Source organism: Paraburkholderia phytofirmans PsJN, from assembly GCF_000020125.1.
Lineage (GTDB): Bacteria > Pseudomonadota > Gammaproteobacteria > Burkholderiales > Burkholderiaceae > Paraburkholderia > Paraburkholderia phytofirmans.
The window spans coordinates 2,802,945-3,264,317 of record NC_010676.1 but is presented as its reverse complement, the minus strand read 5'-3'; the positions used below and the strand labels follow the sequence as shown (position 1 = coordinate 3,264,317).

General features: G+C 60.7%; 369 protein-coding genes, 5 tRNA genes, 3 rRNA genes, 8 pseudogenes and 2 riboswitches (2 of these 387 running past the window's edge). Of the genes and pseudogenes, 235 read left to right on the top strand and 150 right to left on the bottom strand.

Annotation, left to right across the window (positions count from 1 at the left end):
- Positions 1-936: the 5' portion of a polyhydroxyalkanoate depolymerase gene (locus tag BPHYT_RS34140; protein ID WP_041759389.1), read on the bottom strand. The gene continues 528 nt to the left of window position 1, outside the view; the window shows 936 of its 1,464 coding nt (coding positions 1-936); it begins with the start codon at positions 934-936; its stop codon lies off the left edge, out of view.
- A gap of 219 nt (positions 937-1,155) precedes the next feature.
- Here BPHYT_RS34140 and BPHYT_RS34135 point away from each other — a divergent pair, with 219 nt between their 5' ends.
- A complete protein-coding gene (locus tag BPHYT_RS34135) occupies positions 1,156-1,809 on the top strand; it encodes a glutathione S-transferase family protein (RefSeq protein ID WP_012428686.1) in 654 nt (217 codons plus the stop codon).
- Positions 1,810-1,893: 84 nt separating this feature from the next.
- Here BPHYT_RS34135 and BPHYT_RS34130 read toward each other — a convergent pair whose 3' ends face one another.
- The 3 genes from BPHYT_RS34130 to BPHYT_RS34120 form a co-directional block, all read right to left on the bottom strand.
- Entirely contained in the window at positions 1,894-3,867 is a 1,974-nt protein-coding gene (locus tag BPHYT_RS34130; protein ID WP_012428685.1) for a methyl-accepting chemotaxis protein, read from the bottom strand.
- A gap of 213 nt (positions 3,868-4,080) precedes the next feature.
- Entirely contained in the window at positions 4,081-6,699 is a 2,619-nt protein-coding gene (locus BPHYT_RS34125) for a heavy metal translocating P-type ATPase (protein WP_012428684.1), read from the bottom strand.
- Positions 6,700-6,827: 128 nt separating this feature from the next.
- Positions 6,828-7,478 (bottom strand): FMN-binding negative transcriptional regulator, encoded by a 651-nt coding sequence (locus BPHYT_RS34120; RefSeq protein WP_012428683.1) that lies wholly within the window; start codon positions 7,476-7,478, stop codon positions 6,828-6,830.
- Between the two features lie 295 nt (positions 7,479-7,773).
- Here BPHYT_RS34120 and BPHYT_RS34115 point away from each other — a divergent pair, with 295 nt between their 5' ends.
- Positions 7,774-9,192, top strand: a complete 1,419-nt coding sequence (locus BPHYT_RS34115; RefSeq protein WP_012428682.1) for a DUF1254 domain-containing protein — start codon at positions 7,774-7,776, stop codon at positions 9,190-9,192.
- Positions 9,193-9,418: 226 nt separating this feature from the next.
- Positions 9,419-13,162 carry a DUF748 domain-containing protein gene (locus BPHYT_RS34110; RefSeq protein WP_012428681.1) on the top strand — a complete coding sequence of 1,248 codons (3,744 nt, stop codon included), beginning with the start codon at positions 9,419-9,421 and terminating at the stop codon, positions 13,160-13,162.
- Between the two features lie 6 nt (positions 13,163-13,168).
- On the opposite strand, the gene pdxR is transcribed toward BPHYT_RS34110, so the two are convergent.
- Complete coding sequence (gene pdxR, locus BPHYT_RS34105) at positions 13,169-14,716, bottom strand: MocR-like pyridoxine biosynthesis transcription factor PdxR (protein WP_012428680.1); 1,548 nt, start codon at positions 14,714-14,716, stop codon at positions 13,169-13,171.
- 129 nt (positions 14,717-14,845) lie between these two features.
- Between pdxR and BPHYT_RS34100 the strand changes: the two genes are divergently transcribed.
- The 7 genes from BPHYT_RS34100 to BPHYT_RS34070 all read left to right on the top strand — a co-directional run bounded on the left by BPHYT_RS34100 (position 14,846) and on the right by BPHYT_RS34070 (position 21,736).
- Positions 14,846-15,943 (top strand): ABC transporter ATP-binding protein, encoded by a 1,098-nt coding sequence (locus BPHYT_RS34100; protein WP_012428679.1) that lies wholly within the window; start codon positions 14,846-14,848, stop codon positions 15,941-15,943.
- Positions 15,944-16,051: 108 nt separating this feature from the next.
- Positions 16,052-17,101 carry an ABC transporter substrate-binding protein gene (locus BPHYT_RS34095; RefSeq protein WP_012428678.1) on the top strand — a complete coding sequence of 350 codons (1,050 nt, stop codon included), beginning with the start codon at positions 16,052-16,054 and terminating at the stop codon, positions 17,099-17,101.
- 119 nt (positions 17,102-17,220) lie between these two features.
- A complete protein-coding gene (locus BPHYT_RS34090; protein ID WP_012428677.1) occupies positions 17,221-18,498 on the top strand; it encodes an ABC transporter permease in 1,278 nt (425 codons plus the stop codon).
- Between the two features lie 15 nt (positions 18,499-18,513).
- Positions 18,514-19,353 carry an ABC transporter permease gene (locus BPHYT_RS34085; RefSeq protein ID WP_012428676.1) on the top strand — a complete coding sequence of 280 codons (840 nt, stop codon included), beginning with the start codon at positions 18,514-18,516 and terminating at the stop codon, positions 19,351-19,353.
- A 156-nt stretch (positions 19,354-19,509) separates the two neighbouring features.
- On the top strand, positions 19,510-20,598 hold the full coding sequence (locus BPHYT_RS34080) for an OmpA family protein (protein WP_012428675.1): 1,089 nt from the start codon (positions 19,510-19,512) through the stop codon (positions 20,596-20,598).
- A gap of 113 nt (positions 20,599-20,711) precedes the next feature.
- Positions 20,712-21,353 carry a response regulator transcription factor gene (locus BPHYT_RS34075; RefSeq protein ID WP_012428674.1) on the top strand — a complete coding sequence of 214 codons (642 nt, stop codon included), beginning with the start codon at positions 20,712-20,714 and terminating at the stop codon, positions 21,351-21,353.
- 14 nt (positions 21,354-21,367) lie between these two features.
- Entirely contained in the window at positions 21,368-21,736 is a 369-nt protein-coding gene (locus BPHYT_RS34070; RefSeq protein ID WP_238535717.1) for an Hpt domain-containing protein, read from the top strand.
- A gap of 36 nt (positions 21,737-21,772) precedes the next feature.
- Here the strand turns inward: BPHYT_RS34070 and BPHYT_RS34065 are convergent, their stop codons facing one another.
- The 13 genes from BPHYT_RS34065 to BPHYT_RS34010 all read right to left on the bottom strand — a co-directional run bounded on the left by BPHYT_RS34065 (position 21,773) and on the right by BPHYT_RS34010 (position 33,916).
- Positions 21,773-22,543, bottom strand: a complete 771-nt coding sequence (locus BPHYT_RS34065; protein ID WP_238535716.1) for a lytic transglycosylase domain-containing protein — start codon at positions 22,541-22,543, stop codon at positions 21,773-21,775.
- A 44-nt stretch (positions 22,544-22,587) separates the two neighbouring features.
- Positions 22,588-23,331, bottom strand: a complete 744-nt coding sequence (locus BPHYT_RS34060) for a TadE family protein (RefSeq protein ID WP_148225181.1) — start codon at positions 23,329-23,331, stop codon at positions 22,588-22,590.
- A gap of 89 nt (positions 23,332-23,420) precedes the next feature.
- Positions 23,421-23,771 carry a DUF192 domain-containing protein gene (locus BPHYT_RS34055; protein WP_012428670.1) on the bottom strand — a complete coding sequence of 117 codons (351 nt, stop codon included), beginning with the start codon at positions 23,769-23,771 and terminating at the stop codon, positions 23,421-23,423.
- Positions 23,768-24,649, bottom strand: a complete 882-nt coding sequence (locus BPHYT_RS34050; RefSeq protein ID WP_012428669.1) for a type II secretion system F family protein — start codon at positions 24,647-24,649, stop codon at positions 23,768-23,770. The genes BPHYT_RS34055 and BPHYT_RS34050 overlap by 4 nt, the downstream gene beginning before the upstream one ends.
- Before the next feature lie 3 nt (positions 24,650-24,652).
- Complete coding sequence (locus BPHYT_RS34045) at positions 24,653-25,501, bottom strand: type II secretion system F family protein (RefSeq protein ID WP_012428668.1); 849 nt, start codon at positions 25,499-25,501, stop codon at positions 24,653-24,655.
- 10 nt (positions 25,502-25,511) lie between these two features.
- Positions 25,512-27,416 (bottom strand): ATPase, T2SS/T4P/T4SS family, encoded by a 1,905-nt coding sequence (locus tag BPHYT_RS34040; protein ID WP_012428667.1) that lies wholly within the window; start codon positions 27,414-27,416, stop codon positions 25,512-25,514.
- A 21-nt stretch (positions 27,417-27,437) separates the two neighbouring features.
- Positions 27,438-29,123: a type II and III secretion system protein family protein gene (locus BPHYT_RS34035; RefSeq protein ID WP_012428666.1), complete on the bottom strand. Its 1,686-nt coding sequence runs from the start codon at positions 29,121-29,123 to the stop codon at positions 27,438-27,440.
- A 24-nt stretch (positions 29,124-29,147) separates the two neighbouring features.
- Positions 29,148-30,248 (bottom strand): Flp pilus assembly protein CpaB, encoded by a 1,101-nt coding sequence (cpaB, locus tag BPHYT_RS34030; protein ID WP_012428665.1) that lies wholly within the window; start codon positions 30,246-30,248, stop codon positions 29,148-29,150.
- Positions 30,249-30,268: 20 nt separating this feature from the next.
- The gene (locus BPHYT_RS37725) at positions 30,269-30,502 is read right to left on the bottom strand and encodes a hypothetical protein (RefSeq protein ID WP_238535715.1); all 234 of its coding nucleotides are present in this window, start codon (positions 30,500-30,502) and stop codon (positions 30,269-30,271) included.
- Complete coding sequence (locus tag BPHYT_RS34025; RefSeq protein WP_012428663.1) at positions 30,483-31,202, bottom strand: hypothetical protein; 720 nt, start codon at positions 31,200-31,202, stop codon at positions 30,483-30,485. The genes BPHYT_RS37725 and BPHYT_RS34025 overlap by 20 nt, the downstream gene beginning before the upstream one ends.
- The gene (locus BPHYT_RS34020) at positions 31,199-32,005 is read right to left on the bottom strand and encodes a hypothetical protein (RefSeq protein WP_238535714.1); all 807 of its coding nucleotides are present in this window, start codon (positions 32,003-32,005) and stop codon (positions 31,199-31,201) included. Before BPHYT_RS34020 ends, BPHYT_RS34025 begins: the two co-directional genes overlap by 4 nt.
- A gap of 77 nt (positions 32,006-32,082) precedes the next feature.
- Complete coding sequence (locus BPHYT_RS34015) at positions 32,083-33,609, bottom strand: pilus assembly protein TadG-related protein (protein WP_012428661.1); 1,527 nt, start codon at positions 33,607-33,609, stop codon at positions 32,083-32,085.
- A gap of 25 nt (positions 33,610-33,634) precedes the next feature.
- The gene (locus tag BPHYT_RS34010; RefSeq protein ID WP_012428660.1) at positions 33,635-33,916 is read right to left on the bottom strand and encodes a Flp family type IVb pilin; all 282 of its coding nucleotides are present in this window, start codon (positions 33,914-33,916) and stop codon (positions 33,635-33,637) included.
- A gap of 612 nt (positions 33,917-34,528) precedes the next feature.
- On the opposite strand from BPHYT_RS34010, the gene BPHYT_RS34005 reads away from it, so the two are divergent.
- The 5 genes from BPHYT_RS34005 (at position 34,529) to BPHYT_RS33985 (ending at position 46,963) form a co-directional block, all read left to right on the top strand.
- On the top strand, positions 34,529-43,027 hold the full coding sequence (locus BPHYT_RS34005; RefSeq protein ID WP_012428659.1) for a YadA-like family protein: 8,499 nt from the start codon (positions 34,529-34,531) through the stop codon (positions 43,025-43,027).
- A gap of 96 nt (positions 43,028-43,123) precedes the next feature.
- Positions 43,124-44,239, top strand: a complete 1,116-nt coding sequence (locus tag BPHYT_RS34000; RefSeq protein WP_012428658.1) for an OmpA family protein — start codon at positions 43,124-43,126, stop codon at positions 44,237-44,239.
- Between the two features lie 435 nt (positions 44,240-44,674).
- Complete coding sequence (locus BPHYT_RS33995) at positions 44,675-45,283, top strand: response regulator transcription factor (protein WP_012428657.1); 609 nt, start codon at positions 44,675-44,677, stop codon at positions 45,281-45,283.
- A gap of 187 nt (positions 45,284-45,470) precedes the next feature.
- Complete coding sequence (locus tag BPHYT_RS33990; RefSeq protein ID WP_012428656.1) at positions 45,471-45,887, top strand: Hpt domain-containing protein; 417 nt, start codon at positions 45,471-45,473, stop codon at positions 45,885-45,887.
- Positions 45,884-46,963 carry a hypothetical protein gene (locus tag BPHYT_RS33985; protein WP_012428655.1) on the top strand — a complete coding sequence of 360 codons (1,080 nt, stop codon included), beginning with the start codon at positions 45,884-45,886 and terminating at the stop codon, positions 46,961-46,963. The genes BPHYT_RS33990 and BPHYT_RS33985 overlap by 4 nt, the downstream gene beginning before the upstream one ends.
- Positions 46,964-47,073: 110 nt before the next feature.
- Here the strand turns inward: BPHYT_RS33985 and acnA are convergent, their stop codons facing one another.
- The 6 genes from acnA to BPHYT_RS33955 form a co-directional block, all read right to left on the bottom strand.
- Positions 47,074-49,791 (bottom strand): aconitate hydratase AcnA, encoded by a 2,718-nt coding sequence (gene acnA / locus BPHYT_RS33980; RefSeq protein WP_012428654.1) that lies wholly within the window; start codon positions 49,789-49,791, stop codon positions 47,074-47,076.
- A gap of 39 nt (positions 49,792-49,830) precedes the next feature.
- On the bottom strand, positions 49,831-51,282 hold the full coding sequence (locus tag BPHYT_RS33975) for a bifunctional 2-methylcitrate dehydratase/aconitate hydratase (protein WP_012428653.1): 1,452 nt from the start codon (positions 51,280-51,282) through the stop codon (positions 49,831-49,833).
- A 24-nt stretch (positions 51,283-51,306) separates the two neighbouring features.
- Entirely contained in the window at positions 51,307-51,813 is a 507-nt protein-coding gene (locus BPHYT_RS33970; protein WP_012428652.1) for a hypothetical protein, read from the bottom strand.
- A 101-nt stretch (positions 51,814-51,914) separates the two neighbouring features.
- Positions 51,915-53,102 (bottom strand): bifunctional 2-methylcitrate synthase/citrate synthase, encoded by a 1,188-nt coding sequence (prpC, locus tag BPHYT_RS33965; RefSeq protein WP_012428651.1) that lies wholly within the window; start codon positions 53,100-53,102, stop codon positions 51,915-51,917.
- Positions 53,103-53,262: 160 nt separating this feature from the next.
- Positions 53,263-54,279 (bottom strand): HpcH/HpaI aldolase/citrate lyase family protein, encoded by a 1,017-nt coding sequence (locus tag BPHYT_RS33960; RefSeq protein WP_012428650.1) that lies wholly within the window; start codon positions 54,277-54,279, stop codon positions 53,263-53,265.
- Between the two features lie 247 nt (positions 54,280-54,526).
- Positions 54,527-55,510, bottom strand: a complete 984-nt coding sequence (locus tag BPHYT_RS33955) for a malate dehydrogenase (protein ID WP_012428649.1) — start codon at positions 55,508-55,510, stop codon at positions 54,527-54,529.
- A gap of 492 nt (positions 55,511-56,002) precedes the next feature.
- Between BPHYT_RS33955 and BPHYT_RS33950 the strand changes: the two genes are divergently transcribed.
- The 24 genes from BPHYT_RS33950 (at position 56,003) to BPHYT_RS33835 (ending at position 81,951) form a co-directional block, all read left to right on the top strand.
- A complete protein-coding gene (locus BPHYT_RS33950; RefSeq protein WP_012428648.1) occupies positions 56,003-56,803 on the top strand; it encodes a GntR family transcriptional regulator in 801 nt (266 codons plus the stop codon).
- A gap of 157 nt (positions 56,804-56,960) precedes the next feature.
- Complete coding sequence (gene sdhC, locus BPHYT_RS33945) at positions 56,961-57,377, top strand: succinate dehydrogenase, cytochrome b556 subunit (RefSeq protein ID WP_012428647.1); 417 nt, start codon at positions 56,961-56,963, stop codon at positions 57,375-57,377.
- Between the two features lie 3 nt (positions 57,378-57,380).
- On the top strand, positions 57,381-57,749 hold the full coding sequence (gene sdhD, locus BPHYT_RS33940; RefSeq protein WP_012428646.1) for a succinate dehydrogenase, hydrophobic membrane anchor protein: 369 nt from the start codon (positions 57,381-57,383) through the stop codon (positions 57,747-57,749).
- Between the two features lie 4 nt (positions 57,750-57,753).
- Positions 57,754-59,529 (top strand): succinate dehydrogenase flavoprotein subunit, encoded by a 1,776-nt coding sequence (gene sdhA / locus BPHYT_RS33935; RefSeq protein ID WP_012428645.1) that lies wholly within the window; start codon positions 57,754-57,756, stop codon positions 59,527-59,529.
- Positions 59,530-59,553: 24 nt separating this feature from the next.
- A complete protein-coding gene (locus BPHYT_RS33930; protein ID WP_012428644.1) occupies positions 59,554-60,258 on the top strand; it encodes a succinate dehydrogenase iron-sulfur subunit in 705 nt (234 codons plus the stop codon).
- Between the two features lies 1 nt (position 60,259).
- On the top strand, positions 60,260-60,532 hold the full coding sequence (locus BPHYT_RS33925) for an FAD assembly factor SdhE (RefSeq protein ID WP_012428643.1): 273 nt from the start codon (positions 60,260-60,262) through the stop codon (positions 60,530-60,532).
- A gap of 91 nt (positions 60,533-60,623) precedes the next feature.
- Positions 60,624-61,925, top strand: coding sequence for a citrate synthase (gene gltA, locus BPHYT_RS33920; RefSeq protein ID WP_012428642.1), 1,302 nt, complete (start codon positions 60,624-60,626; stop codon positions 61,923-61,925).
- 333 nt (positions 61,926-62,258) lie between these two features.
- Positions 62,259-63,668 carry a 3-isopropylmalate dehydratase large subunit gene (gene leuC, locus BPHYT_RS33915; RefSeq protein ID WP_012428641.1) on the top strand — a complete coding sequence of 470 codons (1,410 nt, stop codon included), beginning with the start codon at positions 62,259-62,261 and terminating at the stop codon, positions 63,666-63,668.
- Positions 63,669-63,674: 6 nt separating this feature from the next.
- Positions 63,675-63,833 (top strand): entericidin A/B family lipoprotein, encoded by a 159-nt coding sequence (locus tag BPHYT_RS33910; protein ID WP_012428640.1) that lies wholly within the window; start codon positions 63,675-63,677, stop codon positions 63,831-63,833.
- A gap of 87 nt (positions 63,834-63,920) precedes the next feature.
- A complete protein-coding gene (gene leuD, locus BPHYT_RS33905) occupies positions 63,921-64,574 on the top strand; it encodes a 3-isopropylmalate dehydratase small subunit (protein WP_012428639.1) in 654 nt (217 codons plus the stop codon).
- A gap of 153 nt (positions 64,575-64,727) precedes the next feature.
- Complete coding sequence (gene leuB, locus BPHYT_RS33900; RefSeq protein WP_012428638.1) at positions 64,728-65,795, top strand: 3-isopropylmalate dehydrogenase; 1,068 nt, start codon at positions 64,728-64,730, stop codon at positions 65,793-65,795.
- Positions 65,796-66,133: 338 nt separating this feature from the next.
- Positions 66,134-67,255, top strand: coding sequence for an aspartate-semialdehyde dehydrogenase (asd, locus tag BPHYT_RS33895; RefSeq protein ID WP_012428637.1), 1,122 nt, complete (start codon positions 66,134-66,136; stop codon positions 67,253-67,255).
- Between the two features lie 139 nt (positions 67,256-67,394).
- Positions 67,395-70,067, top strand: coding sequence for a FimV/HubP family polar landmark protein (locus BPHYT_RS33890; RefSeq protein ID WP_012428636.1), 2,673 nt, complete (start codon positions 67,395-67,397; stop codon positions 70,065-70,067).
- Positions 70,064-70,876 (top strand): tRNA pseudouridine(38-40) synthase TruA, encoded by an 813-nt coding sequence (truA, locus tag BPHYT_RS33885; protein WP_012428635.1) that lies wholly within the window; start codon positions 70,064-70,066, stop codon positions 70,874-70,876. Before BPHYT_RS33890 ends, truA begins: the two co-directional genes overlap by 4 nt.
- Positions 70,873-71,586: a phosphoribosylanthranilate isomerase gene (locus BPHYT_RS33880; protein WP_012428634.1), complete on the top strand. Its 714-nt coding sequence runs from the start codon at positions 70,873-70,875 to the stop codon at positions 71,584-71,586. Before truA ends, BPHYT_RS33880 begins: the two co-directional genes overlap by 4 nt.
- 60 nt (positions 71,587-71,646) lie before the next feature.
- Positions 71,647-72,840 (top strand): tryptophan synthase subunit beta, encoded by a 1,194-nt coding sequence (gene trpB / locus BPHYT_RS33875; RefSeq protein ID WP_012428633.1) that lies wholly within the window; start codon positions 71,647-71,649, stop codon positions 72,838-72,840.
- 11 nt (positions 72,841-72,851) lie between these two features.
- Complete coding sequence (locus tag BPHYT_RS33870; RefSeq protein WP_012428632.1) at positions 72,852-73,757, top strand: DNA-methyltransferase; 906 nt, start codon at positions 72,852-72,854, stop codon at positions 73,755-73,757.
- Positions 73,758-73,807: 50 nt separating this feature from the next.
- Entirely contained in the window at positions 73,808-74,620 is an 813-nt protein-coding gene (gene trpA / locus BPHYT_RS33865; RefSeq protein WP_012428631.1) for a tryptophan synthase subunit alpha, read from the top strand.
- A gap of 80 nt (positions 74,621-74,700) precedes the next feature.
- Positions 74,701-75,573 (top strand): acetyl-CoA carboxylase, carboxyltransferase subunit beta, encoded by an 873-nt coding sequence (accD, locus tag BPHYT_RS33860; protein ID WP_012428630.1) that lies wholly within the window; start codon positions 74,701-74,703, stop codon positions 75,571-75,573.
- Positions 75,574-75,969: 396 nt separating this feature from the next.
- Positions 75,970-77,280, top strand: coding sequence for a bifunctional tetrahydrofolate synthase/dihydrofolate synthase (folC, locus tag BPHYT_RS33855; RefSeq protein ID WP_012428629.1), 1,311 nt, complete (start codon positions 75,970-75,972; stop codon positions 77,278-77,280).
- Positions 77,281-77,309: 29 nt separating this feature from the next.
- Positions 77,310-78,233, top strand: coding sequence for an SPOR domain-containing protein (locus BPHYT_RS33850; protein WP_012428628.1), 924 nt, complete (start codon positions 77,310-77,312; stop codon positions 78,231-78,233).
- 7 nt (positions 78,234-78,240) lie between these two features.
- The gene (locus BPHYT_RS33845) at positions 78,241-78,735 is read left to right on the top strand and encodes a CvpA family protein (RefSeq protein WP_012428627.1); all 495 of its coding nucleotides are present in this window, start codon (positions 78,241-78,243) and stop codon (positions 78,733-78,735) included.
- Between the two features lie 163 nt (positions 78,736-78,898).
- Entirely contained in the window at positions 78,899-80,449 is a 1,551-nt protein-coding gene (gene purF, locus BPHYT_RS33840; protein WP_012428626.1) for an amidophosphoribosyltransferase, read from the top strand.
- 311 nt (positions 80,450-80,760) lie between these two features.
- Positions 80,761-81,951, top strand: a complete 1,191-nt coding sequence (locus BPHYT_RS33835) for an O-succinylhomoserine sulfhydrylase (RefSeq protein ID WP_012428625.1) — start codon at positions 80,761-80,763, stop codon at positions 81,949-81,951.
- Between the two features lie 138 nt (positions 81,952-82,089).
- Here the strand turns inward: BPHYT_RS33835 and BPHYT_RS33830 are convergent, their stop codons facing one another.
- Positions 82,090-82,869, bottom strand: a complete 780-nt coding sequence (locus BPHYT_RS33830) for an AraC family transcriptional regulator (protein WP_012428624.1) — start codon at positions 82,867-82,869, stop codon at positions 82,090-82,092.
- 32 nt (positions 82,870-82,901) lie between these two features.
- Positions 82,902-83,243 (bottom strand): FKBP-type peptidyl-prolyl cis-trans isomerase, encoded by a 342-nt coding sequence (locus tag BPHYT_RS33825; protein ID WP_012428623.1) that lies wholly within the window; start codon positions 83,241-83,243, stop codon positions 82,902-82,904.
- Positions 83,244-83,429: 186 nt separating this feature from the next.
- On the opposite strand from BPHYT_RS33825, the gene BPHYT_RS33820 reads away from it, so the two are divergent.
- The 3 genes from BPHYT_RS33820 to BPHYT_RS33810 all read left to right on the top strand — a co-directional run bounded on the left by BPHYT_RS33820 (position 83,430) and on the right by BPHYT_RS33810 (position 86,470).
- The gene (locus tag BPHYT_RS33820) at positions 83,430-84,251 is read left to right on the top strand and encodes a sensor histidine kinase (protein ID WP_012428622.1); all 822 of its coding nucleotides are present in this window, start codon (positions 83,430-83,432) and stop codon (positions 84,249-84,251) included.
- A gap of 93 nt (positions 84,252-84,344) precedes the next feature.
- Positions 84,345-85,688: a hemolysin family protein gene (locus tag BPHYT_RS33815; RefSeq protein ID WP_012428621.1), complete on the top strand. Its 1,344-nt coding sequence runs from the start codon at positions 84,345-84,347 to the stop codon at positions 85,686-85,688.
- A gap of 59 nt (positions 85,689-85,747) precedes the next feature.
- On the top strand, positions 85,748-86,470 hold the full coding sequence (locus BPHYT_RS33810; RefSeq protein ID WP_012428620.1) for a sulfite exporter TauE/SafE family protein: 723 nt from the start codon (positions 85,748-85,750) through the stop codon (positions 86,468-86,470).
- On the opposite strand, the gene BPHYT_RS39355 is transcribed toward BPHYT_RS33810, so the two are convergent.
- The 9 genes from BPHYT_RS39355 to BPHYT_RS33765 all read right to left on the bottom strand — a co-directional run bounded on the left by BPHYT_RS39355 (position 86,403) and on the right by BPHYT_RS33765 (position 106,542).
- On the bottom strand, positions 86,403-86,684 hold the full coding sequence (locus BPHYT_RS39355) for a membrane dipeptidase (protein ID WP_274378471.1): 282 nt from the start codon (positions 86,682-86,684) through the stop codon (positions 86,403-86,405). The genes BPHYT_RS33810 and BPHYT_RS39355 overlap by 68 nt on opposite strands.
- A 158-nt stretch (positions 86,685-86,842) precedes the next feature.
- Positions 86,843-89,698, bottom strand: coding sequence for a malto-oligosyltrehalose synthase (gene treY / locus BPHYT_RS33800; RefSeq protein ID WP_012428619.1), 2,856 nt, complete (start codon positions 89,696-89,698; stop codon positions 86,843-86,845).
- On the bottom strand, positions 89,695-91,905 hold the full coding sequence (malQ, locus tag BPHYT_RS33795; protein WP_012428618.1) for a 4-alpha-glucanotransferase: 2,211 nt from the start codon (positions 91,903-91,905) through the stop codon (positions 89,695-89,697). Before malQ ends, treY begins: the two co-directional genes overlap by 4 nt.
- A complete protein-coding gene (gene treZ / locus BPHYT_RS33790) occupies positions 91,902-93,824 on the bottom strand; it encodes a malto-oligosyltrehalose trehalohydrolase (protein WP_012428617.1) in 1,923 nt (640 codons plus the stop codon). Before treZ ends, malQ begins: the two co-directional genes overlap by 4 nt.
- A gap of 140 nt (positions 93,825-93,964) precedes the next feature.
- Positions 93,965-96,184 (bottom strand): glycogen debranching protein GlgX, encoded by a 2,220-nt coding sequence (gene glgX / locus BPHYT_RS33785; RefSeq protein ID WP_012428616.1) that lies wholly within the window; start codon positions 96,182-96,184, stop codon positions 93,965-93,967.
- Between the two features lie 110 nt (positions 96,185-96,294).
- Entirely contained in the window at positions 96,295-98,505 is a 2,211-nt protein-coding gene (glgB, locus tag BPHYT_RS33780; RefSeq protein WP_012428615.1) for a 1,4-alpha-glucan branching protein GlgB, read from the bottom strand.
- Positions 98,498-101,962: a maltose alpha-D-glucosyltransferase gene (gene treS / locus BPHYT_RS33775; RefSeq protein WP_012428614.1), complete on the bottom strand. Its 3,465-nt coding sequence runs from the start codon at positions 101,960-101,962 to the stop codon at positions 98,498-98,500. Before treS ends, glgB begins: the two co-directional genes overlap by 8 nt.
- Entirely contained in the window at positions 101,959-105,414 is a 3,456-nt protein-coding gene (locus BPHYT_RS33770) for an alpha-1,4-glucan--maltose-1-phosphate maltosyltransferase (RefSeq protein ID WP_012428613.1), read from the bottom strand. Before BPHYT_RS33770 ends, treS begins: the two co-directional genes overlap by 4 nt.
- Positions 105,415-105,879: 465 nt before the next feature.
- A complete protein-coding gene (locus tag BPHYT_RS33765; protein ID WP_012428612.1) occupies positions 105,880-106,542 on the bottom strand; it encodes a DUF1345 domain-containing protein in 663 nt (220 codons plus the stop codon).
- 360 nt (positions 106,543-106,902) lie between these two features.
- Between BPHYT_RS33765 and BPHYT_RS33760 the strand changes: the two genes are divergently transcribed.
- From BPHYT_RS33760 to BPHYT_RS33745, 4 genes are all read left to right on the top strand, one after another.
- Positions 106,903-107,496 carry a sugar dehydrogenase complex small subunit gene (locus BPHYT_RS33760; RefSeq protein ID WP_012428611.1) on the top strand — a complete coding sequence of 198 codons (594 nt, stop codon included), beginning with the start codon at positions 106,903-106,905 and terminating at the stop codon, positions 107,494-107,496.
- Between the two features lie 109 nt (positions 107,497-107,605).
- Complete coding sequence (locus BPHYT_RS33755) at positions 107,606-109,207, top strand: GMC family oxidoreductase (RefSeq protein WP_012428610.1); 1,602 nt, start codon at positions 107,606-107,608, stop codon at positions 109,205-109,207.
- Between the two features lie 19 nt (positions 109,208-109,226).
- Positions 109,227-110,651: a cytochrome c gene (locus tag BPHYT_RS33750; RefSeq protein WP_012428609.1), complete on the top strand. Its 1,425-nt coding sequence runs from the start codon at positions 109,227-109,229 to the stop codon at positions 110,649-110,651.
- A 144-nt stretch (positions 110,652-110,795) separates the two neighbouring features.
- Entirely contained in the window at positions 110,796-111,533 is a 738-nt protein-coding gene (locus BPHYT_RS33745) for a metallophosphoesterase (protein ID WP_041759383.1), read from the top strand.
- Between the two features lie 103 nt (positions 111,534-111,636).
- Here BPHYT_RS33745 and BPHYT_RS33740 read toward each other — a convergent pair whose 3' ends face one another.
- The gene (locus BPHYT_RS33740; RefSeq protein ID WP_012428607.1) at positions 111,637-112,338 is read right to left on the bottom strand and encodes an RES family NAD+ phosphorylase; all 702 of its coding nucleotides are present in this window, start codon (positions 112,336-112,338) and stop codon (positions 111,637-111,639) included.
- Positions 112,335-112,772, bottom strand: coding sequence for an MbcA/ParS/Xre antitoxin family protein (locus BPHYT_RS33735; protein WP_012428606.1), 438 nt, complete (start codon positions 112,770-112,772; stop codon positions 112,335-112,337). Before BPHYT_RS33735 ends, BPHYT_RS33740 begins: the two co-directional genes overlap by 4 nt.
- Positions 112,773-112,884: 112 nt before the next feature.
- On the opposite strand from BPHYT_RS33735, the gene BPHYT_RS33730 reads away from it, so the two are divergent.
- Complete coding sequence (locus BPHYT_RS33730; RefSeq protein WP_012428605.1) at positions 112,885-113,457, top strand: hypothetical protein; 573 nt, start codon at positions 112,885-112,887, stop codon at positions 113,455-113,457.
- A 325-nt stretch (positions 113,458-113,782) separates the two neighbouring features.
- Positions 113,783-114,748 carry a LysR substrate-binding domain-containing protein gene (locus BPHYT_RS33725; protein WP_012428604.1) on the top strand — a complete coding sequence of 322 codons (966 nt, stop codon included), beginning with the start codon at positions 113,783-113,785 and terminating at the stop codon, positions 114,746-114,748.
- Between the two features lie 181 nt (positions 114,749-114,929).
- Here the strand turns inward: BPHYT_RS33725 and BPHYT_RS39350 are convergent, their stop codons facing one another.
- Entirely contained in the window at positions 114,930-115,304 is a 375-nt protein-coding gene (locus BPHYT_RS39350) for a hypothetical protein (RefSeq protein WP_238535805.1), read from the bottom strand.
- On the opposite strand from BPHYT_RS39350, the gene BPHYT_RS33720 reads away from it, so the two are divergent.
- The 3 genes from BPHYT_RS33720 to BPHYT_RS33710 all read left to right on the top strand — a co-directional run bounded on the left by BPHYT_RS33720 (position 115,194) and on the right by BPHYT_RS33710 (position 119,027).
- Positions 115,194-115,883, top strand: coding sequence for an alpha/beta fold hydrolase (locus tag BPHYT_RS33720; protein ID WP_238535788.1), 690 nt, complete (start codon positions 115,194-115,196; stop codon positions 115,881-115,883). The two genes, BPHYT_RS39350 and BPHYT_RS33720, sit on opposite strands and share 111 nt — an antisense overlap.
- 509 nt (positions 115,884-116,392) lie before the next feature.
- Positions 116,393-117,808 carry a sulfatase-like hydrolase/transferase gene (locus tag BPHYT_RS33715; protein ID WP_274378470.1) on the top strand — a complete coding sequence of 472 codons (1,416 nt, stop codon included), beginning with the start codon at positions 116,393-116,395 and terminating at the stop codon, positions 117,806-117,808.
- A 139-nt stretch (positions 117,809-117,947) separates the two neighbouring features.
- Complete coding sequence (locus tag BPHYT_RS33710) at positions 117,948-119,027, top strand: porin (protein WP_012428602.1); 1,080 nt, start codon at positions 117,948-117,950, stop codon at positions 119,025-119,027.
- A 56-nt stretch (positions 119,028-119,083) separates the two neighbouring features.
- Here the strand turns inward: BPHYT_RS33710 and BPHYT_RS33705 are convergent, their stop codons facing one another.
- The gene (locus BPHYT_RS33705) at positions 119,084-119,878 is read right to left on the bottom strand and encodes an SDR family NAD(P)-dependent oxidoreductase (RefSeq protein WP_012428601.1); all 795 of its coding nucleotides are present in this window, start codon (positions 119,876-119,878) and stop codon (positions 119,084-119,086) included.
- 202 nt (positions 119,879-120,080) lie between these two features.
- On the opposite strand from BPHYT_RS33705, the gene BPHYT_RS33700 reads away from it, so the two are divergent.
- Positions 120,081-120,917, top strand: a complete 837-nt coding sequence (locus BPHYT_RS33700; RefSeq protein ID WP_012428600.1) for a TOBE domain-containing protein — start codon at positions 120,081-120,083, stop codon at positions 120,915-120,917.
- Positions 120,918-120,943: 26 nt separating this feature from the next.
- Here the strand turns inward: BPHYT_RS33700 and BPHYT_RS33695 are convergent, their stop codons facing one another.
- The 4 genes from BPHYT_RS33695 to BPHYT_RS33680 all read right to left on the bottom strand — a co-directional run bounded on the left by BPHYT_RS33695 (position 120,944) and on the right by BPHYT_RS33680 (position 123,955).
- Positions 120,944-121,645 (bottom strand): ATP-binding cassette domain-containing protein, encoded by a 702-nt coding sequence (locus tag BPHYT_RS33695; RefSeq protein WP_012428599.1) that lies wholly within the window; start codon positions 121,643-121,645, stop codon positions 120,944-120,946.
- Between the two features lies 1 nt (position 121,646).
- On the bottom strand, positions 121,647-122,321 hold the full coding sequence (modB, locus tag BPHYT_RS33690) for a molybdate ABC transporter permease subunit (protein WP_012428598.1): 675 nt from the start codon (positions 122,319-122,321) through the stop codon (positions 121,647-121,649).
- A gap of 23 nt (positions 122,322-122,344) precedes the next feature.
- Entirely contained in the window at positions 122,345-123,118 is a 774-nt protein-coding gene (modA, locus tag BPHYT_RS33685; RefSeq protein WP_012428597.1) for a molybdate ABC transporter substrate-binding protein, read from the bottom strand.
- A 135-nt stretch (positions 123,119-123,253) separates the two neighbouring features.
- On the bottom strand, positions 123,254-123,955 hold the full coding sequence (locus BPHYT_RS33680; RefSeq protein ID WP_012428596.1) for a phosphatase PAP2 family protein: 702 nt from the start codon (positions 123,953-123,955) through the stop codon (positions 123,254-123,256).
- 438 nt (positions 123,956-124,393) lie between these two features.
- Here BPHYT_RS33680 and BPHYT_RS33675 point away from each other — a divergent pair, with 438 nt between their 5' ends.
- Complete coding sequence (locus BPHYT_RS33675; protein WP_012428595.1) at positions 124,394-125,590, top strand: extracellular catalytic domain type 1 short-chain-length polyhydroxyalkanoate depolymerase; 1,197 nt, start codon at positions 124,394-124,396, stop codon at positions 125,588-125,590.
- Positions 125,591-125,698: 108 nt separating this feature from the next.
- Positions 125,699-125,875 carry a DUF3563 family protein gene (locus BPHYT_RS37710; RefSeq protein ID WP_012428594.1) on the top strand — a complete coding sequence of 59 codons (177 nt, stop codon included), beginning with the start codon at positions 125,699-125,701 and terminating at the stop codon, positions 125,873-125,875.
- A gap of 85 nt (positions 125,876-125,960) precedes the next feature.
- Here BPHYT_RS37710 and BPHYT_RS33670 read toward each other — a convergent pair whose 3' ends face one another.
- From BPHYT_RS33670 to BPHYT_RS33640, 7 genes are all read right to left on the bottom strand, one after another.
- The gene (locus BPHYT_RS33670; RefSeq protein ID WP_012428593.1) at positions 125,961-126,419 is read right to left on the bottom strand and encodes a TspO/MBR family protein; all 459 of its coding nucleotides are present in this window, start codon (positions 126,417-126,419) and stop codon (positions 125,961-125,963) included.
- Between the two features lie 53 nt (positions 126,420-126,472).
- Positions 126,473-127,972 carry a cryptochrome/photolyase family protein gene (locus tag BPHYT_RS33665; RefSeq protein WP_012428592.1) on the bottom strand — a complete coding sequence of 500 codons (1,500 nt, stop codon included), beginning with the start codon at positions 127,970-127,972 and terminating at the stop codon, positions 126,473-126,475.
- 187 nt (positions 127,973-128,159) lie between these two features.
- Positions 128,160-128,579 carry an organic hydroperoxide resistance protein gene (locus BPHYT_RS33660; RefSeq protein ID WP_012428591.1) on the bottom strand — a complete coding sequence of 140 codons (420 nt, stop codon included), beginning with the start codon at positions 128,577-128,579 and terminating at the stop codon, positions 128,160-128,162.
- Positions 128,580-128,753: 174 nt separating this feature from the next.
- On the bottom strand, positions 128,754-129,206 hold the full coding sequence (locus tag BPHYT_RS33655; protein WP_012428590.1) for a MarR family winged helix-turn-helix transcriptional regulator: 453 nt from the start codon (positions 129,204-129,206) through the stop codon (positions 128,754-128,756).
- Between the two features lie 172 nt (positions 129,207-129,378).
- Positions 129,379-130,185 (bottom strand): BPSS1780 family membrane protein, encoded by an 807-nt coding sequence (locus BPHYT_RS33650; protein WP_012428589.1) that lies wholly within the window; start codon positions 130,183-130,185, stop codon positions 129,379-129,381.
- Positions 130,176-131,171 (bottom strand): homoserine kinase, encoded by a 996-nt coding sequence (locus BPHYT_RS33645; protein ID WP_012428588.1) that lies wholly within the window; start codon positions 131,169-131,171, stop codon positions 130,176-130,178. The genes BPHYT_RS33650 and BPHYT_RS33645 overlap by 10 nt, the downstream gene beginning before the upstream one ends.
- Positions 131,172-131,394: 223 nt before the next feature.
- Complete coding sequence (locus tag BPHYT_RS33640; RefSeq protein WP_012428587.1) at positions 131,395-131,790, bottom strand: hypothetical protein; 396 nt, start codon at positions 131,788-131,790, stop codon at positions 131,395-131,397.
- Positions 131,791-131,989: 199 nt separating this feature from the next.
- Here BPHYT_RS33640 and BPHYT_RS33635 point away from each other — a divergent pair, with 199 nt between their 5' ends.
- Entirely contained in the window at positions 131,990-133,516 is a 1,527-nt protein-coding gene (locus tag BPHYT_RS33635; RefSeq protein WP_012428586.1) for an AMP nucleosidase, read from the top strand.
- 58 nt (positions 133,517-133,574) lie between these two features.
- Here BPHYT_RS33635 and BPHYT_RS33630 read toward each other — a convergent pair whose 3' ends face one another.
- Positions 133,575-134,105 carry a chromate transporter gene (locus tag BPHYT_RS33630; RefSeq protein WP_012428585.1) on the bottom strand — a complete coding sequence of 177 codons (531 nt, stop codon included), beginning with the start codon at positions 134,103-134,105 and terminating at the stop codon, positions 133,575-133,577.
- A complete protein-coding gene (locus BPHYT_RS33625) occupies positions 134,102-134,671 on the bottom strand; it encodes a chromate transporter (RefSeq protein WP_012428584.1) in 570 nt (189 codons plus the stop codon). Before BPHYT_RS33625 ends, BPHYT_RS33630 begins: the two co-directional genes overlap by 4 nt.
- 97 nt (positions 134,672-134,768) lie before the next feature.
- Here BPHYT_RS33625 and BPHYT_RS33620 point away from each other — a divergent pair, with 97 nt between their 5' ends.
- Entirely contained in the window at positions 134,769-135,686 is a 918-nt protein-coding gene (locus BPHYT_RS33620) for a transcriptional regulator GcvA (protein ID WP_012428583.1), read from the top strand.
- Positions 135,687-135,746: 60 nt separating this feature from the next.
- Here the strand turns inward: BPHYT_RS33620 and BPHYT_RS33615 are convergent, their stop codons facing one another.
- Positions 135,747-136,490 (bottom strand): LOG family protein, encoded by a 744-nt coding sequence (locus tag BPHYT_RS33615; RefSeq protein ID WP_041759380.1) that lies wholly within the window; start codon positions 136,488-136,490, stop codon positions 135,747-135,749.
- 1 nt (position 136,491) lies between these two features.
- On the opposite strand from BPHYT_RS33615, the gene polA reads away from it, so the two are divergent.
- The 3 genes from polA to BPHYT_RS33600 all read left to right on the top strand — a co-directional run bounded on the left by polA (position 136,492) and on the right by BPHYT_RS33600 (position 141,726).
- A complete protein-coding gene (gene polA / locus BPHYT_RS33610; RefSeq protein WP_012428581.1) occupies positions 136,492-139,233 on the top strand; it encodes a DNA polymerase I in 2,742 nt (913 codons plus the stop codon).
- Positions 139,234-139,398: 165 nt separating this feature from the next.
- Positions 139,399-140,748: an NAD(P)/FAD-dependent oxidoreductase gene (locus tag BPHYT_RS33605; protein WP_012428580.1), complete on the top strand. Its 1,350-nt coding sequence runs from the start codon at positions 139,399-139,401 to the stop codon at positions 140,746-140,748.
- A gap of 93 nt (positions 140,749-140,841) precedes the next feature.
- The gene (locus BPHYT_RS33600; RefSeq protein ID WP_012428579.1) at positions 140,842-141,726 is read left to right on the top strand and encodes a dienelactone hydrolase family protein; all 885 of its coding nucleotides are present in this window, start codon (positions 140,842-140,844) and stop codon (positions 141,724-141,726) included.
- A gap of 109 nt (positions 141,727-141,835) precedes the next feature.
- Here BPHYT_RS33600 and BPHYT_RS33595 read toward each other — a convergent pair whose 3' ends face one another.
- Together BPHYT_RS33595 and BPHYT_RS33590 are read right to left on the bottom strand one after the other, a co-directional pair.
- Positions 141,836-142,705 (bottom strand): sulfurtransferase, encoded by an 870-nt coding sequence (locus BPHYT_RS33595; RefSeq protein WP_012428578.1) that lies wholly within the window; start codon positions 142,703-142,705, stop codon positions 141,836-141,838.
- Between the two features lie 219 nt (positions 142,706-142,924).
- The gene (locus BPHYT_RS33590; RefSeq protein ID WP_012428577.1) at positions 142,925-144,031 is read right to left on the bottom strand and encodes an aromatic ring-hydroxylating oxygenase subunit alpha; all 1,107 of its coding nucleotides are present in this window, start codon (positions 144,029-144,031) and stop codon (positions 142,925-142,927) included.
- Positions 144,032-144,317: 286 nt separating this feature from the next.
- Here BPHYT_RS33590 and BPHYT_RS33585 point away from each other — a divergent pair, with 286 nt between their 5' ends.
- The 4 genes from BPHYT_RS33585 (at position 144,318) to folE2 (ending at position 148,558) form a co-directional block, all read left to right on the top strand.
- Positions 144,318-144,626 carry an exodeoxyribonuclease VII small subunit gene (locus tag BPHYT_RS33585; RefSeq protein ID WP_012428576.1) on the top strand — a complete coding sequence of 103 codons (309 nt, stop codon included), beginning with the start codon at positions 144,318-144,320 and terminating at the stop codon, positions 144,624-144,626.
- Positions 144,623-145,504, top strand: a complete 882-nt coding sequence (locus BPHYT_RS33580) for a polyprenyl synthetase family protein (RefSeq protein WP_012428575.1) — start codon at positions 144,623-144,625, stop codon at positions 145,502-145,504. Before BPHYT_RS33585 ends, BPHYT_RS33580 begins: the two co-directional genes overlap by 4 nt.
- 85 nt (positions 145,505-145,589) lie before the next feature.
- Entirely contained in the window at positions 145,590-147,497 is a 1,908-nt protein-coding gene (gene dxs, locus BPHYT_RS33575) for a 1-deoxy-D-xylulose-5-phosphate synthase (protein WP_041759379.1), read from the top strand.
- A 254-nt stretch (positions 147,498-147,751) separates the two neighbouring features.
- Entirely contained in the window at positions 147,752-148,558 is an 807-nt protein-coding gene (folE2, locus tag BPHYT_RS33570; RefSeq protein WP_012428573.1) for a GTP cyclohydrolase FolE2, read from the top strand.
- A 78-nt stretch (positions 148,559-148,636) separates the two neighbouring features.
- Here folE2 and tsaD read toward each other — a convergent pair whose 3' ends face one another.
- Positions 148,637-149,665, bottom strand: coding sequence for a tRNA (adenosine(37)-N6)-threonylcarbamoyltransferase complex transferase subunit TsaD (gene tsaD / locus BPHYT_RS33565; protein ID WP_041759377.1), 1,029 nt, complete (start codon positions 149,663-149,665; stop codon positions 148,637-148,639).
- Between the two features lie 121 nt (positions 149,666-149,786).
- Here tsaD and BPHYT_RS33560 point away from each other — a divergent pair, with 121 nt between their 5' ends.
- From BPHYT_RS33560 to BPHYT_RS33515, 8 genes are all read left to right on the top strand, one after another.
- Positions 149,787-151,004, top strand: coding sequence for a BaiN/RdsA family NAD(P)/FAD-dependent oxidoreductase (locus BPHYT_RS33560; RefSeq protein ID WP_041759375.1), 1,218 nt, complete (start codon positions 149,787-149,789; stop codon positions 151,002-151,004).
- Between the two features lie 68 nt (positions 151,005-151,072).
- Positions 151,073-151,285: a 30S ribosomal protein S21 gene (gene rpsU / locus BPHYT_RS33555; RefSeq protein ID WP_012428570.1), complete on the top strand. Its 213-nt coding sequence runs from the start codon at positions 151,073-151,075 to the stop codon at positions 151,283-151,285.
- A gap of 234 nt (positions 151,286-151,519) precedes the next feature.
- The gene (locus BPHYT_RS33550; RefSeq protein ID WP_011490548.1) at positions 151,520-151,966 is read left to right on the top strand and encodes a GatB/YqeY domain-containing protein; all 447 of its coding nucleotides are present in this window, start codon (positions 151,520-151,522) and stop codon (positions 151,964-151,966) included.
- Positions 151,967-152,045: 79 nt separating this feature from the next.
- On the top strand, positions 152,046-153,917 hold the full coding sequence (gene dnaG / locus BPHYT_RS33545; RefSeq protein ID WP_012428569.1) for a DNA primase: 1,872 nt from the start codon (positions 152,046-152,048) through the stop codon (positions 153,915-153,917).
- Positions 153,918-154,008: 91 nt separating this feature from the next.
- Positions 154,009-156,414 carry an RNA polymerase sigma factor RpoD gene (gene rpoD / locus BPHYT_RS33535; RefSeq protein WP_083772122.1) on the top strand — a complete coding sequence of 802 codons (2,406 nt, stop codon included), beginning with the start codon at positions 154,009-154,011 and terminating at the stop codon, positions 156,412-156,414.
- 153 nt (positions 156,415-156,567) lie between these two features.
- Positions 156,568-156,655 (top strand) — tRNA-Ile (locus BPHYT_RS33530).
- An 828-nt stretch (positions 156,656-157,483) separates the two neighbouring features.
- Complete coding sequence (locus tag BPHYT_RS38875) at positions 157,484-157,657, top strand: hypothetical protein (protein ID WP_167315789.1); 174 nt, start codon at positions 157,484-157,486, stop codon at positions 157,655-157,657.
- Between the two features lie 948 nt (positions 157,658-158,605).
- Positions 158,606-159,739 carry a porin gene (locus BPHYT_RS33515; RefSeq protein WP_012428566.1) on the top strand — a complete coding sequence of 378 codons (1,134 nt, stop codon included), beginning with the start codon at positions 158,606-158,608 and terminating at the stop codon, positions 159,737-159,739.
- A gap of 138 nt (positions 159,740-159,877) precedes the next feature.
- On the opposite strand, the gene BPHYT_RS33510 is transcribed toward BPHYT_RS33515, so the two are convergent.
- The gene (locus BPHYT_RS33510; protein ID WP_012428565.1) at positions 159,878-161,017 is read right to left on the bottom strand and encodes a porin; all 1,140 of its coding nucleotides are present in this window, start codon (positions 161,015-161,017) and stop codon (positions 159,878-159,880) included.
- A 273-nt stretch (positions 161,018-161,290) separates the two neighbouring features.
- Here BPHYT_RS33510 and BPHYT_RS33505 point away from each other — a divergent pair, with 273 nt between their 5' ends.
- Positions 161,291-161,644, top strand: coding sequence for a transposase (locus tag BPHYT_RS33505; protein ID WP_012428564.1), 354 nt, complete (start codon positions 161,291-161,293; stop codon positions 161,642-161,644).
- A gap of 120 nt (positions 161,645-161,764) precedes the next feature.
- On the opposite strand, the gene BPHYT_RS33500 is transcribed toward BPHYT_RS33505, so the two are convergent.
- The gene (locus tag BPHYT_RS33500; RefSeq protein ID WP_012428563.1) at positions 161,765-163,324 is read right to left on the bottom strand and encodes a methyl-accepting chemotaxis protein; all 1,560 of its coding nucleotides are present in this window, start codon (positions 163,322-163,324) and stop codon (positions 161,765-161,767) included.
- Positions 163,325-163,505: 181 nt separating this feature from the next.
- The gene (locus tag BPHYT_RS33495; protein WP_407669216.1) at positions 163,506-164,315 is read right to left on the bottom strand and encodes a Crp/Fnr family transcriptional regulator; all 810 of its coding nucleotides are present in this window, start codon (positions 164,313-164,315) and stop codon (positions 163,506-163,508) included.
- Between the two features lie 91 nt (positions 164,316-164,406).
- On the opposite strand from BPHYT_RS33495, the gene BPHYT_RS33490 reads away from it, so the two are divergent.
- Positions 164,407-166,038, top strand: a complete 1,632-nt coding sequence (locus tag BPHYT_RS33490; RefSeq protein WP_012428561.1) for an acyl-CoA synthetase — start codon at positions 164,407-164,409, stop codon at positions 166,036-166,038.
- A gap of 122 nt (positions 166,039-166,160) precedes the next feature.
- Here the strand turns inward: BPHYT_RS33490 and BPHYT_RS33485 are convergent, their stop codons facing one another.
- The 3 genes from BPHYT_RS33485 to BPHYT_RS33475 all read right to left on the bottom strand — a co-directional run bounded on the left by BPHYT_RS33485 (position 166,161) and on the right by BPHYT_RS33475 (position 167,821).
- Positions 166,161-166,385 carry a hypothetical protein gene (locus BPHYT_RS33485; protein ID WP_012428560.1) on the bottom strand — a complete coding sequence of 75 codons (225 nt, stop codon included), beginning with the start codon at positions 166,383-166,385 and terminating at the stop codon, positions 166,161-166,163.
- Between the two features lie 289 nt (positions 166,386-166,674).
- Positions 166,675-166,878 carry a cold-shock protein gene (locus BPHYT_RS33480; protein ID WP_012428559.1) on the bottom strand — a complete coding sequence of 68 codons (204 nt, stop codon included), beginning with the start codon at positions 166,876-166,878 and terminating at the stop codon, positions 166,675-166,677.
- 307 nt (positions 166,879-167,185) lie between these two features.
- Positions 167,186-167,821: a LysE family translocator gene (locus BPHYT_RS33475; protein WP_012428558.1), complete on the bottom strand. Its 636-nt coding sequence runs from the start codon at positions 167,819-167,821 to the stop codon at positions 167,186-167,188.
- Positions 167,822-168,286: 465 nt separating this feature from the next.
- Here BPHYT_RS33475 and BPHYT_RS33470 point away from each other — a divergent pair, with 465 nt between their 5' ends.
- Together BPHYT_RS33470 and BPHYT_RS33465 are read left to right on the top strand one after the other, a co-directional pair.
- Complete coding sequence (locus BPHYT_RS33470) at positions 168,287-168,550, top strand: H-NS family nucleoid-associated regulatory protein (protein ID WP_012428557.1); 264 nt, start codon at positions 168,287-168,289, stop codon at positions 168,548-168,550.
- A 154-nt stretch (positions 168,551-168,704) separates the two neighbouring features.
- Complete coding sequence (locus BPHYT_RS33465; RefSeq protein WP_012428556.1) at positions 168,705-169,937, top strand: serine hydrolase; 1,233 nt, start codon at positions 168,705-168,707, stop codon at positions 169,935-169,937.
- Positions 169,938-170,084: 147 nt separating this feature from the next.
- Here the strand turns inward: BPHYT_RS33465 and pcaG are convergent, their stop codons facing one another.
- Entirely contained in the window at positions 170,085-170,672 is a 588-nt protein-coding gene (pcaG, locus tag BPHYT_RS33460) for a protocatechuate 3,4-dioxygenase subunit alpha (RefSeq protein ID WP_012428555.1), read from the bottom strand.
- A gap of 3 nt (positions 170,673-170,675) precedes the next feature.
- Positions 170,676-171,380 (bottom strand): protocatechuate 3,4-dioxygenase subunit beta, encoded by a 705-nt coding sequence (gene pcaH, locus BPHYT_RS33455; RefSeq protein WP_012428554.1) that lies wholly within the window; start codon positions 171,378-171,380, stop codon positions 170,676-170,678.
- 108 nt (positions 171,381-171,488) lie between these two features.
- On the opposite strand from pcaH, the gene pcaQ reads away from it, so the two are divergent.
- Together pcaQ and BPHYT_RS33445 are read left to right on the top strand one after the other, a co-directional pair.
- Positions 171,489-172,472, top strand: coding sequence for a pca operon transcription factor PcaQ (gene pcaQ / locus BPHYT_RS33450; protein ID WP_012428553.1), 984 nt, complete (start codon positions 171,489-171,491; stop codon positions 172,470-172,472).
- A 252-nt stretch (positions 172,473-172,724) separates the two neighbouring features.
- A complete protein-coding gene (locus tag BPHYT_RS33445) occupies positions 172,725-173,858 on the top strand; it encodes a 4-hydroxyphenylpyruvate dioxygenase family protein (protein WP_012428552.1) in 1,134 nt (377 codons plus the stop codon).
- Between the two features lie 26 nt (positions 173,859-173,884).
- Here the strand turns inward: BPHYT_RS33445 and BPHYT_RS33440 are convergent, their stop codons facing one another.
- Complete coding sequence (locus BPHYT_RS33440) at positions 173,885-174,817, bottom strand: LysR substrate-binding domain-containing protein (RefSeq protein WP_012428551.1); 933 nt, start codon at positions 174,815-174,817, stop codon at positions 173,885-173,887.
- A 168-nt stretch (positions 174,818-174,985) separates the two neighbouring features.
- On the opposite strand from BPHYT_RS33440, the gene BPHYT_RS33435 reads away from it, so the two are divergent.
- Both BPHYT_RS33435 and BPHYT_RS33430 read left to right on the top strand, forming a co-directional pair.
- Positions 174,986-176,023, top strand: a complete 1,038-nt coding sequence (locus BPHYT_RS33435; RefSeq protein ID WP_012428550.1) for a DUF1338 domain-containing protein — start codon at positions 174,986-174,988, stop codon at positions 176,021-176,023.
- 39 nt (positions 176,024-176,062) lie between these two features.
- Positions 176,063-179,062, top strand: a complete 3,000-nt coding sequence (locus tag BPHYT_RS33430) for an FAD-binding and (Fe-S)-binding domain-containing protein (protein WP_012428549.1) — start codon at positions 176,063-176,065, stop codon at positions 179,060-179,062.
- A gap of 31 nt (positions 179,063-179,093) precedes the next feature.
- Here the strand turns inward: BPHYT_RS33430 and BPHYT_RS33425 are convergent, their stop codons facing one another.
- The gene (locus tag BPHYT_RS33425; protein ID WP_012428548.1) at positions 179,094-179,726 is read right to left on the bottom strand and encodes a helix-turn-helix domain-containing protein; all 633 of its coding nucleotides are present in this window, start codon (positions 179,724-179,726) and stop codon (positions 179,094-179,096) included.
- Positions 179,727-180,273: 547 nt separating this feature from the next.
- Between BPHYT_RS33425 and BPHYT_RS33420 the strand changes: the two genes are divergently transcribed.
- Positions 180,274-180,723 (top strand): hypothetical protein, encoded by a 450-nt coding sequence (locus BPHYT_RS33420; protein WP_012428547.1) that lies wholly within the window; start codon positions 180,274-180,276, stop codon positions 180,721-180,723.
- Between the two features lie 129 nt (positions 180,724-180,852).
- Here BPHYT_RS33420 and BPHYT_RS33415 read toward each other — a convergent pair whose 3' ends face one another.
- Positions 180,853-181,509, bottom strand: a complete 657-nt coding sequence (locus BPHYT_RS33415) for a hypothetical protein (RefSeq protein WP_012428546.1) — start codon at positions 181,507-181,509, stop codon at positions 180,853-180,855.
- Between the two features lie 351 nt (positions 181,510-181,860).
- On the opposite strand from BPHYT_RS33415, the gene BPHYT_RS33410 reads away from it, so the two are divergent.
- On the top strand, positions 181,861-184,710 hold the full coding sequence (locus BPHYT_RS33410; protein WP_012428545.1) for a DNA-binding protein: 2,850 nt from the start codon (positions 181,861-181,863) through the stop codon (positions 184,708-184,710).
- A 70-nt stretch (positions 184,711-184,780) separates the two neighbouring features.
- Here BPHYT_RS33410 and pstS (BPHYT_RS33405) read toward each other — a convergent pair whose 3' ends face one another.
- A complete protein-coding gene (gene pstS, locus BPHYT_RS33405) occupies positions 184,781-185,821 on the bottom strand; it encodes a phosphate ABC transporter substrate-binding protein PstS (protein ID WP_274378469.1) in 1,041 nt (346 codons plus the stop codon).
- A gap of 292 nt (positions 185,822-186,113) precedes the next feature.
- On the opposite strand from pstS (BPHYT_RS33405), the gene BPHYT_RS33400 reads away from it, so the two are divergent.
- Positions 186,114-187,151, top strand: a complete 1,038-nt coding sequence (locus BPHYT_RS33400; protein WP_012428543.1) for a transporter — start codon at positions 186,114-186,116, stop codon at positions 187,149-187,151.
- A 67-nt stretch (positions 187,152-187,218) separates the two neighbouring features.
- On the opposite strand, the gene BPHYT_RS33395 is transcribed toward BPHYT_RS33400, so the two are convergent.
- Complete coding sequence (locus BPHYT_RS33395) at positions 187,219-188,181, bottom strand: CHAD domain-containing protein (protein ID WP_238535713.1); 963 nt, start codon at positions 188,179-188,181, stop codon at positions 187,219-187,221.
- Between the two features lie 466 nt (positions 188,182-188,647).
- Here BPHYT_RS33395 and pstS (BPHYT_RS33390) point away from each other — a divergent pair, with 466 nt between their 5' ends.
- Positions 188,648-189,682, top strand: a complete 1,035-nt coding sequence (gene pstS, locus BPHYT_RS33390; protein WP_012428541.1) for a phosphate ABC transporter substrate-binding protein PstS — start codon at positions 188,648-188,650, stop codon at positions 189,680-189,682.
- Between the two features lie 18 nt (positions 189,683-189,700).
- Here the strand turns inward: pstS (BPHYT_RS33390) and BPHYT_RS33385 are convergent, their stop codons facing one another.
- From BPHYT_RS33385 to oxlT, 8 genes are all read right to left on the bottom strand, one after another.
- Complete coding sequence (locus tag BPHYT_RS33385) at positions 189,701-190,972, bottom strand: MFS transporter (protein WP_012428540.1); 1,272 nt, start codon at positions 190,970-190,972, stop codon at positions 189,701-189,703.
- Positions 190,969-192,072 (bottom strand): NAD(P)H-dependent flavin oxidoreductase, encoded by a 1,104-nt coding sequence (locus tag BPHYT_RS33380; RefSeq protein WP_012428539.1) that lies wholly within the window; start codon positions 192,070-192,072, stop codon positions 190,969-190,971. The genes BPHYT_RS33385 and BPHYT_RS33380 overlap by 4 nt, the downstream gene beginning before the upstream one ends.
- A gap of 49 nt (positions 192,073-192,121) precedes the next feature.
- Positions 192,122-193,339: a YbfB/YjiJ family MFS transporter gene (locus tag BPHYT_RS33375; RefSeq protein ID WP_012428538.1), complete on the bottom strand. Its 1,218-nt coding sequence runs from the start codon at positions 193,337-193,339 to the stop codon at positions 192,122-192,124.
- Between the two features lie 353 nt (positions 193,340-193,692).
- Positions 193,693-194,619 (bottom strand): LysR family transcriptional regulator, encoded by a 927-nt coding sequence (locus BPHYT_RS33370; RefSeq protein WP_012428537.1) that lies wholly within the window; start codon positions 194,617-194,619, stop codon positions 193,693-193,695.
- A gap of 80 nt (positions 194,620-194,699) precedes the next feature.
- Complete coding sequence (locus BPHYT_RS33365; protein ID WP_012428536.1) at positions 194,700-195,131, bottom strand: PAS domain-containing protein; 432 nt, start codon at positions 195,129-195,131, stop codon at positions 194,700-194,702.
- Positions 195,132-195,236: 105 nt separating this feature from the next.
- Complete coding sequence (gene frc / locus BPHYT_RS33360; RefSeq protein WP_012428535.1) at positions 195,237-196,487, bottom strand: formyl-CoA transferase; 1,251 nt, start codon at positions 196,485-196,487, stop codon at positions 195,237-195,239.
- 24 nt (positions 196,488-196,511) lie between these two features.
- Positions 196,512-198,254, bottom strand: a complete 1,743-nt coding sequence (gene oxc, locus BPHYT_RS33355; RefSeq protein WP_012428534.1) for an oxalyl-CoA decarboxylase — start codon at positions 198,252-198,254, stop codon at positions 196,512-196,514.
- A 63-nt stretch (positions 198,255-198,317) separates the two neighbouring features.
- On the bottom strand, positions 198,318-199,649 hold the full coding sequence (oxlT, locus tag BPHYT_RS33350; protein WP_012428533.1) for an oxalate/formate MFS antiporter: 1,332 nt from the start codon (positions 199,647-199,649) through the stop codon (positions 198,318-198,320).
- Between the two features lie 462 nt (positions 199,650-200,111).
- Here oxlT and BPHYT_RS33345 point away from each other — a divergent pair, with 462 nt between their 5' ends.
- Together BPHYT_RS33345 and BPHYT_RS33340 are read left to right on the top strand one after the other, a co-directional pair.
- On the top strand, positions 200,112-200,501 hold the full coding sequence (locus tag BPHYT_RS33345; protein ID WP_012428532.1) for a hypothetical protein: 390 nt from the start codon (positions 200,112-200,114) through the stop codon (positions 200,499-200,501).
- A 410-nt stretch (positions 200,502-200,911) separates the two neighbouring features.
- Positions 200,912-201,496 carry a hypothetical protein gene (locus tag BPHYT_RS33340; protein ID WP_012428531.1) on the top strand — a complete coding sequence of 195 codons (585 nt, stop codon included), beginning with the start codon at positions 200,912-200,914 and terminating at the stop codon, positions 201,494-201,496.
- Here the strand turns inward: BPHYT_RS33340 and cuyB are convergent.
- The 3 genes and pseudogenes from cuyB to BPHYT_RS33325 all read right to left on the bottom strand — a co-directional run bounded on the left by cuyB (position 201,471) and on the right by BPHYT_RS33325 (position 205,292).
- On the bottom strand, positions 201,471-202,964 hold the full coding sequence (cuyB, locus tag BPHYT_RS33335) for a cysteate racemase (protein ID WP_012428530.1): 1,494 nt from the start codon (positions 202,962-202,964) through the stop codon (positions 201,471-201,473). The two genes, BPHYT_RS33340 and cuyB, sit on opposite strands and share 26 nt — an antisense overlap.
- Positions 202,961-204,268 carry a dicarboxylate/amino acid:cation symporter gene (locus BPHYT_RS33330; RefSeq protein WP_012428529.1) on the bottom strand — a complete coding sequence of 436 codons (1,308 nt, stop codon included), beginning with the start codon at positions 204,266-204,268 and terminating at the stop codon, positions 202,961-202,963. The genes cuyB and BPHYT_RS33330 overlap by 4 nt, the downstream gene beginning before the upstream one ends.
- A 109-nt stretch (positions 204,269-204,377) precedes the next feature.
- Positions 204,378-205,292: pseudogene (locus tag BPHYT_RS33325) on the bottom strand (LysR substrate-binding domain-containing protein).
- A gap of 323 nt (positions 205,293-205,615) precedes the next feature.
- Here BPHYT_RS33325 and BPHYT_RS33320 point away from each other — a divergent pair.
- The 3 genes from BPHYT_RS33320 to BPHYT_RS33310 all read left to right on the top strand — a co-directional run bounded on the left by BPHYT_RS33320 (position 205,616) and on the right by BPHYT_RS33310 (position 208,644).
- Entirely contained in the window at positions 205,616-206,638 is a 1,023-nt protein-coding gene (locus BPHYT_RS33320) for an SGNH/GDSL hydrolase family protein (RefSeq protein WP_012428528.1), read from the top strand.
- 211 nt (positions 206,639-206,849) lie between these two features.
- Positions 206,850-207,560: a glutathione S-transferase C-terminal domain-containing protein gene (locus BPHYT_RS33315; protein WP_012428527.1), complete on the top strand. Its 711-nt coding sequence runs from the start codon at positions 206,850-206,852 to the stop codon at positions 207,558-207,560.
- A 124-nt stretch (positions 207,561-207,684) separates the two neighbouring features.
- Positions 207,685-208,644, top strand: a complete 960-nt coding sequence (locus BPHYT_RS33310; protein WP_202945186.1) for an alpha/beta fold hydrolase — start codon at positions 207,685-207,687, stop codon at positions 208,642-208,644.
- Between the two features lie 81 nt (positions 208,645-208,725).
- Here the strand turns inward: BPHYT_RS33310 and BPHYT_RS33305 are convergent, their stop codons facing one another.
- The gene (locus BPHYT_RS33305) at positions 208,726-210,624 is read right to left on the bottom strand and encodes a S9 family peptidase (RefSeq protein WP_012428525.1); all 1,899 of its coding nucleotides are present in this window, start codon (positions 210,622-210,624) and stop codon (positions 208,726-208,728) included.
- A gap of 360 nt (positions 210,625-210,984) precedes the next feature.
- Here BPHYT_RS33305 and BPHYT_RS33300 point away from each other — a divergent pair, with 360 nt between their 5' ends.
- From BPHYT_RS33300 to BPHYT_RS33275, 6 genes are all read left to right on the top strand, one after another.
- Positions 210,985-212,091 (top strand): ABC transporter ATP-binding protein, encoded by a 1,107-nt coding sequence (locus BPHYT_RS33300; RefSeq protein WP_012428524.1) that lies wholly within the window; start codon positions 210,985-210,987, stop codon positions 212,089-212,091.
- Positions 212,078-213,166 carry an ABC transporter ATP-binding protein gene (locus BPHYT_RS33295; RefSeq protein WP_012428523.1) on the top strand — a complete coding sequence of 363 codons (1,089 nt, stop codon included), beginning with the start codon at positions 212,078-212,080 and terminating at the stop codon, positions 213,164-213,166. The genes BPHYT_RS33300 and BPHYT_RS33295 overlap by 14 nt, the downstream gene beginning before the upstream one ends.
- Positions 213,163-214,059: a carbohydrate ABC transporter permease gene (locus BPHYT_RS33290; protein ID WP_012428522.1), complete on the top strand. Its 897-nt coding sequence runs from the start codon at positions 213,163-213,165 to the stop codon at positions 214,057-214,059. Before BPHYT_RS33295 ends, BPHYT_RS33290 begins: the two co-directional genes overlap by 4 nt.
- Entirely contained in the window at positions 214,049-214,858 is an 810-nt protein-coding gene (locus BPHYT_RS33285) for a carbohydrate ABC transporter permease (protein WP_012428521.1), read from the top strand. Before BPHYT_RS33290 ends, BPHYT_RS33285 begins: the two co-directional genes overlap by 11 nt.
- Positions 214,858-215,139 carry a DUF2160 domain-containing protein gene (locus BPHYT_RS33280; protein ID WP_012428520.1) on the top strand — a complete coding sequence of 94 codons (282 nt, stop codon included), beginning with the start codon at positions 214,858-214,860 and terminating at the stop codon, positions 215,137-215,139. Before BPHYT_RS33285 ends, BPHYT_RS33280 begins: the two co-directional genes overlap by 1 nt.
- Before the next feature lie 108 nt (positions 215,140-215,247).
- A complete protein-coding gene (locus BPHYT_RS33275; RefSeq protein WP_012428519.1) occupies positions 215,248-216,990 on the top strand; it encodes an ABC transporter substrate-binding protein in 1,743 nt (580 codons plus the stop codon).
- A gap of 88 nt (positions 216,991-217,078) precedes the next feature.
- Here BPHYT_RS33275 and BPHYT_RS33270 read toward each other — a convergent pair whose 3' ends face one another.
- The 3 genes from BPHYT_RS33270 to BPHYT_RS33260 are packed head-to-tail and all read right to left on the bottom strand — an operon-like array spanning position 217,079 to position 219,241.
- Positions 217,079-217,621, bottom strand: coding sequence for a cytochrome b (locus tag BPHYT_RS33270; RefSeq protein ID WP_012428518.1), 543 nt, complete (start codon positions 217,619-217,621; stop codon positions 217,079-217,081).
- Entirely contained in the window at positions 217,618-218,679 is a 1,062-nt protein-coding gene (locus BPHYT_RS33265; protein WP_012428517.1) for a catalase family peroxidase, read from the bottom strand. Before BPHYT_RS33265 ends, BPHYT_RS33270 begins: the two co-directional genes overlap by 4 nt.
- A 37-nt stretch (positions 218,680-218,716) precedes the next feature.
- Positions 218,717-219,241 carry a YybH family protein gene (locus BPHYT_RS33260; protein WP_012428516.1) on the bottom strand — a complete coding sequence of 175 codons (525 nt, stop codon included), beginning with the start codon at positions 219,239-219,241 and terminating at the stop codon, positions 218,717-218,719.
- Between the two features lie 269 nt (positions 219,242-219,510).
- Here BPHYT_RS33260 and BPHYT_RS33255 point away from each other — a divergent pair, with 269 nt between their 5' ends.
- Together BPHYT_RS33255 and BPHYT_RS33250 are read left to right on the top strand one after the other, a co-directional pair.
- Positions 219,511-220,305, top strand: a complete 795-nt coding sequence (locus tag BPHYT_RS33255; RefSeq protein ID WP_012428515.1) for a substrate-binding periplasmic protein — start codon at positions 219,511-219,513, stop codon at positions 220,303-220,305.
- Positions 220,302-223,415: a bifunctional diguanylate cyclase/phosphodiesterase gene (locus BPHYT_RS33250; RefSeq protein WP_012428514.1), complete on the top strand. Its 3,114-nt coding sequence runs from the start codon at positions 220,302-220,304 to the stop codon at positions 223,413-223,415. Before BPHYT_RS33255 ends, BPHYT_RS33250 begins: the two co-directional genes overlap by 4 nt.
- A 124-nt stretch (positions 223,416-223,539) precedes the next feature.
- Here BPHYT_RS33250 and ppnP read toward each other — a convergent pair whose 3' ends face one another.
- Together ppnP and mntP are read right to left on the bottom strand one after the other, a co-directional pair.
- Positions 223,540-223,860 carry a pyrimidine/purine nucleoside phosphorylase gene (gene ppnP, locus BPHYT_RS33245; protein WP_012428513.1) on the bottom strand — a complete coding sequence of 107 codons (321 nt, stop codon included), beginning with the start codon at positions 223,858-223,860 and terminating at the stop codon, positions 223,540-223,542.
- 161 nt (positions 223,861-224,021) lie between these two features.
- Positions 224,022-224,591 (bottom strand): manganese efflux pump MntP, encoded by a 570-nt coding sequence (gene mntP / locus BPHYT_RS33240; protein ID WP_012428512.1) that lies wholly within the window; start codon positions 224,589-224,591, stop codon positions 224,022-224,024.
- A 9-nt stretch (positions 224,592-224,600) separates the two neighbouring features.
- Positions 224,601-224,767, bottom strand: a riboswitch (yybP-ykoY riboswitch).
- A gap of 387 nt (positions 224,768-225,154) precedes the next feature.
- On the opposite strand from mntP, the gene BPHYT_RS33235 reads away from it, so the two are divergent.
- From BPHYT_RS33235 to BPHYT_RS33215, 6 genes are all read left to right on the top strand, one after another.
- Positions 225,155-227,080, top strand: coding sequence for a potassium transporter Kup (locus tag BPHYT_RS33235; protein ID WP_012428511.1), 1,926 nt, complete (start codon positions 225,155-225,157; stop codon positions 227,078-227,080).
- A 210-nt stretch (positions 227,081-227,290) separates the two neighbouring features.
- The gene (locus BPHYT_RS33230) at positions 227,291-228,751 is read left to right on the top strand and encodes an amino acid permease (RefSeq protein ID WP_012428510.1); all 1,461 of its coding nucleotides are present in this window, start codon (positions 227,291-227,293) and stop codon (positions 228,749-228,751) included.
- 166 nt (positions 228,752-228,917) lie between these two features.
- Positions 228,918-229,067, top strand: coding sequence for a hypothetical protein (locus tag BPHYT_RS38870; protein WP_167315788.1), 150 nt, complete (start codon positions 228,918-228,920; stop codon positions 229,065-229,067).
- 1,190 nt (positions 229,068-230,257) lie between these two features.
- Positions 230,258-231,202, top strand: coding sequence for an NAD-dependent epimerase/dehydratase family protein (locus BPHYT_RS33225; protein ID WP_012428508.1), 945 nt, complete (start codon positions 230,258-230,260; stop codon positions 231,200-231,202).
- Positions 231,203-231,674: 472 nt separating this feature from the next.
- Positions 231,675-233,672, top strand: a complete 1,998-nt coding sequence (locus tag BPHYT_RS33220; RefSeq protein WP_012428507.1) for a glycosyltransferase family 4 protein — start codon at positions 231,675-231,677, stop codon at positions 233,670-233,672.
- 6 nt (positions 233,673-233,678) lie between these two features.
- Positions 233,679-234,473: a glycosyltransferase gene (locus BPHYT_RS33215; RefSeq protein ID WP_148225179.1), complete on the top strand. Its 795-nt coding sequence runs from the start codon at positions 233,679-233,681 to the stop codon at positions 234,471-234,473.
- 35 nt (positions 234,474-234,508) lie between these two features.
- Here BPHYT_RS33215 and BPHYT_RS33210 read toward each other — a convergent pair whose 3' ends face one another.
- The 3 genes from BPHYT_RS33210 to BPHYT_RS33200 all read right to left on the bottom strand — a co-directional run bounded on the left by BPHYT_RS33210 (position 234,509) and on the right by BPHYT_RS33200 (position 237,675).
- Positions 234,509-235,270, bottom strand: coding sequence for an ABC transporter ATP-binding protein (locus tag BPHYT_RS33210; protein WP_041759362.1), 762 nt, complete (start codon positions 235,268-235,270; stop codon positions 234,509-234,511).
- Positions 235,271-235,272: 2 nt separating this feature from the next.
- Positions 235,273-236,052 carry an ABC transporter permease gene (locus tag BPHYT_RS33205; protein ID WP_012428504.1) on the bottom strand — a complete coding sequence of 260 codons (780 nt, stop codon included), beginning with the start codon at positions 236,050-236,052 and terminating at the stop codon, positions 235,273-235,275.
- Positions 236,053-236,502: 450 nt separating this feature from the next.
- Complete coding sequence (locus BPHYT_RS33200; protein ID WP_012428503.1) at positions 236,503-237,675, bottom strand: acyltransferase family protein; 1,173 nt, start codon at positions 237,673-237,675, stop codon at positions 236,503-236,505.
- 657 nt (positions 237,676-238,332) lie between these two features.
- Here BPHYT_RS33200 and BPHYT_RS33190 point away from each other — a divergent pair.
- The 4 genes from BPHYT_RS33190 to BPHYT_RS33175 all read left to right on the top strand — a co-directional run bounded on the left by BPHYT_RS33190 (position 238,333) and on the right by BPHYT_RS33175 (position 245,584).
- Positions 238,333-239,721 carry a class I SAM-dependent methyltransferase gene (locus BPHYT_RS33190; RefSeq protein ID WP_167315787.1) on the top strand — a complete coding sequence of 463 codons (1,389 nt, stop codon included), beginning with the start codon at positions 238,333-238,335 and terminating at the stop codon, positions 239,719-239,721.
- Between the two features lie 369 nt (positions 239,722-240,090).
- Positions 240,091-242,511 carry a methyltransferase domain-containing protein gene (locus BPHYT_RS36815; RefSeq protein WP_167315786.1) on the top strand — a complete coding sequence of 807 codons (2,421 nt, stop codon included), beginning with the start codon at positions 240,091-240,093 and terminating at the stop codon, positions 242,509-242,511.
- Between the two features lie 291 nt (positions 242,512-242,802).
- Positions 242,803-244,317 carry a glucosyltransferase domain-containing protein gene (locus BPHYT_RS33180; protein ID WP_012428499.1) on the top strand — a complete coding sequence of 505 codons (1,515 nt, stop codon included), beginning with the start codon at positions 242,803-242,805 and terminating at the stop codon, positions 244,315-244,317.
- Between the two features lie 805 nt (positions 244,318-245,122).
- Entirely contained in the window at positions 245,123-245,584 is a 462-nt protein-coding gene (locus tag BPHYT_RS33175; protein WP_012428498.1) for a hypothetical protein, read from the top strand.
- A 328-nt stretch (positions 245,585-245,912) separates the two neighbouring features.
- Here the strand turns inward: BPHYT_RS33175 and BPHYT_RS33170 are convergent, their stop codons facing one another.
- Positions 245,913-246,446 carry a GNAT family N-acetyltransferase gene (locus tag BPHYT_RS33170; RefSeq protein WP_012428497.1) on the bottom strand — a complete coding sequence of 178 codons (534 nt, stop codon included), beginning with the start codon at positions 246,444-246,446 and terminating at the stop codon, positions 245,913-245,915.
- A 351-nt stretch (positions 246,447-246,797) separates the two neighbouring features.
- Positions 246,798-247,637, bottom strand: a complete 840-nt coding sequence (locus BPHYT_RS33165) for an AraC family transcriptional regulator (protein ID WP_012428496.1) — start codon at positions 247,635-247,637, stop codon at positions 246,798-246,800.
- A 110-nt stretch (positions 247,638-247,747) separates the two neighbouring features.
- On the opposite strand from BPHYT_RS33165, the gene BPHYT_RS33160 reads away from it, so the two are divergent.
- The 4 genes and pseudogenes from BPHYT_RS33160 (at position 247,748) to BPHYT_RS33145 (ending at position 250,916) form a co-directional block, all read left to right on the top strand.
- Positions 247,748-248,266 (top strand): carboxymuconolactone decarboxylase family protein, encoded by a 519-nt coding sequence (locus tag BPHYT_RS33160; RefSeq protein ID WP_012428495.1) that lies wholly within the window; start codon positions 247,748-247,750, stop codon positions 248,264-248,266.
- 360 nt (positions 248,267-248,626) lie between these two features.
- Positions 248,627-248,964: pseudogene (locus BPHYT_RS39345) on the top strand (IS5/IS1182 family transposase); the annotation flags it as partial.
- 336 nt (positions 248,965-249,300) lie between these two features.
- Positions 249,301-250,233 carry an MBL fold metallo-hydrolase gene (locus tag BPHYT_RS33150; RefSeq protein ID WP_012428494.1) on the top strand — a complete coding sequence of 311 codons (933 nt, stop codon included), beginning with the start codon at positions 249,301-249,303 and terminating at the stop codon, positions 250,231-250,233.
- Positions 250,234-250,336: 103 nt separating this feature from the next.
- A pseudogene (locus BPHYT_RS33145) lies at positions 250,337-250,916 on the top strand (YbhB/YbcL family Raf kinase inhibitor-like protein).
- 95 nt (positions 250,917-251,011) lie between these two features.
- Here the strand turns inward: BPHYT_RS33145 and BPHYT_RS33140 are convergent.
- Positions 251,012-251,761, bottom strand: coding sequence for an SDR family NAD(P)-dependent oxidoreductase (locus tag BPHYT_RS33140; RefSeq protein ID WP_012428492.1), 750 nt, complete (start codon positions 251,759-251,761; stop codon positions 251,012-251,014).
- Between the two features lie 110 nt (positions 251,762-251,871).
- Here BPHYT_RS33140 and BPHYT_RS33135 point away from each other — a divergent pair, with 110 nt between their 5' ends.
- Complete coding sequence (locus BPHYT_RS33135; protein WP_012428491.1) at positions 251,872-252,759, top strand: LysR family transcriptional regulator; 888 nt, start codon at positions 251,872-251,874, stop codon at positions 252,757-252,759.
- Positions 252,760-252,823: 64 nt separating this feature from the next.
- On the opposite strand, the gene BPHYT_RS33130 is transcribed toward BPHYT_RS33135, so the two are convergent.
- Entirely contained in the window at positions 252,824-254,338 is a 1,515-nt protein-coding gene (locus tag BPHYT_RS33130) for an ATP-binding protein (protein WP_012428490.1), read from the bottom strand.
- A 511-nt stretch (positions 254,339-254,849) separates the two neighbouring features.
- Between BPHYT_RS33130 and BPHYT_RS33125 the strand changes: the two genes are divergently transcribed.
- From BPHYT_RS33125 to BPHYT_RS39515, 9 genes and pseudogenes are all read left to right on the top strand, one after another.
- The gene (locus tag BPHYT_RS33125; protein ID WP_238535710.1) at positions 254,850-255,413 is read left to right on the top strand and encodes a hypothetical protein; all 564 of its coding nucleotides are present in this window, start codon (positions 254,850-254,852) and stop codon (positions 255,411-255,413) included.
- 223 nt (positions 255,414-255,636) lie between these two features.
- Positions 255,637-256,845: an NAD(P)/FAD-dependent oxidoreductase gene (locus BPHYT_RS33120; RefSeq protein WP_012428488.1), complete on the top strand. Its 1,209-nt coding sequence runs from the start codon at positions 255,637-255,639 to the stop codon at positions 256,843-256,845.
- A 97-nt stretch (positions 256,846-256,942) separates the two neighbouring features.
- Positions 256,943-258,400 carry a mechanosensitive ion channel domain-containing protein gene (locus BPHYT_RS33115; protein ID WP_012428487.1) on the top strand — a complete coding sequence of 486 codons (1,458 nt, stop codon included), beginning with the start codon at positions 256,943-256,945 and terminating at the stop codon, positions 258,398-258,400.
- Between the two features lie 254 nt (positions 258,401-258,654).
- Entirely contained in the window at positions 258,655-259,641 is a 987-nt protein-coding gene (locus BPHYT_RS33110) for an alpha/beta fold hydrolase (protein WP_012428486.1), read from the top strand.
- A gap of 44 nt (positions 259,642-259,685) precedes the next feature.
- On the top strand, positions 259,686-260,570 hold the full coding sequence (locus BPHYT_RS33105; RefSeq protein ID WP_012428485.1) for a VTT domain-containing protein: 885 nt from the start codon (positions 259,686-259,688) through the stop codon (positions 260,568-260,570).
- 210 nt (positions 260,571-260,780) lie between these two features.
- A pseudogene (locus tag BPHYT_RS33100) lies at positions 260,781-261,378 on the top strand (sigma-70 family RNA polymerase sigma factor); the annotation flags it as partial.
- A 131-nt stretch (positions 261,379-261,509) separates the two neighbouring features.
- A pseudogene (locus BPHYT_RS33090) lies at positions 261,510-262,551 on the top strand (LysR substrate-binding domain-containing protein).
- Between the two features lie 327 nt (positions 262,552-262,878).
- A pseudogene (locus BPHYT_RS33085) lies at positions 262,879-263,395 on the top strand (Ohr family peroxiredoxin).
- A gap of 153 nt (positions 263,396-263,548) precedes the next feature.
- Entirely contained in the window at positions 263,549-263,959 is a 411-nt protein-coding gene (locus BPHYT_RS39515; protein ID WP_012428483.1) for a DUF3331 domain-containing protein, read from the top strand.
- Positions 263,960-264,775: 816 nt separating this feature from the next.
- Here the strand turns inward: BPHYT_RS39515 and BPHYT_RS33075 are convergent.
- The 3 genes from BPHYT_RS33075 to BPHYT_RS33065 form a co-directional block, all read right to left on the bottom strand.
- Entirely contained in the window at positions 264,776-266,062 is a 1,287-nt protein-coding gene (locus BPHYT_RS33075; RefSeq protein ID WP_012428481.1) for an anaerobic sulfatase maturase, read from the bottom strand.
- A gap of 89 nt (positions 266,063-266,151) precedes the next feature.
- A complete protein-coding gene (locus tag BPHYT_RS33070; protein ID WP_012428480.1) occupies positions 266,152-267,249 on the bottom strand; it encodes an HAD family hydrolase in 1,098 nt (365 codons plus the stop codon).
- 87 nt (positions 267,250-267,336) lie between these two features.
- Positions 267,337-269,022 (bottom strand): arylsulfatase, encoded by a 1,686-nt coding sequence (locus tag BPHYT_RS33065; protein WP_012428479.1) that lies wholly within the window; start codon positions 269,020-269,022, stop codon positions 267,337-267,339.
- A gap of 407 nt (positions 269,023-269,429) precedes the next feature.
- Here BPHYT_RS33065 and BPHYT_RS33060 point away from each other — a divergent pair, with 407 nt between their 5' ends.
- The 4 genes from BPHYT_RS33060 (at position 269,430) to BPHYT_RS33045 (ending at position 273,482) form a co-directional block, all read left to right on the top strand.
- On the top strand, positions 269,430-270,197 hold the full coding sequence (locus BPHYT_RS33060) for a bestrophin-like domain (protein ID WP_012428478.1): 768 nt from the start codon (positions 269,430-269,432) through the stop codon (positions 270,195-270,197).
- Between the two features lie 214 nt (positions 270,198-270,411).
- On the top strand, positions 270,412-272,388 hold the full coding sequence (locus BPHYT_RS33055) for a sensor histidine kinase (RefSeq protein ID WP_012428477.1): 1,977 nt from the start codon (positions 270,412-270,414) through the stop codon (positions 272,386-272,388).
- Positions 272,385-273,008 carry a response regulator transcription factor gene (locus BPHYT_RS33050; RefSeq protein WP_012428476.1) on the top strand — a complete coding sequence of 208 codons (624 nt, stop codon included), beginning with the start codon at positions 272,385-272,387 and terminating at the stop codon, positions 273,006-273,008. The genes BPHYT_RS33055 and BPHYT_RS33050 overlap by 4 nt, the downstream gene beginning before the upstream one ends.
- Before the next feature lie 96 nt (positions 273,009-273,104).
- Positions 273,105-273,482, top strand: coding sequence for a response regulator transcription factor (locus BPHYT_RS33045; RefSeq protein WP_012428475.1), 378 nt, complete (start codon positions 273,105-273,107; stop codon positions 273,480-273,482).
- 770 nt (positions 273,483-274,252) lie between these two features.
- Here the strand turns inward: BPHYT_RS33045 and BPHYT_RS33035 are convergent.
- The 3 genes from BPHYT_RS33035 to BPHYT_RS33025 all read right to left on the bottom strand — a co-directional run bounded on the left by BPHYT_RS33035 (position 274,253) and on the right by BPHYT_RS33025 (position 277,055).
- Positions 274,253-275,164, bottom strand: a complete 912-nt coding sequence (locus BPHYT_RS33035; protein ID WP_238535707.1) for a DUF1254 domain-containing protein — start codon at positions 275,162-275,164, stop codon at positions 274,253-274,255.
- A gap of 178 nt (positions 275,165-275,342) precedes the next feature.
- Positions 275,343-276,107, bottom strand: a complete 765-nt coding sequence (locus tag BPHYT_RS33030) for a bestrophin-like domain (RefSeq protein ID WP_012428471.1) — start codon at positions 276,105-276,107, stop codon at positions 275,343-275,345.
- 135 nt (positions 276,108-276,242) lie between these two features.
- Positions 276,243-277,055, bottom strand: coding sequence for a hypothetical protein (locus BPHYT_RS33025; protein ID WP_012428470.1), 813 nt, complete (start codon positions 277,053-277,055; stop codon positions 276,243-276,245).
- A 522-nt stretch (positions 277,056-277,577) separates the two neighbouring features.
- Between BPHYT_RS33025 and BPHYT_RS33020 the strand changes: the two genes are divergently transcribed.
- The 3 genes from BPHYT_RS33020 (at position 277,578) to BPHYT_RS33010 (ending at position 279,473) form a co-directional block, all read left to right on the top strand.
- On the top strand, positions 277,578-278,354 hold the full coding sequence (locus BPHYT_RS33020; RefSeq protein ID WP_012428469.1) for a DUF2092 domain-containing protein: 777 nt from the start codon (positions 277,578-277,580) through the stop codon (positions 278,352-278,354).
- Between the two features lie 3 nt (positions 278,355-278,357).
- Positions 278,358-278,855, top strand: a complete 498-nt coding sequence (locus tag BPHYT_RS33015; protein WP_012428468.1) for a hypothetical protein — start codon at positions 278,358-278,360, stop codon at positions 278,853-278,855.
- 117 nt (positions 278,856-278,972) lie between these two features.
- Positions 278,973-279,473, top strand: a complete 501-nt coding sequence (locus tag BPHYT_RS33010; protein WP_012428467.1) for a hypothetical protein — start codon at positions 278,973-278,975, stop codon at positions 279,471-279,473.
- Positions 279,474-279,545: 72 nt separating this feature from the next.
- Here the strand turns inward: BPHYT_RS33010 and BPHYT_RS33005 are convergent, their stop codons facing one another.
- A complete protein-coding gene (locus BPHYT_RS33005; RefSeq protein WP_012428466.1) occupies positions 279,546-280,520 on the bottom strand; it encodes a helix-turn-helix domain-containing protein in 975 nt (324 codons plus the stop codon).
- A 95-nt stretch (positions 280,521-280,615) separates the two neighbouring features.
- On the opposite strand from BPHYT_RS33005, the gene BPHYT_RS33000 reads away from it, so the two are divergent.
- The 4 genes from BPHYT_RS33000 to BPHYT_RS32985 all read left to right on the top strand — a co-directional run bounded on the left by BPHYT_RS33000 (position 280,616) and on the right by BPHYT_RS32985 (position 285,200).
- A complete protein-coding gene (locus tag BPHYT_RS33000) occupies positions 280,616-280,885 on the top strand; it encodes an H-NS histone family protein (RefSeq protein WP_012428465.1) in 270 nt (89 codons plus the stop codon).
- 57 nt (positions 280,886-280,942) lie between these two features.
- A complete protein-coding gene (locus tag BPHYT_RS32995) occupies positions 280,943-282,421 on the top strand; it encodes a DUF1254 domain-containing protein (RefSeq protein WP_012428464.1) in 1,479 nt (492 codons plus the stop codon).
- Positions 282,422-282,439: 18 nt separating this feature from the next.
- Entirely contained in the window at positions 282,440-283,978 is a 1,539-nt protein-coding gene (locus BPHYT_RS32990; RefSeq protein ID WP_012428463.1) for a DUF1254 domain-containing protein, read from the top strand.
- Positions 283,979-284,135: 157 nt separating this feature from the next.
- Entirely contained in the window at positions 284,136-285,200 is a 1,065-nt protein-coding gene (locus BPHYT_RS32985; protein WP_012428462.1) for a hypothetical protein, read from the top strand.
- A gap of 418 nt (positions 285,201-285,618) precedes the next feature.
- Here the strand turns inward: BPHYT_RS32985 and BPHYT_RS32980 are convergent, their stop codons facing one another.
- The 3 genes from BPHYT_RS32980 to BPHYT_RS32965 form a co-directional block, all read right to left on the bottom strand.
- Entirely contained in the window at positions 285,619-287,253 is a 1,635-nt protein-coding gene (locus BPHYT_RS32980) for a carboxylesterase/lipase family protein (protein ID WP_238535706.1), read from the bottom strand.
- 860 nt (positions 287,254-288,113) lie between these two features.
- On the bottom strand, positions 288,114-288,746 hold the full coding sequence (gene yfcF, locus BPHYT_RS32970) for a glutathione transferase (protein WP_012428460.1): 633 nt from the start codon (positions 288,744-288,746) through the stop codon (positions 288,114-288,116).
- A gap of 271 nt (positions 288,747-289,017) precedes the next feature.
- The gene (locus BPHYT_RS32965; RefSeq protein ID WP_238535705.1) at positions 289,018-289,335 is read right to left on the bottom strand and encodes a winged helix-turn-helix transcriptional regulator; all 318 of its coding nucleotides are present in this window, start codon (positions 289,333-289,335) and stop codon (positions 289,018-289,020) included.
- A 170-nt stretch (positions 289,336-289,505) separates the two neighbouring features.
- On the opposite strand from BPHYT_RS32965, the gene BPHYT_RS32960 reads away from it, so the two are divergent.
- Positions 289,506-290,231 (top strand): SDR family NAD(P)-dependent oxidoreductase, encoded by a 726-nt coding sequence (locus tag BPHYT_RS32960; RefSeq protein WP_012428458.1) that lies wholly within the window; start codon positions 289,506-289,508, stop codon positions 290,229-290,231.
- Positions 290,232-290,244: 13 nt separating this feature from the next.
- Entirely contained in the window at positions 290,245-290,901 is a 657-nt protein-coding gene (locus BPHYT_RS32955) for a DsbA family oxidoreductase (protein WP_012428457.1), read from the top strand.
- Between the two features lie 468 nt (positions 290,902-291,369).
- Here the strand turns inward: BPHYT_RS32955 and BPHYT_RS32950 are convergent, their stop codons facing one another.
- From BPHYT_RS32950 to BPHYT_RS32920, 7 genes are all read right to left on the bottom strand, one after another.
- A complete protein-coding gene (locus BPHYT_RS32950; RefSeq protein ID WP_012428456.1) occupies positions 291,370-292,539 on the bottom strand; it encodes an IS91 family transposase in 1,170 nt (389 codons plus the stop codon).
- 21 nt (positions 292,540-292,560) lie between these two features.
- Positions 292,561-293,436: a site-specific integrase gene (locus tag BPHYT_RS32945; RefSeq protein WP_012428455.1), complete on the bottom strand. Its 876-nt coding sequence runs from the start codon at positions 293,434-293,436 to the stop codon at positions 292,561-292,563.
- 341 nt (positions 293,437-293,777) lie between these two features.
- Positions 293,778-294,527 (bottom strand): SDR family NAD(P)-dependent oxidoreductase, encoded by a 750-nt coding sequence (locus BPHYT_RS32940; protein WP_012428454.1) that lies wholly within the window; start codon positions 294,525-294,527, stop codon positions 293,778-293,780.
- Positions 294,528-294,613: 86 nt separating this feature from the next.
- Positions 294,614-295,360, bottom strand: a complete 747-nt coding sequence (locus tag BPHYT_RS32935) for an SDR family NAD(P)-dependent oxidoreductase (protein ID WP_012428453.1) — start codon at positions 295,358-295,360, stop codon at positions 294,614-294,616.
- Positions 295,361-295,417: 57 nt separating this feature from the next.
- On the bottom strand, positions 295,418-295,864 hold the full coding sequence (locus tag BPHYT_RS32930) for an MDR/zinc-dependent alcohol dehydrogenase-like family protein (RefSeq protein ID WP_012428452.1): 447 nt from the start codon (positions 295,862-295,864) through the stop codon (positions 295,418-295,420).
- Between the two features lie 27 nt (positions 295,865-295,891).
- Positions 295,892-297,238: an LLM class flavin-dependent oxidoreductase gene (locus BPHYT_RS32925; protein ID WP_012428451.1), complete on the bottom strand. Its 1,347-nt coding sequence runs from the start codon at positions 297,236-297,238 to the stop codon at positions 295,892-295,894.
- A gap of 56 nt (positions 297,239-297,294) precedes the next feature.
- The gene (locus tag BPHYT_RS32920; RefSeq protein WP_012428450.1) at positions 297,295-298,131 is read right to left on the bottom strand and encodes an alpha/beta fold hydrolase; all 837 of its coding nucleotides are present in this window, start codon (positions 298,129-298,131) and stop codon (positions 297,295-297,297) included.
- A gap of 177 nt (positions 298,132-298,308) precedes the next feature.
- Between BPHYT_RS32920 and BPHYT_RS32915 the strand changes: the two genes are divergently transcribed.
- Complete coding sequence (locus tag BPHYT_RS32915) at positions 298,309-299,211, top strand: LysR family transcriptional regulator (RefSeq protein ID WP_041759352.1); 903 nt, start codon at positions 298,309-298,311, stop codon at positions 299,209-299,211.
- A gap of 272 nt (positions 299,212-299,483) precedes the next feature.
- Positions 299,484-299,855 carry a YciI family protein gene (locus tag BPHYT_RS32910; protein ID WP_012428448.1) on the top strand — a complete coding sequence of 124 codons (372 nt, stop codon included), beginning with the start codon at positions 299,484-299,486 and terminating at the stop codon, positions 299,853-299,855.
- A gap of 215 nt (positions 299,856-300,070) precedes the next feature.
- Here BPHYT_RS32910 and BPHYT_RS32905 read toward each other — a convergent pair whose 3' ends face one another.
- Genes BPHYT_RS32905 through BPHYT_RS32895 form a run of 3 tightly spaced genes read right to left on the bottom strand, consistent with a single transcriptional unit; the run spans position 300,071 to position 304,267 of the window.
- Entirely contained in the window at positions 300,071-301,486 is a 1,416-nt protein-coding gene (locus BPHYT_RS32905; protein ID WP_012428447.1) for an FAD-binding oxidoreductase, read from the bottom strand.
- Complete coding sequence (locus BPHYT_RS32900) at positions 301,483-302,784, bottom strand: MFS transporter (protein WP_012428446.1); 1,302 nt, start codon at positions 302,782-302,784, stop codon at positions 301,483-301,485. Before BPHYT_RS32900 ends, BPHYT_RS32905 begins: the two co-directional genes overlap by 4 nt.
- Before the next feature lie 52 nt (positions 302,785-302,836).
- On the bottom strand, positions 302,837-304,267 hold the full coding sequence (locus BPHYT_RS32895) for a sulfatase-like hydrolase/transferase (protein ID WP_012428445.1): 1,431 nt from the start codon (positions 304,265-304,267) through the stop codon (positions 302,837-302,839).
- A gap of 141 nt (positions 304,268-304,408) precedes the next feature.
- On the opposite strand from BPHYT_RS32895, the gene BPHYT_RS32890 reads away from it, so the two are divergent.
- A complete protein-coding gene (locus BPHYT_RS32890; RefSeq protein ID WP_012428444.1) occupies positions 304,409-305,359 on the top strand; it encodes a LysR family transcriptional regulator in 951 nt (316 codons plus the stop codon).
- A 195-nt stretch (positions 305,360-305,554) separates the two neighbouring features.
- On the opposite strand, the gene BPHYT_RS32885 is transcribed toward BPHYT_RS32890, so the two are convergent.
- Positions 305,555-307,306, bottom strand: a complete 1,752-nt coding sequence (locus tag BPHYT_RS32885) for a methyl-accepting chemotaxis protein (protein ID WP_012428443.1) — start codon at positions 307,304-307,306, stop codon at positions 305,555-305,557.
- Here BPHYT_RS32885 and BPHYT_RS38480 point away from each other — a divergent pair.
- Positions 307,305-307,760, top strand: coding sequence for a hypothetical protein (locus tag BPHYT_RS38480; protein ID WP_148225177.1), 456 nt, complete (start codon positions 307,305-307,307; stop codon positions 307,758-307,760). The two genes, BPHYT_RS32885 and BPHYT_RS38480, sit on opposite strands and share 2 nt — an antisense overlap.
- A gap of 197 nt (positions 307,761-307,957) precedes the next feature.
- Complete coding sequence (rimJ, locus tag BPHYT_RS32880; protein ID WP_012428442.1) at positions 307,958-308,533, top strand: ribosomal protein S5-alanine N-acetyltransferase; 576 nt, start codon at positions 307,958-307,960, stop codon at positions 308,531-308,533.
- Between the two features lie 22 nt (positions 308,534-308,555).
- On the opposite strand, the gene BPHYT_RS32875 is transcribed toward rimJ, so the two are convergent.
- From BPHYT_RS32875 to BPHYT_RS32860, 4 genes are all read right to left on the bottom strand, one after another.
- Positions 308,556-309,368 carry a GNAT family N-acetyltransferase gene (locus tag BPHYT_RS32875; RefSeq protein ID WP_012428441.1) on the bottom strand — a complete coding sequence of 271 codons (813 nt, stop codon included), beginning with the start codon at positions 309,366-309,368 and terminating at the stop codon, positions 308,556-308,558.
- Between the two features lie 206 nt (positions 309,369-309,574).
- Positions 309,575-310,021 carry an NlpC/P60 family protein gene (locus BPHYT_RS32870; protein ID WP_012428440.1) on the bottom strand — a complete coding sequence of 149 codons (447 nt, stop codon included), beginning with the start codon at positions 310,019-310,021 and terminating at the stop codon, positions 309,575-309,577.
- Positions 310,022-310,228: 207 nt separating this feature from the next.
- Positions 310,229-311,308 carry a linear amide C-N hydrolase gene (locus BPHYT_RS32865; protein WP_012428439.1) on the bottom strand — a complete coding sequence of 360 codons (1,080 nt, stop codon included), beginning with the start codon at positions 311,306-311,308 and terminating at the stop codon, positions 310,229-310,231.
- A gap of 307 nt (positions 311,309-311,615) precedes the next feature.
- The gene (locus tag BPHYT_RS32860) at positions 311,616-311,819 is read right to left on the bottom strand and encodes a hypothetical protein (RefSeq protein ID WP_238535704.1); all 204 of its coding nucleotides are present in this window, start codon (positions 311,817-311,819) and stop codon (positions 311,616-311,618) included.
- Between the two features lie 21 nt (positions 311,820-311,840).
- Between BPHYT_RS32860 and BPHYT_RS32855 the strand changes: the two genes are divergently transcribed.
- Positions 311,841-312,338, top strand: a complete 498-nt coding sequence (locus tag BPHYT_RS32855) for a TetR/AcrR family transcriptional regulator (RefSeq protein WP_049869403.1) — start codon at positions 311,841-311,843, stop codon at positions 312,336-312,338.
- Positions 312,339-312,447: 109 nt separating this feature from the next.
- On the opposite strand, the gene BPHYT_RS32850 is transcribed toward BPHYT_RS32855, so the two are convergent.
- From BPHYT_RS32850 to BPHYT_RS32830, 5 genes are all read right to left on the bottom strand, one after another.
- Positions 312,448-312,891 (bottom strand): cupin domain-containing protein, encoded by a 444-nt coding sequence (locus BPHYT_RS32850; RefSeq protein WP_238535703.1) that lies wholly within the window; start codon positions 312,889-312,891, stop codon positions 312,448-312,450.
- Between the two features lie 37 nt (positions 312,892-312,928).
- A complete protein-coding gene (locus tag BPHYT_RS32845) occupies positions 312,929-314,005 on the bottom strand; it encodes a polyamine ABC transporter substrate-binding protein (protein ID WP_238535787.1) in 1,077 nt (358 codons plus the stop codon).
- Positions 314,006-314,776: 771 nt separating this feature from the next.
- Complete coding sequence (locus tag BPHYT_RS32840) at positions 314,777-315,079, bottom strand: DUF4148 domain-containing protein (protein ID WP_012428434.1); 303 nt, start codon at positions 315,077-315,079, stop codon at positions 314,777-314,779.
- Positions 315,080-315,249: 170 nt separating this feature from the next.
- Positions 315,250-316,335, bottom strand: coding sequence for an aldose epimerase family protein (locus BPHYT_RS32835; RefSeq protein ID WP_012428433.1), 1,086 nt, complete (start codon positions 316,333-316,335; stop codon positions 315,250-315,252).
- A gap of 33 nt (positions 316,336-316,368) precedes the next feature.
- Positions 316,369-317,586 (bottom strand): XylR family transcriptional regulator, encoded by a 1,218-nt coding sequence (locus BPHYT_RS32830; protein WP_012428432.1) that lies wholly within the window; start codon positions 317,584-317,586, stop codon positions 316,369-316,371.
- Between the two features lie 271 nt (positions 317,587-317,857).
- Here BPHYT_RS32830 and xylA point away from each other — a divergent pair, with 271 nt between their 5' ends.
- The 6 genes from xylA (at position 317,858) to BPHYT_RS32800 (ending at position 326,228) form a co-directional block, all read left to right on the top strand.
- Positions 317,858-319,180: a xylose isomerase gene (gene xylA, locus BPHYT_RS32825; RefSeq protein WP_012428431.1), complete on the top strand. Its 1,323-nt coding sequence runs from the start codon at positions 317,858-317,860 to the stop codon at positions 319,178-319,180.
- 169 nt (positions 319,181-319,349) lie between these two features.
- Positions 319,350-320,378 (top strand): D-xylose ABC transporter substrate-binding protein, encoded by a 1,029-nt coding sequence (gene xylF / locus BPHYT_RS32820; protein ID WP_012428430.1) that lies wholly within the window; start codon positions 319,350-319,352, stop codon positions 320,376-320,378.
- Between the two features lie 79 nt (positions 320,379-320,457).
- The gene (gene xylG, locus BPHYT_RS32815) at positions 320,458-322,017 is read left to right on the top strand and encodes a D-xylose ABC transporter ATP-binding protein (RefSeq protein WP_012428429.1); all 1,560 of its coding nucleotides are present in this window, start codon (positions 320,458-320,460) and stop codon (positions 322,015-322,017) included.
- Positions 322,014-323,213, top strand: a complete 1,200-nt coding sequence (locus BPHYT_RS32810; RefSeq protein ID WP_012428428.1) for a sugar ABC transporter permease — start codon at positions 322,014-322,016, stop codon at positions 323,211-323,213. The genes xylG and BPHYT_RS32810 overlap by 4 nt, the downstream gene beginning before the upstream one ends.
- Before the next feature lie 251 nt (positions 323,214-323,464).
- Positions 323,465-325,735: a xanthine dehydrogenase family protein molybdopterin-binding subunit gene (locus BPHYT_RS32805; RefSeq protein ID WP_012428427.1), complete on the top strand. Its 2,271-nt coding sequence runs from the start codon at positions 323,465-323,467 to the stop codon at positions 325,733-325,735.
- Between the two features lie 31 nt (positions 325,736-325,766).
- Positions 325,767-326,228, top strand: coding sequence for a (2Fe-2S)-binding protein (locus BPHYT_RS32800; protein WP_012428426.1), 462 nt, complete (start codon positions 325,767-325,769; stop codon positions 326,226-326,228).
- A gap of 263 nt (positions 326,229-326,491) precedes the next feature.
- Here BPHYT_RS32800 and BPHYT_RS32795 read toward each other — a convergent pair whose 3' ends face one another.
- The 8 genes from BPHYT_RS32795 to BPHYT_RS32760 form a co-directional block, all read right to left on the bottom strand.
- Positions 326,492-328,018 (bottom strand): efflux transporter outer membrane subunit, encoded by a 1,527-nt coding sequence (locus BPHYT_RS32795; protein ID WP_012428424.1) that lies wholly within the window; start codon positions 328,016-328,018, stop codon positions 326,492-326,494.
- Positions 328,015-329,025, bottom strand: a complete 1,011-nt coding sequence (locus BPHYT_RS32790) for an efflux RND transporter periplasmic adaptor subunit (RefSeq protein ID WP_012428423.1) — start codon at positions 329,023-329,025, stop codon at positions 328,015-328,017. The genes BPHYT_RS32795 and BPHYT_RS32790 overlap by 4 nt, the downstream gene beginning before the upstream one ends.
- Positions 329,022-329,231 (bottom strand): DUF1656 domain-containing protein, encoded by a 210-nt coding sequence (locus BPHYT_RS32785; protein ID WP_012428422.1) that lies wholly within the window; start codon positions 329,229-329,231, stop codon positions 329,022-329,024. The genes BPHYT_RS32790 and BPHYT_RS32785 overlap by 4 nt, the downstream gene beginning before the upstream one ends.
- Before the next feature lie 48 nt (positions 329,232-329,279).
- The gene (locus BPHYT_RS32780) at positions 329,280-331,382 is read right to left on the bottom strand and encodes an FUSC family protein (protein WP_012428421.1); all 2,103 of its coding nucleotides are present in this window, start codon (positions 331,380-331,382) and stop codon (positions 329,280-329,282) included.
- 6 nt (positions 331,383-331,388) lie between these two features.
- A complete protein-coding gene (locus tag BPHYT_RS32775) occupies positions 331,389-331,865 on the bottom strand; it encodes a MarR family winged helix-turn-helix transcriptional regulator (protein WP_012428420.1) in 477 nt (158 codons plus the stop codon).
- A gap of 119 nt (positions 331,866-331,984) precedes the next feature.
- Positions 331,985-333,643, bottom strand: a complete 1,659-nt coding sequence (locus tag BPHYT_RS32770; protein WP_012428419.1) for an ATP-binding protein — start codon at positions 333,641-333,643, stop codon at positions 331,985-331,987.
- A 3-nt stretch (positions 333,644-333,646) separates the two neighbouring features.
- Positions 333,647-335,164: an ATPase domain-containing protein gene (locus tag BPHYT_RS32765; protein WP_041759349.1), complete on the bottom strand. Its 1,518-nt coding sequence runs from the start codon at positions 335,162-335,164 to the stop codon at positions 333,647-333,649.
- A gap of 84 nt (positions 335,165-335,248) precedes the next feature.
- On the bottom strand, positions 335,249-336,151 hold the full coding sequence (locus tag BPHYT_RS32760; protein WP_012428417.1) for a LysR family transcriptional regulator: 903 nt from the start codon (positions 336,149-336,151) through the stop codon (positions 335,249-335,251).
- 210 nt (positions 336,152-336,361) lie between these two features.
- Here BPHYT_RS32760 and BPHYT_RS32755 point away from each other — a divergent pair, with 210 nt between their 5' ends.
- From BPHYT_RS32755 to BPHYT_RS32735, 5 genes are all read left to right on the top strand, one after another.
- Complete coding sequence (locus BPHYT_RS32755; RefSeq protein ID WP_012428416.1) at positions 336,362-337,414, top strand: porin; 1,053 nt, start codon at positions 336,362-336,364, stop codon at positions 337,412-337,414.
- A gap of 75 nt (positions 337,415-337,489) precedes the next feature.
- The gene (locus BPHYT_RS32750; protein ID WP_012428415.1) at positions 337,490-338,566 is read left to right on the top strand and encodes an alpha/beta hydrolase; all 1,077 of its coding nucleotides are present in this window, start codon (positions 337,490-337,492) and stop codon (positions 338,564-338,566) included.
- Positions 338,563-339,921, top strand: a complete 1,359-nt coding sequence (locus BPHYT_RS32745) for an MFS transporter (RefSeq protein ID WP_012428414.1) — start codon at positions 338,563-338,565, stop codon at positions 339,919-339,921. The genes BPHYT_RS32750 and BPHYT_RS32745 overlap by 4 nt, the downstream gene beginning before the upstream one ends.
- Before the next feature lie 19 nt (positions 339,922-339,940).
- Positions 339,941-340,957 (top strand): hypothetical protein, encoded by a 1,017-nt coding sequence (locus tag BPHYT_RS32740; protein WP_012428413.1) that lies wholly within the window; start codon positions 339,941-339,943, stop codon positions 340,955-340,957.
- A 109-nt stretch (positions 340,958-341,066) separates the two neighbouring features.
- The gene (locus BPHYT_RS32735; RefSeq protein ID WP_041759866.1) at positions 341,067-341,507 is read left to right on the top strand and encodes a hypothetical protein; all 441 of its coding nucleotides are present in this window, start codon (positions 341,067-341,069) and stop codon (positions 341,505-341,507) included.
- 18 nt (positions 341,508-341,525) lie between these two features.
- Here BPHYT_RS32735 and BPHYT_RS32730 read toward each other — a convergent pair whose 3' ends face one another.
- Complete coding sequence (locus BPHYT_RS32730; RefSeq protein ID WP_012428411.1) at positions 341,526-342,122, bottom strand: histidine phosphatase family protein; 597 nt, start codon at positions 342,120-342,122, stop codon at positions 341,526-341,528.
- A gap of 87 nt (positions 342,123-342,209) precedes the next feature.
- A riboswitch (adenosylcobalamin (AdoCbl) riboswitch) is annotated at positions 342,210-342,362 on the top strand.
- Positions 342,363-342,364: 2 nt separating this feature from the next.
- Between BPHYT_RS32730 and BPHYT_RS32725 the strand changes: the two genes are divergently transcribed.
- The 5 genes from BPHYT_RS32725 (at position 342,365) to BPHYT_RS32710 (ending at position 349,358) form a co-directional block, all read left to right on the top strand.
- Positions 342,365-342,586: a CbtB domain-containing protein gene (locus BPHYT_RS32725; protein WP_012428410.1), complete on the top strand. Its 222-nt coding sequence runs from the start codon at positions 342,365-342,367 to the stop codon at positions 342,584-342,586.
- An 11-nt stretch (positions 342,587-342,597) separates the two neighbouring features.
- Positions 342,598-343,338: a CbtA family protein gene (locus BPHYT_RS32720; protein WP_012428409.1), complete on the top strand. Its 741-nt coding sequence runs from the start codon at positions 342,598-342,600 to the stop codon at positions 343,336-343,338.
- 866 nt (positions 343,339-344,204) lie between these two features.
- Complete coding sequence (locus BPHYT_RS32715) at positions 344,205-346,979, top strand: type VI secretion system Vgr family protein (RefSeq protein ID WP_012428408.1); 2,775 nt, start codon at positions 344,205-344,207, stop codon at positions 346,977-346,979.
- Positions 346,980-346,982: 3 nt separating this feature from the next.
- Entirely contained in the window at positions 346,983-348,389 is a 1,407-nt protein-coding gene (locus BPHYT_RS38475; RefSeq protein WP_012428407.1) for a hypothetical protein, read from the top strand.
- Between the two features lie 3 nt (positions 348,390-348,392).
- Positions 348,393-349,358 (top strand): hypothetical protein, encoded by a 966-nt coding sequence (locus tag BPHYT_RS32710; protein ID WP_148225176.1) that lies wholly within the window; start codon positions 348,393-348,395, stop codon positions 349,356-349,358.
- A 267-nt stretch (positions 349,359-349,625) separates the two neighbouring features.
- Here the strand turns inward: BPHYT_RS32710 and BPHYT_RS32700 are convergent, their stop codons facing one another.
- Positions 349,626-351,542, bottom strand: a complete 1,917-nt coding sequence (locus BPHYT_RS32700; protein WP_012428405.1) for an FUSC family protein — start codon at positions 351,540-351,542, stop codon at positions 349,626-349,628.
- A gap of 329 nt (positions 351,543-351,871) precedes the next feature.
- Positions 351,872-352,675 carry a 2OG-Fe(II) oxygenase gene (locus tag BPHYT_RS32695; protein ID WP_012428404.1) on the bottom strand — a complete coding sequence of 268 codons (804 nt, stop codon included), beginning with the start codon at positions 352,673-352,675 and terminating at the stop codon, positions 351,872-351,874.
- 291 nt (positions 352,676-352,966) lie between these two features.
- On the opposite strand from BPHYT_RS32695, the gene BPHYT_RS32690 reads away from it, so the two are divergent.
- The 6 genes from BPHYT_RS32690 to BPHYT_RS32665 all read left to right on the top strand — a co-directional run bounded on the left by BPHYT_RS32690 (position 352,967) and on the right by BPHYT_RS32665 (position 360,102).
- A complete protein-coding gene (locus BPHYT_RS32690) occupies positions 352,967-353,809 on the top strand; it encodes an FAS1-like dehydratase domain-containing protein (RefSeq protein WP_012428403.1) in 843 nt (280 codons plus the stop codon).
- A gap of 40 nt (positions 353,810-353,849) precedes the next feature.
- Complete coding sequence (locus BPHYT_RS32685; protein ID WP_012428402.1) at positions 353,850-355,013, top strand: acyl-CoA dehydrogenase family protein; 1,164 nt, start codon at positions 353,850-353,852, stop codon at positions 355,011-355,013.
- A gap of 17 nt (positions 355,014-355,030) precedes the next feature.
- Entirely contained in the window at positions 355,031-356,209 is a 1,179-nt protein-coding gene (locus BPHYT_RS32680; RefSeq protein ID WP_012428401.1) for a CaiB/BaiF CoA transferase family protein, read from the top strand.
- Between the two features lie 71 nt (positions 356,210-356,280).
- Positions 356,281-357,669, top strand: a complete 1,389-nt coding sequence (locus BPHYT_RS32675) for an MmgE/PrpD family protein (protein WP_012428400.1) — start codon at positions 356,281-356,283, stop codon at positions 357,667-357,669.
- Complete coding sequence (locus tag BPHYT_RS32670; protein ID WP_012428399.1) at positions 357,666-358,478, top strand: HpcH/HpaI aldolase/citrate lyase family protein; 813 nt, start codon at positions 357,666-357,668, stop codon at positions 358,476-358,478. Before BPHYT_RS32675 ends, BPHYT_RS32670 begins: the two co-directional genes overlap by 4 nt.
- Positions 358,479-358,722: 244 nt before the next feature.
- On the top strand, positions 358,723-360,102 hold the full coding sequence (locus BPHYT_RS32665) for an MFS transporter (protein ID WP_012428398.1): 1,380 nt from the start codon (positions 358,723-358,725) through the stop codon (positions 360,100-360,102).
- Between the two features lie 176 nt (positions 360,103-360,278).
- Here BPHYT_RS32665 and BPHYT_RS32660 read toward each other — a convergent pair whose 3' ends face one another.
- Positions 360,279-360,647, bottom strand: a complete 369-nt coding sequence (locus BPHYT_RS32660) for a response regulator (protein ID WP_012428397.1) — start codon at positions 360,645-360,647, stop codon at positions 360,279-360,281.
- A gap of 448 nt (positions 360,648-361,095) precedes the next feature.
- On the opposite strand from BPHYT_RS32660, the gene BPHYT_RS32655 reads away from it, so the two are divergent.
- The 12 genes and pseudogenes from BPHYT_RS32655 (at position 361,096) to BPHYT_RS39780 (ending at position 378,739) form a co-directional block, all read left to right on the top strand.
- On the top strand, positions 361,096-361,983 hold the full coding sequence (locus tag BPHYT_RS32655; protein ID WP_012428396.1) for a LysR family transcriptional regulator: 888 nt from the start codon (positions 361,096-361,098) through the stop codon (positions 361,981-361,983).
- Between the two features lie 317 nt (positions 361,984-362,300).
- The gene (gene amaB, locus BPHYT_RS32650; RefSeq protein ID WP_012428395.1) at positions 362,301-363,800 is read left to right on the top strand and encodes an L-piperidine-6-carboxylate dehydrogenase; all 1,500 of its coding nucleotides are present in this window, start codon (positions 362,301-362,303) and stop codon (positions 363,798-363,800) included.
- A gap of 130 nt (positions 363,801-363,930) precedes the next feature.
- Entirely contained in the window at positions 363,931-365,103 is a 1,173-nt protein-coding gene (locus BPHYT_RS32645; RefSeq protein ID WP_012428394.1) for an NAD(P)/FAD-dependent oxidoreductase, read from the top strand.
- A 120-nt stretch (positions 365,104-365,223) separates the two neighbouring features.
- Positions 365,224-366,420 carry an aminotransferase-like domain-containing protein gene (locus BPHYT_RS32640; RefSeq protein WP_012428393.1) on the top strand — a complete coding sequence of 399 codons (1,197 nt, stop codon included), beginning with the start codon at positions 365,224-365,226 and terminating at the stop codon, positions 366,418-366,420.
- A 460-nt stretch (positions 366,421-366,880) separates the two neighbouring features.
- Positions 366,881-368,671, top strand: coding sequence for a DUF2138 domain-containing protein (locus BPHYT_RS32635; protein ID WP_012428392.1), 1,791 nt, complete (start codon positions 366,881-366,883; stop codon positions 368,669-368,671).
- A gap of 111 nt (positions 368,672-368,782) precedes the next feature.
- Complete coding sequence (locus BPHYT_RS32630; protein WP_041759861.1) at positions 368,783-369,655, top strand: DUF1175 domain-containing protein; 873 nt, start codon at positions 368,783-368,785, stop codon at positions 369,653-369,655.
- The gene (locus BPHYT_RS32625; protein WP_012428390.1) at positions 369,652-374,442 is read left to right on the top strand and encodes an alpha-2-macroglobulin family protein; all 4,791 of its coding nucleotides are present in this window, start codon (positions 369,652-369,654) and stop codon (positions 374,440-374,442) included. The genes BPHYT_RS32630 and BPHYT_RS32625 overlap by 4 nt, the downstream gene beginning before the upstream one ends.
- A gap of 16 nt (positions 374,443-374,458) precedes the next feature.
- A complete protein-coding gene (locus BPHYT_RS32620) occupies positions 374,459-376,297 on the top strand; it encodes a DUF2300 domain-containing protein (RefSeq protein ID WP_012428389.1) in 1,839 nt (612 codons plus the stop codon).
- 44 nt (positions 376,298-376,341) lie between these two features.
- On the top strand, positions 376,342-377,184 hold the full coding sequence (locus BPHYT_RS32615; protein WP_049869504.1) for a YfaP family protein: 843 nt from the start codon (positions 376,342-376,344) through the stop codon (positions 377,182-377,184).
- A 22-nt stretch (positions 377,185-377,206) separates the two neighbouring features.
- Positions 377,207-378,022: a YfaP family protein gene (locus BPHYT_RS32610; RefSeq protein ID WP_012428387.1), complete on the top strand. Its 816-nt coding sequence runs from the start codon at positions 377,207-377,209 to the stop codon at positions 378,020-378,022.
- Positions 378,023-378,101: 79 nt separating this feature from the next.
- Positions 378,102-378,518, top strand: a pseudogene (locus BPHYT_RS39330) (M48 family metalloprotease); the annotation flags it as partial.
- The gene (locus tag BPHYT_RS39780; protein WP_407669304.1) at positions 378,431-378,739 is read left to right on the top strand and encodes a M48 family metalloprotease; all 309 of its coding nucleotides are present in this window, start codon (positions 378,431-378,433) and stop codon (positions 378,737-378,739) included. The pseudogene BPHYT_RS39330 and the gene BPHYT_RS39780, both read left to right, overlap by 88 nt.
- Before the next feature lie 124 nt (positions 378,740-378,863).
- On the opposite strand, the gene BPHYT_RS32600 is transcribed toward BPHYT_RS39780, so the two are convergent.
- Positions 378,864-379,340, bottom strand: a complete 477-nt coding sequence (locus BPHYT_RS32600; protein ID WP_012428385.1) for a PRC-barrel domain-containing protein — start codon at positions 379,338-379,340, stop codon at positions 378,864-378,866.
- A 451-nt stretch (positions 379,341-379,791) separates the two neighbouring features.
- Here BPHYT_RS32600 and BPHYT_RS32595 point away from each other — a divergent pair, with 451 nt between their 5' ends.
- Entirely contained in the window at positions 379,792-380,172 is a 381-nt protein-coding gene (locus BPHYT_RS32595; RefSeq protein ID WP_012428384.1) for a hypothetical protein, read from the top strand.
- An 88-nt stretch (positions 380,173-380,260) separates the two neighbouring features.
- On the opposite strand, the gene rpoD (BPHYT_RS32590) is transcribed toward BPHYT_RS32595, so the two are convergent.
- Positions 380,261-382,258, bottom strand: coding sequence for an RNA polymerase sigma factor RpoD (gene rpoD, locus BPHYT_RS32590; protein ID WP_012428383.1), 1,998 nt, complete (start codon positions 382,256-382,258; stop codon positions 380,261-380,263).
- 802 nt (positions 382,259-383,060) lie between these two features.
- Between rpoD (BPHYT_RS32590) and BPHYT_RS32585 the strand changes: the two genes are divergently transcribed.
- The 12 genes from BPHYT_RS32585 to tnpC (BPHYT_RS32530) all read left to right on the top strand — a co-directional run bounded on the left by BPHYT_RS32585 (position 383,061) and on the right by tnpC (BPHYT_RS32530) (position 394,382).
- Positions 383,061-384,591, top strand: a 16S ribosomal RNA gene (locus tag BPHYT_RS32585).
- A gap of 79 nt (positions 384,592-384,670) precedes the next feature.
- Positions 384,671-384,747: transfer RNA gene (locus BPHYT_RS32580), tRNA-Ile, on the top strand.
- A gap of 68 nt (positions 384,748-384,815) precedes the next feature.
- Positions 384,816-384,891: transfer RNA gene (locus BPHYT_RS32575), tRNA-Ala, on the top strand.
- Between the two features lie 321 nt (positions 384,892-385,212).
- Positions 385,213-388,092 (top strand): 23S ribosomal RNA (locus tag BPHYT_RS32570).
- A 203-nt stretch (positions 388,093-388,295) separates the two neighbouring features.
- Positions 388,296-388,409: ribosomal RNA gene (gene rrf, locus BPHYT_RS32565) — 5S ribosomal RNA — on the top strand.
- Together the 16S, 23S and 5S rRNA genes with 2 tRNA genes alongside form the textbook arrangement of a ribosomal RNA operon.
- Before the next feature lie 259 nt (positions 388,410-388,668).
- A complete protein-coding gene (locus BPHYT_RS32560; protein WP_007176046.1) occupies positions 388,669-389,238 on the top strand; it encodes a hypothetical protein in 570 nt (189 codons plus the stop codon).
- 98 nt (positions 389,239-389,336) lie between these two features.
- The gene (locus BPHYT_RS32555; protein ID WP_012250652.1) at positions 389,337-390,773 is read left to right on the top strand and encodes a helix-turn-helix domain-containing protein; all 1,437 of its coding nucleotides are present in this window, start codon (positions 389,337-389,339) and stop codon (positions 390,771-390,773) included.
- Positions 390,770-391,627 carry an ExeA family protein gene (locus BPHYT_RS32550; protein ID WP_012427050.1) on the top strand — a complete coding sequence of 286 codons (858 nt, stop codon included), beginning with the start codon at positions 390,770-390,772 and terminating at the stop codon, positions 391,625-391,627. Before BPHYT_RS32555 ends, BPHYT_RS32550 begins: the two co-directional genes overlap by 4 nt.
- 1 nt (position 391,628) lies before the next feature.
- Complete coding sequence (locus BPHYT_RS32545) at positions 391,629-391,844, top strand: hypothetical protein (protein ID WP_012250658.1); 216 nt, start codon at positions 391,629-391,631, stop codon at positions 391,842-391,844.
- 137 nt (positions 391,845-391,981) lie between these two features.
- Positions 391,982-392,461, top strand: coding sequence for an IS66-like element accessory protein TnpA (tnpA, locus tag BPHYT_RS37695; protein WP_012428382.1), 480 nt, complete (start codon positions 391,982-391,984; stop codon positions 392,459-392,461).
- Positions 392,442-392,792 (top strand): IS66 family insertion sequence element accessory protein TnpB, encoded by a 351-nt coding sequence (gene tnpB, locus BPHYT_RS32535; protein ID WP_012428381.1) that lies wholly within the window; start codon positions 392,442-392,444, stop codon positions 392,790-392,792. Before tnpA (BPHYT_RS37695) ends, tnpB (BPHYT_RS32535) begins: the two co-directional genes overlap by 20 nt.
- A gap of 33 nt (positions 392,793-392,825) precedes the next feature.
- Positions 392,826-394,382 carry an IS66 family transposase gene (tnpC, locus tag BPHYT_RS32530; protein WP_012428380.1) on the top strand — a complete coding sequence of 519 codons (1,557 nt, stop codon included), beginning with the start codon at positions 392,826-392,828 and terminating at the stop codon, positions 394,380-394,382.
- A 250-nt stretch (positions 394,383-394,632) separates the two neighbouring features.
- Here tnpC (BPHYT_RS32530) and BPHYT_RS32525 read toward each other — a convergent pair whose 3' ends face one another.
- Positions 394,633-395,097 carry a hypothetical protein gene (locus BPHYT_RS32525; protein WP_012428379.1) on the bottom strand — a complete coding sequence of 155 codons (465 nt, stop codon included), beginning with the start codon at positions 395,095-395,097 and terminating at the stop codon, positions 394,633-394,635.
- Positions 395,098-395,764: 667 nt separating this feature from the next.
- A complete protein-coding gene (locus tag BPHYT_RS32520; protein WP_012428378.1) occupies positions 395,765-396,613 on the bottom strand; it encodes a FadR/GntR family transcriptional regulator in 849 nt (282 codons plus the stop codon).
- A gap of 275 nt (positions 396,614-396,888) precedes the next feature.
- Here BPHYT_RS32520 and BPHYT_RS32515 point away from each other — a divergent pair, with 275 nt between their 5' ends.
- The 9 genes from BPHYT_RS32515 to dhaK all read left to right on the top strand — a co-directional run bounded on the left by BPHYT_RS32515 (position 396,889) and on the right by dhaK (position 406,494).
- Complete coding sequence (locus BPHYT_RS32515) at positions 396,889-398,097, top strand: ABC transporter substrate-binding protein (protein ID WP_012428377.1); 1,209 nt, start codon at positions 396,889-396,891, stop codon at positions 398,095-398,097.
- 83 nt (positions 398,098-398,180) lie between these two features.
- Positions 398,181-399,041 (top strand): branched-chain amino acid ABC transporter permease, encoded by an 861-nt coding sequence (locus BPHYT_RS32510; protein WP_012428376.1) that lies wholly within the window; start codon positions 398,181-398,183, stop codon positions 399,039-399,041.
- Positions 399,038-400,093 carry a branched-chain amino acid ABC transporter permease gene (locus tag BPHYT_RS32505; RefSeq protein WP_012428375.1) on the top strand — a complete coding sequence of 352 codons (1,056 nt, stop codon included), beginning with the start codon at positions 399,038-399,040 and terminating at the stop codon, positions 400,091-400,093. The genes BPHYT_RS32510 and BPHYT_RS32505 overlap by 4 nt, the downstream gene beginning before the upstream one ends.
- A complete protein-coding gene (locus BPHYT_RS32500; RefSeq protein ID WP_012428374.1) occupies positions 400,090-400,857 on the top strand; it encodes an ABC transporter ATP-binding protein in 768 nt (255 codons plus the stop codon). Before BPHYT_RS32505 ends, BPHYT_RS32500 begins: the two co-directional genes overlap by 4 nt.
- Complete coding sequence (locus tag BPHYT_RS32495) at positions 400,854-401,555, top strand: ABC transporter ATP-binding protein (protein WP_012428373.1); 702 nt, start codon at positions 400,854-400,856, stop codon at positions 401,553-401,555. Before BPHYT_RS32500 ends, BPHYT_RS32495 begins: the two co-directional genes overlap by 4 nt.
- A 33-nt stretch (positions 401,556-401,588) precedes the next feature.
- A complete protein-coding gene (locus tag BPHYT_RS32490; RefSeq protein WP_012428372.1) occupies positions 401,589-402,869 on the top strand; it encodes a Zn-dependent hydrolase in 1,281 nt (426 codons plus the stop codon).
- Positions 402,866-404,356, top strand: a complete 1,491-nt coding sequence (locus BPHYT_RS32485; RefSeq protein WP_012428371.1) for a M81 family metallopeptidase — start codon at positions 402,866-402,868, stop codon at positions 404,354-404,356. The genes BPHYT_RS32490 and BPHYT_RS32485 overlap by 4 nt, the downstream gene beginning before the upstream one ends.
- Before the next feature lie 65 nt (positions 404,357-404,421).
- Positions 404,422-404,498 (top strand) — tRNA-Val (locus BPHYT_RS32480).
- Between the two features lie 292 nt (positions 404,499-404,790).
- Positions 404,791-406,494, top strand: a complete 1,704-nt coding sequence (gene dhaK / locus BPHYT_RS32475; RefSeq protein WP_012428370.1) for a dihydroxyacetone kinase subunit DhaK — start codon at positions 404,791-404,793, stop codon at positions 406,492-406,494.
- 18 nt (positions 406,495-406,512) lie between these two features.
- Here the strand turns inward: dhaK and BPHYT_RS39510 are convergent, their stop codons facing one another.
- From BPHYT_RS39510 to BPHYT_RS32450, 5 genes are all read right to left on the bottom strand, one after another.
- Positions 406,513-406,647, bottom strand: a complete 135-nt coding sequence (locus tag BPHYT_RS39510; protein WP_012428369.1) for a hypothetical protein — start codon at positions 406,645-406,647, stop codon at positions 406,513-406,515.
- A gap of 3 nt (positions 406,648-406,650) precedes the next feature.
- The gene (locus BPHYT_RS32465) at positions 406,651-407,706 is read right to left on the bottom strand and encodes a permease (RefSeq protein WP_012428368.1); all 1,056 of its coding nucleotides are present in this window, start codon (positions 407,704-407,706) and stop codon (positions 406,651-406,653) included.
- Positions 407,707-407,731: 25 nt separating this feature from the next.
- Positions 407,732-408,799 (bottom strand): tRNA 2-selenouridine(34) synthase MnmH, encoded by a 1,068-nt coding sequence (mnmH, locus tag BPHYT_RS32460; protein WP_012428367.1) that lies wholly within the window; start codon positions 408,797-408,799, stop codon positions 407,732-407,734.
- A gap of 91 nt (positions 408,800-408,890) precedes the next feature.
- Positions 408,891-409,955 carry a selenide, water dikinase SelD gene (selD, locus tag BPHYT_RS32455; protein ID WP_041759341.1) on the bottom strand — a complete coding sequence of 355 codons (1,065 nt, stop codon included), beginning with the start codon at positions 409,953-409,955 and terminating at the stop codon, positions 408,891-408,893.
- A gap of 194 nt (positions 409,956-410,149) precedes the next feature.
- Positions 410,150-410,431, bottom strand: coding sequence for a beta-xylosidase (locus BPHYT_RS32450; protein WP_238535702.1), 282 nt, complete (start codon positions 410,429-410,431; stop codon positions 410,150-410,152).
- A 270-nt stretch (positions 410,432-410,701) separates the two neighbouring features.
- On the opposite strand from BPHYT_RS32450, the gene fdnG reads away from it, so the two are divergent.
- The 18 genes and pseudogenes from fdnG to BPHYT_RS32375 all read left to right on the top strand — a co-directional run bounded on the left by fdnG (position 410,702) and on the right by BPHYT_RS32375 (position 429,685).
- A complete protein-coding gene (fdnG, locus tag BPHYT_RS32440) occupies positions 410,702-413,770 on the top strand; it encodes a formate dehydrogenase-N subunit alpha (protein ID WP_083772117.1) in 3,069 nt (1,022 codons plus the stop codon).
- A 9-nt stretch (positions 413,771-413,779) separates the two neighbouring features.
- Positions 413,780-414,712, top strand: a complete 933-nt coding sequence (gene fdxH / locus BPHYT_RS32435; RefSeq protein WP_012428362.1) for a formate dehydrogenase subunit beta — start codon at positions 413,780-413,782, stop codon at positions 414,710-414,712.
- Entirely contained in the window at positions 414,699-415,355 is a 657-nt protein-coding gene (locus BPHYT_RS32430; protein ID WP_012428361.1) for a formate dehydrogenase subunit gamma, read from the top strand. The genes fdxH and BPHYT_RS32430 overlap by 14 nt, the downstream gene beginning before the upstream one ends.
- A 111-nt stretch (positions 415,356-415,466) precedes the next feature.
- Positions 415,467-416,462, top strand: coding sequence for a formate dehydrogenase accessory protein FdhE (gene fdhE / locus BPHYT_RS32425; RefSeq protein ID WP_012428360.1), 996 nt, complete (start codon positions 415,467-415,469; stop codon positions 416,460-416,462).
- A gap of 35 nt (positions 416,463-416,497) precedes the next feature.
- Positions 416,498-417,928: an L-seryl-tRNA(Sec) selenium transferase gene (gene selA, locus BPHYT_RS32420; protein WP_012428359.1), complete on the top strand. Its 1,431-nt coding sequence runs from the start codon at positions 416,498-416,500 to the stop codon at positions 417,926-417,928.
- Positions 417,925-419,838, top strand: a complete 1,914-nt coding sequence (selB, locus tag BPHYT_RS32415) for a selenocysteine-specific translation elongation factor (protein ID WP_012428358.1) — start codon at positions 417,925-417,927, stop codon at positions 419,836-419,838. Before selA ends, selB begins: the two co-directional genes overlap by 4 nt.
- Before the next feature lie 36 nt (positions 419,839-419,874).
- Positions 419,875-419,970, top strand: a tRNA-Sec gene (locus BPHYT_RS38450).
- A 165-nt stretch (positions 419,971-420,135) separates the two neighbouring features.
- Entirely contained in the window at positions 420,136-421,371 is a 1,236-nt protein-coding gene (locus tag BPHYT_RS32410; protein ID WP_012428357.1) for a tyrosine-type recombinase/integrase, read from the top strand.
- A gap of 548 nt (positions 421,372-421,919) precedes the next feature.
- Positions 421,920-422,120 carry a hypothetical protein gene (locus BPHYT_RS39775; RefSeq protein WP_407669214.1) on the top strand — a complete coding sequence of 67 codons (201 nt, stop codon included), beginning with the start codon at positions 421,920-421,922 and terminating at the stop codon, positions 422,118-422,120.
- 116 nt (positions 422,121-422,236) lie between these two features.
- A complete protein-coding gene (locus BPHYT_RS39770) occupies positions 422,237-422,374 on the top strand; it encodes an aldehyde dehydrogenase (RefSeq protein ID WP_148225211.1) in 138 nt (45 codons plus the stop codon).
- Positions 422,316-422,552 (top strand): annotated as a pseudogene (locus BPHYT_RS39325) (succinylglutamate desuccinylase); the annotation flags it as partial. The gene BPHYT_RS39770 and the pseudogene BPHYT_RS39325, both read left to right, overlap by 59 nt.
- Before the next feature lie 96 nt (positions 422,553-422,648).
- On the top strand, positions 422,649-423,251 hold the full coding sequence (locus tag BPHYT_RS32400) for a TetR/AcrR family transcriptional regulator (RefSeq protein ID WP_012428356.1): 603 nt from the start codon (positions 422,649-422,651) through the stop codon (positions 423,249-423,251).
- Between the two features lie 272 nt (positions 423,252-423,523).
- Positions 423,524-423,880, top strand: coding sequence for a hypothetical protein (locus BPHYT_RS32395; RefSeq protein WP_012428355.1), 357 nt, complete (start codon positions 423,524-423,526; stop codon positions 423,878-423,880).
- 194 nt (positions 423,881-424,074) lie between these two features.
- Positions 424,075-424,662: a hypothetical protein gene (locus BPHYT_RS32390; protein ID WP_012428354.1), complete on the top strand. Its 588-nt coding sequence runs from the start codon at positions 424,075-424,077 to the stop codon at positions 424,660-424,662.
- Between the two features lie 1,003 nt (positions 424,663-425,665).
- Entirely contained in the window at positions 425,666-427,033 is a 1,368-nt protein-coding gene (locus BPHYT_RS32385; protein ID WP_012428353.1) for a tyrosine-type recombinase/integrase, read from the top strand.
- A 137-nt stretch (positions 427,034-427,170) separates the two neighbouring features.
- The gene (locus BPHYT_RS39765) at positions 427,171-427,374 is read left to right on the top strand and encodes a DUF6538 domain-containing protein (protein ID WP_407669213.1); all 204 of its coding nucleotides are present in this window, start codon (positions 427,171-427,173) and stop codon (positions 427,372-427,374) included.
- On the top strand, positions 427,319-428,644 hold the full coding sequence (locus BPHYT_RS32380) for a site-specific integrase (RefSeq protein WP_012428352.1): 1,326 nt from the start codon (positions 427,319-427,321) through the stop codon (positions 428,642-428,644). Before BPHYT_RS39765 ends, BPHYT_RS32380 begins: the two co-directional genes overlap by 56 nt.
- A 495-nt stretch (positions 428,645-429,139) precedes the next feature.
- On the top strand, positions 429,140-429,685 hold the full coding sequence (locus tag BPHYT_RS32375) for a site-specific integrase (RefSeq protein ID WP_167315785.1): 546 nt from the start codon (positions 429,140-429,142) through the stop codon (positions 429,683-429,685).
- A 131-nt stretch (positions 429,686-429,816) separates the two neighbouring features.
- Here the strand turns inward: BPHYT_RS32375 and BPHYT_RS32370 are convergent, their stop codons facing one another.
- Positions 429,817-430,734, bottom strand: a complete 918-nt coding sequence (locus BPHYT_RS32370; protein ID WP_012428351.1) for a LysR substrate-binding domain-containing protein — start codon at positions 430,732-430,734, stop codon at positions 429,817-429,819.
- A 362-nt stretch (positions 430,735-431,096) separates the two neighbouring features.
- Between BPHYT_RS32370 and BPHYT_RS32365 the strand changes: the two genes are divergently transcribed.
- The 4 genes from BPHYT_RS32365 (at position 431,097) to BPHYT_RS32350 (ending at position 434,972) form a co-directional block, all read left to right on the top strand.
- Positions 431,097-432,125 carry an ABC transporter substrate-binding protein gene (locus tag BPHYT_RS32365; protein ID WP_238535785.1) on the top strand — a complete coding sequence of 343 codons (1,029 nt, stop codon included), beginning with the start codon at positions 431,097-431,099 and terminating at the stop codon, positions 432,123-432,125.
- A gap of 72 nt (positions 432,126-432,197) precedes the next feature.
- A complete protein-coding gene (locus BPHYT_RS32360; protein WP_012428349.1) occupies positions 432,198-433,286 on the top strand; it encodes an ABC transporter ATP-binding protein in 1,089 nt (362 codons plus the stop codon).
- The gene (locus tag BPHYT_RS32355; RefSeq protein WP_012428348.1) at positions 433,273-434,145 is read left to right on the top strand and encodes an ABC transporter permease; all 873 of its coding nucleotides are present in this window, start codon (positions 433,273-433,275) and stop codon (positions 434,143-434,145) included. The genes BPHYT_RS32360 and BPHYT_RS32355 overlap by 14 nt, the downstream gene beginning before the upstream one ends.
- Before the next feature lie 14 nt (positions 434,146-434,159).
- The gene (locus BPHYT_RS32350; RefSeq protein ID WP_012428347.1) at positions 434,160-434,972 is read left to right on the top strand and encodes an ABC transporter permease; all 813 of its coding nucleotides are present in this window, start codon (positions 434,160-434,162) and stop codon (positions 434,970-434,972) included.
- Between the two features lie 249 nt (positions 434,973-435,221).
- On the opposite strand, the gene BPHYT_RS32345 is transcribed toward BPHYT_RS32350, so the two are convergent.
- Both BPHYT_RS32345 and BPHYT_RS32340 read right to left on the bottom strand, forming a co-directional pair.
- Positions 435,222-435,902 carry an LrgB family protein gene (locus tag BPHYT_RS32345; protein WP_012428346.1) on the bottom strand — a complete coding sequence of 227 codons (681 nt, stop codon included), beginning with the start codon at positions 435,900-435,902 and terminating at the stop codon, positions 435,222-435,224.
- On the bottom strand, positions 435,899-436,303 hold the full coding sequence (locus tag BPHYT_RS32340) for a CidA/LrgA family protein (RefSeq protein WP_012428345.1): 405 nt from the start codon (positions 436,301-436,303) through the stop codon (positions 435,899-435,901). The genes BPHYT_RS32345 and BPHYT_RS32340 overlap by 4 nt, the downstream gene beginning before the upstream one ends.
- A gap of 133 nt (positions 436,304-436,436) precedes the next feature.
- Between BPHYT_RS32340 and BPHYT_RS32335 the strand changes: the two genes are divergently transcribed.
- The 17 genes from BPHYT_RS32335 (at position 436,437) to tnpC (BPHYT_RS32265) (ending at position 456,542) form a co-directional block, all read left to right on the top strand.
- A complete protein-coding gene (locus BPHYT_RS32335; RefSeq protein WP_012428344.1) occupies positions 436,437-436,907 on the top strand; it encodes an Lrp/AsnC family transcriptional regulator in 471 nt (156 codons plus the stop codon).
- A 288-nt stretch (positions 436,908-437,195) separates the two neighbouring features.
- Entirely contained in the window at positions 437,196-439,232 is a 2,037-nt protein-coding gene (locus BPHYT_RS32330) for a hydantoinase/oxoprolinase family protein (RefSeq protein WP_012428343.1), read from the top strand.
- Between the two features lie 49 nt (positions 439,233-439,281).
- On the top strand, positions 439,282-441,030 hold the full coding sequence (locus BPHYT_RS32325; RefSeq protein ID WP_012428342.1) for a hydantoinase B/oxoprolinase family protein: 1,749 nt from the start codon (positions 439,282-439,284) through the stop codon (positions 441,028-441,030).
- A 617-nt stretch (positions 441,031-441,647) separates the two neighbouring features.
- Positions 441,648-442,040 carry a (2Fe-2S)-binding protein gene (locus BPHYT_RS37675; RefSeq protein WP_012428341.1) on the top strand — a complete coding sequence of 131 codons (393 nt, stop codon included), beginning with the start codon at positions 441,648-441,650 and terminating at the stop codon, positions 442,038-442,040.
- Positions 442,024-443,439, top strand: coding sequence for an FAD/NAD(P)-dependent oxidoreductase (locus tag BPHYT_RS32320; RefSeq protein WP_012428340.1), 1,416 nt, complete (start codon positions 442,024-442,026; stop codon positions 443,437-443,439). Before BPHYT_RS37675 ends, BPHYT_RS32320 begins: the two co-directional genes overlap by 17 nt.
- Entirely contained in the window at positions 443,436-444,560 is a 1,125-nt protein-coding gene (locus BPHYT_RS32315) for an NAD(P)/FAD-dependent oxidoreductase (protein WP_012428339.1), read from the top strand. The genes BPHYT_RS32320 and BPHYT_RS32315 overlap by 4 nt, the downstream gene beginning before the upstream one ends.
- Before the next feature lie 181 nt (positions 444,561-444,741).
- Positions 444,742-445,929, top strand: a complete 1,188-nt coding sequence (locus BPHYT_RS32310) for a porin (RefSeq protein ID WP_012428338.1) — start codon at positions 444,742-444,744, stop codon at positions 445,927-445,929.
- Positions 445,930-446,083: 154 nt separating this feature from the next.
- Positions 446,084-446,506, top strand: coding sequence for a ketopantoate reductase family protein (locus tag BPHYT_RS39760; RefSeq protein ID WP_041759336.1), 423 nt, complete (start codon positions 446,084-446,086; stop codon positions 446,504-446,506).
- 202 nt (positions 446,507-446,708) lie between these two features.
- On the top strand, positions 446,709-448,226 hold the full coding sequence (istA, locus tag BPHYT_RS32300; RefSeq protein ID WP_041758672.1) for an IS21 family transposase: 1,518 nt from the start codon (positions 446,709-446,711) through the stop codon (positions 448,224-448,226).
- Between the two features lie 6 nt (positions 448,227-448,232).
- Positions 448,233-449,021: an IS21-like element helper ATPase IstB gene (gene istB, locus BPHYT_RS32295; RefSeq protein ID WP_012428335.1), complete on the top strand. Its 789-nt coding sequence runs from the start codon at positions 448,233-448,235 to the stop codon at positions 449,019-449,021.
- Between the two features lie 149 nt (positions 449,022-449,170).
- Positions 449,171-449,797, top strand: a complete 627-nt coding sequence (locus tag BPHYT_RS32290) for an NAD/NADP octopine/nopaline dehydrogenase family protein (RefSeq protein WP_167315784.1) — start codon at positions 449,171-449,173, stop codon at positions 449,795-449,797.
- A gap of 106 nt (positions 449,798-449,903) precedes the next feature.
- Positions 449,904-451,094 (top strand): amino acid aminotransferase, encoded by a 1,191-nt coding sequence (locus BPHYT_RS32285; protein ID WP_012428334.1) that lies wholly within the window; start codon positions 449,904-449,906, stop codon positions 451,092-451,094.
- Between the two features lie 441 nt (positions 451,095-451,535).
- Entirely contained in the window at positions 451,536-452,273 is a 738-nt protein-coding gene (locus BPHYT_RS32280) for a DUF969 domain-containing protein (RefSeq protein WP_012428333.1), read from the top strand.
- Entirely contained in the window at positions 452,270-453,220 is a 951-nt protein-coding gene (locus BPHYT_RS32275; RefSeq protein ID WP_012428332.1) for a DUF979 domain-containing protein, read from the top strand. The genes BPHYT_RS32280 and BPHYT_RS32275 overlap by 4 nt, the downstream gene beginning before the upstream one ends.
- A gap of 895 nt (positions 453,221-454,115) precedes the next feature.
- A complete protein-coding gene (tnpA, locus tag BPHYT_RS32270; protein WP_012428331.1) occupies positions 454,116-454,553 on the top strand; it encodes an IS66-like element accessory protein TnpA in 438 nt (145 codons plus the stop codon).
- Positions 454,538-455,014, top strand: coding sequence for an IS66 family insertion sequence element accessory protein TnpB (tnpB, locus tag BPHYT_RS39755; RefSeq protein WP_407669212.1), 477 nt, complete (start codon positions 454,538-454,540; stop codon positions 455,012-455,014). The genes tnpA (BPHYT_RS32270) and tnpB (BPHYT_RS39755) overlap by 16 nt, the downstream gene beginning before the upstream one ends.
- Positions 454,947-456,542 (top strand): IS66 family transposase, encoded by a 1,596-nt coding sequence (gene tnpC / locus BPHYT_RS32265; RefSeq protein ID WP_012428330.1) that lies wholly within the window; start codon positions 454,947-454,949, stop codon positions 456,540-456,542. The genes tnpB (BPHYT_RS39755) and tnpC (BPHYT_RS32265) overlap by 68 nt, the downstream gene beginning before the upstream one ends.
- On the opposite strand, the gene BPHYT_RS32260 is transcribed toward tnpC (BPHYT_RS32265), so the two are convergent.
- The 3 genes from BPHYT_RS32260 to BPHYT_RS32250 form a co-directional block, all read right to left on the bottom strand.
- A complete protein-coding gene (locus BPHYT_RS32260; RefSeq protein ID WP_012428329.1) occupies positions 456,531-456,839 on the bottom strand; it encodes a hypothetical protein in 309 nt (102 codons plus the stop codon). The genes tnpC (BPHYT_RS32265) and BPHYT_RS32260 overlap by 12 nt on opposite strands.
- A 79-nt stretch (positions 456,840-456,918) precedes the next feature.
- Entirely contained in the window at positions 456,919-457,149 is a 231-nt protein-coding gene (locus BPHYT_RS32255; RefSeq protein WP_012428328.1) for a hypothetical protein, read from the bottom strand.
- A gap of 459 nt (positions 457,150-457,608) precedes the next feature.
- On the bottom strand, positions 457,609-459,153 hold the full coding sequence (locus BPHYT_RS32250; RefSeq protein ID WP_012428327.1) for a methyl-accepting chemotaxis protein: 1,545 nt from the start codon (positions 459,151-459,153) through the stop codon (positions 457,609-457,611).
- A 1,424-nt stretch (positions 459,154-460,577) separates the two neighbouring features.
- Between BPHYT_RS32250 and BPHYT_RS32240 the strand changes: the two genes are divergently transcribed.
- Positions 460,578-461,373: the 5' portion of an HTH-type transcriptional regulator ArgP gene (locus tag BPHYT_RS32240; protein ID WP_012428326.1), read on the top strand. 137 nt of this gene lie beyond the right edge of the window; 796 of the gene's 933 nt are visible here — the first part of the coding sequence; the start codon lies at positions 460,578-460,580; its stop codon lies beyond the right edge, outside the window.

Genomic DNA, 461,373 nt, shown 5'->3' with positions numbered 1-461,373 from the left:
GACGGTTTCCAGATAAAAGTCGGCCGTGAGATCCATCGTCGCGAAGTATTCTTCATAGAACGTGCGGATCGTGTCGGCTTTCGCTGGATCGCCTTTGGCGCGCTCGTAATACATCGTCTCGAACGAGTCGAGATGGCGGTTGAGATTCATCGCCATAAACGCGGTCAGCTGCATGAAGCCCGGATACACGCGCCGGTGCGCGCCCGCAAAACCGAACGGCACCGCGCTGATCAGCTTCTGCTCGAACCACTCCAGCGGTTTGCTTTTGGCGAGTTCGTTGACGCGCGTCGGGTTGATACGCGTGTCGAGCGGACCGGCCATCAGCGTCATGCTCGCCGGTTGCGCGGGATGATCGTCGGCGGCCATGAGCGCGACTGCGGCCAGCGCGGCGACGGTCGGCTGGCACACGGCGAGCAGATGCGCACCGGGCCCGATCGTTTCGGTGAAGTCGATCACGTGCTGCACGAATTCGTCGAAGCCGAAGCGGCCCTGGCTTAGCGGCACGTCGCGCGGGTTGTGCCAGTCGGTGATGTAGACGTCGTGTTCGGCCAGCATCGTGCGCACGGTGCCGCGCAGCAGCGTCGCGAAGTGGCCGGACATCGGCGCGATCACCAGCACGCGCGGTTGCGGCACCGACGGCGGCGTCTCCTTACGGAAATGCAGCAGCGAACAGAACGGCGTGTGCGCCGCGACTTCCTCGACGACCGCCACGGATTTGCCTTCCGATATCACGCTGTCGATCTCGAACGGCGGTCGCACGGGCGTGAGTCCGGCCAGCGTCAACAACTCGCAGGCCGCGCGGATGGAGCGTCCATGCGACGTTTCGCCGAACGCAGGCCACGCGTCGAGCGAATGATTCACCAGCGCCGCGCCGTGCCGCATCGGCAGCATCATGTCGGCGAAAGCCTGGTATGTGGGATATGCGAACAGGTTCATAACCTTCGCACGAATGCTGAAGAGGAAGGAGCGCAAATAAAGGCAAGTCATGTGCCATGCACGCATACGCACTGGCGTAGCCGTGCCCTCACGTTGGCATAGCATTTGCGCGAGTCGGGGGAGCGGGCCGTATTTGCCGCGCTTTGGTGCGCGCGCGCACGGCAACGTGCATGCATGGCGTCAGGCGCCGGTCGAGCGCCTCATCTGGAGGAGGATCGTATGGCGAATACCACGCTCACCATCAGCAGCAAGAACTATTCGTCGTGGTCGTTGCGCGGCTGGCTGCTGACCAAGTTCAGCGGTTTGCCTTTTGAAGAGATCGTGATGCCGATCGACGATCCCGCGGCACGCGCCGAACTCCTGCTGCTGTCGCCGTCGATCCTGGTGCCGTGCCTCGTGCACGACGGCATCAAGGTCTGGGACACGCTGGCGATCGCGGAATATCTGAATGAATTGAAACCGGACGCGAAGCTGCTGCCCGAAGATATTCGCGCTCGCGCGCATTGCCGCTCGATCTGCGGCGAGATGCATTCAGGGTTCGGCTCGCTGCGCTCGGCTCTGCCGATGAACCTCAAAGCGCACTTTCCGGGCTTCAAGGTGTGGGCGCGTGCGCAGTCGGATATCGATCGGATCGTGACGATCTGGGGCGATTGTCTGAAGCAGTACGGCGGGCCGTTTCTGTTCGGCGAGCGCACTGCGGCGGACGCGATGTACGCGCCTGTAGTGACGCGTTTCGTGACCTACGACGTCAAACTCGATCCGGAGATCGTCGAATACGGACAGCGGATCATGGCGCTGCCCGAGATGCAGGAGTGGATCGCCGACGCGCAACAGGAGGTGGAGGAGATCGACGAGCTGGACGTCGAGTTCTGAAGAAGCAGAGCGGCGACACTGCCGTAACAGCGGGCGGCGTTCAGCGTGACGAACCACACCACACCGCGCCGCCACCACAGCGCCTCAATCGCGCCCGCTTCCCAGTTTGAACACGCTGACCACTTGCGCGAGACGCGCGGCCTGATCGCGCAACTCGGCCGCCGCGAGTTCGGCCTCGCCGACAATCGTCGCGTTCTGCTGGGTGGCTTCGCCGATCTGCGTGACGGCGAGATTCACCTGCTCGATGCCGCCCGATTGCTCGCGCGAGGCGACGCTAATCTCGCCCATGATCGCCCGCACCTGGCCGACCTGTTGAACGATGCCCTGCATCGTCGAGCTGGCTTCTTCGGCGATCTGGAAACCGTTTTGCACAGTCGCCGTGGATGTCGCGATCAGGCTCTCGATCTCCTTCACCGAAGCCGCGCTGCGTTGCGCCAGCGCGCGCACTTCCGAGGCCACGACCGCGAAGCCCTTGCCGTGCTCGCCGGCGCGCGCCGCTTCCACCGCTGCGTTCAGCGCGAGGATATTGGTCTGGAATGCGATGCCTTCGATCACGCTCGTGATCTCGGCGATCTTTTGTGACGAGCGGCTGATCTCGCCCATTGTCGACACCACGCGTTCGACAGCGCGGCCGCCTTCGAGCGCGGCATCGGCGGCGCGCGTGACGAGCGTGTTGGCTTGCGCGGCGTGGTCGGCGTTCTGCTGCACGGTCGAGGTGATCTCTTCCATGCTGGCCGCCGTTTCCTCCAGGCTGCTCGCCTGGGTGGCGATCCGCGCGGCGATATTGCCGCTGCCGGTGGCGATCTTTTCGGTGCCGTGCGACATATCCGTCGACGCATTGCGCACTTGCGAAACGATGCGCGCGAGACCTTCGCCGATGCCGTCGATCGACTGCATCAGGCGCCCGATTTCATCGGCGCGCGCGTTCGCGCCTTGCGCGACGCGCACGCTCAGATCGCCCGAGGCGAATCGTTCGGATGCCTTGGCGGCTTCGTCCAGCGGGCGGCTCACGAGGCGTCGCACCGCAAACAGGAACACGGCCGCGAATACGCCGACGAGCACCAGGCCGAGCAGCAGGAATTCGTTGCGCGTGGTGATGACGTCGGCCATCACTTCGTCGCGCGGCGCGACGCCGCCCACCAGCCATTGCCATTCCGGCACGGTGACGAACGACACGAACTTGTCGCGCGAGCCGCGTTCGCCGAGTGTCGCATCGGCCGAAGTGTATTCGAGCTGGCCTTCCTTCATGTCGAGCATTTGCTGATACGGCGCGTTTGCGTTGTCGGCGTTCTGGCCGGCGGCGGCCGGATGCACGATCAGCTTGCCGCGCTCCGCGCCGTTCGACGCATTCACGACGAAGTAATACCCACTGTCGCCGATCTTCAGGTTGCGAATGCCGTCCTGCACCGACTGGATTTCCTTGTCCACATTCACGCCGACGAACAGCGCGCCGATCACGCGGCCGCTCGCGTCCGTGATCGGCCGGTATTGCGTGATCAAACGTTTGCCAAAAAGCGCGGCGAGTCCCGTATAAGGCTTGTTGGCGAGCAGCAGCGCGTAGGCCGGCGCCTTGCGGTCGAGCAGCGTGCCGATCGCGCGCGAGCCGTCCTGTTTCTTCAGCGACGTGGTGACGCGCACGAAGTCATCGCCGCTGCGCGCAAAGATCGTGGCCACCGCGCCGCTGCGTTCGAGAAACAGATCGGGGATGGAAAAGTCCATGTTCAGGACTTTGTCGCCTGCCTTGATGGTCGGCGTGGCGACGCCGCCAATGTCGACCTTCTGGGTTTCGTCGAGCGTGTAGCCAGCGGGCAGAAAGCTCGCGAACAGCGACATGGAGCGATCGACCTCGTTCGACAAGGCTTTGTCGAACAGCTTGATCATCGCGGCGATCGAGCGGTCCCTATCGGCGATGCGTTGGAGCACCTGATCGCTGATCTGCTGGCCGGCGGTGCGGGTGAGCGCCCACGTGAACGCGGCGAAAATCAACGCCACCAGTACGCACGAAAGAATGGCGAGCCGCGCGCCGACGCTGGCGCGGCGCAAAGAGAGAAATTCCATGGACGTTTTTGTGGAGTAAAGGAGGACAAGTGCTGCATGAGCCGGGCGTAGGCATGCCCGGCATCGATGACTTGTTTACGGCCACGGCGTCCGCTTTCTTTAGGGATTCGAAAGCATTTCGTAATTGGTTCTGCTGGCAGCGGGGCGTTCTGGTGCTCGGCGCGCTCAGTGTGTCGAACTGCGCTGCGCGCCGCATGGGGCGCGCGCCAATGGCTAGCGAGCCGAACGACCCTGCTCGCCGCGCCAGGTGCGCAGCAACAGCGCGTTGGTCACCACACTCACGCTCGAAAACGCCATTGCGGCGCCAGCGAGCATCGGGTTCAGCAAGCCCAAGGCGGCCAGCGGAATCCCAATCAGGTTATAAACGAACGCCCAGAACAGGTTCTGCTGGATCTTGCGCCACGTCCTGCGCGAGATGTCGATGGCGTCGGCCACGAGCGCCGGATCGCCGCGCATCAGCGTAATGCCGGCCGCGTGCATGGCGACGTCGGTGCCGGTCGCCATCGCGATGCCGATGTCGGCGGCGGCGAGAGCTGGCGCGTCGTTGATGCCGTCGCCCGCCATGGCCACGATGCCGGCGCTGCGGATTTTCAGGTCGCGGATCACGCGGGCCTTGTCGTCGGGCAAAACTTCCGCGTGGAATTCGCCGATGCCGAGCGCTTTCGCCACGCTCGCCGCGCTGCCGCGATTGTCGCCGGTGACCAACACGCTTTTGATGCCCATTTGCGCGAGCCGTTCGACGGCGACGCGTGCGGTCGGCTTGACGGTGTCGCCGAAAGCGATCAAGGCGAGTGCCGCGGGCGCTTGCGGCTTGCGCTGCATGAGCCAGGAGACGGTGTTGCCCGCGGCCTCAAGCTCGTGAGCACGAGCGGCCAGCTCCGGCGGCAGGTCGATGCCGAGTTCTTTGAGCCAACGTGTGCTGCCGAGCGCCAGTGTGCGTCCGTCGACGTCCGCTTCGACGCCGCGCCCTGCGATCGCGCGCGCGGCGCTCGCATGCTGCGGCGTGATTTGTCCTGACGCCAGCGCGATGCCAGTGTCTGTCGCCACCGCACCGCCAGTGTCCGCCACCGTCCCATCGCCGCTATTCCTCACCGCGACTTCATGCGCCTTCAACACCGCCCGCGCCAACGGGTGATCGCTATTGCGTTGCACCGCTGCGGCAAGCGCCAGCGCTTCATCGCGGCCAATGCCGCCAATCGGCTCGAAAGCCGTCACCGACGGCTGGCCAAGCGTCAATGTGCCAGTCTTATCGAACGCGACGATCGTCACGCGATGCGCGGTTTCCAGCGCTTCGGCGTCCTTGATCAGCACGCCATGCCGCGCCGCGACGCCGGTGCCGGCCATGATCGCCGCTGGCGTGGCCAAACCGAGCGCGCACGGGCACGCGATCACCAGCACGGCGACCGCGTTCAGAATCGCGGTTTCGCCGCCAGCACCCGCCATCAACCAGCCAACGAGCGTGAGCGCGGCAATCGCCAGAATCGCCGGCACGAAGATCTCGCTGACCCGGTCGACGAGGCGCTGGATCGGCGCCTTCTCGGCCTGCGCGCTTTCCACGAGGCGAATGATCCGCGCGAGCGTCGTTTCCGCGCCGATCGCGGTGGTCGTCACGGCAATCGCGCCTTCGCCGTTGATCGAGCCGGCGGTGACCGCGTCGGCCACCTGCTTCGGCACCGGCAGGCTTTCGCCCGTGATGAGCGATTCGTCGATATGCGTGCGGCCTTCGAGCACCGCGCCGTCGACCGGCACGCGTTCGCCGGGACGCACGATCACCACCGTGCCGACCCGCACCTGCGCGAGCGGCACGTCGCGTTCGTCGGCGCCGACGCGAATGCGCGCGCGGTCGGGGCGCAGCGCGTTGAGCGCGCGGATAGCGTCCGTGGTCTGGCGCTTGGCGCGCGCTTCGAGCCACTTGCCGAAACGCACCAGCGTGATCACGACCGCCGACGCCTCGAAATACAGATGCATCATGTCGCCGGGATGGGTCGCCAGTTCGTACACGCTGATGCCATACGCCGCCGACGTGCCGAGCGCCACCAGCAAATCCATGTTGCCCGCGCCGGCCCGCACGGCGCGATAGGCCGCGCGATAGAAGCGCGCGCCGAACACGAACTGCACGATCGAGGCGAGCGCGAGCTGCAGCCACGGTGAGAGCATCGCGTGCAGGCCGAACCATTCGCCGACCATCGGCGCGACGAGCGGCAGCGTCAGCACGGCGGAGGCAAGCACGGCGGCCAGTTCGCGGCGGGTCTGATCGCGCTTGCGGTCGGCGGGCGCGGTTTGGTCGGCGTGATCCACAGCCGCCGATGCATCCGGCGGCACGATCAACGTCGCTTCGTAGCCCGCTTTCCTGACGGCGGCGATCAGCGCGTCCGGCGCGGCGGCCGCGCCGTCCAGACTGACGGTTGCGGTTTCGGTCGCCAGATTCACCGACGCGCCGACCACGCCCGGCACTTTCGCCAGCGCTTTTTCGACGCGCATTGCGCACGAGGCGCAGGTCATCCCGCCGATCGCCAGTTCCGTGGAGTGCTCCGCCTCGGCAACGGGCGCAGGCGTCTCCGTGGAGGTCGAGGCGGACAGCATGGCGTCGTAGCCCGCCTTGCGCACGGCGTTGGCGAGCGTCTCGGGATCGACGCCGGCGTCGCTTTCAATGCGCGCTCGCTCCGTGGCGAGATTCACGGAGGCCCGCGTGACGCCCGGCACTTTGGCGAGCGCTTTTTCGACGCGCAGCGCGCACGAGGCGCAGGTCATTCCGCCGATGTCGAGTTCGGCGGTCCGGGCGGAAGGGGAGGCAGCGTCCGCGGGGCGCTGCGGGTTGGCAAGTTCGGTCATGGTAGGCAAGGCTCGTGGCGGCATCGGGCCGCATCATGAACCCAGTATCGACCTTCCCATGATGGGAAGGTCAAGGACGAATTGCAGGGCGCGTTTCGAAGCCGCCCGCACATCGCCGAAACGCCCGCTCAGAAGGCCGGCGGTGCATTCAGCATGGCTTGACCGACGGCCTGCTGGTCGTCGCTCGAGCGCGCCAGCAGGGTTTCGGCGGCGCCGCGGCGGTCGTCCGCCGCCTTGTTCTGCCCGAGCTTCCACTTGCCGACCAGCCGGGTCACCTCGATCTCGATGCCGACGATCGCACCGAGCATCTGCGAAATGAAGTCTGCGGGCGCGTCGCCCATTTTCCACGGCACCGGTTCGCCGGCTTCCATCTTGCGCGTCAGACGCGCCACCAGGCCGCGCACGAACGACTCGTCGTCGCGCACGACGATGCGGCCGTGAGCATGCACCACCATATAGTTGTAGGTCGGCACCTGCCGATGCGCTTCGTGCTTGCTCGGATACCAGTTCGGCGAAATATAAGCGGCCGGACCCTGGAAGATCACGAGCGCTTCCGGATTCGCGGCGGCTTCTTGCCACACAGGGTTCGCGCGTGCAACGTGAGCACGCAGGATGCCGTGCGTTTCACCGGCCGCGGAGGGGACTTCGAACTCGAACGGCACGTGGTTCGCATCGAGTCCGTTCGGCCCGTTGGTGATTAGCGCGCCGAAAGGCTGCTCGGCGATCAGGCGATGGAGAACCTCTGGGCGGTTCTCTTCGAAATGGGCGGGCATGTACATGAAGCGCTCCGGATACGAGAGGCGAAAGTGCAGCGATGAAAAGTCGTCCGAGGCGTGGGGTGCCGGCGCGACGTAACAAAAAACGTCAACCGTACCGCAAAAAAGCGGCTTGCGCGCGGGAACTGGCGCGAATCCTGCCTTTGCGCTTGCCTGGTGAGCAAGGATACGATACAACCCGATGTTGTCGGCATCGCGAATCGCGGACTGGCTGCGTTGGGCTTCGGGAGGCCGCGCAAACAGGGTTCGTTGCACGCCGGCGTCTCCCTTAGGACCACACGTTCCGCCACCTGAACGAATGATAAAAAATCGCCGAGCATTGTTTTCGATTCACTGGACCTGCGCGTCGTTCGCGGGCCTCGCATTTCTGGCCGGTTGCGCGTCGACCCCCACCGCGACACAAAAATCCACGGGGTGGATCAAGGACGAGGTGGCCGACTCGTACGTATTCGGCTACCCGCTCGTGCTGATGGGCGTCGCGCGCGATGCGGCGGTCGGCACCAATCCAGGCCAGGCGCCCCTCAATACGCTGCGCCACGCCCAGGCATTGCCGCCGATCGGCGCGTCCAATCCGATGCAGCCGAGTCTCGATACGTTCGATTCGACCGGCTGGCTGGACGTCGGCAGCGAACCGGTGATCGTTTCGCTGCCCGATTCGCACGGCCGCTATGTCGACGCCCGCGTGCTCGACATGTGGACCAACGTGGTGTGGTCGACCAGTTCGCAGTTCGACACGCGCGCGGCCGGCATCAAGGCGCAGGCGATCGCCTTTGTCGGTCCGGGTTGGCAGGGCGATTTGCCCAAGGGTGTGAAGCGCGTCGACGTGCCGACACGCAACGCGTGGGTGAGCGTGCGTATCCAGTTGAACGGCACGCGCGATCTGACGGCAGTCCGTAAGCTGCAGCGCGCCATTCGCGTCGCGCCGCTCAGTGTCTATGCGGGCGACGGCCGCTCCGCCTCGATCACGCCGCCGCGCAGCAATGCCGCCGACGCCGCGGCGGGCGCTGCCGGCACGCCGGCCGCGCAGGTCGCGGCGCTCGACGCGAACGGCTTCTTCACGCGACTCGCGCAGGCCTTGCCCGACAATCCGCCGACGCCGGCCGATCCGCATGCGCTCAAATTCCTATCGGACCTCGGTGTGACGCCCGGCGAGCCGGTCAAGCTGCCGAAAGCGCCGGACGCCATCGCGGCCGGTCTCGCCGACGGTCACGAACGCGTCGTCACGCCGCCGTCGAATTTGCTGAGCGGCAACGGCTGGAACTGGTTCGGCGACGGCGTGGGCAACTACGGCCCCGACTACGCGATGCGCGCCTACGCCGCTTATGCGCAACCGGGCATCGGCACGAAAGACGACGAAGTTCGCGCGGTCGTTACTCAGGACAGCGACGGTCGCGCGCTCAATGGCGCGAACCGCTACGTGATCCACTTCGCGCCGAATCAGTTGCCGCCGGTGCGCGGCTTCTGGTCGATCACCGCTTACACGAAGGACGGCGCACTCGGCGAAAGCGCGCCGGCGCGTCTCGCGGTCGGCGATCGCAATGGCGCGCGCCGCAATCGCGACGGCACGCTCGACGTGACGGTGTCGTCCACCCGGAGCAGGAGCGGCAACTGGCTGCCGGCGCCGCGTGCCGATCTGCAACTCGTGCTGCGTCTGTACGCGCCCAAGCCGCAAGCGACCGACGGCAGTTGGCAACCGCCGGCCGTCGTGCGTCAGTGATACTTGTGTCCATGACGTGACAGCCGCGCTTCAGTAGCGAGCGCTTGAAGCATCGAGCGTCGCAGGTCCGCCGCATCGGCTCGGCGGACCTGCGACGCCATCGCTCTGAGTAATGTGTAAGCCACGCCTTACATTTATATCCCACGAAAGATTCACGTCTTATACTGCCGCTTGCGGGATTTTCGTTTTCGCGGCGGGCTTGCCGCCGCACTACCCAACACCGAGCATGGCAAGCCTCAATAAAGCATCATTAGCCTCGTCCATGCAGACCGTGCGCAATGTCGCGCAGTCACGCCGCACCCGGCGTGTCATCACCGGTCTGCTGATCTTCGTTGTACTGTTTGGTCTGTTGGGCTTCTTCGCGGCACCGCCTCTGATTCGCCACATTGCCGAGCAACAGCTCAGCAAACAACTCGACCGTCCCGCTACCATCGGCCGCATTGCGCTCAATCCGTACACGCTCAAGCTCGAAGCCGACCGTGTACATATCGGCGAGCGCGGCGGCGCTGGCGACTTCGTGGATATCTCGCGGCTCATCGTGCAGCCGTCGTGGAGTTCTCTGTTTCGCGCGGCGCCGATCATCGACGAAGTGCAGCTCGATTCGCCGCGCTTTCATATTGTTCGCTACGATGCGCAGCGCTTCAATTTCACCGACCTGATCGAGAAATTCTCGAAGCAGCCGGCCAAACCCGATAGCAAACCCACGCTGTTCTCCGTGTCGAACATCAGGCTCGAAAACGGCCAGATCACGTTCGACGACAAACTCCTCGGCGCAACGCATGTAATCGATCAGTGGAAGCTCGGCATTCCGTTCATCGCCACGCTGCCGTCGAAAACCGATATCTTCGTCGAGCCGTTATTGCGTGCGCGGATCGACGGCAGTCCGCTTGCCATCGACGGCAAGACCAAGCCGTTCGCCGCGTCGCGCGAGTCGGAAGTGTCGTTGCGTTTCGACGGGCTCGATGTGCCGCGTCTCATGTCGTACGTGCCGACCAAGCTGCCGGTGATCGTGCAGTCCGGCAAACTGTCCACCGATCTCAAGCTCAACTTCGTGGTCTCCAACGACGCGCCTTCGCTGCGCGTGGCGGGCACCGTCGATATGAACGACGTGGACGTGCAGGATCAGAGCAAGGCGCCGTTCTTCGCGGCGCGCGCGCTGCATGTGGCCGCCGCGACGCTCGAGCCGTTGAAGAACCTCTATCACTTCGACGAGATCCGCATCGACGCGCCGACCGCCAATCTTGCGCGCGATAAGGACGGTGTGGTGAGCGTCGAGAAGATGTTCGCGCCCGCGCCCGCATCTGAAGCCGCTGCGGCGCAACGGCCGGCGAGCGCGCCACTTGCCGCATCCGGTTCTGGGGCCGCGGAAAAGACGGCGCCGCCGCTGGATCTGTCGATCAAACGCCTGGTGCTTAATGACGGCACCGTGAACGTCCACGACAACGCCGCCTCGCGGCCCGTCGACGTAGGTCTGCAAAAGCTGTTCGTGACGCTGACCGATTTTTCGACGCTCGCCACCGCGCCTGCGCATTACACGCTGAACACGGATTTCAAGGACGCCGGCGGCTCGCTCGGCGTGGCGGGCGCGTTCGGCCTCGTCGCGAAGACCGCGAGCGCGAAGGTCGACATAAAGTCGTTGAAACTGCCGCTGTTGCAGCCGTATATCGACACGGCGACCGTCGCGCAGATCACGGACGGCGCGTTATCCGCCACCGCCAATGTCGGCGCGAACTGGTCGAAGTCGCCGGCGGCGGTGATGGTCACCGACTCGCAACTGGACCTGCAATCGCTGAAAGTCGCGGCGCGCGACAGCAAGAATCCGCTGATCTCGCTCGCCCAAGGCAGCGTGAAGATCAAGCAGGTGGATGTGGCGGCGCGCAACGCCGAGATCGCCAGCGTCGACACGACCGGCCTCGCGGTCGATGCGCAGCGTCTGAAAGACGGCGGCATCAACCTCGCCGCGCTTGCCGGCCAGCGCGAAGCCGCGCCGCAGCGCACCGCGATTCACGCGGTCAAGAAGGCGCAGGCGGAAGGCCCCGCGTGGCACTACAAGATCGGCGAACTGAACCTGAAGGACGCCACCGCCAATTTCACCGACAACACCACGCCGCAGCCGGTGAAACTGAACATCACGTCGCTGCAGCTGAAGGTGCAGAACGTCAGCGACGACCTCAGCCGTCCGTTGCCGATCGATTTGCAGGCAACGCTGAACAGGAAGGGCACGCTCGGCGTAAAGGGCGACGTCACGGCGACGCCGCTCAAGGTGGCCGTCAAGGTGAACGCCAACCGGCTCGACGCGGCGGCCCTCGAACCGTACTTCGGCAGCAAGCTGAATGCGGTGGTCGCGAGCGCGCTGCTCAATGCGAACGGCGACCTGACGCTGAATCAGGCTAAGTCGCTGAAAGCCAATTATCACGGTGACCTGGCGCTCGTCGAAGTCCGCATGCTCGACAAGGCGACTTCCGACCCGTTCGCGGGATGGGGTTCGCTTGCATTGTCGAACCTGAAGGCCGATTACGACGAGCACGGCACGGTGGTCGACGCGGGCCGCGTCACGTTCACCAAGTTCTATGGACGCGTGCTGCTCGACGCGCAGGGCAAGCTCAACCTGAAGGACGTGGTCGCGCACGAAACCGGTGCCGCGCAATCGCTCACGCGCGACAAGAGCGGTGCCGAACCCGTGCCGTTGACGCCGCAACCGGCGTCGGCGGTCGCGGCCGCGCCGGCTCCATCATCGGCTGCGCCTGCCACGGTGACGGCGGCCACGCCGCCGTCGAGCCCGGTCAAGCTCCACTTCGGCCAACTGGTGCTGCAGCAGGGCCGTGTGACGTACACCGACAACTTCATCAAGCCGAATTTCACGGCAAACCTGGTCAACATTCAGGGCACAGTCGGCGCATTCGGCACGCAGTCCACTACGGACGCGCCGGTCGACATCGCCGCTAAACTGGCGGCCAATGGCCCGCTCTCGATTCGCGGCACGGTCAATCCGCTGATCGCGAAACCGGCGCTCGATCTGACGGCGGTCGCGCATGATATCGAGTTGACCAATCTCACGCCGTATTCGGCGAAATATGCCGGTTATCCGATCACCAAGGGCAAGCTGAACGTCGATCTGCACTACAAGCTGGCGAACGATCAGTTGGACGCGAACAACCACATCTTCATCGACCAGCTCACGTTCGGCGATCACGTCGATAACGATACGGCGACCAAGCTGCCTGTGCGGCTCGCAATCTCGCTGCTGAAGAACTCGCGCGGCGAAATCGACGTGAACCTGCCGGTGTCGGGCTCGCTGTCGAATCCCGAGTTCAGTATTGGCGGCCTGATCTGGCATGCCGTGCTCAACCTGCTGCAGAAGGCGGTGACCGCGCCGTTCTCGCTGATCGCCAACGCGTTCGGCGGCAAGGGCGAGGAGTTGGGCTACGTCGAGTTCGAACCCGGCTCGGCAAAACTCACGGACGCCGACAACCAGAAACTCGACACGATCGTGAAGGCACTGTCCGACAAGCCATCGATCCGTATGGATTTGATCGGCCGCGTCGATCCGGCGGTCGACGAACCCGCGTTGCGCACCGGCTATGTCGATCGCCTCGTCAAGCAGCAGAAGATCAAGGACGTGGTGGGCAACGGCGAGAGCGTCGATCTCTCGACCGTCACCGTCGACCCGAAGGACTACGACAAGTATCTGAGCAAGGCCTACAAGTCGGCGGACTTCAAGAAGCCGCGCAATTTTGTCGGCCTGACCAAGAGCTTGCCGGACGACGAGATGAAGAGCGCGCTCGCCGCCAACGCCCCGATCGACGACGCCAGCCTGCGGCAACTCGCGCAGCAAAGGGCGCAGAGCGTGCAGCAGTATCTGGACGGCAAGATCGACAGCAGCCGCGTGTTTATCGTCGCGCCGAAGCTGAACGCCGACGGCATCAAGGACAAGGGCGCAACGACGCGGGTCGACTTCGGTTTGAAGTGAGCGCGCTCAAGCGGCGCGCGTCGGCGCCTTCAACGCGGTTTGCTCGATCACGCGCGCGAGCGTGTCGAAGGCGGGACCGATCTTGTCGTTCGGCACGCACGCATAGCCGAGCAGCAGCCCGCGACGCGCGGGCGTATCGCTGCTGTAATAGCTCGCGAGCGGACGCACGATCACGCCGGCGTCATAAGCGGCGGCAGTCACCGCGCGATCGTTCGCGTGATCCGGCAGGCCGAGCACCAGATGCAGGCCGGCCTCGTCACCCATCACCGGCAGTTCGCTGCCGAAGCGCGCGGTGATCGCATCGATCAGAATCTGCCGCCGCTCACCGTAGAGCGCACGCATGCGCCGAACGTGCGAGGTGAGATGGCCGTCCATGATGAACTCGGTCATCACCGCCTGCTGCATCAACTGACCTTCGCGATACAACTCGGCCACGCCCGTGCGGAACGTGTCCACCAGATGCTCCGGCGCGATCATGTAGCCGATCCGCAAACCCGGAAACAGCATCTTCCCCAGACTGCCCACGTAGATCACCTGGCCGGCTTCGTCGAGTCCTTGCAGCGACGCGAGCGGACGGCTGCCGTAGCGGAACTCGCTGTCGTAGTCGTCCTCGATGATCCACACATTGTGCTGACGCGCATATTCGAGCAGCGTGCGGCGGCGCGCGAGGCTCATCACCATGCCGAGCGGATACTGATGCGACGGCGTGACGAGCGCGAGGCGCGGCGGCTGTTGCAGGTCCTGCTCGCTCGGATTCAGACCTTCGTCATCCACCGGCACGGGCACGAGGGTAATCCCCGATGACTGCAGCACGCTGCGTGCGCCCCAATAACACGGTTCTTCCACCCACGCGCGGTCGCCGACATCGGTCAACAGGCGCACCGCCAGATCGATCGATTGATGAATGCCCGTGGTGATGATGATCTGATCCGGCGTGCAATTCACCGAACGCGCCACGCGCAGGTAATCCGACAACGCCCGCCGCAATGGCCGATAGCCGCCGCCAGGCGCGTAAGTGAGCAGGTCGGGATTGGCTTCCTTCCACAAACGAGCCTGCAGGCGGCTCCATGTGCGCGCCGGAAATTCCGCGACGTCGGGCACGCCTGGCATGAACGCGCCCCACTGTTTGGCGGACACGCCGGCTTTGTCGATCAGACGCCGTCCGCGAGCCGACAGATCGTTGAGATCGCGTTTCGGCGGCTTGGTGGTTTCCCTGGCTGTGCTGTCTTCTTTGTCGACGCTCGCCACTGCCGGCTTCCGGCGCATGTTCACGGCGGCGGTGTCCGGGCGCGTGTCGGCGACGTAGGTGCCGCTGCCGGTGGTCGAGATCACGTAGCCTTCGGCGGTCAACTGGTCGTAGACGTGCAGCACCGTGTTGCGCGCGATGCCGAGGTCTTCGGCGAGCGTACGCGAGCTGGGCAGCTTGGTGCCCGGCGGCAACTGGCCGGTCAGGATCGCCTGCTGCATGAGCCGCAAGGTCTGCCGGTAGACCGGTTCGGCCGCCGTGCGGTCGAGCCGCGCGGCGAGCCAATCCGACAAGATCACGGTGTCCAAGTGGTTCTATCCGGAATAATGAAATGGTTCCATATTGTAGAACCGTAACGGTCTATAGTGAGCCACGCAATTGATGCAATCCCGCTGCCTTGCACGGGAGCCAGCCGGACCGCAGAGGAGACTTGGACGATGAAAACCGAAGACGTGATCGTCAGCTTTCGAGGTGTTCGCAAGACCTACGACGGCGAAACGCTAGTCGTCAAACAGCTCGATCTGGATATCTATCAGGGCGAATTCCTGACGCTGCTCGGGCCGTCCGGTTCGGGCAAGACCACCTGTCTGATGATGCTGGCGGGTTTTGAATTTCCCACCGGCGGCGAAATCTGGCTGGACGGCACGCTGCTCAATACCGTGCCGCCGCACAAGCGCAACATCGGCATGGTGTTTCAGAACTACGCGCTGTTCCCGCATCTGACGGTGGAGCAGAACGTCGCGTATCCGCTGACCGTGCGCAAGATTTCGGCGGAAGAGCGCGCGCATCGCACGAATAACGCGCTCAAGATGGTGCGCATGGAGAGCTTCGCGAAGCGCTATCCGGCGCAGCTTTCGGGCGGTCAGCAACAGCGTATCGCGCTTGCCCGCGCGCTGGTGTTCGAACCGAAGCTCGTGCTGATGGACGAGCCGCTCGGCGCGCTGGATAAGCAGTTGCGCGAACACATGCAGTACGAACTCAAATCGTTGCACGAGAAACTCGGCGTCACGTTCGTGTATGTCACGCACGATCAGGGCGAAGCGTTGACCATGTCCGATCGCGTCGCCGTATTCGATAAAGGCATCGTGCAGCAACTCGATACCGTGGATCGGCTGTACGAATCGCCGTGCAATGAGTTCGTGGCGAACTTCATCGGCGACAGCAACAAGCTGCGCGGCACGATCGCGAACGTCGACGGTGAGTATTGCGAATTTCATCTGATCGACGGCACGCGCCTTACCGGCCGCAATATCGGCGGCGCGCGAGCGGGTACGCCGGCGGTCGCGTGCATCCGGCCCGAGCGCATGAAGCTCGGCAACGGCTCGTCACGTCCGGGCGCCAATGCGCTCGCCGGTGAAGCCCGCGGGCTGATCTATTTCGGCGACCACGTGCGCATGCGTTGTGGTCTCCCGCAACAGGACGAGTGCTTCGTGAAGGTGCCGCTCGGCACCGGCGTGCTCGACACCTTTGCGCCCGGCACACCGGTCGCACTCGAATTCGCACCCGAGCATCTGCGGGTTTTCGCAGGGGCGTGAACGCGTCGAATACGCAATGTGTTCAACGCAGGCAGAGCAGGTCAAGCAGCACATAACAAAGTCGCACTGAAGGTACTGAAGCACACCACCAAAGGAGAGCAACACACCATGAGCAAGATCGGGAAATCGCGCTGCGCCATCGCTGTCGGTGCTGTGGCGCTCGCGCTGGGCGCCGCGCAAGTCAATGCAGCGGAATTGTCGGTCGTCAATTTCGGCGGCGCAAATGGCGACGCGCAAAAGGTTGCATTCAACCAGCCGTTCGAAAAAGAGACCGGCAATAAAGTCACCGCCGTCGAATACAACGGCGAGCAGGCCAAAGTAAAAGCGATGGTCGAAGCGAAGCATGTGAATTGGGATGTGGTGGAAGTCGAATCGGGCGATATCGGCCGTGGTTGTGATGAAGGGCTGTACGAGAAACTCGACTGGTCGAAGATCGGCAAGAAGTCGGATCTGATTCCCGAAGCACCGCAAACCTGCGGCGTGGGCTTCTTCGTGTGGTCGACCGCGCTCGCGTACAACGCCGACAAGCTGAAAACGGCGCCGGCCGGCTGGGCCGATTTCTGGGACGTCAAGAAATTCCCCGGCAAGCGGGCGATGCGCAAGGGCGCGCGCTACAACCTCGAATTCGCATTGATGGCCGACGGTGTGCCGCCGAAGGACGTCTACAAGGTGCTCGCCACCAAGGAAGGCCAGGACCGCGCATTCAAGAAACTCGACGAACTGAAGCCGAACATTCAGTGGTGGGAAGCGGGCGCGCAGCCGCCGCAATTCCTCGTAGCGGGCGACGTGGTGATGTCCACGGCGTATAACGGCCGCATCGATGCCGCGCAAAAGGAAGGCAAGAACCTGAAGGTGGTATGGAACGGCAGCATCTACGACCTCGACTATTGGGCAATTCCGAAGGGCACGCCGAACAAGGCGCTGGCCGAGAAGTACATTGCCTATTCGATTTCGTCGAAGCCGCAGCAGGACTACGCGCACAACATCGCGTACGGTCCGGTGAATGTGGCGGCGATCAAGGCGCTCGATCCGAAGACGCTTGCGAATCTGCCGAACTCGCCGGCCAATGGGAAGAACGCGGTGCTGCAGAACCTGGCGTTCTGGACCGATCACGGCGATGAACTGGAGCAGCGTTTTTCGTCGTGGGCTTCGAAGTAATGAGTGGTGTGTGAGAGGGCGTGGTGGGTTGAGAGAGGCCGCGCCTTCTACACGTGAAATGACGCGTGCGCATTTTGTACGGATGTGCGCGCGGTTCCAACGTAGAGCTGGAGACAGGTGTGACTACGATAACGATCGCTGCCGATTCGACGCCTGAATCAAGTGGCCGACTCAAGCGCGAGTTGAAGGCCGCGGAAGCCAGAAAGCGTGCGATGGCGCTGCTGCTGATCGCGCCGCTCGCGATTTTTCTACTGCTGATTTTCGTCGTGCCCATCGGTGCGCTGCTCACGCGCGCCGCGCAAAATCCCGAGGTCGTCAACGCGCTGCCGCATACGGTCGCCTCGTTGAGCGCGTGGGATCGCAAGACGCCGCCGCCGGACACCGCGTATACCGCGCTGGCGGTCGACCTCGCCGCGATCGCCGACAGCGACGGCATGGGCGCGCTCGCGCGACGCCTGAACGTGGAGATTCCCGGCTACCGTTCGCTGGTTGCCAAGTCCGCGCGCGCCATGCCGTTCGTCGACGACAACAGCAAGCCGCTGCAACTGACGCCCGCCCAGATGCACGCAAAATTCGCCGAACTGGACGAGCGCTGGAACGACATTGCGTACTGGCAAGCCATTGCGAAAAACGCCGGCGCCTATTCGCCGTTTTATCTGCTGGCTTCGCTGGACCACAAACAGGACGCGTTCGGCCACATCATTCCGACCGATCCGGATCAACAGATCTACCTCGCTGTATTCAGCCGCACCTTTGTGATCGGCGCGGCGGTGACGTTCTTCGCGTTGTTGCTCGGCTATCCGCTCGCTTACTGGATTTCGACGCTGTCCGAGCGTCGCGCGAATCTGGTGATGATTCTCGTGCTGATTCCGTTCTGGACCTCGATCCTGGTGCGCGTTGCGGCCTGGATCGTGATTCTGCAAAGTGAAGGGCTGGTGAACAAGGCGTTGATCGGCAGCGGGCTGTTGCACGATCCGCTGGCGCTGTTGTTCAACCGCACCGGCGTCTACATTTCGATGACGCACATTCTGCTGCCGTTCATGATCCTGCCGCTCTATAGCGTGATGAAGTCGATTCCGCCGACCTATCAGCGCGCCGCGATCTCTCTCGGCAGCCATCCGTTCGCCGCGTTCTGGCGCGTGTATGTGCCCCAGACCTATCCGGGCATCGGCGCGGGCGCATTGCTGGTGTTCATTCTGGCGATCGGCTACTACATCACGCCGGCCTTGCTCGGCGGACCGAACGATCAGATGGTCAGCTACTACGTCGCGTACTTCACGAACGTGACGATCAACTGGGGCATGGCGTGCGCGCTCGGCGGCCTGCTGCTCGCCGCGACGCTCGTGCTGTACGTCATTTACGGACGCTTCACGCGCTCGTCATTGAGCCTCGGCTGAACGGAGTCTATTGCGATGAAACTTGCCAAGCCTTTGTTCGCGCCGCATACGTCTTTCGTTGAGCGCGTGTGGTATTTCGCGTTGCGCGCGCTGGCCGTGTTCACGCTGCTGTATCTCATCTTGCCGGTGCTGGCGATCGTGCCGCTGTCGTTTTCGTCGAGCACGTTTCTGGTGTATCCGATTCCGGGCTGGTCGTTGCGCTGGTATCAGAATCTGATCGCATCTGATGAATGGCGCATGGCTGCTAAGAACAGCTTTATTGTCGCGCCGTCGGCGACGGTGGTCGCAACCGTGCTCGGCACCTTGGCGGCAATCGGACTGACCAAGGCGAACTTTCGCGGCAAAGGCTTGCTCATGGCGATCCTGATTTCGCCGATGATCGTGCCGGTGGTGGTGGTCGGCGTCGGCATGTATCTGTTCTTCGCGCCGCTCGGCTTGGCCAATACCTACATCGGGCTGATTCTCGCGCATGCATCGCTCGGCGTGCCCTTTGTCGTGACGACGGTGGCCGCGACGTTGCAGGGTTTCAACTACAACCTCGTGCGGGCGAGTCTGTCGCTGGGCGCGAATCCGGTGAGGACGTTCTTCCGCATCACGTTGCCGGTGATCGCGCCGGGCGTGATTTCGGGCGCGCTGTTCGCCTTCGCGACGTCGTTCGATGAAGTCGTCGTCACCTTGTTCCTGGCGGGCGCGGATCAGACTACGTTGCCCCGACAGATGTTTACCGGCATCCGCGAAAATATCAGCCCGACCATCGCCGCGCTGGCGACAATTCTGATTGTTTTTTCCACTAGTCTTTTATTAGCGCTTGAATGGCTGCGTGGGAGAAATGCAGCGCGAGCAGTTAAGGCCTGAGTATCTTCGTAAGCGGACGACAGTTTTTTTCATTGGCAACGAATGGTAATCAATCCATCTTTAACGTCAATCTAAGACTGCTCCCATTCCCTATGCATCGGCGGCTCTTCATACTCGGAGCCCTCAAAAAGAAGATGCGCTCGACGCAGGGGATTAATGAAACACCAGCTCACGGTGCTAATGTGGGCGTTGGCCTTGACGGCTTGCGCAAACCACGCCGCACGAGACCGGCTCGGCATTGAAGACGCCACCTTGCTGCAAAGCGGCTTCGGCGTCACGCAAGACGAAGCCGCGGGCGCAGCCAACTCACAATGGATCAGTACCTACTCGCCGGTTGTAAGCAGCACGGCGCTGGCTCTTTTGCAGACGCGGCTCGACCGTCTGCCGGGCGATAAGAACGGCTATTTTCGCGCCAAGGCGCAATGCTGGATCAATGCCGCTCAACAGGCGCGGCAAGCCGGCGATCACTGGGGCTTCGTCGAAGAAGCTGTCGGTCAGGCGGCCATGATCACGATCAGCCTGGAAAACGGTACATCGTTGTCGGCTGTCAATTCCGCGCTGCGTACCGTGTCGACGGTGCGCCCCGATCTGTGGAAGATCGCCAATACCATCAAGTCAGATCCCGCGATTGCGCAATGTCCGCAAGCGCAGCCGCCGCTCGCGTGTGCCGAGGTCGAACTGATGCAGGCCGGCCACGAGGCGTGGCGACGCAGTTTTTCCGACGCCGAGGAACGCTTGCCTGATGCGCAGGACAAGTTGCGTCAGTCGGCGGAAACCGCGTTGCAATGCAAGCAGAAGGTGCAAATACCGGTATCCGCGCCGGTGCCAGTCAGTGCGCCTGTGACCGTCGCTGCTGCGAATTCGCCGCGAAAGATCACCCTAAAGGCCGATTCCCTTTTCAGCTTCAACGGCGGTGACGATGCGGCGATATTGCCCGCCGGAAAACGACAGATGAACGAAGTGGCAGTTCGTTTGAAGAAGCTGCCCTCGGTGCATGAACTGAAGATCACCGGCTACGCTGACCGCCTCGGCGACAAGTCGTACAACCAGGGTTTGTCGATGCAGCGAGCGCGCACTGTCGAGCGGTATCTGCAGTCGCTGGGGGTGAGCTTGCCGATGACCGCGCAGGGCAGAGGCAGTGCGAATCCGCTGGTGGACTGCCGACAATCAAAGGGAGATGTGTTGACGCGATGCCTCGCGCCGAATCGACGCGTCGAGATCGAACTTGTTGCGGCAGGCTCGTAGTGTTTTTGGATCGAGAGCTCGCAAACCATGCCGCGCACATCGATGCGTCTTCGAATTTGAGACACGCAGCGGCGAACGGCGCAATGCCTGTGTATTCAGAAGGATAAAGAAAAATGTCAACTATTCTGGTTATCGACGACCATCCGGCGTTCCGTATGGTCATCAAAATGCAGCTCGTGCAATTGCTTGGCGTAGAAGAAGTGATCGAGGCCGATAACGGCCAGACTGCTGTCGAGTTGGCCCGGATACACGCTCCAGAGCTGGCCATACTTGACCTCGATATTCCGCGCATCAGCGGACTGGATGTGATTCCCCGGCTCAAGCTCGCTCATCCGCAGATCCGCGTGATGGTGTTGTCGGGTCACGACCCGGCTACATTCGCGCCGCGCGCGATGCGCTCGGGCGTCCACGGTTTTGTCGGCAAGTCGCAGGAAATGAAGGAGATCATGCGCGGCGTGGAGGCGGTGATGGCCGGCTACACAGTGTTCCCGATGGCGGTCGGCGGCGCAGGCATGACGTTCGCCGACGGAGTGGGAGGGGAGGAGGCCAGGATCGGCCTGCTGTCGGATAAAGAACTCGTGATTTTGCAGATGCTGTCGAAGGGCATGTCGAATAAGGCAATTGGCGATGCCTTGTTTATCAGTAACAAAACGGTCAGCAGCCATAAGACACGCATCATGCACAAGCTTGGCGTCAAATCGCTGGTTGAGCTGATCGATCTGGCGCGACGCTGCCGGATTGCGTCCACGCAATGAAGGCGGTCGACGTAATGGATCGCACGGTGCTTCCTGTCAACGCTGATTCGCTTTGGAACACAGCACTGGATCTGGCGTGCGGCGACAAGGCCGCCGCTGCACGTTTGCTCGAAATGATCGCGCACACCAATCGTACGACGCTGGACACGATGCGTAAGAGTTTCGAGGCGGCCTGCTGGGACAGTGTGGGCAGTGCCGCGCATCGGATTGCGGGATCAGCGCGCATGCTCGAATGCGACGACCTGATTGCGTTGCTGATACAACTGGAAACGGCTGCGCGCGCGCGCGATATTGCAGGAGCGACCGCTGCTCTGCCGTGTGTGATCGACACGATCGAGCGGCTTGACGTGTCGATTGTGAAAGCGCTGGGCAACAGGGACTAGCTCCGGATCTTGCGAGCCAACCATTGATACAGTTGCTCAATCCGTGCCGCCGGAGCCGACCAGAATAAAGCCTCCACGGGCTCCGTTCGGCACCGCTTGCACGGATGCCGTACCCGCGGAAGACGAGGCATTCTGATACCACTTGTATCGAGCGATGACCTTCGGCACATAGTTCATCGTTTCCGCATAAGGCGGTATCTGCCCGCCGTACTTTTGCACGGCGCCTTCACCGGCGTTATAGGCCGCCAGCGCGAGCGGAAGGGTGCCGAACTGGCGCATGAGTGCTTTCAGATAGCGCGCGCCCGCCGCGATGTTCTGGCGTGAGTCGAACAGATCGGACGCGCCATGCCGCGCACCGGTGCCGGGCATTAACTGCATGAGGCCTGTTGCGCCTTTGGGCGACACCGCTTGCGGATTGCCGCCGGATTCCACATCGATCACCGCCATCAGCAGTGCGCTGTCCACGTCGGCGACGTGGGCCGCTTCGTTGATGATGGGGGACAGCGCCATCACGCGCGATGCGACCTCCGACGACGTTTGCCGCACTGCATCGTCCGATTGCGGCCGGCCTGACTCGATTACCACAGACTCCCGGCCGGCATCGCCGGATACAGCCGGCGCGAACGTCGACGCAACCTGTGGCGTGCTGTCCGTCGTGACGTTGCCACCGTTCGTCATTCCGCCAATCATCATGACTACGCCAGCGGACCGACGATGGTGCGCGGCGCCGGTATCTGCAGCCCGAGCGACCAGCGGCGCGCATGCGCTCGCGACGATCAGGCCGCCGAGCAACGCATGCTTCGCCATGGCGCCTCGCAGTGCGGACGGGCGATCATTTACGCGCAGCGCCATCAGTTTCCTGTTGGATTCGGCGAGTCGTTCAATGCCGACGCCCTGAGCGGCGACTGCATACGGACCATGGCCTCGGAATCGAGAGAGATCGGCCAACGGCCTGTCGCGATACCATCCACGAGTTTGACCTTGCAGAGGTAGTCGCCGTTTTTTGGATAACCGTACGGATCCGGATTTGTACCGACCGGCTCGCGAGTCAGAAGGCCGCCTGTGCCGATCACGCCGATCACGTTGGCAGCGTAATAAATGACCTTATTCACTAGCGGCACGTACATGTCATAGCAATAGTGGACATGAATTTTCAACAGGTTGGCGTCCTGAACGTTCATGTGCGACGTCGCGTTGGGCGGGACGGAGGAATCGCGATACATGAGCGAATCGTTGGGAATCTCCGTGTAAGTCGCTGCCAGATCCGCGTAATAGCGGGGTCGCGCATAGTCAAGGATGGCGGCCGGAGTCGGATTGAGAACCGTAATGCTGCTGAAATTGGCGGCATCGGCGTTCGCGCTCGCGAGCGCCGCCGCGACGCCCCCGGCGTCGGCCTGACGCGCATACAGCGGCGCCAATCCACGCGCGAGACCGCTGCGCATCGACTGCATGGAGCCGTTATTGACCGCGCCTTCACGCGCGGCTTCAAGAACGGCCACGTCTAGCGTCGATTTGGCTTGATAGAGCAGCACGAACTGCACAATGCCGAAACAGACAAACAGCAGCGCCGGCGCGACGATGATGAACTCCGCCATCGACTGGCCCGACTGCCGCGTCTTCCGCGCGTGGCCGAATTGTCGCGCGCGGTGTTTCCGGATGCGCCGCAAAGTGCAAAATGAACGGTTCACGAGGCCGCCTCGAAAACAAGTGAATCACCAACAGCCAGTCCGTGCAAACGCGCTGCACAGGCCGCCATCTCCAGGGTATGAGCCGCGCGCAGACTGAACCGCATTCGCCGTCTTGGCACGTCGTGATTGATCGCAACGACACGTAGTTGCCGATCGAGAAACAGCACGTCGATGGCAAAGCGCATGCCGAACGTGTGGATCGAACCGCATCGCCGCAATAGCAGCGCTTGATCTGGGGCGAGCGCATCGTGGCCCAGCAAACCACGCATGCGTTCCTGCGCGGTCTCGGTGATCGACACGTCGACGCCGATGTCGCGTCCGCGAATGTAAAGGCGTGCCAACTTCACAGCAGACCTTCCTGCACGAATTTCATCGCGATCGGAAATCCCAACACGATGAAGGTGATCGGGAAGATGAACACCAGCAGCGGGAACACCAGTTTCACCGGCGCTTCCATGGCTTGTTTTTCCGCGCGCTGAAAGCGTTCGGAACGACGCTGTTCCGACTGGAAGCGCAGTGATTTCGACAGCCCCGAGCCCATGCGCTCGGCTTGCACCACAGTGCCCACCAGATTCGTCACTTCCTTGATACGCAACCGGTCGTCCATGCGATACAGCGCTTCCATGCGGTTGAGCCCGGACTTGAGGTCGCGCAGCACGTGTTCGAATTCCCATCGCAGCGGCCCTTCCGGTCCTTTTTCGACGGCCTTCTGAATCGCCCCGTTGATGTTCAGACCGGCTTCGACAGCAAGCGTCAGAAAGTCGAGGTAGATAGGCAGATGCTTGAGAATGCGCGCGACTCGCCTGCGTCGCACGTCACGCGTCCAGATGCGCGGATAGAAGTAGCCGAGCACGGCCACGCCAAGCAGCACGAGCGCCGAAAACATGCCAAGCGCCAGCATCAGCAGCAGCGCGACGAGCGTAGCCAGAACCGAAGCGATGATCGACAACGCGATGAACTGGTGTGCGTTCATCAAAAACGTAAGCGACGTGAGCCGCAATTGCAGATCCGTTTTCTCGACCAGCTTGCGGCTGAACTTGCCGCCGAAGTGGTGCACCACGAAATTGACGAGTGGCCACAGCACGCGCAGCGACTTGGGCAACGGGTCGAGAAAGGTGCGGTTTTCGTCCGGCACCGACCCGGCCAGACCATTGACGGACTTGTAGCCGATCGCAATGACGGCAATCAGGCCGAAACTGACGACAAAAGCAATGAGTAGCAGCATGAGTCACACGTCGATGTTGGTGATCTTGGAAATCGAGACGTAGCCGAGAAACTCCATGACGCCGATAACCGCCAGCGTGGCCCAGCCGACCGGCTCGGTGAAGAGCGGCGCCATCGCCTTGGGCTCCATGAACCGCAACACCAGCATCAGAAAGAGTGGCAGACAGGTCATCACGATGCCCTGCATGCGGCCCTGCGAAGTGAGCGCCTTGATCTTGCCTTCCATCTGCAGCTTTTCGCGCAAGGTGCGCGCGACGGATTCCAGTGCTTCCGCAAGATTGCCGCCCACCTCGCGCGCGATGGTGACCGCGGCGGTCATCATCAAAAAGTCGGGGATCGGAATGCGTTTCTCGACGTTGCGCATGGCAATGTCCATGTCGATGCCGAGGCGGATTTCACGCATCAACAAGTCGAATTCCTGCGAAATTGGCGGCGTCGTTTCATGCACTACGGCTTCAAGCGCGCTGGGAAAGCTCGCGCCCGCGCGCAATGCGCCCGACATCATCAGCAGCGCGTCGGGCAGTTGCTTCTCCAGCGTTCCAATGCGTTTCTTGCGCATTCGCGCGAGATACTTTTTTGGCAGCGTCATCGCGATAGGGACCGCGAGAAGCGCGATCAAGATGCTGCCAGTCAACAGGAAGGCAATGATCGGCAGGCCGATCATGAAGACCATGCTCCAGGCCGCGGCCCTTTGCCGGTTGACGAACACGAAGGCGTCGGCGAGCGACGATTCGATTTCGCCGGCCATTTGCCGCGAGCCGGCTCTGAGCGTGGCGGTCCCCATGCGTGATACCAGAAATATCAGCGCGAGGCTGCCGACAAACGCCAGTCCAAGAATGATAGGAAGACTCATGATCGGCTCCTCACCCGGCTGCACGCGTGAAGATGTCGGTATTCACGGGAATGCGGCGGCGAATCAGTTCCTGATAGAAATCGGGAATATAGGCAGTCGGCACGAATTTGCCGACAATCTTGCCGTTTTCGCCGAAACCTTCTTCCTTGAAAACAAAAACGTCTTGCAGCGTGATGACGCCCGACTCCATTCCGCTCACCTCGGTCACGTGCGTGACGCGGCGCGAGCCGCAGGAAAAGCGCGACTGCTGCACGATGATGTCGACCGCCGAACAGATCTGCTCGCGAATCGCCTGGACCGGCAGATCGAGACCGGCCATCAACGTCATCACTTCCAGACGCGCGATGCAGTCGCGCGGCGTGTTGGCGTGAGCGGTGGTGAGCGAACCGTCGTGCCCCGTGTTCATGGCCTGCAACATGTCCAGCGCTTCGCCGCCCCGGCACTCGCCGATCACGATGCGGTCCGGCCGCATCCGCAAACAGTTCTTCACCAGATCGCGAATGTGGATCGCGCCCTTGCCTTCCATGTTCGCGGGGCGCGCTTCGAGCGAGACGAGGTTCGGCTGCGACAGTTGCAGTTCGGCCGCGTCTTCCACGGTCACGATGCGCTCGCTGTCGGGAATGTAGCTCGACAGCACGTTGAGCAAGGTGGTCTTGCCCGAGCCCGTGCCACCGGAGATGATGATGTTGGCGCCTTGCTCGACCGCGGTGTGCAGGAATTCGAGCATCTCCGGCGACATGGTGCCGAAGTTGAGCAAATCCTGGCCGACCAGCTTGCGTTTGGAGAACTTCCGGATCGTAATGCTGGGCCCTTTCAACGCAAGCGGCGGAATCACGGCGTTCACCCGCGAGCCGTCGGCGAGGCGCGCGTCGACCATTGGCGAACTTTCGTCGATGCGGCGGCCGATCGGTGCGACGATTCGTTCGATGGCGCCGATCACCGCGCGGTCGTCGGTGAAGATCACGGGCGTGCGCTTCAGTTGCCCGGCTTGCTCAACGAAAATTTCGTCGTGGCAATTGACCATGATTTCCGACACGGTCGGGTCCGCCAGCAGTTCTTCGAGCGGCCCGAGCCCGATGATTTCGTCGAACACGCTCTTCTTCAACGTTTCCAGTGCGATATCCGGCGACCGGAAGCTGGCATCGTGATTGAGGATGTCGTCGAGCGCGGCGCTCACGGTCTTGCGCAAATCGTCCTCTTCCATGCGCGCGACGTTCAGGCGGCGCAGGTCGAGTGCCGCGATCACTTTCATGTGCGCCTGCTTGCGCAGCTCGATGCCGACCGGGCTATTGATCGGCGCCACGGGCAAGGATTCAGCGGCTGTTTTTTTCACCTGCGCGGAATGCATGCGCAGCGGCGCTTCGGCCGCCGGCTTGCTGGGCGCGACCGCGCTCTCACGCACCATAGCAACGGACCGGTCGATTGACTCGGCAATGGGTGCCATGGCTTGCGCGTAGGGCGCCGCGGTCGGCGACGGCGCCTGAGCCTCGGATACGAACGACGAGCCGAATTGCGCCGGCCCGCTGGCCTGTGCCGAGGGCGCGGCTGACAACGAAATGGGCGCCTGCGCCGCCACTTGTGAAGGCTGCGCGGCGTGGTGCGCCGATTGCGCCGATTGCGTCGTGGCCGCCGCTCGCACGATTTTGATCGTGGTCACGCCGATCTCGATCTGGTCGGCTTCCGTCAACGGACCGTAACGCGTGATCGGTGAGCCGTTGACGAGCGTGGCTGCAATGCCGCCCTGGTCTTCGATGTAATAGGCGTTGTTCTCTCTGACGATGCGCGCCTGCAGCTTGCCGATCAGCATGCCTTTAACTATGACGTCGCAGCTCGCGTCCTTACCGATCGTGCAACCCTGCTCGACCTGAAGCGAGGTGACGGGTGCATTGCGCGGGTGTATCTGAAGATTGAGCATGGGCTTTTCCGCGAGGTTCGTTCAATCGTTCGACGTGCCGAGCGCGCCGATTTGCCCCGGCGGCACCTTGCCGTCCGAATTGGGCCGCACGGCGTCGTGCGTCGGCGCGGGATGCTGCTGTGTGTCGTTCAACATGCGCAGCGCTTCGGCAACACCCGCCGGCGGCGTGCTGGCAGCCGGGCGTTGTGGCGCCGCCTCGGTTGGCATTCGCGGCGAAGCGGGAAGCGGCGCGGGCGTCGCGACTTGCGCGGGAGCCTCGACGGGCACTGCGGCCTGTGGCGCTTCAACGGCTTGCGGCGGCGTGCTGCGAATAGGCTCGGGAAGCAGTGCGGGCGTAGCCCTGATCGGCGGGCGCACCGCGGTGGTGTGCGTCTCCTTGTCCGCGTCTGCGACGAGCGGATTGGGGTTGCCGTACTCTTCGCGGAAGCTCTTGTCGAGTCTATCGGCGCGCGCCAGCAAATCGGCGTTCGGCGAGAGTTCAGGATCCGAGATGACGGGCGTCACGAAAATGACGAGGTCGCTCTTCTTCGCGCGAAAGGCATCCGACCGGAACAACTGGCCGATGATGGGAACCTTGCTGAGAAACGGCATGCCGGTCGTGTCATTGGCGGCGTCCGCGCTGACCAGCCCGGAAATGGCGAGTGTCTCGCCGGCGCGCATGGAAATATCCGAGGTCGTATTGCGAGTCAGGAAACCCGGCATCCCGCCATAGGTCACCGACGGATCGATCTGACTGATCTCCGTAGTGAGGTGCGCCGAAATGATGTTGTTCGCGTCGACAACAGGAACGATGCTCAACTTGATCCCGTAGTCCCTGTATTCGACGCTGGTCGTGCCGAGCGCGCCCGATTGCGGAATCGGCACCGTGCCGCCCGCCAGGAAGCTCGCCGTGCCGCCACTCTTCGTATTCAGTTCGGGCGCGGCGAGAACGTAGGCGTCGCCGTTCTCGACGGCAAAATTTATCTGCGAGGTGATGTTCGACGCAATGCCCGCGAGGAAGTAGCTCGTACCCGCCGTGACGGCCTTCGCCGCACCTGTCGCGACACTCGCTGCGCCGCCGATCTGCGGGCCCTTGAACGCGCTGTCCCACGCAATGCCGAGATTGCGCTGACCGGTACGCGTGACTTCCATGATCTGCACCTTGAAGTGGACGGTCTTGCGCAAGGCGTCGCCCTCGTCGACCTTGGTGGTGTCGATCACGTTCTGCATGTCTTGCGTGGCAGCCTTGACGATGCCCGTCATATCGCGGTGAATGACACCGGACAACACGATATTCGAGCCGATGGCGTCGATATGCAAACCCGACACTGACTGAAGCACGGCGCGCAACTGCTCGACCGAGGCACTCACTTCAGCCTTGGCAATGCGCACCGTGGTTTGTAATGCGATGCCCTTTTCGTTCCACACGACCAGCGAGGTGATGCCGTCGCGCTCGCCGAGCAACATCAGACTGCCGTCGACCACGTTAGCGGTGACCAGCTTCCCATTGCCGATGGCGATACGCTTGATCGTGCCCGGAACGTGCAGGATCCGCACTTCGCCGCGGAACATTTCGAGCACGCGCGTGCTTGCTGACGGGCTCGCCATTGCGGCGGAGTAGCCGACCTGCGCGAGCGCGGCCGGCGCGGCTTCGCACAACAACATGCCGATAAGGACAGACGGCATAACCCGGCGGCGCAACGGCGCCGCATTGCTTTTGACTTTCATGGTGTGAAACCTGTACTCGATACTTTAGTTCTGCTTCGACGTGCTGCGTGCGGTCGCCTTCTGCAATTGCTGGGCAATGGCGTTGGCCTGCTCGTAGAGACTCGGTTGACGTTGCGGCGAAGCGGGCATCGGTTGATCGACACTGGCTGGTATCGCCGCCGGTGCAGTTTTCTGCGGTTCCTCGGCGGATGCCGTAGACGGGCCTTGGCTGACGAGCACAGTGCTGCTATTCGAGCTACCGCCAGCAATGATCTCGACGGTTTTCGGCGCCGGACCGGAGCCGCTCAGCCTTCCGCGGCCCGGGTCGACGAACACATCGTTTTCCTGAACGAGGCTAGGACCGTTCGTGCCCTTGTCATCCGAGTTACGGAGAATGAGGCGCAGACCGCCGATTTTTTGTGCAAGCGCAATGCGCCCGGCGTCCGCAACCGGAACTTCCAGAGTGACCGTCGTGTAGCCGACGCCTGGCTGGCGGCTCATGGCGCTGCTGTTGGCATTCGCCGGGTCTTCCTGCATGGCTTCGCCGGCGTCGCGTGGGCGCATGTCCTGGCCAGTGGCAAGGATTAGCGTATTCGCCAGCATGAGCTGTGCGACTTTCTTGTCGTCGTTGGAGTTGTCCTGGTGATATACCTTGCCGATCCAGTACACGTCGACGCGATTGCCGGGACGTAGCATCAAGGCAGTCGAATTGACCGTGTCGATGTCGACCGTGACAGCCCGCGTTCCCGAACGCAGAACGTCGGAGAAGTCACGGCCGTGCAGCGCGTCGATATCGGCGGCACGTAGTGGCAGACCACGACGCACCGGTTTCACCAGATGCGACATGCGATATTTGTCGAAGTTGTCCGCACGGATCATGTCGTCGTAGACCAGATCACCGTCGATCTCACGCGCAACGAAATCACTGCTGGACAAAGGCGTGTCGACCGGCACGTCCCTCGCCGGAACGACGACGACGACCCCGGCGCGGACGCGGTGCGCGCTCATATCGTCTTTGAGCTTTTTTTCGCGGTCGCTCAAGTATTTGTAGAGGAGGAACGTCAGACCAGCCGCGACTAGCACGGCGAGGAACAGAAGTATCCAGGAGTTCGCGAGAAGCGAGCGGAATTTAATTTTCTTAAGCATGACAAATTGACCGTTGCGGGTCAGGGAAGCGATAGGGTGAAGCTGTAGGCGCTAAAGAACGACTTCAACGATGAGGCGAGCGAGATATATGTTGGATCGTTAAACGCACCCCAGACGATCCCTAGCAGTGGGACGCCAAACACCGCGGTAACCATCAGGTACTCCGCATAAGCCTGCCCACGCTGCGGGCCAAGCCGTGTTTTAAAAGAAGAAAGACGCCTTGCTTTTGACATTTCAACGATTCCTGATTGCATTGACGACTGCGGCCGTCCTGCCACTGTTGTCTGAAAAACTCACATCGAGACTGTCTTTGCCGTGTTGCATGGCGAATGCCGTTCCTTGCGCGGCACGATTGCCAGTGGCCTGATAGTCCGGTTGGCGTCCGACGTCCACCCATCCCCGAGTGGCGAGAATGTTGCGGTAACGCTGCGCGTTCCATTGGGCGTCCCCAGGCATGTCGAGCACCCATGTGCGCCCGGTCTGGCCAGAGTCGTTGCTCTCTACGTCGGACAGGATCGTGCTGTCCTGGGGCAGTGGAACGGCCGAGTCCGTAATTTTGTGATCGGCCTTATCGCCACCGAGGCGCACGATACTCATGAGTCCGCGCGTGTGGTCGCTTTCCGGTTGCGGCGGAATACTGAGTATGTAAAGACATTGATCGTCCAGCGCGCTCAATAGCATTCCAGAGGAATCGGAACGGCCTTTTGCCGGCACGTCTTCGCGAGTCCAGAAATCACGGAAAGCGTTGGACACGCTTTTCGCCGATCCCGGGAATTGCATGCCGACTACCGACGTGGGTACGCCGTTCACGATCATGTCCTGCCCAACAACCATTACGCTTTCGGGCTGCACCGGCGTTTTGTTGCACGCGTTCCCCGCCACCGCATTAATGGTGGTGGCGAGCAGAGCGCCGGCGAGGCAAGCGCCGGTAAAGAGAAAATCGAGGGGCTTCATTGGCTCAAACGGTTCGGCGGCACTACGTCCTGTTCAACACGACCGAACTGGAGCGTCGAAATCTCAGGCGCGTACTTTCGCAAGCTCATATAGCCGCTCGACGGTACGAGCGTGACGTTGGCGGCCGGCACTGCCTGGGTGAACAAGGCCCGGTTGCTGGCGGACCCGTCCGGCACCCAGCTATTGGTCATCAGTACATTGGTGTCGGAAAACGTGAGGCCGCCGAACTCCGGCAGCGGATCGTTTTTTGGCCAGAGTCGCTTGAGCACGTCGCTGTCCCCGCCCACGAACATGCTGAGTGTTGCAGATCGCATGGTGCTGGTAGGCAGGTTCAGGTGAGCGGAAAACGGGATTCCCGACGCGGTGGGCACGGACCACCGCGCAAGGGCGATGCTATTCTGCATGCTCGCGGGATCGGCGGCCGTGCCGGTGCTGGCCGAAATGTCGGACGACGAGACGAGCAAAGGATTGCCACCATAGTCTTGCCACATGGCCGGCCGGGAATCGGGCAATTGAGTTTGCGCGCGGTCCGTGCTCAAAATCGGCGAGTTGTCTTGCGCCATCAGGCGTTGCATCACCTCGCCCTTGAGTTCGGTGTCCCGCTTGCTTACACCGATAGCCGAAGCGCCGTATGAGGTCGACCAACCTTCTGTGGTGGTCGAGTCGGAAGCCAGATCTTTTCTGGCATCGCCGTCCGTCCACACTGTGCGTTCCCACGCGAGGTAGCGTGAGCCCATCAGCGTTCGGTTGCGGATGTCGTTGAACTTGCCCAGCATGACGATGGCAAGCAGAAGCACGCTCATGACCATGGTCATGGAAATGAGGAATTCCACCATGGCCTGACCGGACTGTGCGGTGCTTCTCATATGAGTTCGCTTCATTATTTCTGGACCTGAGTTGGCGCTGAAATCTGACTCGCCTGTGCTGCAGCTCGCTCGCTGTCGCTCACCGGTGCAAGACGCGCTTGCCAGTACGGGCTGAAGAGGCTCGGATATTCAGTCTTGTGATCGGCGCGTGCCCACTGATCTGCATTCAGCAGGCCGCCCAGCAACGCTGAGCCTGAGGACGTTTCGTCCGGGCGGACGAAGTAGGCGCTGGCGCTCGATAGCGCACGCATTGCGTTGGCGGCAGTGCCGTCGTCGAGCTGCATGCGTCCGCCGCCTTGCAGGTTCACGGTCTTGACCAATGTGTTGCTATTGCGAGTTACCTCGATGGTGATACGCGGTGCTTGGGTGAGGGGTTGCGTGTAATTCACTTCCTGATAAGGCAGCAGCCCGCCGTTAACCGGGTCAAGAGAGGGACCGGGCCCGACGCTGAACTGTTGCGCCATGGCTTCCGGAACTTGCCAGCCTGGCGTTGGACTGTCGGTGTAACCGAAGTTGAAATAGCCACCATAGCCTTGCCAGTCCTGCCACGCTGCAAACGGAGGATGGGTCATATAGTTCGTGATATTTCCGTTGGCGCCGCCGCCCATGCCGGCGGTGCCGCCGAAAGAGCCAAGGCAGCTCACCCATAGCGCCGCCGTGCTGGCGTCAATGGCTTGCCAGCCGGACTTGTCGTTACGCAACTGAGTCCCGCCGTCATGCATGACGCTGACGGTGAAAGAGCTACTCGTGCGACAGACCCTGTTAGCCGTGTCGCTCAGTTGCTGAAAATTTGGAGCGACGCTGCGGCTGGAGTGACGCCTCACGACGAATCCGTCGAGCGTATTCCGGTCAGTCGCTACGTCGGCAAAGTCATCCTGTTCCAATGTGCCGGCCGGCTTGACGATGGCCGTATAGGATTTCCACGCAGCCAACTGTGCCGCATTCCGTGTACTCGTGAAATAGCCGTCGGTGACACGCGTGTCGGACTGATTGAGTTGCGCGATAGCATTCGCGGTGTCGGGCACGGCGGTAAACATTGCCAGGTGGAAATTCGTCTGCGCGTCGCTCAACGCACGATTCAGCACGCCGATATTTTTGGCCACAACAGGCAGCAGGGCATCCAGCGTTGCGCGCACCGGTGCGGTGTCGGCTTTGCCGATCTGCTTCGGTGTGGACCATAGAGCTGGATGGTCCGCGATGCTGTTGATCGTGTCGTCGAGCTCTGATAGCGAATAGGTGTTGTCGAGTTCGTCGATCCACGATTTCAGTGACACGACTTGCGCGGCGGTGACCTGGTTGGCAACCATGGCCCGGTTCGTGTAGGCGGAAAAATTGTAGTCGCGCGCCTGCATCAAAGCTGCGCTATATGCAGCGGCATCGGCGGTGTTCTGAAGCTTGATTTTGGCGCTCGTCATCTGAAACGAGTTGAACGCCACATAGAGGCCGATGCAGCCGACCAGCAGAAAAATTAATGCAGGGACCAGCGCCTGCCCGCTAGCGCCGGCGACCCTGGCCCTGCCCTTGCGGGCAGAGCTTTTCATGATGGATATCGCTAATCCCAGGAGATTAGTTGCCGACGTTGTTAGCGGCGTTATACGTGCCCATGTTTTTCGTCTTGTTGGCGTTGTCCGTCGCCGTGTTCGCGTTAGTCTGCGCAGTCGAGATGTTGCCTTTGGCGTCTTGACCGGACATTTCAATGGCGAGACCGGCGGTCTGATTACGCAGCGTCTGGCCAAACAGCGAATACACACCGATCGCGGACACGGCGATCAGCGCGACGATGATGATGTATTCCGTCATGCCTTGACCGAGTTGCTTATTCTTGCGACGAATTTGTGAAAATTTCATGGTTTGATAATCCAGAAGGTTTGTTGCATTAAATGAATGGTGCCGAGACACAATTTGGCATGTCTCTTCTCATTGCGAGAATCGGAGTCGGAAACTTTGTGATCGAACCACGTCGAGTATGCCGGGCCACAGTATATGTAAGACGGCGCGATGCAATTAGGCGAATTTTCCTAATGCTCTGCCGGTAATTCCGGTTTCGGTGACGCCATCAAAGGTAAATTAATTCAGCTGTGACGTCGGCTGTGGGTTTATCAAGATGGGCGCTGTAGGGTTCGCGCATCTCGATTTCGACGCGGAGTATGAGACGCAAGAATGTTTGCCGACGGGCGTTTCACGGCCGTCCGCTATCGGTGCCGCATTTGATTTGCGCTAGTAACTCAATTTGAGTGGTTCCGAGTATTCCCCGGTCTACCCGGAAAATTCCTACGTAAATTTCGTGTTTCCTGATTTTACAAGATAAGGCTGCCGGTTAAATTCGCAAAGCATGAAAAAGCTGGACGGATTGTGATTTACATACCAGTTTTTCCAGTATTGCATTGTGGGTTTCAAAGCCCATTGCGGATTTCAAAACCAATCGGCTAGCGGGGCCGCGTCCTTTTATTTAGGGAAATTATGAATAAGTCGTATATCAGCGTCTGGAATGACGCAACTGAAACCTGGGTGGCTGCGCCTGAAACGGCCACTGCGCACTCCGGCGGGGGCGCGAAGTCGTCCAAGCCGATCGTGGCCAGCAGCGAAGCGGCAAAGCGGCCGTCATCCGCAATGAAGTTCGCGCTCATGCCGATCACCATGGCTGTTGGTGCTATCGGTATGGCTGCACTGCCGGGTACGGCGATGGCGGGGCTTTACGTATGCTCAAATGACGGACTTGGTGAAGGGACTTACTACGGGACGGATGGTCTCTCCACTGGCGGCGGGTGCCTCGCTTCGGGGGGTACGACATTCGCTCTCCTTGCTGGCCCGATCGCAGGCAGTGGTAATGGTGGGGTCGGTATTTGGGCAAACGTTGATCAGACATTGTCTGTTTACGCTCCGTCCGGTATCTACCTCAACAACGACGTCAACATGGTGGGTAATAAGATTACCCATATGCATGCCGGTACTGCCGATGGCGACGCGGTCAACGTCTCGCAGCTAACTGGCGTAACGCAGGGCATGGGCGGCGGTGCAGGCATTTCCGGCGGCGGCTCGTTTATTGCGCCGACGTACACATTCGACGACGGCACCCTGTCATACAACAACTCGGGCGATGCGTTCAATCTCGTTTCGAGCCGCCTCAAGTACTTCCACGTCAACTCCACGGCGCCGATGTCGACCGCTGGGGGTAAGCAGGCAATCAGCATCGGGCCAGTGGCCTCGGCATCGGGCGACAACTCGGTGGCCTTGGGTAATACCGCAGTTGCGACGGGTTCCGGCAGTATTGCTGTCGGTAGCAACGCAACGGCGCTTGTCAGCAACTCGGTTGCGCTGGGCGCGAACTCCGTGGCGAGTCGTAACAACAGCGTCTCGGTCGGCTATCTGTCGGCAGACGGCACGTCGCAGTACACAAGAGTCGTCACCAACCTGACGGCCGGCTCGGCCGGCACCGATGCGGTCAACGTCAATCAGTTGAATGCGGCGATCGCTAGCGTCAACGGTGGAGGCGGCGGCGGCAATGTTACCAATGCGGTAACTTACAACGACTCCGGAATGTCGTTGATCACGCTGAAGGGTTCAGCGGGAACGAAGATCAACAATCTGACGGCGGGCGATATCACGTCGGCCTACAGCATGGACGCGGTGAACGGTTCGCAACTCTATGCCACGAACCAGAACGTCGCGAACGTGGCGGGTAATGTCGTCAACATTGCCGGCAATCTGGCCAACGTTACTAACACGGTCAACAACATCACCAACGGTGGCGGCGTCAAGTACTTCCACACCAATTCGTCGCTGGCCGATTCGTCGGCAACGGGTGCGGATTCTGTGGCGATTGGCGGACTGGCTAGCGCGTCCGCAAACAACTCCGTTGCGCTGGGTTCGAAGTCGGTCGCAGATCGTGCGAACGCGGTGTCAGTAGGTGCATCCGGTGCGGAGCGTCAGATCACCAACGTGGCAGCAGGTACCGCGAATACCGACGCGGTGAATCTGGGGCAGATGAACACGGCCATCGCCTCGATTAGCGGCGGTGGCTCGCTTGACGCGGTGATCTACGACTCGTCGGCACATAACAAACTGACGCTGGGTGGGTCAACGTCGACGGTGCCGGTTGGTCTGACGAATCTGGCCGCAGGTCAAGTCACGTCGAGCAGCAAAGACGCGGTTAACGGCTCGCAGTTGTTCAACACGGCAAGCGGCGTATCGAGCGCGTTGGGCGGCGGTTCGAGCGTGAGCGCGAGTGGCGCTGTTACGAACCCGACCTACACACTGCAAGGCGGCACATACAACGACGTTGGCTCGGCCCTCAGCGGTCTGGATACGGAAATCTCCGGCCTCACAACCGATGTCGCTAACGCGTCGAAATACTTCAAGGTCGTTTCAGCTTCTTCCGCTGCAATCGCAACAGGCGCCGAGACAATTGCGCTCGGCGGCGGCGCGTACGCAAGTGGGTCCAATTCGGTGGCAATTGGTTCGGGCTCCCGCTCGATGTTCGCCAACTCGGTGGCGCTCGGAGCGAACTCGCGCGTGAACGCCGCGAATACCGTTTCCATCGGCGACATCGGTACGGAACGCCGCATCACGAACGTGGCTAACGGCGTGTCGGGCACCGACGCCGCGACGATTGCTCAGTTGTCTGCACTGCAGACTTCGGTCAACCAGCAGATCGCAGCGTTGCCGAGTGGTTCGAAATCGATGCTCATGGGCGCTTCGATGCTGGGCGCGACGCCGGTTACCGCCTATATCTCGGTGAGTTCGAACGTTACGCCGGGTACTAACACGAGTACCGACAATTCGCTGGATGCAATGGCGATTGGTCCGACGGCCATGGCATTGGGCCAAGGTTCGCTGGCCGTCGGTGCCGGCGCGGGTACGGCTCTGGCAGGTTCGACAGCAGTGGGTAACGGCGCAGCGGCTTTGGCGCTGAATACGACTGTGATCGGTGCCGGCGCGAATACCAGTAACAATGCTACAAACGCTGTGGCAATCGGCTACAACGCGGCTGCACAAGGCGCGAACGCGTTGTCGCTCGGATCGTCCGCCGTGTCGAACGGTTCGGGCTCGATTGCGATGGGTGCCAATGCATTCGTGACCACGACAGCCTCGAACGCGCTGGCTTTAGGTGCCGGCGCAACTGTTAGCCAAGCCAATACCGTGGCATTGGGTGCCAATTCGGTGGGGGACCGCGCAAACGCCATTTCGGTTGGCAGCAGCACGGCGCAGCGCCAGATCACCTACGTGGCCAACGGTACGAACAGCACCGACGCGGTGAACGTTTCCCAATTGACTGGCGTGACGAACCTGATCGGCGGTGGCGCGGGCGTGAACGCCGACGGCACGATCAAGAAGCCGGGCTTTACGATCGGTGGTCAGACATATTCGGACGTCGGTTCGGCCATCGCGGCTGCGGTATCCGGCGGTTCGGCCAATGCGGTGCAATACGACACGTCGTCGCACACCAAGGTGACGTTGGGCGGTACCGGTACGACCGTGCCGGTGACGCTGACGAACGTGGCAAACGGCGTGGCGAGCAGCGACGCAGTGAGCGTTGCACAGCTGAAAGCCATGGGCGGCACGATCGACAGCAGCGGTGTGATGACGAACGCATTCGTCGCGTACGACGACACGACCAAGAACACGATCACCTTGAAGGGCGCGAGCGGTTCGACGAAGATTACCGGTCTGACGGCAGGCGCGCTGTCGGCAACGAGCCTGGACGCGGTCAACGGTACGCAGCTGTACCAGACGAACGCGAACGTGGCCAATGTTGCAGGCACGGTGGCGAACGTGACCAACACGGTCAACAACATCACCAATGGTGGCGGCATCAAGTATTTCCACGCGAATTCGACGCTGGCGGACTCGTCGGCAGGCGGCACGAACTCGGTGGCGATCGGCGGTGCGGCAAACGCCTCGGCGAACAACTCGGTGGCGCTGGGTTCGAACTCGGTGGCTAACCGTGCGAACGCAGTGTCGGTGGGTGCGGTCGGTTCGGAGCGCCAGATCATCAACGTGGCGAACGGTACGAACGGCACCGATGCAGTGAACGTATCGCAGTTGCAGGCCATGGGTGCGAACATCACCAGCGGTGTGGTGACGAACGCGTTTGTTGCCTACGACGACACGACCAAGGGTAAGGTCACCTTTGGCGGCACGGGTGCTACGAAGGCCGTGACGCTGACGAACGTGGCAAACGGCGTGGCAAGTAGCGACGCAGTGAACGTTGCGCAGCTGCAGGCCATGGGCGGCACGTTCAACAGCAGCGGTGTGGTGACGAACGCGTTTGTCGCGTATGACGACACGACCAAGAACACGATCACGTTGCAGGGCGCGAGCGGTTCTACGAAGATCACGGGTCTGACGGCCGGCGCGCTGTCGGCGACAAGCCTGGACGCGGTCAACGGTACGCAGCTGTATCAGACGAACGCGAACGTGGCCAACGTTGCAGGCACGGTGACGAACGTGACCAACACGGTCAACAACATCACCAATGGCGGCGGCATCAAGTATTTCCACGCGAATTCGACGCTGGCCGATTCGTCGGCAGGTGGCACGAACTCGGTGGCAATCGGCGGAGCGGCGAACGCCTCGGCGAACAACTCGGTGGCGCTGGGTTCGAACTCGGTGGCTAACCGTGCGAACGCAGTGTCGGTGGGTGCGGTGGGTTCGGAGCGCCAGATCATCAACGTGGCGAACGGTACGAACAGCACCGATGCGGTGAACATTGCGCAGTTGCAAGCCATGGGGGCCGGGTTCAACAGCAGCGGTGTGGTGACGAACGCGTTTGTTGCGTACGACGACACGACGAAGGGTAAGGTGACGTTGGGCGGCACGGGTGCGACGAAGGCCGTGACGCTGACGAACGTGGCAAACGGCGTGGCAAGTAGCGACGCAGTGAACGTTGCGCAGCTGCAGGCCATGGGCGGCACGTTCAACAGCAGCGGTGTGGTGACGAACGCGTTTGTCGCGTATGACGACACGACCAAGAACACGATCACGTTGCAGGGCGCGAGCGGTTCTACGAAGATCACGGGTCTGACGGCCGGCGCGCTATCGGCGACAAGCCTGGACGCGGTCAACGGTACGCAGCTGTATCAGACGAACGCGAACGTGGCCAACGTTGCAGGCACGGTGACGAACGTGACCAACACGGTCAACAACATCACCAATGGCGGCGGCATCAAGTATTTCCACGCGAATTCGACGCTGGCCGATTCGTCGGCAGGCGGCACGAACTCGGTGGCAATCGGCGGAGCGGCGAACGCCTCGGCGAACAACTCGGTGGCGCTGGGTTCGAACTCGGTGGCTAACCGTGCGAACGCAGTGTCGGTGGGTGCGGTCGGTTCGGAGCGCCAGATCATCAACGTGGCGAACGGTACGAACAGCACCGATGCGGTGAACATTGCGCAGTTGCAAGCCATGGGGGCCGGGTTCAACAGCAGCGGTGTGGTGACGAACGCGTTTGTCGCGTACGACGATACGACGAAGGGTAAGGTGACGTTCGGCGGCACGGGTGCGACGAAGGCAGTGACGCTGACGAACGTGGCAAACGGCGTGGCGAGCAGCGACGCAGTGAATATCGCACAGCTGCAGGCCATGGGCGGCGGGTTCAACAGCAGCGGTGTGGTGACGAACGCGTTTGTCGCGTATGACGACACGACGAAAAACACGATCACGTTGAAGGGCGCAAGCGGCACGACGAAAATCACGGCTCTCACGGCGGGCGCGCTGTCGGCTTCGAGTTCTGACGCGATCAACGGTTCGCAGCTGTACCGCACTGCAACCAGCGTGGCGAACGCGCTGGGTGGTGGTTCCAGCATGGGCTTGAATGGAACGGTTTCCGCACCCAGCTACCAGCTCAGCGGCGGAACGTACGCAGACGTCGGTTCGGCTCTTTCTGGACTGGACGGTGAGATCGGTTCGATCAACAACAACATTGCTGACACCACAAAATACATCAAGGTGGTGTCGAACTCCAGCGCGGCGATTGCGACTGGCGGTGAAGCAGTGGCGATCGGCGGCGGGGCATATGCAAGCGGGTTGAACTCCTTGTCCCTCGGTGCAGGCGCGCGTTCACAGTTTGCGAATTCGGTGGCGCTCGGCGCGAACTCACGGGTGACGGTTGCGAATACCATTTCCGTTGGCGATGTGGGTACAGAGCGTCGCATCATGAACGTGGCTAACGGCGTCTTGTCTAGTGATGCCGCAACGCTCGGTCAGTTGAACGCATTGCAGAACTCGCTAACGCAAAAAGTCTCCGCTGAGTCGAGCGGCGTGAAGTCCATGCTGCTGGGCGCGGTTCCGGTCACCAACTATATCGCCGTCAGCACGACGATTACGCCGGGACTGCCTGCGACGACGACGGACAACACAGAGAACGCCATGGCCATTGGCCCGGGTGCAATGGCGCAGGGCGCTGGCTCGGTGGTCGTTGGCGCGGGTTCGGGCTCGTTCCACGCCGGTTCTACGGTGATCGGTTCGAGCGCAGTGGCTGGGGCGGTCAATGCGACGGTAATTGGCGGAGGAGCAACGACCAACAATTCCGCCGATAACTCAGTGGTAATCGGCTACATGGCTGCGGCGCAAGGCACGAATGCATTGGCGCTCGGTTCTAATAGCGTGACGAACGCGACGAACTCGGTCGGACTGGGTGCAAACGCCGTGGTCACCACTACTGGCACGAACTCCATGGCGCTCGGCTCGGCTTCCACGGTTAGCGGGGTGAATGCCGTAGCGATTGGTTATAACTCGACGGCTGACCGTGCCAACACGGTTTCCGTCGGCGCGTCAGGTTCGACGCGTCAGATCGTCAACGTTGCCGCCGGTTCGCAAGACACCGATGCGGTGAACCTGGGGCAGATGAATACTGCGATTAACGCGATTGCAGGTGGCGGAGCCCCGAATGCTGTGGTCTATGACACGTCGGCGCACACCACGCTTACGCTGAATAAGGGTGCAGGTGCGGTTACGGTGTCGAACGTGGCGGACGGTGTGGCCAACAACGACGCAGTGAACGTGGAGCAGTTGAAGGCGATGGGCGCAAACTTCACCAGCGGTGTGGTGACGAACAGCTTCGTTGCGTATGACGACACGTCGAAGAGCAAGATCACGCTCGGCGGCGCGGGTTCCACCGTGCCGGTCGCGTTGACCAATGTTGCTGTGGGGCAGGTTTCGTCGACCAGCAAGGACGCAATCAACGGTTCGCAACTGTACGGCGCGATGAGCAGCACGGCAGCCGCATTGGGTGGTGGCTCGTCGGTGACGGCAAGCGGCTCGATCACCAAGCCGAGTTACACGTTGAACGGCCAGACTTACACTGACGTGGGCACGGCATTGGCTGCGGCTGCATCGGGCGGTGGCGGAGTTGATGCCGTGAAGTACGACACGTCGGCGCACACCTCTGTAACACTGGGCAATGCAGGCACGCCGGTGAAGCTGTCGAACGTGGCCGACGGTGTGGCCAACAACGACGCCGTGAACGTCGAGCAGTTGAAGGCAATGGGCGCAAACTTCACGAGCGGTGTGGTGACGAACAGCTTCGTTGCGTACGACGACACGTCCAAGAGCAAGGTCACGCTCGGCGGCGCAGGTTCCACCGTGCCGGTCGCGTTGACCAATGTTGCTGTGGGGCAGGTTTCGTCGACCAGCAAGGACGCAATCAACGGTTCGCAACTGTACGGCGCGATGAGCAGCACTGCCGCTGCGTTGGGTGGTGGCTCGACCGTCAGCACTAGCGGTCAGATCTCGAAGCCCACGTACACTGTCGGTGGCAACTCGTACACTGGTGTCGACTCGGCAATTGGCGCCCTCAACGCGGCAATCGCTACCGGCGGCAACCCGGACGGCGTGATTTACGACACGCCGGCGCATGACAAGCTGACGTTGGGCGGCGCGAACGCCACCACCCCGGTAACGATCGCAAACGTCGCCGCCGCGACGAGCGACGATCAGGCGGTCAACCTCAAGCAATTGAAGGAAGCCGGCTTGAACGTCGATACGTCAGGCAACGTGACCAGCTCGTTCATCGCTTATGACAACGCGTCCAAGAACACGGTGACGTTTGGCGGCGTTGGCTCGACGACTCCGGTTCTGTTGAAGAACGTGGCAGCCGGCATTGCTGACTCCGACGCGGTCAACGTTGGTCAAATGCATTCGTATGTCGACCAGCAGATTGGCGGCGGCACGGCGAACGGCGTGGCGTACGACGACTCGACAAAGAGCAAGGTGACCTTGGGCGGCGTGGGTTCCACGACGCCGGTGACATTGACGAACGTTGCGGCAGGTAAAACCGCAACGGACGCGGTCAACTACGGTCAGTTCTCGGCCCTCGAAAACGTCGTGGCCAACATTCAACCGGGCACGGGCAACTCGACCTACATCAACATCAACCCGACTTCGGGCGGCACTGCTGCAGTGGCGACTGGTTCGGACTCGATCGCAATCGGCAACGGCGCCTCGGCTTCCGGCGAGTCCGCGATTGCAATCGGCAAGAACACGGTGACGTCGGGTGACAACTCGGTCGCGATGGGTGCAGGCGCTTCGGCTCCGAACACCAACGCTGTTGCACTGGGTGCGAACTCGACGACGGATCGCGACAACTCGGTGTCGGTGGGTTCCGCCGGCGCAGAGCGTCAGATCACCAACGTCGCAGCCGGTACGCAGGGCACCGATGCGGTCAACCTGAATCAGTTGAACAGTGCCATGGGTAACATGAGCAACTCGATCAACAACGTTGACCGTAGCGCGGCCAAGGGTATCGCGTCGGCCTCGGCGCTGAACATCGTCACGCCGTATCTGCCGGGTCGTACCACGCTGAATGCAGGTGTCGCCAACTACCGTGGCTACCAGGCAATTGGTTTGGGTGTGTCCCGCTGGAACGAGAAGGGCACGATCAACTACAACCTCGGCGTGTCCACCTCGGGCGGCAATAGCACCATCGTTCGCGCTGGTATCGGTATCGTCCTCGGCAACTAAACAACGGCCGCAAGGCTTTGATTAGACGCTTGAAACGTTAGCCGTCTGGGTCGCACGGGAAGTTTCCGTGCGACCCTCTTTCCATGAGACTCAGACATGAAGTATTCGTTAATTGCCATCGCGCTTGCCGCGTTGCTTGCGGGATGTTCGTCGTCCGCGACGCGCGACCGGCTGCAAATTCAGGACCCGACGGTTCTCCAGACCGGCTTTAGCGCGACCCAAAGCCAGGCCGCCGGCGCAGTAACGCCGCAGTGGATCGCGACGTATAGCGGCGTCAAGAACGGTGAGATGCTGAGCACCGTGCAGACCCGTCTGAACGCATTGGGCGAGCGCAAAAATAACTATTTCGGTGACAAGGCGCAGTGTTGGCTAAACGCCGCTCGCGACGAACGGTCTAGCCACGACGGTTGGGGCTTCATCGAGGAGGCGCTGGTCCAGGCCAACATTTTGACGACGGCGCTGGAAACCGGCCAAGGCCTTTCTGCCGACAATCCAGAACTGCGGACTTCTTCTGTGCTGCGACCGGACCTGTGGCAGAAAATCCTCGCAGCGAAAGGCTCGCCACTATTCCCGCAGTGTCAGGAGGCGCAGCGCCTGACAGCGTGCTCTGAAGTCGAATTGATCCACGCCGGTCATGAGGCGTGGACGCGTGACTTCGACGAGAGCAAGCGTTTGGTCGACGGAGTTGAAAAAGGCACACCCAGCATCACGGCCGCGCTCGAGGCCTGCACGCCGCCCCCAACCGCAGCGAAGGTTGAACCGCTTCCGCAGAAAGTCACGCTGCAAGCTGACGCCACGTTCAAGTTCGATCGAGGCGACTTGGCCGGCATGCTGCCAGCCGGTAAAGCCAAGCTGGACGAACTGATCCGCAGCCTGAAACAGGCCGATGACGTGACAGGCATCAGCATTGATGGTTATACGGACCGCCTCGGTAGCGACAGCTACAACCGTCAACTGTCGGCCAAGCGTGCCGAAACCGTAAAGCGCTACCTGCAGAGCGGTGGCGTAAGCCCGGTAATCTCGACACGCGGTCACGGCAAGGAAGATCCAGTTGTGCAGTGTAACGACCACAACCGCGCGGCCTTGATCGCTTGTCTCGCACCGAACCGTCGCGTTGAACTGGACTTCGTGCGTGGCGGGCGGGCATCGGATGTGCCGCAAAACCCGCGGACGCAGAGCCGACTCATGCCGCAAGAGCAGCAGTCGCATTGAGATGAGGGAATGACCAGGCTGTCGCGGTCTGGTCACTCCTTTTATAGGCAATGTTCTCAACCGCTATCTCGAGCGCGAACGATGTTTCGCGCTCGTTTCTCATGCGGTCCACGCATGTTCGCTGTGAGGCAATGACGACACCCGCAGCGCTTCACTCACAGAGTACAGCTTTGGCCAAAGTGAGCGTCAACGATACGCGGTCTTCCTAAATTCGATTCGAGCTTCTGCGAGTTAGCGGACTCAATTCCTAGAGTCGGCTCGTGCGTAAGAAAATTCAATCTTTCTTGCAAGAAAATTCCCCCTGATATTGGGAATTTATCCCTGCATCGTCTCGAAGAAATGTCTCGCCAATGTTGCTATTATTTAGTTGAGTTTTTTGAACAATATCGATTCGTTTTTGCACGCGTTAATTACTATCAGAAAATGGAGCGGCCGATGAAGAGAGTTGTGATTATTGATGATCATCCAATCATTCGAGGGACAATAGCCAGCGTGTTGCGCGCTGATCCCGAACTGGAGCTGGTTGGAGAATCGGGCGACGGCGAAGACGGTCTGGCAATGGTGCTGACAAAACACCCGGACTTGGTCATTATTGATCTCGATTTGCCACGGCTCGACGGCCTCACAATGATCCGCCGCATTCGAGCAAATAGTATAAAAATATCTATTCTTGTGCTCTCTGCCAAGCCTGAGCACATTATGGCCGGTTATGCGCGTAACGCGGGCGCAAATGGTTATGTCAGCAAGGGCCGGGAAATCAGCGAATTGGTCACAGCATTAAAAACGGTTTTATTCGGCTACGACTGCTTCCCGGCCGATAATGGTGACGTTGCGCCCGCGAGTGGCCTGAGCACTTTGTCGGCGCGTGAGGTGGAGGTTTTGCAACATCTCGCACGCGGCGTGAGCAATCGCGACATTGCCGGTCGATTGTCCCTCAGCGACAAAACTGTCAGTACATACAAGAGCCGTATCCAGGAGAAACTCGGCCTCACATCGTTGGCAGGACTCATCGAGTTCGCGACTTTGCACCGGCTGGTCGAATAAGTTTGCGGGTTATGAATACGGTGAGCCTATCTTGTTCTGCTGGGTGCATAAGGAGCCAAACGCTAAACGATCTGCTGGATATGGCGTCCGCAGCATTCCTGCGTATTTGTGTTCAAAGAGAGCGCGGCGCACGTGCGCGATCTTCAATGCGCCGTTCACCGGCAAGCAACGGGAGTCATCCGTGGAAATGGTTAACGGCAATGCACAGCCGCCTCTTTTCGGCAGCGCCGCGGAGTCATCGGACAGCTTATCCAGCGGTCCTTTTGAGCCCTTTGAAATTCGTTACCTGGACGCGTTATCCGAAGAGGGCGTCAACCTTGACTTGTTTCTCAACAACTGGCGTCAAGCAATGAATGACGACCTTGCGCGCCTCGACGCGTTGCCTCGTGAAGGCGACTTCGACCATTTTCATCGTGTGCTGCATCGCTTGAGTGGAGCAGTGGCGCTCGTCGGCGCGCACAGTTTGATGGAGGCGTTGCGGCGCGCGAGCCTGTCGCCGCCGGACCAGGGCGCTGCGACAATCGACGCGCTAACGGCGCGCGCCAGAAACCTCGTCACGCAACTTGAGGCCGCGCCCCGCGCCTTCCGGAGCAGATCACAATGAACCGACCGCTTGCCTTGATCGAAGGTGATCTGGCGCTTCCGATTCCGCTACCGTTCGATGCTTTGCCGCCGCCATTCGGTTCGTGGCGTCGTCAGGGGCGGACGGCGGCGCAACGTGAACCACACCCCGCTGCAGCCGCCGTCGCGCAGCAGGCGATCCAGAACGCGATGCGGCGTCCGCCGTCAACAGCGAGTCGTGGGCCGGTTCCACCGGGCGCCAGGTTTCTCTTTTTCTACAAGTTGCCGCAGCAACCCGACCATTCGCGTCGTTTTGACGAGCAGTTGGCTGAAGCCCGCTATTACCTCGAGATGGGCAGAGCGCGTCCGAGTTCGACCCGTTCCGATCATCTCCTCGGCGCGGCGATTTTCGCGAGCTGTAGCATCGCGCTGGCCTGGTTGCTGGCCACCTGCACGACGCATGATGCTGACAGATCGACGGTAGCGGCCAGCTTAAGAACGCAATCGGTCGCGTCGACGGACGGCAGTGCGATGGCGATTCATCCACAAGCGCGAGCTAAACCGGCGCAGCCTTCCGTCAAATTCGCCAAGACGACTCCGCGGAGTGCGCCATTGGCCGCTATCTCGAGGCCGAATTCGACGGCTCCCGGCGCTCCTACGTCACCCGACATGACACTGGGGACGACTCTTCGCCGTGCGTCGGAACCGCAACACGCCGAACACCTCGTGCCGCGGCCAACCGGCCGCGTGTCCACACGGCAGACGGCGCCGATCGAACTCGCGAAGGCCCATTACCAGACGCCAGTTGCACGCCTTAGCAAACCGCAAGTCGACAAACGCCTGGCACTCAGCCGCACGACCAACCCGGCCACGCAGCCTTCCGCGTCGAAACAGTCCGAACGGAGCGAATGGCCTGAACAGCGCGAACGCCCAACGTCCGCCACCGACACAACCGAGCGCGCAGCACTACGCGACTGGGCGGCGCAACAGCGTCGCTCAAACATCACGACGCGCGCCAGCACACCCACGCCGGGCGACACTGACTGGAACGCCCGCATGACTCAGCGCCGCATCACCGACAGCCCTGACGCCTTCCAGACAGGCCGCGCCCAAAAGTAGACAGCAAAAAAAAGCCCGACCATCGGTCGGGCTTCAAAGTCAGCTGCGTCCTCCACAGGGCGCAGCTCCTGCAAAACAGCTTGTAGCGACTACTCAGGTAAGCAAATACCTCAAGCGGCCAGCAGCGAACGCAGCACGAACGGCAGAATCCCGCCGTGCTTGTAGTAGTCGACTTCGATCGGCGTGTCGATACGCAGCAGCACCTGCACGCGCTTTTCCTTGCCTTCCTTGTCGCGGATCACCAGCGTCACTTCCTGTTGCGGTTTGAAGTCAGCGCCCAGGCCTTCGATATCGTACGTTTCTTCACCGGTGATGCCGAGCGATTGCACGCTATCCGAGCCCTTGAACTGCAGCGGCAGAACGCCCATGCCGACCAGGTTCGAACGGTGGATCCGCTCGAAGCTGCGTGCGACCACGACCTTAACGCCCAGCAGTTGCGTGCCCTTCGCAGCCCAGTCACGCGACGAGCCCGTGCCGTACTCTTCGCCCGCGAACACGACGGTCGGCGTGCCGGCGTCGATGTACTTCATCGCTGCGTCGTAGATCGACAGTTGTTCGCCGCTCGGCTGGTGAATCGTCAGGCCGCCTTCCACGCGGGTGCCGTCTGCCTTCGCCGGGATCATCAGGTTCTTGATCCGGACGTTGGCGAACGTGCCGCGCATCATCACGTCATGGTTGCCGCGGCGCGAGCCGTAGCTGTTGAAGTCGGCCTTCTGCACGCCGTTTTCCTTCAGCCACTTGCCTGCCGGCGAGTCTTCCTTGATCGAGCCGGCCGGGCTGATGTGGTCGGTCGTGACCGAGTCACCGAAGATACCCAGCGCGCGCGCGTCCTTCACAGCAGCAATGCTGTCGGCCGGCTGCATCGAGAAGTCCTTGCCGAAGAACGGCGGCTCAGCGATGTAGGTCGACTTCGGCCAGTCGTAGACTTGACCTTCTTCGCCCTCGATCTTGCTCCACAGATCACCCTTCTTGGTCAACGCCGAGTAGTTCTTGCGGAACGCGTCGGCGTCGAGCGCGAACTTGAGCAGTTCGTTGACTTCTTCGCTGGTCGGCCAGATGTCGCCCAGGTAGATATCCTTGCCGCCCTTGCCCTTGCCGACCGGTTCGGTCATCAGGTCGCGCGTGATGTTGCCGGCGATCGCGTAAGCGACGACTAGCGGCGGCGAGGCCAGGAAGTTGGCGCGGATGTTCGGGTGAATACGCGCTTCGAAGTTACGGTTGCCCGACAGAACCGCTGCCGCGACGATGTCGTTCTTCGTGATCGCTTCGTTCAGTTCCGGCGTCAGATCGCCCGCGTTGCCGATACAGGTCGTGCAACCGTAAGCGGCCAGCGTGAAGCCGAGCTTGTCGAGGTACTTCATCAAATCGGTCTTCGTCAGGTATTCCGTGACGATGCGCGATCCCGGAGCCAGCGACGTCTTGATGTGCGGCGCGACCGTCAGGCCGGCTTCGACCGCCTTCTTCGCCAGCAGGCCGGCGGCCAGCAGCACGCTCGGGTTCGAGGTGTTCGTGCACGACGTGATCGCGGCAATCAGGATGTCGCCGTTCTTCACGTCGACGCCGTTGCTCGTCGTGTATTGCGCTTCGAGATCGGCCGCCTTCTTCGCGAAGCCATTCTCCGCAACCGGCTTCGAGAACAGGTCGCTGAAGGTCGACTTCACGTGACCGATTTCGATACGGTCTTGCGGGCGCTTCGGACCTGCCAGCGACGGCGTCACCGTGCCGAGATCCAGCGTGACGACCTTGGTGTAGTCGATCTGGCCAGCCTTCGGAATACCGAACAGACCTTGCGCCTTGAAGTAGTTTTCGAAGGCGGAGATTTCCGCGTCGGTGCGGCCCGTGCCCTTGAAATACTCGATGGTCTTTTCGTCGACCGGGAAGAAGCCCATGGTCGCGCCGTATTCCGGCGCCATGTTGCCGATCGTCGCGCGATCCGGCAGCGACAGCGACTTCGTGCCTTCGCCGAAGAATTCGACGAACTTGCCGACCACTTTTTCCTTACGCAACAGTTCGGTGACGGTCAGGACCAGGTCGGTCGCCGTCAGGCCTTCGCGCAGCTTGCCCTTCAGTTCGACGCCCACCACGTCCGGCGTCAGGAAGTACACCGGTTGGCCGAGCATGCCGGCTTCCGCCTCGATACCGCCCACGCCCCAGCCCACCACGCCGATACCGTTGATCATGGTGGTGTGGCTGTCGGTGCCGACCAGCGAATCCGGGTAGTACACCGTGTCCGCGCCTTCAGCCTTCTTGTGCACGCCGCGTGCGAGGTATTCCAGGTTCACCTGGTGAACGATACCGACGCCCGGCGGCACGACCTTGAACGTGTCGAATGCCTGCATGCCCCACTTCATGAACTGGTAGCGCTCGTTGTTGCGCTGGAATTCCAGTTTCATGTTCAGATCGAGCGCGTTCTTTTCGCGGAAATGGTCGATCTGCACCGAGTGATCGACGACCAGATCGACCGGGACCAGCGGTTCGATCGACTTCGGATCCTTGCCCATGTGTTTCGCGACACCGCGCATTGCCGCGATGTCGGCGAGCAGCGGCACGCCGGTAAAGTCTTGCAGCACGACGCGCGACACCACGAACGGGATTTCGTCGACGCGCGCGGCGGTCGGCTTCCAGTTGGCGAGTTGCTCGATGTGTTCTTCGGCGATTTTCTTGCCGTCGTAGTTACGCAGCACCGATTCCAGCACGATTCGGATCGAAACCGGCAGGCGGTCGATCTTGATGTTCAGCGCCTTGCCGAGTTGCGGCAGGGAGTAGAACTTGCCTTTGCCGGAACCGCTGTCGAATTCCTTGAGCGTTTTGTGGAGGTTGTGGGCCATGGTGTTTTCCTTGGTTTGATCGCGGAACTACAGTACTAACTAGATGACGTACAGATCGACGTATTCATTGACCGGCATGGCTTCGAGCCTTGCCTGATCCAGCGACACGTCGAGAATCGCCAGTTGTTGCTTGACCGGAAAGCGGCGCGCGAGATTGGTCTTGAATTTCTCGACCAGCAACGGAATCCCATCTTCGCGACGACGCTTGTGACCGATCGGGTATTCGACTATGACCTCGTCGAATGACGAGCCGTCGTTGAATTCGATTGTCAGTGCGTTGGCGATCGAACGCTTCTCCGGATCGTGGTAATCCTGCGTGAACTGCGGGTCTTCTACACATTCCATCTTCGCGCGCAGCACATCGATGCGCGGGTCCTGCGCGATCGAATCTTCATAGTCCGCGGCCGTCAGGCGACCATGGATCAGCGGCACGGCGACCATGTACTGAATGCAATGATCGCGGTCGGCCGGATTGTTCAGCGGACCTTTTTTATCGATGATGCGAATCGCGGCCTCGTGCGTGCGGATCGTGATCTTGCTGATGTCGTCCACGCTCCTTCCCGCAGCGTTGAGTTGCGCGTGCAACTTCATCGTGGCTTCCACCGCCGTTTGCGCATGGAATTCTGCCGGAAAAGAAATCTTGAAGAGCACATTTTCCATCACGTACGAGCCGTACGGACGCTGGAATTGAAACGCGTTGCCCTTGAAGAGCACGTCGTAAAAGCCCCACGTCTTCGCCGTCAGTACCGACGGATAGCCCATCTCGCCGGTCTTCGAGATCAGCGCGAGACGCACGGCGCGTGAGGTCGCATCGCCCGCTGCCCATGACTTGCGTGAGCCGGTATTCGGCGCGTGGCGGTACGTGCGCAGCGCATGCCCATCGACAAACGCCTGCGACACCGCGTTGATCAGCTCGTCGCGCGTGAGGTCGAGCAATTGACCGACCACTGCGGTCGATGCCAGTTTCACCAGCAATACATGATCGAGCCCGACCTTGTTGAAGGAGTTTTCGAGCGCGATACAGCCTTGAATTTCGTGCGCCTTGATCATGGCGATCAAGACGTCTTTCATCGCCAGCGGCGCTTTGCCCGCTGCGATGGCGCTGCGCGAGAGCCAGTCGGCCGTAGCCAGAATCCCGCCGAGATTGTCCGACGGATGCCCCCATTCGGCGGCAAGCCAAGTGTCGTTGAAGTCGAGCCAGCGGATCATGGCGCCGATATTGAAGGCGGCCTGAACCGGGTCCAACTGGAACGACGTGCCAGGCACCTTCGCGCCGTTGGGGACGATCGTGCCCGGCACGATCGGTCCCATCAGCTTGGTGCAGGCCGGGTAGGTAAGCGCCTCGAGTCCGCAGCCGAGCGTATCGATCAGGCAGTGACGCGCGGTTTCCAGCGCGAGCGCGCTGTCGATCCGATAATCCCGAACGTAGTCGACGATATCGGCCAGGACTGAGTCCGGGTCGGGTCGCACGTTGGAAATCGGAGCGGACATCGGGAGCTTTCCTGATGACGATATTTAGTTGCTGGTCTTGTCGAGCGCGTTCGATTGCGTCGGAGCCGGCGCGCCTTGCTGCATGGACGCCGTCTTGCACTCGTCGGCCAGACGCGAGCTGTCCTTGTCCGAGAACAACATTGCCTTCGTCGGGATCACGACCAGGTCCATGCCGGTTGCGGCGTCGTGGAAGCGGTCTGCGCCCGTGGTGGTCGCTTCGCGCGGCAGATTGTAATTTTTGTTGGCCCAGTGAACCGTGACGATCTGGTCACGCTTCATGTCGCCCTTCAGTTCGAAAGCCAGACCTTCGTTGCACGACCACTTTTCCGAGCCGTCCGGCACCGGATCGACCTTGGCTTCCTTGGCCGGATTGGCTTTGCGCTTGATCAGGCGCTTCGGCTGCGGGCGCTTTGCCGTGGCCTTTGCCGCCGGCTTCGTGGTGGTCGCCGTTTGCGCGGCGGCGTCAGTCGCGACGGTCAGCATCGTCGTGGACAGGGCGCCAATCACGGCGGCGATCATCAGCTTTTTCATGGAGAAAACCTTTCTATCTAATTTCAGTTAAACGCGCGGGCTACCGGTCCTGGCGACCGCGCGGGTTGAACTGCACGCGCTTTGAAAGCGCACAGCGACCGCTATTTTCTCCTATTTAGCGGCAGGTACTTCAAATTCTCGGGTCCGGTGTAATTCGCGCTCGGACGGATGATCTTGTTGTCGATGCGCTGCTCGATGATGTGCGCGCTCCAACCCGCCGTACGAGCGATCACGAAGAGCGGCGTGAACATCGCCGTGGGCACGCCCATCATGTGATACGAGACCGCGCTGAACCAGTCGAGATTCGGGAACATCTTCTTCGCGTCCCACATCACCGACTCCAGCCGCTCGGCGATATTGAACAGCTTGCTGTTGCCCGCTTCCTTCGAGAGCTTCTTCGCGATTTCCTTGATGACCTTGTTGCGCGGGTCGGAGATCGTGTACACCGGATGGCCGAAACCGATCACCACTTCCTTGTTCTCGACGCGCTTTCTGATGTCAGCTTCGGCTTCGTCCGGCGTCTGGTAGCGCGACTGGATCTCGAACGCGACCTCATTGGCGCCGCCGTGCTTCGGCCCGCGCAGCGCGCCGATCGCGCCGGTAATCGCCGAATAGATATCCGAGCCCGTGCCCGCGATCACGCGGCCGGTGAAGGTCGACGCATTGAATTCGTGTTCGGCGTACAGGTTCAACGACACGTGCATCGCGTCGACCCATTCCTTCGACGGCTCCACGCCGTGCAGCAGATGCAGGAAGTGTCCGCCGATCGAATCGTCGTCGGTTTCCACTTCGATGCGCTTGCCGTTGTGCGAGTAGTGATACCAGTAGAGCAGCATCGAGCCGAGCGAGGCCATCAGCTTGTCGGCGATGTCGCGCGCGCCCGGCAGGTTGTGATCGTCTTTCTCCGGCAGCACGGTGCCGAGCACCGACACGCCGGTGCGCATCACGTCCATCGGATGTGCGGCGGCCGGAATCCATTCGAGCGCGGCTTTCACGTTGGCGGGCAGGCCACGCAGCGCCTTGAGCTTGATTTTGTACGCGGTCAGTTCAGCCTGGGTCGGCAGCTTTTCGTGCACGAGCAGATACGCGATTTCTTCGAATTCGCAGGCGCTCGCGATATCGAGAATGTCGTAGCCACGGTAGTGCAGGTCGTTGCCGGTCTTGCCGACCGTGCAGAGGGCCGTGTTCCCCGCCGTCACGCCCGACAGGGCGACGGATTTCTTCGGTTTGAAGCCGCTTTGGGGTTCGTTGCCGCCTTGTGCACCGGCGGTTTGCGTCGTCTCGCTCATCTCCCGCAATCTCCTTTGTGCCTGCTCGATGCTTCTGATTGATCCGTGCGTTCGACGCCCGTCTCGCGCAGCGCCACACGGTGCACTGTTCCGCTTGCCTCACGGCGTGCGCATAGACCGCTCATGGCCGCCGCGCCGATTGCCGCAGCGACATTTACACTCATGATCCTGCCGGCACGTCAGTGCCCACTTTCGCGAAAAGCGGCGCAGCGTCTCGCGGGACGGCGCGCCCCGTAGCTTGCGCTCGACGTAGCACCGACCAGTAGTACCGATAGCTCGCACGGTCATGCAGCGTGTCGTGATGGCGCGTCGGGCCCCATTGCGCGGACTGCGCGGCAAGCAGGATTTCGGTGGCGGTCGCGATCTCTTCGTCGCGCGGCGCGAATGCGGCGACGATTGCTTCGATCTGCGCCGGATGGATGCTCCACATGCGCGTGTAGCCGAACTCGTTGCGGGCGCGCGCGGCGTCGTTGGCGACCACGCTCATGTCGCGCACCTCCGTGCTGACGTTATGCGAAGGCACTTTGCCGTATGCATGGCAGGCGGCCGAGATTTCCAGCTTCGCGCGCCGCACCAGCGGATGATCGAACTGGCCGGGCGAGCGCATGGCGGTATCGGGAATCGCCCCGTCGTGCGCGGAGACGAAGTCCATCAGGCCGAAGCTCAGCGCTTCCACACCGGGCAGCGCGGCCAGGTCGAACACACGTGTCAGTGCGCCGTGCGTTTCGACCAGCAATTGCACCGGCACTGGTTGCGCGATGCCCAGTTCGCGCCGCGTCGCCTCGATGAACGCGACCATTTCGGCGGCATCGGGGATGTTGCGGATTTTCGGCAGGGTGATGTAAGCAGGCGCTCGCTTCGCGGCACGCAGAATGAGGCGGACGTCGTCGCGCCAGTGCGCGTGATCGAAGTCGTGAATCCGCACGCCGACGCGGCCGAAGCGGTCATGCTCGCCGCCCAGCAACGAGGCGACCAGTTCCGCGTGCTCGGCTTCGCGGCCGACCTGCGCGCCGTCTTCGCAATCGAGCGTGATGTCGAACACGGGACCCAGTTGCTGCTGCAAGGCCAACGATTTCAGCATCAGCTTTTCGCTGCCGGCGTAGTGATCGCAGGCAGGCAGCACAGCGGGCGGCACTTCGCCGTCAAACAGCACTTCGGCGGGTGTGAGGGCGCGCATTCTCGGCGTCAGGAGCGTGGGTAATGTTTGGAGAAATCCGATTCGGGCGCGCTCTGCCGGACCATCGTGGTACCTGCGCAAAACGCGCTCGGATCAGATGCGAATAGCCGCATTCGCATGTAAAAAACCGGAACCCGCCATGGCGGCGCCTGTGAGCGCCGCGCCAGACTTCTCGCTTCGCGCCAGGCCCCCGAGGGCAGCCTGGCGTTCTCTCACCAGTTCCGGTTCGTCTGTATCAGCCAGCCGCTTAGCCGAGCAGGTGTTGAACGCCTTCGCGTTCTTCCAGCAGTTCGTTTAGCGTGCCGTCCATCTTTTCGCGCGAGAACGCGTCGATTTCCAGACCTTCGACGCGCTTGTACTCGCCGTTTTCGCACGTGACCGGCACGCCGTAGATGATGTCTTCCGGAATGCCGTACGAGCCGTCCGACGGAATGCCCATGGTGACCCACTTGCCGTTCGTGCCGAGCACCCAGTCACGCACGTGGTCGATTGCAGCGTTAGCCGCCGACGCTGCCGACGACAGGCCGCGCGCTTCGATGATCGCCGCGCCGCGCTTGCCGACGGTCGGGATGAACGTGTTGCGGTTCCATTCGTCGTCGTTGATCAGCTTGGTCAGGTCTTGACCTTCTGCCGTTGCAAAGCGGAAATCCGGGTACATGGTCGGCGAGTGGTTGCCCCACACAGCCAGCTTTTCGATCGACGCGACCGGCTTGCCCGACTTGGCGGCCAGTTGCGACAGCGCACGGTTGTGGTCCAGACGCAGCATGGCGGTGAAGTTCTTCTTCGGCAGATCCGGCGCCGACTTCATGGCAATGTAGGCGTTCGTGTTGGCCGGGTTGCCGACCACCAGCACCTTCACGTCGCGGCTCGCGACCTTGTTCAGCGCCTTGCCCTGAACCGTGAAGATTTCAGCGTTGGCCGACAGCAGGTCCTTACGCTCCATGCCTTTCGAACGCGGACGCGCGCCGACCAGCAGGGCCACGTCTGCGTCCTTGAATGCAACTTCGGGATCGTCGGTGATTACGACGCCCGACAGCAGCGGGAATGCGCAATCATCCAGTTCCATCACGACGCCTTTGACGGCGCCTTGCGCTTGCGGCAGGTCGAGCAGTTGCAGGATCACCGGTTGGTCCTTGCCGAGCAGGTCGCCATTGGCGATGCGGAACAGCAGGGAGTAAGCGATTTGACCTGCGGCGCCGGTGACGGCAACGCGCTTTGCGGGCTTAGCCATTGAGAAATCTCCAGGACGATGCGTTAGACGCTAGGGAAAACGCCATTCTATATGCGCGTTCAGCGAAGCGTAGTGAAACACGGCGGAATTCACTCACGCGGCCTGCCTCGAGATCTGCGGAGGCCGAGCGGCGCGTTGCGGCGAGACCGCCATGCTGGAATCTGTACTGCCGCACGGGAGCGGAATACGAGGCGCCGGGTAGCCGCTGCACGGTGCGGGCTCCTGCAAACAGCGCGTTTCGGCAAGCGTCTGACCAGCGAATGGCGGCGAAATCGAAACCTGAACTGCGTGGGAACAGCATGGTGCAGAGTGGCTGCCGGTGCGTCGCGGCGCTGCTTCAAATAGCCGCCGAAAACCCCGCAAACCCTTGCTCGACAAGGAGTGTAGGAGTCGTCAGACACAAAGTCAACATTATCTTATGTCTTATATAAGACATATCTGTCGCGGGGAAAACCCTAGACGCGGCCTAGCCCTTTATGATGAAATGCGCGCATGAATTCGAACCCGGCGAACACCACGAATCCGAGCGGCCAAGGGGTCGCGGGAGAGGGTGTACCCGCTGCGCCCACGGCCACGTCGCCCACTTTCAGCCCGTTATATCAGCAGATCAAGGGGTTGATCACGCAGAGCCTTGAAAGCGGCGAGTGGAAGCCGGGCGAGATCATTCCCAGTGAAGTCGAATTGGCGGCCAGATACAAGGTCAGTCAGGGAACGGTGCGCAAGGCGATCGACGAACTTGCCGCCGACAACCTGCTCGTGCGCCGCCAGGGCAAAGGCACGTTTGTTGCGACGCACAACGAAGACCGCGCCCAGTTTCGCTTCCTCAGATTACTGGCCGATGACGGCGCGGAGCACCCGCACGTCAGCCGACTGCTTGAATGCCGGCGTTTGCGTGCTTCGGCGGACATCGCCCGGCAACTCGATCTGAAACCGGCCGATCCGGTCGTATTGATCAAGCGCTTGCTGCAGTTCGACGGCGAAGTCACCGTGCTCGACGAAATCTGGCTGCCGGGCGCGGTGTTCCGCGGCCTCACGCTCGAGCGGCTGTCGGAGTATAAAGGTCCCCTCTACGCGATGTTCGAGACGGAATTCGGCACCCGCATGATCCGCGCAACCGAGAAGATCCGCGCGGTGGCGGCCGAGCCTTCCGTGGCCGATCTGCTGCATGTGCCAGCGGGTTTTCCGCTGCTATCAGTCGAGCGCGTGTCCTATACATATGGGGACCGGCCGGTTGAGGTACGCCGCGGTTGGTATGTCACAACCGGGTATTACTATCAAAACGATCTAAGCTGAATTGGGTTGAATGAGGGCGCTGCGTCCCACGCGCGCGCCTGTTTCAAGGCGCCTTTATCGCGCGCGCTGTAACGGACCTGTCGTGGTTTTCGCTGCAGCGCGATATAAAAAGGCGCTAAAATTGCGGATTAGTGTGACTACATAGTAGGGGTCTAGCATGGCTGAAGCCGTAAAAAAACCGAGGCCGGAATTCCGGAACATCGGTATCGGGCAGATATTGACGGCGTATCGTCTCCCTCTAGCGGGGCGAGTATCGATCTTGCACCGCGTGAGCGGTGGTCTGCTTTTTGTTTTTCTTCCGTTCCTGCTGTACCTCTTCGGTCAGAGCCTGACTTCTGAACTCAGCTTCGAAGTCTTCAAGGGTTTCCTCTCCAACATCATCGTCAAGCTCATCACGCTCGTTCTCGCGTGGGCTTTCCTGTTTCACTTCTGCGCCGGTGTCCGTCACTTGCTGATGGACACGAACCACAACGCAGTGACGAAGGAAAAGGGCAAGTCGACCTCCATCGTCGTTCTCGTCGTGTCGTCGCTGCTCACCATTGCATTCGCGGCAAAACTGTTCGGAGCATTCTAAACAATGTCATCAAATAACCGAATCGGTTCGAAGCGTCTCGTCGTCGGCGCGCATTACGGTCTGCGCGACTGGCTGGCCCAGCGTATTACCGCCGCCGTGATGGCGATCTACACGGTCATCCTGCTCGCCTGGTTCTTCGGCGCGCGCGATTTCTCGTATGACGGCTGGGCGTCGATCTTCGCCACGCAATGGATGAAGCTCGCCACGTTCGTCACGCTGCTTTCGCTGTTCTACCACGCGTGGGTGGGTATCCGCGACATCTGGATGGACTATGTGAAGCCCGTTGGCATCCGCCTGTTGCTTCAAGCGCTGACGATCGTCTGGCTGCTCGCGTGTGCGGGCTACGCTGCGCAGATTCTCTGGAGAGTGTAAAAGAATGGCTGCAATCAAGAATTCTCTGCCGCGTCGCAAGTTTGACGTGGTTATCGTCGGCGCAGGCGGCTCGGGGATGCGCGCTTCGCTGCAACTCGCGCGCGCCGGTCTGTCGGTCTGCGTGCTGTCCAAAGTGTTCCCGACGCGATCGCACACGGTTGCTGCTCAAGGCGGCATCGGCGCATCGCTTGGCAACATGAGCGAAGACAATTGGCACTACCACTTCTACGACACGATCAAGGGTTCCGACTGGCTCGGCGACCAGGACGCGATCGAGTTCATGTGCCGCGAAGCACCGAACGCCGTGTACGAACTCGAACACATGGGCATGCCGTTCGACCGTAACGCGGACGGCACGATTTACCAGCGCCCGTTCGGCGGCCACACCGCGAACTACGGCGAAAAGCCGGTGCAACGCGCTTGCGCGGCGGCTGACCGCACCGGTCACGCGCTGCTGCACACGCTGTATCAGCAAAACGTCGAGGCCAAGACGCAGTTCTTCGTCGAATGGATGGCGCTGGATCTGATCCGCGACTCCGAAGGCGACGTGCTCGGCGTGACCGCGCTGGAAATGGAAACCGGCGACGTCTACATTCTCGAAGGCAAGACCACGCTGTTCGCCACGGGCGGCGCGGGCCGGATCTTCGCGGCATCCACCAACGCGTTCATCAACACCGGCGACGGTCTGGGCATGGCGGCGCGTTCGGGCATCGCGCTGCAAGACATGGAATTCTGGCAATTCCACCCGACCGGCGTGGCCGGTGCGGGCGTGCTGATTACCGAAGGCGTGCGCGGCGAAGGCGGCATTCTGCGCAACTCGAACGGCGAGCGTTTCATGGAACGCTACGCGCCGACGCTGAAGGATCTGGCGCCGCGTGACTTCGTGTCGCGTTCGATGGACCAGGAAATCAAGGAAGGCCGCGGCGTGGGTCCGAACAAGGATCATGTGCTGCTCGACCTGTCGCACATTGGCGCCGAGACGATCATGAAGCGTCTGCCGTCGATCCGCGAAATCGCGCTGAAGTTCGCGAACGTCGATTGCATTAAAGAACCGATCCCGGTCGTGCCGACCATCCACTATCAGATGGGCGGTATTCCGACGAACATCAACGGCCAGGTCGTGGGTACGTCGAGGGGCGCTGAAGATCCGGTCAACGGCTTCTACGCAGTGGGCGAATGCTCGTGCGTGTCGGTGCACGGTGCAAACCGTCTCGGCACGAACTCGCTGCTCGACCTGGTGGTGTTCGGCCGCGCGGCCGGCAACCACATCGTCAAGCACGTGAAGGAAATCAAGGAGCACAAGCCGCTGCCGGCCGACGCCGCTGATTTCGCGCTGTCGCGTCTGGCGAAGCTCGACAGCTCGTCTTCGGGCGAGTACGCGCAATCGGTCGCGAACGACATTCGCGGCACGATGCAGAAGCACGCCGGCGTGTTCCGCACCTCAGCGCTGCTGGCCGAGGGCGTGGAGCGCATTCGCGAAGTGGCTGACCGTGTCGACAACATCCATTTGAAGGACAAGTCGAAGGTGTTCAACACCGCGCGCGTCGAAGCGCTGGAAGTGGCGAACCTGATCGAAGTGGCACGCGCCACGATGGTTTCCGCCGAAGCGCGTAAAGAAAGCCGTGGCGCGCACGCGCAAAACGACTTCGAACATCGCGACGACGAAAACTGGATGCGCCATACGCTGTGGTTCAGCGAAGGCGATCGCCTTGACTACAAGCCGGTTCACATGCAACCGCTGACGGTCGAATCGGTTCCGCCGAAAGCGCGGACCTTCTAAGGCACAAGGTAAAGGAATTCAGAAATGGCAAAGCGTACATTTGAAATTTACCGCTACGACCCGGACAAGGACGCAGCGCCGCGCATGCAAACGTACGAGATCGAGATCGACTCGCACGAACGCATGCTGCTCGACGCGCTGCTGAAGTTGAAGGCAGTTGACGAAACGCTGTCGTTCCGCCGTTCGTGCCGCGAAGGCGTGTGCGGTTCGGACGCCATGAACATCAACGGCAAGAACGGTCTGGCCTGCCTGCAGAACATGAACGATCTGCCGCAAAAGATCGTGCTGCGTCCGCTGCCGGGACTGCCGGTCATTCGCGACCTGATCGTCGACATGACGCAGTTCTTCAACCAGTATCATTCGATCAAGCCGTACCTGATCAACGACACGCCGCCGCCGGAAAAGGAACGTCTGCAGTCGCCGGAAGAGCGCGACGAGCTCGACGGCCTGTACGAATGTATTCTGTGCGCGAGCTGCTCGACTTCGTGCCCGAGCTTCTGGTGGAATCCGGACAAGTTCGTCGGCCCGGCCGGCCTGTTGCAAGCCTACCGTTTCATCGCGGACAGCCGCGACGAAGCGACGGGCGAACGACTCGACAACCTGGAAGATCCGTACCGTCTGTTCCGTTGCCATACCATCATGAACTGTGTCGACGTTTGCCCGAAGGGCCTGAACCCGACCAAGGCGATTGGCAAGATCAAGGAATTGATGGTTCGCCGCGCTGTCTGAGATGGATTCAACATCGCATCAGTCCGACCCTCTCCGCCGCGCGCGTCTTCGCTGGCGCGCGCGGCGGGGCCTGCTGGAAAACGATCTGATCTTTGAGCGTTTTTTCAGCCGATATGAGCATGACCTCAGCGATGCAGATGTGGGCGCCCTCACGCGCCTGCTCGAGCTGAGCGATAACGACCTGATGGACTTGCTGCTTGTACGCAAGGAACCGGAAGGCGACCTTGCCGACCCGGATCTGATCCGGGTGCTGGAGCTGCTGCGGAATGCCTGACCGGCATAACCGGCTTTGAGCGCAGCTTGTCCGTTGTTCCAGGCGTGCAATTATCGAAACCCTGTTTTCATACTTCGATTGAGGATGTGCTATGACCCCGTCAGATGTTAAAGCCACGCTATCGTTCAGCGACAATTCGCCGAGCGTTGAAATGCCGATTTACAAGGGCACTCTCGGCCCGGACGTGATCGACATCCGCAAACTGTACGGCCAGACCGGCAAGTTCACGTACGACCCGGGCTTCATGTCGACGGCGGCTTGCAATTCGGCGATCACCTACATTGACGGCGACAAGGGCGAGCTGCTGTATCGCGGCTACCCGATCGACAACCTCGCGCAAAACGCCGACTTCCTCGAAACCTGCTATCTGCTGCTGAAGGGCGAACTGCCGAACGCAGAGCAGAACGCCGAATTCGTCAAGACGGTGACGAACCACACGATGGTGCATGAGCAAATGCACTTCTTCTTCCGTGGTTTCCGTCGCGACGCGCATCCGATGGCGATTCTGGTCGCAGCAGTCGGCGCGCTGTCGGCGTTCTATCACGACTCGCTCGACATCAACAATCCGCGTCACCGTGAAGTGTCGGCCATTCGCATGATCGCGAAGCTGCCGACGCTGGTCGCCATGGCTTACAAGTACAGCATCGGCCAGCCGTTTGCGTACCCGAAGAACGACCTGTCGTACAGCGCGAACTTCATGCACATGATGTTCTCGAACCCGTGCGAAGAGTACAAGGTCAACGACGTGCTGGTGCGCGCACTGGACCGTATCCTGATCCTCCATGCGGACCACGAACAGAATGCGTCGACCTCGACCGTGCGTCTCGCCGGTTCGTCGGGCGCGAACCCGTTCGCGTGTATCGCAGCTGGTATCGCATGTCTGTGGGGCCCGGCGCACGGTGGTGCGAACGAAGCCGCACTGAACATGCTGGAAGAAATCGGCTCGGTCGACAACATTCCTGAGTTCATCAAGCAGGTGAAGGACAAGAACTCGGGCGTGAAGCTGATGGGCTTTGGTCACCGCGTCTACAAGAACTACGACCCGCGTGCGAAGCTGATGCGTGAAACCTGCCACGAAGTGCTGGAAGAACTGGGCCTGCACGACGACCCGCTGTTCAAGCTGGCCATGGCACTGGAAAAGATCGCGCTGGAAGACGAATACTTCGTGTCGCGCAAGCTGTACCCGAACGTCGATTTCTACTCGGGTATCGTGCAGCGCGCGCTGGGCATCCCGACCTCGATGTTCACGTGTATCTTCGCGATGGCACGTACGGTCGGCTGGATTGCACAGTGGAACGAAATGATCGCCGATCCGGAACAGAAGATTGGCCGTCCGCGTCAACTGTTTATCGGCGACACGCAACGTGAAGCCAAGCCGATCGCGCAACGTTGATCGGGTTTGAGTCCGCATAGTTCGTCGTGGCTGCGTGTGCTGCGAATTAGGACGTACGGAGTCTGCCGCTGATAAAAACGCCCCGACGGGTTTTCCGTCGGGGCGTTTTGTTTCCAGCTTCTGATTCCGCGCTGTGAGCGCTCAATCGCGTGGCGGCGCAACATGCGGGGCACGTGTGCGCGCGTGCCGGGTAACGCCCATACAGGTATCGACACTACCACCCAACTCCCTGTTTTTTATCGGTTTTCTCCCTGATTGAGCGGCCCAGGCGGGACTCTGCGTGGCATAATCGACCGACACGGTCAGCCCGAAGTCATTACTACCCCGCATACCATGGCACAGACTCTCTACGACAAATTGTGGAACACACACGTGATCCACACGGAAGAAGACGGCACGACGATTCTCTATATCGACCGTCACCTGCTGCACGAAGTCACCAGCCCTCAGGCGTTCGAAGGCCTGAAGCTGGCTGAGCGTCCGGTGTGGCGCATCAGCGCGAATCTGGCGGTCTCGGACCATAACGTGCCGACCACGGACCGCAGCCACGGCATTGCCGATCCGGTTTCCAAGCTGCAAGTCGACACGCTCGATTCGAACTGCGATGCCTACGGCATCACGCAGTTCAAGATGAACGATCTGCGTCAGGGCATCGTGCACATCATCGGGCCGGAGCAGGGCGCCACGCTGCCGGGCATGACGATCGTTTGCGGCGATTCGCACACGTCCACGCACGGCGCGTTCGGCGCGTTGGCGCATGGCATCGGCACGTCGGAAGTCGAACACGTGCTGGCCACGCAAACGCTCTTGCAGAAGAAAAGCAAGAACATGCTGGTGAAGGTGGAAGGCGCGCTGCCGCGCGGCTGCACCGCGAAAGACATCGTGCTGGCCATCATCGGCAAGATCGGCACGGCGGGCGGCACCGGCTACGCAATCGAGTTCGGTGGCTCGACCATTCGCGCGCTCTCCATGGAAGGCCGCATGACGGTCTGCAACATGGCGATCGAAGCCGGCGCGCGCGCCGGCATGGTCGCGGTCGACGACACCACCATCGAGTATCTGAAAGGCCGCCCGTTCTCGCCGGAAGGCGTGGAGTGGGATCACGCGGTCGAGTACTGGAAGCAGTTCAAGACCGACGAAGGTGCGCACTTCGACCGCGTGGTCGAACTGAACGCCGCCGAGATCGTGCCGCAAGTCACGTGGGGCACGTCGCCGGAAATGGTCACGGCCGTGGACGGCCGCGTGCCGGATCCGGATCGCGAGAAAGACCCGGTCAAGCGCGACGCCATGGAGCGCGCGCTGAAATACATGGCGCTCGAACCGAATGCGCCGATCGAGTCGATCAAGCCGGATAAAATCTTCATTGGGTCGTGCACCAACGCGCGCATTGAAGACATTCGCGCCGCGGCTTACGTCGTGAAGAAGCTGGGCCGCCGCGTGGCGCCGAATATCCGTCTGGCCATGGTCGTGCCGGGTTCGGGGCTCGTGAAGGCGCAGGCGGAACGTGAGGGCCTCGACAAGGTCTTCACCGACGCCGGTTTCGAATGGCGTGAACCGGGTTGCTCGATGTGTCTCGCCATGAACGCCGACCGGCTCGATCCGGGCGAGCGTTGCGCGTCCACGTCGAATCGGAATTTCGAAGGTCGTCAGGGCGCCGGTGGCCGTACCCACCTCGTGAGCCCGGCGATGGCTGCGGCTGCGGCCATCGAAGGGCATTTCGTCGATATTCGCAAGCTTGGATAAACACGCATGATGAAGAACATCAATCGCACCACTCTATTGCGCCGCTTCGCTCTCGGTACGCTGGCTGGGCTGTTGCTCGGTCTGGCCGGTTGCAACACGGTGCACGGATTCGGCGAGGACATGTCGCACCTCGGCAATTCGATCAGCAATCACGCTGATAAATAAGCGGTTTTTGATTTTTGCCGGCCATGCGCCGAGCGGCTTTCCGGCCGCCGCGCGCATCGCCCGGTCTCGAAACAGGTGCCAAGCGTCATGGAAAAATTCATCGTACACACCGGCGTCGTGGCGCCGCTCGATCGTGAAAACGTCGACACGGACGCGATCATTCCGAAGCAATTCCTGAAGTCGATCAAGCGCACGGGTTTCGGTCCGAACGCGTTCGACGAATGGCGTTATCTCGACCACGGCGAGCCGGGTCAGGACAATTCGAAGCGTCCGCTGAATCCGGATTTCGTGTTGAACCAGCCGCGTTATCAGGGCGCTTCGGTGCTGCTGGCGCGCAAGAACTTCGGCTGCGGCAGCTCGCGCGAGCACGCGCCGTGGGCGCTGGAGCAATACGGCTTTCGTGCGCTGATCGCGCCGAGCTTCGCCGACATTTTCTATAACAACTGCTTCAAGAACGGCGTGCTGCCGATCGTGCTGACTGAACAGCAAGTCGATCACCTGTTCGACGAAACGTATGCGTTCAACGGTTTCAAACTGACGGTCGACCTCGAGGCGCAAGTCGTGCGCACGTCGGACGGCGGCACCGAATATCCGTTCGAAGTCGCGGCGTTCCGCAAGTACTGCCTGCTGAACGGTTTCGACGACATCGGCCTCACGCTGCGGCACGCGGACAAGATTCGCCAGTTCGAAGCAGAGCGTATTGCGAAGCAGCCTTGGCTGGCGCACCGCATCGTCGGCTAAATGCATGAGGGCCGATCAAGGCCCGCCCGCAGATTCACGCTCGCAAGAAAACGCCGGGTCGCCTCAAGTTTTCTCGTCCCCCGCGGGGGGCCTGACGCGCAGCGACAGGTCTGAGGGCACTCTCATTCTCGAATCAAACCTCAAGGAATTCGCATGAAGATCGCAGTCTTGCCGGGCGACGGCATCGGTCCCGAAATCGTCAAGGAAGCCGTCAAGGTTTTGAACGTGCTCGGCGAAAAGTTCGAACTTGAAGAAGCGCCGGTTGGTGGCGCGGGCTACGAAGCGAAGGGCCACCCGCTGCCCGATTCGACGCTGGCGCTGGCGAAAGAAGCTGACGCGATCCTGTTCGGCGCCGTTGGCGACTGGAAGTACGATTCGCTCGAACGCGCGCTGCGTCCGGAGCAGGCCATTCTGGGTCTGCGCAAACACCTGCAACTGTTCGCGAACTTCCGTCCGGCGATCTGCTATCCGCAACTCACGGGCGCTTCGTCGTTGAAGGAAGAGATCGTTTCGGGCCTCGATATTCTGATCGTGCGCGAACTGAACGGCGACATCTATTTCGGCGCGCCGCGCGGCGTGCGTTCGTCGCCGGACGGGCTGTTCGAAGGCGCGAAGGAAGGTTTCGACACAATGCGTTATTCGGAGCCCGAAGTGCGCCGCATTGCGCACGTCGCGTTTCAGGCGGCGCAAAAGCGCCAGAAGAAGCTGACGAGCGTGGACAAGGCCAATGTGCTCGAAACCTCGCAATTCTGGCGCGACGTGATGATCGACGTGTCGAAGGAATATGCGGACGTTGAACTGTCGCACATGTATGTCGACAACGCGGCGATGCAACTGGTGAAGGCGCCGAAGGCGTTCGACGTGGTTGTCACCGGCAACATGTTCGGCGACATTCTCTCCGACGAAGCGGCCATGCTGACGGGCTCGATCGGCATGCTGCCGTCGGCCTCGCTCGACAAGAACAACAAGGGCTTGTACGAGCCGTCGCACGGCTCGGCACCGGACATCGCCGGTAAGGGCGTCGCGAATCCGCTCGCCACCATTCTGTCCGCTGCCATGATGCTGCGCTATTCGCTGAACAAGGCGGAGCAGGCGGATCGCATCGAAAGCGCCGTTAAAAAGGTGCTCGAGCAAGGCTATCGTACCGGCGACATTCTCACGCCGGGTTGCAAGCAGGTCGGCACGGTGGCGATGGGCGACGCGGTGGTCGCCGCGCTGTAAAGCGGTATAAAGCGCGAATCGGCCTCGAAAACGAGCTGATTCGCGTGTAATTCAGACAACGGCGATGGACGAAGCGACAGCAACGGCGTCGCCGGATTCAGGTTTTCGTGTATATTGTGGTGATGGCACAACTGGCTCAAATCTCCTCGATTTCGAAACTGCACGGCAAAACGGCCCGTGCGGTTGAGCTCGCCATTACCACTATCAAAACGCGCATTATCACGATTACCCCGAAAACGATCACGAAACGCTGATCGTCCGTCGTGCCCGCTCATCTTCCCCGCGCGGTCACTGCGGGCAAAGATGCGGGGAAGTTTCCATTCGAAGGGTATGAAGTCATGAACGTAGGTCTCGTAGGTTGGCGCGGCATGGTCGGCAGCGTCCTGATGCAACGCATGCAGCAGGAAGGCGATTTCGATCTTATCGAACCGGTGTTTTTCAGCACCAGCAACGCGGGCGGCAACGCGCCGTCGTTCGCCAAAAACGAGACCAAGCTCAAAGATGCAACAAGCATCGACGACCTGAAGAAGTGCGAAGCGATCATCTCGTGCCAGGGCGGCGACTACACGAACGAAGTGTTCCCGAAGCTGCGAGCAGCGGGCTGGAACGGCTACTGGATCGACGCGGCTTCGTCGCTGCGCATGAAGGACGACGCCGTCATCATTCTCGATCCGGTCAACCTCGACGTGATCAAGAACGCGCTGGTCAAGGGTCAGAAGAATTTCATCGGCGGCAATTGCACGGTTAGCCTGATGTTGATGGCGCTCGGCGGCTTGTTCCGCGAGAATCTCGTCGACTGGATGACGGCCATGACGTATCAGGCCGCTTCGGGCGCGGGCGCGCAAAACATGCGCGAACTGCTGCAGCAAATGGGCACGCTGTACGGCGCGGCCAAGGAAGATTTGGCGGATCCGTCGTCGGCGATTCTCGACATCGACCGTCGCGTGCTTTCCGCGATGAACAGCGACCGCATGCCGACCGACAACTTCGGCGTGCCGCTCGCCGGCTCGCTGATTCCGTGGATCGACAAGGATCTCGGCAACGGCATGTCGAAGGAAGAGTGGAAGGGCGGCGCGGAAACCAACAAGATTCTTGGCAAGCCGGCCATGGGCACGCCGGGTTCGATTCCTGTCGATGGCCTGTGCGTGCGCATCGGCGCAATGCGCTGCCACTCGCAGGCATTGACCATCAAGCTGAACAAGGACGTGCCGCTGGACGAAGTGAACAGCATCCTCGCGTCGGGCAACGACTGGGTGAAGGTCGTGCCGAACGAGCGCGAAGCGTCCATGCGCGACCTGTCCCCGGCGGTGGTGACGGGTACGCTGACGGTGCCGGTCGGCCGCGTGCGCAAACTGGCCATGGGCGGCGAATATCTGTCGGCTTTCACGGTCGGCGATCAGCTGCTGTGGGGCGCCGCGGAACCGCTGCGTCGCATGCTTCGCATTGTGCTCGACAAGTAAAGTAAACTACGCGCTCACGACGCGTAGAAAACTCAAGAAGCGTCGCGCTTGCGCGGCGCTTTTTTCATTGTGTGCTCCGATTATCTTGTCTCTCTCCAACCGCAAAAAAGGGCTGCGCGCTGACGCGCCAGGAGTCCCGATGAACCTTCGACTCTCATCCCTTCGGGCTATGTTCAATCTTCCGGGTGCGAGCCGATTGACGGCCGCCGCCGCTGTGTCCGCCGCGCTTGTGTGCGCTGGCATGGGCAGCGCGGCCGCCGCACCGGGCGATGCCGCGAGCGCACCGGACGCCGCCTCCGTTTCGTACGCGAACGGTGGTCAAGTGACGGTGCGGCCTGGGCAGTCGCTGAACGACGTGGCGATTGCCGTCACGCAGTCGCACGACAAGGCGACGCTCGCACGTGCCTCGCGCGCGTTGTTCGATGCGAACCCGAATGCCTTCATGAGCCACGACCCGAGCCGGTTGCGGCTGGGTGCGGTGTTGACGGTGCCGGTGCTGGATGCGTCGGGTGCGCTGGCGGCGTCGGCGGCGGGTGTCGCGGCTGCGCCTGCCTCGGCGCCTAATGCGGCATCTGCGACTAGCGCGGCGAGTGCCGTGGCGCAGGCCAACGCGGCGGCGGCAAGCGCAGCAAGCGCTGCGGCGCCAGCCGCCCCCGCTGTTTCTGCGATGGCCAGTGCGGCCACTGAAGCGAGTTCGGCGACGCCGGGTAGCACGGCTTCGTCGGCGCCGATCGCGGGATCTCAGGCGGCGGCATTGCCGGCCAGCGGTACTCATGCGTGGTCCGGTTCGATTCAGCCGTCAGCTAGCGAGGCTGAAGGCGCATCAGCGGCTGGTGCCGGAACGACTCCGGCGACGACCGCCGCGCAGCCGGCATCGCAACCGCGTGCGCAAGTGTCGAGCCTGCAGCAATTGCTCGCGCTGAAAAATCGCGTGCTGATGGAGTTGCAGAAACACGGTATCGGCGGGACGCCTCCCGCTACGAACACGGCGTCGACCGGCGTCGCGCAACCGGCGGTTGGCGTGTCATCAGCGGCGGCTGTGCCGAGTCACGGCTCTACGCCCGTGGCATCGACGTCGAGTGGTGCTGGCATGTCGCAGACGGAGTTGAGCGTGGCGGCGGCGATTGGCGCGGCGCTGGTCGCGTTGCTGGCGGCGCTGCGCATGGGCCGGCGTAAGCGCGAACGTCTGGCGGCGGAAGCTGCGTCGGCGGATGGCGGTGGGGCGGCGTCCGCGCGGGCAACGGGCCCGCAGGACGTCGTGTCGACGCGCGAGCAGATTCCGGCGCGCGGAGCGTCGGATGTCGGCGATGATTTGCCCGTTGGAAACGCGGCGGCATTGGCGGCTGCGGAGCGTGAAGCTGCGGAAGGCGACGCGGCGGCGCGTGAAATGGAAGAACGGGTCGCGGCGGAGCGCGACGCGGAGATTCGTCAGGCCGCTGCGCGGGAGGCGGCGGAAAAAGCAGAAGAGCAGGCTGCGGCTGAACGTGCGGCAGCAGAGCAGGCAGCGGCCGAGCACGCGGCAGCGGAACGTACGGCAGCAGAGCAGGCAGCGGCAGAGCACGCGGCGGCGGAACGCACTGCAGCGGAGCAAGTAGAGGCTGAACACGCAGCAGCAGAACGCACGGCAGCAGAGCAGGCCGAAGCCGAGCGCGCAGCAGTAGAACGCGCAATCGGGGAACGTGCAGCAGAAAATCAACCCGCTGCAGCCCACACGACCTTCCCGTCACCCGGCCTCAACGCGCCCGACCACATCTCGCAAGAGCGCGACGCCGCGCCCGCATCCGTCGAACCTGCGCAATTGAGTCCGAACGTCGCTCCGTCCGCTCAGGGCGGTTCGATTCCGGAACCTCTCCCCGGGCCCCACCACGACGACTTCGACAGCGCGACCACGGCCGCAAGTCTTGCCGCCGCTGCGGAACTCGGCGCCGACGCCTTGCCGCTGACGCCGCTTGAGCCCGTCGACGACGCCTTCCTGCACGAGGAACCCGCTCATCGTCTGCAATGGGACGATACGCCGGCCGCGCGGCTCGAGCCGTCGATCGAATCGCAGCGCCATCTGAACGTGCCGCCAGTCGATCTCCAGCAGCCGCACGTCGAGCCGCAGTCAACTCCGGCGTTCAGTCAGTCTCACAGCGATGCGGCTTCGCCAGCTGAGCCGTTGCAGGACGAGGCGCAGCGAGCGCATAGTGAACTGGCGCAGGAGCCGCATCAACCGGTTCAAACGTTACCGTCCGATGCCTCGCCGACCCGCGAGCCAGAACCGCGAGCGCAGCCCGCACCCGCAGCCGTGCCGACCGAATTCCCGCGCGACGCCGTCGATGCGTTCGGCAGCCTCGACATGCCGTTGCCGCCGCGCGTCGAGTCGTCCGCCGATGCCTTGCAAGCGCCCGCCTCACTGTCGAGCCAGCCGGTGGCGTCGCCGGAAACCACTGCACAACAGGCTGTGCCGTTGCCCGACCCGGACGAGACGCCGCACGTTGCCGACGAAATCACCGCGGGCACCGCAGGCCACGCGTCCGTCGCAGGCTTGGGCGCGGGGTTTGGCACGGGCCTGGGTGCGGCCGGCTTCGGCGCGTTGAAGCTCGATTTCGATCTCGAGTTGCCGCCGAGCCCGGCCCAGCCGTTGCCGGCGTTCACGCAGAACGATCTCAGCCGCATCGCCCGCAATAAGCTCGAACTGGCGGCCGAATACATCGAGCTGGGCGATCTGTCCGGCGCGCGCGCGCTCATCAACGAAGTGATCGAGACGAACGATCCGGGTACGCGCACCGAGGCCCGCGCGTTGCTCTCGACGCTCGCCCCGTTGTCGTGAAGCGTATTGCTCTAGGCGTCCAGTACGACGGTTCGGCATTCTGCGGCTGGCAGTCGCAACCGCACCGCAACACCGTGCAGGACGAACTCGAACGGGCGCTCCGCGAGTTTGCGCGGACGCCGGTGCAAACCGTCGTCGCGGGGCGTACGGATACGGGTGTGCATGGCCTTGGGCAGGTTGTGCACTTCGACACTGAGCTGGATCGTGCAGACGTTTCGTGGGTTCGCGGCACCAATTCGTTCCTGCCGAAGACGATCTCGGTGCAGTGGGCCAAGCCGATGCCCGACGAGTTCCACGCGCGTTTCTCGGCGTTCGAGCGGACCTATTACTACGTGCTGTACGTCCATCCAGTGCGCTCGCCGATGCTGGCGACTCGGGCCGGCTGGGTGCATACATCGCTCGACGTCGACGCGATGCAGAAGGCCGCCGCGCATCTGCTCGGCGAACACGACTTTTCGGCGTTCCGTTCGTCGCAATGCCAGGCGAAAACGCCGGTCAAGCACCTGTATCAGATCGACGTGAAGCAACAGGGCGACTTCGTCCATTTCCGTTTTCGGGCGAACGCGTTCCTGCACCACATGGTGCGCAACCTGATGGGCTGCCTGGTGTACATCGGCGGCGGCCGCCGCCCGGTCGAATGGATGGCCGAGGTGCTCGCGAGCCGCGATCGCGATTTCGCCGCGCCGACCTTCATGCCGGACGGTTTGTATCTGGCGCAGGTGGGCTATCCTGAGCAATTCGCCGTGCCCGCGCCGCAAACGGGCAGCGTGCCGTGGAATACCGTATGGACCGAGCAAGCGCAAACATGAACTCAACCGAAAACCTCGCGAACGAATCCCACGAAGGCGCCCAGCAGCAGGCCGCGCCGCATCGCACGCGCATCAAGCTGTGCGGCCTGTCGAAGCCCGCAGACGTGTCCCGGGCGATCGATCTCGGTGCCGACGCAATCGGCCTCGTGTTCTACCCGCCGAGCCCGCGTTCGGTCAGCGTCGCGCAGGCAGTCGAGCTGGTGCACGATGTGCCGCCGTTCGTCTCGGTGGTCGGCTTGTTCGTCAACGCCACGGCGGACTGGATTCGCGAGGTTGCGAGCAACGTCGGACTCACGTTGCTGCAGTTTCACGGCGATGAGACGCCCGAGCAGTGCGAATCGCTCGCCAGCGTTGCGGGTTTGCCTTGGTTGCGCGCGTTGCGCGTTGCGGCGGATACTCAGCCGGCCGATTTGGTAAAATCGGCACTTAGCTATTCATCAGCCAGCGGCCTTCTGTTTGACACCCATGTCGAAGGGTACGGCGGCGGCGGGAAGGTCTTCGATTGGTCACTTATTCCAGCAGAGCTCGCGCGTCGGGCCGTTTTGAGTGGTGGGTTGAACGCGCAAAACGTCAGTGAAGCGATCCATCGCGTGCGCCCGTACGCGGTCGATGTCTCGAGCGGCATCGAAACGCCGGGCGCCAAGGGCGTGAAAGATCACGCCCGGATGGCGGCGTTCGTACGCGCGGTGCGCGCAGCGGACGCCGAATGATTCCGGCGCTGCGGTTGTCTCGCACGAGAGCCGCGCGCCACACTGAGAAGAGTGATCACCATGTATAACTTGCCTGACGAAAGGGGCCATTTCGGCCAATTTGGCGGCGTGTTCGTCGCTGAAACGCTGGTCCACGCGCTCGACGAGTTGCGTGCGGCATACGACAAATATAAGCAAGACCCGGCATTCGTCGCCGAATACGAGCGCGAATTGAAGTATTTCGTCGGCCGTCCGTCGCCGATTTATCACGCTCAGCGCTGGAGCGAAATGCTCGGCGGCGCGCAGATTTTCCTCAAACGCGAAGACCTGAATCACACGGGCGCGCACAAGGTCAACAACGTGATCGGCCAGGCGTTGCTTGCTAAACGCATGGGCAAACCGCGCGTGATCGCGGAAACTGGCGCCGGTCAGCACGGCGTGGCGACGGCGACCATCGCCGCGCGTTTCGGCATGGAATGCGTGGTCTATATGGGCTCCGAGGACGTGCGCCGCCAGGCCGCCAACGTATACCGCATGAAGCTGCTCGGCGCGACAGTCGTGCCGGTCGAGTCGGGCTCGCGAACCTTGAAGGACGCGTTGAACGAAGCCATGCGCGACTGGGTCACCAACGTCGAGAACACGTTCTACATCATCGGCACGGTGGCGGGACCGCATCCTTACCCGATGATGGTGCGCGACTTCCAGCGCGTGATCGGCGACGAGTGCAAGGTGCAAATGCCCGAACTCGTCGGCCGTCAGCCGGACGCGGTGATTGCGTGTGTTGGCGGTGGTTCGAACGCAATGGGCATCTTTTATCCGTACATTGACGACACTTCGGTGAAACTGATCGGCGTCGAAGCAGCCGGCGACGGAATCGAATCCGGTCGCCACGCTGCGTCGCTGATCGGCGGAAGCCCCGGTGTACTGCACGGCAACCGCACGTACCTGCTTCAGGACGAAAACGGCCAGATCATCGAGACGCATTCGGTGTCGGCGGGCCTGGATTATCCCGGTGTCGGCCCCGAGCACGCCTGGCTAAAAGACAGCAAACGCGCGGAATATGTCGGCATCACCGACGAAGAAGCGCTTAAAGCCTTCCACGATTGCTGCCGAATCGAAGGCATCATTCCGGCGTTGGAGTCCAGCCACGCGCTGGCCTATGCCGCGAAACTCGCGCCGACGCTGCCGAAGGACAAGTACCTTCTGGTCAATCTGTCGGGCCGCGGCGACAAGGACATGCATACGGTCGCTGAGCGATCGGGCATTCAGTTCTGAGCGCCGCGACGATGCGTGACGAGTTCGACGAGCCGCAGCCGGCAATTGAAACCACGCCGGTCGCCGATATCCCGGCGGCCGAGGCGCCTGCATCGCTGTTACCGCAGGTGCCTGCCGGCATCCAGCTGTTGAACCGCGATTTTCTGACCGATGTAGCGAACATCCCTGATGGATCGATCGATCTGATCGTATGCGATCCGCCTTACGGGCTTGGCAAGGATTATGGCAACGACTCCGACATGCGCACCGGCGAAGATTTTCTCGCCTGGACGCGTGGCTGGCTCGAACTGGCTATTCCGAAGCTCAAGCCGTCGGGTTCGCTCTACATTTTCTGCACCTGGCAGTACGCGCCGGAAATCTTCAGCTTCCTGAAGACAAAACTCACGATGATCAACGAAATCATCTGGGACCGACGTGTGCCAAGCATGGGCGGAACGGTGCGCCGGTTCACTTCCGTGCACGACAATATCGGCTTTTTCGCGGTGTCGAAGGATTATTTCTTCGATCTCGATCCCGTCCGCATCCCGTACGATGCCGCCACGAAGAAGGCGCGTTCGCGTAAATTGTTCGAAGGCAGTAAGTGGCTCGAGGTTGGCTATAATCCAAAGGATGTCTGGTCGGTATCGCGGCTGCATCGGCAACATGCCGAGCGCGTCGCGCACCCTACCCAGAAGCCTCTGGAAATCGTCGAGCGGATGGTGCTGGCAAGTTGTCCGAAGGGCGGCCGCGTGCTCGACCCTTTCATGGGCAGCGGCACCACCGCGGTCGCTTGCGCCCGTCAGCAGCGCGAATTCGTCGGCTATGAAATCAATGAAAGTTACTGCGCGATTGCGCGCGAACGCGTGAGCGCCGCAGCCAATCCGCCGGTTGCGCGTCGGGTCAAAGCCAAAACTCAACGGCAGACCGAAGTGCAGTGAGCGGCGTGCGATGAGCACGCTGCGCAGTGACCCAAATCCGAGAATATTCCATGTCCCGTATCAAGAACACGTTTGCTGCGCTGTCCGCCCAAGGTAAGAAAGGACTCATTCCGTTCATGACGGCCGGCGACCCGGACCCCGCGCGTACGGTTGAATTCATGCATGCGCTCGCCGCCGGCGGCGCCGATGTGATCGAACTCGGCGTGCCGTTTTCCGATCCGATGGCCGATGGTCCGGTGATCCAGCAGTCGTCGGAACGCGCGTTGGCTCATGGCGTGTCGCTGCGCCACGTGATCGCCGACGTGAAGCGCTTCCGCGAGACCAATGACACCACGCCCGTCGTGCTGATGGGCTACGCTAATCCAATCGAGCGCATGGGTACCGAAGCCTTCGCGAAGGCGGCGAAGGAAGCTGGCGTGGATGGTGTGCTGGTTGTCGACTACCCGCCGGAAGAATGTGCTAACTTCGCTGAACAGATGCAATCTGCTGGCATCGATCCGATTTTCCTGCTGGCGCCCACGTCTACCGACGAGCGTATTGCCGAGGTGGGCAAGATTGCCAGCGGCTACGTCTATTATGTGTCGTTGAAAGGCGTGACCGGAGCGGCAAATCTGGACGTTTCCAGCATCGCGAGTAAAATCCCGGCCATCAAGTCGCGCGTCCCCCTGCCGGTGGGCGTCGGTTTCGGTATCCGCGACGCGCAAACCGCGCGTTCGGTGGCCGAAGTGTCCGATGCCGTCGTGATCGGCAGCCGTATCGTGCAATTGCTCGAACAGGCGGCGCCTGAAGCCGCTGCCGAGACGCTGACGCGCTTTGTCGCCGAAGTGCGCGAGGCGCTGGATAGCGTCGCGACTGCCCGATAACAGTTATTTTTGTCTTCTGTAGTGTGAGCGGCGGGCTTGTCCCGCCGTTTGCGCGATCGTAGACCCGAGAAGGATTCACTATGAGCTGGCTCGACAAACTGCTGCCGCCGAAAATCAAACAAACCGACCCGAAGAACCGCAAGGGGATTCCGGAAGGGCTGTGGATCAAGTGCCCGTCGTGTGAAGCGGTGCTATACCGTAACGACGTCGAGGCCAATCTGCATGTTTGCCCGAAGTGCGACCATCACATGCGCATTGGCGCGCGTGAGCGGCTCGACGGTCTGCTCGATCCGGAAGGCCGCTATGAGATCGGCCAGGAAATCGTTCCGGTCGACGCGCTCAAGTTTAAAGACAGCCGCAAGTATCCGGACCGCCTGAAAGAGGCGATGGACGACACTGACGAAACCGACGCGATGGTCGTCATGGGCGGTGCAATCCACACGCTGCCAGTAGTGGTGGCCTGCTTCGAGTTCTCGTTCATGGGCGGCTCGATGGGTTCGGTGGTCGGCGAGCGCTTTGCGCGCGGCGCGCAGAATGCGCTCGAACAGAAAGTGCCGTTCATCTGCTTCACGGCTTCGGGCGGCGCGCGCATGCAGGAAAGCCTGTTGTCGCTGATGCAGATGGCGAAGACCACGGCCATGCTGACCAAGCTCGCCGAAGCCAAGCTGCCGTTCATCTCCGTGCTGACCGACCCGACCATGGGCGGCGTGTCGGCCAGTTTCGCGTTCCTCGGCGACGTGGTGATCGCGGAGCCTAAGGCGTTGATCGGTTTTGCCGGTCCGCGCGTGATCGAACAAACCGTTCGTGAAAAGCTGCCGGAAGGCTTCCAGCGCGCCGAGTTCCTGTTGACGAAGGGCGCGATCGACATGATCGTCGACCGTCGCAAGCTGCGTGAAGAGCTGGCTCAATTGATGGCGCTTTTGAGCCATCAGCCGGCTGATGCAGTCGCGTAAGCGGGCACCAGCGTAAATTGTCGCCACGCTTTTCAGGCGCGGCGGCCGTCAGAAGCAGCAAAAAATAGCGCGCCGCGTGAGTGATCAAGCGGCGCGCTGTCATTTCCGGGATAATCACGGTCTCGCAACGCGGCGAGGGTTGCTGACGGCGGCCAGCGCAGGCACGTGTGGTTTGCGCGCATAAAGCGGCGCCCGCCGGACTAGACTCCTGCCGCAGCCGCAGCCGCAGCCGCAGCCGCAGCCGCAGCCGCAGCCGCAGCCGCAGCCGCAGCCGCAGCCGCAGCCGCAGCCGCAGCCGCAGCCGCAGCCGCAGCCGCAGCCGCAGCCGCAGCGCCCGTCGCTTCGCCCCGCGCCCATTCGCAACACTGCCCAATCGATTTACTCGCGATTCGCCCGATGACCACATTCCCCACCCTCGACGCGTGGCTCACGCACCTAGAATCCGCGCATCCGGTCGGCATCGACATGGGGCTGGCCCGCATCAGCCAGGTGCGCGACGCGATGCAGTTGTCGTTTGCGTGTCCGGTCATCACGGTCGGCGGCACGAACGGCAAGGGTTCCACTTGCGCGATTCTCGAATCCATTCTGCTGCGCGCCGGGTTCACGGTCGGCTGCCATACGTCGCCGCATTTGCTGTCGTTCAACGAGCGCGCGCGGGTGAACGGCGCAATGGCCAGCGACGCGGAGTTGCTGCCGCACTTCGAAGCCGTCGAAGCGGCGCGCCTGAGCCTCGCCGAACCGGTCACGCTGACCTACTTCGAATTCACGACGTTGGCGATCATGAGCCTGTTCGCTGCGCGCGGACTAGACGCGGTGATTTTCGAGGTCGGTCTGGGCGGCCGTCTGGACGCGGTCAATATCCTCGATACAGATTGCGCGATCATCACCAGCATTGATATCGATCACACGGAATATCTCGGCGACACGCGCGAGAAAATCGGCTTCGAAAAAGCCGGCATTTTCCGTCCCGGCAAGCCGGCGATCTGCGCGGACCCGGTTCCGCCGCAATCGCTGATCGATCACGCGGAAAAAATTGGTGCCGAATTGTGGCTGTTCGGCCGCGATTTCCGCTATGAAGGCCAGGCTGGCAGCGAGCGTCAGCAATGGAGCTACGTCGGCCCGACCATGCGGCGCTCGGCGCTGGCCTATCCGGCGCTGCGCGGCGCGAACCAGTTGATCAACACGTCGGCGGCGCTGGCGGGACTCGAAGCGCTGCGTGACCGTCTGCCGGTGTCGGCGCAGGACATCCGCCTCGGCCTTGCCAATGTGGAACTGCCCGGACGTTTCCAGGTGCTGCCGGGCAAGCCGGCGATCGTGCTGGATGTCGGCCACAATCCGCACGCGGCCGCCGTGCTGGCGCAAAACCTCGGCAACATGGGTTTCTTCCCCTATACCTACGCGGTGTTCGGCGCGATGCGCGACAAGGACATCGCCAGCGTATTGGCGAACCTGAAAGGCGAAATCGATCACTGGTGCGTGACCGATTTGCCGACGCCGCGGGCGGCGTCGGCGGAAGAACTTGAAGCGGCCTTGCGCGAGCAGGGCGTGGAAGAGGGAGCCGACAGCGGTGTGACGCGCTACGCCACACCGGCAGAGGCTTTCCAAGACGCGCTAAAACGAGCGTCAGAGAATGATAGAATCGTGGTTTTCGGCAGTTTCTATACGGTAGCCGGCGTGATGGCCTACCGTAAATCGCAGCAACACTGAACGGGCGCCAGGCTCGAACCAAGCGATTCATGGGAATTTTCTCGTTCGGCAAGAAAGACGACGCGCCCACCCGGCGCGGCGCAAACACCAGTTCCACCCGGGCCGCCCGTGGCGAGCGCGTGGAGCGGCGAACCCGCCGCACGGAGCGCACCGTCGACGCCGATGCGATGCTGCTCGACCCTACGTTGCCGGAAAAGCAGCGTGCGCGTCGCCGCCTCGTCGGCGCGATCGCGATGGTCGTGGCGGCGGTCGTGATTCTGCCGATGGTGCTCGACTCGCACCCCAAGCCCGTCACAGACGACATCTCCATAGACATTCCCAGCCGTCCCGCGCCGAAGCTCGCCAAAGCGCAGGAAGACACGCAGGCCGGCGTAGCACCCGATAACCCCGCAACGCCAGACGCGGCACTCGCCGCATCCGGCCTTGCGCCGGCAACGGCAGCCAGACAAGGCCAGTCCGTCTCTACGAAGCAATCGAGTACGGAGACGACCGCAGCGGCGTCCGCGGCCAAGCCGGCAGCGAAACCGCAAGCACCGTCCGTGGCGGCGAACACTACGCCATCGGTGCCCGCAGCGCCCGCCAAACCGGCGACGAAACCGTCGGTCACCCATAACGCCGCGACCGCACCGGCTGCGCAGGCCCCGAATTCCGATGACACGACCACAGCCGCCAGCGCAGACGCGAACTCCGGCACGCCGGCCTCGCCGCCAGGCAGCCGTTTCGCTGTGCAGCTCGGCGCCTTCGCGAACGACGCCAACGCGCGCAATTGGGCGGCCAAGTTGAAAGCGGCGGGTGTGCCCGCATATACCGAACATCGAAAGCAGGCTGACGGCTCCACGCTCACGTTGCTGCGTGCCGGCCCGTTCGCGGATCGCGCAGCGGCAAGTGCCGCCATCGCAAAGGTTCGCGAGGTCGGCTTGACGTCGGGCGCGAACAGCGGCGCCGCACAGTAAGCGAGCGATGTTCACTGCCTTCGACTACGCTGTAATGGCGGTGATCGGTTTGTCGGCGCTGCGCGGCACATGGCGCGGGTTTTTGTCGGAGATATTCGGGCTGATCGGCTGGATTGCGGCGTTTTTCATTGCTTGCCGCTTCGTCGGTTACGTTGTGCCGTATATCCCGTCCACTTGGCCGGGCGGCGCGTTGACCCAATGGCTGCTGGCGTTTGCGCTGGTGGTGGTCGGTGTGGTGCTGGTGGCGAGCGTGTTGAACGCCCTTTTGAGCCGCATCGTGCAGGCAACCGGATTGAGCGGCGTGGACCGCTCGCTCGGTTTGATGTTCGGCCTCGTGCGCGGGGTCATTCTGGTGCTGATTCTGGTCGCCCTCGCCGGCTTGACCGAACTGCCCCAACAGGAATTCTGGCGCAACGCCTTGCTTCGGCCCTATGCGGTCGAGGGCGTGCACGTAATGAAACCGCTGCTTCCCGAGACGCTGGCTGCTTACGTCCGAGTGTGACGATCAGGCGAGCGGATAGGGAAACGCAGCAGGACACCGGCGCAAACCGGCTGCCTTTACGTTCGGTCGCGTAGCTTCGCGAACGCCCCGAAAGACGTCACTTCGGGACACCATCGCAGGCAGCGGCCGCCATGACGAATTTCGTACCTTTGAAGGACATGCCATGTGCGGCATCGTAGGCGTAGTTTCCCACTCTCCGGTCAATCAGCTGATCTATGACAGCCTGCTGCTCCTGCAGCACCGCGGTCAGGACGCCGCCGGCATCGCGACAGCGAACGGCAGCAACTTCCACATGCACAAGGCCAACGGCATGGTGCGCGACGTGTTCCGCACGCGCAACATGCGCAGCCTGCCCGGCACGACCGGTATCGGCCAGGTCCGTTACCCAACTGCCGGTTCCGCATCGAGCGAAGAAGAGGCCCAGCCGTTCTATGTGAACGCGCCGTTCGGCATCATCCTCGCGCACAACGGCAATCTGACCAACTGGCAGCAGCTGAAAGATGAGATGTTCCGCATCGATCGCCGCCACATCAATACCAATTCCGACACGGAAGTCATGCTCAACGTGCTCGCGCACGAATTGCAGCTTTCCAGCTCCGGCCTGCAACTCGATCCGGCTGCGTTGTTCAAGGCGGTGTCGGGCGTGCATCGCCGGGTGCGCGGGTCGTACGCGATCGTGTCGCTGATCGCTGGTTATGGCCTTTTGGGCTTCCGTGACCCGTTCGGCATCCGTCCGCTGTGCCTCGGCAAGCAGGAAACGGCTGAAGGCGTCGAGTGGATCCTGGCGTCGGAGTCGGTGGCGATTGAAGGTATTGGCTTCGAATTCGTGCGCGACGTGGCGCCGGGCGAAGCGATTTTCATCGACATCGAAGGCAATCTGCATTCGCAGCAATGCGCCACAAACCCGAGCCTGAACCCCTGCATTTTCGAACTCGTATATCTGGCGCGTCCGGACTCGGTGCTCGACGGCGTGCCCGTCTACAACGTGCGTCTGCGCATGGGTGACTACCTCGCCGAGAAGATCAAGCGCGAGCTGCCCGACGTTCCAATCGACGTTGTCATGCCGATTCCCGATTCGTCCCGTCCGGCCGCGATGCAAGTCGCGAAGAAGCTGGGCGTGGAATATCGCGAAGGCTTCTTCAAGAACCGTTACGTCGGCCGCACCTTCATCATGCCGGGCCAGGCTGTGCGCAAGAAGTCGGTGCGCCAGAAGCTGAACGCCATGGGCATCGAGTTCAAGGGCAAGAACGTGCTGATCGTCGACGACTCGATCGTTCGCGGCACTACGTCGCACGAAATCGTGCAGATGGCGCGCGATGCCGGCGCGAACAAGGTGATCTTCGCTTCGGCGGCGCCGCCGGTGAAATTCCCGAACGTCTACGGCATCGACATGCCGACGCGCGGTGAACTCGTCGCCCACGGCCGCTCGGACGACGAAGTCGCGCGCATGATCGGCGCAGACCACCTCGTCTATCAGGACGTCGACGCGCTCAAGCAAGCGGTGCGCGACATCAATCCGGCGCTGAAGGAATTCGAAGCGTCGTGTTTCGACGGCAACTACGTGACCGGCGACGTGACCACCGAGTACCTGGACCGCATCGAAACTGCGCGTCTCGCACCGTCCTCGCAATCGGACCGCGACGCCGCGAGCGATGCGATCGACGGCGGCGCGCCGGCCCGTTCGCAACTGCATTTGCAACTGTCGGTGGGTTGAGCGCGGTTCGAACGCGAGTCGAGCGCTCCCGGCAAGGCGCGCTGCACGCCGCGCCGGGAGCGTGTTAGCATGACGGCTTGCGTCGATTTGAACTCAGCTTGCGGACGCGGGGCAACCCGAAACAGCTAAAGCGAATGGTGGAAAAGCCGCATTCATCTACCTCCGCTCCAGCTTTCCCCCGCACATGAAGCCCGCTTATGCCGACGCAAAAGCGGGCTTTTTTGTTGCTGCCGTTCGGCCTCTGCGGCTCACCTCGCACGTGAGCCGCAGAGGCCGAACGCAGCCATGGAACATTGGAAACCAGAACCAACATGGACGACTCCCTGAACTTCGACACGCTGGCAGTCCGCTCGGGCACGGTGCGCAGCGACTTCAACGAACATTCGGAAGCGATTTTCCTGACTTCGAGCTTCGTGTTCGAGAGCGCCGCCGACGCGGCCGAAAAATTCAAGAATTCCGAAGACAACTACACCTACTCGCGCTTCACGAACCCGACCGTCTCGATGTTCCAGGATCGTCTCGCCGCGCTCGAAGGCGGCGAAGCCTGCATGGCGACGGCGTCGGGCATGGCCGCGATCATGTCGGTGGTGATGTCGACGTTGCAGGCGGGCGACCATCTGGTCAGCTCGCAGGCGCTGTTCGGTTCGACGCTCGGCATGTTCTCGCAGATCTTCAGCAAGTTCGGCATCACGACCACGTTCGTCGATCCGACCGATCTGGACGCGTGGAAAAACGCCGTGCGTCCGGAGACGAAGATGTTCTTCCTCGAAACGCCGTCGAATCCGCTGACCGAAGTCGCCGACATCGAAGCGATCAGCAAGATCGCCAACGCGTCCAACGCACTGTTCGTGGTGGATAACTGTTTCTGCAGCCCGGCCTTGCAACAGCCGTTGAAGCTCGGCGCGGACGTCGTGATGCATTCGGCCACCAAGTTCCTCGACGGCCAGGGTCGCGTGCTCGGCGGCGCGCTGGTCGGCTCGAAACAGTTCATCATGGAAAAGGTGTTCCCGTTCGTGCGCAGCGCCGGCCCGACGTTGTCCGCGTTCAACGCATGGGTGCTGCTCAAGGGTATGGAAACGCTGTCGCTGCGCGTTGAAAAGCAGTCGGCGAATGCGCTCGAAATCGCGCGCTGGCTGGAAGCGCATCCGGCCGTGAATCGCGTGTTCTATCCGGGGCTTGAATCGCATCCGCAGCACGCGCTGGCCATGCGTCAGCAGAAGGCGGGCGGCGCGATCCTCTCGTTCGAACTGAAGGGCGACACGCCGGAGCAGATGCGCGCGAATGCTTGGCGCGTGATCGACAACACGAAGATCTGCTCGATCACCGGCAACCTCGGCGATACGCGTACCACCATCACGCATCCGGCTACGACCACGCATGGTCGCGTGACGCCGGAAGCGCGCGCGGCGGCGGGCATTAGCGAAGGCTTGATCCGTCTTGCCGTCGGTCTGGAAAACGCCGGCGATATTCGCGGCGATCTGGAGCGCGGTCTGGCGGGTTGAGCGAAGCAGGTTCGAGCGAGGGCTTGAACGAATGGGTGAAGCAGGACAAGCGGGCCGTTCCGTTCAAGCGGCTCGCGCAACGAAGCAATAAAGCCAACGCGGCGCGACTCACTGCAATGAAACCCAGCGCGTGAAAACTCAGTGGCGCAATGCGCGCCACTGACCGGGCGCCAGCCCGAAACGCCGCGTGAACGCGTGTGTGTACGCGCTTTGATCGCCGAAGCCGATATCCAACGCGATATCGGTCAGCGAACGGCGCGGATCGGCGAGCAGCGTGAGCGACGTATCGAGCCGCAGCCGCTGCAAATAGCGATGCGGCGTCTCACCGAAGGCCTCGATAAAAAGCTGATGAAAGCGCCGCATGCCGAAGCCGCAATGCGCGGCGAGGTCGGCGATCCGCAAAGGCTCCGACAAATGCGCGCGCAACCAGCGGTCGATACGCGCAAAGTCGAGACCGGCGCCGGCTGCCGGTGCGCCGACCGCAATGCCCGCGTCGGCCACCAACGCAGCGCCGAGGCGCGCGGCTGCGTCCCAATGAAAACGCCGTGAGTCGAGATCGTCGCCGAGCGCGCCGCCGGTCGCGTGCGCCGCGATGCGATGCACGAGTTGCGCAAGCGAGCCCTCCACGCAGACGGCCCGCGCGCGGTCGAACAAGCGCTCCGGCACGGCCAGCGATGCGGCCGGTAAATCGAGCACCAACTGCCGGTTTTCGCCGACGCCCGCGTAATCGTGTCGCGCGCCTGCCGGGATGAGCCAGGCGGAGCCGGCGTCGATGCGTTGCGCGATACCTTCCACCGCCATCACCATCGCGCCGTCGAGCCCGAGCACGACCTGGTGAAAGTCGTGCACGTCCGACGCTTCGATCGTGCCGTAGCGGCGCAGCGAAACGCTAGGAGCGGTAACGGCGGCGTGGCTCATCGACGGTGCGCAGTGACAGGACGGCGAAAAACTTAGACGCCCAGCAATTCGACTTCGAACACAAGCGTAGCGTTCGGCGGAATCACGCCGCCCGCGCCGCGCACGCCGTAGCCGAGTTGCGGCGGGATGGTCAGCTTGCGCGTGCCGCCGACCTTCATGCCCTGCACGCCTTCGTCCCAGCCCTTGATGACCATGCCGCCGCCCAGCACGAATGCGAACGGGTCATTGCGGTCTTTGCTCGAGTCGAACTTCTGGCCATCGGTCAGCCAGCCGGTGTAATGCACGCTGACGGTCTTGCCGGCTACTGCTTCGGCGCCGGTGCCTTCAACAACGTCTTCGTACTTCAAGCCGGATTCGGTAGTCACAGTCGACATATGTCGCTCCTCAGGTCAAAACGTAAAAACCGACATTGTAGGCGTGTTGGCGCCGCATGCCGAGCATTGCCGCGTGGCACACGGATTGCGTACCAGTTGGCCGTCCGGCCAGGCTGGTCGCGCCGGAAGGCATGCCTATAATGGGGCTTCTTTCAATCATCGTGAACTGCCTGAGAGGGCTCGATCGTGACAACGTCTTCAACCGGAATTGCCGGCGAAAAGCCAGTCCCTTCCGGCTTCACCGTATCCGAACGCACCGCGCATCTGCGCGCGGAAGCCGCGCTGTTCATGCGTGACCATGTGCTGTCGCTGGTGTCGCATGATCTGCGTGGTCCGTTGAATGCCATTCATAGCTGGGCTTACGTGCTGGAGCGCAAGCTCGACGCGAGCGACCCTAACTCGCAGCGCGCCGTCATCGGCATTCGCAATGGCGTGGATCAGCAGGTCAAGTTGCTCGAGACGATCGTCGACGCTACGCGCGCCGAAACCAAATCGCTGGCGCTGAACTATGCGTCGTTCCCGCTGCATCCCTTACTCGATGAAACGGTGGAAGAAGTCCGCTCGGGCCTCGCTCGCACGCGCGGCGTGGAGGTCACGCTCGACTCGCAACTCGCCACCGAGCAACTCAACGGCGACCGCGAGCGCCTCGCTGCGGCGCTTTGGCTGATGCTGACGTTCGCAGTCGAAACGAGCGCGCAGGGCACCACGGTCGTCCTGAACACGAAAGCCGACACGAGCGCATGGCACGCCAGTCTCGCCTACGACACGAGCAGCACTGCGTTGCAGGACCCCGCCTTGCCCCATGTGCTCGAAGCGTTTGCCCGCAAGCAGGCCTGCGAGCCGCGCGAAGCGAAACGGATCGCGTGGGTGCTGGCGTTGTGCAAGCGCGTCGCGGAAGCGCACGGCGGCAGTTTCGAGCAAGGCGAAGCAACCGGCGGCGACGCGGCCGGCGGCAACATGGCCACGCTCGCGCTTCGCATCCCATTGAGCGCAACTGCGGCAAAGTGAACGGTCCGGCTCAGCCACTTCGTTTGCGCGATTCAGATTTCACCGAGCTTTCACCCTCTATACTGACAACTTTTGTTGCCGGAGCTTTTCGCTTTGATCCAGGTCGTCGCCCTTATCGGTGCGTTGTTTCTCGTTGCCCTCAACGGCTTCTTTGTTGCCGCTGAATTCGGTCTGGTCAAACTTCGGCAGACGCGCGTGCAAAGCCTTGCCGCCAAACATGGCATGCGCGGGCGTCTGCTGGCCAAGGTGCACGGGCGTCTCGACGCCTATCTGTCCGCCTGCCAGCTCGGCATCACACTGGCGTCGCTCGGGCTCGGCTGGATCGGCGAGCCCGCGTTCGCGGAGTTGCTCACGCCGGTCTTCAGCCTGCTCGGCGTGGAATCGGAGAAGCTGATCCACGGAATCTCGCTGTTCTTCGCGTTCTCGTGCATTTCTTTCCTGCACATCGTCGTGGGAGAACTCGCGCCGAAGTCGCTGGCCATTCGCGAGGCGGAAAAGGTTTCGCTTTGGGCCGCCACGCCGCTTTACGGCTTTTACTGGGCCATGTATCCGGCAATCTGGGTGCTCAATTCGAGCGCCAACGCCGTGCTTAAACTCGCCGGGCTCGACGCCGATCACGGCCACGACTCGCACTACTCCACTGACGAACTCAAGCTGATCCTGCGCGGCCGCCGCGCCAACGTCGCCACGGAACTGGGTTCGGCCGACGGTGCCTACAGTCAGGACGAGTGGAACACGATCGCGCACTCGCTCGATTTTTCGCGCATGACCGTGTCGGACCTCATGCGTCCGGCCTACGAGATGATCGGCTTGCGCCGCGATTTGCCGTTGCGCGACAACATGCAGGTGGTGGCGCGGCATCGCTTCAGCCGTTATCCGCTGTTCGAAGATGCGTCCGGCGAGCGCGTGGCCGGCATGATCCATTTGAAGGACTTGCTGCTGGCCCGCCATGCGGGCAGCACACTCGAGGATCTCTCCAAATACGCGCGGCCCGTGCAATACGTCACGCCGGAAATGCCGGCGCTCGAATTGTTTCGCCGCTTCCGCAAGGGCGCGCCGCACTTCGCGCTGGTCGGCCACAAGCGGGAGAAGCCTATCGGTTTCCTGACGCTCGACAATCTGCTCGGCGCGCTGGTGGGCCAGATCCACGACGAGTTCCGTCAGGGCGACGCCGACTGGACGCGCATGGACGACGGCACCTTGATGGGCAAGGGCAGCTTGCCGGTGGTGTCGCTGGAACGCGCGTTGGGGATCGACATCGACGAAGGCAAGGCCGAATCGGTCGGCGGCCTCGTGATTCAGGCGCTTAACGATCTGCCCAGCGAAGGGCAGCGAGTCGAGTTCGATCGCTTCGACGTCGTGGTCAAGAAAATGAAAGGGCCGCGTATCGTGCTCGTGCGGGTTTATCCGAAAACCTTCGACGACGAAGGTGGTTGAGCCGCGATAGCGCCGCGGCACGCCACAGGTAGAATTGTCGTCCACACGTTGAGGGCGACATGGGATATCTGTTGGTGCTGTGCGTCGGATTGCTGGCCGGCACGTTGAGCGGCGTTGTCGGCACCGGCTCGTCGATGATGCTAATGCCCGTGCTCGTGATGCTGTTCGGTCCGCAACAAGCGGTGCCGATCATGGCGATTGCCGCGATCATGGGCAACTTCGGCAAGGTCCTCGCGTGGTGGCGCGAGATCGACTGGCGCGCATGCGGCGCCTACTGCGTCACGGCCGTGCCGGGCGCGGCGCTGGGTGTGCGAACGCTGCTTGCGTTGCCGCCGCACGCGGTCGAAATTGCGTTGGGCCTGTTCTTCGTCGCGATGGTGCCCACACGGCGCTGGCTCGCGCGCCGGGATATCAAGTTCTCGTTGTGGCAGCTTTCCTTGATCGGCGGCGTAGTGGGTTTTCTCACCGGAATCGTCGTGTCCACCGGACCGATCACCGTGCCCGTGTTCATGTCTTATGGCCTTGTGAAGGGCGCTTTTCTGGCAACCGAGGCGGCGGGCTCTCTGACCGTTTATGCCGCCAAAGTCGCGGTCTTCAATCATTTCGGCGCATTGCCGTTGCATGTGGTGATCGACGGCTTGATCACCGGCTCTGCATTGATGGTCGGCTCGTTTGCCGCGCGGTCGATCGTGGTTCGGATGAGCCCATCGACTTTCAAACTGGTCGTCGACGGTTTGATGTTGTCGTCTGGACTTTCACTGCTTTGGGCGGCGGGGCGCTAGCCTCGATCAAGCTGCGTGGCCGCCTGGTCGACGTGTCCGCCGCGCGCTTGACCAGATCGTACGTGCCGTGCGCGACATCGACGACGATCCCCAATGCATTGCAGCGGCGTCTCACTTGCACGCCGGTATCGGTCAGGCCGCCGTGCACCGGCGGCTCGGTCTGGATATCGCCGAGTTCATTCACGCAATAGTGCGTCAGTTGCAGATGCCGCAACTGGTGCTGCGTGCACGCCTCATCGCCCCGATCGACCTGGCCTTCGAGAAAGTCGAACAGCAGAGCAGCGCAGCATGTCGATGTCTCAATTCGACTAGGGAAAAAAAAGCGGTTAGAACCCTTAAGCTCCAACCGCCTTCACCCACAAAACTAAAAAATCAACCGCGCGGCACGCCATCCTCCACCAACACCGCGATCGGCATTGCACCCAGCGCATCGCGCAGATACAGCAGACCGTTCTCATCCACCTTCGGCGCGGCGGGACTCAACCAGTCGAACAGCGCTCTCGCGGATAAATCCGCCGGCATCTCCAGCGCGGTGTCTCCCCATTTGGCCGGATCGACCATTGGCAAGTCGCCTTCCTCGCCGAGCAATCCGGCCGCGAGCCGGCTCGCCACCACCACGGCCCACGCATTGCCATGCCGCCGTGCAAACGCGATCACACTCGACGCGTGCTTACCGCGCACCGTGAGCGGCAGATATTCGCCCTGACTCAGCAACTCCGGCAAATGCGCTCGCAACGCGAGCACGCGCTGCACCACCGCGAGCTTCACACGTCCGTCGCGCCAGCCTGGCAGAAATTCCGACGGCGGTGTTTGCACGAGCCATGCCTCGCGTTTGGCGAAATCGACGGGCCGGCGATTGTCCGGATCGACCAGACTGAAGTCCCACAACTCGGTGCCCTGATAAAGATCGGGAATCCCAGGCGATGCCAGCCGCAGAACCGTCTGCTGCAAACTGTTGAGTGCACCGGCGCGCCCGATTCGCGCCACGAACGCAGACAACTCTTTCAGGAAACCGTCACGCCGTTGCGGCGCGAGGATGTCGAACAGGAAATCGCGACAGGCGGCCTCGTACGCTTCGTCGGGCGCGAGCCAGTTGGTTTGCAGCTTGGCTTCGCGCAACGCCTTCAACTGCCATTGCGCGACGCGCTCGGCCAATTCCTTCACGCCGGCTTCGTCGTCGGGTTGAAGATCGGGTGGCCAGCAGCCCACCAGCGTTTGATAGAGCATCGCTTCGGCGGCGGGGCCGGGTGCCCAGTCGTAGCTCGTGTCCTGGCCGACGCTGCTAACGGATTTGCCATCCAGCGCCCGACGATTCGGCGCGTTCAATGTGGACCATGCGCGCAACGTCGCGCTCCAGTCGCGCGCGATCTCGCTCAACACGGCGAGCCGTGCGCGCACGTCTTCGCCACGTTTGTGATCATGCGTCGCGGTCGCAAGCATCGCATGAGGAAAGCGCTGGGAGCGCTCCAGATTCGCTGCATGAAACGCTTCGACCGACAACGCGAACTCGCCCGGGTCCGAGCCGACCTCGTTGCGCGACAACAGCCGGCCATAGCGATAGCACGCCGTATCCTCGACGGCCTTCGCGGCGACCGGCGCGGTCAACTGCGAGAACAGCGTTTGCGCTGTGCGTCGCGCGGAACCGGCATGGCTCGCCGGCGCTCCGTTCTGGCCTTGCTGGGGTGTGCCGCTGCGGCCGGGCGGCGCCTCTTCGGCGCTACCGCCGAGCCACGCGTTCACGCGCTCGAGCGCGACGAGATCCGCGCGCGAAAGCGTTTGTCTTGCGCCCTCCAAAGCCTGGTCGAAATAGACGTTATCCGCCGCGCTGCGCAGACCGTTCTGCGGATAGATTCGATACACCGGAAAATGCACGACCAATTCGGTCAGCACACGCCGCAGCGTGGTGAACGTGAAGTCGCGCGTGGCCAGCGAATCGCGTGCGATGCGATGCAACGCGCGCGCCGCGCGGTCGAGTTCCGCGGAGAGGTTTTCCGCGAGAATCTTGCGGCGCGCAACCAGCGCCTCGTCGGCAAAGCGCGGGCTGCGGCCGGTCAGTTCCGTCCACGTTTGCGCGAGCGGTTCGGCGCCGGCCGGATCGTGCAGCAGCGCGCCCACGTCGCTCATGAAATCGTAGCCGGTCGTGCCGTCTACCGGCCAATCGTCGCGCAGCGGTTCGCCGCGTCCGAGAATTTTTTCGACCACCACATACGGCGCGGTGTCGCGCAGTTCCGTTAGACGCTGCCGCAAACGCTGGCAGTATTCACGCGGCTCGGCGAGCCCGTCGACGTGGTCGATCCGCAAGCCGTCCACCACGCCTTCCTGATAAAGACGGAAAGGCAGCGCATGCACGGCCTCGAACACTTCGGGCCGCTCCACGCGCACACCGGCAAGCGTAGATATGTCGAAGAAACGACGCCAGTTCACTTCGTCCGACGCGGTGCGCCACCACGCCAGGCGGAAGTGTTGCCGCTCGATCAGCCGATGCAGCCGGTCACGCGTCACCGGGTCGTCCGGAGAATACGCCTGCAGCGCGATCTCGATCGCCGAGTCACCGTTTTGCGCGACGAATTCGCGCAGCATGTCGCGGCCTTCGGCGGCGCGCGGATGATCGGTGGGCTGCGTGGTGAGTCCGTGGAAGCGTTCGGCGAGCGCGTTGAGATCGGCGCGGTCGGCGCTTTGCAGGATCGACGCGTAATCGGTCGGGCATACCGGGAAGACGTGCGGACCGTAGCCGATATAAAAGCGCCCAATGTCGGCCGCGAAATGCAGCGCGATGCGGCCTGCCGCGAGTTCTTCACCGTACGCAGCGCCGAGCGTAGGCAGCAGCACTTTGCCGCGCAAAGCGGGATCCGGCGAATGCCAGTCGACGTCGAAATGACGCGCGTAGGCGCTGTGACGGCCCCATTCGAGAATATCGAGCCACCACGCGTTGCTCGATCCGCCGACGCCCATGTGGTTCGGCACCGTGTCGATGATCAGCCCCATGTTGTGCGCGCGCAATTTGTCGACGAGGCGCTTCAAACCCGCCTCGCCGCCGCATTCGGCGCTGACCTGGGTGTAGTCGACGGTGTCGTAGCCGTGCATCGAGCCCGGCTCGGCCGTGGTGATGGGCGACGCGTACACGTGGCTGATGCCGAGCGCGGCGAAGTAGTCGACGTGCTTCGCGGCATCGTCGAAGGTAAAGCCTCGATGGAACTGGAGGCGTAGCGTGGAGCGCGGGACGGTCATGGCGTATCAGGCTCCGAAGAAGCGTTGGCGGAAGGAAGCGGGGCGGTCGCGGCGCGGCGCGCGCGATCCACCGCGAGCAGCCGGTCACAGAACGTGTCGTCATCGAACAGTTCATCGATCGGCACGCTTACACGGCGGCGCCAGTTCGGATGCTCGTCGATCGAGCCGGGCAGATTCGGCTGCTCGACTTGCGCGAGCAAATCCTCGAGCGGAAACGTCACCAGCGGGCCGGGCGTTGCGGCGACGAAGGCGAGCGCTTCGTCCACGGGCGCGCTGTCGGGCGGCGGCGCGGGCACATCGGGCGCGGCCACGCCCGCTAGCTGGAAAGCTCGCCACAACTCGGCGCGATCCTTCGCGCGCTCTTCCTGAGCGGCTTCCTCAGGATCGCGGCCGTCGGCGCGCGCCATCGTCTGGCCGATCTTGTTGCGCCAGGTGATGTCGCTGCCGCGCCACCAGCCGGCGACCGTCGGCAGATCGTGCGTGGTCGTGGTGCCGACCGCATTGCGGTCCCAGTCGGACGGCGGCTTGAATCCTTTGCCGTCGTGCGCGCCCTCGAACCACAGCACGCGAATGCCGGCGATGCCGTGCTCTTCGAGCCGCTCGCGAAAGCCTGGTGGCACCGTGCCGAGATCTTCGCCGATCACGATCGCGCGATGCCGCCACGATTCGAGCGCGATCAGGCGCAGCAGGTCTTCGAGCGGATAGCGCAAATAAGCGCCGTTACGCGCGCTTTCGCCTTCCGGCACGAGCCACAGCCGCCGCAAGCCGAGAATGTGATCGATGCGGATGCCGCCGGCATGCGCGAACGCCGCGCGCAACATGTCGATGAATGCGGAGAAGCCTTGGGTGCGCATTGCACGCGGCGAAAACGTGGTGAGTCCCCACGCCTGACCGGCCTGGTTGAACAGGTCCGGGGGCGCGCCGACCGACACGCCCTGCAGCATGTCGTCGCGATACGACCATGCGTGACTGCCGGCGCTATCGCATCCCACCGCGAGATCGGCGATCAGGCCGACGGCCATGCCGGCGTCGTGCGCGACGTGTTGCGCATGCGACAAACCCTTGGCGGCCAGCCATTGCAGGAACAGATGGAAATCGACCTCGTGACGGTTGGCCTCGGCGAAGGCTTCGACTTCCGGGCTACGCGGATCGCGCAATGCCTCGGGCCAGTTGCGCCAATGTCCGTTGCCACCTTCTTGCGAGAGTTGCGCCGCCTGCAACGCTTCGAAGCGCGCGTGATCTTCGAGCGCGCGCCCGGCGCGTTCGCAGAAGCCGTGAAACTCCAGCGCGCGTGGCGTCTGTTGCGCGCGCTCGTGTTCGCAGAATTGCTCGTATAGCGCGCGCAAAACCTTCAGCTTCAGCACGACCGCGTTCGGCCAGTCGATCAGCGGCAAGCGTTCGAGTTTCGACCATGCATCGCTAGCCTGGGCAGCTTCGAGCGCGGCATGCGCCGCATCCGCGCCGAACACGGCGGCGGGATCGATGTGCGTGACGTTCAACCACAAACGCGACGACGGCGAGTACGGACTGAAGCGCTCCGGCTCCGCGCTGAACATCGCATGGGTCGGACTGACGGCGAGCGCGTGCGCGCCACGCTTCGCGCTTTCCACGGCGATTTGCGCGAGCGCCGAATAGTCGCCGATGCCGCCGTCGCCGGTGCGGCGCAAGCCGTACAACTGCGCGGCGATGCCCCAGAGCGGCGGCGCGGGCGTGTCGTCGCCGCTTGCGTCGTTATGCAACGTGCGCCAGGCGTCGGCGACCGTATAGCAGCGCGGCGGCGCCACGGCCAGCGTGATGCGTTGTTCGTGGATTACGAGCGTGTGATAGCCGGCTTCGTCGATGGGTGCGAGCAGGGCTTCTTCGCCTTTGGGCGCCGTAAACCGGCCGTCGATGATCGAGCCGCTTTCCAGTTCGATCCGATAGTGGCTGCCGGATTTGATCGCCGCAATGGGCAAGGCGATGCCGCGTCCGACTTCCGCGGTCATCAGCGGCGGCAGTTTGCGGCCTGACAATTCGGCTTCCAATGCGGCGGCGCTGTGGCGGATTTCCGTGGCGTTGCCGCACGGCAAACCCATCCGCGCGAGCAGGGCGGCGAGTGTGCTTTCAGGCACATGCTGCGTCGTATGGTGCGCATCCTGCCACTCCACCTCGAAGCCGGCGCGCGAGGCAAGAGTGACGATCGTGTCGTGATTGCGTCGGGTAGTCACGCGTGGCGCTCCTGTTGTCCCGCGATGCGAGCATCGTGGCCGATGGCGTAGCCGCAGACGTCGCCGGTCAGCCATGCGACGAATGCGTAGGGCGGCAAAACCTTGACCTCGACCTGTTCGCGCACGCGCGGCGGCGTTTCGAAAATCACTTTGCCGGCGGGAATCTCAGTGCACGCCACGCTCTCTTTCGAGAGATTCAGCGCGACCGACAACGTCTCCCCATCGCAGAGTTTCCAGCGCGCGATCAGCGCATTGGCGTCGCCGCCGTTCGCCGCGGTCAGCACGGTTACGCCGCACGACTTGCTATGCTGCAGACGCGGGGTGATCAACTTGGCGCGCACCGCCAGCGCGGATTTATAGAAATGCATCCAGTCGAGCCGGTCTTTTGCTTCATCGCTGTCGCGCTTCGCTGCTTCGTGCGACGCCGGCGGCGATGAGGCCGCAAACGTCTTCACGTCGTTTGGATCGGGAATCTGGGCGCGGCGTTTCTCGTCGCTGAACGAGGAAAAGCGCGCGAATTCGCGGCGCCGTCCTTCGCGGACCGCGTCGGCGAGATCGCCGGTGTAGTCGGTGAAGAACAGGAACGGCTGCGTGGAGCCGTATTCCTCGTCCATGAAAAGCAGCGGGATTTGCGGCGACAGCAGCAGCAGGCCGGTGGCGGCGCGCAATGCGTCGTCCGAGGTCAGTTTGCGCAGGCGCTCGCCGAATGCGCGGTTGCCGATCTGATCGTGGTTCTGCAAAAACATCACGAACGAAGTGGGCGGCAAATGACCGCTTGCTTCGCCGCGCGGCTTGCCGTCGTGAATCGGCGACGGGTCGCCCTGATACGCGAAGCCTTCCGACAGCACGCGCGCAAGACGCTGGATCGGCTGATCTTCGTACGCGTGGTAATAACCTTCGGTTTCGCCGGTCAGCAGAACGTGCAGCGTGTTGTGCGCGTCGTCGTTCCATTGCGCGTCGAAATGCGTTTCGAGCAGGCTCGCGCTGTTGTGCTCGTTTTCCAGCACCAGATGCACGTGCCGGCCATGCTGCACCTTGGCGCGGATATGGTCGGACAATTCGCGCAGCCAGGTGTGGTTGTCGATGGCGTGCACCGCGTCGAAACGCAGGCCGTCGAGCCGATATTCGTTGATCCAGTAGACGGCGTTATCCGTGAAGAAGTCGCTCACTTCGTTGCGCTCGAAGTCGATCGCGGGGCCCCACGGCGTGTGCGTGCCTTCACGGAAAAACGAGCGGGCGTATTCATGCAGATAGTTGCCGTCCGGGCCGAAGTGGTTGTAGACCACGTCGAGAAACACCATCAGGCCGAGGCCATGCGCGGTGTCGATCAACGCCTTCAGTTCTTCGGGGCGGCCGTAAGCGGAATCGGGCGCATACGGCAACACGCCGTCATAGCCCCAGTTGTGCTTGCCGGGAAAGTCGTTCAACGGCATCAATTCGATGGCGGTGACGCCGAGCGCGGCGAGTTCCGGCAGCCGCTTCTGCACGCCCGCATAACCGCCCATCGCGCCGACGTGCAACTCGTACAACACCGTTTCTTCCCAAGGCCGGCCGTGCCAGTTCGTATGTTCCCAACGGTAGGCGCGCGGATCGATGACTTCGCTCGGCCCATGCACGTCTTGCGGCTGAAAACGCGACGCCGGATCGGGCACCGCGTGCTCGCCATCCAGCCGGAAGCGGTAAAGCGTGCCCGCGCCGCCGTCGACGCTTGCTTCGAACCAGCCGTTGCCGGTGGGCGTCATATCGTGCGCGCCTTGAGCGGGGCCGTTTTCGATTTCCACCTGGACGTGTTGACAGGAAGGCGCCCAGAAGCGAAACCGAGTGCGCGGCTTCGCCCCCGCCGCGCCTACCAACTGCGCGCCGAACGGCAAACAATGCGCGTGATGGTGCGCATGAGGATCAATCGGACTTTCGGACATGATTCGTCACCATTCAGTTTTGCTTTCGAGCCGCGTGTCGCGCGTCGCTCGCGCCCACGCTGCCTATGACAACGCACAACGCGTACAACGACAACGCGCAATAACGCGGCCCGCATGCTGTCGGGTCGCGGCGCCGCTGCCTAAGTGGTCGGCGACGTATCGCTGCTGGGCGGATGCGCACCCGGATCGGGCGGCAGCGCAGTCAGAAGCCGCGGTCCGTGCTGCGCACCGGCCTTCCAGCCCGCTTGCCAATCCGCTTCGCCCACCGGTTGCGCAGCCAGCATCACCAGGCTATGGGCGGCCACTTCGACCTCCCCAACCGCCAGCCGATGCGGCGCGCTCTCCGGCTCAGCAGTGTCTAACAGCACGTGCCATTCCAGGTGCGGGGCGGGCGGCGTAAAACGCAGTGTTTCTTCGTTGGCGTTAAGCATCATCAACAATACTTCTGTTTCGCCGTTTAAACCTGGACCCGCGCGGCGCAGCGTGAACGCGCGGCCTTCGGGGTCCTGCCAGGCCTCAATGGTGAGCGGGTCGCCGTGTTCGTCGAACCAGCCGACATCGAACAGGCCCGGCAACACTTCACGATCGCCGAACAGAAAGCGCGTTTCGCGCAGCAGCGGATGTTGCTTGCGCAGCGCGATCACCCGCGCGACGAACGCGGTCATCTGCTGCCCGTCCGGCGAATTTGCCCGTTCCCAGTCGATCCACGAAATTTCGTTGTCCTGGCAATAGGCGTTGTTGTTGCCGTTCTGCGTGCGCAGCGATTCGTCGCCGGCCAGCACCATGGGCGTGCCGAGCGCCATCAGCAGCGTGGCGATCAGCGAGCGCGCCACACGTTTTCGCGTGGCGAGAATCGCGGGGTCGTCGGTCGGGCCTTCCACGCCCCAGTTGCGGCTGCAGTTTTCATTGTGGCCGTCGTTGTTGTCTTCGCGATTGGCTTCGTTGTGTTTCTGCTCGTAAGCGGTGACATCGGCTAACGTAAAACCGTCGTGCGACGTGACAAAATTGACCGATGCCCACGGCTTTCTCGCGCGCCGGTTGAAGAGGTCCGCCGAGCCGGTCAACCGCGCGGCAAGGTCGGGACGCAAGCCGGCGTCGCCGCGCCAGAAACGTCGCACCGTGTCGCGAAAACGGTCGTTCCATTCGCTGAATCCCGGCGGATGATTGCCTAGCTGATAACCGCCCGGACCGATGTCCCAAGGCTCGGAAATCAGCTTGCGCTGCGACAGGATCGGGTCTTGGCGCAACGCGTCGAAGAAACCGGAACCGGGATCGAAACCGTGCTGCTCGCGGCCGAGCGTGACGCCCAGATCGAAACGGAAGCCGTCGATATTGAACGCGGTCGACCAGTAGCGCAGTGAATCCATCACCATTTGCAGCACGCGCGGATGCGGCAGATTGACGGTGTTGCCACAACCCGTGTCGTTGATATGGTGACGTTCGTCGCCGGGAATCAGACGGTAATAGCTGGCGTTGTCGAGGCCGCGCCACGACACGGTCGGCCCCATTTCGTTGCCTTCGCAGGTGTGGTTGTAGACCACGTCGAGAATCACCTCGATGCCGGCCGCGTGCAACTGACGCACGGCGATGCGCATTTCGTCGAGCCGGTGCGTGCTCAGATACGAGGGCTCCGGTGCGAAAAATGCCGCCGTGTTGTACCCCCAGTAGTTGCGCAGCCCGCGCTCCACCAGAAAGCGGTCGTTGAGAAACGCGTGCACGGGCAGCAGTTCGACCGCGGTCACGCCGAGTTTCAGCAGATGCTCGATGAACTCCGGCGAAGACAGCGCCGCGAAGGTGCCGCGTTCATGCTGACGCAAATCGGCGCGCAACATCGAGGCGCCGCGCACATGCGTCTCGTAGACAATGGTTTCGCCCCACGGCACGTTCGGCCGTTTATCGTGCGACCAGTCAAACGCTTCATCGATCACCACGCACTTCGGCATGGCCGGCGCCGAATCGCGCCGGTCGATGGAAAGGTCCGCGCGATTCGAATGCACGCGATAACCGAACAGCGCATCCGACCAGCGAAATTGTCCGACCAGTTTGCGCGCATACGGATCGAGCAACAGCTTGTGCGGGTTGAAGCGATGCCCATGCTGCGGCTGATACGGGCCGTGCGCGCGAAACCCGTAGGCGGTGCCCGGATGCGCATTCGGCAGGTAGCCGTGCCAGACTTCGTCAGTGCATTCGGGCAGCGTGTAGCGGCGGATTTCCTTGCGGCCGGTGGGATCGAACAGGCAAAGCTCGATTTTTTGCGCGTTCGCCGAGAACACTGCAAAGTTGACGCCGAGGCCATCCCAGCTAGCGCCGAGCGGATAGGGCGAACCGGGCAGAAGCCGGTCGGGCATTGCATGCGACATGATTCCCCTTCCTTGTTCTGATTGTTGAACGCTATCGTGGGTCTTCATGCAACGAGCGCGCGGCGCGAAAATTTCGCACGCCGCGCGCTCGCTTCACCGCTCGTCCTTCGTTACTCCGCGCGCAATACGATCGTCGCAAGCGGCGGCAGCGTGAGCGAAGCGGAATTCGGCCAGCCGTGGCTCGATTGCTCGTCGGTATGAATCAGGCCGCCGTTGCCCATGTTCGAGCCGCCGTACACGCCGGCGTCCGTATTGAGCACTTCCGACCAGCGTCCGCCGCGCGGCATGCCGATCCGGTAACCGACTCGCGGCACCGGCGTCATATTGCAGACCACGACCACTTCGCGGCCCGCGCCGTCGGTGCGCCGATAGGCGAATACGCTGTTGCCGCTGTCGTCGCCGATCAGCCATTCGAAGCCGCCTGGCTCGCAATCGAGCAGATGCAGCGCGGGCTCCTCGCTGTACAGCCGGTTCAGGTCGCGCACCAGCTTTTGCACGCCGTGATGGTTCGAATCGTCGAGCAGATGCCAATGCGGCGACGTATCGTGATCGAATTCCGCCATCTGGCCGAATTCGCCGCCCATGAACAGCAGCTTCTTGCCCGGATGCGTCCACATGAAACCGAAGTACGCGCGCAGGTTGGCGAACTTCTGCCACCTGTCGCCGGGCATCTTGCCGAGCAGCGAGCCCTTGCCGTGCACCACTTCGTCGTGCGAAAGCGGCAGCACGAAGCGCTCCGAATACGCGTACACCATCCCGAACGTCATGTTGTGGTGATGGTATTGACGGTAGACCGGATCTTCTTCCATGTAGTGCAGCGTGTCGTGCATCCAGCCCATGTTCCACTTGAACTGGAAACCGAGCCCGCCGTCTTCCACGCGCGCCGTCACGCCCGGCCATGCGGTCGATTCCTCGGCGATCGTGATCGCGCCCGGTGCGCCCGGCACGTAGCCGACTTCATGATTCAGGCGCTTGAGGAATGCGATCGATTCGAGGTTCTCGCGGCCGCCGTAAATATTCGGCACCCACTCGCCGGCCGCGCGCGAATAGTCGCGATACAGCATCGAGGCGACCGCGTCCACGCGCAGACCGTCGACGTGATAGCGCTTCAGCCACGCCAGCCCCGAAGCGACCAGGAACGCGCTCACCTCGTTGCGGCCGAGGTTGTAGATCATCGTGTTCCAGTCCTGGTGATAGCCTTCGCGCGGGTCGGCGTGCTCGTAGAGCGGCGTGCCGTCAAAGTCGATCAGGCCGTGCGCGTCGTTCGGAAAGTGCGCGGGCACCCAATCGAGAATCACGCCGAGTCCGGCTTCGTGCGCCTTATCGACGAATCTCGCGAACTGTTCGGGCTTGCCGAAGCGCGCCGATGGCGCAAACTGCCCGAGCGGCTGATAACCCCACGATCCGCCGAACGGGTGCTCGGCAATCGGCATGAACTCCACGTGCGTGAAGCCCATGCTTTTCACGTACGGAATCATCCGCTCCGCGAGTTCATCCCAATCGAGTCCGCGCTGACCTTGTTCCGCGACGCGCAGCCAGGATTCCGCATGCGCTTCGTAGATCGAGATCGGCGAGCGCGGCGTCTGCTTGCTGGCGCGCGACTGGATCCATTCGTGATCGGTCCACGGAAACTGTTCGATCTCGTCGACATGCGCCACGATCGACGCAGTGCCTGGCGGCTTCTCCGTCTGCATCGCGCACGGATCGGCTTTCAACGGCAGCGGATGACCATCGCGCGACAGCAGCTCGTATTTGTAGCGCGTGCCCGGCCCGACGCGCGGCACGAACAATTCCCACACGCCGGCCTGATGGCGCAGCCGCATCGGATGACGGCGGCCGTCCCACGCGTTGAAGTCGCCTACCACCGAAACGCGCCGTGCGTTCGGCGCCCACACGGCGAAGCGCACACCCGGCACGCCCTCAAATTCCATCGGATGCGCGCCGAGGCATTCGAGCACCGCATACGGATCGCCACCGGCGAGCCGGCCAAGCGGCTCGTCGCCGAGAACCGGGCCGAACGAATAGGTGTCCTCGATTTCCTGCACCACGCCATGCCAGTCGATCCGCAAACGGTACGGCGCCGCAGTCGTGACGCGGCCGGCAAACAGCCCCGGCCGCAATTGTTCGAGTTCGCCTAGCAGCGCACCGTCGGCGCGCGCAATCACGCTGACGTGCGCGGCGTTCGGCAACAGAGCGCGCACCACTGGACCTGCGTCCGTCTGATGCATCCCGAGTTGCGAGAAAGGATCGGGGTGGCGCGCTTCAACGAGCGCGTCGATATCTAGCGGTTGGAGGCCTACGGCCGGATCATGCTCACTCATAGTCGCCCTCGGCCGGATTAGGCGGTGTGGCGGCGCCTGGCGCCTGGGTTGGGGAATCGTGGCCTGGCGCGCCGGTGTCGCCGAGCAAGCGGCTGGTGAGCGCGGCGAGGCCGCGTACCGGCAAGCTGAGCCACGTCGGGCGGTTGGCCGCTTCGTAACGGATTTCGTAGGCGGCTTTTTCGATCAGGAACAGATCGAGCAAGGCCTGTTCGGCTTCGGGCGCGACGAGCGGTGTTGCTGCTTCCGCTGCCGCTGCGCGGTACTCGCTGAGGAACGTTTCCGTGGCATGCGCGCGGAAACGGTCGAACAGCGCGCGCTTGCGATCGGCGGTCTGTTGCGGCGCGGCTTCCGTGGTGGACTGCGCTGCCGCGCTCGCATACGACAACGAGCGCATCAGACCTGCCACGTCACGCAGCGGGCTCGATTTCTGACGACGTTCTTCAAGCGAGCGTGCCGGCTCGCCTTCGAAGTCGATCAAAAATGCGTCGCCCTGCGCGACCAGCACCTGGCCCAGATGGAAGTCGCCGTGAATGCGGATGCGTAGCGCGCCTGCGTCGGCGGAAACGAGATTGTCGACGGCGGCCACCAGTTCCTTGCGGCGGTCGATGAGGCTTTGCGCCAGCGCTTTGGTTTCCGGATCGCTCATCTGCTCGATGCGCGGCGCGAGCAGATCGAGCGCGCTGGCGAGCATCGCCTGCGTGCCGTCCACCCATGCCTTCACCTGCTCCGCGCTGGCGGGTTCCGGCGCGAACGCCGGGTCGTCCGTCGGCGAGGCGAGCGCCACGTGCAGTTCGCCCAGCCTTCTGCCAATCGTGCCGGCCAACGAGCTATAACCTTCCAGCAGAATTGCCTCATTGGTGCGGTCCGGCGCCGACTGCGCTTCGGTGTCGACGGCGATGGCGAGTTCGTCCACCGAGCGGCGCAGATAGTCGAGCGACCAGTTCCACGCGTCGCCCTGATTCTCGATATAGCCTTGCAGGATACAGAGGGTGTGCGGCACGCCTTCGGGATCGACGCGCACCACTTCGCCATACAGCGGCGCGGTGTTCGCGTAGCCCAATTGCGTCAGATAGCGGCTGATTTCGGCTTCCGGATGGATACCGCTTACGAGGCGCCGCACCAGCTTCAGCACGACCGTGTCGGCGATGATCAACGAACTATTGCTTTGCTCGGCCGCGAGCCAACGAATCTCCGGCCGTTCGCCGAGCCCTTCGAGTTCGGCGAAACGCTCGGTCGGCAGAAACTTGATTTCGCTCTTCTGCACGGTCGGCACCACGGCGCGTTCGCGCAGCTTGCGCATCACGCCATGCGCGAAGATCGGCAAGGCAAACGCGTCCGTCAGATGCCCCACGTTGCGGCCGCGCCGCACGCGCGCGAAGGCCAGTTGCTTGAACAGCGGGAAAGTGGTTTCGCCGCCCCACGTAATCGCGATCGGCACCACGTAGCGTTCGGTATGACCGCCTACGTCCGCTTCGATTTCAGTGAAGGCGAAGCCGCCGTGCGGAATCGTGGTCAATGCCGCGAGCCGCACCGCATTGAGCTTCTGATCCTTCGACGCAAACCAGCGGCGCCGGCTCAGCCACGAAGGCAACACTTCCGATTCGAGCAGACGCACGTTCTCCGGCGTCGGACCGACCTGGCCTTCGCGGATCACGATCGTGACGAATTCCGGCAGCGATTCCGAATGAGCCTGTGCCCACGTCGGACGCTGGCCGCCCGGGCACAGCATGAACCACAGAAAACCGTACGGCGGGAACGTCAGCAGATAAGTCAGTTGACCGATGGCCGGGAACACGGAATCCGCAGTCATTTCGATCGGCACTGAGCCGTTGAACTCGGACAGATCGAGCTCCACCGCTTGCGGCGCACGCGAAAGATTCGCCACGCACAGGATCGGCGGTTCGCCTGGCATCTCGCGCAGATACGCGAGAATCTTGCGGTTTTCCGGTTTCAGGAAGCGGATCGTGCCGCGTCCGAAAGTCTGTTTCGCGCGGCGCGTGGCGAGCATGCGCCGGGTCCAGTTCAGCAGCGAGTGTGGGTCGCGGCTCTGCGCTTCCACGTTCACCGCGTCGAAACCGTATAGCGAGCCCATAACCGGCGGCAGCACCAGTTGCTCAGGGTCGGCGCGCGAAAATCCGCCGTTGCGATCCGACGACCACTGCATCGGCGTACGCACGCCGTCGCGGTCGCCCAGGTGGATGTTGTCGCCCATGCCGAGTTCGTCGCCGTAATAGATCACGGGCGTGCCGGGCATGGAAAGCAGCAGCGAATTGATCAGCTCGATACGGCGGCGGTCGCGCTCCATGAGCGGCGCGAGGCGACGGCGAATGCCGAGATTCAGGCGCGCGCGGCGATCGCTTGCGTAGGTGTTCCACAAATAGTCGCGCTCGGAATCCGTGACCATTTCCAGCGTCAGCTCGTCGTGATTGCGCAGGAAAATCGCCCATTGATTCGTTGCGGCGAGATCCGGCGTTTGCCGCATGATGTCGGTGATCGGGAAGCGGTCTTCGCTCGCAATCGACATGTAGATGCGCGGCATCAGCGGGAAGTGGAACGCCATGTGGCATTCGTCTTCGTCGCCGAAATATTCCTTCACGTCTTCCGGCCACTGGTTGGCTTCGGCGAGCAGCATCCGGTTCGGATATTCGGCGTCGATGGTGGCGCGGATTTTCTTCAGAACCGCGTGCGTTTCCGGCAGGTTCTCGTTGTTCGTGCCTTCACGTTCCACCAGATACGGCACCGCGTCGAGCCGCAGCCCGTCGATGCCCATATCGAGCCAAAAGCGCATCACCTGCAGCACTTCTTTCAGCACGGCCGGATTGTCGAAATTCAGATCGGGCTGGTGCGAGTAGAAGCGGTGCCAGTAATACGCGCCCGCCACCGGATCGTGCGTCCAGTTGGACGGCTCCGAGTCGATGAAGATGATCCGCGTTTCCTGGTACTTCTGATCGGTGTCCGACCACACGTAGTAGTTACGGTGATTCGAGCCGGGCTTCGCGCGGCGCGCGCGCTGAAACCACGGGTGCTGATCCGACGTGTGGTTGATCACCAGCTCCGTAATCACGCGAATGCCGCGTGCGTGCGCTTCCTGAATGAAGCGCTTCACGTCGGACAGGTTGCCGTAGTCCGGGTGCACGTTGCGATAGTCGGCGATGTCGTAACCGTCGTCGCGTCGTGGCGACGGATAGAACGGCAACAGCCAGATCGCGTTCACACCGAGTTCGGCAATGTAGTCGAGCTTCGCGATCAGGCCGGGAAAGTCGCCGACGCCGTCGTTATTCGCGTCGAAGAACGACTTGATGTGCACCTGATAGATGATCGCGTCTTTGTACCAGAGCGGATCGTCGCTCAAGGCCGCGGGTTTGCCGCGCCGATTGGTGCGCGGCTTGGCCGTGTTGCCAGGAGCATTGCCCACCGGTGATTGTGTCGTTGTTTCAGCTGGGTCGTCACGCTTCATGTCGCACCTTCCGTTGAGGTTGGGTTGCCAGCGTCTGCGTGATGAACGCTGTCGGAGTCGCTGTCGGCTTCATCCGGCCGGTCTGCGGGCAGGCCGCCGAGCGGCGCGATGCGCCAGATCGAGAACGGCTGGCCCGACCCGAGCTGGACGTGCTGCCAGCGGCCGTGCCATTCGAAGCGGGCGCCGGTCATCTGGTCGGTGACTTCCAGCGGGCCATGATCGTGCAGATTCCATTTCTGGAAAGTCTCCCACGACAATTCGATATCCGCGCCCTGTTCGTTGAACGGGTCCAGATTGATCGCGACGAGGATCACGTTGTCGCGCGATTCGGTCGCCTTTTCGAAGAACAGGATGTGGTCGTTGTGCGCGGGCAGGAATGTCAGGCCGAGATGCGTTTGCAGTGCCGGGTTCGCGCGGCGAATGCGGTTCAGCGCAGTAATCTCGCCGGTGATGTTGCCGGGCCGGTTCCAGTCCCACGCGCGCAACTGGTACTTCTCGGAGTCGAGATATTCCTCGCTGTTCGGCAGCGCGGCGGCCTCGCATAGCTCGAAACCACTATACACGCCCCACAATCCAGCCAGCGTCGAAGCGAGTGCGGCGCGAATCAGAAAGCCCGTGCGTCCCTGCGATTGCAGATGCCGCGGGTTGATATCCGGCGTATTGACGAAAAAGTTAGGCCGGTAGGAATCACGCGCGCTGGTCTGCGTAAGCTCGGTCATGTACTCGATGAAATCGCGCTTGGATTCCCGCCACGTGAAGTATGTGTACGACTGCGAGAAACCGATCTTGCCGAGCCGGTTCATCATGCGCGGCCGCGTGAAGGCTTCGGCGAGAAAGATCGTGTCGGGATAGCGCGCCCGCACATCGGCGATCACCCACTCCCAGAACGGCAGCGGCTTGGTGTGCGGATTGTCGATGCGGAAAATATGCACGCCCGCTTCGATCCAGAACAGGAAGACGTCGCGCAGCGCGAGCCACAAATCGGGTTTGGCGTCGTGCGCGTAAAAGTCGGGATTGACGATGTCCTGATACTTCTTCGGCGGATTTTCTGCGTAGCGCAGCGTGCCGTCGGGGCGCCACGCGAACCACGTCGGATGCTCCTTCAGCCACGGGTGATCCGGCGAACATTGCACGGCGAAGTCGAGCGCGATTTCCAGGCCGTGCGCGTGTGCGGCGGCGAGCATGGCCTTGAAATCGTCGAGCGTGCCGAGTTGCGGATGCACGGCCGTATGGCCGCCTTCGACCCCACCGATCGCATACGGGCTGCCGACATCGCCCGGCTGCGCGGTCAGCGTGTTGTTGCGGCCTTTGCGGTTCGCCACGCCGATGGGGTGAATCGGCGGGAAATACAGCACGTCGAAGCCCATGTCGCGAATGCGCGGCAGCTTGGTCATGACATCGGCGAACGTGCCGTGGCGCGATTCGTCATCGCTCATCGAGCGCGGGAAGATCTCGTACCAGCTTGCGAAGCGCGCGGCGGTGCGGTCAGCGTCGATCTTGTAGATGACTGGATCGCGGCTCAGGAATGGCCGATGGCGCGCGGCGGTCATCGCCTTCGCCGTAGTCGGCGAGAGCAGCAGCGCGAGCTTGGTTTCCGCGTCGGCCTTGGTGAAAAGTTTGACGATATGTTCGAGCGGTTCAATGTGCGCGCCTTCCGTGGTTTCGACCTCGGCGAGCACCAGCGCGAACAGATGCGACGCTTCGTCGAGTTCGAGTTCGACGGTTTGTCCCGCCTTCAGCTTCTTCTGCACGTGCTCGACCAGCGAAGCGAAGTCGTCGCGCCACGCGATCACGGTAAATTCGTGACGGCCCATGCGGTCGAGCGGAATGCGCGCCTTCCAGATGTCGAGGCCGGCGGGTTGCGCCGGCTCCATCGGCACTTCGTGCCACGCGGTTTCGTCGGCGGCGCGCCAGATCACGGCGGCGGCGATCTTGTCATGACCTTCGGCGAAGATCGCGGCGGTGATTTCGGCGCGTTCGCCCACGCTGCGCTTGGCCGCGAAGCGGCCGTTATCGACCGAAGGCGTCACGCTCTCGATGGCCACGCGCGGCGCGCTCAGCGCCTCGATCACGGTCTTGCGGCCGCTGCGCTTGCTGTTCGGCTTGTCGATGGGCGGCGCGAGACGGATCGGCTTTTCCGTGACGGCGCGGAGCAGGCGGACCGCGCCAGGCGCAAGTGAGAATAACGTGAGCGTGGCGGGCGAGGCGTTGCCGGGCGCGTCGAGCGGCACGAAGCGCGTGAAGTTGCCGGGCACGCCTGCGAGGAAGCGCGCGGGATCGACGCGTACCGGCGCACCGAGTTCGGGATTGATCGCGATGAGGATCGCTTCGTCGGCATCGCGCAGGTCGGGCTGGTCGGCGCGCAGCAACACCGCCGCCGGTGCGCCGGGACCGCTGAGCGGGCGCAATTCCCCATTGGCGTGCAGCGTTCTGGTTTTACTCGCCACCAGGTTCACGTGCGTGATGGCTTCCGTGAGATCGAACTTTTTGGCTTGAGCGGCGAGGGCGAACTGCGCAGCGTCGCCGCGTGTTTGCGACATCGGCTCGGCAATACCGTACTCGAAACCCATCGGCATCATCCAGCCCGTGCCGATCGAAGCCGATGTAAACAGCGCGCGCCGGTAAGCCCGCTCGACGATGGCGGCGTCGTGTACATCGGTCAGCTCGGCGGCAAGGCGGGTGCCGTATGGCGCTTCAGGAAAGCCGATGGGCGCGGCGATACGCGCGAGCGCGGCATGTTCCTCGACCATCCAGCTTGCGCGGAAGTCCCACCAGCGCACCGACGAGAACACGCTATCGAAGCCGGCGCCTTGCAGGCCGAGCAGATCGTCACGCGCGAGGCCGGGCGTGGCGGCGAGAAAACGGACCTCGGGATGCTGCGCGCGGACCGCGTCGCTCAATTGCCGCCAGACGGCAGCTGGCACGCGATGCGGCGAATCGAAGCGAAACCCGCCCACGCCGGCCTCCGCCAGCGCCAGCAGTTGCTGCGTCCACCAGCCGACTAGCGCAGCGCTGCTGCCAGCCTCGTTGAAGTTCGCATACGCGACGTTGTCCTCGCGATGCACATGGCGCGGATCGAGCCGCGCTTCTTCAGATTCGAAGGGATGAAACCAGTCGGCATGTTCGGCGTACAGCGTCCCATCGGCGGCCATCCGGTCGATCACCAGATCGGCCAGCAAGGTCAGGCCGTTCTGCTTCGCCGCGTTGGCAAGCGTGCGAATCGCCTCGGTAGCGGATTGCTGCCCGGCTTCGAACACCGGATGCAGGCGGGCGTGGTTGCCGACCACCTGTCCGTGGCCGGCCTGTCCCGGCTCGAAGAGGCTGCCGATCAGCGCGTGATCGAAGCCCAGCGCGGTTGCATGCGCGAACTGCGCAGGCCACGCATCGAGCGGCCCAACCAGAAGTGAATGAAAAAAGTAAATCCGCGGCGCGTACCCGTTTCGAGGTTCCATCGATGGTTTCCAGATTCGTCCTGCTGCGGTGTGGATGCAGTTGGCATGCGATCACAGCGCTCATTGGGCTTCCAGAGCCGGATACCGCGCGATGCGTAAAGCGAAGGCGCGTACTGGTCAATGTAGTGCAAAGATCGTCACGCCGCTGGCCAGTAAGGGGTGCTTTGACGCCAGGCGTCGATTGCACGGGCCGGCCAGATCGATTCGGTAGACGCAGCAAACGCTGTGCCAGTGCGGCTCGAGCGGGAGCGAGGCGTAGCTCAGCGTACGCCCCACAGTGAGCTTCGCAGACAGGTGCGGAAAAGGCGCGAGGCGTCAGGAGACGTCGAATGGACGGCCGCCGCGTGTAAAACGGGCGGCCACGGTCCGGGATTTACACGTGGCGCTTCGGAGGCGGGGCGACGACCGCAAAAGGCGGTGTTTGATGCGCAAGCGTGTTCGCGAGGGCGCTTTGTGTCGACAGTATTACGAGCCGAGCAAACCTGCCGCGATGTTCACGCACAATCCCAGCACAGCCACGTTGAAGTAAAACGACAGAACGGATTGCGCGAGCGCCGCGCGGCGGAGCGAACGCGAGCGCAACACCACGTCCGACGTTTGCGAGGCCACGGCAATCGTGAACGAAAAATACAGAAAGTCCCAGTAGTCCGGCTGGAGCGCGTGGTCGGGAAACAGCAGCGGCGTTTCCTTCGCATCGGTGTCGTAGTAAAGCCGCGCATAGTGCAGCGTGAAGATGGTCGGGATCAGGAACCATGCGCCGAACAGCGTGAGCCCGGTCAGCACGTAGTGCCAAACCGTGGAAGCGCCTGCCGTCCCCTTGACCGAGGCCAGTTCCATCACGATGGCCGCAATACTCGCGATGGTCGCCATACAGATCACGATCAGCACCACGCCGGCGTTCTCGTCGTCGCGACGGGCGAATTCGCGCACGCGGCCTTCGTCGGCGGCGACCATGTGCACCCAGATCATCGCCAGATAACTCCACACGGCTGCGTCCCAGCCGGCCAACACGCGGACCATCGCGCGCGTGTGCGCGGGCACGAGCAGCGCGCCGACGACGCCGAGCGCAAGGCCGACCAGCATGCGCGGTCGATTGCGAAGAACCTGTGGATAGTATTTGGTGAGCATGGAATGTAGGGTGTTGGGCTCTCGGTGTCGCGGATTCTACCCGCGCCGGGTGCATCATTTGTCGAATGGACGGGTCACAGGCTATAGTCTTTCGCAACGCCCTTGCGCGCCGCTTTCAGTTGAAAGGCGATTGGCAGGCGGCCCGGTTTTTTTTGCCGGGCATGCCATGTTGCGCATGCGGTTTCATACGGATGTCATCAGCATTGCATCACTCAGTTTGCACCGGGTATGCGCTTGCTCATAAAAGACCGCTCAAGCGGCGCTTAGACCAGGTTTGGGATAGAGATCGACGCCACGCGCGAATGGCATCACGCCACGGTCGCGAGGCACGTTGAGAATCACTCACCATCTGGAGTTCCCATGACAGATGTACCCAACAACAATGATGCGCGCCACGAAGTGACGCATCCAGCAGAGTTGTCGCCGTCAGCATCGTTTTCCGCTTCGCGCAGAGCGTGGGTGCTCGGTGCATGCGCGGCGGCTGCTGCGCTCGCGTTCGCCGGCGCCGGCCGCTCGCTTTCATGGATCGCGCCGGCGTTTGCCGACACGCCGGCAGATGGCGGCCTCGACGCTTTCCTCGCACTCTCGCAGCGCCTCACCGGCCGCACGGGCTTCGATGCCGCGCTCGGCAAACGCGTCTACGGCGCGCTCGTCAAATCGGATAGTCAGTTCACGCAGAACGTCGCCGCGCTCAACACATGGCTGCAAGGTCATGGCGGCGTGCCGTCCGATACCGTCACGCAGGCTTTGCAAGCCGACCAGCCCGCGCTCGCCAAAACCGTGAGCGCGATCATGCGCGCGTGGTATCTCGGCCTCGTCGGCGAGATGCCGCATGTGGATGTGGTCGCTTATGAAAAGGCCTTGATGTTCGAGCCCGTCAAGGACGTGCTCACGATTCCGTCCTATTGCCGGGACGTGCCGTTCTACTGGACGAAGAAACCGCTGAGCGCTTGAAGACGCTCCTCTCGCGCGTGCCGCATCGCTTGATTGAATCATTCGACGCAGCGCTGGCACGTGAATACAGCGAGCACAACACGCACAACAAGCCTGCAAGAGGGCAACAATGGCAAACAAAAATTCCGCCGACATCGTCGTGGTCGGTTCGGGCGTGGCGGGCGGACTGGTCGCGCATCAGATGGCGCTCGCCGGCGCGTCGGTGATTCTGCTCGAAGCCGGGCCGCGCATTCCGCGTTGGCAAATCGTGGAGAACTTCCGCAACTCGCCGGTCAAGTCGGACTTCGCGACGCCGTATCCGTCGACGCCGTACGCGCCGCATCCCGAGTACGCGCCCGCCAACAATTATCTGATCCAGAAAGGCGACTATCCGTATAGCTCGCAGTACCTACGGCTGGTGGGCGGCACGACATGGCACTGGGCGGCGGCCGCATGGCGGCTGTTGCCGTCGGACTTCCAGTTGCACAAGCTGTACGGCGTGGGACGCGACTGGCCGTATCCGTACGAAACGCTGGAGCCCTGGTATTCGGCCGCTGAAGTGCAACTCGGCGTGTCGGGCCCGGGCAATTCGATCGATCTCGGTTCGCCGCGCTCGAAACCTTATCCGATGAACCCGCTTCCGCTTTCGTACATGGATCAGCGATTCAGCGACGTGCTCAACGCGCAAGGCTTCAAGGTCGTGCCCGAGCCGGTGGCGCGCAACAGCCGTCCGTACGATGCGCGGCCTACCTGCTGCGGCAATAACAACTGCATGCCGATCTGCCCGATTGCCGCGATGTACAACGGCGTCGTGCATGCGGAAAAAGCCGAACAGGCCGGCGCGAAACTGATTCCGGAAGCCGTGGTGTATCGCGTCGAAGCGGACAACAAAGGGTTGATCACGGCGGTCCATTACAAGGACCCGAACGGCAACAGCACGCGCGTAACCGGCAAACTGTTCGTGCTTGCCGCGAACGGCATCGAAACGCCGAAGCTGATGCTGATGTCGACATCCGATAAATTCCCGCATGGCGTCGGCAACAGTTCCGATCAGGTGGGCCGCAACCTGATGGATCATCCGGGCACGGGTGTTACGTTCCTCGCCAATGAAGCGCTGTGGCCCGGACGCGGACCGATGGAGATGACCTCGATCGTCAACTTCCGCGATGGCGCGTTCCGTTCGGACTACGCCGCAAAGAAACTGCATCTCTCGAACGGCGTGCCGACCATGAGCGTGACCGCCGACCTGTTGAAAAAAGGCCTGACCGGCGCCGAACTCGACCGGCAGATACGCGACCGCGCGGCACGCACGCTGAACATCAACAGTTTCCACGAGCATCTGGCCGAGCCGCAGAACCGCGTGGTGCCGTCGGCGGACCACAAGGATTCGCTCGGCATTCCGCAGCCGGAAATCTATTACTCGATCAACGATTACGTAAAGAAAAGCGCGGCCAACACGCACGAGTTGTATGCGCAGATCGCCGCGCTGTTCGGCGGCGCCGAGGTCACTTTCGACGACACCTTCGCGCCGAACAATCACATCATGGGCACCACGATCATGGGCAGCGATCCGGCGGATTCGGTCGTCGATGCGGACTGCCGCACGCATGACCACTCCAATCTGTTCATCGCCAGCAGCGGCGTGATGCCGACCGCGGCATCGGTGAATTGCACGCTGACGATCGCGGCCTTGTCGCTGAAGCTGGCCGACAAGCTCAAGCGTGAAATCTGAGCGTGAACGGAGAGCCACAATGACGAAGAACACCTCTCGCGCGCAGCCGCTCGATGCACGGGCGCGCAACGCCCGCCGCCGCCACCTCAGGGTCGCGATGCTGGCCGCGATTTTTTCGCTGTTCGCGCTGTATATCGCCTGGTATGAGGCGCACGGTCCCAGCACGCAACGCAACGATGAACTGCCGATCACCCAGGCTCGTGCCGACGACGCCTCGCATGCCGTCAACGGCGCGGCCTTGCCGGCCACGTCAGTCGGCAGCGACCTGGTCAAGCGCGGCGAATACCTTGCGCGCGTGGGCGATTGCGTGGCGTGCCATACGGCGGACAAAGCGCGACCCTTCGCGGGCGGGCTGCCGATCAACACGCCGTTCGGCACTATCGTGACGCCGAACATCACGCCCGATCCGGATACGGGCATCGGTCAATGGAGCGACGCCGATTTTCTGCGCGCCATGCATGAGGGCATCGGCAAAGGCGGCGAGCGGCTGTATCCGGCCTTTCCGTACGCGGAGTACACCAAGGTCACCGATCAGGACGTGCTGGCCATTCGCGCGTATCTGAATACGCTCACGCCGATCCACTACGCGCCGCCGGGCAACAGCCTGAATTTCCCGTTCAATCAGCGCTGGCTGATGGTGTTCTGGAACCTGTTCAATTTCACCGAGGGCCGTTTCGTGCCCGATCCCAAGCAAAGCGCCGAATTGAATCGCGGCGCGTATCTGGTGCAAGGGCTCGCGCATTGCGAGGAATGTCATACGCCGCGCAATTTCACGCAGGGTTTGAAGTCGAGCGCGCGTTTCTCCGGCGCGGTGCAGGCCGGTTGGCACGCGTACAACATCACGTCGGACAAAAACAGCGGCGTGGGCAACTGGAGCGACGACGAGCTGGTGTCGTATCTGTCGACCGGTGCGGCGCCGGGCCGCGCCAATGCAGCCGGTCCGATGGCCGAAGTGGTGACCGACAGCACGCAATATCTGACGCGTGAAGATCTCCGCTCGATCGTCGCGTATCTGCGCGCCGTGCCGCCGATCAGCGGCGGCGAATCGCGCCCGCGCGACCAGTGGGGCAATCCCGCCGACGACGTCACGGCGCTGCGCGGCACCGCCGTCCATGCCGTGAACGGTGCGCAACTGTTCGTCGCCAATTGCGCGAGTTGCCATGGCTGGACGGGGCAAGGCGTGGGTGCGAGCGCGCCGGGGGCGTATCCGTCGCTGATTCATAACTCGGCGGCGGGGGCGAGCGATGCCAACAATCTGGCGATGGTGATTCTGTACGGCGTCACTCGTACGACGAAACAGGCGGACGTGTTGATGCCCGCATTCGCCAATCAACTCACCGACGACCAGGTGGCCGCCATCACCAACTATGTGACCAAACAGTTCGGCAATCCCCAATCCACCGTGACAGCCGACCAAGTCGGCATATTGCGAACTCAGCAATAGTGACTAAGCAGACGGGTGTTTCCGGTAAGGCCTGCCGAAAACAGGCCGCTTTTGCGATGATTTGCGTCATTCCCGGCCTCCACGGCGCCAGGAAACGATGGCCAGCGCGCATACGAAACGCGGATGCCGCATTATCATGGACTCATGGCTACCGTACTCGTCAATTCCGTTCAGCATCACCCAGCCAACCCGAGCGGCCGCGACTTCGTGGTCGGCGATCTGCATGGCTGCGTCGATGCACTGCGCTATCTGCTGAGCGTGATCACGTTCGATCCGACGCGGGACCGGCTGTTTTCGGTCGGCGATCTGGTGGACCGCGGCGAGCATTCCGAACTGGCGTTGGCGTTGCTCGACAAGCCGTGGTTTTTCCCTGTGCTCGGCAATCACGAGGACACGCTGTGCGCCGTCGCCGACGGACGCTTGCGGCGCCAGTGGTGGTATGGAATCGGCGGCATCTGGGCAGCGCAATTGTCCGATGAACGCTTGCAGCACTACGCGGAAGTTTTGCGCGGGTTGCCGCTTGTGCGCGTGGTAGGCAGCGGCAAGGAGCGATTCAATGTTCTGCATGCCGAATTTTTTGGCTCGGACGCGGAACTGGACGCGGGAAATTTCTCCGACGAAACCCGCCAGCGATTGCTGTGGGGCCGCGACCTGGCGCTGGGCAATGGCGATCCGCAGCGGCAGCGTGGCCTCTCGCTGACTTATTGCGGCCACACGCCGATGCGCGACATCAAGCAGGTCGGCTCGCAGTTGTTCATCGACACGGGTGCGTTCGGGCCGGGCGGCAAGCTTACGATCGTGGAGCCGCTCGCGCTGAGGCGCTGGTCGGTCTCAACCGAAGAGGCGCGCGCGGAAGGCGCGGCGGCGCTGGCGCTGCCTTGACGGCGGGCAGCCAGAGCCGGCCGAACGTCTGCCGCGTGTTGCCCCAGAACATGGGACATGCCGGCCGCGCATCAGCTACTCACCGGCCATTCAGACCACGCGATCAGCCGACCTGGCTGAGTTCGAACACCATATCCACGCTCGTGCCGTTCCAGTTGTATTCCAGATACGCCGCGTGATGGCAGTCGCGTAGCAGCGTGGTTTTGAAAGCGGCGAGACACTCACCGCCGTCATCCCGAACCGACGGATACACGATACCCGGCGCACCCGCCTCGCGGACGCTCCGGCCAAGCGACTGTCCGGCCAGGTAGTCGTCCGGCGACAGCACCGTGAGATCCACCGACGTGTCGTCGCGAATGTCCACCACGTTGCCTTGCGCAACGACGGTATAGAGACGCATCTGCTGGCGCATGGGCGGCTCGGCGGTTGCCTCCAGAAATTTCCCCGTGTGATAACGCGTTTCGGCGATCGCGGTGGCGCGTGAGCGGGCGCAATAAAACACGCCGTACGTGCCGTCCGAGAAACGGCTGCCGAGCGGATTCAGATGTGTCAACGCGGCCATGATCGGCCCGTAGCCCGGTCCGAAGCGGCGCTCCTCGCGCGGCACCAGATCGAGTTCGCCGACTTCGGTGCGCAGGCGGTCGTTGGTCATGGCTTCGAGCGCGTATAGCGCGTCGAAATCTTCCGGCGAGGCGACCCGGTCGAATAGATTGACGGCCGGAAAGCGCGTCGGAATCACGCGATACGCGGGCGACCAATCGAGCGGCGCCGTGCGCCAGCGGTCCTGCCAAAGCGGTTGTGTCACGCCCAGCCGCCTCGAATTGCGTCGAGATACTGGCGCACGGCCACGAGGTCGCTGATGTTGCCCGCCAGCATGCGGTCCAGCGCGCGGCGGCCGCCGAACGGCGGCGCGCTATTGGGGCGTTTGATCCAGGTGTCGGCGGCGCTGGCCTGCGGCAGCAGGATCTGCAATGCCTTGTAGATGCCGAGCAGCAGCGACAGGCGTTCGAGCGTGTCGCGCCCGAGACGGGCCGTTTCAGGCGCCGCCTTCCATTTGAAATAGGTGGAGCGGCCCGGCGAACCGAGCAGCACGATCTGTTCTTCCGCGCTCAGGTCCCAGTCGCGCGCAATGTTGAAGAACGCGCGTAGACCCGCCGCGGACATTTCCGTTAGCGTGGGTTCCGAAGCCGGCCGACGAATCGGCGCTTCGGGTTGAGTGGCACGGGCAGCGTGAGCCATGAACAGATAAGTCCTAATTTGTACTTGGAATTTATATTAGTCTAAATATGGATTTTTACAAGAGAATATAATCCTCGCTCGTCGAAAAATCGAAGATCAGGAGAAGCAGGAGATGGGCGTTCGAGCAGTAGCAGCAGGAGCGGCGCTTGCCGTGTGGTGTGTGTCGGGCGCGGCGACGGCCGCCGGTTACGCCGAAGTGTGGAATCCGCCCGAGGCGAGCGGGCATGTCGCCAGCCAGACAAAGACGAAGCCGGGGGCGGCCAAGGTCAAGTCTGATGCGGGCTCGCATAAGGCATCCAAGGCCATTTCAACGTCCGCTGCGAAGGCCGTCTCGAAGCACGCCGCAACGGCGACAGCGCACGGTAATCAGCCCGCGGCGCATGCCGGCGTGAACAAGGTGGCCGCCAAGGGCGCGCAGGGTAAAAAGTCGCACGCGGAGCTGGTCCAGACGAAAGCGGGGCAGGGCAAGGTCGTGCGCGCAAATCTGGTGGTCCCGGCTCGTCAGGCTCATCCGCAAATGGCCAAGGTCGCGGCGAAAACCGCCACGGCGAAACCGGCTGCATCTCACGTGAATGCGCCGGCCTCATCCGCAAACTCATCCGCAAACGTTAGCGCCAATCCGGCGAACGCAACGAGCAATCCCGCTACTGCCAGCAGCGGTTCGCTGCCGCCGATCCTTCACTGATCCGCATCAAGCCGCGCGTTGCGTTTCGGCTTGCCGTCCAGCGGACTCAACGCCCTGCGCCCAAGTTCGACAGCGCGCGCCGACACGCTTTTCCAGGCGCGGCGACGGAACCTTCCACGCGTGCCAAAACAACCGGGCGTCTGCGGGTTGCTTCGGTGCCGAGTCGATCCGCTCGCCGCGTTCAAGCCGACCGATAGCGGCCCATGATCGGAAAACGCTTCTTGCCTCCTGTATTCTGCGCCCCAGCGACAGTCATCGCGCGAGTCAGAAAGCTCACGCACCGGCAGGTCATGTGTGCAACTTCAATCGGCAGGCAAAGGTCGTCATGGAAAAACCGATCAGCGAAAACTCTCTGGTTCGCCGTCTGAAGCTGAATCAGTTGATGATCTTCGACCGCGTACTCGAAACGCGGTCGGTCATGCGCGCTGCCAACGAATTGAGCCTCACGCAGCCAGCCGTGACCAGAGTGATCCAGGAACTGGAGTCGTATTTCGGCGAAGCGCTATTTCTCCGGTCAAATCGCGGCGTCGTTCCGACCGATCTGGGCGCGCTGCTCGGGCGGCGCGTGAAGTCGCTGATGGCCGAGATTCGTTACATGACGGACGAGGTGAATGACTTTCGACTCGGCACGAGTGGTCACGTGGTCGCCGGCACTTTGATCTCGGCTTCGGCGCGGTTGCTCCCGCATGCAATCACGGCTCTCAAGGCGCGTTCGCCCAGGGTGCTCGTGACGGTGCGTGAGGGCACCACCGCACAACTCTTTCCTGCGCTCGCCACCGGCGATCTCGACGTCGTGGTCGGCCGTCTGCCCGAACAGGAATTGCCCATCGCGAACGCTTTTCCATTGACCCACGAAGTGCTCTTCGAGGAATCGATGTGTGTCGTGGTCGGTAAGGGCTTCAGTGCGTCGAGTTGCCGCATCGAGCATTTGTCCCAGCTGGCGGATTCGCCGTGGATTTTGCCTACGCCCGATTCGCCGTCGCGGCTCGCGGCGGAGCACTTGTTTCGCGCAGCCGGCTTGCCGTTGCCGGTCGACATTGTCGAATCGCTTTCGCTGCTGACCAATATCGGGTTGTTGCTGGAAACGCAGCGGGTTGCGCTGATGCCCCGCGTAGCAGCCCGCCAGTTCGAAGCTGCGGGTGTTTTGCGCATCCTCGATCTGCCCGAAACGGGCGCGTTTGGCACGATCGGTTTCTCAGTGCGCTCGAACAAGCAACATAGCGCCGCGTGCCTCGCGTTCATAGAATGCCTGCGCCGCGTGGCCACCGAAACGACGCACGAAATCGGCTAGCCGGGGGCTAAAAGTCTGACGGGGCGCGCGTGGGTATGCATCTTTCGCATACCCAACGACGGAACCGTGATTTTCGTTTCTCGCATGCTGCTCATAGACTTCTGCTCACACCTTCATCTGGGAGGAGACACTGTGATTGCAGAATCGGCTGGCGCCGCACGTACTGAGCGGCTATTACGGCTCACGAGTGCGTCACGCACAGGCCCGCGATCATGAAGAACGTCGCCGACGGCGTGAAGGATATCTCGTTCGAACTCGGCGGCAGAATGCCGCAGTACATCCCGATCTGAGCGAGCAGGCAAAGCAGAGGACACTTGGCGGGAATGCGCTCAGGTTCTTCAACATTAATTGAACATTCAATAATCGTTGCTCTTGAATCAAAGGTGAAAAAATGGAAAGGGGATATACGTTCGTACTCGTTCACGGCGCCTGGCACTATGGGGACCTGTGGGCGCCTGTCGCCGAGAGCCTCAGGATTGCCGGGCACGAAGTCCATACTCCGACTGTGGCAGGGCATGCGTACAACGCCCAGCCGGGCGAGCGTGATGTCGGCCACGCAGACGGGGTGGCTTCCATCGTCGAATACATCCGGCGCAATGAGTTGAAGAATATTGTGCTGGTGGCGCACAGCTTCGGCGGATCGATTATTTCTCGAGTCGCCGAAGAAGTTCCCGAGCTTATCAGGCGCCTCGTCTACTGGAACGCGTTCGTGCTGAAGGACGGCGAAAGCGTGGCCGATGTGTCGCCGCCGACGTACAACCTGATGATGGACGCAATTGCAGAGGAGCGCGGAGACAACTGCGTGGTGCTTCCGTATCAGGTCTGGCGAGACAGCTTTATCGGCGACGCGGACGAGGCCACTGCAAGGCATACTTACGGCCTGTTGTGCCCGGAACCTTATCGGATGCTTACCGATAAGGTTCCATTGAAGAGCTTCGACAAGCTGCAGATTCCGAAGACCTACCTGAATGCTCAAGCGGATGTAGCAATGCCGCCAGGACAGTACGCATGGTTCCCGCGCTTCGCGGAGCGTCTTTTTCCTTGCCGCGTCGTGCACATGAGCGGCAGCCACCAGGTCATGTTCTCGAATCCTGCCGGTCTCGCCGAGAAGATTATCCAGGCCGGCCGGGATTAGCGCGAGCACAAACCATTTAGATTATTACCAAATGGTGGAGACGAGTTCTCTATAACATCAATCGCATTCCATTCGGAAACGATGGCGTAAGAGACATGCGCCATCCAAAAGACAACCATGAATGAACAGGATAATCACGCGTCCGGCCCTAGTGATGCGGGACGCCGTCATTTTCTGAAAGTCGCGAGTGCCGCGGTCGCATCTGCGGGAGTCGATCTGCCGGCTTTCGCGAATGCCACTTCCGACCGGCCTGCCGCGAACAGGCTTACTGCGGCGCCCGCGCCTGCCATGCCGCCGAAAGGGTACAACATTCTGTTTATTCTTACGGACCAGGAACGTCACTTCGAAAACTGGCCGTTCCCTGTACCGGGCCGCGAACGGTTAAAGCGCCACGGAATAACATTCGCGAATCACCAGATCGCGGCCTGCGTGTGTTCTCCTTCGCGCTCCACGATCTATACGGGATTGCACACGTCGCAAACTGGTGTGTTCGACAATGCGGGCTTGCCGTGGCAACCCGATATGCCCACCGGCATTCGTACATTGGCCATATGATGCGCGACGCAGGCTATCGCGCCGCTTATCTGGGGAAATGGCATCTCAGCAAGAGTCTGCACGAAACGGCCAGCCCATATACCGCACCGGTCAACGCTTATAACAAGTCGATGCAGGACTATGGTTTCGACGACTATTTCGGTGTCGGAGATCTCATTGGCATGGTACGAGGCGGTTACGATTACGACGGTATCACCGCAGGCGCCGCCGTGAGCTGGCTCAGGCAACACTCCGAGAATAGCAAGCCCTGGTTTCTGGCAGTGAATCTTGTCAATCCGCATGACGTCATGTTCGTCGATACCGATCAGGGAAACGATGACTTGCAGAATCGCCGTCATCCGCTGCTTGGCAATGCAAGGCCGCCACGTGATGCGATCTACGATGCGCGTTGGAACGAACCTCTTTCCGGCTCCCGGCGCCAACCGTATGACGCGCCAGGACGTCCAGTCGCGCACGGAATGTACAACACGGCTCATGCCAATCTCGTAGGCGGGTATCCGTTCAATGATGAGCGCATCAAAGTCTACCAGGACTATTACTTCAATTGCATTCGCGATTGCGACCGCCATATTGAGCGATTGCTCGATGCGCTCGTCGATTTGAATCTTGACGACAATACTATCGTCGTTATGAGTTCGGATCATGGCGACCACGTCGGCGCCCACCAACTCGTCGGGAAAGGGGCGACCGCATATCGCGAGCAGAATCATGTGCCGCTTGTAATCCGGCACCCGGCCTATCCGGGCGGACAGGTGTGTCGTTCCCTGACGTCACACATCGATCTCGTGCCGACCTTGCTCGACTTGACAGGCATGGATACAAAGGACGCCGCACGAATCGGAGGAAAGGCGTTAAAGGGATCGAGCCTCGTTCCACTGCTGCGTTCACCCGAAAACTCCCCAATCGACGCAGTTCGTCCAGCCGCATTGTTCTGCTACGCAATGCTCCTCTATTACGACAGCGAGTGGATGCTCAGGGAGCTGAGCATGCTTTTCGACAGAAAGACTCCGCCGGAAGAGATTCATCGCAGAATTCGGGCGCAGCAACCGGATTTCGGAAAGCGCGGTGCGATCCGCAGCGTGTATGACGGTAGATATAGATTCAGCCGTTATTTCTCGCTGATGGATTTCAACTTGCCGCGCAATGTCGATGAGTTATTCGCACATAACGATGTCGAGCTGTACGACCTCGAGAGCGACCCGCATGAACTGCGCAATCTTGCGCTCGAACCCAGGCATCACGAAGGGCTATTGCTCGCCATGAACGAAAAACTGAACTTGCTCATTGATGCCGAAATCGGTAAGGACGGAGTGGACGGTATGCCGATCCGTGACGGCAAAGTACAGTTTGAGTTTCATTCGCACGCGTAGAAGCCGCCGGCACGGCTAACGTACACAAAGACGGCCAATACCCGCAAGCCGAAGCCTCCGCATAGGCCGGTAGCAAGCGCGAAATATTTATGACGATTTTAAATTATATGATTAGCTGTCCATAATATGTGAGGAGATAATGAATCGACTTTTTAGATGCATGGCAAGGCTGACTGCGTGCATCGGCGCGATATTCGTCATAGAGAGCGCGTGCGCGCAAAGCAGCGTCACGCTATACGGTCGTCTTGACGCCGGCCTCCTGTACACAAGCCGGACATTCGACGTGAAAAGCGGCAGGAATGGCGGACGTCAACTGTCGGTCATCGACAGCGGGGCTTCACCCACGTTATTCGGACTGCGAGGTGTCGAGAACATTGGCGGAGGAACCAAGGTTCTTTTCACCCTCGAAAGCGGTGTCAACCTGATGGATGGAGGTTTCAAAAATTCCAATGGAAATCTGTTCGGGCGCCAGGCATTTGTCGCATTGGCGGGTCCTTATGGTCAAGCGAAATTCGGCCTGCAATTCTCGCCATTCTTCTTGGCCTTATTTGAGACTGACCCGCGAGGGTTTTCGCAGTTCGGCAGCGGCCTCGTCAATTACGTCAATAACGTGCTGGGCACCGGCGCATTCAACGCCAATGGAATTTCCTACGCGAGCCCCTCTATTGGAGGGTTTGAAGGCAGCGCGCTTGTCGCTTTGGGCGGAAAGCCTGGCGACTATCAGGCCGGCAGGCAGTATTCCGCAAGCCTGAAATACCAGAACGGCAACTTCATGGTCAATGCGGCGTTGTATTCGGGAATCGGCGGCGGAACGGTGTCAACGCCTATTCCAACGACGCTTCAATTCTCAGGCCGCACTGTCGGCACGGTCTACAAGTTCGGTGCCGTCTCCGCAAAGGCGCAGTTCGTCAATTACAAGGTCGCAGGATCGTTCAACTCGAACCTTTATGGTCTGGGCGTGGATTGGAATGCGACGCCCGCGCTGAACCTGAACGGTGGCGTGTACTACAGAATGGACCAAAACGATTCGGCGAATTCGTCGATCATGGGTGCGATAGGCACTGTTTATTCATTGTCCGTGCGAACCGCACTCTATGCGCAGGTGGCAGCGATCAACAACCGTGGTGCGATGAATAGCGGTCTCGCCATCGGCTACGCGTTATATGGCTTGCAAGGCACGACGACTGGAGCAACGATCGGCATTCGCCATAACTTTTGACAAAAGCAGAGGCGGGCGGCCATGCCGCACGCCTCCGTGTCAGAAAAGCGCCAACCTTAAGCAATCGTATCGACCACGCCGCCGTCCACGCGCAGCGCCGCACCAGTCGTCGCCGAGGCCTGCGGCGAGCAGACATAGACGACCATGTTCGCCACTTCCTCGGTGGTGGCGGCGCGTTGAATGATCGAACTGCTTCGATGCTCGCGGACGAACTCCGTGGCGACCTGCTCGACGGTTTTGCCATGCTCTTTAGCGGTTTCTTCGACCATCGAACGGAGGCCGTCGGATAAGGTCGGTCCGGGCAGCACGGCATTCACCGTCACGCCGCTGCCGGCCGCCTGTTTGGCGATGCCGCGCGCAATGCTCAGTTGCGCCGTCTTCGAGAAACCATAAGCGAGCATATCCGGCGGAATATTCAATCCGGATTCGGACGAGATGAACACCACGCGGCCCCATTTGCGCTCCATCATTCCTTTGAGGTAGTGGCGCGTGAGACGTACGCCCGACATCACGTTGACCTGGAAGTAGCGTTCCCAGTCGTCGTCTGTGGTGCTGAAGATGTCGCCGGGTCCGAAGACGCCGAGGTTGTTCACTAGAATATCCGCCTGCGGCACGGCTTTCGCCAGCGCGTCGCAACCTTCCGACGTGCCGAGGTCGCCCGCGAAGCCTTGCAATTTCGCTTGCGGCACGGTCTTGCGGATCGTGTCGATCGCGCGGTCCACCGCCTCCTGCTTGCGTCCGTTGATGATGGTCTGCGCGCCGGCCGCGGCAATGCCGGTGGCGATAGCAAGGCCGATGCCCGCCGTGGATGCACTGACGATAGCGGTCTTGCCCGATAGATCGATGTTCACTGTCTTGCTCCTTGTTGAAGTTGCAGCGCACCGGCGGTGGCCAGCCGCGCCGAAAATGCAAAGGGCCTGGCGTTCGAAGCGTCGAACTCGAAGTATCCCATCTATCCGTTTTCGAGGTCCGCCAGCTTAGCGGCCGGCAGCGCAGGCGCGCGTCGCTATAATCATTCGTCGTTCTTTCCCCGGTCATCGACCGCGCCTCGCCATGACATCCGACCGCACCGATCCTTCCCTCGAAACGCTTGAACTCGGCGGCTCTGTCTGGTTTCAGGCGGGCGCGCAGACGCTCGGCGGCGCGTCGCGGATCGCGCTGCTCGAGGCGATCGGCGAGACCGGCTCGATCACCAGCGCGGCGAAAGAGGTCGGCATCAGCTACAAAGGCGCGTGGGATGCCGTCGACACGATGAACAATCTCGCCGGCGAGCCGCTCGTGGTGCGTCTGACCGGCGGCAAGGGCGGCGGCGGCACCACGCTGACGCCACGCGCCGTCAAACTGATCGAGACGTTTCGCGCGGTGGAGCGCGAGCATCGACGCTTTCTCGAGCGCGCGGGCGCGGCGATAGAAGGATTCGCGACGGACTGGGATCTGATCGGCCGCATCGGCGTGAAGACGAGTGCGCGCAATCAGCTCTATGGCACGGTGTCGGCGATCACGCGCGGCGCCGTCAACGACGAAATCGCGCTAACGCTGCCCGGCGGCCACGCGATCGTCTCGGTCATCACGCATGAGAGCACGGAGACGCTGGGCCTCGCCGAAGGCGCGGCGGCGTTCGCGTTGATCAAGGCGTCGTGGGTCGTGCTGCTCGTCGACAACGCAAGCGGCACGCCGCTCAAACTCTCGGCGCGCAATCAGTTGCGCGGTACGGTGCAGAGCGTGAAGCGCGGCGCGGTCAATGCCGAGGTGTCGTTGATGCTGCACGGCGGCGCGGTGATCACCGCGGTCGTCACCCATGGAAGCCTCGACACGCTTGGCCTCGTGGAAGGCGGGAGCGCCGTCGCGGCGTTCAAGGCGTCGAGCGTGATACTTGGCGTGAAGGACTGAGCGGGCGACGGGCTCGCCGTCCAGACTCAAGGCTCGCTGCGCACATACCCCGCGAACGGATGATCCTCGCGCACGCAGCCGTCAGTGACCTGCACGACCTGATCGCCGAAGGCGGCGACATCGTCGGGATCGTGCGTGATCAACACCATCGGAATATCGAGCCGCGTCTGCAGATCGGATAGTTCGCGACGCATGCGCTGACGCAAGGCGCTGTCGAGCGCCGAAAACGGTTCGTCCAGCAACAGCGCCTGAGGTTGCGCGACGAGCGCTCGCGCCAGCGCCACGCGCTGCTTTTGTCCACCGGAAAGCTGCGCCGGATGATTGCCCGCCACGCTTTTCAATTCCAGCGCATCGAGCCAGTAATCGATCTGCGGATGCGTGATGCGCTTGCGCGGATTGAGCCAGCCCTGCTGCAAGCCGAAGCCGATGTTCTGCCGCACGTTCAGATGCGGAAAGAGCGCGTAGTCCTGAAACAGGTAAGCGAGCTTGCGCGCTTGCGGTTTCAGATCGACGCCGCGCGCGCTGTCGAACAGCGCGTTGCCATGCAGCGTGATCGAGCCTTCGTCGGGACGCAGCAGGCCGGCGATCGCCTGCAAGGTCAGACTTTTGCCCGCTCCCGAGGGTCCGAACAGTACGACGCGTTGCGAGGTGGCCTTGAAGGCGACGTCGAGCGTGAAGCGGCGCTCGGCGCTCTGCAAGGTCTTGCGGATGTCGACGGCGAGCAGCATATCAACCCGACTTCAATAGGGTGTGCTGCGGCACGAGACGCCCCGCGAGCAACAGGATCACGACGCACGTCACCGAGGTTACGAGCACGAGGAAATTCGCGGTGCTGTCGTCGCCGGCTTGCACCGCCGAGTAAACCGCCACCGACAGCGTTTGCGTGCGGCCCGGCAGATTGCCCGCGATCATCAGCGTCGCGCCGAATTCGCCGAGCGCCCGCGCGAAAGCCAGCAGGCCGCCGGCGAGAATGCCGCGCGCGGCGAGTGGCAGTGTCACGCGAAAGAACACGGCCGTTTCGCTGACGCCGAGCGTGCGCGCGGCCCGTTCGAGTTGCGGATCGACCGCCTCGAAGGCGGCGCGCGCCGATTTCAGCACGAGCGGAAAAGCCACGACCGTCGACGCGATCACAGCGCCCTGCCAGGTGAATACCAACTGGATATCGAAACGGTCGAGCCAGCCGCCTATCACACCGCGCCGTCCAAGCAGGACGAGCAGGTAATAGCCGAGCACGGTGGGCGGCATGACGAGCGGCAGCATCAGCAGCGAATCGATCACGTCGCGAGCGCCCGAGCGCCAGCGCGACAAACCGAAGGCCGCCGCGACGCCGAATACGAGATTGAGCGCGGTGGCCCAGCCCGCCACTTTCAACGACAGCAAGAGCGGAATCCAGGCCTGTTGCATGAGCGTGCGTCGTCCTGGTGATGTCAATGGGCGGGTTTGAAGCCGTACTTCGCGAGCACGGCCTGGCCGGCCGGCGACAGCACGAAGTTCATGAACGCTTGCGCATCCGCGGCATGGCGGCTGCCTTCCACTTGCGCGATCGGATAGGTGATCGGCGTTTGCGTCGGCACGTTCAGCGCAATTTTGACCTTGTCCGGCATGACGGCGGCATCGGTGCTGAAGACGAAGCCGGCGTCGACTTCGCCACGCGATACGTAGTCGAGGCTTTGACGGACGTTCGCCGCCAGCACGGCCTTCGCGCTCACGGCATCCCACACGCCGGCGGCTTGCAGCGCACCTTGCGTGTAGCGGCCGACCGGCACGGACGCCGGATCGCCGTACGCCACGCGCTTCACATTCGCGGACGTCAGATCGTTCAGCGCGGTCGGCGCGAAACGGCTGTCGGTCGGCACGATCAGCACCAGCGAATTGGCGGCGAAGTCCTTACGTGTGGCCGGCACGATCACTTTTTCGGCGGCGGCCTTGTCCATGGCTTTTTGATCCGCGGACGCGAACACGTCGGCGGGCGCGCCCTTGACGATCTGCTGCATCAGCACGTCGGAGGCACCGAAGTTCAATAGCACCTTGGTGCCCGGATGCTGGTGCTCGAATGCTTCGCTGACCGCCTTGAACGCGTTGGTCAGGCTGGCGGCCGCGGAGACCACCAGTTCGTCGGCGCGCGCATTGGCGCTGATGGCGACCGAGACGGCGCTGGCGACGAACAGCGCTTGCTTCAGAAGGCGGCGGGAGAGTGTCATGAAGACTTGGAAGTCCGGCGTGACCCGGATCGGCGGGTTAAACCGCTATCGTAATATATGGCAGGTTATAACGGTGACCCATGACTATTATTCAGCGGTGCGCATGAAGCGGAATATCGAATAACGGGAGTTGATTCAGACGTCGGACGAATGCGGCGGCGCCAGCATGTTGAGCGTTTGCGACAGGGGCGCTAAGGCCGGATGGGCATCGCGCACCGCCTTCCACTTTGCGCGGATGAACGGCCGGTCATGACCGGACACTTTTAGTGCGATATGCGTGACCCAGCGCTGCGTCGGCACGTGCACACCGTGCGCCAGCACCGCGAGGACCATCATGCTGATGGCGACGGGCAGGGCCGACAACCGGCCCGGCTCCGCATGCCACGCGAGACGGACGAACACCAGCGCCGCCAGCGCACCGGTCAGACAGCCAGTAATGGCCTCAGACGGCGAATGAGCGCTCAGCACGACGCGCGACAAACCCACCGCGATCCCCGCAGCGAGGCCGAGCAGCACGCCGGCCAGACGGATGGACGGCCGCGCCGGCAAGAGCATGAGAAACAGCACGACCGGATAGACCGCGGTGGACAGCATGGCATGACCGCTGACGCCGGTGAAATCCAGTCCGCGCACGCCGACACCCCAGCCGAGGAACGCCAGCTTCGTCACCGTCACGATGCCGATGGCCGCGCCGAGCAGCAGCAGCCACGCCGCCGCCATGCGCCACGTGTAGCCGACCGCCAGCCACAGCGCAATGGCGAACGCGAGCGGCAGCGTCATGCCGGCGCCGCCGAGGCTGGTGATCGAATACCAAAGGTGGGCAGGCAAATCGGGCATGGCAAAAGGCGCGACCAAGGCCGCGTAGAATCGGGTTGGTGGTGAATTAACGTAACATACGAGCGGCGCAAGTCGCCGACTCGGCCGGCGCGGCAAAATCCGTGCGGCAGAGAATTAACCGCCAGTATAGACGGGTGCTGAAAGGCGGTCGCACTGGCCTCAAGACTTTTTGCCGCTGGGAGTTGGTTCGCGAACAAGCGGCAAAGATCCGGCCGGCCAGCGGCAGACGAAGCAGCAAGCAAGCGGAAAACGCCCAGCGCACGAGCCTTGCCGGGCTTTGACGCCCCCTTCGCGACAAGGTTCGCCGAGCGGATATCGCGGTCCCGGATAGCACTCAGAGGTGCCAGCATCGCATGAGGAATGGTGTTATTGTGCATTGCACAACAAAGTACCGTTCTACCGGACGGACCCTGTCCCTTTTTGCGAGGTTTTCCGCCAATGGCAAAAAGTCTATCGAAAATCTGGCTGCGCGGTCTCAAGCGCCTGCTCGCGATCCAGACCGAGCACGCCCGCAAGACCACCAAGCGCAGCACGACGCGACCGGCCCGCCCCGCCACCAGTAAGCCGTCCACGAAAGTTCGCCCGATCAAGCCGGCCGCGGCCGTGCGCGCGCCCGCCAAACGCGAGGTGCCGCGCGCCGCTGCGCGTGAATCGCGGGTGCGCCCGCGCGCCTCGGCATGGGCGAGCGGGTCGTGGACGCGCTCGTTCCACTCGGCGCCTGCAGCGCCCGGCCGGCTCGTCAACCACCTTCAATACGGCTTGTATGTCCCAACGGGCCATGCGCTCGAAGCCATGCCGCTGGTGGTGATGCTGCACGGCTGCACGCAGTCGATCGATGAATTCGCCGAAGGCACGCGGATGAACGTGCTCGCCGACCGTTTCGGCTTTGCCGTGGTTTATCCGGAACAGTCGAAGCACGTGCATTCGCACCGCTGCTGGCATTGGTACGACGCAGGCGAAAGCGCCGGCGGCGCCGAAGCGCGCGCGGTGGTCTCGCTGGTGGACGCGCTGGTCGCGCAGCACGGTTTCGACAGCGAGCGCGTGTATGTCGCCGGCATTTCCGCTGGCGCCGGCCTGACGGCGCTGCTCGCCCTCAACCATCCGGAGCATTTCGCGGCGGTCGCGTTGCACTCCGGCCCTGCTTTCGGCGAGGCGCGTTCCGGCATTATGGCGATGGACGTAATGCGGCGCGGCGCGCGCCGCGAACCGGCCGAACTGGTCGACGAAGCCGCCGACGTGGCGCGTTATCCCGGCATGCCGGCCCTCATCATCCACGGCGACGCCGACCATGTGGTCTCGCCGGTCAATGCCGACCAGCTGGCGGTACAGTTTCTCCGCCTGAACCGCATCGTCGACCAGAACGGAGCGCGCAAATCAGGCGAAGTCCGCGAAGACCGCAAGGGCGGCGTCGTCATGCGCGATTATCTGCGCGGTGGGCGGCGTGTGGTCCGGCTGTGCCGCGTGCAAGGGCTTGCCCATGCCTGGAGCGGCGGCGACGACGCTGTGCCGTTTCATTCCGCCAAAGGTCCCGACGCAAGCGCCATGCTGTGGGAATTCTTCAAGCATCAGCGCCGCACGGGCGCAGGCCGTATCGCTGAAGCCGACGCCGCAGCGGCTTCAGCGGGCGCTCGTTGACGGTGAAACAACATTTCGAAATGAGTGCTGGCGTCTCCCTAGGGTTTTCCCCTATAATACGGGTTATCCCTTAGGAGTTAACGCCTAAACTCATTGTCGAGGTTGACCATGTACCTGCTTAGCCGCCTGTTTCTGTTTCTGACCAAATCGCCCGATCAACTCGCGAAAGAACGCGCTGACGCTTTCCTCGCTGAAGCAACCGATCTGTACGATCTGGAATTCCGTATGCGCAAGCTGGACCGTGAGGCGCACGTCCGCCAACCGTCGTGGATGACCCAGCACTAAGTTGCATCGGTTAAAGCATCGGCGCGCATTGCAACGCCGGTGTTCAGGGTGAGGCGCCCAAGCTGTCGCAAGTCGTTGCAAGCGCTCAGACAGCCGGATTCAATTGCCACAACGCGTGATTCAACACCGCGGCGAACGCCACCCAAGCCACATAGGGCATCAATAGTCCGCCTGCCCAGCGGTCTCGTCGCCAGAATGCAAATGTCAGCGCGACGATCAATACCAGCAGTATCAGAATGTCGGCCAGTGCCACATCCGCTCGATGCAAGCCGAAGAAGAGCCACATCCAGGCTGCGTTGAACAGCAACTGCACCAGCCATAAAACGATCGCTGCGCTCAGACCGTCGCGTTTCCACACGCGCCATGCGGCAATCGCCATCAGCACATAAAGCACCGACCACGCCGGCGGGAAAACCCAGTCCGGCGGATTGAATGCGGGCTTTTGCAGCGCCACGTACCATGCGTCAGGCAGAAACCGGCTCGCGATGAACGCGGCGGCAAACGCCAAAAAAAGAAACACCACCAGCGACGGCCATCGGCGCATCCGCGAGTCTCCTTCAGATATCCAGAATCGAGCAAAGCGACGTAAGCGTGTACTCACTTGCCGAATCGGGCCAGCGTGCGCGCCCTCGCTTCGGCATGGTCGACGATCGGCGCCGGATAGTCTTTGCCCAATACCACGCCGAATTCCGCGAGCCGCTCCGTGCCCGCCAGCCACGGCGCGTGAATCCACTTCGACGGCAACCTCGCGAGCTGGGGCAAATAACGCTTGATAAAGCGACCCTCGGCGTCGAATTTTTCGGACTGCGTGATCGGATTGAAGATCCGGAAGTAAGGCTGCGCGTCGCATCCCGTCGATGCCGCCCATTGCCAGCCGCCGTTGTTCGCCGAGAAATCGAAGTCGTTCAACTGTTGGGCGAAGTACCGCTCGCCGAGTCGCCAGTCCACGCCCAGATCCTTCACCAGAAAACTCGCTGTCACCATCCGCAGACGGTTGTGCATATAGCCGGTGCGGTTCAGTTGCAGCATCGCCGCGTCGACGAGCGGGTAGCCGGTGCGGCCGTCGCACCACGCGGCAAACGCCTCGTCGGCTTCCGGGCCTTGCTCCCAGCGCAGCTGGTCGTACTCTTCCTTGAACGACGCGCCGTTCGCGAGCCGCGGATGATGCGCGAGGATCATGAAGTAGAAGTCTCGCCAGATCAGTTCCGACAGCCAGGTCGTCGAGCCTTCCCCGTCGGGTTGCAGCGACATCTCGTGGGCGAGGCGCGCGAGCGTGCGGATCGAGACCGTGCCGAAGCGCAGATGGATCGACAGATAGCTCGGACCCTTCGCGGCGGGAAAGTCGCGCCGGTCTTTGTAGCTGTCGATGCGCGTCGCGAAGTCGTCGAGCAGACGCTGCGCGCCGCTCATGCCGGCGGGCAGGTCCAGTTCGGCGAGATTGCTCGGCGCGAAGCCGAGTTGATCGAGCGTGGGTAAACGGCGGTCCAGCTTCGACGGCGGCGCGGCCAGATGCTTCGTGTAACTTTCCACCGGGTATGGCTTCAGATCGAAGGCCGTCAGTTGCTTGAGCCAGGCGTTCTTGTACGGCGTGAACACCGTGAACGGCTTGTTCTGACCGGTGAGCACCTCGTCCCGCTCGAAAATCACCTGATCCTTGAACGTTAGCCACTGGCGCCCGGCTTCCGCGAGCGTCTCGCGGACTGTCTCGTCGCGCGCGATGGCGACCGGTTCGTAGTCGTGATTCGCGAAAACCGCGTCCACGCCGAGTTCATCGGCGAGCTTCGGCACCAGGTCGGCGGGGTCGCCGTACAGCACGATCAGGCCGCCGCCATTGGCGCGTAATGCTTCATCCAGTTCGCCCAGCGCCCCAAGAATCAACTCGATGCGGCGATCCTGCGGCTGCGTATCGGGATGGCGAGCCTGCCAGGCTTCGACTAGCGGTTGCAGGATCGTCGTGTCGAACACGAATACGCACCACACGCGCTCGCAATGCTTGAGCGCGTAGTAGAGCGCGGCGTTGTCCGTGCTGCGCAGGTCACGGCGAAACCAGACCAGACCGGTGTCGAAAGAGTCGTTCAAGCGTCGGACGCGTGTCATCGGGAACGTAGATAGTGGAATTAAGGTAGGGCGACTGTGCTTCGGAGCTGCGCTGCACATTGCATGCCGCGTCTGCAAACGACACAGCGCCCGCCCCTATTGTGCAGGGTGCGGGCGCTGTCGTGGCAAGCAGCGCGGTTTTCCGCGCCGCTCGAGTGATTCTCTAGCAATGCATCGAATCCGTCGCTCAGGCGATTTGCAAGCGGACGTCGACGTTGTTGCGCGTGGCGTTCGAGTACGGGCAGACCTGATGCGCTGCGTCGACCAGTTCCTTCGCCGCGCCGGCGTCCAGGCCCGGCAGCGAGACGCGCAGGTCGATGTCGAGTGCGAAGCCGCCCTTGTCGTTCGGGCCGATGCCGACTTCCGCCGTGACTTGCGTGTCAGTCGGCAAAGTCTGCTTCTTCTGGCCAGCGACGAACTTCATGGCGCTCAGGAAACATGCGGAGTAGCCTGCAGCAAAGAGCTGTTCCGGATTCGTGCCCGCTGTGCCCGTGCCGCCCAGTTCACGCGGTGCTGCCAGCTTCACGTCCAATGCATTGTCCGACGACACTGCACGGCCGTCGCGGCCACCGGTGCTCGTTGCGCTTGCTTTGTAGAGAATGTTCATGGTGCTGCTCCTTTGTCTGGGTTGTCAGGATCTGCAAATTTGCCGCTCTTTGCTGAGCCCGCCGTTTTGGCGGAGCGCTGTCGCTGCGGCATGTGAGTAAGATAGTACACAAATCATTTGTGTGCAAATGAATTTTCGCATCGTAGCGATAGCACGCGTTTTGCAACGAACCGGCTAGTGGTCCATGTAGTCGTTGAGGGTAGCGCGCAAGCGAGTCAGGTCGTCGCGCAAACGCAGCAGAAATTCGGGCGTCTGCTGGGTCGCGCAAAAGATTTCGGCGGGCACTTCGCGCGCCTGGCGCTTGAGCGCCGAACCGGCTTTGGTGAGCCGGATATACACGAGACGCTCGTCTTCGACACCGCGTACCCGCTCCAGCAACCCTTGGGTTTCGAGGCGTTTGAGCAGCGGCGTGACCGTTGCCGAATCGAGATTCAGACGCGCGGCCATGTCCTTGACCGTGACGTCGTCGCTCTCCCACAGCACCAGCATGGCCAGATATTGCGGATACGTCAGACCCAGCTTGTCCAGCAGCGGCTTGTACGCCTTGGTCATGGCAAGCGAGGTCGAGTAGAGGGCGAAGCAGAGCTGCTCGTCGAGCGTGAAGGGCAAAGCGGGGCGCTGGGTCATGATGCATCTCGTATAAAAAGAGCGTGCAAATGGATTGCGCGCAAATCATTGTGCCGCAAATCTATGCAGCTTGACGAGTGCAGCCTGGAGATTCAGGAGATGGCGAGGGCAGGCGTCGCCGCGAAGGCGGCGCGGCGCGGGCGCCAGAACAGCGCCCGCGCCCGAATGGAACTCAAGCCGCCGGCGTGGTCGGCAAGTCAGGTGCTTCGGGCGTTTGCACGCCGAAGCAGCCGCGATAGGTCGCGTAGAACGAGCAGTAAAGCATGGTCGTGACGATCATCGTGGCGGGCATCAGGATCGCGAACGCGAAGTCGCCCGCGCCCAGCGCCTGCATCAGCGCCGACAAGCCGAGCGACACCGTCATCGCCACCGCGAACCACAGCGCGCCGAACACGATGAACGCGCCGCGGTTGCGCCAGCAACTGACGAGGCTGAAGAACATCGCCTTGACGGGCGGCACGTCATGCCACGCGGCGAGAATCGGCGAGAACCAGAAAATCATCGCCACTGGAATGTAGACCACGAAAGCCGTGATCACCGCCAGCGGGATATTGCTGTTGGCGATCGCGTCCTGATCCATCGTGGCGGCGCCGAGCATGACCTTCAGCAGCATGCCGCCGTCGGCGAGCGCTGAAGCGGCCAGCACCAGTGCCATTGCGACGACATAGAGCACGCCGAGCACCAGCAGCCGTTTGGCGACCACCGGGCCGTACGAGTGAAAACCGTCCACCAGAATGGTGGGGAACACCGGTTTGCCGGCGATCGTGTTGCGGCACGCCGCCATGAAGCCGACCGCGACGCCCGGAATGAAGGCCAGCGGCAACACGCCGCCGACCACCGGAATTTGCGCCACGAGCGTCATCACCAGCAGATAGGTGAAGAACAGCGTCAGGAACGCGAGCGGGTTCTTGCGGAACAGCCAGATACCCTGCCGGAACCACACATAGCCGGCTTTCGCGGGGACTTCGATCAGTTGCATGAGGTATGAATGCCTGGAAGTGCTACGCCGGTTAGGCGTTCGCGCAGAATGCGCTCGAAATGGCCGGGATCGTGCGGTTTGAGCAGTTCGGCCGCGCGCGGCAAATAAAAATCATACAGGCGCGAGACCCAGAAACGGTACGCGCCCGCTCGCAGCATGTCGCCCCAGTGGCGGTTTTCTTCGGCGGTGAAGGGGCGCACGGTCTGGTAGGCGCGTAGCATGGCTTCGGTGCGCGCGTTGTCGAGCTTGCCGGTGGCGAGGTCGACGCACCAGTCGTTGACCGTCACCGCCACGTCGAACAGCCACTTGTCGCAGCCGGCGAAATAGAAGTCGAAGAAACCGCCTAGGCGCACTTCGTGGCCTGTGTCCGGCGCGGCGTGCGCGAACATGGCGTTGTCGCGGAACAGGTCGGCGTGGCACGGGCCTTCGGGCAGCGCGGCGTAGTCGGCGGAGGCGAAGAAGGCTTCCTGATGCGCCAGCTCCGACGACAGCAACTCGCGTTGCTCGCCTTGCAGAAACGGCAGGATGGTCGGCACGGTTTCCCGCCACCACGGCAGGCTGCGCAGATTCGGCTGATAGCCCGTGTAGTCGCGTCCGGCCAGATGCATGCGCGCCAGCATCTGCCCGACTTCGATGCAGTGCTCGACGCCCGGCGCCAGTTCCGGCGCACCCTCGAGCTTGGTCACGATGGCAGCCGGCTTGCCATGCAAGGTGCCGAACAGCGCGCCATCTTCGCGCGGCATGGGATCCGGCACCGGTACGCGGTGCGCGGCCAGATGCCGCATCAGGTCGAGATAAAACGGCAGCTGTTCGGCCGTCAGCTTTTCGAAAATCGTGAGGACGTATTCGCCGCGCGTCGTCGTCAGGAAGAAGTTGCTGTTCTCAATACCGGAGGAAATGCCGCGAAATTCGACGACGTCGCCGAGATCGTAATGGCTCATCCATTCTGCAAGTTGGGGTTCGGTGACAGCGGTGAAGACAGCCATGCGGGAAACGTCAGATCAGGTTGGTCGGGCTGGCGCGATTCGGCCAGTGCGATTGAGGCAAATGCGGTATCGAGAAAGCGTTTTTTCGGCGCCGTAAAGCGCGGCGGTATTTCAACGCCTTACCGCCAGGGTCACCGGCCAGCCCGTCCGAGACGCGGGACGGCGCCTTGCGGGCGCGCGGATCCGGGCGACGGCCCACACCGGGGCGCCGCCCCGGCATGCATCAATAGGTCAGGTGCACCGACGGCAAACGCGTGCTTGCACGGCCGTTGTCGCGAACGGAGGGCGAAGTGTCGAGCGGCGCGCTCATTTGATAGCGCGTGCCGAGGTTCGAATGCACGTTGATTTCGACGGGCTTGCCTTTGTCGCGGTATTCGGTGATTTCGGTGCCGTTGGCGCTGCGTTCGTAGAAGCTCGGCGTGCGCGGCACGTTGATTTCGACCTTCGAGCTGACCTCGGCGGCCGGACGATTGATCTTCTCCAGGTCGGGCAGACCGGCCCGTTCGTTGGCGGACTGAGGCACGCCGGGAGCCGGTGTATCGTCGACAGGCTGGGCAGCCATCGCGGCGTTGCCAAAGGCGAAGGCCAGTGCAACGGCGACGGGAAGGAGCGGCTTCATGGTGATTCTCCAATATGGTGCCCCGATTCTAGCAAATCCCACCTGGTCCTCGGGCGCGACCGCCTTATTTTGCGCCGCTTTCGCGCGGCGTGCGCGCAAACTTGCGGGCGGTGCGGCAACGTGTGTTGCAGCACCGTCAGGTGATTTGGCGAGCAACGGTTCCGTGGTAATGTGGCCTCATCATTAGAGGCGAATGAAGATGAACAACGATACCAATCAACGCGCGGTGCAAACTCCCGCCAACAGCTTCCCAACCGAATCCTTCGACGACGCGACCGAGGCCGTCACCCGCCTCTCGGCGATCTACGAAGCGAACACGTCGTTCTTGCGCGACGCCTTCGCGCGCTATCGCCGCAACGAGTTGTTCGAACGCCGTGTGCGCGCCTGCTATCCGTTCGTGCGGGTGTGCACCGAGGTCAACACGCATATCGACTCACGCCGTTCATATGGTTTCGTCGCGGGTCCGGGCGTGTTCGAGACGACCGTCACGCGGCCCGATCTGTTCGGTAACTACTATCGCGAGCAATTGCGCCTGCTGGCGAAGAACCATCACGTGCAGATCGAAGTCGGCGTGTCGGACCAGCCGATTCCGATTCATTTCGCTTTCGCCGAGGGCATCCATCTCGAAGGCGATCTGGACCGCGAGCGCCTGTTCCTGATGCGCGACGTGTTCGACACGCCGGACCTGGCGCTGCTCGACGACCGCATCGTCAACGGCACGTATGAACCGCTGCCGGGCGAGCCGCATCCGCTTGCGTTGTTCACGGCGGCGCGGGTCGATTTCTCGCTGCATCGGCTGAAGCACTACACGGCAACCTCGCCCACGCACTGCCAGAACTACGTGCTGTACACGAACTACCAGTTCTATATCGACGAGTTCGTCAAACTCGGCCGCACGATGATGGCCCATACCGACGACGAAGAATTGCGCGCCTATCGCAGCGAATACACGTCGTTCGTCGAGCCCGGCGACGTGGTCACGTACAACGCGAATCTGGGCGAACAGGAGCAGGAAGGCACGGCACCGCCACGTCTGCCGCAGATGCCCGCGTATCACCTGAAGCGCGCGGACGGCAGCGGCATCACGATGATCAACATCGGCGTCGGACCGTCGAACGCGAAGACCATCACCGATCACATCGCCGTGTTGCGTCCGCACGCGTGGATCATGCTCGGCCACTGCGCGGGGCTGCGCAACACGCAGCGCCTCGGCGACTATGTGCTGGCGCACGGCTACGTGCGCGAGGACCACGTGCTCGACGACGACTTGCCGCTGTGGGTGCCGATTCCGGCGCTCGCCGAAGTGCAGGTGGCGCTCGAGCGCGCGGTCGCGCAGGTCACTCAGCTGGACGGCGTCGAACTGAAGCGCGTCATGCGCACGGGCACGGTGGCGAGTGTGGACAATCGCAACTGGGAGTTGCGCGATCATCGCGAGCCGGTGCAGAGGCTCTCGCAAAGCCGCGCGGTTGCGCTCGACATGGAAAGCGCGACCATCGCCGCGAACGGTTTCCGTTTCCGCGTGCCTTATGGCACGTTGCTGTGCGTGTCGGACAAGCCCTTGCACGGCGAATTGAAGTTGCCCGGCATGGCGGATCAGTTCTACCGTGCGCAGGTCGATCAGCATCTGCAGATCGGCGTGAAGGCAATGGAGCTATTGCGGATGAACGGGCTGCATCGTTTGCATAGCCGCAAGCTGCGTAGCTTCGCGGAAGTCGCGTTTCAGTAAGCGGGGTTTTCGCAGGCAAGGGCGAGCGCCACTTCGGCTCGCTCCTGCCCGATCAAACTCAAAGCTGCCCGATGCCGATCAGCCCGATCAAACTGCCGGCCGCCAGAAGCCACAGCGGATGGACGCGCGTCGTCATCGCCATGACGGCGGTGAAAGAGCTGATCGCCCACGCGATTGCCGTCGAGTTCGAAGCTTCGGCAATCAGCGCCGCGCTCGCCGCGATGATGCCGGCGGTCACGGGCACCAGTCCCAGTTGCGCGTAACGTCGCCACGGGCGGTCCTTGAAGCGCTCCCACGCATGCATCGCGAGGATCGTCACCAGCGACGACGGCCCGAACTTCGCCACCGACGTCACCAGCATGCCCGCCCAGCCGGCCACGTGCCAGCCGATCAGCGTGACGATCATCAGATTCGGCCCCGGCGCGGCTTGCGCGAGCGCGAACAGCGCGCTGAATTCGCTGGCCGGCATCCAGTGATGCACATCCACCACCTGCCGCTGCATCTCCGGAAGAATCGTATTGCCGCCGCCGAACGCGAGCAGCGAAAGCTGACTGAAAATAACGGCGAGGGCAATGAGCGTGTCGTTCATCGTGCGCTCCTCGACGCGATGTAGATGCTAAGTGGCGTCAGCACCAGCATGGTGGGCAGAAGCGGCAGGCGCATGATCGCGATCGCAATGAAGCCGAGTGCCGCGATCAGCGCGGCCATTGGGTTATGCCGAAGCGGCAGCAGGATTTTCACGGCCATCGAGATCAGCAGGCCAGCGGCTGCGGCGGCGAGACCGGCGAACAGATGACGAACGTGCGGGTCGTTTTGCGTGTGTTCGTACAGCACGCCAAGGCCGATCACCACCAGCGACGGTCCCGCGATCAGTCCGAGCAGACCGGCCAGCGCGCCCGGCACGCCGCGAAAGCGCATGCCCATCGCCACCGAGAGGTTGATCACATTGCCGCCTGGCAAAAACTGGCAGAGGCCCAGCAAGTCGGTGAATTCGTCGGCGCTCAGCCAGCGGCGTTGTTCCACCAGCGCCCGGCGCGCCAGCGGCAGCGCGCCGCCGAACGAGATCAGCCCGAGGCCGAGAAAGCCGCCGAAGATTTGCCGCAAGGTGGGCGTGGGCGCAAGCGCAGGCTCGGACGAGGTGAGATCGTGGTCCATATCGGTTAGCTTCCAGTTCAAGCTCTGGAGGTTAGCGCTGAACTGGCATCGAGCAAAACGATTTTTGAGCACCGCTTTGTGATCTAGAATCACAAGCATGGCCCGTAATCTTCCTCCGTTTCCCGCGCTGCGCGCATTCGAAGCTGCTGCGCGGCATGAGAGCTTCACCGCGGCAGCGAACGAATTGCATGTGACGCACGGTGCAATCAGCCGGCAAGTCGCGGCTTTCGAAACATGGCTCGGCGTGCAGGTGTTTCAGCGTCGCGGCAAGCGCGTGCGTCTGACCGACGACGGGCACCGCTACCTCTCAACCGTCCAGGCTGCATTCGACAGCATCGCGCACGCCACGGATCAATTGCGCGACACCGGTGTCGTCCATGTGCTGCGCGTGAATGCGTTGCCCACCTTCGCGATGAAATGGCTGCTGCCGCGGCTGCATCAGTTCCAGCGAAAGGTGCCGAACGTAGAGTTGCGACTGGCAACCTCGAATGCGCCGGTCGAGACGCTGGACGCTTTCGACGTTGCCGTGCGGCGTGGTCCCGCGCATTGGCCCAATTGCGTGAGCGGACATTTTCTCGGTGAGACCGAGATCCCGGTGTGCAGCCCCGCGTTGCTGCAACGTTCACCGATCAAGGTTGCCGACGATCTCGCGCGGCACGTGCTGCTGCATTCCGACACGCGGCCGGATGCCTGGGGCAACTGGTTAGCAGCGGCTGGCGTGACGGCGAAATGCCGCAAGAAACAATCGTTCGATCACTTCTATCTGGCCTTGCAGGCTGCGGTGGACGGCCTTGGCGTGGCGCTCGGCCCATTGCCCATGCTCGCGGATGAGCTAACGTCGGGACGGCTCGTGATGCCGCTGGCGGGTCCGCGTATCGATTCACGCGGCTACTGGTGGGTGGCGAGGCGCGAGGTCGCGGATGCGCCGCTCGTCAGCCAGTTCTGCGAATGGCTGCAAGCGCAAGGCGATCAGTTCGATCAAATGGAAACGGGCAGCCTCGAGGCTGCCCGTTAGGATCTGCATATCCACACCGCTGCGTGCATCATTTCGCGCCGTGGCGCGAAGCGCGCAGCCTCACAGATAGAACATCCGGTCTTCGTCCGACTTGGTCGGTTGCGGCTCGGCTTCCTCGCGGTCTTCATAGAACTTCAGCACCGCTTCGAGCACCTGGTCGGGATCGTCGATGACCTGCATGAGGTCCATGTCGGTCGGATTGATCAGGCCCATGGGCGTGAGCGAGTTCTTGAACCACGTGAGCAGGCCTTCCCAGAACTCGGCGCCAACCAGAATGATCGGCACGTGGCGCGACTTCTTGGTCTGGATCAGCGTGAGCACTTCGGCGAGTTCGTCCAGCGTGCCGAATCCACCGGGCATGACGATCACGGCGTCCGAATTCTTCACGAACGTGACCTTGCGCGTGAAGAAATGGCGGAAGCGCAACGAGATGTCTTGCCACTGATTGCCCGACTGCTCGTGCGGCAATTCGATGTTCAGGCCGACCGAAGGCGCCTTGCCTGCATGCGCGCCCTTGTTGGCCGCTTCCATGATGCCCGGGCCGCCGCCCGAGATCACGGCGAAGCCGGCGTCCGAGAGCTTGCGCGCGATTTGCGTGGCAAGTTTGTAGTAGGGCGAGTTCGGTTTCAGGCGCGCTGAACCATAGATGCTGACAGCCGGGCGAATCTCCGAGAGGTACTCGGTCGCCTCGATAAACTCTGCCATAATCGTGAACATCTGCCACGATGCGCGGGCCTTTTTAGCCGTTGCGCGCTCTTGATCTGCGAGTGATCGCAGACTCGGAATCACTTTTCTCTTAGTCATAATGCCTGAAGAACGAAGCCTTGAAGGTAAGACCCTGCTATTGGTCGACGGTTCGAGTTATCTGTACCGGGCCTACCATGCGATGCCGGATCTGCGCAGCCCCGACGGTAATCCGACGGGAGCGCTCTACGGGATGATCAACATGCTTCGGCGCATGCGCAAGGAAGTCACTGCAGAGTATAGCGCGTGCGTGTTCGACGCCAAGGGCAAAACGTTTCGCGACGACTGGTATCCCGACTATAAGGCGAACCGCCCGTCGATGCCCGACGACCTCTCGCGCCAGATCGAGCCGATTCACGTGGCCGTGCGGGCGCTCGGCTGGCCCTTGCTGATGATAGACGGCGTCGAGGCCGACGACGTCATCGGCACCCTCAGCACGCAAGCGGAAAAGCGTGGCATGAATGTGATCGTGTCGACGGGTGACAAGGATCTGGCGCAGCTTGTGTCGGATCATGTCACCCTCATCAATACGATGACTAACGAAACGCTCGACCGCGCCGGCGTGCTCGCCAAGTTCGGCGTGCCGCCGGAACGCATTGTCGACTACCTGTCGTTGATCGGCGATACCGTCGACAACGTGCCCGGCGTCGAGAAATGCGGGCCGAAAACAGCGATCAAATGGCTGACGCAATTCGATTCGCTAGATGGCATCGTCGCACATGCGGACGAAATCAAAGGTGCGGTAGGAGACAATCTGCGCAGAGCGCTCGATTTTCTGCCCATGGCGAAGAAACTCGTCACCGTCGAGCGCAACTGCGACATGACCGACCACATCGTGTCGATCGAGGAAAGTCTGCAGAGCCGGCCGGAATCGCGCGAGGAGTTGCGCGAGGTGTTCACGCGCCACGGCTTCAAGACGTGGCTGCGTGAAGTGGAAATCGCAGATGCCGTGGAAGGCCCGGAAACGGATGTGCCACCGGCTTTGTCCGTGGATCACGAGCGGCACTACGACACCGTGCAGACGTGGGAACAATTCGACGGGTGGCTCGAGAAGATCAACACGGCCGAACTGACCTCGTTCGATACGGAAACCACCTCGCTCGACCCCATGACTGCGCAGATCGTGGGGCTGTCGTTGTCAGTGGAAGCCGGCCGGGCAGCCTATGTGCCGCTCGCGCATCGCGGCCCGGACGCGCCCGTGCAATTGCCGCGCGACGAAGTCCTCGCCAGGCTCAAGCCGTGGCTCGAAAGCGCCGAGCATAAGAAGGTCGGTCAGCATCTCAAGTACGACGAGCAGGTGCTGGCGAACTACGGCATTGAAATGCGCGGTATCGAACACGACACGCTGCTTCAATCGTACGTGGTCGAATCGCATCGCACGCATGATATGGACAGCCTCGCGCTGCGCCATCTCGGCGTGAAGACTATCAAATACGAAGAGGTGGCGGGCAAGGGCGCCGGGCAGATCGGCTTCGACGAAGTCGCGTTGGACAAAGCCGCCGAATACGCGGCGGAAGACGCCGACATCACCTTGCGCCTGCACCAGGCGCTGTATCCGCAAGTGACTGCGGAGAAGACACTTGAGTACGTGTATCGCGCGATTGAACTGCCTACCTCGCGTGTCCTGCGCAAGATGGAACGCACCGGCGTGCTGATCGACGCAGAGAAACTGCGTCTGCAAAGCAGCGAAATCGCGACGCGTCTGATCCAGCTGGAAAGCGAAGCGTATGTGCTGGCCGGCGGCGAATTCAACCTGGGTTCGCCAAAGCAGATCGGGCAGATCTTCTTCGAGAAGCTGGAGTTGCCGGTCGTCAAGAAAACGCCGAGCGGCGCGCCGTCCACTGACGAAGAAGTGCTGCAAAAGCTCGCCGAAGACTATCCGTTGCCGAAGATCCTGCTCGAACACCGTGGCTTGTCGAAGCTGAAGTCGACCTACACCGACAAGCTGCCGCGCATGGTCAATGCCACTACGGGCCGCGTGCATACGAACTATGCGCAGGCCGTGGCGGTCACCGGGCGTCTGGCGTCGAACGATCCGAACCTGCAGAATATTCCGGTGCGTACCGGCGAAGGCCGCCGTATTCGCGAAGCGTTTATCGCACCGCCCGGACACAAGCTGGTCTCGGCGGATTATTCGCAGATCGAATTGCGCATCATGGCGCACATTTCCGGCGACGAGTCGCTGCTGCGCGCCTTCTCGCAGGGCGAAGACATTCACCGCGCCACCGCCGCGGAAATTTTCAGCGTGACGCCGCTCGAAGTGTCGAACGATCAACGCCGCGTGGCCAAGGTGATTAATTTTGGCCTGATCTACGGCATGAGTTCGTTCGGTTTGGCCGCAAACCTCGGCATCACGCGCGACGCAGCCAAGCTCTATATCGACCGCTATTTCGCGCGTTATCCGGGCGTGGCGCGTTATATGGACGAAACACGCGTGAGCGCGAAGGCCAAGGGTTACGTCGAGACGGTGTTCGGCCGCCGCCTGTGGCTGCCGGAGATCAACGGCGGCAATGGTCCGCGTCGTCAAGCGGCTGAGCGCGCCGCGATCAACGCGCCGATGCAAGGCACCGCCGCGGATCTGATCAAGCTCTCCATGATCGCGGTGCAGAACTGGATCGAAGAGTCGAAGATCGGCACGCGCATGATCATGCAAGTGCATGATGAATTGATCCTCGAAGTACCGGATGCGGAATTGTCCGACGTCCGCAAGCGCTTGCCCGAGTTGATGTGCGGTGTCGCCGACCTGAAAGTGCCGCTGGTCGCCGAAGTGGGCGCCGGCCTGAACTGGGAAGAAGCGCATTGACGTGCGTGTGACGGGACGCGATATCGTCGTGCGCATGTCACATATGCGCATTGATGGCTTGTGACAACCCGTGCTGCTCGCGGACAATCGCTGCAAGACGGCGCTCATGTGAAGTTGCATGGGCGCCGCACGACGCATAACCCATCGGCAAATACGGAGAGTTCCATGCATCGTTTTATCGTCGTTGGCGGAGGCGCGGGGGGATTGGAGCTGGCGACGCGTTTGGGCGATCGCTATGCACCCCACAAGAACAAGGGCGGTGTGCAGGCGCAGGTCACGCTCGTCGACCGCAACCCCACTCATATCTGGAAGCCGCTGCTGCATGAAGTGGCGGCGGGCAGCATGGACCCGTTCACGCAGGAACTCGAGTATGCGGCGCAAGCGCGTTGGCACGGCTTCGAATTTCAGCAGGGCGACCTGACGGGGCTGGACCGCGCGAATAAGCGCCTCACGCTCGGCACCGTGCTCGACGACGACGGCGCCGAGTTGCTGCCCGAACGCCAGCTCGAATACGACACGCTGATCATCGCGATCGGCAGCACGACCGCCTTCTTCGGCGTCAAAGGCGCGCCTGAATTTTCCCTCGCACTCGACACCGTGAGCCAGGCCGAGCGTTTTCGCAAACGTCTGATCGCGGCCTGCATGCGCGCGGAGCATCAGGTGCATGAACCGGTCGAGGCAGCGCCGGCCGTTGGCGCGCCCGGCGAGCCGCGCATTCAGGTGGCGATTGTCGGCGGCGGCGCGACGGGCGTGGAACTGTCGGCGGAATTGCGCAACACGGCGCAGGTGCTGTCCGCCTACGGTCTGCACAAGCTCGATCCGCGGCATGACGTCGGCATCGTGCTGATCGAAGCAGGGCCGCGGATTCTGCCGGCTTTGCAGGAGCGCGTTTCGACCGCCACGGCCGAACTGCTCACCAAGCTCGGCGTGAAGCTGATGATCGGCGAGACCGTGGCCGAAGTCGCGCCCGGCATGATCCGCACTGCCAGCGGCAAAACCGTGCGCGCCGATCTGACGGTGTGGGCGGCCGGCATCAAGGCGCCGGCGATTCTGAGCGAGCTCGACGGCCTGCCTGTCAATCGGCTGGGCCAGCTCATCGTGCGTCGCACGCTGCAAACCGAAACCGACGATAACGTCTTCGCGCTCGGCGATTGCGCGGCGTGCCCGTGGCCGGGCAACGAGCGCAACGTGCCGCCGCGCGCGCAGGCGGCTCACCAGCAAGCGAGCTTCCTGATGAAGGCGCTGGCAGCGCGGCTCGAAAACAAGCCGCTGCCGGAGTTTACCTATCGCGACTTCGGGTCGCTGGTGTCGCTCGGGCATTTCAGCGCGGTTGGTAATCTGATGGGCGGGGTGATCGGCGGCAACATGCTGATCGAAGGGCTGTTCGCGCGCTTCATGTACATGTCGCTGTACCGGCTGCATATCGCCGCGCTGCACGGCTACGCGCGGATGGTGCTCGACACCTTTGCCCACTGGTTGCGCCGTACCACGCTACCGCGGGTCAAGCTGCACTGAGGCGCTCGGGCGGCGCCCGGAAACGTTGCATCTGCAACAGGATGCGTGTCAGGCGTATCCTGTTGCCTCCAACGTTCAACCGAGGAGCGCCGCATGCTGAAACCCGACATCGACAGCCTGGTCCCGCACGTCCCCTTCGACCGGCGTACTTTCATCAAGGCCGCGCTCGGCACCGGCTTCGCCGCCGCTGTGCTGCCCGTCTCGGCGCAAACCATTCATACCGATAGCGACGGCCTCGAAGCTGGCGAAGTAGCGGTGCGCTCCGGCGACACCCTGGTGCCGGCCTATCGCGCCCAGCCGAAAGGCAAGACACACTTGCCGGTGATCATCGTCGTGCACGAGATTTTCGGCGTGCACGAACATATCGCCGACGTGTGCCGGCGTTTCGCCAAAGAGGGTTATCTTGCGATCGCACCGAATCTGTATGAACGGCAGGGCGATCCAACCGTTTTTACGAGCATGCAGCAACTCAACGAGCAACTGGTCAGCAAAGTGCCGGACGAACAGGTGATGAACGATCTCGACGCGACCGCTGCCTGGGCTGGCGAGCATGGCGGCGATCTGAACCGGCTGGGAGTGAACGGTTTCTGCTGGGGCGGGCGGATAGCGTGGCTGTACGCCGAACACAACCCGGGCCTGAAGGCGGGAGTTGCCTGGTATGGGCGGGTAACAGGCGCAAAGAACGCGATGATGCCGGCAAATCCGCTCGATCAGGTGGCGCAGCTTCATGCGCCGATGCTGGGGCTATACGGATTGCAGGATCAGAGCATCCCGCAGGGCTCGCTCGAGCAGATGAAGCAGGCTATCGCGCAAGGTCCGCAAGCGGGGCGGGGTTCGCAATTCGTCGTGTATAACGATGCGGGTCACGCGTTTTTCGCGGACTACCGGCCGAGCTACAAGAAGGCCGACGCGGAAGACGGCTGGCGCCGTGCGCTGGCGTGGTTCAAACAGCATGGGGTGGCTGAGCTTGCGACTTGAGGCGGCCAGTGGGGCCGCGCTTCCTGGCTTGCGGTAAAAAGGCCATTGCCGCTCTCGGGTGGCAACGGCCGTTTATCTCAATGGCGTGCTGTGGTTGTCGCTGCTGCGCTCAAGGATTCGCGCCCGTTGCAATAGGCCGTTTTGGGTCCGAACTCCACTCGCTCCACGAGCCCGGATACAACGCCGCGCCGTGCAGGCCGGCGACTTCCATCGCCAGGGCGTTCACGCAAGCCGTCACACCCGAGCCGCATTGCAGGACCACGTGCTCCGGCGGCGTGTCGGCAAGCAGCGCGTGGTATTCCTCGCGCAACGTATGAGCCGGCTTGAAGCGGCCGTCGGCGGTGAGGTTGTCTTTAAAGAAGCGATTGAGTGCGCCCGGAATGTGGCCGCCGACACGGTCCAGTGTCTCGTTCTCGCCGCGATAACGATCGGCCGCGCGCGCGTCCACCACCACGCGCTCTTTCGAGCCCAGATTGCGCTCGACCGTTTGTGCATCGACAGTAACGGACAGCGGAGCGCCTGCCTTGAAGTCGCCCGTGTTCTGGGCCGGCACGTCCTGCGTCAGCGGATGGCCGCCGGCTTCCCACGCCTGCAGTCCGCCGTCGAGCAGCGCGACCGCGTCGTGACCGAGCCAGCGCAGCAGCCACCATGCACGGGCGGCGTACATGCCGCCTTGCGCGTCATAGGCGACGACTTGCTGGCCCTGCTTCAGGCCGCGCGACTCGAGCGTCTCCACCAGCCGCGCACGATCCGGCAGCGGATGGCGGCCGTTTTGACCGTTCTTTGGCCCCGACAGATCACGGTCCAGATGCAGGTAGTGCGCGCCCGGCAGATGCCCGGCCAGATAGGCTTTTTCGCCTGCTTCCGTGTCGGCCAGATCGAATCGGCAATCGATGACGAACACGCTGCCCGGCGCGGCGGCAAGCCGTTCCGCGAGATTGGTCGCGGAAATCAGAGTGGTGTAGTGAGTGTGTGGCATGACGTCTCCTGTCGACCCAAATTAGCGCTTTAGCGCTTACTTGGGTCCCATGCAAAGCGGTCGACCCGAGTTAGCGGACGGCGGCTCCGTTGGAGCAACTTGCTGCCGCCAACGGCTGGCCGAGCTATGTCGTTAGTCTAAACAAAAAAGACGGGCCGAAGCCCGTCTTTCCATGCATTGTCGCAGCCGAAGAATCTGGTGAATCCGATTCAGCACCGATCAGATCGTACCGAGTTCGCGCCGCAAGAATTCGTGGAAGTGCTGCATGCCGTCTTCCATCGGGCTTTGATACGGGCCGACCTGCGATTCGCCGCGATTCATCAGCACGCGACGGCCGGCGTCCATGCGTTCGGCGATCTCGTCGTCTTCGCGGGCCGTTTCCATGTAGGCGGCGCGCTCGGCTTCGACGAACTCACGCTCGAACAGCGCGATTTCCTCAGGGTAATAGAACTCCACCACATTGGTGGTTTTCTGCGGACCACGCGGAATCAGCCACGACACCACAAGCACGTGCGGATACCACTCGATCATGATGCCCGGGTAGTACACCATCCAGATCGCGCCGAATTCGGGCGGATTGCCGCCGCGAAAGCGCAGTACTTCGTCATGCCACTTGCGGTAAGTGGGACTGCCCGGCTGCTCCAGATCCTTGTGCACGCCGACTGTCTGGACGCTGTACCACTCACCGAACTCCCACGTCAGGTCGTCGCAATTGACGAAACTGCCGAGGCCCGGATGGAACGGCGCGACGTGATAGTCCTCCAGATAGACCTCGATAAAGGTCTTCCAGTTGTAGTTGCACTCGTGCACTTCGACGTGGTCGAACATGAAGCCCGAAAAATCGAAGTGTTGCTTGGTGCCGAGCCGCGCCAGATCGCGCGCGACGTCGCGCCCCTGCGCTTCGAACAGCAGGCCTTGCCAGTTCTGCAGCGACGTGGCGCCGAGATTCAGGCAGGGGTTGTCCGCAAAATGGGGCGCACCGAGAAGCTGGCCGTTCAGGTCGTAAGTCCAGCGATGCAGGGGGCAGACGATGTTCTCCGTCTGGCCGCGGCCGTTGAGCATGATGGCTTGCCGGTGGCGGCACACGTTCGACAGCAGTTCGACTTGAGACTGCTGGTTACGGACGAGCACACGCCCTTCGCTCTCACTCGGCAAAGCAAAATAATTCCCCGCCTCGGGCACCATGAGATCGTGGCCGATGTAGCGAGGACCTTTCTTGAAAAGGGTTTCGATTTCGCGCGTTAGAAGCGCTTCGTCAAAGTAAGCCGTGACTGGCAGCTGGCTGTGGACAGACCGCAACTGCAATGCATTGCTCAGATTGGACATTCCCACTCCCGTGAAGACGTGAAAGCAGTGAACAACCCAACCATCGAAGGTTTCGATTTAGGGAGCCCGCGATTATACCTGTTTCCCCTTGTTTGGGGCCGTTAAGTGCCTGATTTGGGTCAAAATTCTCGGGAAAGTTCGACGTTTTTGCCGCAGACCGATCGTTTTTTTTCTGCGAGACTGCTGGGACGGCGCACAGCGGGAAGGCGAGGCGTAGGGCGGCGGCGGCTCGGAAATATCGCTTTTGCCGTAGAATGTCCGACTTGTTTTAATTTTGCGACTATTCATGGCGAAGACCGCATCGAAAGATACTGCTGCCACGCCAGCCGAAGGCGTCGACAGCACGCCGCTGCCCGAGAATTACGAGGCCGCCCAGGCGGAGCTGGAAGGGTTGGTTGCCCGCATGGAAAGCGGCAACCTGAGCCTCGAGGAGTCGCTAACCGCCTATCGGCGCGGCGCCGCCCTTGTGGCGTTCTGCCAGCAACAGCTCGAGAAGGTCGAGCAGCAGGTGCGCGTGCTCGACGGCGAGACGCTCAAGCCGCTGCCCATGAATACCGCAGGCACAGCCGCTACTGAAAGCGGGGACGACCTATGACATTCGAACAATGGATGCGCTCGGTACTGGAGCGCGTCGAAACGGCACTGGAATATTACCTGCCGACCGAGGCAACCGAGCCCGCCACGCTGCATGAAGCCATGCGCTACGCGGTGCTGGGCGGCGGCAAGCGGGTTCGCCCGCTCTTGTGCCACGCGGCCGGCGAGCTGACCGGCGCGCGCGCCGAGTGCCTCGACGCGGCGGCTGCTGCGCTGGAGATGATCCATGTGTACTCGCTCGTCCACGACGACATGCCGTGCATGGACGACGATGCACTGCGTCGCGGCAAGCCTACCGTACACGTCAAATATGACGAAGCGACGGCACTGCTGGTTGGCGACGCGCTGCAATCGCAGGCGTTCGTTTCGCTGACGTCGGACGTTCTGGCCCCGGCGCAGCAGGCCGCGCTGGTGCGCGAACTGGCGCTGGCGAGCGGCTCGATCGGCATGTGCGGCGGGCAGGCCATCGATCTGGCTAGCGTCGGCCATACGCTGACACGCACGCAATTGGAAACCATGCACCGCATGAAGACCGGCGCCTTGCTGCGCGCCGCAGTGCGCATGGGTGCACTGGCGGGCGAAACGCCGGACGCGGACGCCATGCGTTCGCTCGACGCGTATTCGGCCGCTGTCGGCCTCGCGTTTCAGGTCGTCGACGATATTCTCGACGTCACGACCGATTCGGCGACGCTCGGCAAAACGGCAGGTAAAGACGCGAAGGACGGCAAGCCGACCTACGTGTCGATTATTGGGCTCGACGCATCGCGCGCGCTCGCGGCGCAGTTGCGCAGCGACGCTCACGCCGCGCTGGCGCCGTTCGGCGCACGCGCGCAGCGTCTTGCCGAATTGGCCGACCTGGTGGTGAACCGGGTTAGCTGAACGCGAAAGCCCGCCGCCGTGCGTCTCCGTTATGAGGCGCATGTATGAAGTGCGGGCGCGTAAGTTTTCCTACAATGGAACGACGATGTACGACTTGCTGAAAACCATTGACGACCCGGCAGCCTTGCGCCGCCTCGATCGCCGCCAATTGCAACCGCTTGCCGACGAGTTGCGTGCCTTCGTGCTCGACAGCGTATCGCAGACGGGCGGCCATCTTTCGTCCAACCTCGGCACGGTCGAGTTGACCATTGCTCTGCACTATGTGTTCGACACGCCGCGCGACCGGATCGTCTGGGACGTCGGCCATCAAACCTATCCGCACAAGATCCTGACGGGCCGCCGCGACCAGATGCACACGCTGCGTCAACTCGGCGGCATCTCGGGCTTCCCGAAGCGTGACGAGTCGGAATACGACACGTTCGGCACGGCGCACTCCAGCACGTCGATTTCCGCCGCGCTCGGCATGGCGATCGCGAGCAAGCTGCAGGGCGACAACCGCACGGGCATCGCCGTGATCGGCGACGGTGCAATGACGGCCGGTATGGCGTTCGAGGCGATGAACAACGCCGGCGTCGAAGACGACGTGCCGTTGCTGGTCATCCTGAACGATAACGACATGTCGATTTCGCCGCCGGTCGGCGCGCTGAATCGCCATTTGGCGCGCCTGATGTCGGGCCGCTTCTACGCCGCCGCGCGTGCCGGTGTTGAACGCGTGCTGCGCGTCGCGCCGCCTATGCTCGATCTCGCCCGCAAGCTCGAAGAGCACGCCAAGGGCATGATCGTGCCAGCCACGCTGTTTGAAGAGTTCGGCTTCAACTACATCGGCCCGATCGACGGTCACGATCTCGATTCGCTGATCCCGACGCTGCAGAACATCAAGGAACTGCGCGGTCCGCAATTCCTGCACGTCGTGACGAAGAAAGGCCAAGGCTACAAGCTGGCCGAAGCCGATCCGGTGCTGTATCACGGGCCGGGCAAGTTCAATCCGGCTGAAGGCATCAAGCCGGCCACCACGCCGTCGAAGAAGACCTATACGCAGGTGTTCGGCGAATGGTTGTGCGACGCGGCCGAGCTGGATGCACGTGTGGTCGGCATCACGCCGGCCATGCGCGAAGGCTCGGGCATGGTGGAGTTCGAGAAGCGCTTCCCGGACCGTTACTTCGACGTCGGTATCGCCGAGCAACATGCGGTGACGTTCGCCGGCGGTTTGGCCGCGGAAGGCATGAAGCCGGTGGTCGCGATCTACTCGACCTTCCTGCAACGCGCCTACGATCAGCTGATTCACGACGTCGCGCTGCAGAACCTGCCGGTGGTGTTCGCGATCGACCGGGCGGGTCTGGTCGGCGCGGACGGCGCAACGCACGCGGGTGCTTACGACCTGGCGTTCCTGCGCTGCATCCCGAACATGACGGTGATGGCCGCCTCGGACGAAAACGAATGCCGCCAGATGCTGTACACGGCATTGCAACAGCCGAACCCGACGGCGGTGCGTTATCCGCGCGGCGCCGGCACGGGCGTCGCCACGGTCAAGCAGATGGCGGCGCTGCCGCTCGGCAAGGGTGAGATTCGTCGCGAAACGTCGCAGCCGGCCGGCAAGCGTATTGCGATTCTGGCGTTTGGCACGATGGTCGCGCCGTCGCTGGCAGCCGCCGAGCAACTGGACGCGACGGTTGCCAACATGCGCTTCGTGAAGCCGCTCGACGCCGCTCTGGTCCGTCAGCTGGCCGAAACGCACGACGCTATCGTCACAATCGAAGAAGGCTGCGTGATGGGCGGCGCGGGTTCGGCTTGCGTCGAAGCCCTGCTTGAAAGTGGGGTTATGCGACCCGTACTACAATTGGGCCTTCCCGATCGGTTCATCGATCATGGGGACCCGGCCAAGCTGCTCGCCGCGTGTGGTCTCGACGCCGCGGGTATCACCAAGTCGATCCGCGAGCGCTTCCTGTCGAGCGGCGCGGTCGGCGGTCAGTCGTCGGTGAAGCGCGTCGCGTAAGCGTCGCCGCTCGCGGTGCGGCCGCCGTGCCATGGCGGCCATAAGCAATCTCCAACTTGAATCGGTGGGCTTTCGGGCCCATCATCCAACGCCGGCAGGGGCCGGCGTTCGCCGTTGCGCGCCTTGATCCGCGCGGCCGCCGGGAGCCGCCAAGCCTGTCGCTTCGCGACAGCCCTCGCGAGCGGACTGCCCGAAGGGCTTCTTTGCGGGCGAAAGACTCGGGGCAGTCCGGCGTTTCCTGAAAGGACAAGAAGATGAATCAGATGAATCCCGCCTTTGTGATGCCCGACGTGCAAAGCACGCCCGACACCCGTCAGATCCCGATTCAACGGGTCGGCGTGAAGGCCGTGCGCCATCCGCTGACGGTGCGCACGCAAAGCGGCGAGGTGCAGCCGACGGTCGGCACGTGGAACCTCGACGTGCATCTGCCGGCTGACCAGAAGGGCACGCACATGTCGCGTTTCGTCGCGTTGCTCGAAGAGAACAAGGCGCCGCTGGAGCCGGCCACGTTCCGCACCATGCTCGCCGCGATGCTCGAAAAGCTCGAGGCCGAGGCCGGCCGCATCGAGGTGTCGTTCCCGTACTTCGTGAACAAGACCGCGCCGGTGTCGGGCGTGCAAAGCCTGCTTGACTACGAAGTCACGCTGACGGGCGAGACTCGCAACGGTGCGACGCGTCTGTTCCTGCAAGTGCTTGTGCCGGTGACGAGCCTGTGCCCGTGTTCGAAGAAGATCTCGCAGTACGGCGCGCATAACCAGCGCTCGCACGTCACGATCAACACCGAACTGGCGGGCGATGTGGCCGTGGAAGAACTGATCCGTATCGCCGAAGAAGAAGCCTCGTGCGAACTGTGGGGCTTGCTCAAGCGCCCGGACGAGAAGTTCGTCACCGAGCGCGCTTATGAAAATCCGAAGTTCGTCGAAGACCTCGTGCGCGATGTTGCGCAGCGTTTGAACGCGGATGAGCGGGTCGTCGCCTACGTGCTGGAAGCCGAGAACTTCGAGTCGATTCACAATCACAGCGCGTACGCGGTGATCGAGCGGGATAAGCGGGCGGCCTGATACGCGCTTTAGTTGAATCGGACAAAAAAACCGCTTCTGTTGAAAGCGGCTTTTTTTACGGCCAAACGAACACGGAACTCAGCGTGCGAGGGATGTCAGATCCCAGCGCGGCCTCACCGTGAACGCGTAGTCCTTGCCCGACTGATCCGGCCAGCGCTGCAGTCGCAACGCGCCGGCCAGCGCGATCATCGCGCCGTTGTCCGTGCACAGCGACAGGTCCGGGTAGTGCACGTAGAAATTGCGCTTCTTGGCGGCAGCGGACAGCGCTTCGCGCAACTGCCGGTTTGCGCCGACACCGCCCGCGACGACCAACCGGTTGAGCTCGGTCTTCTTGAGCGCGGCCAGCGACTTCGCAGCCAGAACGTCGACTGCCGCGTCGACGAAACCGCGCGCCAGATCGGCTTTCGCCTGCTCGCAGATATTGGCGCCGCCGAGCTTCTTGGCGTGCGTGAGAACAGCGGTCTTCAAGCCGCTGAAGCTGAAATCGAGGTCGCCGGAATGCAGCATGGGACGCGGCAGGACCACCGCGCCCGGCGTGCCGAATTCGGCCATGCGCGAGACTTCCGGGCCGCCCGGGTAACCCAGGCCTAACAGTTTGGCGGTTTTGTCGAACGCTTCGCCGGCGGCGTCGTCCAGCGTTTCGCCGAGCGTCTCGTAGACGCCCACGTCCGTGACACGCATCAACTGCGTGTGCCCACCGGATACCAGTAGCGCGACAAACGGGAACGGCGGTGGCTCATCCACCAGCAGCGGCGACAGCAAATGCCCTTCAAGGTGATGAATGCCGATGGTCGGCTTGTCCCACGCCATGGCCAGCGAGTTGGCGACGCTCGCGCCGACCAGCAGCGCGCCCGCGAGACCAGGGCCTTGCGTGTAGGCGATCGCGTCGATGTCGCCACGGGCCGCGCCGGCGCGTTCCATCACCTCTTCGAGCAGCGGCAGCGCGCGCCGGATGTGATCGCGCGACGCCAGTTCCGGCACCACGCCGCCGTACTCCCGATGCATCGCAATTTGCGAATGCAGCGCGTGCGCGAGCAGGCCGCGCTCCGTGTCGTAGAGCGCGAGACCGGTTTCGTCGCAGGAGCTTTCGATGCCGAGAACGAGCATGATGGTGGGCTTGAGCGGACGCAGAAGCGATAAAACTCCAGCGCCCGAAAGTGAGAAGGCAAGCATGAAAGTATAGCAGTGCGGGCAAGGCGCCGCCGACGCGCGGGTACAATGCGGCCCCATGGAATCCTTCGATATAGCAGTGATCGGCGCAGGCGCGGCCGGCATGATGTGCGCGGCGGTGGCCGGGCAACTCGGCCGTCGCGTGGTGCTGATCGACCACTCGCAGCGTCTCGCGGAGAAAATCCGCATCTCCGGCGGCGGCCGCTGCAACTTCACGAATCTGTATGCCGGTCCGGCTAATTACTTGTCGGCCAATCCGCATTTTTGCCGCTCGGCGCTCGCGCGCTATACACCGCGCGATTTCATGGCGCTCCTCAAGCGTCATCATGTGACCTGGCACGAGAAGCACAAAGGCCAGCTCTTCTGCGACCAGTCGAGCGACGCGGTCATCAATGTGCTGAAGAACGAGTGCGACGCGGGCCGCGTGGTGTGGCGTACGCCGCTTGCGGTCGAGCAGGTGCGCCAGGATCCAGAAGGGCACTTCACGCTGGATACGCAGGCCGGGCCGATCGTCGCGCGTGCGCTGGTGGTCGCGACCGGCGGCCTGTCGATTCCGAAGATCGGCGCCACCGATTTCGCCTACCGGCTTGCCAAGCAGTTCGGTCACAAGCTGATCGACACGCACCCGGCGCTGGTCCCGCTGACTTTCGCAGCCGCCGACTGGGAGCCGTTCGCGGCGCTATCCGGCGTCTCGCTGGAAGTGCAACTGGCGACCGGCAACAAAAAGACCGGCGCCGAATTCAACGAAGACCTGCTGCTCACTCACCGCGGTGTTTCCGGCCCAGGGGTGCTGCAGATTTCGAGCTACTGGCAGCCCGGCGAGCCGATTCACATCAACTTGCTGCCGGAGCAGGACGCCACGACCGCCTTGCTGGAAGCGAAGACCGGCACGAAGCGGCAGATCGCCAATCTGTTGTCGGAATGGGTCCCGCAGCGGCTCGCCCATGTCTGGCTGGAAACCCATCAGATTTCCGCCGATGCCCGCGTGGCCGATTTGCCGGACAAAACCCTGCGCCGCGTCGGCGAAGCGCTGTCGCGCTGGACGCTCACGCCCAACGGGACGGAAGGCTATCGAAAAGCCGAAGTGACGCGCGGCGGCATCGACACGCGCGACCTGTCGTCATCGACGATGATGAGCGCACGCGCGCCGGGCTTGTACTTCATCGGCGAAGCCGTCGACGTAACCGGCTGGCTTGGCGGCTACAATTTTCAGTGGGCATGGGCGTCGGGCGTGGCGGCCGGCGAGGCGGCTGCGGAGTACGCCAGAGGGGCTTGACGGCGCTCTGGCTTTGTGAGAAAGCTCTGCTATACTCCTGAACCTTTACAAAGTTCCGTTATTGAAAAATGACGACCATCCGCGTAAAAGACAACGAGCCGTTTGAAGTTGCCATGCGCCGGTTCAAGCGCACCATGGAGAAAAGCGGCTTGCTGACGGAACTTCGCGCTCGCGAGTTTTACGAAAAACCTACGACCGAGCGCAAGCGTAAGAAGGCGTCTGCGGTGAAGCGTCATTTCAAGCGTCTGCGTAGCCAGATGCTGCCAAAGAAGTTCTACTGATTCTGGCGTTGCCGCGGTTCCCGTCTGACGGAGCGGCGACATTCAACCGGTGAGGGCACGACAGGTGCCATCACGGAAAACACGGCCCTTCGGGCCAGCCGGCAGGGTCGCAACCACCACGCACAGTGTGCCAACCCGCTTGAGGAAGCAGTCCCAAGCGGGTATTCGTGTTGATGCGCGTGGGGAGTGGTTAGTCTGGCCGGTTTTTCAAATTCCAACGCATTCAGGTGAGTGATGAGTCTCAAGGACCGGATCAACGACGATATGAAGGCCGCCATGCGGGCACGTGAGACCGAGCGCCTCGGCACGGTCCGCCTGCTGCTCGCCGCGATCAAGCAGCGCGAAGTCGACGAGCGCATCACGCTCGACGACACCGCGATCACCGCTGTCATCGACAAGATGATCAAACAGCGCAAGGACTCGATTAGCCAGTTCGAAGCCGCCGGCCGCACCGATCTGGCCGACAAGGAAAAGGCCGAGCTGGCGATCTTGTCTGCCTATATGCCGGAGCAGATGTCCGAGGCGGAGATCGTTGCCGAAGTCCAGGCCGCGGTGGCGCAAACCGGCGCGGCCGGACCGCAGGACATGGGCAAGGTCATGGGCGTGCTCAAGCCGAAGCTGGCCGGCCGCGCCGACATGACCGCTGTTTCAGCGCAAGTCAAAGCCGCGCTCGCGAAGTAAATATCCGTATTTTCGCGTCGTACATGGCGTTTTTCGACGGCGTGCGCGGCGTTGAGTTTTTAAGGCAGCGTCATTTACTGTGATTCCTCCGTCATTTCTGCAGGACCTGCTCAACCGCGTCGATATTGTCGACGTGGTCGGCCGGTATGTGCAGCTGAAAAAGGGCGGCGCGAACTTCATGGGGCTGTGCCCGTTCCACAACGAGAAAAGCCCATCGTTTACGGTTAGTCCGACTAAGCAGTTCTATCACTGCTTCGGTTGCGGCGCGCACGGTACGGCGATCGGCTTCCTGATGGAGCACGTCGGGTCCTCGTTTCCCGAGGCAGTCAATGAGTTGGCGCAGTCCGTCGGTTTGACCGTGCCAAACGAGGCGTCGCCCGGCTATGGCGGCGGCGGGTCCGGCGGCGGCTATGCGCCGGCAGCATCCAAAGCGGTCACCACCGCGCTTTCCGATGTCATGCAGACCGCCTGCGACTTCTACCGCAAGCAGCTACGCAGCGCGCCGGTCGCGATCCAGTATCTGAAGAAGCGCGGCTTGACCGGCGAGATCGCCGCCCGTTTCGGACTCGGCTACGCCCCGGACGGCTGGCAGAACCTCGAACCGGCTTTTCCGAACTACCGCGACGATGCGCTGGTCGAATCCGGTTTGGTGATCGTCAGCGAAAAGTCCGACGCTCAGGGCCAGAACCGCCGGTACGACCGCTTTCGCGAGCGGATCATGTTCCCGATTCGCAATGTGAAGGGGCAGGTGATCGGCTTCGGCGGCCGCGTGCTGGACGGCGGCGAACCCAAATATTTGAATTCGCCCGAAACGCCTTTATTTAACAAGGGCAGCGAGCTGTATGGGCTGTTCGAGGCGCGTCTGGCGATTCGCGAACAACACTATGTGCTGGTCGTGGAAGGCTATATGGACGTGGTCGCGCTGGCCCAGTTGGGCTTCCAGAACGCGGTCGCCACGCTCGGCACGGCCTGCACGCCGATTCATGTCCAGAAACTGATGCGCCAGACCGACACGGTCATCTTCAGTTTCGACGGCGATTCGGCCGGCCGGCGCGCCGCTCGCCGGGCGCTGGATGCCTGTTTGCCGCACGCGGCGGACAACCGGACCATCCGGTTCCTGTTTTTGCCGTCCGAGCACGATCCGGACAGCTACGTGCGTGAATACGGCACCGAGGCCTTTGCCGAGCAGGTCGAGCGGGCCATGCCGCTGTCGCAGTTCATGCTGAACGAGGTGCTGACTGGCAAGGAGCTTGATCAGCCCGAAGGCCGCGCCCGCGCGCTGTTCGACGCCAAACCGCTGCTGCAGGCGCTGCCGGCCAATGCCCTGCGCGCGCAGATCATGCATATGTTCGCCGACCGGCTCGATGTCCCGTTCGACGAAGTCGCCGCGCTGTGCGAGGTCGATTCCCGGATCGCGGCGGCGGCCCGCGCCGCGCCGGCCCGCAAAGACCGGCGCAGCGTGACGGGGATCGAGGAAAAAACGCTGCGCAATCTGGTGATGTATCCGCGCACCGTGGGCGTGCTGGATGAAGAGGCTGAACAGGCGTTGCTCACGGTCACGCGGCACGGTGAACTGTTCGAGGAAGTGACGACGCACGCGCGTGCGCTGGGCGATTCGGCGGAGTTTCAGCTGTTGTCCGACCTATTGCGAAACGGCGCGAACGCCCCAACTTTCGAGGAAATCTTTCGCAAAATTCTAGACTATGATGAAAACGTCCGGGATTTGCTGCTGAAGGACCCGGAAGATGCGACCGTCATCGAGGAACGGCGCGAGCAGGAACGGATCGTTGGAGAGGAACTGAAGGCGGCGATCCTGAAGATGCGGTACGACGCTTACTGCGATCGTCTCGAGCAGCTTTCGCGGCAATCCCGGCACACGCCGGAGGAGTTTGCGGAACTCTCGGAGCTCAATCGGAAGCGGGCTGACATGAAGCGCCAGCTCGGGCTGTAGGCGGAGCGCGGAGACCCTCGGTGCTATAATAAAAGGTTTCCAGCGGTTTGTTTTTCAAGGGTTTTCCTAGCAAAGGCGAAAAGGCGATGCGATGGCAAAGACTGCGGGCGGAACAACGGGCGGAAAGAAAACGACAGGCACGAGCTCCAGGGAGCCGACCAGAAAGGTCACCGAAGCCAGGTTAGTTTCTTCTGTCAGAAAAGCGTCTGCGGTCAGTGTTACACCGGTTGCCGCGAAGAAGTCCTCGACCACCTCGGCTGCGCGAGCGGAGCCGGTCAGGGCGGCGAAAGTCGTAGCAGTACCGGCCACAAAGGGGTCGGGTGTCAGAAGCGCAAGGGAAGCGGCTGCCGCGCAGGACGATGCGGTAGTGCGCGAGGTTCCAGTATCCACGGTTCAACCGGCTGGCGTCCACCAGCCGCGAGTCGAGACTACAGCCGGTACGGCGAACTCCATGACGAAAAAGCTGAACGAAGTACCCGTCGATGACGACGCAACCCAAAGCGAAGAAAGCCCCGCGGCTGCTGCTCCGGCCAAGGTGGAAAAGGCCAAGGCTCGCGATCGTCGTGCAAAGGAAAAAGCGCTGCTGAAAGACGCTTTCGCGTCGTCACAGCCGGGCACGGTCGAGGAACTCGAGGAGCGCCGCTCCAAATTGCGCGCGCTGATCAAGCTCGGCAAGGAGCGCGGCTTCCTCACGTACGCTGAGATCAACGACCACCTGCCGGACAACTTCACCGAGACCGAGGCGATCGAAGGCATCATCAGCACGTTCAACGACATGGGCGTGGCGGTGTACGAGCAGGCCCCGGACGCTGAAACGCTGCTGCTGAACGACAACGCGCCAGCGGCTTCGTCCGACGACGAAGTGGAAGAGGAAGCGGAAGTTGCGCTGTCCACCGTCGACTCGGAATTCGGCCGCACTACCGACCCGGTCCGCATGTATATGCGTGAAATGGGCACGGTCGAGCTGCTCACGCGCGAAGGCGAAATCGAAATCGCCAAACGGATCGAAGACGGCCTGAAGCACATGGTGATGGCCATCTCCGCATGCCCGACCACGATCGCCGACATCCTGGCGATGGCGGAGCGCGTCGCGAATGAGGAAATTCGCATCGACGAACTGGTCGACGGCCTGATCGACGCCAACGCGGAAGACGCGGACGGTTTCTCCGCGCAAGAAGCCGAAGCGATCGAGAGCGAAGACGAAGAAGTCGAAGAAGACTCGGAAGAAGACGAGGAAGAAGACGACGGCACGGCGCAAGCCACGGCTAACGCAGCGCAGATGGAAGCGCTCAAGCGTGCGTCGCTCGAAAAATTCGCGATGATCAGCGAATGGTTCGACAAGATGCGTCGCGCGTTCGAGAAGGAAGGCTACAAGTCCAAGTCGTATCTGAAGGCACAAGAGACGATCCAGAATGAGCTCATGACGATCCGCTTCACCGCGCGTACCGTCGAGCGTCTGTGCGACACGCTGCGTGCGCAGGTGGACGAAGTGCGTCAGGTCGAACGTCAGATTCTGCACACGGTGGTCGACAAGTGCGGCATGCCGCGTGCGGAATTCATCGCGCGCTTCCCGGGCAGCGAAACGGATCTCGAGTGGGCCGATAAGATCGTCGGTGAAGGTCACGCCTATAGCGCGATCCTCACGCGAAACATTCCGGCTATTCGCGAACAGCAGCAACGTCTGCTGGATCTGCAGGCGCGGGTCGTGCTGCCGTTGAAAGACCTGAAGGAAACCAACCGTCAGATGGCGGCGGGCGAACTGAAGGCGCGTCAGGCGAAGCGCGAAATGACCGAGGCGAACTTGCGTCTCGTGATCTCGATCGCGAAGAAGTACACGAACCGTGGTTTGCAGTTCCTGGACCTGATTCAGGAAGGCAACATCGGCCTGATGAAGGCGGTGGACAAGTTCGAATACCGTCGCGGCTACAAGTTCTCCACGTATGCAACGTGGTGGATCCGTCAGGCCATTACGCGTTCGATTGCCGACCAGGCGCGCACGATCCGGATTCCGGTTCACATGATCGAAACGATCAACAAGATGAACCGCATCTCGCGCCAGATTCTGCAGGAAACCGGTCTCGAGCCGGATCCGGCAACGCTGGCCGAGAAGATGGAAATGCCGGAAGACAAGATCCGCAAGATCATGAAGATCGCGAAGGAGCCGATCTCGATGGAAACGCCGATCGGTGACGACGACGATTCGCATCTGGGCGATTTCATCGAAGACAACAACACGGTTGCGCCGGCCGACGCCGCTTTGCATGCGAGCATGCGCGATGTCGTGAAGGACGTGCTCGACTCGCTGACTCCGCGTGAAGCGAAGGTGCTGCGCATGCGTTTCGGTATCGAGATGAGCACCGATCACACGCTCGAAGAAGTCGGCAAGCAGTTCGACGTGACGCGTGAACGGATCCGTCAGATCGAAGCGAAGGCGCTGCGCAAGCTGCGCCACCCGAGTCGTTCCGACAAGCTGAAGTCGTTCCTCGAAGGGAATTGATCGAAGCCGGCGTTGGTTGCAAATGATGTAGTGGTCTGCAGGGGCCTCGCGGTTGTTTCGCCGTAGCGAAGCGGTTGCGAAGGCCCCTTTTTCGTGTAGTATGTCGGCCAATCAGCGAATAGGCCCGGCCTTCACGACCGGGTCTTTTTTCTTGGGCCGGACGCCGTGCTGGTTGCAGGCAGCGGACTCATAATCCGCCTCCGAAAGGACATCGTCGGTTCGAATCCGACCCGGCCCACCATTGATGCAAAGAAAGGGTTCCGACAATGTCGGAACCCTTTTTGTTTGTGTGGCGTGAAGCGGCTATTGGGCGCGGCAATATGTCAGTTACGTTCCGCTGTTAAGCGGCGCTCCTTGGACTCCTATCCGGTCGGATAAAAGCTGGCCGTCGTGACATACGGGCGGCATTCAGACGCGCGTGTTAAGCCACACATTCCACGCGGCTGGAATATCGTCATTCCTTTTGCGTTCGTCGGCGCAAACTCCGTCCGGGTTTCGTCTCGTCATTCGTTGGTTTCCGTTGGCGCCCTGACGCACAGACCCTGTCGCAATGGCAGCGCTAATCTGAGTACAAGGCGGTCCGAAGTCCGCTCGGTGAGAGTGGCACGTCGTTTGCGTAAGCACGGCTTCCAAACCATATCAATAACGAGAACGACCATGCGACCTGACCACACCGCTGATGAGTTTGTCCAGACTCAAAACTTGTTGCCTACTTCGCCGGAAATCGAGCGCGCAGGTATGCCGCGACCGCGGATCAGCGCGTTGTCGCGCGTGACATTCTGTTTTGCGTGGCTGTTTGGGCTGGAGCCGTTCCTGACCGGGTCGGCCGGCGAGATGCCGCGCTCGCGGCTCGATCGTCAATAGTCTCGTGAGACACGGAGCGACGTACACAGTCGTGCGATTGGGTGTTGAAAGTTTCGCCGCTCATTGAGGCAATTTCTACAGCCGGACATCAATCGGTCGAGAGCGTCACGCGAAGGCCCCGGAGGACGACGGTAGCGCTAGACTGCCGGGAATAGTCGTTGCGCGATGAGCGTTGGGAGACATTCCCATGCTCAGGATGCTCATCATGCAAACCGATCCCACCATCGACCCCGTCGCCGATCCTGCCAACCAGCCACTCGATGAACCCGGCGAGCAACCGCGTCCATTGCCGGGCGAGTCGCCCGAGACCGATCCGCTCGCGCCTGGCGCTTCACCCGAGGACGAGGACGCGCTGCGTCGGTCGCAAGACAAGCCATAAGGCCGTGGTTGGGCGGAACTAGGGAAACTCCGTGTAAAAGAATGGCACGCTCGTGCCGTTTAATGAAGGTGGAAGGCTGTTCGATGTTTGCCATCCGCTTTCAGCACGGGTTTTTGTCACGCGGCGGTCGGCGCCGCATTTCACCTCCGGGCAATGCCCGCGCTGAAGGCTTTCCCTTCGACCGCTGCCTTTTTGAAACGCCTCAGTGGTTTCGGACTTCCCCTGAGGGCCTCCTGCGATCCAAATGAGACGCAGGGGAGTTGGTACGCACTTCTGCGGGGCTGTAAGCCGTCGCCTATTCCGCCCGGGCAGCAGACAAAGGCGGCGCATCCGCCGCGCGCACGGATTCTCAGCGCTATCGAATTGCTCTATAGCCCAGCGCCAGAATAAAAACATACCGTCATATTCAATCGCCCTCGCAAAAGAACTTATTGGTCAAGGCCAATTAACAGATGCTAATTCGAATTGAGTAAAGCGATCGCGGCAATTCAATAAAGTTCCCGGTTTTCCGAAATAAATTTACGGCGGGCGAATGCATGCGGCCAATTGCCTCCTTTCCGGGCAATCACACGCCTCTGATTTCTTAATTACTCTGACCCGATTGCGTCACGATTATTAAAACGCTGTTGCATGCGCACAACTGAATATATTGAGAAGTTGCAAATTACTTATGGCCACGGCAGGTGCGACATGCGCCTGTTTTGATCATAAACGTTGTAAAAACAAAGACTTAATGCGTGCGGCCATTAGATTGTTGCTGATTACGAAAAATCCTGTTGCGTGAATTGCCGACCTCGCTACTAGGGCGTCCCCCTACACTCACGCTTCGTTTCAAGGGTGCCCGACGATCCGGAACGGGTCGGTTGAAGGGCGGCAACAGGTGCGATGCACACGCTGCCGAGGCAGGTCCCGCTCCCCGCGTAAATTTATCGAACAGGAGTCCCACGCATGAAAAAGAGTCTCATCGTCGTTGCGGTTGCCGCATCGTTCGCCTCCGTCGCTCACGCACAAAGCAGCGTGACTCTGTATGGTCTGCTGGACGCGGGCCTGACGTACACCAGCAACGTCAACCACAACGCAAAGTGGGCAGCCGGTAGCGGCGGCATCAACCAAAGCATGTTCGGTCTGCGCGGTTCGGAAGACCTGGGCGGCGGTCTGAAGGCTATCTTCACGTTGGAAAGCGGCTTCAACATCAACAACGGCAAGTTCGCTAACAACAACGGCATGTTCAACCGTCAAGCGTTCGTCGGTCTGTCGAGCGCGCAATTCGGTACGGTCACGCTGGGTCGTCAATATGACGCAGCTCAAGACTACCTGGCACCGCTGACCGCAACGGGCAGCTGGGGCGGTACGTACTTCGCGCACCCGTTCAACAACGACAACCTGAACACGAACGGCGGCTACGCAGTCAACAACTCGGTCAAGTACTCGAGCGCTAACTACGCTGGCTTCACGTTCGGCGGCACGTACGGCTTCTCGAACCAGGCTGGCGCATTCGCAAACAACCGCGAATACAGCGTCGGTGCTGCATACCAGTGGCAAGGTCTGCACCTGGGTGCTGCTTACGCCCAGCAAAACAACCCGGGCGCAGGCAACACGGGTGCTTCGGACGGTTCGTACGTCAACGCACTGGCTGGCAACGTCGGCAACTTCCGTCAACGTGAATTCGGCGTTGCTGGTTCGTACGCATTCGGCCCGGCAACCGTCGGTCTGGCATGGACGCAATCGCGTTCGGACAACTTCGTGGGCGGTCAGCAATCGCTGCGCGCTAACAACTACGAAGTCAATGGCAAGTACAACCTGACCCCGGCTCTCGGCCTGGGCGTGGCTTACACGTTCACGGACGGCAAGGGCTACGGCGTTGGCGCGAACGGTGGTTCGGAGTCGGTGCGCTACCACCAGATCGGCGTGCAGGCTGACTACTCGCTGTCGCGTCGTACGGACGTCTACGCTCAAGCCGTGTACCAGCACGCAATGGGCGACGGCGGTGTCGCTTCGATCTACAGCGGCGACAACACGCAACTGCCGTCGTCGTCGAAGAACCAGACGGCTGCTACGGTCGGTCTGCGTCACCGCTTCTAAGCTTCAGCAGAAGCTGGTTGTTGTACAAAAAGGTGCCGTTCGCGGCACCTTTTTTTATGCGCGCGCGATTCGATGGCGGCACCCGGCGAGAATACCGGATGCCGCGCGGCTTACAGGGCACAGGCGGCCCTGCCTGATTCAGAAAATGGTACGCAGACCGAGTGCAACGCCGGTCTGGTTGTTCTTGCCCGGCAATTCGACCGAGGCCGCGCCCGATACCTTGTCGAAATCGACCGTACCGTACACCTCGGTGCGCTTGGACAAGGCGTACTCAGCCAACGCCACCAACGTATAGCGATTGCCGCTGCTTACTTGTCCGTTGCCGATTGCCGCGTTGGACATGTGGTCGTAGTACGCCGCGCCCGTCAACGTGAGCGCGGGTGTGGCCTGCCACGTGATGCCGGCGAACGGACCGTTGTCGACGCGGCCCGAGCCCTTCAGGATATCGACGCCGGGCACGAGCGTCTGCTGCGCCAGCGCGCTGTCGACGAAACCCGTGTCGTCTTTCGAATGTAGATAGCCGACATACACCTTCGCCGTGCTGAACGTATAGACCGCGTTTGCGTTGAAGATAGTCTGCTTGTGATTGCTGTTGTCGCTGTTCTGCTGCACGCCTCCCGCGACGCTCAACGGGCCGGCCACATACGACAGCGTGAAGCCGTACATCGTGCCCGCGCCGAGATGGCCCGGCACCCGGCCGGAGAAACCGCCCGCGCCGGTCGATTCAGAGTTGGTGCCGAACGAGTACATCGCGGCCATGGTCAGGCCTTTATACGTGCCGGTGTATTTCACGGCGTTGTCCGCGTAAAGCCCCGCGCCGAGCGCGCCCGGCAACCATGAATTCTCAAAGTAGTTGCCGACCGTGAGCGGGTCGTAGGTGTCGCCGAGCAGGTCGAACAACGGCGTCTTCTGACGGCCTAGCGTTAGCGTGCCGTATTGGCTGCTCAGGCCGACGTACGCGTTGCGGTTGAAGAGCCGCTGGCTGTCCGAGGCGGACCCGTCCTGCAGATTGATGCCGCTTTCCAGATCGAAGATCGCCTTCAATCCGCCGCCCAGATCTTCCGAGCCGCGCAGACCCCAGCGGCTATTGGTGATCGCACCGTTCGTCATGAACAGACGGCCATCGTTTTTGGCGTTGGAGTTGGTCAGATAGCGCACGCTCACGTCTGCGACGCCGTACAGCGTGATCGAGCTCTGTGCCGAGGCGTGCTCGGCGGTCATCGCGAGCGCGGCGCCACCCACGATGGCAGCGGTCTTGAGGAGTCTCATTTGTCTCATTGGAATGTCTGCTAGGTGGTTATGGTTTATTCATCGAGTCCGGCGTGTGCAGACGGGCCATGCGCCGGCGCGCCGATGATAGACCCGCACCCTCGTCGCGTGAAAAGTGCTTTAGCGCAATAACTTATTGCAGTTTCTAACCATTGCCCCGCGCTGTCTGACAAGAGTTAACTTTCGCGCAAGCGTGCTTGGGTTAGTCTGAAATCCATTGATTGATAGACGCTATTTCGCAGCGACGCCAGCCTGTATGCAGCAGCCGCGCGTTCTTACCGCATGGACAACTCCACTCGAAAGCCGCAGCTTCATTTGCCGACCACTTACGATCTGACTGACGAGCAATGGCATCGCATCGTCCCGCTGCTGCCGGAAATGAAGGCGCTTGGACCTCGCCGTGGGCGTCCCAGCATCGATATCCGCTGGGTGGTGAATAGCGTGATGTGGGTGCTGCACGCGCGCGCGCCATGGAGCACGATGCCGGAGCGTTACGCGCCGTATCAGACGGCGCATCGCTACTATCTGCGCTGGAAGAAGTCCGGCGTGCTGGCCGACATCGTGTTCACGCTGTTCGGAACCGATGCCATTCTCGAACGGCCTATCACGCGAAGGAGCGGCGTGCGTGCTGCGTAGATTGAAGCTTCGCAGCGACAAATAAAAAAGGCTGTCATCCGATTTCCGGCGACAGCCTTATTTTGATCGGTCAGGAGGTCTGCCGATCGGGCACGACGGACCGTGGCCCGTATGACCCGCTCACACAGTTTGCTCGACCTTGAACACGGCGACGGCATGTCGCAGCTGTTCGGTCTGCTCATCCAGCGAACCGGCCGCGGCGGCCGCCTGCTCGACAAGTGCGGCATTGCGCTGCGTCACGTCGTCCATCTGACGGATCGCGAGATTGACTTCGCCGATACCTGAACTCTGTTCCTTCGAAGCCGCTGATATCTCGTTCATGATAGCCGTCACACGGCGCACCGCGTCGACTACCTCGCCGATCGTGCTGCCCGCCTTGCCCGCGAGCGTCGAGCCTTCGCCGACTTGCGCGACCGACTGATCGATCAACACTTTGATCTCCTTGGCCGCGGTCGCGCTGCGTTGCGCGAGATTGCGCACCTCGCCCGCGACCACCGCGAAGCCGCGACCCTCTTCGCCGGCGCGCGCGGCTTCCACCGCTGCGTTCAGCGCCAGAATATTGGTCTGGAACGCGATGCCCTCGATCACGCTGATGATCTCGCCGATCTTGCGCGAACTATCGGTGATACCCGCCATTTTCTCGACCACGTCGTTGACCACCTGGCCACCGCGCGCGGCGATGCTCGACGCGTCGCTAGCCAGTTCGGACGCAGTGGCCGCATTGTCGGCGTTCTGCGTGACGGTCTTGGTGAGTTCGTCCATGCTGGCGGCGGTCTGCTGCAACGACGCGGCCTGTTCCTCGGTGCGGCTCGACAGATCCAGATTGCCCGCGGCGATTTCTTTCGAGGCGACGGTGATCGTCTCCGCCGAGTTCTTGATCCGCGCGACGGTGGACGCGAGTTGATTGCGCATCTCACGCAGCGAGAACAGCAGGCTCGACGTGTCGTCGCGGCGCAGTTCGATGCGAGTGGCCAGATCGCCGCGCGCGATCTGCATCGCAATCGAGGCCGCGGCGGAAGGCTCGCCGCCAATCGAGCGCGACACACTGCGCACCACGCGCGACGCCACGAACGACACGATCACGCCGAGTACCAGGAGCATGCCGGCCGAGCGTGCGAGCGTCGTGTAGAACTGCGCCTGAATGTCGTCCATGTAAGCGCCGGCGATGAAGTCCCAGCCCCACGGGGCGAAGCGTTTCACATAGCCGATCTTCTCGCTAGGTGTCGTTTCGCCGGGTTTGGGCCACCAGTAGCGCAGATATCCGGCGCCGGCCGCCGAGCCGCCGGCCTGAGCGATGTCGTGATACAGCGCGTTGCCTTTGGCGTCGCGGAAACCACCCATGTCCTTGCCGTTCAGCTTCGGGCTCATCGGGTGGTCGACCATGACCGAGTCGCTGCGCACGATCGTCACATAACCCGAGGCACCGTAACGTTGCGCATTGATGCGGGCGATCGCTTGTTGCTTCGCTTCGTCGACGGAGAGCTTGCCGGCGTCGGCCTGTTTCGCATAGTCCGCGACGATCGATACCGCCATGTCGGTGACGTCGGCCAGATCCGCGCGCCGTGCGTCCATTTGACCGTTACGCGCTTCGTACGCGTTCACAACGGTCACGATCAGGAGCGCGGCCCAGCACAGCAGCAACGGCACCCACAACTTCTGTTTCAGTGTCAGACGGTTCATTATCGGATTCGACAATACGTTGAGCTCGGAATAGGGCAGGGCTGCAATCTGCGCTGCATAGCTCGCATAACGGCGCGCGCGGCGCTTTCTTTATCCGATTGCTCAAAAAAACAGCTGAACGGCCGCGCGCGGGCGGCGGCCGAAACATGCGGAGCAAAAACGGCAGGCGGTGCGTTGGGTGCTAGAGCTGTTCCCGGCCGAACGCGCCTAGACGTTCGAGGTCGAGCACGTCGATCTGGTTGTACGAGAGGCGCAAAATCTCCAGCCGTTCCAGGTTTTGCAGCGCCTGGTTGATCCGCTGACGCGAAACGCCCGCCAACAGGCCGACTTCTTCCTGCGAGATGGCGAGGGTACGGCCGGTGTCGGGATAGAGATCCGGGTTGAATAACTGCGCGAGCGACTGCGCGACGCGCGCATCGACATCGAGCAAGCGGCTATTCTGGATCGACGCGATGAATTCGCCCATGCGGTTATTCAGTTGCCGGATCACGAATGCGTTGAACGGCAAGCTGGACGCGAGCAGCGTGTGAAAGGTATCCGACGGCACGAACATGACCAGCGAAGGCTGAATCGCCGCCACGTCGTATTTGCGCAATTCACGCTTGATTACGCTGCCTTCGCCGAACCAGCCGCCGGGCGGCACGCCGGACAGTGTGCAACTGCGTCCCGAGGGGCTATAAATGGCAAGTTTGATGAGTCCGGAATGGACGCCGATCCAGTAGTCCGACGGTTCCTGGCGGCGCGCGATCCACGCGCCGCCTTCCAGATGCTCCGCGTGCGCGTTCGCGAGGACCATGGACTGGTGCTCGGCAGCGAGCGCCCGGAACCATGCACAGGTGGCGAACAGGCCTGGCAGATCGGCGTGCGCAACCCGTTCCGGCCTGCGCGGGCGGGCATCGGCGGGGGCGGTGAGCGGAGCGTCGTTCATGGCAGCTTGCGGGTGTTTGGGCGGAAGTGAGTGCTGACGCGCCAAGGCGCGCCACTCTGTCATTTGAACGACAGACAGTTCACCATGACCATTGTTAGCCTAGTTCATCAACAGAATAATCGACGGCGCGGCCAGCGCCTCTGGAGACGATGCGATGAAACACATGTTCGAAGCAGGCCTCGAGCGCCGTGAGGCCAACTATGTCCCGCTCACCCCGATCGATTTCATCGTGCGCGCGGCGGAAGTCTACGGTGAGCGGCCGGCGGTCGTCCATGGGGAGATCCGCCGCAACTGGCGCGAGACCTACGAGCGCGCCCGGCGTCTGGCCAGCGCGTTGCAGCAGGCCGGCATTCAGCGTGGCGACACCGTCGCGGCCTTGCTCCCCAATATTCCTCCGATGATAGAAGCGCACTTCGGCGTGCCCATGGCCGGCGCCGTGCTCAATACGCTGAATACGCGGCTCGACGTATCGTCGCTGTTGTTCATGCTGCGCCATGGCGAGGCCAAGGCGTTGATCGTCGATACGGAGTACGGCGAGTTCGCGCATCGTGCCGCGCTCGAATTCCCTGACCTGCGCGTGATCAGCGTGGCGGACGCGATGCCTGCCGATCCTTCGCAATTTATCCGGGCCACAGACTACGAAGCGTTCCTGCAATCCGGCGACCCCGAATTCGCGTGGGCCATGCCCGCCGACGAATGGGACGCTATCGCGCTGAACTACACCTCCGGCACCACCGGCGATCCGAAGGGTGTGGTCTACCACCATCGCGGCGCGTATCTGAACGCGCTGAGCAATATCCTCGAATGGGATATGCCCAAGCACGCCATCTACCTGTGGACCTTGCCGCTATTTCACTGCAATGGCTGGTGTTTCCCGTGGACGGTGGCCGCACGAGCCGGCGTCAATGTCTGTTTGCGCAAATTCGATGCGAAGACAGTGTTCGATCTGATTCGCCGCGAAGGCATCACGCACTATTGCGGCGCGCCGATCGTGCAGAGCGCGCTCGCGAACGCGCCGGCGCAATGGCGCGAGGGCATCGAGCATCGCGTGTCGACGATGGTGGCGGGCGCGGCGCCCGCGCCTGCGGTGATCGCGAAGATGAAAGAGATCGGCTTCGATCTCACGCACGTGTACGGGCTCACCGAAACCTACGGTCCGGCCGCGGTCTGCGCGAAACAGGAGGAATGGGAGGCGCTCGACGACGGCGCACGCGCCGAGATGAACGCGCGGCAAGGCGTGCGCTATCACCTGCAGGCCGCGGTGACCGTGCTCGACCCGGACACGCTGACCCCCGTGCCCGACGATGGCGAGACGATCGGCGAGATCATGTTCCGCGGCAACATCTGCATGAAGGGCTATCTGAAGAACGAGCGCGCGACGGAAGCCACCTTCCAGGGCGGCTGGTTCCATACCGGCGATCTCGGCGTGCGGATGCCCGATGGCTACATTCGCATTCGCGATCGCAGCAAGGACATCATCATTTCCGGCGGCGAGAACATTTCGAGCATCGAGGTCGAAGACACGCTGTACCGTCACCCCGCGGTGTCTGTAGCAGCCGTGGTGGCGATGGCCGATCCGAAGTGGGGCGAGGTGCCGTGTGCCTTCGTCGAGCTCAAGGAAGGGGCTCAGGTGAGCGCGGAAGAGATCATTGCGCACTGCCGGCTTTTTCTTGCGGGATACAAGTTGCCGAAAGCGGTGCGTTTCGGCGAATTGCCGAAGACATCGACGGGAAAAATTCAGAAGTTCGAACTACGCGCGCGGATCAAAGCGGAAGACAAGCCATGATGCGATGGTAAGGCGTGGCGAATGGCACGCCTCTTGGCGGTAATACGTGCCGCGGGACAAGCGCACGTGAGCGCGTGGATCACGTGCGCGTCGTGGCGCAGGATCGCACGCCGATCGCGCGCTTAGCCGCGCGTGTCGACCCAGTGACGTGCCCAGCGTGCCGAGTGCTGCAGCGCCTGTTCTTCGTTCTTGAAGTAGTCGAGCGAATAGAACTGGTAGCGGCCTTCGGTACGCGCGCTGTCGGCGCGTTCGAGCAACAGATTGGAAGAAAAAGTGCCATCGGGCAGACGGTGCGCCGAGGGTTTGACGGCATAGCCGTTGTAGTGATGAATATGTTTGTTTTGCATTTTATATTTTAATGATGTTCGAGTGCGCGCCTGCCTTGCGGACCCTTGCAAGAGTCGCGCGGACGAGCTGATTCAAGCCATTGCGAGCCGAATCCTGACGCAGTCGGAAAGCGAAAAATGGGCGTTGAAGCCGGAGGGGAGAATGAGGTGCAACGAGGCGTTTGGCGCTCAGGCAAGCTGCTTGAATGACATGCAGCTCAAAGCGATACGCGCCAACTGTGGGAGACAAAGCTCCGCGAGGATGTCGCTGCAGCCCGATGTCCGTTGCCGGACACCGAGCCCTTCAAACTTACAGCGGCTTGATGTTAGCCGCTTGCAGACCCTTCGGGCCTTGCTTCGTTTCGAAGCTCACTTTCTGATTCTCAGCCAGCGTCTTGAAGCCGTCGCCGCTGATCTCGGAGAAGTGCGCGAACAGGTCGTCGCCGCCCTTGTCCGGGGTGATGAAGCCAAAACCTTTGCTGTCGTTGAACCACTTAACGGTACCGGTATCCATGAAGAATCCTTGAGGTAAAAATTAGAGAAATGTGCTCTGTGAAAGAGCGTGTGAAGCGTCAAGGAGGGAGAGGACAACGAATACCGCTGAGGGAGCGAGACATTGATGAACAGCAATCGAACTTCTTGAACTTCGGACGCAACAGTAACCGCCGGGGTATGCCAGCGTCAACACTTAACTTGTAACTGTTTTTGCCGGACGCGTCGCGCGGCTTGCGCTGAACTCGTACCGATAGGGCGCCGGTTCCCGGCCCGCCACGCCGTGCGGTTCTGCGCGGCAAGCCATTCCAGCGGCAACGCGTTTCAGATCAGATGCCCACTTTGTGCGCCGTCAGAATCAGACGCAATCCGAGCGCGGCGACTGCGATCGCGGCGACGCGATCGACCCAGGCTTTCCATTGCAGATAGATTTCACGCGGCCGCTTGCTCGAAAAACACAACGCGACGACGGTGTACCAGCCGGCTTCGATCGCGAAGATCGCGGGCGGCAATGCAAAGTAGCACCACAGCGGCGGATGTTGCGGCAGCAGCGCCGCGAAAATGCTGCCGTAATAGACGGCTGTCTTCGGGTTGCTGAGTTGTGTGCTCAAGCCGATCCAGAACGATTTGCGAGCATTGCCCGAAACCGCTTGCGAGGCATCGAACGCAAGCGGTTTGGCCGCGCCGCGCCAGATTTTCGACGCGAGGTAGATCAGATACAACCCACCCGCCACTTTCAGGCCGACATAGAGCCATTCGACGCTCGCCAGCAAGGTATAGAGACCGAGCAACGCGATGCCGCTAAAGAACACGCCGCCGACGCCCATGCCGAGGGCGGTAGCGAGCCCATCGCCGCGCGACAATCCGATCGCATTGCGGGCGACGATCACAAAGCTCGGTCCCGGACTCATGGCGCCTAACAGCAGTGCGGCCAGGATGGTGATGATGGCGGTTGAAGCGGTCATGGTCGAGTGTCTCCTATGCGCGAGCATGCTATTCAGTGAACATAACATGAGAGAAGGGGATTTGCTTCTTTGCACTTGCTGCGCACGCATTTCTTGTCGATGAGTATTGCCGCTTCTACTCGCCGTCTGGATAACCCGACGGGAATTGAAAAGCGCTGCATCGCGGACTAACAATTCGTTGCTGCAAGCAAAAGAAATTGGATGCTAGAATCGCTTTCCATACGCTGAAGCAGCCCCGAACCGCGGGGCGAGACACGAGCGCAATTCGATCCGGTTGCCGCCGAATCCCCCGTAATCCAGGATTTATTGGGCATGATTTCCAGGTGCGAGTTTTCCCGCATCGGGAGAGGCATCGCGAGTTCGATTCGCACTTAAGCCATCTGAATCACGCATAGGCTTCGCGTTTTTTAGCGAAGCCTTTTGCTTATCTAACGCGAGCATTATTAGCCGCGACACTGGTACGTTATGAAAGAGCTTGGGGAACAACGGCAGCTCGACTTCGACGGGAATGCGCGTGAGCGCCTGGTCGCATGGATCCGCCGACGCATGGACGAATACGGCATTACGATAGAAGCGCTCGCCGAAGCGATCGAAGCCGATGCGGCCGCGACACGGGCCGTGATGTATCGCGACGCCTACGGTAATACATGGGACGGTCACGGTGATAAACCGGACTGGCTCGCGCGTGCAATTTACGCTGGGCAGAACATCGATCATTTCCGTTGCTAGGAAGGGCGTCTGCGGCTTGCGCGCGGATGTCGCATAGCCAGTCGGCGCGTTCCTTTGCCGTTGATCGCGTGCCCGATCTGCCTTAAGATCGGCGGGTCGTTGCCGATTCCGTGCCCATTCATGCGGGCGCATGCGGCACAGAACTGGAAGCTGCATGCCGTACGGTCATCGAACTCCTTCATCTGAATTTCCAGCTTTTCGTTTTCCTGCATGGCTCCGCTGTCTCGCGGTATTCGGCTTGTTGTGGCTGAATATCGGCTGGTCGTTTGGTGCGGCCCACGAGCCGGCACGGCAGCCGTCAGCGCGCGCGAGCCAGCACGTTGAGCCGTCCACCAGGCGCACCTCCAAGGCGAAAGCACAACGCTCGAACAAAGCGAAGAAGCCGACCGCCGGCAAGACTCGGCGTCGTTTCGCACACAAGCGCAAGCACGTGGCTAGCCCCGAGCGGACGATGCATGTCAGCAAAGTCACGCCCAAACATCGCCGGCAAGCTGCGCGTAATGCGCGGGACACACGCGGCGTGAGAAGGCCCGCTGCGTTGGCTGCAAAGGGCAATCCGCAACGTGCGTCAGCGTCGCGCGCCGCGATGTCGCATAAGGGCCCTCGTTTATTGGCGCGCTGCGGCTATACGCCCAAATCCCGCGCTTTGCTTCGCGCCAGATCCGTCTACGTCGTCGACGAACGAACGCAAACCGTGCTTGCCGAAAAGCAGGCGGACCGCGTCATGCCAATCGCTTCGGTATCCAAACTGATGACGGCGGTTGTGGCGCTCGATGCAAAGCATGCATTGAACGCGCCGCTCAACGTCACGGTTCAAGACCAGGATTTCGACAAATTCACGGGTTCGCGTTTGAGTGTCGGCTCGACGCTGTCGCGCCATGACATGCTGCATATTGCGCTGATGTCGTCGGAGAATCGCGCTGCGGCCGCGCTCAGTCGCGATTACACGGGCGGCCGTCCGGGTTTCGTGGCGGCGATGAATGCGAAGGCGCGCTTGCTCGGTATGCGGCACACGTCCTTTGTGAATGGCACGGGTTTGTCGGCGCAGAACGTTTCCACCGCGCGCGATTTATCGTTGCTGGTCGCCGCGGCCAGCCGTTATCCGCTGATTCGCGCTTATTCCACTGATCGCGATCAGGTGGTCTTACCCGGCGGCGGGCGAGCGAGCCTGAGTTACCACAACTCGAATGCGCTCGTACGAGGCGGCGACCGCTCGATCGTGCTGCAGAAAACCGGCTTCATCAACGAGGCCGGGCACTGCGTCGTGGTGCGAATGAAGGTGCACGGCAGGCCGGTGGACATCGTGGTGCTGGGCGCACCAGGCGCGCACGATCACATCGCCGACGTGGCGAGAATCAGCCGCTGGCTGCATTGTTCGCTGCGGTAAGCGGTATTCGTCAGACGAGACAGGCAGAAAAAGCCAAAAAAAAGCCCGCGCAAGGCGGGCTCAACTACTCGGAGTTTCGCGATCCAGTCGCTAGAAGGATCACAGTCAGTGTATGTGAAAGCTATATGAAAGTGTAGAAAAACCGCATCAAAGATCGAAAAATACGGTTTCCTTAGCGCCTTGCATGTGGATATCGAAGCGGTAAACGTTCGCCACATTCGGCTCGCGGCGCGCGATCAGCGTCTCGCGCCGCTCCGCCGGAACCGCCGCCAGCACGGGATCCTTCTCGTTCGCCGCGGCTTCGTCCTCGAAATAGATGCGCGTGAACGTGTGCAGCAGCATGCCGCGCATGGTCAGGATCACATTCAGATGCGGCGCTTCGTCCGGACTGGCCCGGCCCGGTTTCACCGTTTCCACGACAAAGCGTTTGTGCGGATCAGTGCCGGTGCCCACGCGCGCAAAACCGCGAAAGCCGGTCTTCAGGATTTCCTCGCGCGACTCCGGGAAGTGACCGTTCGAGTCCACTTGCGACACTTCGAGCATGGCGTCGCCAATGACGTTGCCGTCGCCGTCAAATATTTGCCCGACCAGCGTGATGTGTTCGCCGGCCGCTTCGCGGTCAGCCAGAACCGGAGTGAACAGGCTCTTGAAGTCGAAATCGTACTGCTGCGGGCACAAACCGTACGCGAAGTACGGTCCAACCGTCTGCGAAGGCGTTTGCTTGAGAGTGGTCATGGCTTAGCGCTCCATCGGAGTTTCGTTGCGGCCGCGCAGCACGATGTCGAAGTCGTAGCCGAGCGCATAGGCCTCTTGCGTGGTGTCGAGCGAGAAATCCGCGATCAGGCGATCACGGGCGTGCTCCGGCGTGCCCTGAAAGATCGGGTCGAACGCCAGCAGCGGATCGCCGGGGAAGTACATCTGCGTGACGAGGCGCGAGCCAAAATGGTCGCCGAAGAGCGAGAAGTGGATATGGTTCGGACGCCACGCGTTTGGATGGTTGCCCCACGGATACGCGCCCGGCTTGATCGTCAGGAAGCGATAGCGGCCTTCGTTGTCCGTGATGCAGCGCCCCGCGCCGAGGAAATTCGGGTCGAGCGGCGCGTCGTGCTGATCGGCCTTGTGCACATAGCGGCCGGCGGCATTGGCTTGCCAGATTTCGACCAGCGTGTTGCGCACCGGGCGGTTGCCTTCGTCGAGCACACGGCCCGTCACGATGATGCGCTCGCCGAGCGGTTCGCCGTTACGCACGGCGTTACGCGTCAGATCGTGATCGAGCGCGCCGAGGTCGTCGGTGCCGTAGACCGGCACGCGCTGGTCGCGCAGCTTTTCCTTCAGCGGAATCAGCGGAAGCGTCGGGCCGCGTTTGACCGACGAACCGTAGCCGGGGTAGACGTAAGGCGGATGGGACGGGAAGTCGCGCGCGCTGAGAGAGGAATCGTCCATCTGTGTCTCCTTCGAGGAATTGTGGGATACGACGTTATGGAGAGACTTTATCCAACCTAAGAGGTTATGCAAAATGACGTTTTCGCCCTTTTCGTATAACCTGCCGTTATGCAACGCAGCCTCGCGGACAGCCGCGTCAAATTCCGTCATCTCCAGTGCTTTCTGGCCGTCGCGCAGTTCGGCAGCGTCCAGCGGGCGGCCGACAGCCTGTCGATCACCCAGCCCGCGGTCTCCAAGACGGTGGCCGAACTGGAAGCGATTCTCGGCGTGAAGCTGTTCGAGCGCGGCCGCCACGGCGCCGTGCCGACCCGCGAGGGGCAACTCTTCATGCCGCACGCGAGCGCTTGCGTCAGCGCGCTGCGCCAAGGCGTCGATCTGCTGGCGCGCGCGGAAGGCGCGGCCGCCGCCACGCTGGAAATCGGCATTCTGCCGACCGTCGCGGCGGCGTTGATACCGCCGGTGCTGAAGCGGTTCGCCGCGCTCTGGCCGCGCGTGATTGTGCGCCTCGCGACGGGCGCCAACCCCGAATTGCTCGAGCGCCTGAAAGCGGGCACGATCGAATTTGCGATCGGTCGGCTGGCCGATCCCGAGCGGATGGTCGGGCTCAGTTTCGAGCAGCTGTTTAGCGAGCCGTTGATTGCGGTGGTCCGTGCCGGGCATCCGCTGGCAACGGGCGCGGGGTTGCCGGCCGCGTCGCTCGAAGATTTTCCAGTGGTGTTGCCGCCGTTCGGCACATTGATCCGGCAATCGGCGGACAGTCTGTTGAGCGCTTGGGGCGTGCCGCCGTTGTCGGCGTTCATCGAGGTATTGTCGGTTTCGACGGGCCGCGCGTTGACGCTCGAGAACGGCGCCGTGTGGTTCGTTCCGCTGAGCGCAGTCGAATACGAACTGGCGCAAGGCATGCTGGTACGTTTGCCATTGCCCTTCGCCGGCACTGGCGAGCCGGTGGGGTTGATCCGGCGCTCGGACACGCAGCCGTCGCCGGTCGGGCGGGCGTTTATCGAGGCGGTGCGTGAAGTCGCGCAGCAGCGCATGGCTTCGAGTGCGGATAAGGCGACAGGAAAAAGGGCGCAGAAGCGGAGCCGTAAATAGGGCGTTTCGTCCTCGATCGTGAGTGCCTGGTAGCGCTAGGCGCGGGCCGGCGCCGTCGAGTGAACCATTCGGTACAAAATGAAGGTTGCGAACGCCCGGCTACCCGGTGTACAAACACGGTGCAAAAGCCGTCGCGGACCGCGATGCCGCGGCACGCCACGCATGCAGTGTCACACTGCCGATGCAGCGGCGGCTTGCACCGAACACCAGAAACAGTGCGAATAGCGTCGAAAGACTGTAAAGGAGATTGCCATGCCCAGCGACTTGCCCACTCCAGACGCCGCGCTGCGCGCCGTGTCGGCGCCTGAGCACAATCCGCTCGGCACTGCCGGCCTCGAATTCGTGGAATTCGCCGCGCGCGATCCGCAGGCGCTCGGCGAGACCTTCACCAAGCTCGGCTTCAAGGCGATTGCGCGGCATATCAGCAAGGACGTCACGCTCTATCGTCAGGGCGAGATGCAGTTTCTTATCAACGCCGAGCCGGACTCGTTCGCCGCGCGCTATGCGGAAGAATACGGCGCGGGCATCTGCGCGATCGGCATTCGCGTGGCGGACGCTCAGCGCGCCTTCGACCGCGCAATCGAACTCGGCGCATGGGCGTTCGAAGGCGAGAAGATCGGCACGGGCGAGTTGCTGATTCCGGCCATTCAGGGCATTGGCGACTCGCATATCTATTTCGTCGACCGTTGGCGTGGCCGCGGCGGGCAGCGTGGCGGCCTCGGCGACATCTCGATCTTCGACATCGACTTCCGGCCCATCGAAATCGACACGGCTCATGCCGACTTGAGTCATGCGGGCAACGGCCTCGTCGCCGTGGACCATCTGACGCAAACGGTCGGCGAAGGCCGGATGCAGGAGTGGCTCGACTTCTATCGCGACCTGCTCAACTTCCGCGAGATTCACGAGTTGCACGCCAATTGGCATGTGTCGGCGGAATCGCGCGTTATGGTGTCGCCGTGCGGCGCGATTCGCGTGCCCTTGTACGAGGAAGGCACCAGCCGGACCAATCTGATGCACGAGTATTTGCCCGACCATCCGGGCGAAGGCGTGCAGCATATCGCCCTCGCCACCGACGACATTTTCGCGTGCGTCGAGCAGTTGCTCGCGAACGGCGTCGAATTCGTCGAGCCGCCGCCGCGTTACTACGATCAACTCGACGCACGTCTGCCGGGCCATGGGCTCGATATCGTGCGACTCGAGCGCACGCGCGTGCTGGTGGACGGCGAAATCAGCGCGGACGGCGTGCCGCTGCTGTTTTTCCAGACCTTCGTGCGGCGCCGCGCCGGCGAAATATTCTTCGAGATCGTGCAGCGCCAGGGTCATCACGGCTTCGGCGAGGGCAATCTGAGCGCACTGGCCAAAGCGCGCGAACAGGCTGGCGCCTGAAGGTTCGACCTGAAGCCCGCGCCGGCTCAAGCTTTGCCGGGCGGGCTGCCTAGCTCGGGATTCACCGCGTTGTAGGCCGCGGCTTCGTGCAACAGCCACTCGCGGAAACTCGCCAGCGGCCTGCCATGACTCAACTCGGTCGGATAGACAAGGTAGTACGCCGAGTCGGCGACGGCGGGCGCATCGAGCGGAATCACGAGCCCAAGCTGGTCGAGCTGCGCATCGACGAAGAAATGCGGCACCAGCGCAATGCCAAGGCCGGCAGCGGCCGCGCTGATGAGCATGGTGTGGAGTTCGTAGCGCACGCCCTGCATGGCCCGGTTGTCGTCCACGCCCACGCTGGCGAACCATGCGGCCCAGCCGTCCGGCCGGGTGGTGGAATGCAGCAGCGGGTAGTTCAGAAGCTCGGCGGCGCTTTGAACGGGCCGCTTCAGCAGACTCGCCGCGCACACCGGCACGACCTCTTCGCTGAACAGAAAATCCGCCGACGTGCCCGGCCAAGTGGGCTTGCCGTAGTGAATCGCAGCCTCGAAGTGGGTCTCGGCGAACGGGAACGTGCCGGTTCGCACACCCATGTTCACACGCACGTCCGGATACTGCGCGTTGAATGCCGCGAGCCGCGGAATCAGCCATTGCGACGCGAAAGTGGGCAGAACCGCCAGCTCCAGATAACCGCCGCCGCTGCCGTGCGCGATGATGGACAGCGTGTCGCGATCGAGTTGTTCCAGCGAGCGCCGCACTTGGGCGCTATACACCTTGCCCGCTTTCGTCAGCACCACGCGCTGTTTGACGCGCACGAACAGCCGCACGCCGAGATTGCTCTCCAGCGTATTGATCTGCCGCGACACCGCGCTCTCGGTGAGAAAGAGTTCGCGCGCCGCGTGTGTGAAGCTCTCATGCCGCGCGGCGGCTTCGAAAGCGAGCAGCGCGCCCATGTTGGGGATCTTGAACTTTCGCACGTTGATTCCAAAAACGCATCAAGTGGCGATTTTATCTCGCTTTACGGCAGGCCGGGCGGTTTGAATAATCACGTCTTCGAGCATGCCATCCGGTCCTGTTGCATCCGCGCCGGCAGGTTTGTTCGAACACATAAATCAGCGCCCGTCAAAGCCACGTAGAGAACCGCTATGCGACCCATCAAGAATGCGAATGTCGAACAACTGCTGCTGAAATTGCTCGGCGCCGAAAAAACCACACGGCTCTTCGCGACGCTGAACCATCCGCGAATTCTGGACGAATGGGAGGGCGGCATCGTCACGCGCGCCGAGCTCGCGCAGGCGATGAACATGGCGCTGTTCGAGGATCTGCTGGCGCGCTCTGCGAACGGCCGCCAGTACACCGAGGAGACGATCGCGGCGGGCGACAGCGTCTACTTCGATCACGGCGCCTTGCGCACGGTGCGATGGCCGCACAGCGGCGCGCTGCCAACGGGCGAAGCCGCGTTCGCGCGCATTCTTCGTCCGCTCGGCTTCAGCATCAACGGCCGCTATCCGCTCGACCGCCTCGGCATGACGGGCCGCGCGTGGGCACACGACGACGCGCCCGATGAAATCGCGCAGTTCTTCGTCAGCGAATTGCATCCTGAACGGTTCTCGCCGGAATTTCAGCAGGCGGTGACCAACGTGATCGGCGCGTCGCGCGATCCGTTGACGCCGCGCGCCGTCGGCCAGTTGTGGGAGCTCGAGCGCGACGGCGTGCTGCCGCTCGACTCGGCGCACGAATTGCTGCCGGTGATCGTCGGCGCGTTCGCGCGCCAGCACGACATGCCACTCGAAGCCGATTACGAAGTATTGTTTATGGAATCGGCGGAAATGGCGTGGATCGCCACGGAAGGCAACGCGTTCAACCATGCCACCGATCGCGTCGCCGATGTCTTTCAATTGTCCGACGACGAGAAGGCCAAGGGTCGTCCGATGAAACCGGAAGTGGAGCGCTCGCGCTCGGGACGTGTGTTTCAGACGGCGTATCGTGCCGACCTGGTGCAGCGCGAGTTCCGCGCGGCTGACGGCAGCGTCGTGACGCGTGAAGTGCCGGGCTCCTTCTACGAGTTCATCACGCGCAAGCGGACGTTCGATCAGGACGCGCGTCGTTGGGAAACGGACCTGCGCTTTGACGCGGGCAACGCACAGGGCATCTTCAAGATGACCGCGAACCAGGCTGCCTAAGCGCGCAGCAGCGCACAGGCACGAGAGACGGGGAGCGCAGTGGGAACATCATTTGATGAGCAACAGGGCGCGGGCGTCGACGAACTGCACGATAACGGCACAAGCGCATTGAAGCGGGCGCCGCATGTTGCCACGCCGTTCACCGGCACCGCCGCCGTGATGCAGGCGCTCGAAGCCGATTTGCGCAGCCACGTGCGTGGCGAAGTGCGCTTCGACCAGGGGTCGAAAGCGCTGTATGCGGCGGATGCGTCGAACTATCGGCAAGTGCCGCTCGCCGTCGTCGTACCTGCGGACGTCGACGACCTGTTGGCCACGCTCGCCGCTTGCCGTCGCAACGACGTGCCGTTTCTCCCGCGCGGCGGTGGCACGTCGCAGAACGGACAGTGCGTCAACGTCGCGGTGGTCGCGGACGCGAGCAAGTATGTGAACCGTGTCGTGTCGGTCGATCCGGTCGCGCGGGTTGCGATCGTCGAACCCGGCGTGGTCTGCGACACCTTGCGCGATGCCGCTGAACAACACGGCCTCACCTTCGCCCCCGACCCAGCGACGCACAGCCGCTGCACGCTCGGCGGCATGATCGCCAACAACTCGTGCGGCGCGCATTCGGTGATGGCCGGCAAAACGGTGGAAAACGTCGAGGCGCTGGAAATCGCGACCTTCGATGGCGCGCGTTTCTGGGTCGGTCCGACCTCCGATCAGGAGCTCGAACACATCATCGCCGCGGGCGGCCGTCAGGGCGAAATATACGCCGCGCTGAAGCAGTTGCGCGATACCTACGCCGAGCAGATTCGCGCGAGATTCCCGCAGATCAAGCGGCGTGTGTCGGGCTTCAATCTCGATCAATTGCTGCCGGAAAACGGCTTTAACGTTGCGCGTGCACTGGTCGGCACCGAGGGAACGTGCGCGCTCACCTTGCAGGCGAAAGTGCGCCTGGTGAAGAGTCCAGCGATGCGCGTGATCGTCGTGGTCGGCTTCACGGATATCTACACGGCGGCGGATGCCGTGCCGCATTTCATGCGCTGCGAGCCGATTGCCGTCGAAGGACTGGACCGCGCGATCATTCGCGGTTTGCAGGCGCGCGGTTTGAAGAAGGACGAGATCGCGTTGCTGCCCGAAGGCGATGCGTGGGTCGTGCTCGAATTCGGCGCGGACACGCAAGACGATGTGATGCTCAAAGCGCGAGCCGCCGCCGCTTGTTTTGCCTCCGGGGAAGCAGGCCCCAACGTCTCGGCGATGCTCGTCGAAGATCGCGCGTTACAGGCCAAGGTCTGGTCGATTCGTGAGACGGGCGCGTCGGCGGTGGCGTTGTCGGTCGATTCCGGCACGCCGGACCCCGTGGTCGGCTGGGAAGATGCCGCGGTCGATCCGCTGCGTCTCGGCGACTATCTGCGCGCGTTCCAGGCGCTGGTGGATCGCTACGGTTACGAGACGAGTCTCTACGGCCATTTCGGCGATGGCTGCGTGCACGCGCGCATTACCTTCGATCTGCGCAGTGCGGAAGGCGTGGCGACGTGGCGCAAGTTTCTGCGCGAAGCGGCCGAACTGGTCGTCGAATTCGGCGGTTCGCTGTCGGGCGAACACGGCGACGGCCAGGCCAAGGCCGAGTTTTTGCCGATCATGTACGGCCCCGAGTTGATGCAGGCGATGGAGCAGTTCAAGGCAATCTGGGATCCGGCCAATCGTTTGAATCCGGGCAAAGTCGTGCACGCCTATCGCGCCGACGAGAACCTGCGCATGGGGCCCGCCTACAAACCAGTCACGTTGCAAACCAGACTGACGTTTGCGAGCCAGGAGGGCGAGGGTTTTCAGCGCGAGATCGAGCGATGCATCGGCATGGGCAAATGCCGCTCGCTCGAAGGCGGCACGATGTGCCCGAGTTATCGCGCGACACGCGAAGAGAAATATTCGACGCGTGGCCGCGCGCATCTGTTCTGGGAAATGCTGCAAGGCGACGTGATTGCCGACGGCTGGCAAAGCCGCGAAGTGAAGGAAGCACTCGATACGTGCCTCGCCTGCAAGGGCTGCAAATCCGATTGCCCGACGCATACGGATATGGCTTCATACAAGGCGGAATTTCTTTCGCATTACTACGAGACGAATCGTCGGCCACGGCAGGCGCTGTTCATGGGACGTATCGGCGAATGGGCGCCGTGGGCGGCGCGTTTTCCACGTCTGACGAACTTCATGACGTCGGCGCCGTGTTTGTCTTCGTTCGGCAAGTGGCTGGCCGGCGTGGCGCAAACGCGCGAACTGCCTCGTTTCGCGGATGCCACATACAGGCAGATCGCGCGACGTTCGCCGCAATCGGCGCGTGATGCTCGCGGCGACGTGAAGAAAGTGATCCTGTGGGTCGATACGTTCAACGATCACTTCACGCCCGAGATCGCGCAGGCCGCTGCCGATGTCTTAAAGCAATTGGGTTGGCATGTCGTGTTGCCGAAGAACCGGTTGTGCTGCGGGCGCCCGCTGTATGACTTCGGCCTGCTCGAACGCGCGCGCGAGTTGCTCACTCATATTCTCGACGACCTCGCGGACGATATTGCCGCCGGCGTGCCGCTAGTCGGTCTCGAACCGGGTTGTTTGTCGGTGTTCAAGGACGAATTGCTGAAGCAACTGCCCAATCATGCATTGGCGAAGAAGCTGTCGGCGCAAACTTTCCTGTTCTCCGATTTCGTCGCGCGTCAGTCGTTCGATTGGCCGACGCTCGCCGCGGACGTAATCGTGCACGGACATTGCCACCAGAAGGCGCTGTTCGGCATGCAAGGCGATACCGCGCTGTTGAACAAACTCGGCGTGAAGTGGAAACTGCTCGATACAGGATGCTGCGGTATGGCCGGATCGTTCGGCTTCAACGCGGAGCATCACGCGCTGTCCACGAAGATCGGCGAAGACAAGCTATTTCCGGCGGTGCGTGCGGCGAGCGTGGAGACGATCGTGTTGACCAACGGCTTCAGTTGCCGTGAACAGATCGAGCAGGGGACGGGGCGTCACGCAATGCATATCGCGCAACTCGCGCAGCGGGCGTTGGCGGCGCGCTAAAGCGCATTCACGCGCGCTGCTGCGCCTGCGCTTACTTCTTCGTCGATTCGATGGTGGCCGGCGCTTGCGGAATGTCGGCGCTGGTCGCCATCCACAACACTTCGGCGTCTTCTTCGCTCGTGGAGACCGCTGCGTGACCGGTGCGGCTGTCGAAGTAGAGACTGTCGCCGGCGTTCAGATGCGTTGGCGCGTACAACTCCGAATAGAGGCACACGCTGCCGCTGATCACGTACAGAAACTCCTCGCCTTCGTGACGGCCCCAGTCGTCGAAGGCGTCGAGCGTGTGCGCGGAGATGCGGATACGAAACGGCAGCATCGCCTTGTGCGCGAGGTCGGTGGCGAGCAGTTCCATCTGGTAGCCGCGATACGCGTGGCGCTGGCCTTCGTTTTTGCGGGTCAGCGCGCGGCGGCCGCTGGCGCTGACTTTTGGCGTGGAGCCGAACAACTCGCCGATTTCGATCTTCAGTCCGAGGACGATTTTCTGCAGCACATCGAAAGTGGGGGACATCAGGCTGTTTTCGACCTTCGAGAGCGTCGAGCGGGACACGCCGCACAGGCGGCTGGCGGTTTCCAGCGTCAGGTCCTGCGCCTGGCGGGCAGCGCGGACGCGGCGGCCGAGGTCGGTGATGGACGGATCGGCGGATTTGGCGAGATGGGTGTCCATGGGGCTTGATGCTCTAAATGCGCGCTTGAGGGGACAATGTTGTTTCCGATAATAACATTTGGGGCGGCCGACAAGTCTGCAGGCGAGATTCAAGCGTTGGCGGTGGGCTCTTCACCAGCGCTTTGAGCCCTTGCGCGAGGCTTTAGCAAGGAAGTTGATCCGCGAGATCGAAGCGAGTGCGACATTCGTGTACTTTTCTCATCGGAAACTTGATTCATGGCCGAGGAGTGGCCGCCCGGCAGTGTCGTTGCCGAGCGCAATATTAGTTCGAATTGCCGGTCGCGTTGTATGTTGCGGCCCATGATAATCATGGTGGCCTTAAGTTTGTCCCGGTTGGAGGGCTAATACCAGTTAGCTTGATTATGAAAAAATTAAGTGAAACAGATGTTTGCGGAATATCCAGCGCCCCGCATTCTATTAATCGCAAAGTCTATGATGCGATCGGCATACTAATAAATTTTGTTAAATCGTTTCGACGATAGATTTTCCGTTGTCGTATGCATTACGATGCTGGAATTAAAAGCAGCATCGACAAGATAAACGATCCATGTCTCAGAATCGTAAAAAACGACCAACGGGGAATCAGGCGCGTAGAAAGCGGCTGGGTAAAGCCAAGCTTTTGCCGCATACCACGGCATATGTGCGCGAACAGTCGTTGCGCTGGCATCTCGCCTTGGCCGCATTTCAGGCGGGCAAAGGCAACGGCGAATTACTGGCGAAACTGGTGAAGGTGCTTTACCTGGCCTGGTATCTTCAACAGGCCGGGTTCGGCGCGCTGGAGCGTGACCTTTATCTTGATGCCGAACGTATTCTGGATGCCGCCGCCCGCAGCGCGAGCCGAGAAATCTGGCGGATCGCGGCAGTGGACTGCGCGCCGATCACGAGGCTTCTCGATTTGCACGAGCAGCAATTGCAAACAGCGCCGGTATTCGCGGTGGACCAAGCCGAGTCACGCGTTGTGCGCTTCGGTCAGAGCGAGAAACGATCGCCGTGGTGAGCGGATTTGAAGCGTGACGACTTCAATGTGGGTCGTCGCCGGCAGTTATCGTGGAGTCGGGCATCACCATTTTTCTTTTGACGCGGGCTGTCTTCAGCCTGGTTGTGGCTGATCAAGCGCCGTTTCCTGTCAGGCGTGCCCCGAGCGTTCGTTGAATCGCCGTGTTGCAGCGTGCAGCGCTGCGCTCGGACTATCGAGCGGCCGTCTACCCTTCTGGACGAGGCCGGCGGCAGCCGCCATCCACGGATGAGCGAAGGCGACAACGGTCGCGCCCGCCTCATACGCCTCATCGGCTGATGACGCGGTCGCCGCGAGGCATGCTTGAACGTCGCCCGCTTTGAACAGCGCCCAAACGTGGCCGACGTGAACGACTTCCACCGACTCAGCGCTGTTGCCCGCCTGCTCCGCGAAGAGCCTCTTCGTTGACTCGATTGCCGATTCGGCCGCGCACAACACGACGATTCTCCCGCCCACTTCTGCTGCCGCAGCAGCCAACGCAACATCCGCGCGGACGATAGGCACAGGCTGACTGTTGATATCGGCCACCGCGGGCCCGAGCGTGCCGCACGTGAGAATGACAGCGTCGGAACCGGCTGCCAGCGCAAGCAGCCGCTGGTTTGTCTGGGCGCGCAGCTCGTCGGACAACGCCCCCGTTCGGTCGACGGCCTCGCGAAGGTCCGCTCTCACTTCATGGTGAAGATCTTCGGCCAGCAGTCCAAGCGTTTCTGCTGCCTGCTCGAACACCTGGCGGTTTCCATCCATCGTATGCAGAAACGAAATACGCATTGCCGTATGCCTCGGTATCAGGTGTTTTATGTCGACGCCCCTTCGTATTTCCATGCCGGCGGGCGCTCCGATCGGTTCCGCTGCATTGTTGCAACGTCGGTGCGGGCTAACAAGGCAAGCGCTCGTACCGGTATCGCGGGTACCTGCTTCAAGCGAGCGATCCGCGGCGATATAGCGGCCTTATGGCCCGTTGTTCCGCGCATTCGAGACGACCGTTGAGCCCTAATATCAGCGGTCCGCGTGCTGTTAGCTGTCATTTAGCTTGTATCCCGAACGTCGCCGGACGTCCGCAGACGTAGTAACGTATAAAATTTAACCTTTCGCCCCGTTACATTGATTCTTGAGGCGCATATGTCCACGGACACAGACACAATCACCGATGAACAGATCGCTGCCATCGCCGATCGCATGGTCGAAGAGGGCAGAAGAGTTTCGCCAGTGACAATCTGGAAAGAGGTTCGCGGCGGTTCGCTGGTGGCGATAGTCGCAGCCTTGCAACGCTGGCGCGAGGCGCGGCAGGCCGACACACCGCAAGCACAGGTCCAGCCCGGCTTGCCGGAAGGCCTCGCCGAAACGGTCATCAGCGCCGCGGATCGGATCTGGGCGGCGTCCCAACACGATGCGGAGAAGGCGTTCAATCAACGTCTCGCCGCGGTGAGCCAGGACCTCGAAGCTGCACTCGCGGAACGGGACGAAGCGCTTGCCGAGTATCAAAAGAGCATCGATGAAATGGAAGCGGGGCGCAATCGTCTCAGCGCGCTGACGGACGCGCTGAGCGCGTCGGAAAGTGCTGCCCTGCGCCTTGAGGCGGAACGCGCGAGCGCCGCCGGTCGCGCCGAAACGGCTGAAACTCACGCGAACGAACTGGTACAACGTGCATCCGCGCAAGACGCCGAACTGGAAGGCATGAAGGCCTCGCTCGACGAAGAGCGCCTGGCGCGTGAAGAGTTGGCCACGGCGCTGACCGGCAAAACTGATGAAGTCGCCCAGATCACACAGGAGCGAGATCAGGCGCGGCACGAATCCGCGACATTGAGCGACGCCTGTCAGGCGAAGACAGAAGAGGCGGCGCGATTCGCGCAAGAGGCAAGCGCGGCTACGTCGCGTGCTGAAGCAGCGGAGGCACGCATCGAGGAATTCGTGCAGCGCGCCTCCGACGACCAGACCAAACTGGAAGCCGCGAACGCGTTGCTTGAAGAAGAACGCCAGGCACGCGAAGCGTTGGCGACGGTCGTTACGAGCAAGAACGATGAAGTAACGCGAGTCACGCAGGAACGCGATCACGCCCAGCAGGAAATCGCCGCTTTGCGCGACGCTCATGAGGCGAAGTCGCAAGAAGCCATGCAACGGTCGCAGGAGGCGAGCGCCGCTTCGTCGCGTGCGCAAGCCGCTGAGGCGCGCGCGGAAGAACTGGCGCGCCAAGTGTCGCTGCAGGTTGAGGACCTGGAGTCCGCGAAGTTGTCGATCGAAGAGGAACGCCGGGCGCGCGAAGAACTGGCGTCGATCGTGTCGGTCACGAACGATGAGATGACGCGCGTCGCTCAAGAGCGTGATCTTGCGCTGGAGGAAATCACGTCGCTGCGCGGCGCCTATGAGGCCAAGTCGCACGAGGCGAGTGCTGCTGCGTCTCGCGCGCAAACGGCAGAGGCGCGCGTGGCAGAGCTTACGCAACGCGTGTCGTCGCTAGATGCCAGCCTGGAAGCGACGAGCGCGTCGCTTGAAGAGGAACGCAAGGCACGCCAGGAATTGGCCTCGGCTGTCTCCAGCAAGACCGACGAAATAACGCGCGTCACTCAGGAGCGCGACCAGGCACTGCAGCAAGTGGCGACGTTGGAAGCCGCGTATCAGGCGAGCTCGCAAGAAGTGACGCGATGGTCGCAGGAAGCGAGTACCGCGACGTCACGCGCTCACGCAGCAGAGACACGTGTAGAAGAACTCGAACAGCGTGCATCGGCGGATCATGCCAATCTGACCGCGACAAACGCGTTGCTGGAAGAAGAACGCAAAGCACGCGAAGAGTTGACGGCGGTTGTCTCGGCCAGGAACGACGATGTAACGCGAGTCACCCAGGAACACGAGCAAACGCGGCAGCAGTTCGCCGCTTTGCGCGACGCCCATCAGGCGAAGTCGGAAGAAGCGACGCGACTGTCCGACGAGTTGAGCGCGGCAACGTCGCGCGCGCAGGCAGCCGAAGCACGCGTAGAAGAACTCGCGCAGCGCGCAGCGTCGCAAGCGGCCGAACAGCAAGCCGCAGCGGCTTTGCTAGACGAAGAACGCAAGGCACGAGCGGAGTTGGCCGCAGAACTATCAGCCAGGCACGATGAAATAGCGCGAGCCACCGAGGAGCGCGATGAAGCCCAGCAGCAGATTGCAGCGTTGAACAGCGCCTATCAAGCCAGGGAAGAAGAAGCGGCACGGTTGTTGACGGAGTTGAACGCGGCTTCATCGCAGGCAAAAGCAGCTGAAGCGGAGGCAAGCGAGAACCACGCGCAGTTCGCCGCAGTGGAAGCTGAGTTGAAACAAGCCCGCGCTGTGCTTATCGCGGAGCGCGAGGCAGCGCAGGTGCGGGCCGAGGAAGCGTCGGCTCAACTCAGCGAGTTGCAGCGCGTCACGCATGAACTCGAGGAGGCGCGGGAGCAGATCAGCGCCGTGACCGAGGCGAAGACGCTTGTCAGTGCGAACCTTGCTCGGCTGTCGCAGGATGCATCCGCCGTGAAGGAACGCGCGGAGGCCGCCGAACGCCATGTCGCGCAACTGGAGCAGCGCGTCACGGCGCAAACCGCGGCCATCGCGCAACACGCTCAACGCGCCCAGCAGTTAGCAGCCCGCGCCGAGGAGAACGACAATGCCGAGGAGGTCGCGGCATTGCAACGTCAAGTGTCGACGCAAGCCAAAGCCCATGCAAAGGCGATGAGCGAGCTTCGCACGACGGCCGAACAGTGGGTCGCGCACGCAAAAGACCTGAAGCAGCGGCTCGGTCTCGCAAGCGAAAAAATCTTGTTCATCGACGCGCGCAGCACCGGCGAGGTGGCGCTTGTCCGGCGGCTTTCATCCGAACTGGAGCGGCTCAAGCCGGATCACGAATTGGTCTCCAGAGAGACGCAGCAAAAACTGATCGCCGCGACGATGACGCACCAGCTCGCGCAGAAGGGTTACCGTTACGACCCGGCCACGGCGGTGATGTCGAAAGTCACGACCTGACGCAAGCCAACGGTCAGACGCGCATGGAGAAAGGCGCGCGCATGCCGCGCGCGCCCCATGACTCCGGCGCTTACGGTGCGACCGGTTTGCCCGACGCGTCCTTCACTTTCTGTTTCCACTGCGTGCGGATTTCAGCCGTCACGGATTCCGGCAGCGAAATGTAGTCGAGATCGTCCGCTGCCTTGCCGCCGTTCTTGAACGCCCAATCGAAAAACTTCAGCGTTTCGGCACCTTGCGAAGCTTTGTCCTGCGTCGTGTGCAATAGCACGAATGTCGCACCGACCACGGGCCAAGCGTTCTTGCCCGGCTCGTTCGTCAGAATCTGATAGAACGACTTCGACCAGTCCGCGCCCGCTGCCGCTGCCTTGAAGGTGTCGGTTGCCGGTGCGACCACCGTACCCGCCGCGTTTTTCAGCGAGGCATAGGTCATGTGATTCTGCTTCGCATACGCCCACTCGACGTACCCGATCGCGCCCGGCAGACGCTGCACGAAAGCGGCCACGCCGTCGTTACCCTTGCCGCCGGTTCCCGTCGGCCAGCTCACCGTGGCGCCTTCGCCCACCTTCGACTTCCACTCCGGGCTCACCTTGGACAAATAGTTCGTCCAGATAAAGCTGGTGCCCGAGCCGTCCGCACGGCGAACCACGGCGATATCGGTATCCGGCAGCTTGAGTTTCGGGTTCAGCGCGACGATCGTCGGATCGTTCCACTTCTTGATCTTGCCGAGATAGATGCTGCCGAGCACCTCGCCCGACAGCACCAGTTCGCCAGCCTTCACACCCGGCACGTTGATTGCCGGCACCACGCCGCCGACTACTGTCGGGAACTGGAATAGCCCGTCTTTAGCCAGTTCGTCGTCTTTGAGCGGGGCGTCCGAGCCTGCGAAATCCACGGTCTTCGCAATGATCTGCTTGATGCCGCCCGACGAACCGATGCCCTGATAGTTGACCTTGCCGCCGCCGGTCTTCTGATAGGCGTCGGCCCATTTCGTATAGATCGGCGCGGCGAAGGTGCTGCCCGCACCGGTGATGTCGGCGGCGTGTGCGGCGCTGGCACACAGCGCACACACAACCAGCGTAAGTTGCTTGAGATTCATGGTGAGACTCCTCATGGCGACACAGGCGCCTTCGATGGGCTGCAACTTAAGGGTGAAATATGACGTTCTTGTGACTACTCGAATTAATTGATCCGCTTGCCTAACCTTAAGCATTCGCTAAGTCGACGTCGTGAAAACTAGCGGGTTAACCTTCTTTTGATCGGCCGCGATATCCTCAGGCCTTTGATTCCGGTTCAATCCGCGCGGCGCCTGAAATTGGAATCGTGCGGCGGCTGCCACAGTCTGATTCCGGCCGCCAATTGCTGGATAGGCCAATCCCGCATGGGAAGCAAACGCTGAATGACCTATGAAATCTGATCTGCTACTGCAAACCTACGGCGCGGACTCGTCCGGCATGGTCTGTGGCTTTCTCTTCTCTTCGACTCTCGCCGGCCGCTCTGTCGACGCCGACGAGGTCGCCGAATGGCTGCAGGCCCACGACGCCAACGGCCCCGCGAACGAAGGCAGCGAGTTTCTCTGGCTTCACTTCAATCTGGCGCATAGTGCCAGCGAGCGTTGGATGAGAGCCCAGCTCGATTTGCCCGAGACGTTTTTCGACGCATTGCGGGAAGGCTCGCATTCCACGCGTATCGAACATGCGGACGGCGCACTGCGCGCGGTCGTGAACGACGTCATGTTCAATCTCGAGTTCACTCCCTCCGAGATCGCGACGCTGTGGATCTACGCGAACCAGCGGATTATCGTGACCGCGCGTCTCAAGCCACTGCGTTCTGTGGACCGGTTGCGCGCGTCGGTTCGGGAAGGCGAAGTATTCAGGTCTCCAGCGGAATTGCTGGTTCACCTGATGCGTGATCAGGCTGACCTGTTGGTGCAGATCGTCCGGCGAACCAGCGCCGACGTCGACCGGATCGAGGACAGGTTTCTCTCGCAGCGGCCCACTCAGAACCGGATCGACCTGGGTGCGATGCGCCGAATGCTGACGCGCTTACAGCGCATGCTGGCGCCCGAACCCGGTGCGATCTTCCGTCTGCTCGCAAGGCCGCCGCGCTGGCTTCATTCGGACGACGTACAGGACCTGCGTGAGTCGACTGAAGAGTTTTCGGTGGTTCTCTCCGACGTGGCCGGGCTGATCGAACGGGTCAGGTTGCTGCAGGAGGAAATCATCTCCCGCCTCGAAGAGCAGAACAACCGCACGCTGTTCACGCTTACGCTGGTGACGGTTTTGGCGATGCCGATCAATATCGTCGCGGGTTTTTTCGGCATGAACGTCGGCGGTATTCCGCTCGCTGAAAACCGGCACGGCTTCTGGGTGATGGTGTTGCTCGTCGCCGGTTTTACCGGGCTCGCGGGATGGTGGGCATTTCGTCGGCGCAAGGAGCGATAAGGGCTGTTGCGCGCGGCTTCGGCGGTAGTGGCAGTGGCGTTGGCCGTATAACGTCGTATCGTCGGTGTCAGTTTATGCCGGCGCCGGGACGCTCAAGGGCAAGCCGGTCGCTGAGTGCGTGCAGCTCCGCATCCGCTCGTTGCATGTGCTGGCCTTTGCGTTGCCCGAGATACGCGATTGCGTCGTCTACTACGCCGGGTTCACCCAGCCGATCCGCGTGCGCGAGGAGTAGCGCTTCGCTCGAAACGATATCGTTGAGCTTGCCCAGTTCGTCCTGCAATTGCGTGAGTTCCACGACGCTGATCTCATCGCCGCTATCGAGTAGCGGCGCGAAAAACTCCAGCAGATAGCGCACTTTCTTTCCCGCGATGCGGACGTCGTGAAGTTCGGCATAGCAGGCGTGCGGATTTCCCAGCGCGCGCTTTAACCGTTTTCGCAGCGTCTGCTTCGCCGTTGCAACTCGGCTGGTAGCGAACACCGCGAGTGGTTCGTCGAACGAGCATGCGTCGAGTTGCTGAATCACACTCGCTATCCGCTGCGTCAGCACGGCTTCGGCGTTCGCTTCGGCAATCGTTGCGCGGCTGCGCATCAGCGCACTGCCACGCAATAGATCGAGATGTTCGAAGAGCGTCGCAAAAGAATGCGCGGTCGACACGTCTTCCGCCAGTAAGTGTTTCAGGATATCCCAGTCACGCGTTTGACCGGCGGCATCGGCGAGCGCCTTGAATTCGCGCCGCTGCCATCTTGACTGCGATCTGTCGATAAGCGGATCGTAAGCCCACCATAGCGAACGCAAGCGCCGCAGCACGACACGCAGTTTGTGCGGACTTTCCGAGTCCGCGCTCACGCACAAGCTGCCGATGCGTTGCGCCACTTGCGCGGCCATTGGCATGGCCAGCGTCGAAAAAGCGGCTGCTGGCGACATGTCCGGCGCAATCGTGCCGCCTCGTTTGCCGGGATTGTCTGCGTTGCGCTCCTGTGCGGATGCGGTTGCAGATGCGGGATCACGCGTGTCAGGTGTGGAGTTCATCGGCTCGAGTTGCATGAGTCCCAAAAGCGGACGGAAGTGAGGTGAACGTAAGGTGACGCGTATCGGGTCGCTTGGCAAACTGTGATACCAATCCTACAACGTAAAAATCTCGGCGGCCATGTCCGCATTGTGCACGCAGCGGATTCCACGCGACCATTCAACATGCCTTCGCTCGCAGAAGACCTCACGCTGTTCAGTATGGCGAATCGAATGGCGAGTTGTCTCCATGCCGTGGTGATAGAGCGATTCAATTTGCTTCCTGCTCTTCATCGTCCTGTAATAAGAAAAGTTGTTATTCAGCGCTGCACACGGTCTATTTCAGATTGGCACACACAGCGCGACGATCAACTGGCGGAAATAGAAATCGTAAAGGATTACGCCAGACAATAGTTTCATTGCGCCACGCGTCGTTACCCGGCGAGCTTCACTTCATGAGCTTCAACAACAATTCCGAGTGAGGTCTTTCGTGAGCTATGTACAAACCTTATTGGCCGGTGTGGCCGGCGCTTTTCTGACGGTCGCTGCGCACAGCGCCGATATCACCGGTGCCGGCAGCACTTTTGCCGCGCCGATTTATACGAAATGGGCCACCGCGTATCAACGCGCGGGTGGCGGCACGGTGAGCTATCGCGCTGTCGGGTCGACGGAAGGCTTGAAGGAGATCATGGTCAGCCAGGTCGATTTCGCCGGGTCGGACGCGCCGCTGAGCGATGACGAGTTGGCGAAGAACGGACTGGTTCAGTTTCCAACCGTAATCGGCGGTGTCGTGCCGGTTATCAATCTGCCTGGTATCAAGCCAGGCGAGTTGATACTCTCGGGGCGTGTGCTTGGAGATATCTATCTGGGCAAAATCATCAGCTGGAATGCGCCAGCCATCGCCGCCATCAACCCCACGATCAAGCTGCCCGATACGCCTATCGCGGTGGTTCGTCGGCTCGACGGTTCAGGCACCACGCTGATCTGGACGCACTTTCTCGCGCAGGTCGACCCAGAATGGAAGAGCAAGATCGGTGAGGGGACCTCAGTGCGCTGGCCGCGCGGAATAGGCGGAAGAGGCAACGAGGGGGTTGCTACCTTCGTACAGCATTTGCCGGGCGCGATCGGCTACGTTGCGTGGGACTTCACGAAGCAGAACCATATGTCGTACGTGGCCATGGAAAATGCGTCGGGTGCCGTGGTTCAGCCCGGGCCGGAAACATTCAAGGCCGCCGCCGCGAGCGCCGACTGGTCCAGATCGATCTTTCCGATCCTGACCAATGAAGCGGGCGCGAATGCGTGGCCGGTTGTCGGCGCGACGTATGTCCTGCTGCACAGCACGCAGGACAAACCGGAGCGTGGCGAGGAAACGCTGAAATTTCTCGACTGGGCGCTGACGAACGGCAACCAGGCCGCGGAGGACCTGGACTATATTCCGCTGCCGCCGGCAGTCGCGAGCGAGATTCGCACGCAGTTGCACGCGAGGGTAAAGAATCCGTCGGGTAAAACAGTCGCGGGCGAATGACGGCGGCAGTTTCGCCGATCAAACAGCGAGACTCTGACGAGTCCGGGCCCACTGCGCAAGCGCGGCACACGCCACCAGCAACGAGCCGGTGACGAAGAACACGGAGTGCAGCCCGAGATGGACAGCGATCACGCCGCCGATAATCGGACCGACGACCTGTCCGCTGAATTGCGCCGACTGCAGATAGCCGAGCATCTGACCGGTCTTGTGCTCTTCCACTGCATGCCGGGCGAGTTTCGCAATCGCAGGCAGGAGACCCGCCAGCGTCATGCCCATCAGCGCGCGTAAACCCGCGAGTTGCCACCACGCGTGAACGAACGCTTGCGGAATCATCACCAGACCCGTGAGCACCAGGCAAGCGACGATCACGTTCCAACTGCCGACCCGATCGGCCAATGCGCCGAGGCGCGCGGCCGTCAGCATGCTGCCGAAAGCCGAACAGGCCATCACGATACCCGCCACGCGCGCCAGATGCAGCGACTGCACGCCGAGACTGCCCACATAGACGGTGATGACCGGCTCGATCGACATGTTGGCAAGCAGCACCATCATCGCCGTGACGAGCAACGCGGCGATCACCGGGTAGTTGTTGCGATGCGTACTCGCCGTGGCGTGTTCTGGGGGACGGCGGCTCGAATGAGTGGCAGGATCGAAATCTTCCTTGACGACAAAAATCGTGAGCAGGGCGGCGACCGCGATCATGGCGCCGCCGGCGAAGAACGTGCCGCGAATGCCGAGCCAGCCCGGCAAAAAACCGCCGACGAGCGGCCCGATCAGGTTGCCGGCCAGCGCGCCCGTGGACAGGACGCCGAGCGCCCAGCCCGCGCGTTCCTTCGGCGCCTGGGTGCCGACCATCACCGTCGACGCCGACGAGTAGCCGCCCACCAGACCCGCGAGCAAACGCAGGGCGACGAGTTGATGCACGTTGTGCGCAACACCGATCAACGACATCACCACGGCCATGCCGACGGCCGCGCGCACCAGCATCGGCTTGCGGCCATAACGATCGGCAAGGCGCCCCCACACGGGCGCCGTGACGGCAGTGCCGAGAAATGTGGCGCCGAACGCGATTCCCGACCACTGGATGACGGCGGACTGCGACTGCACGCCGAGTTGCTGGACATAGATGGGCAAGAACGGCAGCAGCATGCTCAGGCTGACGAGCGTCGTGAACGAGCCGAATACGCACACGGCCAGATTGCGGCGCCAGTAACGTTCATGTCGCGCCGAATAGTCGAGGCCGTGCATTGGCTGACCGGACGGCACGGAAACTTGCGAGGGGGTGTTCATATCGTCTTCCCGGCAAACGAATGCGAGCGTGACTGACCCTGTGCTTCGGCAAGTTCGCTCATCAATGTGGCAACTAATTGCGCCGCAGGCAACGCTCTCGCGAGCGGTGCGCCCTGGCCCGCCCACTGGACAGCAAATTCCGTGTTGCCCTTGGCGCGGGCGGCGGCGTTCAGCGCCTTGGCGGCGTCGTATGCAATCGGATAGTCGGGCAGCGGCGGCGCGTCCGGCGAGTCTACGTCGATATACAGCCGGTTGCTCAAACCGCGCGCAGGACGGCCGGAGATCGCGGCCGTCACGGCCGTCCGGTACGCGCGTTGGGTGGTCAATGCGGTGCGGTAGGCGGCATCCGCGCCCGATTCCGGACACAGCACGAATGCGGTGCCCATCTGCACTGCGCTCGCTCCGAGGAGCAGTGCGCCCGCAACGCTTTGACCGTCCATGATGCCGCCCGCGGCGATGACCGGCAGCGTCGACTGTCTGGCGATCATCCGGACTAGCGCAAGGGTGCCTATCATCGCGTCGTCGTCGGGATTGAAGACGCCACGGTGACCGCCTGCTTCCGCACCTTGCGCGACGATCGCATCGAGTCCCGCCTGCTCGATTTGCCGGGCTTCGTGTGGCGTGGTCGCGCATCCGAACAGCAGAATGCCGGCGCGATGCAGTTCATTGATCCATTCGCGTGATGGCAGCCCGAAATGAAAACTGACGACAGCGGGACGCTCTTCGATCAACACTTGCAGCAGCGCCTCGTCGACCACGAAGCTCGTGTAGATCTCCTTGAGCGCCACCGGCGTTCTGGCGCCGAACTCAGCGAACAGCGGCTGCAGATGCGCGAGCCAGGTCGCTTCGCGAAGCGGATCGCTGTACGCCGGGCGATGGCAGAACACGTTGACATTGAACGGCTTGCTGGTGAGTGCGCGTGTCGCGACAATCAACTCGCGCGCCTGCTGCGCGGTGCTCGCACCCACGGCGATCGAGCCGAGCGCGCCGGCATTGGAAACCGCGGCGGCGAGAGCGGGCGTCGAAATGCCTGCCATCGGCGCCTGAATGATGGGATGCTGTGCGCCGATTGCCTGCAGAAAGCGGGTGTTGGAGGTCATGGGGTTCTCACAGGTCGAGTAGTGCGTGGAGGTGCCTGCAGCGGATTGGTTAGGCTTGCTTCGGACCGAGGCGAAGCGCCGCGAACAGATCCACCGCGAGAGCAAGCGCCAAAGACGCTGCGCCGATCACGAACAGCGCGGTGTAATTGCCGCCGTCGTGTGCAAACAGAAACGACAAACCGTACGCCGCGACGGCCTGCAAGACGGCGAAACTGGTGGTCGCCGCGCTCCACGCGCCTTTCTGGGCGGCCGGATGATGCGCGAGCAATTCATTGATCCTGCCGAGCACGAGCGCCACGATGCCCGGCACGAATGCGCCGACTACGACGCTCGACACGATCAATGCCGCAGGTCCACGCACGACAGCCAGCAACGCGACCGCGGCGATCTGCAGGACAAAGGCCGCACGCAACGCCGGACCGAAGCCGGCGCGGTCAGCCAGATGACCTGTCAGCAGCGGGCCCACAATCGCCCCAAGGCCGAACAGCACCCAGTATTGCGCGCCGGCATCGAGACCTTTGCCGAGGCCGCGCGCCACGAAATCGACGAGAAAGATCATGTGCGGAACGAGGCCGACGGCGTTCAACGCGTATTCGGTGTAGAGCGCGCGCAGCGACGCAGCCGGATAAGTCTGGCCATGGCGTGTGTGATGCGTCGTGTGCTGCGCGGCGGATTCACCTCGTCCCGGCCAGCCGTTCCACGCGACGGCAGTCAGCGCGAGGGAGATCGCCGCCAGTCCCAGCCACGTTTCCATCAGACCCTGGCGCAGCAGGATCGGCACGATCGTTCCGGATGCCACGATGCCGAGACCGATCCCACTGAAGATCGCGCCGCTCGCAAAACCCCTGCGCGATGGGCTCACGTGCGCGAGGACTGTCGGCGCGGCCAGCACCATCAGCGCGCCGCCTGCCAGGCCGGATGCGAAGCGCCAGACGAAGAACCACAGAAACGAAACCGGAAAGGCACAGGCGACGAACGCGACGGTGGCGAGCAGCATCATCGCGCGCAATACGGAGGTGGCATCGAAACGCCGTGCGAGCCAACCACCCGCGAGCGCGCCCGCCAGATAGCCGCCGAGATTGGCCGCGCCGAGATACGCGGCGGTCGACGCCGGAAACCAGTGCGCGCTGACGATCGCCGGCAACAGCGGGGTATAGGCGAAGCGCGCGAGGCCGATACCGACCAGGCTCGCGCTGGCGCCTGCCAGCGCGCCGCGCCACACATTGAATGCCGGCGGGATCGGTCCGTTGACGACTGCACGTTGCATCGCTGCCTCCACTGTTCGGTTACGCGCCGACGTGTCTTGCTGGCGGGGTCGACACAAAAGCTACGAAGGTCACCGCTCGCAATGCCTCTTATGAGGATTGCAAACTGAATCCGCAATGCTTCGCGATGTGACAGACAATGCTTGGAGCGTCGGCGCTATGGCCGCTATCCATGCGCGGGATGTGTGTCCGTTACGAAGATCGCCGATTCGAGTCGAGCGTGGCGTCGGTCATGCCTGTGAATTGCTGAATGGCCGACGGCTTGCGTTAGGTGATCTCGATGGAGACAAGTCTAGATTGAACCGATTGAAGAGAGAATCCACGCGGCACGGCAGACATTCTTCCGCGAAACGGTTCAATTTCTGGTGGTAATCCGCTGGGATTGGGTGAAATGCTTGCGCAGACGCGGCGTCGCGAAATCGACGAACGCGCGAACCTTGGGCACGGCGAGGCGCCCGTGCGGCGTCAGCAGGTGAACCGGCAGCGGGGCGGGTTCGTTGTCGCTCAGGACGATCTTCAGCGTGCCCTCCTTGACCTGTTCGGCGACGTGGTATGAAAACATGCGGGTGACACCGTGGCCCGCGACCGCCGAGGCCACGGCCGCCTGAATACTGTTGACGATAAAGCGTGGCGTGAACTGCACGACGCGTGGAATCGTCGAACCGTTCGGCGGCGGAAAGCTCCACGAATCCAGGCCGAAGTGAGTCATGGAGATGATCTGATGCTGGGCCAGATCGGCAGGGTCGGTGATGGGAGGGTGCTTGGCCAGGTAGCGAGGCGACGCGGCAACGACCCGCCGCACTTCGCCGACCGGAATGGCCACCAGCGTGGAATCGGGCAGATGAGCGATGCGCAACGCCAGATCCATCCCTTCGTCGATGAGGCTCACCGGGCGGTCGAGCATATTCAGGCGGACCGACACAGCCGGATAGCGGTCGACGAATTCGTCGATGATCGGCTGCAGCATGTCCTGGCCGGCGGCCACCGGCGCGGTGATCGTGAGCAGCCCGCGCGGCGCGGAGCGCTCGCCGGCGATCAGCAGATCGGCCTCTTCGAGATCGGTGAGAATGCGGCGGCAGGCGGCGGCATAGCGTTCGCCGGCTTCGCTCAGTTTGATGGTGCGCGTCGTGCGATGCAGCAAGGCCGTGCCGACATGCTCTTCGAGAAACGCAATAGCACGGCTAACCGCGGCGGGCGAGCGGCCGAGTCGACGGCTTGCGCCCGCCAGGCTGCCTTCGTCGAGCGTGGCGACGAACACCTTCATTGCGTCGATGCGGTCCATGTTGCCTGATCCGGTGTGATTGAAAACGCGATCTGGCAGAGTCTACAGCGATGGACCGAAAGGGAGCGAAGCAGGGGCGCTCACGCGCCGGCAGATGCCTCCAATTCCGCAAGCCGCTTGCGCAGCAGGCGATCCTCCTGGAAGCGGCTGGTCTCGTCGCGGATCACGGCGACGATGCCGGTGAGTTCGTTTTGCGGCGAATGCAGCAATGCGACCGTAAAGGCGATCGAGAGCGAGCGTCCGTCCTTATGCACGGCCGGCACACGCAGCACATCGTTCCCATAGCGGGTTTCGCCCGTTGCCATAGTCTTGTGATAGCCGTCCCAATGCCGGCCGCGCAGACGCTCCGGAATAATCAGGTCCAGCGAATTACCGAGCGCCTCGCCCTGTGTGAAGCCGAACATGCGTTCAGCCGCGGGGTTCCAGAATGTGATGCTGCCGCCAGCGTCGGAGATGATGATCGCGTCGCCGATCGCGTTGGCAAGTTGCTGGAAGTCGATGGCGTCCTGCATAGCGTTCCCCCCAAATGTGACAACACGATGCTCAAAAGAATACGGCGCCGCCAGGGGCGCCGCATCGGCAAGGCCGGGCTGATACCCGGCCTTGCGTAGCACCATTTAAACCGCTTTCACTTCGCGCAGGTTGAAAATGTCCTGCTTGCTGTAGCCGAGGCTCGCGAGCACTTCTTCGGTGTGTTCGCCCAACAGCGGCGAGGCAGTGACTTCCGGCTTCAGATCCGAAAACTTGATTGGGCTGCCGACGGTGAGATACGAGCCGCGTTTCTTGTGCGGCACTTCGACAATCGTGCCGCTCGCGCGCAGCGAAGGATCGTTGGCCAGTTCCTTCATCGTCAGCACCGGCGCGCACGGAATGTCGAACTTGCGCAAGATGTCGACGGCTTCGAACTTGGTTTTATCGGCGAGCCAACCTTCAATCGTTTTGAAGATCTCGAAGATATGCGGTTGGCGTGCTTCCGCCGTCTTGTAGGCCGGATCGTCGATCCACTCGGGCTTGCCGAGCGCCTTGCAGATCGGTTCCCACGCGTGGCCCTGGATCGTGAAGTAGATGTACGCGTTCGGATCCGTTTCCCAGCCCTTGCACTTGAGCACCCAACCCGGCTGGCCGCCGCCGCCCGCATTGCCGCCACGCGGCACGACATCGCTGAACTCGCCGTGCGGATATTGCGGATATTCTTCCAGATAGCCGACACGTTCCAGCCGCTGCTGATCGCGCAGTTTTACGCGGCACAGATTCAGCACGCTGTCCTGCATCGATACCGCGACCTTCTGGCCTTTGCCGGTTTTGTCGCGTCCCAGCAGTGCGGTCAGAATGCCGATGGCCAGATGCATGCCGGTGTTGCTGTCGCCGAGCGCCGCCGCGCTGATGGTCGGCGGGCCGTCCCAGAAGCCGGTGGTGGAGGCCGCGCCACCGGCGCATTGCGCGACGTTTTCGTAGACCTTCAGGTCGTCGTAGTGGTGGCCGTCGCTGAAGCCCTTCACCGAAGCGACGATCATCTTCGGATTAAGTTCGTTCAGGCGTTCCCACGAAAAGCCCATCCGGTCCAACGCGCCGGGGCCGAAATTCTCGACCAGCACGTCCGATTCGCGGATCAGCTTTTCGAGCACCTCCTTGCCTTCGGGTTTTTTCGTGTCCAGTGTGAGCGACTTCTTGTTGCTGTTGAGCATCGTGAAGTACAGCGCGTCGGCGTCAGGGATATCGCGTAACTGGTTGCGCGTCACGTCGCCGGAACCCGGCCGCTCAACCTTGATGACGTCCGCGCCGAACCAGGCGAGCAACTGCGTGCATGCGGGGCCCGCCTGAACGTGGGTGAAGTCGATGATCCTGATGCCTTCGAGAGGTTTGGTCATGTTGAATCTCCGTGGTTGCCCAGATTACTTTTTCATTGCCGCGCTTTGCGGATTCAGATTGGTCAGGCGGCCGCTTTCGGTGCCGGCCGCTTCGTCGATGACGGCGTTGATCAGGCTCGGTTTGCCCGAGGCGATCGATTCGAGCAGCGCCTTCGTCAGTTCTTCCGGCGTGGTCGCGTGATAGCCGATGCCGCCGAATGCCTCGATCATCTTGTCGTAGCGCGCGTTCTTCACGAACACGGTCGGCGCGACGTCTTTGCCGCCGGTCGGGTTCACGTCGGTGCCGCGATATACGCCGTTGTTGTTGAAGACGATGGTGCAAACCGGCAGGTCGTAACGGCAGATGGTTTCGAGCTCCATGCCGCTGAAACCGAACGCGCTGTCGCCCTCGATCGCGACGACCGGTTTGCCGCTCGTCACCGCTGCGCCGATCGCGAAGCCCATGCCGATGCCCATGATTCCCCACGTGCCCGAGTCGAAGCGTTTGCGCGGCTCGTACATGTCGATGATGCTGCGCGCGTAGTCGAGCGTGTTCGCGCCTTCGTTGACGACGTTGATGTCCGGCCGTGTTTTCAGCACATCGCGGATCGCGCGCAACGCGCTGTGGAAGTTCATCGGCGACGGGTTCTTGTCGAGCGTCGCGGCCATCTTGGCGAGGTTCTTGTTCTTGCGTTCGGCGATCGCGCCGGTCCATTCGGTGCCCGGCTTTTTGTAGCTCGCATCGAGGCCTTCGCGCAGCGCCGCCACGCACGAGCCGATATCGCCGATCACCGGCGCGGCAATCGCGACGTTGCTGTCGATTTCCGTCGGCGAGATGTCGATCTGGACGAACTTCTTCGGCTCGGCGCCCCACGTCTTGCCTTTGCCATGCGAGAGCAGCCAGTTCAGGCGCGCGCCGATCAGCACGACGACGTCGGCTTCCTGCAGCACGAACGAACGCGCCGCCGACGCCGATTGCTCGTGCGTATCGGGCAGCAGGCCCTTGGCCATCGACATCGGCAGATACGGAATGCCGCTTTGTTCGACGAAGCCGCGAATCTCCGCGTCGGCCTGCGCGTACGCTGCGCCTTTGCCGAGCAGAATTAGCGGACGCTTGGCGCTCTTCAGAACGTCAATCGCGCGCTTGACCGATTCAGGCGCGGGCAATTGACGAGGCGCCGCGTCGACCACGCGCACCAGCGATTGCTGCGCTTTCACGGCGTCCATGGTTTGCGCGAGCAGCTTGGCGGGCAAGTCCAGATAGACGCCGCCAGGGCGGCCCGACACCGCAGCGCGGATCGCGCGCGCCACGCCGATGCCGATATCTTCCGCATGCAGCACGCGATAAGCGGCCTTCGCGTACGGCTTGGCTGCGTTCAACTGATCCATCTCTTCGTAATCGCCTTGCTGCAGATCGACGATTTCGCGTTCACTGGAACCGCTGATCAGGATCATCGGGAAGCAGTTGGTGGTCGCGTTGGCGAGTGCGGTCAGTCCATTCAGAAAACCCGGCGCCGACACCGTCAGACAGATGCCGGGTTTCTTCGTCATGTAACCGGAAACGGCCGCTGCATTGCCCGCGTGCTGTTCATGACGAAAGCCGATGAAACGCATGCCTTCCGCCTGAGCAAGACGCGCCAGGTCGGTGATCGGGATGCCGACCAGGCCAAAGATGGTTTTGATGTCGTTCAGTTTCAGCGCGTCGATGACGAGATGGAATCCGTCGGTCGTCTCGGTCGCCTGTTGTGTCGACGTGTTGTCTGTTGTGGGCTGGTCGGCTTCTGCCATGACATCTCTCCTTGGTGGCGGGGCGTGTGTGGTATTTCGTGAGCGGGGCGCTCACGTGGTCAGTCAATCAGGCGAGCCGCCGGACGACGGCTGCAGCCGTGCTTCGGCGATAACGACGCTGGCCGGCGCGCCTGAGTTTTCGATCCAGCGCTTTCTCATGGGGGCGAGGATGAATTTCGCGGACACGGCTGCCGCGATCGACACTACGGCGGCGGAGATGAACACCGTGCTCCATCCGCCGTTCGCCGACAGCACCGATGCCAGCGGCACCAGCATCGATGCCGTGCCCTTCGCGGTGTACAGCGTTCCCGCGTTGGCTGCGGCGTATTTGCTGCCGAACGTATCCGCGCAGGTCGCCGGGAAGATCGAGAAGATTTCGCCCCAGCACAGGAATACGGCGGCGGCGAAGAACATGAAGGCATACGGGTTATGGCCGAACTGCATGAGTCCCAGCAGTGCGACGCCTTCGCCGAGAAAGATCATGAACATCGTGTTTTCCCGGCCGATGCGATCCGAAAGAAAGCCGCACAACGGACGGGTAAAACCGTTGCACAGGTTGTCGATGGACAGTGTCATCGTGAGGAGCGGCAGCGTGATGCCCATCAGGCTCACGGGTAGCTTGGCGAAGCCGAATTCCTTCGCAATCGGCCCGAGCTGCGCAGTCGCGATGATGCCGCCGGCTGCAACGAACACGAACATCAGATACAGCACCCAGAAGAGCGGCGAACGGATCATCTCGCCAGGGGTGTAGTCGATCTTGCTAGCGACGATGCGTTTAGTGGCGACGGCGGTAGCGGGCGGCTTCGGCCGAATCAGCATGGTGGCGAGCAGCAGAATGCAGACGCCCTGGAAAATGCCGAAGAACATGAAGGTGTGCTGATAGCCCGAGCGTTGGATCATGTCGGCAATCGGGATCACGGTGACGGCCGCGCCGGCGCCAAAACCTGCGGCGGTCAAACCCGCCGCGAGACCGCGCTTGTCCGGAAACCATTTGAGCGCCGTGCCCACACAGGTGCCGTACACGCAGCCCGCGCCGATCCCGGCGATGACTGCCGCGGCGTACAGCTCGGCGAGACTGTTCGCATGGGCGTCGATGATCCAGCCGAGCGCCGCACACAGCGAGCCGCCGATGACGACCGGGCGCGGCCCGAACTTGTCGACGAGCCAGCCTTCGACGGGCACGAGCCAGGTTTCGGTGACGATGAAGATCGTGAATGCCGTCTGGATCGCCGCTTGTCCCCAATGGTGGGCGTTGTCCATGGGTACGACGAACAGCGTCCACGCGTATTGCAGATTCGCGACGAGCCCCATGCACACAATGCCGATCGCGAGTTGCACCCAGCGGTGATGCGTGAATGCAGTGCGGCCTCTTTCCGATGCACTGGAATGTCCCATGTCTCCGTCTCCTGTATATTCCGTCGCGCTCAAACGGCGCGTTGGACTTACGTGATCGAACCGCTTCATCGCCGTTTTATTTGCGGCAGCGAGGCGCCAATGGTCGGCCAGAGGGAGCTGCACTAACGAAAACCCTTACCCGTCGAGAGCAACCGGCGAGTGAGAGGCAATGGGTCGTGCAGCGCGTCTGAGTGGATGCTGCGCGAGAACAGCAATAAGGAAAAGTTAAAACATTTTATGGTTTGCATTCGGCATTCCTAATGGATGCGCTGTCGCCCTTGCCCACGGGCCGATTGACGGCGATTGCCCGCTGTCCAAGGTGGGCGAAACTTGATGCCGTGACCACTTGGGGTAAACCAATATATAAACAAAGCACTATCGTTTTTCGAAAAAACTTTAACTATTGTTTATTTATGGGCTCTTCTACTCTTCGTTCATGCCACCTGCCTGATGGAGACGACCATGAACCCCTCGCAATTCGACGCTGGCGACAGCGCGCACCATGCTGAAATCCAGGCGCAACTGTGCGCCTATAACGCCGCTTTCGATGAACTCGGCCTGCGCTTTCGTTGGGATGCGCAGACGCTGAAGCTGCTCGCTACGATCGACGGTGAACAGGCGCAGATCGCCGCGTACATCGAAGCACATCATGCGCACCTGTTGAAGGCGTACAGCGCGGAGTTTTTGAGCCAGGCCATTCTTGAGAAGAAACGTGCACGCTATCCGGCGCCGCTGCCGAGACATGTCGACAGCGCGCCGCGTCAGAGTCGCGTGGCTCATCAGCCGGAAATGAACAGCTGGCGCGAACGGGTTTCTTACGAGGTGGAACTCCCGGCGCTGGCCGGGGTGTAGATGCAATGGGCGGCATGCGCACCCACTGCTAAAGAAACCACTGAAATTACGCGCCGCGACTTGGGCCGGGCGTTTTGCGGCGCGGCGTTTTCAGGAGACGAGCGCGCGACGTGGCAGCCGTCCGGCGCATTGTCATAGCCTCATAGCGTCCTATAGCGCGATCGATTGGTCAATAGAGAGGTGTGCTCTGTTGATCATTAGCCACTCCCATCAGATACTCGAAGCATCGTTCCTGCGCTCGCAATGGCCACGCTGGCGATGCGAGCAGACCGATTTTCCGCTGCCCGCGTCCGGGTCATGCGTGGGACGGTTTAAAAAGTCGCGTGGGGCCGCCGTATTCTGATAGATAGCGTGCCGGCAAGGTCCCGCAATGGCGGGCGTGACACGCGCGAGACTAGAGGAGGCCCGAAATGGCGCATGCGGATCTTGCGATACTTGGAGGCGTCGGGATTCTCGCGCTGGCCTGCCTGGTTGTGTGCGGTATTTACCTGTACTGGAGCAGCGACAGATACCGCGACCGGCAGCAGCGCCCGGAGACGCAAATCGGCGCAACTGAGGTGGTGGAGCAAAACGACGAACAGTTTTCGGAACCGGGGGCAACCATGGGCACGCAACTGAGTCATCGCTGCAAAACTTCGCTGTATCGGGCGGTGGCGAACAACGCGCACAGCGAAAGCATCGTGTTCCTGTTTGCCGGCAGCCGTGACGACGCCCGAAAGCGGGCGACCGGCGCGTTGGCCGCTATCCACGGCATCGCGGCCGAAAATGTGTCGCTCTCCAACCTGGCCTCGTTCGGCGAACTGGTTGACGTCGGCGTCAGCGAGGATGAGGAGTTGCGGATATTCGAAATGGCCTGGAAAGGTGCGGACGTCAGCGCCTGGGCCGAACATCCGCTTTTTCTGACCGATGATCCCAGTTTGATAGGCAAGTGGGCCGAACTGTACGCGGACCTGGCGCACGAGTTGGCCGTCAGCGCGATCGACCGGGCGCGCTAAAGACCGGACCGGGTAGCGCGGGCGCCGTCGCCAGAATCACGCATTGCCGTGCAAGGACATCGGTCGGATCGACCAGACTGACGCGCGCGCCGGTCGTGCCCACGAAGCTCTGCTTCGGCAATAGAAGCGGCAACTCGGTGCATCCCAGGATGATGACTTCCACACCTTCCGCAACGAGTCCATCAATGGCAGCGGAGATATCGTCCAGGCACTGCCCGGTGGTAAAGCCTGCTTTCACGCCTTTATTGCCGTAGATTGCTTCCATGACCCGCGCCTGCAATTCCGCGCGCGGCACGGTTTGCCGCAATCCCTCTGATTCCAGTGCTTTCTCGTAGACGCCGCTTGCGATCGTCCCCGAAGTGGCCAGCACGCCGACGGAGCGAAGCGCCGGATACGTCTCTCGAAGATGACGGACCGTCACCGTCAGCATATTGACGATCGGTATGCTCAGATACGGCTGAATGCGTTCGACAAATGCATGCGCCGTGTTGCACGGAATAGCGATGAGATCCGCATCGCCCGACTCGAGCTTTTTGCAGGTCGCGTAGAGCGAAATAGTCGGATCGGGGCCGTCGCCAATCAGGTTTTCCGTGCGATCGGGAATCTGGGGGTTCTGTTCAATCAAAAGCTTGATGTGGTCCTGGTCGCGATTCGCCGGCGTGTTGCGCACGATCTTCTGCATGAAATCCACCGTCGCCGCCGGACCAACGCCACCCACCACGCCTACTTTGAAAATCGATTCAGGCGAACCGTAATCGCTCGCTATCACGTACTGCGCATAGGCGAGATTCGAATCGATGAGCGGTACGCGAAACAGATCCATTTCCTCGGCCACAAGTGCGATTTCGGTAAGGCCCGGCACGATGATATCTGCGCCTTGTGCGATCAGGTCCTCGCACGCCTCGCGCAGAAGTGCAACAGGCCGGCCGGACAGGTTGCCGCTCTTGACGCCGTTCGCGCCGTAAACCGCTTCCGTGACGAGGTCGATGTCCTCGCGTGGGCGGGGATGAATGACTTCAAACTCCGGCGTCGCGAAGTATTTTTCAAACAAGCCTTTTCGACGGGTGAAGTCCGAGGTCAGCACGCCGATTCGCCGTGCCGTCGGAAATTTTCTACGCACATGGCTGCGCACGGCTTCGACCATATCGACAATCTGCAGCGGTGAGTTAGCCTTCAACTCATCGATGAACGTATGGCTGAGAAAGCACGGGAGTACGACGGTCGTCACGCCTCGCTTCTCGAAACCGCTGATCATGTCGAAGATGTACAGCTTCCGCTGAGTCGTTGCTTCGCCACCGGCGACCGCGCCGCGAAACGGATGCTGCTCGAAGATGACGTCGACGTGTTCCGCATCGCTCGACGCGGGTGTCGATTTAACGAGCTTGAAAAAGACGTCGGCGCTCGCCAGCGGACCCAGGCCGCCCACCACGCCGAACTTTTTCCCGCTCAGCACGCTTGCGCCGATCATTTCGTCTCGCCTTGCAATTCGCGCAATTCTTGCAATCGGCCCAACGCCGGGCTGTCGGCGCCGTCGATATGTTTGACCGCACGCTTCGCTTCCCACTTCGCGATAACCGCCGTCGCGATGCTATTGCCAATTACATTCGTCGCGGTTCGCCCCATATCGAGTATCTGATCGATCGCGAGGATCAGCACTACGCCGGAAGGAGGCAGATGAAACATCGGCGCAATGGCGGCCACCACCACCACGGAACCTCTTGCGACGCCGGCCATTCCCTTGCTGCTCAACATCAAGACCAGCAACATCATGATCTGCGCGCCGAGCGGCATGTCGATGCCGAATGCCTGCGCAATGAAAATCGCGGCAAACGCCTGATACATCATCGAGCCGTCGAGATTGAACGCGTAGCCGAGCGGCAGCGTAAAACCGACGACTTTCTTGTCGATACCGAACGCTTCGAGCTTCTCGGTAAGACGCGGGTAAGCAGCCTCGCTACTCGCGGTCGAAAAGGCGAGCATGGCGGGTTCCCGGACCGCTTTCAACAACCTCCAGATCGACTTGCCCAGAAAGGCATAGCCGACGAAGATGAGGACAATCCACAGCGTGACGAGACCGAGATAGAAACTGCCGACGAGCTTGCCGTACGTGGTCAGCACATCCAGGCCATTCACGGTAATCGCGGATGCCAGAGCGCCAAAGACACCGATGGGCGCGAGCCGCATCACGTAGTCGGTCAGTTTCAACATGGCCGGTACGAGCGCATCGATGCCGGCGATCAACGGTGTGACACGCGGGTCTTTTTTGATGGCGCTTAGAACGACGCCGAACAGGACGGAAAAGACAAGGATCTGCAGGATGTCGTTTCGCGCCATCGCATCGATGATGCTGGAAGGAAACGCGTGCGTGACGAAGTCCTTGAAATTCAGGCCCGCGGTGTTCAGGCCCGTGGCCACGTCGGAACTGGTCTGCGTCATATGCAGTCCCGCACCAGGTTGCAGCGCGTTCGCGAGGGCGAGGCCGAGCGCGAGCGAGAATAGCGACGCGCATACGAACCATCCCACCGACCTGAACCCGATCCTGCGCACATCGCTTGTGCCTTCCATGCCGGCGAGCCCAGACACCAACGTCGCGAAGACTAGCGGCGCGATGATCATCTTCACGAGCCGCAAGAAAATGTCGGTAATGATCGAGAAGTAACCCGCGATGGTCTTCGCTTCGGCAGCGCCCGCAGCGCTGCGATGACACACATAGCCGACGATCACGCCGAGCGCCATGCCGGCCACAATATAGAAAGTAAGACGGTTTTTCATTTCCATCAGTCCGAGGAAGGTGTATGGACGGATGATAGAGACGGGCAAAAAACACACGATGCGGGTCTGGCATGGGGATATGCGAAACTCGCATAAGGCGGGTTAACCCCTAATCGACCGCCGGCGACGCAGCGCGAAGGTGGCGCCAGAGCATGTCGAGAAACTCATTGCGATTCGACGCATCCCGGTAGGCGCGCAATTCGACTTCGAGACTCCATGTGTCGCGGCCCGCGAGGACCAACTCGCCCGCGTCGAGTTCGGCGACGATCGAGCTTTTGGGAAGCCATGCGATACCTTCGCCTTCCAGCACCAGTTTCTTGAGCACCTCGGCCATATCGGACTCGTAGTGCGGCCGCAAAGCCGGCGTCGTGTCGACCCGGCTCAAAAGCAGGGCAAGGCAGCGGCCGAAGTAACTGGTTTCCGTATACGAAATCAACGGCAAGGCTCGGGCCGCCGTTCCCGGCAGCCGGAACATAGGCGCGCCACGTGGATTGGGTCGGCAAACAGGCAGCAGCACATCGACGCCCACGGTGAGATGCTCGTACCTGACCGGGTCGAGGTGCAGCGGAAGCTCCGGGTGATGATAAGCAAACATCAGTTCGCAATTGCCGTTCACGAGCATCAGAATGGAGTCGTGGACATTGGTGGGTATCACTCGGGCGCGGACCTCGCCGAAACGCGCCGTGAGCGCCTTCAACCAGGCCGGCAAGAAACTCAGCGCGATCGTATGGCCCGCTGCAATCTGCAAGCCTTTGCCCGCCATGCGTTGATCGATGCGAATGATGGCCCGCGTATCGAACAGTTTTCCCAGTATGTCGACTGCGGCCTCACGAAACAGTTGTCCTGCAGGCGTCAGCGTCGGCGGGAAACTGCTGCGGTCGATCAGGTCCGCGCCCACTCACTGCTCAAGTGACTGAATGCGCCTGCTGAACCCTGACTGGGTGACATTCCGAAACTCCGCCGCGCGCGAGAAGCTTTGATACTGGGAAAGTGCGATGAAATCCTCGATCCACTTGATTTCCATGTCGGAGCCGTTTTGCGTGTAATAGGGAGCGGGTGTCTCGAAGCGAGTGTGTGATTCTACGCTGGCGAAATGCGTCAGATATGCCACGAGGGATGCGCCGAAAACGGGACGCTGGGTTGCTACAGAATCCTTCCCTTGAAAGCGGCGGTGTTCCCCTGATTGCTCCGCGTCGCACAGCGTTCTCGAAAGCCTGCACGACGTCAGCGCAGCGCCGGTCACGATAGCGCACGCTTATTGCTTTAAAAGAGTGCTTATCGGGAGAGAGCGACCGGCAATCAAGCTGTAACGTCGCAACGTCTCCAGCCAGCCAGGGAGACGTTGCGATGCCAAGAAGAAATGACACGGTACGCGCTGCAATTTTTGCAGTGGCGGTCTCACTGCTTACGGCATGCGGTGGGCACGGAGGCGACTCGAATAGCGGCAGCCCAGCTGCGACACCGGCAGGCGGCATCAATCTGCAAATCGTCTCGTTCGGCGACAGCCTTTCCGACGTCGGAACCTACGCGCCGCTCGCAAGCGCGGTCGGCGGCGGCCGTTTTACGACTAATCCCGGGCAGGTGTGGACTCAGGACGTCGCGCAGTACTACGGCGACACGCTAAAGGCTGCGTACACGATCGATATCACGCACAAGCTTACTGCGCAAGGCGGCCTCGGTTATGCGGAAGGCGGTGCTACTGTAGCGACGCCGGCCAACCAATCGGACTTTCTGACCTCGGTGATCGGCAACATCGAGATGCCGGTCAATCAGCAGGTGTCCAGCTATCTTTCGGCGCACGGCAGTTTCAATTCCAATCAACTGGTGCTCGTCTGGGCCGGCGCGAACGACGTGCTTCGCGCCGGGCAGTTGCCTGCTGCGGCGCCGACCGTGCAGACGGCGGCCAGCACGCTGGCTCAGGTCGTCGGGCAGATCGTCCAGAACGGCGGCGCGCACGTCGTGGTGGTCAATGTTCCGAATGTCGGGCTCTCGCCAACCGGTCTTGCCTCGTCCGATGGCGGCGCAAACTTGACCCAGTTATCGCAATTGTTCAACGACACTCTGAACACCGGGTTGCAAACCGCGGGTGTGCAAGCGAAAGTCATCCAGGTCGATGCCTATACGTGGTTGAACGGGATCATCGCTAACTTTCAGGCCAATGGCTTTGCCGTGTCGAACACGGGCCAGGCCTGCGACCCGAAGAAAACGCCGGATAACACGGCCTTGCTGTGTTCGCCTCCAACCTACGTGACCAGCAACGCGGACCAGACGTACATGTTCGCCGACGACCTTCATCCGACGACGCATCTGCATTCGCTGTTTGCCCAGTTCGTTGAACAGCAACTTGCCAGGAGCGGCTTGGGTCACTGAGCTAGGGAGATAGCGCAGCCCGCCTCGGGAAAACCATTTACGCCGACATACGTTCACCGGGCGTCCGCGCGCCCGATCGACGCGTTCGCACGCCAATCACATGACGGTCAACCACGAGTCGAGTAAGCTTGGCAGCATCGTGCCCGCTCACTTCCGCACTCCGCGGTAGCGACTACTTCGCAAAGTGACGGTCCCTGGCGAGGAGTGCCTCATGATGACGCTTTATTCCTATCCCGACCTGTTCGGCGTCGCCGACAACAATCCCTTCGGTCTCAAGGTATTCGCGTTCATGCGTCTGTGCGGGATGGAGTTCGAGCATCGGCACATCCTCGACACGAGCCTTGCGCCGCGCGGACAGTTGCCGTATCTGGTCGATGGCGAAGAAACGATCGGCGATAGCGATGGGATCATCGCTCATTTAAAGCACCGGTACGACCTGCGCATCGACCACGCGCTTTCGCCGGGACAGTTGAATCTCGACTTCCTGGTTCGAAGAACGCTCGACGACCTGTACTGGCCGATGAGCTTTTCACGCTGGCGCGACGACCGCTTCTGGCCGTCTTTCCGCGACGCCATTCTCGCCACACACGAAGACGTGAGTGCGAGCGATCTGGAAGCCGCGCGTGAATACAACCGGCTGCGCTATCACTATCAAGGCATTGGCCGCTATGAGCCGGAGCAGGTCTATGCGAGAGGTATCGACGATCTGCGTGTCGTGGCGGATCTGCTTGGCAACGACGGATTCGTTTTCGGCCCCGAGCCGGCAACCGTCGACGCGGCGATCTATGGCTTTGTCGCCAACATCTACTTCTACCGGATCGACACGCCGTTGAAGCAGTACGTGCTCTCGCGTCCGGCACTAGTTCGCCATTGCGAGGCCATTCACGAGCGGATCAACAACGAGGTACGCGTATCCCCTTGAGATGGGCGAATGGGCATCCTCCCAAGTACACGTGCGCCGAACGTCAACTGCATAGCGGGGCCAAGGCCGCCGCCAGGCTGCCGGGCTTGCTGCCGACGCTAAACTAAACCTTATGGAGCCGACCTTGCACGAACTTCGCCTCGAAACACTGCAGGTGGGCGCGCTGCGCATGCGTGTGGCCAGCCAGGGCAGCGGTCCGCTAGTGCTGCTATGCCATGGCTTTCCGGAGTCCTGGTACTCCTGGCGACATCAATTGGCGGCGCTCGCCGCTGCGGGCTTCCGCGCCGTCGCACCCGATATGCGCGGCTACGGCGGCACCGATGCGCCGCCTGACGCGGACTCGTACACGATGTTGCATCTTGTCGGCGACATGGTCGAACTCGTCAACGTGCTCGGTGAAAGCAAGGCCGTGATCGTCGGCCACGATTGGGGCGCGCCGGTCGCCTGGAATTCGGCGATGTTGCGGCCGGATCTGTTCCGTGCCGTTGTCGGCATGAGCGTGCCGTTTCATCCGCCCGCACGGGAAGATTTGCTTGGCGCACTGGATCGCCAGGGAATACGAACGTTCTATATGCAGTACTTCCAGACGCCCGGCGTAGCCGAGCGTGAGTTCGAGGCCGACCCGGAAGCTACGATTCGACGCATCACCTTCAGTATGTCAGGCGATGGACCCGAGCGCGTCGTGGCGGGAATATTAGTGCCCGGCGCAAGTTTTCTCGATAGCACAGTCGACCCCGAGACGCTGCCCGGCTGGCTCACCAGCGAAGAGATCGCTTATGTCGCGGGCGAGTTCGCGCGCACGGGCTTCAGAGGCGGCCTCAACTGGTACCGCGCTATTCGACGCTCGTCGGAACTCATGGCCGCATGGCGAGGAGCCGTGATCCGTCAGCCTTCGATGTTCGTAGCCGGCGCGAGAGACGATGTTCTCAAGTTTCCGGGTTCGCAGGCGCGTCTCGAGAACCTGACACGCGTGCTGCCCGGATTGCGCGGCTGCCATATTCTCGATGGCGCGGGGCATTGGATTCAGCGGGAACGTTCAGCCGAAGTCAACGACTTGCTAGTGGCGTTCTTGAGGGGACTTTAAATCGGCATGGGCCTGTCGTGTCCGGCACGGCAGGCCGCCGCGAGTTTGCGCCAGCCGCCGTCCCATGCAGATCCTTTGACGCTACGCTCCCGAACGGCCGCCCAGATGTTGCGCAAGAAAGGCTTCCATGGCTTCGTAGAACTCGAACTGGTTTTCTTCGTTGTGGAAGCCGTGCCCTTCGTTGTCTTTGAGCATGTACTTGACGTCGATCCCACGCTCGCGCAGCGCGCTCACGATCTGGTCGCTTTCGGCTTGCTTGACTCGCGGGTCGTTCGCGCCCTGCGCGACGAATAGCGGCGTCACGATCCGATCCACGAAAAATAGCGGAGACGCGTCGTGCAGCGCCTGCTTGCCCGCTTCGGTTTGCGGGTTGCCGATCATCTCGTACATCATGTCGAGCATCGGCTTCCAATACGGCGGCAACGATTCGAGCAACGTGAACAGGTTGGAGACGCCGACATAATCCACCGCAGCCGCATAGCGCGTGGGTGTGAACGCTACGCCGGCGAGCACCGCATAGCCTCCGTAGCTCGCGCCGTAGATGCCCACGCGTGCGGGGTCGGCCAGACCTTGCCCGACGAGCCAGTCGATACCGTCGTCGATGTCGTCCTGCATCGACTTGCCCCATTGACCGAAGCTTGCTTCCCAGAACGCGCGTCCATAGCCCGTCGATCCGCGGAAGTTCAACTGCAAGACGGCATACCCACGATTAGCGAGCAATTGCGCTTCAGGGTTGAAGCCCCAAGAATCGCGCGCCCATGGTCCTCCGTGCGGATTGACGATCAGCGGAAGCGGGCGCTCCAGCTTTTGCCCGAGTTCAATGCCCGCGGGCAACGTCAAATAGCCGTTGATCCGCAGCCCATCGCGCGCGGCGAAGTGGATCGGTTCCATGTGCGCCATGTCGGCGGGGTCGAGCCAGGGCATCAGCTCAGTGAGCCTGGACAGATGACGGCTGGCGATATCGTATGTCCAGATCGAGCCCGGCGACAGGTCGCTCGAAGCGTGCACGATCGCGCGCGATTCGTCGCGTGTGATGCTCGTGATCGCGATTTCTTGGCCGGGCAACTGACGCGCCAGATCCTCGTGGATCGAGCGCGCCCACTCGTCGAAGAAATGCCGATGTAGGCGGTCATCCACATACCACGCGGCAGTCAACACGCGCCGGTGATTCGAAAAAGTCATGCCGCCCACGTCCACGTGTTCGGTTTCGAACAGCAGCTCGCCCTCCTGCGCGGTCTGCGGGTCGAACTCGAAGATGGCCGTCTTGTCCCGGCCTCGATTGGAGAGCACGTACAGGCGCCGATCGTCGAAGGTGAAAAATAGCGGCGACACCGTTTCGCGAAAGTTGGTCGTCAGGATCGGGTGGAACGGTTCGGTTTCGGTATCGCGATAGAGCAGGGTGGTGTTGACGCCGTCCGAGGCCGTGGCGACGCGCAGGCTGCCGGCGTGGTCGGTCATCCAGCCCATGATGTTGCCGGGGTTTTCGGCGATCGGGGTGAACGCGCCCGTGACCACGTCGACGCGAAACACGTCGAACACCTGCGGGTCGCGCCGGTTCATCTGAATCAGGATATGGCGGTCATCGTCCCGGAGATCGTCGACGATACTCGCCTTGACGCCTTCGAACGGCGTCAGGTCGACCGGTTCGCCACCGTGGATCGGCACGGACAACACGTGATAGTTTTCGTCGCCGCCAAAGTCCTTGACGAACAGAATGCGGTCGTTGCCTTTCCAGGCGTGGCCGGGTACATCGCGTTCGGTTTCGTTGGTCAGCGCCCGCGCATCTCCAAGCGGCGAGCCATCGGGGCCGACTTCCTGAACGAAGATGTTCTGGCGGCCGGCGTGCCGGGTCAAGAACGAGAGATGCCGGCCATCCGGCGAAATCGTGAACTGGTGTTTCTCGGGTCTGCGGAAAAAGTCGCGCACCGAGTAGAGCTTGACGGTCCGGTCAGCGGCTTCCTTATCGTTGACAGCACTCATGCGGTCCTCCCTCAAAAGCCCCATTTGACCATGCGCGTCGAACCTGCGTCCTATTCGCGCGGCACCAGCAGGCAATCCATCAGACTGATTGCCATTCTGTTAGGCTGACATCAAGATTACGATTTGCGTCAAATAGCATATTCAACGAAAGCAATCGTTATCAGTCTGGTAATCGTCGACGAACCTAATTGTCGACCGATTGTATGGTTAACACCAATTTAAACGTAAACGAACAAAAAGGAACATCGAATCCGTTGTTTTGATTTCCTTTCAGAAAAAAGGGCGCGCCTTGCCATCCGCCCAAAATGAGCGAGAAGGCATCCGCAGCACCGGAGACGCACTAGAACAAAGGAGAGCGATTTGGTCTTGGAACTGGAGCGGGTGACGGTCGTTTCGGGCGCTCAGACGCACCTGTACGGCGTCGATCTGCGGCTTGTCCCCGGGGCGATCAACGTGCTGCTCGGACCGACGCAAGCCGGTAAGACCACGCTGATGCGCGTGATGGCCGGGCTCGACCGCCCGGCTTCCGGCCGCGTGCTTGCCGACGGCAACGACGTGACCGGCGTCAGCGTCAGGCAGCGCAACCTCGCGATGGTCTACCAGCAGTTCATCAACTATCCGGCCATGACGGTGTTCGACAACATCGCGTCGCCGCTGAATCTGCAAAAGACGCCCGCCGACGAAGTCAAACGGCGCGTTCACGAAGTCGCCGCCAAACTCCACATCGATCACCTGTTGCAACGGCGCCCGGGCGAACTGTCAGGCGGCCAGCAGCAGCGTTGCGCGCTGGCGCGGGCGCTGGTCAAGCGCTCGTCGCTGGTGTTGCTGGACGAACCGCTCGTCAATCTCGACTACAAGCTGCGCGAGGAATTGCGCGTCGAACTGGCCACGCTGTTCGCGGACGGCAAAACCACCGTCGTCTACGCGACGACCGAGCCGCTCGAAGCGCTGCTGCTCGGCGGCTATACGGCGATCGTCGACAAGGGGTGCGTGCTGCAACACGGCCCGACGCTCGATGTGTACAACGCGCCCGCCAATATCGACGTCGCGGCCGTCTTCAACGATCCGCCGATGAACATGCTCGCCAGCGATCTCACCGCCGACGGCACCGCGCGCCTGCCGATCGGCATCGACGTGCCGCTCGGGCGAGCCAGCGCGCGGGCCGTTCGCGAGAACGAAACGTTCCGCATCGGCGTGCGCCCCGGCCATCTGCGACTGGCGCCGCGGACACCGCGCTCCGTCGCCGTGCCGTGCCGGCTCGAACTGGCCGAATTGAGCGGCTCCGAAACCTATCTGCATCTGCACACGCGGCAAGGCGGCATCGACTTGGTGGCGCAACTGCAAGGCGTGCATCAGATCGATCTCGGTACGGAACTCGACGTGTACATCGACCCCGACGAACTGTTCGTGTTCGGCGCGGACACGACGCTGGTGTCTGGCCCGGAGGCCGCTCATGGCGCGCATTGAGTTCCAGAATCTCGCGCACGCATACGCACCCAACCCCGCCACGCTCGACGACTACGCGTTGCAACCGATGAGCATGGTCTGGGAAGACGGCGGCGCGTATGCATTGCTCGGGCCGTCCGGTTGCGGCAAGTCCACGTTGCTCAACATTGTGTCCGGCCTCGTGACGCCCTCGGAAGGCAAGGTGCTGTTCGACGGCAGCGACATCACGGCGAAAAGCCCGCGCGAACGCAACATTGCGCAAGTGTTCCAGTTCCCTGTGATCTACGACACGATGAGCGTGTTCGACAATCTCGCGTTCCCGCTGCGCAACCGCAAAATGTCGGCGCATGACGTGAAACAGCGCGTTCACGAAGTGGCCGAGATTCTCGACATGACGCGTGAATTGCCGCGTAAGGCGAACAATCTCTCGGCGGATGCGAAGCAGAAAATCTCGCTTGGGCGCGGGCTCGTGCGCAAGGACGTCGCCGCGATCCTGTTCGATGAACCGTTGACCGTTATCGATCCGCATATGAAGTGGATCCTGCGCCGCCAGTTGAAGAAGATTCATCAGCAACTGAAACTCACGCTGATCTACGTGACGCACGATCAGGTCGAGGCGCTAACCTTCGCGGATGAAGTCGTCGTCATGACGAACGGACGCGTCGTGCAGAAAGGCGATCCGGGCGCGCTGTTTTTGCGGCCTGATCATGCGTTCGTCGGCTATTTCATCGGCAGCCCGGGCATGAATCTCTGCCCGATCGAACTGAATGCCGACGGCATCAAGATCGGCACGCAGCATTTACAACTCGACCCGCCTACGCTCGAAACCCTGAGGCACGCCAACGGTACGCTGACGCTCGGCATTCGCCCGGAATTCGTGCGCGTGGCGAGCGACGGTGAAGCCGGCGCAGTGAAAGCGCACCTGCTGCGTGTGCAGCAACTCGGCAATTACCAACTCGTCACTGCGCAATGCGACGGCCACGTCTTCAGGGCAAAAGTCGAACCGCATCTGCGGGTCGGCGAAGGGGCGGTCTGGTTGAAGCTCGCCACGGCGGAAACCGTGTTCTTCAGCAACGACGAAAGGATCACGCGATGAACAAGCCCGTCAACCAGAAGGCGTGGCTGCTGGTCGTGCCGGTGTTCATCTGCGTCGCGTTTTCCGCCATTTTGCCGCTCATGACGGTGGTCAATTATTCGGTGCAGGACATCATCAGCCCGACGCAGCATGTGTTCGTCGGTACCGAGTGGTTTCGCGCGATCATCAACGACGACGACTTGCGCGGCGCGCTCGGGCGGCAGATCATCTTCTCCGCATGCGTGCTGCTGTTCGAGATTCCACTCGGCGTCGGGCTTGCGCTCGCAATGCCGGCTTCCGGCTGGCGCGCATCGGCTTCGCTGGTCGTGCTGGCCATGCCGCTGCTGATTCCATGGAATGTGGTCGGCACGATCTGGCAGATTTTCGGACGGCCGGATATCGGCCTGCTCGGTTATGCACTCAATCACGCGGGCGTCGAATACAACTACACGGCCAGTCCCGCCGCCGCGTGGATCACGGTGCTCGTGATGGACATCTGGCATTGGACGCCGCTCGTCGCGCTGCTCTGCTATGCCGGCTTGCGCGCGATTCCCGACGCCTTCTATCAGGCCGCCGAAATCGACGGCGCGAGCCGCTTCGCCGTGTTCCGTTATATCGAGCTGCCGAAGATGCGCGGCGTGTTGATGATCGCCGTGCTGCTGCGCTTCATGGATAGCTTCATGATCTACACCGAGCCGTTCGTGCTGACGGGCGGCGGCCCGGGCGATTCGACCACGTTCCTGTCGCAGTACCTGACGCAGAAGGCGGTCGGCCAATTCGACCTCGGCCCGGCGGCGGCGTTTTCGCTGATCTACTTCCTGATCATCCTGTTGCTGTGTTTCATTCTGTACAACTGGATGGAGCGTGTTGGAAAAGGCGGCCCGGCAAGCAGCGGAGAAGACTATGCGCAGTAATCGCTGGATGCGCGTGGCCGTGCTGACGGTGTACATCCTGTTCGCGCTGATTCCGCTCTACTGGATGCTGTCGATCTCGCTGCGCACGAACGAGGAGACGATGTCGGCGTTCGCGATCTGGCCGCATCATGTGACCTTCGACAACTACAAGGTCATCTTCACCGACCCGTCCTGGTACTGGGGCTATATCAACTCGATCATCTACGTGCTGATGAACACGGTGATGTCGGTGCTGGTCGCGCTGCCTGCCGCGTACGCGTTCTCGCGCTATCGTTTTCTCGGCGACAAGCACATGTTCTTCTGGTTGCTCACCAACCGGATGACGCCGCCCGCCGTGTTCCTGCTGCCGTTCTTCCAGCTGTATTCGAGCGTCGGTTTGATGGACACGTATATTGCGGTCGCGCTCGCGCACATGCTGTTCAACGTGCCGCTCGCGGTGTGGATTCTCGAAGGTTTCATGTCGGGCGTGCCGCGTGAAATCGACGAAACCGCCTACATCGACGGCTATACGTTCCCGGCGTTCTTCATCAAGATTTTCCTGCCGCTGATCAAGTCGGGCGTAGGCGTGACTGCGTTCTTCTGCTTCATGTTCAGCTGGGTCGAACTCCTGCTCGCGCGCACGCTCACCACGGTCAACGCCAAGCCGATTGCCGCCGTGATGACGCGCACGGTATCGGCGGCGGGGATGGATTGGGGCGTGCTTTCGGCGGCAGGCGTGCTGACCATCGTGCCCGGCGCGCTCGTCATCTATTTCGTGCGGAACTACATCGCGAAGGGCTTTGCGATGGGGAGAGTCTGATGCTCACGTGGATGTATTGGACACCGGAAGTGGCGATTTTCTTCGGCTGCGTCGTGGTGATGCTGGCGGGCATGACCGTGTGGGAAATCCGCTCGCCCACCCTCGAACGCAAAGGCTTCCTACCGATCGGCACCACGCGTGGCGACCGGCTCTTTATCGGATTGCTGATTGCCGCGTATATCAATCTCGCGTGGGTCGGCATCAGCGCGGAACATGCGAGCGCGTGGCCCGGTTTCGCGGCGTCGATGCTCGTGCTGCTGATCGTCATGTGGAAGGGATGAACAGCACTGCGTCCTGAAGGTTTGCGTATCTGGACAGACCGGTTCCGTTGATGCCCCGGGCGGACCTCGGCAGTTGATCCAAGGGGTGCGGAGACAGAGGAGAAAGCCATGCAACAGAGGAGACGAATCGTCACGCTCGCCGTGGCAGGCGTCATCGCGACTGGCTTCACGAGCCACGCGGCGATCGCCGGCACGCCCGAAGCGCAGAAGTGGGTCGATAGCGAGTTTCAGCCCAGCACGCTATCGAAACAGCAGCAGATGGACGAGATGAAATGGTTCATCGATACCGCTGCGACGCTGAAATCGGCAGGCGTCAAAGAAGTGCACGTGGTATCCGAAACACTCGACACGCACATGTACGAATCGAAAACGCTGGCCAAGGCGTTCACCGAAATCACCGGCATTTCAGTCAAGCACGACATCATTCAGGAAGGCGACGTCGTCGAGAAACTGCAGACTTCGATGCAGTCCGGGCAGAGCATTTACGATGGCTGGATTTCCGACTCCGACCTGATCGGCACGCATTATCGCTATGGCGTGATCATGCCGCTGTCCGACTATATGACCGGCGAAGGCAAGAAATATACGAACCCGGGTCTCGACATCAAAGACTTCATCGGCACGAGTTTCACGACCGCGCCGGACAAGAAGCTCTATCAATTGCCCGACCAGCAGTTCGCAAATCTTTACTGGTTCCGCGCCGACTGGTTCGCGCGCAAGGACCTGCAGGACAAGTTCAAGGCGAAATACGGCTACGAGCTGGGCGTGCCGGTGAACTGGTCCGCGTATGAGGACATCGCCGAATTCTTCACGAACGACGTGAAGAATATCGACGGCGAAAAAGTCTATGGGCACATGGACTACGGCAAGAAAGACCCGTCGCTGGGATGGCGCTTTACCGATGCATGGCTCTCGATGGCGGGCGAAGCCGACAAGGGCATTCCGAACGGTATGCCGGTCGATGAGTGGGGCGTGCGCGTCACGCCGGACGGTTGCCATGCGGTGGGCGCGTCGGTCTCGCGCGGCGGCGGCACGAACAGTCCGGCCGCGGTGTTCGCGACCACCAAATACATCGACTGGCTGAAGAAGTTCGCACCGCCCGAAGCCTCGGGCATGACGTTCAACGAAGCGGGACCGGTGCCGGCGCAAGGCAAGATCGCCCAGCAGATCTTCTGGTACAGCGCGTTTACCGCGTCGATGCTGAAACCCGGCAACGTGACGAACGCGGACGGCACGCCGAAGTGGCGGATGGCGCCCTCGCCGCACGGTCCGTACTGGAAGGACGGCATGCAGAACGGCTATCAGGACGTCGGTTCGTGGACCTTCTTCAAGTCGACGCCGCCGAACCAGCGCGCTGCCGCGTGGTTATACGCGCAGTTCGTCACGTCCAAAACGGTCTCGCTGAAGAAGTCGATTACCGGTCTCACGTTCATCCGCGATTCCGACATTCATAGCGATTACTTCACGAAGAACGCGGACAAATACGGCGGCCTGATCGAGTTCTATCGAAGCCCGGCGCGTGTCGCGTGGACGCCGACCGGCAACAACGTGCCCGATTATCCGAAGATGGCGCAACTGTGGTGGAAGAACGTCGCGACGGCAGTGGCCGGCGAAAAGACACCGCAAGCCGCGATGGACAATCTGGCAAAGGAAATGGACCAGGTGTTGGGCCGTTTGCAGCGCGCGGGGATGAAGGTCTGCGCGCCGGAGCTGAATCCGGAAAGCTCTCCGGACAAATGGCTGTCGGATCAGCACGCACCGTGGAAGAAGCTGGCGAACGAGAAGCCGAAAGGCGAAACGGTCAAGTATGACCAGCTGCTGACTGCGTGGAAGCAGGGGAAGGTGCGGTAAGCGCGGCGATGCGGTAACTGGGTAGAGTTAGAAGCGGGCGGCCTGTTCAGGTCGCCCGCTTCGTTTTAAATCGCTGGAGGCGCGCGTGTCACCGCTTCGACCAGGATGCCATCGCCTCGAATACACCGTCACGTCTCACCAGCGCGTGCAGAAGCGCCGCCGCCAGGTGCAGCAGGATTAGCGCGAAGAAACATAGCGCGAGTGTTCTATGCGCGTTCCACAGCAGCGTGTGCAAACCATTGCTATGCGGCAGGATAGGCGGCAAATGTATCCCGAACACTACGACGGGATAGTCCGCCGCCGACAACATGCCCCAGCCGATCAGCGGCAGTCCGATCATCAATAGATAGAACGCGAGATGCGACAGGTGGGCGGCGAGTTTCATCGGCTCCGGCATCGACGCCGGCAGCGGCGGCGCGCCGCGCGTCAACCTCACCACCAGGCGAATCAGCGCCAGCACGAGAATCACGATGCCCAGAGGCTTGTGGATCGACACCAGCGAAAGATAATCCGGCCGAACGGTGGACACCATCCCGACGCCGATGAACAGCATCGCCAGAATGCAGACCGCCATGAGCCAGTGAAGCGCGCGTTGCAGCGGAGTGAAGCGAGCGTGGATCGGGGTCGTCATGGCGTGGCTCCTCCCGCCGGATGGCGCGGATAGTCCTTATCCTCGGCGGTCCGCCGGTTGAACGAGACGGAATAGGCGGCTGAGCGCGCGGCCGGAAACGGGTCGTCCGAGACGTGCATGCCGGACGGCAGCACCGTGGGATCGAAGTTGAGATCGCGGCACGGACCGTCGGCCTCGGGTTCGATCGCGTTGACCACCAGCGTGCCCGCCTCCACCTTGCGACGATCTTCCGGCCAGGCTTTGCTGGGGTCGGCGGTCGGGTCGCCGGGATTGGCGGCGGTGATGACCAGCGTCCAGCGTTGCGGGGCGCTTTGCACCCGCTGCGTGATATCCGTGGCGAGGAAGTCGGGACCCTTTGCCTTCAACTGGTCTGGGGAGACGGCCTCGGGCTGCGCGGCCGGTACGAAGGACCAGCGCACGGGCTGCTCCTGCCCCTGGGCATTCGTGAAGATGAAGCTATTCAGGCTGTTGTAGCGGTCCTGCGCGTACGAGGCCGTCCACGGCGCGCTGCCGGCCCAGCCGACGAACGTGCCGAATTCCGGGTGCGCGGCGACAAAATTCTTCATCGCGTCCGGATCGTTCTTATCGGCCGACGCCTGAAGCAGAGCGTAGAACGCCTGCGGTGTGGCGACCGGGAAGAAGGGCGCGTCGATCATCGCCGTGCGCCATTCGCTTCCATCCGGTCCGACGATGCGCAGGCTGAGGCCTCGCACCCTGACTGTGGCATCCGGCGCTTTAGGGTCGGCCGTGGCGAGGTTGAATCGTCCTGTGACCGGATACGAGCCTTGCGCGAACATGGGCGCTTTGGAGAGGGTCGCGGCTCCGCCGTTCGATTCGAAAGTACCGGTAAAGCAGATGCCCTTGGCATGATTGCGCCGGAAGCCGAGCGCCGCGCCGCCCGGCGGCGCGAGACCGTTGACGATCTTTGCCGGCGTGAGCCGCCCCGGCGAGAGCCAGCCGGCCGTATAGGCGAAGGCCGCGGCCAGCGCGGCCACGACGACTGCAATCAGAACGAGCGAACGGACTGTGGAGGCGTTGGAAGTCGGTCTGTCGGCCATCGATCTCTCCCGATCAATGATTCGGCTGAGTGGAAATCTAGCAGGGTGGGGAGAATAGTGCCATTGGTTGGGGAATCGTGCTTACTCGGTCAAGAACCTTATTCGGCGTCGTGCCAAACGACATGAAGCGGGCGATGGACCATTTGCCGTCCGGTTGCCGTTTAAAAATATCGATCCCCGCCTCATGCGTCACGCTTTCTTCCGCGCCCTTACGGGCGGTGAGCGTCCAAAAGAGCCGCACTACGGCGATATCCCCGGAAACGATGATCTCGCGAATATCCGGACTGTCGTAATGAAGGCTCAATTCGGGCTTCGCCAGCAACGCGGCGAGCTTCGCGCAAAGCGTATCCCGGTTACCATCGAGCACTTCAGGAACGGTTGAAATCAGGTCCGGCGCGAACACATCGCAGACGCCTGCCGCATTGCGGGCATTGAACGCTTGCGCCCAGCCTTGCAGTCGCGCAGTAATGGCCGCTTTGTCCGAACCTGGGTCAGAGCGAGCCGGCGCCACCATGACAATGCCTATTAACACCGCAGCAATCGTAAGCAGGCGTCTGATCATGGAAGGCCTCCAAATCGACAGAATCCGCTCCCACGCAAAAAATAACAACCGCCGCCTCAAGAACTGCAGCCCATTGCCGATATTGCGTTAAGAGTGCTTCCCGGTGAATGTTCCGCTGGCACTACGGACAGGTGTATGCTGGCCAGTCCGTGAACAAAAAGGCATCTCATTGGCCGCATTCAAATTGACCAGATAGCAGGATCTCGTCGGCGTCATCGTCGGGGAAATTGAATGTGGCACTCAAGTCATCTTCGTACGACGGAGACACCGTGATTCGACAATGCCTCGGGGGTTTGTTGCTGGCGCTCAGTTGCGTGGGCAACGCCATGGCTGCGGGCCCCGACTGTTCGCGTTCGTTCACGCTCGCTTTACACGATCACGGTCTGCTCTATTCCGTCGACACGGATACCGGGATCGACAAGGACTTCGCTGACGAACTGATTCGCCGCAGCGGTTGCCAGATCAGAGTCAGCCTGATGTCGCGAGCCCGGATCTGGAAGCTGATTGAATCCGGCGGACTGGATTTCAGCCTGTCGGGCATTACCAACGACGAGCGTAATGAGTACGCGGACTTCGCCTGGTATTTCAGCAACAAGTACTATCTGTTGGTGCGCAAGGACGCTGGAATTCATCGGCTTGCCGACTTCGAGCACAACGACCGGTTTCAACTCGGCGTGATCCGCAGCTTCCGCTATAGCGACTCGGCCAACCGGCTGGTCGACAAGCTGTCGGCCGAAAATCGCGTCAGCCAGGCGGGCGGTCTGGAGCCGCTGTATCAGGCGCTGATTCTCCGGCGCATTCAAGGCATGATCATCGAGCCTTTCGATTACCCTGCAATCGATGAAAAGAAAATCCGCGACGTAACCACCATCGTGGAATTCGACGACCCCGCCGTGCGCCATGGCCTGATCATGTCGAAGAAGGCACTGTCGCCCGCCGAGCGCGAGAAGTGGCGCGCGCTGGTGAATGAGATGCGCGCGGACGGCACCGTGCGGCGCATCTTCGAAAAGTACTTCAAACCTGACCTCGCCGATTCGATGGTCGATTTCAAGACGCAGCCGTGAACTGGGCACGCCTCGTCCTGATTCCGTTTCTGGTCCTCTCCGCCGCGCTGAGCGTGACGTGGATGCTGTGGGACCATGAGCGGCAAGCTGCCCGTCATGAACTGCTGTCCCAGTTCAACTATTCGCTGGGCGACGCGGTCAGCCGCATCGAGCAGCGCATGGGCACGTACGAGCTCTTGTTACGCGGTGTGCAGAGCCTGTTCGCCGCGACAGGCGAGATCGACCGCGCCCGGTTTCGTGACTACGTCGGCACGCTCAATCTCGACGCCAACTTCTCCGGCATCCAGGCGATCGGTATCGTTGCGTGGGTGCCGGCGACGCAAATGGTCGAGCATATCGCGTCGATGCGCCGGCAAGGCGTGCCCGACTACGCGATCGAGCCCAAAGGCTCGCGCGAGGACTACGCGCCGATCATCCAGCGCGAGCCGTTCATCGGCATCAATCGCGCGGCGCCCGGTTTCGATGCATGGGCCGACCCGGTGCGGCGGCGTGCGTTGGAGCAGGCGCGCGACTCCGGCATGGCGACCCTTTCCGGCAAGGTTCGCCTCTCGGTGGACTCCGGCAATGCTCGCCCCGGATTCATCATGTACCTGCCGATCTATGCACGAGGCCAGCCGCAAGACAGCGTCGCCCAGCGCCGCGCGCATCTGGTCGGCTGGGTGTACGCCTCGTTCCGCATGCACGACGTCATCGCCAGCCTGTACGGCGAGCAGCCGCCCGGCCTCACTATCGCGATTTACGATGGCGTCGAAACGTCGGCCGCCGCGCTGTTGCACAAGACGCCTGAGGCGCCCGGTCATCATCGGGTCACGGACATGGCGGCCAACGAATATCTGGTGGTGGGCGGCCATGACTGGACACTCTCGATGAACGCCCAGGACGACTTCAAGGCTCGCTTCGGCCGTAACGCCGCGCTGCCTATCGCCAGCACCGGCACGGGCCTGAGCCTGCTGCTGGCGCTGCTCACCTGGCTGATGATGACCGGCCGCGGCCGCGCGATGCGGCTCGCCTCGGCAATGACAAAAGAATTGCGCGAGAACGAGGAGAAATTCCGCGCGATTGCCGACTGTACGGTCAACTGGGAAATCTGGTGGGGAACCGACGGCAAGCCGCGCTGGATCAACTCGGCGGTGGAGGCGTATATCGGCTATACGGTCGACGAGTGCATGGCCTTACCGGATTTTGCCGGCACCGTGATCTATCCCGCGGACATTCCCCGCGTGGCGCCTGAATTCCAGAAGGCGCTACAGGGTTTGCGCGGCGACGACCTCGAGTTTCGCTGCGTTCGCAAGGACGGCTCGCTCATGTGGCTGTCCGCGTCCTGGGTTCCCATTACCGATTCCAAGGGCGAGTTCATCGGCTTTCGCACGAGCGGCCGCGACATTACCGAGCGCAAGCAGGTCGAGGCTGAACTGCGCATTGCCGCTGTCGCATTCGACTCGATGGAACCGATGATGATCACCGACGCGAGCGCCACTATTCTGCGCGTGAACTCGGCCTTCACCGAATGTACCGGCTATACCGCCGAGGAGATCGTGGGCCAGACACCGCGCGTGCTTCGATCCGGCCGCCACGACGACGCATTCTTCCAGGAGATGTGGGAAGAGATTCACAGTGCGGGCGGATGGCAAGGAGAAGTCTGGGACCGCCGCAAGAACGGCGAGGTGTACCCGAAATGGCTCACGATCTCCGCCGTGATGAGCGACAACGGCACTGTCAGTCACTATGTCGGCACGCATCACGACATTACCGAACGCAAGATCGCGGAAGAGCGGATCAAGGAATTGGCCTTCTTCGATGCGTTGACCCGCTTGCCCAATCGCACCCTGCTTCTGGATCGCCTGAGGCAGGCGATCACGGCCAGTGCCCGCAATGAAGCGTGTGGCGCGCTGCTGTTCATCGACCTGGATCACTTCAAGACGTTGAACGATACCCTGGGTCACGACAAGGGCGATCTGCTGCTGCAGCAAGTGGCGCGGCGTCTGGCAGACAGCGTACTCGAAAGCGACACCGTGGCGCGAGTGGGCGGCGACGAGTTCGTGGTGGTGCTCGGCAATCTGCACAAGAACCGCCAGGAGGCGGCCAACCAGACGGAGGCCGTGGGCGAAAGAATCCTCGCTGTTCTGGGCAGTCCGTATCACCTTGGCAAGATCGAGTACCGCACGAGTGCTAGCATCGGCGCCACGGTGTTCAGAGGGCATCAGGCCTCGATCGACGAACTGCTCAAGCAGGCCGACCTCGCGATGTACAAGTCCAAGGAACGGGGACGCAACGCCGTGCGTTTCTTCGATCCCGACATGCAAACCGTCGTGGTGCAGCGAGCCGCGCTGGAAGCGGGCTTGCGCAATGCCATCGAGGACAATCAGTTCCTGCTCCACTACCAGGCGCAGGTCGTGGGTACGCGCGTGACAGGCGCGGAAGCGCTGGTGCGCTGGCAGCATCCGCAGCGCGGTATTGTGCCGCCCGCCGAGTTCATTCCGCTGGCTGAAGAGACCGGACTGATCGTTGCGCTGGGAAGCTGGGTGCTGGAGGCCGCTTGCGCGCAACTGGCGCGATGGGCTGCGCGGCCCGACATGGCGCATCTCACGATTGCGGTCAATGTCAGCGTCCAGCAGTTCCGCAAAGCCGATTTCGTGGACAACGTATTGACGATTATCGGTCGCACCGGCGCGCGGCCCGACAGGTTGAAACTGGAACTGACGGAAAGCGTGCTGGTCGACAACGTGCAGGACATCATCGAGAAGATGAGTGCGCTGAAAGCGAAAGGCATCGTCTTTGCACTCGACGATTTCGGCATCGGTTATTCGTCGCTGTCCTATTTGAAGCGCCTGCCTTTGGATCAGTTGAAGATCGACCGCTCATTTGTGCGCGATGTCCTGGTCGATTCCAACGACGCCGTGATTGCCAGAACCATCGTGGCGCTTGCGCGCAGCCTCGGTTTGGGTGTGATCGCCGAAGGCGTGGAAACAGAGGCTCAGCGGGATTTCCTCGCTGCAGCGGGGTGCTACGCGTATCAGGGCTATTATTTCTGCCGCCCGCTTCCTATCGAGGATTTTGAGGCGCTGTTGAACAATGTGGAGACACGTCAGTGCGTGGCTGAGCGAACGTGAGAGACGTGGCGTGCCGGCGGTGACGTAGCGTTGCCGCAATCCACGTGCGTTCTTTATGAAAGCCCGCGCTTTTATACGCGGGATTTAGAGCATGTCATTCCAACGTCGTGCAATGCGACGCGTTTTACAGATAGCTGCAGACGTAGTCGAGTGTTTCGATCACGTCGATATCGAAGCGGCTTTTTCCGGGCACCGAGAACGACTCGCCCGCAGCATACGTCTTCCACTCGTCGCTGCCTTCGAGGCGGATGCGGCATTGGCCTGCCTGCACTTCCATGAGTTCCGGCGCGTCGGTGCCGAAGTTGAGCGCGCCCGGCAGGATCACGCCAAGCGTTTTGCGCGTGCCGTCGGCGAACAGAACAGTGTGCGAGACGCACTTGCCGTCGAAATAGACGTTGGCTCGTTTAACAATGGAAACCTGATCGAATTGCGTTGCGGCCGTCATGCCAATCTTCCTCTGGGTTGTCGTGAATGGATGCGTTTGCGTGGACTTCAGGTCGGACCTTCGGGTCGGACGCGAACCCGCCATCATACAGGCGGCCAGTGGCGTCAGACGCCGATTGCGCGGAAAGAAATGGAGATCCACGGGCCGCCGTCAAACACCGTCTAGCCGAAGATGTTCAGATGTTCAGCCAGGATCGTGCTGCCAATGCCGATCAGCACGATGCCGCCCGCCAGTTCCGCGCGCCTGCCCGCCACATGCCCGATGACGCGGCCGAGCATCACACCGATCGTGACCATCGCCATGGTGGCGAGACCGATCGCGGCGGCAGTGGAATAGATGTTGACGTCCACGAAAGCGAGACCCGCACCGACCGCCATCGCATCGATACTCGTGGCAAAGCCGGTCAGCGCCAGCAACCAGAACGAATGAGCCGACGGTTTCGTCTCCTCGACTTCCTTGGTGTTGAAGCTGTTGAAAACCATGCGCGCACCGAGGACCAACAGCAGCGAAAACGCGATCCAGTGATCCCATGCCGAGACGTATTGCGCTGCGGCTTTGCCGAGAAACCATCCGACCAGGGGCGTGAGTGCTTCGATGACGCCGAAGATAAGTCCCGTCCTGACAGCCTCGCGCCAATGAGGACGATTGAGCGTGGCGCCCTTGCCGATTGCGGCCGCAAAGGCGTCGGTGGACATGGCGAAAGCAAGGAACAGCGTGGCGACAGGATTCATGAGAGGAGGGCTCGTGGTCGGGCGGAAAACCGCGACACACCGCCGCGCCCGACCGGTCGCGTGGTGTGTCGATGGTCTTGCCAACCAAAGGGCTACCTGCACCACGGTCTGCGCGACCGAGAATGTTGATGCAGGCGCTTCTGGGTAGAAGCCGGCTACTCCCCAAAGACAGGTGCGAGCATACCACGCCGAAAGGCTTATGTAATGATGCTTGCGTCTTGCATCTCTGCCCCGGAAATAAATCGGTCGCTACTTCACGTATCAGTAGCGTGGCAAACGGCCGATGGTATATGTTGAATTAGCGGCACGCCGTGCTTTAGGGAAGACAGGTCACGTTCGCGGAAGGCGGGTACGCAACAAAACATCAGAACAATAAGAAGGTGCGTTAAGCATCGGGGATGGGAAGCACGTTTTTCGTACGAAAGTTGCTTCCGCGATGCTGGCTATTGGGGGCGCAGGCGACTCCTCGAAAAACGAGGCCTGATAAAAGCATGAAGCGGTTCCGCACGTGCGTCGGCCCAAGCCGTATGTTGCGCCGCGAGAACGCGAAACTGGAGCGAGACATGAGCCAGTCAGTATCCGCCGCGCCCGATGCGGGCCATTCCGGCGGGCGCGGGCATCACCGCCCGGCGATGCCCGCACTCGCGCTTGCAGCATTAGGTGTGGTGTATGGCGACATCGGCACCAGCCCACTGTACACGCTGCAGACGGTGTTCAATCCAGTGAACGGGCTGTCGCTCAACGCGCTGAATGTGGTCGGCATTGTGTCGCTGATCGTCTGGTCGCTGATCATCGTCGTCTCGCTCAAATACGTCACGTTGATTCTTCGCGCCAACAATCACGGCGAGGGCGGGATCATGGCGTTGCTGGCGCTGGCCGCGTCGTCGGTTTCTGCGCGGCCGCGCTTGCGTCGCACGTTGCTGGGCATCGGCATTATGGGCGCGGCGCTCTTTTACGGCGACAGTGTAATTACGCCGGCGATCTCGGTGCTGAGCGCGGTAGAAGGTCTCGAAGTGGCCGCGCCGTTCCTTAAAACCTGCGTGATTCCCGTGACGCTGGTTGCGCTGGTCACGTTGTTCCTGATGCAGAAGCATGGCACGGCCGGTATCGGCATCGTGTTCGGACCGGTGATGGTGCTCTGGTTCATCGTGCTTGCCGTGGCGGGCGTCGTCAACATGATGCGGGCGCCCGCGATTCTCGTTGCGCTCAATCCGCTCACGGGACTGGCGTTCTGCCTGCATCATCGGTGGCTCGCGTTCGTTGCTTTGGGCGCGGTCGTTCTGTCGTTGACCGGCGCGGAAGCGCTATATGCCGACATGGGGCATTTTGGCGCGAAGCCGATCCGGCTGACGTGGTTCGGCCTCGTGTTTCCAGCACTCGCGCTGAACTATCTGGGGCAGGGCGCGTTGCTGCTTGCCGATCCGGGCGCGCTGCAAAATCCGTTCTACAAACTGTTTCCGCAATGGGCGCTGTATCCGATGATCGTGCTCTCGACGGTCGCGACCGTGATCGCGTCGCAAGCCGTTATCTCGGGTACGTACTCGATGACGAAGCAGGCGATGCAACTCGGCTTTCTTCCGCGCATGAACGTCGTCTATACCTCGGAAAGGGAGATGGGGCAAATCTACGTGCCGGGCATCAACTGGACGCTATTAGCTGCTGTCGTGGCAGCGGTGGTCGGCTTCGGTTCATCCACGGCGCTCGGTTCCGCGTACGGTATCGCCGTGACGGGCACGATGCTGATCACGACCATCCTGACGTTCTTCGTCATTCGCTATGCGTGGCACTACAACTGGTTTCTATGCGTGTTCGCGACCGGCTTCTTCTTCTTGATCGACGCGGCATTTTTCTCCGCGAACCTGCTGAAGCTGATGGAAGGCGGCTGGTTCCCGCTTCTGGTCGGACTGATCATCTACACGATCATGGCGACCTGGGGACGAGGCTGGGAGATGATGCGCGCCGAAGCGCGCGTGAGAGCCGGGACGACGCCGCTCAAGCCATATCTCGCGACACTGCTGAAGGAATCGCCGATTCGTTGCGGTGGCACGGCGATCTTTCTTTCGCCGGATCCTGATGGCGTGCCGCATTCGTTGATCAACAACCTGATGCATAACCGCGTGCTGCACAAACGGGTTGTGTTCGTGACGGTGAACAACGAGGAGATACCGTGGGTGCCTGCCAGCGAGCGTGTGAGCGTGCATCCACTCGATTCTGAATGCTACCAGGTCACAATCACATATGGTTTCATGGATGAAGTCGATCTGCCGCGCGCACTTGAAGTTTGCAGGGCGTACGGTTTGTCATTCGAGCCGGCGGAGACTTCCTACTTTCTGAGCCGCGCGACTCTCGTGCCGACTCGTGATAGCGGCATGGCGATGTGGCGAGAGCGTTTGTTCTCAGTCATGTTGCATAACGTGGGTAACGTCGCGGCTTATCTGAAGCTGCCGGCCAATCGAGTGATCGAGTTGGGGGCACGGGTGGAGATTTGAGGATTGCCTAAGAACGCGAGCAAAAAAACTTTGACCGCGGACGGGACAGAATCAAATATTCACTTTGCTTTTAATTCGGAATACACTGGATTTTCCATTCTCCCTACCTTACCCGCTAGTCTTCAGTAACAGATGTTTTTGTCGTGCTCCGCGAGCCGAAGCAAGCCGAGTCGGCTCGTGGCCAACACCAATTGAACGGGACGACTCATCATGGCTGATACGAGCTACATGGCACGAAAATCCGTCGCCGATATTGTGGGAAGCGCCGACGCGGATGAAGGCCATTCACTATCGAAATCACTCGGCGCCATCAGCATTACCGCGATGGGTATCGGCGCCATCATCGGCGCCGGCATCTTCGTTCTGACGGGCACCGCCGCCGCGCAATTCGCGGGCCCGAGCATCGTCTTGTCGTTCGTGCTCGGCGGCATTGCGTGCGCGTTCGTCGGTCTCTGCTATTCGGAATTGGCTGCCATGTTGCCGGTGTGCGGCAGTAGTTACACGTACACGTATGCGACGCTGGGTGAAATTTTCGCGTGGATCATCGGCTGGGACTTGATCCTCGAATACGCGATGGGCGCGGCCACGGTCGCGGTTGGATGGTCCGGTTATATCGTCAGCTTGCTGCATAACGTGGGCATCAGTATCCCGCCTGTTCTAGCCACTGCACCCGGCACCGTCATCAAGCTAGCCGATGGCACCACCGCGACGGGCATCGTCAATTTGCCCGCTATAGTGATCATCGCGATTCTGACCACCATGCTCGTGCTCGGTACGAAAGAATCGGCGCGGCTCAACAACATCATGGTGGCGGTCAAGCTTGTCGTGGTGGTGGCCTTTATCGCGCTCGGCGTGTTTTTCATCAAGCCGGCGAACTGGCATCCGTTTATTCCCGCGAATACCGGCGAGTTCGGTAACTTTGGCATGAGCGGGATTCTGCGCGGCTCGGCCGTGGTGTTCTTTGCGTTCATCGGCTTCGATGCGGTTTCCACGGCGGCGCAGGAAGCGAAGAAACCGCAGCGGGACATGCCGATCGGTATTCTGGGGTCGCTGATCATCTGCACGATTTTGTACATTCTCGTTGCAGGTGTGCTCACTGGGCTCGTGCCTTACGCTGAGTTGAATGTTCCTGATCCGATCGCCAAGGGTGTGGATGCCATCGGCTTGAACTGGTTCTCGATTCTGATCAAGATCGGCGCGTTGACCGGATTGACCACGGTGATTCTCGTTCTCCTGTACGGGCAGAGCCGCATTTTCTTCACGATGTCGACAGATGGTTTGCTGCCGCCTCTTTTCGCGCGAGTTCATCCGCGTCTTCAGACGCCTTATTTGAGCCAGATTCTGATTGGCTCGGTCGTGGCGATTGTCGCGGCGCTGACGCCGATCAGCGTGCTGGGAGAGATGGTCAGTATCGGTACTTTGTTCGCGTTCATTCTTGTGTGCGGCGCGGTGATTTATTTGCGGCGCAGTGACTCGGATGCTTCGCGTCCTTTCAGGGTTCCTGGGGTGCCGGTCGTGCCGGTTCTGGGGATTTTGTTTTGCCTGCTGCTCATGGCCGGGCTGCCGCTTGTCACGTGGGTGCGGCTTGTTGTGTGGCTTGTGATCGGCATGACTATTTACATGTCTTATGGACGCAATCATTCGAGGTTGCGCTATCCGGAGCGGCATTGAGAAAGCGGTGGCGCTGGATTGGCGCTATGGCGAGTATTTCTCACATAGCGATGAAAAATGCTCGTTTGGTGGGCAAGGTCAGTCTTCGTAGACTGGAAGTGTGAGGTGTGGCCGCGGCGATGTTGTGGTGCGCCGTGGCTGCTCCTGGTTTATGAGGAGGTTTATCGTGGATATGACCTTGTTCGAGATTCCGGCTGTTGTGGTTGTTTTGGGTATCGTGGGTGTTGTGGTGGTGAGGGCGTTTGCCTCTTCGCGCGTGGATGACATCGACGTTTTTATGCGACGGCATATGCCGGATGAGCGGGAGGGGAGTTAGAAGGGGTACGGAATGCCTATTTGGTCTCATTGATACGCGGGTTGGTTGTAGGCGACGTCCTTGCCGCTCGCATTAGCGCGTGGCGCCACTGTACGGGCAGAAGCACGCTCACTAAACGTACGAACTGATGCGCTGTATCGTCCGAAGCTGCCCCAAACGCTTTGCGTGAAGGGAGATCTCCTTGGTATGCTGAAGCGTAACGACGGACATCCATCGTCGTGTCTTGTTGTTTTGCGGCGGTCTGTGACAAGCTATCGTCAATCGTTGGCCTCGAGTTAAAAAGTGATTGATTTGTCTTTGCCGACATTCAAGCATCGGCTCGGCCAGCGCCGTTGATCAAATATGCTTTCTCATCGATCCAGCTAGGGCATGTATTTGTCTGCCACGCGGCCTGTATATCTTAAGGCGTTGTTTGCTCAAATTATAAAACCTCGCGCGTTCCAATGATCTCAGTCGACGTACGTCCTTAAATGATCCTGCAAGCCTGAGATCAGTAAGCAATCGCGTTCTGGTTATCTCGAACTCCGACAAAACGTCTGCAGTAAATCCAATGCATAGCAAATCTTCTCGGTGACCCACAGCGCATCCACTGAATGCGAGTGATTTCGACGAAATGCTCGTTAGAATGCACTGCTTGACATCATACTTTTTGTGTCTCGTGGGTTTGTTTCAGACCTTTATGCGGAATGAGGAGAGATTTGATCGAAAGTGGTGTTGCAGATTGCGGCGTTCTATGAGAGTTCGCAAACCGTGTGGTCAGCTTGTGCAAACAACTGGTGGGTTGAGTATGGTATAGACCGCCCTTATCCGCAAAAACGCTTCCCCGCTTCATGCCACTGTTAAGTGAGTAATTTATATCTTCAAAGGCCCCCGTGCTGAAGTAAAAAAGCATGGTTACGTGTTTTGGCGAAAAGATCGGCCGCATCGGTTGGGGCATCGACAGGCAGTGCGCGCGCCAGGCCGCTTTGTTCGATAGCCGATGTCGCACAGATTAAGCGTCTGCTGATTTCGATCCATGCCGGCTATATTCGCCAGTCGCAGCGCGAAACTTTCCTTTAACAATGGACCCGTTCGTCGCTCGCAAAATACAACTTGCAGGCGGTCGCGACCAAATCGTCCGCCTTATCGAGGATCTGTGGTATGTTGCCAACCTTACCCAAAGTTACCATCTGGCCGACGGAAGCTAAAAAGTGCTACGCCGTAAAACCTATCTCGTTACTGGCGCCCGCGGGTTTCTGGGAACGGCATTGTCCGCACGCCTGCGCGCCGAGGGCCACATCGTTAGGGCCGGAGTTTCAGCGGCCCCTATTCGAGATTGTGAAGTGGCGTGCCCGCTCACTGCATCTGTTTCGGAGTGGCAGAGCGCGATTGAAGGTTGTGACGGAGTTTTCCACCTCGCGTGGTCGACCGTTCCTGGATCCGCTAACAAAGCTCCCCTGAGTGACCTCGAAACTAATTTGCTGGGGACCGTTCGCCTACTTGAGGCAATACGGCAACAACCGAACACCAAGATCCTTTTTGCATCATCGGGTGGAGCGGTCTACGGGACGCCGACAAGAATACCGATCGACGAAGACCACTCCCGAAGTCCCCTAGGAGCATACGGCGCTGCGAAGCTCGCCGCCGAAACTTATTTAGACGTGTACCGCCGGCAATGGCAAGTGGACGCGAGAATTATGCGGCTCAGCAACCCATACGGGCCGGGACAAAATATTAACGGAAATCAAGGCGCGGCTACAATATTTGCAGCTCGCGCCGTTAAGCAACAAACCATCGATATTTGGGGCGAAGGGGATATCGTTCGGGACTACCTTTACATAGACGATGCGATTGACGCATTTTCCAGATTCATGAATACAGACGCTGCAGTATTTGAAAATGCGATGCCTGTATTGAATGTCGGCTCCGGAAAAGGAATATCCTTGAACGAAATAATTTTGACGATTGAGAGAATTCTCAAGAGGAAAATAAAAGTTCAATACAGTCCATCGCGAGGATTTGACGTCGACGTGAATGTTCTGGACGTCACCCATGCCTACCATTTGATTGGGTGGCGCCCGAAGATCGGCTTCGCTCAAGGGATGGCACAATGCCTTGCATACCTGAAGGAATCCCTTTCTGTGACACCACAGTGATTTGAAGATGCCGACCATAAGCGCCATAATCCCGCGGTTTAGCCAAGCTCGGCATGTTGAGCAAAGTGTCATCAACGCTCTGACGCAGAGATTACACGACATCGAATTTATTGTTGCAGACAACCGATCAACTGATCGACCTGATAAAGCACCAGCGTCATTTCGCTCAAATATTAAATTCCATTTTATTCAAGCAGAGAAGTCGAAAGTTGAACGGGTACGAAATAATGATGTGATTAGTTGCGCCCGATTTTCGCACGTCCTCGACGCTGATGACTCAATGGCTCCAACCACCTTAGCCGAATCGCACGACGCGCTCTCGTCCGACGTTCAAGAGGGATTTGGCTTGAAGGGCAATAGAAGCGGTGCCGGAACGTGTTCACTGAAAAAGAGACTATCATCGAGGCGAAATTCAAAACGCAACATAGCCCGACGGTAGCATCGGATATATAATTGATTTCACAATCGCCTCATGAACTCTTGGATTAAGACGCTCCGGACGAAATTCACCGGCAAGTCAGCAATAAGCGGAGCCATCCCGCGTGTGTTGAATTTCGTACGGGATAGGGCAATTCTGGAAAGGAGCGATCACTTTGATCGAGGTTTCTACCTGAGCCAGAACAAGGACGTGGCCGCGTCCAAAACCGACCCGGTTAAACATTATTTGGCGCACGGAGCCTTTGAAGGGCGTAATCCAAACCCAAATTTTGATAGTGCAGCGTATCTGCGCAAATATCCCGACGTTGTGGCCGCCGGGATCAATCCACTGGTTCACTACGTCAGGTTTGGAGAGGCTGAGGGTCGCACAGCGACCCCGGATGCGGCGCGAGCACGGGACGGACGAGGTAGCTCTCTTGAGATAATCGAGAGCGCCGAGCGCGGTAAGACAACCGATGCAAACTCTGCGGGAGTGCGACGCGCGCGCAATATTCGAGAGAGCGATCGCAAAAAGGTAGCTGACTCGGGTCTTTTCAGCGCCACATACTACCTGGATACTTACGCCGATATCGCGGTCGCAAAAATCGATCCGCTCGACCATTTTATGGATCAAGGTTGGCGCGAAGGTCGACGCCCGAATCCAACCTTTGATCTTGGATGGTATGCGGACCAATGTCCCGATGTCTTGAAGGCGGGCATCAATCCGCTAATACATTACATCGATCACGGAAAGGCAGGCGGTTTCGAAAGTGGGCCGAATCCCATTATCTTCGAAGCCGCCCGCAAGATGATCGCGGAAGCAGGAGCTATTGAGCCCAGCATTTTGCTCGACAATAGGTTGCTCGAACCGGAATCGCTGTACATCAATCACAGCAATCGCGGGTCGCCTGTCCTTCGGGCATGGCAGAAACTGTTCGCAAGCTTGGAGCGGCCCTTCGATTATGTGATTGCGATTCCGTGGCTTGTTAAGGGCGGGGCGGACCTCGCCGCATGCAACTCTGTCAGAGCGGCGATAGAAAAGCATGGTCAGGCTTCAATCCTTCTGTTGCTTACCGACCACGATCGGCGAGAGGCTGAATATTGGCTTCCCGCGGGAACAAACATTTGCGTGATTTCAGATTACGACAAAGAATTGTCCAGATCGGATCGCGCCAAGATTGTCGAAATGTTGATAACGGCTATGCGACCTAAGGCCGTCTTGAATGTCAACAGCGGCGCCTTATGGGAAGCGACGGCTAAAAAGGGCGGCGCTCTTTCCAGCGCAACCGATATATATGCATACCTTTTTTGTCGCGACTACCTTCCCGATGGACGTGCTGCTGGCTACGCTGACTCGCATTTTCGTGAGGCTCTCCCTTTTCTAAAACGCGTCTATTTTGACAACACTTCATTTCGCAACGAGCTGGTGGATCAATATGGAGCACCGCCGTCGCTTCAAGCGAAAATGACCACGCTCCGTCAGCCAATGTCAACCGAAGCCGATCGCGATCATCAAGGGGGACCGGCAACGAGGGATGCAGTCATTTGGGCTGGAAGATTCTGTGAACAGAAAAACATTGACTTGCTGATTGAAATCGTAACGCAAGCGCACGAATTCTCGTTTGATGTCTTTGGCTACGGCGATGATGCCTGGACGGAAAAACTGGAAGCGGCGGCGGCCACCCTTTCCAATTTGCGTTTGATGGGCCCGTTCAGCTCCACGTCTAATCTGCCTCTTGAAGATTACAACGCCTTTCTATTCACGTCCTTGTGGGAAGGGCTACCGCTGACCTTGGCTGACATAGCCTTAACTGGTATTCCAATTGTCGCGTCTTCTGTTGGCGGCGTGCCAGAACTCGTGACAGACGATACTGGCTGGTGCGTTTCCGACTATCGGTCCGCCGAGGGATACATTCGGGCACTCGAAGAGATCAAATCCCAGCCGTCGTCAGCGACTAAAAAGGGAATAGCAATGCGCGCGCATGTTCGCACCACGCACTCTTGGTCGCAATTCTACTCGGCAATATGTGAATCCCCATCGTTCCTGGACTGACTCAACATGCAGAACTTTGACATCACTGCCGTGATCAACGGCCACAAAGAAGGGTTGATGGCCCTGTCGTCACTGAGAAGTTTGACGCGAAATGCCGAGGTAGCGCGTGCGCGCGGCATTGCGGTTCAGTTGATCGCCATATTAGATAAGCCGGACCAGCTTACTCGTGAGATTTTCGAGAGCTTTGCATTAATGCATCAGGACATAGAGCTGAAGATCGTCCTCCTGGGCGATCTAGGTTATGCGCGAAATGAAGCTGCTGTATTAGCTTCGGGAAAATGGATATGCTTTCTTGACGCAGACGATATTTGGTCCGACAGTTGGATCGCCGATGCCTATGCTGCGGCTGAAAGTGAAGACGGCAAGCGTGAAGTAGTTTGGCATCCAGAAATCAACGTATATTTCGGCACGAGCCCTCATATCTACTTACACCGCGATATGGACGACCCGCGGTTCGATCTATCGACGCTTGCGTACATCAATCCTTGGACTGCCTTAGCGTTCGTCTCCACCAGCTTCTTACGCCGGACGCCATACTGTGGGACCGATCTAGTGCGCGGAATTGGCTACGAAGACTGGAGTTGGAACATTGAGGTTCTTAATCAGGGTGCTGTCCACAAAGTGGTACCCGGATCGACACATGCGATCCGGACGAAGCCGGTTTCCCTTGTCAGTCAAACGACTGCAGCCGGTTGCATCCCCCGGCCGACTGACTTTTTACGCCGAATGATTGGTAGGCGCCATCACGCATTCCTACAGCGTGCCGCCCGGGATGCGGTCGAGGAGACTAGCTACGCGTAAGACAACACAGCTCTAACGGAGGAGACCGTCTAGGCCTATGCCGTCGATTGGCTAACGCTAGCCTCATACGCCTCCAGCACTTCCTCCGCCGGACCGAACATTTTGGCGCGTCCTTTATCCATCCAGAGAGCTTTATCGCAAGTTTTTCGGATGGTTGCATTGTCGTGCAAAGCGAGCACGACAATTTCGGATCGCTCATGAAGTTCAGCCAGCCGTCTATTGGCCTTATCTTTGAACGACGCATCTCCTACACCCATAACCTCGTCAAGTAGCAAAATTTGCGCGTCAACCGCAGTGGAAATTGCGAATCCGAGCCTTACCTTCATACCCGTCGAATACGTTCTAATCGGTAAATCCAAAAAATCCCCGAGTTCAGAAAACGCGGCTATTTCACTCTGCTTTTCATTGATCTCATCCTCTCCCATTCCCAGAAGGAGACCCCGAAGGCGCATGTTTTGCCATCCGGTCGAGTTCTCGTCCATTCCCAGACTTATATCCAAAAGCGGTACAGACTTCCCCTCGGTCTCCACTGAGCCCGCTGTTGGCGGGTAAATACCTGCCATTACACGCAAAAGCGTCGATTTCCCCGCCCCATTATGGCCGATCAAACCGATACGATCGCCTGCCTTGATCGAGATCGTGAGATCGTTTATTGCCCGAAGGATAACAGTGTCGGGCCGCTTGTTAACTTCGGCACCGCGACTCCGCAACGAAGCAATCCGTTTTTTCAGTGAGCGCCCCTGCACACCATAGATTGGTATGTCGAGCGTAGCGTTGGTTAGCTGAATATGTGCCATCATTAAACCCAATACGGAATTCGCTTAGCATATCGTCCCGTGACAAACAAGGCAAAGCTCCATCCGACGATCGCAAGAGCAATACCGACCGCCCACGTTATGTCGCTTGGAAACACCCCAGTTAGCGGGTCGCGAACCAGACTCATCATGTAAGTCAGCGGATTATAATCAACAACCCATCGGAAACGCGTCAGCGATCCTGGTTTGTAGATAATTGGTGTTACGTAAAAAGCAACTTGGATCATTGCTGCGATTATCTGCGGAAGATCTCTGAAACGAGCAGACACAAGAGCTACCACCATCGCGATCCACGCCGCATTAAGCAAAAACAAGACAAAACCCGGTAGAAATAGCGGCAGTGTTGTATAACTTTTAACGCCAAAGACAATAAGCAAGACAACAATTATCAGCAAGTTATGGCCGAAGATGATTATGTTGCGCCAGACGACTTGGAGGATGAATACTGTTTTTGGAGTTGAAATCTGACGTATATAGGTGGCACTAGAGATGTAAGCGAGAGAGCCTTCGGTAACTATCTGCGAAAACATCGTCCAAAAAATAATGCTCACGGCAAGAAACGGCAGATACTCCCCCATCTTCTGCCCAAACAAGGTCCCATAAACGAGACCAATCGAGGTGATCATGACGCTTGTACTGATTGTCAGCCAAAATGGCCCGATCCGTGAACGGGCATATCTTTGCCGAATTTCGAGCCATCCAAGTAGCATCCAGAGGCGCCATCGAATTAAGCTCGCGCCCAAATCCTTGATTGCAAAATGCATTAGCTAGTATCACGTAATATTTACGAAGGCCTTTCATAGGTCTGTTCTTGCAAATGCGACGGCACTTGTAAGATCGGCAATTGTAACGTATGGAAGTCGGGGCGGCGCACGCTCGCCGACCCACGCAGCGCAAAATAGCGGCCTAAGCTGGTGTTGAAGCGACGACTCAGTCGTGGCTAGACGACGACGGCATCGCGCGAGAGGTCGCGCCGTTCCCTATGACCCTCCCTCGCACTCATTTGTCGGCGCAAGGCGGTGCAGTCCGCAGAAGTGCTGATAGTCATCGACCGCCGAGTAGATTCCTCCGGATCAGAAAGGATTTCCTCCGCTGACGCTTCTGGCGGTAACGGCAGGCAGTGTTCCGCCGTCTGGCAAGGGCACGAACGGACTACTCAACCAGATCAGCGCCGGCGTGCAATGGTTCGAGGTAGGCGGCCAGCCTCCATCAGATTAGCTTTCGTAAACATCTTTCGTCTTACGCGTTTGGGTTTTTGACGATAGAAAACGAAGGACTACGCCTGATCCTCGAATAGCAGGTTCATCGACCCATGTGGTAAATGGACCTGCTATAAGGTAAGTAAGCAAGATCGTAAAAATGGTGCTCGCGCCAGCTGCCAATGGGCGTGGCGCGAAATGATCTGCAAGCCAACTGAATAGCCAAAGCCCCGCGCTGGAGAATATCCCGATGTGCAGAAGGTAGAACGAATATGAGCGCCTGCCGAGTTCACTGAACCGCTCAAAGATGCGGGCGATTTCGGCATTGCAAAGGACAGAGTAGAAGGCAAGTGTAGCGGCGATCGCGTTGACTACATAGAGAGGCCATCTGATCGGCAACCACGCGATGGCAGTAGTTATCGGTTGATGAAAAGCGGATCCGGGATGGTAACTACCGAGATACGCCGACATTGCCACCAGCACGAATGCTGCTGAATTCGAAAGGGATCTGGCCGGCATCTCAGCTATCCACATCCCCACAAGGAACAATGAAAGGCATACGCCCGTCCGGTCCGTTGTCGCGTACATGGCGGCCATAACAAGTATGTACACGAGCCAACGAAAAGGGTTTCCTTTGGCAAGAAGGCAGACTGCAAATACAAGCAGAGATCCGAAAAATTCGACTCGCATGGTCCATGCTGGTGGATTATATGAAGGCAGAGACGCGCCAGAAACGAAATTGGTCCACATGCCTTCGTGTGTCGCGTCTATAAGGGAAGGCGGCATGTTAAAGAATGAGTGTGCCCAGTCGCTTGAGGTGGCGATCTGGTTATGCATAAGGCCAAGCTTCATAAGTACGCAATTGATGAGCGACACGAGAAGGACGGCCGGCATAAGCCTGAAGTATCGTTTTACGAACATGCCACGAACCAGCGTGTCGTCACCGGTAAGCGAGTACTTGATCGACAGAACGTATCCGCTCAATACAAAGAATACGCATACCGAGAAATTTCCAGCATAAAGAATCGGAATGGGCGAACTGAAAACCGCACTCTCCAAATTCGAAGCCGCGCCAATACCGTGGAGCGCCGGATAGAAAAAGAGTGCCGCATGCGACAAGACGACGATGATTGCGGCAACACCGCGGAGGCCGTCGAGCGCATGATTGCGGTCAGAAGTTGGCGACACGGAAACCCTTCAAGGTATAGACACGTAGCGCATATTACCAGCGTCGCCTTTCTGCACTTCAGAAGCGATATGTCGCCGTCGTCACGTGTGCTCCTGTCGCAAGACCCGACGAGCCATCCTTGCCCCAGTCCTGCTTGATCTGGTAGTAGCGCTAGGACAGCGAAAACGGCCTCCGATCGAGGTGGACGCCGGCAATGTATTCGAACTGCATCCGCGTTTGGTGTGAGAGGTGATGCCACTCGTTATCGAGCGCGTACAGCGATTCGTGCCATTTCTGCCAGCACGCCCACGCAGCGCCCGCGGCGGAGACTCGGTAGCCCCGCCAGATATTCCATCCTTTCTTGGTCTGGGCCAAATGTGGCAAGCGAATCACCTCAACCTCATAAGGATGGTCGACAACAGAGTCGCTGAACGGTGGCCATTCACCGAGCCTGCGCCTGACAAAAAATTCATCGCAAGCTACTTCCAAGTAAAAGTTCATTCGACGTGTAATATTGAATCGCTTCCATGATAGCCGTGGGCATGTTGTAACATGCAGCGCATCGCAACTTTCCTTAAAACCGCGCTATGCTCAGCTTCTCCCACGGTAGAATCCTGAAGTCCATACAAGAACTCACGAGTGGGGCCAATCGATGGCCCGAGGACTTCAGGCCTGAGGTGGACTTTCTTCGGCAATTTGGAGATGCCACGCTAGCTATCGATGGGGCACCGCCGCCCGAGGGAAAGAATCAGGTTGGTTTCATTGGACGCGACCCCGCCTCGGGGCGATCTTTCGCGAACGTATTCGGCACCCTTCCAGCGCGCAAGGGGAAGACGAAATATAAAGTCGTGTGTTTCTTTACGGGAGACAATGAATATGCCGAACACGCGGCACGATTGCGAAGTACTCTTGAGCGCTTTGGGGTTGACCATGAATTTAAGGAAATCAACAGTATGGGAGCGTGGGAGTTGAATTGCGCGTATAAGGCGAAATTCATCCTCGAATGCTGGGGAAATTCGGATGTTCCGGTTGTGTGGATTGATGCCGACGCGACCATTGAAGCTAATCCGTCTCTTTTCCAGTCAGTCAACGCAGATTTCGGTGTTCATAAGTGGCATGGCAAAACGAATGACGAACAGGGTTGGCAGTTCGCCTCAGGCACTTTGTATTTCGGGAAGTCTGAAAACGCCCGGAAGCTGTTAGAACAATGGATCCTTCGTTGCGAAGCAGACCCGGCCACTTGGGATCAGGAGCATCTTTGTTCCGCTTGGTGTGATGTAAGCAGTGTCATTTCTCTGAAGACAGTCTGGTTGCCAAGGTCTTACCTTCAGATTTCGGATGCTCGCGAGTTTGTGTCGCCTGTCATAAAACACTGGCAGGCTTCGCGAGTTTCCAAGGCCGATGGCCGCGCACTCAATGTCAGCGCTCGCACGTACACAGAGGATGGGATTCAGGATCGCTTGAAAAATCGACTTTGGCGTACGGTTGAAGAAGGATTCTGGATTGCGGAGGGAACGAGGCACATTAAGCCGGAAATTGGCACTGATTTTCCCGAAGGATTCGACGTTCGTGCGGCGCTTCGGAAGTCGATTGGTGATAAGTTCCCCGTGTTGGAGGTCGGGTGCGGCGTAGGTCGAATCGCTTCGCTGTTTGACAAAAATGAATACCTTGGGGTTGACATAAATCCTAATGCGATTGCGCAAGCTCGTCGATCACTTCCAGGTCACAACCTTAGGATCACGGATCACGGCCTTCAGTATCCAGATGCGCCCGCAGCATTAATTTATACGGTTCTGCTTCACGTTTCAGATGAAGCGATTGGTCCGCTTCTTTCAGAGGTGGTCAAACGCCGCGAGCGGGTGATTATTGCCGAATTGATGGATACTCGATGGCGGCGTGATGGCAGTCCCCCTGTATTCAATCGTAATGCGGAGGACTACATTCTAATAATGGCAAAGCTGGGCTTTACATTCTCCGCATATGAAAAATACGCATATGAACGCTACGAGAATCAAGGCAGACCGCAAGATACGCGGATTACGTTCCTGCGCTTCGATCGCCTTTGATAAGAACCGGATGTCACCATCAGCACATGCGCTCCCGTTGCGAGGTCCGGCGAGCCGTTCTTGCCTCAGTCCTACTCGATCTGGTAGCAGCGATAGGACAACCAGAACGGGCCCGATTAGTGCGCGCGCCGACGACGTACGCTAGGCATCGTTCGTGTTGTCGACCACTTTCGGCCGCAGGTCGCCCTGGAGCTCTGGTCGTCCCTGAAATGCAACATGCTCTGCTCTCCAGGTCAAGGATATCTTGCGCGCACGCAGGGAGGCTGTTCGACACACTGTTACGTCGAGAAATCCACAAGTTTCATCTGGCAAATGAGTTATATTCGAAAGGTACAGATTACAAGGAACGCAGGAGAAATGGACCCCCGCATGACCCGATCAGAAGACGAACTCACCGACTATCGAACTCAACACAACGATTTCTGGCGTAATGTCGAGCGTCCCGGCAAGCCTAATACTAGCCTCGATGAGGTCGCCACGTTAATTTCGACGACCTGCGGCCCGAGAAGCGTCCTAGACATCGGGGCAGGTAACGGCGATCTTGTAGCCGCACTTCTAAAACGAGGTATCGACGCAAGCGGAATCGACATATCTGACGTCGTCGTTTCGCGCAACAACGACAGATTGCCGGGCTATTTTTCGCAAGGGACGGTTCTTGCACTGCCGTTCGCTGACGAGTCCTTCGAGACGCTGGTTTCTGTTCACTGTATAGAATGCCTTACTCCGAATGATGTCCCTGCGGCCCTACAGGAATTGTATCGGGTCACCCGACGCTCTCTTTTTTTAAAGATTGCAAGCGTGCCACCAGACGGTGAACACCTGCAACTGATAAGTGAAGGGAGGGCGTGGTGGGAAGCCAGATGCTTCGAGGCGGGATTCCGCAAGCATCCGCATTTCTATACGGTCAATCCATACGAGTCCTTAAACGGCGATCACACGACGTTCATTATCCCGCTGGAAAAGATTCCAAATCTCGCACACGCAACTTATCCATTGGCAGCGCTGCGGGAGGAGCGCGACTTGCATATGGATATGTTACGAGAACATGGTAGTCGCTCAGACGCACATGTCGATCGCTACAACTTCGCTTGTCGCTATATTCGACCGGGCGACATCGTTATCGACGCCGCATGTGGTCTTGGCTATGGATCATATATCGTCCACAATTTAACAAAGTGCACAAAGGTCACTGGTATCGACGGTAGCGCATATGGGGTGAACTATGCGACCTCTAACTTTGGCGCTGCCGATAAGATAATCTTCACCGAGGGATATCTTCCGAATTGCCTGGGGAACATTCCTGACGATAGCGTTGATACCGCTATAAGCTTCGAAACGCTTGAGCATGTTGAAGACCCCGTCGCGTTACTTAACGAATTTCATCGCATCCTGACACCCGGTGGACGCTTGATAGTCAGCGTCCCTCACGATTGGAGCGACGAAAGCGGATTTGATCCGAATCCATTCCATCTCCACGTTTACGATCGCAAGAAATTGCTCTCTGAACTAGGTGGAAAATTCGAAATAGAAAAGTTGTTTGGCCAGACAGCGGACCGCATAAAAAAACCCGGCTCGGGCTGCGAATGGGTCGCCCGACCGCGCTCACTTCAAGAACTCGATCCGAATTCCGCCGACATCCCCGTTGAAGCCGAATGGTTGCTCGCTGTGGCCTGTAAATCTCCTATAGGCGGGGAAAATGTCCCTTACATCGAACGTGCTTTTTCGGAGAGTGAACAAGCTGCCAGTGGCAACGCACTTGCATTCGCACGCGATTATGAGAACCCTTGGCTACTTCGCTCGATGGTTTCCATTGGACTGCGGACCGAAAAAGATACATTGCGCGAAAAATGGTCCAAAGAAACTCTCGAACGAGCAACCAGCAGGAGCGCCGACCGAGGCGCTGCACTGTGCGCGCTTGCGTATATCGCCCTCGATAGCGGAATTGACCTGCCACGGAAAGACTTGATAGACGCTATAGACGAATATATTTCTTATCCGGTGCACGTAAATCCGAATGCATTTCGCTGGCAGGTGTCGCTAGCTTATGTTCGAGCATTAATTGAACTCGCCACTGGAAAACGAGCTAGCGCGAAGCGCTATCTAGAGCTTGTTCTGGAAGCATCTGTAATACAGTATAGTCCTACGCTTCTTACGAAGTCAGCAAACGCCGCTTATTTGTTGGGAATGATTCATGCCGCAAGCGGAGAATTTGAATTGGCCGACTCGGTCTGGCGAAAAAATTTTAGAGAAGTTTTAACGGCGATTGGTCAACATCTGAAATCGCCTTACGCGACGCTACCTCCTGGATTCGAGGTACGCGAAATTGCGTCTGTAATTTCGTTGGCCGGCCGACTAGCGGTGGCCGCTAGCAACCTCGACGAACTGTCGGTGAAGCCCGCCGTATTCCGTGAGCAAGTTGAAAGTGATCTTGCTGGCTATGTCGCAGATCTGCTTAAAGGAAAGCAATGGCTTGAAAACGAATGGAAATCAGCTCAAACCCAGTTTTTGGAACAAACCGCGTACCTCAAACAGGTCATCGATGGAAAAAATTGGTTGGAAGCACAGTGGCGCAGCGGACAATCCGAAATGCTGGCGAAAGACGAGCAATTGCTTGAGTTGACAAAGTCATACGACAAAACCACTGCAAGTTTTCAGGAATTGTCGGAGGCCTACAAGGAATTAAATGCTCAGATGAATCGAGAAGTCGCACGCACCCAGAAGATTCTGAATTACTTTCCAGTTAGATTATTAAAAAAACTGAGACTTCTCAGATTTGACCGAATACTCTAAATTCATTGTTAATCGCAGAAGAGCTTGTTGAATTTAATCCATGCTAACAATAATTTAGATCTGATCGACCGCCACAACCGAATCGCGATGGCTCCGCATACAATACATCAAAAATTCGATGTAATCGCGGGGTGGCTCGCTCCGGCTTGTGGTCCCTTCGCAAATTTTTGTTGTTTTGACTCTTGCCATGGTGCTGCGTTTTCAATACAACAATCGCTCGCCATGGACCGCCGAACTACCGCGTCCCATAGCTGAGACAGCATAAAGCAAGACTGACAATTCTAGATACAGATGCTGACCAACACCACTTCCTCCATTGCCGGACGCGCACCACTTAATCGCGCCATAAGCACACAAAAAGACATTATTGCGATCTGGATTTTACTCGCGCTAATAACGAGCATAGTAGTACTTCCTAATGTTTGGATTTATTCAATCGACGACATAGCCATTCGCAACGCTGTGGATCCGCTGCAGTACATCGTAGTAGATCAAGGCTCAAATGGCAGGTTCATGTTTTCCGCGACTGCAGCCTTATTAAGGACTGTTGGCTTTGGGCCGTTAGAATTCCTTTCGATAAGCCTTATAAGCATTATTGTTGGACTTCCCGCGCTATTTATAGCAATAATTCATGCGGCTCGGCTAAGATTAAACATCGCGGAAATAGTAATTCCGTTCTGCGCTTTCGTCCTGTGCGGCTGTATGTTTGATGTATATCAATTCTCGTATGCTTCCATACAGGTTGGCGCCGGATCCTTGCTAGCCGCGCTAGCATTGTATGTTGCCAGCTCGGAACGCCCTATTGCCATCAGACTAATTGTCCTAACCGCATCAGGATGGTTAGCGACGGGGTTTTATCAAATTTACCCATATTTATTAACTTCTGCTGCTGTTGCAATCGTGTTATTGCGCGCCGCAGACGGAAAGCTCGATTCGATTGATATACGTAAAATTGTCCTGTTTGCCTTGACGGTGGCAATTTCGGTGGTATTTTCGATTTTCTTGTATCTCGCGACCAACAAGTTCATGAAAGCCATGAACTTTGAATCGATGGCTAACTACCCTCTTCGACCGTTTGGAATTGGCTTCGCTCGCGCAAACGTCACTCACTATCTCGACAGCATAAAAGAAATATTGAATCCGAATAGTCCATTATATGGATATTTTTACAGTAAATTCTATCTTCTTGGGGTCTTTGCAGCGCTCATCATCATCGGCGTCTGCAAAATGTCGTCTGTGCGGAATATTTCCGTGATTATGTTATCTCTAACAATAACAGTATTGATGCTTCCGAATCCGACCAATATTTTACTTCAAGTTTATTGGCCGACTCCACGCAGCTTAAGCCCCGTGTCTTTGATAATTGGAGCGCTGTTCATTGGCGGACCGTTGCAAATTCGCAGCGAAAAATACAAAAACATATTCACTGCATTACTTGTTTTTTGCGTCAGTTGTCAAGCGCTGCTGTATATGGACATGACTAATATACGGCGAGATCAGCAGGATCTAGATTTTCAGTTCGCAAAGAAACTAATCGATGAAGCCGAGCAAAATTCCGCTTCCAATACGCCGATAACTATAAAGACATCAATGTCCTGGCGCGACAATACTCTGGTGCATCAGCGCTCTTTTGATTACGCTGGAAGCTTATTCTCCGCTGAATGGTCTACCAGAGCACTATTTGGCTATCTGTCAGGCCGCAGGGTAACGTGGCTTCCGGCCTCTGAGAACGACTGCGCTGGGGTCAACCGCAATATAGCAACGCTTTTTAAAGACAATACGCTGATAACCTGCTCGACTAAATAACTGCGGGCTCGGATTGCGAATCCTGGTAGATGAGCTGTCGCTCCGGAAGTCGGCAATGCTCTCAAGTCAAGCCTCATCCCCGTCAAGTGATTTTGTATGGAAGATGGAAATGGGGGCTTGGTTTTTCTGAGCAGTCTGGGGCCTGAGCGTAAAGGCTGGATCCCGAAAGCCGGGTGTGCGAAATCGCGCGATTACTGTGTAGTTCACTAGCAACGACCAGTACTTGTGCAGGTACACCAGTCTCTTGCACAGCTCCGTTTTTCGGAAGCAGGTCCTGCCTTCATTTCGATTCGATCCAGTGGAACCGGCTGAGGCTGGCCGTCGTCACAGTAGGCGTCAGCGTGTCGGCACGCGTCGCGGCTATGACTGCGCGTCAATTACTAAGCGTTTGCGCTGTTCCTGCCGGAGCCCGAGTTCACCTCGCGCGCCGCACTTTATCCAGTCTACGGCCCGAGAAGAAGCCTTATCGGACCCGCGCGGCACGTTGGCCTGTCTAATGATGCTAATCACGCCGTTAGTCCGGCCAATTACCCTCTCATAATCCCACCTCATTTATAATCACCAAGCCATCGGGAAACACCCGGCGGCCTGGTTTGGAAGCCAGCGATCGTAACCGCACACCCGCTCAGGCGGGGCGTGCGTCTACTGCTGCACGTCTATATTTCAATGGGCGGGTCGTAGTGGGAGAGCCGCGAGGCTCGCCGTTTCGTTACGATCACGGTCTTCCAATCCCGCTACGTGCCCGCTCACCCACTTCCCAAAGCGAGTGTCGGGCGATCTGAGTAAGCATCAGGGAGATCGCAAAATGACCAAGTCCATCAAGAGTCAACCCGCTTCACGCCCACCTGTCGACGCACTCCAGTACGAAAAACTCGCCCTGTCTGCATTCGACTTCTGCGACCGGCAATTGAGCCAACTGAACACGCTGATCACACTCGCGTCCTCGATATGTAGGAATTCTCCCATCACGAGCGACGAAAGACGCCGTCGCCAGACCATGCTTGAGCTGCTTGTCGACACAGCAGAGCAATATCAGCAAGACCTCGAAAACGACCGCGAGCTTTTCCAGGTGATCGCACTCGATGCAAAAGGCGTTTCTCAATCTCGCCTCACGGCCAGCCACGCAACACGCCTTCTCGCGGAAGCATCGAAGATCGCGACTGGATCGCAATCCACCGTCAACGTCGCAAAGCGGAAGAGAACGCCCGCGAAAACCGCATCGATCGTAAAAACGCAAACGCAGCACTTGGTCCCCGTGCGGCACTGATCAACGGATAGCGGTGAACCAAAAGCATCAACGAAGCGAGGCGCCATGCACAAGCGCGTGCGCATGCGCCTCCTTCACAAGCACTCACGAAACGGCTGCGAGAACCTACCCCATAAACTCCACCGAAACAAGAACCTTCCTGCGCGGATCAACAACCTCCCGAGTCCCCTTGAGCCGGCCAGCGACCGCTGCTATTGACACCATTGGGCGTTGCGAGACAACTGGGCACTCAGGGCGTTTTCGTTTCGACGCGCTGCTTAACCGCAGCATTCATAGACGTTGAGTGTCCGAACCTGGCCGTTGGTTATCAGTTTGTGAGCCAAACCGCTTATACGTCGCTCATGACTGGCTGCCGAGGAATTCGGTAAACGACGGATAGGTACTTTGGCTTCGCGCGGCTTTCCACAATGACTCCGCCCAACGATTCGGCGATGCGTCGACTGGCGCGGTTCTCTTCGGCAACCGGATAGGTGAAACTGGCACACCCAATGGTTTGCGTTGCCCAGCGCGCAACCAGGGTGACGGCTTCGCGACCAAAGCCATTTCGATGACGATCTTCACGAATCCAGATGCCGAGTTCCGGGCTCTCAGTGCGTACGCGGTGAAGGCCGGCCAACCCAAGGAAGCTCCCGTCAGTGCGCTGCCGGATTGCGAATACATAGTCCGATCCGTCGTCTATCGACGGTATCCAGGACCGCCAAACACTGTCGAAGTCACGCCGGGATGCCGGTGGCTCCCAAGCCATGTAACGGGTGAGCGAAGGGGTTATGCATGAGAACGTGGCATCGGCGTCGTTGGCCGAGAACGGTTTGATCAAGAGTCGGGTTGATTCAATCTGGATTTCTGTCGGCCGCAGCAGCATCTCAGGCTTTCCGTCGAAGGTTGTTTGCGCTCACCAATTGTCGACGAATCAGAAATGTGTGTCGAACGTCTCTTCATGGCCGGACGCGGGGAGATCACGAGGGGCGATGCTTGATGAATCGAGTAGCGTCGCGGATACCCGCACGCGGCCCGTTGCCGACGGTCGCGCTTTGAGGTGTTCTAGGGCAGGTAACCAATGTGCGACGGACGCTCGCTTTGCCGAGTTAGTCGGCGAGTCATCGGTCAAAAGGTCAAAGCAGTCCATCGATTACTTATGACCGAGCGACTGAAATCTCCTGCGAGGCGGAAATTGCCGAGATGCTCACGCCGATCGGCATTTATATTGACTCAATCACGCCGCTTTCAGCTTTCGCTGCGAGTCCAACCAAGCAACTGGCGAGAATCCCAATCTCCGACGGAAAGCACGCGCGAGCGCGGAAGAACTTTCGTAGCCAACCTCGCTGGCGATCAATTGCGTCGATCGGCCCGCGAGCAGCATTTGTTGCGCGAGAGTTAGGCGCCAGTCCGTCACGTAGTTCAGAGGCGTAAGCTGAACCACGTTACGGAAATGATCAGCGAACCGAGCGCGTGACATTCCAGCTGTGCTAGCCATCAGTTCTATGGTCCACGCCGACTCAGGATGCTCATGGACAGCTTCGAGCGCAAGGGCTATGCGCGGATCAGCAAGGCCGGCTAGCAAACCGCTGCTAGCTTTGCCTTGCGATATCAAAAAGCGTAGTACCTGGATTATGACCAGCTCGAAGAGACGATTAAGCGCAGCGACCCTTCCGTCCTGATAAGTGGCCGCTTCGGCAACGAGAATATCCAGCAGCGGCTTCGCATGGGGTAATTCGGCGCACTGGAGGATGACGATGTCAGGGATTGCTCGGGTGATTGGGTTGTTAAACCCGCTTTGAATTCTCACCGAGGCACACGTCAGTTCCACTTCCTCCTCTTCCTCGACTTCAAATCTGTGTGCTAATGCGCGCGGACAGTACATCAAGCACGGCCCCGACACGGGCAAGGTGGTCCCATCAGATAGCCGCACCCGCATCCGCCCGCGCCGCAACAGGTGGATGTAACCCTGCTGCTCTTCCTCGAAGCGCGCAATGCCGCAAAGCGTGCCGTTATAAAACACCCCGGTCTGGAGGCTGAAACGTTCTATCAATGCGGAAAGTTGATCAGATTTCATGTGAGACGATTGGTATTGAATTTGAGACTAACGGCGCCCATGACGCTCGATGATAGGCGCAAACTTGTTTCTGTGCACTACCGCACTCGATCCAGCCAAAAGGAACTATCATGCCGCGTATCACTGCCCTGACCTCCGAGCAAGCCTCTCCAGTTGCACTCAAATTGCTGCAAAATGCAAAAGCCAAGATCGGCATGGTGCCGAATCTTTTCAGTACACTTGCGCATGCTCCCGCTGCACTCGCAGGCTATCTGCAACTTGACGAGAACCTGAAGACTGGCGCGTTGAGCGCAGCTCAGCGTGAAATCATCTCTCTGGCTATCGGGCAGTTCAACCAATGTGGCTACTGCCTTTCGGCTCATACTCTGATGGGGAAGGGCGCAGGCTTGTCTCCGGATGCCATCGCAGCCGCGCGCCTTGGTAGTGGTAGCGCTGTTGCCGAGCTGGCAGTGCAAGTAGCGCAAACGCGCGGCAATGTAAGCGATGCGGATCTGAGCGCCGCCCGTGCCGCTGGCTTGAGCGATGAGCAGATAATCGAAGTCGTCGCCAGCGTCGCGCTCAACGTGCTGACTAACTACGTCAATAACCTTGCAGAGACCGTGATTGATTTTCCGAAAGTCTCCGTCTGACCTGGGATAGGGCTAGGCGACGACGTAGTAAAAGCTGTTCGAGTGTGTGTTTCAACCGATGATGCGATGCGCGTCATCGGTTCGCGAGTGGCCGGTAATTAATTGAAGCCGACGCCCGAATGTCGAACGTACGGGTTAGGTGAATGACGCTTCATGGCCGAACTGATCCCGACGACGTGCTCTGATCGACCCACAACAGTCCTTCGGTCGCGCGCGCCCCGACAGGCGGCTTCTAGCGGTACGCCGGCCGTTCAGCCGATCATGTCGGCCTGCAGATTATTGGCCATTGCCCGCATTGGCACGTCCTCGGTCGCACGTCAGCAAGGGGACGGTATTAAGCCAACGACGCTAGGCAATTGGGTGCCACTGATCGATGCGTCTTCACCGATTCGCGGATTGCGCGGCCATGCCCTGTAACGCCCCGAGGTCAACGCTGATCGCGGCTACGACTCTAAGCGGCATCGGCGGCCACTGCGTAATCCCGGGATCGAACCCGTGATTGCCGAGCATGGTGCAGAACATAGCGGCGACCTTGGCGAATATCGTTTGGTGGTTGAACGCACGCATGTCCGGCTGTACCACTCGCGGTGCCTCCGCACTCACTTCTAGCGCCGTGTTGGCATCTACGGTTCTTCCTCAAGCTCGCTTGCTGCCTGACTTACTGGAATACCCACCGGCGCGCCGAGCAGCCTTTATGAAACGGTCGCCAAAGAGGAAATCCGCGTTGTTCTCAACAGATAGAACGCGTCAATGGGGTGGACGCCCCTGGATGGGCACGTTCTGATGTACCGCCAATCAATAAGCATCTCACCCGCCCTACGTCTCATTGCCTATCCGGCATAGATTGTCGCCGTTCGGACAACACCGTGTACGCATTCGCGATGCTACTGGCTTTCGCGCCCCCTGACTACTATCTGTCACACGCTCCTTCGAAATGCAAGCAGACGAAGCGAGCGACACTCGTGGTCGTGCTCGTGAACCGCGTGGCGCGGTGCAGTACGGCTCACCGCAATTAATCAACTGGACTATTGAAGATGAGCGAAACAACTCGCAATGTGCGGCCGGTTACCGCCAACGTAGGCAGAGAAGGGGCGGGCGAACTCGTTTCTTCCCGCTACGCTGTGCGCGTGGGCGACGTTGACGTCGTGCTGATTAGCGATGGCGTTCTGCCGCTGCCCACCTCCACCATGTCGACTAACGTTAGCGAAGCTGACCGGAACGAATGGTTCGATGGTCGTTTCCTGCAGCGTGACATGTTCGACTGGGCGCTGAATATTGCGCTCGTACGCAGCGACGACCGCCTGATCCTGATCGATTCGGGCGTGGGCGACGGTTTCGAATACTTCACGCGCGCGGGCCGGTCGGTGATGCGCCTGGAATCGGCGGGTATCGACCTGGCTGCGATCACCGACATCGTGATTACGCACATGCACATGGACCACGTCGGCGGACTGAACGTTGCCGGCGTGAGGGCCAAGCTGCGCCCGGACGTGCGCATTCACGTGTCGGCCAAGGAAGTTGAGTTCTGGAAAAATCCGGACTTCAGCAAGACGGTGATGCCGGAAACCGTTCCTCCCGCGCTCCGCAAGGCTGCTGCGAAGTTCGTCGAACTCTACGGCGAAAACATCGTGCAGTTCGATCAGACCGTGGAAGTTGCCAAGGGTGTGTCGGCGCGCGTGACGGGTGGGCACACGCCGGGGCACTGCGTCGTGGACGTCGCATCAAACGGCGAAAAACTGACGTTCGTGGGCGACGCGATTTTTCAGGTCAACTTCGACCATCCCGACTGGCAAAACGGCTTCGAGCACGATCCTGAAGGGGCCGCGGACGTACGTGTCGCGCTACTCAATGAAGCCGCCGAAACTGGCGCTCTGCTGGCCGCAGCGCACGTCGCGTTCCCATCCATCGGTCACATTGCGAAGAAGGATAAAGGCTTCCATTTCGTCCCGGTGGTGTGGGACTACTGATTGGTGCCCGGCTATCAACCAACGCCGTATAGGTTGCACTGACTTAAATGCGGTGCCGTTGATACCGGTCTTACGCATCTTTCATCCTTCAACGGAACACGTCATGAGATTGAAGACCTGTTTGCCCGCAATTTTATGCACGTCAATGACGCTGGCGGTCATCCCCGCGATAGCCTGCGCGGAGCCATTCACGGTCATGGTCGACGACCTGCGTGACGGGCACTTTTCGAACGAGCAGGTGTACGGAGGTTTTGGCTGTCACGGTAAGAACGTGTCGCCACGCATTTCATGGGCACACGTTCCGCGCGGCACGAAGAGCATCGTCGTGACAATGTTCGACCCTGATGCGCCGACCGGGGGGGCTGGGTTGGACGCACTGGGAGATCGCCAATATTCCACCTTCTGAGTCGTCGCTCGAAAGAGGAGTTTCTGGCAATCCGAAGCTCTTGCCGGCAGGCGCGGTTGAGACGTTGACGGACTTTGGCGAATCCAGATACGGTGGACCGTGTCCGCCTAAGGGGGAATCGCATCGATATGTCGTGACGGCGTCTGCCCTCGACGTGGCGCAAATCGATGTCGCTCCTGCGGCGAGTCCCGCAGTCGTCGCCTATCAGATGCATGGGAAAGTCATTGCTCAGGCGGAGTATGTCGGTAGATATCATCGCGCCTTGACTAACGATTGACGGGTACGAGAACTGGGCTGTCGCCACCCGTTCTTGGCAGTTCGGTTGCCAAGAACGGGTGGCGGATTCGCGTTCTCACGTTAAACGGTCACGAATCAAGCCAACGACATTCCACCATCGACGTGCAGATTTACACCGGTAACGAAGCTGCTTTCGTCGCTAACGAGAAAAAGCGCGGCTTGCGCCAACTCTTCCGCGCGGCCCAGGCGGCCCAGCGGAATCTTCTCTGCAACGGCGGCTTCGAATGCCGGGCGATCAGCGACGGCGATACCCAGCTTCGAAAGAATGGGGGTGTCGACAGGGCCTGGGCTGATCACGTTGACCCTGATACCGCGCTCTTTGAATTCGAGCGCCCAACTGCGGGCGAAGGCTTCGATTGCGGCTTTACTGCCTGCATACGCCGCGTGGCCTTCGAATACTTTCGAACTCGCGATCGAACTTGTCAACAGAATGGCGCCTCCATTGCGAAGTTGAGATGCGACTTTCTGAACGCCGAAGAAAACCGATCGCGTGTTCGTGGCGACCTGTGCGTCGTACTCTTCGAGACTGACCAGATGTGAGCGGGCGATCGTGTTTACGCCAGCGTTGGCGACGTAAATGTCCAGGCCGCCGAACCGTTCTTCAACTAATGACGCAACGCGGTCATGCGTTGCGGGATCGGCGAGGTCACCGGTCAGGCCAGTTGCCCGATCCCCGAGCTCGGCCACCGCGGCATTCACCGCGGCCAGACGCCGTCCGACGATCAGCACATGCGCACCCTCGGCCACAAACACCCTTGCCATCGCGAAGCCAATGCCGCTATTGCCGCCAGTGATGACGGCCACTTTATTTGCGAGTCTGTTCATCTGAATCTCCGTTGTTTGACGCGGATGTCGCGTTGAGCGCTAATTTAGCTATAGGTGAGACGACAGCCCAGTTCTCCAGCGGAGCTATCAGTTTTGCCGAAGGGTCACTAATGCCTGTTGAGAACCTGAGTGGGTTATCTGCCTTTGTTCGAGCGGTCGAGGCCGGTTCGTTCACCGGAGCGGCACGCTTGCTTGGCACGACGCCGTCCGCTGTGTCGAGAAGCGTTGGAAGATTGGAACGGCGTCTCGGTATCAGGCTTTTTCGCCGCTCGACAAGGGTGACCGTCCTGACGATCGAGGGGCAAACTTACTACGAGCGCGTCGCGCCGCTCATACGTGGCATTGAGGAGGCAGGCAATGCGTTGACTGCGCCACTGGACGCGGTCGGCAAACTGCGTATCAGCGTACCGGCTGCGTTAGCGCGCATTCTGCTCGACCCGCTCACCAAGCACTTGATGGCGCGTCATCCGGGGCTGCTGTTCGAGGTGAACGTGAGCGACCATCATGTCGACGTCATCCGGGAGGGTTTCGATCTCGTCATTAGAGCGGGAGAGGTCATCGACAGCGCTTTGCATGCGCGGAAATTGGGCCAATTGCCGCTAGTGCTCGCGGCCGCCCCCGACTATTTGAGCCGCCACGGCGTGCCGAAATCGATATCCGATTTAAGTATGCATCGCCATGTTCGTTACAGACTTGCTGGACGCGTGGTGCCCGTCATGTTTGCTGACGGTGTCAGCGTGCAACCAGAAGGAGCATTCGACGCCGACAGTGGCGAGGCCATGAGAATCGCGGCATTGAATGGACTGGGTATCGCACAGATTCTGAAAGCAATGATTCAGGAAGATGTCGACGCAGGACGTTTGTGTATCGTCCTGCCGGATTTGGCACTGAGACCCGTTCCGCTTCATGTCATGCACGGATTTGGAAGGAGTATGCCACCGCGAATGAAGATATTCATCGAATTTGCGGCGAAGCAATTCGCGCAGTTTATGAAATGATTTTCCCACTTCACGCCCGCGCTTGCACTTGAAAGGGCCACTGAAGACACAGCGCAGCCGGATTTCAGATGCAAATCCTTTGCCCGCCGTTCAGTTGGACGATGCTCCGCTTATCGAGCGCAGCTTGACTGAGTTGTTCTCGCGCATAGATCCTTTCCGAAGCCGGGAGCCGATAGCGAGGCAAGTCGTCCGGTCCGGGCTGGATGTGCAGCATGTGCTTTGCAACCAAACCTTCTACTATGTCTATCGCATTCGAAAGATCGCCTGTCCCATTTGTCGTCGCCGCGAGGATGGCGTCGAGCGTTGCGGGCTGTTCAAACGACGACAACTGGCGGAAAGCAGACTTCTCCTGCTCCGACAGCAGCGCGTAACTCCATCCAATAGACGCGGCGAGATTCCGATGCCTCGCAGGGGCATTGCGGCATCCCTGCCATCGAAGACGTGAGCGGGTTCCGAGCAGCATCATGGTGCCCGCCAGTCCAAACGTCGCGACGCGCGCCGCAGCAAGTTCGATCGCGAGCGCGACTCCTTCGAGTTCCCGGCAAATCCCCGAAATAGTCGCATAGCTCTTTCTGGTCTGCGGGAATCTGGCGCCCCCTTCCAGGGCGCGTTGAATAAACACCTGCACGGCTGGATAAGCATGCGCGTGTTCGATCGAGATCACCTCGGATCCCGGAGGGACTTCGAGCGCAGACAGGCGGCAGACGTGTTCGTATCTGACACGTAGCGCCTCGCGACTTGTCAAAACAAAATAGGTCGCGGATGAGACCGCGAGGATTTGCGTTGTGAGCGACGTCACCTCGTCGATGACGTAATCGCAGGTATCCAGAATGATCAGCGCCCGCCTGGTGGAAAGATAATTGGCGATACATGTGACGGGTACGTGGTGAAGATCGCCCAACCCAAGCAGACGGGCCAGTGTGAGCGCTACCGTATCGCCATGAGCAACTTCGCTCAAGTCGGCGACGTGAATCTCCGAAGGAAACTCTCCGGACAGTCTCTTCGCGAGGGCAATCGCTACTGTTGTCTTGCCGATGCCTCCGGGTCCTACAATAGATATGAGCCGATGTCTGCGCAAGTCGGACGCAAGCGTCCGCAAGACCTCGTCACGACCTTGTGGGCGGGCCGCTCCCGGTGCAAAGCCGCCGGAATGTACTCGGGGAAACGGTTCAGAAAAATGGGAACTGGATTCGGTAGCGATGCGTTCACGGGTAAGTTGTCCAACAAAACAGTAGCCGATACCCGGGACGTTTTTCACGTAACGCACACCGTCTTCGCCGTCACCCAGTGCTTTGCGCAATCCAGCAATGTTGACGCGCAAGTTGCTTTCGTCCACGACGATATTCCTCCACGCACGCGACATCAACTTGCGCCGATCCACGACCTGTCCGGCGTGCTGGATAAGCGCAATAAGAATATCCAGCGCGCGGCTGCCTAGTTGCACGACTGAACCTGACCGTTCGAGACGCCTCTCTGTCGGGAAAAGTGTGAACGGACCAAACGATACGGCCTCGCCGTACTCGTGCCGGTTGGTGTTTACCATCACGGCGAAACGTAAAAAATCTTCCTTAGCATTCATCTTCTTAACTGACTCCGGATGGGCGATTCAGGTGCATTGGAATAGACCAATTACTTCGTTCCATCCACTGCGAAACATTACGTCAAGAGCAATCGTAGTTGTGCCACTCAGAACATGGAATACGTCAGCTGGATATCACGGTGTTGCCGCCGGGACAACATCGGGACCATAGAGTCATTCGCGTACAAGCCCATTCACCGTACCTCATCTGCAGAAGCGGTTGATTGGGCATAAAGTGCCAGCGAGGCCCAGTCTCGAATGAGGTTTGTGCCTCCGGGTGTGATCTGTTGGTGAGGTGAGACGAGTTGATGCGACAAAAAACGAGAAACAACGTCCAAATGTGAGACATGCCATGACAAAGATATCGGTTCCGAGTGTCTGCCTAGAATGCAACCCGGACGGAAGCTCCGCAGGCAATTCCGTCCTTTCTTCCGTTTTGATAGATCTTCGACCCGACGGCGACGGAAGGTACAGGTCGGAGTGCTCACGCGGTCATCAGAAGATCGTTGCATTGCGGCAGCAGAAGTTCGAGATTCTTTTTGAACTCGCCGCTTACGCGATACGAGATGGACACTATCGACAATCGGTATCGTCCTGCACCGCAAGTCTCGAAGCCTTTCAAGAATTCTTTCTGCGCGCGATGGCGTACCAGAATGGAATAAAGAAAGAGCGCTTCGATGCCGCGTGGAAGCTACTGGGGATCAGTCCACAAAATCGCCAGGAAGCCTACTTACTGAACTACCGGAACTTCTGCGCCCGCCCACCTGTTCTCCTCAGCCCCCAACAGACCGACTGGAAAGACTCGGTCATGCAAAAGGGAAAAATGCCGAGGCGCGAGGAATGTGTGACGTTCGGCCAGGCCATATTGCATGTATTGCAGACGGCGGTGGGAGACGCGAAGGATGCCTTTCCCAATGGGGTAAAGCTGACAATGCAGGAATACGTGACTGCGGCTCAACAGCACGCATCCACGTCGGAAGCGCCGTGGAGCATTCGCACAATCATAAATCTTGCCATGGAAGGTGATGAACATTCCTATGCCACGCTCGAAGCTGCACTCGCCAGGATTAGTTGACGACATCTAAGCCGTCGATTGTTGTCGCCGAGACAACACGGTGATCTCCTTCGCGCGCCTACTGCCATTCGAAGACGAAGTCTACGATTTGTCGTGGCGGCGGACGGCACATGAGTCGACCGCCGCGATCGTCAGCGATCGTCGCGCAGTGCAACAGGGCTCCGTTTGTTGTAGTTCCGGTGCAAATCGTCAACTTGGTAGTCTAAAAATTAAGGCACGAATCATGTCGCAGAAGATCTTGATTGTGGGTGCCGGCTTTGCCGGAGTGTGGGGTGCCCTCGGGGCGGCTCGCGTGCTCGACCGCGCCGGCGCAACGGCTCGCGACATCGACATTACGCTTATCTCGCCGAAACCCGAGTTGCAAATCCGGCCACGGATGTACGAAAGCGAGCCGCATCTGATGTTCGCACCGCTTTTGCCTCTGCTTGGCGCTGTCGGCGTGAACTACGTCGAGGGGAGTGTCGACGAAATCGCTGTCCGCGACAAGACCGTGCGTATGACGGCCGCGAGCGGCGAGACCCGCACGCTCAGTTACGACCGGTTGCTGCTCACGAGCGGCAGCGAGCTAAGCCGCCCGTCGATTCCAGGGCTCACCGAGTATGCATTCTCGGTCGATTGCATGGAGGACGCATCGGCACTTGAAGAGCATCTGGAGGAACTCGCGAAGCTTCAGGATTCAAGCGCTCGAAATACCGTTGCCGTGGTGGGATGCGGCTTTACCGGCATTGAGATCGCAACCGAATTGCCTAAACGGATGCGCGCGATATTCGGCCCCGATGCGGCGATCAAAGTGATCGTCGTAGGTTCGCAGGCCGATATTGGTCCCGATCTCGGGCCTAACCCGCGGCCTTTCGTCGCCGAGGCATTCGGTTCGCTGGGCATCGAAGCGGTATTGGGCTCCAGTGTCGTTTCGGTCGACGCAAGTGGCGTCCGAACCGCCTCGGGTGCGCATATCGAAGCGCACACGGTGGTATGGGCGGGTGGGATGCGAGCGAGTACGCTTGCTGCACAGGTTTCGTCGCGCCTCGACCCGCTTGGCCGTGTCGAAGTCGCGCCTGATCTGCGCGTGGAAGAGGCGCCCGGCGTGTTCGTGGCAGGCGATGTGGCACGAGTGCGTAGCGACGATGAAGGGCACTACGCGTTGATGTCTTGTCAGCACGCAATGGTGATGGGCAAGTTCGGTGGCCACAATGTGGCGGCCGATCTGCTCGGCGCATCGACGCTTGCATATAGCCAGCCTTTTTACGCCACTTGTCTGGACCTCGGCGAGTGGGGAGCGATCTATTCAGAAGGCTGGGACCGCCAGATCAAGCTGACGCATGCGGAAGGAAAAGCGCGCAAGCAGATGATCAATACGCAATGGATCTATCCGCCGGCGCCGAACCACGCCGATGCACTAGCGGCGGGCGACCCGCTGGCGTCTTTCGGCTAGCGCGTTAGCCAGCCGTGGGCATTGCGGTTAGCGTTCACAATGGCTCCCGGCGGGGCGGCACGAGTACTCGCCAGGCGCGTTTCCCCTCGGAGAGTCCGTGAGCGATTCCTTGGTGTTCGGTTATGCTGTCGTCGTGATCGACGTGGCACTGTGGCGTTTCAAAGTGCCGAAGAAGGACGCTTCGCGTTTGTTGCTTCGGCTCACGATCTTTGCCGTCTTCACGGCGAGCATTTTTGCCGCGGGCTTCAGCCCCTTCAGACAGACTACGCGGCTTGAAGCGTCGCTGCTTCACGAAGCGGCGCAGGCCCTGAAGATATTCTGGTGGCTGACCGGTGCCCGCCTGCTCACTCTTGCTCTCGACACCTTTCTCCTGCCTCACACCTGGCGCGAGCAGAGACTGTTTCAGGACGTGTTCGGTGCCGTGGTGTTTCTTGCCGCGGCGGTAGCCGCAACGGGATTCGTTCTGGAAATACCTGTTCGCGGCCTGATCGCGACATCGGGAACGTTGGCGGTTATTCTCGGTTTAGCTATCCAAAGTACCTTGCATGATGTCTTTGCAGGAATTGTGCTGAATTCCACAGAACCGTATCGCGTGGGTGACTGGATCTCGATTGATGGCGCCGAAGGGAAGGTAATCGAGATGAATTGGAGAGCAACGCATCTGCTCAATTCGCACGGCAATGTGACCATCATTCCCAATGCTGCGGCGGCAAGGGCAAATATTACCAATACCAACCGGCCACATGCTTTGCATGGCGTTACGGTGTCTCTGGAAATCTCGCCGGACGAGCGGCCGGCAACGGTGATTGCCGCGCTCGAATGTGCGCTGGCTGCGGCCCGCTCCATCTTGCCGGCGCCGGCTCCCTTCGTGCAGACGAGAAAAGCCACCGTAGATTCCATTCAGTACGAGGCGACGGCCTTCGTAGACGACACGGCGAAAAAGACGCCATTGACAAATGAACTGTACGACCTCTGCTATCGACACTTGACCGCAGCAGGGGTCGATCTCCGGCCACGAGGTGTGCCATCTGTCACGGCCATCGTGGATAAAGCAGAGGAGCGCTTGCTTAGACGCATCGAATTATTCACCACCATCGGCGACGAGGAGTTGAAGATGCTTTCCAGTTGCATGGTGCGGCATGAATATGACGCGGGGCAGGTGATTTTTACCCCGGAAGTGGTGCCCGACAGTCTTGCAATCGTCGACTCCGGCGTGCTCAGCGTTTTAACGGAACAATCTATCGGTGCCGTCGAGGTGGTGCGTCTCGGGCCGGGCGATACGATGGGCGAGACCGGACTACTTGTGGGTTTGCCAGTTCAGGTAAAGATCGTGACGCTCACGAGGAGTGTCATTTACAGATTGAGCAAAGATGCTGTGACGCCGCTATTGAGGGATAGCCAGGAAGTGACTCATCGAATGTGCCGGCTGCTTTCCCAGCGGCAAGACATGTTGCACAAGATGGCGATGAAGAACACCGATCATGCAGACGACGAGCACGCCAGCTTCCACTGGTTTCTGGAGAAGATTCATCGGTTGCATGCGTTGAAGTTTTGATCTTGCGGTATGAATTGGTTACCTTCGATGCGTTCGTGTTCGCTTTCTGCCTTTGCTAAAAGCAAGTTAGCTGATGCGGATGTTAAGCATCATTAAACAAACAAAGAATTTTGGGTCGGATGAAATTAGAGCAATCAACAGCGTTTTACAACACTTAACTAGGCCAATGAAAGTGTCGTGTTTATTCTGGCGTCTCGACCGGTAAGCAAGCCATTTCCACCATTTTCCGGTCGAATAATTTCTGGAGTTGAGCCATGACTAAAGACTTGGGACACATTTCCCCCGACGCAAAACGCCGAAACCTGCTGATTGGCGGAATTGCCGCAACCATGACGACAACTGTGGCATCGGCTGCCAGCAAACAGTCGGGAGCCGGCATGCCCGGGCAGACGTTCTCCGCAAGCCATACCGGTGAGATTATCCGTACCCGCGACGGAGTGAGCCTGTATTTCAAGGATTGGGGCGCGAAAGAAGGTCCCGTCGTCACGCTAAGCCATGGTTGGCCGCTCAATTCGGATAGCTGGGAAAACCAGGCCTTCTTTCTGGCGTCCCACGGGTTTCGAGTCATCACACATGATCGGCGCGGGCACGGTCGCTCGAGCCAACCGTGGGAGGGCAACGACATGGACCACTACGCGGACGATCTGGCGACAGTCATCGAGACGCTTGGCCTGCGTGACATAGCCGTTATCGGATTCTCGACCGGCGGGGGCGAAGTTGCTCGTTATGTGGGCCGGCATGGTACGTCACGGGTGTCGAAGATCGGCCTGATTTCAGCCGTGCCGCCGTTGATGGTCAAAACGCCCGGTAATCCGTCGGGCGTGCCTATTGAATCGTTCGATAGCGTTCGTGCTGCAATGATCGCCAACCGCTCCCAATTGTTCAAGGATATTCCCGCAGGTCCGTTCTACGGCTTTAACCGACCGGGCGCCAAGGTATCGCAAGGTCTGATCGACGCGTGGTGGCGTCAAGGAATGACTGGTGGATTCAAGAACGTCTACGAATCGGTCAAAGCATATTCCGAAACAGACTTCACCGCGGATCTGCTGAAGTTCGACAGACCGACACTAATCATTCACGGCGACGACGACCAGGTAGTTCCGGTCGATGTTGGGGCGCGTTCGAGCAAGAAACTCGTCCCTCACGCGATCCTGAAGATTTATCCGGGCGCGCCGCACGGATTGACCGATACCCACAAGGATCAGCTCAATCAGGACATTTTGTCTTTCCTGCAAAGCTAGTTTGCAGGAAGCAGGACCCGGCCGCTCTCAGGTCAGGAGGCAACGTGTTTTCCCATGAATTCATCGCGCAATACGGCGCGCTAGTCGTATTCCTGAGTGTGCTTGGCGCGTCACTCGGTCTACCTGTGGCCGCTATGCCCACGCTGATTACCGTAGGGGCCAGCATCACAATTGCAACCGGTAGTCAACAATCGGCAGCGTCTCATTTCGCGGCGACGTTGGGGGCTGCCGCGTTGGGCGGAGTGCTTGGCGATCTCGCCTGGTATGAGGGCGGAAGGCGATTCAGCGAACGCACGCTTCGAACGGTTTGTCTCTTATCGTCGTCGCGTGATACTTGTGTGAGAAAAACCGAGCGGTTCTTTGGTCGCTGGGGTGTGCGAGTTCTGATCGTCGCCCGTTTCGTCCCCGGCCTGTCGCTCGTTGCAGTTCCGTTGTGCGGGGCAATGGCGGTCAGGATGCGGTACTTCATCGCATGCGATTATGCCGGAGTGGCCTTGTGGGCTTCCGTCGCGCTCGCTATCGGTGGAGCTTTCGCCGCTCAGGTCGAGCTGGTTTTCGCGGTGATTTCGCATCTCGGCTGGCGGGCATTGGCTATGGTCGCAAGTGCACTCGCGCTGTATTGCTGCTTTCGCCTTTGTCGGTATCTCATGCTGTCGAAGGCGCTGAAAACGGCCCGGGTCGATGCAGCGGAGCTACACGGTTTGCTAACCGCCGAACCCCGGCCGGTCATCTTCGACATTCGTTCGCCGGAACGGCGGACGCTCGATCCGTTCGTCATTCCGAGCGCCGTATTCGCCGATGAACGCAAATTTGCGGAGAGAGTACGGGCGTACGACGCGAACCGGACATTCGTCATTTACTGCTCGTGCCCGGGAGAAGTGTCCGCCGCAGGGACGGCTGGCCGTTTCGGCGCGCCGGAATCACACTAGTCTTGCCGCTGACCGGAGGCATCGACGCATGGCACGATGCCGGTTTCAATGTCGCCCCGGTGACAGCAGCCGGCAGCGAGCGCCGTGCGCAGTAGATATTGGCGAGGGTGTGGGATCTCATGACGGTATCCTGACCGGTGCGAATAATCGCGCGGGCGTATATGCACGGTTTGGTGATGCATTTCTGCCATGGAAACGCAAACACATCCCATGTACTGTGCACAAGGACCGCTTCATGGACGACACCAGCGTTTTCGACAAGCTTCGCCGCGCTTGCAGGGCATTGCATATCGGATCCTCAGCTCGGTCGCAGAGGCGGAAGACGTGGTGCAGGACGCCTGGTTGCGCTGGGCATTCGACTACTCGCGAAACGATCGAGAATGCGGAAGCGTGGCTTGTTGCCGTGACCAAGCGAATTTCCATTAACCGTTTGTGCGCAGCGAAAATCCAGCGCGAACATTACACCGACACCTGGCTTTCTGAGCCGCACTTCGCCGACTATCCCGCAACGCCGGAGCAGGCGAAGGAGCGCGCTGACGACGTATCGGTAGCGTTTCTGATGCTGCTCGAACGGTTGAGCCCGGAAGTGCGTGCGGCTTCCCTGTTACGCGAAGTATTCGATGCGGACTACGATGAAATAGCAAAGGCCATCGGCAAGAGCGAAGCGGCGTTCCGGCAACTAGTGAGCCGCGCGAAGACGCAGTTGCGCGAAGATCGTCCGCGCTTCGTCGTGTCGCGTGAGACGCATCATCGGTTGCTGCAGGCCTTTGCGCACGCCTTGGAGCGGGGCGATTTCGCAGCGATCAATTGCGATAGCGGCGAGATCATGCCGCGACATTGCTGAACAGGAAGGGCGCGCCCGCCATCGCGCGGCTGAGCCACTCGGACGGACGGGCAAATTGTCTGCCCCAGTGGATTCGTTAGTCCGGTTTGTCACAAGTGGCCGGGCTAAAACGTCTTGTCGAGTACGGATCCTTTAAATCGTGCCGCCCATGTCCGACGAGCATTCTGCCCGTCCCTTCACCGACAATTCTCTCGCGAGCAGCTTTGCCACGAGTTACGCCGGCGTCGTTTCGCTCCTCGCCGAGGCCAACGAAGGCAGCTTCGCAAAGGCTGGTGACCGTCTCGGCATTGGCCGCTCCGCCGTCAGCCGAACGTGCAGAAGCTCGAAGCGCAGCTAGATGCGCGGCTTTTTCTGCGCACCACCCGCAGCACGTCGCTGACCCGCGAAGGCGAATTGTTTTATTAGAACTGCCATCCGGGCCTCGAACGCATCGTGCAGGCGCGAGAGGACATGCGCGAATTGCGCAACGGACCGCCGCTCGGACATCTGCGCATATGCTCGACACCGGGATTCGGCCGCAAGATCGTCGCACCGCTGCTACGCAGTTTTCGCACGCGGTATCCAGACATCGCACTCGATTGTTGCTGAACGATCGTCCCGCCGACTTCATCTCGGATGCGTCGACGTCGGGTTTCGGGACGGGCGTATGGAAGACAGCGAGGTCGTGGCAAAGCAACTGATACCCACGCAGATGATCGTCTGCGCGTCGCCCCTCTACGCGAAAAATACGGTCTTCCGCGTCAAGTCGAAGAGCTCGCTCAGCATCGGTGCATCAACTTTCGCAGTGCGTCGGGACGTGTAAGCGATTGGGAATTCAAGGTCGACGGACTCATGCAAAAGCAGTTGCCTCAAGCGCGGCACACGTTTAACGACATGGACCTCATCGTGCATGCAGTGTTCGACGGCGAGGGCATCGCTCAATTGCCGGCCTATCAGGTCTGCGATCTCTTGCGGCGAGAGCGTCTGATGTCCTGTCTGGTCCAATATGCGCCAGACGACCGCGGTCACTACCTCTGTTATCTCAGTCGCAAGCATATGCCCTCCAGAATCCGCGTGTTCATCGACTACATGGCTGAACAAACGCGCGCCCTCGACCTGCAATGCCTGACCACCATGACAGCGGTGTCGGCACTCTAATTGGTGCTTTGGAAGCAACACGGTGCGTCGCGGCGCGAGTCTTCCCGACGGGCTGGCGCGCACCTACGATCTACCCATACGCTGACGACGCATCGAGGCCGGTCCGGCGCACTATTCACAGAGAAAGATCATGACAATCGTTGCTATCGACGGTAGCCTCAGCGGTAGCACGCCGTTCGACGGACGGCCTGCGCTATACCAGAGCGCGCAAACAGAAGACACCAGGCCAGAAGGGCGGACCATTCCGTCTCTGGACGCCACTGGCTCACGCGCATCGTTCGACTGGTTGCGAGACGCGGCGTAGCCAACGGCTGTTGGACATACATGATGAGCCCTCTGCATCCACCGCCGCTCACGCTGCTCGACAAGTACTTCGGGCAAAATTTTCAGAAACTGTACTCGACGACCGTGACCGCCACGGGCGGCGACGCGAGCCATGGTCGAGCATCAGGCGCGGTCCGGTCGGACGACGGCCAGCTCGATCTCGCCCTGCGCTTGCCCGAAGCGCCCGGCGGGCCCAGGCGGCGGGACGAATCCCGAGCAGTTGTTTGCTGCCGCCTACGCTGCCTGCTTTCATGGTGCCTTGAGCCTGCTCGCCGCAAAGGCGGAGATAGCGATCGTCGGCGCGAAGGTGGAAGTGACGGTCGATTTCGGCCGGGATCCCGTCGATGGCCTGTTCAACCTGATTGCGCAGGTCCGCATTCATTTGCCCGGTGTCGAGCTTGGCGTTGCCGAAGGACTCGTTCGTAACACGGAACGTTTCTGTCCGTACGCAAAGATGGCGCGCGAGGGGATCGTGAGCGTGGTCGCACTCGCGCGGCCGGCTAGCGAGGCAAATCTGTAAGCCGGCATGCGCATTTCATGCGAACGATCGAGCGGTTATCGACGGCAACCCGACCCGGTAATGTTCGCATGAACCCCGCAGCCACGAGACATTAAGTCCGGAGGCGATCCATTTTGCAGGCGATTGCCGCTGGAAGTCGCAGGAGAACCGGAGATGTGTGGACCCGATCCATGGTCGCAGATTATCGGACGGCTGAGCGCGCATTGGCATGAAACTGCATCGGCGGTTCACCAGGCTTCGGGGCGCCGCAAGCGACGCAGCCGCACGGTAGTAGCGCACGCTGCGCTCAGGGTCCCTACGATTCGAAGCATCGAGTGGCAAACAGACACGACCTTGCTTGTTTCCTGGAGCGACGCTACGCGGGGCAGCTATCTCGATCAGACGTGGCGCGCCGGCTATGCGCGCGTCAGGGGTATTTGCGCGCTCAGCGGCATGTCGGTCAAACGAGGCGACGTGGTGTTCCGGCCGTTCCACCGTGGCGCCGCACCGCCGTCGAACGCACTCGACATGATCCTTGCTTCGGTACTGACGAGATATTCAGAGCGCCAGCTTGTGCTGCCCTGATGTGTGGCGGAGATCGTTTGGACTTCGGCCCGCGAGTGTCGGCTTGCGAATGCAGCAAGATGCCGGCGGATTGCTCGACACCACCGTCGGCAGCCATGTGGTTCATTGCTGCCCCAGACGCAGCTCGGAGTGATGGCAGCTCAGGTCGACGGCCAAGCGTTCGTCCGCTACGATCGCGTGACCGGTTACGGGGCGTAGCCGACGCTCGGACGTCCGAGCGACGCCATATGTTGACGGTGGCTTGTGGCCGCGTACTGCCCCATGGAAACCGCATCGACGGCTCGACCTCGTCCGGCCTTGATCGACAGTATGCGACCCACTTCGGCCAGATGACCTTCTCCAAACCGGTCAGTCAGCAGAATTCAGTTCCTGCGAACCAGAGTGCCCATGAGCGGCCATTGGCGAGTCCACCCAATCGGCCACAAGCGGGCCATGACGAGACATTCACTTGTTCTGGCGCCTTGACATCCGAGCGGTCGTTCCACCTCGCAAACCGGACACCGATACGAAGCGGCGTACTGAGGATATTGCCCGCTGCTGATCGCATTAGCGGTTCTCGCAGACCTGCGTTGCGCTTGTCTCGGCGGGTGCGAGTCACGACTCGCATTGTTTCGGCGACGCAGCATTTCCACAAACACGTAGCGGCCTACACCACGAACAGTCAAGGGTGCGGGATATCGCCGTTTCTGCCACAAAGCTTTGTCGGATACACCGCCGCTGATTGGCGCGAACTGCCATTGGTCAAGACGCCATGGCACAACGGTGTCCAGCCAGGCAAAGGCCATTCTTTCTCCCGCTAGCGCTCACTTGCGTCGATCACGCGGAACGTTTCGCCAACTGCCTGATGGCCGGACCCGCGTGGTCATGAAATCGGCGGATGCCCGAACAGAGATAGTTCAAGCCAGGTTCACCCTCCGGGCTGCGCACAAAGCGATTTTTCGGGCATTCACCCCAGCAGAGATTCAGATGCTTGCACTGACGACAAAACGCAGGAAGAGCATTTCGTTTTGCATAGCCGAAGCTTTGCTGCCGCGCCGAAAACGCCATCTCACCGAGGTGTCTCTCACCGATATTTCCTAGCGAGTATGCAGGGTAGACGTAATGGTCGCACGAGTAGACCTCGCCGTCGTGCTCGATCGCCAATGCCTTACCGCAGAACTGGGCGGTCACGCAGGTTTGCGCGGGCTTACCCAGAGTTTGCACTACGGCAGTCTCGAACAGGTTCACGAGTACATGCCCCACATCCTTTCTGTACCACTCATCGAAGGTTCGGGAAAGGAAGTAGCCCCAATCGTCCGGGTCCACCGACCAGTCGGTCACGACCGAATCCGGCTGCCCAGGTTTCGCCGCACCGGTTCCCAGTATCGGCATCGACTCAGCAGGCCAATGCTGTGGAGCGACACTATGAAAATCTTTCGGTTCGACGCATGGAATGAACTGGATATAAGTCGAATCCAACTCGTTACGCAAAAACCGGTAGACGTCCAGGGGACGCTTCGCATTGAAACGGTTGACGACGGTGAGCGTGTTGAATTTCACGCCATGCTTTTTTAGCAGACCGATCCCACGCATCACATTGTCAAAAGTGGGCTGCCCCTTCCGGTCCCGCCGGAAAGCATCATGCAATTCGCGCGGCCCGTCGATACTCACGCCAACCAGAAAGTTGTTTTCCTTAAGGAACATGCACCATTCATCGTCCAGCAACGTGGCGTTGGTCTGAAGATCGTTCAAGACACGGCGGTTCGCGGGAGCATACCGCTTCTGAATTTCGACGATGTCGCAGAAGAACGCAATGCCGAGCATGGTCGGCTCTCCACCCTGCCAGGAAAATATGATTTCGTCGCCGTTCTGCGCTTCTATGTACTGCCGGATATAGCGCTCGAGCATGGACAGTTCCATGCGACGACCGCGATGCTGCTTTAGCAGATGCTCCTTATGCAGGTAGTAGCAATATGTGCAGTCGATATTGCACGTGGATCCGATGGGCTTGGCCATCGCATGAAAACGACCTTTCTGATCGGGTGCCGCAGGCTCCGTTTCCGACGAACGTGCCGGGTAGAAGATTAGTGGCTTCTCAGCCAGCGTGTCATGGATGTCCTGCATGAACGGCTCCTGAAATCAGCTCACGGAAGTCTGTGCGTGCCGAGACCGCAATTGGCCAGAGGGAAAACACCGCAAGCCGGTCAGTCCGGTCATTGGGCGACCGATGTACTTGAAGCGGGATATATCGTCTTCCAATCCCGTTTCATGCTGACAACGACCCACCCGCGCGTAATGGCCTCTTGCCACGCCTTATCGAGCCGTGCCATTGACGCTTGGCGATCGTAAGCAAACTCGCGCTCTTGATCGTCGTGGTGCACGAGGAGTGCAAGCGTTGCGCCTGGGCCGCTGGCCGTGTACTCAAGCATTTCGCGATCGCCATCGGAATTGCCGAAAGCGAGAATCGGGCGTTTGCCAATCGCGCGAAAAATTCCAACGGGCTTGCCTGGTCCGTCGTCGACGAAGTCAAAGCCTGGCTGACGTATTAGTACAGGCTCGCCACTGCGCATTTCGTACGTCAACTTCTCCTGAGTTCCTACCACCTGCGTGGATGGCACACCGTACGCTTTTGTGACCCACACTCGCATGAACTCCGCCGTACCACCGGAAATGATCCAGATTCTGAAACCGTTCTTACGTAGTAAATCGAGCAATTCCAATTGTGGCTTGTAGACGAGTTCGGTGTAGGGCCGGTTGAGCGTCGGGTGCCTCGCACTGGCCAGCCAGGTACGGATGGATTGGTCATATTCGTCAGTCGTCATGCCGCTGTTGGCGACCGCAATAAGCTGTAACACCGCCTTGCGGTTTTGTGCGATTGCGGCGGCGTCGTTCCTCAGCAACGCCTTGAATGCCGGATTGTTCCGCCACTCGGGATGCCTTGGCGCCGCTGCCTTCACCTGTTCGATCATGAACGACAACTGGAATGGCATGGGTTGCTCGCTCCAGAGCGTGCCATCGTTATCGAAGACCGCGATGCGAGCCTCGGCTTCCACGTAGCTTGGCGACCCTTCACGCGTGACGTCGCCAATGAACTTCAAGATCGCTGCCCGTGCAGTACCGTCCTGCCACGATGGAAGCGCTGTCGCTATCGATTCTTCGGGAAGCGCCGCTCGCTGCTGCGCCGTCGCGGCGGCCGTCGACGGCGCTTCATGGCTCACGCACGCGCTCATCGCCGCGCACGTGCACAGGATCAGGCGCGACGCGTGACACTTGAGGTGTCGTGACCACGTGTGATGGTCAGTGAAATGCATTGTGATCCTGCCCGTTGGAGAATGTGCGGCTTGCGCCTTGACGGGTCCGGACAATCGAGGTTTTCCGATTGTCCGGACGTCAGCTTGTCAGTTCCCGGTTGGCATCGGAATGTTGAAACCGTTCTCCTGCAGTTGATCCCGGATGTACTTGAATCGTTGATACTGGGTGAGGGTAATCGGTCCGGCGTATCCTTCGCTTTGCAACTTGCGCGGCGGATACTTCACATACGTTTGCATCTGGTCCTTGACAGCAGCGTTAAACGCCACAAGTGTCCAAGTGTGTTCCGTATAGTTGTTCATGAAGATGTCGTAGCGCTCCTGAGGATCCTGATACAGATCGAAGACCTGCGGAACGGTTGCGACGTAGCTCTCAGGTCCTTTCCAGCCGAGATTCGTGTCCACCGCTAGACCGCCCGTATCCTTGCCTGCGTCGCCGCGCAGGTTGAACACCGCCTTGAACTGCCCGACCCGCACGGCACCCGGCGTCAGCTCGTTTTCGGTGAAATAGAACCAGGCATTGCGCTTGCTCTTGCCCGTGCCGAGCAGCACGGGAGACATATCGTAGCTGTCGAAAACGATGGGTTTGCCTTCGCGATCGTTTTTGGGTAAATCCACGCCTGCCAATGCCGCGAAGGTTGCCATACAGTCGAGGCCACCCAGAATGTCGAAGTTCCTCGTGTGAGGCTTGATCTTGCCCGGCCACCACGCGATGGCGGGAACACGCGCTCCGCCCTCGCGGTCGGTTCCCTTGGTACCGCGGAAGGGCGTATAGCCCGCATCTGGATAAACATCCTGCCACGCGCCGTTGTCCGTCGTGAAGAACACAAGCGTGTTCTTGTCGAGTCCTTTCTCGCGAAGCTTGTCCATGATGTGGCCGACACGTGCATCCAGTTCCACCAGTGAGTCTGCGTATTTGGACTTCGACAGAGACTTTCCGATGTAGTCGGGATCGGGCATGTTCGGCTGATGAACCTTCATGAAGTTTACGTTGATGAAGAATGGCTGGCCGCGTTGGGATGCATCGTCGATATCGTCGAGCGCAGCTTTCTCGATGTAACGATCGACAAACGGAATGCCGACGATCCGGTTTTCGGGCTCGTTTTGATACTGACCGTTCAGCTTGAAATCTTCATGAGCCTTTTCGCCGGCCTTGCCGCTGAGCATGCCTCTCGTTACCTTGGTGAACAGGTCCCGAGTTTGCTGGTCCATGTCGGGAAACCATTTCGGATCGGAGTACGTGTATGCATTCAGGTGATACAGGCCAACGTACTTCATGTCGTCATAGCCCTGTGCGTTCGGTAGGGCGTAGTCCGCTTCGCCGAGGTGCCACTTGCCGGTGAAATATGTGTTGTAGTGCGCGAGTTTCAGCATGGACGCCAGCGTCCATTCCGCGTGAGGCAGGCCGCCGCCTTGCCCCTGGAACGCTACGGTCGTCATACCGCTGCGGTTCGGATTGCGTCCGGTCTGAAGAGCCGCCCGGCCTGGCGTACAACTCGGCTGGCCGTAGAAGTCGAAAAATGTCATGCCTTCGTCGGCCAGCCTGTCAAGGTTCGGAGTGGGAATGCCGCGCCCCTCACCGCCGCCATAGGCTCCGAGATCGCCCCAACCCACGTCGTCGCCCACAATCAACACGATGTTAGGCCGCATGGGCTGTTGAGAATCCGTTTGTGCCTGGCCGCTTATCGCAACGCTCAGCAATGCCGCCGCAACCACAGCGAAAGGCGCGCGTTTGCAGGGCCTGGCAGGTGCCGGGAAGGACGTTTCAGGTTTCATCGTGTTTTCCTGAGTATCAATGGACAGGCTTCGACATCCCTTTTGCGCGATAGGCCTGTTTGCCACAACTCATTTTTTTCCCTGAGGCAGTGGAGCGCCATAGGTATTTAGGGCAAACCGATTTCCCCTTCGGGCAATGCGAGGTGTGCGCCTTTTCTTTCACTTGGATGACCGCTAAATTGATCTGTGCACATACTGGTCGATACGCCAAGGCACTGACGACAACTGAATTCGGTTGTTGCGGCAGTGTGCGTCCGCGGCTCGTGACTTCGTCTCGATAGCCGCTTGTGAGAAAGGAAGATGGAATTGTGAGCACGCCGCGTTCCTGAGCGATGCAGAGTCTGCGTGTGACGCAGATTCTCATTTACTGCTAGATGCCCGGCGAGCGAATCCACCTGGAGCAACGCATGGAGCAACTCACCAGACATCCCCTCATCCTGCTGGTCGTTTCGTTTGCATTGATGTCGCTGGCTGCCTGGTTTGGGAACTCGGTGCTGCGAAAACGTAATGCACTCGATGAAGACTCGCGCGACGACTTCAGGATCGTGCAGTCCGCCACACTGACGCTGCTCGCCCTGGTCATCGGTTTCAGTCTGTCCATGGCGGTAGGCCGCTACGATCAGCGTAAAAACTACGAAGAAGAAGAGGCCAACGCAATCGGGACCGAGTTCATCCGCGCGGATCTATTGCCGGCCAGCGCGGCCGCGACAATCCGGGCAGATCTCATCAACTATGTCGACTTGCGAGTCGAGTACTACCAGACTCGCGACGAGCGGCGCGTCGAGCGGATCAATGCCGCCACGGAGGATCTGCAAGGCAAGCTGTGGGCCGCAGCTAAAGGCGGCGCGGTGTCACAGCCCAGCCCGGTGGCCGCACTTGCCGTGACCGGTATGAACGATGTGATCAACACACAGGGTTACACACAGGCAGCGTGGCTCAACCGCATTCCCTTGGCCGCCTGGATCATGATGCTGCTGATTGGCGTGTTCGCCAATGTGCTGGTGGGCTATGGGACGAAGAATTCTGGGAGTAGCAAACGATTCCTGCTTATTATGCCGTTGACCGTGTCGCTTTCGTTCATGCTGATTGCCGACATTGATAGTCCACGCAACGGCATCATCCGTGTCGTACCGCAAAATCTCCTCGGCACATCGCAATCTTTGCACCGGCCGTAAAACGGCACGCCGTATCTAACCAGCTCAATCGCCTGACGGGCAACTGGCGCCCGGGTGCTACAAAGGCATTGGAATTATGCGGGCTGCGAATAGATCAACTGATTCGCATATCAGCGGGAAACGCTAGCCTTTCCCGGACAATTTTCTTACAAAAGACTATTCGACTGGCAAAAACCTCAGGCATAGTTAGCACGACGTTAGTCCTGCCAGAGCCATGAAAGACGAACGCGCCCCCCCGAGGATCCTGACGGCAGTGCTCGCGCGACTAGTTTTCGCGCGGGGCCGCGTTGTTCTTTACCTGTTTCTGACCGTGCTCGGCTTCTACACGTGCGCCTACGCGGAGCATACCTGGCGTGTGGTGATTCTGCCGGGCGCGGACCCCACACAACCGGCAGCCCAGGAGCAGATTCGCGCCATACGCCATTCGGTCGCCGCTATGGCTCCAGATGGCGTCGAGTTCTACACCGACTCGCTCGACGATCTGCGATTCGACAACGCCGAATTGATGAACAGCTTTCTGGTGCTTCTCAAAAGAAAATATGAGCACAAACAGGTCGACATCGTGATCGGCCTTGCCGACTTTGCGTTGGACTTCACGAAGCGTTATCACGACGAGATCTGGCCGGGCGTACCTGTCGTCATTTCCAGTGTCGCGGCCGGCCGCCAAAAGGATATACCTGCGGATTTTGCCTATGTCCCCACCTATCTCGATGTGAACGGAACTCTTGCTTTGGCGGAAATTCTTCAACCCCGCGCACGGCGTCTCGTCATCGTGTCCGGCCTCGCCAAGCTGGATCTCCGCTCAGAGCAGATTGCTGTCGCTACGGCGCGCGCGCGCACGTCGCGCCAGTGGACGGTCGATGTGTGGAGCGGGTTGACCGTCTCCGAATTGCAGCAACGCCTTGCCGCGCTCGACAGCACGGCAGCGGTTCTTTACACGACTATGTATCGGGATCGTACTGGTCGCACGTTCTTTCCCTATGAAGTCGTTGCGCCGATGGCAAAGGTTTCGGGCGCGCCGATATACGGCTGGTATCCGACCTATTTGGGCCACGGGCTGGCGGCGGGATCGGTAGTCAACTTCGACGCGAATGGCCGCACTACCGGCGCGCTCGCCGCATCGATACTTCTCGGGGAGGCCCCACGTCAGGGCGCCGTCTCATCGGCAAACCCGTCGCACTGCATCGCAGACGTCGGGGTGATCGAGAAGCTGGGGCTGGATACGCGTGGCTTGCCTGCGGATTGTGAGTTGGTCAATGTACCTCCTTCACTCTGGCGAGAGTACCGGATCATGGTGCTTGGCGCGGTTGCAATCGTTTTACTGCAGGCGCTGACCATCGCCGCTCTGCTGTGGCAGCGCCAGCGACGCCGGATCGCCGAAGACGAAGCGACCCTGCGATCGAACGAACTGGCCCGCGCGGCGCGGTTCGCCTCGGCGGGCGAACTGAGCGCATCGGTCGCACATGAGATCGGCCAGCCGCTGGGTGCTATTCTCAGCAACGCGGACGCCGCCGGCCTGATGCTTCGTAACGAGCCCGAGGACGAACTACACGCTATTCTTGCAGACATACGCCGCGACGCGCTGCGCGCGAATCAGGTAGTGCAGCGACTGCGGGCGCTTCTGCAAAAGCGCACGTTCGAATACGTCCCGTTGGACCTCAATGGCGCTTTTGACGAAGGGCTGGCGTTGCTAAATCTTGAAGCGCGGCGTAGACGCATCGCCGTCGAATCGAACTTCGCGGCGCAAAATGCCTGCGTGCTCGGGGACCGCGTGCAACTTCAACAGGTATTGATCAATCTCGTTATCAATGCAATGGACGCGATGGAGGAAACGCCCCTCGGGGAACGCATTGTCTCTATCTCGACTCAACTTGCAGGAAAAGGTTACCAACTGATCGTGGCCGACAGCGGGCACGGCTTTCCGGCAGATGCCGGAGAGCGTATGTTTGACTCGCTTTATACGACCAAACCGCACGGTATGGGACTTGGACTTTCAATTGTGCGCACCATCGTCTCAACGCACGGTGGACAGGTCCGCGGTGCGTCCCGCGACGGCGGTGGCAGTGTTTTCACTGTGTGGCTTCCCGCATCCGAGCGGCCCGTGCTCTCACCCACTCCTACCGGGCGCAATCCATCAACGGAAAGCGCCGGCTTGACCGCCCCGCCAATGCCACAAGGAGGACACCCGTGATCAATCGTGCCGAAACCGTCATCCATGTCGTTGACGATGATCCCGCTATGCGTACCGCCCTGAGGCGGCTTCTGAGTCAAGCGGGATATGCGGTGAAGGAGTACGCGAGCGCTGGAGAGTTTCTTGTTGCCGATCCGGTCGCGCCGCCAGGGTGCCTGCTGCTCGACCTGGAACTGCCCGGTCCCGGCGGCCTCGACTTGCAACGGGCGCTGCAACGGCTTGGCAGGGAGATGCCAATCGTCTTCATCAGCGCCCACAGCGATATTGCCAGAACGGTCATGGCCATCAAGGGTGGGGCTTTCGACTTCCTCCTCAAGCCGATCGATGCGCAGACTCTCTTCGCCGCGTTGGACAATGCGCTCGCGTCTGCAGCCGTTACTCCTTCCCCGGCCGAGTCACTTCAGCCGGTCGACGCTTCCGATCTGAACGCGCGGGAGCAGGTCGTACTACGCGGTATCGTCGCTGGTCGACTTAACAAGCAGATTGCCGCGGAACTGGCTTTGAGCGAGCGAACAGTCAAATCCTGCCGGGCCGGCCTGATGCGTAAGCTGCACGCCCGTTCGTTTGCCGACCTTGTCATACTGGCTGAGCCGATTGTCCGCCGTAAAGCCTCTATCTGATCTCCGCTTGCCCCAAAGGGCAACGGCTTGCCCCATGCCCTGATAGCGCCGGACCTTGGCTCACATGAAACTTGAGGCAAGAAACCTTGGCGGGCAATGAACCAAATCAGACAGTTGATCGTGGTCGTCGAAGACGACGCCGGGATGGGTCGTGCTTTGCAGCGCCTGTTGACTGTGTCTGGTTTCGACATCCTCGTGTTCGACAGTGCAGAGGCATATGTTGGGGCGAGCCGCATGCGCGTACCACACTGCCTCGTGCTGGACGTCCAACTGCCGGGCGTTTCAGGGCCGCGCTTGTATGAGCAACTCCGCTATCCTCGCCCTCCAGTTGTGTTTATCACCTCGCACGACGATCCGGCGACGCGCAACGCGGTCGCAAGCGCCGGTGGTCAGGAATTACTCATCAAGCCATTTGTGGCCAGGGATCTTCTCGACGCCATTTCGCGGGTAGCGCCGGATAGTGGGACCCGGTGACAATTCACCTCGAGTATTCCGCCTGCCGCTTTTCAGAAACCTGCGTTCCCCGGATTTCGTTTCGGCAAAGCGTCCGGTGGCTGCAAACTTGCAAGCGGACATTCGATCAGGTGCGTCGCAACACGGCGGTCCAGCTTTTGCCGACTTTGAGGTTTCTTCCGTTAAACGTCCGCATCTGCGGATTGCTGACCTTGGCGGCGTCGAGTAGTAGGACCGCAACTGCCTGCAGCGGCCAACCCATATTCACGACCCAATTGCGACGACTTAGATGTCTTGGCGCAATGTTGATTCTCGCGAAAATAGCGGTCGGCCGGTCCGCCCAACGAGTGGCGAGACGCCCATCAGCTTCTCTACGTGGCACGGAAGCCAAAGATACGCGACATCAAGGTTAGGATTCACGAACTGCGCTGAGCCGAGCGGGTTGTACTTGATCCGTTGTATCCCACTTTCTCGACGTTGATGTCATAGTTCTCCTGCCTCAGGACCAGGTAGCGCGCGTACAGATATGACCAGGCGTCCACGATCTCCTGATCCGTCGGTGCGGCTACAGCGGGAGCCGCAGGATTGGTCGCGTTCGCGGTAGCCGGGTGGTCAGTCGTCAAACACGCTGCCATTGCGAAAGCGAGCGCGCAAAGTACGGCCCAAAAAGACCTGCGGAATGCGAGAGTGAGTTAGACATGACGGCGTTTCACTTCCCGGGACGTTGGATTGAACCCAGACGCCGCGAACGCTCTGTCAGCGACGCCTGGTGGCTAACGCAATAAAGCGGATCAACTGAGCTTGGGAAGCTTGTACTTTCCGTTGACTACGGAAGCGCCCGGCATATAGATGCGCATGCAGGTCCAGAACGGTGCGGTGGGAATGATCAGTTCGTTCGCGTGACCGCCCTTACCGAATTCGCTCTCAGGGACGAAGTAAATGTCGAAGGTCTTGCCGTCTGGATTGAGCTTGATCTCAGTGTTGCTGATGGTCGAGCCCTTGTCCGTCTTCAGATACTGGTCATCGCCATAGACCGTCACGGAATAGAAACCAAGTTTTGGATCAACCTGCTCTGGTACCTGGTAGGTCGCTTTGTACGTCTTCCCCATCGTTACCACGTGCTTGGCTGTCAGATACACGGCGTCCTTGTCGGGGAGCAGTCCCGTTGCGATTGAAACCCCACGGTTGCGGGCGTCAAGCGAGACCGGATGCGCCTCCGTTCCCATCGTGTCGCGTATTCCTTCCTTCTGTGCTTCTGCGACGTAATGGCTTCGAACCTTCTCAAAGTCTTTCATATTCCAATTGGTGACCTTGAACGGCTTCGGCTGGTATCCATTGAGATACTCGATTTTTAGTTCGTCCTGGTATTGGTTGACCTTCCTGACGTCCTCCGGGTCTTTGTCATTGATCTGCATCCGCACATTCGCGTAGAAAAAATCAGTGGTTTTGTTGGCGGGAATCACGTATCTGCCAGGGCCGTAGAACACCTTGTAGGTGACATGGTCATGATTCACGATCTGCAATGACATGTATCGCCCGTCATTGGGGGGCAGGGTGATAGCCACGTCGCCGCCACCGTCGAGAACGGCAAACGAGTAGACCGTGTCGCGATTCATCAACGGCGCGGGCTGTTCGGACAGCGCCATGGTCTTTCTGTGGTGATGCCATGCGTTGTTGGCACCCTGCTCGACTTCCTTTTGCATCGCGAGATCCGTCATTGCGCGCGCAAAGTTTTGATCTGTTACATGCGTTTGCCCCGCTGCGCGAATGCCTCGCCCGTTGCCAGTACAAAGATCAAGCCAAACGTACACAGGTAGTAACTTGCTCTCATGCCTGTCTCCTCGAGATGTAAATCGACATTCAGGCTCCTGCGACGAACGGTCACCTCTCCAGTGAATGGATGAGACGCATCAGATCCAGAGGCTGAACGCGGATGATGCCGCCTCGTGGGCTGTCGATATCGGCAATCAGTGCCAGCGACAGTGATACTGTGACGGGAAGGATCGTGATGAGCACGCCGCGCCGCAGCTTGCCTTTAGCGCCGTAACCTTGCACCACGCACGCGAAAACCGAAATCAGAAACATCAGTATCCACGCGCCGACGGGGATGTGATTGATCCGCGCGGCCTCCGCGTAGTCCTGCGAATTGAGCACGTCGTTCATGCCTGTTGCGACGACAGCGGAAACGGGTGTCGGTTTGTCGATTGCTGCAGCGCTTGCCAGTCTCCACAGCTCTGCCTGTAACGCTGCTGTTTCGTTCCCGATCCGGGCACGCTCATTGTGGTCGCGCGTCTCATAGTCAGCCAGACGAAGGCGCGCGTAGCTTGCCAGCGCTGCTTTCATTGGATCGCCGAATTTCTTATCCACGAGATCAGCCCGTACATACTGCGTCCCGATAGCATTGGCTTCTTCTTCCTCCAGATTTTTCCTTTGATCGTACCTGTTGACGGCCATCGACAAGCTGAAACCAATAAGGAGAGCCAGCAATGTCAACGTCGACGCCTGGATCAGATTGAAGTCATCGCGCTCAGCATCCGTTAGCGTCACAATCCGTTTCAATGTGAAAGCGCCGAACGCCACCGCACCAATGAATAGCAGGAGCAGAACAACGAACATCACTACCGGGTGATCAACGAACGTTGCCATGGCGTGACCTCTCCGCACGTTCAACAGAAAAAGCGCGAAGCCCGTGGTACCCGCCCGATCTCAGTTCTTTTGCTTCCGGTGGTCGGCAGTTCACGGACATTCCCGTCTCAAGCAAAGCAGTATCCTGGGGCGAACTCATTTCGGGAAAAGCAAGGTGACGATCAGACGCGCCCCCCAGCCGTGCGGACCTGAATCCGGGCTGGCGGCCCAATACCGTACACCCCCGCCGATACTCACAGGCTGCTTGCCAAATTTCAGCAGCTTGCTGACCGTCGCGTTAATCGGCATTGACCACTGATGACGGTTCCAATCGTATGTCGACTCGGTATTCAGACCGAACGTCCATGCAGTCGTGGTTGTGTAATTAAGGAAAGGCTGTAGAAACGTCGAACTCACGGCTGGCCGGTTTGCGTTTCCCGCAAACGACCAGATATGGTTCACCAATGCACCGTATGTCCAGCCATTTGCCTGCCATAGCAACACTGCTGTCGGTCCCGCACCCCATTTCTCCGCCCCGAGCAGGCGGTCCGTATCCGTCGGTAGCAGAAACACCGGCCCCACACCCCAGATCAATCCACTCGCCGTCGGCTTTTGCGGTGAGAAGAAAAAGCTTTGAACCACGTCTCCAAGACCTGTCTGTGAACCAGAACCCGGTGCGATGTCGCTTTGCGAAATCACGGGCACGATGGTCCGCGAGATCAGATTCCACTGGTCGTTCAGATGAAAAGGGATAACCGGCTGGAAGTTCAGGAGATACTTATTTCCGCCGCGGTCAGTACCGATGTTGCCATCGTAGTTGAACTGAAACGGCACGCTGATCAAGGCGGCAACAGGATTGCTTAGCTGCTTGGCAAGATCGGAATCGCTCTGGGCATGAGCCACAGTGGGAAGCACCGTCGCCGCTGCGACATAGGCCAGGAATCTCGCAATCCTTCGCGCGCTGGTCATTCGGAAGTCCTTATCTCGACTGGTGCCCGTTCCACTGAGTGCCTCGTATGCCGCGCTTCCGGCTACGGGCTGCTCATGGCCTCGCTGGGAAGGTCTGTGTTACCTGATGAGAATAGGTAAACCTTGTGAAGGGCGTTATCCAAAAAGCGAAAATGTTTTTCAAGCGCACCAACCAAGCATGCCTTTATATCCGTCACTTTTACGTGCATTCACCTTGTTCGTGAGACGTTTTTACCCATTCCATAAGTTCCTTCGCTTCAATAAGACGCGAGTGCAAAAATCTGCAGTCGTTCATTCGCGCAAACCAGCCCATTTCGTTTTTCGGATAGCGGCGACGCTCACTAGCGCCTAATCTTCTTGACGCAGGCAGGCGAACATATGGATCCCGATTGTGATGTTTCGTGAACCTCGCAGCGTTGCGGCAAAGTGTGAGCAATTTACCTTCGCGCACGGATGGGGGTTAAGCAGAAAGGCTTCCGCCACTCCATCGGTTTCAAATCTCTGATCCTTCAGGGAGGCACCATGAAGAGACACATCCTGGCCGCGGCGGTATTTGCCGGATCGATCGCCACGGTGCCCTTATATGCGCAGGAGACATTGCCAGCATCGGCAGTAGCTGCCACGGCTGCCGTGGACCCCGCGGCGGTATCGGCTCTTCGCGACATGGGCGCACACCTCCAGGCGTTGCAGCGATTTACCGTCTCCACAGAACTGACAGGTGAGCGCGTGCTTGAGGACGGCCAGAAGCTGCAGCACACGGCAACTGCGGTTCTCGATGTGGATCGTCCGAACCGGGTTCGCGTCGTCATGCGCAGCGCTCGCGGCACACGCGAGATCTTCTATGACGGCAAGACCGTCTGGCTGTACACTCCGGCGCAAAAATACTATTCCAGTGTACCGTTCGATAGCAACCTGGCCGAACTGGTCGACCATCTCCGTGCCCGCTTCGCGGTGGAAATTCCGCTTGCCGATCTGTTTGTCTGGGGCACGCCCGATGCGCCCGCCGATCAGTTTGAATCCGCCATGTATGCGGGGCAGGATTATGTCGGCACAGACGTTTGCAATCACTATGCCTTTCGAGAGAACGACGTCGACTGGCAAATCTGGATCAAGGCTGACGGTAACCCCTTGCCACGAAAGCTCGTCATCACGCGGCGCGATGACGACGCACGACCGCAGTCGACGTCAATTATTGACTGGGTCACCTCACCCACGTTCAGGACGTCTGTGTTTGTATTCCGGCCACCCGTGGGTGCCAGGCAGGTCGAACTGGTTCCAGCCAGCGCAAAGAAGGAGTGAATCGTGAACACTGCACACGGGAAGAAACAGGCGGTGCTGCTCGCGACAACGCTGTCAGTGCTTCTTGCCACGACCGCATGGCGACCGGCCGAAGCCGCCGGGCGCGGCGGCCATCACGTTCAACGCGGTTCAGGCGGAGCCGCACACGCGCCACGTGGGGGCGGGCAGTTAAACAACGCACATGCCGACGCGCGCACGCGCAACGTGCGAAACACTAGCGTGAACACCGTGAATAGAAATGTGAATGTCAACCGGAACGTCAATGTAAATGCACATGGCGATTATCACGGCGGTTGGGACAACGACTACCATCCTGTCGCAACGGCTGCTGCAGTGACTGCTGCCGTCGGCGTCACATCCGCGATCGTGGGTTCGATTGTGAATTCGGTACCACCGAATTGCGCGCCAGTGAACTATGGCGGCATGATCTATCAGCGTTGCGGAAGCACTTGGTACCAGCCTCAAGGTGCGCAATACGTTGTAGTGAATGCACCCTACTGAACTTTCTGGTCGCGGTCGCATGTCAGCGCATGGCAGTATTAGCCCCGCTCGCACGTGTCAGCGACGTGGCTCGCGCGGAAGATTCAGTGATGACGCGGCGAATCGGAGATACACATCATGAGCACGCTAATTCAAAAGCTCAAACATGAACTTATCAAGGCGCTACCACCGACTATTTTCTTTTTCATTATTCTTCACATCGTCGCGTTAGTTCGATCCCTGATGATTCGCGGCACAGGGATCTCCGTTCCTTCTTCGACCTCCGTACTTCTCGCTTCACTGATTCTCGGAAAATCCGTTCTCGTCGCCGATATGCTGCCATTCATCAACCGCTTTCCCGACAAACCGCTGGTCTGGAACGTCTCCTGGAAGACTTTGATCTATGCGCTCGTCGCGCTGGCAGTCCATTACCTTGAGCGGCTCTACGATTACTGGAAGGAAGCACACAACCTGATCGCCGCCAACCACGCGCTCTGGTCCGAGATAAACTGGCCCCGGTTCTGGGCAGTTCAGATTCTGCTCGTGACGCTGATATTCAACTATTGCGTGATCGCAGAACTCGCCCGGGCAGTGGGCCGGGGCCGGCTCAAGCGCATATTCTTCGGCCCTTTGACCTAGCGAGATCGGTATCGGGCAGCCCACTTCAACGTGCAAGGATAAGCGTATGTTTACGCCGCGGTAAGAGCCGGCTTACGTGCGCGAGCGGCTTAGCGTGCGACTCGGAAGTTCACCGAAGGCCTTGCGGTACTGCTCGGAGAATCGGGACATGTGCCGAAACCCCCACCTGGACGCCACGTCGGCAACAGTACAGGTTGGTCCCGCGCCCAGCAGATCGCGCAGCGCGCCGTTGAGGCGGACGTTCATGAACCACCGCCCCGGCGTCATGCCAACACTGCGCCGGAAAATCAGTTCGAGCGAACGCAGACTGTATCCACTACGGCGTGCGATCTCGGCGAGGGCGATGTCTGCCTCTTCACCCGATACGACCAGCCGTTCGCAAGCGAGGATTAGATGATGATGACGTCGCTCGCCCGACGAACTCTCTGATTGCCCTCCCGGAGTCGCATTGGCCAACTCGTCGACATAGCCTGCGACAAGCGATCGACTCACTTCCGTAGCAAATTCAGGGGCCATGCCACCCGTCGGTTCCAGCGACTTTGCAATGCCCATCGCATCATCGGCGAGACAGGTGAGCGCGGCACGCCCCCCGGGGCGAAGACGTACCGACGTAGCGGCGAATCCCGGTAATTCGAGTAGACGGCCCGTCCGTGCCAGCGCCGTTTCCTGAAGACGCTCTTCCGGAACCGTGAAGTTTACCCAGCGGGACGCCCCGACAGCGTGATAGAGAAGCTCCACGCCGGCCGGGTAAATCTGTATGTCCTCCTGTCCGATAGCAACGGTGTTATAGCGGGTAACGTCGCTTCCGTCTGCCATGAACCCTATGCACATCGAGTTGGGCGGCATGCTCCCCTGCGCAATCACCGGAAAATCATAGCAACCCGTTTCAAGCCTGATCTCATCCAACGTCAGACGCTGGTGCGTCATGTTTGCACGCTTCGATGACAACAGACGGTGCTCAAAGCTTCCGCCGTAGACAATGTCGAATGCCTGGGATGGTTCGAATCCGGAATATGTGTGCCTCAGAAAGCTGGACTGAAACGGCATCGCAAATTCTCCGCAAAGATTTCGCTTTTTGGATAGCGTCTGAACCGGCGCACGTCTATTGTAAGTTGGTACACCAGCAATTGCAGGCCAAATGCATGGCGGAAAACTACCGGCAGATCAAAGCGCGCATCCGCGCCCTCGAAGCTCAGGCGGAGCAGTTGCGCCGCCATGAACTTCGGCAGGTTGTCGCGGAAATGCGTCAGAAGATCCGGGACTACGGCCTTACACCGGAGCAACTCTTCGGTCCCAATCTGTCTGATCTCGTTAGGTATCGACATCCGGAAACGGGCGAAACATGGAACGGCATGGGCCGTCCGCCCAACTGGATCAAGGGCAAGGATCGTGGCCCTTTTCGCGTCGACTGATGCGTCGACTGATTGGACTGTCCTGCCATCGACACTCACGCTTTCGCAGAGGAATCAATGAAGGTCAATATCTTTACTTCTGCAACCGGAAAGGTTTTGCTCAGTTCGGTCATCGTGTTCGCCGCCAGCGCCACCGCCGATGCGAATGCACAGCAAACAATGCCGATTCCGACGGCGTCACAGGTGAGTCCACCACCGGCGGGCATCATCATGACGAAGGACTATGTTGCAACGGTGGGAAGGGTGGCCTACCTGTGGGGCTGGCCACTCATCAATGAACGTCACCGCCGCGCGACCTTCAACAAGTCGCCCGAGCCCGGCCTGTTAGGCGGCGTGCTCCCGGTGGCGCCGACGGGCTATATCACGATGTTGACAGGGTACATCGCGCCAGAAGAACGCTTCGTCACCTGCCCGAACCAGGATGTCGTGTACGGCTTTGGGTTCGCAGCAGTGGACAAGGATCCCGTCATTATCCAGGTCCCGGACTTCGGCAAACGGTTCTGGGTCTATGCGCTTTACGACGGACGTAACAACAGTTTCGGCGGCCTTGGCAAACAGTACGGAACGAAACCCGGCATCTACATGGTGGTCGGTCCAAACTGGAAGGGAACCGTTCCGAAAGGCATAACGAAGGTGTTTCACTCGCCTACCGACCTGATCGGGATGGGCCCGCGCATCTTCATGGACGATACCGACGAAGATCGCAAGGCGATCCAGCCACTGCTGAACCAGGTCATGATCTATCCGCTTAGCCGCTATACGGGAAAGGCACAGGTCAAGGATTGGTCGAAGGTGCCGACATTCCCTGCGCCAACGGATCAGGGCGCGGGCGAGACGAAGTGGGTCGATCCGGAGACGTTCTTCGATGAGCTGCCTGACGTTCTCCGCGAGGTTCCGCCTTTGCCCGGCGAGGAAGCGTTATATGCGCAGATGAAGGCAGTGCTCGAGGCGGCAGCGAAGGATCCCGCGATCAGGGAGCAACTGAAGCAGGTCGCCATCGACGCCGACAGGAATCTCGTTGGCCCCCTCTTTGAATTCCGCAACAACGGCATTCCCGTGGGTAATGGCTGGACGACAGCGCCAAATGGCGGTCGTTTTGGCTTTGACTATGTGACCCGTACCGCCGTAGCCCGCTCGAATATGTTTGTCAATCGCCCGGAAGAAACGCGTTACTTCTATCTGGACGTCGATAGCAAGGGACAACGTCTCACGGGCGCTAACCATTACACGGTGACCTACAGGAAGTTGCCACCCGTCAATGGTTTCTGGTCACTGACCGTCTATAACGAACACCACCTCTTCGAACCCAATTCGCTCAACCGATATTCGCTGGGCACAAAGAACAAGAATCTCAAGTACAACCCGGACGGGTCGCTGACGCTTTATGTGCAAGCCGAATCGCCTGGCGCAGATAAGGAATCGAACTGGATACCCGCGCCTAAGGGCGACTTCTCCCTGTATCAGCGAACCTACTGGCCCAAACCAGAAGTAATCGAAGGCAAATGGACGCCCCCGGCTGCCGAGAAAACCAATTAGGCGTCACACGGAGGAAATATGTTCAGGCAATGTGCACACCGTTCGAAGGTGGTAATTGCAGCCGGGCTGGTTGCATCGAGCCTTGTGGCTCACGCGGACGCGCAGACGAGTCGCTTCGATGCATTGGCAAATAGCGCCTTCGTCAAGGGACGCCCCACCGCGGACACAGCGAAGGCTCTGAAGGATGAACTTCTTTTCCAGCGGGCCACGCAGACTTATCTGTGGGCGATGCCATTACTCAACACGATGGGCATGCGTGACGGCTTCGCCCAAGCGTACGGTACCGGCTACAACACGATGGCAATCTGGGCTAAACGTCTCGATGCAAAAACGCTCATCACCACGCCAAATTCGGACCTCATCTACGGCATGGTGTTTGTCAACCTTGCCGATACGGGCCCGCTCGTATTCGAGGCACCGCCCAAGTTGCAGGGCATTCTCCTCGACATGTGGCAACGACCTATCCCGGGGCCGACAGTCAACGGCACTGCCTATTTCGGTGACGTTGGATTGCCAGGCCCGGACGGCGGTGCCGGTGGAAAATTCCTGATTCTCCCGCCCGGCTACTCCGGCGACGTGCCATCGGGCTACTACGTGTACCGCTCCAGCACCAACAATATCTTTATTTTCCTGCGCTCGTTCTACCAGTCGCTCGATAACATCGCACCGGCAAGTGATCTGCTCAGGCAATGCGTCCTGTATCCGCTCGGGAAACAGGAGAGTGCTGCGAAGATGAAATTCTTCGATGCATCAGGATCCGGGCACGACATGCTGCCGAGAAGTAATTTTGCCGCGTTTCAGGACCTCAAGTATCTCGTTGATACGGAAGGCAGCAATCTCGCGGATCAGGACTGGATGGGTATGCTTGCTGGCCTCGGCATTGTGAAGGGCAAGCCATTCGAGCCGGACGCTCGCACGAGGAAAATCTTCGCTGACGCCGCGAAAACGGGCTACAGCACCAGCCGTGTGATCGGATTGCAGGCCGATAAGGACATTCGCGTGTACAACGACCGTCAATGGGTCAACCCCGTCAACAACGTCACGGCACGCTGGCCGAATGCCTCGAACGATCTGAGTTTTACGTCAAGCAGCAGCGGATATCGGGATCTCGATGCGCGCGTGTGGTTCTTCACCGATTACTATTCGATCAGCCCAGGCATGGTATCAATGACGCCAGGCAAAGGCGCTTTCTACATGATTGCGTTCAATGACGCGTCGGGGCAACCGCTAACCGGCGACCATAACTACAAGGTCACGCTGCCGCCGGACATCCCCGCGAAACTCTTCTGGTCGGTCACGTTGTATGACGCATCGAACGCATCGGGGCTCGACAACGGTCAGCCGTTCCCGTCACTCGGAAAACTGAATCATCCGAAGGAGAACGATGACGGAAGCACAACGTTGTATATCGGCTCCAAAACACCTAAAGGGAAGGAAGGTAACTGGCTGGCTACACCTCCCAATCGCGGCTTTTTTTCGATCCTGCGTCTGTATGCTCCGACACAAGCGGCAATCGATGGGAGTTGGAAGCCGGGTGATATCGAGCGCGTGAAATAGGTCGAATGCTACGTCATGAACCGCAGTGAACCCAGACAACGCTCGGATCCGCTAGTGCGATTTTCGTATCGCGAGCGACGGGGATGGAGATACCTCATGGATCCGTCGCGCCATGTCAGATTCTCAGTGTAGTTGCGTGCAAGCCCAGACGGCATCCATGCGACAACATCACGAGCGTGCCTTCCTGCGTTCCGCCGCCACGCACTGCGTCGGGGATGGATTCACATCCCGCCGTACTTCGAAATGCCACGGGCGCACCTGGATCGTAGCTGTCACCTCTGTGCTTCTGCCGGTCTTTTGCCAGTGTCTTGCTTCCGAGGCGAGCGCTGCACCCGGCGATGCGGCCGCGCCTGCCTTTACCGGACCCGATGTACAAAGGCGTGCCAATGCGGTTGTGGCGCTGCTCTCGTTCACGGTCACGCCCGATCTCTCGGCTAGCACGCTTGGAATACGTGACGGTGGAACCGGTAACCCGTCTTTGAACATGACGCAATTCGGCGGTGGCTTCACCTTGAGCCAAGGTTTTCCGCTGTATCTGGAAGGTGCGCTGGGCGCGTCTCGCTACGATCCGACCTTTCTCGTTTCAGATGGACAACAGCAGCGCGCTCTGCCGACACGATGGACAAACGTCGCCGCTACAGGCGGAATCGGTTGGGATTTTCCGCTCAACGCAAGTAGAGATCTCGTCATTCGGCCCATTTTCAATTTCTCCCTCGGCGAGGTGCTGAGTGATGCCACGGCTGCACAGTTCCTGATCAATCGACGGACGGATAGCAACATCGACTTCATCAAGAATGGCTCACTCAATGTGTACGGTCTCGGCGGGTCGCTAGTGCTGGGCTGGTATCCACGTAGAGAGCCCTATGAGTTTGATCTCGAATTACGCTATACCAACATCTACCTGCAAAGCTTCGGGTCGTCGAGTGCAGTGCGCGGCACAGCCAACGCGCAGTCTACAAACCTCTATGCGCGGTGGCGAGCTCCCACCGGCGCGTTCGTGCTGAACCGGCCACTACGGTATGTGCTCGAACTCTCTCATTCGACCTATCTCGGCAGTCAGGCGAACATTCTAGGCTTCAACCAGCTGACGTCGCTGGGCGCCGGGATAGAAATCGATACAGGCGATGTGACGAAGCTATTTTCCCGTTTGCGAATCGTCGCGCGCTACGCATTCGGCAAGGACGTCACAGGCGCGTCGTTGGGACTTGCTCTGAGTTTCTAGGTGCCACGTGCTGTACAGTCAAAGGCAGTTTCGGAGCAGGAGCCGACGTTCGAATGTCCGGCCAGACGACGCGTCGAATGACTGACTGTAGGTGGCTGCGTACTGCCCCATGGAAACCGCTTCGGCGGCTCGACCTCGTTCACCCAATCAGCCACAAGCGGCCAATTCAGGCCGTTCGTCCGGCCCATCGTGTAGTCGATCCAACGACCGGTATACCTACCGCATCGGTCGAACCCTCAAGCGGGACCGCCGGGTTTCTTCAAACCGTTCGGGCGCCCGTTCTGCAGCGAGTGATCGCAATCACGGACCCCGGCGGTGGTTCACGCGGTAGCAGGAATGCGGATGTCACGCGACCATCGATGCTGAAAGCCGACGAAGCAGCCTGGCGTGCACACTTCATCGGCTTTTCGTAGAAGTGTCACTGATACTGACGATTCACTGTCTGGTTTGCATCATTGAGCGGCTCGACGAGATCAATCTGCGCTTTCAACGGGTTCGGCTGGTTAATTTGCAGCGTGCCTGCCGACGTGAACTCCAGTTGATTGTCGAGGCCTGCGTCGTAACGCGGCCAGGCAGTCAGCCCCGCGCCGGAGGGACTCCCCGTTCTGGCGAACGCCGTCCAATAAGCAATCATGCTGTGCGCGACCTGTTCGTCCTGACTCGTCACGGCTGCGCCATACGTTGCCGGGAGCGTGTCGAACACATAGGGAATTTCGGCGGCGTGCGTTGCACCGCTGACCTTGCTGCGTATCGACTGGGCGACATACGAGAAGCGATACAAATATGTCGGCACACCTTGCGCGATGAAGGTTCTCGCCACGAAGCGCGCGGGTTCGTCCATCGTGATGACGCGGGCGATCTGGTTTTCCACTGTCGAAACAGAAGCCGTGCCCGTTGGGTCGAACGCCGCTGCAGCCGCGCCCAGGTTCTGCGGACCGAAGATCGCGTAGGCCTGTTCCTTCGTCGTGAGCCCGCGTGTGGCGAAGCCGAGGTCCGCATTGTTGACGCCGAGCAGAAGCGGAACCTTGGCGAACTGGCCGGCCTTGTACTGATTCTCGGGTTCATCCACCACGAGCTTGCCGTCGATGATGGAACTGCCCGAGAACGTCGCGAGGCTGTGCGCGCTATTCAACGTGGAAGTGTCGAGCCCATCGAGAACCTGACTGGCGGAGAGCGCGCGCAGCGCCTGCAACGAACTGGCGTCGCTGCCGGCGATGCCATATCCTGTCGCGAACGCGGAACCCTGTTCTTCAGCAGAGTCGCCGACCGTTTTCGCGTTCCGCGAGAGCGTGCGACCGTAGTACTGATTGACGCGTCCATTGCCGGACTCGATGATCGCCTTCGCGAACAGTCCCGTTGCCTGCGGCGAGGTCAGTAGGTTGTGAACCGCTTCGCCTCCGGCGGATTCCCCAAAGAGCGTGACGTTGGTCGGGTCGCCGCCGAAGTTGGCAATGTTGCGCTGTACCCATTTGAGTGCGGCGATCTGATCCATGTAGCCGTAGTTGGCCAGCGTCTCGCCGGATTGCGCGGCGGCTGCCGTCAAGGCCGGGTGGGCGAAGAAGCCAAACCGGCCGAGACGGTAGTTCATAGTGACGATGACGACGCCCTGATTGGCGAACTGCGTGCCGTCATAAGTCGGCATCGACGTGCCTCCAGTGACGTATGCACCGCCGTAAATCCAGACCATCACAGGCAGATTCTTGCCGTTGCTGTTTTGCGGACGCCATACGTTGAGGTACAGGCAATCTTCCGACGGCGTGACCGTTAGCCCGGAGTTTGCGCCGCTCGTCTGCATGCAGTCGTGAACGAACGACGTGGTCTGTCGGACGCCGCTCCACGCGGTCACGGGCTGTGGCGGTCTCCAGCGCAGCGCGCCGACCGGCGGAGCCGCGAAAGGGATGCCTTTGAAAGCGACCACGCCGTCGCTTGCCGAGCCCTTCACGGCGCCGTCGGCGGTGACGGCAATGGTCGGATCAGAGGTCACGGCAGAGCCGCCGCCGCCGCATGCCGCCAGCATGACAGCGAGCGTCGACGAAACGAACAACTTGGGCAAGTGCCTTGATGCGTCCTGCTTCAGTACAGCGCGAGGTTCCGTCTTTTCCAAAACGTTGTGTCTCCGTGCAATCATGGCTGTCATCGTCCTTTGTCTCAGTCCATCGCCTGAGTGTGGAATGTTTCGCATACCACCATCGTTCTCATGTCGGCGGGCTCTGCGGCGCAGAGTGGGACCGAGTATCGGAGCGTGATTTTTCGCCGTCAAATTCGGGCCAATAATGGCCGCCATGAATCGGGTTCATGCAGCACAACAGTTCGGAATGCTAGGTGGTTTTTTGGAAAGCATACGTTTGCCGTGCCGGATACCGTTCCAGTGTGGAGCGTTGCATGAAGTAAGCGCCTATGCTGTGACGAAGCGCGCGTCCCGTCATCAGACGGGACGCCGGCATGCCGCCGCTGATGCTTACCACGATGCGTTATGGCGTGGCGGTGCCGCTGCTTCTTATCTTCGTCGTTGTCGGCCGACATTCATTGCCTTAGCGAGCATTGTCACGCGTCGCCGCGCTTGGCCTACTCGGTATCGGTATCGGACAGGTCGCGCAGACCTTCGGCGTGGCCGACACGTGAGCCTCAGTCGGCACGATCATCTCAGCGACTATTCCAGTCTTTATTTTTTCGCCGCGATCTGCCTCAAACAGCGTGTGTCCTGCTATTGGCGCTCGCGATTGCGTTCTTTTACGTGTGGAGCGTGGAATTAACGAACGCTTACGGCGCGGTCTACCTTGGCGTCGTAATGACAGTCGCGCGTCCGTTTATGTGGCTGAACCTGCTGCGCGTGGTTCCCGCGCGAGTAGCCGCCAGTGGGCAATACCCTCAACCCGTTGTCGGCATCATTGCTGCGTCAGTCATGTTCGGTGGTCAGAGCCGAGGCCGATCCAGCGTGACCCACTGCTGCACTGACGCTCGTTCCCATTGATGCGCTGCGTACGACGCCAACTTTGCGGGGACGTCGTCGCCATTCATGACGAGGCGATTTAGCATCAAGGCCAGGTCGGTGTCAGCGATGCACCAGTCGCCGAACAGGTTGGATGCATCGTTTGAGAGAAGCCGATCTGCCGCGAAGTATAGCTTCTGCACGGCGAGCTGCGCCTTGGCACTAAAAGGCGGGGCCTGCCTTTTGTAGAACACGACCTCCGTCGAGCGCTCCTGACGAATGGGCATCAGGTCGCTTCTGAGCCACGCCTGGAGTTGGCGTGCCCTAGCCCTGAGATGCCGATCCTGCGGATAAACGAGCGTCTCAGCGAAAGTATCGTCCAGGTACTCAGTAATCGCCGATGACTCGGAAAGCGCAAAAGCGCCATGCGTTAATGTGGGCACGCGCTGAGTCAATGATTTAGCGGCGTAGCTCTCTTCATGGTTGGCGTCAGTCCCGAGGTCCACCGCGAACAGCTCAAAAGGCAGTTGCTTCTCCTGAAGAGCGACAAACACGGACATCGCGTACGGGCTTGCGAATTGTGCATCGGCATACAAACGAAGGGAGCCCTCAAACATGGCGCTATCCTGACAGTGGGTTAATTTGCGGATCGGTGAACGCGAGGCGAACGAGGAACTCGTCGATTGTTAGCGATCTTGGGCCTGATGTCGAACGGCCGCTCGTGGCCGAACGCGGTCCGATGCAGGCCTCAATTGATCGCTGATCGCAGCAGATATGCGAAAGGCATAATTCGACCCAACCCGGCCGAATGAATGAGCCAAACATACGACCGCTTTCGCGAGAACTACCGTCATCTGAACGGGCGCGCAAACAACACGGCACACCGGATCAAGTCCGCGGTGGGTCCGCTTCGTGATCGTGCAAGGCCCGATGCATTTCAATCTGGTCGAGGTGATCCACGACCCACGTTGCAAGCTCTATCAGCGGCAAGGACACTGACCCGCCGAGCGCGGTCAGCGCGTACTCGACTTGCGGCGGGACAGTCGGATGGACGGTCCGCGTCACCATTCCGTCGCGCTCCAACGCCTTCAGCGTGCGGGTCAGCATCTGCTGGGAAATTCCACCAATCAAGCGTTTCAGCTCGTTAAAGCGCCGCGGCTGCTGCGCCAGCATTGTGATTGTGAGGATCGTCCACTTGTCACCCATGCGGCCAAGGATCTGGTTGACCCTCTGGCAGGACGGATTCGTGCCAGGTTGGCTCGGAGCGGTTGCAGGCATACGCATGTGACTAGGCCTCGAAGCTATGCGTTCTTGTGAGTAGTCAGTCTATCAAGCATAGTCGGTCATTGAAACATACCACCCCAATGGAGTTCGCAATGACTAGCAAGAAAACCATCGCGCTGTTCGGCGCCGGCACCGGTCTCGGAGCTTCCCTTGCGCACCGGTTCGGAAGCGCGGGGTATCGCGTTGCGCTCGTCGCGCGGCGTGCCGCGCCGCTAGAGGAGCGAGTAGCCGCACTGGCTGTCGCCGGTATCGAGGCGGTCGCCTTTCCTGCCGATCTCACCGATCTCGACGGCATTCCCGCGCTCGTCCGTTCGGTCAAGGATCGGCTCGGCGCTATCGATGTGGCCGTCTTTGCGCCAGCCCCATCCGATGCGAGCTTTGTCCCGGCAGTGGACCTCGATGCGTCGACACTACAGTCCATGGCCAACATCTTCACGTTCGCGCCTGTGGAGGTATCGCATGCGGTGCTTCCGGGCATGCTCGCCCGCGGCGATGGCGCGATCGTGATCGTCGGCGGGCTGACGGCCGTGGTGACGAGGCCTGGCATGAGTGGTGTTGGCCCCCTCATGGCGGCCACGCGCAACTACGTGCTTACGCTCAATGCAGAGGTGGCGTCCAGGGGCGTTTATGCCGGGATGGTGAACATCGGCGCGGTCATTGATCGCTCGACGGGCTTGCGTGCCATGACCGCCAGCGGCGCAGCGCTCGACCCGAATCTTCCGGTCATCGACCCGGACACAATTGCTGAAGAAATTCAGACCCTCGTCGCGAGGCGCGATCGGGTCGAGTCGATTCTTCCGCCTTTGCCCCAGTCGTGATTCGGGGGGCACTATGCTGAGAATCGACCTTTATACGGAAATCACCTGCCCATGGTGTATCGTTGGCCAGCATCGCCTCGACAAAGTGTTGGCCGAGCGCTTTCCCGAACTCCTCGTGGGCATTCACCACCACCCGGTCTTGCTGCTTCCGGACGCGCCCGCGAGCGGACTTTACATTCCAGATCTGCTTCGCATCCGTTACGGCATAACCGATCCGAAGGTGGCGTTTGCGCGGCCGGAGGCCGAGGCTCGCGCTTCGGGTCTATCCCTTGATCTTGGTCGCCAGCGTATGGCCTATCCCACGCAAGCGGCGCACGCGCTCATTCTGGCCGCACGCGAACACGGTACACAGCACCGGCTCGCCGTAGCGATTACGAACGCCTATTTTCTTGACGCGAAGAATATCGGAAGCGCTGACGTGCTGGCAGACATCGCCTCCGGACATGGATTTGAGTACGCCGAAGCCCGCGCCATTGCACTTGACCCGGCCGAGTACAGGCGCGTCGAGCAGGAGGCAGCAAACTCCGCCGCCGCAGGGGTGCGCTCGGTTCCTCACTTCGTCTTCGGGGGACGCATCGCGATCAACGGCGGCCGTAGCGAAGACGAGATCGCATCGTCGCTGCAGGAAGCCACGAGATTCATCGCTTCAAACCGTGTAGAACATGGATAACTGTTCTGGCGGGGTGCAACGCATGACGGATGTAACTTGGTAAACGGTCGGTAACGGCATTAAGTTGAATGGCGGTCAATGGTCGAGTTGAGCCCGACGACGACGGGCTCTGATCGTTTAGGGTTATTCGATGCCTGCCGTCGGCCCCAGGAACGTGACGGTACCTCGGCGCGTGCCGGCAGGCGTCGAATAAGCCCGATGGAGGAAACCGCGGAGTGCCCCAATGCGGTTGGAGGTTTCGCGGCTATGGCGATTGATAGCGCGGGATGTTCAGTGATGTCGGGTGCGACACAGTCTGGCGAGAAGCCGGTCGGGCACTAACGCCATCGCGACGCGGTGCAGTTGCGTATTCGGGATGATGAAGCGGGCGCACGAAGCACATCGCGAAGCGACGCGCGCATACGTCCGTTCGTGGGCCGCGTCGCCGCAAAGCCAACGTTGGACAGGCAGTTCGAGGAGCCGTGAGGTTCATGGCTGATCCAGGCGCATGGGCGGTGCGCGGATCGGGGCGCTGCGCGCGAGGATGTCGATGACGATCATCGGTGCGCCGCAGTGCCGGCAGATGAAGACGGGCCGGGTTTCGATGATGGCGTGGTCCGGTGATGGGCTGGTCGCGGGTGCGATGTGCAGCAGATCGCGCACCCGCGCGAGTCTGGCGCGGCGCACCGGGTTGGCGAGCAATCCGTAGTGACGGATGCGATGGAAGCCACTGGGCAGCACATGGAGCAGGAAGCGGCGCATGAATTCGCCGGTTTCGAGGGTCATGGTCTTGTAGCGGGTGCGTCCCTTTGCACGGTAGTCCTTCCAGCGGAACGTCACACCGCGCTCATCGAAGGCGACGAGGCGCTGGTTGGAGATGGCGACGCGGTGCGTGTAGCGTGAGAGGTACTCGAGCACCGCTTCCGGTCCGGCGAACGGGCGTTTGGCGTAGACCACCCATTCGCAGGTACGTAGCGGCGCAAGCCACCGGGCAAAGGTAGCGGGATCAGCGAGGCCGGTGTACTCGCCGAAGAACTGCAACTGGCCGCGCCTGTGGGCGTCTGCGAGTGCTTCGAGGAAGCGGCGCCGGAACAGGCGTGAGAGGACGCGCACGGGCAGGAAGAAGCCGGGGCGGCAGGCGATCCAGCGCTCACCGTCAGGCGACAGTCCGCCACCGGGTACGATGCCGTGCACATGCGGGTGATGCGTCAGCGCCGAGCCCCAGGTGTGCAGTACGAGCGTGGCGCCAATCTGGGCGCCGAGATGCCTGGGATCCCCGGCGATCGTGCGCAGCGTGTCAGCGGCGATGTCGAGCAGCAGGCCGTAGATGATCCGTTTGTTATAGCAGGCGATGGCGCTGATGGGTGCGGGAAGCGTGAAGACGACGTGGAAGTACTCGACAGGTAGCAGATCGGCCTGGCGTGCCTCCAGCCAGCGGTGTGCGGCACTGGCCTGGCACTTCGGGCAATGCCGGTTCCGGCACGAGTTGAAGGACACCTCTGTCATTGTGCAGCCTGAACAGCGCAGCACATGTCCGCCCAGTGCCGCGGTGCGGCACCGTTCGATGGCCGACATGACCTTCAGCTGCCCCAGGCTCAGATGTGTCGTGGCTCGCCACGCCGGCCCGTGGCTGCGGAAGATGTCCGCAACCTCCAGCATGAGATGCTGCAGGGTATGGGCTTATCCAGGAGGCAGGCGGTCCAGTGGACTGGTGACTTCATGCAGCAGGTCGGTGGCCACCTGCACATAAAGTGCGGTGTTCTCAAGCTTGGCGTGGCCGAGCAGAACCTGGATCACGCGGATGTCGACCTTCTGTTCGAGGAGATGCGTCGCAAAACTGTGGCGCAAGGTATGCATGGATACACGCTTGTCGATGTGCGCGGCTTCGGCGGCGGCATGAATGGCGCGGTTCAACTGTCGCGTGCTCAACTGGTCGAGTGGATCGAGCCCGGGAAACAGCCACCCGCCGTCAAACATCTTGCCCTGCGCACGGGCCATGCGCCACCATACGCGCAGCCGCTCGAGCAGCACCGGCGAGAGCATGGCGTAGCGGTCGCGGCGGCCCTTGCCCTGCTCGATACGCAGTGTCATGCGTTCGCTGTCGACGTCGGTGACCTTCAGCGCTACGACTTCACTTGCGCGCAGCCCGGCACCGTAGGCGACTGACAGCGCAGTCTGGTGCTTGAGGTTGCCGGCTGCCTCGATCAGCCGCCGCACTTCGTCGGGACTGAGCACGACGGGCAATATGCGGGGAACGCGCACCGGCTGCATCCTGACTATCAGCTCGGGCCGGTCGAGCGTGACCGTGAAGAAGAACTTCAGGCCGGTGATCGCGTGGTTCAGCGACACGGCCGATGTGCCGTGATCGACCAGATAGAGCTGGTAGCGGCGCAGGTCCTCGACGGTGGCCGTGTCAGGTGAGCGCCCGAGAAACCGGGCGAACTCACGCACGATGTGCAGATAGATGTCCTGCGTCTTGGGAGCAAGCTGGCGCATGCGCATGTCGTCGATCATGCGCTGGCGCAATGGGCTGACGTTTGCCGGTAAGGAGGTCATGATTCGGCTCCTGTTGAAGAGCGAGGCGGATTGCCTCGTTCGCCAACATAAACCGCGTGACCGGCTTGACCTTCACCTCCAGCGTCGGATCGTAGCCCCTACCGCGCGAGCGGTTTAGTCCATCGACCCACACCTGTCCTTCCGCTGATGTATCGAAATGTCAGCGTGTTACGCAAAAACGGCCCTTGCAGGAGGGCGCCCGTGGAGATCAGGCCGTCAAGACTGCGTTGTCAGTCGTGGCTGATCAAGGGCGGCCTTTCTGCCCCCGACTCGATCAAAAATCTTTAGCATGCAGCGCGGGCAGCGTGGTCATGCGATCACGAGTTGGCTGTGCATCAGTCTCACGCAGCAGTGCGTCCTCCGTTGACCCGAAGCACTTCTCCGGTCATAAAACTCGCTTTATCCGACGCCACAAAAACGATTGCATCCGCAATCTCCTCAGGCGTTCCCGCACGTTTAAGCGGCACGGAAGCGAGCATCGCGGCCTTGCCCGATTCGGAACCCGTTATGCGGTCAAGCATTTCAGTCTGTATGGGCCCCGGAGCTACCGCGTTGACTCGAATATTGATCGCCGCCGTCTCGAGTGCGGCGGATTTCGTCAGGCCCTCGACCGCATGCTTGCTGGCGACATAAAGTGCGTTATGGGGAGCGCCGCGAATACCCATCGTTGACGATACATTGACAATGCTTCCGCCGCCCTGGGCTGCCATGACGCGGATTTCATGCTTGAGCGCCAGCCACGTGCCGAGAACATTCGTATCGAAAACAAAAGCGTATTGATCGATGTTCTGTTCGACGATCGGTGCCGGGTCGCCCTCGTAACCGGCGCTGTTCACCGCAATGTCCAGACGACCAAAACGGGAAATCACCCGATCGACCAGGCCTTGAACCTGGTCCTCGAAACGCACGTCTGCCTGCACAAATTCCACTTCGGCACCCGACGAACGCAGTTGCTCTGCCAGCTTCCTGCCTTCTTCGATTCGACGGCCCGAGATGACCAGCCGAGCTTTCTCTTTTGCAAAGGCAATGGCTGTTGCGCGACCAATTCCAGAAAGCGCGCCAGTCACAAGTACTACAGGTGAATCGTTCATTTTCCGACTCCTTTGACAACCAGTTAGAAGGTTCAAAGCTATCCGAGCCACGAAACGGTAAGCTGCGTCACGTGGCTCGTATTGCGTCACGCGCTATAGCCACCGTCGACGGGAATGATTGCGCCGGTAATGAAGCTCGCAGCCGGGCTGGCGACGAAGGCGATTACCGAGGCGATCTCTTCAGGCCGACCGAAGCGCCCGAGCGCAGTGGCGGCTGCCTGCGCCTCGGCAAAGGGACTGTCATCAGGATTCATTTCGGTATTCGTCGAACCGGTGCCGATAACATTCACAGTAATGCCCTTCGGGCCGAGATCTCGCGCGGCGCCTTTGCTGTAGCCTTCAATCGCACGCTTCGTTGCGCTGTAGTCAGCAAGGCCAGGCCAGGTTGATCGCCAGGCGAGGGCCGACGAAATGGAGATAATCCGGCCGCCACTATCCATCACCCGCGACGCTTCCCGGATTGCGGTGACCACGGCTTCGTAATTGATCTTCACTTGTCTCTCGAAGGCCGATGTATCAGCGGTCTCGGCTACCGTACCTGTGACGAAAACGGCGGCGTTATTGACGAGAATGTCGATCCGGCCCAACCGCTCGATAACTTCCGCAATCAATGCCTTGACCGCTTTTGCATCCGCCTGGTCCGCCTTCAGAGCAATAGCCTTTCCACCGGAGGCTTCGATCCTTGCAATGACCTCTTGGGCCGCGGCCTCACTGCTGGAATAACTGAGCGCTACGGTGGCGCCTTCCGCAGCGAGCTGGATGGCGGTTGCGGCGCCAATTCCGCGTGAGCCGCCGGTCACAAGAGCGATCTTTCCTTGAAGAGTATTTGCCATGATTCTGTCCATTCAATAGAGGATGAGTCGCGGGCAGTTAGATTGCCCGCATGTTTTTCACAACGCTGGAACTGCGAGATGAAACTTCGTCGCGCGGGAGTTCGCTATAGGCGGCTGCCGCAAATTACGGAGTGACGACGATCCTGCCGAAATGCTGGTTCTTTTCCAGTTCGCGATGCGCTTCGACGATTTGTTTGAACCGGAGGTACTTTGAGATGGTTGCGTTCGCAGCATCGGGAGCGGTGTCACTTCGTTGCTTAACGCGCCATAGATCATTACCGCGCCACCCGGCGCCAAGGCGCCCGCGGACTCGTAGCCCAGCCGGCCAGGAAGATTGGCCGGTTCGACGTAGATGCCCGTGCGCCACATCCATTCCGCACGGTTCAAGCCGATCGCCTTGACGGCGATACGGATCTCATCCGGTCCCGGCTCTGGCAATGGGATGTCCTCGATCTTCAGAACATCGGGTGCGCCATATTCGGCAAAGGTGACGATGCGTGCCATGGAGAACTCCTCGATCGGACAATTAAATCAGGCGGCCGCGCGGGGTTCGTGCGGAAAGAAACGATTGGAAGGCCGGGGTAGGCCGAGATGCTCGCGCAATGTGCTTCCTTCATATTCGCGCCTGAACAAACCGCGTCGCTGCAGCTCCGGGACTAGCCTGTCGACCACCTCGTCGAGGCCGCCCGGAATCCAGGGGAACATGAGGTTAAAGCCATCCGAGGCCTCAGTCTCCAGCCACTCCTGCATCTCGTCGGCGATCGATGTCGCGGTGCCGACGAAGGCGAAACCCGAATAGCTGCCGGCGGCGCGCGCGAGCTCCCGAATCGTCAGACCCTTCTCCCGGGCGAGATTGACCATGCGCTCGCGCTGCGAGCGCCCAGCTTCAGTCTCCGGGATCTCCGGCAGTGGTCCATCGGGATCATGGCCGGAAACGTCGAATCCAAGCATCGAGTTGAGAGAGCCGATGCCACTGTCGTAGTGGATGAGGCTATCTAGCATCGCGCGGCGCTCGATAGCCTCATCCATGCTGTGAGCTACGACGACGAAAGCGCCGGGCAGGTAACGCAGCGCGTCGGGTGTACGGCCGATCGAAACCATGCGCGAACGTATATCGGCATTGAAGCTGCGAGCGGCCTCTATCGACGGCGGAGCACCGAAAATGACTTCAGCGGTTTCCGCCGCGAGCTGACGGCCTGCCGGCGACGCACCAGCTTGAACAATCACAGGCCAGCCCTGCGGAGGCCGTGCGATGTTGAGCGGGCCGCGCACTTTCAGTGAGGGACCTTTGTGACTGATCGCATGGATTCGTGCCGGATTGACGAAGACCCCGCTTTCGGTGTCCCTGACGAAGGCGTCATCGGCGAAGCTGTCCCACAGGCCCGTGACGACATCGACAAACTCCCGTGCAAGCTCGTAGCGATCGTCATGATCCATCTGGGACTCGTAGCCGAAGTTGAGGGCCGCGTCGGGGTTCGCCGTCGTCACCACGTTCCAGCCGGCCCGGCCGCCGCTGATGTGGTCCAGCGACGCAAACCGCCTGGCAATGTGGTAAGGCGCATCGAAGGTTGTCGAGGCCGTTGCGATCAGCCCGATCCGCTCAGTCACCGCCGACAGCGCCGAGAGCAGCGTGAACGGTTCGAATGACGTCACCGTGTGGCTCCTCATAAGAGCTGCGATTGGCATGTTCAATAACGCCAGGTGGTCGGCCATGAAGAAGGCATCGAACTTCGCCGCTTCCAGTCGCCGGATCGAACGACGCATCTGGTCGAGGCTGAAATTCGCATGCGGGTCGGCGCCCGGATAGCGCCACGCACCCGTGTGGATGGCCGCCGGTCGCATGAATGCACCGAGGTGGAGTTGGCGAGGTTTAGCCATCTGTCGTTCCGTCGCGTCAGGTGCCGCTGGCTCGATTGACGAGTCAGCGGCGGGTTTCAGGCGTCGAGGAAGGTCGTCGCATTGGCGACGAACAACTCCGGATACTGATAAATCGAGCCGTGATTGGAGTCCGGATAGACGATCAGCTGCGCGTTCGGCAGATGCTGCTGGAGCGTGAACGAATGCCTTGTCGGAATAATGACGTCGTTGCTGCCTTGGACGATCAACACGGGCTGCCGGATCCCTTTCAGATACTCCAACGCGCTATCGTTCGGCACATGCCATTTGCCGATCGCCTCGCCCTGGGCGGCAAGGGTTTGTGCGCTTACTTGCGGATCGCGATCCTGACGGCGCAGCTTGCGCTCGAGAAAGGCAAGGCCGGCCTTCTGGCTGGCTTCGGACGGTCCGAAATGAACAGAAAGCCACAGATGTTCGGGCGGGTCATAGCTGCCGGCGAAGATTTCCGCAGAGCGGCTTTCCGACATGTCCTGCGAACGATGCCCGGTGCCGACGAGGATGACCTTGCGGACAAGGTTACCGCCCTGCAGCGCAATCTCCTGCGCCACGAAGCCCCCAATCGAAATGCCAAGCACGTCGACCTGCGTCAGACCCAGCGCGCGAATGAAGGCGATCGCATTGGCACCCATCTCCTGGAAACTCGTCGGAGTTTCGCCTGAAGAACTGGAGACGCCGGCATTGTTGAACAGGATCACTTCGCGATCCTTTGCAAAACCATCGGTCACTGCCGGATCCCAGTGGTCCAGGGTGCCGGTGTAATGCTGATTGAAGACAAGCGGCAAACCACCCTGTTTGCCGAACCGGCGGTAGGCGAAGCGGATGCCGTTGGCCTCGACGAATTGGGTCGGTGCTGTATCGTGACTGATGCTGTTCATGGTTTAATCCTCTGTGCTCCGACGAGCCAGCCAGGAAGGTGACGGCCTGTCGGAATTGACGGTTTCGTGCTGCTACGGTGTCAATATAGAGGGCGGCCACGCCAGACACTAGCCATGAAACGAGGTTATGATCTATCCGGAATGTGCATAGATAGAACATCAGACGCCCGGAGGAAAATGATGGACATCAACGCGTTGCGGATTTTCTGCCGGGTCGCTCGACTGCAAAGTTTTTCCGCCGCCGCGCGCGAACTGTCGATCTCGCAATCGCAGGCCTCGCGCGCTGTTTCGGACATCGAGGCCGAGTTGGGTACGCTTCTATTGGCGAGGACGACGCGCGCCGTTATTCCGACGGAGGCAGGCGCCGACTATCTCATCCGCGTCGAGGCCGTGCTCGACCAGCTTGACGATGCCGGACAGAGTGTCCGGCAGGACGAACTTCGCGGAACGCTGCGCGTCGGGATGCCGACCAGTGCCGGCGTGCGCGAGGTCATCCCCCGGCTTCCCCGTTTTGCTGAACGTCATCCGCTGCTGCGGATCGACGTGGTGCTCGACGACCGTCGCCAGGACCTAGTCCGGGACGCGGTCGATGTCGCCATCCGGATAGGAACCCTGCCGGACTCCAATGCGACGGCGCGTCTGCTCACCAGCTACGCACGGATGATCGTCGCCTCCCCTGCATATCTCGCCCGATGCGGCACGCCCCTGTCTCCGGACGCGCTCGTCGGTCACCGGATCGTCTATGGACCCGCGGCCACTGTCAGCACCGCCTGGACGTTCACGCGCAAGGGGATAACCAGCAATGTGCCGATAGAGCCCAATATATCGTTCAGCGACAACGAGGGCGCGGTTGCAGCCGTGAAGGCTGGCTTGGGTATAACCTCGTTAGGATACTGGGCCTGCCGCGAGGAACTCGAGGAAGGATCGCTCGTGCCGATCCTCACCGACTGGTCGATGGTCGGCACCAAGGTGCATGCCTATTTCCCCCTCGGCCGCGCGACCCGGACGGCGGCCCGCGCCTTCATCAATTTCTTGCTGGACGAGTTTAGCGACAGCGTCGACGTGACACGCGCTGGATGATGCCGCAGCATGTCAACCATGCGTTTGCCGCGTGTCGATGGGTGACGGTTCATCGCTCGCTAACAGTCGATCATCGGAGGCTTCCGGGTGTCTCCTTGTGGCCGAATACGCCCTCACGCCGCCCGCATAAGCGGCACGGACCTCGGCAGACGGGGCACCACGCGGTTCAAAGCGAGCAGGCGGGCGAGACCCACTAAAATCTTTTCCGGAAGACTGTCGATTTTCGACCATCAGATTCGTCGTCAGGGTATCCCCCACCACACGGACCTACTATGAAATACCTCGGCTTGGCCTACTTCACTCCTGAACAATTCGCCGCCATGGCACCAGACGACGTCAAGGCATTGGTAAGCCAATGCCCCGCGTTGGACGAGAAAATGCGGGCTACCGGCAAGGTTCTGATTTCCGCGTCGCTTGGTGATCTGGACACGTGGCGGACGCTTCGCCCGCGCGGCGGCAAGACACACGTCTCCGATGGACCGTACACCGAGGCGAAGGAAGTGGTGGGCGGCCTGTTCGTCATCGAGGCGGATAGCCTCGACGAGGCGTTGCGCCTCGCGTCCATGCACCCGGCCGCCACGCTTGGCGAAGAAGGCGGATGGGCCGTCGAGCTTATCCCTTTGGATTTCTACTTGGCCCGTTGAGGGCTTGAACGTCCGTCTCATGAATGCGTTGTCGCGCTACAAACGCCTTCGCGACGTCGGGAGCCGTCACGGCGATGGCGACTCCTGGCCGAGCGGCAACGCACACATACAAACCGTCTCGGTCGCTCGACGCCTGGCTGTTTTAACGTCTCTTTTTCAGGCGAAGGAGACGTTCAGTAATCCAGTTGTCAAGACGTCAGCATGCCTTCCAGAAGTCACTTCGTAACGCGCCCAACGTTAAGAATCCCTGCCGGATCCAGCAACGCCTTAAGCTTCCCCATAAGGTCGAGTTCGGGTGCAGAGCGGCTGTAATGCAAAAACGGCTGCTTGATCACACCGATGCCATGTTCCGCGGAAATACAACCTTGCACATCGTTGACGGCCGCATAGATCAGTTCTTCGACTTTCAGCAAATCGGCAGCGTCCGCATACGGACCGGATAGCAGATGCAGATTGCCATCGCCGAGATGGCCGAAGAAAAGATGGGCCTGCTGCGAGAAGCGTTCGTTCAACGCCGCGCGCGCATCTTCAACAAAGCCGTTCATCCGATCCATCGGTATGCCGATGTCAAACGCCGCGTGAGGCTTGAGTTTCGACAGCAATTCGCCGACCGTCTCGCGGTAAGCCCATAGCTGCTTTGCGTGTTCGATGGATTGCGCAATGATTACGTCCTGAACAATGCCGTCGTCGAGCATCCGTTCTAGCGAATGTTCGAGCGCGCGCCGGTCGTCATCATCGGACTCACCCAGTGTTTCGATCAGCACGTACACCGGATACGTGTCGCCGAACGGCGCCTTCAGATGCGCAATATCCATCGCCGCGCTCATGAAGTCCTGCCACATCAGTTCGAATGAAGAGAGATTCGCCAGCCGTGCGCGCAGGTACTTCAGCAGGCGCGTTGCGTCGTCGAACGATGCGACCGCGCACAATGCCGTATTCACCGCCGAAGGCTTCGGCTCCAGCTTCAGCACAATTCGCGTGATGACGCCCAGTGTGCCTTCGGAGCCGATAAAAAGCTGCTTGAGATCGATGCCCGTCGTATTCTTCGTGACGCGGTTCATCATCGACAGCATCGTGCCGTCGGGCAGCGCGACTTCGAGCCCGAGAATCAGATCGCGCATTGTGCCGAAGCGGATTACCCGGTTGCCGCCCGCATTTGTCGCCGCATTGCCGCCGATCTGGCACGTGCCGCGCGCGCCGAGATCGAGCGGAAAGAACCATCCTTCCGCTTCGACGAACGTCTGCAACTGTTCGAGCGGTACACCGGCCTGTACAGTGAGCGTTCCGCCGATCCTGTCGAATGATTCGATCGCATTGACACGCGCAAGCGACAACGCCACTTCACCCGCTTGCGGCGTCGCGCCGCCTGCCAGCCCCGTCAATCCGCCCTGCACGACGACAGCTTGTCGATGCTCACCCAGCACGCGCAACGCGCGTGCAACATCTTCCGGATTGCGTGGCAACAAGGTCATTCGTGGCCGCATACGCGGCGCGTCGCTCCAGTCGCCCGCGTGCGCTTCGGCAACGGCTGCGTCGAGTGAAACGCAATCCGCACCCAGTATTTCTACAAGCGCGTTATAAAGCGCGTCGGTATCGTGTCGATGCATGTAGTTCTTATCTCCCGATTTCATTGCGTCACACGTTCTAACTGTCCGCCAAAGCGGCCAACGAACAGGCCTGCAATCAACGCGATTAAAGCAACGCCCGTCAGGAAGATGCCGGGCGCCGTCAATGCCCCCGTGTGATGCAGCAATTGCGTGATGACCAGCGGCGTAATACCCGTGAAGATCACGGTCGCAAGATTGAGCGATAGCGCGATGCCGCTGAAACGCACGTTAGTCGGAAAGAGATCTGCGAGCAGATACGCATACGCGCCGTTCACAAAGCCGCCGACAACGCCAATCACCACGAACGCAAACAATGGATCGATCTCATGTGCTGCAATGAGCCGATAAAGCGGATAGCTGCCAAGCAGCATCACAAGCGATCCGATACGATGCCAATGGCGCGAAGGCACTGAATCGCCAAGCCATGCAAAGAACAGCAGCGAAGCCGACATCGTCGCGATGCCGAGGTTCTGCCCGGCGCTGACTGCCGTGGGCGCGTAGTGCAGGACCGTCGTCAGATACGACGGCAGCACGATGAACAGAATACTGTTCGACGCGTTCACGATTCCCGCGACGCCGACACCGATCGCGACCTGCTTCGGGTAATCGCTCAGCACTTTCCGGAATGGACGCTTGACCTTGTGGCTCTTGAGCCGCTGATATTCATTCGACTCTTCCAGCGACGTGCGTAGCCAGTACGACACCAGGCCGATCACGCCGCCGAAGATAAACGCGATACGCCAGCCATAGGCCAACACATCGGCAGCACTCAGCAGCGCATGCAAAGCGAGGCTGATCAGCGTCGCTGTCAGCACGCCGGAATTCAGGCATAAGATAACCAGGCCGCTCACCAGACTCGCGCGCGCTGGGATCTCTTCGACCACATAGGTAATCGAACACGGCAATTCGCCCGCCAGAAAGAAGCCTTGCGCGAGACGCAGCAGCACCAGAAGCACGGGCGCCAATACGCCGATCGATGCATAACCCGGAATCAGTCCGATACCGATCGTCGCCGCCGACATCGCGAGTACGGACACGAGAAAGATCACGCGCCGCCCGTAGCGATCGCCGAGACTGCTGAGCACGATGCCGCCCAGAGGACGCGACACATAACCGATCGCGAACACGCTGAACGTACTGATTAACGACGCGAGCGGATCGGTAGCGGGAAAAAACTGGCGGGCGATTTCGCGCGCGAATATGCCATAGATGATGAAGTCGTAAATCTCCAGCGAGCCGCCGAGGCTCGCGAGAATCACCGTCTTCCACTTCCGCTTTATCGCTGGTTGGCGTGGAACCGCCGCGAGGTCTGCTGAGGCCATCGAATTGTCTCCGTCATCGTTTTTGTCTGTGTGTTCGTGCAAGTGACGCGTGCTATTCAACCGGCACGGGCGTCGCTGCGGGTGTGCCCGTTCGCAGCGCCGCTTCCCTGCCGCCGAATGCTTGGACCAGTCTGTCCTGATCGGCTTTCGCGGCAGCATCGGTGGTTTCGGGATCGAGCAGCGCGCGAAGCTGTCGTTCGAAATGCGCGAGCACGTCGGCGTATTCGGGCAGCGACGCAAGATCGCGCATCTCTTCCGGGTCGTTCTTCACATCGAACAGTTCCGGCTTCATGCCGAGATAATGGTGATACTTGTAGTGGCTATCCGCGAGCATATACGCTGCGCTTTCCGATCCGACAGCGTGATATTCGCTGAACGCGAGACGCCCGACGTCGTCTTCCGCACACGCGAGTTCGACGAGAGACTTTCCTGGACCATCGATCAGCGCTGCTTCGCAGCCCGTGCATTCGAGCAGCGTGTTCTGGATATCGATCAGCGACACAGGCGTTTCACTCACCTTGCTCGCCGGAATGCCAGGACCCGCGACGATCATCGGCACACCTGTCGATTCGCGGTACATCAGACACTTGTTCCACATGCCGCGCTTGCCGAGATTATCGCCGTGATCGCTGCTGTAGATGATCGTCGTCGAATCGTCGAGTCCGCTTGCCCGCAGTGCGGCAAGCACTTTGCCGACTTGCGCGTCGAGGAACGACACCAGCGCGTAATAGCATGCGACGGCAAGACGCCTGCGTTCGTCGCTGCCGATCGCCGCATCGTGATCCATATGCCGCGCCTGACGCTCCACCCACGGATGCCGTACATAACCCGTCGACGGATGCAGTAGCGGCAGGTCGATTTCGCGTGGATCGTAGAGATCGAGAAAATCCTGCGGCACGACGAGCGGAAAGTGCGGTGCGACGAGCCCGACGAACAGCACCCAGGGCTTGTCGTCGGCGGCATGCTCACCGAGCCAGCCACATGCCGTATCGGCGACGCGCATGTCGAAGCGGTTGTAGTCGGACGTGCCGGGGCCGATCTTGTCGTATAGCGGCGAGCGGCCCATGGTTTCGGGCATCGGATTGCGCACCGACCCCCACACCTGGCCAATCCCATCGAGGATATGCACCGCGTGTTGCTGCCGGCGAAATCCGACGGGCGACGCGTCCGACTTGTAGTGCAGCTTGCCGATCGATTCCGTCAGCACGCCGCTCGCCGACAGGTGCTGCGCCCAGCCCGGCGTGCTGCCGTCGTAGGCGATCGCGTTGTCCCAGCAGCGGATGTCGTGGACATAGCGCCCCGTCGCGAGGCTTGCCCGCGCCGGCACGCAGATCGGCGACGGCGTGTAGGCGTTCTCGAAGCGCGTGCCGCGCTGCGCGAGCGCGTCGAGCGAGGGCGTCTTGATGACCGGGTGCCCGGCGCAGCCCATCAGGTTGTGCTGGTGCTCGTCAGACAGGATGAAGAGGACGTTCGTGGGTTTCATTGCGTTGTCTGTGCGGCCCGTGCTTGCGGTGCCGCGTCTCCTGCAATCCATGGTGGTCGAAGGGCGCATGACTTGCAATTGACATTTTTTGTAAAGCGCATAACCATTGGTTATTCGCCCGTCACGTATCGGTTACGACACATGGATCCCATCGAGCGCTTTTTTCAGGCGGGGCTGAAGCTCAGCCACCTGCGCCTGCTCACGATGTTCGACAGCCTTGGGCAAATCCGGCTCGTCGCCGAAAAGCTCAATGTCACGCAGCCCGCCGTATCGAAGCAGCTCGCGGAACTGGAAGCCGGGCTAGGCGTGCCCGTGCTGAGGCGCGTCGGCAATCGGCTGTTTTTCACGCCTGTCGGCGAGACGCTGATGAAGCGCGCTCGCGAGGTGTTCCATCAACTCGAACAGGCGCGCTTCGAAGTCGATGCGCTGACGAGCGGCATTTCGGGCAAGGTGTCTGTCGGCGCGGTGGCAACGGTGATGCCCGTGTTCGCGCCGCAACTCGTGCTCGAGTTGAAAAAGCGCGCACCGCACGTGAATGTGAGCTTCTTTGAGGCCACCAGCGACCGGCTCTTTCCGATGCTCGGCGCCGGCGCGCTCGACTTCGTGCTGAGCCGCACCGGTCCGCCGCGTGCGGACGCGGCTGCGTTCGCATCACATGCTGTTCTGGATGATCCAATCGTGGTGGTGTGTGGACGTGATCATCCACTCGCGGCGCGCCGCACAATCAGCGCCGCCGACCTCGTGGAACTCCCCTGGATCCTGCCGCCACGCGAAGCGCCCACATTCCTCGCATTGCAGGAATGGATGCACGAGCACGGCCTCGAGTTTCCCGATGGATGCGTGCAGTCCATCTCGTTGCAGGCAAACGAGGCGATGATCGGCGCGTATCCTTTCCTCGCGCTCATGCCGCTTGCGGTCGCACGGCAGGGCGTGAATCGCGAGAAACTCGCCATCCTGCCGCTAGAAGGCACGCGCTTTCTGGAGACCGTGCAGCTCTTCTATAACCATACGTCGGCGAACCCTGTCTTGCCTGTCGCGCTAGGTTGTATTGAGTCCGCCGAAAAGACGATCTCAACATTTCTATTGCCATAGGCTGTTTAACAGGGTCCGCTTTTGAAGCACACTCGACGCTGAAGTCACGGCTCGCAATCCACCAATAAGACGTCTACCACGGCTGCATTTCTCCGGGCAAACGTTCCTGAGGACTAGAGCGACGCAAGCTTGGGTACGCTGATCTTTTCGATTGTCTCCATGGCCGGCTTTGCTGATTACTTCGTTCAACCAGCCTCAGAATTTGTCCCAGCCATCGTTATTAATGGCCGTTGTTGCCGCGCCTGCCGAGGCAACCGACGCAGCGAGCGGACGGGCCGCCGCCGCGGTGTTCCCAATGGTCCGCCGTACAGGTTGTTTACGTGCCACCTGACGATGGACTGAAGATGCCTGTCCATCCATTACAGTCGAAACGGCGCCGGCCTCCAGACGAAAGAACGAAATGGCCTTATTGAGTTGCCGCCCCTGGTCTTCGAGCGACTTGGATGCGGCCGCCGCTTCCTCCACCAGCGCGGCGTTCTGCTGCGTGACCTCGTCCATCTGCGTGATCGCGTGGTTGACCTGTTCGATGCCCCGGCTTTGTTCCGTCGACGCGGCGGCGATTTCGCCCATGATGTCGGTCACTCGCGCGACAGCCTGCGTGACCTCCGACATCGTCTTTCCCGCCTGATTCGCGAGCAATGATCCGTCATGGATTTTCTGAACGGACGCGTTGATCAAATCCTTGATTTCCTTCGCCGCGCTAGACGAACGTTGCGCGAGGCTGCGGACTTCGCTTGCCACCACCGCGAATCCACGGCCCTGTTCGCCTGCCCGGGCCGCCTCCACCGCCGCGTTCAGCGCCAGGATGTTGGTCTGGAACGCGATGCCTTCGATGATTCCCGTGATCTCCGCAATCTGCGTCGAACTCGTGCTGATCTCGCCCATCGTACCGACGACCTGACTCACCACCTCGTTGCCCTTCAGCGCCACTTCGGACGCGTTGGCGGAAAGCGAGCTTGCCTGTTGAGCGTTCTCCGCGTTCTGCTTCACTGTCGAAGTCAGCTCTTCCATGCTCGACGCGGTTTCCTGCAGCGACGCAGCCTGCTGTTCGGTGCGGGACGAAAGATCGACGTTGCCCGAAGCAATCTGGCTGGAGCCGGTCGCAATACTGTCTGCGGCCGTACGCACCTGACCGATCAGGCTGACGAGACTTGCCTGCATTTCACCCATCGAGGCGAGTACGCTCCCGCCCGGCGCATTCTTCGCGCCCGCGACGGGACTCAGATCGCCAGCGGCAACACGCCGTGTAACCTCATCGAGAGCCACCGGCTCGGCGCCAAGTGCACGCAGCAATCCGCGCGTGATAACCATGCCCGCCACGACCGCCAACGCGACAGCGGCGAGAGAGATCGCCATCAGCAAATTCCGCTGCGCTGAATAGTGTTCCTCGGACTGCTGGACGAGTTCCTCTTCATGAGTGCGCGTGTATTGCGCGTAGTCGTCCGTTGCTTTGACCAGGGCGGCGAGCAGCGGCCGGCAATCGTCGTCGATTTTCTTCACCGCCTCGTCGTGCTTGCCTCCAACGGCGAGAGCAACGATTGCCTGGGCGACAGGTGCATAAGCTGTCTCGATCCGGTTGATTTCGCTCACAAGGCTGCGGGTCTTTTCCGTTGCGTCGGTCGCGGACGAAACCATCTGGTTGAGTTTCGCGATGTTCGACTGGACATCCATCTGGGCCTGCGCTTCAGCGGCCTTTTCCGTTTCGAAATCGCCCGGCGTGGTCACGAGCGCCATGTTGCGCGCGGCAATCGCACGTCGGTCAACCGCGGTTCGAACCTGCGCAGCAATATTGGCGCGGGCATTGACGCCCGACACGAAATTTGCGAATCGGTCGTTGGCATCGTTCAGTGATTTCAGGGAAATGCCTGACACGATAAGGACAATAGCGGCGAACAAGCCAAAAGCTCCCGTGAGTTTTGCCTTCACTGACAGATTGCTGAGATTCATGTTTCAACTCCAGTTGCCAATTGTTGGTGCACGGGGGAGGGCATTCGAGCGGGTGGGTATGCCAGAAGGCGTGCTTCAGGCAGCACAGGGCAAAACCTTCACGCCCATGCATCTGGTATTACGGCGCGTTGGCGCATCGCTGAAGGAGGGCAAACGCTGCGCAGCTTGGCGCAAAGGTTTGCGCGCAATTGATTTTTTAAATGGCGGAAGCGACGCCATTCATCATAGGATTGCCGGGAGGGTGTTTGTTGAACGCTTCGGAATATTGGACGATTCTGGAAGCTCTACGAGGCTTGAATTTGCAACTCGGCCTCGCACACTGATTCTTCGGGTTGCTGATTCACACAGCGATGTTGAATCGCAGCAACTGACGAATCTTTTGCAGATGCCCGCTCCGCCTAACAGCGACCTATATGGTCGGCCAGCTGTTGTCCTTAAGCGGGCTCGACGCTGAACTTTTTCTGTCACCGACCCACAACAGACTTTCGATATTTCGCAGACCAGTCTTTCGCGGCACCATCCGTGCCTAATCCTCGAGCGCATCATGCGCGCACACTCTCCGGTTAGAATCCCGGGAATTTCGCGTTCATTGCACTGCGCGACGTGGATAAGATCTCGCCCCCTCACTGCCCACTGAAAAATGATAGACGTATGCTGAATTCCCACCTCGGTCTTGCCGACGGAATTCTTACCGAACGTATGACGCTGCGAGTCGCAAACGAAGAGAGTACCGTTGCGTTGCACGCGTACTGCATATCAAATCGTGCCCACCTTCAGCCGTGGGAACCGGCTCGCTCCGAAAGCTTCTTCGAAATAGATGCCGTTGCAGGCAGGTTGCGGTCGATGGCTACTCAGACTGCAGCAGGAAACGCCGTCCATTTCTTGTTATTCGACAGCGAAAGTGGCGAATTGCTGGGCGATTGCAACTTTACCAATGTCGTTCGAGGACCGTTCCAGGCGTGTCATCTTGGATTCTCTATCGCGATGGACGCGGAAGGGAAAGGCCTGATGACGGAAGCTCTGACGGCGGCCATTCCGTATGCGTTCAAGACTATGGGATTGCATCGCATCATGGCGAACTATCGACCTGAGAACACCCGCAGCGGACTGCTGCTAGCTCGCCTTGGTTTCGAGAAGGAGGGTGTGGCGCGGTCCTATTTACAGATTAATGGTTCGTGGGCCGACCATGTGTTGACCTCGTTGCTTAATCCGGATGATCTTGACTAAATAAGGCATCGCCTCAATGGGCTCAGCGCGCCGCAGTATTGCGCGGCGCTTGACACACGCTGGCCAATCGCCCCTGCTGCCGAAAACCCATTGCCTCGTATATTGTTCCGGCATGGTGGGTTTCGTCTGCAACTATGACAAGCCGGTGCGACCGCCCGGCTGACAGCCTGATAACTTCGGTCATCAAAGTTTTGCAAACATTTCGGTTTCGATGCTTAGCCCCCGTAATAACTGTCTGGAAACGCCCAATTCCGTCAAGAAAGAACAGACCAAGACTTCCCACCTGTTCATCGCCAATAAAGGCTCCCCACCAGTTTCCCAGGCCGCGTTCGATCAGGCTCCTGTAAGCCCTCTGCTGATGCGTTATGTAACGCTGTGAGGTAATGTCGGTCGGATCTGGCATGGCGGCGAGTTGCATTCGGGACCAATCGTCCCATTCCTGCTCCAAGGCAAACGGGCGCACTTTGACCAGAGAATTGGTCGCAACTGGATTTATTGCGCCGGGATGCGCCACGAGGACCCGGCAGACGGTGGCGTCGTAGCCTTGTTCTACGAACGTGTCGAGGGCCACCACGCTGTCGGCGCTTTCCGGCCACACGAATGTCCGGTGTGCAATTAGCGGTGGTGTCCCGATGAGCTGACCGAAGTCATGCTCCAGCAATTTCAGGTCACTTACTGAGGGTCGCTGCTGCAAGACGAGCATGTTGCCGAAAAAGTATTCGGGCGCGTCTGGTGTACGGACGACGATATATTCATCGCGTGACTCGACGGTCCCGATCTCCGCATGCAGCAATAGATCAGTTGCGAGACCGAGGTTATCGGGGAAATATTGCATTCCTGGTATCGTTATCAACAAACGGAAACGTTTCCTTCGCTTTTATGCGAATTGATTGCTCAGTCAATCGGATCAAAATCCGCTGGTGAACTCGTGGAAATCCAGCTCCGTAGTCGCGATTGTCAACGATCTACTCGATCGTTTCGGTCGCCGAAATTGACTGCTAGCGGCGCTGTAAGCCTAACGCATGAACAAAGCGCCGGGCGTCAAGGCCAGCGGTAGGCCAGCACACGATGGCGCGGATATTCGAGTTCCCGGACCTCTTGGAGTTGGTTGCCCCCGAAAAGATAGACGTGCTTGGCATCGATTCGGAGAAACAATCCAACGTGTCCCTTCCAATCGACCGCGTCATCGGCAGTCAGAACGGCAATGCAACCGTATCTCGGTTTCTCGAGCGGTTGCCCCCAGGTGAGCCACGAGCGAGCTAAAGCGGAGCCGGTTCCGCGAATGCCCGATTGTTCCATGCACCAGTTTAGAAACGAGGAGCACCATGCGATTTTGTCGTCGTAGCCAGCGAGCTGGGTGCAATTATTGTATTCGGCGATTCGGGGATTGCATTGTCCCGCATCGTAGCGCTTGATGCCTTGCTCCTTGAGCGCGACGCTTAGCCAGGCAGGCGCGTTAGCATCTGTTGCTTGTGACGCTTCGCTCATTAACGTGCTCCTTAGAGATTTTCTTCTTCAACCGGCGCGTAGACCGCATGTTGCGCTCCCGAAATCAGTGCCCATTACGAGGTGAGTGAGAAGGTCAATGACAAGAGGTAGAAGTGTCAACGATCTGTGCGCTAGTGTCGAGTGACCGCTTATGGTTGCACTTTGCCCCGCGGTCGTACGCGGCATGGCCGGTTCCGACTCTATGCGTCAGCGGGACTTACCCGCGTCGAGCCCGAGGAACGGAAACGGCGGCGCGGGCTTGAAGGATCCAGAGACTTCACCATTGAAGGTATTGCGCTGGTCCGGACCAAGGTCGAGGCGTTTGACGGGTGCGCCAGCGGAGAAGTCAACTTTCTTGAGGTCGACCCAGAATGTGTTAGGGGTAAGGGCCGACTCGAAGAAGTAGAGCATCCGCTTATGGTCGACAACAGTGCGCCAGCGGGTGGACGAGATGTTTGGCTCATCCGCGGTGGTAATCCCGAACGGCACGGACACGTTGCGGATTACGCTGAATACGCTGGCAAGGGCGACGACAGGATCTTCGCTTTTGGGTATGGCGTTTATGTAGAACGAGGCGCGCGCAAAGCGGTCGGCCGAGCGATTGGTGCCAGGCAGCCAGACGGTTCCGCCGATCTGCTTCCAGTAAGCATTCAGGGCAAGCTGTTCATCGAAAGTCGGAGAGTTGGTCATCACCTGATACTGCCGACCGTGGTGGATGACCTGCTTGCCGGCGATGTACTCGACAATTGCGCTGTCACCGGTGGCGTCTGACATGGAGAGGTGCAGTGTGGCCAGGCGCCGTTCCCCGGGGACGTTGTCTGAGACGACCGTGAAAGGCTCTTTCTCGAGCGTAGCTACGGCTTCCGAGACGGTAGCGAAGTTGTCGAGTACGTACTGCGCCCAGGCGGCGATGGTGAGCCCGGGTTTCGAGTTCTTGTCGAAAGCCGGGTATTGCGATTCCACGAGCCAGAGCAATTCAGCAGCGAGGCCCTTTTCGTTCATGCCGTCGGTCGTGGAGACGTCATAGCCAGTAGCGACGACGCTACCGTATTTGGCCGTCCATTTCAGCGAGTTCGGACCAGCCTCGCCGTTGCGGGAAATACCACGGGGGAGCACGTAGAGATTGGTGGAAATGTCAAGCTTCCAGTCCATCGACCGCGCCGTGATGACGTCGTTGTCGGCGCCAAGATATACAACCCGCGTGCAGGCGATCGATGCGACCGGTGTGACAATCAGCGTCGCTGCGGCGAGAAGACAGGGTAGAACCGAACCAGGCGAGTGCCGCATATCAACTCCTTACTCTGGTGAGGGGAGACGGGCGTGCTCGAAAACTACGCACGTGGCTCGCACCGTCTCATGCGCGTTGGTTGGCCCGCACGCATATCGGCTGGCAAGCCCGGGCCATTTTACTCGTATGACGGTGGCCGCGATCGTCCGCTCGAAGCTGCTGGGGCAGTCGCTCGATGCGACGGCCTTGGCGGGCGCTTCATGGCCACACTGCGTCTCGAACTCTCTCATGCATGCTGTACGCCCACCCGTCAGTTGTCGTGCAGCAGGCCCGGCTGACGACAACAGCACGAGAGAATACGCACTACTATTGCGCAGGCACCGGCACAATCGACGCGATGCGCCAGCCGTCAGCGGTTCGCACTGCCGTTTCATAGACGAGAAACGACGCGGTCTTTGCCGTCGCTTCCGAAGCGCCCACCGTGACCCGAGTGGGTGCGTACAGTTGTGCGACGTCAGCACTCAGCGGAATCACGCGGATCTTCGCGACGTCGGGCTCGAACTTCCACACGCCCTTGAAGTTTTCCTTGAAATGCAGCGGTTCGGCGACAAGGACGGCCTGTTTCGCGATGCGCTGTCCGTCTACACGGAGCGCGTGCTACGCCGGATGAATTCAGCTCGCGTGGACTCCGCGCGAGAAAGCGTGGCAGCGATACTGCGCGATTTCTTGCCAAAGCCGGCAGCATCGCGACGGCCTGCAGGCTGCCTGTTGTCGCGAAGTACTGCCGAACTGCTGGACCTTGCGGCGGCGGGAAAGACGACAGCACTTGCCGGTGTCGCACGGCAGCGCGAGATCTTCGCGGATCTACTGCGGCAAGGCGTGACGAACGGCGAAGTTGCCCCGGGGACCGATGTGGACGCCTTTGCCTGGTACTACCTCGGCGTTTTGCAGGCCGTTTTGAATCTTCCACAGGCGGGCGCATCGGGTGACGCGCTTGGCAGCATCATCGACGTTGCCATGTCCGCGTGGCCGGAGGCGGATAAACGCGGATCACGCAACAAGGGAAAAGCGGAAAGGCGCGGCGGATAGACTGCCCAGTGAGAACCAGTCATGGATCGCGTATGGGAGCGAGCGGCGTTGTTCCGCTTCGCGGCCGACGGCTGCGCGCAAAATCGTTACGCGTCCGCCTCGCATCGGCCTACCCCTTAAACTCCACCGAAACAAAAACCTTCCTGCACGGCTCAACAACCTCCCAGGTTCCCTTGAACCCCGCAGGAATCAAGAACCGATCCCCAGCGCGCACAGTTTTCGCCACGCCGTCCGCATCGCGAATCACCGACACACCCTCAAGAATCTCGCAATACTCGCTCTCCGTAAAATTAACAGCCCACTGGCCGCAGGTGCCCTCCCAAGTCCCAGCCGCAAGCTGCCCACAAGGGCTGGCAAAATGCGTATGAACCATTTGCAAAGGATCACCAGCCAGCACAGCCTCCGCCTTGGGCATGTACTCACTACTTTCCTTAGCTGGTGCCGAAAAATCCACAATAGTTAAAATACTCATAACGTCTCGAATAGAAAGAAGAATAGAAAAAAGAAGCGCAGCGCCTGCACCCACTGCCCGCGCCACGCCCAAAAGACTCACCTGAAGTCACCAATCCAACCGCCAGCGACAAAGCGCCTCAATTCCCCGACTTCAACTGCGCCCAAAGCCGATTCTCCAACCGCATGATCGGCGCCGGCTGCGGCCGCATCAACGTCATCTTGTTCAACACGGCCTCAGGCGGATAAACATTCGCGTCCTGCTCAATAGCCGGCGTCACAAACTGCCGCGCCGCACGATTCGCAGTCGGGTAAAAAACCTCATTCGTAATCTCCGCACTCACTTTCGGATCTTCGATGTAGTTCATCCACTTCATCGCCGCTTCCGGATGCGGCGCGTCCTTCGGAATTACCATCACGTCCATCCAAACCAAACCCGCGTCCTTGATATTCGAAAACCGAACCTCATACGTGCGCTTGGCCTCGGAAGCACGCCGCCGCGCAATCCCCACATCGCCGGAAAAGCCGAACGCCACGCAGATATCGTTGTTCGCCAGATCATTGATATAGCCGGACGAATTGAACTGCGTGATATACGGCCGCACCTTCTTCAGCACTTCATACGCGGCCTGGTAGTCGCCGGGATTGGTACTGTTCGGATTCTTATGCATGTACTGAAGCACAGCGGGGAAAACATCCGCGGCCGAATCGAGAAAGGACACGCCGCAACTCTTCACCTTCGACAGATTCGCCGGGTCGAACAACAGCGACCAGCTATCCACCGGCGCTTCACCACCGAGCGCTTGCTTCACCGCCTGCACGTTGTAGCCGATTCCATCGGTGCCCCACGCCCAAGGCACGCCGTATTGATTGCCAGGATCGGCATCGGCAATCAGCTTCATCAAACCAGGATCGAGATTGGCGAGGTTGGGCATCTTCGACTTGTCGATCTTCTGATACACGCCGGCTTCGATCTGCCGCGCCATATAGCTCGATGTCGGCACTACGATGTCATAGCCCGAACTGCCCGCGAGCAATTTGGCCTGCAACGTATCGTCGCTATCGTAACTGTCGTATTTCACGGTGACGCCGGATTGCTTCTCGAAGTTGGCAATCGTGTCCTTCGCAATGTAGTCGGACCAGTTGTAGACATTCAGCGATGTATCCGCGGCGCGCGCGGCGTTCATCGCGGTCAAAGCGGTCAGCGAGCACAGCATCGTGCCGGCGAGCGAAAGAAGGGTGGCGTGACGAATCTTCATTCTGCAATCTCCTTGATATTGAACTTCAGTTTTCGCCACAGCACAGACGCGCGCATACCGTCGCTCCGAGTCCGCACATTCCACAAGAATGCCAAACACAAAGAGACGTGACGCCGCCTGCCGCAGCGCAAGCACACAGCAGAACTAAAACGATACGAATAAGCGAGCGCTATAAGCCGTCGCGCGCTAGCAAGCGAACTTGCTAAGCACGAACAGGCAAATGCATGACAGGCGTGCGACCGCTAAACGAACGGTCCCCGCATGCAACACAGCCTCGCGAAAAGAGAAGGGGGCTAAGGCAGAAGCGACGCGATTTCGTCGGTACGCACAGGAATGGCTGAAGGCGCGGCAATGACGTTATGCCGGCGCACGGAGCGACGCGACAAGACGGTATCGATAGACAGGGGACGGGACGGCGAAGCGCAGTTGCTCCCCTGATGAGCAATCGGACAGCCGAACAGGATCGTTCTTTCCCGACCGCGCTGGTATCTCACCAATGGACCACGGACTTTCACGATTGAACCCGAAGCGACGTTGAGTAGAAGTTCTCACGATGCACAGGAGTGCATGCCCGAGAACCATCGAACTGCCACCTTAGGATAGCCGAGCCATTATTTTCGTCAAAGGACTTTCTGACGTTGCGCTGTCATGGTCTCGCATTCGACGCACAAACACGAGCGCATGCCTGAACCATGCGCTCGCATCGAATTGCCCAAACCAGATTGCGTACTACTGACCTTGCAGATTCGGATTCCCAGCAGGGACATTAGAGCCGGTTTCCGAGGAGCCGGCGGAGGAAGGACCATATCCCGCCGCTCCACTGTTTTGTGCGGCGACACGTGCTTCGGCTGCTTGAATGTCAGCGGGGTAGGTGGAGTCGGTTGCGACCGCGGGGTTATAGCCGGCCTGTTCGATCTGTTTCAATTGCGCCTTGACCTCGGCACGCGTGACCGGTTGCTCGGATTGTGCGAACGATGCCACCGGTGCTGCGAACACTGCAACTAGTGCCACGGCTTTGATAAGCGATTTCATGTTGCTTCCCTCCGAGAATATTTTATTGGGCGCCGCAGCAATCGTCGGCGCTATGCACGGATTCTAGGAAGGGCGTGATCCAGGGGAAACCCCTGATACAGTAATTCAGTGTTGCCACAAACAGTAAGTCGGCGTGCTGTAATGTCATCCGTAATATACGAACAATCGCGTCACACGCCTTGCCGTACACCGACACGGTACGCGGTCACTTGCCGATACGTGTCGCCGGCTCGCACGATCACGTCGTCCTGCTCAGCCATATTGACCTGGTTTGGAAAGCCGCCCGCTTCGAGACACAAACCGGCATGCGCTTGATACGCAACGCCGCCGCGTCCTGTGTCGCCCTTCAACCAGTTGCCGCTATAAAACTGTAAGCCGCGTTGATCAGTCGACACGGTCAATTCGCGTCCGCTGCCGGGATCGTAAGCGCAGGCAACCTGGCGCATTGGCGGAGTGGCGCCGTTTTTGCCGGCGTCGCGTGCATCGTGCAGCACGTAGCAATGATCGAAACCGCCGGCTGTCGCCAACTGCGCGTGCGGCCAGTCGAGCCGCGCGCCGATCGGTGCGCTCTGCCGGAAATCGAAGGCATTGCCCGCCACTTCCGCGAGCTTGCACGGAATCATGGCGGCATCGACTTCAAAGAAGCGCTCGGCAGCGATCGACAACACGTGGCCGCGAATGTCGGCACCAGGTCGGCCCGTGAGATTGAAATACGGATGGCTCGTCAGATTGAGCGGCGTCGCGGCATCGGTGATTGCTTCGTAGGCGATGGTCAGCGTGCCATCGTCGTCGAGCGAGTAGCGCACTTGCGTAGTCACGTTGCCCGGAAAGCCGGCATCGCCTTCGGGCGACTCCAACCGCATGAGCAACGCACCATTGTCCTCACTCACGTCCCACAGCGAGCGATGAAAACCTACCGTGCCGCCATGCAGCAGATTCGCACCTTCGTTGCGATCGAGCGTGTACTCGATGCCGTCGAGCGTAAAGCGTGCATCGGCAATACGGTTCGCCCAGCGACCGATCAGTCCGCCCATATAAGTGGTAGCCGCCACATATTCAGCGGGCGTGTCGTGGCCGAGCAGGATATCGCCGAGCACGCCGGAGCGATCCGGCGCATGCCACGAGACCAGCGTCGCGCCGAGATCGCTGATGGCGACTTTCATACCGTGCGCATTGCGCAGCGTGAAGAGTCGAACGGAATCGCCGCCGCGCAATGTGCCCCACGGCTCGGAAGAAAGTTGTGCGATGCTGATCATGTCGTCAGTGAAAAGAAAAGAGAATAGGCATGCTCAGCCCGGCGCGGACGTCGAATTCGCCTGCTCCTGGTATTCGCGCGGCGTACAGCCGAGTTCACGGCGAAACACGGCGTACATGTATTGCAGCGACGTGAAGCCGCAACGGATCGCCACTTCCGCGCTCGACGCATCGCGCTTCGCCAGCAATGCCTTTGCGACATCGAGTTTATGACGCAAGATTTCCTGATGCACGGTGCACTGCCGTTCGCGCCGAAAATACTCTTCGAGCGACGAACGCGACACGCCAACATAGTCGGCAACCTGTTCGGTGCGAATGCCCTGGCACGCGTACTGTCGAATGAAGTGCCGCGCCCGCATGACATACGGACTCGCCAGCGGTTCGTGCTTCGTCGATTCGAGCACGTTGATGCCGACCGGCGGAACGAGAATGCGCCGCCCGGGAAAGCGCGCACCACGCAGCATCTGATGCAAGAGGTGAGCCGCGGTGCGCCCCATTTCCTCCGTGCCTTGAATCACCGAAGAAAGCGGAATACGGGTCAACGTACGCGTCAGCGGATCATTGTCGATGCCGATGATCGCGACTTCTTCGGGCACAGGAATGCCGGCGATCAAACACGCCTGAAGCAAATGCCGCGCACGCGCATCGGTCACGGCGATGATGCCGACCGGCTTCGGCAAATCCCGCAGCCACGCGGTGAGTTGCTCGGTCGCCTGGTTCCATGAGGGCGCGCTGGTCGAAAGCCCGCGATAGATCTCGCCATCGATCTGCTCCACGCTATGTCCATCCGCGCTGCGCAAATGAGCGAACGCGAGTTCGCGCTGTTGCGCCCAGCGGTTCTCCTGCGCCTGCGGCAAGCTGTACAACGCGAAGTGCTCGAGGCCCGCGCCGATCAGATGCGTGTAGGCAAGCGAGACGAGCTTGCCGTTGTCGGTGGCGATATAGGGTAAATCCGGAGGATAGTGCGCCGGATCTTCGAACGACGAACCCACGGCGACCACTGGCAACGGACAATCGCGCAGCGCTTCGCCCACGGCGGGATCGTCGAAATCCGCGATAATGCCGTCGCCGTCGAAGCGCTCGATGCCCGTCAGCCGGCAGCGAAAATCTTCTTCGAGAAAGAGATCCCATGCCACGCGCGTGGACAGCAGGTAGTTACCGATACCGGTGATGATCTCGCGGTCGTAGACCTTGTTCGCGTTGAACAGCAGCGCGATCCGATGGGTCGTCTGTGGTGTTTGCGGACGGGTCATGGCGGTGAGCGGCGCACGGGCCAATTGCCCGTCACACCTTCGTCTCCTGTTGGATGCTTAATTTGAACAGCACCGGTTTTAAGCGTCTGGTTATTCTAGGCCCCGAATCGCGCGCCGGTGCGAAACAAAATCAAGGGCGGTAAGAAACATCAAGCACGCTGCGCAATTTCGCAATTGCCGACGCATCGTGCAAGCGGCAGCATGGCGTCACCTTGTCAACCGGCGCGGCGACGTCGCACGGGTTGCGGTGCACCATAAACTGGAGACGCTGATGTCTTACTTCGAACACATTCCCGAGATCCGCTACGAAGGCCCTCAATCGGATAACCCGCTTGCGTACCGTCACTACGATAAAAGCAAGAAGGTGCTCGGCAAGACACTCGAAGAACATCTGCGCATTGCCGTGTGCTATTGGCATACGTTTGTTTGGCCGGGTGTGGATATTTTCGGGCAAGGCACGTTTCGGCGTCCCTGGCAGCAAGCCGGCGACGCAATGGAACGGGCGCAGCAAAAAGCGGATTCCGCATTCGAGTTCTTCTCGAAGCTGGGCACGCCGTACTACACGTTTCATGATACCGACGTCTCGCCTGAAGGGTCGAACCTGAAGGAGTACAGCGAAAACTTCTTACGCATCACCGACTATCTGGCGCGCAAGCAGGAGAGCACGGGTATCAAGCTGCTGTGGGGCACGGCCAATCTGTTCTCGCATCCGCGTTACGCGGCCGGCGCCGCGACCAGTCCCGATCCGGAGGTGTTCGCGTTTGCGGCGACACAGGTGCGCCATGCGCTCGATGCGACGCAACGGCTGGGCGGCGATAACTATGTGCTGTGGGGCGGCCGCGAAGGTTACGACACCTTGCTCAATACCGACCTCGTGCGTGAACGCGATCAACTCGCCCGTTTTCTGCATATGGTCGTCGACCATGCGCACAAGATCGGCTTCAAAGGCTCGCTGCTGATCGAACCGAAACCGCAGGAGCCGACCAAGCATCAATACGATTACGACGTCGCGACCGTGCATGGATTCTTGCTGCAGCACGGGCTCGACAAAGAGATTCGCGTGAATATCGAGGCCAATCACGCGACGCTCGCGGGCCACTCGTTTCATCACGAGATCGCCACGGCTTACGCGCTGGGTATTTTCGGCAGCGTCGATGCGAATCGCGGCGATCCGCAAAACGGCTGGGATACGGATCAATTCCCAAATAGTGTGGAAGAGCTGACGCTCGCCTTCTACGAAATTCTCAAACACGGCGGCTTCACAACCGGCGGCATGAATTTCGATTCGAAAGTGCGGCGCCAAAGCGTCGATCCGGAAGATCTTTTCTACGGCCACATCGGTGCGATCGATAACCTCGCGCTCGCCGTCGAGCGCGCGGCGGTGCTGATCGAAAACGACCGTCTCGATCAATTCAAACGCCAGCGCTACTCGGGCTGGGACGCGGAGTTCGGTCGCAAGATTTCCTCCGGCGATTATTCGCTCTCTGCGCTGGCTGAGGAAGCAATGGCGCGCGGTCTTAACCCGCAGCACGCAAGCGGCCATCAGGAGTTGATGGAAAACATCGTGAATCAGGCGATTTATAGCGGACGGTGATCAGCGTTTCAGGAAGCAGTGCATCAAGAAGTCGCAACACTAAATAAAAAATTGCGCGGCCACGTCGACCGCGTGAATAGAAGCTTTGGGTTGTCGCTTGTCCGGTCTTGCAGCTCGCAGCGCAAACCGTCCAATCCGGTATTCCGGCTATCAGAAGAAGGAGACAGAGATGAAATTCGCAACGCGTCGTACCGTATTGAGTTCGCTCGTCTGTGGAGCGGTGCTCGCCAGCCTGTCGCTTGTCGCGCCGCTCGCGCATGCAAGCAAGGATCACCCGGAAATTGGCTTCTGTATCGACGATCTGCGCGTCGAGCGCTGGTCGCGCGATCGTGACTATTTCGTTGCCGCAGCGGAAAAACTCGGCGCGAAAGTGTCGGTGCAATCCGCCGACGCGAGCGAAGCGCGCCAGATTTCGCAGATCGAAAACCTGATCTCGCGCGGTGTCGATGTCATCGTGATCGTGCCGTTCAACTCGAAGACGCTCGGCAACGTGGTCGCCGAAGCGAAGAAAGCGGGCATCAAGGTGGTTTCATACGACCGCCTGATTCTCGATGCCGACGTAGACGCTTACATCTCCTTCGATAACGAAAAGGTCGGCGAATTGCAGGCGCAAGGCGTCTACAACGCGCAACCGAAGGGCAACTACTTCCTGCTCGGCGGCGCGCCGACCGACAACAACGCCAAGATGCTGCGCGAAGGCCAGCTCAAGATACTGAAGCCCGCCATCGATAAGGGCGATATCAAAGTAGTCGGTCAGCAATGGGTACCGGAATGGAGCGCGTCCACGGCGCTGCGCATTGTCGAAGATGCGCTGACGGCGAATAACAACAAGATCGACGCGATCGTCGCCTCGAACGACGGCACCGCCGGTGGCGCGATCCAGGCGCTCGCTGCGCAGCACATGGCGGGCAAGGTGCCGGTGTCGGGCCAGGATGCCGACCTCGCGGCCGTGAAGCGTGTGATTGCCGGCACGCAGACCATGACCGTCTACAAGCCGCTGAAACTGATTGCCGGCGAAGCGGCCAAGCTCTCTGTGGCGCTTGCAAAGGGCGAAAAACCCGCCTTTAACTCGCAATACGACAACGGCAAGAAGAAAGTCGACACGGTGCTCCTGCAACCCACGTTGCTCACAAAGAGCAATGTCGATGTAGTCGTCAAGGACGGCTTCTATAGCCAGGCCCAGCTCGCGAGCCAATGAGCGTAACGTGTGCGCGGCGGACCTCGATGCGTGTCATACGCATCGGTGCCGCAGCGCGCCTTGCAGCGAGGCATAGCGAATGACGCAAGCTCTCATGACGATGCGCGGCATCGTCAAAGCGTTTTCCGGCGTGAAGGCGCTCGACGGCATCGACCTCACGGTCGCGCCCGGCGAATGCGTGGGCCTGTGCGGTGAGAACGGCGCAGGCAAATCGACGTTGATGAAAGTGCTCTCCGGCGTGTATCCGTGGGGCACGTGGGACGGCGAAATCATCTGGGAAGGCGAGCCGCTGAAAGCCGCCAGCGTGCGCGACACCGAACGCGCCGGCATCATCATCATTCACCAGGAGTTGATGCTGGTGCCGGAGTTGTCCGTGGCGGAGAACATCTTTCTCGGCAATGAAATCACGCTGCCCGGCGGCCGCATGAATTATGCCGCGATGTACCAGCGCGCCGACGAACTGCTGCGCGAACTCGGTATTAGCGGTATTAATGCCGCGCAGCCGGTGATGAACTATGGCGGCGGTCATCAACAGTTGATCGAGATCGCGAAGGCGCTGAACAAGCGCGCGAAGCTGCTGATTCTCGATGAACCGTCTTCCTCGCTGACTTCTTCCGAGATCCGGATTCTGCTCGACATCGTGCGCGATCTGAAGCGGCGCGGCGTGGCCTGCGTGTACATCTCGCACAAGCTCGATGAAGTGGCGGCCGTTTGCGACACCATCAGCGTGATTCGCGACGGCCGTCATGTCGCGACCGAGCCGATGCGCGCGCTTACCACCGACCGCATCATTTCGTTGATGGTGGGCCGCGAGATCAAGAACCTGTTTCCACGCGAGCCGCATCCGATCGGCGACGTGATCTTCGAAGCGCGCCACGTCACTTGCTTCGACGTGACCAATCCGCGCCGCAAGCGTGTGAACGACGTGTCGTTCGGGCTGCGGCACGGCGAGATTCTCGGCGTGGCCGGTCTGGTCGGCGCGGGGCGCACGGAGTTGATGCAGGCGATCTTCGGCGCGTATCCCGGCGTGAGCGAGGCGACCGTGGTGATGGACGGCAAGCCGCTCAAGATTCGCGCACCCGTCGATGCGATTCGCGCGGGCATCGGCATGGTGCCGGAAGATCGCAAACGTCACGGCATCGTGCCGGGGCTGAGCGTCGGTCACAACATCACGCTAGCGGTGCTGCAGCGCTTTGCGTCGGGTGGACGAATCGACTCCGCGGCCGAACTCGATACGATCAATACGGAGATGAAGCGGCTTTCGGTGCGCGCCGCGCATCCCATGTTGTCGATTGCGAGTCTGTCCGGCGGCAATCAGCAAAAGGCCGTGCTGACACGCATGCTGCTGACCAATCCGAAAGTGCTGATTCTCGACGAGCCCACGCGCGGCGTCGACGTCGGCGCGAAATACGAAATCTACAAGCTGATCTTTCAACTGGCGCAGCGCGGCATGTCGATCGTGATGGTGTCCTCTGAATTACCCGAAGTGCTCGGCATCAGCGATCGCGTGCTGGTAATCGGCGAAGGCGAGTTGCGAGGCGATTTCGTCAACGACGGCCTCACGCAGGAGGACATTCTCAGCGCCGCGATCCGTCCCGTGCAGCGATCCCCGAACCCAACCGCAGCGAGTGCCGCATGACGCCCGACGTTACTTCCCAACGCGCCGACGAAGCCGTGCCGCGAGGCGCATTCGGCGGTCCGCAGCGTATTCAGCAATTGTTCGCGCGCTACAAGATTCTTGCGCTGCTGATCGCCGTGGCCGCGATCTGGATTTTCTTTTCAGCGCTCACGCATGGCGCGTTCGTCACGCCGCGCAATCTGTCGAACCTGCTGCGGCAGATGTCGATTACCGGCATGCTCGCGTGCGGCATGGTGTTCGTGATCATCGCCGGCGAGATCGATCTGTCGGTGGGATCGCTGCTCGGCTTGCTCGGCGGCGTGGCGGCAATACTCGACGTCAACCGTCACTGGCCGATCGGCGTCACGTTGCCCGTGGTGATGCTGCTCGGCGTGCTGGTCGGCATGTTCAACGGATGGTGGTCGACCTACCGGCGCGTGCCTTCGTTTATCGTCGGGCTCGGCGGCATGCTTGCGTATCGCGGCATTCTGCTCGGCGTGACAGGCGGCTCGACGATCGCGCCGGTATCGGACAGTTTCGTGTTCGTCGGCCAGGGGTATTTGCCGCGGCTCGCGGGAGATACGCTCGCGGTAGTGCTGTTTCTGCTGCTGGCGTTTCTGACGATACGGCAGCGGCGCAATCGCGAGCGTTATCAGTTGCGGGTGGTGCCGGTCTGGCAGGACGTCGTGAAAGTGGTTGGCGCGGGTGTGATTCTCGCGGGCTTCGTCGCCACGCTCGATCGTTACGGCGGTATTCCGGTGCCGGTTCTGTTGCTGCTCGCGTTGCTGGGTATTTTCACGTGGATCGCCACGCAGACCGTGTTCGGGCGGCGTATCTACGCGGTCGGTTCGAATCTCGAAGCGACGCGGCTCTCGGGCGTCAACACCAACCGCGTGAAACTGGCGATCTTCGCGCTGATGGGGCTGATGTGCGCATTCGGCGGCATCGTCAATACGGCGCGGCTGGCGGCGGGTTCGCCGTCAGCGGGATCGATGGGCGAGCTCGATGCAATTGCCGCGTGCTTTATCGGCGGGACGTCGATGCGCGGCGGTTCGGGCACGGTCTATGGTGCGCTGATCGGTGCGTTGGTGATGGCGAGTCTGGATAACGGCATGTCGATGCTCGACGTCGACGCTTATTGGCAGATGATCGTGAAGGGCAGCATTCTTGTGCTGGCCGTGTGGATCGATGTCGTGTCGGGGTCGAACAGGCGGTGAGGTTGAAGGGAGGTGCGGCGGCGCGAGGCCGACGCACCTCGTCTCATCCCCCATTTAATGAAACACCCCACGACAACCCCCCATCCTCGCCGTCCCCCGCATCCCCCGCCCCAAGCCGCACTGACTTGAGCGCGCGCATTTAAGTCCCACATCCACTGCCCCGTCTTATTACTATTCCGAGGAACAACGCCAGGCGCCGACCCGCGCTTTCACAGCTTCCCAGCCACCGTGCAAGCTGATCGAACCATGCCATGTTGAAACGCAGAACCTTTCTGCTCGGCGGCGCCGGCGCTGTCGGCGCGTTGGTGGTCGGGTGGTCGGTATTGCCGCCGGGTCAGCGTTTGACCACGTCCATGCCGCTGCCGGCGCAAGGCTCACAAGTGGCGCTCAACGGCTGGGTCAAGATTGCCGCCGACAACAGCGTGACGATCATGATGTGCAAAGCGGAAATGGGGCAGGGCATCCACACCGGCCTCGCGATGCTGCTCGCCGAAGAACTGGACGCCGACTGGTCGCAGGTGCGCGTCGAAGACTCGCCCATCGACAAGATCTACAACAGCGTGCAAAGCATCATCGACGACCTGCCGTTTCGCCCCGATGACGACAGCACCGTTAAACGCACCACCGTCTGGATGACCCGCAAGCTGGTGCGCGAAGCCGGCACGATGATGACGGGCGGTTCATCGAGCATCAACGATCTATGGACGCCCATGCGCGAAGCCGGCGCCTCGGCCCGCGCCATGCTGATCGGCGCGGCGGCCGCGCAATGGAAAGTGCCGCCCGGTGAATGCCGCGCTGAAGGCGGTCAGGTGTTGCACCCGTCGGGGCATAAGGCGAGCTTCGGTGAATTGTCGTCGATGGCCGCGCAGCAGGCGCTGCCGCGCAAGGTGACGCTGAAAGACCCCGCCAACTTCAAGCTGATCGGCAAACCGCTGCGCCGTATCGAAGCGGCGTCGAAGATCAACGGTACAGCGCGCTTCGGCATAGACGTGTTGCCGGACGGCCTGCTCTACGCGAGCGTCGAGATGTGTCCGACGCTCGGCGGCTCGGTGGCAAAGTTCGACGCGACGGCCGCCGGCAAGATGCCGGGCTTCATCAAGGCGTTCGCCGTCGCGCCATACAACGGCGGAACCGGTGGCGTCGCGGTGATCGCCGATAACCCGTTTCGCGCGATGAACGCGGTCGCCGCCGTCGACGTAACCTGGCATGACGGCCCGGCAGCGAAGCTCTCGAACGCGGACGCGGACCGCCGCCTCGCGCAGGCCCTCGACGACAACGACGGCCACGCTTACTACCATCTGGGCGATGTCGATGCCGCGTTGACCCGCGCGGCGCGCACCGTCAGCGCGGAATATCGCGCGCCGTATCTGGCGCACGGCGCGGTCGAACCGCTCAACTGCACCGTGCAAGTGGCGGATGGCGCGGCCACGGTCTGGGTCTCCACGCAAATGCCCGGACTCGCGCGGCATCACGTGGCGAAAGTGCTGGACCTCGACGCGGACAAAGTCGACGTGCAAACGTTTCTGCTCGGCGGCGCGTTCGGCCGGCGTCTGGAGCTCGATTTCATCGCTCAAGCCGCCGCGATCGCGCGCGAGGGCGGCGGGCGTCCGGTGCAAACCTTGTGGTCGCGAGCTCAGGATTTCACCCACGACTTTTATCGTCCGGCGTGCCTGTCGCGACTGAAGGCCGGTTTCGACAACGACGGCAAACTGGTGGCGTGGCAGGCCGCGTCGGCGAGTCAGGCGATCGTGCCGGAAGCGCTCGCGCGCTACTACGGCGCGCCGCGCCTTCCGATCGACAAGACCACCTGCGAAGGCGCCTTCGATCAGCCCTACGAATGGCCCGCTGCGCGCGTCGCACACAAGATCGTCGAGTTGCCAGTGCCGGTCGGGTTCTGGCGTTCGGTGGGGCACTCGCATCAGGCGTTCTTCACCGAGGGCTTTACCGACGAACTTGCGGTGGCGACCGGCAAGGACCCGATTGCGTTTCGCGCCGCGCTGCTCGAACAGCATCCGCGGCATCTGGCGGTGTTAAAGCGCGCGGCGGCTTTGTCGGACTGGGAGCATCCGCTGACGCATGCCGCCGACGGCGCGCCGCGCGCGCGTGGCGTCGCGCTGCACGAGGCGTTCGGCAGCGTGGTCGCGCAGGTCGCGGAGGTATCGATCGGGCCGGGGAAGAAGATTCGTGTGCATCGGGTGGTCTGCGTGATCGACTGCGGCATACCGGTGAATCCCAATCTGATTCGTCAGCAGATGGAGAGCGCGGTTGTCTTCGGTCTTTCCGCTGCATTGCAGGACGAGATCACGCTCGTCAACGGTCAGGTGCAGCAGAAAAACTTTCTGGATTTCCCGGTCGTGCGAATCGACGATTGCCCGGTGATCGACACGGACATCATGCCGAGCCAGCTTCATCCGCAAGGCGTGGGCGAAGCGGGCGTGCCGCCGGTCGCGCCGGCAGTGGCCAATGCGGTGTTCAAACTGACCGGCCAGCGCTTGCGCTCGCTGCCGTTGAAGCTCGCGTGAAGCACGCCGAATTCAAAAACAGGAGGCAGCCATGGGATCGCTGAATATCAACGGCCGGGCAGTCGCGGTGCAGAGCGAGCCGGACATGCCGCTTCTGTGGGTGCTGCGTTGCGAACTCGGCATGACGGGCACCAAGTTCGGTTGCGGCGTTGGCATTTGCGGCGCGTGCACGATTCATGTGGACGGCGAACCGTGCTTCGCCTGTCAGACGCTCATGTCGAGCCTTCACACGCAGAAGATCACGACCATCGAGGGTTTGCAGGGTCCTGAAGCACAGGCATTGAAGACCGCGTGGATCGATCTCGATGTGGTGCAGTGCGGCTATTGCCAGAGCGCCCAACTGATGGCGGCCTGCGCGCTGCTCAAGCACAAGCCCAAACCGACGGACGCCGACATCGACGCGGCAATGTCGCACATTGTGTGCCGTTGCGGCACCTATCCGAGGGTACGGGCGGCGATCCATCAGGCGGCGGCACTGCGCCGCCCCGCGTAACGCCGCCGGCTTGTTTCGCGTCAGCAGCTAACGCAAAAATCGCCGCGTACGCTCAACCTGCCAGCAATTCCACCACGGCGACGACCGCCGTAAAAATGCCAATGCAGCCGCCTAGCGTGGCTGCGCTTTTCATGAATTGCGACATACATGTCCCCGTATTGAGTGGTTGGTGACATGTATTTAACCCGAAATGAAAGGCAAAAGAAAGAAAGTAAAAAATAATTCGTAAGCTTAGCGTGCGTCGCTGCGGGACGCAGCGTGCTTCAAGGCGCTTTCGCTTTCGTTGCAACCGTTGGCGTTGCCTTGACCGGCACCGCCGCCGCAGACGTGGAACCAACCGAAGCATTCCGCGGATCAACTTCCCAACCGCCACCAAGCGCGAGGAACAGGTTGACCTGATCGATGGCCACCTGACCCTCCGCAGCTGCTGCCTGAGACTTCGTGGACGTCAACGTGCGCGTCGCATCCAGATCCGAAATAAACGACTCACGTCCCGCGCGATACAGCCGGTGCGTTTCATCCGCGGACTCGCTCGCCGACTTGACCGCGGCACGCAGCGCATCGGCGCGTGCGTAATCCGACGAATAGGTCGCGAGATTGGTTTCGGTTTCGCGCAACGCGGTCAGCACCACGCCATCGAACTTCGCCAACGCCACCTGGCTCGACGCCTGCGCTTCACGCACACGGCCACGCGCACCGTTCGTGGGGAACTGCCAACTGATCAACGGACCGAAGCCCCAGCGCGCCGTGGGCGATGTGCCGAGGTCTTCCAGAACGCCGGTCAAGCCCGCCGACGCACCGATGCTCACCGTCGGATACAGCGCTCCGGTAGCGACACCGATCCGCGCCGTGGATGCCGCCAATTCACGCTCAGCCTCGCGCACATCCGGCCGGCGCTTGAGCAGCGCGGCGCCGTCGCCGATCGGAATCGGCTGGCGCAGTTGCGGCAGCCTGTCGCACGCGAGCACGGCCGGCGGCAGATCCGAAGGCGCGCGCGCGAGCAGCGCCGCGAGCCGGTACTGCGCGATCTTGCGACGCGCCATATAACGCGGGATATCCGCCGACAACGTATCGACCTGGGTCTGCCCACGCGTTACGTCGGGTTGATTGCCGCGGCCCGCGTCGCGCAGGCGGCGCGAGACGTCCACGCGCTGTTTCTGCAGCGCCAGCGACTGTTGCGCGATCCTGAGTTCCTCGGCGGCCGAACATTGCTCGACGTAAGAGCGCACCACGTCCGCCACTACGGTGATCCGCGCGAGATCGGCGGCGGCCTGTACCGACTCGGTGTCCGCTTGCGCCGCTTCCACGCCGCGCCGCAACTTGCCGAACAGATCGATTTCATACGAGATGCTGATGCCGATATCGCCTTCGTTGACGACCGGCAGCTTTTCGGTGAGCAAGTATTGCTCGGCGGATTCCTGCGCGCGTTCGATTACCGCCGAACTCTTGCCGGAAAAACCGCCCTGTGCCTGCGCTACACCCAACGCTTCACGCGAGCGCGCAAGATTAGCCGCCGCGACGCGCAAGTCGGTGTTCGATTGCAGCGCCTGGTCGACGAGTCCGTTCAGCACCGGATCGTCGTACAGCTTCCACCATACGGGCGGCACGCTCTGGCGCGTCGTGAGGGACGTGTCAGCGCCTTCGATCGGCGCGTTGGCAAGCGGAGCGTTGACGAGCGCCTGTTGCGGCAGCGAGTAGTTGGGACCGACGTTCATGCAGCCGTTGAGCGCAACCGCCAACGGCAGCAGAGGCAGCAACGGCAATAAGGGCAGGGCGCGCGGCAGCTTCATTGCGAGGCGCCCGATGATGAGACCGCCGCCGACGCCGGCTGTGCAGCCGAAGCAGCCGAGCCAGTAGAAACAGCCGACGCCGACGACGAAGCCGCCACCGCACCCGACGCCCCCGCATCCGGATGCTTCTTACCGCCAGGCGACAAATCACGCACCGACACAGTCGCCGTGCGCCCCGCGATCATGCGGAAATCCGCAGGCACTTCATCGAGCGCCACACGCACCGGAATCCGTTGCGCGAGCCGCACCCAACTGAAAGCCGGATTCACATTCGGCAGCAGATTCGAACCTTGCGTGCGGTCCCGATCCTCGATTGCGGCGACGATACTCTGCACATGTCCGCGCAACACCGCCGGTTCGCCCATCACCTTGATATCGACCGGCTGGCCGATGTCGATGCCACGCAGCTTGGTTTCCTCGAAATACCCGTCGACGCGGAACGAATGCATATCGACCACCGCGACCACCGCGCGCCCCGCCGCGACATATTCGCCGACGCGCGGCGCGCGGTCGTTCAGATAACCGTCGACCGGACTCATGATCGTGGCGCGTTGCAGATTCAGCTTCGCGGTGTCGATCGCTACGTTCGCGTCGGCGAGCGCGGCTTCCCCAGTCTCGACGCGCGAGCGGCTTTCTTCCGACACCTCCGCCGCGACCAGGTTGCCGAGCTTGCGATTACGCGCGTCTTCGCGGCGCGCCTGATCGAGCGTGGCACGACGTTGTTGCGCGGTGGCCTGCGCCTGGCGCAGCGCGAGCGTGTAGCGGGCCTGATCGATCACGAACAGCACCTGGCCTTGCTTGACCTGCTGGTTGTCCACTACGTCGACGGACGTAATCAGTCCCGAGATGTCCGGTGCGACCTGGATCACGTCGGCGCGCACGTGTCCGTCGCGAGTCCACGGCGCGAACATGTAGTAGCCAACCAGTTTCCACAGCACGAGGGCCGCGGCGACGACGACGATCAGGGTCAGCAGAATTTGACCGACGGAGAACCAGGTTTTTTTCACGTTATTAGTCTGTGCGAAACGACGACGACAAGGCCCAGCACCAGCACATAGATGCCGAGATCGAAGATGGAGCGATGCCAGACGAAGCGGTAAAAGCCGACGCGCGCGAGCACCGTGCGAACGGCCAGGTTGATCAGATACGCGATCAACATCAGCACGAGCACGGCCGGCACGAACACGCCGAAGATATCGATTTCACCGATCATCGCGGGAGGTGGGCAAGAGGAAAGGAAATGGGCGACGGCATGAGCGCATCAGGCAGCGGCCTCCGGTTCGGGCGGCGCGGGTTGCGTCAGCGTGGCCGGAAACAGCGAAAGACGCAAGCCGACCAGCGCGTGCAGAGCCTCGCGCAACCGGCGCGCCGACGTTTGCGAGGTCGCGCTCGGCGCCCCTGCGTTGGCGAGCCCTTGTGCCGTCACGCGCGCCACGGCGGCGTCGATCGACGACATCAGGCTCTCCGGCACCGGCTCGCGCTTGCGGCGATCCACGCAGCTTTCATAGTACTGCCGCACGTCGTCGAGCACGTGATCGATCGCGGCCGGCGCGTCGCCGCCCAGCTTGTGGGTCAGGCGGCGCAGATCGAGTGCGTTGAAGGCGATGCGCAGATCGCGAAAGCTTTCGATCGACGGATGACGATGGTCATCCGTCGCGGCAAGGCGCGGGATCAGTTGCATCAGGCGGTCGAGCATGCGCGCGGCGAGATTGCGCGGATCTTCTATCGGCCGTGTCGACGCCGTGAGCGCCACGTCGGCCCAGCTCGAACGCAACAGACGGGCCGCCGCGAGTTCGGCGCCGAACGGCCGCGTTGCGCGCGTCCACAGATACGCGTAGAGCAAGCCGGCGAGGCCTGCGATGTTGCTGTTCAGGAACACCAGGAAGTTGGCGTCGTAAGCATCCTGAATGCTGATGAAGGTGGCCGTGTTCACGGCGACCAGCACCGTGGCGAGGTTGAACTGCGGGCGTGGAATCAGCGTGCCGACGAAGATGAACGGCGCGGCGAACATGATCACCAGCATGGGAAAGTCATGCACATGCGGCAGCACGACGAACAGATAGACGCCCGCCGCCACCACGCTAATGGCGGTCGCCACGAAGAAGCGGAAGATGAACGGCGCGGGCTCGTCGAGCGCCGCGAAGAAGCAGCATGCCACGGCCGCGAGCGTGACGGCGCTCGCTCCGTCGTTCCAGCCCGAGCCGATCCATAAACTGCACGCAAGAACCACGGCCGCCGCAGCCGTGCCGGTCGAGAACAGCATGATGCCGCGATCGTAGAAGCGCTCCGTGCCGCCCAGCCGCCAATGGCGGAAGCGCGGACGCCACGAGCCTTCTTCCCGCGTGATGATGATGCGCAGCGAGCGGCAGTCCTGCCAGACATCGATCACCTGCTTCATGCGCCACAACGCGTTCGAGAGCAGCGCGCCATCCCAGCCCGCGAGCGCGGACGGCGGCGGTTGCATCGCCGCGATGCGCTCGCGCAATGCGTCGGCCGTCCGGTCCGGGTGATAGCCCTCGCTCACGGCGGGCATCGGCTCGTTGAACCATTTGATGACGTCGGCGAGCAGGCTTTCCAGCCCTTCGGGCCACGTCTGCCGGCCGCTGTTGTAGAGCGCGATCAGCGGATCGGCGAGCGAGGACATGATGGGCAGCAGCAACTGCATGCGCCCGCGCAGTTCATGCGCGCGCGCCAGTATGTCGGGCCGCGTGTGATCGTAGGCCAGTTGGCTGAGCAGCAATTCAAGGCCGTTGATGGTGGCCGCGATGCGTTGCCGCGCACCCGAAATGGCCGAGCCGGCAAGCCGGCCGGAGAGCGTTTCGGTTGCGTAGAACGCGGCGTCGCGAAACCATGCGTCGGTCTGTTTGATGATCGTGGGCGCAAGCCGGCTTGGAAACAGCGCGCTGCCGACAATGCTCGCGCAGACAATGCCGAGCGTGATCTCCTCGGTACGGCTGACCGCGAGATCGAACACGCCGCCCGGATTGGTCACCGAGGGCAGCGCGATGATCGGCATCGTATAACCGGCCAGCAGGAACACGTAGCTGCGCGCGGTGCGATCGGAGACGGCCAGATACAGCATCGTGCCGGTCCAGAGCGCCACGATCACGCTGAACAGATAGGGCGATTCGACGAAGGGCGGCACCAGCAGCACCGCTGCCGAAGCGCCGAGCATGGTGCCGAGCGCACGATAGAGCGCCTTGGAGCGCGTCGCGCCCACAAACGGATTCGACACGATGTAGACGGTGGCCATCGCCCAATAAGGCCGCGGCAGTTCGAGCGCGAGGCCGATGTAGAGCGCGATCATCGCCGCGGCAAATGTCTTGACCGAAAACAGCCAGTCGCGAAGGGAAGGGTAGACCATCGACCGTTACGCCGGCTCGCCGCTGCGATCGTTGTTCTGCTCGGCGCGCTCGGCGGCGTCGGCCGTGAATGCGGCGAGCACGCGCAAGGTCGCTTCGAGATCGCTGCGCGAGACGCCTTTTAACGCTTGCGCCCGCAGCGTGACCAGTTCTTCTTCCATTTTCGCGGTGACGGCGCGGCCTTCTTCGGTGAGTACCACGGTTTTCGCGCGCCGGTCTTCGGGGTCTTCGTCGCGACGCATCAGGCCCGCGGCGCACAGTTGATCGAGCAGCCGCACGAGCGAGGGCCCTTCAATACCAATGTGATCGGCGAGCGTGACCTGGCGCACGGCCGAGCCGAGCCGGCTGGCGGTCAGGAGCGGCGTGGCGCACGCCTCAGAGACATTGAAGGTTGCCAGCACGCCATGGCTCGTGCGTCGCCATTTTCGGGCGGCGACGACCAGGGTGCTGCTGACTGTCCGGCGCAAGATATCGAGATTCGACATGGCCGGTATTGTATTTGCAAAAAATTCGTTAGCAAACTATTGATTCCGGAATTTTTTATGGCGGTGCGGCGCAACCCGCGCGCATTGACATGCGCGCGGGTTCGTTAGGTCCGCGTGACTCAGGCCGCGAGCCCGAGTCTGACCGTGCGCGCCAGATCGTCCAGCTGGAATGGCTTGCGTAAAATCGTGCAGCGCTTCACCGCCAGCCCGGAGATGTCCACGTCCGCATAACCCGTTGCAAGGATCACCGGCAAATCCTCGCGCATCTTGCGCGCCTCGGCGATCACATCGATCCCGTTCATGCCGGGCATCGCGAAGTCCACCATCAGCAAGTCTGGGTTGTCGTCCTGCAAGCGGTTCAGGCCTGTGCGTCCGTCGGCGGCTTCGGTCACGGTGTAGCCAAGCATTCTTAGCGACTCGACCAGCATGGCGCGCACCTCGCTGTCGTCTTCGACCACCAGCACCCGCTTTTCGCCGACCACGTTTGCTTCGGCATCCGACGCCGCCTCGGCCTGCGGCGCCACGCGTTCGCGCAACGGCAACCAGAGCTCGACAGTGGTGCCCACGCCTTCCTCGCTAAACAGACGCGCGGTGCCGCCGGCCTGCCTCGCAATGCCGTAGACCTGGCTCAAGCCGAGTCCCGTGCCCTTGCCGATCGGCTTGGTGGTGAAGAACGGATCGAACACGCGCGACACCACATCGGGCGGCACACCCGAGCCGGTATCGGCGACTTCGACCACCACGTAGCGGCCCTCAGCGAGTGTCTGATCGGGCGCCTCGCGCTGCCTCACGCGAATGCCGAGCTGGCCGCCGCCCGGCATCGCATCGCGCGCGTTGATGGCGAGGTTGAGAATGGCCAGTTCGAGTTGATTGGCGTCGGCCTGAGTCCACATCTCATCGCCATCGAACTCGTTGGTATAACGGATGCTCGAGCCGAGCGACACGGTGATGATGTCGCGCATGCCTTGCAGCAACGCTACTACGTCTACCGCTTTCAGATCGAGGTTGCTGTTGCGCGAGAAAGTCAGCAACTGTCCCGTCAGTTTCGCGCCGCGTTGGGTCGCGCGTTTGACGGTGGCGGCCATGCCGCGAAGGCGCTCATCGCTGCTCACTCGCGCGATCAGTTCCGCGTTGACCATGATGACGTTCAGCAGATTATTGAAGTCGTGCGCGATGCCGCCGGTGAGTTGCCCGAGCGCTTCCATCTTCTGCGATTGCACCAGCACCGCCTGGACTTTGGCGCGCTCGTGAATTTCCATCATCAGGCGGTTGTTGGCGGAGGCCAGTTCCTGAGTGCGTTCGGCAATACGGCTTTCCAGCGAGTCGTTCAATTGCACCAGCGCCTCTTGCGCTTCGATCCGCTCGGCCAGATGGCGGCGCGATTCGTATTGCCGCGCGCGTGCGCGCAACGACGACGCCACCGCGCGCCGCAGCGTCTCCGAATTCAGCGGCCGTTCAAGCACGACCACGTTGCCGAGCCGTTCAAGCACTTCGAGGCCGCGTTCGGAGCGATGTCCGAGGCGTGAGGCGGCGAGCAGAATAAACGGGAAATCCGACCACGCCGGCTGCTGTTCGAGCCAGTCGAACAAGCGGGCCGCATGATTGCCCGCGAGCGCCTCCTCGGCGATCAACGCGCTGCCCGCACCGGCGTCCAGTGCCGCGGTGAGCGTGTCGGCATCGCGGCATGCCACGCAGAGGCGCTTATCTTTGTGCAGCACTTCGGCAATCACATCGGCGTCGCGGCCGAACGGCGCAAGAATAAGGACGCGTTGCTCCATAGCTTACTGCCCGGACGATTCGATGACGCGGTTTGTTGTGCCGAGCAGCGCGGTGCTGCCGCGATAAGCCGGCAGTCCGGATAGCACGCCCTCGAAGTCGCGCAGTGCCTCGCCGACTTCCACGCCGTCGCGGCTGAGCCGGAACTGGCGGATCGAGCGCTCATGGGAATTGGCGCGGCTCTTGACGGCCGTCACGGCCGTGAGCACTTCGCCGTGGTGCTCGAAGTAGCGGAACAGTACGACCACGTCGCTCAGATAGCTGATGTCGATATCGCTTTGCACCTCGCCAATAATGCCGTGCTGTCCCAGCACGAGCATCGTGATGACGCCCTGCTGATTCAGATAGCCGAGCAGTTCGTGCATTTGCAGCAGCAGATAGCGCTCGCCGGGCATCGCCTGGAGATAGGCGTTCAGGCTGTCGATCGCGACATACCGCGCACCGTGCTTCTCGACCGAGCGGCGTACGTCGCTGGCGAATTCACCGGGCGAGATTTCCGCCGGATCGATCTGACGCAGCGTCAGCAGACCGCTTTCGACGTGCGGCGCCAGATGCATGCCGAGCGCCGCGCAGCGAATCATCAACGTGACGAGGGTTTCGTCGAACACGTAGTAGACGCAGCGCTCGCCGCGTTCGAGCGCCGCGATCAGGCACGACACCACCGTGGTGGTCTTGCCGACGCCCGAAGGGCCGATCAACAGCGCATTGGTGCCGGGAATCAGACCGCCGCCGAGCAGCGCGTCGAGACCCCGCGTGCCGGTGCTGACCACCTCGGCATCGAATGTCGTGTGATGTTCTGCCGCGACGAGGCGCGGATAGACGTGGAGGCCGCCCGTGTCGAGCGTGAAGTCGTGGTAACCCTCGCGGAATTTGATGCCGCGCATCTTGGCGATGCGCGTGCGCCGCCGGTTGCCGCCGTAGTCGTGCACGAGATTGTCGAGGCTGATCACGCCGTGCGCGATGCTGTGCAACTGCACGTCGCCGGGATCGGACGAATTGTCGTCGAGCAGCAGCACAGTGCATTCACGGGTGGCGAAATAGCGCTTGAGCGCGAGAATCTGCCGCCGGTATCGCAGCGGGTTCTGCGACAGCAGACGCAACTCGGAAAGGCTGTCGAGCACAATGCGCGCCGGTTTGAGTTCGTCGACCTGCTGGATGACGTTGCGCACCGTCTCGCCGAGTTCGACCTCGGCCGGATGCAGCACGGTCTGCTCGTACTGCGGGTCGAGACCTTCGTCCGAAACCAGTTCGAGAATATGGAAGCCGCTGATATTCCACCCATGGCTTTCGGCTACCGAAATCAGTTCGGAGCGGGTCTCGGAAAGCGTGATGTACAAGCCTCTCTGCCCTTCTTCGACGCCCTTGAGTAAGAATTGCAAGGCCAAGGTAGTTTTACCCGTGCCAGGCGCACCTTCTACCAGGTACATGCGGTGTGGGGTGAGACCGCCTCCCAGGATGTCGTCGATTCCATCGATCCCCGAGGAAAGGCGGGCCGGCATACCGGCAACGTGTCTGTTTGACATGGCGTAGCGTTTTGGCGTCGAAAAGAGGCTGATAGATGCACAGCCGGTACGACGAGATTGCAATTTCTGTGCCCATGGATCGCGTCATGCGCCGGCGCGTGCCTTCACCAGCTGAATGAAGCGCGTGGCCGCGTTGTTGTGCAATGCCGTGGGATAGGCGAGGTGCAGCGGCGCGCTGAGCTTCGAGGGGTTGGCGAGCGTGCAGTACACGGTGCCCACCTGGTCGTAACGCTGCATGGAAGCGGGCACCAACGTCACGCCCAGACCCGCCGCCACGAGATTGATCCCCGACACCATGCGCGGCACTTCACGGGCGACGCGCGGGACGAAACCCGCTTGCCGGCACGCGGCGAGGATATCGGCATACATGCCGGGTGCGCCTGGGCGGCGGACCAGAATGAAGTCTTCGTGAGCCAACGCTTTCAACGACACTTGCGGACGCTTCTTGCCCTTAAGTAACGGATGACCGACCGGCAACACCACGACCATCGGTTCGTCGAGCAGCAGCTCGAACGCCACGCCTTCGCGCGCGTCGACTGGCTTGCGTAGAAACGCTGCCTGAATCTGACCCGCGGCCAGACGCTCGATGATCTCCGCCGCGTTGAGTTCGGCAAGCTCCACGGCGACCTCGGGGCAGACCGCGCGAAATGCGCGGATCGCCTCGGTCGTGAATGGGTGGAACGCAGCGGAGCTGGTCAGGCCGATCGAAATCGTGCCGAGTTCGCCGCGCGCAATCCGGCTCGCCTTTTCGACCGACTGCTGCAGACTCTGCAGCAAGCGTTGCGCGTCTTCCGCGAAGGCCTGACCAGCTGGCGTCAAGGAGACACCACGCGGCATGCGCACGAACAGCTCAAAGCCGATCTCTTCTTCCAGCGTTCGAATCTGCTGTGAAAGCGGCGGCTGTTGCATGGCCAGCCGCTCAGCCGCGCGCGTGAATTGGCCTTCTTCGGCGACCGCCAGAAAGTAACGCAGATGCCGCAGTTCCATAGCGTTTCGTCTCCTCAGCAGCGCTCGCAAGTCGATTCGCTGCCATATCCATTAAGTATGGATTGTGCGTAAAACAGGTATTTTACATTTACCACGTCCGCTCCTACGATCTCGTCCATCGCATCGGACACGAATGCGAAATAAAACAAATGCGGTGCATGGGACCCGAGTAAGTGCTGAAGCGCTAACTCCGGTCGACAGGAGACGTCAGTGAAAAAACAATGTGTCGTGGCTGCTTTGGGCGTAGTGCCTTGTGTAGGCGCACACGCGCAAGCATCGGTCACGCTATACGGTGTGATCGACACCAACCTCGAATTTCTCAACCACGCGGGCGCGAGCGGCGGCTCGCTGGTCCGCGAGAATTCCGGTGGCCTGAGTAATTCGCGCTTCGGCTTTCGCGGCGCCGAAGATCTCGGCGGCGGCAACAAAGCGTTCTTCATTCTCGAAGCGGGCTTCAACGGCAACGACGGCACCAATGCGAGCGCGGGCGTGTTGTTCAACCGCACCGCGGCAGTGGGGCTTTCGAATGCGTACGGCGCGCTGTCGGCGGGCTTGCAGTACACGGCGATGTACGACACGCTCATCAAATACGACCCGATGGCGTTCGGCCAGCAGTACACGTGGATGCCGACCACCGGTTCCGCCGACGGCTTTTCGTTCAAGGCGCGCGTGAACAACTCGGTCAAATACGTGGGCCGCTTCGGCGGTTTGACGGCGACGGCGGACTACAGCTTCGGTGGCTCGGCGGATTCGTTTCAGAGCAGCGCGGCCTACGGCGGTGCGCTCGATTACAACACCGGCAGCTTTGCCGCGGCCGTGGCCTACGACTACCGCAACGGCGCGGTCAACGCGACAGGCATGTGGACCAAGTCGCGTAACTGGAGCGCCTCGGCGCGCGAGCAGCTCGGCGACGTCACGCTCATGGGCGGCTATGAGCATTATTTGTTCAACCCGACCAAGGGCAAGTCCGTGTCGTCGGCATTATGGTTCGGCGGCGTGCGTTATCTGGTCACACCGGCTTTCCGCCTGACGAGCGCCGCGTACTACCAGAGCAACAAGGCGGACAACGTGTCGAATTCGTTGATGGGCGTGCTGAGCGCGGACTATATTCTGTCGAAGCGAACCGATGTGTATGCAACCGTCGCGTATGCCGCGTCCATGCACTACGCCAACGATCAGTACACGCCCGTCGGTTTGACGAGCGACACCGCGTTCGGTCCGAACCAGATTGGCGTGACGCTCGGCATTCGCCACCGGTTCTAGGTATTTGGTTTTTCAGCGGCGGATTTGACGACGCGCCGCGTTCAAGACAGTGCACGGTGATCAGGAGCAAGCTGCATGACTTTCAATCTTTCACGACGTCTCGCGGTGCTATGTGCGTCGACAGGCGCGGCAGTATTGATGACGTTCGCGCAATCGGCGCTCGCGGTGCATGCGTACGAGCCGCATCTGAAACCGGTAGCGACGATCTCCGATGCGCGCTTCACGCTCGACACGCCGAAAGGGCAAGCGGAATTTCCGCTGTATCTGTCGAAAGATTGGAACGTCGCGCAGCCGCAGGTGACGCGTGCGGTAATCGTGATTCACGGCAAGCTGCGCAATGCGGATGTGTACTTTCGCACCGCGCAGAATGCCCGCGATGCCGCGCACGCAGACCCCGACGCCACGCTATTGATCGCGCCGCAATTCCTCGCCACGCTCGACACGCGCGTGCACGACGAACCCGCCGATCTGCTGCGCTGGACCGGCGACGCCTGGATGGGCGGCGAAGCGGCGCGCGCGCCGTTGCCGATCAGTTCCTACGAGGTGCTGGACGCGATCGTCGCGCGTCTCGCCGATCGCAAGCTGTTTCCCAATCTGCGGCACGTGGTGTTCGCCGGGCATTCGGGCGGCGGGCAAGTCGTGCAGCGTTACGCTGTCGCGGCACGCAATATCGCCGCGCTGACCGGAGAGGGCATCGACGTGCGTTACGTCGTGGCAAGTCCGTCCACGTACGCGTATTTCGATGCGCAACGGCCCAACGCGCAAGGCATTGCCGCGCCGTTCGATGCCGCGCAATGTCCCGACTTCAATCAATGGAAATACGGCATGGACAACCGGCCGCCGTATCTCGACGACCGGACGCCCGCGCAACTCGAAGCGACTTATGCGGCGCGGCGGATCGACTATCTGGTCGGCGGCGCGGATGACGATCCGCAGCAGAGCGCGCTCGACAGAACCTGTGCCGCTGAAGCGCAAGGGCCGCAACGCGTCGCGCGCGCCGAGGCGTACTACCGGTACATTCAATCGCGGCATCCGGACGGCTTGAAGCAGAGCTTTCATATCGTGCCGGGCGTGGGGCACAACGGTGCGCGCATGTTGACCTCGGTATGCGCGTTGTCAGCAATGTTCGACACTCCGGGATGCGAGCAATGAGCGAAGCGACCTTCAATCAGCGCGATGGCGCTTCGTCTGAAGCCGATGCGTCGAACGGCTTGAGTCCGTCGATGGTGCGGCGCGCGATCTTCGCGTCCATTCTCGGCAACGGCCTCGAGTGGTTCGACTTTCTGATCTACGGCTACTTCGCGAAGATCATCGCGCAAGTGTTCTTTCCCGGCGGCAGCGGCTTCGTGTCGATCATGCTGACGCTCGCCACGTTCGCGGTCGGATTTATCGTGCGGCCAATCGGCGGCATTCTGCTCGGCATCTACGCGGACCGCGCGGGGCGCCGCAAAGCGCTCTCGCTGCTGATCATTTCGATGGCGGCCAGCACTTTGCTGATGGGTCTCACGCCAGGCTACGCGCGCATCGGCATGGCCGCGCCGCTGTTGGTGGTGCTCGCGCGCCTGTTGCAAGGACTCTCCGTGGGCGGACAGTTTGCGACGGCGTCCGCAATGCTGGTCGAGTATGCGCCGCCGCACAAGAAGATGTTTTACGGCAGCTTCAACATGTCGGCGCAGGCGTTTGCGTTGCTGCTGTCCTCCGGGGTGGGCTATCTGCTGACCACGCAGCTCACGCATGAGCAACTGGTGGCTTGGGGCTGGCGTTTGCCGTTTCTGTTCGGCGCGTTGGCGGGGCCGTTCGGTTTCTATATCCGGCATCGCGTGGCCGAGTCGCCGGAGTTCGAGCGGCTGCTCGAACACAAGGACAGACCGCCGCGCGTCACGATCCGCCAGTTCTTCCGCGATAACGGCGACGCGGCGATTTGCGCGATGGGCGTGATCATCATCGGGGCGGCGACCAATTACGTGTGGCACTCGTATCTGTCGGTGTATGTCGAACGGCAATTGCATCTGCCGCTTTCCACCGCGTTGCTCGGCGCGTTCGTGTCCGGCGTGCTGAATCTGTTTCTGTTTCCACTGTCGGGCAAGCTCGCCGATCGCTACGGCGCATACCGGCTGTTCTATCCCATCGTGATCGCGTGGATGGTCTGCGTGTATCCGCTTTATCACTTCGTGGTGACGAATCCCACGCCGGGGTATCTGTTCATCGCGCAAATGATCGCGACGCTGTTCCTCGCCGCGATGTCCGGCGCGCATCCCGGCATGCTCGCGACCTTGTTCCCGGTGCGCAGCCGTTCGGCGGGCGTGGCGCTGTCGTACAACATCGCGGTGACGCTGTTCGGCGGCATGGCGCCGCTCACCATCACCGGCTTGACGCGCGTGACCGGCAGCAGTCTCACGCCCGCGTTCTACCTGATTTTTGCCGGCTTCGTGTCGCTCGCGATGGTGTACTTCACGCGCGCTGGACTCATCTCGGGCGACGTGGCGGCGAGGTCCGCGACTCATTGATCAACCAAGAGCCTATTGCATGACCGAGCCTTTCATCACAGACGACGAACGCGCGCCGAATGAACGTCCCGTCGCGGTCGTCGCGAGCCGGCATCTGAGCGTCGCGACGCAAGCCGGCAGCGGCACCGTGCCGGTGTTTTCGAACGGCGACTGGCTGGCGCCGACGCGCGAAGTCCAACGCGCCGTGATTCTGATTCATGGCCGCCTGCGCAACGGCGACACGTATTTCGAACTTGCGCAGCGTTCGTGCGCGCTCGCCGGTGGCAGCGCGGCCGATACGCTGCTGATCGTGCCGCAGTTTCTCGCGACCGCCGATGTCGACGCGCATGACCTGCCGCCATCCACCTTGCATTGGGACTGGACGAGCTGGATGGGCGGCGAGAACGCCGAAGGTCCCGCGCCGATCAGTTCGTTCGATGTGCTCGACGCGATTCTGCATGCGTTGGCGTCGCGCGAGCAGTTCGCGTCGCTTGCCGAAGTGGTGATCGCGGGGCACTCGGGCGGCGCGCAGGTCGTGCAGCGCTATGCGGTATTGGCGCGCGACGAGGCGCCGCTCGCGGCGCGCGGAATCGCGTTGCGCTATGTGGTCGCGAATCCTTCATCGTATGTGTACTTTGATACGATGCGGCCGGTTGCGTCCGCTGTATCCGGCGAGTTCGCGGCGTTCGATCGGACGCGGTGTCCGTCGTTCAATCGCTGGAAGTATGGGCTCGAGGATTTGCCGGCTTATGCGGGCGACGCGGCTTCAGCGGCAGCGCTCGAAGCGCGTTACGCGCAGCGTGACGTGACCGTGCTGCTCGGCGGCGCGGATTGCGATCCGCAGCATCCGGCGCTCGACCGCTCATGCGCCGCGCTGACGCAAGGTGAACACCGGCTCGGGCGCGGGCTGGCTTATGCGCGCTATATGGCGTTGCGACATCCCGAAGGACTGGCGAAGCATCGGACGTTCGTGATCGAGGGTGTCGGGCACGATGCCAAGGGGATTTTCGGGTCGGCGCAGGGGCTGGCGGCTTTGTTCGGTACGGGTTCGGGATGACGGTGACGGTGACGCGGTCTTGAGCGCGGTCTTCAGATCGTCGGCGTTCATGGGCATGAAGCGTGCTATCGCGCTAGTACCCGTGAGTGACTTCGAGGACCGCGCCGACATGAACAGAACCCGATTGCTTGCCACCGCGCTTGCCGCCGCGTCGCTGGGCGTCTTGCTGACCAGCGGCGCCTATGCCGACGATGCGCCGAGCCCTTGCACATCGCTGAAACGGATCGTCGCGGCCGCTCCTGGCGGCCTCGCCTCGTTGACGCCGGACGACGGCAAGGGCGTCGCGCAACCTTACGGCGACGACGCGCAATGTTCGGCGAGCCGCGGCTCGTATCAATGCACGTGGACGCCGCATCACGATGCCGGTTCGAATGCCGACGCACTGCAAGCAGTCGCGGCGGACATCGCTTCGTGTCTTCCGGACGCGACGCACGATCAGAATTCGCCGGGACGTCAGCACTTTTATCTGGGCGCGAAAAGTAAACGGACAGATATCACGCTGACGCCGACCGGGTCGAACAAGCTGCGTCTGATGGTGTCGGCCAAGTAAGCCGCCGGGCGAGAGCGGCTAGTGTGACGCCGGCCACCATGTCCAGCCGCGCGGCGAGCGCCGCAACTCGATCATCGAAAGCGGCGCGATTTCAATGCGCGGAAATATGTCGGGCGGTGCCCCGAGCGCATACACGACCGCTGCCCGCAGCACCGGCGCATGGGTGACGGCGATCACGTCGCGAGGACGGGTCGATGTACGATCCGTCGCGCCGTCTGACGATGCTTCGAGCCATTCTCCCACCCGTTTCACGAGTTGACTGAACGACTCGCCGCCGTGAGGCGCGGCGTCGGGATCGCGCGTCCATGCGGCGATGTCTTGCGGCGCTTCGGCAGCGAGATCGGCGAGCCGGCGTCCTTGCCATTTGCCGTAGTTCAGATCCGCCAGGCCGGCTTCGACCGATGCCGCGAGGCCCAGGGCCGCTGCCGTTTCGCGCGCGCAGGCGGCCGGGCTGACGAAAGCCGGTGCGTTGTCCGCGATCGCCAGGCGTAGGCGTGCCGCGTGGGCTTCGGCTTCGGCGAGGCTGCGGGCGTCGAGCGGATCGTCGTCCGGAAAACGGCCTGCGCGCTGGGCGGCGGTCGACGCGTGGCTAACCAGTAACAGCCGGGTGTCCATTCTGTGCATGTCCTGTAAAGCCACGCCCCAAAGCCGAACGGCGGCGGGATGAGCGTGCGTTTTGCGTTGCCGGGTGCCGAAGTTTAGCGCGTAGAATAGCGGGACTGCGAAGCGCGGAAGCCGGTGAGAGCCCGGCGCGGTCGCGCCACTGTAATCGGCAGCACAAGCCGAAAGCCAGACCTGAGCTTCGCACCATCCTCTGCAATGACTATCGGGGCGCGTTACCCCAGGAGATGTCCATCATGACCGAAGCCGTTTTCGATCCCGCCAATCAGCCCGTTGCCCAACCCACGCCGATTCCGCTGCGCGAGTTGCTGCCTTGGGTCGTGTTCGGCGGTTTGCTGTTGTTGCTCGCGCTTTACTTCGTGGGTGCGGAACAGGGCGCCACCTCGCTGGTGCCGGGCATGTACGTGCATGAGTTCGTGCACGACGGCCGCCATCTGCTCGGCTTTCCCTGCCACTAACGGAGTCGACCATGGTTGGTAAATTGTTGGTGCGCGGCATGCTTGCAGGCATCGCCGCAGGACTGCTCACGTTCGGCTTCGCGCGGGTGGTGGCCGAGCCGCAGGTCAATCAGGCGATTTCGTTCGAAGAAAAGGCCGACGCTGCGAAAGGCGAGGCGCCCGAGCCAGAAATCGTGAGCCGCGATACACAGCGGGGCATCGGCTTGTTGACCGGCGTGCTGACTTACGGCGCGGCGTTCGGCGGGCTGTTCTCGCTCGTGTTCGCGTACGCCTATGGGCGAGTGGGTGCGTTGAGCCCGCGCGCATTGTCCGCGTGGCTCGCGCTTGGCGCGTTCATTGCGCTCGCGGTCGTGCCGAATCTGAAGTATCCGGCGAACCCGCCCTCGGTCGGCGACCCTGAGACCATCGGCACGCGCACCGGGTTGTTCTTCCTGATGATTGCGATATCGCTGGCCGCGATGGTGTTCTCGCTCAAGGTGCGGCGCCGCGCGGCGATGAAGCTTGGCGCGTGGAACGGCTCGATTGTGGGGGCGGCGGTGTTCATCGTGATCATCGCCGCGGTGCAGTTGTCGATGCCCACGATCAACGAAGTGCCGGAGGCTTTCCCGGCGGTGCTGCTGTGGAAATTCCGCGTCGCGGCGCTCGGCATGCAGGCGATTATGTGGGCGACGATCGGACTGCTGTTTGGGGCGTTGGTCGAGCGGAGCGTGTTGACGCGGGTGGGCGGACGGGCGGCGGTTAAGTCGGCTTGATTTGCATGGCGTGAGCGCGACTGGTTTGGTGGTTGCGCTTTGCTCTCCGCGCGTCGCTCTTCGCGGTTTGCGCGCAGTGGTTGAGATGGGTTCTGCGTCAAGGAGTTGGGGCGGAAGGTGTTGGAGATACAGCGCTGCCTTCAGCGCTGGGCCGGGTTGAGCGAAGGCCGTGTGTGCGGCTTGCGCTCGCGCAGATGGATCGTGACGAACCGGGTGCGCGCTGGTACGAGAAGGGCAGTAAATCATAGGGTGTGATTTTTGCGGCCCTTTCGCTGACGGCGGCTATTTGCGCATGTGATGCGGTGCATGAACCCAGGGGCGGCTCCGGTCGCCCCTTTTCTGTTTTCAAGTCTCTTGTTCCTTTTCCCCGGAGTTGTCTTATCGCCACTCCGTCCGCGCCATACGTACAGTGGCCGCGTGTCCGTTACCTGTCCAACTCTCAGCGTGTCCGCTTTTCTCCGGCGGTTGCTGCTTTTGTCTGCCTCGTGCGGGCTTTTTTTGCGCCCCGCACACCTCACTGTCCGTCGGGATTTGTCCTGCGTCAATCGTGCCGTTGCCTGGCTATGCGTAATACCTATCTGGATTTTGTTTTACGAATCTGTGACTGTTTTTAGCTGTACACCGGCTTGAGCCGATTTGATAATGCATAGGCAAGCCGACACCGCGAACATGGAATGCATCTCTGGATATTTTGTAGGATTCCGTAGTACCTGTGCTCGATAAGGCTTGGAACCATAACTTTCCGAGGGACAAACAATGTCGTGGCTGATCCAACCGCGTACGCCGGAAGTTACCGGCGATGCGCGGACGCAATGGTTGTCCAAACCGCTTCCCACTGTTTCCTGGCCCGCTGACGCGAGGCACGCATGACCCGGTGGACTGCCCAGACGCGCACCCTCACGTTCAGTGGTGCCGCGCTTCCCGAAATCATCGGCGTCGATTACCGCAGCCGCCAATGCATCGAAATCAGGGAGCCGATGCTCACCGTTCGTCGTCTCCGGGGACGCGAAGCCGTGGGCGAGCTGTTCGAATACGTCGTGGAAACAGAGGTCGAAAACCCGGACTTCCTGCAGGACCCGGAGAGCGTCGCGCAACTCGATCTGGCGGCCATCGTCGGTACATCGGGCACTGTCGCGATCCAGGTCGCTGGCATCGGCACCTTTCGAGCCGGCGCGAAAGGCGACACGGGGCGCGCGAATGTCGGCGCCGATACGCGCTATATTAATGGGGAAATCGTTTCAGCGCGCATCCGGTGCGTTGAGGATCGCGCGGCGGTTTTCGAGTTCGTATTGCGCCCGTTCGTGTGGCGTGCAACGCTGAATTGCGATTCGCGCATCTTCCACGGTACCGTAATCGAGGTGCTTGAAGAAGTGCTGCAGCCCTATGTGGGCACCGTCGAGTGGCGCATTGGCGGAATGTGGCCCGGCAAGGGCTATCCACCGCGCGACATGATCCGGCAGGCATGGGAGCCGGACTGGCAATTCGCGTCTTTTTTAATGGAAGAGTTCGGACTCTTCTACTGGTTCGAACACCGTGACGACTTTCACTCCCTTGTCATCTCTGACCTGCTGAGTGGTTTCCGTCCACATGGCGTAGCCTATGAAACGCTTCGCTATCACACCGGAAGCCGCATTGATGAGGAACACATCAGCGAACTGTCGATCGCGTACACGCTGACACCCGGCAAGGCCACGGTCAACGACCATAACTACGCGGAGCCGCGCCTCGCAAAGAGTCTCGTACCGAATCGCGAGACCTGTGAGGATACGCGCGGTACAGCGAGCCGGGACATCGAAATCTACGAACCTGCCGACTTCGCCCAGCCCGAGGCGCGGCGCACGGCAGCCGATGCGAACGACGAGCGGGGTGAAGGCCAGCACCTTGCGCGGGTCAAACTCCAGTCGCGGCGCTGCCAAAGTTTGCGCGCAACCGGTAGAGGCCGTCTCCAGGCACTTCAGCCGGGGCGCACGTTCACGCTTGCGGGCTATCCGCAGGAGCGCGCGAACTGTGAATACATCGTTCTGAGTTGCGATCTGGACATGACTGAAGTCGGCACGTCGTCGGGTCCGACGCGTCAGTACACGGTCAACACGGAGTTTGAACTGCAACCGGCCAACGAGTATTTCCGGCTGCCCCAAGTCACGCCCCGGCCGCGCATCGACGGCTATGAATATGCCGTGGTGGTCGCGCCGCAGGACAAGGAAATGTACATCGACTACCGCAACCGGCTGCGCATCCAGTTCGACTGGGACCGGCAGGCGAATCTCGATGGCGCGACTTCGATCTGGGTGCGCGTCATGACGCAATGGCAGGGTGGCGAGCTGGGCGTGGTTGCACCCGGTCGCGCGGGTCAGATGGTGCTGGTGTCGCACGTGCACGGTGACCCGGACCGGCCTGTCGTCGCCGGATTCGTGGTGGACAAGTTCAACATGCCGCCGTGGGAACTGCCGGCCAATGCTGCGTTGAGCGGCATGCGCAGCAAGAGTCTTGGGTATGGTCTGCGCTCCAATCATCTCGCGTTGGACGATACACCCGGCAAGATGCAGGCGCAGCTCGCAAGCGACCAGGCGAATTCGCGGTTTGTAGCGGGCTTCAACACGCGCATTGATGGCACGAAGGGGCGCACCGAGGCGCGGGGTGAAGGGATCGAGATTGCCACCGATGCGCACCTTGTAGGCCGGGGCAACCAGGGCGTGCTGCTTACCTCCGAGGCGCGTGTGGGCGCTAGCGCTCCCGTAAAGGATATGGGCGAGACAGTGGCGCGGCTCACGCAGGCGCGGCAGCAGCATGAGGACCTGTCACGGCTGGCGATTCAGCACAACGCGCAGACGATGGACGCTAGCCAGGGCGATGCCACGAGCATGATCAAAGCGCAGAACGAAGCAATCCGGGGTGGACAGAAGACGGAGGAGAATCCATCGCCCGAAATGACGCGGCCGGACGTGGTGCTGGCGAGTGCGGCGGGGATTGCGACAACTGCGGCAGACAGCACGCACATGGCGAGCGTGAAGGATCACGCGATTACAGCAGGGCGGGACGTGAGTGTGTCGTCGGGGCGCTCGCTGTTTGCGTCGGTGCGCGGTGCGATCAGCCTGTTTGCCTACCAGCTTGGGCTGAAACTAATCGCGGCGAAGGGCAAGGTGGACATCCAGGCGCAAAGCGACCAGATGGCGCTGGCGGCACTCAATGACCTTACGATCAGCAGCACCGATGGCAGGATCGTGCTGACGGCGGCAAAGGAAATCTGGCTCGGTGCAGGCGGGTCGTACATCCAGATCGACGGTAGCGGGATCATCAACGGGTCGCCGGGGGCAATTCTGGAGAGAGGTGCCACCTGGGACGTGCCAGGGCCGGATACACAGCGCGTGCGTGTGCCTGATCTCCCGGGAGACAAGATCCACAGTGCGCAATTTGTTGTCCGCGACCGTAGCGGCAACCCGTTGCCTAACTACCCCTATCAGATCAAGACGGAAAACGGCCCGACCTGGTTTGGGCGCACAGATGAGCATGGACATACAGAGCGGGTCTGGACGGCAAGCCCCCAGGATGTCGCCGTGTATCCCGCTCACGAAATGGACGATGCAGATGAAGAGGGCGCGAAGGACAACTGCTGCGACGTTAAACCTTCAAAATACGAGTAACTAATGCCAGCTACCCCTCAGACTTCATCCGCAATCATGGCAACCGCCCAGGACATGCCAACGTATGACGTGACGGTTACCGATCGCGTAGTCAGTTTTATTATTTATTGCGCGCCCGTGGACGATGCGCATAACACTCCGTTTGCTAACGTGTTTGGCAGTACAGATGTCGCACATCGAGCGGTAACCGACTCGGCGTCATATCTTACGACGCTTCCATACGTTCTGATCGATGCGGACACAGAGAAAGTTTTATTTCCGGTTCAGGCCGCTAACGGAGGAACGCAATCCTTTCCTGCGCGCGTAGCTCTCGAAAATAATGCATTACATGACGGGAAGCGCTGGAAGCACAGTTTGCCCGCGATGCACATCCCGGATGAAACACGGCGCATTGCGCTGCACATTGCCAACGACGCGTACGCGGATCATAGAAATTTCAAATTGTTTTCATGGTCGGTACCCGATGCGGCCCATAGCAAAGTGCATATTTATGAAGTGAGAGCAGACGTGAAAAGTGAATTTGCTCAGTTAAATGCGTTGGGGCAAGTTCCAACTGATAACTCTCTTGTTGCGAAACCTGATGTTCAGAACGAATACTACGGATATCTGGACGGGGACCTTTGGCTACGCATAAGCCACGAGTTCACGGCGGCCGATATTCTTCGTTTATGTCCCGCAGGTATAATTTCTCGCACTAGCTTGACCTCTACTGCGGCGTCGCAATCCGGTGCTGCTAACGGCATCTTGTCTTTACCATCTACCAGTGCGCAAACATCAGCGGCGGCGGTTGGATTTCAGTCTGGCGCGAGCAGTCCAGGCATAAGTTCGCCGACGGCGCAGACCGGCACTCCTGGTGCTACGGATGAACAATTACATGTCGATTGGTCTGTCGTCCTAGCGCCTATTTATGCGGCTGGCCACGATTCTCGCTCGATGAATGCGTTCAATGTAGCAATTCCAGAGCTAGGAATTACGGTAAATTTCGGAGTGAGAGCGTTTGCTAATGCTATAAATTCTAGTGCGCGAACCACTATTCAACAGGCACTATGCCGAACCTCACCGAGAGCATTCGCTGCTGTTCTTCGAGCGGCATGGCGTCTGCATATCGATACATTGTATTTATCTAGCTCGTGGCGGCCGATGCTGGGATCGTCGCTTCACAAAATGGGAATCGGTATTGATGTGACACGCTTCGATGACGACGCCGAAAGTATTCACGTCGCGATCCGCAATCAAGGGGCACAGGATAGAAATCATCCATTTCCAAGTACCGTCGGAGGACGGAAGCTGGGGGCGTTGTATACGGAATTGACGCACGATGCTCAGATTGCTGCTACACAAGTTTTCACTCCTTGGGTTCATTGGGTAGAGCCACATGACACACACATGCATGTTACGGCTGCGAGGTAAAGCGTGTTTCCAGAACAAAAATCGAAATTAAATTTAATTATTTTTATCCTCGCCGTCGCTTTTCTTTTGCGCAGCGCAGACGCGTTTCCGAACGAACAAGCTATAAAAAATGGGGTCGTTGTTCACTATGATGCTCTGCTAAAACCGCGATGCGACCTGTTTTTAAGGAGGCAGGTTGGGCAAATGTTTGCAGGTTACGCTATTGGAGATAGGCTTATCGAGGAAGGGCAAGGCGTCAGCGATAATGGATATGTATTCCCTCCCCCTTCGCTGTGCAAAAACTTTATTCATGCATCTTCGCAGCAGACAATTTATCGCGATCTGCACACCGGGGACGTAGTTAAAAAGGATGACCTTATTTCCTTGGATGACATGGACTTGTGGAAAGGTCCGCCACCGTTCAGGGCAAGGTTTGATATAGCATCGAACACTTTGTCGCCGGAAGACGATGCGATTGATTATTCATTTCTGCCATATTTAAAAGATAATTTTGTCAAAAATTATGTGGTTATTGACAAAAATAATTTTGAGGTGCGTCTCGACACAGGGTTGCGTACAGGTTATCGGTTCTATGGTTTTATGGGCAAATGTTATCTTGCCACTGACACGCACCCGCGAATATTCAAGTATGTGACCGATTGCGTTCATTCAAGTGGCGAGGCTTACAAATTGCCGGGCACGATTGAGATGAAGAAGTATTCGTGGATCAACATTACCAATGCGAACACGATTGAGCAAAACGTCCCCATGCCATCCACGAATGTGGAGATAGACGGGGCAAGTCCTGTGAAGCCATTGATTTACTCAGACTTTCCGCTCACGCATGACGGAAAAGTGAGTAAAGGCAGAGCTATGTGCATGGCAGATTGTGCATCCGGCATGCTCATGAAACTGCTGCATGTCGGGCAGAGCATTTGGGGGCCGTCAGGAAAACCGCGGGTTATCGAAACTCATGGAACATCCCAATGATCGACCTTATCCGCCTCAACGACACCACCGAACATGGCGGCGAAGTCGTCACCGCCTCTGACACGATGCGCTACGGCGGACACCGCGCCCGCAAGGGCGACCGTGTGGCATAGCCGACAGGACGTGATACGTAATGAACCCGGACACCATCCGGCTATTGCCCCTGTGGATTGCATAGGCGATCCCGCGCTTCGATACACTTCACGGCCGCAGACCCACTGCACTGGTTCAGCCACCAGGCATTACGAAACTGCTCTTCCACACCCTCTACACACCCCTTCCCCGCACCTCCCAATTGAAAACCCGCCGCGTATCCGAAACCGGCTGCATCAACCGATCGAACAACTGCGCGACAGCGCCATCCAATTGCGCAAGTGCCGGTGCCCTGTTCACATCGAAAGCAATGGCGGGCATCATCGGTCCACGTTCATCCGATTCATTGCGCGCAGCGCCCCCCACACCGCCGCCATAACGCGCAATCAAAGTATCAAGCCGCGCCACGATCGACTCGACATGCGCCGCACCCACCTCTGCCGCGTTAAGCGCCACCGCGTCCTGCAACCCGTCGCGTCGCGCGGGCCCATTCAGCACGCGCGCCCAATGCAGGCAACATAGCAGCGACCCGGTCGCCAGCTCGACATCCGGGTTCCACACCACCACGCGTTGCGTCTGCAGTGGCCGCAGCGCGATCCGCAGATCATGCCAACTGCGATCGAGCTTACGCATCGCCACAACCGCTTCAGCAGCTTGCGGACCTGCCCCGGAGAGCCGCACCACGTCGCGTAGCGCGCCCAGCACCGCCGCAAGTCTCGCCTCGACATGCCGCGTCGCTGCAAGCGGCATCATGAGTATGGCGACGGCGAAAGACACAAGGCAACCCACCAGCACTTCTTCGATTCGCAGTTCGACCAGCGGCCCCATCGCGAACCCCAACTCGCCGTAGACCAGGCCGACGAGCACGGTGATAAAAAACACCCCCGGCGCATACGCGCTCAAGATGTAGTAAGCCCAGCCGAACACGCACAACACCATCGCGATCACCAGCAATACCGGCGAGTCATGCAGCGGCGCGACCAGCAATACGCTGACGAGCGCGCCGGCGAGCGTCCCCACGAGGCGCTGCGCGCCGCGATACACCGTATCCGCGCGCGACCGCGTGCCGAGAAACACGACGAACGTCGTAATGACCGCCCAGAACCAACGCTCCGGCGAAAGCGAATGGCCGATCAGCATCGCTAGCAATGCAGCGGTCGTGGCGCGCGTGGCGGGGAGCCAGCAGAGTTTGCTGCGCAAATCGGCGAAGCGCTGCGGCGCGGTCAGCGTAACGAAAGCGCCCGTTAGTGCGGACGAATCGCGTCGCGTGGCGCTTCGCTGCGCAATCTCCTTGAGCCGCGCAATCGCGTGACGTAATACATCGCCACGCGCCTTGACAGCATCATCCGCGGGTCCGGATGCAAACGCGTACTGCCCAGCCGCCACTTCCACTTCGACGATCCGCTCACGAATCGTCTCCGCATTCGACGGATTCAGCAGCGCCAACTGTTCTTCGAGCGAGAGCGCAGCTTCGTTCAACGCGGAGAGATGCGCGGCAACCGGAGCGTGAAGCACACGCGACGCGCGCAGCGTCACCGTATGAACGGCGAGGCGAAAACTTGCCGCGACTCGCATCGGCACGATCACGCGGCCCACCAGCACGACCATCAAGGGGCCGAACGCGGACAGCAGAAGCGACTGCACGACATGCGCCGTCGAAGGATGAAGATAGAGGCCGAGATAAAAACACACGACGCCCAGCATCGCGCAGCCCAATGCGCGCGGTCCGCATGCCTGGCACAGCATGCCGACGAACATCACCACCAGGAAGCCCGCATCGCCGGCCAGCGGATAACGGCTCAACACGCTCGCCATGGCAAAGCACACGCAAGCGCAAAGATAAAGATAGAAGAGCGTGCCGAACCAGGCAGTCCGCCGTGCATCGCGCACGAACAACGGCGCGACCATCGCAAAGAGGATGCCGGGTGCCGCGAGCGTAATGGACTGATCTTGGGAAACGGTCCACGCGATACTGGCCAGGCCGGTGAGCAGGCAGGCGAGCGCGACGCGCAGCGCGGTATGGAGGCGCACGAGTCCCGGGTCCGCAGCTAGAAGGCGGTCGGCGACGCGCGATAACGCGGCAGCAATCATGATCAATGATGTCCAGGCAAATTAACCGCCACCGGCTTTTGGCCGATTGCGGCAGGGCGGGCGCGTAGGCCCGCCACCTTCGTATCGTCGAACTGGGCCGCCACGCCGGGATCGCCGGCCGACAACCCCGTCCGTCGACGGGCGATAACGCTCGAACAGACACGCCGAATGCGCTGCAAAGGGTGGTGCAGCGCATCCAGCGGGTTCGGGTTTTCCCGAATGATACCGGGTCAAAATTGCGCCTGTCCAATTTTTGCCGCAGCGCAGCAGTTCAGTAGTTCAGCAGCACGTGGCGCACGTCAAACCGAGGCAAGCCATACGCGCCAGCCTCAGGTCGCATCGTGGAAAATCACCCCAAGCGTATGCCGTTGGCCTGAGCGCAAGCGGCTCACGCCATGCCGCAGATTCACCCGATACGGACCACGCGTCCCCTGAACCGGCCGGTGATGGACCGCGAACACCACCGCATCGCCCTTGCGGAGCGGCACCACTTCCGTACGCGACTGCATGCGCGGCCGCTGCTCCGTCATGACGAATTCGCCACCGGTGAAGTCCACGCCGGGTTCGGACAGCAGAATCGCGACCTGCAGCGGGAAGACGTGTTCGCCGTAGAGATCCTGATGCAGGCAGTTGTAGTCGTCGGGTGCGTATTGAAGCATTAGCGGTGTAGGGCGCGTCTGACCGGCGGCGTGACAACGCTCGATAAATTCCGCGTGCGCGGCCGGATATCGAACGCCGATCCCCATCGCCTCGTTCCAGCGATTCGCCACCGGCGCGAGACGCGGATAAAGCGCGCAGCGCAAATCGGCGATCAACGGCGGCAGCGGATAAGCAAAGTACTTGTATTCGCCGCGGCCAAAACCGTGTCGCGCCATGACGACGCGGCTACGAAACAACGCATCGCGCGGATAGAGCGCGGTCAGCGCATCGCATTCCTCCGAGCTGAGCAGATTGCGCAGCATCGCGCAGCCGTAAGCATTCAACTCTGCTTCGACATCGAACCAGTCGATCGCACCGATACGCTGCGCGTGCGAGCCACCCCTGCCCGCTTCTGGCTTCTGTCCTGCGCCAGCTTTCAAGTCCAGCGTTAATTCCAGCGAGCGCGACTGCATATCTTTCGCAACCGTATCCATAAACCCTCTCCAATCAAGCGATCACCAGAACGATGATCGAGTGTAAGGACGGGCGTGACGCCGCGCACCCCGACTCTTGCTTTCCAATTCCGTGCCGTTCACCGCCCGTGTCTCGACAATAAGCGCATGATGTTCAGACCGATCCGGTGGCGGCGCCCCACCACACGGCGTTCCAGCGAGCCTTAAGCAAATCCAAACGCCCGCTTCGAAAATGCAAACTTCGCAGGACATGCTGCCTCGTTCATAGTAAGACCCTATTAAGCCAAATACGCGTATCCGGAGACTGTGCCCATGTCTGCTTCCCCGCAGAAACTCGACGACTGGCTCGACAAGCAGGAGGTGCTTAAGGACGACATCACCGCCTTTCCACTAAAGGCGATGGCCGCTACGCTCGATCGCGAAGAAAGCGGCGACAGCGTGCCGCCGCTGTGGCATTGGCTGTACTTTCTGCCGGTTGCGCCGATGTCCGAAGTCGGCCCGGACGGCCATCCGAAACGCGGCGGTTTCCTGCCGCCCGTGCCGCTGCCGCGCCGCATGTGGGCCGGCGGCCGCCTGACTTTTCACACGCCGCTGAAGGTGGGCGAGCGTGCCACGCGTACTTCGACGATCGCCAATATCGAAGACAAGACCGGCCGGTCCGGCCGTCTCGTGTTCGTCACGGTGCAGCACACCATTGAAGCCGGCGGCGAACTGAAGCTCGAAGAGGAGCACGACATCGTCTATCGCGGCGCGCCGCAGGACGGCGCCCGTCCACCGCAGCCGCAGCTCGCCCCAAAAGGCGAAACGTGGCGCCGCACGATCGACGCCGACGCAGTCATGCTGTTCCGTTACTCGGCACTGACCTTCAACGGCCACCGCATTCATTACGACTATCCCTACGTCACGGAAGTCGAAGGTTATCCGGGCCTGATCGTCCACGGTCCGTTGATCGCGACTTTGCTTGTCGACCTGGTGCGCCGCGAACAACCGCAAGCCACGCTGCAAAGTTTCGCTTTCAAGGCGGTACGTCCGACCTTCGCCGGCCATGCTTTCACGGTATGCGGCAAGCCATCCGCCGACGGCAAGATCATCGAGTTGTGGGCCAAAGACCACGAAGGCTATCTGACCATGCGCGCCACGGCCGCTATTGCCTGAACTTCGACTGAGCTTCGCCTGAACTCCAAGAGATTCGATTATGCAAACCACGCAGCAGGATTCCTTTCAGGACATTCGCGAAGCCGTCCGCGATTTGTGCCAGCAATTTTCCGGCGAATACTTTCGCAAGATCGACGAAGCGCGCGGCTACCCTGAAGAGTTCGTCGACGCGCTAACCAAAGCCGGCTGGCTGGCCGCGCTGATTCCGCAGGACTTCGGCGGCTCGGGGCTGGGGCTGACCGAAGCGTCGGTCATCATGGAAGAAATCAATCGTGCCGGCGGCAACTCGGGCGCGTGCCACGGCCAGATGTACAACATGGGCACGCTGTTGCGCCACGGTTCCGAAGAGCAGAAGCAAAAGTACCTGCCGAAGATCGCGTGCGGCGACTTGCGTCTGCAATCCATGGGCGTGACCGAGCCGTCCACCGGCACGGACACCACGAAGATCAAGACCACCGCCGAGCGCCGCGGCGACCGCTATGTGATCAACGGACAGAAGGTGTGGATCTCGCGCGTGCAGCATTCGGATCTGATGATCCTGCTCGCGCGCACCACGCCGCTTGCGGACGTGAAGAAGAAATCGGAGGGCATGTCGATCTTTATCGTCGATTTGCGCGAAGCGATCGGTCACGGCATGACCGTGCAGCCGATTCTGAACATGGTCAATCACGAAACCAACGAACTCTTCTTCGACAACCTCGAAATCCCGGCCGAGAATCTGATCGGTGAAGAAGGACAGGGCTTCAAATACATCCTCGACGGCTTGAATGCGGAGCGCACGCTGATCGCCGCCGAATGTATCGGCGATGGTTACTGGTTCGTCGACAAGGTCACCGAATACGCGAAAGAGCGCGTCGTATTCGGCCGTCCGATCGGTCAGAACCAGGGCGTGCAGTTTCCGATCGCGCGCTCGTTCGTCAATGTCGAGGCGGCCAGCCTCATGCGCTTCGAGGCGGCGCGCCGTTTCGATGCGCATCAACCGTGCGGCGCTCAGGCGAACATGGCGAAGCTGCTCGCGGCTGACGCGTCCTGGGAAGCGGCCAACGCGTGTCTGCAATTCCACGGCGGCTTCGGCTTTGCCTGCGAGTACGACGTCGAACGCAAATTCCGTGAGACGCGTCTTTACCAGGTCGCGCCGATTTCCACCAATCTGATTCTTTCGTACGTGGCCGAGCATATTCTCGGGCTGCCGCGTTCGTTCTGACTCCGGGCGCCAACAACATGAGACCACTCGACGGTATCAAGGTCGTCACGCTCGAACACGCAATCGCGGCGCCGTTCTGTACCCGTCAACTCGCGGATCTGGGCGCGCGGGTGATCAAGATCGAGCGGCCTGGTGTCGGCGACTTTGCGCGCGGCTACGACGAGCGCGTGCATGGACTGTCGTCGCATTTCGTTTGGACCAATCGTTCGAAGGAAAGCCTTGCGCTCGATCTGAAACAGCCTGCCGCAGCGGAGATTCTCGACGCCCTGGTCGCCGGCGCGGACGTACTGGTGCAGAATCTCGCCCCCGGCGCCGCGGACCGGCTCGGTCTCGGTTACGACACGCTGAGCAAGAAGTATCCGAAGCTGATCGTCTGCGATATTTCGGGCTATGGTTCCGACGGCCCGTATCGCGACAAGAAAGCCTACGACCTGCTGATCCAGAGCGAATCCGGTTTTCTGTCGATCACCGGCTCGCCGGGCGAGCCGGCCAAGGCGGGATGCTCGATTGCGGATATTGCGGCGGGCATGTACGCGTACTCGAACATTCTGAGCGCGCTGCTGTTGCGTGGGCGCACGGGGCGCGGCTGCCGCATCGACGTATCGATGCTGGAGAGCATGGTCGAGTGGATGGGTTATCCGCTCTATTACGCGATCGACGGTCAAACGCCGCCCGCGCTCTCCGGCGCGGCGCACGCCACGATCTATCCGTACGGCCCGTTTCCCGCGGGCGACGGCAAGACGGTGATGCTCGGTCTGCAGAACGAGCGCGAATGGAAGCTCTTTTGTGAACGCGTGTTGATGCAGCCGGAACTCGCCACCGACGAGCGTTTCAACTCGAACTCGAAACGCACGTCGGCGCGCGACGCGTTGCGCGAGGTGATCGTCGCGGCTTTTGCGAAGCTGAGTGCGGCGCAGGTCATCGAACGGCTGGATAATGCCGGCATCGCCAACGCGCAAATGAACTCGCTCGGCGATGTGTGGGCGCATCCGCAATTGCAGGCGCGCGAGCGCTGGCATGAAGTCGGCACGCCTGCGGGCGTGGTGCCCGCGTTATTGCCGCCGGGTTTGCCGACCGATGTCGACCCGCGCATGGATCCGGTGCCCGCGCTCGGCGAGCATACCGACGCGATTTTGCGCGAACTCGGCTACGACAGCGCGCGGATCGACGCGCTGCGAGCCGCCGGCACGATCTGAATGTTTTTAGCTTCGCCGGCGCGTGAGCGACGCCACGCCGGCGACCTGAACGAATACGAAGCGACCTCAACATGAACGACCATCCCAGTCTGACGCTTGCCACCTTCGCCGCTCAACTCGACTTCGACAGCATTCCGCACGCGGTGGTGGAGCGCACCGTCAACCTTTACGTCGACTGGCTCGGCTCGGCGCTGGCGGGCAAAGGTGCGCGGCCGGTCGAGACGATCGCGCGCTTTGCCCGCCAGGCCGGCGGCGCATCGAACGACGGCGCGTGCGAAGTGTTGATCGACCGCAGTCGCACCACGCCGTATTTCGCCGCGATGATCAACGGCGCGGCGTCGCACTTCGCCGAACAGGACGACGTGCACAACGGCTCGGTGTTTCATCCCGCGACGGTCGTGTTTCCGGTGGCGCTTGCGTTGGCGCAGGCGCATCGCAAGTCCGGGCGGGAGCTGATCGCGGCGGCGGTCGCGGGCTATGAAGTGGGCATCCGCATCGGCGAATTTTTGGGGCGCTCGCACTACAAGGTGTTTCACACCACGGGTACGGCGGGCACGGTGGCGGCGGCCGCCACAGCGGGGCGGCTGCTCGGCTTGTCGCCGGCGCAGATGCTCGACGCGTTCGGCTCGGCGGGCACGCAGGCAAGCGGACTGTGGGAGTTTCTGCGCGATGCCGCCGACTCGAAGCAACTGCACACGGCCATGGCGGCGGCCAACGGACTAATGGCCGCGCAACTCGCCGCCGATGGCTTCAAGGGCGCGACGCATATTCTGGAAGGCGCGCAAGGCATGGCCGCGGGCATGTCGAGTGACGCGGATCCCGCGCGCCTCGTCGACCGCCTGGGCAATCGGTGGGCGACGGCGGAGACGTCGTTCAAGTATCACGCGGCGTGCCGTCACACGCATCCCGCCGCCGACGCGTTGCTCGCCGTCGTACAGGAACACCGTCTCGCGCCGCGCGATATCGCGAAGGTCGTCGCGCACGTCCATCAAGGCGCGCTCGATGTGCTCGGCGCGGTCGTCACGCCGCGCACCGTTCATCAGGCGAAGTTCAACATGGGCACGGTGCTCGGACTCGTCGCGCATCACGGCTATGCGGGCGTGAGCGAATTCGAGCAGGGTTTCGACGCGGATACGATCGCCGCCTTCCGCGACAACGTCGAGATGGCTTTCGACGCCGAAGTGGACGCCGTTTATCCCGCGCGCTGGATCGGCAAGGTGACGGTCACGACTACCGACGGCCGCACGTTCAAGGGCCGCGTGGACGAACCGAAAGGCGACCCGGGCAATACGCTGTCGCGCGATGAGATTGCAACCAAGCTGCGTCGGCTGGCGGCATTTTCGGGCGCGGCCACCGAAGGCGAGGCCGCGCGATTGCTCGGCAACGCGTGGCAAATCGCGGAGCAGGCGCAGGTCGGATCGGTTTTTGAAGCAGAGTCCAACGCGATGGGGGCCGCATGAGCGCCGCACTGCCGCGCTCCTATCTGTTTGTGCCGGGCAACCGCCCTGAGCGCTTCGAAAAAGCGCACGCAGCTGGCGCGGACGCGGTGATTCTCGATCTCGAAGATGCCGTGCAGCCCGCTGAAAAACCGGCGGCGCGCGCGGCGGTGCTCGCCGCTGTATCGAGCGAAGCATCACGGCCCGCGTGGGTGCGCATCAACGGTTCGGACACGCCCTGGTTCAACGAGGATGTCGCCGCGCTGTCCGGACAGCCGGGTGTCGCAGGGATCGTGTTGCCTAAAGCGGAGACGCGTGAACAGATCGAGGCCGTGCTGGCGACGGCGCATGCCGCTTTAAGCATATTGCCGATCATTGAAACCGCGCGTGGGTTTGCGAGCCTCGCGGTCTTGTGCGCCGCGCCGCGCGTGCAGCGCATCGTGTTCGGCACGCTGGATTTTCAGATCGATCTCGGTATCGACGGCGACGGCGAGGAACTGTATCTGTTCCGCTCGCAGATCGTGCTGGCGTCGCGGCTTGCCGGAATCGGCGCGCCGGTGGACGGCGTGTCGACCACCATCACCGACACGGACGCCATCGAAGCCGACGCGCGCCTCGGCCGGCGTTTCGGCTTCGGCGGCAAGCTGTGCATTCATCCGAAGCAGATCGATGCGGTGCACCGCGCGTACGCGTGGAGCGACGCGGACAAGGCATGGGCGCAACGTGTCCTGGCCGCAGTGGAAACGAGCCACGGCGCGGCGGTGGCGGTGGACGGCAAGATGGTCGATATGCCGGTGATCCTGAAGGCGCGAAGGATTCTTGCGGGCGCCTAGGCTGCGGCGAGCGCATCGCCGGCGCGATGTCGCGCGCCGTCCATTAACCGCGACGAAACATCGGCTTCCAATAATGCCAATACCCTGAAGGCGCAGCGTGACGCAAACTTGCCCTCACGCGGGGGGACGCTTTCGCGCCGCGTACTCAACATCATGCAACGAGCTGTCGCCATAAAAGATAGCCATGCATCACTGTTTTGCTCGCGCGGTCCCACCGCGCGCGGGCCCAATCAGGAGACACAATTTGGCAACCGTCAATTCCGGCGCGCGGCTCGACCGCCTGCCCATCAGCCGTTTTCACTGGAACATTCTCGGCCTGATCGGCGCGGGCGCTTTCCTCGATGCCTTCGACATCTATCTTGCCAACGGCGCATTAGCCGCGATGGTCAAAAGCGGCTTCACCGATTTGCGGCTCGGCTCGTTTTTCATCTCCGCGACCTTCATGGGCATGATGATCGGTGCCGGTCTGTCCGGTTATCTCGGCGACAGATTCGGCCGGCGTTATTCGTATCAGGCGAACCTGGCGATTTTCGGTCTCGCCTCGATTGCCGCGTGTTTCGCGCCGAATATCTACTGGCTGATTCTGTTGCGTTTCATCATGGGCGTGGGGCTCGGCGCGGAATTGGTGGTGGCGGCCGGAACGTTGTGCGAATTCGTGCCGCCGGCCACGCGCGGACGCTGGACTTCGCTGCTTGCGTTGATCATCAATTCCGGTCTGCTCGGTGCGACGGCGATCGGCTACTGGGTGATTCCACATCTCGGTTGGCGCTATATGTTTGCGATCGCCGGGATCGGTGCGCTCGTCGTGTGGTTTCTGCGGCATCGGATGCCGGAATCGCCGCGCTGGCTGGAGACGGTCGGACGCCTCGACGAAGCCGAGGCGACGGTGTCGGCGATCGAGCGGCAGGTCGAGGCGCGGGTCGGCAAGTTACCGCCGGTGGCGCGCGTGATGAGCCATGAGGTGCCGGCCGCGCCGTTCTCGGCGCTGTTCGCGCGCGGCATGATCGGCCGCACGCTGGTGGCGGCGCTCACCTGCATGGCGATCAACATGTCGCTGTATGGATTCGTCGCGTGGCTGCCGACGTTCTTCGTCAAGGAAGGGCTGACGATCGTGCAGTCGCTGGGATTCGTGCTGCTGATGTCGTTCGGCGCGCCGGCCGGCGCGGTGGTCGGGTATCTGGTCACGGACCGGATCGGCCGGCGCAACGGCATCGTGCTGTTCTCGCTCGTGACGATCGCGCTCGGGTTCGTGTACGTGCAGATGCGGGCGCCGGCGGCGATTTCCATCGTGGGTTTCGCACTCGTGACGGCGATCTATACGGTCTGCACGCTGGGATTGTTCGGCTATATCCCGGAGTTGTTTCCGACCGCGCATCGGCTGCGGGGGACGGGCGTCGCCGGCACCTGCGGACGCGCCGCCTCCATGTCGACGCCGTATGTGGCGCTGCTGTTGTACACGCACTTTGGCGTGACGGGCGTGCTGACGATGGTCGGCGGTGTTCTGCTGTTGCTGAGTGTAGCGATCCTCGCGTTGCGGATCGAAACGAGTCAGCAGACGCTCGAAGACATCTCGCCCGATGCCGATCTGACGCCGAGCGGGGAGTTGTTCGAAAAGTCGGTTTAGTTCGTTGAGCGCGTCAGCGCGGGCGTCGATTCGCTCTTTCGGAGCGAGCGCGTTCTACGGTAAGCGCACCTCCATGCCGCATCGCTGCGCTCGCGAATTCGGCGCGTGCCCCGCTTTTGTGCGCGATGCCTGGCGGGCACATGTATCGACGACGCTCGCCAGCGACTACGAAGCGTTCAGCAAACGGCCGGCATCGCCGCGTCGCTTTCGCATTCGGCCAGCAACGAGAGCAGCTTGTCCAGCGCGAACGGTTTCCTCAAGAAGCCTTTGACGGGGAAGGCGGGCGCTTCGCCGCTGCCGCTCGTCAGGATGACGGGTACGGAAGCCAGTTCACTGCGTGCCTGCATCGATTCGATCAGTTCGGCGCCGTCCATGTTGGGCATGCGCCAGTCGCACACCACCGCGCTGACGCGCGTGCGTTGCAGTCGTTCAAAAGCTTCGGCGCCGTCCGCCGCCGTGGCGACCGTGTAACCACGGCCGACCAGCACGGCGCGCAGCGCGGACAATGCCTCGGGTTGGTCGTCGACCAGTAATACGCGACTCATAATGCTCATGCCTGAAATGTTCGGTTGGACTGGGCCTTGAGGGTTTTGTGGCGCCAGCCGTGACAGGGACCTCGGCTGAATTGCCGTGTCTTCTTGCCTGTCGAGCCGGTGGATAAAGCAAGCGCCGTGCCCGGTCGCGTGCGACGGCGCAGCACATGGTGTGTGGACAAGCGGAGGATGAGCCGATCAGAGTCTGTTCTGACGTAGCGCGGAGGGATGACGAGAGTCGCACTGCAGGGCACTAATGGGGAGCACGCGCCGATCCGGGCATGGTCGCCGGAGCGCAAGCGGTAAGCGGTTCAACGCTTACCTGCATCGCTGCGCCTAAAAACGGAGTTGCAGACGAGACCGGCAGCTTTGCCGAAACGGGCTAGCGTTTCCCTCGCGCCCGGTTAAGATTGGCCTTTGTCTCGAGAGCGCCCACGGCGCTTCAACTCTGGCCGTCATCATGCATTTTGATTTCGTAGACTTGCGCTTGCTCCTCAATATCGCCGATACGGAGAATCTGGCGCGCGCCGCGGAGCGCTCGCATCTGTCGGCGCCGGCGGCAAGCAACCGGGTCAAGAATCTCGAGGAACAACTGGGTTTCAAACTGCTCTACCGCACCAGCCAGGGCGTGACGCTGACGCCTGCTGGCGAAGCTTTCGTGCATCACGCGCGGCTCGTGCTGGAACGGGTCGAGCATCTGGCCGGCGATATGCAGGAGTACGGCGAAGGCATCAAGGGACACGTGCGGATCTGGGCCAATACCACCGCGATCAGCGAGTTCATGCCGGCCGTGCTGAGCCATTTTTTGCGCGATCACCCTGACGTCAACATCGATCTGCGCGAAGTGTTGAGCGGCGAAATCGTCAAAGGCGTGGCGGATAGCGCGACGGATATCGGCATCGTCGCGGGAAACGTGCATGCGGAGCATCTTGAAATGCTGCCGTATCGCGACGACCGGCTCGTGCTGGTCACGTCGCGCGATCATCCGTTGGCACGTCTGGCGTCGGTGGACTTCGCGCAAGTGCTGACGGCGAACTTCGTGAGCCTGCCGACGTCGAGCGCGATCCACGCATTCATCACCAGTGCCGCCGATGCGCTCGGCGCGCGTTTGAAATTGCGTATCCAGGTGGGCAATTTCGAAGCCGCTTGCCGGATGATCGAAGCGGGCGTGGGCATTGGCATCGTGCCGGAATCGGTCGCGCTGCGGCACAAGAAGACGATGCAGATCGCCACGGTCGGACTGAACGACCCATGGGCTGAGCGCAAGCTCAAGATCTGCGTGCGCAGCCTCAGCGACTTGCCGCCGTTCGCGCGCGTGTTGGTCGACCGGTTGATGGCGGGCGTTTAAGGCCAATTGTTGCCGGCGGTTGGTCGCGCGCAATCATCCGTAATGCTCATGCGGCCGGCCAGGTGCCCTTTCCTGGCGGCGCTACGTATTTCCAATAAGAAACTCATGTGTCAGATCTGGCGTGCAGGCGCGGGTTGATGCCGACGCCCGCGAACACGCAAAACATTCGATTCAACGCACCGACCCGTATAGACGCAGCAAGCCTTCGCGAGCTTTCCTCCAGCCACCTCCGGGCAAATGCCCTTGCCGCCACAAAAGCCCGCGTGTATAGTTTCCGAACTTACTCTTGTTTCGCATCGGAAATTAAAGGGATTCTCATGGACGCTTCCACCATCCTCGCCGACCTCGGCATCGCCCACGCGGCGCAAGCCGGCGACATCGCGGTTCATTCGCCCATTACCGGCGACCTCATCGGCCGCGTGGCCAGCAACACGGTGGCGGAAGTCGACACGGCCCTCGCCCGGGCGAAAGAGGCGTACACCGCCTGGCGCAACGTGCCGGCGCCGCGGCGCGGCGAACTGGTGCGGCTGCTCGGCAACCGTCTGCGCGAGAAGAAGCAGGCGCTCGGCAGCATCATCACGCTCGAGACCGGCAAGATTCTTCAGGAAGGCTTGGGCGAAGTGCAGGAAATGATCGACATCTGCGATTTCGCGGTCGGTCTGTCGCGTCAGCTGTACGGCCTGACGATCGCCTCGGAGCGTCCGGGACATCGCATGGCGGAGACGTGGCATCCCATGGGCACCTGCGTCGTGATCTCGGCATTCAATTTTCCGGCCGCGGTGTGGTCGTGGAATGCGGCGCTCGCGCTGGTCTGCGGCAACGCGGTGATCTGGAAGCCGTCGGAAAAGACGCCGCTCACCGCGCTCGCCGTCAATCAGATTCTCACCGAGGCATTGCAAGAGTTCGGCGATGCGCCGGCCGGCCTCACTGCCTTGATCAACGGCGGCCGCGATGTAGGCGCGAAGCTGGTGGCCGATCCGCGCGCGTCGATCGTCAGCGCGACGGGCAGCACGGAAATGGGCCGTACGGTCGGCGTTGAAGTGGCGAAGCGTTTTGGCCGCTCGCTGCTCGAACTCGGCGGCAACAACGCGGGCATCGTCACGCAAACAGCGGATCACGAACTCGCCATGCGCGGCATTCTGTTTTCGGCGGTGGGCACGGCGGGTCAGCGTTGCACGTCGCTGCGCCGCTTGTTCGTGCACGAGAGCGTGTACGACAAAACCATTGAGCGTCTGAAGCAGTTGTACAGCAAGGTGCCAATCGGCAATCCGCTCGAAAAGGGCACGTTGATGGGGCCGCTGATCGACAAGCAGTCGTATGGCCGCATGCAGGAAGCGCTGCAACAGGCCACGGCCGAAGGCGGCAAGGTGTTCGGCGGCGAACGTGTCGACGTGAAGGGCTATGAAAACGGCTACTACGTGCGTCCGGCGATCGTCGAAATGCCGTCGCAAACGTCGGTGGTGCTGAAGGAAACCTTTGCTCCGATTCTCTACGTGTTGCGCTACACCGATTTCGCCGACGCGGTCGAAGCGAACAACGCAGCGGTGCACGGCCTGTCGTCGTGCGTGTTCACCACGGATCTGCGCGAAGCGGAACGTTTCCTGTCCGACTCGGGCAGCGACTGCGGCATCGCGAACGTCAACATCGGACCGAGCGGCGCGGAAATCGGCGGCGCGTTCGGCGGCGAGAAGGAAACCGGCGGCGGCCGCGAGTCGGGTTCGGATGCGTGGAAGGCCTACATGCGCCGCGCTACCAACACGGTCAATTACTCGTCCGCGTTGCCGCTCGCGCAGGGTATCGACTTCAATATCGGCTGATACGGCTCGCTTCAATCCGTGAGAAGCAGCGGCGCACTGACACGCCGCTGCGGCCGTGAATAAACCCTCTTCAGCAATCCGTTTGCGCCGCCGGCGTTTGCGAGCGGCCACGCTACTCGTGGAGTGAGACGTGAGTTCCAAAGTCGTGATCGTTGGCGGTGGGGTGATCGGCAGCTCGATTGCGTATTTCTTGCGGCTGTCCGATCCGACGGTCAGCGTCACGGTGATCGAACGCGATCCGACTTATGCGCGTTCTTCGTCGGCGTTATCCGCGGCGTCGATCCGCCAGCAATTCTCCACACCGCTTTCCATACAGATGTCGTTGTTCGGCATCGAGTTTTTGCGCTCGATCGGCGAACGGCTGGAGGTCGACGGCGCCAAACCGTCGATCGATCTGCACGAAGGCGGCTATCTGTTTCTCGCGACGCCCGCCGGCGAGACGACGCTGCGCGAGAACCACGCGCTGCAAACGAGCCTCGGCGCGGATATCAGCCTGCTCGACCCGCACGCGTTGCAGTCGCGCTTTCCCTGGCTCAATACGGAAGACCTCGTGGCCGGCGCGTACGGTGAAAGCGGCGAGGGCTGGTTCGACGGCTATGGACTCGTGCAGGCGCTGCGCAAGAAGGCGCAGTCGCTCGGCGCACGCTACATCGCCGCCGACGTCACCGCCATCCATCGCGACGGCAAACGCGTTACGCAAGTCCAGACCGCGAACGGCGAGACTTACGCCTGCGACGTGGTGGTCAATGCTGCCGGCGCATGGTCGCGCAAAGTCGCGCAGATGGTCGGCATCGACATTCCGGTCTACGCGCGGCGCCGCAGTATTTTCAACGTTACCTCGCCGGGGCAGCTGGAACGGTGCCCGCTGCTGATCGATCCGAGTGGCGTGTATTTCCGTCCTGAAGGCAAATCGTTTATCTGCGGTACGTCGCCGTCTGCGGATAACGACCCCGACGATCTGCCGCTCGACGAAGTCGATCACGCTCTATTCGACGACGTGATCTGGCCGACGCTCGCGCATCGCGTGCCGCAATTCGAAGCGCTGCGCGTGCAGAATTGCTGGTCCGGCTACTACGAATACAACGTGCTCGATCAGAACGCGATCATCGGCTATCACCCGGATGTCGATAACTGCATTTTCGCCAACGGTTTTAGCGGCCACGGTTTGCAGCAAGGGCCGGCAACGGGACGCGGCATCAGCGAACTGATTCTGCACGGCCGCTATACGACGCTCGATCTGGGCTCGCTGAGCTTCACGCGGGTGCTGGAGAATCGGCCCATCGTGGAGAAGAACGTCGTGTAGCGGCGTGCATCGGGATGATGCGGAAAACGCAATACGTAGTGCGTAGATATCGTTTGCCGCCCACCTCGGCGATGGTCACAATCAGCGACGATCTTTCCTCCTGAGAAGCGGCCTGTCACCATGTTCACGTTCAATCCCGCATTCGAAGCGCCGACCGGTTCGCCGATCCGCGAGCTCTTCAAGTATCTGGCGCAGCCCGGCATGATCTCGTTCGCCGGCGGCTATCCGGCGAGCGATCTGTTCGATCGTGAAGGGCTCGACGCCGCTGCATCGCGCGCGTCGCAACACGCTACCCTCTGCCTGCAATACGGCCCCACCGACGGCCTCCCTGTCCTCAAAGAACAACTCGCGCACCTGATGGCGCGCCGCGGCGTGTCTTGCACGCCGCAAGACATGCTGGCGACGACCGGCTCGCAGCAAGGCTTCGATTTGCTGCTGCGCGTGATGGTCGCGCCCGGCGACGTGGTGCTGGTCGAGCAGCCCGCTTATCCCGCGACCTTGCAGGCGCTCACGCTGCAAGAGGCCGACGTGGTGACGATTCCGGTCGATCAGGACGGCCTCGATATCGACGCGCTCGCCGCGCTGCTCGACTCGGGCACGCTGCGCCGCGCGCCGAAGTTGTTGTACACGGTGCCCACGTTTGCAAATCCGACGGGCGCGACCTTGTCGTTCGAACGCCGCACGGCGTTGCTGAAATTGGCAGCGCGTCACCGCTTTCTGATCGTCGAAGACGATCCCTACGGCGATCTGCGCTTCACTGGCGCCGCGTTGCCTTCGCTGCTTGCGCTGAGCGAACAGGTGCCGGGATCGCGCGACTGGGTCGTGCATTTCTCCAGTCTCTCGAAGATCGTCGCGCCGGGCTTGCGAGTGGGCTGGATGCTCGCGCACGCGGAGATTCTGCGACGCTGCGTGGTCGCCAAGCAGACGGTCGATCTATGCAGCTCGCCGTGGACCCAGGCGATCGCCGCGGAGTATCTCGCGAGCGGCGCGCTGGAGCGGCATTTGCCGCGCATCGTCGACGCCTACGCCGTGAAATGCCGCACGCTATGCGACGCGCTCGAAGCGCAACTGGCGGAACAGATCGCGTTTCATCGTCCTGCCGGCGGCATGTTCGTATGGGCGCGATTGAAGGCCGGTCAGAATGCGTCCGATTATCTGCGCGCTTGTATCGAGCGCAATGTGATGTTTGTGCCGGGCGTCGCTTTCTATAAAGACAATATCGATTCGTCGGCACTGCGCTTGTCATTTGCCGCGCCTGGCATAGCGGATATCGAAACGGGCGTGCAGAGAATGAAGCAGGCGCTCGAACATTTTTGACCGCGGCTTAGGCCGTGCTCGCATCAAAGTAGTAATCGCGATGCCTGAAATAACCCGGCGAGCACATTGCGTGCGGCCGGGTTTTTTTTACGCGTACGCTAAATTAAGCGGATTTAGGATAAAGGCGGCAGACAAGTATTGCCATCCAGGTTGACGGAAACCATTCGCAAACCGGCGCGGCCATCTGTCGCATGTCTCTGCATATGGTCTTCTCGCCGGCTTGCGCCGGTTTAACGCATCGAATCGCCATGTCCAATGGATACGTTTCCAAATCCCTTAATCAGGCATGTTTCTGATTTTGTCAAACTCATGAAGCAAGTCAGACTGTTAAATAGGAAGTGTCTCACTGGTCTTTAGATAAAAATATCGGTTATCATCGCTGCCTCCGGAGATTGATCCCGCTGGCTTAATCCACTGGGCATTCGCGTTAATACCGTCGCATCGAACCAGAAGAAATCAGATGAAGATGTCGCGCAAAAAGATTGCAATCCTGGTAGTCGGTCTTCTGGTCGTGGCCGGCGTGGTCATTCAGGCGGTGTGGCGTCCTTTTGGTCATCGCAAAGTCGCCGAAAACAGCGAAGTCGTCCTGGATATTCACCACCCGGACGCGGTGATCGATAGCGAAGCGCTCTCGCGTTTGCCGCGCGACATACTGCGCGTGCCGCTGCTGCACGACGTGCTGACGCAAGACTTTGTCGACTACTACGAATCGAGCAATACGCGCCTGTCCGCCGAGGGCGCGCTGCGGCGTCTCGCGTTCGAACATCAACTCGACTGGCGCGACGAACTGATCCGGCGCGTCTTCGACGAACCCGCGCACGTGCTGCTGTGGCGCTCGCCCGACGGCCGCCTCGGCTACTGGGCGATGTCGATGCATCGCAACGGCTTCGCCAAGCTGCTGCAGGGCGTGGGCAATGTCGCCACGAGCGACGCGCAATTGAGTCAGGTGGCCAAGCTCTCCGGCGACGTGCCCGTCTATGCATTGAAGCTGGCGGTCGGCCGCACGCTGCTGTTTGCCAGCAAAGACGACCGTCTGGTGGTGTTGTCCGCGCCCGGCGTATTGCTCGACGCCAAGGGTGCGCTGTTGAGCGAGCGGGCCGATGCCATCTCGGAGATGCTGTCCTCGGGCCGCGACGACGCCGCGCGTGCCTATCGGCTCGACGCAGCCGGCGACGCGCCGAAGGGCCACCGGCTGGTGGTGTCGGCCAATTACCTGTCGTTCGGTTACCAGGCGTTCTTCTCCGGTATCGACGCACTGCGCTTCGACTTCTCACCGAACGGCAGCGGCAGCGCGGCGGCGAACTGGCAGACCTCGGCGCTGATCGACCCGGGCAAGTTGCCGCAGCAGTGGAACGGCACCGACCTGTGGCGCGCGTTGCCGGCCAATGCCGCCGCCTGCACGAGCTTGCCGGCGGACTGGAAAGAAGCCTCGGGGCTGTTGGGCAAAGTGGCGGGCGGCGGCGCGGACAACGCTGCGGCGATCGGCGATCAGCTCACCGGCCCTGCGGCGGTGTGCTGGTATGCGAAGTCCACGCTGGTCGCGCCGGTGTTCGTCGCGCGCGTGAAGACGCAGGACGCGGCCGGCATCGCCGCATTGAAGAGCGCGCTCGGCAAGACTTTCGGCGATGTGATCGGCGCTTATGAAGCGAAGGCCGCCAAAGCCGACGGCGCCGACGCGGGCTATCGCCGCTTGCCGGTCACCACGCGAGACCAGGGCGCGGACGTCACGGTGTGGCAGCGTCCGGTGAGCGCGCGTTCGGGCACCGCGGTGACCAGCAAGGCGTCGTTCGCGTCGCAGTTGTCGGCGGAGCGTTATTTCCCGGTCACGCTCGCGCTCGCGCACGGTTATCTGATTTTCTCACCGGACGGCCGTCTCGTCGACGACACGCTCGCGGTGCTCGATAAGCGGTACCCGGCGCTCGCCGACACGCTCGCGCCGCAACGTCTCCCGCGCACGATTTTGACGCTCACGCCGTCGTCGGCAGCCGCGCTGATCGAACGCGAGGCCGGCGCGGCGTTGCCGGCGGATCAGGAGGCGGTGTTCCGCAACGCGTCGCGCACGCATCTCCTGCCGAAGCTGCACGCGCTCGCTCATTACCCGCCGGTCTCGCTCACGCTGCCGCAGAACCTGCCGGGTTCGACGGGCTGGGTGCCGGTGGAGTGGTGGTTCGATCGTGCGAAGGCGGACGCGGGTTCGAATACGAGCGCTGCGGATACGCCCGCGGATCAGCCCGGCACCGAGGGCGACTGAGTGCGCCGCCTTCGTGTATTTGACGCGGCAATCGCGGCGCGCGCGCTTGAGCGCGTGACGGGGCGCGAGGACGCTGCGCAGCCCGCGCATGCCGCGCAGTCGACGCACGCCATGCAGCCGACGCATGCTGCGCGGTCAGCGCACGCTACGCAACCTACGCATGCTGCGCGGTCAACGCACGCCACGCAGCCTACGCATGCTGCCCAGTCGACGCACGCTACGCAGCCAACGCATGCTGCGCAGTCAACGCACGCCACGCAACCGTCGCATGCCGAGCTCCCCACGACCCGCGCTTTCCCCACAACGCGCCGAGCATGGCTCGCAAGCACCGCTGCCGCGTTCGCCATCGCGACACTCGCCCCCTGCGCGCACGCGCTCACCAGCACCACCGCATCCCCCGACCCCGACGCACTCTCCCCGCAACAATCCGCGGCATTTCGCGCGTGGTTCGTGCGCATCGTCGACCAGCAGATGCGGCGCGGACCGACGCCGCGCTGGACCCAGCGCGATTGCGCGGGCCTCGTGCGCTTCGCGGTCAACGAGACGCTCAGGCCGCACGACACCCGATGGCTGCGCGCCAACGGCATGACCAGTCTCGCGGATACCAGCAGCATGCCGCCCGAGCTGCAACTGTCCGCGTCGCAGCGCGGCATCGCGAACCGCTGGACCCAGCTCGACGGTTCCACCGGCGCATACGCATCGGCGATCGCACTGATTCAACGCAATAGCCGTTTCGTTTCGAAGGACGTGAACCAGGCGCTGCCCGGCGATCTGCTGTTCTTCGACCAGGGCGACGACCAGCATCTGATGATCTGGCTGGATCGCTACATCGCTTATCACACAGGCACCGTCACGCCGACCGATACCGGTCTGCGCGCCGTCGCCGTCTCCGACCTGATGCAATGGAAAGACTCCCGCTGGCAGCCGCTCGACGGCAATCCGAATTTCGTCGGCGTGTTTCGTTTGGACTTTCTGACACCATGACCCGAATGATTTCCGTCACACGATCAAGCGGTTGGTTGGGCAAGGCGCGCCGTCGCGCGGCATGCACGTTCGCGGCGCTAGTCGCAGCGTTGACACTGGTCGCCGCACCCGCCGCTTATGCGGACGACGAAGCGTCGAGCGCGGCCGCCGCCGATGCCAACATCGCCGGCAATCCGACGCTGCAGACGGCGCCGTCGAGCAACTTCAGCTCGCAGAAAGTGGACGGTCAGCCGTTCTTCCTGCTTTCGGATGCGAGCTTCGGCAGCGATCAACCGGCACAAGTGCGGCTCGAAGCGCCGGGCCGCGATTTCAAGGATGCATTGCAAGCGTACGGCGGCGCGGACATCGTCGTGTATCGCGTGCCGAAGCCGCTGGACTTTCTCAAGGCGCAAAAGAATCTGCATCGGCTGAATGTCGCGCCGAATTATCAGGGCGAAGGGCTCGCGAATACGCTCGCGTATCTGTGGGACCGCTGGTTTACCGAAGCACGTCGCGCATGGCAGCGGGTGCTGTCGTTCGCAACCCGCAGCAAGGCGACCGAAGCGGCGCCGCAATTCAAGCTCGGCGAACAGACCGGCAAGCAAACGCAGTTCGAGTCGAACTCGCAATTCGCGCCGCTCAAAGGCTACGACATGGTCGCGCGTTTTCGCTATCCGATCTGGGACGCGAAAGTGATCGAGCCGCCGAAGGGCGTGAATCTCGCGGGCAGCAGCAGTAACTTTATCGAAGCCAGTTCGGGCAACGTGATGATTCCGGTCGGCAAACTGCCGCCGGGGCTGTATATCGTCGAGGCGGTGATCGGCAACTATCGCGCGCATACGCTGCTGTTCGTGTCGGACACGGTGGCGGTCGTGAAGGCGGCGTCGAGCGGCATGTTGGTGTGGACCACGCGGCGCGATAACGGCAAGCCCGTGGCGAATACGGAAGTGAACTGGACCGACGGCGTGGGCGTTCTGCAAAGCGGCACGACCGGCGGCGACGGCGCGCTGGTGCTGCAACACGTGAGCCCCGAGCGCAGCTATGTGCTCGGCGCCGATCCGCAGGGCGGCGTGTTCGTCTCCGAGAACTTCTACTACGACAGCGAGATCTACAACACGAAGATCTACGCAGTGACCGATCGGCCGATGTACCGGCCGGGCGATCCGGTGCATGTGAAGTTCATCGGCCGCACGTTCCAGAATGCGACGCAATCGTCGGCGCCGGCCGAGGCCGATATCAAGCTCGACGTGCTCGATCCGAACGGCGCGCCGGTGGCGACCAGCAAAGTGCATTTCGCCTCCGATACCGGCGCGGATACCGCGTTCACGCTGCCCGCCGACGCCACCGCCGGCGGCTACACGCTGCGCTTCGACTACATCGGCGATGTCTACGGCAGCGCGTTTCGCGTCGCCGAATATGTGAAGCCGCACTTCGACGTGAACTTGTCGATGGATAAAGCCGACTACGCAACCGGCGAGGCGCTGAAGGGCAAGATTCAGTTGCGCTATCCGGACGGCAAGCCGGTGCGCGACAGCAAGATTTCGGTCACGCTGCGCGCGCAGAAAGTGACGATCGTCGACGGTGAATTGCGTTATGCGGGACTGTTCCCGGTCAAGCTCGACCAGCAGGAACTGAAGACAGATAGCGACGGCAACGCGACCCTGACGCTGCCGGCCGCGAAGGAGCCGAGCCGCTACGCGTTGACGCTGTTCGCACAGGACGGCGCGGCGTACAAGGTGCGCGTGACGCGCGAAGTGCTGATCGCGCGCGGCGCCACGCCGTATCGTTTGACCACGGCCAAATCGTTCTCGCAACCGAAGCAAGCAGTCAGCTTCGATTTGCAGGCGCTAGGCGCGATCGATCCTTCGTCACATGCGCCGTCGAAATACGAGTGGACGCGTCTCGAATCGCAAACGCATGGCGAAGGCGCGCTAAAGGGCGCGAGCGCGGGCGATAAGTTGTCGTTCCCGGTGCAGTTCGACGAGCCGGGTTCGTACATGATGTCGGTGAAGGACGACTTGGGCAACCTGCTCGCCGCCACCAGCCACTGGGTCGCGGGCGACGGCCTGAAGGCGATTCCGGGCAGCGTCGAGATCGTGTTCGATCGCGACAAGTACAAGATCGGCGACACCGCAGAAGCATTGATCACATTCCCGATGCCGGTCGACGACGCGCTGCTCACGCTCGAACGCGACAGCGTCGAGCGTCGCGCGTTGCTGACGGCGGGCGGCGACTGGCTGCAATTGCAACGCGTGGCGCCTTCCCAATGGAAAGCGCGCATCAAGGTCGGCGCTGACTTCGCGCCGAACATGACGTTCTCTGTGTTGTACGTGCACGCGGGCGAATATGTGTTCCAGAACGCGGGCATCGTGGTCGCGCAACCGCAGATCGAATTGAACGTGAAAAGCGATAAGCCGGTGTACGGACCGGGCGACACGGTCACGCTGAATTTCGACAGCACGTTGAACGGCAAGCCGGAAGCGGCGAACCTGACTGTGAGCGTGGTCGACGAAATGGTCTACGTGTTGCAGCCGGAAATCGCGCCGAATATCGTCGACTTTTTCTATCATCCGCGCCGCAATAACGTGCGGACTTCGTCGAGCCTGTCGTTCATTACCTACGACCTCGCGCGCTCGCCGTTGAAGGGCGCGCCGGGCGGACCGCAACGCGCCAACTACAACGAGCGCGGCGTGAAGGTGCTCGAACGGCCGCGCCGCGACGATCAGGACACGGCAGCGTGGGAAGGCAATCTGAAAACCGACGCGAGCGGCCACGCCACCATGACGTTCAAGATGCCCGATTCGCTGGCGCGCTGGCGCATTACAGTGCGCGCGGCGGCGCCGGATGGCATGGTCGGTCAACGCACTGCTTATGTGCGCTCGGACAAGGCGTTGTATCTGAAGTGGAGCGGGCCGTCGCACTTCCGCGTCAACGATCAGCCGGCCATCGATATGATCGCGTTCAATCAGACCGACGCGGATATGGACGCGCAGTGGGTGGTGGACGGCGGCGGGTTGTCGCTCAATCAGAAGGTCACGCTCAAGCGCGGCGCGAACTATCTGCGGCTGCCGGGCGGCGCGCTGAAGGACGGCGTGATCAACGCGTCGCTGCGCAGCGCGGGTAAGGACGTCGATCGTCTGCAAACCACGATTCATCTCGACGCGAGCGGCTGGCTCGATCTGCATCAGAACACGGTGTCGCTCGACGGCTCGAACAAGCCGCTCAATCTGCCGCTAGACGCACAGGATGTGAGCGTGCGTTTCATCGGCAACGCGCAGAGCCAGTTCATGCGCGTCGCCGACGATCTGATCAACTATCCGTACGGTTGCGCCGAGCAGACTTCGAGCCGGTTGATTCCGCTGGCGCTTGCGCACGACGCGATCGGCCACGGCGACAATGCGAGTTCGACGCAAGGGCTCGAAGCGCTGCTGCGCAATCAGCGGCAGCGTCTGGCTATGCTCGCGGGCGTCGGCGGTACGTTCGGCTGGTGGGGCGATACCACCGGCGGCAGCGCGCTGATTACGGCGTACGCGTATTACGCGGATTGGCTCGCGAGCCGCAGCCTCGGCATCAGCCTGCCCGCCGACAACTGGCAGCACGCCATGGACGTGTATCGCGACGCCGGGGCCAAAGAGCCGCTGTTGCATCGCGCGCTGGCTTTGTGGCTCATGCAGCAAATGGGCCTGCCGGTCGCGACGCCGGTCGCGGGCGTGGCCGCGGATCTGATGAGCGATGCCGCAGCCACCGCCGCTAAAGCGCCCGCGCGCAGCGGCACGTACGGTGCGTCGGACAGCATCGTGTTCGCGCAGGCGGATTCTCCGCGTGGCAAGCAGATGGCGACGCTGCTGATCTCGAGCATGGCGCGCAGCACGAGCGCGCAAATTCCCGACGGATTCGACGCCGCGGCGAGCGCGGCGCGCCTCACGCTGGTGAACGATCCCGCGCCGCTGGTGCAAAGCCTCATCGCGATGACGGGCGACGGCGGAGCGAGCGCCGACGCCCCGGCATTACTGGCAAAAAGCAGCGCCGACTATCCGACGCTCGATCGCGCCTTGACGCTGCTGTGGCTGCGCAAGTCGCTCGGCGCGGATCCGGCTGCTGCGTCGCTGCCGTCGCTCCAGGGCACGGGCTGGACTCGCGCCACGACGTTGACGGGCACGCCGCTCTACAAGTGGACCGGCGCGGCGCAGCCGACCACGCTTGATGCCGGCGCCGCGCGTACCGACGTCAACGCGCTGGTTTCGTTCCGCAGCCACACGAGCGAAGACAGCCGCTTGAACATCACCGTCGAGCGGCGTTTCTACAAGCTCGAACCGGTCGAAGTCGCGGTCGACATGAAGAAGGAAGCCGCTGGTGAGAGCCAGTTGGGCCGCTCGGCCTTCACCGCGCGTCTGATGAAGCAGGGCGACGCGATCGACAGCAATGCGCTCTACGTCGACGAAGTCACGCTTACGCCGCGCTCCGGCAACGCGTACCACTATGGTCTGCTCGACGTGCCGCTGCCGCCGGGCGGCGATGTCGAGGCAACGAGCTGGGGCGTGTCGATCGACGGTCTGCCGGGCGCGAAAGACGGCGCCAGCGGTCCGCAGCCGTTCCAGCGCGTGGCGTCGTACGAGATGGGTGAGCTGGCTTATCACCAGCCGGTGCCCTTGCTCGACCGGCCGGTCACGCTGCGGCAACTGGTGCGCTTCGCATTGCCCGGCACGTTCGCGTTGCCGCCCGCGCGCTACTTCCGCATGTATCAGCCGGACGCGAAGGCGTTCGAAGGCGGCAAGAGCGATCGCGTGACGACGCTGCGCATCCAGTAAGCGAGACGAGACCGCCATGTTCCGCGCGCTTCGGCCTCTACGCGATCGTCTGGCAGCCAGGCTGCGGATCGCGCTTGCCGTGGGCGTGGGACTCGGCTGCGTTGGACCGGGCGTGTCGGCGTATGCGGTGGCTTTGTCTTCAGCCGCATCGGCGAACGCAACGGATGCCGCTGCTGGAAAGAGCATCGCGACGTCCGCTGGAATGTCAGCGCGATCTTCGTCGCAGATGCTGCGCTTCGCCTGGTTGCGCGACGGCCAGACCCGGCTTTGGCAAGTCGACGGCAGCGGCGCCGCGCTCGGCTTCTCGCCGCAGGCCGCGAATGTCTTGCCCGCGACGCTGGAGACGCCGCTCGGCAGCGTCTGGAAGCTATTCGTCTACGGCTATCTGGTGGACCGCAATATCGCCGCGCCGGATTACGCCTGCAACGGCGGCGATCCGGAAGAAGTGTATTGCTGCATGACAGGCGGTCATATCGACCGTGAACATGCGCTGGTGCAGTCGTGCGGACTCTTCTTCGAGCCCGCGCGCCTGCAGCTCGATTCCGCCGATTGGCGCAAATACTGGAGCGCCGCACACGCGCCGGCCTGGCTACGCGATCTGCGCGCCATGACGCCGACGCATCGCGTGCCGGTGGCCGAACTGCTCGCCGCCTTGCAGGCGATGCCCCCCCGGCCGCGCGAAGCGGCAGCGAGCACGCTGGTGTCGGTGCTGACCAGCGGGCGCGGTGAAGGCACGGTATCGCTTTATGGCAGCGTGTTGCGCGCCAAGACCTGGACGATGCCGGATCCGGCGCGTCCAGGTGCTTCGATCGGCGGCGCGGCCGGCTGGCTCGCCGACGGCACGCCAGTTTGGCTCGGCGGTCCTGGCGGCAGCGCGCGCGTGCTGGCGGCCGCCGCGCCGCGCATCGCGCCGCTGCTCACGCAAATCACCGTGCCGGACGACAGCGCCTGCGTGCTGGTCGATTTCTTCAGCCGCTATCCGATTCGTGAAGTGCTCGGCGACAAGGGACCGGCCGCCGTGCCCGAGGGTGCGTTGCGCGGCGATTTTCGCGTCGGCTTCGTCAACGGCAATTGGGCGCGGGTGACGAGCCGCGGCGAGTTGCGGCTCGATCGCGATGCGGCCGGTGCGCCGCAAGTAGTGGGCCGTTTCGGCATGAACGACTATGTGGCGCGCGTGGTCGAGCGTGAAGGCGACACGAGCCAGGCGGAAGCGGCGAAGGCCTTGGCGGTCGCGGCGCGCACATACGTCGTGCAGCATGGCAGCCACGACCACGGCTGTTTCCGTATCGACGACAGCAGCAAGACGCAGCGTGTTCTGCCACGTGCACCGACAGCCGCCGCGCGCCATGCCGCCGATCTCACCGACGCGCTCGTGCTGACCGGCGTGCCCGTTCAGTATCACCACGACAAAGCGGCGCCGGGACAGATGAGCTGGCTGGCGGCCAAAGCGTCGGCGCAAACCGGCCTGACATTCGACGCCATTCTCGCGCGCACGTGGCCGCAAGCGACGCTGACTTCGTTCCAGAGTCCGCTATCGGGCGATTGCGTCGAAGTGGCCGGCGCGCAGGCATGGTTGCAGCGCAACGCGCCGATATGGGCGCGGCGCATGGACGGCGCGGCGGGCTACGAAACGCCCGATCTGCCCGCGGTGTGCGCCGTGCGCGAAGGTCGGCCGTACGCGGATGCGCAGCGCAATCGCGTGTACGTGTACGGGCTGCAGACCGAAGAGGATCGTATCGCGTTGGCGCATGAATACATTCACCTCGCGTTTCAGCATCATCCGCGTGGGCTTGACGAGACGTTTGTTGAGCGCACCGCACGCACGCTGATTCGTACCGACAATCCGATCCAATGAATACCGTCTTGCGCTCGCCGATACCCTTGTTGCGCTGGTTGTCTATGCGGCGTGATTTGCGCATTCGCGCGGCCGTGAAGCGCGCTGCAACCGTGGCTACGCTTGCGCTCTGCACGATCGCACCGAACGCTGACGCGGCCGACGCGGACGGCGCGATTGCAGACTTGACCGGCGCGTTCGGCGGCTGGCGTCACAGTGGATTGACCAACGAGGGCGAGCATTTCGTCGCGGCTTATCCGCGACCGCCGGTCGATCGCGGCGCGCAGCGCTATCGCACGCTGATCGAAGGGCGCCTGAAGCGCATCGACAAACACGCGCGTAAGCCGCCGACGCTCGTCGTCAACGGCAACCCCACGCCGCTCTACACCGACGACGAAGGCGCGTTCGCGCGACCGTGGGCGTTCGGCGCGGGCTCAAACAGCATCGAGCTGATTTCCGCCGATGGCAAACAGCACCAGCGCATGCAGTTCTACGAAGCGGACCGCAGCAAGCCGCAAGCGAAACTGCGCGCGATGGTCACGTGGGACGATCCGCATGCGCAGGTCGATCTGCACGTGATCACGCCGGGCGGCCTGCACGCCTTCTTCGCGAACCCGACACTCGAAGACGGCAGCGGTTTCGATGTCGACTCGGTGGACGGCGCGGGACCGGGCATTTTTTCGTCGGCGGCGCCTGAGCGTGGTACGTGGCTGTTCTTTCTGAATTACTGGGGCAATTTCGATTCGACCGGCTATAACTTCGATGCCGCCGCGCACGATCGCGACGTGATCACGGCGACGTTGACGCTGGTGTTCAACGAAAACACGCCGAACGAACGGCGTGAAACGATGGTCGTGCCGCTGCGCAAGATCGGCGACCTGATGCTCGTAAAAAGCGAGCGACTCTGACAGCGGGATGGGAGCAGTGACGATGAAGGTCCAGACGACGGGTTGGATGAAGGCGAGCCGCAGCTGGCGCGCAATGGCCTGTTCGGCCGGTTTGGCCTGCTTGCTGGCAGCGCCGGCGGCGTACGCGAGCGACATCGACTTCGCCGCGCCGTTGAACGGCTGGCGCAACACGAGCGGCGACAGCGAGCGCTATACGCAGGACGTGCATTACCCGGCGGTGGCGGTGTCGACGCCGGAAGGGCAGTCCAGATTCGCGCTGATCGAAGGGCAGATCCGCAACACGCCGAAGAAGAAGGGCACGTCGGTGGGGACGCTGGTCGTAGACGGCACGCCGCTGCCGCAGCGCGTGGAAGAGGACGGCAAGTTTTCGCGTCCGTATGCATTTCCTGCCGGCAGCAACGGCGTCGAACTGCGCGCGCCGGACGGCAGCCGCAAGCGCGTACAGTTCTACGACGCCTACAGCGGCAAGACCCAGCCGAAGCTGCGCGTGCTGCTCGCGTGGGACACCGACGGCACCGATCTGGATCTGCACGTGGTTTCCCCCGACGGCGCGCACACCTGGTACGGCGAGCGCGTCGCGCCGAACGGCGGCGCGCTCGACGTCGACGTGACGACGGGCTATGGGCCTGAGATTTATTCGTCCGCGGCGCCGTTGAAGGGTACGTATCTGGTCTATGTGAATTACTACGGCAGCGGCAATAGCGGCGCCGATATGACCGTCGCGCAAGTGACCATCATCACGAACGAGAATACGCCGAACGAAAAGAGCGAAACGATTCGCGTGCCGATGCGCAAAGCCGGTGAATTGACACTCGTGAAGACTTTTGTATTGCCGTAACCAGCTTGGCGAGATGGTGGAAGCAGTCGTCGTCGGCAAGCACAAGGTGTGTCGCGGTTAAGAGGGACAGCGCGCGCTCGAGCAACTCGAAGCGCGGCTCGCTCGCGCGGCAGGCATCGCGCAACCCGTTCGTCTGGAGGTGGTCGACCGCAAGATGGTCAATGCGCTGACGCTGTCCGGCGCGCGCATGGTGATCATGCGCGGTTTGATCGAACGGGTCGGCAACGCCGATCAACTGGCCGGCGTGATGGCGCACGAAACCGGGCATATCGCGCGGCGCGATCCGATGGTCGCGTTGTTTCGCGGCGCGGGCATCGGCGTGATCAGCGCGACGCTCGGCATCATTTTGGTTTTGCCGATGTGTGGTCGCTGGCTGGGCGACTCGTGGGATTGTCGTATAGCCGCGAGATGGAGCGCCTCGCCGATGCGAACGGCGTGGCCTATCTGCAAGCAAGCGGTTTGCGCAGCGGCGGACTCGCGGGTTTTTTTGCGTTGACTGACAAACGCGACGGCAGTGCCGGCGCGGCTGGGGAATTTCTTTCCGATCATCCGCGGACGAGCGATCGGCAAAAGCAAAGCCAAGGATCGCCGCTTGGCGAAAGTGCGCTGACGCCGCGAGGAATGGGCCGCTGTCCGGTCGATGTGCGGCAAGCCGTGAGGCACGCGACTTATTCGGAGCGCGGTGGGGAAAGCCAACGCGTTCAAGGAGTTGGGTGAGTCATGCGCAGGTTGTCCACAGGCTTGCGAACAGTTTCTGTGGACAAATGCCGTGGAGAAGTTCGACCGCGAGCCTGCCTGTGGAAGAGGTGGCCCGCGCAGATCGACTCGGCCCGTCTGCTGATCAAAGGTCGGTGTCCAATCGCCGCTCTTTCACTACGTCGCGCGTGGCAGCCCAGTACGGCGGGCGTTTGTAATACTCGTGCACGGCCGTGCCCCATTGCATGTCCGCCATGGAAGGCCAGTTATCCTTATCGAAACCGGGTGCGTTCTTGATCTGATCGGCGCTTGCATCGATCACGAAGCATTTGTCGTCGGTGTCGAGCGTGAGCGCGCTCCAGGGTATCGCGTGAAGCGTGTCGCCGATGCCAAGAAAGCCACCAGTGGACAACACCGCGTAGGCGATCCGCCCGCCGCGCACGTCGAGCATGATGTCGGAAATCTTGCCGACGTGTTCGCCATCGGACGACATCACGTTGTTTCCGTCGAGCGTGGCTGCCGCCATGACATCCGGTCCGGGACCGTCGCCAATGCCGACTCCAACAATATCTGCGCCCTGCGTGCCGGCGGATGCCGGGACTTGGGGATCGAGCGTAGTCATGATGTGCTCCTCGTAAAAAGCGTACACAGGGAGCGCGCAACGACTATGCCTGTTAGCAGGGGAATGATTGGCGCGGGGGCGGGTTGCAGGCGGTTGCCGCTGCTGCTGGCCGTGTGGCGGTTTTTAGCGCGCGCGGCTGTGCGGCGAGGCAGGTGTGCAAGCGGCGGTTGTGGGCAGCGTTGCCGGAAAAAGGTGCGCGGATGGCGGTTGGTTCGGGCGGTTCAGCGCGCGTTCGACCAGGCGGTCGGCAACGCGTGGACGCGGCGATCCAGCAGAAAGTGCTTACCCTTTCTTACCGGTGCTCAAGTTTCGGCGAACCGAGGTCGATAGGAGTTATGACCGGCTGCGTGACGGCGACAGACTGTTTGCGGCGCGACTGCATAGGCGCTCGTTTTGCTGTGCGTGCGTGCGGCGGCCGGCGTATCGAAAAGCAAAATCAACGGAGGTTGCTATGCAAATCGACAGTGCGTTGTCATCGACACTGCCGGGACCGGACCACGCGATGACGAAAAGCCCGTCGGCAGCGTACGACGCTGTCGCACAGACATCGACAGCGCATGCATCCACGCAGGACGACGCTGTCCACATCTCCGCGGAAGGCGCGGCAACGGCGGCGCAAGAAGGCAATTCGGGTCAGGGTGACGCAATCAGCGATTCCACAAGTGTGGACACACCCGCATCCGGCGTTTCTGCGGTCAAATCGTTTGCGTACGGCACGCTCGGACTCGAGCGTCCGGATCAGCCTCAGGAAGCGCACAACGCGTTCTACACGGCCGGTCGATGGCTGGCAGCGGGAATCACGATCGGCGGGATCATTTCGCTGCTTGCCTGAAAAGGGGGCCGGGAAAAAAGAAAGCGCTTGCCGTGCGTGACGCACGGCAAGCGCTATTGACGGCTTGGCGGTTGAGCTAGCGGTTGGCTTAGCGGTCGAGGAACGACTTCAGGCGGTCCGCGCGGCTCGGGTGCATCAGCTTGCGCATGGCCTTGCTCTCGATCTGACGAATCCGTTCACGCGTGACGTCGAACTGCTTGCCGACTTCTTCGAGCGTGTGGTCCGACTTCGTATTGATGCCGTAACGCATACGCAGCACCTTGGCTTCGCGCGGCGACAGCGAGTCGAGCGCGTCGTCGATGGCGGCGCGCAAGTCGGCTTGCATCGCGGCGTCGGCCGGCGAGGACGCTGCCGAGTCTTCGATCATGTCGCCGAGCGTGGCGTCGCCGTCGTCGCCGACCGGCGTTTCCATCGATACCGGCTGCTTCGCGATCTTCAGAATACCGCGCACCTTCTCTTCCGAGAGTTCCATGCGTTCCGCGAGCACGGACGGATGCGCTTCCTGACCGGTCTGCTGCAGGATTTCGCGCGAAATGCGGTTCAGCTTGTTGATCGTTTCGATCATGTGCACCGGCACGCGGATCGTGCGAGCCTGGTCGGCGAGCGAACGCGTCACCGCCTGGCGGACCCACCACGTTGCGTACGTGGAGAACTTCCAGCCGCGACGGTATTCGAACTTGTCCACCGCCTTCATCAAGCCGATGTTGCCTTCCTGGATCAGATCGAGGAACAGCATGCCGCGGTTCACGTACTTCTTCGCGATCGAGATCACGAGACGCAGATTCGCCTCGATCATCTCGCTCTTCGCCTTGCGCATCTTCGATTCAGCCGCGACCATCTGGCGGTTGATCTCTTTCAGATGCTTCAGCGGCAGCGAAACCGTTGCTTCGATTTCGATCAACTTTTGCTGTTCGGACTGAATTGCCGGCAAATGGCGCTCCAGCGCCGCGCCGTACGACGACGCACCGCGCGCCGCACGTTCCGTCCAGCCGAGGTCGGCTTCATGGCCGGCGAACGACTCGATGAACTTCTCGCGCGGCATGCCGCTCTTCGAGACGACGATTTGCAGAATGTTGCGCTCGATCGCGCGAACTTGCGCGACCTGTTGCTGCACGTCGCCGCACAGGCGGTCGATGGTGCGTGCCGTGAAGCGGATCTTCGCGAGGTGCTGCTGGATTTCTTCGCGTGCACGCTGGTACGCCTTCGAGGTGACGTCGCCGCGCGTGTGCGATGCGTTCATCTGGTCGGACAGCATGCCGACCTGCGCGAAGATTTCGAGGCAGTCGCTCGTGAGTTGCTTCAGGCGCGCTTCGTCCGCCGCCGACGAATCCGCCGGGCCGACGTCGTCGTCGCTGTCTTCGTCGTCGTCGCTGTCCGTGTCGGCGTCGACGTCGGCAGATGCGTCCGCGCCGGTGCTGTCTTCTTCAGCGGCGAGGGTGTCTTCATTCAGACCGTCGACCAGTTCGTCGATGCGCAACTCGCCGTCGGCAACCTGCTGGGCGCTCGCCAGAATGGCCGAGATCGCGAGCGGGCAAGCGGCGATCGCCTGCACCATTTCATGCAGGCCGTCTTCGATGCGCTTCGCAATCGCGATTTCGCCGGCGCGCGTCAGCAGCTCGGTCGCGCCCATTTCACGCATGTACATGCGCACCGGGTCGGTCGTGCGGCCGAATTCGGAATCGACGGTGGACAGGGCGACTTCGGTTTCCTCGTCCGCCTGATCGTCCGACACGACGGCCGGGGCGTTCGAGTTGAGCAGCAGCGTTTCCGCGTCCGGCGCCTGTTCGTAGACCTGCACGCCCATGTCGTTGAACGCGCTGACGATGCTGTCGATAGCGGCCGTCTGCGCGAAGTTGTCGGGCAGGTGGTCGTTGATCTGCGCGTGGGTCAGGTAGCCTTGCTCCTTACCCAGCTGGATCAGCGCGCGCATCTGGCGCTGACGTTCTTCGGCTTGCTGCGGCGGCAGTTCGGCTGCCACGGGGATCGCTTTACCGGCGCCCTTGCCCTTGGCCGTACGGCCCGAAGGCGCTTTGGCGGTGTAGGCGGCGGTTTCGTGTTGCGAATCTTCGCGATCAAAAGGGTTCACGTATTCTCCTCTAGAGGCTTCGCTATGAGACGCAAGACGCGACCGTCAGGCGTTTCGAGCATGGCTCAACATCACCTGAGTGACTCAACGCGGTTGTTTGGCTGTGCTCTGGGGAGCAAAAAAGATGAGCCCGCTCGAAGCGGGCCGATAGAAATGTGCGAAATTCGCGCGGCTCGCATTATATCCGAGCTTGGGGCTTTGCGCTCATCGTGTGCACATCTTTTCATCATGCGCGTTTGTCGCAGGTCCGTCCTTGGGCCGCCGGTCGGGCGTAGCGGTCGCCTAGCCGATGCATCTAGGTGCGTGCACATTCGCTGTTTTCAAGCTCCTCACTATAGAGGAGTTCGGTTGCCCTGACACGGCGGGATCACGTTTGCACAACTCTCCCTATATATAGGGGAAGAGTGTTCTGGCGTCGATCGGCGCCTGATCAAAAGAAAATTCACAAAAGGGGGTTGACGACGTGTCAGTCGTTCTTCATAATCTCGTTTCTCTGCTGCTGATGCAGCGACGCAGAACGAAGCGGTGCCGGGTAGTTGGAATGCTGATGATTGATGTCAGCGGCGTGCGGTGCCGGTTTGGTGGTGAATGCGGAATCGATCTTTAAAAATTAACAGCCGATAAGTGTGGGCGCTTGATGCGCGACGCGCAGTGGATCCTTCGGGGTTTGCTGGAAGCGAAAGTATCAAGTCTCACACAGTAATGAAAGGAAGGTTTTTCCATTGAAAGATGGAGAGATCATTCGTCAGTACGTTGAGTGAGCGACCGGTTGGTAAAACAACCGAAAAACAGTAACAGGTTTGAACTGAAGAGTTTGATCCTGGCTCAGATTGAACGCTGGCGGCATGCCTTACACATGCAAGTCGAACGGCAGCACGGGGGCAACCCTGGTGGCGAGTGGCGAACGGGTGAGTAATACATCGGAACGTGTCCTGTAGTGGGGGATAGCCCGGCGAAAGCCGGATTAATACCGCATACGATCTGTGGATGAAAGCGGGGGATCTTAGGACCTCGCGCTACAGGGGCGGCCGATGGCAGATTAGCTAGTTGGTGGGGTAAAGGCCTACCAAGGCGACGATCTGTAGCTGGTCTGAGAGGACGACCAGCCACACTGGGACTGAGACACGGCCCAGACTCCTACGGGAGGCAGCAGTGGGGAATTTTGGACAATGGGCGCAAGCCTGATCCAGCAATGCCGCGTGTGTGAAGAAGGCCTTCGGGTTGTAAAGCACTTTTGTCCGGAAAGAAAACCTCTTGGTTAATACCTGAGGGGGATGACGGTACCGGAAGAATAAGCACCGGCTAACTACGTGCCAGCAGCCGCGGTAATACGTAGGGTGCAAGCGTTAATCGGAATTACTGGGCGTAAAGCGTGCGCAGGCGGTTCGCTAAGACAGATGTGAAATCCCCGGGCTTAACCTGGGAACTGCATTTGTGACTGGCGGGCTAGAGTATGGCAGAGGGGGGTAGAATTCCACGTGTAGCAGTGAAATGCGTAGAGATGTGGAGGAATACCGATGGCGAAGGCAGCCCCCTGGGCCAATACTGACGCTCATGCACGAAAGCGTGGGGAGCAAACAGGATTAGATACCCTGGTAGTCCACGCCCTAAACGATGTCAACTAGTTGTCGGGTCTTCATTGACTTGGTAACGTAGCTAACGCGTGAAGTTGACCGCCTGGGGAGTACGGTCGCAAGATTAAAACTCAAAGGAATTGACGGGGACCCGCACAAGCGGTGGATGATGTGGATTAATTCGATGCAACGCGAAAAACCTTACCTACCCTTGACATGTATGGAATCCTGCTGAGAGGTGGGAGTGCCCGAAAGGGAGCCATAACACAGGTGCTGCATGGCTGTCGTCAGCTCGTGTCGTGAGATGTTGGGTTAAGTCCCGCAACGAGCGCAACCCTTGTCCCTAGTTGCTACGCAAGAGCACTCTAGGGAGACTGCCGGTGACAAACCGGAGGAAGGTGGGGATGACGTCAAGTCCTCATGGCCCTTATGGGTAGGGCTTCACACGTCATACAATGGTCGGAACAGAGGGTCGCCAACCCGCGAGGGGGAGCCAATCCCAGAAAACCGATCGTAGTCCGGATCGCACTCTGCAACTCGAGTGCGTGAAGCTGGAATCGCTAGTAATCGCGGATCAGCATGCCGCGGTGAATACGTTCCCGGGTCTTGTACACACCGCCCGTCACACCATGGGAGTGGGTTTTACCAGAAGTGGCTAGTCTAACCGCAAGGAGGACGGTCACCACGGTAGGATTCATGACTGGGGTGAAGTCGTAACAAGGTAGCCGTATCGGAAGGTGCGGCTGGATCACCTCCTTTCTCGAGCTCACGTGTCAATCGTGTTGAGCGCTCACGCTTATCGGCTGTGAATTAAAGACAGAAACGCAGACAGACTCAGGGGTCTGTAGCTCAGTCGGTTAGAGCACCGTCTTGATAAGGCGGGGGTCGATGGTTCGAATCCATCCAGACCCACCATTGTCTTGTCTGCGATGGCTGACCGGCAAAACCCCTGAGTGGCAACAGATGATGGTCTGTGCATGACTGGGGGATTAGCTCAGCTGGGAGAGCACCTGCTTTGCAAGCAGGGGGTCGTCGGTTCGATCCCGTCATCCTCCACCAATCCTCAATGCGTAGCGCTGCTGTGAGAAGCAGAGTGCTGTGCATTGGCGATTGAGCCAGTCAGAGTGATACATGGTTATAGCAACCATGATATCGGCTGTCGTTCTTTAACAATCAGGAAGAAGTAGTAAAGAGATTCACGAAAGCATGCTTAGAGATGGGTGTGCGAGTAGGTGAATCAGGGTTGTGATTGTATCAATGTATGAAAAGGTGATCGAAAGATTGCTTTGGAATACGGCGCAACACGAATACTCAACCTGTAGCGAGTGTGGCAGCCACGGTCCTTCCCAGTGAAGGGCGTGCGAGACACACCCGTTATAGGGTCAAGCGAACAAGTGCATGTGGTGGATGCCTTGGCGATCACAGGCGATGAAGGACGCGGTAGCCTGCGAAAAGCGGAGGGGAGCTGGCAAACGAGCTTTGATCCTCCGATATCCGAATGGGGAAACCCGGCCCGAATGGGTCATCCATGACTGAATACATAGGTCATGAGAAGCGAACGCGGTGAACTGAAACATCTAAGTAACCGCAGGAAAAGAAATCAACCGAGATTCCCAGAGTAGTGGCGAGCGAAATGGGACCAGCCTGTACTCTTTATCTTCATTGTTAGTCGAAGGCTCTGGAAAGTGCCGCCATAGCAGGTGATAGCCCTGTAGACGAAAACAGCGAGGAAGAACTAGGTGTACGACAAGTAGGGCGGGACACGTGAAATCCTGTCTGAAGATGGGGGGACCATCCTCCAAGGCTAAATACTCGTGATCGACCGATAGTGAACCAGTACCGTGAGGGAAAGGCGAAAAGAACCCCGGGAGGGGAGTGAAACAGATCCTGAAACCGCATGCATACAAACAGTCGGAGCCTCGCAAGGGGTGACGGCGTACCTTTTGTATAATGGGTCAGCGACTTACATTCAGTGGCAAGCTTAACCGATTAGGGCAGGCGTAGCGAAAGCGAGTCCGAACAGGGCGATTCAGTCGCTGGGTGTAGACCCGAAACCAGGTGATCTATCCATGGCCAGGATGAAGGTGCGGTAACACGTACTGGAGGTCCGAACCCACTAACGTTGAAAAGTTAGGGGATGAGCTGTGGATAGGGGTGAAAGGCTAAACAAACCTGGAAATAGCTGGTTCTCTCCGAAAACTATTTAGGTAGTGCCTCGTGTATCACCTTCGGGGGTAGAGCACTGTCATGGTTGTGGGGTCCATTGCGGATTACTACGCCATAGCAAACTCCGAATACCGAAGAGTGCAATCACGGGAGACAGACATCGGGTGCTAACGTCCGGTGTCAAGAGGGAAACAACCCAGACCGCCAGCTAAGGTCCCCAAATATTGCTAAGTGGGAAACGAAGTGGGAAGGCTAAAACAGTCAGGAGGTTGGCTTAGAAGCAGCCATCCTTTAAAGAAAGCGTAATAGCTCACTGATCGAGTCGTCCTGCGCGGAAGATGTAACGGGGCTAAGCAATATACCGAAGCTGCGGATGCACATTTATGTGCATGGTAGGAGAGCGTTCCGTAAGCCTGCGAAGGTGCATTGAAAAGTGTGCTGGAGGTATCGGAAGTGCGAATGCTGACATGAGTAGCGATAAAGGGGGTGAAAAGCCCCCTCGCCGTAAGCCCAAGGTTTCCTACGCAACGTTCATCGGCGTAGGGTGAGTCGGCCCCTAAGGCGAGGCAGAAATGCGTAGCTGATGGGAAGCAGGTTAATATTCCTGCACCATTGTTAAATGCGATGGGGGGACGGATCGCGGAAGGTTGTCCGGGTGTTGGAAGTCCCGGTCCTTGCATTGGAGAAGGCGCTTAGGCAAATCCGGGCGCGGAATTCAAGGGTGCGAGGCCATTCACTTCGGTGAAGAAGCAATCGGAAGTGGTTCCAAGAAAAGCCTCTAAGCTTCAGTTTAACAGGACCGTACCGCAAACCGACACAGGTGGGCGAGATGAGTATTCTAAGGCGCTTGAGAGAACTCGGGAGAAGGAACTCGGCAAATTGGTACCGTAACTTCGGGATAAGGTACGCCCCTGTAGCCTGATGCGCCTGCGCGCAAAGGGTGAAGGGGTTGCAATAAACTGGTGGCTGCGACTGTTTAATAAAAACACAGCACTCTGCAAACACGAAAGTGGACGTATAGGGTGTGACGCCTGCCCGGTGCCGGAAGATTAAATGATGGGGTGCAAGCTCTTGATTGAAGTCCCGGTAAACGGCGGCCGTAACTATAACGGTCCTAAGGTAGCGAAATTCCTTGTCGGGTAAGTTCCGACCTGCACGAATGGCGTAACGATGGCCACACTGTCTCCTCCCGAGACTCAGCGAAGTTGAAGTGTTTGTGATGATGCAATCTCCCCGCGGCTAGACGGAAAGACCCCATGAACCTTTACTGTAGCTTTGCATTGGACTTTGAACCGGTCTGTGTAGGATAGGTGGGAGGCTTTGAAGCGTGGACGCCAGTCTGCGTGGAGCCATCCTTGAAATACCACCCTGGTTTGTTTGAGGTTCTAACCTTGGTCCGTAATCCGGATCGGGGACAGTGCATGGTAGGCAGTTTGACTGGGGCGGTCTCCTCCCAAAGTGTAACGGAGGAGTACGAAGGTACGCTAGGTACGGTCGGAAATCGTGCTGATAGTGCAATGGCATAAGCGTGCTTAACTGCGAGACCGACAAGTCGAGCAGGTGCGAAAGCAGGTCATAGTGATCCGGTGGTTCTGTATGGAAGGGCCATCGCTCAACGGATAAAAGGTACTCTGGGGATAACAGGCTGATACCGCCCAAGAGTTCATATCGACGGCGGTGTTTGGCACCTCGATGTCGGCTCATCTCATCCTGGGGCTGTAGCCGGTCCCAAGGGTATGGCTGTTCGCCATTTAAAGAGGTACGTGAGCTGGGTTTAAAACGTCGTGAGACAGTTTGGTCCCTATCTGCCGTGGGCGCTGGATATTTGAAGGGGGCTGCTCCTAGTACGAGAGGACCGGAGTGGACGAACCTCTGGTGTACCGGTTGTCACGCCAGTGGCATCGCCGGGTAGCTATGTTCGGAAGAGATAACCGCTGAAAGCATCTAAGCGGGAAACTCGCCTTAAGATGAGATATCCCCGGGGCTTCGAGCCCCTTGAAGGGTCGTTCAAGACCAGGACGTTGATAGGTCAGGTGTGGAAGCGCAGTAATGCGTTAAGCTAACTGATACTAATTGCCCGTAAGGCTTGATCCTATAACAGGTGTGTTTCGACATGAGTTAGCGCTTCAGCGCTTACTCAGGTCAACCCCCGAAGGGGGCAGGACACTCAGGTTGAGTGATCGTGTTGTGCCAGAATCAACACAACCCCAACAGCTTTACCCTGGTGAGCATCACCAGAAACTACTTCTTCCAGATTGGCTGCAGCGCTCCCCGAGCGAGGCAGCAACCCGTCAAAGCCTGATGACCATAGCGAGTCGGTCCCACCCCTTCCCATCCCGAACAGGACCGTGAAACGACTCCACGCCGATGATAGTGCGGATTACCCGTGTGAAAGTAGGTAATCGTCAGGCTCCCCTGCAGCATCAGAAACCCCACCCCAACACGGTGGGGTTTCTGCGTTTACACCGTAAGCGCGCAGAAATGGACGTCTGGAACTCTTTGATCTGAGCGTGCAGGATGAGCGTGAGCACGTAAATCGATGGGAATTCGGGGCGTTTTGAGCAGCTTGCGTGATGTAGCGGTGGGGGTCTCCCTCAGGCATCTTGCACAAACGACGCCCAAGGGAGAGTCTCGTGTCTGCCAAGAACCGAGACTTCCAGAGTGTGCCACGTGAGTGCCCGCGATCCCAACTTCTATCACCTGCTGTTACGTATCGATCAGGACTTCGCCGAACAGACCCGCGCGCAGCGTTGTCGCTGCGGTGGCGTACTCCATAGCGCCCGCTACCCGCGCAAGCCGCGCGGAATTTCATACGAAGCCCGCTGCCACTGCGAGTTCCGCTACAGCTTCTGCTGCGCCGACTGTCGCCGTCGTACCACGCCATTCTCGGTGCGCTTTCTCGGCCGGCGCGTCTACACCGCCGCAATCATGATTGTCGTCAGCGCCACGCGTGCGAGCGCCGGTACGGCCGCGGCAATGCGCCAGCTCGATGCGCTGGGCGTGCCACCCTCGACGATCGCGCGATGGCGGCACTGGTGGATGACCGGGTTTGTCGGCACACCGTTCTGGGCGCTCGGACGGGCGGCGTTCGTGCCGCCCGTCGAGACCGCACAGGTGCCGGCAAGCCTGCTCGAGCGCTTCGCTACCACGCAGCCTGCCGAGCCATTGCCATGCCTGCTGCGCTGGCTCTCACCGCTCACCAGCGGCAGCGCCGTGAGCACCCTGCGTGAGGGACGGTAACCGCCCGCAGAACTTGTCGCTCGCCCCCCTCGGACTGCGCCGGTAGTCTCGCCTCTCCCCCGAATCGCGGCGCGGTGCGCCGCATCCCTGGAGAGAGCATGACTGAACTTCACGATTTACCCCTGCGGGATCGTTGGGCGCGCCTGCGCTTTGCGGTTGTGGGCCCCTTGCTGGCAGCACCGCCTGAACCCGGGCAGGTGCGCGAACTCATCACCGCGCTGGCCGCCAAACGCTGGCGTCATCCCGTCACTGGCGACGATGTCCAGTTCGGCCGCTCCACCGTTGAGCGGTGGTTCTACCGGGCCCGCAAGGCGGCCCACGATCCGGTGGCGAGCCTGCGCGACCGCAAGCGCCCCAGCGGCGCCGGCGCAAGCCTGTCGCCTCAGGCGGTACAGGCGATTCGCGCGCAGTACCGGGAACATCCCGGCTGGACCTGCCAGTTGCACGTCGACAATCTCAAGGTCACGCTCGGCCCGGCGAACCTGCCGTCGTACACGACGGTGCGTCGTTATCTGCGTGCGCAGGGCCTGTCCCGTGAACGCAAGCCGCGTCATACCAGCGCCGGCGCGATGCTCGCACGCGATCGCCTCGAGAAGCTCGAGGTCCGCAGCTTCGAGGTCGAGCACGTCAACGCGCTCTGGCATCTCGATTTCCATCACGGCTCGCGCAAGCTGCTCACGCATGATGGCCAGTGGATCACGCCGATGCTGCTGTGCGTGCTCGATGACCGTTCGCGCGTCGTCTGTCACGCGCAATGGTTTCTCGATGAGACCGCACGTAGTCTGATCCATGGGCTCACCCAGGCGCTCCAGCGTCGTGGCCGGCCTCGCGCACTGATGACCGACAACGGCGCAGCAATGCTTGCCGAGGAGACGACCGCCGGCTTGCTCGCGCTCGGCGTGCTGCACCAGACGACCTTGCCATATTCGCCGTACCAGAACGCGAAGCAGGAAACGTTCTGGGCCCGCATCGAAGGGCGCGTGATGGCCATGCTCGAAGGCGAGCCCAATCTCACGCTCGAACTGCTCAATCAGGCCACCCACGCGTGGATCGAGCGCGAGTACCACCACGCGCATCATTCTGAGATCGGTGGCACGCCGCTCAAACGCTATCTGGCCGGCCCCGATGTGGGCCGCGAATGCCCGTCGAGTGACGCGCTGCGCGCCGCATTCCGTATCGACGTGACGCGCGCCCAGCGGCGCTCGGATGGCACCGTGAGTCTGGCCGGCACGCGCTTCGAGATTCCCTCGGCCTACCGGCACCTGCAGCGCGTGCACCTGCGCTATGCGCGCTGGGACCTGAGCGGCGTCGATCTCGTCGACGCCGGCAGCGGCGCCGTGCTGTGCCCGCTGCGGCCGCTGGACAAGGCCGCCAATGCTGATGGCCAGCGCAGGCGACTCGATGCCGTCAATGTCGAGCCGCCACCGGCCAGTGCGCCCGGCATCGCGCCGCTGCTACGCCAGATGCTGGCCGACCACGCCGCAACCGGGTTGCCGCCAGCCTGGATTCCCGCCAACTGGCAGGAGGAGGCATGAGCCAGCGTCTGCAAGCCCTCTACGGCCTGAAGTGGAACCCGTTCTCGCCGGAGCTTCCCCTCGAAGCGCTGTACGTGCCGCCGCGCGTCGAGAACTTCTGCTGGCGCATCGAGAACGCGCTCGTGCGCGAAGGCGGCTTCGCGATGATCCACGGCGAGCCGGGGACCGGCAAGAGCGTGGTCATGCGCGTGCTGGCCGAGAAGCTCGAGCGACTGACCGATCTGACAGTCGTCTCGATCAATCATCCGCAGAGCAACCTTGCCGACTTCTATCGCGAGATGGGCGACATCTTCGGTCTGGAACTCCGGCCGCACAACCGCTGGGGCGGCTTCAGGTCGCTGCGCGACCGGTGGATGTCGCACCTGCAAAGCACGCGCCGGCGCCCAATCCTGCTGATCGACGAAGCGCAGGAAATGAGTCCCGGCGTGCTCAACGAACTGCGGCTCATGGCCAGCGCCCGCTTCGATTCGCAGCCCCTGCTGTGCGTGGTGCTCGCCGGCGACACGCGCCTGACCGACAAGCTGCGGCGCGACGAACTGCTGCCACTGGGCAGCCGTATCCGTTCCCGCCTGGGGACCGAGAAGGCTTCGGCCGACGACCTGCTGGCCTGCCTCGAACATCTGCTCGCCAGCGCCGGCGCCCCGCAGCTGATGACACCGCCGCTGCGCCACACGCTGTGCGAACACGCGCTGGGCAACTACCGCGTGCTCACCACGCTCGCCAACGAACTGCTCACCACCGCCGCGCAGCGGGAACTGTCCGAACTCGACGAGAAGCTGTACTTCGAGGTCTTTGCACCATCAACACAGTCCTCGCGCCGCACGCCAGCGCGTCAACCCAACGGAGCCCGATGACATGTCCCGTAAAGCATCACCTCACAAACCCAACGCCTCCCGGAGCTTGCCATTGCCCGAGCTCTCCGACGAGGCAGCCTACATGATGCAGTTCTTCATCGAAGACCTCTATCTGTGGTTCAGCCGCGCCTACGCCACCCAGATCCGCCGCTATCGCGAGCCCTGGTACCGCGGTCCGACACAGCCGCCACACCAGAGCATTGACGAGCCATTCTGAAACGACAACGGGAGCTTCATCGCTCCCGTTTTACTTCGTCCCTCGAACATCATTTATGTTGCTCATTGCCCCATCGATTTACGTGCTCACGCTCATGCAGGCTATGTCCACTGTTTTCGAATCAGTGGACACCTTTCATGACAGAAGAACACTCAGAAACGACTGGGCTGAAGGTCGTCAACGTCGGTCGGGACGGCAAGCGCAGATATGACCGGCAAACCAAACAGAAGTTGGTGGAAGCGTGTCTTGAGCCGGGTGCTTCGGTCGCCGGGCTCGCACTCAAGCATGGGGTCAACGCCAACTTGCTGCGCAAGTGGATCAAGCTGCATCAGCAGCGATTGCCTCGCACGTCCCTGCAGCCAGCGCCGACTGGCACAGCTTTCATTCCTGTAGCCGAAGTCGATAGTCACGAAGCGGTGGTCGCGCCCGCATCCGCGAAGGCACACCGCCACACCCCCGCAGCAAGGACATCGTCGCCCGCGATGACGTCGGTGCGGCTGATGGTGCAGATGCCCAACGGCGTCACACTCCGGTTTGAATGCAGCGGCAATGACGCGCCGTTGCTATCGGCCATGATCGAGACGCTGGGACGGTGCGATGTTCCGCCTGGACGATGAACTGAAGGTCTATGTGCATCGTGACGCCGTTGACTTCCGCAAGAGCATCAACGGTCTCGCAGCCATCGTCGAGCAGTCAATGAAGCTCGATCCATTCGCGCGTGCGGTTTATGTGTTCAGCAATCAGCGGCGCGACCGCATCAAGATGCTGCTGTGGGACCGTAACGGCTTCTGGCTTCTCATGAAACGCCTCGAGCAGGACCGCTTCGTATGGCCGCGCAAGGAAGCGGTGCTCATGCTGCGAACAGAGCAACTTCACTGGCTACTGGAGGGCATCGACATCGAAGCGATGCGCGCGCATCCGAGGCGCTATTATCAGCGCGTGACCTGAAACGAGAACCGGCATCGCTGGTCTAATTCAGCGATGCCGCCATCATCCTCTTCCTCTACCGACGAACTGCAGGCGCTGCGCGCAGAACTCGCTGCCATGAAGGGCGAGTTGCGTGTGGTGACAGTCGAACGCGATTTGCTGCGCGAGAGGCTTAAGGCCTATCAGCGGCAGTTGTTTGCCTCCAGGAGCGAAGTGCGCGGTGCTGAGCAACGCGACCTCTTCCTGAACGAAGCAGAAGCGCTCGCAACGGGATGCGAGCCGGCGCAAGAGACCGAAACTGAACAGAGCGTCGAAGTCGGCGCGCATGAACGCAAGAAGCGTGGGCGCAAACCGTTAAACCCGATGCTGCCTCGCGAGGTCGTGCGCCATGAGTTGCCCGAATCAGAACGCGTCTGCGCACACGACGGCCACGCACTGGTCGAGATCGGCGCCGAGATCAGCGAGCAACTCGATATCGTGCCGCAGCAGGTTCGCGTCATTCAGCACCAGCGAATCAAATACGCATGCCCTTGCTGCGACCTTGGCATCAAGGTGACGCCGGCACCTTCGCGCATCATCCCGAAGGGCTTACTCACTGAATCAGCGCTTGCATGGGTGATTGTGAGTAAGTTCGCTGACGCGCTGCCGCTATACCGGATCGCCGCGTTGCTGCACCGTTTCGGTGGCGATCTCTCGCGCGGCACGCTGGCAGCAAGCGTAGTGCGCGTCGGCATGGCAGTGCAGCCGCTGATTAACCTGATGCGCGACCACCTGCTCGAGGCCGACATCGTCTACGGCGATGAAACGACGGTGCAGGTACTAAAAGAGCCAGGCCGTGCTGCACAACGCAAGAGCTACATGTGGGCGCAGATGAACGGTACCGGACCACCAGTGCGAATGTTCAGCTACAGTCCCACACGCAGCGCGGCGCAGGCCGCCGTGCTCTATGCTGGCATCAAACCCGGCGCGGTATTGATGAGCGACGGCTACGAGCCGTACAACGAAATCGCCCGAACAAACCAGCTGGTACACCTCGGATGCTGGGCGCACGCTCGACGTTACCTGATTGAGGCCGAAGAGGACCTTCCGAAGGAACAGCGCGGCGGCAATCATCCGGTGAGCGAATTCATTCGGCTGATCGGCCAGCTGTTTGCCGTTGAGGCACGATCCCAAGACATGACGCCGGAGCAGCGCCAGCAACTCAGACAGGCCAGAAGTCAGCCAGTTCTCGATCAGATCGAGGCGCTGCTATCGCGTCATCTGAACACGGTGCTGCCGCAAAGCGGGTTCGGCAAAGCGCTTCAATATCTGCGAGGCCAGTGGCCCAAGCTCATTCGCTACGTCGGCAACGGAGCGTGGCCTATCTCAAACAACCCGTGTGAGAACGCGATCAGACCGTTTACGGTTGGACGCCGGAACTGGCTCTTCAGTGACACCGTCGCCGGCGCAAACGCCGCCGCCAACCTGTATTCGCTTGTGCAAACCTGCAAAGCCAACAGCATTGAGCCGTACCAATACCTCATCGCGTTGTTCAAAGGTCTGCCGCACGCGCACACCGCCGACGACTACGAGGCTTTGCTGCCCTGGCGACTGAATCCAAACGTGGCCTGACGCACGTCGCATGGCAATGCGCAAGGACGCCCTCTAATGCGCGCTTACTTTACACCGCCGCCATACACGTAAAATCCCGCGCGATACAGCCGCCTTCACTCCCCGCCCACCCGCAACGCGTTCGCGTAGCCCGTCAGTTCCAGATAGGCCCGTCCGGCATTCACACCTTCGCGGCTTACCCGCACCTCGGGTCGATTGCCAGAACCATGTCGACGAGGTTTCCCTCGCCGCCCCACATCGTAAAATCCGGCTAAGCCCGCTTACGTACCGGAGTCTGGTACGGCACACCAGCGGTAAATCGATCGAGTCGTTCACTCGCATCAGTGATCGCCCAGAGGGGTGCGCTATGCAGCTGCCGGTCATAATTCGTTGCGATCGTCGCAAAAAGCGCGAAGCCCTTGCTGTCCAATGCCCACTTGCCGGTCTCACGGCCGATGTCGAACACTGCCGACACCGCACGTTCCGCCTCGGCCAGTTGTTCATCGGTCGCCGAGCCGAACCCCGATTCCGCCAGAAAGCCCGTCAGTAGCATGATTTGCGTGAGCGTCTGCGCGTCGCTCATGCTGCCGGCGCCGCGGCCCAAGACGTCTAGCGCTAGATGGGCACGCAGCGCGAGGTCGTCGGCGGTTTGCCGGGGAATCGGCAACAGCATGGCCTTGGCATGCCGCGCGCGAGCAGCGCCAGTGTGGCGGGATAACGGAATAGGTTGTGCCATGGAGGTCCAATGTTTATGCCTGTGCAGATGCAATAACGGCGCGGCCCGCAAAAGATTGAGCGCCTCGTCGTGCACGCCGTAGGCGGACCGCCTGGAAGGTCGTCTGGCGGCTTTCGCCGCCACACTTACGCGGAGTCCAGCGCATACGTCCGTCGGACCTGAGGGTGTGATGCCTTTCAATCTTCCTTCATGCCAGAGGCATTCCACCCACCAGGACCCGAACCCCGAACCCCGAACCCCGAACCCCGAACCCCGAACCCCGAACCCCGAACCCCGAACCCCGAACCCCGAACCCCGAACCCCGAACCCCGAACCCCGAACCCCGAACCCCGAACCCCGAACCCCGAACCCCGAACCCCGAACCCCGAACCCCGAACCCCGAACCCCGAACCCCGAACCCCGAACCCCGAACCCCGAACCCCGAACCCCGAACCCCGAACCCCGAACCCCGAACCCCGAACCCCGAACCCCGAACCCCGAACCCCGAACCCCGAACCCCGAACCCCGAACCCCGAACCCCGAACCGGTGTCGATACTGCGACCACGTCGCAACTTCGGCTGCATGCCATACACATAACCATTTGCGTCTCTTCATCAGAGAAGATCACTTCTATCCGCAAGGCACCACACCTACCCAAACGAAACCGCCCTCACCCCACGCACAGCCTCACCCAACCTCACCCTCATCCGAACCCGGCGCCACACTCCGCGCCCGCGCTCTTCGACGAATCTCCGAATCCAAAATCAAACGTCCACGCAACTTCCCCTTCATCCGCTTCACATAGCGTGGCGCCTCGGTCATGTGGATCACCATCAACTCCCGCACCTTCTCCACATCACGCTCACGCGCAGCCTTTGTAATCGCTTTGTGAATCTTGACGTTCGCCTGACCGAACCGCTCATGCTCCGCTTGCGGCGTGTCGTTACGAAACTCGATGAGCTGCCGGATCATTTCATTGATCAACTCGCAACTAAAACGCAGGAACGGATTCGGATTCGCCGCCGCGAGGATGTCGTGGAAATTCACGTCTTCCTGCCGCTGCCGCACGATGTCTTTCCCGCCATGTGACGACGCCGGTTGATCACAACACGCAATGCTCGCGTCGAGCGCTTCGAAGTCCTGCTCCGTCAGGTGCGGCACGGCCCCCGCCGCGAGTTCGGGCTCCAGCAGTTTGCGCACGGTATAGATGTCGTCGATCGAAACGTCTTTGAAGAACAGGTAGTTCTGCAAAAGTTGCAACGTACGATCGAGCGGCACCTCCACCACCATACCCCCGCCGCTCGGCCCGGTGGTCACTTTGATCAGCCCTTGCACCTCGAGCGATTTCAACGCCTCGCGGATCGTGCTCTTGCTCACCGAAAAGAGCTGCTGCAACTCCACTTCGCGCGGCAGCCGGTCGCCCGGCTTCAGGTCTTTCTCGGTGATGAGCCGCTTGATTTCCTCCGCGACCAGATCGCCGCGTTTTTGCTGCTTGATCTCAATCGCGGCGCCAGCCTTGGCGCGGTCCATGGCCATATTCGATGCTCCCAGTTCGTCCTGCACGATCTTCGATCGACTCGCCGGCGCTGTCGCGGCCCGGAAGGCCGTTTCAATGTCGCCAGGAATTTTGCCTTATTGACACCAGAATTTATTGTACCTACGATCAAGTCCAACCTATTTATCATGATAAATAGAACAAAGCCGATGGGGTGGAAAACTTCACGGCGGCCAGCAAGTTCAAGTAGTCGTTCGCGCAATGCGTGCAGTTTCGTAGTCGGTCAGTGCGTGTCTCTTTCCTAAGGAGCGTCATTTTGAATCGCCGAAATATGTTGAAGCTGGCCGCATTGTCGGCCGTTCCGGGGACGTTGGGCTCGCTGGTCGCGCGAAGCGCGTTCGCGCAGGCCGGCGCCTTGCAGTTCGCCTGTCCGGTGCCGATGTCGGGTCCATTCGCGGCGAACGGCAAATACGCCGACCTCGGCATGAAGCTCGCTATCGAGCAGTACGGCAAGGTGTTGGGTCAGCCGCTCGCATACACGGTGCTCGACACGGAAGGCAAGCCCGCAACCGCTGTGCGCCGAGTGCAGGAAATCGCGCAACAGAAGAATGCGCGCTTCTTTGCCGGTGGTATTTTGTCCTCCGAAGCATTGGCAATGGGTAAGGAAGTCCAGAAAGCAGGCGGCATTTTCATCACGACGGCCGGCGCGGACGAAATCACCGGCAAGGACTGCAACGACGCCACATTCCGCTGGTCGGTGCCGACCTACGGCGCGATCGAGCAGACGGTGCGTCCGTTGATCCAGATGATGCCCAAGGCCAAACGCTGGTACACCATCACGCCGCAATACGTGTTCGGCGACGGTTTGCTCTCGGCCGCGAAGACGATCTTCAAGGAGAAGGGCATCGAACATGTAGGCAACAGCTATCACTCGCTCAATGAGAAAGAGTTCAGCGGCTATCTGACGAACGCAGTCGCGGCGAAGCCTGACGTACTGCTTATTCTGAACTTCGGCTCGCAATCGTCCGATACGTTGCGCCAGGCCGTGAGCTTCGGCATGAAGAACAATTGCACGATTCTGATGGCTTGGGCGTCCGGACTCGAGCAATTCGAATCGCTCGGTGCGGACCTGTGCGAAGGCGTCTATTTTGGCGCGCAGTATTGGCACGACATCGATTCGCCGCTGAACCGCGATCTCGTCAAACGCGCGAATACCGCATTCAAGGCAAACCCTAACTACAGCCTTGCAGGTTCGTATATCTGTACGAAGATCCTACTCGACGGCATCGTGAAAGCAGGTAACGTCGATCCGAAGAAAGTGGTTGCCGCACTCGAAGGCATGAAATACGACGGTTTGACCGGCCCGGAAGAAGTCCGCAAAGGCGACCATCAGGTGTTGAAGAACTATTATCTGTTGAAGGGCAAGGCGAAGAACAAGATGAAAAACGCCGACGACTACGCGGATATCGTGAGCTCCGGCCAATCGTTCCTGCCGCTCGACAAAACCGGCTGCAAGATGGCCTGAAGCCCGAGTGCCGCACGCCGGCGCGGCGCGCAGGTCGCAGCATTGCATCGCGATTCTTTTCGCACCTCCTTTAGACGGACGCCATGAACGTTTATCTCCTGCAGATCGTCAACGGCATCGGAGTGGGAATGCTGTATTTCCTGCTCGCAGTCGGCTTGTCGATCGTGTTCGGCCTGCTGCGCTTCGTGAATTTCGCGCACGGCGCGTTCTATCTGCTCGGCGCGTATTTCTGCTATCAGGCGATGCAATGGTCCATGAGTTTCTGGACCGCGCTCGTAGTCGTACCGGTCGTCGTGGGCGCGCTTGCATGGGTCGTCGAGAAACTGATTCTGCGGCACGTCTATGCGCAGCAACATGAGTTTCATATCCTCGTGACCGTCGGTCTCGCGCTCGTCGTGCAGGAATGCGCGATCCTGATCTGGGGACCGCTCGGCGATAACGTGGCCGTGCCCGACGTGTTGAATGGCGTGGTGATCTGGGGCAGCTTCGTGTATCCGAAGTACCGTCTCTTCGTGATCGGCTTCACGGCGGTACTGGCCGCGCTTTTGTGGTGGGTGCTGGAAGGCACGCGGCTCGGCAGTGCGGTGCGTGCGGGCAGCGAATCGACGGAGATGGTTTCGCTGCTCGGCATCAACGTGTTGCGCGTTTTCAGCCTCGTGTTCGCGCTCGGCGCCGCAACGGCCGCGCTGGCGGGCGTGCTTGCCGCGCCGATTCGCGGCGTCGATCCGTTCATGGGCATCGAAGCGCTCAGTGTCGCGTTCGTCGTGGTGGTGGTAGGCGGAATGGGTAATTTCCTTGGCGCACTGGTGGGAGGGCTGCTGGTGGGCATCGTCCAAAGCGTGATGAGCACCTTGTGGCCGGAAGGCGCGCGATTGATGATCTACGTCGCGATGGCCGCGGTGCTATTGCTGCGACCGAACGGTCTGCTCGGGAGAGCGGCATGATCGATACGTCGAAACCTATCGCGCAGAGCGCTGTTTCTACCAAGACTCAAGCCGGCCTGAAGCATTCATTGCACCGTTATCGCTTCCTGTTGCTGACGCTGCTAGTCGTGTGCATTTTGCCGCTCACGTTACGCTCGGGATCGCTGGCCACTGAAGTGCTGGTGTTCGCACTCGCCGCACTCGGTTGCAATTTGCTGTTGGGCCACACAGGTTTGCTCTCGTTCGGGCAGGGCATTTTCTTCGGGCTAGGCAGCTATTGCGCGGGACTGGTCCTGACCAAGACAGGGTTGCCGGTGTCCATGGCATTGCTTGCGTCGGCTGTCATCGGCGCGGCGGCCGCGGCACTGGTCGGCTGGTTTTCGATTCGCCAACGCGGCACGTACTTCGTCATGTTGACGCTCGCATTCGGCCAACTGTTCTACTTCCTCGCCTACACTACACCCGATCTGACCGGCGGCGACAACGGCTTGCTCGACATTCCACGCCCGGCGTTGGGCTTGTTCGGCAAAGCGCTCGTGCCGTTGACCTCGCCCTGGCAATACTACGGCTTCGTCGCGGTGCTGTTCCTCGTGGTGTTCTGGCTGTTGATGCGCGTCTCGCACTCCGTATTCGGCCGTACGTTGCTCGCGATTCGCGACAACGAAGCGCGCGCGGCTGCGGTCGGTTACGACGTCAAGCGCTTCAAACTGATGGCGTTCGTGATCTCCGGCGCGGTCACGGGCTTGGCGGGCGCTTTGCACGCGCTGATGACCGGCATCGCGCCGCTCTCCAACATCGACTATCACACGAGCGAGATGATCCTCGTGATGACGGTGATCGGCGGCACCGGCAATCTGTTCGCCTCCGTATTGGGCGCTGCGTTCTATGTGCTGTTCGCCGACTGGCTCTCCACATTGTGGCCGCGCTGGCTCTTGCTGCTCGGCATCGTGCTGATCGCCGTCAGCCTGTACATGCAGCGCGGTCTGTGGGGATTGGGCGAGCGCGTCTGGCAATCGCTGCGCCGTAAATCATCCGCCGATGCCGGCAACGACGCAGACAAGGAGTCCGCATGAGCGAAGCCATTCTGCAAGCGAGCGGCGTGGTGAAGCGCTACGGCAAATTCACCGCGCTCTCCGACGTCACCTTGAACATCATGCCGCGCACGGTGCATTCCGTGATCGGACCGAACGGCGCGGGCAAAACCACGCTGTTTCACGTGTTGACCGGCACGCTGCCTATCACCGAGGGCAAAATCGTTTTCGACGGCCATGATGTCACGCGCGAGCCGGATCATAAACGCGTACGGCGCGGCGTCGCGCGTTCGTTTCAGGTGACGAGCCTGTTCGCCAATCTGAGTGTGCGAGAAAATCTGCGGCTTGCCGCGCAAGGTGTCGACGCAGTGCGAGCGCTGAACGCGTGGACGCCGCCGCACGGCGCGCTCACGCATGCGGACATCGTCGATAGCGTGCTCGAACGGCTTGCGTTGCAGCGTTTCAGCGAGGTATCGGCAGGCGCGCTTTCGCACGGCCAGCAGCGGCGGCTCGAAGTCGGCATGGCGCTCGCTGCGCGGCCCAAGGCGATCTTTCTCGACGAGCCCACCTCAGGCATGGGTATCGACGACCTCGACGACATGAAGCAGCTGATTCGCGGCCTGCGCGACGATTACACAGTCGTGCTGATCGAACACAACATGGGCATCGTGATGGACATCTCCGACACGATCACCGTCATGCAGCAAGGGCGCGTGCTGGTGGAAGGGCGCCCCGACGATATTCGCGGCGACGAGCGCGTACGCAGCGCTTATCTTGGCAACATGATCACCGGAGGCCGCGCATGATTCTCGACGTGCAGCAGATTCACGGTTTCTACGGCAAGAGCCACATTCTGCAAGGCGTCTCCCTGCAGATCAACGATGGTGAAACGGTCACGCTATTGGGCCGCAACGGCGCCGGCAAATCGACCACGCTCAAAGCGATTGCAGGCGTCGTCGCGCCGCAGCGCGGCACGGTCACGTTCAACGGCGGCAAGATCAGCGGCATGCCGCCGCACAAGATCGCATCGCGGGGCGTTTGTTTCGTGCCCGAGCATCGCGGCATCTTTCGTCTGCTCACGGTCGAAGAAAACTTGCGGCTCGGTGCGCGCAAAGATTCGCCGTGGCAACTCGACGACATCTACCGCATTTTTCCGCGGCTCAAGGAACGGCGCACGAACGGAGGCGCACAGCTATCCGGCGGCGAACAACAGATGCTTGCAATCGGCCGCGCGCTGATGAATCACCCGCGTTTGCTGATGCTCGATGAACCCGTCGAAGGCCTCGCGCCGGTGATCGTCGAAGAAATCGTTGCGCAGCTCAAGCTGATCCGCGAGGCGGGCGTGGCGATTCTGCTGGTCGAACAAAATCTCGAAGTGTGCACGCAACTCGCGGATCGCCACTACATCATCGAACAGGGCGTGATCGTCTATTCAGGCGACAACGCGTCGTTTGCGGCGGACGACTCGATCAAGGACCGTTATCTCGGCGTCGGCGTGGTCTGACGCGCATTCAGTCTTCAACACGAGGAAGCATCGATGCAAGTTCATGAATCAACAACCGTCGCGACGTTCGCCGATCTACGAGTCGACGGCGCGCGGCTCTGGGACAGTCTCATGCAACTCGCGCGAATCGGCGCCACCGACAAAGGCGGTGTGTGCAGGCTCGCACTCACGGAGCTGGATCGCGAAGCACGTGACCTCTTTATCGCGTGGGCGAAAGAGATCGGCTGCAGCGTGCGGGTGGACGCGATCGGCAACATTTTCGCGCGCCGCGCCGGTCTGCGCGACGATCTGCCGCCGGTGATGACCGGCAGTCACATCGACACTCAGCCTACCGGTGGCAAATTCGACGGCAACTACGGCGTGCTCGCGGGACTCGAAGTGCTGCGCACGCTAACCGACGCCAACGTGCAGACGCTTGCACCGCTGGAAGTCGCGGTGTGGACCAATGAAGAGGGCTCGCGCTTCGTGCCGGTGATGATGGGTTCCGGTGTTTTCGCCGGCGCATTCACCTTGGCGCATGCGCTCGAACAACACGATCGTGAGGGCATCACGGTACGCGATGCCCTGGCTCGCATTGGATATGCCGGTGAAATCACAAAACCGCATGCGGTAGGCGCTTATTTCGAAGCGCATATCGAACAAGGCCCCGTGCTGGAAGCACACGATAAAACAATCGGCGTGGTCCAGGGCGCGCTCGGCCAACGCTGGTACGACGTGACCGTGCACGGCATGGAAGCGCACGCCGGTCCTACGCCAATGGAATTGCGCCGCGACGCGCTGCTCGTCGCAGCCGATCTGATTCACGCAGTCAACCGCATCGCGCTGGATCACGCGCCTCACGGTCGCGGCACGGTCGGCTGGCTCGACGTGCATCCGAATTCACGCAATGTGATTCCAGGCCGCGTGACACTCACCGTCGATCTGCGCGCCGCCGACGACGCCACGCTCACCGCAATGGATAGCGCTTTGCGCGCCGCATGCGCAGTGGCGAGCGAAAAGACCGGCATCACGGTGGACGTCGAACAGGTGGTGTATTTCCCGCCGCAACCGTTCGCCGCTGAACTGGTCGGCGCAGTGAAGCAGGGCGCGGACACGCTCGGTTTTTCGTCGATGGACGTGATCAGCGGCGCCGGCCACGACGCCGTCTATCTCGCGAGAGTCGCGCCGGCAGCGATGATCTTCGTGCCGTGCAAAGACGGTATCAGTCACAACGAAATCGAAGACGCGCGAGCGGATCATCTCGAGGCTGGTTGCAACGTGCTGCTGCAGGCCATGCTGAACGCCGCGCAGAAAGCGGGGAGCGCGGACGCATGAAGATCCTCATCGCGCGGATGAATCACGAGACCAATACGTTTTCGCCGGTGGCCACGCCGTTGGCGGCATTCGGCCGTAACGGGCCGAGCTACGGCGAAGACGCGTTCAACGACAACAAAGGCATGCAGACGGCGATGGCGGCGTTCATCGACGCAGCCGAACGTGAGCATGCCGACATCGTGACGCCTGTGTCGGCATCGGCGAATCCGAGCGGGCCGGTCGAGGCCGCCGCTTACGATGCGATCTGCGAGGCGATTGTGTCGGCCGCCGTGGGTTGCGACGCCGTCATGCTCGATCTGCACGGTGCGATGGTCGCCGAGAATTCGAACGACGGCGAAGGCGATTTGCTCGAACGCGTGCGCGCGCTGCTGCCGGATGCGCCGATCGCGGTCGCGCTCGACTTGCATGGCAACGTCACGCAAAAGATGATCGACAACGCCGACGTGATCGTCAGCTTCAAGACCTATCCGCACGTCGATATGTACGAGACCGGCGCGCACGCGGCGCGTCTGATGTTCGACATGGTTCGCGGTAAGGCGAAGCCTGTGATCGCGTGGCGCCAGCCGCCGCTGCTCACGCACACGCTGCGCAGCGCGACTGCCGAAGGCGCGATGAAGCGCGCCGTCGACGCCGCGCGCGCGGCCGAGACCGAAGGCATGCTCGCGGTATCGGTGCTATCCGGCTTCTCGCTCGCCGATATCGAGGCACCATGCATCAGCGTCGTGGTGGTGGGCGACGGCGATCCAGAGCAAGCCGAAGCGGTCGCGGAACGGATCGCGCGGCAGATCTGGGACGAGCGCGAAGATTTCGTATACCGCAGCGCGCCGCTCGCTGAATCTGTCGCGCAAGCCGCCGCGCTCGCAGCGGACGCCGACAAGCCCGTGCTCCTGCTCGATCACGGCGACAACTGCATGTCGGGCGGCACGTGCGACACGATGGATCTGCTCGAAGAAGCCTTGAAGCAGAAGCTCGAAGGCATCGTGAGCGGGCCGTTGTGCGATCCGCAAGCGGTCGCGGCGTTGATGTCGGCGGGCGTCGGCAGCACGGTGACCGTGACCATCGGCAACAAGGTCGCGAGCGATGCGCTCAAGCCGCGTCCGCCGCTCTCCGTGACCGGCGTGGTGCGCGCGCTGACCGACGGCGAGTACGTGATCAGCGGCCCGACGTACACCGGCCAGCGGGCTTTCATGGGACGCGCCGCGGTCCTCGACACGGGCACCGTCAAACTCGTGATGACCGAGCGCACGCACGAACCTTGGGACCTCGGCGTGTTCGAGAGTGTCGGCATCGATCCGCGTCGCGCGCGCTTTCTGTTGCTCAAATCGCGCATGTATTGCCGCCCGGTGTTCGTGCCGATTGCGGCGGCGCTGGTGGAATGCGATAGCCGCGGTGTGACGAGTTCGGATTACGGCCTGTTCGCTTTCAGGCAGGTGAAGCGGCCGGTTTATCCGCTGGATACGCAGGCCGAGTGGGCATCGGCGAATTGAATCGATAGAACTGCCGTCAAGGGCTTGTGCTGAGCGTTTGGGTTCTCTATAATTCGCGCCTCTAAAGGCTCGTAGCTCAGTTGGTTAGAGCACCACCTTGACATGGTGGGGGTCGTTGGTTCGAATCCAATCGAGCCTACCAACGCATCCGTGACGTAGACGAAAGCGGTTTCGCTTTCGTCTACTGTCAGGTTATCGCATCACCCGGCGCATAGTGCATCGTGCCGCTGTCCTGCCCACTTCTCTCCTCTGTATTCCCTTGAGCTAGTCGCAACGTCACGCGTTCGGCGTGAATGCGTTTGCACGTCCAGCGTCGCCGTATCGCGTCGTCATTCGCCAATGCGCGGTACAGTTAAGCCTTCCGGTTTCGCCACTGAATAAACTGCCGTCGGCGCGCGACGCAAGCGCGGGCAGCTTAAAAGGAAGCTGACGCAATGAAGAAGCTCATCAACGAGGTGTCCGCGGTCGTTCCGGACATGCTCGACGGACTCGCGGCGCTCAATCCCAATCTCTCCCTGTTGCAAGGCGGCACGATCGTCGTGCGCGCGGACGCCGAGGCCGCCGCGGCGCGCGGTGAAGTCGCGCTGATCTCGGGCGGTGGCTCGGGCCACGAGCCCGCGCATGGCGGCTATGTGGGCTCCGGCATGCTGAGCGCGGCGGTCGCGGGTGAAGTCTTCACGTCGCCGTCCACCGACGCCGTGCTCGATGCGATCCGCGCGGTGGCCGGCGCCGCAGGCGCATTGCTGATCGTGAAGAATTACACGGGCGACCGCTTCAACTTCGGCCTCGCGGCGGAGATTGCGCGCGCCGAAGGCATTCCAACGGAAATGGTGATCGTCGCCGACGACGTCGCGCTGACGGCAAGTGGCGATCACGCGGGCCGTCGCGGGTTGGCAGGAACCGTACTGATTCACAAGATAGCGGGCGCGGCTGCGGCAGCGGGGCGCCCGTTGGGGGAAGTCGCGCAGATCGCCCGTGATGTGGCGGCCTCGCTCGGCACGATGGGTGTCGCGCTTACCGCGTGCACGGTGCCGGCCGCGGGCAAGCCGGGCTTCGAACTGGCCGACGGCGAGATTGAATGGGGACTCGGCATTCACGGCGAACCGGGCGTGGAGCGCGGCGCGCTGGAACCCGCTGACGCGATTGTCGAGAAACTGCTGGCGAAGATCGTCGGCGACCTGTCGTTGCAAACCGGTGAGCGTGTGGCGTTGCTGGTGAACAATCTGGGCGGCACGCCTTCGAGCGAATTGAGTATCGTGGCCGGCTCCGCGCTGCGTTATCTGGCGAAGCGCGGCATCGAGGTTGAACGCGCATGGGCCGGCACGTTCCTGAGCGCGCTGGAAATGGCCGGCGTCTCGCTGACGCTGCTGCGTGTGGACGACGAACGGCTCGCATGGCTCGACGCCGCCACGCATACCAGCGCGTGGCCCGCGCTGAGCGGCCGCGTCGCGCGGGTTTCCGTGCGCCCTGCGCCGGCCGAGCCGGAGCGCGCAAGCGGTGCGACGCTGTCGCGCGAAGCGACCTTGCGCCGCGTGATCGAAGCCGTTTGCGCATGCCTGCTGGAAGCCGAGCCCACGTTGACGGACATGGATCAACGCGTCGGCGACGGCGATCTCGGCATCAGTCTTTCGCGTGGCGCCCGCGCGATCCTTCACGAGCTCGATGACTATCCGGCTGAAACAACGCCCGCCGCCGTACTGCGCAGCATGTCGGCGACGCTGCGGCGCGTGGTGGGCGGCACGTCGGGCCCGCTTTACGCGGTGATGCTGGTGCGCGCGGCAGTCGCGCTCGAACAGTCAGGCGGATCGACGCCGAAAGAATGGGCGGTGGCGTTCAGCGCGGGTGTCGACGGTTTGATGGAACTGGGCGGTGCGCATCCGGGCGATCGCACCATGGTCGATGCATTGAAGCCGGCCGCCGACGCGCTGCAGTCCGCTCTCGCACGCCAGGATGCACTGGATGCTGCGTTGCAAGCGGCCGTTGACGCGGTGAGCGCAGGCGCATCGCAGACGGCGTCGATGCATCCACGGCGTGGCCGTTCGAGTTATGTCGGCGATCGCGCGCTAGGTCACGTGGATCCTGGCGCGCATGCGGTGGCGTTGTGGCTCGCCGCGATTCGCGAGGCGCTGGCGGCGTAGGCGAGCCTCAGCGCGCGGTCACGGACGAAGCAGATCAAACCCGGCCAGCGTAACCACACCGCTCACCACGATCAGCGCCACCGAATGCTGTCCGAAGTAGAGCAGGCCGGCCGCCGACCAGCACGTCAAGGCAAATGCGGCAATACGTTTCATGCTTCAAAACCCCAAGGCTACCGCCAGCAACCCGCTGACCACGCCGCACACGACGACGGCCAACGCCACGACCGTCAGCACGCGCCGCGGAAACGAGCGTCCGAGCATGGCCATGGACGGTACGCTGATCAGCGGCAACGTCATCAGCAATGCGCCTGCCGGGCCGGCCGCCATGCCGAACGAGAGCATGGCCTGAATGATCGGCACTTCGCCCGCGGTCGGAATCACGAACAGCGTGCCGGCAATGGCCAGCGCAATGATCCACAGCAGGCTGTTGTCGATCTCCGGTCCGACGTGCGGAAACAGCCACGTGCGCGCCGCGCCGAGAATCAGCACGAGCACGATGTATTCGGGAACGAGCCGCAGCGTCATCGTGCCGAGGATTTTCACCCAGCGTGCGAAAGCGGTGCCGGGCACATCGACGGCGACCAGTTGCGCCATCGCTTCGCGCGACGCTTCGGCTTCCTTCGGTGTCACCATGCGGTTCACCAGATACCCGAGACCGAACACCATCACGATGCCCAAGGCGAGGCGCAGGCCCATCCACTGCCAGCCGAGCACGAAGCCCATGAAAATCAGCGTAGCCGGATTCAAGGCGGTGTTGCCCAGCCAGAATGCGATCGCCGCGCCCGGCGCTGCTTGGCGCGCCCGCAAACCCGCTACCACCGGCGCGGCGCAGCACGTGCACATCATGCCCGGCAACGACAGCAAGCCACCCTTCACCACGCTGCTGAAATCGGTCCGGCCGAGCGCGCGCGCGACCCATTGCGGCGGAATCAGCGCCTGCACCGCGGAGCCGAGCAGCAGCCCGAGCACCATGGCTTGCCAGATGGCTTTGCCGTAGGCGAGAGCGTAGTCGATGGCAGACTGCCACGACGCCGCCGGCGCGCTCGCCGACGTGCCCATCAGGATCGACTTGCCGATGGAGTGCTGGCTCGCGGCCACGAACGCCCGGTTGTAGTACGGGAACCACTTCACGTAAAAGAGGCCGACTACGGCGATCAGCAGAAAGACGATCCAGCCTAGCGCGACTCGCGGTTGTCGAAGGGTTGATTGCATAGTGGTCTTGAACGTTGGTTTTTAATCAGACGACAGCGAGTGCGCTGCTGTCGAGCTCGGCAAGCAGTGCCTTCGCCTGGTCGACGACATCGGCGTCGTTGGGACGGAAATTCCATTGCAATGCGCGCGCCAAATGAACGAAATGCTGACGGCTGCTACGCGCATACGCCGGATCGTAATGCCGCTCGATCAACTCGTGCGCGAGGTCGGCGCGCCGGTTGTCGTCGACGAGCTGCTGCCAACCCGTGATACGTTCCCGGCTATGCAAACCGATCATTCGTTGCAACTGTCCCTTGAGCAACTCGGGATCGTCGAACAGATGGGCATAGTCGTGCAGCAGGAAGGCCGCGCGATCTTCGGGGTTCGAGATCACCTCGACGCAGCGGCCCTGATGAAACGTGTCGAGCAGCGCGAGCGGCAGCGCGATGGAGCCGATGCGCCGGCTCTCGGCTTCCACGAACACCGGCCGTGCCGGATCGAACGTGCGCAGTGCGCTCACGAGCAGCGTATCGAAACGCTTCTGCGAAGGCTGCGGCACGCCGGCCCAGGCGCCGAGCAACGAGCCGCGATGCGCGGCCAGCGCTTCGAGATCCAGCGTCTGCGCGCCCGCGGTGTTCAGGGCCGCCAGCAGGCGCGTCTTGCCGCTACCGGTCGGGCCGACCAGCGCGATGTAGGAGAAGGCCTTCGGCAAGGTAACGAGCGTGTCCAGCGTGGCGCGCCGATAGGTCTTGTAGCCGCCTTCGAGTTGGCGCGCCTGCCAGCCGATCATATTGAACAGCATGGTGACCGAACCCGAGCGTTTGCCGCCGCGCCAGCAATAGATCAGCGGCCGCCAGTTGCGCGGCCGGTCGGAGAACGTCGTCTCCAGATGATGCGCGATATTGCGCGCGACCAGCGCCGCGCCCATGCGTGTGGCTTCGAACGGCGATACCTGCTTGTATGTCGTGCCGACCAGCACGCGCTCTTCGTTGCTCAGCACGGGCGCGTTGAGCGCGCCCGGAATATGGTCTTCCGCAAACTCGAGAGGCGTGCGCACATCGATGATTTCGTCGAAATCACCGGCATGTTCGAGGCTGACGAGTAGGTTTTTCAAGGACTTGGGGACACGATGTGCCGGCTGCGGCGGGATGGAATTATCGCACGCGTCGGAATGACCGATCGCATTTCCTCCTGCCGCGCGCGGCTCAGATAACCTCGACGCGTCCTTCTCCACTCACCATTTCGCCGATCACGCACGCCTCGCCGAATCCGTCGGCGCGGAACAGCGCGAGCACTTCGTCGACGGCTTGCGGTGCGCACGAGACCAGCAGGCCGCCCGAGGTTTGCGGGTCGGTGAGCAGCGTGCGCGCCGTCGCGGACAATGAGGATGGCAAAACGATGCTTTTGCCGTATGCGTCCCAGTTGCGCCCCGAAGCGCCCGTAAAGATGCCGGCCTCCGCGAGGCTCACCACGTCCGGCAACCACGGCAGATCCGCGTAGCGCACGCGAGCGGTGAGGTTCGAGCCGCGCGCCAGTTCCAGTGTATGGCCGAGCAGGCCGAAACCGGTGATATCCGTGAGTGCATGCACGCCGTCGAGTCTGGAGAGGTCCGCGCCCGGCCGGTTGAGCTTGGTCGTCGCGCCGATCATCGCGGCGTAGCCGGCCGCGTCGAGCCGGTCTTTCTTCAGGGCTGCCGAGAGAATGCCCACGCCCAGCGGCTTGCCGAGGATCAGCACATCGCCGGCTTGCGCGCCGGCGTTGCGTTTGACACGCTTCGGGTCGACCACGCCGATGGCGACGAGGCCGTAGATCGGCTCGACCGAATCGATCGAATGACCGCCTGCGAGCGGGATGCCGGCTTCGGCGCACACGGATTCGCCGCCCTTCAGCACGGCTGCGATCACGTCGTGCGGCAGCACGTTGATCGGCATGCCGACGATGGCCAGCGCCATAATCGGCTTGCCGCCCATGGCATAGACGTCGGACAGCGCGTTGGTCGCGGCGATGCGGCCGAAGTCGAACGGATCGTCGACGATCGGCATGAAGAAGTCGGTCGTGGCGACGATCGCCTGATCGTCGTTGAGCCTGTAGACGGCGGCGTCGTCGGCTGTGTCGTTGCCGACCAGCAGATCGGGAAAAAACGGCAGCGGCGCGCTGCGTTTGAGCAGGTCGGCGAGCAGGCCCGGCGCGATCTTGCAGCCGCAACCGCCGCCGTGGGACAGACTGGTCAGGCGGGGCGACGCGCTTGCGTGGCTTGGGGTATCGGTCATTGTGGCGGGCATTTAAGGCGACAAATGACCGCCATTATGATGGTTGTTCGGGCAATGCGCAGCGACGGCGGCCTTCGAAGCGAGCCCGGCAGAGCGCGAAACACCTCGTCGATTCTTCTGAAGTTACCCATAACGCGCGGCGTGCCCGTCATGGGCTTGCTGCAATTTAGCGTGTCATTAAGCCGCGGCAATCGTCATTTATTGCTGCCCGCGCCGGTGCCGTATAGCCCATTATCGAAGCCGCCCGCCCCCTGGGTCTTGTGACCCTGCCCGCCCGTTTTGCCGCGCGTGTTCGCCGAACCGCCGTCCTTGGTCTGTGGCTTATGCGATTCATGAACTGCCGAGGCGGACGCATCGGGCGCCGATCCCATCGAAGAAGTGCGGTTCTCCTGCTGCGACGAGCCGCTGCCTTGTGTAATCTGGGCAACGCCGTGCGAACTCAGTACGAGCATCGCACCACCCAGCGCAATGGACACAGCACCAGCTGCGGTACGCCGCTTCACAACGCCGTACATAGTGCCCGCGGAAGAAAAGGTGAAATGTGGAAGGATCATAAGTGCGCCAAAGGTCAGGAGTTAGCGTCGAGCGCCTGCTTCCTGTCAGCAATAACAGTGCCTCGAATAATGAAACCGGCTGCAGCAATTCATATTTGATTGCACCGTGGAAGGTATAACTCCTCGCTGCAGGATTTCATACCGCTCTCTATAATCGTTATTAGTGTCCCCATAAAGAGCCGAGGCCATTCGATGACCCATATGTCCCGGCGACAATTTCTGAAGGTTTCCGCCACCACGCTAGCCGGATCGAGTCTCGCCCTCATGGGCTTCTCACCGGCGCCCGCGTTAGCGGAGGTTCGTCAGTACAAGTTGTCGCGCACAACCGAAACCCGCAATACCTGCCCGTACTGTTCGGTAGGCTGCGGCATCCTGATGTACGGGCTCGGCGACAACGCCAAGAATGCAAAGTCCAGCATCATCCATATCGAAGGCGATCCCGATCATCCGGTCAATCGCGGCACGCTGTGCCCGAAAGGCGCGAGCCTGATCGACTTCATTCATAGCGAGAGCCGTCTGAAGTATCCGGAGTACCGTGCGGCGGGCTCGAATGAATGGAAACGCATTTCATGGGAAGACGCGCTCGACCGCATTGCGAAATTGATGAAGGAAGATCGCGATGCCAACTTTGTCGAGACAACAGCGGACGGCAAGAAGGTCAACCGCTGGCTGACTACCGGCGTGCTCGCGGCGTCGGCCGGCAGCAATGAAGTGGGTTATTTGACGCACAAGACGGTCCGCAGTCTTGGCATGCTCGCATTCGACAATCAGGCGCGTGTCTGACATGGCCCGACGGTGGCAGGTCTTGCCCCGACGTTTGGCCGTGGAGCGATGACGAACCATTGGGTCGACATCAAGAACGCGGATGTGATTCTGGTAATGGGCGGCAATGCGGCCGAGGCGCACCCGTGCGGTTTCAAATGGGTCACTGAAGCCAAAGCGCATCGCAAGGCGAGGTTGATCGTGGTCGATCCGCGCTTTACGCGCACGGCATCGGTCGCGGACTATTACGCGCAGATTCGGACCGGCTCGGACATCGTGTTCCTGGGCGGGGTGATCAACTATCTGCTTACCAACGACAAGATCCAGCACGAGTATGTGAAGAACTACACGGACATGCCGTTCATCGTTCGTGAGGACTTTTCGTTTACCGACGGTCTTTATTCCGGCTACGACGCTGGCAAACGCAAGTACGACCAGAGTTCGTGGGACTACGAACGCGGCGACGACGGCTATGCGAAAGTCGATCCGACCTTGCAGCACCCGCGCTGCGTCTATCAGTTGATGAAGCAGCACTACTCGCGCTATACGCCCGAACAGGTCGAGAGCACGTGCGGCACGCCCAGGGAAAAATTCCTCAAGGTGTGCGAGATGCTCGCATCGACGGCGGTTCCGGGGCGCGCCGGTACGATCCTGTACGCGCTCGGCTGGACGCATCACTCGATCGGCGCGCAGATCATTCGCACCGGCGCGATGGTGCAATTGCTGCTGGGCAATATCGGCATTGCGGGCGGCGGCATGAATGCGCTGCGCGGTCACTCGAACATTCAAGGTTTGACCGACCTCGGCCTGATGTCGAACCTGTTGCCGGGTTACATGACGCTGCCGCTGGAAGCCGAGCAGGACTTCGACGCCTTCATCGCGAAACGCGCAAGCCAGCCGCTGCGGCCGAATCAGTTGAGCTACTGGCGCAACTATCGCGCGTTCCATGTCAGTTTCATGAAGTCATGGTGGGGCGACAACGCGACCGCCGAGAACAACTTCGGTTTCGACTATCTGCCCAAGCTCGATAAGTCGTACGACATGCTGCAGGTCTTCGAGCTGATGAATCAAGGCAAGATGAACGGCTACATCGCGCAGGGCTTCAATCCGCTTGCCGCGGCGCCGAACAAGGCGAAGATCGGCGCGAGTCTGGCCAAGCTGAAGTGGCTGGTCGTCATGGATCCGCTCGCTACGGAAACGTCGGAGTTCTGGAAGAACTTCGGCGAGTTCAACGACGTGGATCCGTCGAAGATTCAAACGGAGGTGTTCCGTTTGCCGACCACCTGTTTCGCGGAAGAACGCGGCTCGCTGGTCAGTTCCAGCCGTGTGCTGCAGTGGCACTGGCAGGGCGCGGTCGGGCCCGGAGAAGCGAAGAGCGACCTCGAGATCATGTCGGGGCTGTGGCTGCGTATCCGTGCGGCTTACCGTAAGGACGGCGGCAAATATCCGGATCCGATTCTCAAGATGAGTTGGCCGTATGCCGATCCGGAAAGCCCGACGCCCGAAGAAATCGCCATGGAGTTCAACGGCAAGGCGCTCGCCGACGTCACCGACCCGACCGATAAAACCAAGGTGCTCGCCAAACAGGGCGAGCAGCTGTCGAGCTTCGCGCAGTTGCGCGACGACGGCAGCACCGCGAGCGGCTGCTGGATCTTTTGCGGCTCATGGACCCAGGCGGGCAACCAGATGGGCCGCCGCGACAACTCCGACCCGACCGGCATCGGCAACACGCTGAACTGGGCGTGGGCCTGGCCGGCGAACCGGCGGATTCTGTACAACCGTGCTTCGTGCGACGTCAGCGGCAAGCCGTTCGATCCGACGCGCAAGCTGATCGCGTGGAACGGCAAGGCGTGGACGGGAGCGGACATTGCCGACTTCAAGGCCGACGAACCGCCCGAAAACGGCATGAATCCGTTCATCATGAACGCGGAAGGCGTGGCGCGTTTCTTCTCGCGCGACGGTCTGGTTGAAGGGCCGTTCCCGGAGCACTACGAGCCGTTTGAAACGCCGCTTGGCTACAACCCGCTGCATCCGAACAACAAGGCGGTCGTCAGCAGTCCGGCGGCACGCGTGTTCCCCGATGACCGGGCCGCGTTCGGCACGCACGAAAACTTCCCGCATACGGCGACCACGTATCGTTTGACGGAGCATTTCCATTACTGGACCAAGCACGCGCGCTTGAACGCGATCGTGCAGCCGCAACAGTTCGTGGAGATCGGCGAGGACCTGGCGAAGGAAGTGGGCGTGGTGGCCGGCGATCGCATCAAGGTGTCGTCCAATCGCGGGCATATCATTGCCGTGGCGCTCGTCACCAAGCGGATCAAACCGTTGATGATCGAAGGAAAGAAGGTTCAGACAGTCGGATTGCCGTTGCATTGGGGCTTCAAGGGAGTTGCGAAGCCGGGCTATCTCGTCAACACGCTGACGCCCTCCGTGGGCGATGGGAATTCGCAAACACCGGAATTCAAATCGTTCCTCGTCAAGGTCGAAAAGGCATAGGGAGAAGAGATGGCACTGCAATCACTGGACATCAAACGCCTCTCCGCCACGACCTTGCCTGAACCGCAAGTGCGTGTGCCGGTTACGGGCACGGTCGCCAAGCTCATCGACGTGTCGAAGTGCATTGGCTGCAAGGCGTGTCAGACCGCCTGCATGGAATGGAACGATCTGCGCGATGAAGTCGGCACGACAACCGGCATCTACGACAATCCGCGCGATCTGAGCGAGCATTCGTGGACCGTCATGCGGTTCTCGGAATACGAGAACACCGAAGGCGATCTCGAGTGGCTGATTCGCAAGGACGGCTGCATGCACTGCGAGGATCCGGGTTGCCTGAAGGCTTGTCCGTCGCCGGGCGCGATCGTGCAGTACACGAACGGCATCGTGGATTTCCACGAGGAAAACTGCATTGGCTGCGGCTATTGCATCACCGGTTGCCCGTTCAACATACCGCGCATTTCGAAGCAGGACAATCGCGCGTACAAGTGCACGCTGTGTTCGGATCGCGTGGCGGTCGGCCAGGAACCGGCTTGCGTGAAGACGTGCCCGACCGGCGCGATCATGTTCGGCACCAAGGAGGACATGAAGCAGCAGGCCTCGGACCGGATTGAAGATCTGAAGGAGCGCGGCTTCCAGAATGCCGGTTTGTACGATCCTGCCGGCGTGGGCGGCACGCATGTGATGTACGTGCTGCATCATGCCGACAAGGCCACTCTGTATCACGGGCTGCCGCAGAATCCGAAGATCAGCGTGATGGTGGCGCTATGGAAAGGTTTGGCAAAACCGCTGGCGCTCGCAGGTATCGCGTTCGCGGCCCTAGCCGGGTTCTTCCACTACACGCGCGTCGGTCCGAACGAGGTGTCGGAGGCCGATGAAGCCGAAGCCCAGCACGAAGCCGACGAAGTACGCCGTTCGCGGGAGGCATCCAATGAAGCACCCTGAGCACACCGGTCTGAAGGACGTGAGAGGCAACAGTTTGATCGTGCGCTACACGCCGAATGAGCGTACGAATCATTGGATCACCGCGATCACGTTCGTCCTTTTGGCGCTGTCCGGCCTCGCCATGTTTCATCCGGCTATGTCGTGGCTTTACGCGATCTTCGGCGGCGGGCAATGGACGCGGATTCTGCATCCATTCGTCGGCTGCGTGATGTTCCTGTCGTTTCTGATTCTTGCGTTGCGCTTCTGGCATCACAACTATCTCGACAAAGCCGACCTTCAGTGGATGAGACAGATCGACGACGTGCTCAACAATCGCGAGGAAAAACTCCCGGCGATCGGTAAGTACAACGCCGGTCAAAAGTTGCTATTTTTTACCATGGTGATCTGCCTGCTGCTGTTGCTGGCGAGCGGCATCGTGATCTGGCGGCGCTATTTCTCGTTCTATTTTCCGATCGAGATCATCCGGCTCGCGGCGCTGGTGCATGCCGCGGCGGCGTTCGTGCTGATCGTCGGTATCGTCGTGCATATCTATGCGGCGTTGTGGATCAAAGGGTCGATCGGCGCCATGACGCGCGGCACGGTGACCTATGGCTGGGCGCGAAAGCATCATCCGAACTGGTTCAAGGAAATCATCGGAAAATAGCGGTCCACGCATAGGTCATTCAAGGCAGAGCGGCTGCCGGCGCGCTGCACCCGAGCCGCCGCTTCTGTTCGATGAACGGCGGCGGCTCTTCAGTTTTCAGAGGTCGATACTGTGGTTCAACGTATTCTCGAAGCCGGCGACATTGAGTCGCTCGATCATTCGGCAATTCCGCGCCTTCGCATGCCGGAACGGCTCGCGGTGTTTGCCGCGCGGGCCGCGCGGCTGCGCCAGCTTGCGGCGCTCGACAATCCGATCGCCGGCTATTTGCGCCTCATGGCCGTGCTCGCCGACGCGCAGCAAGCCGTGATCGCCGGCTTCAAGGCGCAGCCGCCCAGCGCCGAGTTGATCGCGAGTGCGCAGCAGCATTCCATGCCGTTGATTCCCGCGCTTTCCGGCGTGCGTGATCCGGCGTGGCGCGACGTGCTGCGGCAGTTGCTCGACAAGGTAGCAGTCGCAGGCCCGCTCACGCCGCCGCTCGAAGCACTGATCGACCGGCTGCGCACGCTCGACACCGCCGCGCTCGAATTCCAGGCCGACGCGATCTTCGCGCAGCGCTTCGAAGAAATCGATCCGGCGAGCGCACCGTTCATCGTGGCCGCGCTGCAAGTGGTATGGACCGACCTCGCCGCCGATATCGACAAGCGCGAGGTGCCGTACCTCGAGACGCTCGGCCTGTGTCCCGTGTGCGGATCGCATCCGGTGGCGAGCATCGTGCGCGTTGGGGGCGCGTACGACAATTACCGCTACCTGCAATGCGGCCTGTGCTCTACCGAATGGCACATGGTTCGCACGAAGTGCTCGAATTGCGATTCGACCAAGGGCATCGCTTATCACACGGTCGGCTCGCCCGATGCCGACGAAGCCGCGCGCGAAGCCGAATCGAAGAACGCCGCGTTGAAAGCGGAATCGTGCGACGAATGCCATACTTACCGGAAGATCGGCACTCAGTCGAAGGACTACGATTTCGAACCGTTCGCGGACGATCTCGCCAGTCTCACGCTGGATTTGCTGATGGGGGCGGAAGGTTACCGGCGGGCGTCGCCGCATCCGTGGCTGTGGCCCGAACAGGGCGTCGGTGCGGACGAGTCTTCCGGCGAGTCCGACTAGCAGCGAGTGAATGCGACTGGAAGAGGAATTGCCTCGTGAGCGATGTAAGCGGCTCTGAATTACGGGCGTTGATGGCGCGCGTGCCGTCGGTGGAAAAGGTGATGGCGTCGGCCGAGTTCGCGGCGCTGCTCGCAGAATATGGCCGCACGCAGGTGTTGGGCGCGGTGCGCGAAGCGCTCGACACATGGCGCGCCGGCGCGCAATCGGGCGATGCGTCCGTGAGCGCGCTCGACGTCGCGCAACTTAAGAGCGCGGTCGAAGCCGCGCTACGCAAGCGCCACGAGTCGCGCTTGCGCAGCGTTTTCAATCTGACCGGCACGGTGCTGCATACCAATCTCGGTCGCGCATTGCTGCCCGACGAGGCGGTTCAGGCCGTCATGAAAGCGCTCACGCAACCCGCCAACCTCGAGTTCGATCTCGGCACCGGTAAGCGCGGCGACCGCGACGATCTGATCGACGAGCTCATCTGCGAATTGACCGGCGCCGAAGCGGCCACCGTGGTCAACAACAACGCGGCCGCGGTGTTGCTCACGCTGTCCGCGTTGGCGTCGAAGAAAGAAGTCATCGTGTCGCGCGGCGAGCTGGTTGAAATCGGCGGTGCGTTCCGCATTCCCGACATCATGAGCCGCGCGGGCGCGAAATTGCGTGAAGTCGGCACGACGAACCGCACGCATCTGAAGGACTACGAGGAAGCCATCGGCCCGCAAACCGCGCTGCTGATGAAAGTCCACGCGAGCAACTATGCGATCAGCGGCTTCACCAAAGAGGTCGGTCTGAATGAAATCGCGCCGCTCGCCCACGCGCGCGGCCTCGCGGTTGCCGTGGATCTCGGCAGCGGCACGCTGGTCGATCTGAGCCAATGGGGCTTGCCGCGCGAGACGACGGTACGCGAAACCGTCGAGGCCGGTGCGGACCTCGTCACGTTCAGCGGCGACAAGTTGCTCGGCGGTCCGCAAGCCGGTTTGATCGTTGGGCGACGCGATCTGATCGCGAAGATCAAGAAGCATCCACTCAAGCGCGCGTTGCGCGTCGGCAAACTGACGCTCGCGGCGCTGGAGCCTGTGCTGCAGCTTTATCGCGCGCCGGAGAGGCTCACGGAGCGGCTCACTACGCTGCGCTTATTGACCCGTGCCGCCGATGACATCCGGCTCGCTGCGGATCGCGTGCAGCCCGCGTTGCAGCACGCAGTCGGCGAACGTTATGCGGTGACGGCGGAGCCGATGTTCAGTCAGATCGGCAGCGGCGCGTTGCCGGTCGACGTGCTGCCGAGTTATGGTCTGGTCGTCAGAATGGCGGACGGCAAACGCGGCGGCCGTCAATTGCTTGCGCTCGAAAAGATGTTGCGGGAAATGGCGCGGCCCGTGATCGGTCGCATCGCGGACGATGCGTTGCGTCTCGATCTGCGCTGCCTAGAAGCCGCCGACGAAGCGCAACTGGTCGAGCAACTGAAAGGCGCGCGCGCATGATCGTCGGTACGGCGGGGCATATCGACCACGGTAAGACGAGCCTGGTGAAAGCGCTATCGGGCGTCGATACGGATCGGCTCAAGGAAGAAAAGGCGCGCGGCATTTCGATCGAACTGGGCTATGCGTACGTGCCGCTGGAGAACGGCGACGTGCTCGGTTTGATCGATGTGCCGGGTCACGAAAAGCTCGTGCATACGATGACCGCGGGCGCGAGCGGCATCGATTTCGCACTGCTGGTGATCGCCGCCGACGACGGTGTGATGCCGCAAACGCGCGAGCATCTGGCGATTGTCGAACTGCTCGGGATTCGGCAAGGCGCCGTCGCGCTAACCAAGGTGGACCGCGTCGACGCGCAGCGTCTGCGCGAAGTGCATGACGAAGTACGGGCGTTTCTGAGCGGCAGCGTACTTCAGGACGCGCCCGTGTTCGATACTTGCGCAGTGCAGGCCGACGATCCCGGCGTTGCCGCGTTGAAGGCGCATCTGCACGCGGCGGCCGCGGCGTGGCGAATGAAGCGGGACGACGGCTTGTTTCGTCTCGCGGTCGATCGTGTCTTCACGCTCTCGGGCCAGGGCACGATCGTGACCGGAACCGTGGTGTCGGGCCGCGTAGCGGTGGGCGACACGATGCTGCTCGCGCCGAAGAATCAACCGGTGCGTGTGCGCAGCATTCATGCGCAAAATCGTCCGGCGCAGAGCGGACGCGCTGGCGAGCGCTGCGCATTGAACCTCGCGGGCATCGAGAAGAGCGCGATCGATCGTGGCGACTGGATCGTCGATCCGCGGCTCTCGCAAGCGTCGGAGCGAATCGACGTCATGCTGACGCTGCTCGCCGATGCACCGCATGCGTTGGAGCATTGGGCGCCGTTGCACGTGCATCTGGGCACGCAGCACCAGGTTGCGCATGTCGCGTTGCTCGACGGGGAAACGCTCGGCGCCGGTCGGCGTGCCCGCGTTCAACTCGTGTTCGAGCGACCGGTTTGCGCGCTGCCGGGCGATCGCTTCGTGGTGCGCAACGCGCAGGCCAATCGCACGATTGGCGGCGGTCATGTGCTCGATCCGTTCGCGCCGTCGCGCAAACGTCGTTCGGTCGAGCGGCTGGCGTGGCTCGATGCGCTTCAGACCATGCTCGACACCGCCACGCTCGACGCTATCTTCGCGAGAGCACCGCATGGCTTGTCGCGCTCGCTGCTGGAGCGTTTGACGGGCATGCCGGCGGCCACGCTCGCATTGCCGGCCAACACGCGGGTCGTGGAGTTGCCAGGCGAAGACGCATTGCTAGTCGCCGACGCGCTTTGGCAAGCGCTCAATTCGCGATTGACGGCGACGCTCGCGCAATACCACGAACGCTCGCCTGACGAGTTGGGGCCGGACATCTCGCGCTTGCGGCGCATCGCGGCGCCGCTGGTGGACGATGCGCTGTGGCGCGCGCTTGTCGACGATGCCGCGACGCGTGGCGAGATCGTCAAACGCGGGCCCTGGCTGCATCTGCCGGGCCATGCGGTGACGCTCGACGAAGCGGATCGCGCGCTCGCGGCGACGCTGCTGCCTGCGGTGAAAGCCGGTGGTTTCGATCCGCCGTGGGTGCGTGATCTGGCCAACGCGCACGGCGTACCGGAGGAGCGTGTGCGTCAGTTGATGCGCAAACTCGCGCGGCAGGGCGAACTGTTTCAGGTCGTGCGCGATCTTTTTTACCACCCGCAGATGATTCGGGAATTGGCCTCGATCGCGGCTGCCGAGGCGCAAAAGAATGCCGGCACGGTTGCGGCCGCACCGTTTCGCGACGTCACCGGGTTGGGCCGGAAACGCGCGATCCAGCTTTTGGAGTTCTTCGACCGGGTTGGGTATACTCGCTTCCACCGTGGGCTTCATCTGCTGCGCACGGATAGTCGCTGGCTCGATCTGCTTTGATTTTTTTGATCGGTAACGTGTAGTTTGGTCACCTTAGGAAGGCATTCGTGTCCGGTGGCGCGGCTGGGCTTCAAACCCAGTTGAGGGCGTCAGACGCTCTCAGGTCGGTTCGACTCCGGCTGCCTTCCGCCACATGGGCTTTCCGGGCCATTCCGGCATCTTCCGTTGATGTCCTGTAGATCGCTGATTTTAAAGCGGTTTATGGGTAACGGCGTGCTTGCGGCTACCGTTGACGTCCCGCACAATTTCCTCACGAAGTATGGGTAGCGATGTGGGTTTGTGGGTAGGGAGGGCAACATGGCTGGACGACAGTTGCATCGACTCAGCGCTCCGCGGGTCGCGAAGGAGGTGACGCCGGGTCATTACGCGGATGGCGGTGGCCTCTATATGCAGATCGCGGACAGCGGTGCGCGTTCATGGGTGTTCCGGTTCAAACTGAACGGTCGCATGCGGGAGATGGGTCTCGGTCCACTCTCGCGGGTCTCTCTGGGCGAGGCGCGGAAACTGGCCGCCGGGTACCGTGACATGGTCAGGGACCTGATCGATCCCATTCTCGCGCGGCGTGAGCAGCAGCGAAGGCAACTGCTTGACATATCTCCGGATAACAATGTGACGTTTCGTGAAGCAACTGAAGCGTTTATCCGTGCGCATGAACCACAGTGGCGAAATCGCAAGCATGTTCAGCAGTGGGGTAACACGCTCAAAACGTACGCGTATCCGGTGATCGGTGACGTCCGGGTGCGCGACATTGATACCGCGATGATCGTACGCATCCTTCAGCCGATCTGGACGAAGAAGGCGGAGACTGCGCGCCGTGTACGCGGCCGCATCAAGGCAATTCTCGACGCAGAGACGGTGCTGGGTCATCGCGTCGGCAGCAACCCTGCACGATACGTTGATCATCTGCAGCTTGTGTTGCCGCGCTCGAAGAAACGCTCGCAGGTAAACCACCATCCTGCACTACCCTGGGAGGAGTTGCCAGCGTTTATCAGCGAGGTTGAGCAACGTCCCCGTCGTGCGGCGCGTGTGTTGCATCTGCTCATCCTCACGGCGACTCGCACGAACGAGGTGCGCTTTGCGCGGCCCGAGGAGTTTGACCTCGCCGCCCGCACGTGGTCAATTCCTGGTGATCGTACCAAGAGCGGCCGGCCCCTTCGCGTACCGCTTTGTGACCGCGCTGTCGAGATCGTGCGCAGCGCATTGCCCAAGGCGAAATACGGTTATCTCTTCCCGGGTTGCAAGGAAGGGCGTCCGTTGTCGAACATGGCGATGCTGACGCTTCTGAGACGTATGTCGCGACACGGAATCACCGTACACGGTTTCCGGTCGACGTTTCGCGACTGGGTTGCCGAATGTACGGACTATCCCGATTCGCTCGCTGAGGAAGCCCTGGCTCATGTCATCGCATCGCAGACAGTGGCGGCCTACCGGCGTCGCGACCAGCTCGAGCGTCGACGCCTGATGATGGAGGACTGGGGAAGGTATTGCGGCGAAAAGAAAGAGGGCGCTGCGATGATGGCGTCGGCTGCATAATATGCGTTCGTTGCATGGTTGTTGTTCAGAGCCAACGCGGGATCGTGGAAGCCTATGCACGCCCTGGCTCAATGGCTGGTCGCAGAGTGGCATGTCTAGTTTTTACCCGCGATTTACCCGAACGCTGCAATCGCTCGCGCGGACCGTCAGGCCGGGCCATGTCCCGGAGCATCGCGTCAGAACCATCACGCCGACGGACGCACTTTGTGCGCGCGTGAAAGACGGAGCGATCATTTGCCGTTCTTCCTCAGGAGGCATGGTCGGGTAGAGTCTGAAGCGCGACACGCGGCCCTCTAGCGCACGCGTGTGGGACGACGGGCAAGTGTCGGCCATGAAGAGACTCTCGGTCTTCGCCTGGCGGCGACGCTCGAGCGACGCGTCCATCTTGAAAGCTGCCGTTTAAACGCTCGGATCTTGGATCGGCTACAGGCGTGGTTGCGCAGTGATCTCATGCCAATCAGGCAGGAACGACCGAACGGAGGCAATTCGCTACGGACCAGCCACGGCTGTCCGATGCTGCGCAATCGGGTGCGCAAACACTGTTTTTGATGGCTGAAACCCCTCCGGCCGCCGGCAACGAGAACCTCTTCGGCGAGTGGAGCGTCGCCGATGTAGACCTTGCGCTCTTGTTGAATCGTCTCGCACCGAATGGCGATCCTATGCCACAGCGGCTTTTGGAGTACGTGAGATATCAGTGGCAACAGCCATTGGTTCAATCTTGGCTGTCATTGAGCCGTCCCCCTGTCTGACCGATCGCCGTAGATCGATCGGCATGCTCCACCGCCGAACCGCTACATAGTCCTCGGCGCCAAACGCTTGCCTGAACTTGGCCCGACCTGCTGTGCTCGTCGACGTGACGCCCGAGATGCAATTGGGCTGCGAAGACACTTTCGGCCCCGTCTTACCCGTGTTCCGTTTCGACGGCGAAGCCGAAGCGATTGCCGGTCGTGCGCGTGACGGAGCCTGTTGTCGCGAGGAGCCTCGACGTTCGCTTCACCGATAACTATACGCGGCTGGAAGTGCTTCCCGCTGCGGGCAGCGTGATCGTCTGGCCAGACGGTGAAGCCGTGCGCACCCCTGGCGCGATTTAATGCTTGTGATGCCTTCGCCCAGGCAGTTGCGCGCGGGCGTGATGGTCGTACAGTGGCAGGGTCGAACGGCGGTTGGCAAGGCATCAATAGTCCACTCATCATAAGCCGCTACAATCGGATCTGACGCGCCTGTATTTCAGCGGGCGACCCTTCGACGCAAGGAAGGGGCACCAGGGAGAGGTTTCAATGCGAGCAAGCAAGCGGAAAATGGTGGTGGATACCGCGACGCAACTCTTCTCGATGCACGGCTTCCAGTCGATCGGTATCGAGCGGATTATTAGCGAATCCGGGGTCGCGCGCATGACTTTGTACCGGAACTTCGCCGGCAAGGACGATCTGATCCACGCGGTCCTTGGCCAACGGTACGAACTCATCTTCGCAAGCGTCGAGACGCACATGCGTGCGCAAGAGGACCCGGAGACCAAGGTGAAAGCGGTCTTCGACTGGTATGGAGCGTGGTTCCGTGCTCCCGAATTTGCCGGCTGCCTGTTCGAGCGTGCGCTTGCCGAGTTCGGACGGGATCACCCGAAGATATCAGAGGTCGCCATTCGCTATCGTCGGGACATGACGCGGCTAATGGCGGGCACGCTGGAAGAGATACTCCCCACCGCGAAAGCAACATGGTTGAGCGGCATCTTCATGTTGCTTCTCGATGGCGCCACCGTTGAAGCCCGAGCGTCAAATAATGCCCATTGCGCCACGGAGGCTTGGCATGCGGCCAAAGCCCTTCTGACGCAACATTTACCAAGCTTGCCTCCAGCAAAAAAAATCTCCCGAAAAGGGAAGTAACTTGCCCGCGTTGATGATTGAGCCGTCGGGCCTGTCAACGCATGTGCTCGCGGCTATCCGCACCGATGAATCAGCCGGATAGGACCCGGTTTCGAGAACGTGTGGCGCAAAGCCAACGCAAGTACACCCAATCGCAACTTGACCCAAAAGTAGAACGACTAGTATCATTTGATCCGTATGCCGGCAGGTTGGTTGGCGTGTGGTTGGACACGATACGCGGCGCGCGCCTTCCGGACGGCGCAATAAATAACAACGTTTAAGGGGGACTTGCAATGTCTTCAGGACAACGAAAGGTGTTGGCAGGCGCGCTGTTGGCACTGGTGGTGATGAGCGGCTGTACATTGCCCCAAAGCAAATACACAATGACGCCCGAGGAAGTACAGCTCTATCACCTTCAGTTGCAGAAGTCGCAAGCGGCAGCCGAGGCTTATAACAAGACGCCTGAGGGAAAGGCGGCCATCCGCCGAAGATTTGAGCACGATGCTCAGTGGCAAGCCGACCAGCAGGCTGCGGAGGGCGCAGAGATCCAGAAGCGTACGTCTCCGAATTATCGACCACCGGCACCGCCTGAACAGCACATGTGCTCGGTCAACTATGGGGACACAGTCGGATTGGTGCCCTGCCCATAGTGCAAAGTATTCTCGGGATATAGGCCGTTGCACCGGACCGCTGGGGCGGGCCTGACGGGTGGGTATGCTGGGGATGTTGCCGTACCAAACCAGGGTTGGGCGGCTCCCTTCCATAGTGCTTTACTAGCGGCGGCTTCGCGCAGGAGGCATTGCAATTGACCAATGGCGCATCCCTTATATGACAGGTGTTATCTATGTCGAAGGTACGGACTGTCCTGAAGGCTCTTTCTATCGCTTTGGCCGCAGGTGCCTTGCTCTCGAGCGCGGCGGCGCCTCGGGCGGCTTCCGATGGCACCAGCCTGAGCGCCAATGGAACGGTTGCCCACGAGCTTTTCGATAAGGGAGATGACTACTATTGGGTACTGATGCGCGATCTAGGGAATGATGGCTACCAATGTTCAGTCAGTTTCGTGACCACCAATGGAACCTATTCAATTCATGGTCCCATGGACGCCGAAATGGCAAGGACAGGGTCCGGGATGTTGTGGTTCGAAGGTCCCCGTATTCCAAAGACCGCTCACTCGACGCAGCGCGTGACGCTCGCTGTTCATGGGAATGACGGCGCGTTCAACTGGCCCGCCCTGCAGACCACCATTGGGAATACGCCATACGGCACGCTGATGGTCGCCGTGCAAATCATGTCGGTGCTCAAGGAAAAAGCGGATACGAACAACCTTGCGGTTTCTCTTGCCGGTAACGAGGTCTTCACGGCTAAGCTGGTCGGATTGCAGGCGGCCTATGCGCGGCTCGCTGGATGTATGGCGGAGCATTCGCGAAGCTAGCGTCAACGAGTCGGCACTCCGCAATTGCGGCTGCAGGCGGATGCCGCTCACATAGCAACATGTCACGCCGAGTCGTGATCCGCTTGTCAGCGACATGACGCCGCCGGATTTCGCTGGCCTCGGCGCGTCCAGTTTTGCAGCGAGCGTGACGCGGGCGCGTTGCTGTCTTTGCAGAACCAACGTTCGAAAAAACCCTCCCGCACACCGGTAGTTGTGCCGCTCGCTGGCCGATAACGCAAACGGGTTCGGCAAAAAAATGCCGCCCGTACTGGCGCGGCATCCCGCGCCAGCTTGAACATGCTGGCTCAGACGGGCGGCAAGAGCTCGCGATAAAGCGCTCAACGTTCAACATACATCCAGCAGCCGTGAACATGATTCGGTTCAAGGGTTGCGTGACCGTTGTGCCCCGAAAGCAGCCACGCACAGTACGTTGCGTTGTGTGACCGCTCGGGGTCGATCAGGGACGGCCGTTCAGGCGCGTGTCGCGGAACCTCTATCATTCGCGAGAACGAAGTCGCAGGCGGTTTCCGAGGTCACGGACGGCAGTCGATCGTCGACGTGCAAGCTCGAAGACGGAGGCGAGACTTGCGAAGCGACGTCGCGCATCCACGGCAAGGTCAGTCACGATCGACCTTATCTGCACGAACCTCAACTGCGCGCACCGAAGAGATTATCGAGTTCCGGGCGGATCGTGAATGCGGCGCGTCGTCTCGTTAACGCCGTTGATACTCCGAGCGCAGGCATCTAATGGACGTTACTGGAATATGTTGGAGTGGGAATGATTTAGACTGCTCCCAGGTCGTTCTTAGAGTGCCGTTTTTGCTGTTTTTCCGTTAAAAAACAGTGGGTTACTGTCCGCGATGATCCGCTGAAATCCGTACAGTGCCCGGAGGAAATGTCGGTATCGCTGACGGTATCGTCATTTCCCCCTCGGACGGCCTTGTCCGATACCGTCACCTCGCTTTGACGGTATCGGGTGACGGTATACGTTCGAGGAGTTCTTATGCTCACAGACATGCAGTTGCGGGCGTTGAAGCCCGCTGAGAAAATCTACAAGGTGGCCGATCAGCAGGGGCTATATGCGGCGGTGACGCCGTCGGGTGCGGTGAGCTTCCGCTACGACTACCGGGTAAACGGTCGCCGTGAAACCTTGGTCATCGGCCGGTACGATCCATCACTGTCTTCACGGAAGCCGCGGAAGCTGGACGAGCTCGGATTTGGGATGGCAATCAGCCTCTCGGAAGCCCGACTTCTGCGCGACCACGCCTACGGAGCAATCCAGCGCGGACACAGTCCGTCACGTGCAAAAGTCGAGAAACGGGCCGAGGCAGCCGAAGCGCTGACATTTGGGAAATGGGCGGAGAGATACTTCGCGGAGACCGCCCTCGCGGATTCCACGCGTTCGATGCGTAAATCGGTATATGAGCGCAATCTTGCGTCCGAATTCGGTCGGCTGAAATTGGAAGAGATCACGCCAGTGCGATTGATGGCGCGCTGCGAGAAAATCAAGGAGCGCGGGGCTGCTGCTCAAGCGGTTCACGCGCGGGAAATCGTGCTGCAGGTCTTCCGATTTGTTGAGGCTCGGGGTATTAAAGTAGACAATCCGGCGGCAGCTATCCGTCCAAGCGCTATAGCGACATTTAAGGCACGCGATAGGGCGCTGAGTCCGGAGGAGATTTACATCTTCTTTAACGCTTTGGATCTGACGCCAACGACACCGACGTTGCGGCTTGCCACTAAATTTATGCTGCTGACGTTGGTGCGCAAATCTGAATTCATCGATGCCACGTGGGATGAGGTGAATTTCGAGACCGCAACTTGGACAATCCCGAAAGAGCGCATGAAGGCTAGGCGCCCTCATCACGTATACCTAAGTGAACAGGCGTTGGAGATTCTCGTCGCGTTCAAAACTTGTTTCGGATCCAGTCAGTACCTGCACCCCGGACGGTATGAAACGGCCTCGCCGATCAGTGCGGCGACGTTGAACCGAGTCATCGATAGTACGGTGAAGTTGATCTGCGCCCGAGGCGACACGTTTGAGCCGTTCACCGTGCATGACCTGCGGCGCACGGCAAGCACGCACCTGCATGAAGCTGGCTTCAACTCCGACTGGATTGAGAAGTGCCTTGCGCATGAACAGCGTGGTGTTCGGGCGATATATAACAAGGCCGAATACGCAGAGCAGAGAAGAGTGATGCTGCAGGCTTGGGCGGACGCCCTGGATGGCTGGATCAAAGATGGGCCGCGCGCGACTTTTATGCAAGCGGGATTCAATGGCATCGCTATGCTGACCAAATCTCTCCGAGGCGATGTGGAAGACAATGATAGGAACGAAGTTCAACAAGCAGGCCGCGTCGACTGCTCCGAATAGGAATCGACTTCCCACCGTCAACTGCTTGCATGGGGTGCAGGTGGTGGGAGGTTCAAATCCTCTCGCCCCGACCAAGAAACCCTTGTCTGGCGGGCCTTCGGGCTTGTTAGCCATGTCTGGCGCGGGTCCATGCCCGTGTGGATGCTACACAGAGGCATAATCTCTCCACGTGTACGCACCTCATCAAACGCGGTTCGCGGTATTACCTTCGCCGTCGCGTCCCATCTGATCTGATCCCTGTCCTCGGCAAATCCGAGATCACCAAAGCACTCGGTACGAGCGACCGTGGGTTGGCTGTCGTGCTATGTCGCCCACGCTGCCGGTTCGCAACTCGACAGTGAGTGGGCGCGCCTGCGCAAGCAGGCCGATGCGTCATCGTGGTCGCCTTTTGTGAGCCGTGAGGACGAGGAAGCGCACGACTCTGCTGCCGCGATGCGTGACGAAGGTGTAGAAGAGGATGAGCGGCAAGCCATCGACGATGCCATTTCCCGGCGTGTCTATATCGAGAAGGAATCGCAGCGGCGGCTCGCTGGCGAGTCGGGCGGCGGTGTCGCTCGAACTGGGCGCAAGCCTCGTGTTCCGAATGCCGGCTCAACACATTTGCTGTCCGACTTAATCACCGCATGGGCGAAAGAACGTCAGCCCCAGCCCCGAACGGTGCAGATAGCCGAGCGATGCTCGCGCCGTTTTCGCGAGCTAGTTGGCCCGCTTCCCGTAGAGACGATAGCCCGGCAGCAGGTCATCCAGTTCAAGGATGCACTGCTCGCGTCCGGGCAGACTGCCGTGAACACGGACAAAATTCTCACCATGTTCTCAACACTGCTCCCGTACGCACACGATCAGGGCTGGCTGCCGAGTAACCCCGCGAAGGGGGTAAAAGTCGGCACGCGCTCCAACGCAAAGATGGCCCGGCTTCCGTTCGATCTTCCGGCGCTCAAGCTTCTGTTCGGCTCGACGATATACACAGCGGGCGAGCGTCCCGGTGCAGGCGCAGGCGAGGCGGCGTACTGGCTCCCACTGCTCGCGCTGTATGCGGGTGCCCGGCTGGAGGAACTGGCGCAGCTTACGCCCACCGACATAAGCGAAACGCCGTACAGCGATACCAACGGTGCCCAGCGTACATGCTGGATTTTCACTATCACGGACGCAGGCGAGGGGCAGCAGGTCAAGACGGCAGGGTCGCGTCGGCGTGTTCCGATTCATCCTGAACTGATTGCGCTGGGCTTCATCGAGTACGCCCGGTCGGTCACTGGCCCCCGGTTGTTCCCGGCGCTCAAGCCGAACAACGAAGGCCGGGAAGGGGCACTGTTCGGAAAATGGTTCGGCAAACATAAGCGCGCAGTCGGCATTACGGACAAGCGCATGGTGTTCCACTCGTTCCGGCACCTGTTCAAGAACGTGATGCGCGAGGCGGGGGTGGACGAGGCGGTTCACGATGCCCTTACGGGACGTGGGCGGGGGAGTGGGCCGTACCTACGGCTCCGGAACACTCTATCCACTTGCGCCGCTTGTCGATGCAATGCAGCGGTATCGGATACATGGTCTGAAGATGCCGCCGCCTTGGACGGGGCAGTAGTCGACAGGACTAGCTGGCGCGTCTCGCGTCGCTGACGCTTGCTCTGCTGACGCACGCGCACAACAGATAGGCGGTGAACGTCGTGACATAATCGCCACGCTGAGTAACAGCGGCATGACCGCCCATACCCGCATCCTCAATCTTGGAGCTAGGTATGGGCACTCTACAGCGCCGTCCGAACGGCAACTGGACCGCACGCATCCGCATCAACGGTTTCCCACTGCTGTCAGCAACGTTCCCGCGCCGCCCCGAAGCAATCGCTTGGGCGGAAGTGCAGGAAGCACGCATACGCACAAGGCAGGGGGCTGCAATGGCCGCAGAAACAGAGCGACGAATCGCTGCCGAATGTGCATCTCCGTATCGGCTGTTCCGCGACGTGATACCAGCTTTATCTCGACGAGGTTACGCCGCTTCATCGCGGTTCAGCGAGCGAAGCGATACGTCTGCGCGGCCTGATGTGGCACAGCATTGCGCAGGTGACGCTTGCGGGCCTGAGCGGCGCTCAGATCGCAGCACGGCGGAACTGGCGTATGTCCAGCGTCAAGGGCGCGACGGTGCGGCGCGATATGGCGCTGCTCTCCCGCATTTGCAGCGTCGCCATGTCGGAATGGTCAGCGCCGTGGCCGGACAATCCGTTCAGCAAAGTTCGCCGCCCGCAAGATTCGAGACCCCGGCGTCGGCGGTACATGGACGGCGAGGAGACGCGGCTGCTGGCGGCTTGCGATGCGGCGCGAGCGCCATATCTCCGGGCGTTGGTCGAGCTTGCAGTAGAAACGGCAATGCGACAGGGCGAGCTAGTCTCACTCGACTGGGCACACGTGAATCTCGAACAGAGTTCGGCGCATCTGCCGATGACGAAGAATGGCCTGTCCCGCACCGTGCCACTGTCAGCCAAAGCAATCGGGATATTGGCGCGCAGCGCGGCCCGCTACGGCGACAACGGCAAGCGGATCGGCAAGGTGTTTCCGGGCCTGACTGGCGAGGCTGTGAAGCGTGCCTTTAGCGCCGCGCGACGCACTCCAGCGATAGATTGTTCTGCTGGTGTCTGCGATTGTTGCATGGTGCAGCGTGTATGAAAAGGCTGTCGTGTGGGATAGTCTTGAGACGTCAGGCCGAGCGGTGAAGTCAGCGTGGTGAGTCGAATGACTGATGGCCGACGTTGGTCCTGAGGAGCATTCCGCGCTGCTTCGTCGGAACGTGTCCGCCCCTAGCTGCCCATCATGAGTTCTTTGGATGTCTCGTCCGATACGCGCTTCGCTTCACGAAGGAAGTCGTCAACGAGTTGGACGTTGTTCGAACTGCGATTGCGGCAAAGCTGAAAACTGAATGGCGTGCTCGGAGTGAAGCGGCGAAGCACCAGTCTTTCTTTCACGCCATCCGTGAATAGCGGATGGACCAATGAGACGCCTATTCCAGCCGCTACAGCCTCACATATCGTGGGAGCTGTGCTGGCCTGCATAACGATTCTCGGTCGTACAGCGTTCTGCTCGAACAATGCATCAACCCGCTGACGGGTAAGCGTTGACTCCGGGAATGTTATGAAATCTTCTTCGTTAAGGTCACTGATATCAATCACAGGCTTCGAGCAGAGATGGTGCCCTGGCGGCAACACGCAAATCAGCGGGTGCTCGATGAGCGTATCTCGCTCGATATAAGGGTTGTCGACGATGCTACTTATCAGTCCGACGTCAATCTGCTGAGTGCTGAGCCATTCGGCAAGGAACGGCGAGTCTCGGGTATGAATAGTAATCATCACGTCCGGATGGATTCGCAGGAAGCTTTTCACTACTCGGTTGATGAACGAGCCGGACAAAGCTTGAAGGACGCCAACAGTCAATTGCTTCTGGTCATCGCGATGAATCGACGCTATTGCATGTTCGACTTGGCGCAAGCCGGAGAAAACTCGGTCAATTTCAGCGTACAACCTCATCCCATGCCGAGTTGGGGCAAGTTTGCCTCGAACGCGCTCAAACAACTTTAGGTCACAGTCGTCTTCGAGGTTTGCCAGAAGTTTGCTTACCGCTGGTTGCGACACGAACAGCGCATCTGCTGCCGCGCTAACGGTGCCGCGTTCGATGACGGCCTTGAAGGCCTCCACTTGCCGAAGATTGACCTGCCGTCTCATGACTCTTTCTCGTCCATAGCCAAAAATACATTCGCCATCGAATTTTACACCAAAGGTTATACCTCGCCGAAATTGAGCGGGACAACTAGGGTTTATATGACCTGCATGTGCGAAACCTTGGATATCGGTGATACGGGGACTCTATAACCATTTGGAATAGGCGACATTTGTTTCCGACTTTGACGTTCTACGTCAACACTCTTAGATTGAGCACAGAGGGGCCGCTTCGCCTCTCCGTTTTGCATACGTCGTACGGTTCCGAAACGCAGGCCGGGTTTGAGCGCAGGGCTGTCAAAGACGGAGACAATCAGCGAAAAATCGATATGGACAAGCGCAAAAGCACCGTAAACCTACTTAGACGAATGGCCGCCGTCTCGACGTTGAGCATTCTCACAAGCATATTTGCAGCGCAACCAAGCAGCGCACAGACCACCTTGTATCTAGCGAACGTCGGGGGTTCGAGCGAGCAGTTGTATCAACAGAAGGTGATTCCCGCTTTTGAGAAAGCGCACAACGTGAAAGTTGTATATGTCGCGGGAACATCGAGCGACACCCTCGCCAAACTTCAGGCACAGAAGGGACGTCAGCAAATCAATGTTGCAGTGATGGACGATGGGCCTATGTATCAGGCCATGCGCCTCGGCCTCTGCACGAAGATTGCTGAAGCTCCTGTATTAAATGATTTGTACCCTTTAGCGAGAATAGGTCCTACTGCAATCGGCATTGGAGTTGTCGCGACTGGAATCGGTTACAACGCAGATGCGTTCAAGAAGGCCAATATTCCTGCCCCAGACTCTTGGAATGTTTTCACCGAAAAACGCCTTGATGGGAAGATTGCAATCCAGCCAATCACGAACACCTACGGCCTTCACACTCTCATAATGCTCGCCCGCGCAAACGGGGGAAGCGAGAACGACATCAATAAAGGGTTCGCCGTAATGGTCAAGTCTGTAAGTCCAAATGTGCTTTCCTGGGCTTCGACTTCAGGAGAGTTAGATAGCCTCATGCAGTCGGGAGACGTCATCCTTGCCCCCTATGGCAGCGGGCGTGCGATGGCACTGCGAAAGACCGGCTTCCCGCTAAAGCTGGTCTATCCGAAGGAGGGTGCCGTTGCCCTTCAGGCGGCGGCCTGCGTTTTGGTGGAAAACTCGCAACCCGAATTGTCTCAGCAATTTGTCCAGTACTTACTGAGCCCCGAAGTCCAGAGATTGCAGGCGGAGAATATCGGCCTCGGACCCGTTAACAAAACGGTAAAACTGAACGCAGATGTGGCAGCAAATGTCCCTTATGGACCGGAGCAGATTTCAAAGCTGACCACAGTCAATTGGGACGTCATCAACCAACATCGGACCGAGTGGACCGGCCGTTGGAATCGTAGCGTTGAGAGATAACGAGCGGGCGGATAAAAGACGACCCCTTCACGATGACCTCGTGCATGCATCTATTGTTTGTGGAATTTAGAGATGAGCTTCCTCACACTTCAGAATATCTCAAAGCGTTACGGCAACTTTACTGCTACTTCCAATCTTGACCTCGAAGTGAAGCGGGGCGAATTGTTGGCGCTGCTCGGTCCTTCGGGATGCGGAAAGACGACTACCCTTCAGATGATTGCTGGATTCGTCACGCCGACCACGGGCAGCGTGATTCTCGATGGCCGGGACATCACTACAGAGCGACCAGAAAAGCGAGCTATTGGCGTTGTGTTCCAGAGCTACGCATTGTTCCCACACATGACGGTGTCGGATAACGTTGGCTTCGGCCTTGAAATGCGTAAGGTCAACCGTGCAGACCGTAAAAAAAGCATTGCCGAATCCTTGGATTTCGTTCGGCTAAATGGGCTCGACCATCGCTATCCAAAAGAGCTCTCAGGCGGGCAGCGTCAGCGGGTGGCAATAGCGCGCGCAATTGCGATGAAGCCTGAGCTTCTCCTCCTCGACGAGCCGATGTCAAATCTTGACGCAAAGTTACGTGAAGAAATGCATATCGAATTGCGGGCGATTCAGAAGCGCTTGGACATTACGACGATTCTGGTCACTCATGACCAGGTCGAAGCGATGACGATGAGTGACCGAATCGCGGTAATGCATCAAGGAAAGATTGCGCAGATATCGACGCCGTTTGACGCATATGAGCGTCCGTCAACGCCATTCACGTCGACATTTTTGGGCCGCACGAATGCGCTGACCGGCAGTGTCGTGGGCCGCAATCCTCGGTGCGCTGAAGTCGCTATTGCAGACAAGGTGCTACTCGTCCCGCATGAAGGGCGCTCGGTTAAGGGCACCGTTAATGTGTACATTCGCCCGGAAAAAGTGCGGGTTGTGAGCAATGACGCGCGCGTCCGAGGTCGTGTGTTCACGCGAGTCTTTGTCGGTAATCAATGGCTACTTGAGGTCGAGACGCAATTTGGCAAGCTGAAGGTTGCTCAGACAAATCAAGGCGTTCCGCCTCCCGAAGAAGGGCACAACGTGGGTCTGACGTGGAGTGATGATGACCTGCGAATGCTGAGCGCTAACGAGCGAGTCGGGTTGGAGGTCCAAAATGGCAACGCATGACATTGAGCGGCCGGGGGCCACTCCGTGGCTTCTGTCTATACCTGCGCTACTGCTTTTTGTAGGACTCCTCCTGGTCCCACTGATACTCACTTTGATGCTGTCTTTCCGTGTGTTCAGTGACACGGAAGGGATTGAAGCCGCCTACACGCTGAATAACTACCTCGAAGTAGTCACCGACCCGTACTACGGCGCGATTTTTCTACGCACGGCCGGACTCGCGTTTGCAGTGACCGCAGCTTCCATCTTGTTAGGCGTGCCAGAAACCATCATCTTGGCGAGAATGCGACGTCCATGGCAGTCGCTGGCACTATTGGTCGTCCTCGGGCCACTTCTCATTTCGGTTGTGGTTCGGACGCTTGGCTGGCAAATTTTGCTTGGAAACAACGGAGTAGTTAACAGCATCCTGCAGGCGCTGCACATAACTGACCGTCCGGTCCGTCTCGTGTTTACCATGACTGGCATGGTCCTCGCGTTGACACACGTGCTTGTGCCTTTCATGGTCATGTCAGTCTGGACAACGATGCAAAGACTCGACCCTCAGGTGGAATGGGCCGGTCGCTCGCTGGGAGGCTCACCCATCAAAATTTTTCGTCGCGTGATTTTCCCTCAGATTTTGCCTGGCGTACTGTCCGGCTCAATCATCGTCTTCGCACTTTCGGCATCCGCGTTTGCGACTCCCGCCCTAATCGGCGGGCGCCGTTTAAAAGTCGTTGCAACGGCAGCTTATGACGAGTTCCTCGGCACGCTCAACTGGCCGCTTGGTGCCAGCATTGCGGTGTTGTTGCTGATTGCCAATGTTGCAATTGTCATGGGATGCAGCAGGCTCGCAGAACATCGTTTTAAGCACATCTTCCACTGAGCGGAGTACTGGGCATGAAGCAGAATGGAATCATTGCGCTAACGTATAACGGATTTTTTATGGCCTTTATCACGGCTCCCCTCGTTGTGGTTCTGCTTGTCTCATTTACCAGCAAGGGATTTATTTCGATGCCCTTCGGTGGCGCATCATTACGCTGGTTTCGTGCCATTCTGGTCAACGACGACATGGTGTCCGCGTTCTGGCTCTCGGTGAAACTCGCCTTTGCGTCCGCGACGATTGGCGTTCTCCTTGCGGTCCCTGCCGCACTCGCGATTGCGCGTTACCGTTTCCATGGTCGTGCTGCGCTCATGAGCTTTTTTCTTTCACCAATGATGATTCCAGCTGTTGTACTTGGAATCGCGTTTTTGCGCTTTCTCTCGCTGTTGCATCTCTCAGGTTCATTTGGTGCGCTCGTCTGCGCACACGTAATCATTGTCTTGCCGTACGCGCTCAGACTCTGCTTATCAGCTGCCATCGGTCTTGACCGTGACGCCGAGCGTGCCGCCCTGTCATGCGGTGCGACTCGGTTTATCGCTTTTCGTCGGGTTGTGTTGCCGATGATTCGAACTGGTGTTGTCGGCGGCTGGATTCTCTCCTTCATCCAGAGTTTTGACGAGTTGACTATGACCATATTCGTCGCGACACCTGGTACGACGACGCTACCCGTTGCCATGTACAACCAGATTTCACAGACCATCGACCCGCTGGTTGCGTCGGTGTCCGCCGTACTGATAGTGGGAACTGTGATACTCATGCTGGTCCTCGACCGAATCGTTGGACTAGACCGAGTATTGCTCGGTGAGGTCGGCCAGACCTCACGAAGCTAGACGCGAAATGCCATCTTAGAGCAGACTGCGGCAACAGGGATGTCGGCGTGACCTCATTATGTGAGCGTTCATGCCTTCGCTTTGGGAGGGTCGACAGGCCGACTATTCTGCGCAACGACCACTGACAACCCAATCAATCAGGCATGCTAACCGGACAGCCTGTCCAATATCGGTTCAAGGGTCCTTTGTAAGGGCGGAAGGCGGAGTATCTCCGCCCATCTCTTCCTCGTTAGTCGCGCTACCTACTGCTTACTGCAGAAACCGTACGAGGAAGGGCGCAGCCAGTACCGCAAATGCCCCGCTGAACACCATAGTCAGGCTCGCCATTACGCCGTTTGGAGTTCCACGGTCGTGAGCTCGTGCAACGCCGGCTACCTGAGCAATCGCCCCAAGCGTGGCCCCATGCGCTTGCGCGGACCGCAAGCGCATGAGGACAAGCAAGACGTCTCCAACCACGATACCAACCAATCCGCTGACGACGACGAACAATGTCGTAAGGTCGCGTGCGCCGGATATTTCGTCCGCAACCACGAATGCGAAGGGCAAAGATACAGACCTTGCAACAAGGCTATGGGCGATGGTGGAAGGCAAGTCAAAAAAGTGAGCGAGCTCAATGGCTGAAATCATCGCGGTCGTACCCGAGACAATGGTTCCAACAACCAGCGCTGGCCACCAGTGACGGATAAAAGCTCGTTGCTGGTACACCGGCACCGCCAGAGCGAGCGTCAGCGGACCAATCATCCAAAGTAGCGGGCGCGTTGAGGCCACGTAGGTATCGTAAGACACACCTGCCAGAGGCAGGATGGCAATAATGGCCAGTGGCGTGAGTATGAGTGGGGAAGACCAAATGCCGCGCCAACGCTTATAGATGCTTGTGTTCAGGCGATACGCAGCCACGGTGGAGGACAACAGCGTGACTATCGTAATCATGAGCGTCTCCGCGCCAGTGCGAGTGTTGTGAATTCAACGGCGAGTGCAGTAGCTGCTGCTGAAATAGCTGTGCCGCCAACCACAATGACCAGCAACGGAATCCAGTGCGCCTGCAGGAGCGCACTTTGGCGTGCGACCGCCACGACCGCAGGTATAAGGAATAGTGCGCTTTGTGCAATAAGAAACTTTGCGCCAGCTTCAATGATGGACAAGGGAAGCGCTTTGCTCGCGAGGCCGACGAGAACGAGAACAAATCCAGTGATTGCGGGATTCATGTCTGGTGAAATGGATGCAGTCACGTGAGATAGAGCCATGAAGCTGCCTACCAACGCAAGGGCCTGCAGAGGGCCACGCCACTGAGGGAGCAGCAGAGCGTTTATTGTGGATGTTGCTTGGGTCATTTGGGTTAACTCGGATGCGAATCACGGTAGTCTTATGCTAGACCCCCAGCAGCGTGACCATAATTCATAAATCAAGAATTGGTGCGAGAATATGCATCATTCTCATGAGAGCGCGCCGTGTCGTGCATAAATTATGAATCTGGACCAATTTGACCGAAAAATTCTCTCGCTTTTACAGGCGGATGCGTCGATGCCAATGAGTGCGGTCGGAGATGAGGTTGGGCTATCCCAGTCGCAGGTCTGGCGGCGAGTGGAGAAGTTGGAAAGCGGGGGTGTTATCGTTCGGCGGGTGGCAATTCTTGACCGCATGAAGCTCGGGCTTACTGTTCAGATGTTCACGCAGGTAAAACTGAACAAACACAGCGAGCGGGCCGGCGAGAAGTTCAAAGCGGCCGTTGAGCAATATCCGGAAGTGGTGGAAATCCACACAATCCTAGGCAACGTTGATTTTCTCCTTCGCATCGTTACGGTAGACCTCAATGCCTATAGCAAGTTGCTCGCGGACAGGCTCTCAAGCCTGCCGATGGTTCAGGAGGTTCACACGCTCATTAGTCTTTCATCGGAACCTGGCCGCCGCGGACTGCCGGTGTTCTTGCCGGGATAAATCGTCCGATTTAAATCTTGAAGAGCGTGGAAGGCTGTGCAGGTCTGGTTAAATGACCAACACGGACGCATGTCCGAGAAACAAACCGCTATGAAGAAAGGCGGAGAAATCCATCCTTTCGAGGCAGTTACCACTCCAAAAAAGCGCGCACAATACTATAACTTTTTGAAATACGCTTCCTTTTATTCCGACTTTGACGCTATACGATGCCGAACATAACATAAGTCTGCACTCATTTGAGTGTCGCGGCGAAAAGGTAGCGGCGCGAACCAGATTAGGGGAAGAGGGATGTTGCGGATTGGCGTAGATGTTGGGGGAAGCTTCACGGACTTCGTTCTCGTCGATACTCAGAAGGCGGAGTTTCGGTTCTTCAAGGTTTCGTCGACACCGCACGACCCCTCTGTCGCTATTGCGGAAGGCGTGAAGGAGATGCTTCGTCGCTTCGAAGCCGACCCAGCCGACGTGGGATTCTTTGGTCACGGTACAACCGTGGCCACAAACATGATTATTGAGCGGCGGGGTGTCGCAACCGGGCTTCTCACGACGAAGGGCTTCAGAGACGTGCTAGATATCGGCCGTCAGACTCGCCCCGCGCTGTTCGACTACTCGGTCACAAAACCGCCTGTGCTTGTTGAGCGCCACCGTCGGGTCGAGGTGGAAGAGCGTCTGACAGCAACTGGCGACGTCGAGACGCAGTTGAATCGCGACCAGATGGTTAGCGCAGTCAAGCAACTCCGCGATACCGGCGTAGAGTCCGTTGCGATTTGCTTTCTGCATTCGTACCGAAATCCTAAGCACGAGCAACTGGCGAAGGAAGTCGTTCAAGAACTGATGCCTGATGCTTACGTCAGCATCTCATCCGACGTCCTCCCCGAGTTTCGCGAGTACGAACGTACCTCCACGACTGTTCTGAATGCGTACGTCGGGCCGCCGATGAAGAATTATCTCGCCCGTCTGGAAGGTCGCGTGCGCGAGGTCGGAATCCCTGTTGAACCGCTTACCGTGCACTCGAATGGTGGCCTTCTGTCTCTCAAGTCTGTCGAGGAACTCCCGGTTCTGACTTGCCTTTCCGGTCCGGCCGCAGGTGTTGTGGGTGCCGCGGCCGTCGGCTCGGCGTCCGGGTTTTCAGACATCGTCACTTTCGACGTTGGCGGGACGAGCACCGATGTGTCGCTTATTGAAAAGGGCCGACCCAAGTTCACGCCGAACCGCATCGTGGCTGGCTATCCGGTAAAGGTGCCGATGATCGACATCCATGTCATCGGCGCGGGCGGAGGCAGCATTGCAAATGTTGACGACGCTCGTGGATTGAAGGTAGGTCCCCGCAGCGCGGGTGCAGCACCCGGGCCCGTCGCCTATGGCAAAGGGGGCACCGAGCCGACGCTTACAGACGCGAATATCTACTTGCGACGGCTCAACCCTGTTGCCCTTCTCGAAGGTCGTATGCCAATCGACCGGGAGAAAGCAGGACAAGCAATCCGGGAACGTATCGCGGAACCGCTCGGAATCTCTGTCGAGGAGGCCGCGTATGGAATGCTCCAGATTGCGAGCGCAAATATGAGTCGCGCGATTCGTGCTATTTCGACCGAGCATGGCCACGACCTCGCCCAGTTCTCGTTGATGGCATTCGGCGGCGCAGGCCCGCTCTTCGCTAGCGAGGTCGCTCGCGAGTGTGGGCTTGCACGGGTGCTGGTACCGATTGAGCCAGGCACGATGTGCGCACGAGGTGCGCTGGTTTCCAACGTATCGCGGGACTTCGTCCGTACTCAATTGGCTGTTGCCAACCAAACGGCGTGGGAAAAGGTCAAAGAGACCGCTGAAGAGTTGAAAGCGTCTGGCGAGAATTGGCTTACGGCCGAGAAAATCACAGAAGATTGCCGCCGATATGCCTTGGCGGTTGATGCGCGCTATGTGGGTCAGAACTACGACATTGCAATCGACTTGGAGGACGTGGGAACCAACGGCTTGAGCGACTTCGTCCATGCTTTCGGTGAGGCGCATATGGCTCAATACGGCTACGCGATTAACGACCGCCCGGTCGAGATTGTGAACGTTCGGCTCAAGGCTATCGGACTTGTGCCCAATGCTGCTCTGACCGCTCCTGTTTCCGGAGGTAGTTTCAGCAGCGCGCTCATCGATTGCCGGTCGGTCTACTTTGGGCCGAAAGATGGTTGGCTCGACACGAACGTATATCGCCGTTCGGCGCTGCCTGTTGGCGAGTCTGTGATTGGTCCGGTGATTATCGAAGAAATGAGTTCGACTACGGTTGTTCTGCCCGGACAGAAGGCTCAACTCGACAATGTCGGAAACATCATCGTTGACTGAGTCGCTTGATTAGGCTCTCCCCAACCCCTATCCAGTAGGTACCCAAATCATGGCTCAGAAAAGTATGTCCGGTATGTCGACCAAGCGAGGAGATGAATTCGACTCCATCGCGATGGAAGTATTCAGCAATCGTCTTTTGACCATTACGGAAGACATGGCGATTAACATGATGCGCTCGTCGTTCTCGTCGCAAATCAAGGAGCGTCGAGACTTCTCAGTGGGCCTGTTCGATGCGCTTGGCCGACTTATCGCTCAAGGCACGCACATTCCTCTTCACCTCGGTTCGCTGGTGGGAAGTGTCGAGGCCGTTCTCGCGCGATATTCGCTCGACGAAATGAAGGAGGGTGATGCCTTCATTTGCAACGACCCTTATCTCGCTGGTGGAACCCACCTACCTGATATTTCAATCGTCACCCCAATCTTCGAGAACGGAAGGCCGTTCATGTTTGCGGCCAATATCGGACACCACCAAGACATCGGCGGCCCGACTCCTGGGTCGACGTCGGCGAATGCAAAATCCCTTTTCGAGGAGGGACTGCGTATCCCTGTGATTCGCATCGCACGTGGAGGCGCAATCGACGAAGATTTGCTTAGCTTGATTGCTGCCAACTCGCGGTTGCCGGAGGAGCGAACACTGGATTTGAAGGTGCAGATTGCCACGAACCTGCGCGGCGGAGCGGCGGTACACTCACTCGTGCAACGCATGGGAACCGACGCTGTACAGCAGTCTATCGACGCCGTGTTGGCTTATACAAAAGACCGCTTGCGTCAACGGGTCTTGGCGATGCCCGATGGCGAGTACTCGTTCACTACCTATCTCGACGATGATGGATTCGGCGGGGAACCGTTGCCTATCAAAGCGACCGTGACTATCGACGGCGAGAAAATTTCCATCGATATGACCGGTACTTGTGCGCAGGCCCGAGGCGGACTCAATGTGCCCAGGAACGCATTGAATGCAACGGTCTATTACTGCGTCAAGGCGCTCATCGACCCCGAATTGATGGCTAACAGTGGACTGATGGATGGAGTCACCGTCAGCGCCCCACCTGGAACAATTGTCAGCCCGAATTTCCCTGCGGCTGTTAGTGCGCGAAGCATTACATGCCAGAAAATCGCCGGCGCTATCTTCGGCGCCATGCGCCCGGCGCTGCCGGCCGAACGCGTCATCGCATCTGGCAATGACATTCTGCCCTCTCTTTCTTTTTCGGGTACGTCGTCGAACGGAAGCGCCTACGTCTTTGGGGAAACACTGGGCGGTGGCAGCGGTGCCCGCAGCGACTTCGATGGTATGGACGGCGTGCATGTTCATATCACCAACACGCTGAACATGCCGACCGAGGCCCTGGAGCACGAGTTCCCGCTCGTAGTTGAAGGCTACGGGTATGTTGAAGATTCTGCAGGCTCAGGAAAGTGCCGTGGCGGAATGGGGATTGTTCGGCAGGTGCGCGCGCTGAAGGAAAACACCGTTGTCTCGGTCCGCTCCGACAGTCACAAGATTGGCGCCGCTGGCGTCAACGGTGGCGGCGAAGGCGGAAAAGGAAGGGTCACTCGCAACTTTGGCACTGACCGCGCCGAGACCCTCGCCTCAAAGGTCGCAGGCATCGTGCTGAAAGCCGGAGAAACGATTCGCATCGAAACGCCGGGCGGCGGCGGCTACGGGCATCCCGAAGAGCGCCCCATTGAAGCGCTGGCGGCCGACCTGCGTGATGGCATATTGAGTCGTGAATTCGCTGAACAGCAATACGGAGCGGAACGAGTGACTGAAGCTATTAGTTACTCAAAAAGCGCAAAGTAAGCTGAAACGGCGCCTAAGCGAACTTGATGGAGGAGTGCATCCCTCCGCAAGTTCGCTTTTTTTCGTTTGTAGTTCACCAGTCCGCATGAAGAGTACGGGAACGAGACCGAATGACTGCCCGCAGCCTAGCGCGTCTCGTTGGGTCTGCAGTAGCAAATATCACCGAGTGGTGCCGTAGGTTTGTCTGGAAACTCGGCAATAGCCTTCAGCAGTATGACTTTGTGTAGTTATCCAATTGGTCCACCTTTGTCACGTAGCTTGCGCCCGCCACGCATGAGTGACACGCACTAGCGTTCTACGGGTCTGTGGTCCTTAGTGGCACGTGAGCATCACGCATAACCATTCGGAATAGGCCACATTTTATTCCGACTTTGACGGTAAGAATCATCCCCTCTAAATTGGTCATCGACAGTCTGATTTCCCTGACGGCGGTTCAAAACAAACTGTGGCGAACATAGAACTGCAACGGGGTCATGCAGACGCTGCTAACAATTCAAGTGATGCCGAGGTTTGCAGCATTAAAAGCGTAAGAGCTGATGCGCCATCAAATCACCGGGAGCTTCGTTGTTGCGTCCACGGTGCTCGTACATCAGGACTGTTTTTAGAAAAGGCTATCAATGTTTCGGAAGCTGCAAGACCCTTCGTTGGCCGACACGCTTCAGATAACCGTGGACGGAGAGGCGGTTGGCGCTATGGAGGGTGAGACAGTCGCTGGCGTGCTCATGCGTCGTGCCGTCCTTCTAACAAGACAGACGCCGGTGAGCGGAATGCTTCGCGCGCCCTATTGCATGATGGGAGTTTGCTTTGAATGTCTCGCCGTGGTTGACGGCATTGCGTCTGTTCAAACCTGCTTAACCACGGTTCGCGACGGCATGTGCGTGGAGCGTCAGCGCGGTCGACGCACAGTTGAGCTCGAGGTGTGTTCCGGACGCGATTTTACGGAAGATGGTGAACGGGAGGCTGCTCCTCCGCGAGAAGACGAGGCGGTACGCGATGAAAAAAAGATTTGACCTGGCAATCATTGGGGCAGGCCCCGCCGGTGTCGCGGCGGCTATTCGTGCATCAAAACTAGGTCTGTCCGTACTTGTCCTGGACGAGCAGCCTGCCCCCGGCGGCCAGATATGGCGTGCAGTTGAAGCCCGAAAAAACAGCGCCGTTGCCGATGTACTCGGAGACGAGTATCGCAAAGGTGCCAGTTATATCGCCGAGTTTCGTCGAAGTGGCGTGACATATGAGCCGAATTCACGCGTCTGGCAAATTGAGCCCGGCTGGGAAGTTTTCTCTACGAGAGATGGTGTCGCTCGTAGTCATGATGCCAACCGCATCCTCGTTGCGACCGGAGCCCAGGAGCGACCCGCTCCTTTCCAAGGATGGACAACGCCTGGCGTCATGACGGTCGGCGCAGCGCAAATTCTCCTGAAGTCCAGCGGAGAAGTTCCTGATTCGCCGGTTTGGATTGCCGGTAGCGGGCCTCTGCCCTTGCTTTACATTGCTCAGCTTCTGCGGGCCGGTGGTTCCGTTGCCGGTTGGTTGGATACGACGCCACCGGGTGCTTTCCGGCGTACCGTCCCTCATCTTCTGGAAGCGTTGACCGGTTGGAAAGACCTCGTGAAAGGTCTGCGATGGATGAACGAGCTGCGCACGGCGGGAGTGAAAATTGAGAAAGGTGTCTCGACCGTGCGCGCGGTCGCGGGACTCGACGGACATCTTGCTCATGTTGAATATGGTATGGCAAGCGGCACGACTCGCAAAGTGCTTGCGCAACTGCTCCTTGTTCACGAAGGAGTCGTGCCGTCAATACATGTCGCCCAAGTTATTGGTTGCAAGCACCGTTGGCACCCCACTCAGCATTGCTTGGTGCCAGAAACGAATGAATGGGGGAAGACAACAAGTCCAGGGATTTTTGTCGCAGGCGATGGCGCAGGCATCGGCGGAGCAGCGGCGGCCGTCACGAAAGGAGAACTGGCTGCGATTGGCATCGCGAAAGACCTCGACCTGCTGACTGATGAGGCTGCGGTAAGCTTGAGCGTGCCCTTGCGCAAGAGCCTGAAAAAGCAGTTGGCTACGCGACCGATGCTCGACTCGCGCTACACACTTCGGCAAGAGGTTACGTCGCCGGCTGACGAAACTATCGTATGCCGCTGCGAGGAACTACGGGCCCAGGAAGTTCGCGAGGCAGCGATGTCTGGCACTACTTCGCCGGACCGAATCAAGTCGCTTATTCGAGCGGGCATGGGGCCTTGTCAGGGCCGGCAGTGTGGATACACCGTTAGCAATCTCATTGCCGCGACTCAGCATAAGCCTGTTCGCGAAGTAGGTTTCTATCGAGTTCGACCGCCGCTCAAGCCGCTGACTCTGGACGAGCTTGCGTCACTAGATATCAGCGAAAACAGTAAGACGAGCGTATGAAACATATCTTTGACGTCGCCGTTGTCGGTGGTGGTCTCCACGGATTGTCGGCAGCACTGCACCTTACGCGTAGGTCCCTGCGTGTTTTGGTCCTTGAGAGGTCCTGGTCGGGTCGACACTCATCTGGCGCTACCGCAGCGGGGGTGCGCGCGCTCGGTCGAGACATGGCTGAACTTCAGGTCTCGTTGGAAGCGCTCGAGATGTGGAGAAATATCGAAAAGCTTGTTGGAGACGACTGTGGTTTTGCGGCGAACGGTCAGATGCGAATTGCCGAGCACGAGAAAGCGCTGGACGCGCTGTTGCAAGGCGTGAATCGTCTTCACGCCAACGGCTACAAGCATGAGGTCATGATTGACCCGGCCGAGGTGAAACGACGCGTCCCGGCACTCGGGGTTAGGTGCCTTGGGGCCGCATTCACCCCTGGAGATGGCGCTGCGGACCCACACAGAACAATAGCCGCGTTTCGCAAGTCGTGCCTTTTGGAAGGCGTGACCATCTCGGAAGGCTGTGGCGTGAGCTCTATCGAGCGAACCGGTCTCGATTGGACAATTACCAAGAGCGATGGCGGGACGACGACGGTTCCGATGATTGTGAACGCCGCCGGAGCTTGGGGCAGCGAAATCGCCAAGATGGTGGGCGACGATATTCCGATGGGGCTCAAGGCCTCCATGATGATGGTCACCGAACGGTTGAATCCGTTTCTTGCGCCAGTTGTCTCGAGCTATGGTCGGCAACTGTCCTTCAAGCAAGCAGACCAAGGTGGACTCGTCATCGGCGGGGGCATCCAGGGAGATGCAGACCTTCCGGCAGAAACTTCTCACGTTAGATTTGGGCGGCTTGCCAAAGGCGCGAAGGACGCAGTCACGTTGTTTCCTTCCGTAAGGGAAGTCCGGATAGTGCGCACGTGGGCAGGGCTCGAGGCGACGACATCAGACCATCTGCCGATTATTGGCGCGTCGGAAAACGGTCCCGGGGTTTTCCACGCATATGGATTCTCAGGCCACGGCTTTGCGTTGGTCCCGGTCGTTGGGGCCATCATGGCTGACCTTGTCCATCGAGGCTCGACAACCCGAGATATCGAAGGTCTTCAGGCAAGTCGGTTGATGCACGTTGCCGCTTGAAAATATCTGCAGTTGAGTCAAGGGTATAAGCCGAACCATTCAGAATAAATAAATTAGTTATACATATCAAATGTGGCCGTAGGTTTGAATTTTGGATGCCTCGGCTTCATCGTAGTTTTGTTATCAAAAGACACATATTTCCGTAGCAGGACAAATTGCAAACCTATCGTAGGGGAGAAAGATGAAGAAGAGTGCGGTTTTGGGTTTGGGGTGTACGATTGCAGCAGCGTGCGCTATGCCGAGTTTGGTCCACGCTCAGGGAAGCGTAACGCTGTATGGCCTCATCGACGAAGGCTTCAGCATGTACACGAATGTCGCTGGCAAACATCAATACTTGCTGAACAGCGGCGTGATGCAAGGCAGTCGATGGGGACTGAAAGGAGCGGAAGACCTTGGTGGAGGTTACAAGACGGTATTTCGCTTGGAAAGCGGATTTGATGCGAGTACAGGGAAACTTTCGCAAGGCGGACTTGGTTTCGGTCGGCAAGCCTACGTTGGCCTGGAAAGCCCCTATGGCACTGTCACACTTGGTCGACAGTATGATTCGGTGGTCGACAATCTTGGGCCATTGGAAGCAGGCGACCAATGGGGTGGCTACATCGCCGCGCACCCGGGAGATATCGACAACTTCAACAATCAGTTTCGGACCAATAATGCTATCAAGTACACAAGCAAAGCCTTTGCCGGTTTCAGGTTTGGTGGCATGTATAGCCTTGGCGGGGTAGCGGGAGACGTCACCAGGAATCAGGTTTATTCATTCGGCGGGCAGTATGCCAACGGTCCGCTCGTAGTCGCCGCGGCATATTTAAACGCGAGGAATGCGAACGCGGGGTTTTTCGGGAACAGTACTTCGGGTACAGTCAATCCGAGCATTTCCAATCTTCCGTCGCCCGTATATAACGGATACGGCTCCGCCCACACGTACCAAGTAATCGGCACGGGCGCCGCGTACACATTCGGTGCGGCCACCATTGGCGGCACGTACTCCAACATCAAGTTCTACAACCTCGGACAGTCCTACCCGTCGGCGTTCCGTGGACAGACGGCCGGCTTCAATAACTTTGAAGTGAATTTCAAATATCAGTTCACCCCCGCACTCCTCGTCGGTGTCGCATACGACTATCTGCGTGCAGGCAGCATCAACGGCTTCTCCGCAGCAAAGTACAACCAGGGCTCCGCTGGCGTGGACTACTTCTTGTCCAAGCGTACGGACGTCTACGTGACCGGCGTGTATCAACATGCGAGTGGTTACGCAGCGAATTCCGCTGGTACTGCCATGGTCCCCGCGGTCGCGGCAATCAACGGGCTGACCGGCTCGTCGGGGCCGAACCAATTCACCGCACGTGTGGGGATTCGTCACCTCTTTTAAGCGACATGAATTCTTACGACTTGGGTGAGCCCGTCTCACCCTTAGTCGACGGCACGCATTTACGTCATCTAGAAAGTGTCGAGATGCAGTGGGCTGTGGGTCCCTACAACTTCAGACTCGCTGACATTTAGCGATGGCAGACTGAAAACAATTCGTGGGAGAGAGCGTGAAGGTATGCATTATTGGGAACAGCGCAATCGGATGTGCGTACTACGCGATGCTGGCGAGCGCTCAGCGCGACGTACAAATCTGGTCGCCGAGCGGCTCCTTGCAGGGCCAGTTCGGACAATCCGGTCGGCTTGACTCAGGAGGAAAGATTTCCGGTTCGTTTCCAATGCGTGCCTTCGCAACGGCGAGACAAGCGGCGGACGAGTCGGACGTTTTGGTAATTGCGACCCCGGCGAACGCGTTCCTTCCAGTCATCAATGCACTGGCGCCTTATATTAGAGAAACACACTGCATCATTTTCAGTTCGCACAGTTCCCTCGCGGCCGTCTACCTCACCAAGCTCCTCGCAACCCGAAGTGTATATCCGCTTGTATGTGGCTGGTCGACCATGTCACGGATCGCCGTATAGGAGCCAATTGATGATCGGCGCATAGGCGCCAGCGCAGGATCGGCGCAATGGAGCCAGTCCATGATCGCCGTAATGGCGCCATCCGATGATCGGCGTATAGGCGCCACCTGCGCCGTGTAGCAGAACGCGGTTCGAACTTTCCCAACTGGGTACGCTTCGCTCTTTTCTGAGCGGAGCGCCCATGGCCAACCGGAGGTTCGAATTGTTTGAGTACCGCCAAGTCCTTGTCCGTATGCGGCAAGGCGATTCCGACCGCGACATAGCGCGCGCCGGGCTCATGGGCCGCAAGAAGCTCACCGCGGTAAGGCGCACCGCGCAAGAGCTCGGCTGGCTCGATCCGGCGCGGCCGCTGCCGCAAGACACCGTGATCGCAGGTCAGTTCGGCCGCACGCCGCACCTGCCCAGTACCTGCGTGTCGACACTCGAACCCTTTCGCGAGCAGATCAGTAGCTGGTTTGACGCTGACGTACAGGGCACAACGATTCACAGCGCGCTCAAGCGCAACCATGGCTACACCGGCAGCTATTCGGCGGTGCGCCGCTTCCTGAAGCATCTGGGCGCCGAACGTAATGTCACGGCGACAACGATTCTGGACTTCCCGCCGGCCGATGCCGCGCAGGTCGACTTCGGCGCCGGTCCAGCGCTCATCCACGAATCAGGTCACACGCTCAAGACGTGGTTCTTCGTCATGACGCTATGCTGGTCGCGTCATCAGTATGTCGAACTCGTGTTCGATCAGACCATCGAGACGTGGCTGGCCTGCCACCGGCGCGCCTTCGAGTGGTTCGGCGGCTGCCCCGGGCGAATCATCATCGACAACGCGAAGTGCGCGATCATCAGGGCATGCACGTACGACCCCGAGGTCCAGCGCTCCTACGCGGGCCTCGCTGAAGGATATGGCTTCAGGATCGATGCCTGTCCTCCGCACGACCCGCAGAAGAAGGGCGTCGTTGAATCGGGCGTCAAATACGTCAAGAAGTCCTTCATGCCGCTGCGCGCGTTTCGTGATCTGCCGGATGCCAATCGGCAACTGCGCGAATGGATCATGCGGGAAGCCAGCGTTCGTGAACACGGCACGACACGCGAACAGCCGCTGGCGCGCTTCGCCATCGAGAAGCCGCTATTGACGGCGCTGCCCGATGTACCGCCCGTGCTCGCCGCATGGTCCACGGTCACCGTTCATCGTGACGCTCACATCCAGCATCACAAGGCGCTCTACTCGGTGCCGTTCGCCCTGGTCGGCAAGACGCTGTGGGTGAAGTCGACAGACACGGTCGTGCAGCTGTTCCATCAGCACGAACTCGTTGCCACCCATCCCCGGCTGCGCAAGCCAGGCGCACGCTCAACCGTCCGCGATCATCAGCCGCCGGCAGCGCAGGCGTGGCTCGAACACGATCCGCAATGGTGTCTGGCGCAGGCCAAAGAAATCGGTCCTGCCTGCCACGCGCTGATTCTGGCGCTCTTCAACGATGAGGTACTCGTCAACCTGCGCGGTGCGCAGGGCATCGTCCGGCTTCGCGGCAAGGTGGGTGACGCGCGGCTGGATGCCGCATGCGAACGGGCGCTGGCCCATGCCAGTCCCAGGTGGCGAACGGTCAAGACGATTCTGGACAAAGGTCTGGAGAGCGAGCCCATCGCAGAGTCCCCGCAAACGCTCACCGATACCTACGTCAACGGCGGCCGCTTCGGTCGCAATCTCCAATCCCTGCTGATCCACTAAACGCCCATGAACCCCAGTCCTGAACTGAACACAACCCTCAAGCAGTTGCGCCTGTCCGGCGTGCTCGATTCCCTTGAGCAGCGCAACCGGCAGGCCATCGACGGCCAGCTCGCGTACACGGAGTTCCTCGCCATGCTGCTGCACGACGAAGTCGCCCGACGTGATCAGAAGAAGCTGCGCACCCGCCTGGCCCGCGCTGGCTTCGCAATGGGCAAGACCCTCGAAACGTTCGACTTCGACCGGCTGCCGAACCTGAATCGAACCCATATCCACGACCTCGCTACCGGTCGCTATATCGATGAGAAGGTCGCGATTCTGATTGCCGGACCAACCGGTACCGGCAAGTCGCACCTGGCCCAGGCACTCGGCAATTGCGCCGCCCGGCAAGGACGTGATGTCGTGTTCGCCACGCAGACCCGGCTGTTGAACAGTCTGCAGGCAGCGCGCGCGACCGGTACCTATGAGCGCAAACTGAAACAGCTTGCCAGCGTACCGGTTCTCATCGTCGACGACTTCGCGCTCAAGCCGCTGCGCTCGCCGCAGGATGAAGACTTCCACGACCTGATCGCGGAAAGGTACGAGACCGCTGCGACGATCCTGACCAGTAACCTCGACTTCAGCGAATGGGGCGATGCGTTTGCCGGCAACCGCATCCTCGGCGCCGCCACACTCGATCGCCTGCGACACGGCGCCTATCGTATCGTGCTCGATGGTGACAGCTTCCGCACGCCCAGGCCATTGCCTGAACCCGACCAGACACGACTTGCGAAATCAACCAAAAAAACGCATCCTTGAGTCCGTTCGAATCCGCGTTTTACTTCACTTCAAACTGGCGCCATTACGGCGATCATCCCCGGCGTCAATACGCCGATCCGTGACAGACCACTCTGGCGACAGCGCGTAAGGCCTCAGCAACCTCGGTGCAGGTGTCGACGATTCGTTCGGTGGTCGATATCGCCGCTGTTCCGACAAGGCGAGGCAGTGAGTCCCTTGAAGTATGTCGAGCCATTTTTGGGGACCGCTTCGCGGTCCGTGAAAATCTACTCGCACTCACGCTGAGCAATCTGAATCCACCAGTCCACGCGGCGAATATGCTGGGAAACCTCACACGTGCTGAGCGCGGCGAGAGTTGGGCTAATCACGATATTACGCCCGCCGTGGGGGCTCTCATACAGGCCATGGACGCGGAGCGGCTCGGGCTCGCAGAGAGTCTGGGTGTTCAAGTGAGGACCATACAGGACCACTATGTTGCTTCTTTCGGTACAAGTCCTGGAGAGGTGCATGAAATGGCCGAGGTCGTGTACAAGGCTCGGCCTGATGCGAAGGGACCGAACACACTGGACACGCGCTTTATTGACGAAGACGTCCCTTTCGGTCTCTTTCCACTGGAGATGCTTGGGCGAATGGTTGGCGTGCCTATGCCCCTGCATACTGCAGCAATCGATATTTTCTCGGCCATCCGTAAAAGAGACTTCAGAGCCGGGAACCCTTTGCTTGAATTACTCCATGATGAGTTCTCTCAGCGCGGGCTGCTGTTCGATGCGCTACAGAAAGGCTACGTTGCCAACTAGCTGGTCGATGGACTTCGCCAGGCATCACTAAACCAAGTCCACTGCTACCGCGATGGACGGAGCACGCTGTCTATACTTCTCCATGCCATTTTTCTAGGAATGTTTGATGTTTGCACATGTTCAACCCTACGCAGGCGACCCAATTCTCGGGCTGATGGAGACATTTGCCAAAGATGCCAACCCAAAGAAGGTGAACCTTGGCGTCGGCATATATTACGACGAGGACGGAAGAATCCCTGTCCTGCACTCGGTGCGACAAGCGGCGGCTAGCGTAACGGCAAACGGTGCGCCAGCTACGTACTTGCCAATCGAGGGCGATGCTACTTATAGGTCTCAGGTCGCGAGTCTTCTTTTCGGCGAGGCGTCCCCGTCAGTGTTTCAGTCGTTGGCGACGGTGCAAACTATTGGCGGCAGTGGAGCACTCAAAGTCGGCGCGGATTTCCTCAAGGTACATTTCCCCGAGAGCGTAGTCTACGTTTCAAATCCTACCTGGGACAATCACTTCGGAATCTTTGAGGGTGCCGGATTTTCAGTCGCTGCCTATCGCTACTATGACCCAGCGACAAAAGGCCTCGATTTTGATGGTTTGCTCTTGGACCTTGAGCAGACCAAGGCAAAGGACATCGTTCTGCTCCATGCCTGTTGTCACAACCCGACAGGGGTTGACCCGAGCCGAGCACAATGGACGACGATTCTTGACTTGATTGAGAAGCGCGGCCTGATTCCTTTTGTCGACGCGGCCTATCAGGGCTTCGGTGATGGATTGAACGAAGATGCGTTCGTCATCCGTGAGCTCGCACGGCGCGGTTTGAACTTTCTGGTAAGTAACTCCTTTTCGAAGAACTTCTCACTCTACGGCGAGCGGTGCGGCACCTTGTTGGTCCATTGTGCTGTCGAAACCGAACGCGACAACGTTCTTGGTCGTGTCAAGCTCGCGGTTCGTCGCAACTACTCATCGCCGCCCACACACGGGATGCGATTGGTCAGCACTGTCTTGGGCGATGCATCTCTGCGAGCAGAGTGGACTTCTGAGCTCGAGGCGATTCGTAGTCGCATTGTTCAAATGCGTCAACGATTGCACGTTTCGCTCACAGAGGCATTGCCTTCCCGAAACTTCGACTACATCGTCGAACAGAAGGGAATGTTCGCTTACACGGGGCTGAGCGAAAAGCAGGTCTTCGCCTTGCGCGCCGACTACGGAATTTACGCGGTCTCCAGCGGAAGAATCTGCATTGCCGGGCTGAACGCCGGTAACGTGGAATATGTGGCGAGAGGACTGGTCGAGCTCATGCGCTAGGGGCAATGACAGTTGCCCAATAGAGACTCGAAGCCGATGTAGCCAATCCACGAACACCGCTTCGGCTTCGGGTGCTGGCATGAGGGAGTTGCGGGTGAATAACCTGATGGCTCGCATCCCCATCCCGGTAGAAGCTGCAACTCACATCTCAGCGCGTGGCCGCGGAAAACCGGGTAGCTCGCGCATCGGGCCGTTTGACAAACTTCTTAGCACTATGCTTCGACAGCGAAGCAGGAGCCATAACCGCTCAGAATGGGTCTAGATGGAATCGGACTTTGACAGAGAAAATTGGCGTCTGCACACTCGGCGGAACGTTGTATTTACGAGCAAATAACTGCGGCGCCGCTGACGCTGCAGTTATATAAAAATTGCGGCACGGGACACTTATTCAACACACACTTCGCCGAAAAACGAGCGGCTGTGTAACTAGGCAGACAGACCATGAATACCGCCATAAATTTCTGGCCCCTAATCGGCGTCGCCGTGGTTGCAGTCGGATTTATCCTCCGGCTCAATCCGATGATGATTGTATCAGTGGCAGCAGTAATTACTGGCTTCCTGGCTAAAATGTCGTTCCACGATATTTTGGCAGTGATGGGTGTTGCTTTCATAAAGTTCAGAAATCTTCCCCTGATTACGCTTCTCCCGCTGCCTATTATCGGTCTCCTGGAGCGTCATGGATTACGAGAGTTCGTGCAAACCGCAATCGGGAAGGTCCGAGCCGCAACTACGGGACGATTCCTCATTTGTTACCTCTTCGTGCGCGAAACATCCGCCTCCGTTGGGCTAGTGAGTTTAGGCGGTCAAGCTCAAATGGTGAGACCACTAATCGCGCCGATGGCCGAGAGTGTCGCCGAATCGCAGCATGGGAAGCTTGCACCTCATCAGGCGCATCGCATTAGAGCGTTTGCCGCTGCTAGCGACAATATTGGCTTATTCTTCGGCGAGGATATTTTCATCGCTTTTGGCGGCGTGCTGTTTATGCAAGCGGCTCTCCGAACTGCGGGTATTGAAGTAAGTGCAATACAAATTGCGTTCGCTGGCATCCCAACAGCAATATGCGTCTTTTTGATTCATTCTTTTCGCCTCTACCGACTAGACGCGTGGCTGGAGCGTGACATTAAACGTTCGCTTGAACAGACAAAGGTGCCGGCCGTGAACCAGGAGTGTCGTTCATGATATTTTCATCTGAATATTTCTATTGGCTTGGTGGCGCTTTACTGTTGGCGACTGCTGCCGTCATTCTGTTTGATAAGGCCCACCCTAGGCGTCTACTGGCAGTTGCATTTTGGACCGACCTTGGTCTGCTCTTCATCGCGGGCGACAGGATGCCTCCTGCGAGCGTCGGTGCACAGTTACTCGGGCTAAGTGCCATCGCAGCGTGTGGCGGGCTCAAGAGGTCTACGCCGAGCCGCTTAGACGCTTCGGTTCGCGAAGCGACCGCGTTGCGGTTGCGGTGGAGGCTTCTTGTTCCGCTGTTCGTGATTCCGCTCTGCACGTTAGCTGGCACGATGTTTCTGGAGCATACGAAACTCTTCGGCAAGCAGCTTTTTGACCCCGCTAACACGACGTTAGCTGCGTTCGGCATTGGCTGCATACTTGCATTGCTGTTAGCGTGCATTGTGGTGAAGGACACCGTGCCTCAAGCAGTAAAGCAATCGCGGGACATGACGGATGCCATCGCCTGGACCCTCGTACTGCCTCAGATGCTTGCAGTGTTGGCTGCGGTTTTTCAGAAAACTGGCGTCGGCGGTGCCAGCGCGTACTTGGTAAATCACTACGTAGCAACAGACTTACTCTGGGTTGCTGTTGCTGTCTATTGCATTGGCATGGCCTTATTCACGATGATTCTGGGCGGGGCAGCAGCATCATTTCCGCTCATGCTTAGCGGGGTTGGAGTGCCGGTTCTCATTCACGGTTTTGGTGGGAACCCGGCGGTTGTCGCGGCACTCGGATTCTTCGCCGGATATGCAGGCACCTTGATGACCCCGATGGCCGCACACTTCAATTTGATTCCGGCCGCTCTACTGGACATTCCAGACAAGTACGCTGTTATTCGGGTTCAAACGCCAACTGCCATTTGTACGATTGCCGTTATCATGGGCTTGCTCTACTTCTCGATTTAAGTCGTGCTCTTCCCTGGCAGCATAGTTGGGCTACGGCTCTGTTTCGCGTGGCCCAGCTACCCCCACAGCAGCCTGTAATCATTCGCAAAGACAGCACCGAGCCTCTACTTGGCGGCGGTCTGCTTTCTCTGTAATCCTTGGCTCGGCTCTGCCAGCATGCGGCGGCAGTATCGGGCAGCCCCCGAAGCGAAAGGCTTTCGGTAGTTCCGGAGGGAGGACGTGTTGGCCTGCTTACACGAGGCGCAGTCGTGTCAGGACTACTTGAACTCAAATCAGCCCTATCTGAGCGCAGGGCTTGACGGCAGAGTCTCGACCTCTACGTTCCACCTTCTTACCTCTTGTGTCTGTCTTGCTATTCTGCAAAGTTTGACAATCTCGATTCATTGGCGGTCAAGATGTGTGGCCTTTTTGCAAACGGGGCGAAGCGGCAGACGTTGCGCTCCGAACCCGCGCGCCTTTCTGCCTTGTTTTCGCTTCATCGTCGCGAGCCTGATTGATTTGGTCAATTCTCGCTACGAGTGCTGGTTCGTTGGTGCGTGGATGCGCAAGTAACCATTCACAGAGCGCATGATACCCTGCGGGCCCTAAGGAGAATGCTTGTTTCATAGTGGGTGAATAAACACACATCAGAAGTCCATTACGCATCGTGCCTGGGCCAAGATATCCCAGCATTTTCCCAAAAGCCCCAACAGCGTCGTCCGTCCCAGTCCCGCTAAGAAGAGTCTGAACTTCCTCCAACATTGAAGTGTGATTGCCGATCTGCGGACGTTCACCCCCAAGAAGCTTGGGCTCTGAAACATTTATAGCCTCAAGAGTGGCCGACGGCCATGTGTCTATCGCCTTGATAGGTATCCGTCCGATGGTGACCGTATAGACCTCTGATGAAGGTGCCGCCATGCTTACCGAAGGCACAAATTTGACTGTGTCACAAAGGATCATGGACACAGTGACCGAATTCACCGAAGTCAAGCCCGCCCGCAAGTATCGACGGCGTACACCGGACGAGAAGCGTCAGATCGTTGAGGAGACGCTATCCGGTGGCGGTTCGGTTGCAGAGATTGCGCGCAGTCACAAAGTAAGCGCGAATCAGGTGTTCGATTGGCGCAAGCAGTATCTCGATGGACGTCTTGGCGTCGACGGTGGCGAATGTGCTTTGCTGCGGATCACCGTGAATGAGGCTAGCGGCAGCTGCGTCGGCGATCCGTCAGCATCTGGACCTGCAGCACCAGTGCCCGGCAGGATACGGATCCAACTGTCGCGAGGAGACGTGCACGTCGAAGGGAGCGTTCATCTTGAGACGCTGCGCGTGGTGATCCAGTGCCTGAGTCGTTGATCGGTCCGCCGGCAAACACGCGAATCTGGGTTGCGGCCGGATCTACGGACATGCGCTGCGGCTTCGATGGCCTTGCGGCGAAAGTGCAGACCGTTCTGGCAAAAGATCCATTCTGCGGGCACATCTTTGTGTTCAGGGGCAAACGAGGCGACCGCACCAAGTGCCTGTATTGGGGTGACGGTGGGCTATGTCTATTCGCCAAACGCCTGGAGCGTGGACGCTTTGCGTGGCCGCGTGCTGATGGCGGCGTTGTCTCTCTGACCGGTGCTCAACTCGCGCTTCTTCTCGAGGTTCGACTGGCGTCACCCGATCGATGCAGCCCGACCCCGCAGCGCTTTGTAAACGTGTGTGACAACGCGCGTCTGGCGCATCGCACGAGCGTATGCTGCCTGCATGGAATCCAGCGACGCTATCCTTCCAGACGACGTCGAGGCCCTGAAGGCTCTCCTGCTTGCGCGTGAGATGGCGTTACGTGAGCGTGGGAACGATCTTGCGAATCTGCGCGACACTCTCACAACGCTTCAGAAGACGCTCTCGGACCGGGCGCTCGAGATTGAGCACCTGAAGCTTTGGATCGCGAAGCTCCAGCGCATGCAGTTCGGGCGCAAGTCGGAGAAAATCGACCGCCAGATTGAACAGTTGGAACTACGCCTTGAAGATCTGCAGGCTGACGACGGCGCGGCAAACGTCGACGCACCGATACGGTCTCGACCCGAAGGTCGCAAGTCGACGGGACGCAAACCGCTTCCAGATCATCTGCAGCGCATCGACGTTGTTCACCTGCCCGATGATGCGTGCTGTCCGCAATGCGGCAGCGCCCTTGGTGAGCTTGGCGAAGACGTTGCCGAGCAACTTGACTATGTACCCGGGCATTGGCGTGTAATTCGTCACCGGCGGCTCAAGAAGGCCTGTACCTGTTGTGACTGCATTGTGCAGGCGCCGCCGCCCGGTCGGCCGATCGATCGAGGCATTCCAGGCCCCGGACTACTCGCACACGTCCTGGTTGGCAAATTTTGCGACCACCTTCCTCTGTATCGGCAGCCCGTGATTTACGCGCGCGATGGCGTGGAGCTCAGCCGTTCGACACTCGCGGACTGGGTCGGTCCGTGCAGCGCGTTGCTCCGGCCACTGGTAGAGGTCATTCGCCAGTACGTGATGGCTGCCTCGAAGATCCACGCCGACGACACGCCGGTGCCAGTGCTCGAGCCTGGTAACGGCAAGACCCGGACCGCGCGACTCTGGACATACATACGGGACGACCGGCCGGCTGGCTCGAAGGACGCTCCGGCGGTTTGGTTCGCATACAGCCCATCACGGGCCGGTGAATATCCCCAGGCGCACCTCAAGGACTTCAAGGGTGCGCTGCAGGCCGACGCGTTCGCTGGTTATAACGCGATCTACGAAGTCGGTGACGTGCGCGAGGCGGGATGCATGGCACACGCACGCCGCAAATTCCATGATCTGTTCGTCGCACGAAAGAACGAGGTCAATACCGAAGCGCTGCGACGGATCGGCGAACTGTATGCAATCGAGGCTGCGATTCGAGGCAAGCCACCCGACAAACGTAAACGTGTCAGGCAGGAGCAAGCACGTCCGCTGCTAGATTCGTTCGAGACTTGGCTGCGCTCGACATTGAGCACGGTGTCGCAAAAAGGGGATGCCGCAAAAGCCATCAACTACGCGCTGAATCAATGGGCGGCGCTCGAGCTGTATGTCGATGATGGTCGTGTTGAAATCGACAACAACGCGGCCGAACGCGCCTTGCGCGCTGTCGCCCTCGGGCGCAAGAACTTCCTGCACTTCGGTTCCGATCGCGGTGGCGAGCGAGGTGCCGCTGTTTACACCCTTGTTGGCACCGCAAAACTGAATGGCCTGGATCCGGAGGCCTATTTACGCCATGTCATCACCCGAATTGCGGAGCATCCAGTCAATCGCGTTGACGAGTTGTTGCCGTGGGTCGTTGCCGATCAAATCAGGTTATTCCCTTGATTGCTCGAGCGAAGGAGTTCGGAAAGCCTTACGCATTTCCTCCACAACGCAATAAGACCACTTCGCGCCGTAGTCTATCGACCCAGCCGCGTAGCGTTCCGCACTGACGACTTCATCCATTGTTGGAACACGCAGGCCGAGCTTCTGCGCTTGGGGCGTTGCTTCGCGAAAGACGGCATCGCATTCTGCAGCCTGCCACTGGACGATGCTGCGTCCTTTGCGTTTGGTCGCTTCAGCCTGGAACGCGTGGTAGATGCTACGAGCAGGTTCGTGGCAGGGTTCAAAAATGTCTTGCATGATGTCGTGTCTTATCAGCGCGGTCCAAGGGTAGAGCACGCACCGCGTTGGTTTACTTACAGCTTCGGCGGCGAAATCGCTATCCGACCTGGCGATAGATGGCCGGACCGTCGATCAACTCAATCGCGATGATTTCGGTGCGACCGTAATTGCGTGATTCCTTGCGGATCTCGTATCCGTCTTCATTCCTGTGCAGTCGAGCCAAATGCTCCGCAACCGTGGCAACTTCATTCCGCACTGCCGCGAGATCACGCATCACCAGATCGCTTGGGAGCGACCCGAGGCATTCCAATAACGTTGGCACGTCCATTCCCGATATCCGCGTTCAAGCCCGGCGCTTGACCAACACGCGTCATCTTACACGGTGCCGTAGCGCGTCAAGTCCGGCGACCCGCAGTGCGATCAGGAGAGATCTCTATGGCGAAGCGGAGCCTCGGTCAATACGTCGTTGGTCGGACGCTTACCTTGATAGTAGGGTAATGCGATACGGTCGTATTGTCCTTTGGTCACGTTGGTCGACTTATCTCCGAGTTTTAACGGGCCCTTGTGAGTGAGGGGCAAAGGCTTGGTCGCGGCTCGACTGCAGCGTATTCTGACAGCGTGCGACTTTTGATGCAGGATGTACATCGTAATCACGCGGGTGAGCACGTGTCGGCGGTACGTCAACTAGCAAAGGTGGCCTGTCGCAATTAACGCGGGAGGCGCAAGCTACGGTCAGCGAAGAGTGCCGCCCCAACTTGAGAGACGACAGCTCTCCGGTTGGTGAGCGTTATACGCGAAATGCGCTGACCGACTTCTTCAACTCCTCCGCTTGCTCTGCTAACGAATGGGCCGCCGCAGATGCCTCTTCAACCATCGCGGCGTTTTGCTGCGTGGTCTGGTCCATCTGGCCGATAGCAACGTTCACCTGCTCAATGCCCTTGCTTTGCTCCTCTGACGCGGTTGCGATTTCTTCGATAACGGAGGTCACACGCTGAACGGCGCGCACGACAGATGCCATTGTGCTCCCGGCACGTTCGACTAGCGCTGAACCTGCATCAACTTGGCCCACGGACTCCCCAATCAACGCCTTGATTTCCTTTGCCGCTTCAGCGCTTCGGCTCGCCAGATTACGCACCTCGCCAGCGACCACAGCAAAGCCCCTTCCGTGTTCACCGGCGCGAGCCGCCTCCACTGCTGCATTCAGTGCGAGAATGTTTGTCTGGAAAGCGATGCCCTCAATGAGCGAAATGATATGGGCGATTCTTTCCGAACTGGATGCGATGTTTTGCATTGTGTCCACCACCTGCCGGACAACATCGCCGCCTTCTTCGGCAATCTTCGAGGCATTAGCGCCGAGTTCGTTAGCCTGGTGAGCATTCTCGGCAGTCTGTTTTACTGTCGCAGTGAGCTGCTCCATGCTGGCTGCGGTTTCTGCCAATGCCGCCGCCTGCTCCTCGGTTCTCACCGATAGGTCCTGGTTGCCGCTTGCAATCTCTTTGGCCGCCAGCAGAATGATCTCGGAGCCATCGTGGATACGTTTCACAGTTGATGTGAGCCTGCCTTGCATATTTTGCATGGCGTACATCATGCTGCTTCGGTCATTCGCCGCTAAGGCAATGTCCATTCTTAGCTCCCCAGCCGCGATGTTTGTTGCAATGCTCGCCGCATAAGCAGGTTCACCACCGAGGCTTTGCTTGACGTTCCGGATAATCTTGAGCATGGCGGCCGTAATTGCTGCACCAATTAGCAGAATAACGACTAGATATTCCGCGAAATACGATTCGAATGCCGAGTCAATGTCATTCATGTATAGGCCAGAGCTCAGATACCAGTCCCATCGCGCAAAGCGCTTGACGAAGGTGGTTTTTCGAACTGTGCCACCGGTACTCGGAACGGAAGCGAGGTAATCGACATAGCCTTGACCTTCGTTCTGAGCGACCTTAACCATTTCCACAAAAAGCCGTTTTCCCGTTGAATCCTTGAAGTCGCTGACGTCCTTGTCACGCAAGTCAGCGACAGTCGCGTGCATAAGAACTACCGGCTTTGATGTTGTGATTACCATGAAACCGTTCGTTCCGTAGCGCATCGTCGACAATCTCGCCATCGCCTGATGTTGTGCTTCGTTCAGGGTCAAATTTCCCTTATCGACCAACTTTGCATAGTCGTCGACGATGCCGTAGGCAGTCTCGACTACATTCTGAATCGCAATCTTCCGGTCCGCAATCATGGCACTGCGCAACTCTGATGTCGCCCAGCCACCGAATGCAAGCAGACCAATCCACGTCATGGCGAGAGCGGACCATAGTTTTGCGTTCAAGCTGAACCGTTTCATGAAGATTCCTAGTGATGTGTTGATTTGGACGACGGAATTGATTAGGGGCGCGACCTGTCCAATCTGGATTCGGAGCGTCAATGTTCAACGGCGTCCGCCGAGCGAAGTCGGCACACCATGTGGAGAACGATGGCCGTAGTTGGAATAGGGCGATGGGAGGCCTATGAGCGCGCACATTCTGGTCTTGGAGGATCTCGCGAGCCACTCTCTAGCGTCGCCGGTAGTCTCTGAAAACGGTCTTTCGGTCGGATCTTAGGACGGCAATCTAAGGACGAGATGCAAAAGAGTCCAATATCTTTTATCGGCCACCCTATTCTGTCCGGTTATAAGCTGGACGATTGGTTTTGGTGGCGCCACTTTCCATATTTTTAGGGGATGGCCAAGGGTTCCCTTTCTACAGGGTGCGCTCCACCTTCGAATACTCGTGAGTTCGACACACGGATTGTCACGTAGAGAGCGAAGGTATCGCGATTCATGCACATCCAGCCGTTTCTGGACGCGCGGTATCGACTGCAAGATGAAAATCAGATCCCGACAGACGAACTACTGGTATGTCGATGTGAATGAAGAAGTTTGCGGGGCAATACAGAATACAAGGAGACTGGGAGGTCGCTGCTTTGTGCGCTCGGGTTGCTGACGCTGTACGCGCAGTGTTTACTCACCACGATGTCGAACGATTTCATCTGGATGGACATTCAATGGGCGGTGTGCCATCGTTGCTGCCTCGCAAAGGAGGAAGGCGCTCTGGTCCTGAGGTTTGTCGACACCGCTTACGCCTGTCAGCGCATTTGACGAACCCCTAGGCGCTTCGCCGCTTGTCGGTGTTAAGAATAGCAAAGTACGCTTAAAGATGCTGAATCGACTGTTTCTTGTCGTTGCAGTCTGACCTGTGTGCCCGACGCTAGAGCGTCTTCCCCGACCCATAACCAAAAAGAATAGGAACTCCTCATTTTGGACTTTGACGTGGTGAGGTGACGGCATTAGATTCAGGGCATCGCGACGCGAACTTCGTCACCGAATACTTTCGAAGGTGTTGAATGTTCCGGAAACTTCAAGATGCTGCTCCGACGTAAGTATTTGGGGCCTTTGTGATCAGCAGGGTCCTTTGGTGATTTGTCCGCGGTTGTCCCGCCGACGTTCGAGTGGGGTTTTTTTGGGCAAAAATTTAATGAGAGCTCCCGCGGAAAGATTGCGAAGTTCCGTCGGGTAAAGTGTGTTCTGGACTTGTCAACATAAATCACGACGAAAGCGGAGTATGTTGGGCAGGTCGTTGCCGCTGTCGCGGCATATATCCTCGGTAACGGGCGAGCCTGCGAATGCCCTAGCGAACGCTAGTATCGTCACGGTTGACAGATGATGTCGAGTATTAAGTAAGGTCGTTGAAATAGTGACGTCGCCCGTTTTTTGGCAATATCAAAAAAGTCATGACTTTTGATCGACAACAGCTCGAGACGTTTTGTGCCGTCGTTGAACTTCGGAATTTCGGTGCTGCCGCTAAGACGTTAAATGTGACACGTGGGGCGGTTTCACAACGAATCATCGCGTTGGAAGAAGCGTTGGGGGCGCCGTTGCTCGTACGCGATGGGAATGTGCCTACACCCGCGGGCGAAGCAGTGCTTCGCCACGCCCAGGCGCTCAAACTGATGGAGGCAGACACACTCCAGCAGATCAAGCCCGGCACCGACGGGCGAGCAAAGATTGCCATAGCGGTGAACGCAGATTCACTGGCGACATGGTTCGAACCTGTTGCCTGCGCGATCGCAAAGGACAGTTGCTTGCTTGAACTCATCGTCGATGATCAGGATTTCACGCTGCCCGTGTTGACGCGCGGCCAGGCGATTGGTTGTGTGTCCACGGCAAGCAGGGCGCCGACCGGATTTGTGGCAGAGGCGATTGGCGCAATGGCGTACGAGTGCGTGGCAACGCCGTCGTTCTGTCAGACGCATTTTCCTCACGGGCTCAATCTGCACGATATCCTGGCTGCACCGGCTGTGCTGTTCAATCGCAAGGACGGCATACATGCCGGTTTCATCGAGCGCCTGCTTGGCTTTCCCGTGGGCGGCTATGCGACGCATTATTTTCCGTCGCCGGTGGCCTTGCTGATGGCGGTGCGCACCGGGGTCGGATATGGTCTTGTGCCGACCATGCAGGCTCAGCCGCTCATTGAAGCCGGAGGTCTGGTGGCGCTGGCACCACGGGACAGGATTTCCATCGACCTGT

Bases quoted from the DNA above. Each gene is read 5' to 3' on its own strand.
- BPHYT_RS34135 (WP_012428686.1), top strand. From the start codon at position 1,156: ATGGCGAATACCACGCTCACCATCAGCAGCAAGAACTATTCGTCGTGG.
- BPHYT_RS34130 (WP_012428685.1), bottom strand. From the start codon at position 3,867: ATGGAATTTCTCTCTTTGCGCCGCGCCAGCGTCGGCGCGCGGCTCGCC.
- BPHYT_RS34125 (WP_012428684.1), bottom strand. From the start codon at position 6,699: ATGACCGAACTTGCCAACCCGCAGCGCCCCGCGGACGCTGCCTCCCCT.
- BPHYT_RS34120 (WP_012428683.1), bottom strand. From the start codon at position 7,478: ATGTACATGCCCGCCCATTTCGAAGAGAACCGCCCAGAGGTTCTCCAT.
- BPHYT_RS34115 (WP_012428682.1), top strand. From the start codon at position 7,774: ATGATAAAAAATCGCCGAGCATTGTTTTCGATTCACTGGACCTGCGCG.
- BPHYT_RS34110 (WP_012428681.1), top strand. From the start codon at position 9,419: ATGGCAAGCCTCAATAAAGCATCATTAGCCTCGTCCATGCAGACCGTG.
- BPHYT_RS34100 (WP_012428679.1), top strand. From the start codon at position 14,846: ATGAAAACCGAAGACGTGATCGTCAGCTTTCGAGGTGTTCGCAAGACC.
- BPHYT_RS34095 (WP_012428678.1), top strand. From the start codon at position 16,052: ATGAGCAAGATCGGGAAATCGCGCTGCGCCATCGCTGTCGGTGCTGTG.
- BPHYT_RS34085 (WP_012428676.1), top strand. From the start codon at position 18,514: ATGAAACTTGCCAAGCCTTTGTTCGCGCCGCATACGTCTTTCGTTGAG.
- BPHYT_RS34080 (WP_012428675.1), top strand. From the start codon at position 19,510: ATGAAACACCAGCTCACGGTGCTAATGTGGGCGTTGGCCTTGACGGCT.
- BPHYT_RS34075 (WP_012428674.1), top strand. From the start codon at position 20,712: ATGTCAACTATTCTGGTTATCGACGACCATCCGGCGTTCCGTATGGTC.
- BPHYT_RS34070 (WP_238535717.1), top strand. From the start codon at position 21,368: ATGGATCGCACGGTGCTTCCTGTCAACGCTGATTCGCTTTGGAACACA.
- BPHYT_RS34065 (WP_238535716.1), bottom strand. From the start codon at position 22,543: ATGGCGAAGCATGCGTTGCTCGGCGGCCTGATCGTCGCGAGCGCATGC.
- BPHYT_RS34060 (WP_148225181.1), bottom strand. From the start codon at position 23,331: ATGGCGGAGTTCATCATCGTCGCGCCGGCGCTGCTGTTTGTCTGTTTC.
- BPHYT_RS34050 (WP_012428669.1), bottom strand. From the start codon at position 24,649: ATGCTGCTACTCATTGCTTTTGTCGTCAGTTTCGGCCTGATTGCCGTC.
- BPHYT_RS34045 (WP_012428668.1), bottom strand. From the start codon at position 25,501: ATGAGTCTTCCTATCATTCTTGGACTGGCGTTTGTCGGCAGCCTCGCG.
- BPHYT_RS34040 (WP_012428667.1), bottom strand. From the start codon at position 27,416: ATGCTCAATCTTCAGATACACCCGCGCAATGCACCCGTCACCTCGCTT.
- BPHYT_RS34035 (WP_012428666.1), bottom strand. From the start codon at position 29,123: ATGAAAGTCAAAAGCAATGCGGCGCCGTTGCGCCGCCGGGTTATGCCG.
- cpaB (WP_012428665.1), bottom strand. From the start codon at position 30,248: ATGCTTAAGAAAATTAAATTCCGCTCGCTTCTCGCGAACTCCTGGATA.
- BPHYT_RS37725 (WP_238535715.1), bottom strand. From the start codon at position 30,502: ATGCAATCAGGAATCGTTGAAATGTCAAAAGCAAGGCGTCTTTCTTCT.
- BPHYT_RS34025 (WP_012428663.1), bottom strand. From the start codon at position 31,202: ATGAAGCCCCTCGATTTTCTCTTTACCGGCGCTTGCCTCGCCGGCGCT.
- BPHYT_RS34020 (WP_238535714.1), bottom strand. From the start codon at position 32,005: ATGAGCGTGCTTCTGCTTGCCATCGTCATGCTGGGCAAGTTCAACGAC.
- BPHYT_RS34015 (WP_012428661.1), bottom strand. From the start codon at position 33,609: ATGAAAAGCTCTGCCCGCAAGGGCAGGGCCAGGGTCGCCGGCGCTAGC.
- BPHYT_RS34010 (WP_012428660.1), bottom strand. From the start codon at position 33,916: ATGAAATTTTCACAAATTCGTCGCAAGAATAAGCAACTCGGTCAAGGC.
- BPHYT_RS34005 (WP_012428659.1), top strand. From the start codon at position 34,529: ATGAATAAGTCGTATATCAGCGTCTGGAATGACGCAACTGAAACCTGG.
- BPHYT_RS34000 (WP_012428658.1), top strand. From the start codon at position 43,124: ATGAAGTATTCGTTAATTGCCATCGCGCTTGCCGCGTTGCTTGCGGGA.
- BPHYT_RS33995 (WP_012428657.1), top strand. From the start codon at position 44,675: ATGAAGAGAGTTGTGATTATTGATGATCATCCAATCATTCGAGGGACA.
- BPHYT_RS33990 (WP_012428656.1), top strand. From the start codon at position 45,471: ATGGTTAACGGCAATGCACAGCCGCCTCTTTTCGGCAGCGCCGCGGAG.
- BPHYT_RS33985 (WP_012428655.1), top strand. From the start codon at position 45,884: ATGAACCGACCGCTTGCCTTGATCGAAGGTGATCTGGCGCTTCCGATT.
- acnA (WP_012428654.1), bottom strand. From the start codon at position 49,791: ATGGCCCACAACCTCCACAAAACGCTCAAGGAATTCGACAGCGGTTCC.
- BPHYT_RS33975 (WP_012428653.1), bottom strand. From the start codon at position 51,282: ATGTCCGCTCCGATTTCCAACGTGCGACCCGACCCGGACTCAGTCCTG.
- BPHYT_RS33970 (WP_012428652.1), bottom strand. From the start codon at position 51,813: ATGAAAAAGCTGATGATCGCCGCCGTGATTGGCGCCCTGTCCACGACG.
- prpC (WP_012428651.1), bottom strand. From the start codon at position 53,102: ATGAGCGAGACGACGCAAACCGCCGGTGCACAAGGCGGCAACGAACCC.
- BPHYT_RS33960 (WP_012428650.1), bottom strand. From the start codon at position 54,279: ATGCGCGCCCTCACACCCGCCGAAGTGCTGTTTGACGGCGAAGTGCCG.
- BPHYT_RS33955 (WP_012428649.1), bottom strand. From the start codon at position 55,510: ATGGCTAAGCCCGCAAAGCGCGTTGCCGTCACCGGCGCCGCAGGTCAA.
- BPHYT_RS33950 (WP_012428648.1), top strand. From the start codon at position 56,003: ATGAATTCGAACCCGGCGAACACCACGAATCCGAGCGGCCAAGGGGTC.
- sdhC (WP_012428647.1), top strand. From the start codon at position 56,961: ATGGCTGAAGCCGTAAAAAAACCGAGGCCGGAATTCCGGAACATCGGT.
- sdhD (WP_012428646.1), top strand. From the start codon at position 57,381: ATGTCATCAAATAACCGAATCGGTTCGAAGCGTCTCGTCGTCGGCGCG.
- sdhA (WP_012428645.1), top strand. From the start codon at position 57,754: ATGGCTGCAATCAAGAATTCTCTGCCGCGTCGCAAGTTTGACGTGGTT.
- BPHYT_RS33930 (WP_012428644.1), top strand. From the start codon at position 59,554: ATGGCAAAGCGTACATTTGAAATTTACCGCTACGACCCGGACAAGGAC.
- BPHYT_RS33925 (WP_012428643.1), top strand. From the start codon at position 60,260: ATGGATTCAACATCGCATCAGTCCGACCCTCTCCGCCGCGCGCGTCTT.
- gltA (WP_012428642.1), top strand. From the start codon at position 60,624: ATGACCCCGTCAGATGTTAAAGCCACGCTATCGTTCAGCGACAATTCG.
- leuC (WP_012428641.1), top strand. From the start codon at position 62,259: ATGGCACAGACTCTCTACGACAAATTGTGGAACACACACGTGATCCAC.
- BPHYT_RS33910 (WP_012428640.1), top strand. From the start codon at position 63,675: ATGATGAAGAACATCAATCGCACCACTCTATTGCGCCGCTTCGCTCTC.
- leuD (WP_012428639.1), top strand. From the start codon at position 63,921: ATGGAAAAATTCATCGTACACACCGGCGTCGTGGCGCCGCTCGATCGT.
- leuB (WP_012428638.1), top strand. From the start codon at position 64,728: ATGAAGATCGCAGTCTTGCCGGGCGACGGCATCGGTCCCGAAATCGTC.
- asd (WP_012428637.1), top strand. From the start codon at position 66,134: ATGAACGTAGGTCTCGTAGGTTGGCGCGGCATGGTCGGCAGCGTCCTG.
- BPHYT_RS33890 (WP_012428636.1), top strand. From the start codon at position 67,395: ATGAACCTTCGACTCTCATCCCTTCGGGCTATGTTCAATCTTCCGGGT.
- BPHYT_RS33880 (WP_012428634.1), top strand. From the start codon at position 70,873: ATGAACTCAACCGAAAACCTCGCGAACGAATCCCACGAAGGCGCCCAG.
- trpB (WP_012428633.1), top strand. From the start codon at position 71,647: ATGTATAACTTGCCTGACGAAAGGGGCCATTTCGGCCAATTTGGCGGC.
- BPHYT_RS33870 (WP_012428632.1), top strand. From the start codon at position 72,852: ATGCGTGACGAGTTCGACGAGCCGCAGCCGGCAATTGAAACCACGCCG.
- trpA (WP_012428631.1), top strand. From the start codon at position 73,808: ATGTCCCGTATCAAGAACACGTTTGCTGCGCTGTCCGCCCAAGGTAAG.
- accD (WP_012428630.1), top strand. From the start codon at position 74,701: ATGAGCTGGCTCGACAAACTGCTGCCGCCGAAAATCAAACAAACCGAC.
- folC (WP_012428629.1), top strand. From the start codon at position 75,970: ATGACCACATTCCCCACCCTCGACGCGTGGCTCACGCACCTAGAATCC.
- BPHYT_RS33850 (WP_012428628.1), top strand. From the start codon at position 77,310: ATGGGAATTTTCTCGTTCGGCAAGAAAGACGACGCGCCCACCCGGCGC.
- BPHYT_RS33845 (WP_012428627.1), top strand. From the start codon at position 78,241: ATGTTCACTGCCTTCGACTACGCTGTAATGGCGGTGATCGGTTTGTCG.
- purF (WP_012428626.1), top strand. From the start codon at position 78,899: ATGTGCGGCATCGTAGGCGTAGTTTCCCACTCTCCGGTCAATCAGCTG.
- BPHYT_RS33835 (WP_012428625.1), top strand. From the start codon at position 80,761: ATGGACGACTCCCTGAACTTCGACACGCTGGCAGTCCGCTCGGGCACG.
- BPHYT_RS33830 (WP_012428624.1), bottom strand. From the start codon at position 82,869: ATGAGCCACGCCGCCGTTACCGCTCCTAGCGTTTCGCTGCGCCGCTAC.
- BPHYT_RS33825 (WP_012428623.1), bottom strand. From the start codon at position 83,243: ATGTCGACTGTGACTACCGAATCCGGCTTGAAGTACGAAGACGTTGTT.
- BPHYT_RS33810 (WP_012428620.1), top strand. From the start codon at position 85,748: ATGGGATATCTGTTGGTGCTGTGCGTCGGATTGCTGGCCGGCACGTTG.
- treY (WP_012428619.1), bottom strand. From the start codon at position 89,698: ATGACCGTCCCGCGCTCCACGCTACGCCTCCAGTTCCATCGAGGCTTT.
- treZ (WP_012428617.1), bottom strand. From the start codon at position 93,824: ATGTCCGAAAGTCCGATTGATCCTCATGCGCACCATCACGCGCATTGT.
- glgX (WP_012428616.1), bottom strand. From the start codon at position 96,184: ATGTCGCATGCAATGCCCGACCGGCTTCTGCCCGGTTCGCCCTATCCG.
- glgB (WP_012428615.1), bottom strand. From the start codon at position 98,505: ATGAGTGAGCATGATCCGGCCGTAGGCCTCCAACCGCTAGATATCGAC.
- treS (WP_012428614.1), bottom strand. From the start codon at position 101,962: ATGAAGCGTGACGACCCAGCTGAAACAACGACACAATCACCGGTGGGC.
- BPHYT_RS33770 (WP_012428613.1), bottom strand. From the start codon at position 105,414: ATGGAACCTCGAAACGGGTACGCGCCGCGGATTTACTTTTTTCATTCA.
- BPHYT_RS33765 (WP_012428612.1), bottom strand. From the start codon at position 106,542: ATGCTCACCAAATACTATCCACAGGTTCTTCGCAATCGACCGCGCATG.
- BPHYT_RS33760 (WP_012428611.1), top strand. From the start codon at position 106,903: ATGACAGATGTACCCAACAACAATGATGCGCGCCACGAAGTGACGCAT.
- BPHYT_RS33755 (WP_012428610.1), top strand. From the start codon at position 107,606: ATGGCAAACAAAAATTCCGCCGACATCGTCGTGGTCGGTTCGGGCGTG.
- BPHYT_RS33750 (WP_012428609.1), top strand. From the start codon at position 109,227: ATGACGAAGAACACCTCTCGCGCGCAGCCGCTCGATGCACGGGCGCGC.
- BPHYT_RS33745 (WP_041759383.1), top strand. From the start codon at position 110,796: ATGGCTACCGTACTCGTCAATTCCGTTCAGCATCACCCAGCCAACCCG.
- BPHYT_RS33735 (WP_012428606.1), bottom strand. From the start codon at position 112,772: ATGGCTCACGCTGCCCGTGCCACTCAACCCGAAGCGCCGATTCGTCGG.
- BPHYT_RS33730 (WP_012428605.1), top strand. From the start codon at position 112,885: ATGGGCGTTCGAGCAGTAGCAGCAGGAGCGGCGCTTGCCGTGTGGTGT.
- BPHYT_RS33725 (WP_012428604.1), top strand. From the start codon at position 113,783: ATGGAAAAACCGATCAGCGAAAACTCTCTGGTTCGCCGTCTGAAGCTG.
- BPHYT_RS33710 (WP_012428602.1), top strand. From the start codon at position 117,948: ATGAATCGACTTTTTAGATGCATGGCAAGGCTGACTGCGTGCATCGGC.
- BPHYT_RS33700 (WP_012428600.1), top strand. From the start codon at position 120,081: ATGACATCCGACCGCACCGATCCTTCCCTCGAAACGCTTGAACTCGGC.
- BPHYT_RS33695 (WP_012428599.1), bottom strand. From the start codon at position 121,645: ATGCTGCTCGCCGTCGACATCCGCAAGACCTTGCAGAGCGCCGAGCGC.
- modB (WP_012428598.1), bottom strand. From the start codon at position 122,321: ATGCAACAGGCCTGGATTCCGCTCTTGCTGTCGTTGAAAGTGGCGGGC.
- modA (WP_012428597.1), bottom strand. From the start codon at position 123,118: ATGACACTCTCCCGCCGCCTTCTGAAGCAAGCGCTGTTCGTCGCCAGC.
- BPHYT_RS33680 (WP_012428596.1), bottom strand. From the start codon at position 123,955: ATGCCCGATTTGCCTGCCCACCTTTGGTATTCGATCACCAGCCTCGGC.
- BPHYT_RS33675 (WP_012428595.1), top strand. From the start codon at position 124,394: ATGGCAAAAAGTCTATCGAAAATCTGGCTGCGCGGTCTCAAGCGCCTG.
- BPHYT_RS37710 (WP_012428594.1), top strand. From the start codon at position 125,699: ATGTACCTGCTTAGCCGCCTGTTTCTGTTTCTGACCAAATCGCCCGAT.
- BPHYT_RS33670 (WP_012428593.1), bottom strand. From the start codon at position 126,419: ATGCGCCGATGGCCGTCGCTGGTGGTGTTTCTTTTTTTGGCGTTTGCC.
- BPHYT_RS33665 (WP_012428592.1), bottom strand. From the start codon at position 127,972: ATGACACGCGTCCGACGCTTGAACGACTCTTTCGACACCGGTCTGGTC.
- BPHYT_RS33660 (WP_012428591.1), bottom strand. From the start codon at position 128,579: ATGAACATTCTCTACAAAGCAAGCGCAACGAGCACCGGTGGCCGCGAC.
- BPHYT_RS33655 (WP_012428590.1), bottom strand. From the start codon at position 129,206: ATGACCCAGCGCCCCGCTTTGCCCTTCACGCTCGACGAGCAGCTCTGC.
- BPHYT_RS33650 (WP_012428589.1), bottom strand. From the start codon at position 130,185: ATGCAACTGATCGAAGTCCCCGCGAAAGCCGGCTATGTGTGGTTCCGG.
- BPHYT_RS33645 (WP_012428588.1), bottom strand. From the start codon at position 131,171: ATGGCTGTCTTCACCGCTGTCACCGAACCCCAACTTGCAGAATGGATG.
- BPHYT_RS33640 (WP_012428587.1), bottom strand. From the start codon at position 131,790: ATGAAGCCGCTCCTTCCCGTCGCCGTTGCACTGGCCTTCGCCTTTGGC.
- BPHYT_RS33635 (WP_012428586.1), top strand. From the start codon at position 131,990: ATGAACAACGATACCAATCAACGCGCGGTGCAAACTCCCGCCAACAGC.
- BPHYT_RS33630 (WP_012428585.1), bottom strand. From the start codon at position 134,105: ATGAACGACACGCTCATTGCCCTCGCCGTTATTTTCAGTCAGCTTTCG.
- BPHYT_RS33625 (WP_012428584.1), bottom strand. From the start codon at position 134,671: ATGGACCACGATCTCACCTCGTCCGAGCCTGCGCTTGCGCCCACGCCC.
- BPHYT_RS33620 (WP_012428583.1), top strand. From the start codon at position 134,769: ATGGCCCGTAATCTTCCTCCGTTTCCCGCGCTGCGCGCATTCGAAGCT.
- BPHYT_RS33615 (WP_041759380.1), bottom strand. From the start codon at position 136,490: ATGACTAAGAGAAAAGTGATTCCGAGTCTGCGATCACTCGCAGATCAA.
- polA (WP_012428581.1), top strand. From the start codon at position 136,492: ATGCCTGAAGAACGAAGCCTTGAAGGTAAGACCCTGCTATTGGTCGAC.
- BPHYT_RS33605 (WP_012428580.1), top strand. From the start codon at position 139,399: ATGCATCGTTTTATCGTCGTTGGCGGAGGCGCGGGGGGATTGGAGCTG.
- BPHYT_RS33600 (WP_012428579.1), top strand. From the start codon at position 140,842: ATGCTGAAACCCGACATCGACAGCCTGGTCCCGCACGTCCCCTTCGAC.
- BPHYT_RS33595 (WP_012428578.1), bottom strand. From the start codon at position 142,705: ATGCCACACACTCACTACACCACTCTGATTTCCGCGACCAATCTCGCG.
- BPHYT_RS33590 (WP_012428577.1), bottom strand. From the start codon at position 144,031: ATGTCCAATCTGAGCAATGCATTGCAGTTGCGGTCTGTCCACAGCCAG.
- BPHYT_RS33585 (WP_012428576.1), top strand. From the start codon at position 144,318: ATGGCGAAGACCGCATCGAAAGATACTGCTGCCACGCCAGCCGAAGGC.
- BPHYT_RS33580 (WP_012428575.1), top strand. From the start codon at position 144,623: ATGACATTCGAACAATGGATGCGCTCGGTACTGGAGCGCGTCGAAACG.
- dxs (WP_041759379.1), top strand. From the start codon at position 145,590: ATGTACGACTTGCTGAAAACCATTGACGACCCGGCAGCCTTGCGCCGC.
- folE2 (WP_012428573.1), top strand. From the start codon at position 147,752: ATGAATCAGATGAATCCCGCCTTTGTGATGCCCGACGTGCAAAGCACG.
- tsaD (WP_041759377.1), bottom strand. From the start codon at position 149,665: ATGCTCGTTCTCGGCATCGAAAGCTCCTGCGACGAAACCGGTCTCGCG.
- BPHYT_RS33560 (WP_041759375.1), top strand. From the start codon at position 149,787: ATGGAATCCTTCGATATAGCAGTGATCGGCGCAGGCGCGGCCGGCATG.
- rpsU (WP_012428570.1), top strand. From the start codon at position 151,073: ATGACGACCATCCGCGTAAAAGACAACGAGCCGTTTGAAGTTGCCATG.
- BPHYT_RS33550 (WP_011490548.1), top strand. From the start codon at position 151,520: ATGAGTCTCAAGGACCGGATCAACGACGATATGAAGGCCGCCATGCGG.
- rpoD (WP_083772122.1), top strand. From the start codon at position 154,009: ATGGCAAAGACTGCGGGCGGAACAACGGGCGGAAAGAAAACGACAGGC.
- BPHYT_RS38875 (WP_167315789.1), top strand. From the start codon at position 157,484: ATGCAAACCGATCCCACCATCGACCCCGTCGCCGATCCTGCCAACCAG.
- BPHYT_RS33515 (WP_012428566.1), top strand. From the start codon at position 158,606: ATGAAAAAGAGTCTCATCGTCGTTGCGGTTGCCGCATCGTTCGCCTCC.
- BPHYT_RS33510 (WP_012428565.1), bottom strand. From the start codon at position 161,017: ATGAGACAAATGAGACTCCTCAAGACCGCTGCCATCGTGGGTGGCGCC.
- BPHYT_RS33505 (WP_012428564.1), top strand. From the start codon at position 161,291: ATGGACAACTCCACTCGAAAGCCGCAGCTTCATTTGCCGACCACTTAC.
- BPHYT_RS33500 (WP_012428563.1), bottom strand. From the start codon at position 163,324: ATGAACCGTCTGACACTGAAACAGAAGTTGTGGGTGCCGTTGCTGCTG.
- BPHYT_RS33495 (WP_407669216.1), bottom strand. From the start codon at position 164,315: ATGACAGAGTGGCGCGCCTTGGCGCGTCAGCACTCACTTCCGCCCAAA.
- BPHYT_RS33490 (WP_012428561.1), top strand. From the start codon at position 164,407: ATGAAACACATGTTCGAAGCAGGCCTCGAGCGCCGTGAGGCCAACTAT.
- BPHYT_RS33485 (WP_012428560.1), bottom strand. From the start codon at position 166,385: ATGCAAAACAAACATATTCATCACTACAACGGCTATGCCGTCAAACCC.
- BPHYT_RS33480 (WP_012428559.1), bottom strand. From the start codon at position 166,878: ATGGATACCGGTACCGTTAAGTGGTTCAACGACAGCAAAGGTTTTGGC.
- BPHYT_RS33475 (WP_012428558.1), bottom strand. From the start codon at position 167,821: ATGACCGCTTCAACCGCCATCATCACCATCCTGGCCGCACTGCTGTTA.
- BPHYT_RS33470 (WP_012428557.1), top strand. From the start codon at position 168,287: ATGAAAGAGCTTGGGGAACAACGGCAGCTCGACTTCGACGGGAATGCG.
- BPHYT_RS33465 (WP_012428556.1), top strand. From the start codon at position 168,705: ATGCCGTACGGTCATCGAACTCCTTCATCTGAATTTCCAGCTTTTCGT.
- pcaG (WP_012428555.1), bottom strand. From the start codon at position 170,672: ATGACCACTCTCAAGCAAACGCCTTCGCAGACGGTTGGACCGTACTTC.
- pcaH (WP_012428554.1), bottom strand. From the start codon at position 171,380: ATGGACGATTCCTCTCTCAGCGCGCGCGACTTCCCGTCCCATCCGCCT.
- pcaQ (WP_012428553.1), top strand. From the start codon at position 171,489: ATGCAACGCAGCCTCGCGGACAGCCGCGTCAAATTCCGTCATCTCCAG.
- BPHYT_RS33445 (WP_012428552.1), top strand. From the start codon at position 172,725: ATGCCCAGCGACTTGCCCACTCCAGACGCCGCGCTGCGCGCCGTGTCG.
- BPHYT_RS33435 (WP_012428550.1), top strand. From the start codon at position 174,986: ATGCGACCCATCAAGAATGCGAATGTCGAACAACTGCTGCTGAAATTG.
- BPHYT_RS33425 (WP_012428548.1), bottom strand. From the start codon at position 179,726: ATGGACACCCATCTCGCCAAATCCGCCGATCCGTCCATCACCGACCTC.
- BPHYT_RS33420 (WP_012428547.1), top strand. From the start codon at position 180,274: ATGTCTCAGAATCGTAAAAAACGACCAACGGGGAATCAGGCGCGTAGA.
- BPHYT_RS33415 (WP_012428546.1), bottom strand. From the start codon at position 181,509: ATGCGTATTTCGTTTCTGCATACGATGGATGGAAACCGCCAGGTGTTC.
- BPHYT_RS33410 (WP_012428545.1), top strand. From the start codon at position 181,861: ATGTCCACGGACACAGACACAATCACCGATGAACAGATCGCTGCCATC.
- pstS (WP_274378469.1), bottom strand. From the start codon at position 185,821: ATGAGGAGTCTCACCATGAATCTCAAGCAACTTACGCTGGTTGTGTGT.
- BPHYT_RS33400 (WP_012428543.1), top strand. From the start codon at position 186,114: ATGAAATCTGATCTGCTACTGCAAACCTACGGCGCGGACTCGTCCGGC.
- BPHYT_RS33395 (WP_238535713.1), bottom strand. From the start codon at position 188,181: ATGAACTCCACACCTGACACGCGTGATCCCGCATCTGCAACCGCATCC.
- BPHYT_RS33385 (WP_012428540.1), bottom strand. From the start codon at position 190,972: ATGAACACCCCCTCGCAAGTTTCCGTGCCGTCCGGTCAGCCAATGCAC.
- BPHYT_RS33380 (WP_012428539.1), bottom strand. From the start codon at position 192,072: ATGACCTCCAACACCCGCTTTCTGCAGGCAATCGGCGCACAGCATCCC.
- BPHYT_RS33375 (WP_012428538.1), bottom strand. From the start codon at position 193,339: ATGCAACGTGCAGTCGTCAACGGACCGATCCCGCCGGCATTCAATGTG.
- BPHYT_RS33370 (WP_012428537.1), bottom strand. From the start codon at position 194,619: ATGGACCGCATCGACGCAATGAAGGTGTTCGTCGCCACGCTCGACGAA.
- BPHYT_RS33365 (WP_012428536.1), bottom strand. From the start codon at position 195,131: ATGCAGGACGCCATCGACTTCCAGCAACTTGCCAACGCGATCGGCGAC.
- frc (WP_012428535.1), bottom strand. From the start codon at position 196,487: ATGACCAAACCTCTCGAAGGCATCAGGATCATCGACTTCACCCACGTT.
- oxc (WP_012428534.1), bottom strand. From the start codon at position 198,254: ATGGCAGAAGCCGACCAGCCCACAACAGACAACACGTCGACACAACAG.
- oxlT (WP_012428533.1), bottom strand. From the start codon at position 199,649: ATGGGACATTCCAGTGCATCGGAAAGAGGCCGCACTGCATTCACGCAT.
- BPHYT_RS33345 (WP_012428532.1), top strand. From the start codon at position 200,112: ATGAACCCCTCGCAATTCGACGCTGGCGACAGCGCGCACCATGCTGAA.
- BPHYT_RS33340 (WP_012428531.1), top strand. From the start codon at position 200,912: ATGGCGCATGCGGATCTTGCGATACTTGGAGGCGTCGGGATTCTCGCG.
- cuyB (WP_012428530.1), bottom strand. From the start codon at position 202,964: ATGATCGGCGCAAGCGTGCTGAGCGGGAAAAAGTTCGGCGTGGTGGGC.
- BPHYT_RS33330 (WP_012428529.1), bottom strand. From the start codon at position 204,268: ATGAAAAACCGTCTTACTTTCTATATTGTGGCCGGCATGGCGCTCGGC.
- BPHYT_RS33320 (WP_012428528.1), top strand. From the start codon at position 205,616: ATGCCAAGAAGAAATGACACGGTACGCGCTGCAATTTTTGCAGTGGCG.
- BPHYT_RS33315 (WP_012428527.1), top strand. From the start codon at position 206,850: ATGATGACGCTTTATTCCTATCCCGACCTGTTCGGCGTCGCCGACAAC.
- BPHYT_RS33305 (WP_012428525.1), bottom strand. From the start codon at position 210,624: ATGAGTGCTGTCAACGATAAGGAAGCCGCTGACCGGACCGTCAAGCTC.
- BPHYT_RS33295 (WP_012428523.1), top strand. From the start codon at position 212,078: ATGGCGCGCATTGAGTTCCAGAATCTCGCGCACGCATACGCACCCAAC.
- BPHYT_RS33290 (WP_012428522.1), top strand. From the start codon at position 213,163: ATGAACAAGCCCGTCAACCAGAAGGCGTGGCTGCTGGTCGTGCCGGTG.
- BPHYT_RS33285 (WP_012428521.1), top strand. From the start codon at position 214,049: ATGCGCAGTAATCGCTGGATGCGCGTGGCCGTGCTGACGGTGTACATC.
- BPHYT_RS33280 (WP_012428520.1), top strand. From the start codon at position 214,858: ATGCTCACGTGGATGTATTGGACACCGGAAGTGGCGATTTTCTTCGGC.
- BPHYT_RS33275 (WP_012428519.1), top strand. From the start codon at position 215,248: ATGCAACAGAGGAGACGAATCGTCACGCTCGCCGTGGCAGGCGTCATC.
- BPHYT_RS33270 (WP_012428518.1), bottom strand. From the start codon at position 217,621: ATGACGACCCCGATCCACGCTCGCTTCACTCCGCTGCAACGCGCGCTT.
- BPHYT_RS33265 (WP_012428517.1), bottom strand. From the start codon at position 218,679: ATGGCCGACAGACCGACTTCCAACGCCTCCACAGTCCGTTCGCTCGTT.
- BPHYT_RS33260 (WP_012428516.1), bottom strand. From the start codon at position 219,241: ATGATCAGACGCCTGCTTACGATTGCTGCGGTGTTAATAGGCATTGTC.
- ppnP (WP_012428513.1), bottom strand. From the start codon at position 223,860: ATGACGGCCGCAACGCAATTCGATCAGGTTTCCATTGTTAAACGAGCC.
- mntP (WP_012428512.1), bottom strand. From the start codon at position 224,591: ATGAATCCTGTCGCCACGCTGTTCCTTGCTTTCGCCATGTCCACCGAC.
- BPHYT_RS33235 (WP_012428511.1), top strand. From the start codon at position 225,155: ATGAGCCAGTCAGTATCCGCCGCGCCCGATGCGGGCCATTCCGGCGGG.
- BPHYT_RS33230 (WP_012428510.1), top strand. From the start codon at position 227,291: ATGGCTGATACGAGCTACATGGCACGAAAATCCGTCGCCGATATTGTG.
- BPHYT_RS33220 (WP_012428507.1), top strand. From the start codon at position 231,675: ATGAACTCTTGGATTAAGACGCTCCGGACGAAATTCACCGGCAAGTCA.
- BPHYT_RS33215 (WP_148225179.1), top strand. From the start codon at position 233,679: ATGCAGAACTTTGACATCACTGCCGTGATCAACGGCCACAAAGAAGGG.
- BPHYT_RS33210 (WP_041759362.1), bottom strand. From the start codon at position 235,270: ATGGCACATATTCAGCTAACCAACGCTACGCTCGACATACCAATCTAT.
- BPHYT_RS33205 (WP_012428504.1), bottom strand. From the start codon at position 236,052: ATGCATTTTGCAATCAAGGATTTGGGCGCGAGCTTAATTCGATGGCGC.
- BPHYT_RS36815 (WP_167315786.1), top strand. From the start codon at position 240,091: ATGACCCGATCAGAAGACGAACTCACCGACTATCGAACTCAACACAAC.
- BPHYT_RS33180 (WP_012428499.1), top strand. From the start codon at position 242,803: ATGCTGACCAACACCACTTCCTCCATTGCCGGACGCGCACCACTTAAT.
- BPHYT_RS33175 (WP_012428498.1), top strand. From the start codon at position 245,123: ATGACCAAGTCCATCAAGAGTCAACCCGCTTCACGCCCACCTGTCGAC.
- BPHYT_RS33170 (WP_012428497.1), bottom strand. From the start codon at position 246,446: ATGCTGCTGCGGCCGACAGAAATCCAGATTGAATCAACCCGACTCTTG.
- BPHYT_RS33165 (WP_012428496.1), bottom strand. From the start codon at position 247,637: ATGAAATCTGATCAACTTTCCGCATTGATAGAACGTTTCAGCCTCCAG.
- BPHYT_RS33160 (WP_012428495.1), top strand. From the start codon at position 247,748: ATGCCGCGTATCACTGCCCTGACCTCCGAGCAAGCCTCTCCAGTTGCA.
- BPHYT_RS33150 (WP_012428494.1), top strand. From the start codon at position 249,301: ATGAGCGAAACAACTCGCAATGTGCGGCCGGTTACCGCCAACGTAGGC.
- BPHYT_RS33140 (WP_012428492.1), bottom strand. From the start codon at position 251,761: ATGAACAGACTCGCAAATAAAGTGGCCGTCATCACTGGCGGCAATAGC.
- BPHYT_RS33135 (WP_012428491.1), top strand. From the start codon at position 251,872: ATGCCTGTTGAGAACCTGAGTGGGTTATCTGCCTTTGTTCGAGCGGTC.
- BPHYT_RS33130 (WP_012428490.1), bottom strand. From the start codon at position 254,338: ATGAATGCTAAGGAAGATTTTTTACGTTTCGCCGTGATGGTAAACACC.
- BPHYT_RS33120 (WP_012428488.1), top strand. From the start codon at position 255,637: ATGTCGCAGAAGATCTTGATTGTGGGTGCCGGCTTTGCCGGAGTGTGG.
- BPHYT_RS33110 (WP_012428486.1), top strand. From the start codon at position 258,655: ATGACTAAAGACTTGGGACACATTTCCCCCGACGCAAAACGCCGAAAC.
- BPHYT_RS39515 (WP_012428483.1), top strand. From the start codon at position 263,549: ATGTGTGGACCCGATCCATGGTCGCAGATTATCGGACGGCTGAGCGCG.
- BPHYT_RS33075 (WP_012428481.1), bottom strand. From the start codon at position 266,062: ATGCAGGACATCCATGACACGCTGGCTGAGAAGCCACTAATCTTCTAC.
- BPHYT_RS33070 (WP_012428480.1), bottom strand. From the start codon at position 267,249: ATGCATTTCACTGACCATCACACGTGGTCACGACACCTCAAGTGTCAC.
- BPHYT_RS33065 (WP_012428479.1), bottom strand. From the start codon at position 269,022: ATGAAACCTGAAACGTCCTTCCCGGCACCTGCCAGGCCCTGCAAACGC.
- BPHYT_RS33060 (WP_012428478.1), top strand. From the start codon at position 269,430: ATGGAGCAACTCACCAGACATCCCCTCATCCTGCTGGTCGTTTCGTTT.
- BPHYT_RS33055 (WP_012428477.1), top strand. From the start codon at position 270,412: ATGAAAGACGAACGCGCCCCCCCGAGGATCCTGACGGCAGTGCTCGCG.
- BPHYT_RS33045 (WP_012428475.1), top strand. From the start codon at position 273,105: ATGAACCAAATCAGACAGTTGATCGTGGTCGTCGAAGACGACGCCGGG.
- BPHYT_RS33035 (WP_238535707.1), bottom strand. From the start codon at position 275,164: ATGCAAAAGGAAGTCGAGCAGGGTGCCAACAACGCATGGCATCACCAC.
- BPHYT_RS33030 (WP_012428471.1), bottom strand. From the start codon at position 276,107: ATGGCAACGTTCGTTGATCACCCGGTAGTGATGTTCGTTGTTCTGCTC.
- BPHYT_RS33025 (WP_012428470.1), bottom strand. From the start codon at position 277,055: ATGACCAGCGCGCGAAGGATTGCGAGATTCCTGGCCTATGTCGCAGCG.
- BPHYT_RS33020 (WP_012428469.1), top strand. From the start codon at position 277,578: ATGAAGAGACACATCCTGGCCGCGGCGGTATTTGCCGGATCGATCGCC.
- BPHYT_RS33010 (WP_012428467.1), top strand. From the start codon at position 278,973: ATGAGCACGCTAATTCAAAAGCTCAAACATGAACTTATCAAGGCGCTA.
- BPHYT_RS33005 (WP_012428466.1), bottom strand. From the start codon at position 280,520: ATGCCGTTTCAGTCCAGCTTTCTGAGGCACACATATTCCGGATTCGAA.
- BPHYT_RS33000 (WP_012428465.1), top strand. From the start codon at position 280,616: ATGGCGGAAAACTACCGGCAGATCAAAGCGCGCATCCGCGCCCTCGAA.
- BPHYT_RS32995 (WP_012428464.1), top strand. From the start codon at position 280,943: ATGAAGGTCAATATCTTTACTTCTGCAACCGGAAAGGTTTTGCTCAGT.
- BPHYT_RS32990 (WP_012428463.1), top strand. From the start codon at position 282,440: ATGTTCAGGCAATGTGCACACCGTTCGAAGGTGGTAATTGCAGCCGGG.
- BPHYT_RS32985 (WP_012428462.1), top strand. From the start codon at position 284,136: ATGCGACAACATCACGAGCGTGCCTTCCTGCGTTCCGCCGCCACGCAC.
- yfcF (WP_012428460.1), bottom strand. From the start codon at position 288,746: ATGTTTGAGGGCTCCCTTCGTTTGTATGCCGATGCACAATTCGCAAGC.
- BPHYT_RS32965 (WP_238535705.1), bottom strand. From the start codon at position 289,335: ATGGGTGACAAGTGGACGATCCTCACAATCACAATGCTGGCGCAGCAG.
- BPHYT_RS32960 (WP_012428458.1), top strand. From the start codon at position 289,506: ATGACTAGCAAGAAAACCATCGCGCTGTTCGGCGCCGGCACCGGTCTC.
- BPHYT_RS32955 (WP_012428457.1), top strand. From the start codon at position 290,245: ATGCTGAGAATCGACCTTTATACGGAAATCACCTGCCCATGGTGTATC.
- BPHYT_RS32950 (WP_012428456.1), bottom strand. From the start codon at position 292,539: ATGCTGGAGGTTGCGGACATCTTCCGCAGCCACGGGCCGGCGTGGCGA.
- BPHYT_RS32945 (WP_012428455.1), bottom strand. From the start codon at position 293,436: ATGACCTCCTTACCGGCAAACGTCAGCCCATTGCGCCAGCGCATGATC.
- BPHYT_RS32940 (WP_012428454.1), bottom strand. From the start codon at position 294,527: ATGAACGATTCACCTGTAGTACTTGTGACTGGCGCGCTTTCTGGAATT.
- BPHYT_RS32935 (WP_012428453.1), bottom strand. From the start codon at position 295,360: ATGGCAAATACTCTTCAAGGAAAGATCGCTCTTGTGACCGGCGGCTCA.
- BPHYT_RS32930 (WP_012428452.1), bottom strand. From the start codon at position 295,864: ATGGCACGCATCGTCACCTTTGCCGAATATGGCGCACCCGATGTTCTG.
- BPHYT_RS32925 (WP_012428451.1), bottom strand. From the start codon at position 297,238: ATGGCTAAACCTCGCCAACTCCACCTCGGTGCATTCATGCGACCGGCG.
- BPHYT_RS32920 (WP_012428450.1), bottom strand. From the start codon at position 298,131: ATGAACAGCATCAGTCACGATACAGCACCGACCCAATTCGTCGAGGCC.
- BPHYT_RS32915 (WP_041759352.1), top strand. From the start codon at position 298,309: ATGATGGACATCAACGCGTTGCGGATTTTCTGCCGGGTCGCTCGACTG.
- BPHYT_RS32910 (WP_012428448.1), top strand. From the start codon at position 299,484: ATGAAATACCTCGGCTTGGCCTACTTCACTCCTGAACAATTCGCCGCC.
- BPHYT_RS32905 (WP_012428447.1), bottom strand. From the start codon at position 301,486: ATGAAATCGGGAGATAAGAACTACATGCATCGACACGATACCGACGCG.
- BPHYT_RS32900 (WP_012428446.1), bottom strand. From the start codon at position 302,784: ATGGCCTCAGCAGACCTCGCGGCGGTTCCACGCCAACCAGCGATAAAG.
- BPHYT_RS32895 (WP_012428445.1), bottom strand. From the start codon at position 304,267: ATGAAACCCACGAACGTCCTCTTCATCCTGTCTGACGAGCACCAGCAC.
- BPHYT_RS32890 (WP_012428444.1), top strand. From the start codon at position 304,409: ATGGATCCCATCGAGCGCTTTTTTCAGGCGGGGCTGAAGCTCAGCCAC.
- BPHYT_RS38480 (WP_148225177.1), top strand. From the start codon at position 307,305: ATGTTTCAACTCCAGTTGCCAATTGTTGGTGCACGGGGGAGGGCATTC.
- BPHYT_RS32885 (WP_012428443.1), bottom strand. From the start codon at position 307,306: ATGAATCTCAGCAATCTGTCAGTGAAGGCAAAACTCACGGGAGCTTTT.
- rimJ (WP_012428442.1), top strand. From the start codon at position 307,958: ATGCTGAATTCCCACCTCGGTCTTGCCGACGGAATTCTTACCGAACGT.
- BPHYT_RS32875 (WP_012428441.1), bottom strand. From the start codon at position 309,368: ATGCAATATTTCCCCGATAACCTCGGTCTCGCAACTGATCTATTGCTG.
- BPHYT_RS32870 (WP_012428440.1), bottom strand. From the start codon at position 310,021: ATGAGCGAAGCGTCACAAGCAACAGATGCTAACGCGCCTGCCTGGCTA.
- BPHYT_RS32865 (WP_012428439.1), bottom strand. From the start codon at position 311,308: ATGCGGCACTCGCCTGGTTCGGTTCTACCCTGTCTTCTCGCCGCAGCG.
- BPHYT_RS32855 (WP_049869403.1), top strand. From the start codon at position 311,841: ATGCAGCGGTTCGGCGACAAGGACGGCCTGTTTCGCGATGCGCTGTCC.
- BPHYT_RS32845 (WP_238535787.1), bottom strand. From the start codon at position 314,005: ATGCTGTGCTCGCTGACCGCTTTGACCGCGATGAACGCCGCGCGCGCC.
- BPHYT_RS32840 (WP_012428434.1), bottom strand. From the start codon at position 315,079: ATGAAATCGCTTATCAAAGCCGTGGCACTAGTTGCAGTGTTCGCAGCA.
- BPHYT_RS32835 (WP_012428433.1), bottom strand. From the start codon at position 316,335: ATGATCAGCATCGCACAACTTTCTTCCGAGCCGTGGGGCACATTGCGC.
- BPHYT_RS32830 (WP_012428432.1), bottom strand. From the start codon at position 317,586: ATGACCCGTCCGCAAACACCACAGACGACCCATCGGATCGCGCTGCTG.
- xylA (WP_012428431.1), top strand. From the start codon at position 317,858: ATGTCTTACTTCGAACACATTCCCGAGATCCGCTACGAAGGCCCTCAA.
- xylF (WP_012428430.1), top strand. From the start codon at position 319,350: ATGAAATTCGCAACGCGTCGTACCGTATTGAGTTCGCTCGTCTGTGGA.
- xylG (WP_012428429.1), top strand. From the start codon at position 320,458: ATGACGCAAGCTCTCATGACGATGCGCGGCATCGTCAAAGCGTTTTCC.
- BPHYT_RS32810 (WP_012428428.1), top strand. From the start codon at position 322,014: ATGACGCCCGACGTTACTTCCCAACGCGCCGACGAAGCCGTGCCGCGA.
- BPHYT_RS32805 (WP_012428427.1), top strand. From the start codon at position 323,465: ATGTTGAAACGCAGAACCTTTCTGCTCGGCGGCGCCGGCGCTGTCGGC.
- BPHYT_RS32800 (WP_012428426.1), top strand. From the start codon at position 325,767: ATGGGATCGCTGAATATCAACGGCCGGGCAGTCGCGGTGCAGAGCGAG.
- BPHYT_RS32795 (WP_012428424.1), bottom strand. From the start codon at position 328,018: ATGAAGCTGCCGCGCGCCCTGCCCTTATTGCCGTTGCTGCCTCTGCTG.
- BPHYT_RS32785 (WP_012428422.1), bottom strand. From the start codon at position 329,231: ATGATCGGTGAAATCGATATCTTCGGCGTGTTCGTGCCGGCCGTGCTC.
- BPHYT_RS32780 (WP_012428421.1), bottom strand. From the start codon at position 331,382: ATGGTCTACCCTTCCCTTCGCGACTGGCTGTTTTCGGTCAAGACATTT.
- BPHYT_RS32775 (WP_012428420.1), bottom strand. From the start codon at position 331,865: ATGTCGAATCTCGATATCTTGCGCCGGACAGTCAGCAGCACCCTGGTC.
- BPHYT_RS32770 (WP_012428419.1), bottom strand. From the start codon at position 333,643: ATGGAGCAACGCGTCCTTATTCTTGCGCCGTTCGGCCGCGACGCCGAT.
- BPHYT_RS32765 (WP_041759349.1), bottom strand. From the start codon at position 335,164: ATGTCAAACAGACACGTTGCCGGTATGCCGGCCCGCCTTTCCTCGGGG.
- BPHYT_RS32760 (WP_012428417.1), bottom strand. From the start codon at position 336,151: ATGGAACTGCGGCATCTGCGTTACTTTCTGGCGGTCGCCGAAGAAGGC.
- BPHYT_RS32750 (WP_012428415.1), top strand. From the start codon at position 337,490: ATGACTTTCAATCTTTCACGACGTCTCGCGGTGCTATGTGCGTCGACA.
- BPHYT_RS32745 (WP_012428414.1), top strand. From the start codon at position 338,563: ATGAGCGAAGCGACCTTCAATCAGCGCGATGGCGCTTCGTCTGAAGCC.
- BPHYT_RS32740 (WP_012428413.1), top strand. From the start codon at position 339,941: ATGACCGAGCCTTTCATCACAGACGACGAACGCGCGCCGAATGAACGT.
- BPHYT_RS32735 (WP_041759866.1), top strand. From the start codon at position 341,067: ATGAACAGAACCCGATTGCTTGCCACCGCGCTTGCCGCCGCGTCGCTG.
- BPHYT_RS32730 (WP_012428411.1), bottom strand. From the start codon at position 342,122: ATGGACACCCGGCTGTTACTGGTTAGCCACGCGTCGACCGCCGCCCAG.
- BPHYT_RS32725 (WP_012428410.1), top strand. From the start codon at position 342,365: ATGACCGAAGCCGTTTTCGATCCCGCCAATCAGCCCGTTGCCCAACCC.
- BPHYT_RS32720 (WP_012428409.1), top strand. From the start codon at position 342,598: ATGGTTGGTAAATTGTTGGTGCGCGGCATGCTTGCAGGCATCGCCGCA.
- BPHYT_RS32715 (WP_012428408.1), top strand. From the start codon at position 344,205: ATGACCCGGTGGACTGCCCAGACGCGCACCCTCACGTTCAGTGGTGCC.
- BPHYT_RS38475 (WP_012428407.1), top strand. From the start codon at position 346,983: ATGCCAGCTACCCCTCAGACTTCATCCGCAATCATGGCAACCGCCCAG.
- BPHYT_RS32700 (WP_012428405.1), bottom strand. From the start codon at position 351,542: ATGATTGCTGCCGCGTTATCGCGCGTCGCCGACCGCCTTCTAGCTGCG.
- BPHYT_RS32695 (WP_012428404.1), bottom strand. From the start codon at position 352,675: ATGGATACGGTTGCGAAAGATATGCAGTCGCGCTCGCTGGAATTAACG.
- BPHYT_RS32690 (WP_012428403.1), top strand. From the start codon at position 352,967: ATGTCTGCTTCCCCGCAGAAACTCGACGACTGGCTCGACAAGCAGGAG.
- BPHYT_RS32685 (WP_012428402.1), top strand. From the start codon at position 353,850: ATGCAAACCACGCAGCAGGATTCCTTTCAGGACATTCGCGAAGCCGTC.
- BPHYT_RS32680 (WP_012428401.1), top strand. From the start codon at position 355,031: ATGAGACCACTCGACGGTATCAAGGTCGTCACGCTCGAACACGCAATC.
- BPHYT_RS32675 (WP_012428400.1), top strand. From the start codon at position 356,281: ATGAACGACCATCCCAGTCTGACGCTTGCCACCTTCGCCGCTCAACTC.
- BPHYT_RS32670 (WP_012428399.1), top strand. From the start codon at position 357,666: ATGAGCGCCGCACTGCCGCGCTCCTATCTGTTTGTGCCGGGCAACCGC.
- BPHYT_RS32660 (WP_012428397.1), bottom strand. From the start codon at position 360,647: ATGAGTCGCGTATTACTGGTCGACGACCAACCCGAGGCATTGTCCGCG.
- BPHYT_RS32655 (WP_012428396.1), top strand. From the start codon at position 361,096: ATGCATTTTGATTTCGTAGACTTGCGCTTGCTCCTCAATATCGCCGAT.
- amaB (WP_012428395.1), top strand. From the start codon at position 362,301: ATGGACGCTTCCACCATCCTCGCCGACCTCGGCATCGCCCACGCGGCG.
- BPHYT_RS32640 (WP_012428393.1), top strand. From the start codon at position 365,224: ATGTTCACGTTCAATCCCGCATTCGAAGCGCCGACCGGTTCGCCGATC.
- BPHYT_RS32635 (WP_012428392.1), top strand. From the start codon at position 366,881: ATGAAGATGTCGCGCAAAAAGATTGCAATCCTGGTAGTCGGTCTTCTG.
- BPHYT_RS32630 (WP_041759861.1), top strand. From the start codon at position 368,783: ATGCAGCCGACGCATGCTGCGCGGTCAGCGCACGCTACGCAACCTACG.
- BPHYT_RS32625 (WP_012428390.1), top strand. From the start codon at position 369,652: ATGACCCGAATGATTTCCGTCACACGATCAAGCGGTTGGTTGGGCAAG.
- BPHYT_RS32620 (WP_012428389.1), top strand. From the start codon at position 374,459: ATGTTCCGCGCGCTTCGGCCTCTACGCGATCGTCTGGCAGCCAGGCTG.
- BPHYT_RS32615 (WP_049869504.1), top strand. From the start codon at position 376,342: ATGCGGCGTGATTTGCGCATTCGCGCGGCCGTGAAGCGCGCTGCAACC.
- BPHYT_RS32610 (WP_012428387.1), top strand. From the start codon at position 377,207: ATGAAGGTCCAGACGACGGGTTGGATGAAGGCGAGCCGCAGCTGGCGC.
- BPHYT_RS39780 (WP_407669304.1), top strand. From the start codon at position 378,431: ATGGAGCGCCTCGCCGATGCGAACGGCGTGGCCTATCTGCAAGCAAGC.
- BPHYT_RS32600 (WP_012428385.1), bottom strand. From the start codon at position 379,340: ATGACTACGCTCGATCCCCAAGTCCCGGCATCCGCCGGCACGCAGGGC.
- BPHYT_RS32595 (WP_012428384.1), top strand. From the start codon at position 379,792: ATGCAAATCGACAGTGCGTTGTCATCGACACTGCCGGGACCGGACCAC.
- BPHYT_RS32555 (WP_012250652.1), top strand. From the start codon at position 389,337: ATGACTGAACTTCACGATTTACCCCTGCGGGATCGTTGGGCGCGCCTG.
- BPHYT_RS32550 (WP_012427050.1), top strand. From the start codon at position 390,770: ATGAGCCAGCGTCTGCAAGCCCTCTACGGCCTGAAGTGGAACCCGTTC.
- BPHYT_RS32545 (WP_012250658.1), top strand. From the start codon at position 391,629: ATGTCCCGTAAAGCATCACCTCACAAACCCAACGCCTCCCGGAGCTTG.
- tnpA (WP_012428382.1), top strand. From the start codon at position 391,982: ATGACAGAAGAACACTCAGAAACGACTGGGCTGAAGGTCGTCAACGTC.
- tnpB (WP_012428381.1), top strand. From the start codon at position 392,442: ATGTTCCGCCTGGACGATGAACTGAAGGTCTATGTGCATCGTGACGCC.
- tnpC (WP_012428380.1), top strand. From the start codon at position 392,826: ATGCCGCCATCATCCTCTTCCTCTACCGACGAACTGCAGGCGCTGCGC.
- BPHYT_RS32525 (WP_012428379.1), bottom strand. From the start codon at position 395,097: ATGGCACAACCTATTCCGTTATCCCGCCACACTGGCGCTGCTCGCGCG.
- BPHYT_RS32520 (WP_012428378.1), bottom strand. From the start codon at position 396,613: ATGGCCATGGACCGCGCCAAGGCTGGCGCCGCGATTGAGATCAAGCAG.
- BPHYT_RS32510 (WP_012428376.1), top strand. From the start codon at position 398,181: ATGAACGTTTATCTCCTGCAGATCGTCAACGGCATCGGAGTGGGAATG.
- BPHYT_RS32505 (WP_012428375.1), top strand. From the start codon at position 399,038: ATGATCGATACGTCGAAACCTATCGCGCAGAGCGCTGTTTCTACCAAG.
- BPHYT_RS32500 (WP_012428374.1), top strand. From the start codon at position 400,090: ATGAGCGAAGCCATTCTGCAAGCGAGCGGCGTGGTGAAGCGCTACGGC.
- BPHYT_RS32495 (WP_012428373.1), top strand. From the start codon at position 400,854: ATGATTCTCGACGTGCAGCAGATTCACGGTTTCTACGGCAAGAGCCAC.
- BPHYT_RS32490 (WP_012428372.1), top strand. From the start codon at position 401,589: ATGCAAGTTCATGAATCAACAACCGTCGCGACGTTCGCCGATCTACGA.
- BPHYT_RS32485 (WP_012428371.1), top strand. From the start codon at position 402,866: ATGAAGATCCTCATCGCGCGGATGAATCACGAGACCAATACGTTTTCG.
- dhaK (WP_012428370.1), top strand. From the start codon at position 404,791: ATGAAGAAGCTCATCAACGAGGTGTCCGCGGTCGTTCCGGACATGCTC.
- BPHYT_RS39510 (WP_012428369.1), bottom strand. From the start codon at position 406,647: ATGAAACGTATTGCCGCATTTGCCTTGACGTGCTGGTCGGCGGCCGGC.
- BPHYT_RS32465 (WP_012428368.1), bottom strand. From the start codon at position 407,706: ATGCAATCAACCCTTCGACAACCGCGAGTCGCGCTAGGCTGGATCGTC.
- selD (WP_041759341.1), bottom strand. From the start codon at position 409,955: ATGACCGATACCCCAAGCCACGCAAGCGCGTCGCCCCGCCTGACCAGT.
- fdxH (WP_012428362.1), top strand. From the start codon at position 413,780: ATGGCACTGCAATCACTGGACATCAAACGCCTCTCCGCCACGACCTTG.
- BPHYT_RS32430 (WP_012428361.1), top strand. From the start codon at position 414,699: ATGAAGCACCCTGAGCACACCGGTCTGAAGGACGTGAGAGGCAACAGT.
- selB (WP_012428358.1), top strand. From the start codon at position 417,925: ATGATCGTCGGTACGGCGGGGCATATCGACCACGGTAAGACGAGCCTG.
- BPHYT_RS32410 (WP_012428357.1), top strand. From the start codon at position 420,136: ATGGCTGGACGACAGTTGCATCGACTCAGCGCTCCGCGGGTCGCGAAG.
- BPHYT_RS39775 (WP_407669214.1), top strand. From the start codon at position 421,920: ATGGCTGAAACCCCTCCGGCCGCCGGCAACGAGAACCTCTTCGGCGAG.
- BPHYT_RS39770 (WP_148225211.1), top strand. From the start codon at position 422,237: ATGCAATTGGGCTGCGAAGACACTTTCGGCCCCGTCTTACCCGTGTTC.
- BPHYT_RS32400 (WP_012428356.1), top strand. From the start codon at position 422,649: ATGCGAGCAAGCAAGCGGAAAATGGTGGTGGATACCGCGACGCAACTC.
- BPHYT_RS32395 (WP_012428355.1), top strand. From the start codon at position 423,524: ATGTCTTCAGGACAACGAAAGGTGTTGGCAGGCGCGCTGTTGGCACTG.
- BPHYT_RS32390 (WP_012428354.1), top strand. From the start codon at position 424,075: ATGTCGAAGGTACGGACTGTCCTGAAGGCTCTTTCTATCGCTTTGGCC.
- BPHYT_RS32385 (WP_012428353.1), top strand. From the start codon at position 425,666: ATGCTCACAGACATGCAGTTGCGGGCGTTGAAGCCCGCTGAGAAAATC.
- BPHYT_RS32375 (WP_167315785.1), top strand. From the start codon at position 429,140: ATGTCCAGCGTCAAGGGCGCGACGGTGCGGCGCGATATGGCGCTGCTC.
- BPHYT_RS32370 (WP_012428351.1), bottom strand. From the start codon at position 430,734: ATGAGACGGCAGGTCAATCTTCGGCAAGTGGAGGCCTTCAAGGCCGTC.
- BPHYT_RS32365 (WP_238535785.1), top strand. From the start codon at position 431,097: ATGGCCGCCGTCTCGACGTTGAGCATTCTCACAAGCATATTTGCAGCG.
- BPHYT_RS32360 (WP_012428349.1), top strand. From the start codon at position 432,198: ATGAGCTTCCTCACACTTCAGAATATCTCAAAGCGTTACGGCAACTTT.
- BPHYT_RS32355 (WP_012428348.1), top strand. From the start codon at position 433,273: ATGGCAACGCATGACATTGAGCGGCCGGGGGCCACTCCGTGGCTTCTG.
- BPHYT_RS32350 (WP_012428347.1), top strand. From the start codon at position 434,160: ATGAAGCAGAATGGAATCATTGCGCTAACGTATAACGGATTTTTTATG.
- BPHYT_RS32345 (WP_012428346.1), bottom strand. From the start codon at position 435,902: ATGATTACGATAGTCACGCTGTTGTCCTCCACCGTGGCTGCGTATCGC.
- BPHYT_RS32340 (WP_012428345.1), bottom strand. From the start codon at position 436,303: ATGACCCAAGCAACATCCACAATAAACGCTCTGCTGCTCCCTCAGTGG.
- BPHYT_RS32335 (WP_012428344.1), top strand. From the start codon at position 436,437: ATGAATCTGGACCAATTTGACCGAAAAATTCTCTCGCTTTTACAGGCG.
- BPHYT_RS32330 (WP_012428343.1), top strand. From the start codon at position 437,196: ATGTTGCGGATTGGCGTAGATGTTGGGGGAAGCTTCACGGACTTCGTT.
- BPHYT_RS32325 (WP_012428342.1), top strand. From the start codon at position 439,282: ATGGCTCAGAAAAGTATGTCCGGTATGTCGACCAAGCGAGGAGATGAA.
- BPHYT_RS37675 (WP_012428341.1), top strand. From the start codon at position 441,648: ATGTTTCGGAAGCTGCAAGACCCTTCGTTGGCCGACACGCTTCAGATA.
- BPHYT_RS32320 (WP_012428340.1), top strand. From the start codon at position 442,024: ATGAAAAAAAGATTTGACCTGGCAATCATTGGGGCAGGCCCCGCCGGT.
- BPHYT_RS32315 (WP_012428339.1), top strand. From the start codon at position 443,436: ATGAAACATATCTTTGACGTCGCCGTTGTCGGTGGTGGTCTCCACGGA.
- BPHYT_RS32310 (WP_012428338.1), top strand. From the start codon at position 444,742: ATGAAGAAGAGTGCGGTTTTGGGTTTGGGGTGTACGATTGCAGCAGCG.
- istB (WP_012428335.1), top strand. From the start codon at position 448,233: ATGAACCCCAGTCCTGAACTGAACACAACCCTCAAGCAGTTGCGCCTG.
- BPHYT_RS32285 (WP_012428334.1), top strand. From the start codon at position 449,904: ATGTTTGCACATGTTCAACCCTACGCAGGCGACCCAATTCTCGGGCTG.
- BPHYT_RS32280 (WP_012428333.1), top strand. From the start codon at position 451,536: ATGAATACCGCCATAAATTTCTGGCCCCTAATCGGCGTCGCCGTGGTT.
- BPHYT_RS32275 (WP_012428332.1), top strand. From the start codon at position 452,270: ATGATATTTTCATCTGAATATTTCTATTGGCTTGGTGGCGCTTTACTG.
- tnpA (WP_012428331.1), top strand. From the start codon at position 454,116: ATGCTTACCGAAGGCACAAATTTGACTGTGTCACAAAGGATCATGGAC.
- tnpC (WP_012428330.1), top strand. From the start codon at position 454,947: ATGGAATCCAGCGACGCTATCCTTCCAGACGACGTCGAGGCCCTGAAG.
- BPHYT_RS32260 (WP_012428329.1), bottom strand. From the start codon at position 456,839: ATGCAAGACATTTTTGAACCCTGCCACGAACCTGCTCGTAGCATCTAC.
- BPHYT_RS32255 (WP_012428328.1), bottom strand. From the start codon at position 457,149: ATGGACGTGCCAACGTTATTGGAATGCCTCGGGTCGCTCCCAAGCGAT.
- BPHYT_RS32250 (WP_012428327.1), bottom strand. From the start codon at position 459,153: ATGAAACGGTTCAGCTTGAACGCAAAACTATGGTCCGCTCTCGCCATG.